The organism is Agromyces larvae (genome assembly GCF_022811705.1).
Classification (GTDB): Bacteria; Actinomycetota; Actinomycetes; order Actinomycetales; family Microbacteriaceae; genus Agromyces; species Agromyces larvae.
Genome location: NZ_CP094528.1, coordinates 569,524 through 1,025,499, shown reverse-complemented (window position 1 = coordinate 1,025,499; position 455,976 = coordinate 569,524). Strand labels below are relative to the sequence as shown.

At 70.9% G+C, this 455,976-nt stretch carries 437 protein-coding genes, 4 tRNA genes, 3 rRNA genes, 1 other RNA gene and 3 pseudogenes (2 of these 448 cut by a window edge); 154 read left to right on the top strand and 294 right to left on the bottom strand.

The annotated features are described in order from the left end of the window. Together MTO99_RS04760 and MTO99_RS04755 are read left to right on the top strand one after the other, a co-directional pair. Window positions 1-1,103 carry the 3' portion of a M20/M25/M40 family metallo-hydrolase gene (locus MTO99_RS04760; RefSeq protein WP_243557439.1) on the top strand. 223 nt of this gene lie to the left of the window's left edge, so 1,103 of the gene's 1,326 nt are visible here — the last part of the coding sequence; its start codon lies off the left edge, out of view; the stop codon is at window positions 1,101-1,103. Between the two features lie 65 nt (window positions 1,104-1,168). Further along, the gene (locus tag MTO99_RS04755; RefSeq protein ID WP_243557437.1) at window positions 1,169-1,987 is read left to right on the top strand and encodes an undecaprenyl-diphosphate phosphatase; all 819 of its coding nucleotides are present in this window, start codon (window positions 1,169-1,171) and stop codon (window positions 1,985-1,987) included. 128 nt (window positions 1,988-2,115) lie between these two features. On the opposite strand, the gene MTO99_RS04750 is transcribed toward MTO99_RS04755, so the two are convergent. Next, on the bottom strand, window positions 2,116-3,021 hold the full coding sequence (locus MTO99_RS04750; RefSeq protein ID WP_243557435.1) for a PAC2 family protein: 906 nt from the start codon (window positions 3,019-3,021) through the stop codon (window positions 2,116-2,118). Between the two features lie 75 nt (window positions 3,022-3,096). Here MTO99_RS04750 and MTO99_RS04745 point away from each other — a divergent pair, with 75 nt between their 5' ends. The 9 genes from MTO99_RS04745 (at window position 3,097) to lnt (ending at window position 13,177) form a co-directional block, all read left to right on the top strand. Next, entirely contained in the window at window positions 3,097-3,765 is a 669-nt protein-coding gene (locus tag MTO99_RS04745; protein ID WP_243557433.1) for an HAD family hydrolase, read from the top strand. Next, a complete protein-coding gene (locus MTO99_RS04740; protein WP_243557431.1) occupies window positions 3,762-4,817 on the top strand; it encodes a tRNA (adenine-N1)-methyltransferase in 1,056 nt (351 codons plus the stop codon). Before MTO99_RS04745 ends, MTO99_RS04740 begins: the two co-directional genes overlap by 4 nt. A gap of 46 nt (window positions 4,818-4,863) precedes the next feature. Further along, window positions 4,864-5,799: an FKBP-type peptidyl-prolyl cis-trans isomerase gene (locus MTO99_RS04735; protein ID WP_243557429.1), complete on the top strand. Its 936-nt coding sequence runs from the start codon at window positions 4,864-4,866 to the stop codon at window positions 5,797-5,799. A gap of 59 nt (window positions 5,800-5,858) precedes the next feature. Further along, the gene (locus MTO99_RS04730) at window positions 5,859-6,869 is read left to right on the top strand and encodes a helix-turn-helix transcriptional regulator (protein WP_243557427.1); all 1,011 of its coding nucleotides are present in this window, start codon (window positions 5,859-5,861) and stop codon (window positions 6,867-6,869) included. After that, window positions 6,866-7,843, top strand: coding sequence for a helix-turn-helix transcriptional regulator (locus MTO99_RS04725; protein ID WP_243557425.1), 978 nt, complete (start codon window positions 6,866-6,868; stop codon window positions 7,841-7,843). The genes MTO99_RS04730 and MTO99_RS04725 overlap by 4 nt, the downstream gene beginning before the upstream one ends. 38 nt (window positions 7,844-7,881) lie before the next feature. Continuing rightward, window positions 7,882-8,118 carry a twin-arginine translocase TatA/TatE family subunit gene (tatA, locus tag MTO99_RS04720; protein ID WP_243557423.1) on the top strand — a complete coding sequence of 79 codons (237 nt, stop codon included), beginning with the start codon at window positions 7,882-7,884 and terminating at the stop codon, window positions 8,116-8,118. Between the two features lie 52 nt (window positions 8,119-8,170). Then, on the top strand, window positions 8,171-8,926 hold the full coding sequence (gene tatC / locus MTO99_RS04715; RefSeq protein WP_243558950.1) for a twin-arginine translocase subunit TatC: 756 nt from the start codon (window positions 8,171-8,173) through the stop codon (window positions 8,924-8,926). Between the two features lie 40 nt (window positions 8,927-8,966). Beyond that, window positions 8,967-11,411 (top strand): DEAD/DEAH box helicase, encoded by a 2,445-nt coding sequence (locus MTO99_RS04710; protein WP_243557421.1) that lies wholly within the window; start codon window positions 8,967-8,969, stop codon window positions 11,409-11,411. A 119-nt stretch (window positions 11,412-11,530) separates the two neighbouring features. Beyond that, the gene (gene lnt, locus MTO99_RS04705; protein ID WP_243557419.1) at window positions 11,531-13,177 is read left to right on the top strand and encodes an apolipoprotein N-acyltransferase; all 1,647 of its coding nucleotides are present in this window, start codon (window positions 11,531-11,533) and stop codon (window positions 13,175-13,177) included. 22 nt (window positions 13,178-13,199) lie between these two features. Here the strand turns inward: lnt and MTO99_RS04700 are convergent, their stop codons facing one another. From MTO99_RS04700 to MTO99_RS04685, 4 genes are all read right to left on the bottom strand, one after another. Further along, the gene (locus tag MTO99_RS04700; protein WP_243557416.1) at window positions 13,200-13,562 is read right to left on the bottom strand and encodes an RNA polymerase-binding protein RbpA; all 363 of its coding nucleotides are present in this window, start codon (window positions 13,560-13,562) and stop codon (window positions 13,200-13,202) included. A gap of 84 nt (window positions 13,563-13,646) precedes the next feature. Then, a complete protein-coding gene (locus MTO99_RS04695) occupies window positions 13,647-14,390 on the bottom strand; it encodes a glycerophosphodiester phosphodiesterase family protein (RefSeq protein WP_243557414.1) in 744 nt (247 codons plus the stop codon). A 6-nt stretch (window positions 14,391-14,396) separates the two neighbouring features. Further along, on the bottom strand, window positions 14,397-15,341 hold the full coding sequence (locus MTO99_RS04690; RefSeq protein WP_435520821.1) for an SPFH domain-containing protein: 945 nt from the start codon (window positions 15,339-15,341) through the stop codon (window positions 14,397-14,399). A 17-nt stretch (window positions 15,342-15,358) separates the two neighbouring features. Continuing rightward, window positions 15,359-15,832 carry an NfeD family protein gene (locus MTO99_RS04685; protein ID WP_243557410.1) on the bottom strand — a complete coding sequence of 158 codons (474 nt, stop codon included), beginning with the start codon at window positions 15,830-15,832 and terminating at the stop codon, window positions 15,359-15,361. 134 nt (window positions 15,833-15,966) lie between these two features. Here MTO99_RS04685 and MTO99_RS04680 point away from each other — a divergent pair, with 134 nt between their 5' ends. Then, window positions 15,967-16,740 (top strand): SDR family oxidoreductase, encoded by a 774-nt coding sequence (locus MTO99_RS04680; RefSeq protein ID WP_243557408.1) that lies wholly within the window; start codon window positions 15,967-15,969, stop codon window positions 16,738-16,740. Window positions 16,741-16,808: 68 nt separating this feature from the next. On the opposite strand, the gene MTO99_RS04675 is transcribed toward MTO99_RS04680, so the two are convergent. Then, on the bottom strand, window positions 16,809-17,441 hold the full coding sequence (locus tag MTO99_RS04675) for an HdeD family acid-resistance protein (RefSeq protein WP_243557406.1): 633 nt from the start codon (window positions 17,439-17,441) through the stop codon (window positions 16,809-16,811). 155 nt (window positions 17,442-17,596) lie between these two features. Here MTO99_RS04675 and MTO99_RS04670 point away from each other — a divergent pair, with 155 nt between their 5' ends. Continuing rightward, window positions 17,597-18,142, top strand: a complete 546-nt coding sequence (locus tag MTO99_RS04670) for a hypothetical protein (protein WP_243557404.1) — start codon at window positions 17,597-17,599, stop codon at window positions 18,140-18,142. 5 nt (window positions 18,143-18,147) lie between these two features. On the opposite strand, the gene MTO99_RS04665 is transcribed toward MTO99_RS04670, so the two are convergent. Then, complete coding sequence (locus tag MTO99_RS04665) at window positions 18,148-18,726, bottom strand: TetR/AcrR family transcriptional regulator (protein ID WP_243557402.1); 579 nt, start codon at window positions 18,724-18,726, stop codon at window positions 18,148-18,150. Between the two features lie 100 nt (window positions 18,727-18,826). Here MTO99_RS04665 and MTO99_RS04660 point away from each other — a divergent pair, with 100 nt between their 5' ends. From MTO99_RS04660 to MTO99_RS04640, 5 genes are all read left to right on the top strand, one after another. Then, the gene (locus tag MTO99_RS04660) at window positions 18,827-19,267 is read left to right on the top strand and encodes a helix-turn-helix transcriptional regulator (protein ID WP_243557400.1); all 441 of its coding nucleotides are present in this window, start codon (window positions 18,827-18,829) and stop codon (window positions 19,265-19,267) included. A 9-nt stretch (window positions 19,268-19,276) separates the two neighbouring features. Beyond that, window positions 19,277-19,687: a VOC family protein gene (locus tag MTO99_RS04655; RefSeq protein ID WP_243557398.1), complete on the top strand. Its 411-nt coding sequence runs from the start codon at window positions 19,277-19,279 to the stop codon at window positions 19,685-19,687. A gap of 91 nt (window positions 19,688-19,778) precedes the next feature. Further along, window positions 19,779-20,552, top strand: a complete 774-nt coding sequence (locus tag MTO99_RS04650) for an IclR family transcriptional regulator (protein ID WP_243557396.1) — start codon at window positions 19,779-19,781, stop codon at window positions 20,550-20,552. Between the two features lie 73 nt (window positions 20,553-20,625). Continuing rightward, a complete protein-coding gene (locus MTO99_RS04645) occupies window positions 20,626-21,594 on the top strand; it encodes a sugar kinase (protein ID WP_243557394.1) in 969 nt (322 codons plus the stop codon). Between the two features lie 10 nt (window positions 21,595-21,604). Continuing rightward, the gene (locus MTO99_RS04640; RefSeq protein ID WP_243557392.1) at window positions 21,605-22,222 is read left to right on the top strand and encodes a bifunctional 4-hydroxy-2-oxoglutarate aldolase/2-dehydro-3-deoxy-phosphogluconate aldolase; all 618 of its coding nucleotides are present in this window, start codon (window positions 21,605-21,607) and stop codon (window positions 22,220-22,222) included. A gap of 300 nt (window positions 22,223-22,522) precedes the next feature. On the opposite strand, the gene MTO99_RS04635 is transcribed toward MTO99_RS04640, so the two are convergent. Genes MTO99_RS04635 through MTO99_RS04615 form a run of 5 tightly spaced genes read right to left on the bottom strand, consistent with a single transcriptional unit; the run spans window position 22,523 to window position 28,241 of the window. Next, window positions 22,523-23,491, bottom strand: coding sequence for a sugar ABC transporter substrate-binding protein (locus MTO99_RS04635; RefSeq protein ID WP_243557390.1), 969 nt, complete (start codon window positions 23,489-23,491; stop codon window positions 22,523-22,525). A gap of 54 nt (window positions 23,492-23,545) precedes the next feature. Next, entirely contained in the window at window positions 23,546-24,502 is a 957-nt protein-coding gene (locus tag MTO99_RS04630) for an ABC transporter permease (RefSeq protein ID WP_243557388.1), read from the bottom strand. A gap of 41 nt (window positions 24,503-24,543) precedes the next feature. Continuing rightward, window positions 24,544-26,031, bottom strand: coding sequence for a sugar ABC transporter ATP-binding protein (locus MTO99_RS04625; protein WP_243557386.1), 1,488 nt, complete (start codon window positions 26,029-26,031; stop codon window positions 24,544-24,546). After that, window positions 26,028-27,425, bottom strand: a complete 1,398-nt coding sequence (locus MTO99_RS04620; protein WP_243557384.1) for an aldehyde dehydrogenase family protein — start codon at window positions 27,423-27,425, stop codon at window positions 26,028-26,030. Before MTO99_RS04620 ends, MTO99_RS04625 begins: the two co-directional genes overlap by 4 nt. 30 nt (window positions 27,426-27,455) lie before the next feature. Then, on the bottom strand, window positions 27,456-28,241 hold the full coding sequence (locus tag MTO99_RS04615) for an IclR family transcriptional regulator (protein WP_243557382.1): 786 nt from the start codon (window positions 28,239-28,241) through the stop codon (window positions 27,456-27,458). A 257-nt stretch (window positions 28,242-28,498) separates the two neighbouring features. Between MTO99_RS04615 and MTO99_RS04610 the strand changes: the two genes are divergently transcribed. The 4 genes from MTO99_RS04610 to MTO99_RS04595 all read left to right on the top strand — a co-directional run bounded on the left by MTO99_RS04610 (window position 28,499) and on the right by MTO99_RS04595 (window position 34,280). After that, window positions 28,499-30,979 carry a hypothetical protein gene (locus MTO99_RS04610; protein ID WP_243557380.1) on the top strand — a complete coding sequence of 827 codons (2,481 nt, stop codon included), beginning with the start codon at window positions 28,499-28,501 and terminating at the stop codon, window positions 30,977-30,979. A gap of 127 nt (window positions 30,980-31,106) precedes the next feature. Next, the gene (locus tag MTO99_RS04605; protein ID WP_243557378.1) at window positions 31,107-33,467 is read left to right on the top strand and encodes an ATP-binding cassette domain-containing protein; all 2,361 of its coding nucleotides are present in this window, start codon (window positions 31,107-31,109) and stop codon (window positions 33,465-33,467) included. A 111-nt stretch (window positions 33,468-33,578) separates the two neighbouring features. Then, complete coding sequence (locus MTO99_RS04600) at window positions 33,579-34,007, top strand: cupin domain-containing protein (RefSeq protein WP_243557376.1); 429 nt, start codon at window positions 33,579-33,581, stop codon at window positions 34,005-34,007. Window positions 34,008-34,094: 87 nt separating this feature from the next. Continuing rightward, a complete protein-coding gene (locus MTO99_RS04595) occupies window positions 34,095-34,280 on the top strand; it encodes a hypothetical protein (RefSeq protein WP_243557375.1) in 186 nt (61 codons plus the stop codon). A 28-nt stretch (window positions 34,281-34,308) separates the two neighbouring features. On the opposite strand, the gene MTO99_RS04590 is transcribed toward MTO99_RS04595, so the two are convergent. The 4 genes from MTO99_RS04590 to MTO99_RS04575 form a co-directional block, all read right to left on the bottom strand. Then, a complete protein-coding gene (locus tag MTO99_RS04590; protein WP_243557373.1) occupies window positions 34,309-34,752 on the bottom strand; it encodes an SRPBCC family protein in 444 nt (147 codons plus the stop codon). Then, complete coding sequence (locus MTO99_RS04585; RefSeq protein ID WP_243557371.1) at window positions 34,745-35,152, bottom strand: ArsR/SmtB family transcription factor; 408 nt, start codon at window positions 35,150-35,152, stop codon at window positions 34,745-34,747. The genes MTO99_RS04590 and MTO99_RS04585 overlap by 8 nt, the downstream gene beginning before the upstream one ends. Continuing rightward, window positions 35,149-35,610 (bottom strand): SRPBCC family protein, encoded by a 462-nt coding sequence (locus MTO99_RS04580; RefSeq protein ID WP_243557369.1) that lies wholly within the window; start codon window positions 35,608-35,610, stop codon window positions 35,149-35,151. The genes MTO99_RS04585 and MTO99_RS04580 overlap by 4 nt, the downstream gene beginning before the upstream one ends. Before the next feature lie 281 nt (window positions 35,611-35,891). Continuing rightward, window positions 35,892-36,515, bottom strand: a complete 624-nt coding sequence (locus tag MTO99_RS04575) for a dihydrofolate reductase family protein (RefSeq protein ID WP_243557367.1) — start codon at window positions 36,513-36,515, stop codon at window positions 35,892-35,894. Window positions 36,516-36,801: 286 nt separating this feature from the next. Between MTO99_RS04575 and MTO99_RS04570 the strand changes: the two genes are divergently transcribed. Both MTO99_RS04570 and MTO99_RS04565 read left to right on the top strand, forming a co-directional pair. Further along, window positions 36,802-37,671, top strand: coding sequence for an HAD family hydrolase (locus tag MTO99_RS04570; protein WP_243557365.1), 870 nt, complete (start codon window positions 36,802-36,804; stop codon window positions 37,669-37,671). A gap of 142 nt (window positions 37,672-37,813) precedes the next feature. After that, window positions 37,814-38,404, top strand: coding sequence for a GIY-YIG nuclease family protein (locus MTO99_RS04565; RefSeq protein ID WP_243557364.1), 591 nt, complete (start codon window positions 37,814-37,816; stop codon window positions 38,402-38,404). Between the two features lie 94 nt (window positions 38,405-38,498). Here MTO99_RS04565 and MTO99_RS04560 read toward each other — a convergent pair whose 3' ends face one another. Both MTO99_RS04560 and MTO99_RS04555 read right to left on the bottom strand, forming a co-directional pair. Further along, window positions 38,499-38,717: an SCO4848 family membrane protein gene (locus MTO99_RS04560; RefSeq protein WP_243557363.1), complete on the bottom strand. Its 219-nt coding sequence runs from the start codon at window positions 38,715-38,717 to the stop codon at window positions 38,499-38,501. 19 nt (window positions 38,718-38,736) lie between these two features. Further along, window positions 38,737-39,075, bottom strand: a complete 339-nt coding sequence (locus MTO99_RS04555) for a hypothetical protein (RefSeq protein WP_243557362.1) — start codon at window positions 39,073-39,075, stop codon at window positions 38,737-38,739. A 59-nt stretch (window positions 39,076-39,134) separates the two neighbouring features. Here MTO99_RS04555 and MTO99_RS04550 point away from each other — a divergent pair, with 59 nt between their 5' ends. Further along, entirely contained in the window at window positions 39,135-39,899 is a 765-nt protein-coding gene (locus MTO99_RS04550; RefSeq protein ID WP_243557361.1) for an SDR family NAD(P)-dependent oxidoreductase, read from the top strand. Window positions 39,900-39,948: 49 nt separating this feature from the next. Here the strand turns inward: MTO99_RS04550 and dhaM are convergent, their stop codons facing one another. From dhaM to dhaK, 3 genes are read right to left on the bottom strand one after another with little or no spacing between them, the layout of a single operon-like run. After that, on the bottom strand, window positions 39,949-40,677 hold the full coding sequence (gene dhaM, locus MTO99_RS04545; protein WP_243557360.1) for a dihydroxyacetone kinase phosphoryl donor subunit DhaM: 729 nt from the start codon (window positions 40,675-40,677) through the stop codon (window positions 39,949-39,951). Between the two features lies 1 nt (window position 40,678). After that, complete coding sequence (gene dhaL / locus MTO99_RS04540; protein WP_243557358.1) at window positions 40,679-41,317, bottom strand: dihydroxyacetone kinase subunit DhaL; 639 nt, start codon at window positions 41,315-41,317, stop codon at window positions 40,679-40,681. A 1-nt stretch (window position 41,318) separates the two neighbouring features. Continuing rightward, on the bottom strand, window positions 41,319-42,320 hold the full coding sequence (gene dhaK / locus MTO99_RS04535) for a dihydroxyacetone kinase subunit DhaK (RefSeq protein WP_243557356.1): 1,002 nt from the start codon (window positions 42,318-42,320) through the stop codon (window positions 41,319-41,321). A 205-nt stretch (window positions 42,321-42,525) separates the two neighbouring features. Between dhaK and MTO99_RS04530 the strand changes: the two genes are divergently transcribed. Both MTO99_RS04530 and glpK read left to right on the top strand, forming a co-directional pair. Continuing rightward, window positions 42,526-43,287: an MIP/aquaporin family protein gene (locus MTO99_RS04530; protein ID WP_243557354.1), complete on the top strand. Its 762-nt coding sequence runs from the start codon at window positions 42,526-42,528 to the stop codon at window positions 43,285-43,287. Between the two features lie 115 nt (window positions 43,288-43,402). After that, window positions 43,403-44,917, top strand: a complete 1,515-nt coding sequence (gene glpK, locus MTO99_RS04525) for a glycerol kinase GlpK (RefSeq protein ID WP_243557352.1) — start codon at window positions 43,403-43,405, stop codon at window positions 44,915-44,917. Between the two features lie 103 nt (window positions 44,918-45,020). On the opposite strand, the gene trpD is transcribed toward glpK, so the two are convergent. Beyond that, window positions 45,021-46,073 (bottom strand): anthranilate phosphoribosyltransferase, encoded by a 1,053-nt coding sequence (gene trpD, locus MTO99_RS04520; protein ID WP_243558948.1) that lies wholly within the window; start codon window positions 46,071-46,073, stop codon window positions 45,021-45,023. A 139-nt stretch (window positions 46,074-46,212) separates the two neighbouring features. Here trpD and ctaE point away from each other — a divergent pair, with 139 nt between their 5' ends. The 6 genes and pseudogenes from ctaE to MTO99_RS04495 all read left to right on the top strand — a co-directional run bounded on the left by ctaE (window position 46,213) and on the right by MTO99_RS04495 (window position 51,287). Continuing rightward, entirely contained in the window at window positions 46,213-46,842 is a 630-nt protein-coding gene (gene ctaE / locus MTO99_RS04515; RefSeq protein ID WP_435520795.1) for an aa3-type cytochrome oxidase subunit III, read from the top strand. Window positions 46,843-46,891: 49 nt separating this feature from the next. Further along, window positions 46,892-47,683: a cytochrome bc1 complex diheme cytochrome c subunit gene (qcrC, locus tag MTO99_RS04510; protein ID WP_243557350.1), complete on the top strand. Its 792-nt coding sequence runs from the start codon at window positions 46,892-46,894 to the stop codon at window positions 47,681-47,683. Window positions 47,684-47,718: 35 nt separating this feature from the next. Next, window positions 47,719-48,792: a cytochrome bc1 complex Rieske iron-sulfur subunit gene (gene qcrA / locus MTO99_RS04505; protein ID WP_243557348.1), complete on the top strand. Its 1,074-nt coding sequence runs from the start codon at window positions 47,719-47,721 to the stop codon at window positions 48,790-48,792. After that, entirely contained in the window at window positions 48,789-50,414 is a 1,626-nt protein-coding gene (gene qcrB / locus MTO99_RS04500) for a cytochrome bc1 complex cytochrome b subunit (protein ID WP_243557346.1), read from the top strand. The genes qcrA and qcrB overlap by 4 nt, the downstream gene beginning before the upstream one ends. Window positions 50,415-50,446: 32 nt before the next feature. Beyond that, window positions 50,447-50,530, top strand: a pseudogene (locus MTO99_RS19125) (hypothetical protein); the annotation flags it as partial. Between the two features lie 163 nt (window positions 50,531-50,693). Continuing rightward, complete coding sequence (locus MTO99_RS04495; protein ID WP_354002526.1) at window positions 50,694-51,287, top strand: methyltransferase domain-containing protein; 594 nt, start codon at window positions 50,694-50,696, stop codon at window positions 51,285-51,287. Between the two features lie 93 nt (window positions 51,288-51,380). On the opposite strand, the gene MTO99_RS04490 is transcribed toward MTO99_RS04495, so the two are convergent. The 5 genes from MTO99_RS04490 to MTO99_RS04470 all read right to left on the bottom strand — a co-directional run bounded on the left by MTO99_RS04490 (window position 51,381) and on the right by MTO99_RS04470 (window position 56,483). Beyond that, entirely contained in the window at window positions 51,381-51,809 is a 429-nt protein-coding gene (locus MTO99_RS04490; RefSeq protein WP_243557342.1) for a cytochrome c oxidase subunit 4, read from the bottom strand. After that, the gene (ctaD, locus tag MTO99_RS04485) at window positions 51,810-53,546 is read right to left on the bottom strand and encodes an aa3-type cytochrome oxidase subunit I (RefSeq protein WP_243557340.1); all 1,737 of its coding nucleotides are present in this window, start codon (window positions 53,544-53,546) and stop codon (window positions 51,810-51,812) included. It abuts the gene before it with no gap. Then, window positions 53,543-54,445 (bottom strand): aa3-type cytochrome oxidase subunit II, encoded by a 903-nt coding sequence (ctaC, locus tag MTO99_RS04480; protein WP_243557337.1) that lies wholly within the window; start codon window positions 54,443-54,445, stop codon window positions 53,543-53,545. Before ctaC ends, ctaD begins: the two co-directional genes overlap by 4 nt. Before the next feature lie 205 nt (window positions 54,446-54,650). Beyond that, window positions 54,651-55,001: an iron-sulfur cluster insertion protein ErpA gene (erpA, locus tag MTO99_RS04475; protein ID WP_243557334.1), complete on the bottom strand. Its 351-nt coding sequence runs from the start codon at window positions 54,999-55,001 to the stop codon at window positions 54,651-54,653. A gap of 75 nt (window positions 55,002-55,076) precedes the next feature. Beyond that, window positions 55,077-56,483, bottom strand: coding sequence for a dipeptidase (locus MTO99_RS04470; RefSeq protein WP_243557332.1), 1,407 nt, complete (start codon window positions 56,481-56,483; stop codon window positions 55,077-55,079). Between the two features lie 36 nt (window positions 56,484-56,519). On the opposite strand from MTO99_RS04470, the gene MTO99_RS04465 reads away from it, so the two are divergent. Beyond that, complete coding sequence (locus MTO99_RS04465; RefSeq protein WP_243557329.1) at window positions 56,520-57,104, top strand: DUF3043 domain-containing protein; 585 nt, start codon at window positions 56,520-56,522, stop codon at window positions 57,102-57,104. A gap of 62 nt (window positions 57,105-57,166) precedes the next feature. Here MTO99_RS04465 and MTO99_RS04460 read toward each other — a convergent pair whose 3' ends face one another. Beyond that, window positions 57,167-58,324, bottom strand: coding sequence for an alkaline phosphatase family protein (locus MTO99_RS04460; protein WP_243557327.1), 1,158 nt, complete (start codon window positions 58,322-58,324; stop codon window positions 57,167-57,169). Window positions 58,325-58,398: 74 nt separating this feature from the next. Here MTO99_RS04460 and MTO99_RS04455 point away from each other — a divergent pair, with 74 nt between their 5' ends. Continuing rightward, the gene (locus MTO99_RS04455; protein ID WP_243557325.1) at window positions 58,399-60,879 is read left to right on the top strand and encodes a DNA gyrase/topoisomerase IV subunit A; all 2,481 of its coding nucleotides are present in this window, start codon (window positions 58,399-58,401) and stop codon (window positions 60,877-60,879) included. A 75-nt stretch (window positions 60,880-60,954) separates the two neighbouring features. Here MTO99_RS04455 and MTO99_RS04450 read toward each other — a convergent pair whose 3' ends face one another. Further along, the gene (locus MTO99_RS04450; RefSeq protein ID WP_243557323.1) at window positions 60,955-63,033 is read right to left on the bottom strand and encodes a DNA gyrase/topoisomerase IV subunit B; all 2,079 of its coding nucleotides are present in this window, start codon (window positions 63,031-63,033) and stop codon (window positions 60,955-60,957) included. Window positions 63,034-63,180: 147 nt separating this feature from the next. Here MTO99_RS04450 and MTO99_RS04445 point away from each other — a divergent pair, with 147 nt between their 5' ends. Then, the gene (locus MTO99_RS04445; RefSeq protein WP_243557321.1) at window positions 63,181-63,411 is read left to right on the top strand and encodes a DUF7455 domain-containing protein; all 231 of its coding nucleotides are present in this window, start codon (window positions 63,181-63,183) and stop codon (window positions 63,409-63,411) included. A 103-nt stretch (window positions 63,412-63,514) separates the two neighbouring features. Here MTO99_RS04445 and MTO99_RS04440 read toward each other — a convergent pair whose 3' ends face one another. The 4 genes from MTO99_RS04440 to MTO99_RS04425 all read right to left on the bottom strand — a co-directional run bounded on the left by MTO99_RS04440 (window position 63,515) and on the right by MTO99_RS04425 (window position 68,205). Then, the gene (locus MTO99_RS04440; protein ID WP_243557316.1) at window positions 63,515-64,252 is read right to left on the bottom strand and encodes a type 1 glutamine amidotransferase; all 738 of its coding nucleotides are present in this window, start codon (window positions 64,250-64,252) and stop codon (window positions 63,515-63,517) included. Next, window positions 64,252-65,520, bottom strand: a complete 1,269-nt coding sequence (locus MTO99_RS04435) for a Mur ligase family protein (RefSeq protein WP_243557314.1) — start codon at window positions 65,518-65,520, stop codon at window positions 64,252-64,254. The genes MTO99_RS04440 and MTO99_RS04435 overlap by 1 nt, the downstream gene beginning before the upstream one ends. A 7-nt stretch (window positions 65,521-65,527) precedes the next feature. Beyond that, window positions 65,528-66,931, bottom strand: a complete 1,404-nt coding sequence (locus MTO99_RS04430) for an RNA polymerase sigma factor (RefSeq protein WP_243557311.1) — start codon at window positions 66,929-66,931, stop codon at window positions 65,528-65,530. Between the two features lie 347 nt (window positions 66,932-67,278). Continuing rightward, window positions 67,279-68,205: a proteasome assembly chaperone family protein gene (locus MTO99_RS04425; protein WP_243557309.1), complete on the bottom strand. Its 927-nt coding sequence runs from the start codon at window positions 68,203-68,205 to the stop codon at window positions 67,279-67,281. 86 nt (window positions 68,206-68,291) lie between these two features. Here MTO99_RS04425 and MTO99_RS04420 point away from each other — a divergent pair, with 86 nt between their 5' ends. The 3 genes from MTO99_RS04420 (at window position 68,292) to sucB (ending at window position 72,881) form a co-directional block, all read left to right on the top strand. After that, a complete protein-coding gene (locus MTO99_RS04420; protein ID WP_243557308.1) occupies window positions 68,292-69,761 on the top strand; it encodes a leucyl aminopeptidase in 1,470 nt (489 codons plus the stop codon). A gap of 97 nt (window positions 69,762-69,858) precedes the next feature. Beyond that, window positions 69,859-71,232 carry a dihydrolipoyl dehydrogenase gene (gene lpdA, locus MTO99_RS04415; RefSeq protein WP_243557307.1) on the top strand — a complete coding sequence of 458 codons (1,374 nt, stop codon included), beginning with the start codon at window positions 69,859-69,861 and terminating at the stop codon, window positions 71,230-71,232. A gap of 68 nt (window positions 71,233-71,300) precedes the next feature. After that, a complete protein-coding gene (sucB, locus tag MTO99_RS04410; protein ID WP_243557306.1) occupies window positions 71,301-72,881 on the top strand; it encodes a 2-oxoglutarate dehydrogenase, E2 component, dihydrolipoamide succinyltransferase in 1,581 nt (526 codons plus the stop codon). Here the strand turns inward: sucB and MTO99_RS04405 are convergent. After that, window positions 72,878-74,479 carry a hypothetical protein gene (locus MTO99_RS04405; protein ID WP_243557305.1) on the bottom strand — a complete coding sequence of 534 codons (1,602 nt, stop codon included), beginning with the start codon at window positions 74,477-74,479 and terminating at the stop codon, window positions 72,878-72,880. The genes sucB and MTO99_RS04405 overlap by 4 nt on opposite strands. Window positions 74,480-74,590: 111 nt before the next feature. On the opposite strand from MTO99_RS04405, the gene lipB reads away from it, so the two are divergent. The 3 genes from lipB (at window position 74,591) to MTO99_RS04390 (ending at window position 77,014) form a co-directional block, all read left to right on the top strand. Continuing rightward, window positions 74,591-75,247, top strand: coding sequence for a lipoyl(octanoyl) transferase LipB (gene lipB, locus MTO99_RS04400; RefSeq protein ID WP_243557304.1), 657 nt, complete (start codon window positions 74,591-74,593; stop codon window positions 75,245-75,247). Next, window positions 75,244-76,230 carry a lipoyl synthase gene (gene lipA, locus MTO99_RS04395; protein ID WP_243557303.1) on the top strand — a complete coding sequence of 329 codons (987 nt, stop codon included), beginning with the start codon at window positions 75,244-75,246 and terminating at the stop codon, window positions 76,228-76,230. The genes lipB and lipA overlap by 4 nt, the downstream gene beginning before the upstream one ends. Window positions 76,231-76,300: 70 nt before the next feature. Then, window positions 76,301-77,014, top strand: a complete 714-nt coding sequence (locus MTO99_RS04390) for a DUF4191 domain-containing protein (protein WP_243557301.1) — start codon at window positions 76,301-76,303, stop codon at window positions 77,012-77,014. Between the two features lie 69 nt (window positions 77,015-77,083). Here the strand turns inward: MTO99_RS04390 and MTO99_RS04385 are convergent, their stop codons facing one another. Next, window positions 77,084-77,518, bottom strand: a complete 435-nt coding sequence (locus MTO99_RS04385) for an RDD family protein (RefSeq protein WP_243557299.1) — start codon at window positions 77,516-77,518, stop codon at window positions 77,084-77,086. Between the two features lie 140 nt (window positions 77,519-77,658). On the opposite strand from MTO99_RS04385, the gene glnA reads away from it, so the two are divergent. After that, the gene (gene glnA / locus MTO99_RS04380; protein WP_243557296.1) at window positions 77,659-79,083 is read left to right on the top strand and encodes a type I glutamate--ammonia ligase; all 1,425 of its coding nucleotides are present in this window, start codon (window positions 77,659-77,661) and stop codon (window positions 79,081-79,083) included. A gap of 126 nt (window positions 79,084-79,209) precedes the next feature. Here the strand turns inward: glnA and MTO99_RS04375 are convergent, their stop codons facing one another. Beyond that, on the bottom strand, window positions 79,210-82,221 hold the full coding sequence (locus tag MTO99_RS04375; RefSeq protein ID WP_243557294.1) for a bifunctional [glutamine synthetase] adenylyltransferase/[glutamine synthetase]-adenylyl-L-tyrosine phosphorylase: 3,012 nt from the start codon (window positions 82,219-82,221) through the stop codon (window positions 79,210-79,212). A gap of 10 nt (window positions 82,222-82,231) precedes the next feature. Beyond that, a complete protein-coding gene (locus MTO99_RS04370; protein ID WP_243557292.1) occupies window positions 82,232-83,569 on the bottom strand; it encodes a glutamine synthetase family protein in 1,338 nt (445 codons plus the stop codon). A 123-nt stretch (window positions 83,570-83,692) separates the two neighbouring features. Between MTO99_RS04370 and panB the strand changes: the two genes are divergently transcribed. After that, entirely contained in the window at window positions 83,693-84,547 is an 855-nt protein-coding gene (gene panB / locus MTO99_RS04365) for a 3-methyl-2-oxobutanoate hydroxymethyltransferase (protein WP_243557289.1), read from the top strand. 9 nt (window positions 84,548-84,556) lie between these two features. Here panB and MTO99_RS04360 read toward each other — a convergent pair whose 3' ends face one another. Beyond that, window positions 84,557-84,742 (bottom strand): SPOR domain-containing protein, encoded by a 186-nt coding sequence (locus tag MTO99_RS04360; RefSeq protein WP_243557287.1) that lies wholly within the window; start codon window positions 84,740-84,742, stop codon window positions 84,557-84,559. A gap of 41 nt (window positions 84,743-84,783) precedes the next feature. On the opposite strand from MTO99_RS04360, the gene ppgK reads away from it, so the two are divergent. Continuing rightward, a complete protein-coding gene (gene ppgK / locus MTO99_RS04355; protein WP_243557285.1) occupies window positions 84,784-85,542 on the top strand; it encodes a polyphosphate--glucose phosphotransferase in 759 nt (252 codons plus the stop codon). 25 nt (window positions 85,543-85,567) lie between these two features. Here the strand turns inward: ppgK and rnpB are convergent. The 4 genes from rnpB to MTO99_RS04335 all read right to left on the bottom strand — a co-directional run bounded on the left by rnpB (window position 85,568) and on the right by MTO99_RS04335 (window position 87,694). Further along, window positions 85,568-85,943: RNase P RNA component class A (rnpB, locus tag MTO99_RS04350), an RNA gene on the bottom strand. Window positions 85,944-85,982: 39 nt separating this feature from the next. Continuing rightward, entirely contained in the window at window positions 85,983-86,720 is a 738-nt protein-coding gene (locus tag MTO99_RS04345; protein ID WP_243557282.1) for a zinc ribbon domain-containing protein, read from the bottom strand. Window positions 86,721-86,754: 34 nt separating this feature from the next. Beyond that, complete coding sequence (locus MTO99_RS04340; RefSeq protein ID WP_243557280.1) at window positions 86,755-87,573, bottom strand: Nif3-like dinuclear metal center hexameric protein; 819 nt, start codon at window positions 87,571-87,573, stop codon at window positions 86,755-86,757. A 48-nt stretch (window positions 87,574-87,621) separates the two neighbouring features. Then, window positions 87,622-87,694, bottom strand: a tRNA-Val gene (locus tag MTO99_RS04335). Window positions 87,695-87,748: 54 nt separating this feature from the next. On the opposite strand from MTO99_RS04335, the gene MTO99_RS04330 reads away from it, so the two are divergent. After that, the gene (locus tag MTO99_RS04330) at window positions 87,749-88,447 is read left to right on the top strand and encodes a hypothetical protein (RefSeq protein ID WP_243557277.1); all 699 of its coding nucleotides are present in this window, start codon (window positions 87,749-87,751) and stop codon (window positions 88,445-88,447) included. Window positions 88,448-88,471: 24 nt separating this feature from the next. Here the strand turns inward: MTO99_RS04330 and MTO99_RS04325 are convergent, their stop codons facing one another. Next, window positions 88,472-88,936: a peroxiredoxin gene (locus MTO99_RS04325; RefSeq protein ID WP_243557274.1), complete on the bottom strand. Its 465-nt coding sequence runs from the start codon at window positions 88,934-88,936 to the stop codon at window positions 88,472-88,474. Window positions 88,937-89,096: 160 nt separating this feature from the next. Between MTO99_RS04325 and aceE the strand changes: the two genes are divergently transcribed. The 6 genes from aceE (at window position 89,097) to MTO99_RS04295 (ending at window position 96,770) form a co-directional block, all read left to right on the top strand. After that, on the top strand, window positions 89,097-91,823 hold the full coding sequence (gene aceE, locus MTO99_RS04320) for a pyruvate dehydrogenase (acetyl-transferring), homodimeric type (RefSeq protein WP_243557272.1): 2,727 nt from the start codon (window positions 89,097-89,099) through the stop codon (window positions 91,821-91,823). A gap of 13 nt (window positions 91,824-91,836) precedes the next feature. After that, window positions 91,837-93,051, top strand: a complete 1,215-nt coding sequence (locus MTO99_RS04315) for a PucR family transcriptional regulator (RefSeq protein WP_243557269.1) — start codon at window positions 91,837-91,839, stop codon at window positions 93,049-93,051. A 100-nt stretch (window positions 93,052-93,151) separates the two neighbouring features. Beyond that, window positions 93,152-94,072: an ACP S-malonyltransferase gene (locus tag MTO99_RS04310; RefSeq protein ID WP_243557267.1), complete on the top strand. Its 921-nt coding sequence runs from the start codon at window positions 93,152-93,154 to the stop codon at window positions 94,070-94,072. Window positions 94,073-94,139: 67 nt separating this feature from the next. Next, on the top strand, window positions 94,140-95,144 hold the full coding sequence (locus tag MTO99_RS04305; RefSeq protein ID WP_243557263.1) for a beta-ketoacyl-ACP synthase III: 1,005 nt from the start codon (window positions 94,140-94,142) through the stop codon (window positions 95,142-95,144). 63 nt (window positions 95,145-95,207) lie between these two features. Continuing rightward, on the top strand, window positions 95,208-95,456 hold the full coding sequence (locus MTO99_RS04300) for an acyl carrier protein (protein ID WP_056731598.1): 249 nt from the start codon (window positions 95,208-95,210) through the stop codon (window positions 95,454-95,456). Window positions 95,457-95,534: 78 nt separating this feature from the next. Continuing rightward, entirely contained in the window at window positions 95,535-96,770 is a 1,236-nt protein-coding gene (locus MTO99_RS04295; protein ID WP_243557260.1) for a beta-ketoacyl-[acyl-carrier-protein] synthase family protein, read from the top strand. Window positions 96,771-96,939: 169 nt separating this feature from the next. Here the strand turns inward: MTO99_RS04295 and MTO99_RS04290 are convergent, their stop codons facing one another. Beyond that, a complete protein-coding gene (locus MTO99_RS04290; protein ID WP_243557257.1) occupies window positions 96,940-97,461 on the bottom strand; it encodes a DUF3145 domain-containing protein in 522 nt (173 codons plus the stop codon). 245 nt (window positions 97,462-97,706) lie between these two features. On the opposite strand from MTO99_RS04290, the gene MTO99_RS04285 reads away from it, so the two are divergent. Beyond that, window positions 97,707-98,321, top strand: a complete 615-nt coding sequence (locus MTO99_RS04285) for a PadR family transcriptional regulator (protein WP_243557255.1) — start codon at window positions 97,707-97,709, stop codon at window positions 98,319-98,321. On the opposite strand, the gene MTO99_RS04280 is transcribed toward MTO99_RS04285, so the two are convergent. Then, window positions 98,300-100,117, bottom strand: coding sequence for a bifunctional 3'-5' exonuclease/DNA polymerase (locus MTO99_RS04280; RefSeq protein WP_435520820.1), 1,818 nt, complete (start codon window positions 100,115-100,117; stop codon window positions 98,300-98,302). The genes MTO99_RS04285 and MTO99_RS04280 overlap by 22 nt on opposite strands. 86 nt (window positions 100,118-100,203) lie before the next feature. Here MTO99_RS04280 and MTO99_RS04275 point away from each other — a divergent pair, with 86 nt between their 5' ends. From MTO99_RS04275 to MTO99_RS04250, 6 genes are all read left to right on the top strand, one after another. Next, complete coding sequence (locus MTO99_RS04275) at window positions 100,204-100,995, top strand: putative endonuclease domain-containing protein (protein ID WP_243557252.1); 792 nt, start codon at window positions 100,204-100,206, stop codon at window positions 100,993-100,995. Continuing rightward, complete coding sequence (locus MTO99_RS04270) at window positions 100,992-101,510, top strand: NfeD family protein (RefSeq protein WP_243557250.1); 519 nt, start codon at window positions 100,992-100,994, stop codon at window positions 101,508-101,510. Before MTO99_RS04275 ends, MTO99_RS04270 begins: the two co-directional genes overlap by 4 nt. Before the next feature lie 75 nt (window positions 101,511-101,585). Beyond that, on the top strand, window positions 101,586-103,046 hold the full coding sequence (locus MTO99_RS04265; protein WP_243557247.1) for a flotillin family protein: 1,461 nt from the start codon (window positions 101,586-101,588) through the stop codon (window positions 103,044-103,046). Window positions 103,047-103,141: 95 nt separating this feature from the next. After that, a complete protein-coding gene (locus MTO99_RS04260; RefSeq protein ID WP_243557243.1) occupies window positions 103,142-104,308 on the top strand; it encodes an enoyl-CoA hydratase/isomerase family protein in 1,167 nt (388 codons plus the stop codon). A 172-nt stretch (window positions 104,309-104,480) separates the two neighbouring features. Further along, window positions 104,481-104,912 carry a VOC family protein gene (locus MTO99_RS04255; RefSeq protein WP_243557241.1) on the top strand — a complete coding sequence of 144 codons (432 nt, stop codon included), beginning with the start codon at window positions 104,481-104,483 and terminating at the stop codon, window positions 104,910-104,912. A 102-nt stretch (window positions 104,913-105,014) separates the two neighbouring features. Beyond that, window positions 105,015-107,810 carry a helix-turn-helix transcriptional regulator gene (locus MTO99_RS04250; RefSeq protein ID WP_243557238.1) on the top strand — a complete coding sequence of 932 codons (2,796 nt, stop codon included), beginning with the start codon at window positions 105,015-105,017 and terminating at the stop codon, window positions 107,808-107,810. A 3-nt stretch (window positions 107,811-107,813) separates the two neighbouring features. On the opposite strand, the gene MTO99_RS04245 is transcribed toward MTO99_RS04250, so the two are convergent. Genes MTO99_RS04245 through poxB form a run of 3 tightly spaced genes read right to left on the bottom strand, consistent with a single transcriptional unit; the run spans window position 107,814 to window position 110,793 of the window. Beyond that, window positions 107,814-108,551, bottom strand: coding sequence for an SDR family NAD(P)-dependent oxidoreductase (locus tag MTO99_RS04245; protein ID WP_243557236.1), 738 nt, complete (start codon window positions 108,549-108,551; stop codon window positions 107,814-107,816). Further along, window positions 108,548-109,060, bottom strand: a complete 513-nt coding sequence (locus MTO99_RS04240) for a hypothetical protein (protein ID WP_243557233.1) — start codon at window positions 109,058-109,060, stop codon at window positions 108,548-108,550. Before MTO99_RS04240 ends, MTO99_RS04245 begins: the two co-directional genes overlap by 4 nt. Then, on the bottom strand, window positions 109,057-110,793 hold the full coding sequence (poxB, locus tag MTO99_RS04235) for a ubiquinone-dependent pyruvate dehydrogenase (protein WP_243557231.1): 1,737 nt from the start codon (window positions 110,791-110,793) through the stop codon (window positions 109,057-109,059). The genes MTO99_RS04240 and poxB overlap by 4 nt, the downstream gene beginning before the upstream one ends. Window positions 110,794-111,021: 228 nt before the next feature. Here poxB and MTO99_RS04230 point away from each other — a divergent pair, with 228 nt between their 5' ends. The 3 genes from MTO99_RS04230 to MTO99_RS04220 all read left to right on the top strand — a co-directional run bounded on the left by MTO99_RS04230 (window position 111,022) and on the right by MTO99_RS04220 (window position 113,677). After that, window positions 111,022-111,882 (top strand): alpha/beta fold hydrolase, encoded by an 861-nt coding sequence (locus MTO99_RS04230; RefSeq protein WP_243557228.1) that lies wholly within the window; start codon window positions 111,022-111,024, stop codon window positions 111,880-111,882. 24 nt (window positions 111,883-111,906) lie between these two features. Beyond that, window positions 111,907-112,872 (top strand): alpha/beta fold hydrolase, encoded by a 966-nt coding sequence (locus MTO99_RS04225; RefSeq protein WP_243557225.1) that lies wholly within the window; start codon window positions 111,907-111,909, stop codon window positions 112,870-112,872. A 73-nt stretch (window positions 112,873-112,945) separates the two neighbouring features. Then, window positions 112,946-113,677 (top strand): alpha/beta fold hydrolase, encoded by a 732-nt coding sequence (locus MTO99_RS04220; RefSeq protein WP_243557222.1) that lies wholly within the window; start codon window positions 112,946-112,948, stop codon window positions 113,675-113,677. A gap of 66 nt (window positions 113,678-113,743) precedes the next feature. On the opposite strand, the gene MTO99_RS04215 is transcribed toward MTO99_RS04220, so the two are convergent. The 4 genes from MTO99_RS04215 to MTO99_RS04200 form a co-directional block, all read right to left on the bottom strand. Further along, window positions 113,744-115,378 carry an ABC-F family ATP-binding cassette domain-containing protein gene (locus tag MTO99_RS04215; RefSeq protein ID WP_243557211.1) on the bottom strand — a complete coding sequence of 545 codons (1,635 nt, stop codon included), beginning with the start codon at window positions 115,376-115,378 and terminating at the stop codon, window positions 113,744-113,746. 212 nt (window positions 115,379-115,590) lie between these two features. After that, the gene (locus MTO99_RS04210; protein ID WP_243557207.1) at window positions 115,591-116,814 is read right to left on the bottom strand and encodes a low temperature requirement protein A; all 1,224 of its coding nucleotides are present in this window, start codon (window positions 116,812-116,814) and stop codon (window positions 115,591-115,593) included. After that, window positions 116,811-117,161 carry a Rossmann-fold NAD(P)-binding domain-containing protein gene (locus MTO99_RS04205; RefSeq protein WP_243557206.1) on the bottom strand — a complete coding sequence of 117 codons (351 nt, stop codon included), beginning with the start codon at window positions 117,159-117,161 and terminating at the stop codon, window positions 116,811-116,813. The genes MTO99_RS04210 and MTO99_RS04205 overlap by 4 nt, the downstream gene beginning before the upstream one ends. After that, on the bottom strand, window positions 117,158-118,090 hold the full coding sequence (locus MTO99_RS04200) for an SDR family NAD(P)-dependent oxidoreductase (protein WP_243557205.1): 933 nt from the start codon (window positions 118,088-118,090) through the stop codon (window positions 117,158-117,160). Before MTO99_RS04200 ends, MTO99_RS04205 begins: the two co-directional genes overlap by 4 nt. 252 nt (window positions 118,091-118,342) lie before the next feature. Here MTO99_RS04200 and MTO99_RS04195 point away from each other — a divergent pair, with 252 nt between their 5' ends. The 8 genes from MTO99_RS04195 to MTO99_RS04160 all read left to right on the top strand — a co-directional run bounded on the left by MTO99_RS04195 (window position 118,343) and on the right by MTO99_RS04160 (window position 125,813). Next, a complete protein-coding gene (locus MTO99_RS04195) occupies window positions 118,343-118,786 on the top strand; it encodes an SRPBCC family protein (RefSeq protein WP_243557204.1) in 444 nt (147 codons plus the stop codon). Between the two features lie 56 nt (window positions 118,787-118,842). Next, a complete protein-coding gene (locus MTO99_RS04190) occupies window positions 118,843-119,331 on the top strand; it encodes a hypothetical protein (protein WP_243557202.1) in 489 nt (162 codons plus the stop codon). Between the two features lie 129 nt (window positions 119,332-119,460). Then, window positions 119,461-120,135, top strand: a complete 675-nt coding sequence (locus MTO99_RS19120) for a VOC family protein (protein ID WP_354002509.1) — start codon at window positions 119,461-119,463, stop codon at window positions 120,133-120,135. Continuing rightward, window positions 120,132-120,569: a nuclear transport factor 2 family protein gene (locus MTO99_RS04180; RefSeq protein WP_243557200.1), complete on the top strand. Its 438-nt coding sequence runs from the start codon at window positions 120,132-120,134 to the stop codon at window positions 120,567-120,569. The genes MTO99_RS19120 and MTO99_RS04180 overlap by 4 nt, the downstream gene beginning before the upstream one ends. Before the next feature lie 46 nt (window positions 120,570-120,615). Continuing rightward, window positions 120,616-123,456, top strand: coding sequence for a helix-turn-helix transcriptional regulator (locus MTO99_RS04175; RefSeq protein WP_243557199.1), 2,841 nt, complete (start codon window positions 120,616-120,618; stop codon window positions 123,454-123,456). A gap of 117 nt (window positions 123,457-123,573) precedes the next feature. After that, complete coding sequence (locus tag MTO99_RS04170; protein ID WP_243557197.1) at window positions 123,574-125,280, top strand: carboxylesterase/lipase family protein; 1,707 nt, start codon at window positions 123,574-123,576, stop codon at window positions 125,278-125,280. A 75-nt stretch (window positions 125,281-125,355) separates the two neighbouring features. Continuing rightward, on the top strand, window positions 125,356-125,679 hold the full coding sequence (locus MTO99_RS04165; protein ID WP_243557195.1) for a hypothetical protein: 324 nt from the start codon (window positions 125,356-125,358) through the stop codon (window positions 125,677-125,679). Then, window positions 125,640-125,813, top strand: a complete 174-nt coding sequence (locus MTO99_RS04160; protein ID WP_435520794.1) for a hypothetical protein — start codon at window positions 125,640-125,642, stop codon at window positions 125,811-125,813. The genes MTO99_RS04165 and MTO99_RS04160 overlap by 40 nt, the downstream gene beginning before the upstream one ends. A gap of 55 nt (window positions 125,814-125,868) precedes the next feature. Here MTO99_RS04160 and MTO99_RS04155 read toward each other — a convergent pair whose 3' ends face one another. The 5 genes from MTO99_RS04155 to MTO99_RS04135 form a co-directional block, all read right to left on the bottom strand. Next, window positions 125,869-126,954, bottom strand: a complete 1,086-nt coding sequence (locus MTO99_RS04155) for a saccharopine dehydrogenase NADP-binding domain-containing protein (protein WP_243557193.1) — start codon at window positions 126,952-126,954, stop codon at window positions 125,869-125,871. Window positions 126,955-127,253: 299 nt separating this feature from the next. Then, window positions 127,254-127,517, bottom strand: coding sequence for a hypothetical protein (locus MTO99_RS04150; protein ID WP_243557191.1), 264 nt, complete (start codon window positions 127,515-127,517; stop codon window positions 127,254-127,256). Between the two features lie 111 nt (window positions 127,518-127,628). Beyond that, window positions 127,629-130,130 carry an ABC transporter permease gene (locus tag MTO99_RS04145; protein WP_243557189.1) on the bottom strand — a complete coding sequence of 834 codons (2,502 nt, stop codon included), beginning with the start codon at window positions 130,128-130,130 and terminating at the stop codon, window positions 127,629-127,631. Next, window positions 130,127-130,954, bottom strand: a complete 828-nt coding sequence (locus tag MTO99_RS04140) for an ABC transporter ATP-binding protein (protein ID WP_243557187.1) — start codon at window positions 130,952-130,954, stop codon at window positions 130,127-130,129. The genes MTO99_RS04145 and MTO99_RS04140 overlap by 4 nt, the downstream gene beginning before the upstream one ends. 2 nt (window positions 130,955-130,956) lie before the next feature. Beyond that, entirely contained in the window at window positions 130,957-131,583 is a 627-nt protein-coding gene (locus MTO99_RS04135) for an NADPH-dependent F420 reductase (protein ID WP_243557185.1), read from the bottom strand. Between the two features lie 212 nt (window positions 131,584-131,795). Between MTO99_RS04135 and MTO99_RS04130 the strand changes: the two genes are divergently transcribed. Continuing rightward, window positions 131,796-132,458 carry a TetR/AcrR family transcriptional regulator gene (locus MTO99_RS04130; RefSeq protein WP_243557184.1) on the top strand — a complete coding sequence of 221 codons (663 nt, stop codon included), beginning with the start codon at window positions 131,796-131,798 and terminating at the stop codon, window positions 132,456-132,458. 290 nt (window positions 132,459-132,748) lie between these two features. Here MTO99_RS04130 and MTO99_RS19270 read toward each other — a convergent pair whose 3' ends face one another. Together MTO99_RS19270 and MTO99_RS04125 are read right to left on the bottom strand one after the other, a co-directional pair. After that, window positions 132,749-133,006 carry a YxzC family protein gene (locus tag MTO99_RS19270; protein ID WP_494337203.1) on the bottom strand — a complete coding sequence of 86 codons (258 nt, stop codon included), beginning with the start codon at window positions 133,004-133,006 and terminating at the stop codon, window positions 132,749-132,751. A 55-nt stretch (window positions 133,007-133,061) separates the two neighbouring features. Further along, a protein-coding gene (locus MTO99_RS04125; RefSeq protein WP_243554133.1) for an IS3 family transposase occupies window positions 133,062-134,212 on the bottom strand; the annotation gives its coding sequence in 2 pieces (ribosomal slippage) (window positions 133,062-133,942 and window positions 133,942-134,212; 1,152 coding nt in all). Between the two features lie 226 nt (window positions 134,213-134,438). On the opposite strand from MTO99_RS04125, the gene MTO99_RS04120 reads away from it, so the two are divergent. Next, complete coding sequence (locus tag MTO99_RS04120; RefSeq protein ID WP_243557182.1) at window positions 134,439-134,936, top strand: hypothetical protein; 498 nt, start codon at window positions 134,439-134,441, stop codon at window positions 134,934-134,936. A gap of 480 nt (window positions 134,937-135,416) precedes the next feature. On the opposite strand, the gene MTO99_RS04115 is transcribed toward MTO99_RS04120, so the two are convergent. The 4 genes from MTO99_RS04115 to MTO99_RS04100 form a co-directional block, all read right to left on the bottom strand. Further along, window positions 135,417-136,643 carry an IS256 family transposase gene (locus MTO99_RS04115; protein ID WP_243553753.1) on the bottom strand — a complete coding sequence of 409 codons (1,227 nt, stop codon included), beginning with the start codon at window positions 136,641-136,643 and terminating at the stop codon, window positions 135,417-135,419. Between the two features lie 260 nt (window positions 136,644-136,903). Continuing rightward, a complete protein-coding gene (locus MTO99_RS04110; protein WP_243557180.1) occupies window positions 136,904-137,143 on the bottom strand; it encodes a hypothetical protein in 240 nt (79 codons plus the stop codon). 5 nt (window positions 137,144-137,148) lie between these two features. Continuing rightward, complete coding sequence (locus MTO99_RS04105) at window positions 137,149-137,661, bottom strand: hypothetical protein (RefSeq protein ID WP_243557178.1); 513 nt, start codon at window positions 137,659-137,661, stop codon at window positions 137,149-137,151. A gap of 219 nt (window positions 137,662-137,880) precedes the next feature. Continuing rightward, the gene (locus tag MTO99_RS04100) at window positions 137,881-138,072 is read right to left on the bottom strand and encodes a hypothetical protein (RefSeq protein ID WP_243557176.1); all 192 of its coding nucleotides are present in this window, start codon (window positions 138,070-138,072) and stop codon (window positions 137,881-137,883) included. A 101-nt stretch (window positions 138,073-138,173) separates the two neighbouring features. Here MTO99_RS04100 and MTO99_RS04095 point away from each other — a divergent pair, with 101 nt between their 5' ends. Both MTO99_RS04095 and MTO99_RS04090 read left to right on the top strand, forming a co-directional pair. Then, entirely contained in the window at window positions 138,174-138,893 is a 720-nt protein-coding gene (locus tag MTO99_RS04095; protein WP_243557175.1) for a hypothetical protein, read from the top strand. Continuing rightward, window positions 138,890-139,513, top strand: a complete 624-nt coding sequence (locus tag MTO99_RS04090) for an RES family NAD+ phosphorylase (protein WP_243557173.1) — start codon at window positions 138,890-138,892, stop codon at window positions 139,511-139,513. The genes MTO99_RS04095 and MTO99_RS04090 overlap by 4 nt, the downstream gene beginning before the upstream one ends. 137 nt (window positions 139,514-139,650) lie before the next feature. Here the strand turns inward: MTO99_RS04090 and MTO99_RS04085 are convergent, their stop codons facing one another. From MTO99_RS04085 to MTO99_RS04060, 6 genes are all read right to left on the bottom strand, one after another. Then, complete coding sequence (locus MTO99_RS04085) at window positions 139,651-140,031, bottom strand: hypothetical protein (RefSeq protein WP_243557171.1); 381 nt, start codon at window positions 140,029-140,031, stop codon at window positions 139,651-139,653. Continuing rightward, entirely contained in the window at window positions 140,028-140,321 is a 294-nt protein-coding gene (locus MTO99_RS04080; protein ID WP_243557169.1) for a transposase, read from the bottom strand. The genes MTO99_RS04085 and MTO99_RS04080 overlap by 4 nt, the downstream gene beginning before the upstream one ends. Before the next feature lie 399 nt (window positions 140,322-140,720). Further along, entirely contained in the window at window positions 140,721-141,803 is a 1,083-nt protein-coding gene (locus MTO99_RS04075; RefSeq protein ID WP_243557168.1) for a DNA cytosine methyltransferase, read from the bottom strand. Next, the gene (locus MTO99_RS04070; protein ID WP_243557167.1) at window positions 141,800-142,534 is read right to left on the bottom strand and encodes an MAE_28990/MAE_18760 family HEPN-like nuclease; all 735 of its coding nucleotides are present in this window, start codon (window positions 142,532-142,534) and stop codon (window positions 141,800-141,802) included. Before MTO99_RS04070 ends, MTO99_RS04075 begins: the two co-directional genes overlap by 4 nt. Further along, window positions 142,521-143,606, bottom strand: a complete 1,086-nt coding sequence (locus tag MTO99_RS04065; RefSeq protein WP_243557166.1) for a DUF262 domain-containing protein — start codon at window positions 143,604-143,606, stop codon at window positions 142,521-142,523. The genes MTO99_RS04070 and MTO99_RS04065 overlap by 14 nt, the downstream gene beginning before the upstream one ends. 388 nt (window positions 143,607-143,994) lie before the next feature. Beyond that, the gene (locus MTO99_RS04060; protein WP_243557165.1) at window positions 143,995-144,699 is read right to left on the bottom strand and encodes a KpnI family restriction enzyme N-terminal domain-containing protein; all 705 of its coding nucleotides are present in this window, start codon (window positions 144,697-144,699) and stop codon (window positions 143,995-143,997) included. 136 nt (window positions 144,700-144,835) lie between these two features. On the opposite strand from MTO99_RS04060, the gene MTO99_RS04055 reads away from it, so the two are divergent. From MTO99_RS04055 to MTO99_RS04045, 3 genes are read left to right on the top strand one after another with little or no spacing between them, the layout of a single operon-like run. Then, window positions 144,836-146,242 (top strand): ParB N-terminal domain-containing protein, encoded by a 1,407-nt coding sequence (locus MTO99_RS04055; RefSeq protein WP_243557164.1) that lies wholly within the window; start codon window positions 144,836-144,838, stop codon window positions 146,240-146,242. After that, window positions 146,242-148,080, top strand: a complete 1,839-nt coding sequence (locus MTO99_RS04050) for a DEAD/DEAH box helicase (protein WP_243557163.1) — start codon at window positions 146,242-146,244, stop codon at window positions 148,078-148,080. The genes MTO99_RS04055 and MTO99_RS04050 overlap by 1 nt, the downstream gene beginning before the upstream one ends. Next, on the top strand, window positions 148,064-148,963 hold the full coding sequence (locus MTO99_RS04045) for a protein NO VEIN domain-containing protein (protein WP_243557162.1): 900 nt from the start codon (window positions 148,064-148,066) through the stop codon (window positions 148,961-148,963). Before MTO99_RS04050 ends, MTO99_RS04045 begins: the two co-directional genes overlap by 17 nt. A 44-nt stretch (window positions 148,964-149,007) precedes the next feature. Here the strand turns inward: MTO99_RS04045 and MTO99_RS04040 are convergent, their stop codons facing one another. Further along, entirely contained in the window at window positions 149,008-150,258 is a 1,251-nt protein-coding gene (locus MTO99_RS04040; protein ID WP_243557161.1) for a DNA cytosine methyltransferase, read from the bottom strand. Between the two features lie 152 nt (window positions 150,259-150,410). Between MTO99_RS04040 and MTO99_RS19115 the strand changes: the two genes are divergently transcribed. Next, on the top strand, window positions 150,411-150,839 hold the full coding sequence (locus MTO99_RS19115) for a very short patch repair endonuclease (RefSeq protein WP_354002525.1): 429 nt from the start codon (window positions 150,411-150,413) through the stop codon (window positions 150,837-150,839). Window positions 150,840-151,008: 169 nt separating this feature from the next. On the opposite strand, the gene MTO99_RS04030 is transcribed toward MTO99_RS19115, so the two are convergent. The 7 genes from MTO99_RS04030 to MTO99_RS04005 form a co-directional block, all read right to left on the bottom strand. Next, the gene (locus MTO99_RS04030; RefSeq protein ID WP_243557159.1) at window positions 151,009-152,304 is read right to left on the bottom strand and encodes a hypothetical protein; all 1,296 of its coding nucleotides are present in this window, start codon (window positions 152,302-152,304) and stop codon (window positions 151,009-151,011) included. 10 nt (window positions 152,305-152,314) lie between these two features. Beyond that, window positions 152,315-152,581 carry a hypothetical protein gene (locus MTO99_RS04025; protein ID WP_243557158.1) on the bottom strand — a complete coding sequence of 89 codons (267 nt, stop codon included), beginning with the start codon at window positions 152,579-152,581 and terminating at the stop codon, window positions 152,315-152,317. Window positions 152,582-152,689: 108 nt separating this feature from the next. Continuing rightward, window positions 152,690-153,091 carry a sulfate permease gene (locus MTO99_RS04020; protein WP_243557157.1) on the bottom strand — a complete coding sequence of 134 codons (402 nt, stop codon included), beginning with the start codon at window positions 153,089-153,091 and terminating at the stop codon, window positions 152,690-152,692. 114 nt (window positions 153,092-153,205) lie between these two features. Next, entirely contained in the window at window positions 153,206-155,881 is a 2,676-nt protein-coding gene (locus MTO99_RS04015; protein WP_435520819.1) for an AAA family ATPase, read from the bottom strand. Beyond that, window positions 155,824-156,531, bottom strand: coding sequence for a MobF family relaxase (mobF, locus tag MTO99_RS19245; RefSeq protein ID WP_435520793.1), 708 nt, complete (start codon window positions 156,529-156,531; stop codon window positions 155,824-155,826). Before mobF ends, MTO99_RS04015 begins: the two co-directional genes overlap by 58 nt. 4 nt (window positions 156,532-156,535) lie before the next feature. Continuing rightward, a complete protein-coding gene (locus MTO99_RS04010; protein WP_243557156.1) occupies window positions 156,536-157,006 on the bottom strand; it encodes a hypothetical protein in 471 nt (156 codons plus the stop codon). A 15-nt stretch (window positions 157,007-157,021) separates the two neighbouring features. Further along, window positions 157,022-158,284, bottom strand: coding sequence for a putative T7SS-secreted protein (locus MTO99_RS04005; RefSeq protein WP_243557155.1), 1,263 nt, complete (start codon window positions 158,282-158,284; stop codon window positions 157,022-157,024). A gap of 514 nt (window positions 158,285-158,798) precedes the next feature. On the opposite strand from MTO99_RS04005, the gene MTO99_RS04000 reads away from it, so the two are divergent. Further along, window positions 158,799-159,035 carry a helix-turn-helix domain-containing protein gene (locus MTO99_RS04000; RefSeq protein ID WP_243557153.1) on the top strand — a complete coding sequence of 79 codons (237 nt, stop codon included), beginning with the start codon at window positions 158,799-158,801 and terminating at the stop codon, window positions 159,033-159,035. Between the two features lie 56 nt (window positions 159,036-159,091). Here the strand turns inward: MTO99_RS04000 and MTO99_RS03995 are convergent. The 4 genes from MTO99_RS03995 to MTO99_RS03980 all read right to left on the bottom strand — a co-directional run bounded on the left by MTO99_RS03995 (window position 159,092) and on the right by MTO99_RS03980 (window position 162,156). Further along, window positions 159,092-159,165, bottom strand: a tRNA-Ile gene (locus MTO99_RS03995). A gap of 346 nt (window positions 159,166-159,511) precedes the next feature. Further along, window positions 159,512-159,817: a hypothetical protein gene (locus MTO99_RS03990; RefSeq protein WP_243557151.1), complete on the bottom strand. Its 306-nt coding sequence runs from the start codon at window positions 159,815-159,817 to the stop codon at window positions 159,512-159,514. 18 nt (window positions 159,818-159,835) lie between these two features. After that, on the bottom strand, window positions 159,836-161,089 hold the full coding sequence (locus tag MTO99_RS03985; RefSeq protein WP_243557149.1) for a glycosyltransferase: 1,254 nt from the start codon (window positions 161,087-161,089) through the stop codon (window positions 159,836-159,838). Window positions 161,090-161,238: 149 nt separating this feature from the next. Then, window positions 161,239-162,156 (bottom strand): DMT family transporter, encoded by a 918-nt coding sequence (locus MTO99_RS03980; RefSeq protein ID WP_243557147.1) that lies wholly within the window; start codon window positions 162,154-162,156, stop codon window positions 161,239-161,241. Between the two features lie 40 nt (window positions 162,157-162,196). Between MTO99_RS03980 and def (MTO99_RS03975) the strand changes: the two genes are divergently transcribed. After that, entirely contained in the window at window positions 162,197-162,763 is a 567-nt protein-coding gene (gene def, locus MTO99_RS03975; RefSeq protein ID WP_243557145.1) for a peptide deformylase, read from the top strand. A gap of 39 nt (window positions 162,764-162,802) precedes the next feature. Here the strand turns inward: def (MTO99_RS03975) and MTO99_RS03970 are convergent, their stop codons facing one another. After that, window positions 162,803-163,108 (bottom strand): AzlD domain-containing protein, encoded by a 306-nt coding sequence (locus MTO99_RS03970; protein WP_243557144.1) that lies wholly within the window; start codon window positions 163,106-163,108, stop codon window positions 162,803-162,805. Beyond that, on the bottom strand, window positions 163,105-163,845 hold the full coding sequence (locus tag MTO99_RS03965) for an AzlC family ABC transporter permease (RefSeq protein WP_243557142.1): 741 nt from the start codon (window positions 163,843-163,845) through the stop codon (window positions 163,105-163,107). Before MTO99_RS03965 ends, MTO99_RS03970 begins: the two co-directional genes overlap by 4 nt. A 220-nt stretch (window positions 163,846-164,065) precedes the next feature. On the opposite strand from MTO99_RS03965, the gene MTO99_RS03960 reads away from it, so the two are divergent. From MTO99_RS03960 to MTO99_RS03945, 4 genes are all read left to right on the top strand, one after another. Next, the gene (locus tag MTO99_RS03960; protein WP_243557140.1) at window positions 164,066-164,641 is read left to right on the top strand and encodes a hypothetical protein; all 576 of its coding nucleotides are present in this window, start codon (window positions 164,066-164,068) and stop codon (window positions 164,639-164,641) included. Window positions 164,642-164,796: 155 nt separating this feature from the next. Further along, entirely contained in the window at window positions 164,797-165,432 is a 636-nt protein-coding gene (locus MTO99_RS03955; protein WP_243557138.1) for a SipW-dependent-type signal peptide-containing protein, read from the top strand. Further along, complete coding sequence (locus MTO99_RS03950) at window positions 165,429-165,983, top strand: signal peptidase I (protein WP_243557136.1); 555 nt, start codon at window positions 165,429-165,431, stop codon at window positions 165,981-165,983. Before MTO99_RS03955 ends, MTO99_RS03950 begins: the two co-directional genes overlap by 4 nt. Next, window positions 165,980-166,789, top strand: a complete 810-nt coding sequence (locus MTO99_RS03945; RefSeq protein ID WP_243557134.1) for a hypothetical protein — start codon at window positions 165,980-165,982, stop codon at window positions 166,787-166,789. Before MTO99_RS03950 ends, MTO99_RS03945 begins: the two co-directional genes overlap by 4 nt. A gap of 79 nt (window positions 166,790-166,868) precedes the next feature. Here MTO99_RS03945 and MTO99_RS03940 read toward each other — a convergent pair. The 6 genes from MTO99_RS03940 to MTO99_RS03915 all read right to left on the bottom strand — a co-directional run bounded on the left by MTO99_RS03940 (window position 166,869) and on the right by MTO99_RS03915 (window position 173,488). Then, window positions 166,869-166,941: transfer RNA gene (locus MTO99_RS03940), tRNA-Asn, on the bottom strand. A 106-nt stretch (window positions 166,942-167,047) separates the two neighbouring features. Further along, complete coding sequence (locus tag MTO99_RS03935) at window positions 167,048-167,905, bottom strand: ATP-binding cassette domain-containing protein (protein WP_243557132.1); 858 nt, start codon at window positions 167,903-167,905, stop codon at window positions 167,048-167,050. Continuing rightward, window positions 167,905-169,593: a dipeptide ABC transporter ATP-binding protein gene (locus tag MTO99_RS03930; protein ID WP_243557130.1), complete on the bottom strand. Its 1,689-nt coding sequence runs from the start codon at window positions 169,591-169,593 to the stop codon at window positions 167,905-167,907. Before MTO99_RS03930 ends, MTO99_RS03935 begins: the two co-directional genes overlap by 1 nt. After that, entirely contained in the window at window positions 169,590-170,672 is a 1,083-nt protein-coding gene (locus MTO99_RS03925; RefSeq protein WP_243557128.1) for an ABC transporter permease, read from the bottom strand. The genes MTO99_RS03930 and MTO99_RS03925 overlap by 4 nt, the downstream gene beginning before the upstream one ends. A gap of 1 nt (window position 170,673) precedes the next feature. Continuing rightward, entirely contained in the window at window positions 170,674-171,765 is a 1,092-nt protein-coding gene (locus tag MTO99_RS03920) for an ABC transporter permease (protein WP_243557126.1), read from the bottom strand. Window positions 171,766-171,853: 88 nt separating this feature from the next. After that, entirely contained in the window at window positions 171,854-173,488 is a 1,635-nt protein-coding gene (locus tag MTO99_RS03915; protein ID WP_243557124.1) for an ABC transporter substrate-binding protein, read from the bottom strand. 434 nt (window positions 173,489-173,922) lie between these two features. Between MTO99_RS03915 and MTO99_RS03910 the strand changes: the two genes are divergently transcribed. The 3 genes from MTO99_RS03910 to MTO99_RS03900 all read left to right on the top strand — a co-directional run bounded on the left by MTO99_RS03910 (window position 173,923) and on the right by MTO99_RS03900 (window position 177,771). Next, complete coding sequence (locus MTO99_RS03910; protein WP_243557122.1) at window positions 173,923-176,619, top strand: hypothetical protein; 2,697 nt, start codon at window positions 173,923-173,925, stop codon at window positions 176,617-176,619. 202 nt (window positions 176,620-176,821) lie between these two features. Continuing rightward, window positions 176,822-177,190: a hypothetical protein gene (locus tag MTO99_RS03905; protein ID WP_243557120.1), complete on the top strand. Its 369-nt coding sequence runs from the start codon at window positions 176,822-176,824 to the stop codon at window positions 177,188-177,190. Beyond that, window positions 177,190-177,771: a TlpA family protein disulfide reductase gene (locus MTO99_RS03900; protein WP_243557118.1), complete on the top strand. Its 582-nt coding sequence runs from the start codon at window positions 177,190-177,192 to the stop codon at window positions 177,769-177,771. The genes MTO99_RS03905 and MTO99_RS03900 overlap by 1 nt, the downstream gene beginning before the upstream one ends. Before the next feature lie 7 nt (window positions 177,772-177,778). Here MTO99_RS03900 and dnaG read toward each other — a convergent pair whose 3' ends face one another. Genes dnaG through dusB form a run of 4 tightly spaced genes read right to left on the bottom strand, consistent with a single transcriptional unit; the run spans window position 177,779 to window position 182,478 of the window. Then, window positions 177,779-179,662 carry a DNA primase gene (gene dnaG, locus MTO99_RS03895; protein ID WP_243557116.1) on the bottom strand — a complete coding sequence of 628 codons (1,884 nt, stop codon included), beginning with the start codon at window positions 179,660-179,662 and terminating at the stop codon, window positions 177,779-177,781. A gap of 2 nt (window positions 179,663-179,664) precedes the next feature. Then, window positions 179,665-180,036 (bottom strand): hypothetical protein, encoded by a 372-nt coding sequence (locus MTO99_RS03890; RefSeq protein ID WP_243557113.1) that lies wholly within the window; start codon window positions 180,034-180,036, stop codon window positions 179,665-179,667. Beyond that, window positions 180,033-181,292, bottom strand: a complete 1,260-nt coding sequence (locus MTO99_RS03885) for a deoxyguanosinetriphosphate triphosphohydrolase (RefSeq protein ID WP_243557111.1) — start codon at window positions 181,290-181,292, stop codon at window positions 180,033-180,035. Before MTO99_RS03885 ends, MTO99_RS03890 begins: the two co-directional genes overlap by 4 nt. 1 nt (window position 181,293) lies before the next feature. Beyond that, the gene (gene dusB, locus MTO99_RS03880; RefSeq protein WP_243557109.1) at window positions 181,294-182,478 is read right to left on the bottom strand and encodes a tRNA dihydrouridine synthase DusB; all 1,185 of its coding nucleotides are present in this window, start codon (window positions 182,476-182,478) and stop codon (window positions 181,294-181,296) included. 93 nt (window positions 182,479-182,571) lie between these two features. Between dusB and MTO99_RS03875 the strand changes: the two genes are divergently transcribed. Both MTO99_RS03875 and MTO99_RS03870 read left to right on the top strand, forming a co-directional pair. Further along, window positions 182,572-183,054 (top strand): aminoacyl-tRNA deacylase, encoded by a 483-nt coding sequence (locus tag MTO99_RS03875; protein WP_243557107.1) that lies wholly within the window; start codon window positions 182,572-182,574, stop codon window positions 183,052-183,054. Next, on the top strand, window positions 183,051-183,497 hold the full coding sequence (locus MTO99_RS03870) for an Imm63 family immunity protein (RefSeq protein WP_243557105.1): 447 nt from the start codon (window positions 183,051-183,053) through the stop codon (window positions 183,495-183,497). The genes MTO99_RS03875 and MTO99_RS03870 overlap by 4 nt, the downstream gene beginning before the upstream one ends. Before the next feature lie 17 nt (window positions 183,498-183,514). Here MTO99_RS03870 and MTO99_RS19025 read toward each other — a convergent pair whose 3' ends face one another. Further along, window positions 183,515-183,643 carry a hypothetical protein gene (locus MTO99_RS19025; RefSeq protein ID WP_256461034.1) on the bottom strand — a complete coding sequence of 43 codons (129 nt, stop codon included), beginning with the start codon at window positions 183,641-183,643 and terminating at the stop codon, window positions 183,515-183,517. Next, the gene (locus MTO99_RS03865) at window positions 183,640-184,302 is read right to left on the bottom strand and encodes a DsbA family oxidoreductase (protein WP_243557103.1); all 663 of its coding nucleotides are present in this window, start codon (window positions 184,300-184,302) and stop codon (window positions 183,640-183,642) included. Before MTO99_RS03865 ends, MTO99_RS19025 begins: the two co-directional genes overlap by 4 nt. Window positions 184,303-184,419: 117 nt before the next feature. Here MTO99_RS03865 and MTO99_RS03860 point away from each other — a divergent pair, with 117 nt between their 5' ends. Continuing rightward, window positions 184,420-185,004 (top strand): PadR family transcriptional regulator, encoded by a 585-nt coding sequence (locus MTO99_RS03860; protein ID WP_243557101.1) that lies wholly within the window; start codon window positions 184,420-184,422, stop codon window positions 185,002-185,004. 5 nt (window positions 185,005-185,009) lie between these two features. Continuing rightward, window positions 185,010-186,791, top strand: a complete 1,782-nt coding sequence (locus MTO99_RS03855) for an ABC1 kinase family protein (protein WP_243557099.1) — start codon at window positions 185,010-185,012, stop codon at window positions 186,789-186,791. A gap of 29 nt (window positions 186,792-186,820) precedes the next feature. Here MTO99_RS03855 and MTO99_RS03850 read toward each other — a convergent pair whose 3' ends face one another. Then, window positions 186,821-187,630, bottom strand: coding sequence for an isoprenyl transferase (locus MTO99_RS03850; RefSeq protein WP_243557097.1), 810 nt, complete (start codon window positions 187,628-187,630; stop codon window positions 186,821-186,823). Then, window positions 187,627-188,364, bottom strand: coding sequence for a DNA repair protein RecO (recO, locus tag MTO99_RS03845; RefSeq protein WP_243557095.1), 738 nt, complete (start codon window positions 188,362-188,364; stop codon window positions 187,627-187,629). The genes MTO99_RS03850 and recO overlap by 4 nt, the downstream gene beginning before the upstream one ends. A gap of 88 nt (window positions 188,365-188,452) precedes the next feature. Between recO and MTO99_RS03840 the strand changes: the two genes are divergently transcribed. After that, complete coding sequence (locus MTO99_RS03840; RefSeq protein WP_243557093.1) at window positions 188,453-189,139, top strand: trimeric intracellular cation channel family protein; 687 nt, start codon at window positions 188,453-188,455, stop codon at window positions 189,137-189,139. A gap of 49 nt (window positions 189,140-189,188) precedes the next feature. On the opposite strand, the gene leuA is transcribed toward MTO99_RS03840, so the two are convergent. The 13 genes from leuA to hrcA all read right to left on the bottom strand — a co-directional run bounded on the left by leuA (window position 189,189) and on the right by hrcA (window position 202,524). After that, the gene (leuA, locus tag MTO99_RS03835; RefSeq protein WP_243557091.1) at window positions 189,189-190,964 is read right to left on the bottom strand and encodes a 2-isopropylmalate synthase; all 1,776 of its coding nucleotides are present in this window, start codon (window positions 190,962-190,964) and stop codon (window positions 189,189-189,191) included. 219 nt (window positions 190,965-191,183) lie between these two features. Further along, window positions 191,184-192,581 (bottom strand): ABC transporter permease, encoded by a 1,398-nt coding sequence (locus tag MTO99_RS03830; protein ID WP_243557089.1) that lies wholly within the window; start codon window positions 192,579-192,581, stop codon window positions 191,184-191,186. Then, window positions 192,578-193,339: an ABC transporter ATP-binding protein gene (locus MTO99_RS03825; protein WP_243557087.1), complete on the bottom strand. Its 762-nt coding sequence runs from the start codon at window positions 193,337-193,339 to the stop codon at window positions 192,578-192,580. Before MTO99_RS03825 ends, MTO99_RS03830 begins: the two co-directional genes overlap by 4 nt. An 87-nt stretch (window positions 193,340-193,426) precedes the next feature. Beyond that, window positions 193,427-194,092 carry a response regulator gene (locus MTO99_RS03820; protein WP_256461033.1) on the bottom strand — a complete coding sequence of 222 codons (666 nt, stop codon included), beginning with the start codon at window positions 194,090-194,092 and terminating at the stop codon, window positions 193,427-193,429. Beyond that, window positions 194,089-195,303: a sensor histidine kinase gene (locus tag MTO99_RS03815; RefSeq protein ID WP_243557085.1), complete on the bottom strand. Its 1,215-nt coding sequence runs from the start codon at window positions 195,301-195,303 to the stop codon at window positions 194,089-194,091. Before MTO99_RS03815 ends, MTO99_RS03820 begins: the two co-directional genes overlap by 4 nt. Before the next feature lie 106 nt (window positions 195,304-195,409). Continuing rightward, complete coding sequence (era, locus tag MTO99_RS03810) at window positions 195,410-196,303, bottom strand: GTPase Era (protein ID WP_243557083.1); 894 nt, start codon at window positions 196,301-196,303, stop codon at window positions 195,410-195,412. After that, window positions 196,296-197,609, bottom strand: a complete 1,314-nt coding sequence (locus MTO99_RS03805; RefSeq protein ID WP_243557081.1) for a hemolysin family protein — start codon at window positions 197,607-197,609, stop codon at window positions 196,296-196,298. The genes era and MTO99_RS03805 overlap by 8 nt, the downstream gene beginning before the upstream one ends. Before the next feature lie 2 nt (window positions 197,610-197,611). After that, a complete protein-coding gene (gene ybeY / locus MTO99_RS03800; RefSeq protein WP_243557080.1) occupies window positions 197,612-198,073 on the bottom strand; it encodes an rRNA maturation RNase YbeY in 462 nt (153 codons plus the stop codon). Between the two features lie 52 nt (window positions 198,074-198,125). Further along, window positions 198,126-199,142, bottom strand: coding sequence for a PhoH family protein (locus MTO99_RS03795; protein ID WP_243558940.1), 1,017 nt, complete (start codon window positions 199,140-199,142; stop codon window positions 198,126-198,128). A gap of 70 nt (window positions 199,143-199,212) precedes the next feature. Further along, a complete protein-coding gene (locus MTO99_RS03790; RefSeq protein ID WP_243557079.1) occupies window positions 199,213-199,575 on the bottom strand; it encodes an HIT domain-containing protein in 363 nt (120 codons plus the stop codon). 26 nt (window positions 199,576-199,601) lie between these two features. Beyond that, the gene (locus tag MTO99_RS03785) at window positions 199,602-200,336 is read right to left on the bottom strand and encodes a 16S rRNA (uracil(1498)-N(3))-methyltransferase (protein WP_243557078.1); all 735 of its coding nucleotides are present in this window, start codon (window positions 200,334-200,336) and stop codon (window positions 199,602-199,604) included. Window positions 200,337-200,357: 21 nt separating this feature from the next. Next, window positions 200,358-201,458, bottom strand: a complete 1,101-nt coding sequence (dnaJ, locus tag MTO99_RS03780) for a molecular chaperone DnaJ (protein ID WP_243557077.1) — start codon at window positions 201,456-201,458, stop codon at window positions 200,358-200,360. A gap of 43 nt (window positions 201,459-201,501) precedes the next feature. Further along, window positions 201,502-202,524, bottom strand: a complete 1,023-nt coding sequence (hrcA, locus tag MTO99_RS03775; RefSeq protein WP_243557076.1) for a heat-inducible transcriptional repressor HrcA — start codon at window positions 202,522-202,524, stop codon at window positions 201,502-201,504. A 182-nt stretch (window positions 202,525-202,706) separates the two neighbouring features. Between hrcA and MTO99_RS03770 the strand changes: the two genes are divergently transcribed. From MTO99_RS03770 to MTO99_RS03745, 6 genes are all read left to right on the top strand, one after another. Beyond that, window positions 202,707-203,135, top strand: a complete 429-nt coding sequence (locus tag MTO99_RS03770; protein WP_243557075.1) for a DUF4870 domain-containing protein — start codon at window positions 202,707-202,709, stop codon at window positions 203,133-203,135. Between the two features lie 98 nt (window positions 203,136-203,233). Next, on the top strand, window positions 203,234-203,656 hold the full coding sequence (locus tag MTO99_RS03765) for a DUF4870 domain-containing protein (RefSeq protein WP_243557074.1): 423 nt from the start codon (window positions 203,234-203,236) through the stop codon (window positions 203,654-203,656). 126 nt (window positions 203,657-203,782) lie between these two features. Continuing rightward, window positions 203,783-204,142: a PadR family transcriptional regulator gene (locus tag MTO99_RS03760; protein ID WP_243557072.1), complete on the top strand. Its 360-nt coding sequence runs from the start codon at window positions 203,783-203,785 to the stop codon at window positions 204,140-204,142. 13 nt (window positions 204,143-204,155) lie between these two features. Beyond that, window positions 204,156-205,049, top strand: a complete 894-nt coding sequence (locus tag MTO99_RS03755) for a permease prefix domain 1-containing protein (protein ID WP_243557070.1) — start codon at window positions 204,156-204,158, stop codon at window positions 205,047-205,049. Window positions 205,050-205,093: 44 nt separating this feature from the next. Further along, window positions 205,094-206,116 carry an ABC transporter ATP-binding protein gene (locus tag MTO99_RS03750; RefSeq protein WP_243557068.1) on the top strand — a complete coding sequence of 341 codons (1,023 nt, stop codon included), beginning with the start codon at window positions 205,094-205,096 and terminating at the stop codon, window positions 206,114-206,116. Continuing rightward, on the top strand, window positions 206,113-206,946 hold the full coding sequence (locus tag MTO99_RS03745) for an ABC transporter permease (RefSeq protein WP_243557067.1): 834 nt from the start codon (window positions 206,113-206,115) through the stop codon (window positions 206,944-206,946). Before MTO99_RS03750 ends, MTO99_RS03745 begins: the two co-directional genes overlap by 4 nt. Window positions 206,947-207,145: 199 nt before the next feature. Here the strand turns inward: MTO99_RS03745 and hemW are convergent, their stop codons facing one another. From hemW to lepA, 3 genes are read right to left on the bottom strand one after another with little or no spacing between them, the layout of a single operon-like run. After that, a complete protein-coding gene (gene hemW / locus MTO99_RS03740) occupies window positions 207,146-208,372 on the bottom strand; it encodes a radical SAM family heme chaperone HemW (RefSeq protein WP_243557065.1) in 1,227 nt (408 codons plus the stop codon). After that, the gene (locus MTO99_RS03735) at window positions 208,372-209,016 is read right to left on the bottom strand and encodes a DUF1990 domain-containing protein (protein ID WP_243557063.1); all 645 of its coding nucleotides are present in this window, start codon (window positions 209,014-209,016) and stop codon (window positions 208,372-208,374) included. Before MTO99_RS03735 ends, hemW begins: the two co-directional genes overlap by 1 nt. A 10-nt stretch (window positions 209,017-209,026) precedes the next feature. Then, window positions 209,027-210,901: a translation elongation factor 4 gene (gene lepA, locus MTO99_RS03730; protein ID WP_243557061.1), complete on the bottom strand. Its 1,875-nt coding sequence runs from the start codon at window positions 210,899-210,901 to the stop codon at window positions 209,027-209,029. Window positions 210,902-210,973: 72 nt separating this feature from the next. Here lepA and MTO99_RS03725 point away from each other — a divergent pair, with 72 nt between their 5' ends. Then, window positions 210,974-211,822: an alpha/beta fold hydrolase gene (locus MTO99_RS03725; RefSeq protein WP_243557059.1), complete on the top strand. Its 849-nt coding sequence runs from the start codon at window positions 210,974-210,976 to the stop codon at window positions 211,820-211,822. A gap of 122 nt (window positions 211,823-211,944) precedes the next feature. Beyond that, a complete protein-coding gene (gene rpsT, locus MTO99_RS03720; RefSeq protein ID WP_149159182.1) occupies window positions 211,945-212,205 on the top strand; it encodes a 30S ribosomal protein S20 in 261 nt (86 codons plus the stop codon). Between the two features lie 243 nt (window positions 212,206-212,448). Here rpsT and holA read toward each other — a convergent pair whose 3' ends face one another. The 9 genes from holA to MTO99_RS03675 all read right to left on the bottom strand — a co-directional run bounded on the left by holA (window position 212,449) and on the right by MTO99_RS03675 (window position 226,806). Continuing rightward, a complete protein-coding gene (gene holA / locus MTO99_RS03715) occupies window positions 212,449-213,402 on the bottom strand; it encodes a DNA polymerase III subunit delta (protein WP_243557058.1) in 954 nt (317 codons plus the stop codon). Then, entirely contained in the window at window positions 213,315-215,948 is a 2,634-nt protein-coding gene (locus tag MTO99_RS03710; protein ID WP_243557056.1) for a ComEC/Rec2 family competence protein, read from the bottom strand. Before MTO99_RS03710 ends, holA begins: the two co-directional genes overlap by 88 nt. Window positions 215,949-215,956: 8 nt before the next feature. Further along, complete coding sequence (locus tag MTO99_RS03705; RefSeq protein ID WP_243557054.1) at window positions 215,957-216,667, bottom strand: ComEA family DNA-binding protein; 711 nt, start codon at window positions 216,665-216,667, stop codon at window positions 215,957-215,959. Window positions 216,668-216,800: 133 nt separating this feature from the next. Continuing rightward, on the bottom strand, window positions 216,801-219,377 hold the full coding sequence (gene leuS, locus MTO99_RS03700; protein ID WP_243557052.1) for a leucine--tRNA ligase: 2,577 nt from the start codon (window positions 219,375-219,377) through the stop codon (window positions 216,801-216,803). Between the two features lie 77 nt (window positions 219,378-219,454). After that, window positions 219,455-220,843 (bottom strand): aminodeoxychorismate synthase component I, encoded by a 1,389-nt coding sequence (pabB, locus tag MTO99_RS03695; RefSeq protein ID WP_243557050.1) that lies wholly within the window; start codon window positions 220,841-220,843, stop codon window positions 219,455-219,457. A 4-nt stretch (window positions 220,844-220,847) separates the two neighbouring features. Beyond that, the gene (gene cydC / locus MTO99_RS03690; protein ID WP_243557048.1) at window positions 220,848-222,620 is read right to left on the bottom strand and encodes a thiol reductant ABC exporter subunit CydC; all 1,773 of its coding nucleotides are present in this window, start codon (window positions 222,618-222,620) and stop codon (window positions 220,848-220,850) included. Continuing rightward, on the bottom strand, window positions 222,613-224,361 hold the full coding sequence (gene cydD, locus MTO99_RS03685) for a thiol reductant ABC exporter subunit CydD (protein WP_243557047.1): 1,749 nt from the start codon (window positions 224,359-224,361) through the stop codon (window positions 222,613-222,615). Before cydD ends, cydC begins: the two co-directional genes overlap by 8 nt. 12 nt (window positions 224,362-224,373) lie before the next feature. Next, a complete protein-coding gene (cydB, locus tag MTO99_RS03680) occupies window positions 224,374-225,381 on the bottom strand; it encodes a cytochrome d ubiquinol oxidase subunit II (protein WP_243557046.1) in 1,008 nt (335 codons plus the stop codon). A 12-nt stretch (window positions 225,382-225,393) separates the two neighbouring features. Continuing rightward, complete coding sequence (locus MTO99_RS03675) at window positions 225,394-226,806, bottom strand: cytochrome ubiquinol oxidase subunit I (protein WP_243557045.1); 1,413 nt, start codon at window positions 226,804-226,806, stop codon at window positions 225,394-225,396. 114 nt (window positions 226,807-226,920) lie between these two features. On the opposite strand from MTO99_RS03675, the gene MTO99_RS03670 reads away from it, so the two are divergent. From MTO99_RS03670 to MTO99_RS03660, 3 genes and pseudogenes are all read left to right on the top strand, one after another. Beyond that, the gene (locus MTO99_RS03670; RefSeq protein ID WP_243557044.1) at window positions 226,921-227,295 is read left to right on the top strand and encodes a BlaI/MecI/CopY family transcriptional regulator; all 375 of its coding nucleotides are present in this window, start codon (window positions 226,921-226,923) and stop codon (window positions 227,293-227,295) included. 1 nt (window position 227,296) lies between these two features. After that, window positions 227,297-228,169, top strand: a complete 873-nt coding sequence (locus MTO99_RS03665; protein WP_243557043.1) for a M56 family metallopeptidase — start codon at window positions 227,297-227,299, stop codon at window positions 228,167-228,169. A 10-nt stretch (window positions 228,170-228,179) separates the two neighbouring features. Further along, window positions 228,180-228,833 (top strand): annotated as a pseudogene (locus MTO99_RS03660) (DedA family protein); the annotation flags it as partial. Window positions 228,834-228,979: 146 nt separating this feature from the next. On the opposite strand, the gene MTO99_RS03655 reads toward MTO99_RS03660, so the two are convergent. The 5 genes from MTO99_RS03655 to MTO99_RS03635 form a co-directional block, all read right to left on the bottom strand. After that, on the bottom strand, window positions 228,980-229,909 hold the full coding sequence (locus tag MTO99_RS03655) for an ABC transporter substrate-binding protein (RefSeq protein ID WP_243557042.1): 930 nt from the start codon (window positions 229,907-229,909) through the stop codon (window positions 228,980-228,982). Window positions 229,910-229,932: 23 nt separating this feature from the next. Beyond that, on the bottom strand, window positions 229,933-230,652 hold the full coding sequence (locus MTO99_RS03650) for an ABC transporter permease (protein ID WP_243557041.1): 720 nt from the start codon (window positions 230,650-230,652) through the stop codon (window positions 229,933-229,935). Then, on the bottom strand, window positions 230,649-231,332 hold the full coding sequence (locus MTO99_RS03645) for an ABC transporter permease (RefSeq protein ID WP_243557039.1): 684 nt from the start codon (window positions 231,330-231,332) through the stop codon (window positions 230,649-230,651). Before MTO99_RS03645 ends, MTO99_RS03650 begins: the two co-directional genes overlap by 4 nt. Next, window positions 231,329-232,141 (bottom strand): ABC transporter ATP-binding protein, encoded by an 813-nt coding sequence (locus tag MTO99_RS03640; protein WP_243557038.1) that lies wholly within the window; start codon window positions 232,139-232,141, stop codon window positions 231,329-231,331. Before MTO99_RS03640 ends, MTO99_RS03645 begins: the two co-directional genes overlap by 4 nt. 125 nt (window positions 232,142-232,266) lie before the next feature. Beyond that, the gene (locus MTO99_RS03635) at window positions 232,267-232,926 is read right to left on the bottom strand and encodes a TetR/AcrR family transcriptional regulator (protein WP_243557036.1); all 660 of its coding nucleotides are present in this window, start codon (window positions 232,924-232,926) and stop codon (window positions 232,267-232,269) included. A 157-nt stretch (window positions 232,927-233,083) separates the two neighbouring features. On the opposite strand from MTO99_RS03635, the gene MTO99_RS03630 reads away from it, so the two are divergent. After that, entirely contained in the window at window positions 233,084-234,139 is a 1,056-nt protein-coding gene (locus tag MTO99_RS03630; protein ID WP_243557034.1) for an App1 family protein phosphatidate phosphatase, read from the top strand. A 307-nt stretch (window positions 234,140-234,446) separates the two neighbouring features. Here the strand turns inward: MTO99_RS03630 and MTO99_RS03625 are convergent, their stop codons facing one another. The 24 genes from MTO99_RS03625 to MTO99_RS03510 form a co-directional block, all read right to left on the bottom strand. Next, window positions 234,447-235,514 (bottom strand): quinone-dependent dihydroorotate dehydrogenase, encoded by a 1,068-nt coding sequence (locus MTO99_RS03625; protein ID WP_243557032.1) that lies wholly within the window; start codon window positions 235,512-235,514, stop codon window positions 234,447-234,449. A gap of 26 nt (window positions 235,515-235,540) precedes the next feature. Then, window positions 235,541-236,014 carry a transcriptional regulator NrdR gene (gene nrdR, locus MTO99_RS03620; protein WP_149159202.1) on the bottom strand — a complete coding sequence of 158 codons (474 nt, stop codon included), beginning with the start codon at window positions 236,012-236,014 and terminating at the stop codon, window positions 235,541-235,543. Between the two features lie 23 nt (window positions 236,015-236,037). Continuing rightward, window positions 236,038-237,354, bottom strand: a complete 1,317-nt coding sequence (hisD, locus tag MTO99_RS03615; RefSeq protein WP_243557029.1) for a histidinol dehydrogenase — start codon at window positions 237,352-237,354, stop codon at window positions 236,038-236,040. Between the two features lie 32 nt (window positions 237,355-237,386). Continuing rightward, a complete protein-coding gene (dnaE, locus tag MTO99_RS03610) occupies window positions 237,387-240,860 on the bottom strand; it encodes a DNA polymerase III subunit alpha (protein ID WP_243558938.1) in 3,474 nt (1,157 codons plus the stop codon). A 130-nt stretch (window positions 240,861-240,990) separates the two neighbouring features. Next, window positions 240,991-241,911, bottom strand: a complete 921-nt coding sequence (locus MTO99_RS03605; protein WP_243557027.1) for an RluA family pseudouridine synthase — start codon at window positions 241,909-241,911, stop codon at window positions 240,991-240,993. A 1-nt stretch (window position 241,912) separates the two neighbouring features. Further along, window positions 241,913-242,551, bottom strand: a complete 639-nt coding sequence (lspA, locus tag MTO99_RS03600; protein ID WP_435520792.1) for a signal peptidase II — start codon at window positions 242,549-242,551, stop codon at window positions 241,913-241,915. Then, window positions 242,541-243,242 carry a DivIVA domain-containing protein gene (locus MTO99_RS03595; RefSeq protein ID WP_243557025.1) on the bottom strand — a complete coding sequence of 234 codons (702 nt, stop codon included), beginning with the start codon at window positions 243,240-243,242 and terminating at the stop codon, window positions 242,541-242,543. The genes lspA and MTO99_RS03595 overlap by 11 nt, the downstream gene beginning before the upstream one ends. A 114-nt stretch (window positions 243,243-243,356) precedes the next feature. Next, window positions 243,357-243,674, bottom strand: a complete 318-nt coding sequence (locus MTO99_RS03590; protein ID WP_243557024.1) for a YggT family protein — start codon at window positions 243,672-243,674, stop codon at window positions 243,357-243,359. Between the two features lie 11 nt (window positions 243,675-243,685). Next, window positions 243,686-244,153: a cell division protein SepF gene (locus tag MTO99_RS03585; protein ID WP_243557022.1), complete on the bottom strand. Its 468-nt coding sequence runs from the start codon at window positions 244,151-244,153 to the stop codon at window positions 243,686-243,688. A 37-nt stretch (window positions 244,154-244,190) separates the two neighbouring features. Beyond that, entirely contained in the window at window positions 244,191-244,862 is a 672-nt protein-coding gene (locus MTO99_RS03580; protein WP_243557020.1) for a YggS family pyridoxal phosphate-dependent enzyme, read from the bottom strand. Continuing rightward, a complete protein-coding gene (ftsZ, locus tag MTO99_RS03575; protein WP_243557018.1) occupies window positions 244,859-246,061 on the bottom strand; it encodes a cell division protein FtsZ in 1,203 nt (400 codons plus the stop codon). Before ftsZ ends, MTO99_RS03580 begins: the two co-directional genes overlap by 4 nt. Before the next feature lie 138 nt (window positions 246,062-246,199). Beyond that, complete coding sequence (locus MTO99_RS03570) at window positions 246,200-247,186, bottom strand: cell division protein FtsQ/DivIB (RefSeq protein ID WP_243557016.1); 987 nt, start codon at window positions 247,184-247,186, stop codon at window positions 246,200-246,202. 13 nt (window positions 247,187-247,199) lie between these two features. Then, window positions 247,200-248,603 (bottom strand): UDP-N-acetylmuramate--L-alanine ligase, encoded by a 1,404-nt coding sequence (gene murC, locus MTO99_RS03565; RefSeq protein WP_243557014.1) that lies wholly within the window; start codon window positions 248,601-248,603, stop codon window positions 247,200-247,202. 60 nt (window positions 248,604-248,663) lie between these two features. Then, window positions 248,664-249,794: an undecaprenyldiphospho-muramoylpentapeptide beta-N-acetylglucosaminyltransferase gene (gene murG, locus MTO99_RS03560; protein WP_243557012.1), complete on the bottom strand. Its 1,131-nt coding sequence runs from the start codon at window positions 249,792-249,794 to the stop codon at window positions 248,664-248,666. Then, window positions 249,791-251,011: a putative lipid II flippase FtsW gene (gene ftsW / locus MTO99_RS03555; RefSeq protein WP_243557010.1), complete on the bottom strand. Its 1,221-nt coding sequence runs from the start codon at window positions 251,009-251,011 to the stop codon at window positions 249,791-249,793. The genes murG and ftsW overlap by 4 nt, the downstream gene beginning before the upstream one ends. After that, window positions 250,938-252,512, bottom strand: a complete 1,575-nt coding sequence (gene murD, locus MTO99_RS03550) for a UDP-N-acetylmuramoyl-L-alanine--D-glutamate ligase (protein ID WP_243557008.1) — start codon at window positions 252,510-252,512, stop codon at window positions 250,938-250,940. The genes ftsW and murD overlap by 74 nt, the downstream gene beginning before the upstream one ends. Next, a complete protein-coding gene (mraY, locus tag MTO99_RS03545) occupies window positions 252,509-253,606 on the bottom strand; it encodes a phospho-N-acetylmuramoyl-pentapeptide-transferase (RefSeq protein WP_243557007.1) in 1,098 nt (365 codons plus the stop codon). Before mraY ends, murD begins: the two co-directional genes overlap by 4 nt. Further along, window positions 253,603-255,012: a UDP-N-acetylmuramoyl-tripeptide--D-alanyl-D-alanine ligase gene (locus tag MTO99_RS03540; protein ID WP_243557006.1), complete on the bottom strand. Its 1,410-nt coding sequence runs from the start codon at window positions 255,010-255,012 to the stop codon at window positions 253,603-253,605. The genes mraY and MTO99_RS03540 overlap by 4 nt, the downstream gene beginning before the upstream one ends. Further along, window positions 255,009-256,562 carry a Mur ligase family protein gene (locus tag MTO99_RS03535; RefSeq protein ID WP_243557005.1) on the bottom strand — a complete coding sequence of 518 codons (1,554 nt, stop codon included), beginning with the start codon at window positions 256,560-256,562 and terminating at the stop codon, window positions 255,009-255,011. Before MTO99_RS03535 ends, MTO99_RS03540 begins: the two co-directional genes overlap by 4 nt. A 13-nt stretch (window positions 256,563-256,575) precedes the next feature. Beyond that, entirely contained in the window at window positions 256,576-258,378 is a 1,803-nt protein-coding gene (locus MTO99_RS03530; protein ID WP_243557004.1) for a peptidoglycan D,D-transpeptidase FtsI family protein, read from the bottom strand. Window positions 258,379-258,431: 53 nt separating this feature from the next. Continuing rightward, complete coding sequence (ftsL, locus tag MTO99_RS03525; RefSeq protein ID WP_243557003.1) at window positions 258,432-259,040, bottom strand: cell division protein FtsL; 609 nt, start codon at window positions 259,038-259,040, stop codon at window positions 258,432-258,434. Beyond that, a complete protein-coding gene (gene rsmH / locus MTO99_RS03520) occupies window positions 259,037-259,990 on the bottom strand; it encodes a 16S rRNA (cytosine(1402)-N(4))-methyltransferase RsmH (RefSeq protein ID WP_243557002.1) in 954 nt (317 codons plus the stop codon). Before rsmH ends, ftsL begins: the two co-directional genes overlap by 4 nt. A 103-nt stretch (window positions 259,991-260,093) precedes the next feature. Then, on the bottom strand, window positions 260,094-260,525 hold the full coding sequence (mraZ, locus tag MTO99_RS03515; RefSeq protein ID WP_243557001.1) for a division/cell wall cluster transcriptional repressor MraZ: 432 nt from the start codon (window positions 260,523-260,525) through the stop codon (window positions 260,094-260,096). Between the two features lie 301 nt (window positions 260,526-260,826). Next, window positions 260,827-261,201 carry an SCO2097 family morphological protein gene (locus tag MTO99_RS03510; protein WP_243556999.1) on the bottom strand — a complete coding sequence of 125 codons (375 nt, stop codon included), beginning with the start codon at window positions 261,199-261,201 and terminating at the stop codon, window positions 260,827-260,829. Window positions 261,202-261,276: 75 nt separating this feature from the next. On the opposite strand from MTO99_RS03510, the gene MTO99_RS03505 reads away from it, so the two are divergent. Further along, window positions 261,277-262,365, top strand: coding sequence for a polyprenyl synthetase family protein (locus tag MTO99_RS03505; protein WP_243556997.1), 1,089 nt, complete (start codon window positions 261,277-261,279; stop codon window positions 262,363-262,365). A 25-nt stretch (window positions 262,366-262,390) separates the two neighbouring features. On the opposite strand, the gene MTO99_RS03500 is transcribed toward MTO99_RS03505, so the two are convergent. Next, window positions 262,391-262,729: an Rv2175c family DNA-binding protein gene (locus MTO99_RS03500; protein WP_243556996.1), complete on the bottom strand. Its 339-nt coding sequence runs from the start codon at window positions 262,727-262,729 to the stop codon at window positions 262,391-262,393. A gap of 146 nt (window positions 262,730-262,875) precedes the next feature. Here MTO99_RS03500 and MTO99_RS03495 point away from each other — a divergent pair, with 146 nt between their 5' ends. Together MTO99_RS03495 and pknB are read left to right on the top strand one after the other, a co-directional pair. After that, window positions 262,876-263,970 carry a LysM peptidoglycan-binding domain-containing protein gene (locus MTO99_RS03495; protein ID WP_243556994.1) on the top strand — a complete coding sequence of 365 codons (1,095 nt, stop codon included), beginning with the start codon at window positions 262,876-262,878 and terminating at the stop codon, window positions 263,968-263,970. 120 nt (window positions 263,971-264,090) lie between these two features. Continuing rightward, window positions 264,091-265,977, top strand: coding sequence for a Stk1 family PASTA domain-containing Ser/Thr kinase (gene pknB, locus MTO99_RS03490; RefSeq protein WP_243556992.1), 1,887 nt, complete (start codon window positions 264,091-264,093; stop codon window positions 265,975-265,977). A 52-nt stretch (window positions 265,978-266,029) separates the two neighbouring features. Here the strand turns inward: pknB and MTO99_RS03485 are convergent, their stop codons facing one another. From MTO99_RS03485 to MTO99_RS03475, 3 genes are all read right to left on the bottom strand, one after another. Beyond that, window positions 266,030-267,358, bottom strand: coding sequence for a class II 3-deoxy-7-phosphoheptulonate synthase (locus MTO99_RS03485; RefSeq protein ID WP_243558934.1), 1,329 nt, complete (start codon window positions 267,356-267,358; stop codon window positions 266,030-266,032). Window positions 267,359-267,483: 125 nt separating this feature from the next. Further along, on the bottom strand, window positions 267,484-268,173 hold the full coding sequence (locus MTO99_RS03480) for a lysophospholipid acyltransferase family protein (protein WP_243556990.1): 690 nt from the start codon (window positions 268,171-268,173) through the stop codon (window positions 267,484-267,486). A gap of 30 nt (window positions 268,174-268,203) precedes the next feature. Further along, on the bottom strand, window positions 268,204-269,169 hold the full coding sequence (locus tag MTO99_RS03475; protein ID WP_243556988.1) for an ROK family glucokinase: 966 nt from the start codon (window positions 269,167-269,169) through the stop codon (window positions 268,204-268,206). A 147-nt stretch (window positions 269,170-269,316) separates the two neighbouring features. Between MTO99_RS03475 and MTO99_RS03470 the strand changes: the two genes are divergently transcribed. Beyond that, window positions 269,317-271,149, top strand: a complete 1,833-nt coding sequence (locus tag MTO99_RS03470) for an AMP-dependent synthetase/ligase (protein WP_243556986.1) — start codon at window positions 269,317-269,319, stop codon at window positions 271,147-271,149. A gap of 70 nt (window positions 271,150-271,219) precedes the next feature. Here MTO99_RS03470 and def (MTO99_RS03465) read toward each other — a convergent pair whose 3' ends face one another. The 3 genes from def (MTO99_RS03465) to MTO99_RS03455 all read right to left on the bottom strand — a co-directional run bounded on the left by def (MTO99_RS03465) (window position 271,220) and on the right by MTO99_RS03455 (window position 276,539). Next, window positions 271,220-271,711: a peptide deformylase gene (gene def / locus MTO99_RS03465; RefSeq protein ID WP_243556984.1), complete on the bottom strand. Its 492-nt coding sequence runs from the start codon at window positions 271,709-271,711 to the stop codon at window positions 271,220-271,222. Between the two features lie 11 nt (window positions 271,712-271,722). Then, complete coding sequence (locus MTO99_RS03460) at window positions 271,723-273,042, bottom strand: MinD/ParA family ATP-binding protein (RefSeq protein WP_243558932.1); 1,320 nt, start codon at window positions 273,040-273,042, stop codon at window positions 271,723-271,725. A 92-nt stretch (window positions 273,043-273,134) separates the two neighbouring features. Continuing rightward, window positions 273,135-276,539 carry a pyruvate carboxylase gene (locus MTO99_RS03455; RefSeq protein WP_243556982.1) on the bottom strand — a complete coding sequence of 1,135 codons (3,405 nt, stop codon included), beginning with the start codon at window positions 276,537-276,539 and terminating at the stop codon, window positions 273,135-273,137. 89 nt (window positions 276,540-276,628) lie between these two features. Here MTO99_RS03455 and MTO99_RS03450 point away from each other — a divergent pair, with 89 nt between their 5' ends. Continuing rightward, window positions 276,629-277,480, top strand: a complete 852-nt coding sequence (locus tag MTO99_RS03450) for a ParA family protein (RefSeq protein WP_243556980.1) — start codon at window positions 276,629-276,631, stop codon at window positions 277,478-277,480. Window positions 277,481-277,535: 55 nt separating this feature from the next. Here MTO99_RS03450 and MTO99_RS03445 read toward each other — a convergent pair whose 3' ends face one another. From MTO99_RS03445 to MTO99_RS03430, 4 genes are all read right to left on the bottom strand, one after another. Further along, window positions 277,536-278,090, bottom strand: a complete 555-nt coding sequence (locus tag MTO99_RS03445) for a MerR family transcriptional regulator (RefSeq protein ID WP_243556978.1) — start codon at window positions 278,088-278,090, stop codon at window positions 277,536-277,538. A gap of 110 nt (window positions 278,091-278,200) precedes the next feature. After that, window positions 278,201-278,836, bottom strand: coding sequence for a transcriptional regulator FtsR (gene ftsR, locus MTO99_RS03440; RefSeq protein ID WP_243558930.1), 636 nt, complete (start codon window positions 278,834-278,836; stop codon window positions 278,201-278,203). A gap of 86 nt (window positions 278,837-278,922) precedes the next feature. Continuing rightward, window positions 278,923-279,375 (bottom strand): FHA domain-containing protein, encoded by a 453-nt coding sequence (locus MTO99_RS03435; RefSeq protein ID WP_243558928.1) that lies wholly within the window; start codon window positions 279,373-279,375, stop codon window positions 278,923-278,925. A gap of 86 nt (window positions 279,376-279,461) precedes the next feature. Next, window positions 279,462-280,058, bottom strand: coding sequence for a CDP-alcohol phosphatidyltransferase family protein (locus tag MTO99_RS03430; protein WP_243556976.1), 597 nt, complete (start codon window positions 280,056-280,058; stop codon window positions 279,462-279,464). Between the two features lie 32 nt (window positions 280,059-280,090). On the opposite strand from MTO99_RS03430, the gene MTO99_RS03425 reads away from it, so the two are divergent. Continuing rightward, the gene (locus MTO99_RS03425; protein ID WP_243556974.1) at window positions 280,091-280,915 is read left to right on the top strand and encodes a DUF1295 domain-containing protein; all 825 of its coding nucleotides are present in this window, start codon (window positions 280,091-280,093) and stop codon (window positions 280,913-280,915) included. 16 nt (window positions 280,916-280,931) lie between these two features. On the opposite strand, the gene MTO99_RS03420 is transcribed toward MTO99_RS03425, so the two are convergent. Next, complete coding sequence (locus tag MTO99_RS03420; protein WP_354002507.1) at window positions 280,932-281,381, bottom strand: NUDIX domain-containing protein; 450 nt, start codon at window positions 281,379-281,381, stop codon at window positions 280,932-280,934. A gap of 70 nt (window positions 281,382-281,451) precedes the next feature. Between MTO99_RS03420 and MTO99_RS03415 the strand changes: the two genes are divergently transcribed. From MTO99_RS03415 to MTO99_RS03405, 3 genes are read left to right on the top strand one after another with little or no spacing between them, the layout of a single operon-like run. Next, complete coding sequence (locus MTO99_RS03415) at window positions 281,452-281,826, top strand: RNA-binding S4 domain-containing protein (RefSeq protein WP_243556972.1); 375 nt, start codon at window positions 281,452-281,454, stop codon at window positions 281,824-281,826. Between the two features lie 47 nt (window positions 281,827-281,873). Beyond that, complete coding sequence (locus MTO99_RS03410) at window positions 281,874-282,167, top strand: GNAT family N-acetyltransferase (protein WP_243556971.1); 294 nt, start codon at window positions 281,874-281,876, stop codon at window positions 282,165-282,167. A gap of 1 nt (window position 282,168) precedes the next feature. Continuing rightward, window positions 282,169-282,882: an NAD(P)H-hydrate epimerase gene (locus MTO99_RS03405; RefSeq protein ID WP_243556969.1), complete on the top strand. Its 714-nt coding sequence runs from the start codon at window positions 282,169-282,171 to the stop codon at window positions 282,880-282,882. Window positions 282,883-282,886: 4 nt separating this feature from the next. Here MTO99_RS03405 and MTO99_RS03400 read toward each other — a convergent pair whose 3' ends face one another. After that, window positions 282,887-283,723, bottom strand: coding sequence for an aggregation-promoting factor C-terminal-like domain-containing protein (locus MTO99_RS03400; RefSeq protein ID WP_243556967.1), 837 nt, complete (start codon window positions 283,721-283,723; stop codon window positions 282,887-282,889). Window positions 283,724-283,901: 178 nt separating this feature from the next. Here MTO99_RS03400 and MTO99_RS03395 point away from each other — a divergent pair, with 178 nt between their 5' ends. Continuing rightward, a complete protein-coding gene (locus MTO99_RS03395) occupies window positions 283,902-284,327 on the top strand; it encodes a YchJ family protein (protein ID WP_243556965.1) in 426 nt (141 codons plus the stop codon). Here the strand turns inward: MTO99_RS03395 and ligD are convergent. The 5 genes from ligD to MTO99_RS03370 form a co-directional block, all read right to left on the bottom strand. Then, window positions 284,303-285,361: a non-homologous end-joining DNA ligase gene (gene ligD / locus MTO99_RS03390; protein WP_243556963.1), complete on the bottom strand. Its 1,059-nt coding sequence runs from the start codon at window positions 285,359-285,361 to the stop codon at window positions 284,303-284,305. The two genes, MTO99_RS03395 and ligD, sit on opposite strands and share 25 nt — an antisense overlap. A gap of 10 nt (window positions 285,362-285,371) precedes the next feature. After that, window positions 285,372-285,869, bottom strand: a complete 498-nt coding sequence (locus MTO99_RS03385; RefSeq protein WP_243556961.1) for a nitroreductase family deazaflavin-dependent oxidoreductase — start codon at window positions 285,867-285,869, stop codon at window positions 285,372-285,374. 56 nt (window positions 285,870-285,925) lie between these two features. Then, on the bottom strand, window positions 285,926-286,966 hold the full coding sequence (locus MTO99_RS03380; RefSeq protein WP_243556959.1) for a YihY/virulence factor BrkB family protein: 1,041 nt from the start codon (window positions 286,964-286,966) through the stop codon (window positions 285,926-285,928). A gap of 45 nt (window positions 286,967-287,011) precedes the next feature. Beyond that, window positions 287,012-287,932 (bottom strand): aggregation-promoting factor C-terminal-like domain-containing protein, encoded by a 921-nt coding sequence (locus MTO99_RS03375; RefSeq protein ID WP_243558926.1) that lies wholly within the window; start codon window positions 287,930-287,932, stop codon window positions 287,012-287,014. A 223-nt stretch (window positions 287,933-288,155) separates the two neighbouring features. Next, window positions 288,156-289,886, bottom strand: coding sequence for a cation:proton antiporter (locus MTO99_RS03370; RefSeq protein ID WP_243556957.1), 1,731 nt, complete (start codon window positions 289,884-289,886; stop codon window positions 288,156-288,158). 153 nt (window positions 289,887-290,039) lie between these two features. Here MTO99_RS03370 and msrA point away from each other — a divergent pair, with 153 nt between their 5' ends. Next, entirely contained in the window at window positions 290,040-290,612 is a 573-nt protein-coding gene (gene msrA, locus MTO99_RS03365; RefSeq protein ID WP_243556955.1) for a peptide-methionine (S)-S-oxide reductase MsrA, read from the top strand. Window positions 290,613-290,800: 188 nt separating this feature from the next. On the opposite strand, the gene MTO99_RS03360 is transcribed toward msrA, so the two are convergent. Then, complete coding sequence (locus MTO99_RS03360) at window positions 290,801-292,009, bottom strand: ROK family transcriptional regulator (protein ID WP_243556953.1); 1,209 nt, start codon at window positions 292,007-292,009, stop codon at window positions 290,801-290,803. A 68-nt stretch (window positions 292,010-292,077) separates the two neighbouring features. On the opposite strand from MTO99_RS03360, the gene MTO99_RS03355 reads away from it, so the two are divergent. The 6 genes from MTO99_RS03355 (at window position 292,078) to MTO99_RS03330 (ending at window position 299,559) form a co-directional block, all read left to right on the top strand. Next, the gene (locus MTO99_RS03355) at window positions 292,078-292,974 is read left to right on the top strand and encodes a LacI family DNA-binding transcriptional regulator (protein ID WP_243556951.1); all 897 of its coding nucleotides are present in this window, start codon (window positions 292,078-292,080) and stop codon (window positions 292,972-292,974) included. An 86-nt stretch (window positions 292,975-293,060) separates the two neighbouring features. Then, window positions 293,061-294,353, top strand: a complete 1,293-nt coding sequence (locus tag MTO99_RS03350) for an ABC transporter substrate-binding protein (RefSeq protein WP_243556949.1) — start codon at window positions 293,061-293,063, stop codon at window positions 294,351-294,353. 63 nt (window positions 294,354-294,416) lie between these two features. After that, the gene (locus MTO99_RS03345; RefSeq protein WP_243556947.1) at window positions 294,417-295,364 is read left to right on the top strand and encodes a carbohydrate ABC transporter permease; all 948 of its coding nucleotides are present in this window, start codon (window positions 294,417-294,419) and stop codon (window positions 295,362-295,364) included. 112 nt (window positions 295,365-295,476) lie between these two features. Beyond that, a complete protein-coding gene (locus MTO99_RS03340) occupies window positions 295,477-296,286 on the top strand; it encodes a carbohydrate ABC transporter permease (protein ID WP_243556945.1) in 810 nt (269 codons plus the stop codon). Beyond that, entirely contained in the window at window positions 296,283-299,030 is a 2,748-nt protein-coding gene (locus tag MTO99_RS03335) for a glycosyl hydrolase 2 galactose-binding domain-containing protein (RefSeq protein WP_243556943.1), read from the top strand. The genes MTO99_RS03340 and MTO99_RS03335 overlap by 4 nt, the downstream gene beginning before the upstream one ends. Before the next feature lie 10 nt (window positions 299,031-299,040). Beyond that, window positions 299,041-299,559, top strand: coding sequence for a flavin reductase family protein (locus tag MTO99_RS03330; protein ID WP_243556941.1), 519 nt, complete (start codon window positions 299,041-299,043; stop codon window positions 299,557-299,559). An 18-nt stretch (window positions 299,560-299,577) separates the two neighbouring features. Here the strand turns inward: MTO99_RS03330 and MTO99_RS03325 are convergent, their stop codons facing one another. Continuing rightward, on the bottom strand, window positions 299,578-300,168 hold the full coding sequence (locus MTO99_RS03325; protein WP_243556940.1) for a uracil-DNA glycosylase family protein: 591 nt from the start codon (window positions 300,166-300,168) through the stop codon (window positions 299,578-299,580). Between the two features lie 130 nt (window positions 300,169-300,298). Here MTO99_RS03325 and MTO99_RS03320 point away from each other — a divergent pair, with 130 nt between their 5' ends. Then, complete coding sequence (locus MTO99_RS03320) at window positions 300,299-303,298, top strand: DUF2207 domain-containing protein (RefSeq protein ID WP_243556938.1); 3,000 nt, start codon at window positions 300,299-300,301, stop codon at window positions 303,296-303,298. A gap of 10 nt (window positions 303,299-303,308) precedes the next feature. Here the strand turns inward: MTO99_RS03320 and MTO99_RS03315 are convergent, their stop codons facing one another. From MTO99_RS03315 to MTO99_RS03305, 3 genes are all read right to left on the bottom strand, one after another. Continuing rightward, window positions 303,309-303,866 (bottom strand): hypothetical protein, encoded by a 558-nt coding sequence (locus tag MTO99_RS03315; protein WP_243556936.1) that lies wholly within the window; start codon window positions 303,864-303,866, stop codon window positions 303,309-303,311. A gap of 68 nt (window positions 303,867-303,934) precedes the next feature. Continuing rightward, complete coding sequence (locus MTO99_RS03310) at window positions 303,935-304,498, bottom strand: TetR/AcrR family transcriptional regulator (RefSeq protein WP_243556934.1); 564 nt, start codon at window positions 304,496-304,498, stop codon at window positions 303,935-303,937. Then, window positions 304,499-304,966 carry a nuclear transport factor 2 family protein gene (locus MTO99_RS03305; RefSeq protein WP_243556932.1) on the bottom strand — a complete coding sequence of 156 codons (468 nt, stop codon included), beginning with the start codon at window positions 304,964-304,966 and terminating at the stop codon, window positions 304,499-304,501. A 109-nt stretch (window positions 304,967-305,075) separates the two neighbouring features. Here MTO99_RS03305 and MTO99_RS03300 point away from each other — a divergent pair, with 109 nt between their 5' ends. Next, window positions 305,076-305,642 carry a methyltransferase family protein gene (locus MTO99_RS03300; RefSeq protein WP_243556930.1) on the top strand — a complete coding sequence of 189 codons (567 nt, stop codon included), beginning with the start codon at window positions 305,076-305,078 and terminating at the stop codon, window positions 305,640-305,642. Here MTO99_RS03300 and MTO99_RS03295 read toward each other — a convergent pair. Further along, a complete protein-coding gene (locus MTO99_RS03295; protein ID WP_243556929.1) occupies window positions 305,630-305,878 on the bottom strand; it encodes a hypothetical protein in 249 nt (82 codons plus the stop codon). The two genes, MTO99_RS03300 and MTO99_RS03295, sit on opposite strands and share 13 nt — an antisense overlap. A 100-nt stretch (window positions 305,879-305,978) precedes the next feature. Between MTO99_RS03295 and MTO99_RS03290 the strand changes: the two genes are divergently transcribed. Then, window positions 305,979-306,614, top strand: coding sequence for a TetR/AcrR family transcriptional regulator C-terminal domain-containing protein (locus MTO99_RS03290; RefSeq protein ID WP_243556927.1), 636 nt, complete (start codon window positions 305,979-305,981; stop codon window positions 306,612-306,614). A gap of 46 nt (window positions 306,615-306,660) precedes the next feature. Here MTO99_RS03290 and MTO99_RS03285 read toward each other — a convergent pair whose 3' ends face one another. Beyond that, on the bottom strand, window positions 306,661-309,840 hold the full coding sequence (locus MTO99_RS03285) for a hypothetical protein (protein WP_243556925.1): 3,180 nt from the start codon (window positions 309,838-309,840) through the stop codon (window positions 306,661-306,663). A gap of 257 nt (window positions 309,841-310,097) precedes the next feature. Between MTO99_RS03285 and MTO99_RS03280 the strand changes: the two genes are divergently transcribed. After that, window positions 310,098-310,910 carry a GIY-YIG nuclease family protein gene (locus MTO99_RS03280; protein ID WP_243556923.1) on the top strand — a complete coding sequence of 271 codons (813 nt, stop codon included), beginning with the start codon at window positions 310,098-310,100 and terminating at the stop codon, window positions 310,908-310,910. 155 nt (window positions 310,911-311,065) lie between these two features. Here MTO99_RS03280 and MTO99_RS03275 read toward each other — a convergent pair whose 3' ends face one another. Beyond that, entirely contained in the window at window positions 311,066-311,497 is a 432-nt protein-coding gene (locus MTO99_RS03275; protein WP_243556922.1) for a MarR family winged helix-turn-helix transcriptional regulator, read from the bottom strand. A gap of 68 nt (window positions 311,498-311,565) precedes the next feature. Between MTO99_RS03275 and MTO99_RS03270 the strand changes: the two genes are divergently transcribed. After that, window positions 311,566-312,498 carry an alpha/beta fold hydrolase gene (locus MTO99_RS03270; RefSeq protein WP_243556920.1) on the top strand — a complete coding sequence of 311 codons (933 nt, stop codon included), beginning with the start codon at window positions 311,566-311,568 and terminating at the stop codon, window positions 312,496-312,498. Window positions 312,499-312,663: 165 nt separating this feature from the next. Here MTO99_RS03270 and MTO99_RS03265 read toward each other — a convergent pair. The 3 genes from MTO99_RS03265 to MTO99_RS03255 all read right to left on the bottom strand — a co-directional run bounded on the left by MTO99_RS03265 (window position 312,664) and on the right by MTO99_RS03255 (window position 313,814). Next, a tRNA-Pro gene (locus MTO99_RS03265) sits at window positions 312,664-312,737 on the bottom strand. Between the two features lie 108 nt (window positions 312,738-312,845). Then, entirely contained in the window at window positions 312,846-313,154 is a 309-nt protein-coding gene (locus MTO99_RS03260; RefSeq protein ID WP_243556918.1) for a hypothetical protein, read from the bottom strand. A gap of 180 nt (window positions 313,155-313,334) precedes the next feature. Beyond that, a complete protein-coding gene (locus MTO99_RS03255) occupies window positions 313,335-313,814 on the bottom strand; it encodes a MarR family winged helix-turn-helix transcriptional regulator (protein WP_243556916.1) in 480 nt (159 codons plus the stop codon). A gap of 79 nt (window positions 313,815-313,893) precedes the next feature. On the opposite strand from MTO99_RS03255, the gene MTO99_RS03250 reads away from it, so the two are divergent. Then, window positions 313,894-314,490 (top strand): GNAT family N-acetyltransferase, encoded by a 597-nt coding sequence (locus MTO99_RS03250; RefSeq protein WP_243556915.1) that lies wholly within the window; start codon window positions 313,894-313,896, stop codon window positions 314,488-314,490. Here MTO99_RS03250 and MTO99_RS03245 read toward each other — a convergent pair. Together MTO99_RS03245 and MTO99_RS03240 are read right to left on the bottom strand one after the other, a co-directional pair. Then, a complete protein-coding gene (locus MTO99_RS03245) occupies window positions 314,465-315,379 on the bottom strand; it encodes a CHAD domain-containing protein (protein ID WP_243556914.1) in 915 nt (304 codons plus the stop codon). The two genes, MTO99_RS03250 and MTO99_RS03245, sit on opposite strands and share 26 nt — an antisense overlap. Then, window positions 315,366-315,614, bottom strand: coding sequence for a DUF167 domain-containing protein (locus tag MTO99_RS03240; RefSeq protein ID WP_149159263.1), 249 nt, complete (start codon window positions 315,612-315,614; stop codon window positions 315,366-315,368). Before MTO99_RS03240 ends, MTO99_RS03245 begins: the two co-directional genes overlap by 14 nt. A gap of 103 nt (window positions 315,615-315,717) precedes the next feature. On the opposite strand from MTO99_RS03240, the gene MTO99_RS03235 reads away from it, so the two are divergent. Further along, window positions 315,718-317,166 carry an MFS transporter gene (locus MTO99_RS03235; protein ID WP_243556913.1) on the top strand — a complete coding sequence of 483 codons (1,449 nt, stop codon included), beginning with the start codon at window positions 315,718-315,720 and terminating at the stop codon, window positions 317,164-317,166. A gap of 88 nt (window positions 317,167-317,254) precedes the next feature. Here the strand turns inward: MTO99_RS03235 and der are convergent, their stop codons facing one another. The 22 genes from der to tyrS form a co-directional block, all read right to left on the bottom strand. Continuing rightward, window positions 317,255-318,763, bottom strand: a complete 1,509-nt coding sequence (der, locus tag MTO99_RS03230) for a ribosome biogenesis GTPase Der (RefSeq protein WP_243556912.1) — start codon at window positions 318,761-318,763, stop codon at window positions 317,255-317,257. A 65-nt stretch (window positions 318,764-318,828) separates the two neighbouring features. Further along, window positions 318,829-319,524: a (d)CMP kinase gene (cmk, locus tag MTO99_RS03225; protein WP_243556911.1), complete on the bottom strand. Its 696-nt coding sequence runs from the start codon at window positions 319,522-319,524 to the stop codon at window positions 318,829-318,831. Continuing rightward, window positions 319,521-320,609 carry a prephenate dehydrogenase gene (locus tag MTO99_RS03220; RefSeq protein ID WP_243558925.1) on the bottom strand — a complete coding sequence of 363 codons (1,089 nt, stop codon included), beginning with the start codon at window positions 320,607-320,609 and terminating at the stop codon, window positions 319,521-319,523. The genes cmk and MTO99_RS03220 overlap by 4 nt, the downstream gene beginning before the upstream one ends. Next, a complete protein-coding gene (locus MTO99_RS03215) occupies window positions 320,606-321,430 on the bottom strand; it encodes a pseudouridine synthase (RefSeq protein WP_243556910.1) in 825 nt (274 codons plus the stop codon). Before MTO99_RS03215 ends, MTO99_RS03220 begins: the two co-directional genes overlap by 4 nt. Continuing rightward, window positions 321,414-322,133 (bottom strand): SMC-Scp complex subunit ScpB, encoded by a 720-nt coding sequence (scpB, locus tag MTO99_RS03210; protein WP_243556909.1) that lies wholly within the window; start codon window positions 322,131-322,133, stop codon window positions 321,414-321,416. The genes MTO99_RS03215 and scpB overlap by 17 nt, the downstream gene beginning before the upstream one ends. Beyond that, window positions 322,123-322,965, bottom strand: a complete 843-nt coding sequence (locus MTO99_RS03205) for a segregation and condensation protein A (RefSeq protein ID WP_435520791.1) — start codon at window positions 322,963-322,965, stop codon at window positions 322,123-322,125. The genes scpB and MTO99_RS03205 overlap by 11 nt, the downstream gene beginning before the upstream one ends. Next, on the bottom strand, window positions 322,949-323,833 hold the full coding sequence (locus tag MTO99_RS03200) for a ParA family protein (protein ID WP_243558921.1): 885 nt from the start codon (window positions 323,831-323,833) through the stop codon (window positions 322,949-322,951). Before MTO99_RS03200 ends, MTO99_RS03205 begins: the two co-directional genes overlap by 17 nt. Window positions 323,834-323,890: 57 nt before the next feature. After that, window positions 323,891-324,826, bottom strand: coding sequence for a site-specific tyrosine recombinase XerD (xerD, locus tag MTO99_RS03195; protein ID WP_435520790.1), 936 nt, complete (start codon window positions 324,824-324,826; stop codon window positions 323,891-323,893). Next, window positions 324,790-325,434, bottom strand: coding sequence for an NUDIX domain-containing protein (locus MTO99_RS03190; RefSeq protein ID WP_243556906.1), 645 nt, complete (start codon window positions 325,432-325,434; stop codon window positions 324,790-324,792). The genes xerD and MTO99_RS03190 overlap by 37 nt, the downstream gene beginning before the upstream one ends. Then, window positions 325,427-327,142 carry a CTP synthase gene (gene pyrG / locus MTO99_RS03185; protein ID WP_290428397.1) on the bottom strand — a complete coding sequence of 572 codons (1,716 nt, stop codon included), beginning with the start codon at window positions 327,140-327,142 and terminating at the stop codon, window positions 325,427-325,429. The genes MTO99_RS03190 and pyrG overlap by 8 nt, the downstream gene beginning before the upstream one ends. Window positions 327,143-327,245: 103 nt before the next feature. Continuing rightward, window positions 327,246-328,949: a DNA repair protein RecN gene (recN, locus tag MTO99_RS03180; protein WP_243556904.1), complete on the bottom strand. Its 1,704-nt coding sequence runs from the start codon at window positions 328,947-328,949 to the stop codon at window positions 327,246-327,248. Between the two features lie 22 nt (window positions 328,950-328,971). Then, window positions 328,972-329,886 carry an NAD kinase gene (locus MTO99_RS03175; RefSeq protein WP_243556902.1) on the bottom strand — a complete coding sequence of 305 codons (915 nt, stop codon included), beginning with the start codon at window positions 329,884-329,886 and terminating at the stop codon, window positions 328,972-328,974. Next, window positions 329,883-330,686, bottom strand: a complete 804-nt coding sequence (locus MTO99_RS03170) for a TlyA family RNA methyltransferase (protein ID WP_243558917.1) — start codon at window positions 330,684-330,686, stop codon at window positions 329,883-329,885. The genes MTO99_RS03175 and MTO99_RS03170 overlap by 4 nt, the downstream gene beginning before the upstream one ends. 6 nt (window positions 330,687-330,692) lie before the next feature. Beyond that, window positions 330,693-330,896, bottom strand: a complete 204-nt coding sequence (locus MTO99_RS03165; RefSeq protein WP_243556900.1) for a hypothetical protein — start codon at window positions 330,894-330,896, stop codon at window positions 330,693-330,695. A gap of 39 nt (window positions 330,897-330,935) precedes the next feature. After that, window positions 330,936-331,952, bottom strand: coding sequence for an HAD-IIA family hydrolase (locus MTO99_RS03160; protein WP_243556898.1), 1,017 nt, complete (start codon window positions 331,950-331,952; stop codon window positions 330,936-330,938). After that, window positions 331,930-332,784, bottom strand: coding sequence for a hypothetical protein (locus MTO99_RS03155; protein WP_243556896.1), 855 nt, complete (start codon window positions 332,782-332,784; stop codon window positions 331,930-331,932). The genes MTO99_RS03160 and MTO99_RS03155 overlap by 23 nt, the downstream gene beginning before the upstream one ends. After that, window positions 332,751-333,392, bottom strand: a complete 642-nt coding sequence (locus MTO99_RS03150; RefSeq protein ID WP_243556894.1) for a hypothetical protein — start codon at window positions 333,390-333,392, stop codon at window positions 332,751-332,753. The genes MTO99_RS03155 and MTO99_RS03150 overlap by 34 nt, the downstream gene beginning before the upstream one ends. Window positions 333,393-333,684: 292 nt before the next feature. Beyond that, window positions 333,685-333,801, bottom strand: a 5S ribosomal RNA gene (gene rrf / locus MTO99_RS03145). Window positions 333,802-333,966: 165 nt separating this feature from the next. Continuing rightward, a 23S ribosomal RNA gene (locus tag MTO99_RS03140) occupies window positions 333,967-337,078 on the bottom strand. Window positions 337,079-337,531: 453 nt separating this feature from the next. Next, window positions 337,532-339,060 (bottom strand): 16S ribosomal RNA (locus MTO99_RS03135). Together the 16S, 23S and 5S rRNA genes form the textbook arrangement of a ribosomal RNA operon. Window positions 339,061-339,499: 439 nt before the next feature. Continuing rightward, a complete protein-coding gene (locus MTO99_RS03130; protein ID WP_243556892.1) occupies window positions 339,500-340,879 on the bottom strand; it encodes a CoA transferase in 1,380 nt (459 codons plus the stop codon). Between the two features lie 5 nt (window positions 340,880-340,884). Then, entirely contained in the window at window positions 340,885-342,183 is a 1,299-nt protein-coding gene (tyrS, locus tag MTO99_RS03125; protein WP_243556890.1) for a tyrosine--tRNA ligase, read from the bottom strand. Between the two features lie 122 nt (window positions 342,184-342,305). On the opposite strand from tyrS, the gene MTO99_RS03120 reads away from it, so the two are divergent. Together MTO99_RS03120 and MTO99_RS03115 are read left to right on the top strand one after the other, a co-directional pair. Next, window positions 342,306-342,941 carry a SatD family protein gene (locus MTO99_RS03120; protein WP_243556888.1) on the top strand — a complete coding sequence of 212 codons (636 nt, stop codon included), beginning with the start codon at window positions 342,306-342,308 and terminating at the stop codon, window positions 342,939-342,941. 88 nt (window positions 342,942-343,029) lie between these two features. Next, window positions 343,030-343,617, top strand: coding sequence for a hypothetical protein (locus tag MTO99_RS03115; protein WP_243556886.1), 588 nt, complete (start codon window positions 343,030-343,032; stop codon window positions 343,615-343,617). 34 nt (window positions 343,618-343,651) lie between these two features. On the opposite strand, the gene MTO99_RS03110 is transcribed toward MTO99_RS03115, so the two are convergent. The 18 genes from MTO99_RS03110 to infC all read right to left on the bottom strand — a co-directional run bounded on the left by MTO99_RS03110 (window position 343,652) and on the right by infC (window position 361,235). Next, window positions 343,652-344,308 carry a DNA-3-methyladenine glycosylase gene (locus MTO99_RS03110; RefSeq protein ID WP_256461046.1) on the bottom strand — a complete coding sequence of 219 codons (657 nt, stop codon included), beginning with the start codon at window positions 344,306-344,308 and terminating at the stop codon, window positions 343,652-343,654. Further along, a complete protein-coding gene (gene argH, locus MTO99_RS03105; RefSeq protein ID WP_243556883.1) occupies window positions 344,305-345,750 on the bottom strand; it encodes an argininosuccinate lyase in 1,446 nt (481 codons plus the stop codon). The genes MTO99_RS03110 and argH overlap by 4 nt, the downstream gene beginning before the upstream one ends. Continuing rightward, the gene (gene argF, locus MTO99_RS03100; RefSeq protein ID WP_243556881.1) at window positions 345,750-346,679 is read right to left on the bottom strand and encodes an ornithine carbamoyltransferase; all 930 of its coding nucleotides are present in this window, start codon (window positions 346,677-346,679) and stop codon (window positions 345,750-345,752) included. The genes argH and argF overlap by 1 nt, the downstream gene beginning before the upstream one ends. Before the next feature lie 64 nt (window positions 346,680-346,743). Then, entirely contained in the window at window positions 346,744-347,934 is a 1,191-nt protein-coding gene (locus MTO99_RS03095) for an acetylornithine transaminase (protein WP_243556879.1), read from the bottom strand. Beyond that, entirely contained in the window at window positions 347,931-348,845 is a 915-nt protein-coding gene (gene argB / locus MTO99_RS03090) for an acetylglutamate kinase (protein WP_243556877.1), read from the bottom strand. Before argB ends, MTO99_RS03095 begins: the two co-directional genes overlap by 4 nt. Window position 348,846: 1 nt before the next feature. After that, window positions 348,847-350,004: a bifunctional glutamate N-acetyltransferase/amino-acid acetyltransferase ArgJ gene (argJ, locus tag MTO99_RS03085; RefSeq protein WP_243556875.1), complete on the bottom strand. Its 1,158-nt coding sequence runs from the start codon at window positions 350,002-350,004 to the stop codon at window positions 348,847-348,849. After that, window positions 350,001-351,044 carry an N-acetyl-gamma-glutamyl-phosphate reductase gene (argC, locus tag MTO99_RS03080; protein WP_243556873.1) on the bottom strand — a complete coding sequence of 348 codons (1,044 nt, stop codon included), beginning with the start codon at window positions 351,042-351,044 and terminating at the stop codon, window positions 350,001-350,003. The genes argJ and argC overlap by 4 nt, the downstream gene beginning before the upstream one ends. A 226-nt stretch (window positions 351,045-351,270) precedes the next feature. Beyond that, the gene (locus tag MTO99_RS03075; RefSeq protein WP_243556871.1) at window positions 351,271-351,681 is read right to left on the bottom strand and encodes a DUF1801 domain-containing protein; all 411 of its coding nucleotides are present in this window, start codon (window positions 351,679-351,681) and stop codon (window positions 351,271-351,273) included. Window positions 351,682-351,885: 204 nt separating this feature from the next. Continuing rightward, complete coding sequence (gene pheT, locus MTO99_RS03070) at window positions 351,886-354,435, bottom strand: phenylalanine--tRNA ligase subunit beta (RefSeq protein WP_243556869.1); 2,550 nt, start codon at window positions 354,433-354,435, stop codon at window positions 351,886-351,888. A 4-nt stretch (window positions 354,436-354,439) separates the two neighbouring features. Further along, on the bottom strand, window positions 354,440-355,480 hold the full coding sequence (gene pheS, locus MTO99_RS03065) for a phenylalanine--tRNA ligase subunit alpha (RefSeq protein ID WP_243556867.1): 1,041 nt from the start codon (window positions 355,478-355,480) through the stop codon (window positions 354,440-354,442). A gap of 48 nt (window positions 355,481-355,528) precedes the next feature. Then, window positions 355,529-356,458: an amino acid ABC transporter permease gene (locus MTO99_RS03060; RefSeq protein WP_243556865.1), complete on the bottom strand. Its 930-nt coding sequence runs from the start codon at window positions 356,456-356,458 to the stop codon at window positions 355,529-355,531. Continuing rightward, a complete protein-coding gene (locus tag MTO99_RS03055; RefSeq protein ID WP_243556863.1) occupies window positions 356,455-357,105 on the bottom strand; it encodes an amino acid ABC transporter permease in 651 nt (216 codons plus the stop codon). The genes MTO99_RS03060 and MTO99_RS03055 overlap by 4 nt, the downstream gene beginning before the upstream one ends. Before the next feature lie 88 nt (window positions 357,106-357,193). Further along, window positions 357,194-358,063, bottom strand: coding sequence for a glutamate ABC transporter substrate-binding protein (locus MTO99_RS03050; RefSeq protein WP_243556860.1), 870 nt, complete (start codon window positions 358,061-358,063; stop codon window positions 357,194-357,196). Window positions 358,064-358,131: 68 nt separating this feature from the next. After that, complete coding sequence (locus MTO99_RS03045; RefSeq protein WP_243556858.1) at window positions 358,132-358,944, bottom strand: amino acid ABC transporter ATP-binding protein; 813 nt, start codon at window positions 358,942-358,944, stop codon at window positions 358,132-358,134. Between the two features lie 80 nt (window positions 358,945-359,024). Further along, a complete protein-coding gene (locus MTO99_RS03040; protein WP_243556856.1) occupies window positions 359,025-359,825 on the bottom strand; it encodes a TrmH family RNA methyltransferase in 801 nt (266 codons plus the stop codon). Window positions 359,826-359,940: 115 nt separating this feature from the next. Continuing rightward, a complete protein-coding gene (gene rplT, locus MTO99_RS03035; RefSeq protein ID WP_243556854.1) occupies window positions 359,941-360,327 on the bottom strand; it encodes a 50S ribosomal protein L20 in 387 nt (128 codons plus the stop codon). A 32-nt stretch (window positions 360,328-360,359) separates the two neighbouring features. Continuing rightward, window positions 360,360-360,554 carry a 50S ribosomal protein L35 gene (gene rpmI, locus MTO99_RS03030; protein WP_149159301.1) on the bottom strand — a complete coding sequence of 65 codons (195 nt, stop codon included), beginning with the start codon at window positions 360,552-360,554 and terminating at the stop codon, window positions 360,360-360,362. A 45-nt stretch (window positions 360,555-360,599) separates the two neighbouring features. Then, complete coding sequence (gene infC, locus MTO99_RS03025) at window positions 360,600-361,235, bottom strand: translation initiation factor IF-3 (protein ID WP_243556852.1); 636 nt, start codon at window positions 361,233-361,235, stop codon at window positions 360,600-360,602. 226 nt (window positions 361,236-361,461) lie between these two features. Here infC and MTO99_RS03020 point away from each other — a divergent pair, with 226 nt between their 5' ends. After that, window positions 361,462-361,848 carry a DUF1844 domain-containing protein gene (locus MTO99_RS03020; RefSeq protein ID WP_243556850.1) on the top strand — a complete coding sequence of 129 codons (387 nt, stop codon included), beginning with the start codon at window positions 361,462-361,464 and terminating at the stop codon, window positions 361,846-361,848. Window positions 361,849-361,878: 30 nt separating this feature from the next. On the opposite strand, the gene MTO99_RS03015 is transcribed toward MTO99_RS03020, so the two are convergent. The 9 genes from MTO99_RS03015 to MTO99_RS02975 all read right to left on the bottom strand — a co-directional run bounded on the left by MTO99_RS03015 (window position 361,879) and on the right by MTO99_RS02975 (window position 373,231). After that, complete coding sequence (locus MTO99_RS03015; RefSeq protein WP_243556848.1) at window positions 361,879-362,658, bottom strand: DNA-formamidopyrimidine glycosylase family protein; 780 nt, start codon at window positions 362,656-362,658, stop codon at window positions 361,879-361,881. After that, on the bottom strand, window positions 362,645-367,204 hold the full coding sequence (locus tag MTO99_RS03010; protein WP_243556846.1) for an ATP-dependent helicase: 4,560 nt from the start codon (window positions 367,202-367,204) through the stop codon (window positions 362,645-362,647). Before MTO99_RS03010 ends, MTO99_RS03015 begins: the two co-directional genes overlap by 14 nt. Before the next feature lie 47 nt (window positions 367,205-367,251). Next, a complete protein-coding gene (locus MTO99_RS03005; protein WP_243556844.1) occupies window positions 367,252-368,637 on the bottom strand; it encodes a pyridoxal phosphate-dependent decarboxylase family protein in 1,386 nt (461 codons plus the stop codon). An 81-nt stretch (window positions 368,638-368,718) separates the two neighbouring features. Beyond that, window positions 368,719-369,528 carry an SseB family protein gene (locus tag MTO99_RS03000; protein ID WP_243556841.1) on the bottom strand — a complete coding sequence of 270 codons (810 nt, stop codon included), beginning with the start codon at window positions 369,526-369,528 and terminating at the stop codon, window positions 368,719-368,721. Continuing rightward, window positions 369,528-370,274, bottom strand: a complete 747-nt coding sequence (gene priA / locus MTO99_RS02995; RefSeq protein WP_243556839.1) for a bifunctional 1-(5-phosphoribosyl)-5-((5-phosphoribosylamino)methylideneamino)imidazole-4-carboxamide isomerase/phosphoribosylanthranilate isomerase PriA — start codon at window positions 370,272-370,274, stop codon at window positions 369,528-369,530. The genes MTO99_RS03000 and priA overlap by 1 nt, the downstream gene beginning before the upstream one ends. Before the next feature lie 142 nt (window positions 370,275-370,416). Beyond that, window positions 370,417-371,055 carry an imidazole glycerol phosphate synthase subunit HisH gene (gene hisH / locus MTO99_RS02990; protein WP_243556837.1) on the bottom strand — a complete coding sequence of 213 codons (639 nt, stop codon included), beginning with the start codon at window positions 371,053-371,055 and terminating at the stop codon, window positions 370,417-370,419. Beyond that, on the bottom strand, window positions 371,052-371,666 hold the full coding sequence (gene hisB / locus MTO99_RS02985) for an imidazoleglycerol-phosphate dehydratase HisB (RefSeq protein ID WP_243556835.1): 615 nt from the start codon (window positions 371,664-371,666) through the stop codon (window positions 371,052-371,054). The genes hisH and hisB overlap by 4 nt, the downstream gene beginning before the upstream one ends. A 9-nt stretch (window positions 371,667-371,675) precedes the next feature. Beyond that, the gene (locus MTO99_RS02980; RefSeq protein WP_243556833.1) at window positions 371,676-372,782 is read right to left on the bottom strand and encodes a histidinol-phosphate transaminase; all 1,107 of its coding nucleotides are present in this window, start codon (window positions 372,780-372,782) and stop codon (window positions 371,676-371,678) included. Window positions 372,783-372,847: 65 nt separating this feature from the next. After that, a complete protein-coding gene (locus MTO99_RS02975) occupies window positions 372,848-373,231 on the bottom strand; it encodes a LysM peptidoglycan-binding domain-containing protein (RefSeq protein ID WP_243556832.1) in 384 nt (127 codons plus the stop codon). Window positions 373,232-373,489: 258 nt separating this feature from the next. On the opposite strand from MTO99_RS02975, the gene lexA reads away from it, so the two are divergent. After that, a complete protein-coding gene (gene lexA / locus MTO99_RS02970) occupies window positions 373,490-374,179 on the top strand; it encodes a transcriptional repressor LexA (protein WP_243556829.1) in 690 nt (229 codons plus the stop codon). Here lexA and MTO99_RS02965 read toward each other — a convergent pair. The 4 genes from MTO99_RS02965 to hflX all read right to left on the bottom strand — a co-directional run bounded on the left by MTO99_RS02965 (window position 374,176) and on the right by hflX (window position 380,110). After that, complete coding sequence (locus tag MTO99_RS02965; RefSeq protein ID WP_243556827.1) at window positions 374,176-374,937, bottom strand: alpha/beta fold hydrolase; 762 nt, start codon at window positions 374,935-374,937, stop codon at window positions 374,176-374,178. The genes lexA and MTO99_RS02965 overlap by 4 nt on opposite strands. Before the next feature lie 107 nt (window positions 374,938-375,044). Next, complete coding sequence (gene metE / locus MTO99_RS02960; protein WP_243556825.1) at window positions 375,045-377,366, bottom strand: 5-methyltetrahydropteroyltriglutamate--homocysteine S-methyltransferase; 2,322 nt, start codon at window positions 377,364-377,366, stop codon at window positions 375,045-375,047. Then, window positions 377,363-378,337, bottom strand: a complete 975-nt coding sequence (locus MTO99_RS02955; RefSeq protein ID WP_243556822.1) for a methylenetetrahydrofolate reductase — start codon at window positions 378,335-378,337, stop codon at window positions 377,363-377,365. The genes metE and MTO99_RS02955 overlap by 4 nt, the downstream gene beginning before the upstream one ends. Before the next feature lie 246 nt (window positions 378,338-378,583). After that, entirely contained in the window at window positions 378,584-380,110 is a 1,527-nt protein-coding gene (gene hflX, locus MTO99_RS02950; protein ID WP_243556820.1) for a GTPase HflX, read from the bottom strand. 89 nt (window positions 380,111-380,199) lie between these two features. On the opposite strand from hflX, the gene MTO99_RS02945 reads away from it, so the two are divergent. Continuing rightward, window positions 380,200-380,808, top strand: a complete 609-nt coding sequence (locus tag MTO99_RS02945) for a class I SAM-dependent methyltransferase (protein ID WP_243556818.1) — start codon at window positions 380,200-380,202, stop codon at window positions 380,806-380,808. A 56-nt stretch (window positions 380,809-380,864) separates the two neighbouring features. On the opposite strand, the gene dapF is transcribed toward MTO99_RS02945, so the two are convergent. Together dapF and MTO99_RS02935 are read right to left on the bottom strand one after the other, a co-directional pair. Further along, entirely contained in the window at window positions 380,865-381,755 is an 891-nt protein-coding gene (gene dapF, locus MTO99_RS02940) for a diaminopimelate epimerase (RefSeq protein ID WP_243556816.1), read from the bottom strand. Between the two features lie 5 nt (window positions 381,756-381,760). Next, window positions 381,761-383,008: an MFS transporter gene (locus tag MTO99_RS02935; protein WP_243556815.1), complete on the bottom strand. Its 1,248-nt coding sequence runs from the start codon at window positions 383,006-383,008 to the stop codon at window positions 381,761-381,763. A gap of 101 nt (window positions 383,009-383,109) precedes the next feature. Here MTO99_RS02935 and MTO99_RS02930 point away from each other — a divergent pair, with 101 nt between their 5' ends. Next, window positions 383,110-383,622: an Lrp/AsnC family transcriptional regulator gene (locus MTO99_RS02930; protein ID WP_243556814.1), complete on the top strand. Its 513-nt coding sequence runs from the start codon at window positions 383,110-383,112 to the stop codon at window positions 383,620-383,622. Here MTO99_RS02930 and miaA read toward each other — a convergent pair. The 18 genes from miaA to MTO99_RS02840 all read right to left on the bottom strand — a co-directional run bounded on the left by miaA (window position 383,614) and on the right by MTO99_RS02840 (window position 402,556). Further along, the gene (gene miaA, locus MTO99_RS02925; protein ID WP_243556813.1) at window positions 383,614-384,534 is read right to left on the bottom strand and encodes a tRNA (adenosine(37)-N6)-dimethylallyltransferase MiaA; all 921 of its coding nucleotides are present in this window, start codon (window positions 384,532-384,534) and stop codon (window positions 383,614-383,616) included. The genes MTO99_RS02930 and miaA overlap by 9 nt on opposite strands. A gap of 7 nt (window positions 384,535-384,541) precedes the next feature. After that, the gene (gene miaB / locus MTO99_RS02920; RefSeq protein WP_435520789.1) at window positions 384,542-386,161 is read right to left on the bottom strand and encodes a tRNA (N6-isopentenyl adenosine(37)-C2)-methylthiotransferase MiaB; all 1,620 of its coding nucleotides are present in this window, start codon (window positions 386,159-386,161) and stop codon (window positions 384,542-384,544) included. A gap of 12 nt (window positions 386,162-386,173) precedes the next feature. Then, window positions 386,174-387,085, bottom strand: a complete 912-nt coding sequence (locus MTO99_RS02915) for a regulatory protein RecX (RefSeq protein WP_243556812.1) — start codon at window positions 387,083-387,085, stop codon at window positions 386,174-386,176. A gap of 47 nt (window positions 387,086-387,132) precedes the next feature. Then, window positions 387,133-388,200 (bottom strand): recombinase RecA, encoded by a 1,068-nt coding sequence (gene recA, locus MTO99_RS02910; protein ID WP_243556811.1) that lies wholly within the window; start codon window positions 388,198-388,200, stop codon window positions 387,133-387,135. Window positions 388,201-388,456: 256 nt separating this feature from the next. After that, window positions 388,457-388,684, bottom strand: a complete 228-nt coding sequence (locus tag MTO99_RS02905; protein WP_243556810.1) for a DUF3046 domain-containing protein — start codon at window positions 388,682-388,684, stop codon at window positions 388,457-388,459. Window positions 388,685-388,754: 70 nt separating this feature from the next. Beyond that, window positions 388,755-389,063: a helix-turn-helix domain-containing protein gene (locus MTO99_RS02900; protein WP_243556808.1), complete on the bottom strand. Its 309-nt coding sequence runs from the start codon at window positions 389,061-389,063 to the stop codon at window positions 388,755-388,757. 125 nt (window positions 389,064-389,188) lie between these two features. Further along, complete coding sequence (locus tag MTO99_RS02895; RefSeq protein WP_243556806.1) at window positions 389,189-389,734, bottom strand: CinA family protein; 546 nt, start codon at window positions 389,732-389,734, stop codon at window positions 389,189-389,191. 7 nt (window positions 389,735-389,741) lie between these two features. Next, window positions 389,742-390,362, bottom strand: coding sequence for a CDP-diacylglycerol--glycerol-3-phosphate 3-phosphatidyltransferase (gene pgsA, locus MTO99_RS02890; protein WP_243556804.1), 621 nt, complete (start codon window positions 390,360-390,362; stop codon window positions 389,742-389,744). 21 nt (window positions 390,363-390,383) lie between these two features. Next, window positions 390,384-393,152 (bottom strand): FtsK/SpoIIIE family DNA translocase, encoded by a 2,769-nt coding sequence (locus tag MTO99_RS02885; RefSeq protein ID WP_243556802.1) that lies wholly within the window; start codon window positions 393,150-393,152, stop codon window positions 390,384-390,386. 105 nt (window positions 393,153-393,257) lie between these two features. Next, on the bottom strand, window positions 393,258-393,749 hold the full coding sequence (locus MTO99_RS02880) for a GNAT family N-acetyltransferase (protein ID WP_243556800.1): 492 nt from the start codon (window positions 393,747-393,749) through the stop codon (window positions 393,258-393,260). Window positions 393,750-393,823: 74 nt separating this feature from the next. Further along, the gene (locus tag MTO99_RS02875) at window positions 393,824-395,062 is read right to left on the bottom strand and encodes an ABC transporter permease (protein WP_243556797.1); all 1,239 of its coding nucleotides are present in this window, start codon (window positions 395,060-395,062) and stop codon (window positions 393,824-393,826) included. After that, on the bottom strand, window positions 395,059-395,949 hold the full coding sequence (locus MTO99_RS02870; protein WP_354002506.1) for an ABC transporter ATP-binding protein: 891 nt from the start codon (window positions 395,947-395,949) through the stop codon (window positions 395,059-395,061). Before MTO99_RS02870 ends, MTO99_RS02875 begins: the two co-directional genes overlap by 4 nt. Before the next feature lie 23 nt (window positions 395,950-395,972). After that, entirely contained in the window at window positions 395,973-397,031 is a 1,059-nt protein-coding gene (locus MTO99_RS02865) for a permuted SH3 domain-containing protein (protein ID WP_243556796.1), read from the bottom strand. A gap of 148 nt (window positions 397,032-397,179) precedes the next feature. Continuing rightward, window positions 397,180-398,856, bottom strand: coding sequence for a ribonuclease J (locus MTO99_RS02860; RefSeq protein WP_243556795.1), 1,677 nt, complete (start codon window positions 398,854-398,856; stop codon window positions 397,180-397,182). A gap of 88 nt (window positions 398,857-398,944) precedes the next feature. Continuing rightward, window positions 398,945-399,919, bottom strand: a complete 975-nt coding sequence (gene dapA / locus MTO99_RS02855; protein ID WP_256461031.1) for a 4-hydroxy-tetrahydrodipicolinate synthase — start codon at window positions 399,917-399,919, stop codon at window positions 398,945-398,947. A 151-nt stretch (window positions 399,920-400,070) separates the two neighbouring features. Next, window positions 400,071-400,937, bottom strand: coding sequence for a type IV toxin-antitoxin system AbiEi family antitoxin domain-containing protein (locus MTO99_RS02850; RefSeq protein WP_243556794.1), 867 nt, complete (start codon window positions 400,935-400,937; stop codon window positions 400,071-400,073). A gap of 258 nt (window positions 400,938-401,195) precedes the next feature. Next, the gene (locus MTO99_RS02845) at window positions 401,196-401,699 is read right to left on the bottom strand and encodes a dihydrofolate reductase (RefSeq protein WP_256461030.1); all 504 of its coding nucleotides are present in this window, start codon (window positions 401,697-401,699) and stop codon (window positions 401,196-401,198) included. A 17-nt stretch (window positions 401,700-401,716) separates the two neighbouring features. Then, a complete protein-coding gene (locus MTO99_RS02840) occupies window positions 401,717-402,556 on the bottom strand; it encodes a thymidylate synthase (protein WP_243556793.1) in 840 nt (279 codons plus the stop codon). 50 nt (window positions 402,557-402,606) lie between these two features. Between MTO99_RS02840 and MTO99_RS02835 the strand changes: the two genes are divergently transcribed. The 4 genes from MTO99_RS02835 (at window position 402,607) to MTO99_RS02820 (ending at window position 404,958) form a co-directional block, all read left to right on the top strand. Beyond that, window positions 402,607-403,077 carry a thioredoxin family protein gene (locus MTO99_RS02835; RefSeq protein WP_243556792.1) on the top strand — a complete coding sequence of 157 codons (471 nt, stop codon included), beginning with the start codon at window positions 402,607-402,609 and terminating at the stop codon, window positions 403,075-403,077. Beyond that, complete coding sequence (locus MTO99_RS02830) at window positions 403,067-403,534, top strand: DUF4395 domain-containing protein (protein ID WP_243556790.1); 468 nt, start codon at window positions 403,067-403,069, stop codon at window positions 403,532-403,534. Before MTO99_RS02835 ends, MTO99_RS02830 begins: the two co-directional genes overlap by 11 nt. 94 nt (window positions 403,535-403,628) lie before the next feature. Next, window positions 403,629-404,054 (top strand): OsmC family peroxiredoxin, encoded by a 426-nt coding sequence (locus tag MTO99_RS02825; protein ID WP_243556788.1) that lies wholly within the window; start codon window positions 403,629-403,631, stop codon window positions 404,052-404,054. A gap of 1 nt (window position 404,055) precedes the next feature. Then, window positions 404,056-404,958: a TIGR01777 family oxidoreductase gene (locus tag MTO99_RS02820; RefSeq protein WP_243556786.1), complete on the top strand. Its 903-nt coding sequence runs from the start codon at window positions 404,056-404,058 to the stop codon at window positions 404,956-404,958. Here the strand turns inward: MTO99_RS02820 and MTO99_RS02815 are convergent. The 5 genes and pseudogenes from MTO99_RS02815 to MTO99_RS02795 all read right to left on the bottom strand — a co-directional run bounded on the left by MTO99_RS02815 (window position 404,933) and on the right by MTO99_RS02795 (window position 407,528). Beyond that, the gene (locus tag MTO99_RS02815) at window positions 404,933-405,376 is read right to left on the bottom strand and encodes a hypothetical protein (RefSeq protein WP_243556784.1); all 444 of its coding nucleotides are present in this window, start codon (window positions 405,374-405,376) and stop codon (window positions 404,933-404,935) included. The genes MTO99_RS02820 and MTO99_RS02815 overlap by 26 nt on opposite strands. Beyond that, window positions 405,373-406,125, bottom strand: coding sequence for a 4-hydroxy-tetrahydrodipicolinate reductase (gene dapB / locus MTO99_RS02810; protein WP_243556782.1), 753 nt, complete (start codon window positions 406,123-406,125; stop codon window positions 405,373-405,375). Before dapB ends, MTO99_RS02815 begins: the two co-directional genes overlap by 4 nt. Window positions 406,126-406,423: 298 nt before the next feature. Next, the gene (locus tag MTO99_RS02805) at window positions 406,424-406,792 is read right to left on the bottom strand and encodes a hypothetical protein (protein ID WP_243556780.1); all 369 of its coding nucleotides are present in this window, start codon (window positions 406,790-406,792) and stop codon (window positions 406,424-406,426) included. A 29-nt stretch (window positions 406,793-406,821) separates the two neighbouring features. Then, window positions 406,822-406,961, bottom strand: a pseudogene (locus MTO99_RS02800) (histidine phosphatase family protein); the annotation flags it as partial. Window positions 406,962-407,063: 102 nt separating this feature from the next. After that, the gene (locus MTO99_RS02795; RefSeq protein ID WP_243556778.1) at window positions 407,064-407,528 is read right to left on the bottom strand and encodes a MarR family winged helix-turn-helix transcriptional regulator; all 465 of its coding nucleotides are present in this window, start codon (window positions 407,526-407,528) and stop codon (window positions 407,064-407,066) included. Between the two features lie 54 nt (window positions 407,529-407,582). Between MTO99_RS02795 and MTO99_RS02790 the strand changes: the two genes are divergently transcribed. Both MTO99_RS02790 and MTO99_RS02785 read left to right on the top strand, forming a co-directional pair. Continuing rightward, a complete protein-coding gene (locus tag MTO99_RS02790) occupies window positions 407,583-409,106 on the top strand; it encodes an MFS transporter (protein WP_243556776.1) in 1,524 nt (507 codons plus the stop codon). A 28-nt stretch (window positions 409,107-409,134) separates the two neighbouring features. Further along, window positions 409,135-409,611, top strand: a complete 477-nt coding sequence (locus MTO99_RS02785) for a GNAT family N-acetyltransferase (RefSeq protein WP_243556775.1) — start codon at window positions 409,135-409,137, stop codon at window positions 409,609-409,611. A 10-nt stretch (window positions 409,612-409,621) separates the two neighbouring features. Here the strand turns inward: MTO99_RS02785 and MTO99_RS02780 are convergent, their stop codons facing one another. From MTO99_RS02780 to MTO99_RS02745, 8 genes are all read right to left on the bottom strand, one after another. After that, complete coding sequence (locus MTO99_RS02780; protein ID WP_243556773.1) at window positions 409,622-410,224, bottom strand: histidine phosphatase family protein; 603 nt, start codon at window positions 410,222-410,224, stop codon at window positions 409,622-409,624. A 38-nt stretch (window positions 410,225-410,262) separates the two neighbouring features. Next, complete coding sequence (locus MTO99_RS02775) at window positions 410,263-411,648, bottom strand: M16 family metallopeptidase (protein ID WP_243556771.1); 1,386 nt, start codon at window positions 411,646-411,648, stop codon at window positions 410,263-410,265. 42 nt (window positions 411,649-411,690) lie between these two features. Continuing rightward, window positions 411,691-412,782: an aldo/keto reductase gene (locus tag MTO99_RS02770; RefSeq protein ID WP_243556769.1), complete on the bottom strand. Its 1,092-nt coding sequence runs from the start codon at window positions 412,780-412,782 to the stop codon at window positions 411,691-411,693. Window positions 412,783-412,885: 103 nt separating this feature from the next. Next, window positions 412,886-413,710 (bottom strand): HpcH/HpaI aldolase/citrate lyase family protein, encoded by an 825-nt coding sequence (locus MTO99_RS02765; RefSeq protein ID WP_243556768.1) that lies wholly within the window; start codon window positions 413,708-413,710, stop codon window positions 412,886-412,888. Beyond that, window positions 413,707-414,255, bottom strand: a complete 549-nt coding sequence (locus tag MTO99_RS02760) for a MaoC family dehydratase (protein WP_354002505.1) — start codon at window positions 414,253-414,255, stop codon at window positions 413,707-413,709. The genes MTO99_RS02765 and MTO99_RS02760 overlap by 4 nt, the downstream gene beginning before the upstream one ends. 10 nt (window positions 414,256-414,265) lie before the next feature. Further along, window positions 414,266-415,432 carry an acyl-CoA dehydrogenase family protein gene (locus MTO99_RS02755; RefSeq protein WP_243556764.1) on the bottom strand — a complete coding sequence of 389 codons (1,167 nt, stop codon included), beginning with the start codon at window positions 415,430-415,432 and terminating at the stop codon, window positions 414,266-414,268. Beyond that, window positions 415,417-417,483, bottom strand: a complete 2,067-nt coding sequence (locus tag MTO99_RS02750) for an acetyl/propionyl/methylcrotonyl-CoA carboxylase subunit alpha (RefSeq protein WP_290428396.1) — start codon at window positions 417,481-417,483, stop codon at window positions 415,417-415,419. The genes MTO99_RS02755 and MTO99_RS02750 overlap by 16 nt, the downstream gene beginning before the upstream one ends. 5 nt (window positions 417,484-417,488) lie before the next feature. After that, window positions 417,489-419,054, bottom strand: a complete 1,566-nt coding sequence (locus MTO99_RS02745; RefSeq protein WP_243556762.1) for a carboxyl transferase domain-containing protein — start codon at window positions 419,052-419,054, stop codon at window positions 417,489-417,491. Window positions 419,055-419,171: 117 nt separating this feature from the next. On the opposite strand from MTO99_RS02745, the gene MTO99_RS02740 reads away from it, so the two are divergent. Beyond that, window positions 419,172-419,801 (top strand): TetR/AcrR family transcriptional regulator, encoded by a 630-nt coding sequence (locus tag MTO99_RS02740; RefSeq protein WP_243556759.1) that lies wholly within the window; start codon window positions 419,172-419,174, stop codon window positions 419,799-419,801. A 48-nt stretch (window positions 419,802-419,849) separates the two neighbouring features. Here the strand turns inward: MTO99_RS02740 and MTO99_RS02735 are convergent, their stop codons facing one another. Genes MTO99_RS02735 through pdhA form a run of 4 tightly spaced genes read right to left on the bottom strand, consistent with a single transcriptional unit; the run spans window position 419,850 to window position 423,754 of the window. Beyond that, window positions 419,850-420,140, bottom strand: coding sequence for a 4a-hydroxytetrahydrobiopterin dehydratase (locus tag MTO99_RS02735; protein ID WP_243556757.1), 291 nt, complete (start codon window positions 420,138-420,140; stop codon window positions 419,850-419,852). A gap of 43 nt (window positions 420,141-420,183) precedes the next feature. After that, a complete protein-coding gene (locus tag MTO99_RS02730; RefSeq protein WP_243558907.1) occupies window positions 420,184-421,596 on the bottom strand; it encodes a dihydrolipoamide acetyltransferase family protein in 1,413 nt (470 codons plus the stop codon). Between the two features lie 2 nt (window positions 421,597-421,598). Further along, window positions 421,599-422,609: an alpha-ketoacid dehydrogenase subunit beta gene (locus tag MTO99_RS02725; protein ID WP_243556755.1), complete on the bottom strand. Its 1,011-nt coding sequence runs from the start codon at window positions 422,607-422,609 to the stop codon at window positions 421,599-421,601. Next, window positions 422,606-423,754: a pyruvate dehydrogenase (acetyl-transferring) E1 component subunit alpha gene (gene pdhA, locus MTO99_RS02720; protein WP_243556753.1), complete on the bottom strand. Its 1,149-nt coding sequence runs from the start codon at window positions 423,752-423,754 to the stop codon at window positions 422,606-422,608. Before pdhA ends, MTO99_RS02725 begins: the two co-directional genes overlap by 4 nt. Before the next feature lie 168 nt (window positions 423,755-423,922). On the opposite strand from pdhA, the gene MTO99_RS02715 reads away from it, so the two are divergent. Then, entirely contained in the window at window positions 423,923-424,381 is a 459-nt protein-coding gene (locus MTO99_RS02715) for an Lrp/AsnC family transcriptional regulator (protein WP_243556751.1), read from the top strand. A 21-nt stretch (window positions 424,382-424,402) separates the two neighbouring features. Here the strand turns inward: MTO99_RS02715 and MTO99_RS02710 are convergent, their stop codons facing one another. From MTO99_RS02710 to MTO99_RS02695, 4 genes are all read right to left on the bottom strand, one after another. Continuing rightward, entirely contained in the window at window positions 424,403-425,029 is a 627-nt protein-coding gene (locus MTO99_RS02710) for a response regulator transcription factor (RefSeq protein WP_243556749.1), read from the bottom strand. Next, complete coding sequence (locus MTO99_RS02705; RefSeq protein ID WP_243556747.1) at window positions 425,026-426,231, bottom strand: sensor histidine kinase; 1,206 nt, start codon at window positions 426,229-426,231, stop codon at window positions 425,026-425,028. Before MTO99_RS02705 ends, MTO99_RS02710 begins: the two co-directional genes overlap by 4 nt. Window positions 426,232-426,351: 120 nt before the next feature. Continuing rightward, window positions 426,352-427,197 carry an ABC transporter permease gene (locus MTO99_RS02700; protein WP_243556744.1) on the bottom strand — a complete coding sequence of 282 codons (846 nt, stop codon included), beginning with the start codon at window positions 427,195-427,197 and terminating at the stop codon, window positions 426,352-426,354. Window positions 427,198-427,199: 2 nt separating this feature from the next. Further along, window positions 427,200-428,138 carry an ABC transporter ATP-binding protein gene (locus MTO99_RS02695; RefSeq protein WP_243556742.1) on the bottom strand — a complete coding sequence of 313 codons (939 nt, stop codon included), beginning with the start codon at window positions 428,136-428,138 and terminating at the stop codon, window positions 427,200-427,202. A gap of 149 nt (window positions 428,139-428,287) precedes the next feature. Here MTO99_RS02695 and MTO99_RS02690 point away from each other — a divergent pair, with 149 nt between their 5' ends. Then, on the top strand, window positions 428,288-429,001 hold the full coding sequence (locus MTO99_RS02690) for an ArsR/SmtB family transcription factor (protein WP_243556740.1): 714 nt from the start codon (window positions 428,288-428,290) through the stop codon (window positions 428,999-429,001). After that, the gene (locus MTO99_RS02685) at window positions 428,998-429,210 is read left to right on the top strand and encodes a hypothetical protein (RefSeq protein ID WP_243556738.1); all 213 of its coding nucleotides are present in this window, start codon (window positions 428,998-429,000) and stop codon (window positions 429,208-429,210) included. The genes MTO99_RS02690 and MTO99_RS02685 overlap by 4 nt, the downstream gene beginning before the upstream one ends. 70 nt (window positions 429,211-429,280) lie before the next feature. Here the strand turns inward: MTO99_RS02685 and MTO99_RS02680 are convergent, their stop codons facing one another. Further along, window positions 429,281-431,584 (bottom strand): polyribonucleotide nucleotidyltransferase, encoded by a 2,304-nt coding sequence (locus MTO99_RS02680; RefSeq protein WP_243556737.1) that lies wholly within the window; start codon window positions 431,582-431,584, stop codon window positions 429,281-429,283. A gap of 350 nt (window positions 431,585-431,934) precedes the next feature. Between MTO99_RS02680 and MTO99_RS02675 the strand changes: the two genes are divergently transcribed. Continuing rightward, complete coding sequence (locus tag MTO99_RS02675; protein WP_243556735.1) at window positions 431,935-432,135, top strand: dodecin family protein; 201 nt, start codon at window positions 431,935-431,937, stop codon at window positions 432,133-432,135. Between the two features lie 248 nt (window positions 432,136-432,383). Beyond that, a complete protein-coding gene (locus MTO99_RS02670) occupies window positions 432,384-433,586 on the top strand; it encodes an oxygenase MpaB family protein (protein WP_243556732.1) in 1,203 nt (400 codons plus the stop codon). 12 nt (window positions 433,587-433,598) lie between these two features. Here MTO99_RS02670 and MTO99_RS02665 read toward each other — a convergent pair whose 3' ends face one another. Together MTO99_RS02665 and MTO99_RS02660 are read right to left on the bottom strand one after the other, a co-directional pair. Beyond that, the gene (locus MTO99_RS02665) at window positions 433,599-434,243 is read right to left on the bottom strand and encodes an FMN reductase (protein WP_243558905.1); all 645 of its coding nucleotides are present in this window, start codon (window positions 434,241-434,243) and stop codon (window positions 433,599-433,601) included. An 8-nt stretch (window positions 434,244-434,251) separates the two neighbouring features. Beyond that, window positions 434,252-435,475, bottom strand: a complete 1,224-nt coding sequence (locus MTO99_RS02660) for an LLM class flavin-dependent oxidoreductase (protein ID WP_243556730.1) — start codon at window positions 435,473-435,475, stop codon at window positions 434,252-434,254. A gap of 138 nt (window positions 435,476-435,613) precedes the next feature. Here MTO99_RS02660 and MTO99_RS02655 point away from each other — a divergent pair, with 138 nt between their 5' ends. Next, window positions 435,614-436,417, top strand: coding sequence for a glycosyltransferase family 2 protein (locus MTO99_RS02655; RefSeq protein ID WP_243556728.1), 804 nt, complete (start codon window positions 435,614-435,616; stop codon window positions 436,415-436,417). 12 nt (window positions 436,418-436,429) lie between these two features. Here the strand turns inward: MTO99_RS02655 and MTO99_RS02650 are convergent, their stop codons facing one another. Continuing rightward, window positions 436,430-437,275 carry an alpha/beta fold hydrolase gene (locus MTO99_RS02650; RefSeq protein WP_243558903.1) on the bottom strand — a complete coding sequence of 282 codons (846 nt, stop codon included), beginning with the start codon at window positions 437,273-437,275 and terminating at the stop codon, window positions 436,430-436,432. A 216-nt stretch (window positions 437,276-437,491) separates the two neighbouring features. Between MTO99_RS02650 and trxA the strand changes: the two genes are divergently transcribed. Beyond that, a complete protein-coding gene (gene trxA, locus MTO99_RS02645; protein WP_243556727.1) occupies window positions 437,492-437,875 on the top strand; it encodes a thioredoxin in 384 nt (127 codons plus the stop codon). Between the two features lie 66 nt (window positions 437,876-437,941). Here the strand turns inward: trxA and MTO99_RS02640 are convergent, their stop codons facing one another. Continuing rightward, on the bottom strand, window positions 437,942-438,553 hold the full coding sequence (locus tag MTO99_RS02640; RefSeq protein WP_243556725.1) for a hypothetical protein: 612 nt from the start codon (window positions 438,551-438,553) through the stop codon (window positions 437,942-437,944). Further along, window positions 438,550-439,557 carry an EamA family transporter gene (locus MTO99_RS02635; protein WP_243556723.1) on the bottom strand — a complete coding sequence of 336 codons (1,008 nt, stop codon included), beginning with the start codon at window positions 439,555-439,557 and terminating at the stop codon, window positions 438,550-438,552. The genes MTO99_RS02640 and MTO99_RS02635 overlap by 4 nt, the downstream gene beginning before the upstream one ends. Before the next feature lie 112 nt (window positions 439,558-439,669). Here MTO99_RS02635 and MTO99_RS02630 point away from each other — a divergent pair, with 112 nt between their 5' ends. Then, complete coding sequence (locus MTO99_RS02630; RefSeq protein ID WP_243556721.1) at window positions 439,670-440,293, top strand: CGNR zinc finger domain-containing protein; 624 nt, start codon at window positions 439,670-439,672, stop codon at window positions 440,291-440,293. Here MTO99_RS02630 and MTO99_RS02625 read toward each other — a convergent pair. The 3 genes from MTO99_RS02625 to rpsO form a co-directional block, all read right to left on the bottom strand. Then, window positions 440,224-440,961, bottom strand: a complete 738-nt coding sequence (locus MTO99_RS02625) for an HNH endonuclease family protein (RefSeq protein WP_243556719.1) — start codon at window positions 440,959-440,961, stop codon at window positions 440,224-440,226. The genes MTO99_RS02630 and MTO99_RS02625 overlap by 70 nt on opposite strands. Window positions 440,962-440,965: 4 nt before the next feature. After that, the gene (locus MTO99_RS02620; RefSeq protein ID WP_243556717.1) at window positions 440,966-441,427 is read right to left on the bottom strand and encodes a hypothetical protein; all 462 of its coding nucleotides are present in this window, start codon (window positions 441,425-441,427) and stop codon (window positions 440,966-440,968) included. Between the two features lie 232 nt (window positions 441,428-441,659). Continuing rightward, complete coding sequence (gene rpsO / locus MTO99_RS02615) at window positions 441,660-441,929, bottom strand: 30S ribosomal protein S15 (protein WP_243556714.1); 270 nt, start codon at window positions 441,927-441,929, stop codon at window positions 441,660-441,662. A gap of 134 nt (window positions 441,930-442,063) precedes the next feature. On the opposite strand from rpsO, the gene MTO99_RS02610 reads away from it, so the two are divergent. Both MTO99_RS02610 and MTO99_RS02605 read left to right on the top strand, forming a co-directional pair. Further along, window positions 442,064-442,444 carry a DUF488 domain-containing protein gene (locus MTO99_RS02610; protein WP_243556712.1) on the top strand — a complete coding sequence of 127 codons (381 nt, stop codon included), beginning with the start codon at window positions 442,064-442,066 and terminating at the stop codon, window positions 442,442-442,444. An 85-nt stretch (window positions 442,445-442,529) separates the two neighbouring features. Next, complete coding sequence (locus MTO99_RS02605; protein WP_243556710.1) at window positions 442,530-443,861, top strand: HNH endonuclease signature motif containing protein; 1,332 nt, start codon at window positions 442,530-442,532, stop codon at window positions 443,859-443,861. A 36-nt stretch (window positions 443,862-443,897) separates the two neighbouring features. Here MTO99_RS02605 and MTO99_RS02600 read toward each other — a convergent pair whose 3' ends face one another. The 4 genes from MTO99_RS02600 to MTO99_RS02585 all read right to left on the bottom strand — a co-directional run bounded on the left by MTO99_RS02600 (window position 443,898) and on the right by MTO99_RS02585 (window position 449,153). Continuing rightward, window positions 443,898-444,956, bottom strand: coding sequence for a CPBP family intramembrane glutamic endopeptidase (locus tag MTO99_RS02600; RefSeq protein ID WP_243556708.1), 1,059 nt, complete (start codon window positions 444,954-444,956; stop codon window positions 443,898-443,900). Window positions 444,957-445,081: 125 nt separating this feature from the next. Continuing rightward, window positions 445,082-445,912, bottom strand: a complete 831-nt coding sequence (gene pflA / locus MTO99_RS02595) for a pyruvate formate-lyase-activating protein (protein WP_243556706.1) — start codon at window positions 445,910-445,912, stop codon at window positions 445,082-445,084. Between the two features lie 3 nt (window positions 445,913-445,915). Continuing rightward, the gene (gene pflB / locus MTO99_RS02590) at window positions 445,916-448,183 is read right to left on the bottom strand and encodes a formate C-acetyltransferase (protein WP_243556704.1); all 2,268 of its coding nucleotides are present in this window, start codon (window positions 448,181-448,183) and stop codon (window positions 445,916-445,918) included. Window positions 448,184-448,337: 154 nt separating this feature from the next. After that, window positions 448,338-449,153 (bottom strand): CPBP family intramembrane glutamic endopeptidase, encoded by an 816-nt coding sequence (locus MTO99_RS02585; RefSeq protein WP_243556702.1) that lies wholly within the window; start codon window positions 449,151-449,153, stop codon window positions 448,338-448,340. A gap of 64 nt (window positions 449,154-449,217) precedes the next feature. On the opposite strand from MTO99_RS02585, the gene MTO99_RS02580 reads away from it, so the two are divergent. The 3 genes from MTO99_RS02580 to MTO99_RS02570 are packed head-to-tail and all read left to right on the top strand — an operon-like array spanning window position 449,218 to window position 451,830. After that, complete coding sequence (locus MTO99_RS02580; RefSeq protein ID WP_243556700.1) at window positions 449,218-450,264, top strand: M4 family metallopeptidase; 1,047 nt, start codon at window positions 449,218-449,220, stop codon at window positions 450,262-450,264. Window positions 450,265-450,270: 6 nt separating this feature from the next. Next, window positions 450,271-451,500 (top strand): hypothetical protein, encoded by a 1,230-nt coding sequence (locus tag MTO99_RS02575; RefSeq protein WP_243556698.1) that lies wholly within the window; start codon window positions 450,271-450,273, stop codon window positions 451,498-451,500. A gap of 30 nt (window positions 451,501-451,530) precedes the next feature. Beyond that, window positions 451,531-451,830 (top strand): protealysin inhibitor emfourin, encoded by a 300-nt coding sequence (locus tag MTO99_RS02570; protein ID WP_243556697.1) that lies wholly within the window; start codon window positions 451,531-451,533, stop codon window positions 451,828-451,830. Here MTO99_RS02570 and MTO99_RS02565 read toward each other — a convergent pair. The 5 genes from MTO99_RS02565 to MTO99_RS02545 form a co-directional block, all read right to left on the bottom strand. Next, the gene (locus tag MTO99_RS02565) at window positions 451,742-452,449 is read right to left on the bottom strand and encodes a lysoplasmalogenase (RefSeq protein ID WP_243556696.1); all 708 of its coding nucleotides are present in this window, start codon (window positions 452,447-452,449) and stop codon (window positions 451,742-451,744) included. The two genes, MTO99_RS02570 and MTO99_RS02565, sit on opposite strands and share 89 nt — an antisense overlap. Before the next feature lie 55 nt (window positions 452,450-452,504). Continuing rightward, window positions 452,505-452,876 carry an FKBP-type peptidyl-prolyl cis-trans isomerase gene (locus tag MTO99_RS02560; RefSeq protein ID WP_243556695.1) on the bottom strand — a complete coding sequence of 124 codons (372 nt, stop codon included), beginning with the start codon at window positions 452,874-452,876 and terminating at the stop codon, window positions 452,505-452,507. A 340-nt stretch (window positions 452,877-453,216) separates the two neighbouring features. Beyond that, a complete protein-coding gene (locus MTO99_RS02555; protein WP_243556694.1) occupies window positions 453,217-453,618 on the bottom strand; it encodes a DUF779 domain-containing protein in 402 nt (133 codons plus the stop codon). Between the two features lie 28 nt (window positions 453,619-453,646). Beyond that, window positions 453,647-455,173 (bottom strand): acetaldehyde dehydrogenase ExaC, encoded by a 1,527-nt coding sequence (gene exaC, locus MTO99_RS02550; RefSeq protein WP_243556693.1) that lies wholly within the window; start codon window positions 455,171-455,173, stop codon window positions 453,647-453,649. Between the two features lie 129 nt (window positions 455,174-455,302). Beyond that, window positions 455,303-455,976, bottom strand: partial view of a GAF domain-containing protein gene (locus tag MTO99_RS02545; RefSeq protein ID WP_243556692.1) — the 3' portion only. It continues 625 nt past the right edge of the window; the window shows 674 of its 1,299 coding nt (coding positions 626-1,299); its start codon lies off the right edge, out of view; its stop codon occupies window positions 455,303-455,305.

Here is a 455,976-nt window from a genome sequence, read left to right as displayed (position 1 = left end):
CCGGGCGCGACGCCGAGAAGCCCGCGCTCGTGCTGCACGGCCACCTGGATGTCGTGCCCGCCGACCCGCGCACCTGGAGCGTCGACCCGTTCGCGGGCGAGATCCGAGACGGCTGCCTGTGGGGGCGCGGCGCCGTGGACATGAAGGACATGGATGCCATGATCCTCACCTCGCTCGGCGACATCCTGCGAGCCGGGAAGCTGCCCGAGCGCGAACTCGTCGTCGCCTTCTTCGCCGACGAGGAGGCGGGCGGCGAGTACGGGGCGAGCTGGCTCGTCGACGAGCATCCCGACCTGTTCGCCGGCGCGACCGAAGCGATCAGCGAGGTCGGCGGCTACTCGATCACCGTGGGCGGCACGCGCGCGTACCTGCTGCAGACCGGCGAGAAGGCGCTCGTCTGGGTGCGGCTGCGCGCCCGCGGCACCGCGGCGCACGGGTCGCGGCTCATCCGCAGCAACGCGGTCACCCGGCTCGCCGAAGCGATCGCCGCGCTCGGCCGCACCGAATGGCCGGTGCATCTCACGGACACCACCCGCGAGCTCCTCGGCGAGATCGCCTCCGCACTCGGCGTCGATCCCGAACGGGTCTCGCCCGACGAGCTCGCGCTCGCCACGGGGTCGGCGTCGGGGTTCATCACCGCGACGCTGCGCACCACGACGAACCCGACCGTGCTGCAGGCCGGGTACAAGCACAACGTCATCCCGGACCTGGCCGAGGCGCTCGTCGACATCCGCACGTTGCCGGGCGAGGAGGACGACGTGCTCGCGAGGGTGCGCGAGATCGTGGGCGACGATATCGAGATCGAGATCGTGCATCGCGACGTCGGGTTGGAGGCGCCCACCTCCGGGCCGCTCGTGGATGCCGTCACGCGAGCGATCGGCGCGCACGACCCGGGTGCCGCGGTGTTCCCGTACCTGCTGAGCGGCGGCACCGACAACAAATCGCTCAGCCGGCTCGGCATCCGCGGGTACGGGTTCGCTCCGCTGCGCCTGCCCGACACGCTCGACTTCCCGGCGATGTTCCACGGGGTCGATGAGCGGGTCCCGCTCGACGCGCTAGCATTCGGGAGGCAGGTCCTCCGGGACCTGCTGCTCGACTATTGACGACCGATTCGACGGGGCCGGTCCCGGGTCTCCGTCCTTCCGCGGAGGCGGAAGGAGGTGACGACGTGCTCGAAGCCCTGATCCTGGGTCTCGTGCAGGGGCTCACGGAGTTCCTGCCGATCTCCTCGAGCGCGCACCTGCGCATCCTCGGCGAGTTCCTTCCGGGCGCCCAGGACCCCGGCGCGGCGTTCACCGCGATCACGCAGCTCGGCACCGAGACGGCCGTCGTCGTGTTCTTCTGGCGCGATATCGTGCGCATCGTCTCGCACTGGTTCGGCTCGTTCACCGGCCGCGTGCCCCGCAACGACCCCGACGCCCGCATGGGATGGCTCATCATCCTCGGATCCGTCCCCATCGTGGTGCTCGGGCTGCTGTTCCAGGACGAGATCGAGACGACGTTCCGGTCGCTCTGGATCGTGGCCACCATGCTCGTCGTGTTCGGCGTCATCCTCGGCCTGGCCGACTGGGCCGGCCGCAAGACCCGCAAACTCGATCAGCTCACCTACGGGCACGGCATCCTGTTCGGACTCGCGCAGGCGTTGGCGCTCATTCCCGGCGTCTCGCGGTCGGGCGGCACCATCTCGATGGGGCTGTTCCTCGGCTACGAGCGCGGGGCGGCCGCCCGCTACGCGTTCCTGCTCGCGATCCCCGCGGTGTTCGGGTCGGGCCTGTTCCAAGTGGCCAAGAGCATCGGCGAGCCCAGCGTCTACGGCCCCGTCGAGACGGCGGCGGCCACGCTCGTCGCGTTCGTGGTCGCGATCCTCATCATCGCGTTCTTCATGCAGTACATCTCGCGGCACAGCTACCTGTTGTTCGTGATCTACCGCATCCTGCTGGGCGGGCTCATCTTCGTCCTGCTCGGCACCGGCGTCATCGACGCCTGACCGTGCAGGGCTCGCTGAGCCTGTCGAAGCGGGCGGGTGGGCTCCCTTCGACGGGCTCAGGGAGCGGGGGCTCGCTGAGCTCGTCGAAGCGGGCGGGTGGGCTCCCTTCGACAGGCTCAGGGAGCGACTCAGATGCCGTCGCGCGGACGCCACGGCTCGTCGCCGCGCTGGTCGCCGCGCCGACGCAGGTATCGCTCGAACTCCTTCGCGATCGCCTCGCCGCTCGCCTCGGGCGCGTCGACCGCGTCGCGTGCGCGTTCGAGCTGCTCGATGTAGCCGGCCATCTCCTCGTCGTCGGCGGCGAGGGCGTCGACGCCGGCCTCCCAGGCTGCGGCGTCGACCTCGAGGCTGCCGCGGGGGATCGACAGCCCCGTGAGCTCTTCGAGCTTGGCCAGCAGCGCGAGCACCGCCTTCGGCGAGGGCGCGTTGTGCACGTAGTGCGGCACCGACGCCCAGAGCGTGACGGTCGGGATGCCCGCCCGCTCGGCCTGGTCGGCGAGCACGGTGAGGATGCCGATCGGGCCCTCGTAGCTCGAGCGCTCGACGCCGAGCGAGGCGCGGACGTCGGGGTTCTCGCTCGACGCGAACACCATGAGCGGCCGGGTGTGCGGCGCGTCGGCGAGCATGGCGCCGAGCAGCACGATGCCATCGATGTCGGCGGCCAGCGCCGCGTCGATGAGCTCCGACGCGAAGCTCTTCCAGCTGCGCGCCGGCTCGGCGCCCAGCAGCACGTGCAGCACGGCGGCTCCGGGCCCCGTGACGGCATCCTCGCCGTCGTCGCGGAGGCCGCCGGGCCCGAGCAGGGCGGCGCCGGGCCATTCGATGCGGCGGACGCCGTCGTCGCCCGACACGACCGTCGGCCGATTGAACTGGTAGTCGTAGTACACCTCGGGGTCGACGGCGGCGATCTCGACGAGTCCGAGCCGGTCCACGAGCAGGCGCGCGGCGCCGCTGGCGGCTTCGCCGGCGTCGTTCCAGCCCTCGAAGGCGACGACGAGCAGTCGCCCGCTCCCGAACTCGACCGGCTGATGCACCCGGGTACCCCGTTTCCGACCTCGACCTCCGGGGTCTCCACCCCACAATAGGCGCTGCCCGTAGACTTGCCCGTTGTGACCACTCGCCTTCCCGCCGCCGTCCTCTGGGACATGGACGGCACGCTCGTCGACACCGAGCCGTACTGGATCGCCGCCGAGACCGAGCTCGTCGAGTCGTTCGGCGGCACCTGGACCCACGACGATGCGCTCCAGCTCGTCGGAACGGGGCTCTGGGAGTCGGCGGCGGTGTTCCAGCGCTACGGGGTCGAGCTCGACGCCGACACGATCGTCGCGACGCTCACGCAGCGGGTGCGCGAGCAGCTCGCCGAGTTCGGCGTGCCGTGGCGTCCGGGTGCACGGGAACTGCTCGGAGCGCTCCGCGAGGCCGATGTGCCGACGGCGCTCGTGACGATGTCGGTCCGTTCGATGGCGCAGGACGTGGTCGACGCCATCCCGTTCCCGGCGTTCGATCTGCTGGTCACGGGCGACGAGGTCGGCGAGCCGAAGCCGCATCCCGAGCCGTACCTGACCGCCGCGAAGTCGCTCGGTGTCGCGATCGGCGACTGCGTCGCGTTCGAGGATTCCCCGGCCGGTCTGACGTCGGCGGCGACCGCGGGCGCGGTGACGATCGGCGTGCCGAACATCCTCGCTCTCGACGACGCCCCCCATCATCTGCTGTGGCCGACGCTCGACGGCCGCACCGCCGACGACGTGGCCGCCGCGTTCGCCGGAGTCCGCGCATGACCGGCGCGCGCGGGGCGCAGGCCGGCCCGTTCCGGGCCGGGGACCGGGTGCAGCTCACCGGCCCGAAGGGCCGGATGCACACGATCACGCTCGAGCCGGGCAAGGTGTTCCACTCGCACAAGGGCCCGATCCTGCACGACGATCTGATCGGGCTGCCCGACGGCTCGGTCGTGGCGAACGCGGTCGGCATCGAGTACCTCGCACTGCGGCCGCTGCTCAGCGACTTCGTGATGTCGATGCCTCGCGGTGCGGCGATCGTGTACCCGAAGGATGCGGTGCAGATCCTCGCCCAGGCCGATGTCTTCCCGGGTGCGACGGTCGTCGAGGCCGGCGTCGGTTCGGGTGCGCTGTCGCTGTGGCTGCTGCGGGCGATCGGCCCCGAGGGGCGGCTGTACTCGTTCGAGCGGCGCGAGGAGTTCGCCGAGGTGGCCCGCGGCAACGTCGCGACCTATCACGGCGACGACCCCGACAACTGGTCGATCACGCTCGGCGACCTGGCCGACGCGCTGCCCGAGACGGTGGCCGGGGCATCCGTCGATCGCGTCGTCCTCGACATGCTCGCCCCTTGGGAGGTCCTCGGCTCGGTGACCGACGCGCTGAAGCCCGGCGGCGTCGTGCTCTGCTACGTCGCAACGGTCACCCAGCTCTCCCGGGTCGCCGAGGCGATCCGCGCGACCGGCGCGTACACCGAGCCGGTCGCGAACGAGACGATGGTGCGCGGATGGCACGTGCAGGGGCTCGCCGTGCGCCCCGATCACCGCATGATCGCGCACACCGGGTTCCTGCTCACCGCGCGCCGCCTGGCGCCCGGCACCGTGCTGCCCGAACTGAAGCGCCGGCCGTCGAAGACCGACTTCAGCGACGAGGACGTCGAGGCGTGGACGCCCGGCGCCCTCGGCGAGCGGGACGTGAGCGCCAAGAGCCTGCGCAAGCGGGTGCGCGCGGCGGGCACCGCGGCGAGCCTGGCTCGCGAGACGGATGCTCCGCCCGCCGCTCCCGCACCCGCACCGCCGTCCGAAGGCTCGGACGAAACGCCCGGCACGGCCGGGTAGGCTTTCTGCTGCTTCCCCGCATCCCCGTCGATCGAATCGAGGTCCCGTGCGCTCGTCCATCGCGCTCATCGCCGTCGCCGGCACGCTCGCCGTCGCCCTCACCGGCTGCGCCGGGCCAGTCACCGAGGCCGAGACGAGCCCCGGTGCGTCCTCCGATGCGGTGTCGGTGCGCGGCGACTTCGGCGAGGTGCCCACCGTGAGCTTCCCGACGCCGCTCGCCCCCGAGCGCACCCAGTGCACCGAGGTGATCGAGGGCGAGGGCGATCTGCTCGCCGAGGGCCAGACCGTCATGCTCGCCGCCTCGCTGTTCGACGGCACCACGGGCGACGAGATCCAGACCGTCGGGTTCGCGCCCGACGAGCCGGTGATGCTCACGCTCGGCAGCCCGACCACGCTGCCCGGCTTCACCACGGGTCTCACGTGCGCCCGCGAGGGCTCCCGCGTGGTCGTGGTGGTGCCGCCGGCGGATGCGGCGAACCCGACCACGGGCGCCGCGCCCGAGACGAGCGTCGTCGCCGTGTTCGACGTGCAGCGGGCGTTCCCCGCCCGAGCCGACGGCGCGCCGGCGCTCACGCGCGACGGGTTCCCCGCGGTCGTGCTCGCACCCGACGGGCGGCCGGGCATCACGGTGCCGAAGTCCGACCCGCCCGCGAAGACCGAGGTCGAGGTGCTGCTCCAGGGCGACGGCGACGTCGTCGAGAGTGGCGACACGGTCGTCGTGCAGTACACGGGTGTGCTCTGGGACACGGGCAAGGTGTTCGACTCCACCTGGGAGAAGGGCGCCGTCGGGCGGTTCACCGTCGCCGACGACGACACCTCGCAGGTCGTGCCCGGTTTCGCGACGGGCCTGATCGGCCAGAAGGTCGGTTCGCAGGTCGGCATCATCATCCCGCCGGCCGACGGCTACGGCGACCAGGGCAGCGGGCAGGTGCCCGGCGGGGCGACCATCTTCTTCGTGGTCGACATCCTCGGCGTCGTCTGATCGGGCGCACCACGGCTGCGGCGGCCGCCGGCCCGCCGCACGGCACTATGATCGCTCGTGTGCCAGGGGAGTCGAGCAGCGTATCGAGGATCGAGGCCGACGACCGACTGTTCAGTCTGGTGCTCGCGCTCATCGCGACCGAGCACGGTCTGCTGAAGACCGAGATCCTCTCGACGGTCCGCGGCTACGCGGAGCGGTACGACGCGCGCCCCGGTCGCAACGCGAACCTCGAGCGCCAGTTCGAGCGCGACAAGGAGCACCTGCGCGAACTCGGCATCCCGCTCGAGACGATCGAGTCGCCCGATCACCCCGGCGACAATCAGCTGCTGCGCTATCGCATCCGCAAGGGCCGCTACGAGCTGCCCGAATCGGTGCGCTTCACGCCCGACGAGATCGGGCTGCTGGGGCTCGCGGCCGAGGTGTGGCGCGAAGCATCCCTCTCCGAGGATTCGCAGCGCGCCCTGACGAAGCTGCGCGCCCTCGGGATCGAACCGCGCGAGCCCCTGATCGGCTACGCACCGCGTCTGCGGGTGCGCGACGCCGCCTTCGACCCGCTGCGGCAGGCGCTCGACCGGCATCAGACGGTGCGGTTCCGCTACCTGCGCCCCGGATCCGAGGCGCCCCGCGAGCGCACGGTCGACCCCTACGCGCTCGTGCTGCACGAGGGGCGCTGGCATGTGCACGGGCACGACCGCGATCTCGACGCGCCGCGCACGTTTCTGCTGCGCCGCATCACCGGCCCCGTGACATCCGTGCCGAACTCGACCTTCGACCCACCCGAGCCGGGCGTGCAGGACCGCGTGCTCGCCGAGCTCGAGGCGCTGCGACTCGCCAACGTCGCCGACCTCGAGGTCGACGCCGGCAGCGACGCCGAGGTGCGCCTCGGGCGGCGGGCGGCCGAACGCGACGGGCGCGTGATCCGGCTGCACTACACCGACGAGGTGGTGTTCGCCGACGAACTGGCCTCGTACGGGCCCGAGGTGCGCGTGATCGCACCCGAGTCGCTGCGTGCGCGGGTGCGCGACCGGCTCGCGGCCGTCGTCGCCGCCCACCGCGAGGAGGCGCGATGACCGACCGACGCCCCCGCGCCCAGAAGGCGCCCGACAAGCTCCTGCTGCTGCTCGCGCTCGTGCCGTACCTGCTCGAACGTCGTGTCGTCGGCGTCGCCGAGGCTGCCGCGCACTTCGGCGTCGACGAGGTGCAGATCCGCGCCGCCGTCGAACGCATCGCGACCTCGGGGCTGCCCGGCGACACCGGCACGTACCAGGCGAACGACCTGTTCGACATCGACTGGGGCGCCTTCGAGGACGAAGACCTGATCATCATCGTCCACCACGTGGCGATCGACGACGCGCCGCGGCTGAGCTCCCGCGAGGCGGCTGCCCTCATCACCGCCGTGCAGTACCTCAGCACCCTGCCCGAGAACCGGGACAGCGCGCAGCTGGCGTCGCTGAAGCGCAAGCTCGCCGAGGGGGCGTCGGAGGACCCGGTCCCGCTCGGGGCGGAGGAGGCGAAGTCGGATGCCTCGCTGGCGCTCGTGCGCGAGGCCGTCGAGGCCGGCCGGCAGCTGGAGTTCGACTACCGCAACGCTCAGGGCGAGCACATGCGCCGACGCACCGACCCGCTGCGGGTGCTCTCCGACGGGGCCGACTGGTACCTGCAGGCGTACTGCCACACCCGGCTCGACGTGCGTAACTTCCGCGTCGACCGCATGACCGAGCTGGTCGTCACCGATGAGCCGATCGGCGAGCACGTCGGCGCCGTGCTGCCGTCGACGCTCTTCCAGGCCTCCGACACCGACTTCGACGTCGTCGTCGACGTGGCGCCCGACGCGCTGGCGCTCATCGCCGACTACCTCGCCGATGCGTCGACCGAGGCGCAGGCCGACGGGCGACTGCGGGTCACGCTGCGGGTCGCGCACCACCACGGGCTGAAGCGTCTCGTCGCGGGGCTCGGCGGGCTGGTCACCGTCGTGGCGCCCGACGAGGCTCGTGATGCGGTCGCAGCCTGGGCTCAGGCGGGGCTTGCCGGGTACGACGGGTAGACTGTCTGCACCATTCATCCGAGCATTGGACGAACCCCATGTTTCAAGGCTTCACCGGTTGGCATGCCCTGATCATCCTCGTGGTCATCCTGCTGCTGTTCGGCGCGCCCAAGCTGCCCGCCCTGGCGCGGAGCCTCGGTCAGTCGATGAAGATCCTGAAGAACGAGGTGCGGTCCGACGGCGATGCGGCCGACGGCACCGGCGCCGACACGGCCGACGCCGCCACCGACCAGCCGAAGGCGACCGGCAGCAGCACGGACACCACCAAGAGCTGACCACGTGACCGCGGTGAAGGAGCGCGGCGGCGGCAAGAACCGCGAGCGGCGCATGTCGCTCGGTGCGCATCTGCTCGAACTGCGCCGCCGCCTGTTCATCTCCGCGGCGGCGATCGCCGTCGGCACCGGCATCGGGTGGTGGCTGAACAGCGCGTACGTCTGGACGGCGATCCAGGCGCCGGTGCAGAACGTCGCCGACGCACGGGGCGACAAGACGGCGATCATCTTCCCGACCATCTCGAGCGCGTTCGACCTGCAGCTGCAGATCGCGTTCACGATCGGCATCGTGATCTCGAGCCCCGTGTGGCTGTACCAGATCTTCGCGTTCCTCGTGCCGGGGCTGAACACCCGCGAGCGCAGATACACGTTCGGCTTCTTCCTCACGGCGATCCCGCTGTTCTTCGCCGGCTGCGCGGCCGGATGGTTCGTGCTGCCGAACATCGTGCGGCTGATGACGAGCTTCGTGCCCGACGGCAGCGATGCGCTGTTCACGGCGCGCGAGTACGTCGACTTCGTCACGAAGCTCGTCGTCGCGATCGGCATCGCGTTCGTCGTGCCGGTGTTCATCGTGCTGCTGGACTTCGCGGGCATCCTGAGCGCCGCAGGCATCCTGAAGTCGTGGCGGGTCGCGATCCTCGTGATCGTGCTGTTCACGGCGATCGCCACGCCGTCCGCCGACGTCGTCTCGATGTTCCTGCTCGCGATCCCGATGGTGGTGCTCTACTTCGCGGCCTGGTTCATCGCGTGGTTGCACGATCGCCGGGTCGCGAGGCGCCAGGAGGCCGAGTTCGGCACGGCGCTGGCCTGATCGCGGCGGGTCCACGGGGCATCCGCCGTAGGCTGGAACGGTGACGAGCCCTTCACCGGCCGAGCGCTACGCGCTCTCACGCGAGCAGCGGCGCCGGCCGCGCCTGGCCGAGTTCGCGTCCACCCTGAAGTTCGACCTCGACCCGTTCCAGCGCGGCGCCTGCGGCGCGCTCGACGAGGGCCGCAGCGTGCTCGTCGCCGCGCCCACGGGGGCCGGCAAGACCGCGGTCGCCGAGTTCGCGGTGTACCTCGCGATGCAGGACCCGCACGCGAAGGTGTTCTACACGACGCCGATCAAGGCCCTGTCGAACCAGAAGTACCAGGAGTTCGTCGACGCGTGGGGCTCCGATGCGGTGGGGCTGCTCACCGGTGACACGAACATCAACGCGACCGGCCGCATCGTGGTGATGACCACCGAGGTGCTGCGCAACATGCTGTACGCCGACTCGCCGCTGCTCGACCGGCTCGCGTACGTCGTGATGGACGAGGTGCACTACCTGGCCGACCGGTTCCGCGGCGCGGTGTGGGAGGAGGTCATCATCCACCTGCCGGAGGCGGTGCGACTCGTCTCGCTGAGTGCGACCGTGTCGAACGCGGAGGAGTTCGGCGACTGGTTGCAGGCGGTGCGCGGCGACACCGACGTGATCGTCTCCGAGGCGCGGCCGGTGCCGCTCGAGCAGCACGTGCTGGTGGGCGGCAAGATGGTCGACCTGTTCGACTCGTCGGGGCAGGCCGCGGCGAATCGGGTGAATCCCGAGCTGAAGCAGCTCGCACGCGCCAGCCGGTCGCTCGGCACCAGGTCGCAGCGCGGCCGGCGCGGATCCGACCGCGGCGGGTACCGCGGGCGGGGCCGTGGCGGCGGCGCACCGGGCACGGGCCGCGCCGACCGGCCCGACGTGGTCGCCCTGCTGGCGTCGAAGCATCTGCTGCCGGCGATCGTGTTCATCTTCTCGCGGGCCGGGTGCGATCAGGCGGTGCGGCAGGTGCTGCGCAGCGGCATCCGGCTGACGGATGCGTCGGAGCGCGACGAGATCCGGCAGGTCGTCGAGGCCAGGGTGCGGATGCTCCGCGACGACGATCTCGCGGTGCTCGGGTACTGGGACTGGGTCGAGGGGCTCCAGCGCGGTGTGGCCGCCCACCACGCGGGCATGCTGCCGGCCTTCAAGGAGGTCGTCGAGGAGCTCTTCCAGCGCAAGCTGTTGAAGGTGGTGTTCGCCACCGAGACGCTCGCGCTCGGCGTGAACATGCCGGCGCGCTCGGTCGTGCTCGAGAAGCTGGAGAAGTTCAACGGCGAGGCTCGGGTGCCGATCACGCCGGGGGAGTACACCCAGCTCACGGGGCGCGCGGGTCGGCGCGGCATCGACATCGAGGGGCACTCGGTCATCCAGTGGGTCGACGGGCTCGACCCTGAGGCGGTCGCCGCGCTGGCGTCGCGGCGCAGCTACCCGTTGAACTCGAGCTTCAAGCCGACGTACAACATGGCGGTGAACCTCATCGACCAGTTCGGCCGCGAGCGCACCCGGCAGATCCTCGAGCTGTCGTTCGCGCAGTTCCAGGCCGACCGGGCCGTGGTCGACCTGGCGCGCACGCTGCGCAAGCAGGAGGAGTCGCTGTCGGGCTACGCCGAGGCGATGCGCTGCCACCTCGGCGACTTCGGGGAGTATTCGGGGTTGCGGCGCCGCATCAGCGACCTCGAGAAGGAGGCGGCGAAGGGCAACCCCACGCACGCGCAGCGCGAGCGGATGCAGCGCGAGCTGGTCAGGCTGCGCAAGCAGCTTCGGTCGCACCCCTGCCACGGCTGCGCCGAGCGCGAGCAGCACGCCCGCTGGGCCGAGCGGTGGTGGCGGCTGCAGCGCGAGCACGACCAGCTGTCACGCCAGATCCGCACCCGCACCGGGCAGGTCGCCAAGCGGTTCGACCGGGTGACCGAGGTGCTGTCGCAGCTCGGCTACGTCGAGCACGACCGGCACGGCGAACTGGTGTCCACGTCGGCCGGCCGGATCCTGAAGCGCATCTACGGCGAACGCGACCTGCTCGTCGCCGAGTGCCTGCGGCGCGGCCTGTGGGACGACCTCGACGAAGGCGGGCTGGCCGCGATGGCCGCCGCCCTCGTCTACGAGCCGCGCCGCGACGACCGCGGAGTGGAGTACCGTCTGCCGCGCGGCCCGTTCCGCGCCGCACTCGAGGCGACCGGCCACGTCTGGAGCGAGCTCGACGACCTCGAGCGCGAGCACCGGCTGCCGGGCAGCGAGCCGCCGACCGCGGCGCTCGCGAACGCGATGCACGCCTGGGCGAAGGGCGCGGGCCTCGGTGAGGTGCTCGCCGACACCGAGCTCGCCGCGGGCGACTTCGTGCGACTCGCCAAGCAGGTCATCGACCTGCTCGATCAGATCTCGATCGTCGCCGACGGCGGGGTCGGGCGGGCGGCGCGCGATGCGATCGACGGGGTGCGTCGCGGGGTCGTGATCGACACGGTCGCCGGCTGAGCCGTCGGGGTCGCGATCGGAGGATGCGGTCGGGTGCCGCGACCGCGTGCGGGACATGCGGATGCCTCGCGGCCGGCGCTGGCACGAGACATCCGGCCCGGTCGCTTAGGCTGATCGACGTGCCCGACCCCCGCCCCCTGCTGCCCTGGTGGGCGGCGATGCTCGTCGCCGTCCTCGCCGGATTCGTCACCGATGCCGCCTACCCCGAGCTGGCGATCTGGCCGCTCGTGTTCGTCGGCATCGCTCTGGCGCTGATCGCGCAGATCGGCCGCAGCGTCGGCGGGGCGTTCCTCATCGCGTACGTGTACGGCGCGACCTTCTACTTGCTGCACGTCGAGTGGACTTCGCGATACCTCGGGCCCGTGCCGTGGCTCGCGCTGTCGTTGTTCGAGGCGCTGTTCGTCGGCGTCGGAGGCATCGCGATCACCCTCGGGTATCGCTGGGTGCCGCGGGCATGGCCCGGCCGCTGGGCGCGGCTCGTCGCGCTGCCCGCGGTCGTGGCGGCGCTGTGGATCGGCAAGGAGACGGTGATCGGCAGCTTCCCGTACGGCGGGTTCCCCTGGGCGCGGCTCGCGGTCAGCCAGTCGCAGAGCCCGTTCGCCGAGACCGTGTCGTGGGTCGGTTTCGCGGGGCTCGGGTTCGCGATGGCGTGGGCGACGGCGTCGGCGATCGAATGGGTGCGCGTCTCGGTCGAGCGGCGCACGCTGCGCGAGCCGCTGCCGAAGGCGATGGTCGGGTTGGCGCCGCTCGCCGCGGTGCTCGTCGTCATCGGCGCGGTGCCGGCCTGGCCGACCGCATCGGCCGGCAGCACGACCGTGGCGAGCGTGCAGGGCAACGGGCCCGCGGGCTACTTCGACGAACGCAGCGCCGGAGACGTGCTGAACGCGCAGGTCGGCGCGACCACGCCGCTGCTCGGGCGCGACGACATCGACGTGCTGCTCTGGCCCGAGGGATCGGTCGATGATTCGGTGAACCCGGGCACCGCGGCTGCGCGCACGCTCGACCGTCTCACCGCCGACCTGGACGCCCCGCTCATCGCGAACACCGTCACGGTGCGCGGCGACGAGTACTTCAACACGTCGTTCCTGTGGCGCAGCGGCGAGGGCATCACGCAGACGTACGACAAGCGGCATCCGGTGCCGTTCGGCGAGTACATCCCCGACCGCGACTTCTACATGTTCTTCGCGCCCGACCTGATCGGGCTGGTGCAGCGCGGGTACTCGCCGGGGACGAACCCGCCCGTGTTCGACCTGGGCGACACGATCGCGGGCCTCGCGATCTGCTTCGACGTCATCTACGACGAGGTGATCCACGAGGCGGCTCGCGACGGGGCCGAGCTGTACCTGCTGCAGACGAACAACGCGGACTTCCGCGGCACCGATGAGAACCAGCAGCAGCTCGCGTTCGCGAGGCTCCGTGCGATCGAGACCGGCCGGTGGGTGGTGAACCTCTCGACCGTCGGACGCAGCCAGGTGATCGATCCCGCCGGTCGCACGGTCGACGCGCTGCCGTCGGACCAGCCGGGCGCGATGGTCACGGAGGTGGGTCTGCGCACCGGGCTCACGCCGTCGGTCGTGCTCGGCGGGTGGGTCGACGGTGTGATCAGCATCGGCGGGCTGGCTGCGCTGCTGATCGCGTTCGCCCTGGGTCGGCGGCGGGGCGCGTTCGCGGCGGCATCCGGTGCCGAGGCGCCCGGCCGCGAGACATCCGCCTTCGACGCATCCGCCCCCGAAAACGCGAATCGCCCGGCCTCAGCCGAGGGCTGAACCGGGCGACGAGCGGGATGGGTCAGGCGCTCATCTTCTGGCCGCGACGTGCGCGCAGCAGCTGCAGGCGCTCCTCCAGGAGCTCCTCCAGCTCGGCGATCGTGCGACGCTCGAGCAGCATGTCCCAGTGGGTGCGGGCGGTCTTCTCGCCCGAACGGTCGATCTCGACGGGCTTCGAGTCGACGAGCAGGGTCGCATTGGCCCCACACGTGCGGCACTCCCAGCTCTCGGGGATCTCGGCCTCGGTCGAGAAGGTCATGACCGTCTCGCGGCCGCAGGTCTCGCAGAGGTACGAGTAGTTCGCCCGGTCGGCGAACACCACCCCGTCCTCGCTCTGCAGGCTCTGCGCCCCGATCCGCATGCCGCGGAGGCTTCGGTCTGCCATTGATGCTCCTCTCGATCGTCTACGTGTATAAACGATCAAGCTGTGCAGAACCTTGCCAAAGGCTGAGGATCTCTCAGGCTTCTCTCAGGTTGCCGCGATCACCGCGAGCGCGAGATCGCACCGATCGGTGACCAGGCCGTCGACCCCGAGGGCCAGCAGCCGCCGCATGTCGTCGGGTTCGTTCACCGTCCAGACGTGCACCTCGACGCCCGCCGCGTGCGCAGCGCGCACGAGGGCGGGGGAGACGATGCGCAGTCGACCCGCGCGTTCGGGCACCTGCAGGGCGACGGCCCCGCGCGCCGCCCACCGCATCGCGGCGGCGCCGAACCGCCCGGCGAGGATCGCCCGGACCACCCCGGCGCTGCCCACCGAGGTCGCGACGCCGGGCAGCAGCGCGGCGAGCCGGCGCCGTCGGCGGTCGGCGAAACTCGTGAGCAGGACCCGGTCGACGGCGTCGGCGGCGCGCACCGTGTCGGCCGTCGCTTCGACGGCGGCCTCGGTCTTCACGTCGATGTTGAACCGCGTCTCGGGGAAGGCCGCGAGCGCGTCGGCCAGCGTCGGGAACCCCGCGCCGGCGCCGAGATCGATCGCGGCGAGCTCCGCCGAGGTCAGGTCGCTCACCCGGTCCTCGCGGCCGGCGACGCGCTCGAGCGTGGGATCGTGCGAGACGATCGCGACGCCGTCGCGACTCAGGTGCACATCGGTCTCGACGTAGTGCACCCCCGTTCGCACCGCGGCGTCGAACGCGGCGAGCGTGTTCTCGGGCACCTCGACCGCGAGACCGCGGTGCGCGAGCACCCGAGGCGTCCCGGGGGAGAGGTAGCCCATCTCGGGTCAGGCGCGCGGGGCGCCCGCGCCGCCTCCGGCGCCCGCCTGACCGGTGGCGCGACCGGCCGGACCGGCGGGACCATCGGGGTTCGGGGTGAACGCCTTGCCGATGCCCTTCAGCGCCTCGGTGAGTTCGCTCGGCACGATCCAGAGCTTGTTCGCCTGACCCTCGGCGATCTGCGGCAGCATCTGCAGGTACTGGTAGCCGAGCAGCTTCGGATCGGGGTCGCCCTCGTGGATCGCCTTGAACACCGTCAGGATCGCCTCCGCCTCGCCCTGTGCGCGCAGCACCGCGGCCTTCGCGTCGCCCTCGGCCTGGAGGATCGCGGCCTGCCGCTGGCCCTCGGCGGTGAGGATCGCCGACTGCTTCGTCCCCTCGGCGGTGAGGATGAGCGCGCGCCGGTCTCGCTCGGCGCGCATCTGCTTCTCCATCGAGTCCTGGATCGAGTGGGGCGGGTCGATCGCCTTCAGCTCGACCCGGGAGACGCGGATGCCCCACTTGCCGGTGGCCTCGTCGAGCACGATGCGCAGCTGCCCGTTGATGTTGTCGCGGCTGGTCAGCGCCTCTTCGAGGTTGAGCCCGCCGACCACGTTGCGGAGCGTGGTCGTGGTGAGCTGCTCGACCGCACCGAGGTAGTTCGCGATCTCGTACGTCGCGGCCCGGGCGTCGGTCACCTGGAAGTAGACGACGGTGTCGATCGACACCACGAGGTTGTCCTCGGTGATCACCGGCTGCGGCGGGAACGACACGACCTGCTCGCGCATGTCGACGAGCGGACGCAGCCGGTCGATGAACGGCACGAGCAGGTTGAGCCCCGGACTGAGGGTCTTGTGGTACCGCCCGAGTCGCTCGACCACGCCGGCGTAGGCCTGCGGGATGATGCGGATCGCTCGCGAGATCACGACGATCACGAAGATGACGATCGCGACGACGACGATCGCGACGATGATGCTGGGCACGTCGAAGGTCACTGCGGGGTGCTCCTCTCTACCGGGACGACGACCGCCGTCGCCCCGTCGATGCCCGTGACGAGCACCTGTTCGCCGACCGCGACATCCGCCTGCTCGGTGATCGGCGACAGCCGCGCCGTCCAGACGTCGCCGTTCTGCAGCTTCACCTGGCCGCCGATGCTCGTGACCGTGCGGACGACCCGGCCGTCGGCCCCGATGAGCGCGTCGACATTGCTGCGCGCCGGGTCGGCGCCGCGACGGAGCATCCGAAGCAGTGGCGGGCGCAGCAGCAGGATGAGCGCGACCGCGACGACGGCCGCGATGATGAACTGCGCCCACCAGGGGATGCCGGTCAGACCGGAGAGCAGACCGGCCACGCTGCCGAGGGCGAGCATCAGGAACGTCATCTCGAGCGTGAACACCTCGATCGTCGCGAAGGCCAGGATCAGCACCAGCCACACGATCCAGGCGTACTGGGTCAGCACATCCATTCGCTCTCCTTCGAATTCGAACGCGCCCCCGCTTCGAACCTAGCAGGGCGGGGGCTCGCGCGGGGGATTGGTAGTCTCGACCGAGCGGATGACGGATGCCGCGAACCCACCCCATCGACTTCGGGAGAACCACCGTGTCCAACCCCCTCGCCGAAGGCGTGCTCGCCGGCCGCGTCGCGCTCGTCACCGGTTCGTCGCGCGGGATCGGCGCCGACACCGCCCGATACCTCGCCGAGGCCGGCGCCGCGGTCGTCGTGAACTACCGCAGCAAGGCCCCGCGCGCCGACAAGGTGGTCGCCGAGATCGCCGCTGCGGGCGGCCGCGCGATCGCCGTCGGGGCGGATCTGACCGACCCCGAATCGGTCGCCGAGCTGTTCGCGCGCACCGAGGCCGAACTCGGCCCCATCGACCTGCTCGTGCTGAACGCCTCGGGCGGCATGGAGACGGGCATGGGCGACGACTACGCGATGCGCCTGAACCGCGACGCCCAGGTCAACGTCGTCGAGGGGGCGCTCCCGCACCTGACCGACCGCGCCCGCATCGTGTTCGTCACGAGCCACCAGGCGCACTTCATCCGCACCACGCCGACGATGCCCGAGTACGAGCCCGTCGCGCTCTCCAAGCGCGCCGGCGAGGACGCCCTGCGCGCGAAGCTGCCCGAGTTCGCCGAGCGGGGCGTCGAGTTCGTCGTCGTGTCAGGCGACATGATCGAGGGCACCATCACGGCGACGCTGCTCGAGCGTGCGAACCCGGGCGCGATCCAGGAGCGCAAGGCGGAGGCCGGCCGGCTCTACAACGTCGCCGAGTTCGCCGCCGAGGTCGCGCTCGCGGCCGTCGAGCCCATCCCCGCCGATCACACGCGCTACGTCGGCGACGTGTCGGGATTCACGCCCGATTCGCTCGACTGAGCGGGTTCGGTGCAGACGGCGGGGCCGGCGAGGGATCCCTCGCCGGCCCCGTTCGTCGCGCGATCCGGTCAGGCGGCGGTCGCCGCCGTGGGCGGCGTGCCCTGCCGGCTGCCCTTGCCGAACGTGAACGCACGCACGATCTGCACGATGCCGAGCACGATCAGCGAGATGCCGGCGAACCAGAACAGCACGACCGCGCCCCACAGCGGCGAGAACAGCACGATGAGGCCGGCGACGATGCTGAGGATGCCGAAGAAGATCGCCCATCCTCGTGACGACGCGTCGCCCGACTGCACGAGCGCCACCACGCCCTCCACGATCCACACGATGCCGATGAACACACCGAGGAAGATGCCGATCACCACGGCCGAGCTCGTCGCGTTGAACGCCACGATGAACCCGGCGACGAGGAACAGCAGACCGACGATGATGTCGAGCGCTCTCGACCCGCCCGAGATGCCCCTCGAGAAGATGCCGAGCCCCAGGTACGCGATGCCGGCCACGATCAGGTAGATCCCGAGGATCCACGTCATGACGATGATCGCGTCCTTCGGCCAGAACGTGATCAGGATCCCGACGATGAGCGCGACGACCCCGGCGATGCCGAGCGTGGCGCGAATGGTGTTGACGGTCGACTTCGACAGGTCGTCGCCGCCGAGCGAGAACGCGGCGAAGAACGAGTCGGACTGCGGACTGGACATGAGGGCCCCCTTCATGGCGCGACGTACTGCGAGCAGGGTCAGGCTATGCCTCCGCCGTCGCTGGGAGTCGGACGTGAACCCGCGAGTCGCGCCGTGACGGCGGGATCCCGGGCGCTACGGATGCATCGCGCGGAGCGCGGGCCTACCATGCCGTCATGCACGGGCATCGGGTGGGAGCGGTCGCGATCGGTGCGCTGATCGCGACCGTGACGGGCGGATGCTCCGCGCCGACGCCGCCCGTCGCGGCCACGTCGACCTCGCCGCCGGTCTCGAGCCCTGCCGGCACGGAGCCGAGTGACCCGTGGGGCGAACTGCCCGACCCCGCGGCCGCCGTCGCGGTGATGCCCGGCCAGCGCGGCGACTGTCCGATCGACCCGGCCGGCGACGATCTCATCGCGTTCGTGGTGACCACCGGTGACGACCGCACCGCCGTGCGGGTGACCTATCCGGTGTTCCGCGTCGACGGCCAGCGGATGGTGCGTCGGATGACCTCGCCCGGACCGGTCGTCACCGTGGTGATCGCCGACTGCACCGGGGGCGAGCCGTCGGACCTGGCGGGGTTCCGCGCAGCGACCGATGACGCGGTGCCGCTCAGCTGCGCGCTCTTCGCCGGCGGCGAACTGGTGGCCGCCGATCGCGCCGCTTCCGATGCCGAGGCGAGCGGTGCGCGCGTCGAGTGCGCGGCGTCGCCCTCCGATTGACGCGATCAGACCGGTCCGTCCAGGCGCACGAGCAGGCGTGCCGCCGCCCGCGCGGCGGCGGCTGCGGCATCCGGCCGGTCGGCGCGCTGGGCGCGCACGATGGCGCCCTCGACGATCAGCGAGACCTGGTCGGCGAGCTCATCGGATGCCTCGAGGCCGACGTGCTCGAGGTACGCGAGCAGCGCGCGCCGCAGTGCCTCGTCGTGACGGTGCACGATCTCGACGGCAGCCCGGGGGAGCGAGGCATCCGCCATCGCGTTCGTGAACGGGGAGCCGCGGAAGTCGTCGCGCGAGAACCATTCGCCGAGCGCGTCCGCGAGTCGGACGAGGCTGCGCCCGCGCTCGATCGTGAGCGAATCGACGCGCCGCACGAACCACCGCGTCCACTCCTCGTGGCGACGGCGCAGCACCGCGACGATGAGGTCGTCCTTCGAGGGATACGCCCGGTAGAACGACGCCTTCGCGACCTTCGACTCGCTGATCACGCGATCGATCCCGACCCGGAACCCCTCGTCGTAGAACAGCCGGTTCGCCGTCTCGAGGATGCGCAGGGCAGGGGAGGGGGACGACGGGGTGGATGCCACGGCGCCAGTGTGACAGACCGGTCTGTCTCGCAGCAATTCGGGCCAGACGAAGCGGTTCGTCCGCTGGACAACTCCCCGTTCGGGTGGCAGCATCGCCCGGGTGGGGAGCCCTGACGAAGCCCAGCGGCTGCGCGATCTCGCGCTGCTGCGTCGCGTGCGCGACCGGATGGACCGCGAGTACGCGAAGCCCCTCGACGTCGACGCGCTCGCCCGCGGCGTGAACATGTCGGCAGGGCACCTGAGCCGCGAGTTCAAACGCGCGTACGGCGAGTCGCCGTACAGCTATCTCATGACGCGTCGCATCGAACGCGCGATGGCGCTGCTGCGACGCGGCGACCTCACCGTGACCGAGGTGTGCTTCGAGGTGGGCTGCTCGTCGCTGGGCACCTTCAGCACCCGGTTCACCGAGCTCGTCGGCGTGCCGCCGAGCGTCTACCGCACCCAGCCCGACGGCATCTTCGAGGGGGTGCCGTCGGTGCTCGCCAAGCGCGCCGCCAGACCGGTCAGGAATCGAGAAGCGCCCACCACCGCGCGCCAGTAGCTTGGCGACATGGACATCACGATTCAATACACCTTCCTGCCGCACACGGACCCCGAGGCATCCCTCGCGTTCTATCGCGACACGCTCGGCTTCGAAGTGCGCAACGACGTCGGCTACGAGGACATGCGGTGGATCACCGTCGGCCCGGTCGGCCAGCCCGACACCTCGATCGTGCTCACCCCGCCGACCCCCGACCCGGGCACCACCGACGACGAGCGCCGCACCATCGCCGAGATGATGGCGAAGGGCACGTACGCGTCCATCGTGCTCGCGACGACCGACGTCGACGGCGCGTTCGACCGGGTCGCCGCCACGGGTGCCGAGGTCGCCCAGGAGCCGATCGACCAGCCGTACGGGGTGCGGGACTGCGCGTTCCGCGACCCGGCGGGCAACATGGTCCGCATCCAGCAGCCTCGCTGAGGCGGGGCCGGACGTGCCGGCGGCCCTCGTTCACCCATGTGAACGGTAACCTCGTGTTCCAAGCCATCGACGCACGACGCGAGGAGGAACAGTGACGGACGGTGCAGAGCCCTCGGGCGTCAAATCTTCGCTGCGCACGCTCGAGATACTGGAGTATCTGGGCGCGTGCGGCGAACGGCGTTCGATCGCGGCCATGAGCCGCGACCTCGGCATTCCGAAGTCGAGCCTGCACGGTTTGCTCCGCACGATGGCGGCGCGCGGATGGCTCGAGACCGACGCCGCGGGAACCGGCTACGGCATCGGACTCCGTGCCCTGCTCGCGGGCGCGGCCTACGTCGAGACGGACGACCTCGTCCCGCTCGCGAACGGCGCCCTCGACCTCGTCTCCGAGCGCAGCGGCGAGACGGTGCACCTCGGCCGGCTCGACGGCGGCGACATCGTCTATCTCGCCAAACGGGAGTCGCGGCACGCGTTGCGGCTCTTCTCGGCCGTCGGTCGGCGCCTTCCGGCGCACGCGACCGCGCTCGGCAAGGCCCTGCTCGCCCAGCTCGGCGATGACGAGGTCGAAGAACGTCTCGGTCGGCCGTTCGCGAAGCTCACCCCCACGACGATCACGGACCCCGCTGAGCTCCACGCCGAGCTCGCCGCGACCCGTCAGCGCGGCTACGCGATCGACCGCGGCGAGAACTCGGCGGGCATCCTGTGCGTGGCCGTCGCGCTCCGCCCGGTCCAGGGCACCTGGAACGCGATCAGCTGCTCCGTCCCCGAGAGTCGCATGACCGACGAGCACCGCGACGAGATCATCGCGGCGCTCGAGGACGCGCGAGTGATCGTCGACTCGCTGACTCGACGCCTGGCAAGTTGACACCCCTTCGTCCAACCTCGTAGTGTTCACAAGCGCGTACGCTGTTCAAGTATGTGATCGAAGGGTGGAGTTCGTGGAGGTTCTGACGCTCGGCGAGGCCCTCGTCTGCTTTTCGAGGCCGACCGATCCCGCCGACGCGGCTCGCGGACTCTTCACACGTTCGATCGGCGGCGCCGAAGCGAACACGGCGATCGGTCTCGCTCGCCTGGGCAACGACGTCTGGTGGGCCTCGTGCCTCGGTCGCGACCCCCTCGGCGATCACGTGCTCGACGTCCTCGCGGCAGAGGGCGTCGGCACGAGCCTCGTCGCCCGGAGCGACACGCGCCCGACCGCCGTCATGGTCAAGGAGCGCACGACCCCGCACGACACCGCCGTGACCTACTATCGCCGCGATGCGGCGGGCACCGAGCTCGCGCCCGGAGACCTCCCCGCCGGTGTGGTCGAGTCCGCCGGGCACGTGCACCTGACTGGCGTCGCGCTCGCGATCGGTGCGGGGCCTCGCGCCCTCGCCCATGAGACCGCTCGGCGGGCGGCGGGCTCCGGAGTCACGGTCTCGTTCGACCCGAACTTCCGACCGTCGATCATCTCGGAGCCAGACGCCGTGCGCGAGTATCGTCGCATGCTCGCCTCGGCGACCCAACTGCTCTGCAACGAGACCGAGGCACGGCTGATCACCGGCCGAACCGATCTCGATTCCGCGATCGACGAACTTGCCGGACTCGGCCCCTCGACGATCATCGTGAAACGCGGCGCCGACGGCGCACTCGCCTGGCACGAGGGCGAGCGGCTCGTCGTTCCCGCGCATCCCGCGCCGCATCCCGTCGATCCCGTCGGTGCGGGCGACGCGTTCAACGCCGGCTGGATCCACGCACGCCTCGCGGGCCTCGCCCTCGAGGACGCGCTCGCACTCGCGGCCTTCGTCGCCGCCCAGGTCGTCCAGCATCCGGGCGACTACGAGGGATTCCCGAATGCCGGCGAAGTCGAGGCCTGGCAGGCAGCCCGGTCGGCCGAGCACGCCGGCCGAAGCATCCGCACCGCGTGAACGGAGCCGCATGACCCTCTCCGCCCTCTCGTCCGTCGCGCTCCGCGCGCTGCTCGAACGCACCAAGGTCGTCCCCGTGCTCCGCCCCGCGACGGCGAACGAGCTCCGCGCCCTCGTCGAGGCGAGCCGTGTCGCCGGGTTCGGCGCCGTCGAGCTCACGGCGACCGTGCCCGGGTGGCAGGGCGTGCTGCAAGACACCCTCGACGATCCGCGATACGTCGACCTCGCGATCGGGGTGGGCACCGTCGTCTCGGCCGGGATCGCCCGCGAGGCGGCCGATCTCGGCGCGCACTTCCTCGTCTCGCCGTTCCCCGTTCCCGAGGCCGTGCTCGAGGCTGCCCCGCCTCTCGTGCAAGGCGGCCTCACGCCGGGCGAGCTCCGCGAAGCGGGCGCCGCGACCGGCATCGCGAAACTCTTCCCAGCCGCGAGCGTCGGGGTGGGCCACCTCAAGGCCGTACGCGACGTGCTGCCCGACCTCGCGATCATGCCGACAGGCGGCATCACCCCCGCGACCGCCCGCGACTGGCTCGACGCAGGCGCGATCGCGGTCGGCATCGGCACCGCGCTCTTCACGCTCGACGCCGACGACCTCGCACGATTCGTCGCACGCGTCGGCATCGCGTCGTAGCATCCGGCCCCGTTCGACGCAGCGACGAGCGGCGGTGCCGAGCCCTCCGCACCGAGGCGTCATCGCCGAAGCCCGAACGCCGAACCCCGAAGCGCGAAGCCCGACCCCCTGCGAACGCTGAACCCGAAGGCGGAACCCTGAAGGCCGAACGCCGCGCGCTCGGATCCGGGGCGCACTTCGGGGTGTGAGACGAGGAAGGCCTCGGAGCATCCGCGCTGCGGACCCTCCGAGGCCTTCGACGATTCCGAGTCGACGACGAGACGACTCGTCAGCGGCGAACCATCGCGTTCGAGCCGGAGCTCAGAACGTGCCCTTGTCGATGAACTCCTGGGCGTTGTCCTTCGTGATCTGGGGCGACGGCACGACCGTGTCCTTCTCGACGTCCTCGCCGGCGAGGATCTCGAGGGCGCGGTTGAGGCCGAGGCGGCCGATCTCGTCGGCGCTGTTGAGACCCGTGACGACGTAGTTGCTGGGCTTCGCGATCGCCTCGAGGGCTTCGAGCTGGCCGTCGACCGCGGCGATCACGATCTGATCGCTCAGGCCCGCATTCTCGATCGCGCGCTGCGCGCCGAGGCACATGGCGTCGTTCTCGCAGAAGACCGCCGCGAGATCGGGGTCGGTCGCGAGCAGGCTCTCCATGACCGAAAGGCCGCCGTCCGAGCCCCAGCCGCCGAAGTCGGGCGCTTCGACGATCGAGAACGCCGCGTTCTCGCTGAGCACCGACTTCAGGCCGTTGGTGCGCGCGAGGCCGATGCTGTTGTCGGCGGGGCCGCCCTTGATGATGCCGACCTTACCGCCGTCGGGGAGGATCGACTCGAGGTACTCGCCGTTCTGCACGCCGATCTGCTCGTTGTCGGGGCCGATCCAGCTCGTGTACTCACCCGTCGCGAACTTCCGGTCGACGAGGACGACCGGGATGCTCGCAGCCGAGAGCGAATTGAGCACCGCGGGGGCCGACTCGAGCGGACCGCCCGAGATGACGACTGCGTCGACGTTCTTGCTGATGAGGTCCTCGACGTTCGACGCGAGCTTGGCGGCGTCGCCGTCGGCGTCGGTGCTGATCGTCTCAGCGCCCTGCTTCTCGGCTTCGTCCTTGATCGCCTTGTCCATGCCGCTGAAGTAGGGGCCGTCGAGCGTGAAGTTCGCGATGCCGATCGTGTACGAGTCGTCGCCGGCGGAGGAGCCGCCGCCCGAATCCGACGCGCAGGCGCTGAGGCCGAGGGCGACCGTGCCCGCGACGATCAGAGCGCTGATGCGTGTGATGTGCATGTGTCTTTCTCCTTCGTTGGGGATGGTGCAGTGGTGCAGGGTGGTGCCGCGCGGTCAGGCTCGTCCGCGACGCGAGCGCGCCTGGATGATGATGACCACGAGGATGATGAGGCCCTTGAGGACCTGTTGCCAGAAGCTCTGGACGCCGTAGAGGTTGAGCAGGTTGTTGATGAGCGCCAGCACGAGCACGCCGCCGAGTGTGGCGCGCGCCGAGCCCTTGCCGCCCGCGAGACTCGCGCCGCCGATGACGCACGCGGCGATCGCGTCGAGCTCGAACCCGACGCCCACACTCGGCTGCGCGATGCCGACGCGGCTCGCGAGGATGACGCCCGCCAGCCCCGCGCACAGGCCGCTGATCGTGTAGGCGAGCACGAGGTGCTTCTTGACGCTGATGCCCGCCAGGCGAACCGTCTCCTGGTTGCCGCCGATCGCGACGATTGCACGGCCGGCGGGCGTCCGGGTGAGGAAGACGCCGCCGATGAGGAAGATCACGAGCATGATCACGGTCGTGAGCGGGATCGGCCCGAGCGAGGCGGTGCCGAGCCAGAAGAAGCTCGGGTCCTCAGGCGCGATCGGCACGTCGGAGTAGACGAACGTGAGACCGCGGATCGTCGTGAGCGTCGCGAGGGTGACGACGAACGGCGCGAGGCTGAATCCGGCCACGAGCGCGCCGTTGACGGCGCCGAACCCGACACCCGTCGCGACGCCGATGAGGAGCGCGATCGGCAGCGGCAGGTTCGCCACGAGGCCGGCGCTCACAATGCCCGAGAACGCGACGACCGAGCCGACCGAGAGGTCGATGCCGCCCGTCAGGATGACCACGAGCATGCCGAACGCGAGCAGGCCCGTCGTCACCATCTGCTTGAGCAGGTTGGTGAGGTTCTGCGGGGAGAGGAAGGTCTCGGTCGTGATCGACGCGACGACGACGAGCGCGACGAGCAGCACGAGGAATCCGATCGCGACGGTCACGTCGCGGTTGGCGATGATGATTCTGGGGAACTTGCGGGGCACGCGGCGCTCCTGGGTGTTCGGTGGGGTCGTGGTGCCGACGGTCACAGGGTCTTTCCAATCGCGAGTGCGAGCACTTCGTCTTCGGTGGTGTTCGCAGAGGTGAGCTGGCCGGCGATGCGGCCCTCGTGCATGACGAGCAGTCGGTCGGTCGCGCCGATGGCCTCGGTGAGGTCGCTCGAGATGAGCAGGATCGTGTGTCCGGAGCGGGCGAGCGAGTCGATCACGCGGTAGATCTCGACGCGCGTGGCCATGTCGACGCCACGGGTCGGCTCGTCGAGGATGAGCACGCGGGGTTCGAGCAACAGCCACTTGGCGAGGATCGCCTTCTGCTGGTTGCCGCCCGACAGGCGCCCGATGGGCATGTCGGCCGAGTGCTTCGGGCGGATGTCGAACCGCGCCACCATGCCGTCGACGCGGACATCGCGGCGCTTGCGGCTGATCATGCCCGCGACGGTGTCGTCGCTGAGCGAGGCGAGCGTGATGTTGTCGCGCACCGTCATCTCGGCGACGAGGCCCGATCGCTTGCGGTCTTCGGTCACGAGCGCCACGCCGCGGCGAATGGCCGTGCGCGGGCGGTCGATCTCGACCTGCTCGCCCCCGATCGACACGGCGCCGCGGTCGGCGGCGGTGCCGCCGAAGAGGCACTGCGCGAGTTCGCTGCGACCGGCACCGACGAGCCCGAACATGCCGACGACCTCGCCGCCGTGCAGCGTGAACGACACGTCGTCGAACTCGCCGTCGCGGCTGAGCGCGTCGACCTCGAGGATCGCCTCGGCGTGCCCGTCGCGGCGCTCGGGATAGATGCGCTCGAGACGGCGCCCCGCCATCGCGGTGATGAGGGCGTCTTCGGATGTCTCGGCCGGTGTGGTCGTCTCGACGACGACGCCGTCTCGGATGACGACGATCGTGTCGGCGAGGTGGGTGACCTCGTCGAGGCGGTGCGATACGTAGATGACGATGACCCCGCGCGCCTGCAGCCTGCGGATGAGCGCGAAGAGCGACTCGAGGTCGCCGCCCGCGAGCACGGCCGATGGCTCGTCGAGGATGAGCACGCTCGGCTCGGTCGCGACCGCCTTCGCGATCTCGACCATCTGCTGGCGGGCGACGGTGAGGTCGCCCGCCAGCTGACGGGCGTCGATGTCGCCGAAGCCGAGTTCGTCGAGGATGCTCTGAGCGCGCACGTGCGCGGACGACCAGTCGATGAAGCCGCGTTTCATCGGCAGCTGGCCCATGAGCAGGTTCTCGGTCACCGAGAGCTCGCTGATGAGGGTGAGCTCTTGATAGACGGTCCGGATGCCTCGACTGCCGGCGTCGTGCGGCGAGCGCAGATCGAGCAGTTCGCCGTCCCACCGCAGTTCGCCCGACGTCATCGCCTCGGCGCCCGAAAGGATCTTGATGAGCGTCGATTTGCCGGCGCCGTTCGCCCCGACGATCGCGACCACCTGTCCGCGCTCTCCGACGATGTCGATTCCTTTGAGCACCTCGGTCGGGCCGTACGACTTGTGGACGCCGTGGATCCCGAGCGTCACTCGAACGCCTCCATGACGATCATCGTCTTCTGACGTGTGAAGTCGGTGACGGTCTCGTGCAGGCCCTCGCGGTACCCGCCCGTGGCCTTCGTGCCGCCGAAGGGCAGGTTCTCGGCGCGGAGCGCCGTCGAGCCGTTGATGACCACACCGCCGACGTCGAGCTTCTTCGCGATCGAGAACGCGCGCGAGACGTCCCGAGTGAAGACGGCCGCCTGCAGACCGTAGGGCGACGCGTTCGCGAGGCGCACGGCCTCGTCGACGTTCGTGAAGCGCGCGATGGGGGCGACCGGGCCGAAGATCTCTTCATTGAAGGCGGCTGACTCGGTGGGGACCTCCGACAGCACGGCCGGCTCGTAGAAGGAGCCCTCGCGCGCGCCGCCGCTCAGCAGCTTCGCGCCGTCGGCGACGAGCTGGGCGACGGCCTGCTCGACCGACTCGGCTGCCGTGCGGGCGATGAGCGGGCCGACGTCGGTCGCACGGTCGAGCTGGTCGCCGAGGGTGAGGGCGGCGGCCTTCGGCAGCAGCATCTCGAGGAACTCGTCGTGTACGGCGTCGTCGACGTAGACCCGCTTCACGGCGCAGCAGATCTGGCCGTTGCCTCGCGCGAGGCGTCCGAGGACGACCGCGTCGGTCGCCTTCTCGAGGTCGGCGTCGGAGCAGACGATGAGCGCGTCGTTGCCGCCGAGTTCGAGGAGGACCTTCTTGAACGTGTCGGCACCGCGGCGGGCGATCTCGCGTCCCGCGATCGTCGAACCCGTGATCGTCACGGCCGAGATGCCGGGCAGCGACGCGAGCGCCTGCGAAACGCGCACGCCGCCCGTCACCAGCTGGTGCGCGAACCGCGGTGCTCCGGCGGCCTCGAACATCTCCTGGATGCGCACGAGCGAGAGCGGGCAGCGCGAGGGCGGCTGCACGATGACGGCATTGCCCGCGGCGATCGCGGCGGCCGCCTTGTGCGCGTACAGCTCGACGGGGTAGTTGAAGGGCACGATCGCGGCGACGACGCCGAGCGGCTCGCGCACCGTGATGGCCAGGTTGCGCTCGAGGCCGGGCACGGCGTCGAGCGGGATCTGACGGCCGAAGATGCGGGTCGCCTCGGCGGCGTACCCGCGGAAGATCCGGATCGCGGCGTCGACCTCGCCCTCGGTCTGCGGGAGCGGCTTCCCGTTCTCCGTGGCGAGGAGCAACGCGAGGTCGTCGCGCTCGTCGGCGATCTGCTGCGCGACCGCGAGGAGGAGTTGCGCACGCTCGTACGACGGCATCGACGAGATGGCGCGCTGGCCCTCCTGGGCGTCTTCGACGGCGCGCACCACCTCCGCCTCGGTCATGTCGAGGATGTGTCCGAGGATCTCGCCAGTACCGGGGTTGGTGACGTCGATCGTGGTGAGGGTCATGATTGCTTGTCTCCGTGTGGTGGGGTGTGGCTATCCCGCGACGGCGCGGGTGGATCCGGTGCGACCGAGGGAACGCCCGATCTCGCGTGCGATGCGCAGCGCGGTCGGAGAGAATTCGCGCCAGTCGTCCGCGCTGATGCGCGTCGCAGGTGCCGACACGCTGAACGCGCCGACCGCTTCACCGGTCGCGTTGACGATCGCGACGCCGATGCAACGGACGCCGAGTTCGTTCTCCTCGTCATCGAGCGCATAGCCCTGGGCGCGCACGCGGTCGAGCTCGGCGAACAGGTCGTCTCCGACGTGCGTCTTGTCGGTCGGGCGCACGAGGTCGCCCGCGAGGAGCGCCTCCTGCTCGGAGCGCGGCATGAGCGACAGCAGCGCCTTGCCCATCGCGGTGGAGTGCAGAGGGACCTGCTTGCCGATGCGCGAGACGAGCCGCACCGACTGCTCGCTCTCGACCTTGTCGACGTACACGACGCGGTCGCCGAGGCGCACGCCGAGGTGCGCGGTCTCGCCGCTGATCTCGGCGAGCTCGACGAGGTACGGATGGGCGATCTGTCGGAAGAGGTCCTCGTTGAGGTGCTGGCTCGCGAGCTGCACCAGTTTGACGCCGAGCCGGTAGACGCCCGTGCCGTCGCGGACGACGACGCCGAGTTCGAGCAATGTGGTGGCGTAGCGGTGCGCTGTGCTGACGGCCACGTGCATGCGCGAGGCGAGCTCGCGCAGGCCCACGCCGTCGGTGCCGCTCTGAGCGATGACGTCGATCAGCTCGAAGGCCTTTGCGACGCTCGTCGACTTCCCTGTCGTGCTTTCCATTCGGATGGCTCGAATCCACTTCTACTCTTGCGAACGCGTGGGGACACTCTGACGCGCACCCGACATCGCTGTCAAGTTGGAGCGGGCGTACGGCTCTTTCGAATTGGATTCGCATTGCTCGGATCGGCCGGTGCGGGCGACTTCGTTGACAGCCTCGTCTGCTCCGGCCTAACGTCTCCCTCGGGAGTCGAAATAGTCGACGCCTGTTCGGATATGTCGAATGAATCCGGGTCGACCGCCCCGAACTTGTGACTGCAATGAAGGAGCACAACGCCATGAGGACTAGGCACAAGAGCGTGACTCTTGCGACCCTGGTGGCCACCGCTGCAGTGTGCGCCAGCACGCTCGTCGCCCCGGTCGGGCTCGCGAGCGTCGCGGCGGCGGCAGAACCGGACGCCCCAGATGCATCGATCGTGCTGGGAGACCCCAACGAGCCGAACGGACTCGTCCAGATCGAGGAGGGGGATGGGCTGACGACGCCGGTCACGGTCGGAGGCAAGAGCGCTCGCCAGCTGACCAACGCCGGCGCGAAGTACCTGTACCTGAGGATCGACGATGCGATCGCCTACGACGGCGACTACGTCGCGTGCGTCCGAGCCGAGTACTACGACGAAGGCAAGGACGGCCTGACGCTGCAGTACGACTCCCGGGCCAGCGCGTTCGCGGCCGCCGGGACGGTGACGCGCGCCGACACGAAGACCTGGCAGACCGCGGAGTACAACATCGTCGACGGTCGGTTCGCCAATCGTCAGAACGGCGGGAGCGACTTCCGGCTGGCGGCCGGATCGGGCGGTGCCACGATCCACAGCGTCTCGCTGACCATCATCGAGGACGACGACGGCGTCACCTTGCCGTGTTCCGCCGGTGAGGCCGCGCCGACGACGAAGTGGAAGGTGCTCCACGCTGAGGACTTCCAGGCCGACGCGGTCGACACCGATCAGAGCGAGTGGGTCCGCTACGACTACGACCGGCCGTTCGACACGATCATGGACGACGCCGGCGACTGGTGGAAGAACGACTACGGTCCCGAGTGGGAGGAGAACGTCCTCAACAGCTTCGGTACCTACCGCAAGAACGTGCAGTTCGGCACGGACGGCTGGCTGACCGCGACGCTGTCGGCACGCGACACCGAGGGCGCTGGGTCGCCGCAGGAACCGCCGCGGATCTCGACCACTGAGCTGTCCACCGGCGAGAAGGCCCTCCGGATCGACTCGCCCAACTCCTACGACGGCGCCTTCGTCACGACGACCGAGAAGCTGCCGCCCGAGTATCGGCTCGAGTACCACCTCAAGACGCTCGACTTCGGCGGCGAGCGCAACGGCAGCATCTTCTACGACGGCAAGGAGAACGGGTACACGCCGACGGAGCAGTGCAAGACTCAGTTCCCCTACGCCGAGGGCATCGGAACGCCCGGGTGGAACAGCGATCCGACGAACCCCGACCCCTGCGCCTGGCAGAGCGTGGTCGACGGGCCGTTCGGATACAACGCCTTCCATCTCCTCGGGATCGTCGACTTCGACAACCCCGAGCCTGCCAACCTGCACTTCTGGCACTACCGCCGGAAGATCCTGATGGACTCCTTCGCTCAGCACCCCGACCGAGTCGGTTCGGGCAGCGGCGGCCGGGTCTGCAACCCCGCCGACAACACGTCCTACGACTACCGCGACAGCACCGCCAATGTCATCGACATGTGGTTCAACGGGCTTCCGAACTTCACGCCCGGCAAGGGCGGGATCACCGGCAACTCGCAGTGGTTCTCCACGACGTGCACCCGGGGCCTCCCGGTTCCGATCTCGCCGTACGCGGCCGCCGAGATGAAGCCTGAGATCATGCCCGACTCCGACTACGTGTTCGCGGTCGAGCGCAGCGCCACGGGCTACACGCTCGAGGTGACGGGCGACTTCCTGCACGCAGGCCACCAGACGCTGCGCTTCTACTCGCCGTTCATCGGCGGCGCGACGCCGATTTGGCACTACAACAACACGCCCGAGCAGTACGACGGGCGGTACAACCGGGCGCTCGTGCAGAACGGAGTCCACGGACAGCAGCAATGGGCCGACCAGTGGCCGGATGACTCGGCCTACCCCGACTTCCCGATCATCGGCGACCCGTACACGGACGCCGGCGAGGGAAGCGCGACGATCGACTCGATCAGGCTCCTGGTTCCCGGTGAGGACACCACCAAGCCCGAGACGACGTTGGTCTCGCCGACCGCGGAGGGCCCGTTCACGGGGCTGAACCTCCAGGTCGACGCGACCGACCTCGACGGCCTGGCACGCGTGGTGGCCAACGTCTACCAGGACGGCAAGCTCGTCAAGTCCACCCAGACCGCCGGCAACGGCGCGACGAGAGTCAGCCACACTGCGACCGTGGACCTGCCGGAGGGCACCTACCGGGTGCGGTACAACTCCCAGGACCTCGCCGGGAACGTCTCGACGACCCGGGAGCAGACCGTGGTGATCGACAAGACCGCCCCGACCGCGACGGTGAAGACCGGGCCGGGCGAGACGGTCGGCGCCGACGGGTCGTACTCGAAGGTGTCGTTCAAGCTGTTCGACGCCGGCAAGGTCGACAAGGTGGTCCTGAACGGAGTGGAGAAGAACCTCTCCGACAACGCCTGGTCCGATCTCAACTTCGTCCGACCCGGTGTGTTCGGGGCCGTCCTCGGGACGAACACGCTGGTCGTCTACGACGTCGCCGGCAACACCTCGACGACGGAGTTCACCCTGACGCCCTGACGTTCCGAGCGCATCGATCGGTGGCCGGGGCCCGAACGGGTCCCGGCCACTGCGTGCGCGGCGCGTCCCCGCGGTCGATCAGGAATGGAGAAGCCGCACGTCGGGGGCATTCGCTAGCGTGAGGAAGATGACCGAGCCCGCATCCCACCCCGCCGACACGCACGACCTGATCCGGGTGCAGGGCGCCCGCGAGAACAACCTGAAGGATGTCGAGGTCGAGATCCCGAAGCGCCGGCTGACCGTGTTCACCGGCGTGTCGGGCTCGGGCAAGAGCTCGCTCGTCTTCGACACGATCGCCGCCGAATCGCGGCGGCTGATCGACGAGACCTACAGCGCGTTCGTGCAGGGGTTCATGCCGTCGGTGCCGCGGCCCGACGTCGACGTGCTCGAGGGGCTGACCACCGCGATCCTCGTCGACCAGGAGCGCATGGGGGCGAACCCGCGCTCGACCGTCGGCACGGTGACCGACGCGAACGCGATGCTGCGCATCCTGTTCAGCCGCCTGGGCGAGCCGTACATCGGCGGGCCCACCGCGTTCTCGTTCAACATCCCGACGCAGAAAGCCAGCGGCGTGATGGTCGGGCCGAGCGGCGAGAAGAAGATCGTGCAGAACGCGATCTACCTCGGCGGCATGTGCCCGCGGTGCGAGGGTCGCGGCACGGTGTCCGACCTCGACCTCTCGCAGATCGTCGACGAGTCGAAGTCGCTCGACGAGGGGGCGATCATGGTGCCGGGCTACACGGCCGACGGCTGGATGGTGAAGGGCTTCTCGCAGTCGGGGTTCTATCCCGCCGACAAGCCGATCGCGGCGTTCACCGAGAAGCAGCGGCAGCTCTTCCTCTACGGCGAGGTGACGAAGGTCAAGATCTCGGGCATCAACATGACGTACGAGGGGCTCATCCCGAAGATCACGAAGTCGATGCTCTCGAAAGACCTGGACGCGCTGCAGCCGCACATCCGCGCGTTCGTCGAGCGGGTGGCGACCTTCGCGACCTGCCCCGAGTGCGACGGCACCCGGCTGACCGAGGGCGCCCGCTCGTCGAAGATCGACGGCATCAGCATCGCCGACGCCTGTCGCATGCAGGTCACCGACCTGGCCGAGTGGGTGCGCGGTCTCGACCGCCCCGAGGCCGGGCCGCTGCTCACCGCGCTCGGCGACAACCTCGACGCGTTCGTCACGCTCGGGCTGGGATACCTCTCGCTCGAGCGGCCGTCGGGCACGCTCTCGGGCGGCGAGGCGCAGCGCATCAAGATGCTGCGTCACCTCGGGTCATCGCTGACGGATGTCACGTACGTCTTCGACGAGCCCACGATCGGACTGCACCCGCACGACATCCAGCGCATGAACGAGCTGCTGCTGCGCTTGCGCGACAAGGGCAACACGGTGCTCGTCGTCGAGCACAAGCCCGAGATGATCGCCATCGCCGACCACGTCGTCGACCTCGGTCCCGGCGCCGGCAGCGACGGCGGCGAGATCACGTACGAAGGCGACATCGCGGGGCTCAGAGCGAGCGGCACCCTCACCGGGCGGCACCTCGACGACCGCGCCGCGATCAAGCCGACGGTGCGCACCGCGACCGGCGCCATCGAGGTGCGCGGCGCCGACGAGCACAACCTGCAGCAGGTCGACGTCGACATCCCGCTCGGGGTGCTGACCGTCGTCACGGGCGTGGCGGGGTCGGGCAAGAGCTCGCTGATCCACGGGTCCGTGTCGGGCCGCGACGGGGTCGTCTCGATCGACCAGGGCGCGATCAGAGGGTCGCGCCGCAGCAACCCGGCGACGTACACCGGGCTGCTCGAGCCGATCCGAAAGGCCTTCGCGAAGGCCAACGGGGTGAAGCCGGCCCTGTTCAGCGCGAACTCCGAGGGCGCGTGCCCGACCTGCAAGGGGTCGGGTGTGATCATCACCGAGCTCGGGTTCATGGACACCATCGAGACGCCCTGCGAGGACTGCGGCGGCAAACGGTTCCAGGCGGGCGTGCTCGAGTACCGGCTCGGCGGGCTCGACATCACCGAGGTGCTCGATCTGCCGGTGTCCCGGGCGCACGAGTTCTTCGCGTCGGGCGAGGCGAAGCTGCCGGCAGCGGTCGGCATCCTCAGCCGGCTCGAAGACGCCGGGCTCGGCTACCTCACGCTCGGGCAGCCGCTGTCGACGCTGTCCGGCGGCGAGCGCCAACGCGTCAAGCTGGCGATCGCGATGGGGGAGCAGGGCGACGTCTACGTGCTCGACGAGCCGACGACGGGCCTGCACCTGGCCGACGTCGAGAACCTGCTGAACCTGCTCGACCGGCTCGTCGACTCGGGCAAGTCGGTCATCGTGATCGAGCACCACCAGGCCGTCATGGCGCACGCCGACTGGATCATCGACCTCGGCCCCGGCGCCGGTCACGACGGCGGGCGCATCGTGTTCGAGGGCACGCCCGCCGACCTGGTCGCGGCGAAGTCGACGCTGACGGGGCAGCACCTCGCCGAGTACGTCGGCGGCTGAGACTCACCCCGACTTCGGAGATCATCACCCGATCGGATGCCCCGCCGCCGCCGCGCCCGGCGACTCGACGCCCGTTTGCGCCGACGGCGCGCGGCGCGCAAGGCTACGAGGATGACCGACTACCAGGTGCTCGAGATCGGCGCGCTCGACGAGTGGCGTGCGCACTACGGAGGCTTCCGACCCGACAGCTCACGCGATGGGCGGCGCGTCGTCGACCACGAGCTGACCATGCAGTACATCGGCATGACCGCGAACGCGCTCGAGCCCGGTGAACAGGCCGGATACTGGCATCGGCACGCGCGCATCGAGGAGCTGTACGTCTTCCTCGGCGGCCGCGGGCAGATGGGCCTCGACGACGAGGTCGTCGAGGTCGGGCCCGGCAGCGTGGTGCGCGTCGGTCAGGGCGTCTGGCGCACCTGGCGGTGCCTGCCGGAGAGCCCGGGGGAGCTGCGCTGGGTGTGCATCCGCGCCGGCGGTACGGAACTGCCCGAGTTCCCGGATGACTCGGAGCGCGGACCCGGGCGGCCGATGCCGTGGTGAGGGGATCGAAGACGAGCCGTTGATCGGTGAATCCGTGGACACTAGCCTGGCGACACGACCGTTGACCTCGACGACCGGAGGCACGCGATGGAACTGATCGCCTGGATCGGTGGCCTGCTCGCCCTGGTGCTCGCCGGGATCGCGGTCGTCGCGGTGCGGGAACGGCGCAGTCGCCGCCGCCCCGGCGACGATGACTTCGCCGAGTACGGGTCGCGCGAGCACAGTGACGCGATCGCCGCAGCGCACACGGCCAACGTCGGCCGCGGCTTCTGAGCGGCATCCGACGCGCACGTCGGGGTGTTCAGTGCCAGTCGCTGATCCAGATGTCGACCGGGTCGGGCCGGCCCGCGCCGTTCTCGACGAGCTCCTTCAGGCTGAGCAGGTAGATCGCCCACTTCGTGCTGCAGTGGTGCATGAACTCCACCGGCTCGCGCCAGCCCGCGTGTCGGAAGAGGACGATCACGAAGTCGCCCTCGGTGCGGATGTCCCATTCGACCGTCGTGCCGATCCACTCCTGCGGACCATCCGACACCTTCCAGAGCACTCGACGCCCCGGTTCGAGCTCGACGACCTCCATGTCGATGCCGCCCGGCCCGAACCGGAACTCGATGACGCCGCCGATCGACGGATCACCCGACGTGCGCTCGGCCCACCAGCCCGACAGGCCGTCGATCGTCGCGATCGCGTCGTAGACGCGTTCGGGCGTCGCATCCTTCATTCCTACTCGATGCAGGATGTCAACCATCGTTCTGCTCCTCGCTGTCGTCCTGTTCGTGTTCGTCGGTCTCCCGCTCGTCCGGGTGCGGGGGAGCGGCGTCGCGCTCGCGCTGGATGCGCTCTGCGATGCGCTGGATGCGCTGCAGACGGGCATCCCATGCGGCTCCCACCTGTGCGAGCTGAGCGCTCGCCCGGGCGAGTTGTGCGTCGTCGACGTCGTACCGGCGCTCGCGACCCGAGGTGGTGGCGGTCACGAGCCCGACGCGCTCGAGCACGCTGAGATGCTTCGCGATCGCCTGTCGCGAGACCGGAAGCCGGGCGCTCAGCGTGGTCGCGGTTCCCTGCTCGGCGAGCAGCAGGTCGAGCATGCGGCGCCTCGTCGGCTCGCCGATCGCCGACCAGAGGTCGTCGTCGATCACGGTGGTCACCGGGTCGCTCCAACGCCCTCCGCGTACGCGGGGAGCCGGCCGAGGAAGAAGTCCCACCCGGCAACGTGCGAGCGGTACTCCTCGATGACCTTCGCCTCGGTCCATCCACGCTCGCGGAAGCCCGTCTCGGTCATGCGAAGCCGGGTGCCGGTCGCATCGGGTTCGAGCTCGAACACGACCAGCAGCGAGTTGCCGAGTCGAGCGCTCTCGCCTTCGTCGTACGTCCACCGGAAGGAGAACCTCCGCGGACGCTCGGCCTCGACGACGCTGAACTGCACCCACAGGAGGGAGCCGTCGGGATTGCGGAACCCGATGCGCCCGCGTTCACCGGGCACCGGAGGATACTCGGCCTCGTCGGGCCACCACTCGCGGACGTGGACGGGATCGCTCACGACGTCGAAGACGATCTCGGGGGTGGCGTCGATATGCAACTCCCGTTCGATGCTCGCGTACTCCATGTCGTTCCTTTCGCAACTATTGGTTGCGTGTCAGAGTAGCGAGCGGTCTCGGTATCCGCAACCAATAGTTGCGTTCGGGAGTCAGTGGTCGAGGCGAACGGGTGAATCGCGGCGTCGGATCGAGCTTCGCGCCCGGTCGATCGAACGCGAGTGCGCCGGCCGCGAGGCGGCCGCGGGGTACGGTACGCGCGCGAAGCGGCAGGAAAGGCTTCGTGAAATGGCTGGTGAACGCGATTTCTGCCAGCGGATCCGACTTGTCGTCAGTGCGCCGATAATGCACATTATGTCGGATCACTTTGCGCTATCCGCGGATCCTGCGGATGGCGAGGAAACGGATACCGACCCCACTCCCTCGGTCTTGCTGACCGGCGGGCCGATACGTCTGAATCATCACGCCCTTCGAATCGGAACGAGAGTCGATCAGATCCGAGGACCACGGGGATGACGATGAGTTCCATTTCGTCGACGAGGTCCTGCTCGAGGAGCCACTGGATGAGGCGACTGCTTCCGTGCACTTGGAGTTCGCCGTCGCCGCTCGCCTTCAGTTCCGTGACGGCGGCGAAGAGGTCCTCTCCGAGGACGGTTGTGTTCGCCCACTCGGGTACCGTCAGCGTTCGGGATGCCACGTACTTCGGCTTCGCATTCAGGGCCGCCCCGATCGGGTGCCGCTTCAGATCCTCGATCGTGCCCCAGAAATCGAGAAGGATGTCGTATGTTCGGCGCCCGATGAGGAATGCGTCGGCGCGCTGGAACGTCGCGGCGATGTGATCCCGGGTCGCGTCGTCACCCGCGCCTCTCGCCCATCCACCGCGTTCGAACCCTCCCTCGCGGTCCTCGGCACTTGGGCCGCCGTTGCCTTGCGTCACTCCGTCCAGCGTGAGTTGCGTGATCGTCGTGAGTTTCATTGGCTGTTCTCCATGACTTCGGCACCCACGGCTTTGGGCACCACTCACCTACTCAACGAACGGCATCGCCCAGATCCGACACAAGCCAGAGGAATCGCATGACGAGCGCGCGCCGGTTCGATCCCGACGCCGAGGTGAGCGATCTCCCGGGTCGACCAGGACCGCAGCCGCCGACGACCGGGTTCGTCGGCGGCGAGGTGACGAACCGAACGTCTCGGACGCCACCGCACTCCCCCGCATCGCTGCATCGGGGCGTCGGTGCGTCACCGATGGGATGCTTCTGATCATGACCTCGGTGACCGGATCGCGCACGCTCTACGTATCGGACCTCGACGGGACGTTGCTGAGGTCTGACGGATCGGTCAGCGCCGGATCGGCACGCGCGCTGAATGCGGCGATCGATGCCGGAGCGCTCTTCACCTACGCGACCGCGCGGTCGTTCCTGAGTTCCAGGATGTCCACCGAGCGGCTTCATCTGACGCTCCCGGTCATCACGTACGGCGGGACGGTGACGGCCGACCCCGGCACCGGAGCGCATCGGGACCTGCGTCTGCTGGACGCAGCCACGGTCGAAGCGGCGCTCCACGTCTGCGCGCACCACGACGCGTCGGTCGAGCCGATCCTGTTCACCTACGAGGACGGGCGCGACTGGATTCGTTGGCGGCCCGAGCGGATGACCGCGGGCGCACGCTCGTTCCTCGATGCCCGGACCGGCGACCCGCGATTGCGGCCCGTCACCCGGGAGGATCCGCTCGACCGCACTGCCGTGTTCTACGTCAGCATCATCGGAGCCAGTCCGGGGCTCGCCGCCTTGCGCGACGCCCTGCGGCCGTCGCTCACCGACGCGGCGCACTTCCTCAGCATCGACGACGGCACTCCCGGTCTGGACTGGCTCGAGTTCCACCACGCAGAGGGAACGAAGGCCAGAGCCGTCCAGCGGCTGATGGTCCAGCTCGGCGCCGACCGCCTCGTGGTCTTCGGCGACAATCACAACGACGTGCCCATGTTCGAGATCGCCGACGAGTCCTACGCGGTCTCCAACGCGGTTCCCGCGGTGCGCGAACTCGCGACGGGGGTGATCGGGAGCAACGATGACGATGCCGTCGCCCTCTGGCTCGCCGACCGCGTCGTGGACTCCCCGCCGCTGCGTGCCTGACGGGGTGAGCTCCCCGACCGCGAACCGGACACGCTGACGGCGACTCGGCTCCCGCCTTGCCGGCGCCGCCGGTGCGCAGTCGCTCCACCTGCCAGGCGTCCATGATCGATGATTCGAACACAGTTTCGAGTACGCTGGTCGCGTGTCCGCTCCTCCTCCGACATCGGCGCGCACGTGCGATCTCCAGGTGCACGGCGTCCCGTGCGGCGCGCCCGTCGCCGACGACGCGGCGCCCATCGCGCTCTGCACGAGGCACCTGCTGGTCGCCCACGACTGGGTGGTTCGCGAGGTGGGCAGCACCGACCTTCTGCCCTCCCCGTGCCGGCTCTGCGGTGCGCGCGTCGGTGTGCGGTACCCCGGCGGATGGCTGTGCGGCGCGTGCGAGTGGCGAGTGGGCGACGTGCCCGACGACGACCTCGTCCTGCCGAGCGTCGAGGTCGTCTACTACGTGCGGTACGACGACCGGGTGAAGATCGGCACCTCGTCGAGGCCGCGTCAGCGCATCTCGGCGCTGCCGCATCACGAAGTGCTCGCGTTCGAGCTCGGCGGTCGGCTCCTCGAACGCCGCCGGCATGAGCAGTTCGCCGCGCACCGCATCCCCGGCACCGAGTGGTTCGAGGCCAACGACGCGCTCAGCGCGCACGTCGCGGCGATCGCCGACGGCATCGACGACCCCTGGCAGCGCTACGCGTTCTGGCTCAGTCGCGAAGCGGCGCTGCACGGTGCCGGCTGAGGCATCCGACCGGCCGAGAACCGGCCGAGACCCGACCGAGCCGGCCGGCCGCGCGAGCCAGCCCGCGCGATGCGCCGCGCGCCGCGATCCGCCGCTACCCGACGACGAGCGCGACGATCGCCGCAACGGCCGACACCGCCGCGATCACGAGCGCGGCCGCGATGAGCACCGCGTGCACGACGTAGAACCGGGTCCGTCGCCCCTCAGCGTCGCGGGCGCGCGGGTCGTCGGCGATGCGCTTCAGGAAGCGCGGCCAGACGATCGCGTTGAACGCAGCGTTCACGAGCAGCAGCACGGCGAGGAGGGTGAGCACCTCTCCAGCCTAGGCAGGTTCAACCGCCGGTCTGTCGCGCCTGCTGCTTCTCGAGCCGCTCCCCCGTCGACGGCATGCCGAGCTCGTTGAGCGGTGCGTCGTCGGCTCGCTCGGGAAGCCGGTCGTCGGTCGGGCACTCCATCAGGACATTGCCGGATGACTCGGCGAACGTGTGCTCCGAGATCGGATGGCCGCACACGGGGCACGGCCGGGCCGCCAACTCGGCCGGGTCGATGGGCTCGGATCCCTCGGTGATGGGTGGGGCGCCGAAAATCGGCTCGAGCGCATGGTCGACTCGATCGAAGAACCTCGTGAACGCGTTGCCGTCCTCTGGGCGGCCCGCTGCGTCGCTGGCCATGGGGCCGATGGTACGCCCGCCGAGGGTCGCATCGCCACCGTTCGCCTAGGCTGGCGAGCATGACGACGGATGCCTCGAATCGACCGGTGACGATCATCACGGGCGGGGGCCGGGGCATCGGCGCAGCGATCGCCGACCGGCTCGCCGCCGACGGGCACGACCTGTTCCTCACCTATCGCGACCGCGTGGGCGATGCCGAGGCGGTCGCCGAGCGGTGCCGCGAGGCCGGGTCCAGGGTCGAACTGCACCGGGTCGAGTTCGCCGATCTCGACGCGACGGCGGCGGTGGTCCCTGCCGCGGTCGACGCGTTCGGAACCGTCACGGGGCTCGTGAACAACGCCGGCATCACCGGCAAGATCGGCCCGTTCCTCGACGCGCCGATCGAGGAGACCGAGCTCGTGTTCCGCATCAACGTGCTCGCACCGATCGTGCTCACCCGCGCGGCGATCGCGCACATGTCGACCGATCGCGGCGGCGCGGGCGGCGCGATCGTCAACATCTCCTCGGGGGCGGCGACGAACGGCTCGCCGCACACGTACATCCCGTATGCGATGAGCAAGGCGGCGCTCAACGTACTCACGATCGGCGCGGCCAAGGAGTTCGCGGCCGACGGCGTGCGCGTCAACACGGTCTCGCCGGGTACCACGTTCACCGAGATCCACGCCGCCGCGGGTCGGCCCGACGCGCCGACCGAGCGCGCCGCCCGCATCCCGATGGGCCGGGCCGGGTACCCGCACGAGATCGCGGGCGCCGTCGCGTACCTGCTTTCGAGCGACGCGTCGTACACCACCGGGACGGATATCCGCATCACGGGCGGCAACTGACGAGAGGTCCGGCCGGTTCCCCCTTCCGACCGGACCCCGTTCCACCCCGTCAGGCTTCGCCGAACCCCGACTCGGCCAACGCAGCGATCGCCTGCACGGCTTCGTCGCCGCCCGGGTCCTCGGTCGCGATGACGAGCTCGGCACCCTTCGTGAGCCCGAGCGCCATGATCGCCAGCAGGCTCTTCGCGTCGACCCCGTTGACGGTCACCTTCTGCGGGAACGTCGCGGCGAGCTTCACCAGTTCGGCGGCGGGTCGGGCGTGCAGGCCGTCGGCGTTCACGAGGGTCACCGTTCGGCTGAGGGCGGCGGATGCCTCGGAGCCGGCGCGGTCCGCGGCATCCGAACCCTGCGCGGGCGCCGGGGCCCCGCTCGCGGCGGGGCTCGCTTCGCCGCCGCGAGCGGACTCGGCCGCCGCGACGACGGCGTCGAGGTCGTCGCCGGCTTCGGCCGCGACCGCCGCGGCGACCCCGCCCTCGACGAGCGGCGCGTCCACGATGCGCACGCGCTCGCGCTGCTCGTCGTCGAGGAAGTCGAGCGCGGTCTCCGCGGTGAGGATCGCCGAGCCCAGATCGCAGAGCACGGCGACCCCGGCACCCGCGTCGGCCTCGGCGATGCCTGCGCTGACCTTCTCGAAGCTCGTCCCGATCCGACCGTCGTCGGTGCCGCCCGCGGCGACCAGCGTCGCCGTCGGCGCCATCTGCCCGGCGAGTTCGACCAGTCCGCGCGCGATCGAATCCGAGTGCGAGACGAACACCACGCCGACGCGCTGACCCGCCACGTCAGGCTCCCGCTGCGGCCGCGGCCGCGTCGAGGAGCAGCGCCGTGGACTGCGCACCGGGGTCGCGGTGACCCGCCGAGCGCTCGCCGAGGTAGCTGGCGCGTCCCTTGCGGGCCACGAGCGGTTCGGTCGCCACCGCACCGGCTGCCGCGGCTTCGGCGGCTGCGCGCAGCACGGCCGCCGGCTCGGCCCCGGCTGCTGCCGCGGCATCCGCGGCGTCGACCGCCGGAGTCCACGCATCGACCATGGTCTTGTCCTCCAGCTCGGCCTTGCCACGCGAGACGATGCCGTCGCGGGCGGCTGCGAGCACCGCCGCGACCGCTGCGCCGTCGAGCTCGGAGGCGGTTCCGGCCGCAACCGCCCCCTTCAGGTAGGCCGTTCCGTAGAGCGGCCCCGCGGCCCCGCCTACCGTCGAGATCAGCGTCGTGGCGACGAGCTTCAGCACGTCGCCCGGTGTCGCGTCGTCGGCGAGCCCGTCCAGCTTGCCGAGCACCGCCTGGAATCCGCGGTCCATGTTCTCGCCATGGTCGCCGTCGCCGATGTCCCGGTCGAGCGTGATGAGCTCGATGCGGTGCTCGCCGATGACGTCGGCGCTGCGCCGCACCCAGTCGACCGCCCAGTCTCTGCCGAGCCCCGCCACCTCAGCGACCCCACCGCAGCGCCGGCGTCTGCACCGGGGCATCCCACAGCTCGAGCAACTCGTCGTCGAGCTTCAGCAGCGTGAGCGAGAAGCCCTGCATCTCGAGCGAGGTGATGTAGTTGCCGACCAGCGAGCGGCTGATCTCGATGCCCTTCGCGGTCAGCACGTCGGCGGCGTGCTTGTACGCGATGAACAGTTCGATCTCGGGCGTCCCGCCCATGCCGTTCACGAACAGCAGCACACGGTCGCCCGACGAGTAGGGCAGGTCCTCGAGGATCGGGCCGAGCATCCGTTCGACGATCGCGTCGGCGGGTTCGAGCTTCAACCGCTCGCGACCCGGCTCACCGTGGATGCCGATGCCGAGCTCGTACTCGTCTTCGGCGAGCGTGAAGCTCGGCTCCCCGGCGTGCGGCACGATGCACGGCGTGAGCGCCATGCCCATGGATCGCGCGTTCGCGTTCACCCGTTCGGCGATCTCGGCGACCTGGTCGAGCGAGTCCCCGCGCTGGGCCGCGGCCCCCGCGATCTTCTCGACCAGCACGGTGCCCGCCACGCCGCGACGCCCGGCGGTGTAGAGAGAGTCCTTGACGGCGACGTCGTCGTTCGTGATGACCGCGCGCACCTCGATGCCGTCGGCGGCGGCCAGGTCCGCAGCCGTCTCGAAGTTGAGCACGTCGCCGGTGTAGTTCTTCACGATGTGCAGCACGCCGGCGCCGCCGTCGACGGCCTTGGTCGCGGCGAGGATCGGGTCGGGCGTCGGGGACGTGAACACCGCGCCGGGCACCGCGGCGTCGAGCATGCCGTAGCCGACGTACCCCGCGTGCAGCGGCTCGTGTCCGCTGCCGCCGCCGCTCACGAGCGCGACCTTGCCCTGCACGGGCGCATCGGCGCGCACGACGTAGATCGGGTCGTACTCCGCCCGGACGAGGTCCGAATGAGCCGCGGCGAATCCCGCGACGGACTCGTCGACCACCTGCTTCGGGTCGTTGATGATCTTCTTCAACGGACATCCCTTCCCCTCGGCTGCGCGACACCGCGCGACGTTGCATCGGCTCCGACGCAGCACCTGCCCTCAACCTACGCCCCGAGGCCGACGGCCGGGAAGGCCGACGCACCGAATTCCGGCGCGGCCGTTCCCCGCCCGGGAGTGGCGGGGCTAGGGTGTGCACAGGCGGGCGATGGGGCCCGCATGATGAAGGGAGCCATCAGTGAATCTCGGTGTCATATTCATCTCGGAGCTGGTCGGAACGGCCATGCTGGTGCTGCTGGGCACCGGCGTCGTCGCGAACGTCGCCCTGATCCGCACGAAGGGCAACGGCGGCGGCTTCCTGATGGTGAACATCGGCTGGGGCCTCGCGGTCTTCGCCGGTGTGATCGTCTCCTACGCGTCCGGCGCCCACATCAATCCGGCGGTCACGCTCGGCCTGATGACGAACTACCTCGCCGAGGGCAAGAGCGAGTTCGTCCCGGGCATCCCGATCGACGCCGCTTCGGTCGCGACCTACATCGGCGCGCAGCTGATCGGTGCGATCCTCGGTGCGGTGTTCTGCTGGCTGGCCTACAAGCAGCACTTCGACGAGGAGCCCGAGCCCGCGAACAAGCTCGGCGTGTTCTCGACCGGCCCGGCGATCCGCTCCTACGGGTGGAACTTCGTGACGGAGGTCATCGGCACGTTCGTGCTGGTGTTCGTCATCCTCGGGTTCAGCTACGGCGGCACGCCCGCAGAGCTCGGCGCCATCCCCGTCGCCTTCCTGGTGATCGTGATCGGCACCTCGCTCGGTGGTCCCACCGGCTACGCGATCAACCCGGCACGTGACCTCGGCCCCCGCATCGCGCACGCCATCCTGCCGATCAAGGGCAAGGGGTCCAGCGACTGGGGCTACTCGTGGGTGCCGGTCTTCGGGCCGATCGTCGGCGGAGTCCTCGCCGGAGTCGCGGCCCTCGGCCTGCTCCCGGTGCTCGGCGCCTGAGGCGAGCGGGGTCGGCCTCCGGTCGGCCCCGCTCCCCTGCTCACCGAGGAACGCACTGCATCGTCGCCGTGCGAGTCGGACTCGTCGGCGGCACCAACAGAAATGAGAGGACGGCATGGCCGACTACATCCTGGCCATCGACCAGGGAACCACCAGCACCCGCGCGATCGTGTTCGACAAGAAGGGATCGATCGTCTCGGTCGGGCAGCTCGAGCACGAGCAGATCTTCCCGAAGGCCGGCTGGGTCGAGCACGATCCGACCGAGATCTGGACCAACACCCGCGAGGTGATCGGGCAGGCGCTCGGCAAGGCCGACCTGACCCGGCACGACATCGCAGCGGTCGGCATCACCAACCAGCGCGAGACCGCGGTCGTCTGGGACAAGAACACGGGCGAGCCGGTCTACAACGCGATCGTCTGGCAGGACACCCGCACCCAGCCCATCGTCGACCGCCTCGCGGCCGACGGCGGCGTCGAGCGGTTCAAGCAGCAAGTGGGCTTGCCGCTGGCGACCTACTTCTCGGGCACGAAGATCGTGTGGATCCTCGAGAACGTCGACGGCGCGCGCGAGCGGGCCGAGGCGGGCGACCTGCTGTTCGGCACGACCGACTGCTGGGTGCTCTGGAACCTCACGGGCGGGCCTGACGGCGGCGTCCACGCGACGGATGTCACGAACGCGAGCCGCACGCTCTTCATGGACCTCGAGACGCTGCAGTGGGACGACGAGATCCTCGCGGCCTTCGACGTCCCGCGCTCGATGCTCCCCGAGATCAGGTCCTCGTCCGAGGTGTACGGCACGGTCGAGTCGTCGAGCCTGCTGCGCGAGGTGCCGGTCGCCGGCATCCTCGGCGACCAGCAGGCGGCCACCTTCGGCCAGGCGGCGTTCGACGCCGGCGAGTCGAAGAACACGTACGGCACGGGCAACTTCCTGATCTTCAACACCGACACCGAGATCGTGCACTCGAAGAACGGGCTGCTCACCACACTCGGCTACAAGCTGGGCGATCAGCCGGCGCACTACGCGCTGGAGGGCTCGATCGCGGTGACGGGGTCGCTCATCCAGTGGCTGCGCGACAACCTCGGGCTGATCTCCAGCGCTCCCGAGGTCGAGGACCTCGCGAAGACGGTCGACGACAACGGCGGCGCGTATTTCGTGCCGGCGTTCTCGGGACTGTTCGCACCGTACTGGCGGCCGGATGCCCGCGGTGCGCTGGTCGGGCTCACCCGGTACGTGAACAAAGGCCACATCGCCCGCTCCGCGCTCGAGGCGACCGCGTTCCAGACCCGCGAGGTGCTGGATGCGGTGAACGCCGACTCGGGGGTCGATCTCACCGAGCTGAAGGTCGACGGCGGCATGATCGCGAACAACACGCTCATGCAGTTCCAGGCCGACATCCTCGGCGTCCCGGTCGTGCGGCCGGTGGTCGCCGAGACGACGGCGCTCGGCGCCGCGTATGCGGCGGGTCTCGCGGTCGGGTTCTGGTCCGACCTCGACGAGCTCCGCGCCAACTGGCAGGAGGACTCGCGCTGGGAGCCGAAGATGGACGCCGAAGAGCGGGAGCGCCAGCTTCGCCTCTGGAAGAAGGCCGTCCAGAAGACGTTCGACTGGGTCGACGAGGACGTCAAGTGACGCGGTCGCGCTGACGCGGACGGATGCCCCGTGCCGGTCCCTGAGTTCGTCGAAGGGTCGGCCGGGGCATCCGTCTGTGCGCGGTCGCCGCGCGCGAACCTGATCAGGCGCGCGTGGCCGCCACCCACTCCTCGAGCTTGCGTGCCGCGGCACCGCTGTCGATCGCCTCTTCGGCGACCGCCATCTTGTCGCGGAAGCGGTCGAGGATGGTGCGATCGAACTGTGCGTGATCGCGCGCCAGTTCGTACGAGACGAGCCCGGCGGCCGCGTTCAGCACGACGATGTCGCGCACGGGCCCGCGCGCGCCCCCGAGGACCTCGTGGACGATGCCGGCGTTGTGCGCTGCGTCGCCACCCTTGAGATCCTCGATCGAGGCGCGTGCGATGCCCAGATCGCGGGGGTCGAGATCGTGCTCCTTCACCGTGCCCCGCGAGACCTCCCACAGGTGGCTGTGCCCCGTGGTGGTGAGCTCGTCGAGCCCGTCGTCGCCGCGGAAGACGAGCGCGGTCGCGCCGCGGGTCTGGAACACGCCGACGATGAGCGGCACCCGGTCGAGGTGGGCGACGCCGACGGCGGACGCTTCGGGCCTGGCGGGATTGCACAGGGGGCCCAGGAAGTTGAAGACGGTCGGCACGCCGAGGTCCGAGCGCACCGCACCGGCGTGCCGGAAACCGGGGTGGAATGCGCTCGCGAAGGCGAATGTCACGCCGGTGCGCTCGAACACCTCGGCCACCCGCTCGGGCTCGAGCGTCAGGTCGATGCCCAGCGCGGCGAGCACGTCCGACGAGCCGGACGCGGAACTCGCCGCCTTGTTGCCGTGCTTGACCACCGGAACGCCGGAGGCCGCCGCGATCACGGACGCCATCGTCGAGACGTTCACGGTGCCGAATCGGTCGCCGCCGGTGCCCACGATGTCGAGCGCCATCGGATCGACCGGCAGCGGTTGCGCGTGCTCGAGGATGGCGTCCCGGAATCCGACGATCTCGTCGACGGTCTCGCCCTTGCGCCGCAGCGCGATGAGGAACCCGGCGATCTGCGCGGACGTCGCCGTGCCCGTCACGATCTGCTCCATGCACCACGAGGCGTCCGACACACTCAGGTCTTCGCCGTCGAGCAGCGTGGTGAGCATGGCGGGCCAGGAGCGTGAGGACGTCATGGCGACGATCCTAGCGGCGCGATTCTCGGCGGATTCACGGCGGTTCCGGAGGTGTATCCCGGCTCGGTCGCAGGCGGCATTCCGACACAGCATGCAGGTGTGATGAAAACTCAGTCGCGGTTTCCTCCATAATGGGAGGGTGACGAGCACCTCTTTGACGCATCAGGCGAGCGCGCCCCTGATCAAACGCCCCAATACCGTCGCGGTGGGAACGATCGTCTGGCTGGGCAGCGAGGTCATGTTCTTCGCCGGCCTGTTCGCCATCTACTTCACCCTCCGGGCGATGTCGCCCGACCTGTGGGCCGCCGAGACCGAGCGACTGAACCTGCCGTTCTCGACCGTGAACACGATCATCCTCGTCGCGTCGAGCTTCACCTGCCAGTTCGGCGTGTTCGCCGCCGAACGGATGCAGCCGTACGCCACCGGGTGGAAGCCGACGCAGTGGGGCATGGTCGAGTGGTTCTTCCTCACGTACATCATGGGCGCGGTCTTCGTCGCCGGTCAGATCTGGGAGTACGCCTCCCTCGTCTCCGAGGGCATCGCGATCGACTCGAACTCCTACGGTTCGGCTTTCTATCTGACGACCGGCTTCCACGGCCTGCACGTCACGGGCGGTCTCATCGCCTTCCTGCTCATCATCGGGCGCGTGTTCGCGGTGAAGAACTTCGGCCACAAGGAAGCGACCAGCGCCATCGTCGTCTCGTACTACTGGCACTTCGTCGACGTCGTGTGGATCGGCCTGTTCTTCGTCATCTACATCCTCAGATAGTCCGCGTCAGGAGCGTCAGCACCCCATGCCCGTGAACAGGAAGAAGCCCATGAACCGATCGAAGCGACGCACCGGCCGCCGGCACCCGCTCGCGACCGTCGCGCTCCTCGCACTCGGACTGGTCTTCACCGGTGGCGCCTACGCGGCGTTCAGCACCGGCACCGCCCAGGCCGAGGTCGACCCGACCTCGCAGTCGACCATCGACGAGGGCAAGAAGCTCTTCCAGGCGAACTGCGCCACCTGCCACGGACTCGGCGCCGACGGCACCGATGCCGGGCCGAGCCTCATCGGCGTCGGCGCCGCGGCGGTCGACTTCCAGGTCGGCACCGGCCGCATGCCGATGCAGATGCAGGGTCCGCAGGCCCAGGTCAAGCCCGTGCAGTTCACCGATGAACAGGTCAAGCAGCTGGCCTACTACGTCGCCTCGCTCGGCCCCGGACCCGACATCCCCGCCGACCACCTCGTGAACGGCGGCGGCGACGCGGCCAACGGTGCCGAACTGTTCCGCATCAACTGCGCGATGTGCCACAACGTCGCCGGCGCCGGCGGCGCGCTCACCGAAGGCAAGTTCGCGCCCGCGCTCACCGAGACGAGCGGCGTCCACATCTACGAGGCGATGGTCACCGGGCCGCAGAACATGCCCGTGTTCAACGACCTGAACATCACCCCCGAAGACAAGCGCGACATCATCACGTACCTCAAGTACGTGCAGGACAACCGCTCCCCCGGCGGCTTCGAACTCGGCGCGCTCGGCCCGGTGGCCGAGGGCCTGTTCATCTGGATCTTCGGTCTCGGCGCGATCGTCGCGGTCACCGTGTGGATCACGGCGAAGTCCAACTAGCGCACCGGCACGAAGTTAGCTCGAGAAGGAGAACCATGGCCCAGGACGAACACAGCAGCACGGAGATCGTCGCTGCCGACTCGTCGCATGCCGAGCAGCCGGCCGCGTCACCTGGCACAGCCGTCATCGTCGCCGACGCGTTCGAGAACCCCGGCTTCCCGCCGCACCGCCCGCGCGTCACCGACGAAGACCCCAAGCGCGAGAAGCGTGCCCAGCGCACCATCTACACGCTCTTCTACCTCTCGATCCTGGGCAGCGTGTGGGCGATCGCCGCGTACATGCTCTTCCCGATCGAGTCGAACAACGTCGGCGACGTCCGGCTGAACAACATGTTCATCGGCCTCGGCGCGGCCCTCGCCCTGCTCGGCATCGGGTTCGGCGCCGTGCACTGGGCGAAGTCGATCATGACCGACGTCGAGCTCGTCGACGAGCGCCACCCGATCGGCGGCTCCCCCGACACCCAGGCGGCCGCGGCGAAGGTGTTCGCCGACGCCGACCGCGAGTCGGGCTTCACTCGCCGGGCCGTCATCCGCAACAGCCTCATCGGCGCGCTCGTGGCGTTCCCGCTGCCCGCCGTCGTGCTGTTCCGCGGGCTCGCCCCCCAGGACGAGAACCCCATCGAGAACCTCAGCCACACCATGTGGGAGAAGGGCACGCGACTCGCCCTCGACCCGTCGGGCGTGCCGATCAAGGCCTCGGACGTCACCATCGGCAGCGCGTTCCACGTCATTCCCGAGGGCCTCCAGGACTTGGAGCACGGCCGACTCGAAGCGAAGGCCAAGGCAGCGGTGCTGCTCATGCGCCTGAACCCCGAGGAGCTCAACGAGCTGCCCGAGCGGGAGTCCTGGTCGTACGACGGCATCGTCGCGTACTCCAAGATCTGCACCCACGTCGGATGCCCGGTCGCGCTGTACGAGCAGCACACGCACCACCTGCTGTGCCCGTGCCACCAGTCGCAGTTCGACGTCACGAACCACTGCGAGGTCATCTTCGGGCCGGCTGCCCGCCCGCTGCCCCAGCTGCCCATCACCGTCGACGACGAGGGCTACCTCGTCGCTCAGAGCGACTTCACCGAACCCGTCGGCCCGAGCTTCTGGGAGCGCCATTGAGCACCGCAACCTCCACCAACGCTCCGCAGAAGCGGTCGTTCACCGCGGCGGCGTCCGTCTACGTGAACGAACGGACGAGCCTCGCGGGGTTCGTCAAAGAGCTGGGGCGCAAGGCGTTCCCCGATCACTGGTCCTTCCTGCTCGGCGAGGTCGCGCTCTTCGCGTTCGTCGTCGTCCTCATCTCGGGCACGTTCCTGACGTTCTTCTTCCAGGCCTCGATGGCCGAGGTGCACTACGCCGGTTCGTTCGTGCCGCTGAAGGGCGTCGAGATGTCCGTCGCGATGGCGTCGACGCTCGACATCTCCTTCGACATCCGCGGCGGCCTGTTCGTGCGGCAGATGCATCACTGGGCAGCGCTGCTCTTCGTGGCCGCGATCGGCCTGCACATGCTGCGCATCTTCTTCACGGGTGCGTTCCGCAAGCCGCGTGAGTTCAACTGGATCATCGGGTTCACGCTGTTCATCCTCGCGATGGCCGAGGGCTTCACCGGGTACTCGCTCCCCGACGACCTGCTGTCGGGCAACGGCCTCGCGATCATCAACGGCATGGTCAAGGGCATCCCGCTCGTCGGCACCTGGCTGTCGTTCCTGATCTTCGGCGGCGAGTTCCCCGGCACCGACATCGTGGGGCGCCTCTACACGCTGCACATCCTGCTGCTGCCGGCGCTGGTCGTCGCGCTCATCGCGATCCACCTCGTCCTCGTGGTCGTGCACAAGCACACCCAGTACGCCGGCCCCGGCAAGACCCAGCAGAACGCCGTCGGTCCGCCCATCCTCCCGATCTACGCGGCGAAGGCCGGCGGGTTCTTCTTCATCGTCTTCGGTGTGCTCGCGCTCATCGCCTCGATGTTCACCATCAACCCGATCTGGAACTACGGCCCGTACGACCCGTCTCCGGTTTCGGCGGGCACCCAGCCCGACTGGTACATCGGGTTCGCCGACGGTGCGCTGCGTCTCATCCCGCCGGGCTGGGAGTTCGTCTGGCTCGACCGCACCTGGTCGTTCAACATCCTCGTCCCGCTCATCGCGATCGGCATCTTCCTCGTGCTCGTCGTCGCCTACCCCTTCATCGAGGCGTGGGTCACCGGCGACAAGCGCGAGCACCACATCGCCGACCGTCCGCGCAACGCGCCGACCCGTACGGCGATCGGCGCCGCGGGTGTCACGTTCTACGCCGGCCTCTGGGCCGCGGCGAGCTCCGACATCCTCGCGACGCACTTCTCGCTCACCATGGAGGGTGTGATCCACGCCCTGCAGGCTGTGGTCATCATCGGTCCGTTCATCGCCTACTTCGTCACGAAGCGCGTCTGCATCGCCCTTCAGAAGAAGGATCGTGAGATCGTGCTGCACGGGTACGAGTCCGGCCGCATCGTGAAGCTGCCGGGTGGCGAGTTCATCGAGGTGCACCAGCCGCTCGACGAGTACGAGCGCTGGCGTCTGGTGAGCTACGAGAGCTACTCGCCCCTCATGATCCGCCCGAACGCACGTGGCAAGATCACCGCGGGCCAGCACGTCCGAGCCGCGCTCTCCCGCTGGTTCTTCGAAGACCGCATCGCGCCCGTCTCGAAGGGCGAGCTCGAAGCGGCCCACCACCACGCGGAGCACACGGACTCCGCGCACTGAGCACGCAGCCGACGAGTTCGGGCACCGGAACGATGACGGTCGACACGACCTGGTTCCGGTGCCCGAACTGTTTCCTGCCGCTCCAGTCGATCGTGGACGGCGTGTACGGATGCGCGACCGGGCACCGGTTCGACCGTTCGAAGCACGGATACGTCACGCTCCTCCCGCCGCGCGCGCCGAAGACGATCGGCGACGACCGGCAGATGCTCGAGGCGCGCGCGAGTCTGCTCGCCTCCGGGGTCTACGACCCGATCGCACTGGCGGTGAGCGACGCGGCCGCTGCGACCGTCAGCGCGCCCTCCCTCGATCGCCGACCTCGGCTCCGGTACCGGGTTCTACTCCGCAGTCGTGTCGCGCGACCTGGGGGCCGAACGCGTGCTGGTCGCCGACCGCTCGCCCGACGCGGTCAGGTGGAGCCGCCGCCACCATCGCGAGGTCACCGGCCGTGAGGCGACCGGAGTCGTCCTCGACCTCTGGCGCCCGCTGCCGATCGTCGACGGTGCGGCCGACCTCATCCTCGACGTGTTCGCGCCGCGCAACCCACCCGAGTACGCACGGATCCTCTCCCCCGCCGGCGCGGTCATCGTGGTCGTCCCGACCTCGCGCCACCTCGCCGAGCTGCGGGCCGCGGGCTCGCTCCTCGAGATTCCCGACGGCAAAGACGAGCGGGTGATCGAGCAGTTCACCGCCGCCGGGCTGTCGCTCGCGGGGCGACGCCCGGTCGATCACTCCTTCTCGGCGGCCGAGGACCAGCTGGCGCAGCTCGTGGCGATGGGGCCGTCAGCGCATCACCGCGCCGAGGGTGAACCGGTCGAGGCACGCACGGTCACCGCTTCCGTCGAAGTGCTCGCGTTCACGCAGCATCGACGGTGACACACACCGGGTGGGGGTGGCTGGATGCACCGGTCCGCCACGACGATGGCCCCGGCGGATTTCCGCCGGGGCCATCGTCGTGTGCTGATTCGCTCAGCGAGCGAAGTTGCCGCGATAGTACTCGTAGACCCAGCCGACCAGCGCGATGAGGACGAGCGGGACGGCGATGAACGCGAGCCAGAACCCGATCGCGAGCCCGAGGAACCCGAGTGCCGCCGCACCCGCGAGGACGACGGGCCACCAGCTCCACGGGCTGAAGAAGCCCAGCTCGGGGTCGCCGTCGTCGATGTTGGCGTCGAGGCGATCCTCGGGCAGTGCGCCGCCCTGGGCGCTGTGCACCCGCCCGAGATAGAAGGCGATGAACGCGCTCAGCACGCCCGCCAGCGACAACGCGACCAGACCGGCCCACTCGGGGCCGTCGTGCTGCTCGACGCCGCCGAAGGCGGTCCAGACACCGTAGACGGCCGCGACGATCGCGAAGAAGACGGCGAGAATCCAGAAGACGACGACGTTGGCGCGCATTTACTTGACTTCCTTCGTTTCCACGTCGTACACCGGTGCCTCGGGGGCGTCCTTCGCCGGGCCGATGCCGACCGGGATGCCCGCCTCGGGGTGGTTGAGGTCGAACGCCGGCGCCTCCGAGCGGATGCGCGGGATCGAGGTGAAGTTGTGCCGCGGCGGCGGGCAGCTCGTCGCCCACTCGAGCGAGCGGCTGTAGCCCCACGGGTCGTTCACGGTGACCTTCGGAGCGCGTCGGGCCGTGATGTAGACGTTCAGGAAGAACGGGATCAGCGAGACCGCGAGGATGAAGGCGCCGATCGTGGACAGCTGGTTCATCCACGTGATGTTGTCTTCGGGCAGGTACGAGTAGTACCGGCGCGGCATGACGACGACGCCGAGCCAGTGCTGGACCAGGAACGTCGTATGGAACCCGATGAACAGCAGCCAGAAGTGCCACTTGCCGAGCGTCTCGTTCAGCATCTTGCCGGTCCACTTCGGCCACCAGAAGTAGAAGCCGGCGAACATCGCGAACACGACGGTACCGAAGACCACGTAGTGGAAGTGGGCGACGACGAAGTAGGTGTCGGACACGTGGAAGTCGAGCGGCGGCGACGCCAGGATGACGCCGGTCAGCCCGCCGAACACGAACGTGATGAGGAAGCCGAGCGACCAGAGCAGCGGCGTCTCGAACGTGATCGAGCCTCGCCACATGGTGCCGATCCAGTTGAAGATCTTCACACCGGTTGGGACGGCGATGAGCATCGTCATGAGCGAGAAGAACGGCAGCAGGACGGACCCGGTGACGTACATGTGGTGCGCCCACACGGTGACGGAGAGGGCGGCGATCGCGATCGTGGCGTAGATCAGAGTCTTGTACCCGAAGATCGGCTTCCTGCTGAAGACGGGGAAGATCTCGGAGACGATGCCGAAGAACGGCAGCGCGATGATGTAGACCTCTGGATGCCCGAAGAACCAGAAGAGGTGCTGCCAGAGCATCACCCCGCCGTTCTCGGGATCGTAGATGTGCGCACCGAAGATGCGGTCGGCACCGGCGGCGAGGATCGCGGCGGCCAGCACCGGGAACGCCATCAGGACGAGGATCGACGTCACCAGGGTGTTCCAGGTGAAGATCGGCATGCGGAACATGGTCATGCCGGGCGCGCGCATGGTGACGATGGTGGTGATGAAGTTCACCGCACCGAGGATGGTGCCGAAACCGGACATGCCGAGGCCCAGCATCCAGAGGTTGCCGCCGATACCCGGCGAGAACGTCGTGGACGCGAGTGGTTGGTACGCGAACCAGCCGAACGAGGCCGCGCCCTGCGGCGTGAAGAACCCGGCGACCGCCATCAGCGAACCGAAGTTGAACAGCCAGTACGCGAACGCGTTCAGACGGGGGAACGCCACGTCGGGCGCGCCGATCTGCAGCGGCATCAGCACGTTCGCGAAGCCGGCGAACAGCGGTGTCGCGAACATCAGCAGCATGATCGTGCCGTGCATCGTGAACAGCTGGTTGTACTGCTCACGCGTGGGCACCAGCTCGAGACCCGGCTCGAAGAGCTGCGCGCGGATGATGAGGGCCATCACGCCGCCGATGCAGAAGTAGATGAACGAGGTGATCAGGTAGAGGTACCCGATGACCTTGTGGTCGGTGGAGGTGATCCACCGCACGAGGACGTTGCCCTTGCGTTCGACCTTCGAGGCGCCGAACGGCAGGCTGCTCGACTGCGGCCGAGCCGGTGCGGTCGTGGTGCTCATTCGGCGTCGTGCTCCTCATTCGACTCGGGCGCGCCCGTACCGGGCAGGTTCTGGTTGCGGTCGTACTCGGTGGACAGCTGACCGGTCTGGCCGGCGTCCTCGAGCGACTGGATGTAGTCCTCGTACTCGGCCTGAGAGACGACCTCGACGTTGAACAGCATGAGCGAGTGGTATTCGCCGCACAGCTCGGCGCACTTGCCGACGTAGGTGCCCTCGCGCTCGGTCGTGATCGACATGTAGTTGGTCTTGCCCGGGAACATGTCCTTCTTGTAGAGGAAGTCGACGACCCAGAACGAGTGGATGACATCGCGCGATTCGAGGGCGATCTCGATGTTCGAGTCGACCGGGAGCACCAGCGTCGGGAGCTCGGACTCGATCACCGAGCCGTCGCCGGCGTCGGGGTCGAGCTGAGCCTGGATGCCCGGCGAGTACACGTCTTCGTTGACGTAGTTGAAGTCCCATGCCCACTGCTTGGCGATGACCTCGACCTTGACGTCGATGTCGTCGTCGGCGAAGCGCTCCTCGATCGCCGCCTGGTCGCGCGCGGTGAAGGCGAAGAAGCCGATCACGAGGATGAGCGGCACGATCGTGTAGAAGACCTCGATCGGCATGTTGTAGCGCAGCTGCACCGGCAGGCCGGTCTGCCCGCGACGACGGCGGTAGGCGATGACGGCCCAGATCGTCAGACCCCAGGTGATGACGCCGACGACGAGCAGCACGATCCACGACGTGACCCAGAGACCGGCGATCCGCTCGGTGTGGTTCGTGACGGGCGGTTCGCCCTCCTGGAAGCCGGGGAGGAAGCCGTGCAGCTGAGCCTGCGTGCACCCTGCGAGGAACAGGCTGAGTGTCGCTGCGATCGGAACAGCAGCCCATCGGAGTCGGCGATTGTGGCGCACCGGTGACCTTTCGGGAGACTCGAAGACACTTCTCAGCGAAGTGCGTGATCGTGCCTAGCCTACTCCGACTCGACGGGGCGGATGTGCACCACGGCGCGGTTTCGGCGCAGCATCCGCGCGCGATTTGCGGTCAGACCTGCCGAATCGCCCGAAACGCAGAAGGGGAGCCGCATCATGCGGCTCCCCTTCTGCTGGTGCTCGGCGATCAGTGGAACGAGTCGCCGCACGCGCAGCTGCCCTGCGCGTTCGGGTTGTCGATCGTGAAGCCCTGCTTCTGGATCGAGTCCTCGAAGTCGATCGAGGCGCCGTCGAGGTACGGGACGCTCATCTTGTCGACCACGAGTTCGACTCCGTCGAAGTCGACGACGGCGTCGCCGTCGAGGAGCCGCTCGTCGAAGTACAGCTGGTAGATCAGGCCGGAACAGCCTCCGGGCTGCACGGCCACCCGGAGGCGCAGGTCGTCGCGACCCTCCTGGGCGAGCAGGCTGCGGACCTTGTCGGCGGCCGGGTCGCTCAGCAGGACGCCGTGGCCGGTGTCGGTGATCGTGATGCCCATCTCACTCCTCGGACTCTGGATCGGGGAACGTTCGTCGGAATTCTACGCCCGTTCGGCCGTATGACGGCTGAGCGTTCACCGACGATCGTCGAGTCGGGCCAGGAACAGCGCCTCGGCGAGCTGAGCGCGCTTGAACACGCCGAGGTGCAACGACTCGTTCGGGCTGTGAGCACGGCTGTCGGGATCCTCCACGCCGGTCACGAGGATCTGAGCGCCGGGGAACTCCTCGGCGAGCGAGGCGATGAACGGGATGGAGCCGCCCACGCCCATGTCGACCGGCTCCGCGCCGTCCCAGGCGTCGGCGAGGGCCCGGCGCAGCTCGGCGACCGCCCACCCCGACGTGTCGACGAGGAACGCCTCGCCGAGGTCGGGCTCCTCGAACGTCAGCTTCGCGCCGAACGGCGCATGCGCTTCGAGGTGGCTCCGGATCGCTGCGAACGCGTCGGCGGCGGACTGCCCGGGCGCCACCCGCCCGCTGATCCGCACCCGGACCGACGGCAGCAGCGTGTTCGACGCGTTCGCGACATCGGGCGCGTCGATGCCGGTGACGGTGATCGAGGGCTGGGCCCAGATGCGCGCGAGGAGGTCGCCGCGCCCGATCGTCTGCACCCCGTCGAGGACGGCGGCCTCGCGGCGCAGGGTCGCCTCGTCGTACTCGGGGACCTCGAGGTCCGCCGACTCCAGCCCCGCCACGGCGACGGATCCGTCGGGCGCCCAGAGCGTGTCGAGCAGCCGGATCGCGGCGAGCATCGCGTCGGGCACCGCTCCCCCGAACATGCCGGAATGGGATGCGTGCGCGAGCGTCTCGATCCGCAGGTTGAACATCGCCGCACCCCGGAGCGCGACCGTGACGGCGGGAGTCGAGACATCCCAGTTGCCCGAATCGGCCACGATGATCGCGTCCGCGGCGAGCACGTCGCGGTGCTCGCGGAGGAAGTTGTCGAACGAGCGGGAGGCCCACTCCTCCTCGCCCTCGATGAACACCGAGATGCCGAGGGCGGGATCGTCGACGACCTCGGCGAGGGCGCGCAGCGCCGCGACGTGGGCCATCACGCCGGCCTTGTCGTCGGCCGCGCCGCGACCGTGGAGTCGGTCGCCGCGCTGCGTCGGCTCGAAGGGCGGGGTCTCCCAGTCCTCGTCGCGCCCGGGCGGCTGCACGTCGTGGTGGGCGTAGAGCAGCACGGTCGGCCGCCCGTCTCGCGCTGGTCGGTGCGCGAGCACGGCGGGCTGCCCGAGCTCGCTGCCGTCCTCCACGGGCGCACGGTGGATCTCGACGAGATCGAACAGGTCGGTGGCGCGCAACAGGTCGGCGACGCGTTCCGCACTCTCGGCGACGTGCGCCGGGTCGAACGCGGGCCACGACACCGACGGGATGCGCACGAGCGCGCCGAGGTCGGCGACGGCGGATGGGAAGCCCGCGTCCACGGCGGCGCGGACGGCGGCGTCGCGGTCGGGAGCGGAGGAATCACGGGACTCGGTCATGCCGGTAATCTTAAGAGAACCGATCCGAGGAACCCCGTGGCGAAGAACGCGAACAACACCGACCAGCCCGCCCCCGAGACGCTCGCCGACACCGAGGCGCGTCTGAAGGCGGGCAAGGGCGTCCCGACGCCCACCCGCGCCGAGCGTGAGGCCGCCCGCAAGCGGCCGCTCGTGCCGAACGACCGCAAGGAGGCCGCGCGCCAGGCGAAGGCCAAGGCCGCCGATGCGCGCGAGCGCGCCCGGATCGGCATGGCCAACGGCGATGAGAAGTACCTGCCGATGCGCGACCGCGGCCCGCAGAAGAAGTTCGTGCGCGACTACGTCGACGCGCGTTTCAGCATCGGCGAACTGCTCATCCCCGTGATGTTCCTCGTGATCGTCCTCACCTTCGTGCAGAACTACGAGATCCAGGCGCTCTCGATCCTGCTGCTCTGGGCGTTCTTCGCCGTCGCGGTGATCGACGTGATCATCCTCGGGCAGGTGCTCACCCGCAAGCTCCGCTCGAAGTACGGCGACCGCGCCGACCGGGTGCGCTGGTACGCCGCGATGCGCGCGCTGCAGCTGCGCCCCCTCCGCCTGCCGAAGCCGCAGGTGAAGCGCCGCGACTACCCCACGCTCTGACCCGTTCCGGGTCGGGATCACCCGATCGGGATCCGGCGCGCCCTCACCGGGAGCGCCGCCCGTCAGTCGCGCCCGAACGCGCCCCCGCGGATGAGCGGCACCCGCGACTCCTCGTCGGTCCAGGACCCGTGCTGGCCGATCATCTTCTCGGCCGTGCGGTTCGCTTCGCGCCGGTCGTAGTAGGCGATGCCGGCACGCGCCGCGACGAGCACGTCGCCGATGCGCCCGCGCACCTCGGGAGCGATCCGCCCGGCCGGCGCGTAGAGGCCGGCGTCGAGCGCCTCGTCGCGCGTCAGCACCCATGATCGGCCGGCTTCGGCATCGCGCCAGCCGTCGATCAGGCGCTCGCGCGCGGAATCCGGCAGCGACGCGTCCAGGTGCAGCGCGAGGCACCGCGGCTCCCCCGCGATGTGCCGGATGCCGTCGAGCAGATCGGGCCGGTCGTCGACGAACACGTGCCGGTGCGCGGGCACGTCGACCACGCCGTGATCGGCGGTGACCAGCAGGCCGACGCCGTTGGGCAGGCGCCGATCGAGCCGGGCGAGTTCGGCGTCGACGGTCTCGAGGGCGGCGAGCCAGCGCTCGGACTCCCACCCGTGGGAGTGGGCGAGCTGATCGAGCTCGGGGATGTAGAGGTAGACGATCGTCGGTTTGGCGCCCGAGATCAGGTCGAGCGCCGCATCCACCCGGTCGGCGATGGTCGCGGCCGCCCGGTACTCGGCACCGCGCAGCACGGCTCGGGTGAAGCCGGACGTCGCGTAGCGCGCGGCGCCGACGGCGACGGTGCGGATGTCTCGGGCCCCGGCGTGCTCGAACCAGGTCGTCGATCGCTGCCAGCCGTCGGGCAGGAGCCCGGCCTCCCAGCCGTTCAGCTGGTTGACGACCCGGTCGGACTCCGGCTCGAGCACCCGGTAGCCGACGATGCCGTGCACGCCCGGCGGCTCTCCCGTGGCGAACGAGGTGATCGCGGCGGCGGTCGTCGACGGGAAGACGGTGCGGATAACATCGCGTCGCGACATCCGGCCCACCAGATGCCGGGCGTGCCCCGCCCGCGCCGAGAGGTTCGATGCACCCAGGCCGTCGACGAGCACGATGATCGCGCTGCGGGCGGCGGGGAGCCCGAGCTGGTTCGCCTCGCCGGCGAGGGCGGCCGACACGCTCGGGAGGATCGCGGCCGGCCGCGGAACGGTGTCGTCGGGCACCGGTAGCATGGCAGGCATCGCGCCCAGTCTGGCACAGGCCGGGCGCGAACCGTTCCATCGCGCGACCACCGCGCCGAGCCCCCGAGAGACGGATGACCCGAGCAGCCGACGAGCCCACCGACACGCCGATCGCGGAGCGCATCGAGGATGTCGATGTCTCCACCGAGATGCAGGGCTCCTTCCTCGAGTACGCGTACTCGGTGATCTACTCCCGTGCGCTGCCCGACGCGCGCGACGGCCTGAAGCCGGTGCAGCGTCGCATCCTGTTCAGCATGACCGAGATGGGCCTGCGGCCCGATCGAGCGCACGTGAAGAGCTCGCGTGTCGTGGGCGAGGTCATGGGCAAATACCATCCGCACGGCGACTCGGCGATCTACGACGCGCTCGTGCGCCTGGCGCAGCCGTTCACGCTGCGGGTTCCGCTCGTCGACGGGCACGGCAACTTCGGTTCGCTCGACGACGGTCCGGCGGCGTCGCGCTACACCGAGGCGCGGCTCGCGGCGCCCGCGGTGTCGATGTCCGAAGGCCTCGATGAAGACGTCGTCGACTTCGTCCCGAACTACGACGGCAAGCTCCAGCAGCCCGAGGTGATGCCGTCGGCATTCCCCAACCTGCTCGTCAACGGGGCGAGCGGCATCGCGGTCGGCATGGCGACGAACATGGCCCCGCACAACCTGCTCGAGGTCGTGCACGCCGCGCGCCACCTGATCGCGAACCCCGAGGCGACGCTTGACGAGCTGATGGAGTTCGTCCCCGGCCCCGACTTCCCCTCGGGCGGCACGATCGTCGGCCTCGACGGGGTGCGCGACGCGTACACCACCGGGCGCGGCTCGTTCAAGACGCGCGCGAAGGTCGCCGTCGAACAGCTCACGGCCCGCAAGACCGGCCTCGTCGTCACCGAGCTCCCCTACCTCGTCGGCCCCGAGAAGGTCATCGAGAAGATCAAAGACGGCGTCAACGCGAAGAAGATCACCGGCATCTCCGACGTCACCGACCTCACCGACCGCAAACACGGGCTGCGGCTCGTGATCGGCATCAAGACGGGGTTCAACCCGCAGGCGGTGCTCGAGCAGCTCTACCGGCTCACCCCCCTCGAAGACGGCTTCGCGATCAACAACGTCGCCCTGGTCGACGGGCAGCCGCAGACGCTCGGGCTGAAAGCACTGCTGCAGGTGTACATCGACCACCGCGTGCGGGTCGTCACACGTCGCAGCGAGTACCGGCTCGCCCGGCGGCGCGAACGCCTCCACCTCGTCGAGGGTCTGCTCATCGCGATCCTCGACATCGACGAGGTGATCCAGGTCATCCGCTCGAGCGATGACGCCGAGCGGGCACGGGTGCGCCTGCAAGAGGTGTTCGATCTCAGCCAGGTGCAGGCCGAGTACATCCTCGAACTGCGGCTGCGCCGGCTCACGAAGTTCTCGCGGATCGAGCTCGAAACCGAGCGCGACCAGTTGCTCGCCGACATCGCGCAGCTCGAAGAGCTGCTGGCGAGCACCGACCGCATCCGCGCGCTCGTCTCCGACGAGCTCGGCGAGGTCGCCGAGCAGTTCGGCACGCCACGGCGAACCCTGCTCACGATGGCCAAGTCGCTGCCGCCGTCGGCCCGGCGGGCCGCGGCGGCCGCGACCGCGGCATCACTCGAGCATGCGGATGTCCCGTGCCGGGTGCTGCTCGGTGCGACCGGCCGCATCGCCAGGATCGACCGGCCCGAGGGCGCCGACGAGCTGGTCGTGACGGTGCCGACGCGCCGTTCGAAGCACGACGCGGTGCGCTCGGTGCTCGACACCACGAGCCGCAGCGAGATCGGTGCGGTCACCAGTCGCGGCCGGCTCATCCGGTTCTCCCCGCTCGACCTGCCGCAGTTGCCGCCGAACGCACCGCAGCTCGGCGCCGGCGTGCGCGTCGGCGAGTATCTCGGGCTCGCCGACCGCTCCGAGCAGGTGCTCGCGATCGTCTCGCTCACGTCCGACCGGCCGATCGTGCTCGGCACTGCGCAGGGCGTCGTGAAGCGGGTCCAGCCGGGCGGCTATCCGAACCGGCCCGACTTCGAGGTGATCGCGCTGAAGCCCGGCGACTCGGTCGTCGGCGCGGCCCAGGGCGGCGACGACGACGAGCTCGTGTTCATCGCCAGCGACGCCCAGCTGCTGCACTTCCCCGCGTCGTCCGTACGACCGCAGGGGTGCTCGGCCGGCGGCATGGCGGGCATCAAGCTCGCCTCCGGCGCGCGCGTCGTCGCGTTCTCGGCGATCGCACGCGGCGAGCTCGAGCAGACGGTCGTGGTGACCATCGCGGCGACCAGCGACACCCTCCTCGGCGCCGACCCCGGCGCGGTGAAGGTGTCGGCGTTCGATGAGTTCCCCGGCAAGGGGCGGGCGACCGGCGGCGTCCGCGCCCAGCGGTTCCTGAAGGGCCAGGACGCCCTGTCGGTCGCCTGGGCCGGCCCTGGCCCGGCACACGCGCTCGGCGCCGACGGCGCCGTGCGTCAGCTCCCCGAGACGCTCGCGAAGCGGGACGCATCCGGGGCCCCGCTCGACGCGCCCGTCGCGGTCATCGGCCGGCGCATCGGCTGACGGCCGGCGCGCTCGCCGACACGATCGTCCGCGCAGGCGTCGGGGGTCGCGGCTCCCCCGCGCCCGCGCACCTGCTCAGGCGTCGATGCGATCCCGGCTCAGCCCGTTGGCGCTGTCGATGATGAACTCCTTGCGCGGCGCGACGTCGTTGCCCATCAGCAGTTCGAAGACACGGCCGGCCTGCTCGGCGTCCGCGACGCCCACGCGGCGGAGCATCCGGTGCTTCGGGTCCATCGTCGTGACGGCGAGCTGATCCGCGTCCATCTCGCCGAGACCCTTGTAGCGCTGCGGCTCGCCGAACTTGCGGCCGCGCCGGGTGAGGTCTTTCGTGACGGCCGCGAACTCCGCCTCGGAGTACGTGTAGATCGTCTCGTTCGGCTTCGTGCCGGGGTTCTGCACGATGATGCGGTGCAGCGGCGGCACGGCCGCGAAGACCCGGCCCTCTTCGATCATCGGCCGCATGTACCGGAAGAACAGGGTGAGCAGCAGCGTGCGGATGTGCGCGCCGTCGACGTCGGCGTCGCTCATGATGATGACCTTGCCGTACCGTGCCGCCGAGAGGTCGAAGGTGCGACCCGACCCGGCGCCGATCGTCTGGATGATGGCCGCGCACTCGGCGTTGCCGAGCATGTCGGCGATGGACGCCTTCTGCACGTTGAGGATCTTGCCCCGGATCGGCAGCAGCGCCTGGTGTTCGCTGTCGCGCGCGAGCTTTGCGGTGCCCAGCGCCGAGTCGCCCTCGACGATGAACAGTTCGCTGTGCGCGACATCCGTCGACCGGCAGTCGGCGAGCTTCGCCGGAAGCGACGACGACTCCAGCGCGTTCTTGCGACGCTGCGTCTCTTTGTGGGTGCGCGCGGAGATGCGCGCCTTCATCTCGGCGACGACCTTGTCGAGCACCAGCGCGGTCTGCGCCTTGTCGTCGCGCTTCGTCGAGGCGAACCGCTCGGCCAGCGACTTCTGCACCACCGAAGCCACGATCGACCGCACCGCCGGCGTGCCGAGCACCTCTTTGGTCTGGCCCTCGAACTGCGGCTCGGCGAGCCGCACGGTGAGCACCGCGGTGAGGCCGGCGAGCACGTCGTCCTTGTCGAGCTTGTCGTTGCCGACCTTGAGCCGGCGCGCGTTCTGCTCGACCTGCGCGCGGATGAACTTCAGCAGCCCCTGCTCGAACCCGGCGAGGTGGGTGCCGCCCTTCGGCGTGGCGATGATGTTGACGAAGGTACGGACCGCGGTGTCGTACCCGGTGCCCCAGCGCAGCGCGATGTCGACATGGCACTCGCGCTCGACGTCGGTCGGCACCATCGCACCGCCCGAGTTCAGCACGGGCACCGTCTCGGTGAACCGGCCGTCGCCGGTGAGCCGCCAGACGTCGGTCACCGCACCGTCCGTGGCGAGATGCTCGACGAACTCGCTGATGCCGCCGTCGAACTTGAACCGGTGCTCTTCGGGCTCGTCGCCGCGCCGGTCGAGGATGGTGAGGCCGAGGCCCGGCACGAGGAACGCGGTCTGGCGGGCCCGGCCGATGAGCTCCTCGAGCTGGAAGCCCGCGCCCTTGGTGAAGATCTGCGAGTCGGCCCAGTAGCGGATGCGGGTACCGGTGACGCCCTTGGCGACCTTGCCGACGACCCGGAGCTCGCTCGACTCCTCGAACGGCGTGAACGCCGAGGCGGGGCTCGGCCCGTCGGCGCCGTCGGCGAACAGCCCGGGCTCGCCCCGGTGGAACGACATGGCCCAGGTCTTGCCGCCCCGATCGACCTCGACGTCGAGGCGCTCTGACAGCGCGTTCACGACCGACGCGCCGACGCCGTGCAGGCCGCCCGAGGCGGAGTACGACCCCGACCCGAACTTGCCGCCCGCGTGCAGCTTGGTGAACACGACCTCGACGCCGCTCAGCCCGGTCTTCGGCTCGATGTCGACCGGGATGCCGCGTGCCCGGTCGCGCACCTCGACGCTGCCGTCGCGGTGCAGCACGACCTCGATGTCGTCGCCGTGCCCCGCGAGCGCTTCGTCGACGGAGTTGTCGATGATCTCCCAGACGCAGTGCATGAGACCGCGCGAGTCGGTCGAGCCGATGTACATGCCCGGGCGTTTGCGCACGGCCTCGAGGCCTTCGAGCACGGAGAGGTGGCGGGCGGAATAGTCGGAGCTCACGACGGTCAAGGATACTGACGCCCGGCGACACCACGCGTCAGGCGCTACGCGCTCAGCGAAATGCCAGCCCATGTGGAGGGCATGCCGCTCTTCGCGTGCTTACATTGAGGAACGGAAATGCGAGCGTGACCGACTGGAGGAGGAGCCATGACGCAGTACACCGAGACCACTGCGACCGAAGCCGAGGCCCCCTACGAGCTCACCGCGCTCGACCGGTGCGACGCCTGCGGTGCGCAGGCGTACATCCGCGTGGTCGTCTCGAACGGCGAGCTGCTGTTCTGCGCGCACCACGGCCGCAAGCACCAGGAGAAGCTGTCGCAGATCGCGCACAGCTGGCACGACGAGTCGAGCCGGCTGATGGTCGACACCCGCGACTGATCAGGTCTTCGGCGAACGCCCCGCTTCGGCGGGGCGTTCGTCGTCTCCGGACACGGATGCCGCGGAGCGCGCCCGCCCGGTCGCGGTGCGGCCCGCCTGCCGCTCACTCGGGGAGCGTGACCTTCGCGGCCTCGAGCAGCAGCCGACGGGCTTCGTCCGCGTAGCGGTCGACCACGGCGGCCTGCTCCCCCGGCGCGTACTCGGCGCCGGCACGCGAGGCGACCTCGGTGAGGATCGCGTCGGCGAACGCCGGATTCTTCGCGAGCACCGGCCCGTGCAGGTGCGTGCCGAGCACCCAGCCCATGACCACGCCCTCCTGGCCCGAGCCGCGCCCGTTGCCGGCGCCGGCGAGCAGCCGCCCGAGCGGCGACGCCTCGGCCTGCACCGCGTCGCGCGCGTGGTTCTCGAACCCGACGAGATGCCCGAATCGCGGCGATCGCAGCACGATCTCGCCGGTGACGCGGCCCTCGGCACGGGGCACGGCGCGGCCGGGCAGGACGCCGAGGCCCTCGACCACGCGGCCGTCGGCGGTCTCGACGCCCCAGCTGAGCAGCTCCCAGCCGGTGCCGACGGCGAGGATCGGGACGCCCTCGGTGCCCCACCGGCGCAGTTCGTCGTGCATGGTGAGCAGTCGCTCGCGTGCAGGCTCGAGCGACGAGTCGTTGCCCGAGCCGACCACGACGGCGTCGACCCGGTCGGGCAGCTCGTCGACGCGCTCCACCCGCGCGACGCGGGCCTCGTGCCCCGCCCAGCGCAGACGCTGGGCGAGCACGGCCGCGTTCTCGGCATCGCCGTTGGTGTTCAGCAGCGACGGCACCAGCGCCGCGATGGTGAAGGTCATCAGGCCTCCGTGAGTCCGAGGTGGGCGCGGGTCCGACGCATCGAGTCCGCGGTGAAGACGATGGTCTTGACGCCGTGCTCGGGAGCGGGTGCCGCCAGGAAGTCGTCGATCGCCCGGGCCAGGTCGGGCTCGACGCGGTCGATCTCGACGCCGTCGTAGGCGAGCATGAGCGCGGCTTCGTACGCCTTGGACCCGCTGACGATCGCGACACGGCGCAGGCTCGAGGCATCCGTCGGCCAGAAATAGGAGGGATCGCGCACATCGGAGCCGACCGCGAAGAGGATCTGCTCGCAACCCGGCTCGATGCCGTCGACGTTGAGCTGATAGCTCGCCGGGTTCTGCACCAGCACGAACTCGACCTCCTGGCCGCGGACGGTGGTGCGCTCGCCACGGCCGAAGACCGCTGGGATCTCGCTCAGTGCGCGCGCCGCGATGCCGCGGTCGAAGCGCGCGCCGAGCGCCGCGCGCGCGGTCGCGTACGCGGTCGCCGCGTCGACGGCGTAGTGGATGCCTCGCGCGGGCAACGAGATCTCGACGGATGCCTCGCCGTCGGCGAGCACCGCACGGCGCCCGTCGACCGACTCGACGACGACCCCCGCGTCGGGTGGGAGCCGATCGGGCGCGGTCTCGGTGTAGCCGAGGCCGCGCGGCGCCGAGGCGAGCACCTCGTCGGAGACGCCGTACCGGTGCACCGCGACCGTCCCGCCCAGCTCCGATGCCAGCCGCTGGAGCGCCGCGTCGTCGGCGTTCACCACGACCGCCTCATGCGCTCGCTCGGCGATGCGGCGCAGCATCCCGACCACCATGTCGGAGTCGTGGAAGCGATCGATCTGGTCGACCATCACGTTCGTGAGCGCCACGATGCGTGCGTCGACGCCCTGCATGACGAGCGCGCCGTGACCCTCGTCCATCTCGAGCACCGCGAGGTCGCCGGGCACCCGGCCGAGCCAGTCGGCGCGTTCGAGCAGCGCCGAGGTGAGCCCTTGCGAGATGTTCGCGGTCGACGGATTGGTGAACACGTCCACGCCGTGGGCGCGCAGGATCGCCACCAGCATCTTCGTCGTGGTCGACTTGCCGCTCGACCCGGAGACGACGATCAGCCCCTGCGGGAACCCCGACAGGGTGCGCCTCAGATAGCCCGGGGCGATGCGGTTGACGACCAGGCCCGGAACCGCCGAACCGCCGCCCGGCTTGCGCAGCCGGGCGGCGAATCTGGTGAGTCTGCCGGCGAGGATCGCCGGCCCATAACGCAGGGAGCCCGCGCGCACCGACGGCCTACTCGAGGTAGTCGCGGAGCGACTGCGAGCGCGACGGGTGACGGAGCTTCGCCATCGTCTTCGACTCGATCTGACGGATGCGCTCGCGGGTGACCCCGAACGTGTCGCCGATCTGGTCGAGCGTCTTCGGCATGCCGTCGCCGAGGCCGAAGCGCATGCGGATCACGCCCGCCTCGCGCTCGGAGAGCGAGTCGAGCAGGCTCTCGAGCTGCTTCTGCAGCATCGTGAAGCCGACCGCGTCGGCCGGCACGACCGCCTCGGTGTCCTCGATCAGGTCGCCGAACTCGCTGTCGCCGTCCTCGCCGAGCGGGGTGTGCAGCGAGATCGGCTCGCGGCCGTACTTCTGCACCTCGATGACCTTCTCGGGGGTCATGTCGAGCTCCTTCGAGAGCTCTTCCGGCGTGGGCTCGCGGCCCAGGTCCTGCAGCATCTGCCGCTGCACGCGGGCGAGCTTGTTGATGACCTCGACCATGTGCACCGGGATGCGGATGGTGCGGGCCTGGTCGGCCATCGCGCGGGTGATCGCCTGGCGGATCCACCACGTCGCGTAGGTCGAGAACTTGAAGCCCTTCGTGTAGTCGAACTTCTCGACCGCACGGATCAGGCCCAGGTTGCCCTCTTGAATCAGATCGAGGAACTGCATGCCGCGACCCGTGTAGCGCTTGGCCAGCGACACCACGAGACGCAGGTTCGCGCCGAGCAGGTGGCTCTTCGCGCGCTGCCCGTCCTTCGCGACCCACTGCAGCTCACGGCCGAGCTGGGTGCGCTTCTCGGCGTCGCTCATGTGCGACAGCTTCTCCTCGGCGAACAGGCCCGCCTCGATGCGCATCGCGAGCTCGACCTCTTCGGCCGCGTTCAGCAGCGCGACCTTGCCGATCTGCTTCAGGTAGTCCTTCACGGGGTCGGCGGTCGCACCCGTGATCTGCGCCGAGTAGACCGGCACCTCGTCTTCGTCGTCGCCGGCGCGCAGCACCAGCGCCCCCGTCGGGTGCGGCTCGGTCACCACCGGGATCGCCCCGGTCGAGTCGTCGACGTCGTCGGCGTCGTCCGCCGCGTCGGCTGCGGTCTCGGTCGCCTCGACCGTCTCGGCGTCACCGGTCTCGACCAGCTCCTCGCCGTCCTCGATCTCGGTGTCTTCGAACTCGTCGTCGCCGCTCTTCGCGGCCTTCGCCGCGGCGCTCGTCTTCGCGGCGCCCTTCGCCGTCGACGTGCGCGCCGTCTTGGTCGCCGTCTTGGCGGCCGGCTTGGCCGCTGTCTTCGTCGCGCCCGTGGTCGCCGCCGTCTTCGCGGTCGGCTTCGCCGCGGCCTTCGCGGACGTCTTGGTTGCCGCGGCCGCCTTCGCGGGCGCGGCGGCCTTCGTCGCCTCGTCGCCCTTGGCGGTCGTCGTTGCGGCCTTCGCCATACTCTGCACCTCTCCTCGCCGTCACTCCGGCGTACCCGTCGCCGACGGCTCGTGCTCCTCGCGCGACGCAGTCGCGCCGCCCGCTCGCACCGCGATCGGGTCGCGGTGTTTTCGGACACTATGAGGACCCATGTCAAGTCCGCCGTGATCGCGCGACGATGATCGCGCCGGTCGAACCTGAACGGGTCCTGCCCCCATTATACCGCCGCATGCCTCTGCGCCCCGAATCGGCGGGCCTTCGACGTGTCGTCGACCGCCTCGCCGGGCGCTCATCTCCACCTGATGGCAACGCGGACGGGCGGTGCGGCATTCCCGCAGCCGGGCCGCGCCGCCGGGCGACGGCGCGCTCAGCCTCCGAGCGGCGACTCGTCGTCGCGCCCGCGACGGCGGGCGAGGAACTTCTCGAGCTCGGCGGCGATCGAATCGGCCGAGGGCACCTCGCCGTCTTCATCGGTGAGCGGCGAACGCAGCGTCGTGCCCTCCATGTAGGCGTCGTGCCGCTCCTCGAGCGTGCCGACGAGCTTGGAGAGCTCGGGGTTCTCGGCGACCTGCTCATCGATGCGGGCGAGGAACTCGCGAGACTGCTCGCGCAGCGCGTCGGTCGGGAAGATGAGCCCGGTCGCGGCCGACACCGCGTCGAGCGCGGCGAGGGCGGTGCCCGGATGCTCCGCATCGGTCAGGTAGTGCGGAACGAGCAGCACGAAGCCGACCGTCGGGTGCTCGAGCTCCTGCAGCCGGTACTCGACCAGGTGCAGCGCGTTCGCCGGCACCTGCGTCGTCGGCCGCCACACCGACATCGCCTCGGTGAGCTCGGCTCGGTTGCCGCTCACCGTGAGCCCGATCGGCCGCGTGTGCGGCACCGGCATCGGGATGGAGTTGAGCCACGTGGTCGACGAGACGCCGAGCTCTTCGATCAGGCCGAGCACCGCGGTCGAGAAGCGCTCCCACTGGAAGTCGGGTTCGAACCCGGTGAGCAGCAGGAACGGCCGGCCCAGCTCGTCGCGGGCGAGGTCGAGGCTGAGGCGCGCCGGACGGTAGTCGGTGAGGTGGTCGCCGTCGAACAGGATGATCGGCCGACGCGCACGGTAGTCGAGCAGCTCGTCGGCGTCGAACGCAGCCACCACCGTGCTCTCGAGCGTCGAGAGCAGGTAGTCGGTGGTCTGCTGCACGGCCGAGCCGGCGTCGGCGAACCCCGTCAACCCGGCGACGAGCGGGATGCCGGCGGGCACCGAGACATCCGCATTCAGCTCGTACAGGCTCCGAGGGTCGCGCATGATTCCAGCGTAGTTGCGTCGGGTGACCACCCGGCCGGATGTCCCGCTCCCCCCGTGTGCCGACAGCGAACACGTACCATCGAGGCATGTCCGTGCCGGAACTGCTGAGCCAGAGGGCTCCCGTGGCCGACGCCCGAGCCGACGTCGTCCTGCTTCTCGCGGTCGCCGGAGACGACGGGCCCGCAGTGCTCGTCGACGGCGGCTTCGACTGGGTGCCCGAGGCGCTGCGCGCGCTGCGCGCGAACGGTGCGGCAGACGAACTGGTCCGTCTGCCCGGGCGCGACGGCGGGCCGGTGGTCGCGGTCGCCGGTGCCGGCCCGACCGCGACCGCCGACTCGGTGCGGCTCGCCGCGGGTGCCGCGCTGCGCCGACTCGCCGACATCGACGAGGTCGCCGTCGGCATCTCGACCGACGACCCCGCGGTCGCCGCGGCGGCGCTCGAGGGCGCGGCGCTCGGCGCGTATCGCTACAACGCCTACCGCTCCGAGCCGACGCGCACCGTCGCCCGCATCACGCTGCACACGCCGTTCGGCGCCGACGAAGTCGGCCTCGCCCGGGTTCGCGCCGTCGCCGGTGCGGTCGCCCGCACCAAAGACCTGGTGAACGCGTCGCCGTCCGATCTCTCGCCCGAGGTCTTCGCCGCGATCGCGGCGGACCAGGCGGCGGCCGCGGGCGTCGACGCGCGGATCCTCGACGAGGCCGCCCTCGCCGAGGGCGGCTACGGCGGCATCCTCGGCGTCGGCCAGGGGTCGGTGCGCGGTCCCCGGCTCGTGCGGCTCGAGTACGCGCCCGCAGGGGCGCAGTTCCGGCTCGCCCTGGTCGGCAAGGGCATCACGTTCGACTCCGGCGGGCTGTCGCTGAAGCCGGCCGCGTCGATGGTGGGCATGAAGACCGACATGGCGGGCGCCGCGGCCGTGCTCGGCGCCGTCATCGCGCTCGCCGAGATCGGCGCTGCGATCGCGGTCACCGGTTGGCTCTGCCTCGCCGAGAACATGCCCTCGGGCGACGCGATCCGCCCGAACGACGTGCTGCGCATGAAGAACGGCACCACGGTCGAAGTGGTGAACACCGATGCCGAAGGGCGGCTGGTCCTGGCCGACGGGCTGGTCGCAGCCGCCGACGAGCAGGCCGATGCGATCGTCGACGTGGCCACGCTCACGGGCGCCCAGCAGGTCGCCCTGGGCGGGCGCATCTCGGGGCTGATGGGCGACGACGCGCTCGTCGCGCGCGTGCGGGCGGCTGCGGACGAGGTCGACGAGGCGGTCTGGCCGATGCCGCTCCCGGCCGACCTGAAGCGGCTGCTGAAGTCGGATGTCGCGGACCTGACGAACTCCAAGCTCGGTCAGGGCGTACCGGGGATGCTCCTGGCCGGCGTCTTCCTGCAGGAGTTCGTCGGCCGGCGCGACGGCGACGGCGAGCGCATCCCGTGGGCGCATCTCGACATCGCCGGCCCGGCGAACAACACCGGCCCGGCGTGGGGGTTCACCGACGCGGGGCCGACCGCCGTCGCCGTGCGCACGCTCATCCGGCTGGGCGAGTCGCTCGCGTCCGAGTAGTACAGTTCTATGGGCGAGAACGTCGCCTGAGCAGCCTGCGCCGGGCACGACCCCGCGCAGCCGTGTCGCACACCACCTGCGCAAGGGAGATACCGGCTTGTCCGAGCACAACTTTGACCTGGTCGTCCTCGGCGGCGGCAGCGGCGGGTACGCCGCCGCACTGCGCGCCGCAGAACTCGGGTCGACCGTCGCCCTCATCGAGAAGGACAAGCTCGGCGGCACCTGCCTGCACCGCGGCTGCATCCCCACCAAGGCGCTGCTGCACGCCGCCGAGGTGGCCGACAGCGCTCGCGAATCGGCGAAGTTCGGCATCCGCGCCACGCTCGACGGCGTCGACATGACGCAGGTCGGCGGCTACCGCGACTCGATCATCACCAGCAAGTGGAAGGGCCTGCAGGGTCTCGTGAAGGCCCGCGGCATCACCGTCGTCGAGGGCGAAGGGCGTCTCGTCGGCGCCAAGACGGTGCAGGTCGGCGACGACCGCTACACCGGGGCGAACGTCGTGCTCGCCACCGGTTCGTACTCGCGCTCGCTGCCCGGCCTCGAGATCGGCGGCCGCGTCATCACGAGCGATCAGGCCCTCCAGCTGGACTTCGTGCCCGGCAAGGTCGCCGTGCTCGGCGGCGGCGTGATCGGCGTCGAGTTCGCGAGCGTCTGGAAGTCGTTCGGCGCCGACGTCACGATCATCGAGGCGCTCCCCCACCTCGTGCCGAACGAGGAGGAGTCGATCTCGAAGCAGCTCGAGCGGGCGTTCCGCAAGCGCGGCATCGACTACAAGCTCGGCGTCCGGTTCCAGAGCGTCGCCCAGCACGAGAACGGCGTGGTCGTCACCCTCGAGAACGGCGAGACCGTCGAAGCCGAACTGCTGCTCGTGGCCGTCGGCCGCGGCCCGGCGACCCAGGGCCTCGGCTACGAAGAGGCGGGCGTCACGGTCGACCGCGGGTTCGTCATCACCGACGAGCGTCTCCGCACCAGCGTCCCCGGCGTCTACGCCGTCGGCGACATCGTTCCCGGCCTGCAGCTGGCGCACCGCGGGTTCCAGCAGGGCATCTTCGTCGCCGAGGAGATCGCGGGCCTGACCCCGATCGTCGTCGAGGACGTGAACATCCCCAAGGTCACGTACTGCGAGCCCGAGGTCGCCTCGGTCGGCTACACCGAGGCGAAGGCGGCCGAGAAGTTCGGCGCCGACCGGGTGTCGGCGTACGAGTACAACCTCGCCGGCAACGGCAAGAGCCACATCCTCGAGACCAGCGGCTCGATCAAGGTCGTGCGCGTCAACGACGGCCCCGTCGTCGGCGTGCACATGATCGGCGCCCGCGTCGGCGAACTCATCGGCGAAGCCCAGCTCGCCGTGAACTGGGAGGCCTACCCCGAGGACGTCGCCCCGTTCATCCACGCCCACCCGACGCAGAACGAGGCGCTGGGCGAAGCCTTCCTGAAGCTCGCGGGCAAGCCGCTCCACGCGCTCTGACCCGAACCCACCCCAGACGACTGCAATATGCTGGACAATGCGTCCCACGCTGTGAAGGAGACAAGCGCATGAGCGAATCCGTCAGCCTCCCGGCACTCGGTGAGAGTGTCACTGAGGGCACGGTCACCCGATGGCTGAAGAACGTCGGCGACCGTGTCGAGGTCGACGAGCCGCTGCTCGAGGTCTCGACCGACAAGGTCGACACCGAGATCCCCTCCCCCGTCGCCGGGGTGATCGAGGCGATCCTCGTCCAGGAGGACGAGACCGTCGAGGTCGGCACGCCGCTGGTGACGATCGGCGATGGGTCGGGCGCTGCCGCAGCGGCACCTGCCGAGCCCGCCGCGGAGGCCCCGGCCGCCGCCGAGGCTCCCGCTGCCGCTCCCGAGCCTGCTGCTCCGGCCGCACCCGAGGCGCCGGCGGCCCCCGTCGCCGCACCCGAGCCCGCAGCCCCGGCCGCCGCGCCTGCCGCGCAGGCGCCCGCTGCTCCGGCTGAGGCACCGGCCGCCCCCGCAGCTCCGGCCGCACCCGCTCAGGCCCCTGCGGCGCCCGCCGCGCCAGCTCAGGCACCGGTCGCACCGGCGGCGCCCGCTCAGGCACCGGTCGCACCTGCCGCGCCCGCGGCGCCTGCCGCGCCCGCTCAGGCACCGGTCGCACCCGCTGCTCCCGCTCAGGCACCGGTCGCACCCGCTGCTCCCGCTCAGGCGCCTGCCGCCCCGGCTGCGCCCGCTGCGGCACCGTCGCAGGGCGGTGCGCACAGCGGCACGGCCGGCTACGTCACCCCGATCGTGCGCAAGCTCGCGAACGAGCAGGGCGTCGACCTCGCCAGCGTCACCGGCACCGGCGTCGGCGGTCGCATCCGCAAGCAGGACGTGCTCAGCGCCCAGACCGCCCCGGCCGCGGCCGTGGCGCCCCGGGTGCAGCTCGAGACCTCGCCGCTGCGGGGCACGACCCAGCCGATGACGCGCCTGCGCAAGGTCGTCGCCGAGCGCGCGGTCGTGTCGATGCAGTCGACGGCTCAGCTCACCTCGGTCGTCGAGGTCGACGTCACCCGCGTCGCCCGCCTGCGCGACCGCGTGAAGGGCGAGTTCCTCGAGAAGACGGGCACCAAGCTCAGCTTCCTGCCGTTCTTCGGTCTCGCCGCGGTCGAGGCGCTGCGCGCCTACCCGATCATCAACTCGACGGTCGACGGCGACTCCATCGTCTACCCCGAGAGCGAGAACCTGTCGATCGCGGTCGACACCGAGCGCGGTCTGCTCACTCCGGTGGTGCGCGACGCCGGCGAGCTCGACATCGCCGGTCTCGCGGGCCAGATCGCCGACCTCGCCGAGCGCACCCGCAACAACCAGCTGAAGCCCGACGAGCTCTCGGGCGGCACGTTCACGCTGACCAACACGGGTTCGCGCGGCGCGCTGTTCGACACGCCGGTGGTCTTCCTCCCGCAGACGGCGATCCTCGGCACGGGTGTGGTCGTCAAGCGCCCCGTCGTGATCTCGGAGGACGGCTCCGACGCGATCGCGATCCGCTCGATGGTCTACCTCGCGCTCTCGTACGACCACCGCATCATCGACGGCGCCGACGCGGCCCGGTTCCTCACGGCCGTGAAGGCGCGCCTCGAGGAGGGCGACTTCGAGGCCGATCTCGGCATCTAGTCGAAGATCTCCCGCAGACGCCACCCGGCCTCGGTGCTCATCGCGAGCACCGAGGCCGGTTCGCGTTCGTCGCTGCGGGGCACCTGCACCAGCCAGGCCGCCCCCATCGAGCCGATGACGGCGACGTGATCGAGGTCGAACACGTCGATCGCGATCGTTCCCCCGTCACGGGCCGACAGCACCGCGTCGCGGTCGGCCGCCGCGAGCGCGGATCCGGGCTGCGCCACCGCCTCGACGCACGCCGTATCGAGGTCGGCCAGGCACCCGGCGCGCACCCGGAGCAGTTCGGCGACCGCGGCGGCGGGATCGTCTCCCTGCACCACCAGAGACGAGTCCGCCGCCGCACCTCCTGCACGCTCACCGGTCGTCTCGGGCCCCGCTGCGGCCTCGTCGGCACCGGCCGAGCCGCCCGGAGCACCGGCGGTCGCCGGAGCCCCGGTGTCCGAGCCGGCCCCGCTCGAACCGCCGCTCGGCGACACGACGGTCAGCGCGAGCACGAGCGTCGCCCCGCCGATGAGCGCAGCGACCGTGAGCGGGGCTCGTCGCCGTCGGATCCCGCGGCGGATCCGCTCGCCCAGTCGAGCGGAGCGATCCGCGCCGGCCGGCTCGGCCCGCGGGCCGTCCGTGCGCGGAATCGCCAACAGGTCGGCCGTGATCCGGACGAGACCGCTCCGCGCCGCCCGCACCCGGCGGCGATCGCTCGCGACCGCGTCCGACGTGTCGGGCTCGCGAGCTGCGATCGGCGAGGCTCCCGCGGCGGAGAGCACGGGCCGCAGCAGCGCCGCCGACGGCGGCGGCGCGACCGACCGGCGGACGACGTGCCCGTCCCACCGGCCGGCCACCGGCGACGGCGTCGCCGCCTCGAAGAGGGCGCGCTCGTACGACTCGGAATCGGCGACGAACGGGCGCGCGGCGAGCTGGGCCTCCACCAGCTGCCGGACCCGCTCGATGGGCGCCGATGGACGGCTCGCCCGGGCGACCTCGGCGATCAGGCCCCCGAAGGCCGCGTGCGACTCGCGTACCCGTGCGACGCGAGTCGCGGCATCCACCCCTTCGCCCGCGAGCCGCACCATCGCACCGGTGCCGATGAGCCGCGGCCGACCCGCGCCGTCGAAGACGAGGTCGGCCGGGCTCAGCCGGGTGGGTGCGAGTCCGCGCCGCTCGAGGCGGCCCAGCTCGGCCGCGATCGGTGCGAGCACGGTCACCGCCTCGCCCGCGCTCAGGGTGCGCTCCTGCAGCACCGCGGCGAGGCTCGGCCCGGCCAGCCGTTCGACGATGAGACAGACCTGTCCGTCGGCGAGCGTCGCGACATCCGTCAGCCGTGGAATCGCCGAACGCGGATCGCCCGTCATGGCCTCCACATCGAGTGCGAGCCGTTCGGCGTCGGCCGTGGCGGGGTACACGCGCAGGACGACGAGCCTGGCCGGATCGTCGGACGCCCCGTCGCGAACACCGTCGTCGGCCCCGGAACCCGCGTCCCCGCCCACGACCGCGGCCGCGAGGTACAGCGCCGCGCGATCCCCCGTCGCCACCCGCCGGACCACTCGGTACCCCGCGATCACCTGCTCGCCGTCGGATCGATCGTGCCACTCGCCCATCACCCCGTCAGGATGCCCCGTACCCACCCGAGCGCGGAGCATCCGGTGCCCGTCCGGCGACGTTCGCCGAGCCGTCCGGATCTGGGGAGGACTGCTCGTAGACTCGACCCCATGCTCGACTACGTCGACACGGGGCTAAGCGCCAACTCCGTGCCGTATCTCGAGGGACTCACCCTCCAGCGCGCCGTCCATCGCGCGGTCGTCGCGGGCGAACGCCCCGACACCGTCATCCTCCTCCAGCACGAGTCGGTGTACACCGCCGGCAAACGCACCGCCCCGGACGAGCGACCGACCGACGGCACCCCCGTCGTCGACGTCGACCGAGGCGGCAAGATCACCTGGCACGGGCCGGGGCAGCTCGTCGGCTACCCCATCGTGCGCCTGCCCGAACCGATCGACGTGGTCGGCTACGTCCGGCTGCTCGAGGGCGTGCTGATCGACGTGCTCGCCGAGTTCGGCGTCGAAGGGCACCGTGTCGAGGGCCGCTCGGGCGTCTGGACGGGCGAGCGCCGCGACGCGAAGATCGCCGCCATCGGCATCCGCGTCGAGGGCGGCGTCACGATGCACGGTTTCGCCCTGAACTGCTCGAACGACCTCGCACCGTACAACCGCATCGTCGCCTGCGGCATCCGCGATGCGGGCGTCACGACGATCTCGCGGGTGCTCGGCCGGGAAGTGACCCCGGCCGATGTCGCCGGCCCGGTCCGTGCGCGGTTGGACTCCGCGCTCGGAGACCTGGTCGCGCAGCGTGCGGAGGTCGCCGCATGAGCGCACCCGATGGACGGCGGATGCTCCGCCTCGAGGTCCGCAACGCGCAGACCCCGATCGAACGCAAACCCGAGTGGATCAAGACGCGCGCCAGGATGGGGCCCGAGTTCCGCGAGCTGCACGCGCTGGTGAAGAGCGAGGAGCTCCACACGGTGTGCCAGGAGGCCGGCTGCCCGAACATCTACGAGTGCTGGGAGGACCGCGAGGCGACGTTCCTGATCGGCGGTTCGCAGTGCACGCGGCGGTGCGACTTCTGCCAGATCGACACCGGCAAGCCGGCCGAGTACGACGTCGACGAGCCGCGCCGAGTGGCCGAATCGGTGGTGCGCATGCGGCTGCGGTACTCGACGGTGACCGGTGTCGCGCGCGACGACCTGCCCGACGAGGGCGCGTGGCTGTACGCCGAGACGATCCGGGAGATCCACCGGCAGTCCCCCGGCACCGGGGTGGAGATCCTGGTGCCCGACTTCTCGGGCCGGCCCGAGCACCTCGCTCAGGTGTTCGACGCGCGTCCCGAGGTCTTCGCGCACAACGTGGAGACGGTGCCGCGCATCTTCAAGCGGATCCGTCCGGCGTTCCGCTACGACCGGTCCCTCGGCGTGCTGACCGCCGGGCGGGACGCCGGTCTGATCACGAAGTCGAACCTCATCCTCGGCATGGGCGAGGAGCGGCACGAGATCTCGCAGGCCCTTCGCGACCTGCACGACGCCGGCACGGACATCATCACGATCACGCAGTACCTGCGTCCGAGCCCGCGGCACCTGCCGGTCGCACGCTGGGTTCGGCCCGAGGAGTTCGTCGAGCTGAAGGCCGAGGCCGAGCAGATCGGATTCCTCGGCGTGCTCGCCGGGCCGCTGGTCAGATCGTCGTACCGGGCCGGACGGCTCTGGGCGCAGTCGATGCGCGCGAAGGGCCGTGAACTGCCCGCCGGACTCGCACACCTCGCCGAGGATTCGCGCGGGTTCGCGCAGGCGGTCGGATGACCCGGGCCGGGGCCGTCCGCGGCGCGCACCGCGGTCCGCGACGGTCCCGGCCGCCGGTATCCTAGACGGCATGGCACGCACCAAGGACTCCGCGTCCGCCCCCAAGGAGCCCGGCCGCCTGAAGCAGATGTGGCAGGTCTTCCAGATGACCCGCCGCTACGACACGACGGCGCCCTGGCTCATGCTGCTCGGCTTCCTCGCACCGGTCGCGGTCGCGCTCGCCCTCGCACTGTGGCTGAGCAGCGGCAACGGCCTCACCATCACCCTCTGGGTGGTCGCCGGTGTGCTGGCGGGCCTGCTCATCGCGATGATCATCCTCGGGCGCCGTGCCGAGCGTGCGGCGTACTCGCAGATCGACGGTCAGCCCGGCGCGGTCGGGGCGGTGTTGCGCGGCGGGCTCCGCGGCGGCTGGATGGGCAACGAGATGCCGGTCGCCGTCAACGGCAAGACGCAGGACGCGGTCTACCGCGCGGTCGGCCGTGGTGGCGTCGTGCTGATCAGCGAGGGCCCCGCGTCGCGCACCCGTCGCATGCTCGAGGACGAGCAGCGCAAGGTCGCCCGCGTGCTGCCGAACGTGCCGATCACGCTGCTCTCGGTGGGCCACGACGAGGGCGATGTCGCACTGCACCGTCTCGCCGCGACGCTGCGCAAGACCAAGCGCACGCTGACCAAGCCCGAGGTCCTCGCCGTGTCCAATCGGCTGAACTCGCTGCAGTCGTCGCTGCCGATCCCCAAGGGCATCGACCCGATGAAGGCCCGCCCGCAGCGCGGTCGCATGCGCTGATCGGCGCGGGCAGCCTCCGAACACGTGAGCACGGGGCATCCCATCGGATGTCCCGTTCTCGTGTGCTCGTCAGCGCCGGATGAGCACCGTGCCGGCGACCTTGTCGTGGAAGCCGCGCTGGTCGGAATCCCAGACGAGCGCCGGCAGCACGACGACCAGCAGCAGGGTGCGCACGACGGGCCGCCACGGGCCGATCCAGCCGCCCGCCAGCGGCACGAGCTGGAGCCCGAACAGCCGGTGACCGACGCTGCCGCCGATCGTCGGGATGAACAGCACCTGCATCAGCGCGAAGATCGCCAACGTCGCGATGGTCTGCGCGGTCGAGGTGTACGGGCCGAAGAAGAGCGCGATCAGGTTCGCGATCAGCCAGTCGACGAGAATCGCGCCGAGCCGGCGGCCGACGCGGCCCACCGAACCCCGCCCCGTGTTCGGAAGCCCGAGCCGCTCACCCGGCCAACGACTGGGTTCGAGATCGCCGAAGGTGGTCGGTGGGGAGTCTGGCACCCGATGATTCTACGTTCCGGTGCGGCGTAACACGGTCGAAACAATCGCGTCACGGTCGGGAAACCGCCCCTCAGTACGGTCGGTAGCGGCCGAGCAAAGCGCCCGTCGCCACAACCCGTCGCCCTGGAGAGTGTCGTCACATGTTCAGTGATTCGTCTGAAGTCCTCAAGTTCATCAAGGAGACGGAGGTCAAGTTCCTCGACATCCGTTTCACCGACCTCCCGGGCGTGCAGCAGCACTTCAACATCCCGGCGTCGACCGTTGACGAGGACTTCTTCACCGTCGGCCAGCTCTTCGACGGCTCGTCGATCCGCGGGTTCGCGTCGATCCACGAGTCCGACATGCAGCTGATCCCCGACGTGACGACGGCGTACGTCGACCCGTTCCGGGCCGAGCGCACGCTGGTCATGATCTTCGACATCTACAACCCGCGCAACGGCGAGATCTACGCGAAGGACCCGCGTCAGGTCGCCAAGAAGGCCGAGAAGTACCTCGCCTCGACCGGCATCGCCGACACCGCCTACTTCGCCCCCGAGGCCGAGTTCTACATCTTCGACGACGTGCGCTACGAGGTGAAGCAGAACGGCGCGTTCCACTTCATCGACTCCGAGGAGGCGGCGTGGAACTCGGGCCGCAAGGAGGAGGGCGGCAACCTCGCCAACAAGACCCCGTACAAGGGCGGCTACTTCCCGGTCTCCCCGACCGACAAGCAGGCCGACCTGCGCGATGACATCTCGCTGAAGCTCATCGATGCGGGCCTCATCCTCGAGCGCGCGCACCACGAGGTGGGCACCGCCGGCCAGGCCGAGATCAACTACCGCTTCGACACCATGGTGCACGCGGCCGACGACATCCTGAAGTTCAAGTACATCGTCAAGAACACGGCCGACCAGTGGGGCAAGACCGCCACGTTCATGCCGAAGCCGCTGTTCGGCGACAACGGCTCGGGCATGCACACCCACCAGTCGCTCTGGAACGAGGGCCAGCCCCTGTTCTACGACGAGGCCGGCTACGGCGGCCTCAGCGACATCGCCCGCTGGTACATCGGCGGCCTGCTCAAGCACGCTCCCGCGGTGCTGGCGTTCACGAACCCGACCGTGAACTCGTACCACCGCCTCGTGCCGGGCTTCGAGGCGCCCGTCAACCTGGTGTACTCGGCCGGCAACCGTTCGGCGGCCATCCGCATCCCGATCACGGGCACCAACCCGAAGGCCAAGCGCATCGAGTTCCGCGCACCGGATGCCTCGGGCAACCCGTACCTCGCGTTCGCCGCCCAGCTCATGGCCGGCCTCGACGGCATCAAGAACCGCATCGAGCCGCACGAGCCGGTCGACAAGGACCTCTACGAGCTGCCCGCCGAGGAGGCGAAGTCGATCCCGCAGGTGCCGGGCACGCTCGACGCCGTGCTCGAGGCGCTCGAGGCCGACCACGACTTCCTCCTCGAAGGCGGCGTGTTCACCAAGGAGCTCATCGAGACCTGGATCGACTACAAGCGTGAGAAGGAGCTGAAGCCGCTGGCCCAGCGTCCGCACCCCTTCGAGTTCGAGCTGTACTACGGCGTCTGACCCGGCTGCCCCCTGCAGTCCCCCGCGGGGCCGCATCGCTTCGGCGGTGCGGCCCCGCTCCCGTTCCCGGCGGGCGAACACGCGTTCCTGCCCCGCGATGCCCGTGGCCGCCGGCGGAACGCAGGGTCAGCCGCGCGCCGGCCGCGGCGTGGTGCCGTAGAACTCCCGCTCGAACACCGCCCGCGCGCGCCGGGTGACGCCGAGGTAGTCGTGTTCGAGCTGCGACGCGGATCCGGGCGGGTAGCCCATGATGCGGGCGACGCCCTCGAGCTGCACCCGGTCGACCGGCAGCACGTCGGTCGTGCGGTCGAGCCAGAGGGTCAACGCGGATCTCGCGCGCGAGGCGAACACCCACGCCTCGCGGAGTGCGCGCGCGTCGGCTGCGGTGACGAGCCCGGCCTCGAGCGCCCGGTCGAGTGCGTCGAGCGTCGACGTCGTGCGCAGCTCGGGGACCCGCGACGCGTGCTGGAGCTGCAGCAGCTGCACGAACCACTCGACGTCGCTCAGCGACCCGCGGCCGAGTTTCAGATGCCGCGCCGGGTCGGCCGCCTGCGGCAGTCGCTCGTTCTCGACTCGGGCCTTGATGCGTTTCACCTCGCGGATGTCGCGTTCGGAGATCGCGACGGGGTAGCGGATCTCGTCGGCGAGCTCGGTGAACTCGGCGATGAGGGCGTGATCACCGGCGACCCCGCGTGCCCGGAGGAGCGCCTGCGCCTCCCAGGTCAGCGACCACCGCGCATAGTAGGCGCGGTACGCCTCGAGCGACCGCGCGACCACCCCGTTCTTGCCCTCGGGGCGGAGGTCGGCGTCGAGTTCGAACGGGAGTCTCGCATCCGTGCTGAGCCGACCGAGTTCGGCGACGATGCGCAACGCCTCGCGTGCGGCGGCATCGCCGTCGACCTCCACCGCGCGGTAGACGTAGATGATGTCGGCGTCCGAGCTGATGCCGAGCTCCCGCCCGCCGAACCGGCCCATGCCGATGACCGCGAACTCGAGCCCGCCGATGCCGTCGCGCCGGATCGCCTCGACGAGCCCCGCGATGTGGTTCTCGGTCACGTCGCTCAGCCCGCGCCCGAGCTCCTCCACCGTGCAGACGTCGAGGATCGCCGACAGGGCGAGCCGCAGCACCTCCCGGCGGCGGACGGCGCGCAGCACCTTCGCCGCGGCATCCGCATCGGCGTGGCGGGTGAGCACCGCGCGCGTCTCGTCGCGCAGCGCCGCGAGCGGTCGGGGACGCAGCTCGTCGAGGTCTTCGAGCCAGGCGACCGCCTCGGGGGCGCGCTCCAGCAGTTCGCCCGCGAATCTGGAGCCCGAGAGCACTCGGGTCAGTCGCATCGCCGCATCCGACGAATCGCGCAGCAGCCGAAGGTACCAGTGCGTTGTGCCGAGTGCGTCGCTCAGGCGACGGAACGCGAGCAGCCCGTAGTCGGGGTCGGCGCCGTCGGCGAACCATGAGATGAGCACGGGCAGCAGGTGCCGTTGTATCGTCGCGCGTCGCGAAACCCCCGCGGTGAGCGCGGCGAGGTGCGCCAGGGCGCCGCGCGGGTCGCGGAACCCGATCGCGGCGAGTCTGGCCTCGGCTTGCTCGCTCGTGAGTTCGAGGCCGCCGGCCGGCAGTGCGGCGACCGCGGACAGCAGCGGCCGGTAGAACAGGCGTTCGTGCAGCCCGCGGACGCGCTGCTTGGTCGCCTGCCAGCGTTCGATCAACTCTTCGGCGGTGCGCGCGAGCCCGCTGGCGCGCGCGATCGAGCGCGTCTCCGCGTCATCCGTCGGCATCAGGTGCGTCCGGCGCAGCCGGGCGAGCTGAAGCCGATGCTCGAGCACCCGGAGCAGCCGGTAGTCGAGCGCGAACTCGGCCGCCTCCTCGCGACCCACGTACCCGGCGTCCGCGAGAGCGCCGAGCGCGGGCAGCGTGCCGGCCTGTCGGATGGCGGGGTCGGTCGCGCCGTGCACGAGCTGCAGCAGCTGCACGGTGAACTCGATGTCGCGCAGCCCGCCGGGCCCGAGCTTGACCTGCCGCTCGACCTCGGCGGGCGGGATGTGCTCGGTGACGCGTTCGCGCATGCGCTGCACCGACTCGACGAACCCGTCGCGCGACGAGCTCGACCAGACCTTCGGGGCGACGCCGGCGCAGTACGCCTCGCCGAGCGCGCGGTCGCCGGCGAGCGGACGCGCCTTCAGCAGCGCCTGGAACTCCCAGCTCTTGGCCCACCGGTCGTAGTACTGGAGGTGAGAGTCGAGCGTGCGCACGAGCGCGCCGTCCTTGCCCTCGGGCCGCAGGTTGGGGTCGACTTCCCAGAGCGGCGGCTCGATGCCGGGCTCGGCGATCGCGCGCATCGCGACGATGGCCAGGCGGGTGGCGATCTCGATGGCGCGCGCCGAGGAGACGACCTCGTCGTCGCGGGATTCGCCGACGAAGATGACGTCGACGTCGCTCACGTAGTTGAGTTCGCGCGCACCGGCCTTGCCCATGCCGATCACGGCGAGCCGGGTGGCCTCCACGTGGGCGGCGGGGAACCTGCCGGGTGCGGCCGGCTCGGATGCTCCGCCCGCGATCGAATGGCGGGCGACGGCGATCGCCGCGTCGAGCGCCGCGCCGGCGAGATCGGCCAGCCCGGCGGCGACCGTGTCCACGGCGTCGATCGAGTTCGCCCGGGTGAGGTCCCACACCGCGATGCCCGCGAGCAGCCGCCGGTACCGCACGCGCAGCGCGCGGGCCGCGCGCTCGTCGGTCGCGTCGGGCGCCGCGAATACGGCGTCGACGGCTTCGCCGAGCACGGCGGATGCCTCGGCCTGCGTGAGCGGCCGGGCCGGCGCCCGGCGCAGCAGGTCGAGTTCGGACGGGTTGCGCTGGAAGAAGTCGGCGAAGCCCCGGGATGCTCCGATGAGCGCCGCAGTGCGTGCGGCGGACTCGGGCTCGGCGAGCAGCGCGGCCACTCGGTCGCCGGCCCGATCGTGCAGTCGACGCACTGCGTGCAGCGCCTCGTCGGGATCGGCGGCGTGTCCGAACGCGTCGAGCAGCGCCGCCACGGGCACATCGACCTCGGCGGCCAGACCCGAGATCTCGTCGGCGGCGCGGTCGAGTTCCGAGAACCCGGCACGCACGAGCGCACCGAGCATCGGGAGCTGACGAGTCATCCGGCCGCGGTCAGAGGATCTCGAGATTGCGCGAGAGCTCGAACGGGGTGACCTGCGAGCGGTAGTCGCGCCATTCGGCGCGCTTGTTCGCGAGCACGTAGCTGAACACCTGCTCGCCGAGCGTGTCGGCGACCAGGTCGGATTCCTCCACGTACTCGATCGCGTGGTCGAGGCTCGCGGGCAGCGGGTTGTACCCGAGTGCACGGCGCTCGCTGTCGCTCAGCGTCCAGACGTTGTCTTCCGCTTCGGGAGGCAGCTCGTAGCCCTCTTCGATGCCCTTCAGGCCGGCCGCGAGCAGCAGCGAGAACGCGAGGTAGGGGTTCGCGGCCGAGTCGATCGCCCGGTACTCGACGCGGTGGCTCTGCCCCTTGCTCGGCTTGTACAAGGGCACGCGAACCAGCGCGGAGCGATTGTTGTGGCCCCAGCACACGAAGCTCGGCGCCTCTCCCCCGCCCCAGAGCCGCTTGTACGAGTTCACGAACTGGTTCGTCACCGCCGAGATCTCGCACGCGTGCTTCAGGAGACCGGCGATGAACTGCCGGCCGATCTTCGAGAGCTGGTACTGCGCGCCCGCCTCGTAGAACGCGTTCTGGTCGCCCTCGAACAGCGACAGGTGCGTGTGCATGCCGCTGCCCGGGTGCTCGGAGAACGGCTTCGGCATGAACGTGGCGTACACGCCCTGCTCGATCGCCACCTCTTTCACGACGGTGCGGAACGTCATGATGTTGTCGGCCATCGCGAGCGCATCGGCGTAGCGGAGGTCGATCTCGTTCTGACCGGGGCCGGCCTCGTGGTGGCTGAACTCGACCGAGATGCCGAGGTCTTCGAGCATCCGCACGCTGCGACGACGGAAGTCGTGCGCCGTGCCGCCGGGCACGTTGTCGAAGTACCCGGCCGAGTCGACCGGGATCGGGCCCTCGGCGCCGTACTTCGAGGACTTCAGCAGGTAGAACTCGATCTCGGGGTGCGTGTAGAAGGTGAAACCGCGATCGGCCGCCCGCGCGAGCGTGCGCTTCAGCACATTGCGCGGATCCGCGACGGCCGGCTCGCCGTCGGGGGTGGTGATGTCGCAGAACATGCGCGCCGTGGGGTCGATCTCACCGCGCCACGGCAGGATCTGGAACGTCGACGGGTCGGGGAACGCGAGCAGATCGGACTCGAACGTGCGGCTCAGCCCCTCGATCGCCGAGCCGTCGAAGCCGATGCCCTCGGCGAACGCCCCCTCGACCTCGGCCGGAGCGATCGCGACCGATTTCAGCGTGCCCACCACGTCGGTGAACCAGAGCCTCACGAACTTGACGCCTCGCTCCTCGATGGTCCGGAGCACGAAGTCCCGCTGCTTGTCCATCCACACCCTTCCTCGCTCCTCACAGCGTAGTGGCTCGCACCAGCGCTCGGCGGGTGATGCGGCGGCCCGTGACGCGGGCTGTTCCCGGCCGGACGGCCCTCGCCGCTGTGCCAGACTGAGCCCATGCCAGAGCAGTCCGAACAGAACCCTTACGGCGGTGCGGCCAAGGCGGCGGCCGGAGTCAAGCGGGTGCGAACCAGACACTTCCAGAACGCGAAACGCGACGGCATCAAGATCACCGGCCTGACGAGCTACGACCAGCTCACGGCCCGCATCTTCGACGAGGCCGGCGTGGACTTCCTGCTGGTCGGCGACTCGGCGGGCAACAATGTGCTCGGGTACGACACCACCCTGCCGGTCACGGTCGACGAGCTCATCCCCCTCACCCGTGCGGTCGCCGGCGCGGTGAGCCGAGCCTTCGTGATCGCCGACATGCCGTTCGGCTCGTACGAGTCGGGCGCCGAGGAAGCGCTGCACACCGCGGTGCGGTTCATGAAGGAGACCGGCGCGCACGCGGTGAAGCTCGAGGGCGGCGTGCGCAGCCACAAGCAGATCCGCCGCATCGTGCAGTCGGGCATCCCCGTGATGGGGCACATCGGGTTCACCCCGCAGAGCGAGCACGGGCTGGGCGGGCATCTCATCCAGGGCCGCGGCGAGGCGGTCGCCCAGCTGCTCGCCGACGCGAAGGCGGTGCAGGCGGCCGGGGCGTTCGCGGTCGTGCTGGAGATGGTTCCGTCCGACGCCGCCCGCCAGGTGACCGAGGCGCTCGACATCCCGACGATCTCGGTCGGCGCCGGCCCGCACTGCGACGGCCAGCTCCTGGTGTGGACCGACTGGGCCGGGCTCACGACCGGGCGCATCCCGAAGTTCGTGAAGCAGTACGCCGACCTCGCGGGCGTGCTCTCGACGGCGGCCCAGGAGTGGCGCGACGACGTCGCGAACGGCGTCTACCCAGGGCCCGAGCACTCCTACGAGTGACCGGCCGGTTCAGTCGTCGGCCGCGTCCTCCTCGGCCCACTTCGCGCTGTTCTCCCGCAGCTTCTCGAGGGCGCGCTCGGCCTCGGGCCGGGTCTGGAACGGGCCGATCCGCTCGGCCGAGGGCGACAGCAGACCGTGCTCGACCTCGCCGGTGCGCATGTTGTACCAGTAGGCGTGTTCGATGTCGTCGACCATGGCCCGATCCTACGCCGCACCTCCCGCGATAGTCTGGCGCCATGGCGAGCACGAAGGCGATCGGCATCGACATCGGCGGCACCGGGATCAAGGGGGCGGTGGTCGATCTCGACACCGGCCGACTCGTCTCCGACCGCATCAAGATCCGCACGCCCGAGGGCGGTGAGCCCGAGGACATCCTCGAGACCGCCCGCGAGCTGCTCGACCGCCTCGACGCGGTGGCGGGCGTCGATGCGAAGCTGCCCGTGGGGGTGTGCTTCCCCGCGATCGTGAAGCGCGGCCGCACCCTGTCGGCGGCGAACATCTCCAAGAAGTGGATCGGGCTGGACGCCGAGACCAGGTTCGAAGAGGTCCTCGAGCGGGACATCCACTTCGTCAACGACGCGGATGCCGCCGGCTACGCCGAGATCCGGTTCGGCGCGGCCGCGGGCCAGGAGGGGCTGGTCATCCTCACCACCCTCGGCACCGGCATCGGGTCGGCGCTCATCCACGACGGCGTGCTCATCCCGAACTCCGAGCTCGGGCACCTCGAGATCGACGGACACGATGCCGAGAGCCGCGCCGCGTACTCGGCGATGGAACGCGAGAAGCTCGACTGGGCGCACTGGGCGAAGCGCCTGCAGCGCTACTACTCGCACGTCGAGTTCCTCTTCTCGCCCGACCTGTTCGTGGTGGGCGGCGGCGTCTCGAAGCACTGGGACGAGTTCGCGCCGCTGCTCGACCTGCGCACGCCGATCGTGCCGGCCGAGCATCGCAACAACGCGGGCATCCTCGGTGCCGCGGCGCTCGCGGTGCCCTGACGCACCCCCGCGGTCGGGGCTGAGGCGAGCGGGCCGGCTGATACGCCGGGTTCTGTTCACCGGGCGCTTGCGCGACACCGGCTGGACGGCCATCTCTCTCGGGACTGCGTTGCCGCAGCCCTCCAGCGGCCTACCCGGAGACGGGACGGGCAGCCCCATGGTCTCCTGTCTGGCCTTGCTCCGGACGAGGTTTACCGAGCCGACCGCGTCACCGCGGCCGCTGGTGGGCTCTTACCCCACCGTTTCACCCTTACCGCGTGCCGAGGCCCGCGGCGGTCTGTTCTCTGTGGCACTGTCTCTCGGGTTTCCCCGGGTGGGCGTTACCCACCGTCCTGCCCTGCGGAGCCCGGACGTTCCTCGGCGCCCGATCGCTCGGGCGACGCGACCGTCTTGCCGACCCGCTCGCCCTGCAAGCCTACCGGGCCGAACCCGTCACGAGCTCAGAGGCCGGACTCGTCGGTGCGCACCAGGATGCGGTCGCACTCCGGGCACTGCAGCACGTCGTCGTCGGCGGCCCGGCGCACCCGCTCGAGGTCGGACCCGGTGAGCGTGATGGTGCAGCCGCCGCAGGTGCGCTGGCGCAGCAGGGCCGCCCCGACACCGCCGCCGCGGGTGCGCCGCTGCTCGTAGAACGCGAGCAGGTCGTCGGGCACCTGCCGGGCGACGGCCTCGCGATCGCGTTCGGCTGCGGTGCGCTCGGCATCGAGCTCGGATGCCGCGTCGCCGCGTTCGCCCTCGAGACGCAGCCGATCGGCGGCGATGGCGGCGCGTTCCTCATCGATGGTCGCGACGACGCGCTCGGCGTCCTCGACGCGCTGCATGACGATGAGCTCCTGGTCTTCGAGGTCGGCGAGCCGCTTGCGCAGCGAGACGAGCTCGGCCTCGAGCGCGGTGACGTCCTTCATCGACGAGGTGTGCGTGAGCCGTTCGCCGTCACGGGTGATGCGCGCCTCGACGATCTGGACGTCGGACTCGATGCGCCCCAGCTCGGTGCGGACGTCCTCCAGGGTGCCGAGGGCGGTCGCGCGTTCGCGGCGCTGGGCGTCGTCGCGGGCGTCGAGCTCGGCGATGGCGGCTGTCTGGGGCAGGGCGTTCAGCCGGTGCGCGAGCTGGGCGAGTCGGGTGTCGAGTCCCTGCACGCGGAGGAGGTCGAGCTGGGCGGATGGGGTGGCCTTCACGTGGTGCTCCTCGTGGGGGTCGTGGTGGGTTCGATCATTGCACGACTGCGAAATCCCACGGATCGGTGCGGAGCTCGGAGACCCGGATGTCGAGCCCCGGGAGCGCCTCGGCCAGCTCGGCCGCGGCGCGATCGAGCCAGAGCCATTCGCTGGCCCAGTGCGACACGTCGATGAGCGCCGGACCCCCGACGAGCAGCGCCTGCTCGCGCGCCTCGGAGGCCGGGTGGTGCCGCAGGTCGGCGGTGATGTAGACGTCGGCGGCCCGCACGGCGGGGTCGGCGAGCAGCGAGTCGCCCGCTCCCCCGCACACGGCGACCGTTTCGACGGGGTCGTCGTAGCCGCCCGAGACGCGCACGCCGCCGGCGGTCGGCGGCAGCAGGTCGGCCAGGGTGCGTGCGAGCCGGCCGAGGGTCGTGGGCGCCGGCAGCCGCCCCACCCGGCCGAGCCCGCGCGCGGGGACGGCGGACGGCACGATGGGCGAGGCATCCAGCAGGCCGAGACGCTCGGCGAGCACCGCGGAGGTGCCGGTCTCGACCACGTCCGCGTTCGTGTGCGCGCCGATGAGGGCGCAGCCGCCGCGGATGAGCCGCGCCAGCAGCGCGCCCTTGTACCGGTCCTCGGCGACGCTGGTCACCCCGCGCAGGAGCAGCGGATGGTGCGCGATCAGCAGGTCGGCGCCCTGCCCGATCGCCTCGTCGACCGTCGCGGCGACGGCGTCGACGGCGAAGAGCACGTGCCGCACCTCGGCATCGGGGTCACCGGTGACGAGCCCCGGAGCATCCCAGGCTTCGGCCCCCGAGAGCGGCCACAACCGGTCGACGACCTCGAGCACTTCGGCGAGCAGCACTGGCATCCGTTCAGCCTAGCCGGGAGGCATCCGTTCGCGACGGTGCGACGCCGGTGGGCCCGGCCGGGCTCGAACCGACGACATCCACGGTGTAAACGTGGCGCTCTACCAACTGAGCTACAGGCCCCCGCGCCGGTGCGGCGCACGCCCATGGTAGTCGAGCGCGCCTACACTCGCGGGCATGGAGCCCCTGCGGCAGCATCCGAGCCGCACCGCGACCGCGGAGCATCGCTGGCCGGCGATCGTCGCGCTCGCGGCGGCCCTCGCGCTCTACGCGCTGCTGCCGAACGCGATCCTCGGGCCGCAGCGCTACATCGTGGTCGGCGTCGGGCTGGCCCTGCTGGTGCCGCTCGTCGTCGCCAACCCGCGCCGGCTCACCCGGCAGACCCCGTCGACCCGCGGGCTGTCGGTCGTGTTCGCATCGCTGCTGGTGGCGACCAACCAGGTGACGCTGCTGTTCCTGCTGGGAACGCTCGTCGACCCGCAGCAGGATGCCCCGGGGCTGCTGGTCGCCGCACTGCAGGTCTGGGCGGTGAACGTCATCGGGTTCACCACGCTGTACTGGGAGCTCGACCGCGGCGGCCCCGTCGCGCGGACGATGCTCGCGCGCGCCGACCTGCCGCCCGCCGACCTGCGGTTCCCGCAGGACGAGGACGACGACGCCGTGACCGAGGTCGCCGCGCGGTCGTCGGCGGTGGTCGACTGGACGCCCCGCTACGTCGACTACCTCTACTCGACGCTCGCGAACTCGATGGCGTTCAGCGCGACGGACGCGATGCCGCTGTCGCCCCGCTTCAAGCTGCTCTGGTCGCTGCAGGCGTTCGGCGGATTCCTCATCCTGGCGCTCGTGATCGCGAGGAGCGTGAACATCCTCGCGTGAGTGCCGCGAGGCATCCGCGATCGCTCAGCGCGGGAGCGTCGCGAGCGCGTCCCGATACGCCTGGAACGGGCGCGGCTCGCCCGGCGATGCGGCGAACGAGGCGCGGACCGACCCGGATGCGTCGATGAGGAAGGTCGCCCGGGTCGCGAAGCCGACCTCCTCGAGGAACGCGCCGTACGACCGCGCGACCGCGCCGTGCGGCCAGAAGTCGCTGAGCAGCGGGAATCCGAACCCCTCCTGCTCGGCCCAGGCTCGCAGCGCGTACTTCGCGTCGACCGAGACGCCCACGAGCTGCACGCCGTCGGCCTCGAACAGCTCGATCCGATCCCGCAGTTCGCACAGCTCGCCGTGACACGTCCGCGAGAACGCGAACGGGAAGAACACCAGCGCGACCGGCCCGCGATCGAGCAGGCGGCGCAACGACGTCGGCGCGCCGAACGCGTCGGGCAGTTCGAACTCGGGTGCGACGGCACCGGCCTGGAGGATCACGTCGGTCAGCCTACGGTCGCCCGGCGACCTGCCCGACATCGGAAGGTGCGACCGCGGGCGGGCATAGACTCATTAGGATGGCGTCGTCGCCCCGGACGGGACCCGTCCGCGCGGGCGCGCGCCGTGTGCGCAGACACCCTGCTGAAGAAAGAGGTCGAGTGTGACTGTCAACGACCAGGACCCGTACTCGGTCGGAGCATACGATGCCGACCCCGATGAGACGGCCGAGTGGAACGAGTCCCTCGACGCGCTCGTCGGAGAGAAGGGTCACCAGCGCGGTCGCGAGATCATGCTGAGCCTGCTGAAGCGGTCGAAGGAGCTCCACCTCGGGGTGCCGATGGTGCCCACGACCGACTACATCAACACGATCGCCCCCGAGAACGAGCCCGAGTTCCCCGGCGACGAGGAGATCGAGCGCCGGTACCGCGCGTGGATCCGCTGGAACGCCGCGATGCTCGTGCACCGTGCCCAGCGCCCCGGCATCGCCGTCGGCGGCCACATCTCGACGTACGCCTCGTCGGCCGCGCTCTACGAGGTCGGCTTCAACCACTTCTTCCGCGGCCCCGACCACCCCGGCGGCGGCGACCAGGTCTTCTTCCAGGGCCACGCCTCCCCCGGCATGTACGCGCGCGCCTTCCTCGAGGGGCGGCTGTCGACGGACCAGCTCGACGGCTTCCGCCAGGAGAAGTCGCACGCGCCGAACGGCCTGTCGAGCTACCCGCACCCGCGGCTCATGCCCGACTTCTGGGAGTTCCCCACCGTGTCGATGGGCATCGGCCCGATCAACGCGATCTACCAGGCGCAGCTCAACAAGTACCTCACGAACCGGGGCATCAAGGATGCCTCCGACCAGCACGTGTGGGCGTTCCTCGGCGACGGCGAGATGGACGAGGTCGAGAGCCGCGGCCAGCTCCAGGTCGCCGCGAACGAGGGCCTGGACAACCTCACCTTCGTGATCAACTGCAATCTGCAGCGCCTCGACGGCCCGGTTCGCGGCAACGGCAAGATCATCCAGGAGCTCGAGAGCTTCTTCCGCGGCGCCGGCTGGAACGTCATCAAGGTCGTCTGGGGCCGGGAATGGGACGACCTGCTCGCCCGCGACCACGACGGCGCGCTGCGCAACCTCATGAACGTGACGCCCGACGGCGACTACCAGACCTACAAGGCCGAGTCGGGCGCCTACGTGCGCGAGAACTTCTTCGGCCGCGACCCGCGCGCGCTCGAACTCGTCAAGCACCTGAGCGACGACGAGGTGTGGGGTCTGAAGCGCGGCGGCCACGACTACCGCAAGGTCTACGCGGCGTTCAAGGCCGCCGTCGAGCACCAGGGCCAGCCCACCGTCATCCTCGCCAAGACCATCAAGGGCTACGGCCTCGGTCCGGCGTTCGAGGGCCGCAACGCGACCCACCAGATGAAGAAGATGACGCTGGACAACCTGAAGACGTTCCGCGACACCATGCGCATCCCGATCAGCGACGCGCAGCTCGAGGAGAACCCGTACCTCCCGCCGTACTTCCACCCCGGCGATCAGGACGAGGCGATCCAGTACCTGCACGAGCGTCGCCGCGCGCTCGGCGGCTACCTGCCCGACCGCCGCTCGACGCACACCGCGATCTCGCTGCCCGAGGATTCGGCGTACGCGATCGCGAAGAAGGGCTCGGGCACGCAGGAGATCGCGACGACCATGGCGTTCGTCCGGCTCCTGAAAGACCTCATGCGTTCGAAGGACTTCGGCAACCGGGTGGTGCCGATCATCCCCGACGAGGCGCGCACGTTCGGCATGGACGCGTTCTTCCCGAACGCGAAGATCTACAACCCGAACGGCCAGCACTACACGTCGGTCGACCGCGAACTCCTGCTCGCGTACAAGGAGAGCCCGCAGGGTCAGCTCGTCCACGTCGGCATCAACGAGGCCGGCGCCGTCGCGGCGTTCACCGCGATCGGCACGTCGTACTCGACGCAGGGCGAGCCGCTCATCCCGATCTACGTCTTCTACTCGATGTTCGGGTACCAGCGCACCGGCGACGCGCTGTGGGCGGCCGGCGACCAGATGGCGCGCGGCTTCCTGATCGGCGCCACCGCAGGGCGCACCACGCTCACCGGCGAGGGGCTCCAGCACGCCGACGGCCACTCGCCGCTGCTCGCCGCGACCAACCCGGCGACCGTTGCGTACGACCCCGCGTACGGGTACGAGATCGGGCACATCGTGCGCGCCGGCCTCGACCGCATGTACGGCGGCAGCCACCCCGACCCGAACGTCATGTACTACCTGACGGTGTACAACGAGCCGCTCGTGCAGCCGGCCGAGCCCGAGGGCGTGGACGTCGAGGGCATCGTCCGCGGCATCCACCGCATCTCCGCGTCGCCCGTCGCGGGGCCGAAGGCGCACCTCCTCGCGTCGGGCGTCGCCGTGCCGTGGATCCTCGAAGCCCAGCAGCTGCTGGCGCAGGACTGGGGCGTGTCGGCCGATGTCTGGAGCGTGACGAGCTGGTCCGAGCTCGCCCGCGACGGCCAGCGCGCCGACGAGCACAACTTCCTGCACCCCGAGGAGGCGCCGCAGTACGCGTACCTCACGCAGAAGCTCGCCGGCGAGCAGGGCCCGTTCGTCGCGGTCTCCGACTACATGCGCGCGGTGCAGGAGCAGATCCGCGCGTACGTGCCGGGCCGCTACGCGACGCTCGGCGCCGACGGGTTCGGCTTCTCCGACACCCGCCCCGCGGCGCGCCGGTTCTTCAAGATCGACGGTCCCTCGGTCGTCGTCCGCACGCTGCAGGTGCTCGCCGAGCGGGGCGAGGTCGACGCGTCGGCCGCGGCTCGCGCGATCGAGAAGTACCGTCTGCACGACGTGAACGCCGGCACGACGGGAACGGCCGGCGGCGAGAGCTGACGGGCGAACCGGGGTGGCGACGAAGCCGAGGACGAAAGCGGAGACGCTCGCATGGTTGCGCACCATCGCGGGCGAACTCGCCACGCGGACGCTGAAGCGACTCGAGGACACGCTGCCGTGGTACGGCGACATGCCCCCGAGTCGCCGATCGGCCGTCGGGCTGGTCGCGCAGGCCGGCATCAGCTCGTTCATCGCCTGGTTCGACGACCCCAAATCGACCCCCTGGATCGCCGCCGACGTGTTCGGGGCCGCACCGCGGGAACTGCTCCGTTCGGTGAGCCTGCAGCAGACGCTGCAGCTCATCCGGGTCACGGTCGAGGTCGTCGAGGAGCGCATCAAGGACGGCGGTGAGCCGCTGCGCGAGGCGATCCTGCTGTACTCGCGCGAGATCGCGTTCGCCGCGGCCGATGTGTACGCGCGCGCCGCCGAGGCCCGCGGGCTCTGGGATGCGCGACTCGAGGCGCTCGTCGTCGACTCGATCCTCACGGGTGAGGCCGACGACGAGCTGCCCAGCCGCATCGCCGCGCTCGGCTGGCACGGCCACGGGGAGGTCGCGGTACTGGTCGGCACCGCGCCCAAGCAGTTCGACGTCGATCAGGTGCGCCGTGCCGCCCGGCACATGCACGCCGATGTGCTCGTCGGGGTGCAGGGCAACCGGCTCGTGGTCGTGATCGGTCGCGCCGAGCCGCGCTCCGTCGAGGGCGAGGACGCGATCGGCACCGCACCGGCGAACACCTTCATGGAGATCGCCTCGCAGCTGGAGCCGTATTTCGGGTCGGGTCACCTCGTGCTCGGCCACGAGGTCTCGAACCTGGTGGATGCCTCGAAGAGCGCGCGTGCGGCGCTCGCGGGTTTCGCGGTGGCACGGTCGTGGCGCAACGCACCCCGCCCGGTGCACGCCGACGACCTGCTGCCCGAGCGCGCGCTCGCGGGCGATGCGCTCGCGAAGGCGACGCTGGTGCACCGCATCTACCGGCCGCTGCAGGCGCACTCGACCGAACTGCTCTCCACGCTGTGGAGCTACCTCGACAACGGCCGTTCGCTCGAGGCGACGGCGCGCGAGCTGTTCGTGCACCCGAACACGGTGCGGTACCGGCTGAAGCGGGTCTCCGACGTGATCGGGTGGGACGCGACCGGCGCCCGCGAAGCGCTGATCCTGCAGACCGCGCTCATCGTGGGGTCGATGAACGACCACGAGATCTCGCCGCGGCGACGCCCGCAGAGCTGAGTCGATCTCACCGCGCCTGTGCCGATCGCACAAGCCTTCAGCCGGATGCTTGTCATCCATGCACACACGCTCGCCTGAGCCGGTTGGCAAGACTGGGATGGTGATCGTCGTCGTGTGCCCAGGTCAGGGCTCCCAGACCCCCGGCTTCCTCTCCCCGTGGCTCGCCGAGCCCGGCTTCGCCGACCGCCTCGCCGAACTGTCCGACGCCGCGGGCGTCGATCTCGTCCGGCACGGCACCGAGAGCGACGCCGACACCATCCGCGACACGGCCGTGGCCCAGCCGCTCATCGTGGCCGCCGGGATCCTCTCGTTCGACGCGCTCGCCGCCGACGGCCGCCGCGACCGCATCGGCGGCGTCGCCGGCCACTCGGTCGGCGAGATCACCGCGGCCGCTGCGACCGGCATCCTCTCGGGCACCGACGCGGTCGACCTGGTCGCCGAGCGCGGCCGGGCGATGGCGGATGCCGCGGTCCTCGCCGCGACCGGCATGAGCGCCGTGGTCGGCGGCGACGAGGCCGAGCTCCTCGCCCGGCTCGACGCGCTCGGGCTCGAGCCGGCGAACTTCAACGGCGGCGGCCAGATCGTGGTCGCCGGCGCCGTCGACGCCCTCGAGGCGCTGCGCGCCGAACCGCCGGCCGGCGCCCGGGTCATCCCGCTCCAGGTCGCGGGCGCCTTCCACACCCGGTACATGGCGCCGGCCGTCGAGCGGCTCGCCGCGAAGGCGGCCGCGCTCGCGCCCGCCGACCCCGCGCTCCCGCTCTGGACGAACCGCGACGGGTCGCGAGTCGCGAGCGGCACCGAGTACCTCGAGCTGATCGTGGGCCAGGTCTCGTCGCCCGTGCGCTGGGACCGCTGCATGACCTCCTTCGCCGACGGCGGAGTCACCGGCATCATCGAACTGGCTCCGGCCGGTGCGCTCGTCGGTCTCGCCAAGCGGGCGCTCAAGGGCGTGCCGACCGTCGCGGTCAAGACCCCCGACGACCTTCCGGCCGCGTTCGAGCTGCTCGACCGCGCCGCCTGACGCCGCCCCGAGGCATCCGGCCCGCCATCGACCGGCCCGAGACATCCGCTCACGAGAGAAAGCCGACATGACCGAACCCACGCTCCGCCAGTCGCAGGGTGTCGCGCACACCCGCATCTACGCCGTCGGTGCCGCGCGCGGCGCGAACGTCGTGCCGAACGACGACCTCGTCGGCCCCATCGACTCCTCCGACGAGTGGATCCAGCAGCGCACCGGCATCGTCACCCGCACCCGCGCCGGCGCCGACGTCGCCGCGCTCGACCTGGCCACCGAGGCATCCCGCGAGGCGATCGCGAAGTCGGGCGTGGCACCCGACGAGATCGACCTCGTGATCATCGCGACCATCTCGAACGTGCAGCAGACCCCGTCGATGGCCGCGGTGGTGGCCGACCGGGTCGGCGCCAACCCGGCCGCCGCCTACGACGTGAACGCGGCGTGCGCCGGGTACACCTACGCGGTCGCCCAGGCCGACGCCCTCATCCGCGCGGGCGTCGCCCGCAATGCGCTCGTCGTCGGCGCCGAGAAGCTGTCGGACGTCGTCGACCCGACCGATCGCTCGATCTCGTTCCTGCTCGGCGACGGCGCGGGCGCCGTCGTCATCGGCGCGAGCGAGACGCCCGGCATCTCGGGCACGGTATGGGGGTCCGACGGGTCCAAGGCCGGCGCCGTGGGCATGAACCACACCCTCACCGAGTTCCGCGACGGCGCCGCCGAGTGGCCGACCCTCCGCCAGGAGGGGCAGACCGTCTTCCGCTGGGCCGTCTGGGAGATGGCGAAGGTCGCCAAGCAGGCGCTCGAAGAGGCCGGCATCGGCCCCGGCGACCTCGCCGCGTTCATCCCCCACCAGGCGAACCTGCGCATCATCGACGAGTTCGCCAAGCAGCTGCGACTGCCCGAGTCCGTCGTGATCGCACGCGACATCGTCACGACCGGCAACACCTCGGCCGCCTCCATCCCCCTGGCGACCCACCGTCTGCTCGAAGAGCACCCCGAACTCTCCGGAGGGCTCGCCCTCCAGATCGGCTTCGGCGCCGGACTCGTGTTCGGCGCCCAAGTGGTGGTTCTGCCCTGAACCGCCGACACCCGTCCATCTAGACTGTCCAACGGTCATACGACACCCCTGAGGAGAAACAACATGGCACTGTCCACCGAAGAAGTGCTGGCCGGCCTGGCCGAGCTCATCAACGACGAGACCGGCATCGCGACCGACACGGTCGAGCTGGACAAGTCGTTCACCGATGACCTCGACATCGACTCCATCTCGATGATGACGATCGTCGTCAACGCCGAGGAGAAGTTCGACGTCAAGATCCCCGACGAAGAGGTCAAGAACCTCAAGACCGTCGGCGACGCCGTCGACTTCATCGTCAAGGCCCAGGCCTAGTCGGTTCGCGGACGGACCGGGGCCGTGCTCCGGTCCGTCCGCGTCTTCTTCCCGTTCCCCTCCACCGGAGTGTTCGTCATGACCAAGAAGATCGTCGTCACCGGCATCGGCGCCTCGTCGCCCATCGGCGGCACCGCGCCCGAGAGCTGGTCCGCCCTGCTGAACGGCGCGTCCGGCGCCCGCACGCTCGAGCACGAGTGGGTCGAGAAGTACCAACTGCCCGTGACCTTCGCCGCGGAGGCGCTCGTCCGTCCCGACACCGTGCTCGAGCGGCCCGTCGCGAAGCGCCTCGACCCCTCGTCGCAGCTGGCGCTCGTCGCCGCGCTCGAGGCGTGGGCCGACGCGGGCAGCCCCGAGGTCGACCCCGAGCGGCTGGGCGTCGACTTCGCGACCGGCATCGGCGGCGTGTGGACCCTCCTCGACGCCTGGGACACGCTGCGGGAGAAGGGTCCGCGGCGTGTGCTGCCGATGACCGTGCCCATGCTCATGCCCAACTCGGCCTCGGGCAACCTGTCGCTGCACTTCGGCGCCCGCGCGTTCGCGACCACGGTCGCGAGCGCCTGCGCGTCGAGCACGGAGTCGATCGTGAACGCGGTCCAGCATCTGCGGGACGGCCTGGCCGACGTGGTGATCGCCGGTGGCACCGAGTCGGCGATCCACCCGATCACCATCGCCTCCTTCTCCTCCATGCAGGCCCTGTCGAAGCGCAACGACGACCCGGCGCACGCTTCGCGCCCCGGCAGCATCGACCGCGACGGCTTCGTCATGGGCGAGGGCGCCGGCGTGCTCATCCTCGAGACCGAGGAGCACGCGAAGGCCCGCGGCGCGAAGATCTACGCCGAGGTCGTGGGCGGCGGCGTCACCGCCGACTCGTACCACATCACCGCGAACGACCCCGAGGGTCGCGGCGCGGCCCGCGCGGTGCGCCTCGCACTCGCAGCGGCGGATGCCTCGCCCGACGACGTGACCCACATCAACGCGCACGCCACCTCGACGCCCGTCGGCGACCCGAACGAGTACCAGGCGCTGAAGGCCGTGTTCGGCGACCGTGTCGATGAGATCCCGGTCTCGGCGACGAAGGCGTCGACCGGGCATCTGCTCGGCGGCACCGGCGCGCTCGAGGCGATCTTCACCGTGCTCGCGGTGCAGCACCGCATCGCTCCCCCGACGATCAACCTCACGACGCAGGACCCCGAGGTCCCGTTCCGTCTCTCGGGCGAGGCGCAGCCCCTCGGCGACGCGCCGCAGCTGGCGATCTCGAACTCGTTCGGGTTCGGCGGGCACAACGCGGTCGTCGCGATCCGCAGCGTCTGACGTCGCCCCGCACGACGCGGATCGGCACGACGCGAGCGACACGAGCAGACCCCGGGCGCCTCAGGCGCACCGGGGTCTGCTCGTCACGGTGCGGGGCTTCGCTCGTGCGCCGGCCGGGAAGTGTCATCCGACCCTCGCGTCGCGCCGCCTCGCGCACCGCGGGCTGCGCTCACCCCACCTGATGCAGCCAGACCACGGATGCCTCGTCGCTCGCGTGACGGAACGGCTCGAGCTCGTCGTCCCACGCCTGCCCCAGCGCGAGCCGCAGTTCGCGCCGCAGTTCGCGCGCGTCGTCCCCGGCGAGTTCCATCGCGTACCGGACCCGGTCTTCGGGAACGACGGTGTTGCCCGCCGAGTCGGTCTGCGCGAAGAACACCCCGAGATCGGGCGTGTGCATCCACCGTGCGCCGTCGGAACCCGGCGTCGGATCCTCGCTCACCTCGAACCGCACTCCGCCCCATCCGCGCAGCGCCGACGCGAGCCGGGCGCCGTCGCCCACGCGCGCCGTCCAGGCGAACTCGGCGCGCATGGTGCCGCGGAGCACGGGCTGCTCGGTCCACACGAAGCTCACGGGCTCGCCGAGGGCGCGACCCGCGGCCCACTCCAGATGCGGGCACACCGCCCGGGGCGAGGAATGGATGAACAGCATTCCACGCGCGGCGCCGGGTGCCCGCGACACTGCCTCCGCCATCTCGACTCCGTTCTCGTGAGGTGCGTCTTCCCCTACGACCTCGGAACGCGTCGGTGCGGATGTTCGATTCGGTTGTGGACGGCGAGCCGTCACCGGCGATTATGCCCCGGATCAGCGGTGGAGACAAGGGAGACGGCGCGGGTCGGCGATCCCGACGAGGCCGTCGCGGCGCGGCCTGCGCCTCGGAGAGAAGAGTATGCTCGGTGAACCGTTTCCTCCGCTGATGATCGGAGCCGCCAGTGGCCGTGCGCGATGCTGTCCTCGCCATCCTCCTGCTCGGCCCCGCGTACGGATTCCAGGTGCATGGCGCGCTCGCCGAGCGCACCGGCGGCCGCCGTCGCATCAACGTGGGACAGACGTACGGCACGCTCGACCGGCTCGCGAAGCAGCAGCTGGTCGAACCGGCCGGCGCCACCGACGACGGACTGCCGCTGCATCGGCTGACTCGCGCGGGGCGCGCCGCGGCGCTGGCCTGGCTCGGCGGTGCGGATGCGACGGGCGCCGACCCGTGGGACGAGACGGTCGACCGGGTCCTCGTCGCGCGCTCGATCGACGGGCACGGCGTCGACGCGGACGCGATCGTCGCGGTCGAGCGCGAACGGTGGGCGCGACGCCGGGCGGATGCCGCGGAGCGCGCCGAACCGACGGATGCCGCGGAGCGCGCCGAACCGGAGGATCCCGCGGCCGCACTGGCGCGGCTCGCGGCCGCGGCCGAGATCGAGCGTGCCGGTGCCGCGCTGTCGTGGCTCGCCCACGTCGCCGCGCACCCGTCGGCGCCGGTGCCGGTCGCCGCCGACCGCCCCCGCCGGGGGCGCCGGCCCGTCGCCCGCGACGAGGATCAACCGTCGGCTTCGGCGTAGCTCGGCACGATCGCCAGGTCGAGCGGGAAGTCGACCGGGAACTCGCCGAACAGCAGGCGCCCCGCCTCGGCCGCGGAGTCGCGCACCGCCAGGGCGACCTCGTCGGCGAGCTCCGCGGGCGTGTGCACGATGATCTCGTCGTGCAGGTAGTACACGAGGTGGGGGCGCCGGGCGAACACCGGCCCCGACGCCGTCGCCGGCGGCGAGGCATCCGCTCGTTCCCCGACGTCGCCCAGCTGCGCGAGCCGGGAGCGCACGCCCGCCATCCAGCAGAGCGCCCACTCGGCGGCGGTGCCCTGCACGACGAAGTTGCGCGTGAACCGGCCCCAATCGCGCGCCGACGACCTCGCCCGCCGCTCGTCCTGTGCGGTGGCCTCGGGTTCGGTCGCCCGAGCCTGCGTCGCACGCCAGGTCGCGGGCGGCAGCGGCGACGAGCGACCGAGCAGGGTGGTGACCCGCGCGCCGCGCTCGCCCGCGGCCGCGGCCCGGTCGACGAGGGCCATCGCGCGCGGGAACCCGCGCGCGAGCCGCGGCACCAGCCGGCCGCTCTCGCCGGTGGTCGCACCGTACATCGCCCCGAGCAGTGCGACCTTCGCCTCGTCGCGTGCGGCGACGACCCCCGCGTCGACGATCCCGCGGTAGATGTCCCGCCCGCGTGCCGCCTCGGCCATGCGCAGATCCCCCGCCATCGCGGCGAGCACACGCGGCTCGAGCTGGGCGGCGTCGGCCACGACGAGGGTCCAGCCGGGGTCGGCGATCACGGCGGAACGGATCTGCTTCGGCAGCTGCAGGGCTCCCCCGCCCGAGGTCGCCCACCGGCCCGTCGCGGTGCCGCCGGGCACGTAGTCGGGGCGGAATCGCCCATCGACGACCCAGGTCTCGAGCCAGCTCCACCCGTTCGCGCTCAGCAGTCGTGCGAGCCGTTTGTACGCGAGCAGGGGCGCGATCGCGGGATGGTCGTGCTCGCGCAGCTCCCATCGAGCGGTCGAGTCGACCCGGATACCTGCCGCACGCAGTCCGCGCAGGAGGTCGACCTGGGAGTCGAGGTTCAGCGTCGGCGCGTCGAGTTCCGCGCGCACCCGCGCCGCCAGCTCCTCCATGCGGGCCGGCTTCGCCCCGGGCCGCGGGCGCGGACCGAGCGCATCGGCGAGCACCCGATCGTGGGTCGCCGCATCCCACGGCACGCCGGCGGCGCTCAGCTCGGCGCCGATCAGCGCGCCCGCCGATTCGGCGGCGAGCAGCAGACGCAGCCGCGCCGGGCGCGCACTGCCGGCGACGATCGCGAGCTGTCGGTCGTGCTCGCCGGCGAGCTGATGCGGGGTCGCGCCCTCGAACCGGTCGGATGCCCCGCCCGCCGCATCGCGGTCGTCGTGCCGTTCGAGCTCGTCGAGTTCGAACAGCGCCGGCCGGTCGGCGGGCACGGCCGCGCCCGCCGACGGCGGGGTCGCGCCGGGGGTCGCGTCGGCGGCGAGCTCGGCGGGACCGCGGGCGAGCCAGAGCGGACGATCGGGATGCTCCGCCCGGGACGCCTCGGCGTCGGTCGACCATTCGAGGATCGCCCCGCAGAGTCGCAGATCGTGGCAGCGTTCGACGCGTACCCCGGCGGCGAGCAGCTGCGGCGCCCAGCGCCGCGTATCGCTCCACACCCAACGGGGGCGGAGCCGCTCGAATCCGGCGACGAGCGCCGGAAGCTCCGCCGCCTCGCCGTCGGCGAGCATCGCCCCGCGCGCACCGCCGCCCCCCTCGGCGTCGGGATCGAAGAGGCCGACCCGGCCGGGCTCGAGGTCGCCGACCATGATCCGCACGCATCCATTGTCGTGCCGACCCACCGACACCGGATGTCGGACGGTCGCGGCAGACTCGCCCCGTCGAAGGGAGCGCGATGGTCGCGGTGCGATTCGGGTGCGGGCACGGGGCGAGTGCCGACGGCTCGCTCGCGATCTCGCGCGAATGCCCCGTCTGCCGGCTCATCGCCGAGACGCAGCGCTCCCGCTCCGAGCTGCTGGGCCGGGTCGTGCCCGCGCAACGCGCTCGGCTCGCGGTCGAGACCCGGGTCGGCGCCGAGTACGAGTGGCGTTGCGTTCGCGGGCACGACCGGTACACCGCCACGGTCGTCGAGGTGCTGACGGGCACCGGCTGCGGCAAGTGCCGGGCGGCCGCCTCGGCGCCCGCCGCGGTGCGCGAGGCCGGTCTCGCGTTCATGGATCACGGGCTCCGCACGCGGACATCGGCCACCGAGCAGCGGCTCCGCGCCCTGCTCGGCGAACGCCTCCACCTCCCCCATCGCGTCAACGCCGTGCACGTCCGGCGCACGTTCCACGGTCGCACGGTCGTCTGGCCCGACATCCTCGTGCCCGCGCTGCGCATCGCGATCGAGTACGACGACCCCGGGCGCAGCGGCCGCTCCCACCGCGGGCTCCGCGAGGCATCCGACCTCGAGAAGGACGAAGCGCTGCGCGAGGTCGGCTGGGAGGTGATCCGCGTACGCGGCGGCGGGCTCGGCCCGCTCGGCCGGCACAGCGTCGTCTGCCGCGCGATCACGAACGAGGTGGCGGATGCGGTGGTCGCGCGGATGCGTGACATCCGCGGCGACGAAGCCGTCGCATCCGTCGCGCGCGAGGCGACCGAATCGCGCAACACCCCTGTTCCGGAGGCACCGCTCCCGCTAGGGTGAGTGCACCCCCCGGCCGCTTCGCCCTGCCTGAAAGTGACCCGCCTGTGCTGCTGCCCTTCCTCATCGTCGGAGGCCTCGGCCTCGTGCTGCTCGTGATCTCGCTCGTCCTCGGCGACGTGCTCGACCATCTCGACGTGGGCGACGGATTCCTGTCCGGCACGGCGCTGTCCGTCGGCCTCGTGGTGTTCGGCGCGTCGGGTATGCTGACCGCCTCGTTCGGGTGGGACCTCGTCTGGGCGTACGTGCTCGCCGTGGCGCTCGCCCTCGTCGCCTACCTCGTCAGCCTGCTCGCGATCCGCAGCCTCACCCGGTCGAGCGACGGCGTGCCCGCATCCGCGGTCGGTCTCGCCGGCGTCACGACCGCCCCCGTAGGGCCGTCCGGCGGAGAGGTCAGCCTCGACGGCCCCGGCGAACTCGAACGTCGCCTCGCCTTCTCCGATCAGGAGATCGAATCGGGTGTGCGCATCCGCGTCGTCGAGCACGACGGTGCGCGGGTCAAGGTCGTCCCCGCGTAGCCCCGCCGCTCCCCCGGCTCCCCGAGCGCCCGGCCGCCCCGGCCGACCTCCCTCACCGCCCTGCGAAAGGAACCCATGTTCGACCCCCTGCTCACCCAGATCATCGCGGTCGTCGCGATCGTCATCGCCGTCCTGGCGCTGCTGACGTTCATCGCACGCCGCATCCGCCGCGTCCCTCCGAACGAGGCCCTCGTCATCGTCGGCCGCGGCGCCGGTCGCCTCGCGCCCGGCGAAGCCCCCATCAGCCAGCGGGTGGTGATCGGCGGCCGCACGTTCATCTGGCCGATCCTGCAGCAGGGCTTCGCGATCTCGCTCGAACAGCGCCAGATCGGCATCACCGTCGAGGGCGTCGACAAGAACCGCATCAAGATCGCGATCAAGGCCTCGATCAACTTCAAGGTCAACGGCACGGAAGACGGCGTGCGGCGCGCGGCCCAGCGATTCCTGTCGCAGCAGGACCTGCTGACCGAGATCATCAAGGAGTCGCTCGAGGGCTCGCTGCGCTCCATCGTCGGCGACATGACGATCGAGCAGATCATCTCCGACCGCAAGGGCCTCTCGGACCGGGTCGTCACCGAGACCAAGGCCGATCTCGCCGAGCAGGGCCTGCAGGTCGACCTGCTGAACATCTCCGACATCTCGACCCCCGGCAGCGACTACCTCGCGAACCTGGGTCGTGCCGAGGCCGCCCGCGCCCGTCAGGTCGCCGAGGTCTCCGAGGCCGAGGCCGCGCGCGCCAGCGAGTTCGCCCGCATCGAGGCTGCCGAGCAGATCGCCGAACGTCAGAAGGCGCTGAGCCTGAAGCAGGCCACGATCAAGGCCGAGACCGACCGGGCCAACGCCGAAGCCGAGGCCGCCGGTCAGCTCGCGAAGGCCGAACAGGACAAGCTCGTCGCCGTGCAGGAGCGCGACGCGCTCTCCGAGCAGGCGCTCGTCACCCAGGAACGGCTCGACATCGAGATCCGCAAGCCCGCCGAAGCCGAGGCGTACGCCGAGGTGCAGCGCGCGACCGCGCAGCGCGACGCTGCGAACGCGGCCACCGAGGCCGATGCGTACAAGCGCACCAAGATCGCCGAGGCGAACAAGGTCGCCGCCGTGCAGGACGCCGAGGCGGCGGCCACCGCCGTGCGCTTCGCCGGTGAGGCCGAGCGCGACCGCCAGGTCGCCCTCGCCGCCGGTATCCGCGCCGACGGCGAGGCGCGCGCCGCCGCCGTGCAGGCCGAGGGCATCGCCGAGGCCGCGGCGACCGACGCCAAGGCCGAGGCGCTGAAGAAGTACGGCGAGGCCGCGCTCGCGCAGGAGATCATCTCGCGGCTGCCCGAGATCATCCGTGCGGCCGCCGAGCCGATCAGCTCCATCGACAAGCTCACCGTCATCTCGACCGACGGCGCCAGCGCCGTCACGAAGACGGTCGGCCAGGTGCTCGGCGAGGGAACCGAGGTCGTCAAGTCGCTCACCGGGCTCGACGTCAGTGCGGTGCTCGCGGGCCTCGCGGGCAGCCAGCTCGCCCGGCCGTCGGGCGACGCGCGCGACTGACACCGGTCGAATCCGCGTCCGCCCGGCCCGACGTTCGGGCCGGGCGGACGCGTTTCCGGTCGCCGAATCCCGCCTCGATTCCTCACCACGGGCCGGTGACCGTTAGCGTGGTGCAGGTGCACTCTCCTGTCAGCGCCGTCGTCGTGGGGCGACTCGGCCATCTGAGCCTCAACCGTCCCGACTCGATCAACGCGATCGACCTCGAGATGATGCATGCCATGACCGAGACGCTCGACGCGTGGGCGACCGACGACGCCGTCGACGCGGTGCTGCTGGACGGCGTGGGCGACTACGGGTTCTGCGCGGGCGGCGACTTCCGCGAGATCCTGGCGCGTGCGGCCGAGGGCATGACCATCGGCACGGTCTTCTTCCGCGACGAGTACCGGCTGATCGCGAAGCTCGCCGAATACCCGAAGCCGGTCGTGTCGATCATGCACGGCATGACCATGGGCGGCGGCATCTCCCTGGCCGGCCACGCATCCGTGCGGGTCGTCACCGACCAGGTGCGGCTCGGCCAGCCCGAGACCGGCTACGGCTTCGTGCCCGACGGCGGTGCGACGTGGCGGCTCGCCCGCACCCCCGGCGAGATCGGCACCTATCTGGCGTTGAACTCCATCGACCTCACCGCGGCGGATGCGGTCGCCCTCGGCTTCGCCGACGTGATCGTGCCGAGCGAGCGCATCGGCGAACTGACTGCCGCGCTCGGCGACGCCGCCTCACCGGAAGAGACGGTGCGACGGTTCGCGACGGAAGCCGGGCCGTCGCCCGTGCTCGCCCGGCGCGACTGGATCGACGCGTGCTATTCGGCCGACACCGTGCGGGACATCCTCGAGCGTCTGTGGGCGTTCGCGAACGGCGACGAGGTCGAAGGTCTCCGCGCCCCCGACTCCGCCGATCCCGACGCGGCCGCGAACGCCGCCGACGCAGCCGACACGCTGCTGCGGCTCTCGCCGACCGCGCTCGTGGCGACTCTGCGATCGGTGCGCGCCGCCCGCGACGGAGAATCGCTGCGCGATGCACTCGAGCGCGAACTGCGTCTCGCCCGGTGGTTCACCACGCAGCCCGACCTCTTCACCGGGGTGCAGGCGCTGGTGGCCCAGAACACCGATTCGCTGCACCAGGCGTCGGTGCCCGACTGGAAGCCGGCCGACCTGGACGACGTCGACCTGATCGACATCGTCGCCGCGATGGAGATGCCGCTGCGCCACAGCGTGTTCCCACGTGGGCTGGGCATTCCCGAGGAGGGTGCCGACGCCGAGTAGCGGGTCCGATCGGCCGGCGCGCCCACGCCGTCCCCGTGCGGCCCGGGGGCCCACCCGGGGTGATCCCGGGTGCGACGCCGCACCGGATCGCGCACGCTGGGAACGACCCGATCCCGCGTGCAGAGCGCGGGCGACGCGATGGTCGCGAGGGTCTCGAGGGAGAGCTGCTTCGATGGACATGAAGCTCGAGTCGATCGTGCTGCCCGTCGCCGACGTCGACCGCACGACGGCGTACTACGAGGCGCTGGGCTGGCGGGTGGACGCCGCTGAGCGCGCCGACGGCCTGCCGATCGTGCAGGTGACACCGCCGGGTTCGGCCTGTTCGGTCGTCTTCGGCGTGGGCCTCGCCGCCGGGGCTGCGGGCAGTGCACGAGGACTGGTGCTGAGCGTCGCCGATCTCGAAGCGGCGCGCGCCGAGCTGACCGCCCGCGGCGTGGAGGTCGGCGAGATCTTCCACGACGCATCCGGGGAGGCGTCGTACGCGGAGACGCTCGCTCGGGCCCCCGGGCTCGACCCCGGGCGCCGCGATTACGCCTCGTTCGCCTCGTTCGCGGATCCGGATGGGAACCGTTGGCAGCTCCGCGAGGTCACGGCGCAGGGATGATCCGCGCACCGAGACGCGGGGAGGGCGGGCAGGCGCATGATCGTCGCACACCGATCGGCACCGAAGGGCGGCGCCGCGAGACGACTGGTTAGGATGCCGGGTGTGGCAGCCTTCATGAGCTCCACCGCGAGGAATCGCGGCGCCGTGCGCGGCTTGGTCGGGCGCGAGCGCGAGTGCGAAGAGCTCTCCGGGCTGGTCGACCGGGTTCGCAGCGGCGACAGCCGGACGCTGGTGCTTCGTGGCGAGGCCGGTATCGGCAAGACGGCGCTGCTCGACTACCTGGGCGAACAGGCCGCCGGCTCCGGATGCCTCGTCGTCGAGTCGGCGGGTGTGGAATCCGAGATGGAGCTCGCGTACGCCGGCCTGCATCAGCTCTGCCTTCCGCTGCTGCACCACCTGGACCTCATTCCGGTGCGCCAGCGTGAGGCGCTCGACACGGTGTTCGGCGCGGCCGGCGGCGACACCCCCGATCGCTTCCTCGTCGGGCTCGCGGTGCTGAGCCTCATCTCGGAGTCGGCCCGGCACCGCCCGGTGATCTGCATCGTCGACGACGCGCAGTGGCTGGACGAGGCATCCGTTCAGACGCTCGCGTTCACGGCGCGGCGGTTGCAGGCGGAAGGCGTCGGCATGGTGTTCGCCGAGCGCGAGCCGGCCGTCGCACCCGAGCTGCACGATCTGCCCGAGCTCGCCGTCGCGGGGCTGACCGACCAGCACGCGAGCACGTTGCTCGCCTCGGCCCTGCCGGGGCCGATCGACGCGCGCGTACGGGATCGGATCATCGCCGAGACGGGTGGGAACCCGCTCGCTTTGCTCCAGCTGCCGCATCGGCTCACCCCCGAGCAGGTCGCCGGCGGATTCGGATTCGCGGGAACCGGCGCGTTGACGAGACAGCTCGAGGAGAGCTTCCGCCGTCGACTCGCCCCGCTGCCGGCCGCGACACGTCGCCTGCTGATCATCGCCGCAGCGGAACCCGGTCAGGACGCCGCGGTCATCTGGAAGGCGGCCGCGCAGCTCGGCGTCACGATGCGAGACGCCGAACCGGCCGTGGCCGACGGCCTCATCGACCTGACCGGGCTCGTTCGCTTCTGCCATCCATTGGCTCGCTCGACCGTCTACCGGAGCTCGCTCGCGGACGAGCGCCGGGCCGCCCATCGCGCGCTCGCCGAGGCCACGGATGCCGACGCGGATCCCGAGCGGCGCGCGTGGCATCGAGCCCAGGCGACCTCCGGGCTCGACGAAGCCGTCGCCGCCGAGTTGCACCGATCGGCCGGCCTCGCGGCGGCGCGCGGCGGGCAGGCTGCTGCCGCGGCGTTCCTCGAGCGTGCGGCCGAGCTCACCCCCGACCCCCGGCGCCGAGCCGAGCGGGCGCTGCTCGCCGCCCGGGCGAAGTTCGATGCCGGCGCCCCCGAACGAGCGTTGCGTCTGCTCGCCATCGCGCGTGCCGGCCTCGCCGACGAGCGGAGCCGCGCGCTCGTGGATCTGCTCCACGCGCAGATCATCAGCCGCCTCGAACCCGGTCAGGGGGCGCCGCTGCTGGACGCCGCGAAGCGGCTCGACCCGATCGATTCCGATCTCGCTCGCGACACGTATCGCGACGCCTTCTACGCCGCCCAGGTCGCCGGACAGCTCGCGCGGAACGGCGGCACCCTCCGCGACGCCGCGACGACTCGGATCGCCGAGCACCGGGATCCGCCGGCGAACACGCACGATCTGCTCCTCGACGGCGTCGCGCTGACGGTCGCCCGCGACCACTCGGCGGGTGCGCCGCTGCTGCGCGATGCCGTCGCGGAGTTCCGACGTCGAGAACTCGATTCGGATGCCTCGTACGCCTGGTTGCCGTTCGTGACCCTGGTCGCGTTCGGCACCTGGGATGAGCAGAGCGCGCACGAGGTGTGCGCGCGCCTCATCGCGCTCGCCCGGGAGCGGGGCGCCTTCTCGGTGCTGCCGACCGCGCTGATGCTCGGCGTCGGCTACGAGATCTTCGGGGGCGACCTCGCGACGGCCGCGACCCTGGCCGAGGAGTGCGATCTGATCCGCGAGGCCACCACCATTCCGAAGCCGCCGTACGGCCTGCTGATGGTCGCGGCCTTCCGCGGCGATGCCGAGCGCGTGGACGCGATCATCGACGCCGAACGGCTTCAAGCGACCGACCGCGGCGAAGGGCAGTGGCTGACCGCGACCGGGTGGGCGGAGGCCGTCGTGAACAACGGTCTCGGCCGCTACGACCTCGCGCTCGCGGCAGCGGAACGCGCGGTCGAGCCGCCGAACGAGCTGGCCCTCGTCAACTGGGCGAAGGTCGAGCTGATCGAGGCGGCCGCGCGGAGCGGGCGACCGGAACGCGCCGCCACGGCGATGCGACACCTCGCCGACATGTCCGAGGCCTGCGGCACGCCCTGGGTACTCGGCGTCGCCGCACGATCTCGGGCGCTGCTCGCATCGCCCGATGCTGCGGAATCCGACCACGTGTCCGCCATCGAGCACCTGCAGCGCACACGCCTGCGCACCGAGCAGGCGCGTTCCCACCTGGTCTACGGCGAATGGCTCCGTCGGCAGGGCCGTCGTACCGATGCGCGGGAACAGCTCCGCAACGCGCACGACCTGTTCGACGAGATCGGCGCCCACGCATTCGCCGACCGGGCACGGCGTGAGCTGGCGGCAACCGGCGAGACCGTCCGTCGGCGAACGCCGGACACGCAGCTCGACCTCACCCAGCAGGAGGCGCAGATCGCCCGGCTCGCCGCGAACGGGGACACCAACCCGCAGATCGCGACGCAACTGTTCATCAGTCCGCGCACCGTCGAGTGGCACCTCGGCAAGATCTTCGCCAAGCTCGGCATCACGTCGCGGCGAGAGCTCGAGACCGCACTCCGTCGCGGTGCCGTCGCACCGGGCCGATAGCCGTCACCACGGCACGCGCCCGGACTCGTCGAAGAACCCGCCGGTCGCGCCCTCGGCGGCGACGGTCGCCCAGTGCACCGCGGCCGTCGCGCCCTCCTCGGCGGTCTTCGTTCCACGGAACCCGTTGAGGTCGGTGGCGGTGTAGCCGGGTGTGACCGCGTTGATCTTCACGTGCTGCAACGCGGGGTCGTCGCTGAACGCGTGCGCGTACTTCAGCGTCAGCATGTTCACCGCCGCCTTCGTCGCCGAGTAGGCGAAGGACTCGTGCGACCGGCCGAACATCGAGTCCGGATCGGCCGTGTTCGCGAAGCTGGCCGAGTCGCTGGACACGTTGACGATGCGGGGCTCGGCCGCGCGGCGCAGGAGCGGGAGCATCCCGTGCACGACGCGCACCAGACCGAACACGTTCGTCTCGAACTCGAGCCGCATGTCGTCCGCCGTCACCTCGAGCGCCGGCCGTCGGACGAGGACGCCGGCGTTGTTCACCAGCACGTCCAGTCGGCCGTGGTCGAGGTCGATCCGACTGGCTGCGGCCTGCACCGAGGCGTCGTCCGTGACGTCGATCATCAGCGGCCGGGCCGTCAGTCCCTCGCGTCGGAGCGCGAAGCCGGCCTGCTCGCCCTTCGCCGCGTCGCGGCTGCCGAGCAGCACGGTGAGGCCGCGTCGGGCGAGCAGGCGAGCAGTCGCGAACCCGAGCCCTCGGTCGGCGCCGGTCACGAGCGCGATCGGTGCGTTCGTCACGACCGCCTCCCGGCCCTGATCAGGATCTCGTGGGCAGCGGCGGCGGCGAGGCCGAACACGAGGTGGGCGGTGAAGTCCTCGCCCAGCGTGCGCGCGTCGTACTTCCAGATCGGCCGGTACACCTTCAGCACCGGCAGGATCGCGTAGCTCGTGAGCCAGGCGGCGGGGCCGAGCGCGGCGGCGAGCGCGCCGGGATGGGAACTCGCGGACCGGGCGACGCCGTGGGTGATCCCCCAGCCGATGCCGGTCGCCCAGTGCACCGCATTCGTCGCAGGCCGGGCCCACGCGTCGGGCGGGGTGTCGCCGGTCACGAGCTCGGCGACCTTGCGGGCGACCTGACCCGGCGCGGATGCCGTATCCCAGGTGGTGACGCCTGCGGCGGACTCCCAACTCGGGAACCGTTCGCGTCCGCCCTGTCGGCGGTAGCGGCGGTACCAGAGCACGTCCATCGCGGCGGTGCCGAGGGCACCGGCGACGATCCCGGCGCCGATCGAGGTGATGACGTTCATGAGAAGACCCTTCGTGTGACGTTGGTTCGGACGAGTTCGATGAGCTCGTCGGCCCGACCCGAGAGGATGCTCCGGGTGGCGTACAGCGCGAAGCCCTCGACCTGGGCTCCGCGGATGGCGGGTGGCAGCGCCAGCTCCTGCCGGGCCACCATGACCTCGACGAGTGCGCTGCCCTCGTGTGCGAACGCCGTGCGCAGCGCTGCTTCCAGGTCGCGGGGATGCTCCACCCGGCTGCCGTGCATCCCGAGCGCGCGTGCGACCTCGGCGAAGTTCGGGTTCGCGAGCTCGGTGCCGAAGTTCACGTATCCGGCCGCCTTCATCTCGAGCTCGACGAAACCGAGCGACCCGTTGTTGAACACGACGACCTTCACCGGAAGCTGCAGTTGCCGGAGCGTGAGCAGGTCGCCCAGCATCATCGCCAGACCGCCGTCGCCCGAGAGCGTGACCACCTGCCGGCCGGGCTGCGATGCCTGCACGCCGATCGCGTGCGGCACGGCGTTCGCCATGCTGCCGTGGTTGAACGAGCCGATCAGCCGCCGTCGTCCGTTCATGCGCAGGTATCGGGCCGCCCAGATCACGGGGGTCCCGACATCCGGGATGAAGACCGCGTCGTCGGCGGCGATCTCGTCGATGGTGCGCGCGACGAACTGCGGGTGCAGGGGCGTCCGGTCGTGGTCCGCGTCGGCCAGCCGGTCGAGACCCTCGCGGGCGGCCGCGTAGTCGCGGCGTGCGTGATCGAGGTGCGCGGGGTCGGATTCGGCCCGCACGCGCGACGACAAGGCCGCCAGTGTCTCCTTCGCGGTTCCGACCAGCGCGACGTCGACCTTGGTGCGCCGGCCGATCTGTTCGCCGCGCACGTCGATCTGGACGACGGTCGCGTGCTCGGGATAGAACTCGCGGTACGGGAAGTCGGTGCCGACGATGAGCAGCGTGTCGCACGCCTGCATGGCGTGGTATCCCGACGCCACGCCGAGCAGACCGGTCATGCCGACGTCGTAGGGATTGTCGGGTTCGACGTGCTCCTTGCCGCGCAGCGCGTGCACGATGGGGGCCTGCAGTCGACGTGCGAGGGCGATCAGCTCGTCGCGGGCGCCGGCGCACCCGGCGCCGGCGAGGATCGTCACCCGCTCCGCCCTGTCGAGCGCATTCGCGGCGGCGTCGAGTTCGCCGTCGCTCGGCCGGGTGCTCGAGCGGCTCGGTCTGATCGGGGGGAACGCGTGCGGCCGTGCGGTCTGCGCGACGAGTACGTCGCCGGGCACGACGAGCACGGCGACGCCGCGCCGCTCGATCGCGGTGCGAATGGCGATGTCGAGGACGTGCGGAAGCTGGTCGGGCGTCGAGACGAGCTCGGAGAAGACGCTGCACTCGCGGAACAGTTCCTGCGGGTGCGTCTCCTGGAAGTAGGCGGTGCCGATCTCGCTCGACGGGATGTGCGCGGCGATGACGAGCACCGGCACCCGGGAGCGCTGCGCGTCGAACAGTCCGTTCACGAGGTGCAGGTTCCCCGGTCCGCAGCTCGCCGCCGCGACGGCCAGCCCCCCGGTCACCGCTGCCTCCCCCGCCGCGGCGAACGCGGCGGCCTCCTCGTGGCGGACGTGCATCCAGTCGACGTCGCGGGTCCGGCGCAACGCGTCGCTGAGCCCGTTCAGCGAGTCGCCGGGCAGGCCGTACACCCGACGCACTCCGGCGCTCTTCAGCGTCTCGACGATGAGTTCGGCGACCGTGAACGACATGGTGATGACCTCGCTTCGTGATGGGGCCCACCCACCATCGCAGCGGGGGCGGGAAGGACGCGCCCGTGGGTCTCCCGAGTCCACCCCCGGGCGCGGAAGCGGGGATCGTCGACGGGACGGCCCGGCTTCCGAGTCACGGGTGCGGGCCCGGGAGACCCACGGGCGCGCGCCGATCGGGTGCCGCGGCATCGTCGAGGCATCCCATCACTCGATGCAAGGAGTCAGTCCATGTCCATCCAGGAAGCCGTCACCGGCACCCGCACCGGCCACGTCGACACCGAAGGCGATCGGATCGTGTTCGATGTCCGCGGCGAAGGCACCCCCATCGCGCTGCTGCCGGGCACGCCCGGCGATGCGAGCGTGTTCGGGCTCGTCGCGGGCCCCTTGGCTGCCGATCACACCGTCGTCACGTACGACCCGCGCGGCTTCGGTCGCAGCTCGGGCAACGAGCCGCGACGGTACGAGATCGGGCAGCAGGCCCGCGATGTCGTCGCCGTGTTGCGCGCAGCCGGAATCGAGCGAGCGTTCGTGGTCGGCAGCAGCGCCGGTGCGGAGGTCGGTCTCGAGCTCGCGACGAACCATCCCGACGTCGTCGCCGGCGTCGTCGCGCACGAACCGCCCGTCGTTCGGCTCCTGCCCGATGCGGACGAGCTCCAGACCCGCATCGCCGAGATCTACCGGACGGCCTGGACGGAGGGCAGCAAGGCGGCGTTCTTCGACTTCCTGCTCCTGACGCAGCTGCCCTTCAACGCCGGCGAGCCGTTCACGGCCGCCGAGGTCGCGGCGATCCGCCCCGGAGCGGAGCAGGTGCCCGGAATCGACTTCGCCGACTACTACATGAAGCACCAGATGCTGCCGCTCACGGACTACCTGCCCGACCTCGACAGGATCCGCCGCAACGGCGTGAAGCTCGTCGCCGGCGCCGGGCGACTCAGCCTCGACCTGCCGTTCGGGCGCACCGCGCGCGCGGTCGCCGAGGGCGCGGGCGCGCCGTTCGCGGTGTTCCCCGGACATCACGGGTCGCTCTCCGACCCGTCCACCGCCGAGGCCTGGACCGCGACGCTCCGCGACGCGCTGGCCTCGCTCTGACGAGTGGACGACAGGAGCATCGCCATGACGTCATCACCCGCCGCTTCCGAGGCGACCCGGGCGGACGCACCAGTCGCCGACCCGTTCGCCGAACTCCGGTTCGTCGACGCGGGCGCGCTCCGCGTCGGGTACCTCGACGCGGGCCCGCGGGACGGCACACCGGTGCTGCTCCTGCACGGCTGGCCGTACGACATCCGCAGCTTCGCCGAGGTCGTGCCGCTGCTGACCGAGCGGGGCTACCGCGTGCTCGTGCCGTATCTTCGCGGGCACGGTTCCACGCGCTTCCGTGACGAGCACGCGCCCCGGAACGCGCAGCAGTCGGTGCTCGCGGCCGATGCGATCGACTTCCTGGACGCCGTGGGCGTCGAGCGTGCGATCGTGGCCGGGTTCGATTGGGGCGCGCGGACCGCCGACATCCTCACCGTGCTCCACCCGGGCCGGATCATCGGACTCGTCTCGGTGAGCGGCTACCTCATCGGCAGCCGTGCCGCCGGGGCGACCCCGCTTCCGCCGGCGGCCGAGCTGCAGTGGTGGTACCAGTTCTACTTCGCGACCGAACGGGGTCGCCAGGGCTACGACCGGTACCGTCGCGACTTCGCGAAGCTGATCTGGCGACTCGCCTCCCCGCAGTGGTCGTTCGACGACGCCGAGTTCGATGCGAGCGCGGTCGCCTTCGACAACCCCGACCACGTCGACATCGTGATCCACAACTATCGATGGCGCCTCGGGCTCGCCGCCGGGGACCCGCGGTTCGACGAGGTCGAGACGATCCTCGCGACCGCGCCCACGGTCGGCGTGCCGACGATCACGCTGGAGGGCGACGCCAACGGCGCACCGCATCCGGATGCCGCCGCGTACGCGCCCAAGTTCACCGCCGCGTACGAGCACCGGGTGGTCGGCGGCGGGGTCGGGCACAACCTGCCCCAGGAGGCGCCGCGCGAGTTCGCGCGCGCGATCGTCGACGTCCATCGGATGTCACGGCAGCCGTGATGGGCGACAGCCATGCCGGAGCATCCGGCATGCGATCGGTGATGAACGCACCGATCGAGAAGAAGGAGAGAGCATGAACACTCAACACCCCGTCGTCGTGCTGGTGCACGGCGCATTCGCGGAGTCCGCGTCCTGGAACGGCGTGATCTCGCGGCTCACCGAGCGCGGGATCGATGCGATCGCCGCGGCGAACCCGCTGCGCAGCCTGTCGGGCGACGCCGCATATGTGCGCGACGTGGTCGCTGCGATCGGTCGACCGGTCGTGCTCGTCGGGCACTCGTACGGCGGACTCGTGATCACCGAGGCGGCGTCGCGCAACGACGCCGTCGTCGGACTCGTGTACGTCGCGGCATTCGTGCCCGAGCCCGGCCAGAGCGCACTCGAGCTGTCGAACAGCGAACCCGGCAGCACGCTCGGCGATGCGCTGGTCGCGTATCCGCTCGCGAGCGGCGGGACCGAGTTCGCGATCCGCCGGGAAGCGTTCCATCACCAGTTCGCCGCGGATGTCCCCGAGGCCGAGGCCGCGCTCATGGCGGCCGCCCAGCGACCGGTGACCGAGGCCGCGCTCACGCAGGGGCTGCCCACCGAGCAGCCCGCGTGGCGGAGCATCCCATCGTGGTTCGTGTACGGCGACGCCGATCTCAACATCCCCGTCGCCGTGCACCGGGCCGGCGCGGAACGCGCCTCGTCCCCCGGCACCCGCGAGATCGCCGGCGCATCCCACGCGGTCGGCGTCTCGCAGCCCGAGGCGGTCGCCGAGACGATCCTCGCGGCGGTCGCCGCGACGGTTCCCGCGGCGTCCTGACGACGACGAAGGCGGGCGTTCCGGTTTCGCCGGGAACGCCCGCCTTCTCGTGCGGAAGAGGCGAGGTCAGCCCTCGCGCCCGCCTCGATCGCGGATCCGCCCGGCCGCGTCGAGCTCGATGACCGTGTCGATCGCCAGTCGATCCAGGAACGTCCGATCGTGGCTGACCACCAGCAGTGCGCCGCGGTAGCCGTCGAGGGCTTCCGCCAGGTGCTCGACGCTCTCGATGTCGAGGTTGTTCGTCGGCTCGTCGAGGATCAGCAGCTGCGCGGGCGGGTCGGCGAGCAGGAGCCGGGCCAACGACACGCGGAAACGCTCGCCGCCCGACAGCGATGCCACGGGCCGGTCGACGCTGCTGCCGCGCAGCAGCAGGCGCGCCAGCTGATTGCGGATGGCCCCGGACGTGCTGCCCGGAGCGACCGCCTGCACGTTGTCGAGTGCGCTCGCGGTCTCGTCGAGGCCGTCGAGCCGTTGCGGGAGGTAGCCGACCCGGTCGGTGAGCAGGGCTCCGTGCGGCCGCCCGTCGGTCGGCTCGCTGCCGGTGCCGTCGCCAGCGCTGCTGCCGCTGTCGAGCAGCCGGCCGATGAGGGTCGACTTGCCGGCGCCGTTCGGCCCGACGAGCGCGACGCGCTCTGGCCCCTGGATGACGATCGTGCGGTTCGGGCCGTGGATCTCGGCGATGCGTCGCCCGCGAGGCACGTCGGGGTCGGGCAGCGTGAGGTGGATGTGCTGCTCGTCGCGGACGCGCGCGTCCGCCGCGTCGACCGCGGCTTGCGCCGCGCGGACCTTGTCGTCGAGCGTCGACCGCATCGACCCGGCGGACCCCTGGGCCCTGTTGGCACGGGCGCCCGCGAGGATCTTCGGGATGCCGCCGTCCTGCTGGGTCTTCTTGGCGGTGCGCTCGCGACGGGCGAGCTTGGTCTCGGCTTCGACGCGCTGCCGCTTCTCGACCTTCAGCGCCTGCTGCGCGGCCCGGGCGGCCTGCGTCGCCGCCGCCTGCTCCTGCTCGCGGTACGCCCGCCAGGCGCTGTAGGGGCCGCCGAACACCTCGAGACGGCCGGCATGGAGCTCTGCGGTGTCGTCCATGTGCTCGAGCAGCTCGAGATCGTGGCTCACCACCACGAGCGTGCCCGGCCACGCATCGACGATGCCGGCGAGCTTCTCGCGGGTGGGCCGGTCGAGGTTGTTCGTCGGCTCGTCGAGGAGGGTGATGGCGGTGCGCCGCAGTCGCAGGCCGGTGATCGCGATGAGCATCGCCTCACCGCCCGAGACCTCGGCGACTCGGCGGTCGAGGTCGGCGGCGGTGAATCCGATCTCGGCGAGCGCCTCGTCGGCGCGGGCCTCGATGTCCCAGTCGTCGCCGATGGCGTCGAAGTGCCGTTCGTCGACGTCGCCCGCCTCGATGGCCCGGAGGGCCGTCACGGCGTGGTCGATGCCGAGCAGCTCGGCGATGGTGGAGTCGGTGGTGAGCGTCAGGGTCTGCGGCAGGTAGCCGACGTCGCCGACGGTGTCGATCTGACCAGAGGTCGGCTGGAGCTCTCCGGCGATCAGCCGGAGCAGGGTGGACTTGCCGGCCCCGTTCCGGCCGACCAGGCCGGTGCGACCCGAGGGGAAGGTGGCGTCGAGACGGTCGAGTGCGATGGTCCCGTCGGGCCACTCGAACGACAGGTCTCGGAGGGTGATGGCGGGTTTCGATGGCATGGTGATGCTCCTTCTGCCGCGTGCGGCAGTGGGGTGTGGGTGACTGGTGCGGTGCGCGCCGGAACGTCGTCGCGAGAGGCGACGGGTCGGAGGGGTCGGTCACTCGGGAGCGCTGAGGGCTCCTGCTGATCGTGAACGGCCACCGGTGTCCGGCGGCTAGAGTCTGTCGACCTCGATCTCCATGGTCCTCCGATCCTATCCGGCCGCGGCGATCAGACCGCCGTGCGACGTGTCTGCGACGCGGTGGCGAGCGCGGCGATCACGACGAGTGCGGCGGAGAGCGCGAGTGCCGCCAGTGACGCGAGCCCGAGGGCGACCGCGCCGAGCACGATGGTCAGGACGCCGGCGATGAGGGGTGCGCGGCTCCACGCGCCGGTCGCGAGCCGCGCGAAGAGTCCGAGCCCGAGCAGGTAGCACGCGAGCCCGCCGCTCAGCGCCGCGATCGCACCCCAGTGCGCCGGGGCCGCGGGTGCGACGGCGATGTCCTCGAGGAGGAGCCGGACCCCGAGCGCGACGAAGACCGTGCCGGCGACGAGCGGCAGGTGCCCGAGCGTGTATCCGTCGCGGGCGAGCGCGGGCCGACGAGCGGGTGCCGCCCGGAGGAGGGCACGGTGCGCTGCGATGGACGGCCCGCGGAAGTACGACCACCAGATGCCGAGCACGATCGCGAAGGCGAGCAGGGCTGCGGCGATCGACCGGGGCTCGACCGCGGCATCCCGCATCGTCGGACCGAGCCCGGCACCCGACGAGAGCACCGTCTCGCCGAGCGCGATGATGAGCACCAGGCCGTGTCGCTCGACGAAGTGCGCCGGGCTCGCGACGCGCCAGCCGTTGTAGCGGGAGGCGAGCCATCCGACGCCGAAGTCGAGCCCGAATGCGACGGCCCAGCACACGCTCTGCAGGTCGCCGCCGAGCACGGCCCCGACGATCAGGAGCGCGCTCGAGCCGGTCTGCGGAATGGCGTCGATGAGCAACTGCGTGCGCAGTCGCCGGTCCCTGCCGGAGGTCGAGAGGAACACCGCGAAATAGCTCGCCCGCACCACGATGAACGCGAGCGCGAGCACGAGCGCCGGGCTGAGCGTTCCGGCGGGCGACTCCCATGCGCCGGGGATCGCCAGTGCGGCGACGAAGAGCGCGCACATCGCCACGAGGATGGCGACGACCACGCGGCCGCGGTCCAGCCGCACGCGGTTGCCGAGCCAGATGTAGGCGCACCACGCCCACCAGAGCAGCAGGAGCAGCAGCACGCCCCGACCGAAACCGGCCGGGGTGGGCTGGGCTTCCATGAGGTCGACGACGCGCATGAGCGCCAGCACGAACACGAGGTCGAAGAAGATCTCGAACATCGTCACGCGATCGCCCTCGTGTCTGGCATCCGCGCGCTCGCCCGTCGCGCCGGTCACGGCGTTCACGGCATCGTCGACCTGCCCGTTCACAGCACCGCCGGTCCGCTGCCCGGATAGTCGGTGGATGCCGCGAGCTCGCGCCCCGCGTCGAACTCGGCGTGGAAGCGGGCCAGCTTGTCGCCGATGCGGCGGTACGCGTCGCTGCCGAGGATCAGCCAGTGCCGCGGCTCGGCGGCGCGCACGTTGGCGATGATCGCGTCGGCCGCACGGGCGGGGTCGCCGGGGAACGGCTCGGGCCGCACCGCCGTCACCGCCCGGATGAAGGACCCCGAGGTGGCGTCGTAGTCGGCGATGGCCTGCCCGGAGACGTGGGTGCGCTGCTCGATCCCCCTGCGGAACGACCCGGGCTCGACGAGGAACGCTCGCAGCCCGCTCATGCTGCCGTTCCCTCCGTCGTCGTGCCGACGTCGGTCGTGCCGGACTCGGCCGACGGGAAGTCCGCCGACCTGCTGACGTCGGCCCACGCGGCCGCCTCCTCGAGACGGCGCTGCTCGCCGTTGAGCACCCGGTCGACCGCGCCGCCGCCGAGCAGCAGGCGCATCGGGAGCGCCTCGTGGGCCTGGCCGAGGTCGCCGTGGGCGAGGTCGACGAGCACGCGCGCTGCACGGGCGGGGTCGCCGGGCTGCGTGCCGTCGCTGTGCCGGCGCTGCTCGTGGATGCGGCCGATCGTCGTCTCGTAGTCGGGGCCGACCGGATGCATCGTCATCGAGTCGCCCTGCCAGTCGGTGCGGAACGCACCGGGCTCGACGATGACGACGCCGACGCCGAATGGCGCCGATTCCGCCGCGAGCACCTCGGAGAAGCCCTCGACGGCGAATTTCGCCGCCTGGTACGCGCTGAGTCCCGGGGTGCCGCCGATGCGACCGCCCACGGATGAGAACTGCAGGAACAGCCCCGAACGTTGCGCGCGCATCACCGGCAGGGCCGCGCGGGTGACGTTGACCACGCCGAAGAAGTTCGTCTCGATCTGCTCCCGGAAGTCCGCCGCCGGCATCTCCTCGATCGAGCCGCTGTTCGCGTAGCCGGCGTTGTCGACGACGACGTCGAGTCGTCCGAATCGGTCGACGGCGCGACCGACGACCTGGGTCGCCGCGTCGGCATCGGTGACGTCGAGTGCGGCGACCAGCAGTCGGTCGGAACCGTACCGTGCCGCGAGGTCGTCGAGCGAGGTGCTTCGTCGAGCGGTCGCGACGACGCGGTCGCCGCAGTCGAGGGCGGCCTCGACGATCCGCCTGCCGAAGCCGCGCGAGCTTCCCGTGATCAGCCAGACCAGCGTGTCGCTCCGTCGTCCCTGTTGCTCGTTCATGAGTCCGTCCCTTCGCGCCGGACCTTCGCCGGCGCTGTCGTCCAGCGTGCGCCGCGGTGCGGCGGGGTCGCGCCCGTGACGGTGCCGGGGCCGCGCCCGGGTCGAGCCCGGGTCGCCATGCCGCCCGTGATCCCCGGGGGTCGACCGGTCATCCACCCGGGCGCGTCGGCGGCCGCGCCCGCGGGAAGGTGATGCGGTGCCGACGAGACGGCACGACCGACCGGCAGGGTCGGGCATCGGAAGGGAAAGCTCATGACGACCGTCAGATTCCACCTCACCTCCACGTTGAGCGCACCAGAACTCATGGCGGTGCTCACCGACTTCAGCCCGGCGCGTGCCGAGAACTGGCCGACGATCGACGCCGACCACTTCGAGGTGCACGCGCTCGGGGAGAACTGGGCCGACGTGACGGAGGGCACCGCCTCCGCGTGGGAGCACGCGCACTACGAATGGGACGCCGCCGCGAATCGCGTCGCGATCACCACGCTCGACTCGAAGGTCTTCGGCCCGGGCGGCGGCTGGGTGTTCCAGCTCACCCCCGAGGGCGACCGCACCCGGGTCGATGTCGAGCTCACCCGCCGACCGACGGCCTTCAAGGCCAAGGTGCTCGCGCTGCTGCTGCCGCTCGTCGCACCGGGCGCGCTGCGCAAGTCGTTCAGCGGCCCGCTCCGGGCCCAGACGGCGGCCGCCGCATGAGGACCGGTACGGGCGCGAGCTCGCGTCGGTCGGCGACGACACGAAAGGGACCGTCCATGGGATGGATCGACCGGATCTTCGGCCGCAAGGTCGAGCTCGACCCCGAGGCGCTGCCGGCGGGCGCGACCATCGCCGATGCGCGCGCCGTCGAGCGCTACCGGCGGATGCTGCGCACCGCACCGCCCGACGTCATCGAACGCGCCCACGTGGAGGCGTTCGAGCGGCTCACGCCGGCACAGCTCGACCTGCTGTTCGAGCGGCTCACAGCGGACGCCGAGCTGAACGACGAGCGGCCCGTCGACGCGAAGCCGGCGAACCTGGCGCGCTCGGTCGCCCGGGCGGGCCGGCGTCGACCGGCCGCGACCGCGCGTTCGCTCGAGCGAACACCCGCCGGCATCGACCTGCACGGGTGGGCCGGCGCGTCCCTGCTCGACACCGTCGCCTGGTACGCGATCGCCTCGGCGGCGTGGACCTCGTGGGATGACCCGGGCGGAGCGATCGGCGATTCCTCCGGCGGCTGGGACTTCTGGGACTTCGGCCTCTGACCGGCCGGGCGGCCGGGCATCGCCGTGGTGACCCGGGGTGCACGCCAGTGGTTCCGACGGGCGCGTCGGGCGCGACGGCGGAGCATCCTCGAGACATCCGAACCATCCACGCAGAGAAAGGCACCTCCCATGGACACCGAAACGACCGCGACCGAGACGACCCGCACCGAAGCCGAGGTGCGAGACGCGGCGCCCGCCCTGAAGCTCGAGGTCGTCGTCATCCCCGTCTCGGACGTCGACCGGGCGAAGGCGTTCTACGCCGGGCTCGGCTGGACGCTCGACGTCGACCTCGACATCGCACCCGACTACCGGGTCGTCGAGTTCACGCCGCCCGGTTCGCCGACGTCGATCATCTTCGGCACCGGGGTGACGGAGGCCGCACCCGGCTCGGTCCGCGGGCTGCAGCTCGTGGCATCCGACGTCGAAGCGGCACGTGCGGCCCTCGCGGCCGGTGGGGCCCTCGTCAGCGAGGTCTTCCACGACGCGACCGGCGTCTTCCACCACGGCGGCACTGCCGCACGCGTGCCCGGCCTCGCCCCCGACCGCAGCTCGTACGGCTCATGGGTCGCGTTCGAAGACCCCGACGGCAACGAATGGCTGGTGCAGGAGGTCACCCAGCGGATCCCGGGCCGGGTCGTGCAGACCCGCTACGACTCCCCCGCCGAACTGGCGGTCGCCCTGCGCGCGGCCGCGGAGGCGCACGGCGCGCACGAGGCCAGGATCGGCCACGAGGATGCCGACTGGCCCGAGTGGTACGCCGAATACCTGGTGCGGGCGGCGGCAGGCCAGGAGCTGCCTGCATGACCGAACGCTCGGCCCCGCTGGCCCGTCTGCTCGTCTTCGAGGAGCTCCGCTCGCTGCAGGGGCGGCTCTGCCGCGCGGCGGGCGACCGCGCGTGGGACGAGTTCGAACGCTGCTTCGCCGCCGACGGGCAGCTGCGGGTGTACGAGCCGGATGGTTCGCTGGCCTGGTTCGCCCTCAGCCCGCACATCGGAGCGACGATCGACGTCGAAGCCGGCAGCGGCACGCTCGTCGTGCACTCGTTCGGGGGCGAGCTGACCCTTCGAGCCGAGTCGCGAGCCGAGGCCGTCTGGGCGGCGGAGTACGTCGTCGGCCCGGACGGTGCGGCGGCCGGTCGCCCCCACCACGGCTACTGCCGATCGCACCAGACCTATCTGCGCGACGGCGAGCGGTGGGTCATCCGCTCCATCGACCTCATCCGACGACTGCGGGACTGAGCCGCGCGGTGGGAGCGTGCGGGTGAAGCCAATAGGATCGGCCATCATGGAGCACCGCGCGGTCGCACCGCCACTGCTCGGCCGCCGGCGCGAGTGCGAGGCGATCGACCGCGTGCTCGCGAGCCTCGGCGGCGGCCAGAGCCGCGCCCTCGTGCTGCGCGCCGAGGCCGGCGCCGGCAAGTCGGCACTGCTCGACTACGCGGCCGAGCGCGCCACCGCCTGCAGGGTGCTGCGCTCGACGGGCATCGAGTCCGAGATGGAACTGGCCTACGCCGGTCTGCACCAGCTGTGCGTTCCCCTGCTCGACGGCATCGACGCGCTGCCTGCGCCGCAGGCGGCGGCGCTCGGCGTCGCCTTCGGCCTGCGCAGCGGCGACGCACCCGACCGGTTCATCGTCGGGCTCGCGGTGCTCGGACTGCTCGCCGACGCGGCGGCCTCGCGACCGCTGCTCTGCCTGATCGACGATGCGCAGTGGCTCGACCGGGCGTCCGCCCAGGTGCTCGCATTCGTCGCGCGGCGCATCGTGGCGGAATCGGTCGGCATCCTCTTCTCGGTGCGCGAACCCGTCGACGACGTGTTCGCCGGCATCGAGGACCTCGTCCTCGAGGGCCTCGACGACGCCGACGCCCGGCGGCTGCTCGCGTCCGTGATCTCGGGCCCGTTCGATCCCGAGGTCCGTGACCGGCTGGTCGCCGAGACCAGGGGCAACCCGCTGGCCCTCATCGAGCTCTCGCGCGGCAAGCGCGCGGTCGAGATCGCGGGCGGGTACGGCATGACCGCGGCCGCGAGCGTGACGAGCCGCATCGAGGACACGTTCGTCGACCGCATCGGCGAGCTTCCGCCCGAGACGCGCTCGGCGCTCCTGGTCGCCGCGGTGGAGCCGGTGGGTGATCCCGTGCTGATCCAACGGGCGATGGGCTCGCTCGGCATCGAGGCGGATGCGATGAGCCCCGCGATCGAGGAGACGCTGATCGAGTTCGGCGCTCGCGTCAGATTCCGCCATCCGCTCATCCGCTCCGCGGTCGTGCGCGCGAGCCCCGTCGGCGCCCGGCGCGCGGTGCACCGTGCGCTCGCCGCGAGTGCCGACCCGTCCGCCGATCCCGACCGACGGGCATGGCACCTGGCCGAAGCGGCGATCGGGTTCGACGAGGAGGTCGCCGCCGACCTGGTTCGATCTGCCCGACGAGCGCAGGCGCGTGGCGGGCTGGCCGCCGGCGCGACCTTCCATGCGCGCGGCGCTGAGCTCACGCCCGACCCGACGATGCGCTCGAGACGCGCGCTGATGGCCGCTGAAGACCTGTACCGGGCGGGAGCGATGTCCGATGCGCTGCGACTGCTCGACCTGACCGAGCCCGAATTGCTCGACGAGCACCAGCGTGCCCGCATCGAGCTGGTGCGCGCGCACGTGGCCTCGAGCACGACTCGCGGCCGCGGCGCCGCGGCGCGCCTGGTGACCGCCGCGCGCCTGCTCGAACGACACGACGGAGAGACCGCCCTGGCGACCTACGCGGACGCGGTGATCGCCGCGCTCTCCGCGGGAACGCACGCCGAAGAGGTCGGGCCCGCCGAGGTGGCGGCGGCGGTGCTCGCGGCCGACCCGGCGCCGCCCCTCAGCGAGCCCGCGCTCGCCGCCGCGGAGGCGCTGCGCGGGCTCGCGGTGCTCATCCTCGACGGGTACGCGGCTGCGGCCCCGACGCTGCGAAGCGGGCTCGATCGGCTCGTGGCCTTCGCCGAGTCCGACGATCCGGCCGGGCCGGCCGCCGAACCCGACCCGCGCCGCGGACTCGGCGAGGACGCCGCGCCGCCCGGCGGACTGCTGCAGTGGTTGCCCATCGCCTGCGCCGTCGCGCGCGCCCTGCTCGACGACGCGGCCTACGACCTGCTCGCCGCACGCGCGGTGCGCATCAGCCGCACCCAGGGCGCGTTCTCGCAGCTTCCGCTGCTGATGGCGGAGCGCGCGTCGGTGCTGCTGCTCAGCGGCCGGACGGACGAGGCGATGTCCGTCGCGCAGGAGCTGCAGCCGATCGTCGAAGCGACGGGCATGCCGACCTCGATGACGCGCAGCGGCTGGCTCGCCGCGTTCCGCGGCGACGAGCGCACGAAGGCCGAGGTGACGGAACGGCTGCGGCCCGAGATCCTCGAGCGCGGTGAGGGGCAGTGGTTCACCACGGTCGCGTGGCAGGACGCGATGCTGTACAACTCGCTCGGGCGATACCCCGAGGCGCTCGCAGCGACGGACTCGGCGGCCGGTCACCCGTACGACCTCGGGCTCGCCGGATGGATCCTGCCCGAGCGGGTCGAAGCCGCCGTACGCGCCGGCTCCCCCGAGCTCGGGACGGAGGCGCTCGGTCGGCTCGAAGAGCTCGCCGCAGCATCCGATACCGACTGGGCTCGGGGCCTCGCCGCGCGGGCAGCGGCGCTCGTCGCCGCCGAGGACACCGCCGAAGCGCTCTTCCTCGAGGCGATCGAACGCCTCGGGCGCACGCGGATCCGCACCGCGCTCGCTCGCGCGCACCTGCTCTACGGCGAGTGGCTGCGCCGCCGGAACCGTCGTGTCGAGTCGCGGGAGCAGCTGCGGCTCGCACACCAGCTCTTCGTGGAGACCGACGGCGACGCGTTCGCCCAGCGCGCCCGGCGCGAGCTCGCCGCCACGGGCGAGGTGGTGCACAAGCCGGCGGCGAGCCCCGTCGACGAGCTCACCGCACAGGAGCGGCAGATCGCCCTGCTCGCCGCCACGGGAAGGACGAACCCCGAGATCGGCGAGCAGCTCTTCCTCAGCCCGCGCACCGTCGAATGGCACCTGCGCAAGGTGTTCGTGAAGCTGGGCGTCACGTCGCGCCGCCAGCTCGCACGTGCCATGCGGGTCACGCAGGCCGCACCCGCGTAGCCGCCCCGACGGACCCGCGCACCGGACCCCCGGGCATCCCGACGGGATGGAATACCGGGGGGCTTCCCCGTCACCGGCACAGGTGCCCCCCGGGAACGGTTGCACGACCGTGGAGCCATGAACATCCACACCCACTCCCGAGTCGCTCGCACGTCGGCACGCGCCGTCGATGCGAAGCGCATCGCCTTCTCGATCGCAGCGGTCGCCGCCGCGATCGTCGTGCTCGTCGCCTGTTGGGCGTCGATCGTCCAGCCTGCCCACGCCGAGACCCTCAGCGCCGCGGCTTCGAGCAGTCCATCCGGCGACGCGCCCGACGCGCCCGTCGTGCAGACCGCGGACGGGCCCGTGCAGGGCATCGCCACGCCCACCGGCGTCGAGTTCCGCGGCATCCCGTATGCGGCTCCGCCAACCGGCGACCTGCGGTGGACTCCCCCGCAGCCGGTCGCCTCATGGACCGACACCCGTGACGCGACCGTCTTCCCGCCGGTGTGCCCACAGGCTCCGCCGAGCCCGTGGGGGCAGAGCGAGGACTGCCTCTACCTGAACGTGACCGCCCCGGCAAGGGATGCCGCGGCGAGCGGCGAGCTGCCCGTCATCGTGTACATCCACGGTGGCGGCTTCTCGTACGGTGAGGGCGCCGACTACGACCCCACGAAGCTCGCGGGCGACGGCGCGATCGTCGTCACGTTCAACTACCGACTCGGGCTGCTCGGGTTCCTCGCGCATCCCGCACTCGCCGACGGCCCGGGCGCAAGCACCGGCAACTTCGGCTACCAGGACCAGCAGGCGGCCCTGCGTTGGGTGCAGCAGAACATCGATCAGTTCGGCGGCGCCCGCGACAACGTGACGATCGTCGGTCACTCGGCCGGTGGTCTCTCGGTGCTCGCACAACTGGCCTCCCCCGGGGCGAAAGGCCTGTTCCACCGCGCGGTGATCCAGGCGGGTGCGTTCGCGCTCCAGCAGCAGTCGCTCGCACAGGCCGAGCAGGCCGGCCAGGCCAGCGCGGCTGCGGTCGGATGCCCCGACCAGTCCGCCGAGTGCCTGCGCGCGGTGTCGGTCGACACGCTCGTCGCCCACGAGCAGGCCTCGTTCACGCCGGGCTACGTCGACGGGACGGTGCTGCGCGAATCGGTCGGCTCGGCGATCGCCACCGGTCGGTTCAATCGGGTGCCCATCATCAACGGCACGAACACGCAGGAGGAGCGGATCTTCACCACGATCGGTCGAAGCGTGACGAAGGGCGCCACGATCCTGCTTCCCGGCCCGATCGACGCCTCGAACTACGTGTCGACGATCGCGACGAACTTCGGCATCAGCACGACGAAGGCGAAGTTGATCGCGGCGGCGTACCCGCTGTCGAAGTACGCGACCCCCGCGCACGCGTTCAGCACGCTGAACTCCGACGCGAACTTCTCGTGCCCCGCGTATGCGCTCGACATCGCCGCCTCGCGATACGTGCCGACGTTCGCATACGAGTTCAACGACGCGCTGGCCCCCCAGCGCGATGTCCCCGACGGCCTGGGCGCACCGTTCGCCGCGACGCACCAGTCGGAGCTGCAGTACCTGTTCGACCTCCCGAACTCGCAGCTGCCCGGCGGGCTCTCACCCGACCAGGAGCAGCTCGCCGCGAACATGCGCGCCGCGTGGGTGCAGTTCGCCGCGATCGGCTCGCCGTCGACTGAGGCGGTGCAGTGGCCGCAGTTCAAGGCGCTGAACCCGCGCATCGTCTCCTTCGAGACGCCCGGGTCGAAGGTGGAGCGCGACTTCGCCCTCACGCACAAGTGCGGAGTCTGGGCGGCCGCCGCGCTGCTGGCCAACCTCTGAATCGCACACCCCCGCCGGGGGTGCCGTCACCGGCACCCCCGGCACCCGCATCGCACGAGCCGTCGAGAGGCCGCCATGTTCCAAGCATCGGTTCGAGACATCCGGGTGGTGAAGCGGTACGAGCGCGAGCAGCCGCACCGTCGCTCGGCGATCACCACGGCCGAGGTCGCCGCATTCCAGCGGCTCACGCCGGCTCAGGCGGACCTGCTCTGGCGGCGTTCCGCCCGCCGCGACGCTGCGGCGGCAGCGGAACGCCCTGGCCGCCTCGATCTCGTCATCGGCTGGCTCGCCGGTGTTCCGGATGCCTCGACCCTCGGCCTCGACGTCGCGGTGAACCCGAGCGGCGTCGCGTCCGGCTGGTGGGCGATCGCCGCCCGCGTCTGGAACGGCGGGTTCTGAGCGGGGGCGCCACCGAACAGCACGGCTTCCGCGTCGTCGGAGCCCGCGAACGGATCGCGCTGATGGGCTACGGCCCGCTCGCCGGCACCTGGCGCGACACGGGGCTGATCGAGCGGCGGCGGTCGGGCGACTGAGCGTTCGACGGCTGCCGGCGTGCACGGGTGGGCTACGGCGCGGGGACGAGCCCGTTCACGACTCGCCGGGCGTCGACTCCTCGATCGCCCAGGCGAGTTCGTCGTGCAGCGCGTCGAGGAAGTCGGCGGGGTCGAACATCGCACCGGCGGGTGCGACGCCGGTGGTGCGGGTGCGCCCGGTGAGGATGCGATCGACCGCCTCGGCGGCAAGGGGTCCGGTGATCGCGTAGATGTCCTGCCCGGAAGCGAACGCCCGTCGCTCCTCGGTGCCGCGGCGGACCACGACGTCGACGACGAACGTCTGCTCGGAACGGCCGCTCTCGTCGACCGCGACCGGCTCGGGCGTGGCCGGGGACGAGAGCTCCGAGACCGCCTCGACCGTCATGAAGCAGGTCACCTCGCGGACGGCCAGATGCTTCGGAATGGTGACGATATCGGCCATCGAGAACTTGCTCCGAACGTCTCGCGCGCCGGTGGGCTCGGGGAATGACCAGGTCGTGAGCTCCGACCGGTCCTCCCCGTAGCGCAGGCCGCCGTCCTCGAAGGTGACGTGCCGGCCGTCGCGTCGCTCCCGGGACACCGCACCGGCTGCGCGGGTTCCGGCGGTGGGATGCCAGCTGCTCAGCCCGTAGGCGACGCGCACCTCATCGGCATCCGTCCAGTCGCCCGCCGCTGCGGTTGCGAGCAGATCGCCGAGCCCGCCGAAGAACGCCATCGCGGGGACGACGATCGCGCCCTCGAGGTCGGCGCGTCCGCGCAGGCGGCTGAACGTGTCCTCGTTCGCCTCGATCTCGGCCGCGACATCCACGTAGGCGACCTGCGCCCGCAGCGCGGCGTCCAGCAGCGGCTCGGTCGTGTGCGCGAACGGGCCGGCGCAGTTGACGAGGGCGGCGACGCCGTGCAGCGCCGCGTCGAGCGCCGTCGCATCCGAGACATCCGCCTGGCGGGCCTCGAGGCCGAGCTCGCCGGCCATCGCGGCCAGAGCCGTCTCGTTGCGGCCCGAGAGCACCGGGACATGGCCGCGCTCGACCAGTTCGGTGACGACGAACCGGCCGGTGTGCCCGTACGCCCCGTACACGAGAACCTTCGCCGGTGCGCCGGTCGTCCCGATGGGCTCTGATGCTGCTGCGTCCGCGCTCACAGACGTTCTCCTCGTCGCTCGCGATCGAGGCCGGGCGCCGCGATCGGGTGCTTGCGAAGCTACCAGCGGCGGGCGCCCCCGATGGAGGTCGCACCGGATCGAAACGGTCAGTTCTCGTGCAGGATCAGCCAGGCTGTCGCCTCGCCGTCCGGCGGTCATGCCTGCGACCCGTGCCTCCATTCCCCGTTCGACCAGGGCGTGCACGACGGCGTCGGCGTGGTGCGGCTCTGCGACGAACCGCAGTGCCCGGACGTGCTCCTGGCCGGCTTCTGGATGACCTCCGAAGGCCCACTCGACATTCACAAGGGGATGCCGCGGTTCCACCCGGGCTTTCGGATGAGGCGCTCATCGTTTCTCCGCTCGCGACACTCGTCCGCGAACGCGGTCGCCACGCCGCCATCTGCGAGAAAGCGCTCGTACTCGTCGGCGGTGAGTTCGTAGTACTCCTCGTAGTCGGCGATCCGGCTGGTGACGGGGATCGCGAGGTACCGCCGGTCGGTGTCCTGCTCGATGCCCAGCGAGTATCGGCCCTCGCGAGAGAAGTGGACGGGAGTGAACTTCACCGATCAACCTTTCCCGTGGGTGTCGAGGATTCTGCCATCATCTCGAAGCCACCGCCTGTCCGGCGAGTCCGACATGACGCTGCGTCCGACTCGCGCTCGCCCCGGCAGACGCTACTGGCGCGATCCGATCTCGACGATGGGCGCGCCTCGCATCGCGGCCCGTGTCGCGACCGCGAGCGAGATCAGGCCGATGACGCCGAGCGAGCCGACGATCGCGATCGCCTCGAGCGGCGAGAGGTTCGGCAGCAGCCGTCCCGAAACGCCGAAGCTGATGCCGAGCAGCGGGGGCCCGGCCACCAGCGCTCCGAGCACCGCGGCGAGCACCACGACCATCACCGACTCCGTGCGCATCATCGCCCGCACCTGTCTGCGCGTCGATCCGACCAGCTGCATCAGCGCGAACTCACGCCGCCGCTCCCCGGTCGCCATCACCAGGGTGTTCACCACCGCGATGGCGATGTAGCCGAGGATGACGGCCAGCGCAACCAGGTTGACGAGCGAGTTCGCGTCGCGTGCACGGTCGCCGGCCGCCCGCAGCTCGCCGCGGTCCGCGACGGTGAATCCGGCTGCCTCCAGCGACTCCTGCACGTGCGCCCGCTGCCCCGGCTCAGTGCCCACGAGCACGTATTCGCTCAGGCCGGTCGTCGTGTGGGCGAGCAGCGCGGCGTTCGTCATCGTCGCGTCGCCGAAGCCCAGCCCTCGGGCGTAGACGGCGACCACCGTCGAGGTGACCGCCGTTCCGTCGCCGAAGTGCCCGCTGACGGTGTCGCCGACCCCCACGCCCGCTGCGAGCGCCGCGTCGGAACTCAACGCGATGGCCTGCGGGTCGGTGAGCGCTTCGAGCGCACCGGCCGTCACGCCGAGATCCATCGTCGAGGCCGTCGCTGCCGGGTCGATGCCCTGCACCGGATACTGATCGGACGTCGGGTCGCCGAGCTGCTCGAAGCTGAAGATCATCTGGCTGAGCGCCACGGGGTTGGCTTCGCGCACCCCCGAGGTCCGGGCGATGGAGGCGACGGCGGCATCGGACAGTCCGGATGCCCCGCCCGTCACCATCAGATCGGCGGTCACCCCGGCGTGCGACTGCGACGTGGCCTCGGCCGCGACGATCGACTGCGTGCCCACCTGCACGAGGGCGAGACCGATTCCGAGCGCCAGGGGGACGATCGCGGCAGCCAGGCGACGAGCGTTGCTGCGCGCATTCGCGGCCGCGAGGAACGCGGCGGGCGACCTCACGTGCCGGAGCGGCCAACCGAGCACCGCGACGGCGATGCGCACCAGATGCGGCCCGAGCAGACCGACCGCGACGATCAGGAGCAGCGCGGCCGCGATCGGCCCGGCGACTGCGATGGTCCCGGGGAGGAAGAGCGGCACGGCAGAGGCGAGCAGGCCGATGGATCCCAGGACGAGGCCGGTGATCGTGCGCCCGCGCCCCACCCGAGGCGGGGTGGTCGATGCCTCCCGCAGCGCTTCGATCGGATTGATGCGCGCGGGTCGCCGGGCGGCGACGGCCGCGGCGAGTTGGGATGCCACGAGCATGACCACGACCGCGACCAGCGCGGGAATCGCCCCGAAGGTGAGCGCGAAGTCCTGCGGGATCACTCCCGCCTGCGCGAATCCGAGTCGCATCACCACGGCCAGCAGGTAGCCCGGGATGACGCCGATGAGTGCTCCCGCGCCCGCCACGAGCAGCACTTCCTGTGCGATGAGTCGGTGGATCTGCAGCGGTGTCGCGCCGATGGCGCGCATCAGGGCGAAGTCCCGCCTCCGCCGCTGGATCGACAGCGACAACGTGGTCGCGACCACGAACAGGGCGATCAGCACGGCCGTGCCGGCGAACGAGGATCCGATCGCCACGAGGGTTCCTCGCGCTGCACCCGCGTCGAGGAACTCGACAGCGCCGCGCTCGTCCCCCGTGTAGGTGACCGTGTCGGGCAGTTGCGCGCGAATCTCACTCGCCAGTTCGCCCGGCGAGATGCCCGGGCCGGCGAAGACTCCGACGAGGTCGCCGGCACCGCCGCCCGGCGCCAGGGCGGATGCCGCGGCATCCGTCATGAAGACGTGCCCGGCACGATCTGGCTGATCGCCCGACCCGGCGGCGGCGACCCCGACGACGCGATAGTCGGCGTCGATGCCGCCGTGGGCGAGCGTGATGGTCGCGCCGAGTTCGGTGCGCGGCGCCAGGTTGTCGTCGACGGCCACCTCGTTCGCCGCGACGGGGGTGCGGCCCCGGCTGATCCGATACGGGGTGAGCGCCGCCGAACTCCATCCGTGGGCTTCGATCAGCGAGCCGTCCCACGACAACGGGACCGTCGCATCCCTGATGACCTCGGCTGCGGCAGGGAGGGATCGAATCGCGGCGACCGCATCGGTCGGAAGCGGCACGCGCTCGGGAAGCGAGTACGTCGCGCCCTCGGGGGTTTCGAACGACTGATCTCCACCCACGATCACGTCGGCCGCGGCGTAGCGTTCCGGGTCGATCCCGCCGCGTGAGCCCGATTCGATCAGCACGCCCAGCCCGGTCGCCAGCATCGTCGCGGTGAGCACCGCCACGAAGACACCGATGAGCGTCCCCCGGTTCTGGCGGATTCCCGCCCGGATGAGGGTGTTCATGATGTCCTCGATCCGGTCATGCGATCGGCGATCTGCGCGGTCGTCGCACCTTCCAGCGAACCGACGAACGCACCGTCGGCGAGGAAGATGACGCGGTCGGCGTGCGACGCGACCACCGGATCGTGGGTCACCATGACGATGGTCTGGTTCAGTTCGCGGGTCATCTGGGCGAGCAGTTCGAGCACTTGGAGCCCGGTTCGCGAGTCGAGCGCACCCGTCGGCTCGTCGGCGAAGACGACATCCGGCCGCGTGATCAGCGCGCGGGCGATGGCCACCCGCTGCTGCTGCCCGCCCGAGAGCTCCGCCGGGCGCCGTTGTCGGAGCGCGTCCAGACCCACCGAGCGGATGATCCGATCCAGCCAGCCTCGTTCCACCCGGTTGCCCGCCAGAAGGAGCGGCAGCGTGATGTTCTGCTCCACCGTCAGCGCGGGAAGCAGGTTGTACGCCTGGAAGACGAAGCCGACATGCTGCCGCCGGAACTTCGCGAGCTTGTTGGCCCGCATTCGCGAGATGTCGGTGTCGCCGATCCGGACCGAACCGCTCGTCGGAGTGTCGAGGCCCGCCGCGGCGTGCAGGAACGTGCTCTTCCCCGATCCCGACGGTCCCATGATGGCGGTGAACGATCCTCGCTCCAGGGTGAGGTCGATGCCGCGAAGCGCGGTCACCGCCGACGTGCCGGTGCCGTAGCTCTTGACGACCGCGTCGAGCCGCAACGCCGGCGCGACGGTCGAAGCGGGAGCGGGTGCCGCCTCCGGAGTGCCGATCGTGGTGGCCGGTTCTGAGGTGTTCGCGATGGTGATGACGCGTGCATCGGACTCGCCCATGATCACTCAGCTCCACCGACCTGGACGCCGAGCGAGATGTCGAACCCCAGACCGTTGCGGGCCAGACCCATCTCCAGCAGCCCCGCGCCTTCCAACCAGTGCGCCATGCTCAGATCGCCGGTGTCCCGAGGGCGAAGTCCGAGGCTCGTGATGAATGCGGAGACCTTCGCTTTGGCCTTCGCGTCGTCACCCGCGATGAACACGTCGACGGGGTCGCCCGCGGCGAGGATGTGGCGGAAGAGGGTGTTGAAGGCTTTCACGACCTGGGTGCTCGCGGGGGCGACGTCGGAAATCTGCTGCGCGACCGACGTGTCGTGCGGGATCGCCAACGCGCTGGCGTCGGCGTTGAAGGGATTCGTGATGTCGACGACGATCTTGTCGGCCAGCTCCTCCCCGTATTCGCTGACGATCGGCACGGCGCCGGCGAACAGCACCGCGAGGATCACGATGTCGCCGACCGGGGCATGGCCCCATGTTCCGACCGTTGCGCCCGGGCCGAGGGCGCGGGCCAAGGCCGTGGCTTTGTCCGAATCCCGGCCGACCACCTCGACGGTGTGGCCTCCCCTGAGGGCCAGGGCGCCGATGGCACCGGCCATGTTCCCCGAACCGATGATGCTGATGCTGCTCATGACGTGCTCCTTCGTCGAGTCCGCATCGTTCGGCCGGGAACGGGCTCTCTCGTGGTCGATTGGAGCACCAAGGTGAGGCACCCCTCCGGTCACTGGATAGAACCGGAGGGGTGCCTCAGCCATTCCCCTGTTCCAGCACGAATCTGGGAACCGGCCGTTCGTCCGATACGGCAAGCGGAGGCCCCCCTCGGGTAGCGAGGTAGATTTGACCTGTGAGCAGTACCGAAGTCGAGCGAGCACAGAAGCCTCGGCGTCGCGACGCCCAGGAGCGCCGCGACCGGCTCATCGTCGCGGCACAGCGCGAGTTCGCCACCCGAGGCGTGGATGCCTCCCTGGAACGGATCGCTCGCGACGCCGATGTCGCCATCGGGACCCTGTATCGCCACTTCCCGACCCGGCTGGACCTGCTCCTGGCCGCCCTGGAGCCGCGACTTCGCGAGTTCACCGAGGGATCCGAGAACGCGCTGGCGATCGACGACCCCTGGCAAGGGTTCGTCTCCTACCTCGAGAACCTGTTCCGCGTGCAGGCCGGCGACCGGGGGTTCAACGACTTCCTCTCCCGACGCTTCCCCGGCAGCGCTGACACCGAGCGCATCCACGACCGGATGTGCCGCGAAATCGACGACGTCCTCACCCGAGCGCAGGAGGCCGGCGCGGTGCGCCCCGACATCACGCTGGCCGACATCGTCAACCTCATCTGGTCGAACGGCCGCATGATCGACGCCACCAGCGCCACCGCACCCGACGCGGGGCGCCGTCAACTCCACCTCATGCTCGACGCCTATCGGGCCGAGCGGGCACATCCGATCCCCGAGCCGCCGATGACCGAACAGCAGCTCTACGACGCCATGGTCCGGCTCAGCACGGCGCCCTGAATCGCGACCGCGCCGAGATGCTCGGCCGCGCTGCCAGAGCTGCGTGCGAATCGTACGTCCGCCGCGCCGCGACTCGATCGTCGTTCCATGACGAGAGGCTCACGGAGACAGGTACCTGATCAGAATGAGCTTGTAGGGCGGATGGGACTTGAACCCGTGACCGATGGGTGTCTGAATCGGTCGGACCCTGGTGCCGACGCTCCTTCCTGGAGATCCGGGGTGGAACAACGCGATACCGTTGTCGGTGAGCATGCGTTGGGGGAACACGATTCCGATGACGCATCGGTCGCCTACTCGTCATCCAGAGCCTTCAGCCACTGGCGAAAGTCCTCGGTGGCGTGGAGGAAATCGGTGGGACTAGTTCGTAGATCTGCACCGGCGAGCTGCTCTACAGCTCTCCAGATGGCGGGATCGTCGACGCGCGGAGACGGTTCAATCACCCATACGGATGCCCAATCGGCGGCGGCTACTCTCGACATCCTTCCTGAGATCAGCGCGCCAAGGACACGCCTGACTGCGTCGCGGTCCGGCGGATTCGGAGCATTCACCAACTGCCCCCAGAGTTGCCTGAGTCATCGAAGTAGTGGTGGTGGGCCGCCCCCTTCATTCGGTCCGGACGCTCTGTGAGTCGTCGGTTTCGATTTGATGGGTGCACTGCCGAGCGTACTCGGCGGGCGGTAGGTAGCCGAGCGAGGAGTGCCGGCGGTGATGGTTGTACTCGTCCTTCCAGTCGCCGATCACGACCTGCGCGTGCAGCAGCGAGTAGAAGCTGTTGATGTTCAGGCACTCGTCGCGGAGCCGGCTATTGAACGACTCGACGTACCCGTTGCGCCACGGCGAGCCGGGCGGGATGTAGGACAGGCCGGTGCGGGTGCCGGCCCAGTCGGCCATCGCGTCGCTGATGAACTCCGGTCCGTTGTCGGATCTGAGCACGGCCGGGGCGCCGCGGACGGCGACGAGGTCTTCGAGGTGGGCGGTGAGCCGTTCGGCGGTGATCGACCGCTCGGTGAGCCCACCTATGCACTCGCGGGTGTGCTCGTCGACGATGGAGCAGATCTTGATCGGACGGCCCTGCTCGTCGGCATCGAACTGGAAATCCACCGCCCACACCACGTTCGGCGCATCCGCGGCAGGTGCCTCGACAGTCGAGGACCCGACGCGTTTGCGTCGACGCCGTTGCGGCACCCGCAGGCCCTCGACACGCCAGAGGCGTTGGATCTTCTTGTGGTTGACGACCCAGCCCTCGGCGCGAGCGTCGTGATACGCCCGCCGGTACCCGCAACGCGGGTGCTTCTTCGCCCAGGCGCGCAGCCAGTCCCGCAACGCACGGTCCGGGTCCGCGACCGTGTCGCCCTTGAGCGGGCGCCGGTATGCGGAGCGTGAGAGCCCGGCCAGGCGGCACGCCATCCGCTCGCTCACCCGCAGTGTCCTGATCAGGTGAGCGACGGCGGCACGGCGCCTGCCCGGGCTTAGAAGTTTCCCTCAGCCAACTCCTTGAGCGCGGCCTTCTCCAGCTCCGCCTCCGCGAGCAGCCGCTTCAGCGTCGCGTTCTGCTTCTCAAGCTCCTTCAGACGCTTCGCGTCGTCGGCCTTCAGACCGCCGTACTGGTTACGCCACCGGTAGTACGTCTGCTCGGAAATCCCGAGCTCCCGGCACACCGCCGCGACATCCGCGCCGTCAGCGAGCATCCGGTCGGCCTGACCGAGCTTGCGAACGACCTGCTCCGGAGTGTGACGCTTCCTGCTGTTCGACATGATCTGACCAGTCTCCCTGCCCGCAACCACGGGCAACAGGACGACTCTCAGAACCACCGGACCTACGAAAAGGGGTCAGCCCAGTGGACCTTGGGTTCCCCATTCTCTGGCCGCACGATCCGAACGCGTGCCGACTGATCAAGTGTCTCGTGCCACGTACGTATCGCACCAGAAGCTGGATCCCGCTCGGGTGCTCACAGCATTGATGGTCGGGTTCGTTTCGCTCGTGCCTGCGGCGCTCGTGAGCCTGACGATCTACATTGCGCGCGGTTACACGCCGACCCCGCTGGTCATGGGCGCAGGGGCTTGGGCGACGATCACCTCGTTACTGTTCGTCGTGCTCACCACGGTGATGGCGTCCGGCATCGCCGGAACCTTCCGCCGCAGCGTGACGACCGTGCTGATCGTGTGCACCCTGATCACCATCGGCCCGGCCCTGCTGAACACAATCCGAGGCCTCGCGCTCTACCTCCTCGCGGGGGCGGCCGGCGTTCAGAGTCCGCTCATCGTGATCGGGAACCTCGCGAGGTTCCTCCCCTGGGAAGGCGCGAACTTCCTCGACTATCAGACCCCTGGACGGCAGGCCGAGTTCGCCGCGACCGATCAGGCTGGTGTCCTGAACCTGTCGCCGACAGCAGGCATCCTGATCACGGCCGGGTGGGCACTCATCGCGCTTGTCGCCTGGTTCGCAACGGATGCGCTCCGCGCGGCGCGGACGCACTGACGGTCCCCGCGACAACCATGCGCGTGCCACACGAACGCGGCGCGGCGAGTACCGCGCCGAGACGCTCGGCCGCGCTGTCAGAGCTGCGTGCGAAGCGTACGTCCGCCGCGCCTCGACTCGATTGTCGTTCCACGACGAGATGCTCACGGAGACAGATACCTGATCAGTACTCGTTTGTAGGGCGGACGGGACTTGAACCCGTGACCGATGGACTCGACCGGGCCTGCGTGGCCCGACTTCGAAGCTCGGCGAACGCTCGACCGATCTCGACACGACCGGGGATTTCTCGCCGATCCTGAAACTACGACTTCCAGAGTACTCGGGATGCCTCGGAGCATCTCGATAGGGCTCGAATCGAATAAACGTTGGATAAACGTTGACGCATCAAGACCCGCGCCACGTCTACGAGCCTTGACGCAGAGGGTGGCGTCCCTCTGAGTGGTGGAGTTTCTCAACACCGGCGAGGTCAGCTGCTTCTGATTATGCCGCGATGAGTTCGGGGATGCTGTCCTCCTCTCCGGTGGTGTTCAGCAGGGCCATGGAGGCGTCGCTGAAGTAGCGGCGGTCGGCGCTGTCCCATTCGTCGTGCTGCTCGATCAGGACGTGCCCGGCGAGGCGCAGCAGCGCGGCAGGGTTGGGGAAGGTGCCGACGACGTCGGTGCGGCGCTTGATCTCCTTGTTCAGCCGTTCCAGCGGGTTCGTGGACCAGATCTGCTGCCAGTGCGCGGCCGGGAACCCGGTGAACGCGAGGAGCTCATCGCGGGCATCCTCGAGCATCTCGGCGATGGCCGGATGGGAGCGTTCGAGCATGCGAACGACCTCCCCGAACTGTGCTTTGACGAGGCTGGCCTTGCCGCGCGGGACGAACACGGTGCGGATGATGGAGGCGACCATCGGGCCGGCGACCTTGGGGACCTTCGCCAGGACGTTGCGCATGAAGTGAACCCGGCAGCGCTGCCACGAGACGCCTTGGAACGCGACCTGGATGGCTTTGATCAGCCCGGAGTGGGCGTCGGAGATCACCAGGCGCACTCCGCCGAGACCGCGGGCCTTCAACGACCGGAAGAACGCCGTCCAGAACGGCTCGGACTCCGTATCGCCGACGTCGAAGCCGAGGACTTGCCGGGTGCCGTCGGAGGCGACGCCGATCGCCACGACGATCGCCTGCGAGACAACCTGACGACCGACACGGGCCTTGCAGTAGGTCGCATCGACGAACACATACGGGTAGTCCTGGGCGTCCAGCGGCCGTTCGCGGAACGCGGCGACGTCCTCGTCGAGGTCCTGGCAGATGCGAGACACCTCGGACTTGGAGATCCCCGAATCGGCGCCGAGCGCCTTGACGAGGTCGTCGACCTTCCGGGTCGAGACACCGTGGACGTAAGCCTCCATCACGACCGCGAACAGCGCCTGATCGACCCGGCGGCGCCGCTCCAGCAGCGACGGGAAGAACGACCCCTGTCGCAGCTTCGGGATCCGCAGATCCAGATCCCCGGCCGTGGTGGTCAGCGTCCGCGGACGCGACCCGTTACGGACCGCGACACGCCCCTCCGAGCGTTCGTAGGACGCGGCGCCGATGAACGCAGTCGCTTCCGCGTCGATCAGCTCCTGGTAGAGCTTCTGCGTCGCGAGCCGGATCCGGTCGCTGACATCGGTGGACTGCAGTTCCCCGAGGAGCTCGAGGAGGGCAGACTGGTCTAGAGCCATCGTGCGTTTGTGTCTTCCTGTGAGTGACTTTGATCGGTACTCACTGACCATCGCACGATGGCTCACCAGCGTCTACGACGCCGCGAGCCCTGCCGGAAACCCCACCACACCCGGGGACGCCACCGACGCAGAGTCCACTGACGGCACGAAACCCAGGCCGATTTACTCGCGCAGGAGGGCACTTCGACCGCGGGGAACTTTCGGTCATCTGGCGAGCTGGGTGCTCGCGCCGCCGGGACCCACGTGTCAATCCGTCACGATCACGCGCGCGCGATGTTGTAAACGCGACCCGCCGCGGTGCCGGCATCCCGGATCGCCTGCGTCGTCGCGCGAACCGCGATGAAGTAGGTTCCTGGCCGGTCGAACGTTGTTCGCTCCGTCACGACGAGATCGCTCGCGGGTGCGACAGCGATCGGCTCACCAAGCAGACCGCTGCCGTCGAGATCGGTCGCGATCGCGACGATCGGCAGACCGCGTCGGGGTGTCCCGACAGCGATCACGACCCTCACCTCTTCGCCCACTCGCACGCGAGCAGTGTCTGAGTCACTCGCCGCGATCCGCACACAATCGGCTGCACCCCGCCCCGCTCCGCGAGGGTTTCCGGGATTGAGATCTGCCTGTTTTCGACGGTGTAGTCGGTGGATGCCGCGGGCTCGACACCGTCCTCGACCCAGGCGGCAAGCTGACGGAGCGCAGTGTGGAGCGCTCCGACGTAGGGGATGGTGTGCGTCTGGTTCTGCTGGGTCTCATCGTCGCCATGCGTCGCGTTGTCCATGAACCAGAGGCGAAGCCGGGCGGATGCATCACCACCGGCGTGTTCGTCGACGCGGCGCCGGTACCAGTCGGCCGGCCAGGGGAAGGCCTCCCGGTCGAGCAGCGATCCGACGATGATCATCTTGTCGACCACGGCGCCGGTCGGCACGGTTCCGGATGCGCGCGCGGTGAACAAGGGGCCGAGTATCATCGGGCGCTGCGGGTGCGTCGAGGCACCATCCTCGTCACGGAACTGGTCCCACACGGGATATTCCGGACCTGGGCGCGCGATGTGGATGCGTTGTCTCCGAGTTCGACCTCAATGCGGAGGCCTTGCCACCGGCGACCACCAGGATCGCCTGCCGTCGCTGATCGAACGCGAAGAGCAATCGCAAGTCGGATCGGCCGCTCGATCCGGCCGTCGTGATCCTTGGGAACCACGAGAACTGGGGCTACGCGCAGCCGCAATGGACGCGAACCCCGGTCAGCCAGTCCAACTGTTTGAGCACATCCGTTTCTCCCACATGTCCATCGGTGGTCGCACGCCGGCCCGCACTTCGCGAGCTTGGAATGTGCGCCGTCCATCGACCAGTTCTCGCGCCAGGTCGGCGTCAACTGGTGGTCCGGCGAAGCGATCCTCGAAGAGCATGTCGACGAGATCGACGCCGGCGGCCACGCCGAGGTGTTCCTAACGCACCGCCCACGACAGACCGAGGTGGGTATTGACGCTGTTGACGTATTACGCTGGTATTGACGCTATTGACGGAGGGAGCTGGGATGCCGATCACGCAGGAACCGGAACGCGGCGCAGAACCTCATCTGTCCGTCCGACGGCACGGTTCGGACGAAGAGTTCGATCTTCAGATCCTCCCGCTCGAAGCGTTTCACGTAATCATCGTGCGTCGGGCATCGGAAGAGCCGGTTGACTTGGATGCGGCGATCAGTGCATCGCTCAAGCCGGGTCCCGTCGAGGTCGATCTCCCGCCGACCGCATCCAATCTGATGGTCGAGTTTCTCGCCCGGCTTCAGTCGGCGATCGCCGAGCGCGGCGCCCATTCGCTGGACGATATCGACATTCCAGAACTAGCGGACCGGCTTGCCGCCGTCCTTCCGACAACAACCGGCAGCGACTGGGACCGGCTCGTAGGCCCGTTCTACGACACCCGGGCCCTCGCCCGATGGAAGAATCTGTCCAAGCAGCGACTGTCCGTGCTCCGACGCGAACGCCGGCTACTCGGGCTAACCACAGCTGATGGAGAACTCGTTCATCCGTCGTTCCAGTTCGACGACGGAGGCGGCCTTCTCCCGCACCTGCCGGATCTTCAAGACATTCTTGAGCGAGGCATCGAAGACGAATGGACTCGCGCGCTCTGGCTGAACACTCCGCTCGAACTGTGGGGCGGGTTGACCGCAGCGCAAATGCTTCGCGGCTCAAGGGACGATGTGGCAGCGGTCCTCAGGATGGCTGAGCAAGACATTCGCGCGCGGTACGCATGACGCGCGAACAGGTCGCGCAACAACTTCCAGCATCTGACCTCGACCTCACTGACTTTCCGTCCGCGTGGCTCAACCCGACGGCGACACTCGCCCGCGCGCACTCGGCAGACCGCAACGCAGGCTGGTTCTCTTCGAATCTGGGTGGCCGGTTCGACCTTCCGGCGCCCGACGGCACCTGCTACCTGGCTGATGGTGTCCTTGTCGCGCTCCGGGAGGCGCTCGGCGTGGTCACTTTGAATCGGTCTGTGCCGGCGACAGACGTCGACGCCCGAGCCGTCACCCTGTTGACCAATGTCGCCGGAAGGTTCGCCGGGGTCAGCTTGCCGGAGGCAGCAAGTTTCAGCGTGACCAGCGAGCTGACGTCGATGACCCCATACGCGGTGCCGCAGGCGTGGGCACGTGCTTTCCGAGCCGCCGACTTCGACGGAATACGTTACGGCTCCCGATTTACGCCCGGCGCTGCGACCTCATGGGCTCTGTTCGGTGAGGCCGGCGCCCATCCAATCGGCACAACCGTCGAGGTGATCACCGGCAGGGAAGCATGCAAGCGTGCAGGCCTCAACGTGCTCGAAGGGCCGCCGCGTTCCTCCGACCTTACGAAGGTCGAACCGCCGGTCTGACCTGTGCGCCTCACTCGGAACCTTGCGACGAGCGACCGATAGCGGTGATGGCCGAGTGTGGCCAGTCCGGGTGTCGACCCCTTGTCTGTCAATCGATCCATCAGCGTTTGCTGTGTTCCCGTTCTCAGGGTTTCTGATTACACCGTGGTTTCGGCCGAACTCGCGCTGCACGAGGTCGTCGTGGACCGGAGGGCCGGCTTCTTGCCCTTCCCGCGGGCCTTGCGTTTCCCGAACGCTGACCACCAGCCGTTGGCGGACGCGATCCGCCACGCGGTCCGGTCCGCCATCGGCTCCCCGGCATCGCGGGCCTCGTCGGCCAGCAGCCGGTGCCCGAACTCCGGGTCGTCACGATGCGCGTCGAACAGCGCGTTCGCCCGATACGCCTCCACCACCTCGGCGTTCGTGATCGGTGCCCGCAGCCACCGGTAGTAGGGCTGACGGGAGAGCTTGAGAACCCGGCACGTCACCGCGACAGGAACCCCGTCAGCGGCGAGCTCTTTCACGAGCGGGTAGCTCATTTTCCCGGCAGATGAGCCTGCGCGAAGTACGCCGCCGCACGGCGGAGCACCTCGTTCTCCTGCTCCAGCAGCCGGACCCGCTTGCGCAGCTCCCGCGCCTCGTCGGCCTCCGCCCGGGTCACGCCGGGCTTCGCGCCGGTCTCGATCGCGGCCTGGCGGACCCAGTTCTGCAGACACGTGTCACTGATCCCGAAGTCCGCCGCGATCTGACGCAACGGCACACCGGGCTCACGGTTCACAGCGACGCGAACCACATCGTCACGGAACTCGCGGGGATAGGGCTTGGGCATGATGACATCCTCCCAGCGGCACCACACGGCACCACAGATCAGGTGTCACCAATCCGTGCAGCAGACCCGGCCATTTTCCTGTCCGCGTTCGCTGCACTCCGAGACCCGGAATCCCGCGCCTACGACGACCGCAAGATCGCCCAACGCAAACCAGGCCCTCATCGCACCCGCACGATGTTGATCCGACGTCCTCTGCGCAACGCTCCACGACGGCACCCTCTACCAACCGCCGGCGCGCACCCTGCCAGCGGCCGCTCGACAGAGGACATAGGGGCACGCCCGCACACAACGAGGCCGCTCCGCCTCCGTTGCGCTCGTGGTCTTGCGGATCAGGCGACTCCACCGGCGGGCTCATGGGTTGTGCGGTGTCGCGCACTGTGCCTTGACCACGCCGACATCTCACCCCGCCTCACCGGCGCCCGCCTTCTGAAAGTACTGCGACGCATGTTCGACAAGCGTTTGTCCGACGACCTCGCCCAGTCGTACTGGCACCGCATTGCCGATCAGCCGTCCCAGCACGCTGAACTTGACAGGCTCACCTGGCCGCACGAACTTGTACTTTGGCGGAAAGGTCTGCAGGATCGCCGCTTCACGCAGGGAGATCGCTCGGTCTTGCTCAGGATGACCAAATCGCCCATTCCCGTAACCGAAGCATTGAGTAGTGATGGTCGGACTCGCTTCGTCCCACGACATCCGGCCGTACACACTCGGGTAGGTCGCTCCCGTGCTTTTCCTGTGGCAAGCCGCCTGAAGCTCGACGGGCCAATCGCGCCATGAGCCACCGGGCTTCGAGTGACGAATGCGCTCGAGATTGGTCTCGCTCAACCGTGACGCGACATGCAGTCGATCGTTCGGATCGGACTGGCCTGCCTCGATCGGACGGAGTCGGCCGATCGCCTCGCGAACGGTCTTCGCTCGCTGCTGGTCCTGCGCCAGCCCCAAACCAGCAGCGCCCAACTTCGAAGCGATGAGAACCAATCGCTTTCGCGTCTGAGGAATTCCGACGCGAACTGCCTGAACAACAGACCACTCCACGGAATACCCCGCAAGGCTCTTCAGAAACTGATGGAAGACGGGGTGGTCGAGCAGCTGCGGGACGTTTTCCATCGTGACCAGGTCTGGCTGGACTTCCTTCACGAGTTTCCCGAAGATCTCGACGAGTTGCCAATCCTCTCCGCGCTTGTTGCTCCTTCCTGACCGGCTATATGTCGAGAACGGCTGACAGGGCGCGCAACCGGCGATCATGCTGATGTCCGCTCCGCTGATCATGTCTGCCACGTCGGACCCTGAGAGCTCGTTGACATCGCGTTCGATGAACTTGGCCTTGTTGTTGGCTTCGTACGGGTACGCGCACGCCGGGTCGATATCGATCCCTGCTACGACGTCGATGCCCGCCTGCGCGAGACCATGAGTAAGGCCGCCGACTCCGCAGAACAGATCGATGGCACGGATAGTCGGAGCGCGCTTGCCTTCGTTCGTCAAGCGACGGCACCTTCCTTCTTAGCTATCTCAGCGCTGATGAAGATCACAAAGCAGCCGACTGCTTCTCGCAGATAGTCGCCAACTGCGGTCGTGAGCCCCTTGAGTTCCGCTACCGTCACGCCATCGCTACATTCAACGAAGGAAAGCGAGCCGTGAGCAAGTCCGTTGCGGCGGTCCTTGACGAGCTTCAGCGCACCCATGTCGTCCCGTATGTGTCGCTTGGCCGCTTGGATGACGCTGGGTGAGAGCGTTAGTCCGCACCCCACTCGTTCGCACATCTTCTCGATAGCTGAGTCATCCCAGTTCCCGCCACCCCCGGGCTCGATCTTGAATCCCTTGACGGGCATCTGCAGCAGCAGTTGCTCGCACAGGTCGAGCGCGGCTTGAAGACGTTTGTCCGGGCCCAAGTCGCTGTGGGTTCGAGCAATGGAACGCACCCATTCGGTGCGAAGGCCAATGCTCAGTTCGCTGGGTCGCCGTTCTGCTTCTTCGATCGCAGCGACAACTCCTTCCAGACAGCGAAGGACGGTCGCTTCGACCAGGTTGTAGAGCTGAAGATAGAGACTTGAGTTCAGAATCTTCTTCTGCTCAGTGGTGATCGAAGCGTCGGTGCCGCGAAACCGCGGAGTGCCCTCGCGGGCCGCGTTCTCGACGTTCTGCAGGAAAGAGAGGTATGCCTCGATCTCTGCATACCTCTCTTCAAAGTACGGGACAAGGTCAAGCGTCGCCATGCCTCACCAACCTGTTCTTGACGAAGTCGATGCGCCCACGAAGGCGAGCACTCGCGTTCGCACCGTCGGAACTGGTGATCCTCCGAAACTCGGGCAGGTCGATCCAAGAGGCAACATCGATCTCTTCGGCCGGACGGTCGGCGAGGTCGGGCTGCTCAGCCAGCGCACGGTCAACACCGATTGCGATGGACTCGAATCTCGTCCGCGGGGTCGCCGTGCTCTTCTCGGCCTTCCTGAATCCGAAGGGGAAGTTTCGCGAAACAAAGTCGAGGACGGTGTCGAAACGCTGACGATAGGAATCTGCCAGAGCTGGGTTCGAGGCCAACTCGTCATTCATCTTCTTTGAGTATGCAAAGAGGAAGTCGGAAGGGCGGTCGCGGTAGTTTTCCAAGCCATCCCCGTACGCGAAGAGTCGAGTAACCAGCTCTTCGTAGCCGCGCTCCTTCTTGGCCTTCGCTGGCATTGGGGCTAGTTGCGCGAGAAGCGGAGTGTTAGCAAGTCCGGTGACCAGGTCGAGGAACGGCCCCGCGAGCGCTCCTCGGCGAACCTCGGCGTTGTTGGCGATCTTACTGCCGGTATTGATGCGTTCGAACATGTCAAGTCGAGCCGCCTCATCGGCGTGCTCATTGAGAACAATGCCGCGAACGGAACGATTCTTGATCTTGCGCTGTCTCGACTCGGGAAGGTCGTCGAAGCAGAATCCGGACAGATGCGTCAGAGGGTCGAGTTCACCCAGTTGTAGACCCCCGTAGATGAACTCTGCGATCGTGCGCAACCGTTGAGAACCATCGACGATTTCGAGGCGGCCGTCTGGCATCTCCCAGAAGAAGATGAAGGGAATAGGGAGTCCCATGATCAACGACTCGATGAATCGAGACTTCCGGCGATCTTCCCAGGTGAACTCTCGCTGATAGGCGGGGACGACGTACTCGCCGTCGCGGACCTTCTGGGCCAGCAACTCGACGGAGTACTCGGTGAGGAAGAAGTCGATTCGTTTGGATTCCTCAATGATCTGTGCTTCGGCAAGTTCGATCTGCTCTGCAGCCGGTCGTTCATTGGAACGCGCCACCATCGCACCTATTCCTTCTTCTAGTCGCGTCACCTCCACCAGGTAGGCCCAGCGTCTACGCTACCGGGGCGCCGCCGTGGCTGCCGGGAGGACAGGCGGGCGGGTTGCAACCTCACGCCCCAGACTGCCGGATGCCACTGACATTCGCTGGGCAGTCTCCTGCGAGGGCGCCGCTCGTGCGTCCAGACACAGATTAGGGCTGGCTGATCAGGCTGCCGGGGCTGATCCTGACAGCCTCAAGGACGTTTGACGCGCCCTGAACGTCCACAAAAGGTGAGCTGCGGCGAGAGTCTTCGCACCCTGTCGGGGCTGGCAGAGAGGAGCGAGCCGTACGGAAAGGAACGCCTATGAGTTGCAACGGTACTGCCGGGGCGCAGGAAGTCGCCGCCATTCAGTCACCTGCGCTAACTCCATCGATCACGGCCTGACGGTTGTCAAACGGCACTCTAAGGAACGCCGTCCACGCGCGATCGAGCTCGGTCGTACCTCGGCGCCCGCGCTCCATCCAGCGCGCGATCCGTCTCTGCTCTCTCGGTTCGAGGTCCCGGACCGCAGAGATGACAGCACCAATAGATACCATGTCGTCGCCCCCAAGGCCCGCCCTACACCGATTGCACTCTGTGACGAGGGCAAGTTCTTTCCGCCCGTCAGCATGTTCGAGAGTGCGGCGCGAGACGCTGAGGACAGCCGTCAGAATGGCATCGTCTGGGTACGGTTCGCCTCCCGCGATCCCGCAGAGCGTGCACATGTAGCTGTCCCGGGCCAGGATCGCCTGCCGTTCCTTGCTCGAAATCGCCTTCTGCGGTGCTGAGTCGCGCCGGGCCTTGGCGTCCCAGACAGCTACTCCTTCCTTCACGAATCGCTGATCTTCGGCGGAAAGCCCTGCGTCCTCGGTATTTGAGTAGACGACCCACCCGTAGTCGCGAAGATCCCGAATCCGCCGATCGATCTGAGAAACCCCGGGGAACGCGTCGCGCAGCTGATTCTTGGTGAACGTGTTGCCTTCGCCGACGACCTGGACGAGCCAAAGCGCTCCTCGGACCATCGAGCCTGCCGAGTATCCAGGATCATCCCAACGGGGTGCTTCGGCTTTCATGTGTGCTTCTTTCGTTTCACAGGCGACGGGAGTCTGCCTGCCGGCGTTGGATGTCGGAGCGAGGTGCGAGAATCCTGCACAAGCGGGCTTCGCACCTGAGACTAGAGCCCAGACCTACCTCGAGGAGAATTCGTAGATGGCTGAGTTCGGCATGCCACCGCAGGGTGAGGAGATCAAGGCCCTCATCAACCAGCGCCTCAAGCACGCGATGACTGAGGCAGGGGCAAAGGTCACCGTCGACTGGCGAGGGGAACTTCGGCACTTGTACGTGATCTCGATGCCAGTAGACATGCTCTACTTCAACCCTGACACGCATCGGATCCGCGCCCAGCGGACACTGGACCCGGCGCGGAATCATGAGATCGACACCGATCCCTGGGGCGAGGCGGCACAGACGTACTTGCACGATCTGCTGCGCCAGAGGCCCGCCAACCCGGACCAGGTCGACCCTGACTTCATCGCGCTCAAGGATGAGCTGGATGACTCGGGCCAGCGTGAACCGGGCATCGTGAGCCCTCACGGAATCCTCGTCGACGGAAATACGCGTGCTGCTGCACTGCGCGACCTTGGCGTGCAAAACATCAAGGTCGGAGTCCTGCCAGACGACACGTCGCGGCTGGACATCAACAGCGTTGAGCTGACCCTTCAGCTTCGCAAGGATCGCCGGCGCGATTACTCCTACATCAACCGGCTGATAGCGATCGATGAGGAACTCGGTCGCGGGCGGTCCGAGGCAGACGTCGCGAAGGATTTCAACATCAAGCCCGCGACCCTCCAGCGCGACCGGTGGGTCTACCGGCTGATCCTCGACGCGATCGACCGGAGTCGGACAGCCGACGGTGTCTCACTCCGACTCATTGATTTCGAGCAGCACCAGGAGAAGCTGCGCGAGCTTCATCGGGACTTCTCAACGCTGGCGAAGACTGACCCCGACGCCGCCGATCGACTTAAGCAAACGCGGCTTGCGATGGTGCTCCTCGACTACCCCAAGACCTCGCTGCGGCTGGCCGAGGACGATTTCCACGCACGATATCTCGACTCGCGACTCCCTGAGGATCTCAAGTCGGCGCCAGGGTCCGCTGCGCCCGTCTCGGTCCCCGGCCTGCCCGGGGTGACAATTCCTGGTCCGAGCAGCGACTCAGAAGCCGCAGAAGCCCTAACAAACAGGTTGCTTCGGGCCAAGGCTGTTGCGCGTGACAGCAGCGGCTCCAGCCCGGCGGACGTCGCAGAGGCGTCAAGCCTGATGCGGAAGGCACGCGAGACCTTCGATGTGGCCGTGAAGCTGGCCGGCCAAAACGCCGAGCTGGTAAAGCGGCAGACTGCTGTTCCCGAGCGACTCACCGATGCTGCGGACTACGTCACGCAGTGCGCGAACGAGTTCGCTGAAGCCAAGGCGAAGCGGGCGCTGGACGAAGAGGCGTTTGACGACGCGCTGATCGTTCTTCGAGAGAGCCTCGAAAGCCTCGCGCGTCAGGCTGGGCGCACATTCACAGCGCCAGGAGAAGGTGTTGCGTGGCTGCTTGATGCCGCACGGATCAAGTGATGCGCGGAACAGGCTCAGCACCGTCGCTCGAAATAACCCTTGCGCCTGATGCCACCCGTGCGAGGCTTCAGGCGAACGCGGCGCTTGAGGCGGATCTCCGCCGCCTTGCGCTCGGATTCCAGACAAGTACACAACGATCGTCCACGATTGTTGAGGTCGACCTCGACGACCTGCTCACCAACCTCGCAGTCCTCGGCGGGTGGCCGTACCAGGGCGAAGGCGATGTCGTCTGGGATCCAACCCTTGAGGCCCTGGTTGTCGATTCCATCCAAGATGCTCGGTCCGTCGCCACGCGCCTGCAGGAAACTGAGGCTGAGAACGCTCGCATCGCGCCCGCCGCTCTCGCCGAGCGGCTTGGGCCCGACTGGGTGGGTGACCTCACCGCGTTTCAGGAACGAGATATTGCCAAGCTTCTCTCGCTGCGACACGGTGCGAACTTCTCGGTTCCGGGCGCTGGAAAAACTCGGGTAGGTCTCGCTGTGTTCCATGCACTGCGCCGTTCTGAGAAACTCGAGCGACTGTTGATCGTGGGGCCCAAATCGAGCTACGGCGCATGGCAGTACGAAAACCGCATCTGTCTCTCGCGTCCGCTGGACATGAACGTGTTGAACGGTCCACCACCGGACGGGGCAGAAGCGATCATAGTGAATTACGAGCGTCTACCGTCCATGGTGAACGGTCTCGGCCGATGGCTGACTGAACGCCCGTCGATGATCCTCCTCGACGAGGCACACCGGATGAAGCTTGGCGTCGATGGCGCCTATGGCGCAGCATGCCTCGCTCTAGGGCCTAGGAGCCGACGCCGACTCATCCTCACGGGGACACCGGCACCCAACGGGGTCAAGGATTTGGAGAGTCTTTTCGGCTTCGTGTGGCCCGGCACAGGGCGGCAGAGCGTTATCCGCGCTGTCGCCGGAGGTGACCTCGCGCAGGCGAGCCGCGCACTGAAACCGTTGTTCACCAGGACAACGAAGGGGGAACTCGGGCTTCCCCCGGTGGACACGGTTTTTCGGCACGTGCCACTTCCGCCCCTGCACGCGGAGATCTACAAAGCGCTCGTCGGGCAGTTCTCTGCGCGTGCGGCAGGGGCGGAGGGAGACTTCCAAGCCCTCGGCCGGATCATCGTCTACATGCTTATGGCTGCGACGAGCCCCGCGCTGCTCTCGGTCGGCACGACCAAGTACGAGCCCCTCGAATACCGCGTCCCCCCGCTCGCGGTTCCTGAGAACTCGAGCCTGTATGAGCTCATGCAGGACCTTCCGGCCTACGAAATGTCGCCAAAGTTCCAGGAAGTCCTCGCGATTGTCCGTGAGAATGCCGCGCAGGGGCGCAAGACCCTGGTGTGGTCAACGTTTATCAGGAGCCTGAACACACTTCACCGCGTCCTGGGTTCGTTCAGCCCAGCACTCGTACATGGCGGAACCCCCGACAGGGACGAACAGATTGAGCGATTCCGGCGTGATCCGGAGTGCATGGTGCTCCTGTCCAACCCAGCCACGCTCGGCGAAGGCATTAGCCTTCACCACGAATGCCACGACGCAGTCTATGTCGATCGGGACTTTGCTGCCGGACGCTTCTTGCAGAGCCTTGACCGCATTCACCGACTCGGTCTTGCCCAGGATGTCAGAACCAGAGTGACGGTTCTCGCGTCGGAAGGCACCATTGACGAGGTAGTCGCTGCGCGTCTCGCGACCAAGCTCAAGTTCATGGGCGGCATCCTTGACGACCCCGCGGTTCAGCAACTCGCCGACCTCGACGAGGAGCCCGCCATCGGAGGAGGTCTCGATCAGGGGGATCTCCAGGCACTATTGGGGCATTTCGATGCGGCTTCCTCCTGAGCCCGTCCTACTGGCTGCGAAGAGATGGCTCGAACTGCTTCCTTCAAGTGGCGGTCTGGCGCGAGCCCAAGCACTGCTGACAAGCCATCCGGCGTACGACGACCTCACGCCGACCCAGTATGCGACTGCGCTGGCGTGGATGCGAGAAGTTGGGCTCGTCAACAGCCTCGAGAGCGATACTCCAGCGGCGCTGCGGATACTCGGTGCATTGTTCGAACACGGCAAGCTTCCCTGGGTGCGGGATGCGGACCAGCTTGTTAGTGAACCTGGTGAACTGCCAACCGATGTCTTAGGCGTAGCGGCAGCGCTAGGTCTCGACGGGGACGCCGTCTACGCGCAGTTGGTCTCGAGCTGGGGCAAGGTCGACACAACCGCGAGAGAACGTGTCGGAGCTGCGGGTGAAGCGGCATTGGTTGAGCTGCTGAAATCGCGGACAACCGGGCGCGTCGAGCAGGTATCTGCTTGGTCCGACGGATACGGCTACGACATCGAGGTCGTTAGAGGTGGGAATGCGGATCATCTCGAAGTGAAAAGCACGACTCGGCAGGGCCGGATAGCGGTCTACCTCTCACGGCACGAGTTCGACGTGATGCGTCGCGATGAGAGCTGGTCGTTGGTCCTGGTTCGCCTCAATCCAGAACTGGTCGTGGTCGGTATAGGGGTCGTCCCGAACCAGTGGATCATCGAACATGCGCCTCGCGACGTAGATGCGTCGGCGAGCTGGGCCACCTGCAAACTGGAGATCCCACCCGAGGTAGTGGAGGACGGGATTCCACGGATGCGAGAGGCGCTGACTGATCCGCTGCCGTCCTGGCAGCAAACACCCGATCCGGACAGCAGGATCGAAGACGTCGAGCGTTCGATCCCTGAAGAGCCGGACTGACATAGCGGCGGCCTTGTCTGTGGCACACGCCACCGAGCACCGGATTAACTGATTCGGCTCTTGAACTGTTGGATGTAGCCGTGCCGTTCATGGTCGGCCTGACCGGTGAACCCCTTGAACTCGCCGAGTCGATACATCGTTCCCGATGGAGTGACACGCTGCTCGACTACAAAATCCTGGGCAAGGATGGCCAGTCGACGTTCGACTGAAGCATGACTGAACTCGTTCAGCGCACCTGTCAGCCGATCGATGCTCACGAAGTCTCCCGCGCCGGCGAGCGCTCGGTAAACCGGGTCGTGGATATCGGCGCTCAGTTCTGGGACCTCGTGGGGCATGCCAGCATGCTCGAGTGCGACTCGAATTGCACGGCCGACTGCCTCCGCGACCGGGGGCGGAAACGCGTTGCCGATCTGACGGTATTGGGATGTCTTCCGGCCGGCGAAGTCCCAGCCGTCGTAATCTCGCCATCCCTGTAGGCGTGCAACCATCGCGAGGGTGAGCCGGGGCAACCGTTCGGTCGGGTGCGGCGCGTTCTTGTCTGGTGCGCTATCAGCGATACCCTTGCCGTCGACGCCAAGAGCTTCCCAGGCACGCTTGGCGCGAGTAGGGCCGAGGTCTGCACCACCGTGCTTCTTGCTTCCCCCAACGAGCGTTGGGCCGATCCCATCCGCTAGCGCAACCCAGTCGTCGACATGTGCCCAACCATTGGCTGACATCAAGTCGCGCAATTCCTCCCCTACCGTTACACGCTCGCCAGCGACCTCCGGCCAACGGAAGTACACCGCGTCTTCCGGACGCAGGGCGACGAGCACGAATCGAGGTCGCAGTTGGGCCACACCAAAATCGGCCGCGTGCAAGAGCCGCCAGTCCGCAACGTAGCCTAGCTGCGCCAATCGATCGAGCACACGCTGTCGATAGCCGGAGAATCGAGCAGCCGCGAGCCCCCGAACATTCTCCAGCATGAGCGCCCGCGGCCGCATTACAGCAACTTGCTCGACGGCCCACGCGAAGAGATCTCGTTCATCGGATGAACCCAGCTGCTTGCCAGCGATCGAAAACGGCGGACACGGAACTCCGCCCGCGAGAAGGTCCACCCCTTCATAGTCAGCTGGTCGCCAGACACCAATATCGGCAACATCGCCCACGGCGACTTCTCCACCCAAGTTCTGACGCAGCGTTTCGGCAGCGGTCGGGTCTATTTCCACTGCGAGGTCATGGCGGAATCCAGCCTTGTGCAGTCCGAGCGCTTGTCCCCCGGCGCCCGCGCAAATCTCAACTGTGCGCAAGCTGGTCACTGATGGCTCCCCGGAACGTAGCGGTGGATGGAAGACTGGCTGCCATGTATCTTGGCGCCCTTCTGATTCTCAACTAAGGTGCCCCGGTCGTGTTGCGAGACGAGCGGCAAGTCACACTCAAGGTTCTCCCTACGCCGGGTCGCGCCCGCAACATGCGAGCCATCAAGCGTACCGATACTGGTCCGGAACGAGCGATTCGTTCCGAACTCCACGCGCGCGGCTTCAGATTCCGCAAAGACATGCGCCTGCAGCTTGCCACAGGTGTGGTGCGCCCAGACATCGTGTTCACGCGAAAGCGAGTCGCGATCTTCATCGACGGCTGCTTTTGGCATTCTTGTCCACTGCATAGCAGGCCCCCCTCGGTCAACTCCAGCTACTGGGGACCCAAGCTCGCTCGAACAGTAGAACGGGACCTGCGCGCAAACGATGCGCTCGTTAACGCTGGCTGGTATGTGATTCGCGTGTGGGAGCACGTTCCGCCGCTCTCCGCTGCAGACTCCATAGAACATGTGTTCGATCATAGGGCGAACCGATCGGCGGCGGATGTCGACCCGCCGTTTGGGCTAATCCTTCTCGGATGAGCACAACCGCGCTGAGCGCCCTGGTCGTGTAGGTGCCTCAACCCGAAAGCGCATGCGCCAGTCGAAGCGGCACAACAAAGCGCATCTGATCGTCAGGGATTCTAGCCACTGCGACGCAAGGAGGATTGATCACACTCCGAGCGGCACCGGGCGTGACCGACAGTGCCGATCATCCGTTGAAGTTGAAGTGCCGCGCATCACGGTGCATCCCACTGCTCGCAACCACTGCCGCACACGCGTCGGCGCCGAGGCGGGCCTTCGCCAGCCGACCGGCCGCGCGCGCGTCTTCGACCGTGAGTCGATCGATGGCGAGTTTGGACAGCAACTCCTCCGTCGCAAGCTGCACGACAAGCGAATCAACAGACACGGACGGTCGTCCACGCTCGCGACGCGCGCGATTCTCGAACGCCGCCTCCTTCTGCAACCGTATTGTGTCGTGTTCGACAAGCAGGACGAGCGCACTCACCAGCTGCTCGAACTGCTCCCGCCGCTCCTCCCGCCGCACCACCACTCGCGTTCCGCGCACGGCCGCCGCGACATCCGCGCTCGTCAGCAGATCCACCCGCCCCAGCTCCGCGAGGACGACCTCGACTGCCCGCGCATACGTGATGCGCTCGACATCCGCAGCCGGCAGTCCCATCCGCGCCCGCCGTTCCGCGTACGCCTCCGCAAACTCCCGCATTCGCGCCCCGTGCGCGAGCATGTGCTCGGTCAGCGTCGCCTGGAACACCGTGAACTGCCGCAGGTGCTCGTTCAGCTCCGGGTCATCGAAGTACTCCGCCGCCTCGCGCTCGTTCGCCCGCCGCTCCGCCGCCGTGACCGGATGCACCCGCTTCGGCGGCAGGCCCTCCCGCATCAGCGCCCGCTTCAGACGACGGGCCGCCGCGTTCGCCTCCAATTCGGCCTGGTACACGTCGGGGTTACTGCGACGGTTCCGCTGATAATCCGCCCGGCGCTCCTTGTTCCGCTCGGCCCATTCCTTCTTCGTGCGCTTCGTGCGCTCGGGGTCGGCATCCCGCCGCGCAGCCGCCCGCGCATTCACTTCGTCACGATGCGTCGCGTAGTACCGGTTGGCGTACTCGCGCACTTTGTCGCGGTTCTCCTCGACCCAGCGCTGCTGGTACGCCCGAACCCGCTCCGGATGCTCCTGCCGCCACGCCTTCGCCCGCTCGCGACTCTTCCGACGCGTCTCTGCCTGACGACGCTTCCGCGCAGCCGTCCGGCGCCAGTACTCGCGGTTCTGCTCCCGCGCGCGATCGAGATGCTGCTCTCGCCAGCGCCGGTTCAGCTCACGAACCCGCTCTGGATGCTCCTGCTTCCACTCCCGAATCTTCTCGGCGACGTGTTCGCGGTTCGCCTCACGCCAGCGCCGCTTCGCGTCCCGCGTGCGCGCGCGCTTCGCTGCCTCCCGCGCCGCATCCGCGTCAAACGCTGCCTGCGCCTCGTCGCGATCGGGTCTGGCCATGACGGATGCCTCATTCGTCGCCGTGCGGCGCGAGCTCCATCACCAGCTCGAGCAACTCCGACCGGTGCGCGCTCGGGTTCGTGATCACCCGGCCTACCAGGGCGCGGAGCCGATCGAAGTCCTCGGCGTCGATGCCTTCGACGGGCTCCATGCAGAACGCGATGTCCTTCTGCAGGTCGTACTCGTCATCGTCGACGGCGATCTCGGGGTAGTAGAACAGGGCCGCCAGCCCGACACGGCTGAGGAGATCATCGAACTGCTCGTGCGGGACCGACATGGATGCCTCCTGATCGCGGAATTTCGTAGCACCAGACTTCCGCGAACAGCAGGTGCACCGGCGACGCATCGCCGGTGCACGAGAACACCACGGACAGCGGATGCCTCGTCAGCGCACGAGTTCCGCATCTTCACGAGCTGGACGCAGCTCGGAGGCATCCGTTTCGCTGCTTTCCCGTCGACCGTGCGACGCGGCCGCGCGGCGACGCTCTCGGGCCTCGGAAGCCCGCACCCGGATGAGCCGCATCAGCGTGATCGGGCCGGCGACGATGAACTTCAGCGCGTTCCAGACGAACAGCAGCACCAGCAGGTTCGCCCACCCCGGGCCACCGCGCTCGGCGACTCCGGCGCATGCGGCCGCGGCGAGACCGTAGACGACAGCGAGGAGCATCGCGGGCACGCCCCACTTGAGCCCACGCCGCGTGTGCAGTGCGTCGAGCACGAGATTGGTCGGCATGAAGCGCAGAACCGCGCGACCCCGCGCGATGATCGCCCACACGAATCCGAACATGCTGCAGCCCTCCAAGTCTCGGCAACAAGGACTTACTGGAGAGCCGCCGGATACTCCGGAGCTGATAGCACCGCAATCTGCGATAGCGCCTTCGGACGTTGCCTGATCCGAACGTTAGAACCGGATCGCCTGATTCGGAAGCATCGCCGGGACGATCGGCTCGTCTGCGTCGCTGGCACTGGACTGCCTCGAGACGCGCACGGCCGCTTCGAGCGCGGCCCGCGCGCGTGCCGCGTCTGCCTCCTGAGACGTGGTGAGTGGGGCCGTCCCGAGCGGGTGGACTCCGACAACTCGGTACCGATCCCGGTACGCGGCGACCGTGCACGCATGCCGACGCCACTCCCCCAGCGCCGTACCGCGAGGCGGTTCACCGAGTGCGAGGACCCACGGCTCGCGTCGAACGAGGGCGCGATCGAGCACCGCGCGAGCCCGACCATCGATGAGTCGCGCGCGTTCCCCAAGCGCGCGGCTCATCTCCTCGTCCATCGGCCCGCGCGCCGGCGGAATGAGTCCGCCGATCAGGCGAGGCGCCTGCCGGGATCGCCCGCCGCGCGCGGCGATCGCCCGAGCTGTCGCGGCGGCGACCCGGGCCCGAAGGACGGCCGCGACATCCTGGGCGTCTTCGAACCCGCGCGTCTGAACCACGCTCGCGAGCACGCGACCGACGTCGAGGCGTTGTGCCTCCGCCCGCCGGAGTTCCGCACCGAGCGGGCCGAACGCGTCGGAGCTGATCGCCTGCTCCGCGGCATCCGGCGACAGTCCGCATTCACGCACGAGCGCGGCCCACCGCTCGTGCTGGGCGGCCGCGGCGATGGTCTCGTACTCCGCGGCGAGCTGAGCAATCGAGCCCCACGCGTCCTGCTCGGCCGCGAGGGTCTCGTGCGCGGAGAGCTCGGCGCCGACATGGTGCAGCACTCCCGCAAGGATGCTTCGCGCCGACGCCTCGGCAGCGTCGCCCGGTCTCGGTCCGACGTGGGCGAGGTCGGGACGGTCGACAGCGACGTACGCGGTGTTCGCCTCGCGACCCCTGGTCATCGCGACATAGAGGTTCTCCCGGGTCATCCCCGGCGCGACCACGATGTGCGCCGTGCCGGTGGTGATGCCCTGCGCGCGATGCGAGGTCACCGCGTACCCGAGCTCGACATGCTCGGCGACGTACCCTGCGGGCAGGATCACGCTGCTCCCCCACCGGCGCGCGGCCAGTCGTGCCTCGAGTCCCCCATCGCGTCGAACCTGAGTGACGATCCAGCCGTCGCCATTGCGCACCCACCGGCGCCCGGCGCGCAGCCCGCGATCGTTCCGCCGCGTGATGACGGTATCGCCGATCGCGGCGGCGCTGCCGTCGTGCAGCGGCGCCTCGCGGGTCGCGTCGACCCGGCCATCAAGGATGAGCTCGTTCCGCGCACGCAGGTTGAGCGCGGCGACAGCTTCGTTGGAGTCGCTGATCAGTACCGTCGCGCGGCCTGAGCGAACGTCCGCGCGCCAGCCGGCGTACGCGGCATCCGCCATGTCCTCGGTGCTGCCGTCCCGCACCCGACCGTGCGCCACATACGTGTCGATCGCGTCCGCGTCGCCGTTCCGCAGGCTGAGCGACGCCGTCTTCTCCCACTCGTGCACGAATCGGTGCACGTCGACCAGCTCCGGGGCATCCGCCCGCTCGTGCACCAGCATCGCGAACGCACCACCCGCGTCGACCGACTGCAACTGCGCGTGATCGCCGACGAGCACTACCTTCGCGCCGGCAGCCGCCGCGAGCGCGGTCACGCGATCCAGTGACGACGTGCCGGCGAGGGATGCCTCGTCGATGATCACGAGCTGACCTGGACGGAAGTCTGCGTTGTGCACGAGGTGGTTCTGCCACCACTTCGCCAGGTTCTCGGTCGCGATGCCGAGATCGTCGGCGAGCACCTGCGCCGCGACCGCAGACGGCGCAAGCCCGACGACGGAACCCATTCCGTGCTCGGCCTCCCACGCGTGCCGCAGCACGTTCATCGCGGTCGTCTTGCCCGCCCCGGCCGGGCCGACGAGGACGTCGATGACCCGGCCCGATTCGCCGACATGTTGCAGGGCCGCGAGCTGCTCGCCCGCGAGCGAACCCCCGCCGGGCAGCTTCCCGCGCGCGGCTGAGCGCACGGACGCCGGGTCGATCCGGGGGCCGCTCTCGTCGGCGGCGCGGTCGAGGAGTCTCGCCTCGGCGTCGATCACCGCGGTCGAGGTGAATACCGTTGAGTGCTTCGGGCGGAACACCGACGAGGCATCCGCTCGCCGGAACGGCGCAGAGCTGGCTGCGAGCTCGGGTGGCGTGAGTTGCAACGAGCGCCGCTCGGCTGCGTCGACCACGAGCCCGATCACGGCTTCACGATCGGATGCCTCGGCGAACCGCCACCCCATCGTCTGACGCGCCGCCTCAGCGGCGAGATTCCAGTGCCGCCAGGTCGAGCGCTTCTCGCTCACCGTCGCGACCACGCTCGCCGCAAGCCGCTCGACCTCAGAGAGCGGGACGTCTTCGGCCCGCAGCATCCGTGATGGGGTGGCGCGCTCGATCGTCTGCCCTGCCCAGGTGGTCGCATCCACCCCGAGGATCCGCGCTGCGCGCTCACGCCACGCGGCGGTGAGCTCGGCGAGCGACCGCAACTCCTTCGGCGGCCGCGTCGCAAGCGTTGCCTGCGCGCGCAGCTTCATGATCGTGGCCTTGCCGGGCCGGTGACCGTGCGCCTGCACGAACGCCTCGATCAGCCGATCGGTCTCGGCATCGATGTGCCGCGCCCGCGTCGAGAACTCGGTAACCAGCTCCTCGGGTACCGCCGCGATCGCCCACGCCGGATTGCGGTCGCCGCCCCGCGCGCACGCTCCTCCCACCCCAGCCCGAGCGCGCGGGTGAGCGCGTCCGCGAACAGCGCCTCATGCAGCTCCGACAGTGCAACGACCGCCGCATGCACCGGCCGTCCGTCGAGCGAACGCCACCTGCCGTCGAGCACCGTCTGCACCTTGTTGCTGATCACGACATGCGTGTGCAAATGCGGATCACCCGCCCGACTGTCGAAATGATCGAACGCGGTCGCGATCACCCCCGCTACGCCGACCTGCGCAACCGCGCCGTCGCCCGCCGTTGCGCCCGTGCGCGTCGCCGCAACCTCCCGCTCGAGAAACGCAACCGCCTCCGCAACCGCCGCATGATGCGCCTGCACGATCCGCGCCTGCGACGCAGCACCCGCAACCCCCCACAGCACGCTCGCCGACTTCGGAATCGAGAACGACGCCACCTCGGCGGACGGTCTGGACGATGAGCCGGCGGCCGCGGATGAGGGCTGACCTACCGCGACGCTCACGATCCCGCACGTCTCGCACGCCCACCAGGCGTGATCGCCCAGTCCCCGCGCCTGCATCGGGTGCAGGCACACATCGCAGGTCGCCGTCGCGTACTCCAGCACGTCGTCCATGCGACTAGAGGCTCAACTCGCGACGCGCGTACGACGCCGGGATAGTGCCGTCCTGGAAGTAGGCATAGAAAAGTCCGGTCGCCTCATGCAGGCCGAAGACTTCATCGGGGTACACCATCACCTGGTGCTCGGCATACTGGATGGTCTCGGAGGGATCGCCGCTCCGGTCACCGCCACGTCCGATGGCGTACTGGTGGGCGACACCGTCAGGCCCGATCTCGCGCACCTCAATCGCCATCCGGTCTGCGCTGCCGGCGCACTGGATGTACTCAGGCGGGGCGTAGTCGGCGCCGAGGTCCAGCCAGTTCTTCCCTCGTGGGAGAGCGCCGAGCTCAAGCGCAAACCGCTTCTTGCCGTCGAGAAGCGAGAGGTGCCGGTGAAGCTGCTCCCTGTAAGAGCGGAACCAGTCAAGCAGTTCCCCTCTACTCGTGCCGTTACTCGTCACCACGTGGGTACCCCGGTCACCGACCGCCATAACGCCTCCTACCCCTCACCGGACAATGACGCCCACGATCTTGATGACCGTGCCGTCCAAGATCGCCGTCGCCGGGTTCTCCGGTGACACGAGTTGATCGAAGCCCTTCTGGGTTCCGCCGTACTTCGCGTTGCCTGTTTTGATCTCGACGCCGGTATAGGTACCGTCGCCGTTGGCGAAGAGCCCATCGTATTTCCGACCGCTCTGCGGCTCGCCGTCTACATGCGCGACAACCTGCCTCCGCTCGATCTCCACGCCGAGATCCTCGGACAGCTCGTCGAGCTTTTCCTGCTCGAGCGCCTTGGAGTCTTCCCAGGCCTTCGACCCGCCGGCATATCTCCCGTCCGCCGAGCGGCCGTCTCCACGGTCCGGTCCGGTCGCCTGCCAGATCTCCACCTGCGATGCGGATGCGATGTAGCCGCCGAGCTCGCTCGCGGCTGCACCGGCCACCACCGCTCCGGTACCTGCGATCGCGAGACCCTCCCCGATCGCGGGAGCACCGACCACGGCCCCACCACCGGTCAAGGTCAGGCCTCCACCCCCGACCATCATCGCCCCACCGCCGACGAAGCCTGCGACTCCGCCGATGAGCCCGAGCACCAGGTCAGGGTGCTCGAGAAGCACCTTGCCCACCGCCGCGACGTCGTTGACGGTGTTCCTGAGCTGCTCGATCATCATCGCCGCGAGCAGTGTGGTCATGACACCTGCGACGCGGATGACGGTGTCAAACGCGTCGCCCTCGCGTCCGAGCCTGGCCGTCAACGCTTGCGCCGCGGCCTCGACATCGTGCCGGGCTCTGTCGAGGACCGTCTGCGCCGAGTCCCGGTACTGCTGGCCAGGGTCGACCGTACGGTACGGCTCGATCAGCAGCGTCTGCGTGGCACGTGCGTCGGCGACCGCCTTCTGCAACTGTGCCTGGAAAAGCGAGTCCGCGAACGCGGACTCTCGCTCCCCTCGCTCGTACAGGTCGATCGCGCGGCCGGCTTCTCGCTGGGCGCGCTCGAGCTCGTCGGCGTAGGCGCGGAGGGCGATGGCACCAGCGAGGTAGGTCTCTCCGGCGGTATCCCATCGGCGGATCTGATCGAGCAGCTGCTCGTGGAACGCGTCGGCTGCCTCACCTTCCCAGACGCCGCTCGTGGTTACCCCGCGCAGGATCAGGCTGGTGTCCTGACATCCGATCGCCTCACGATGCCAGGAGTCCGCCGTCTGCCGAAGATCGGCAGGGCTCCCAGGGATCAGGTCCCTCGGGTCTGACGTCCCCCCGAGCTCCGCGGTCACTTCCGACGCCGCTTCCCTCGGCGGCCAGCGCGGACTATCGACGCCGCGCCCACAACACCCGCGGCAGCCACTGCAGCTGCAGCGCTCGCGCCGTGGATCTCAGCACCCGCGGCGGCGGCGGTCCGGTACTCCTCCTCGTGGTACGCCGAGGCGGCCGCGTGCACCTCGGACGCAAGATCCGACCCGGAGGCCCGGAGTACGTACCTCGTGGCGAGGCCGCGAAGGACGAAGTCCTCGACCGCTGAGGCAACGGACGGATGACCGGCGGCCGCGTGCCCGACGGACTCAGGCGCCCCCAGCATCCCATCCGACGCACTATCCACCGTCGCCGCGATCGACGCGAGCGCTTCCGGTCTGACTCTGAATCTGGTCACCACACCCGTCCCGGAGTGATCGTAAGGTACGCCGGCGGGGTCGGCGTGTAGCTGTGGAGAAGTGCCGCCTCCGGCCGATTTTCGAGTCGACGCACAGGAGAACTCGAGGGCGCGTGCCCTCCGTACCTCCGGAGACACCTGTGACCACCGACACCGCCGCCGACCTGCCCACCAGCCTCACCATCACCCACGCCCCGGCGCCGATCGCATACAGCGTGAAGGACGCCGCCAAGGCGGTCGGCGTCAGCGAATCGCTGCTCCGCCGCGAGATCCGAGCCGGATACCTCTACCCCAGATACATCGCGACCAAGCAGGTCATCACCCACGCGGACCTCGAGCGATGGGCGCGGACCTTGCCTACCGCGCCGCGCGCCTGACCGTCGGCCACAGCAAAGCGCCCCCTCTCACGTGTGTGGAGGGGGCGCTTTCGTCGTGGGCCGGGCGGGACTTGAACCCGCGACCGAGCGATTATGAGTCGCCTGCTCTAACCAGCTGAGCTACCGGCCCACAGATGGAAAGGGTACCGGCTGCACTCGGTACCCCAGCGCCACGCGCTAACGCGAGAGCGACGCACGGGTTGGTACCCCGGCGACTCGGATTGGGTACCCGAGCACGGATCCATGCCTTCCGCCGCCCGCCTTCACTGCACACGGCCTTCAGCGGTTGGTACCCCCATTGGTACCCCTACCCCCGCGATGCCTTTATTGGCTTGACAGATCGGTAGACAGCAGCGGATTATGAGTCCACTGCTCTGACCGGCTGAGCTACCGCCCCTCGCCGAGGACTGCTCGAGGCGAGCGATCCGGGCGATCGGCGACGAGCCCGCCGCCGGCTCACTACGATACCGGCTGCGTCACCCGAGTCCGCGATGCGCGCCCCACCGCGTCGCGGCGAACGACGCCGCCTCGCTGATCAACGAGGCGAGCTCTGGACGTGAAGGCACCGCGAACGACACGTATCCCCCACGTCCGCCGGCGACGGGCCGGCCATACGCCTTCGCAGCGAGTGTGCCATCGGGAAGCAGACGCACGGTGATCGACTGCAGCACGTACTCTTCGCCGCGTCTGGTGTCGGTCCATTGCAGCGGCTCGGGCACGGCGACGTTGATCGCGAGTGCGGACACCAGCGGTGCTTCGGGTCCGTGCTGGTCGCGGCTCATCGGCTGCGCCTCAGCGGTTCACTCGGGCAGCGATGCCGGCGCCGCGTCGGTGACGGGGTCGGTCACGGGCTTGCCACGGTACAGGCTCTCGAAGGTCGAGAGGGTGCGGTTGATGTCGTGCGCGGCGATGAGGCGGATCGACCCCTCTTTGAGCGCCCGGTACTGCTCGGGCGACGCCTCGAGCACGGTGCGCAGCTTGGCGGCGAGGTCATCGGGGTCGCTCGGCTCGAACAGGTAGCCGTTTTCGCCGTCGTGCACGAGGTGCGGCAGCGCCATGGCGTCGGCCGCGACGATCGGCAGCGCCGATGCCATCGCCTCCATCGTCACGATGCTCTGCAGTTCGGCGATCGAGGGCATCGCGAGCACGGATGCCCGGTGGTAGGCGTCGCGCAGCTCTTCGTCGGTCACGTAGCCGGTGAAGGTCACGCGGTCGGCGAGGCCGAGCTCGTGTGCGAGGTGCTGCAGGTTCCGCAGCTGGTCGCCGCCGCCGACGATCTCGACCTTCGCGTCGAGTTCTTCGGGCAGCCGGGTGACGGCGTGCAGCAGCACGTCGATCTGCTTCTCGCCGGTCACGCGGCCGACGAAGAGGATGCGGTTCTCGGTGCGCGGCTGCCAGTTCGGCGAGTACCGTTGCGCGTCGATGCCGCACGAGATGGCGTGCACGCCGGTGAGCCCGGTCGACTTCTCGAGGAACTGCGCGGCGCGTTTGGTCGGGGTGGTGACCGACTCGGCGCGGCCGAAGGTCCGCCGCGCCGCCTTCCACGCGAGTCCGACCGCCCACTCCTGCCAGGCCTTCGGGATGAGCGTGAACTCGAGCATGTTCTCGGGCATGAAGTGGTTGGTTCCGATGATGCGGATGCCCCGCTTCTGCGCCTCGATCGACAGACCGCGGCCCACCACGATGTGCGACTGGAAGTGCACGACGTCGGGCTTGACGGCATCGATGACGCGCGCGCTGTTCTGCTTGATGCGCCACGGAAGCGCGAAACGCAGCCAGTCGTGGGGGTACCAGCGCCAGCTGAGCAGGCGGTGTGCGGTGATCTCCTGGCCCTCGTGGATCTCGGTCCAGGTGCCGTGCTTGCGGCTGGCTGCGGGGGCCATGACGTGCACTTCGTGCCCGCGTGCGACCATGCCGGCGGCGAGGCGCTCGGCGAAGCGCGCGGCGCCGTTCACGTCGGGCGCGAAGGTGTCGGCGCCGATCAGGATGCGCAGGGGTCGCTCGGAAACGGGCTGGTCATTGTCCTCGGATGACGCACCGGGGGTGTCAGACACGTGTCGGGATCCTCACACTTCTGCCGGGAATCGGGCCCGGATCTGGGGGGCTCGCGCGCGACTCAGGGGGCGCGGCCACATCCGACCCTAGCTTACGGGGCGGCGGCACCGGCGATGCGGCGCGCTCGCTGCGACGGTCTGCGGATGCCTCAGAGCCGCGTCTGCGGATGGCTCCGGGCGAGCAGGAACACGCCCCACACGGCGACCACCCCGGTGACGGCGAAGACGACCATCGCCCACGGCGGCGCCTGGGATGCCTCGCCCAGCACGACGATGCCGATCACGACCGCGACCAGCGGGTCGACCACGGTCAGGCCGGCGATCACGAGGTCGGGCGGCCCCGACGCGTAGGCGTTCTGCACGAAGTACGCGCCGAGCGCGGTCGCCGCGAGCAGCGCGATTACGCAGAGCAGCGTCAGCCACTCGAACTCGCCCTGCTGGATGCGCCCGATGATCACCTTCGCGAGGGTGGCCACGAACCCGTAGAGCACGCCGGCGAGGAGCACGTAGAAGATGGCCCGGATGCTCCGCCGGAAGAATGCGAACGCGAGCCCCGCGAGCACGAGCACGACGGCGAGCACGATGAGGATGACGGCGAGCTGCCGCTCGGTCACCGGTTTGTCGACCGCGGTGAAGGCCGCGACGCCGACGAACAGGAACACGCCGGCGACGCACATCACGATCGCGGTGATCGACGTGCGGTTCAGCTGCACGTGGTTCACCTTCGAGTTGACGATCGACGTGATCACGAGCGCGATCGCGCCGAGCGGCTGCACCACGATGAGCGGCGCGAAGTAGAGGCTGGTGAGCTGGAAGACGATCGCGAGCCCGAGCATGAGGGTGCCGATGACCCACGACGGGCGGGCGAGCAGCAGCATGAGCTGCTTGACGTTGAGCCCCTTGCCGAGGGTGTCGGTGGTGTGCGACTCGACCTTCACCACGCCGCGGTGCTGGAACTGCGCCCCGAGCGACAGGAAGACCGCGCCGATCAGCGCGAGCGGGATCCCGATGAACTGCTGCGGGTCGAGCGCGATCTGCTCGCCCAGGTCGGTCAGGTCGGGATCCACGCCTCGACCCTACCCGCTCGCCCGACGATATCCTTGCCGAATGGCCGTCCTCCCGATCCGGATCACCGGCGACCCCGTCCTGCATGCCCCCGCCCAGCCCGTCGAGCAGATCGACGACGAGATCCGCACCCTCGTCGCCGACATGTTCGAGACCATGGACGCCGCCCCTGGCGTCGGTCTCGCCGGCCCGCAGGTCGGCGTGCCGCTGCGGCTGTTCACCTTCGGCTGGACGGACGACGACGGCACCGAGTGGCGCGACGTCGCCATCGATCCCGAGTTGTGGCTCTCCCCCGCCGTACCTGGCGACCCCGACCCCGACACCGAATCCGAGGGGTGCCTCTCGTTCCCGGGCGAGCGGTTCCCGCTTCGGCGAGCCGAGCGGGTGGTGCTGCGTGCGACGAATCTCGACGGCGAGCGGTACGAGATCGAGGCCGAGGGATGGCTCGCCCGCATCTTCCAGCACGAGTACGACCACCTCGACGGCGTGCTCTACACCGACCGGTTGAGCCACCGCGACCAGCGCACCGTCGCGAAGATCACGAAGAAGCTCGATTGGGGCAAGCCCGGTCGTCAGTGGATGCCGGGCGTCGACGACCTCGAGGCCTGACGCCGCCCCGCGGCATCCGATCGAGGCATCCCGCCGTGGTCAGGTGAACGCGCGGATGCCCGCCGCGACCGCGGCAGCCGCGATCACGACGATCACGAACGGAACCCGCAGCGCGAACAGCGCCGCAGCGACGATGACCGCGGGCACGCGGGCGTCGACCTCGACCTGCTGACCGGTGGCGAGCGTCTGCACCGCGACGAGCGCTGCGAGCAGCGCGACGGTCAGCAGGTCGGCGATGCGCGCCGGTCGCTCGCGCTCGAGGAAGTCGGCGGGCACCAGATGGCCCGCGAGTTTCAGCGCGAGGGTCGCGGCGGATGCCACGAGCAGGATCTGCCAGACCGTCATGCTGCGCGCCTCCGCGAGAACAGGTCGAACCAGCCGACCAGCACGGCGACCACGCCCGCGACGAGCACCGGCAGGCCCGGCATGAGCACGGGCGTGGCGACGGTCGCGACGACCGCCGCGACGACGGCGACCGCACCCGCCTGCACTCGCTTCAGCCGCGGCCAGAGCAGTCCGAGGAACGCCGCCGCGGCCGCCGCGTCGAGGCCCCACGCGCGGGTGTCGCCGATGGCGTCGCCGATGAGCGCGCCGAGCAGGGTGGTGAGGTTCCAGCCGACGAAGATCACGACGCCGGTCAGCCAGAATCCGACGCGGGCCGAGCGCTGATCCGACTGCGCGAGCGCGACCGCGGTGGATTCGTCGATGGTGATCCAGGCGGCGAGGATGCGACGCCAGCGGCTGCCCGTGTCGACGACGGGTTTCATGCGCATGCCGTAGACGACGTTGCGCACGCCGAGCAGTGCCGCGGTCGCGATCGCCGACCCTCCGGCGGCCACCCCGCCCGACGCGAGCACGCCCACGAGCGCGAACTGCGACCCACCGGTGAACATGACGAGGCTGAGGAAGCAGGTCTGCCAGACATCCAGCCCCGCCGCGACCGCGAGGGCACCGAACGAGATGCCGTAGACCGCCGTGGCGAGCCCGACCGCGAGGCCGTCGCGCACGGCGGGTGAGCGTCGGAGCGGCGGGGGCGAGAGCTCCGCATCGCCGTCGACCGCGTCGTTCACCCGTGCTCCCATCGCTGCGCTGAACCCTCCTCGCCCCTCCTCGCCGGCGGGCTCACCCATCCTAGGTCGGCTGCTGAGCGCTGCCCGCGCGATGCCCAGCGCTCACGTGGTCAGACCACAGCTTTTGCTCAGCTGATCAGGCTAGTTTCGGAGTACGCCGACGACTCAGGAGTAGCCGCATCGGTGCTTGGTCGGCGTGCACGAGCGGCCAGCCCAGAAAAGGTGATCTCCCATGACCGCCAACGAATTCGACCGCGTCGAGCCCACTGAGGAGCAGCCCGAGGAGCGGCGCCGTCGCGCCGGCTGGGTCAAGCTCGGCATCGCCGGTCTTGCCATCCTCGGCATCGGCGGCGTGCTGACCACGGCAGCGTGGCAGCAGCAGGCCATCTTCGAGGCTGAAGCAGAAGCGGCCACGCTCGGCTTGCAGGCCTCGGCCACGCCCGACGGCAGCGGCGACTGGACCTGGGAGACTGCATCGAGTGGCGTCATCGACATCGAGATCGCTCCCACCGTCCTGAAGAACCTCATCCCGAACGGTGGCGCGCGAGAGATTCCGATCGCCGTGAAGAACAACGGCAGTGGCAACATGAGCCTCAAGGTGGTGCTCACGAAGCAGACCGGGGCCGCGATCTTCGAGGAACCGGATGGTGTTGCCGCCACGATCAATGTGGAAGAAACGCCGTTCACGCTCACGCCAGGCGAGAAGAAGGAGATGACGGTCACCGTCACCCCCGGCGACCTCCGCACGGATCTGCAGGGGGCTACGGGAACGCTGACCGTGACCGCCACGGCTGTGCCGGCGCCGTAGCGGCGGTCGACCGGCGCTCCCGAACACCCATCGGCTGATCCCCCTCGGACACCGACCTGCCCCGAACGGGTCGGTCCGGGGCGCGGATCGGCCCCGGCGCTGCCCTCACAGCCACGCTGCATCCACGACGCCAGAGCACCGAAAGGAGGCGCACCGTGCCTGCTCATACCCGCCGACCGCTGCGTCGAGGATTCCAGATCCTCATCGCAGCGTGCGCCGCGCTCGGCATCGGCGCGGTCGCGACGACGGCCGCGTGGACCGACCAGGCGAAGTTCAGTGCGAAATCGGAGGTCGCCGCATTCGACATGCAGTACTCGTTCACTGCCGCACCGGATTCATGGCAGACGTTCAAAGACACGGTGACCCTCGATAACTGGTCAGGCTGGATCCGGCGGAATGAGCCGAAGGCCACGCACTCGGTCTTCATCCGGAACAAGGCCTCGAAGACGAAGGTCACCATCGATCCCAAGCTCGAGGGGGTCTTCCTGGATGACGCGGGGTTCATCACGATCGAAACCGGTCTGAACGCCCAGTCCCCCGTCATGGCGCGCTGGGATGGAATGACGCCGGTCGAAATCGACCTCGAATCGTGGCAGGAGGCACGCATCGACCTCACCTTCGATCCAACAGAACTCGAGCCGTCCGAGGTGAACCGCGTCGGCTCGCTCACCGTCACCGTCACGGGCACGGTCGGCGAGGCCGCCCCGACCGGCGCACCGGCCCGCGGCACCAGCGAGCACGGTATCGCCGCACCGGCGGTGCTCACACCCCCGAGATGGGAGTGGACATGAACACCGTGGCCCGCATCGTCCGCACGATCGGCACCGTCGTGCTCTGGGTGCTCACCGTGGTGGGTGCGTTCTCGCTCGTCATGTGGGGGCTGAACGCCGTGGGACTCGTGCAGCCCCTCATCGTGACCTCGGGCTCGATGAGTCCCGACATTCGCGACGGCGACCTGCTCATCGCCACGCCGACGACGGCCGGTGCTGTGCAGGTGGGTGACGTGATCACTGTGCGCAGCGCGTACACCGATCGGTATCTCACGCACCGTGTCGCCGAGATCTTCGACGCCGACGGCGACCTCGGATTCCGGTTGAAGGGCGACGCGAACGGCACCATCGACCTCGAAGAGTACGTCATGAGCCCCGAAGATCCCGTCTGGCAGCCACGCATGACCATCGCCGGCGGCGGCGATGTCGTGGTGTTCATGACGCGCCCGGTCATCGCGATGGTCATCGCCGGGGGCATCGTGGTGCTCACGTTGCCGGCTCTGCTGCCCGCGCGCCGGGCGAAGCGGCCGGCAGGGGCGAGCCCCCGCTCTCGCGAGGAGGCGCTCGCATGACCCCGACCCTCAGACTCGCGGCCATCGCGCTCACCGCAGCGACCGCCATCGCGGGCGTCGCCACCGTCGTGTTCGCCCCCGCACCGGCGACGACCGATGCGGCGGAGTCGGATCAGATGACCTTCTTCGCGCGCAGCACCGTGCTTGGAGATGACATTCCGGAACCGACCGGCGTCGTGCGCCCCGACCCCGGCACCACCCTCACCGGACTGGGGTGGACGTGGGCGACCCCCTCCGTGAACAGCGTCGCCTGCGTCGCGTTCACCGCGCAATCCGATGCCCCCGCCGGCTGGGGCGTCGAGTTGACGATCAACGCGGCGCCGATCTGGGGAGGCAGCATCTGGTCCGAAATCGGCGACGTGCACGAGTCGGACGACGGCTTCGACGTACGGTTCTGGCCGGGTACGCCGACTGCCGCGCCGACCGCCGTGAGGCTATGCACGTCGGGCGCGAACCCGCCAGTCGACCCTTCGTTGTTCACGACGGCGCAGTCGGCGACGGAATGGGGCCCCGACACGAGGGCGTGCTTCAACGTCACGGTGGCGAGCACCGAGCACATCGACGAGTACCCCTTCTTCTTCGGCTGGTCGGCCCCGGTCGACCTGCGAGACGCGGCTGCGATGTTCCAGGAGCGCGGCGCGCATCCCACGCACGTCGAGTTCGCGCACCAGGGGGAATGGTTCACCGCCAGCCCCGTCGACCTCGTGAACGGCATGACGATCACGAGCACGATGGCGGGCAGCATCCGCGGCATCGGCAGCGGGGTTGAATCCCGCGACATCCGCACCTGCCTCGTCGGCTGGTAGCGCGTGATCCTCACCCGCCAACCCAGCCCACCCACGACGAAGCCCCGCATCCGGCGAACGGATGCGGGGCCTCTTCTCGCTCCCCCACTTGGACTCGAACCAAGAACCTATCGGTTAACAGCCGATTGCTCTGCCAATTGAGCTATGGAGGATCACTGCGGTGCAGCAGAGCCATGCTAGCAAAACCGCGACAGGACTCCAATTCGAGGCCGGCTCACGATGACCCGTCCGCAGCCGCCCCGCGAGCGGGGTCGGGCGTCACCGACCCGCGCCGGATCCGCCGTCGCCGATCGCCGCCCGACCCTCTTCGAGGGCGGCGCCGAGCGCCCGCACGTACGGGTGCAGCGGGTCGGCGAACACCTCGTCGATGGTGCCGAGTGCGACGAGCGACCCCCGGTCGAGCACTGCGACGCGGTTCGCGACGCGTCGCAGCACCGCGAGGTCGTGGCTGACCACGATCGCCGAGAATGCGTGCGCCTCGCGCATGTCGCCGATGAGGCCGGCGACCGCGTCGCGCACCGTGACGTCGATGCCGGCGGTGGGCTCGTCGGCGATGAGCACCGAGGGGCCGAGCACGAGGCTGCGGGCGAGTGCCACCCGCTGGCGCTGCCCGCTGCTGAGCTCGTACGGGTACCGGTCGAGCACCGTGAGCGGCAGCCGCACCGCGTCGATGAGCGTGGCGACCCGGCTCGCGAGCGCGCGGCGATCGTACCGGCGGTCGCGCTCGAGGATCGGGGCGCCCACCAGCTCGGAGACGGTGAGTTCGGCCGGCAGGGTGATCGCCGCATCCTGCGCGAGGTAGCCGACGTGGAACCGCAGCTCGGCGAGTCGGCGCCGCGACATCGGCTGCAGCTTCGTGCCGAGCACGCGCACCTCGCCGCCGGTCACGACGGGGCGCACGTCGCCGCTGCGCGGTTCGAGCGCCTGCCCCGACAGCACCTGGGCGAGCGTCGACTTGCCGCTTCCGGCGCTGCCGAGCACGCCGAGCACCTCACCGGGCGCGAGACGGAACTGGATGCCGCGCAGCGCGACATGCGCCGGGCTGGCGCCGTGCGACGGATACTCGACCGAGAGATCGCTCACCACGATCGGGTGCCCGTGCGCCGGTGCCGACATCAGTGCTCCGCCTCCTTCAGTGCGCGCAGATGCTCGCGTCGCGCCGCCTGCGCCTCGGGATCGGGCACGGGCAGCGACGCCAGGAGCCGCTGGGTATACGGATGCTCCGGCGCACCGAGCACCTCGGCGCCGGTGCCCTCCTCGACCAATCGGCCCCGGTAGAGCACCGCGATGCGGTCGGCGAGCAGGTCGACGACGGCGAGGTCGTGGCTGATGAACAGCGAGGCGAACCCGAACTCGCGCTGCAGTTCGGCGAACAGTTCGAGCACCCGGGCCTGCACCGACACGTCGAGCGCCGAGGTGGGCTCGTCGGCGATGAGCAGCTCGGGTTCGAGCGCGAGGGCCCGTGCGAGGCTGGCACGCTGACGCTGGCCGCCCGACAGCTCGTGCGGGTACCGGTCGCCGTAGGCCCGCGGCAGCTGCACCGCCTCGAGCAGTTCGTCGACCCGCGCCCGGGCCGCGCGTGCATCGTGCGCGCGGCCGTGCACGACGAGCGGCTCGGCGACGCACTCGGCGATCGTCAGCAGCGGGTTGAAGCTCGTCGCCGGGTCCTGGAAGACGAACCCGATGCGGCTGCGCACCGGCCGGAACGCCCGTTCGCGGATGCCGACCATCTCGTGGCCGAGCACCTGCAGCGAGCCGCCGGTCGCTTTCGTGAGTCCGGCGATCGCGCGGCCGATCGTGGTCTTGCCGGAGCCCGACTCGCCCACGAGCCCGAGCACCTCGCCGGGGCGGATGACGAAGTCGACGCCGCGGACCGCCTGGAACGCCGCCCGGCCGAACCGGCCCGGGTACTCGATCTCGAGACCGGTCGCCTGCACGACCGGGGTCGCGTCGTGCCAGTCGTCGGCGCGCGCGGCCGCCCGTTCGGCGGCGTGCACGGTGCCGTGGCCGACGTACGGCACCGCCGCCAGCAGCGCCTTCGTGTACTCGGCTTTCGGCGACGAGAACAGCGTGCGGGCGTCGGCCTCCTCGACGACCTTGCCCTGGTACATCACCGCGACCCGGTCGGCGAGGTCGGCGACGACGCCCATGTTGTGCGTGATCAGCACGATCGCGCTGCCGAACTCGTCCCGGCAGCGGCGCAGCAGGTCGAGGATCTCGGCCTGCACGGTGACGTCGAGCGCCGTGGTCGGCTCGTCGGCGACGATGAGGCCGGGGTTCAGCACGAGCGCCATCGCGATCACGATGCGCTGCTTCTGCCCGCCCGAGAACTGGTGCGGGTAGTGGTCGACACGGTGCTCGGGGTCGGGGATGCCGACTCGCCGCAGGATGTCGATCGCCTGCTCGCGGGCCGCGGCCTTCGAGACGTCGCCGTGCGCGCGCAGCCCCTCGGCGATCTGCCAGCCGACGGTGAACACCGGGTTCAGCGCGGTCGACGGCTCCTGGAACACCATCGCGACGTCGGTGCCGCGCACCGCGCGCAGCCCGGCCGCGTCGAGCGAGATGATGTCGTGTTCGCGCGTGCCCTCGCGGTTCGACAGGATGACCGCGCCGCTCGTCGTGGCGGTCTCGGGCAGCAGCCCGAGGATGGTCTTCGCGGTGACGGTCTTGCCGCTGCCCGACTCGCCGACGATGGCGAGCACTTCGCCCGGCGAGACGCTGAGGCTCACATCGTCGACGGCCTTGACCGCGCCCTGATCGGTCGCGAACGACACGCCGAGGCGTTCGATGCTGACGATGCTCATGGCCTGACCTCGATTCCGTGCTGTTCGATGCTGTCGCCGCCCTCGAGACCGTCGATCCCGCCGGGGCCCGCCGTCAGGGTGCCGCCGGGCACCACCGACGTCTCCGCGACCTGGCCGGCGGCCTGAGCGACCCGGCGCCGGCCCCGCAGGCGCGGGTCGGCGAGGTCGTTGAGGCTCTCGCCGACGAGCGTGATGCCGAGCACGGTGAACACGATCGCGAGACCGGGGAACACCGCGGTCCACCAGATGCCGCTCGTGACATCCGACTGCGCCTTCGAGAGGTCGTAGCCCCACTCGGCCGCCGCGGTCGGCTCGATGCCGAAGCCGAGGAAGCCGAGCGCGGTGAGCGTGAGGATCGCCTCCGACGAGTTCAGCGTGATGATCAGCGGCAGGGTGCGGGTCGAGTTGCGGAACACGTGCCGGAAGATGATGCGGGAGTTGGATGCTCCGAGCACCTTCGCCGATTCGACGTAGGCCTCGGCCTTGATCCGCACGACCTCGGCGCGGATGACCCGGAAGTACTGCGGGATGTAGATCACCGTGATCGACGCGGCCGCGGCGAGCACACCGCCCCACAGGTTCGACTGTCCGCCCGAGATCACGATCGACAGCACGATCGCCAGCAGCAGCGACGGGAATGCGTAGATCGCGTCGCACACCACGACGAGCACGCGATCGAGCCAGCCGCCGAAGTACCCGGCGTACAGGCCGAGCGCGACGCCGATGAAGATCGACAGCACGAGGGCGACGACCACGACGAGCAGCGTCGTCTGGGTGCCCCAGATCACGCGCGAGAACACGTCGTAGCCGCCGACGGTCGTGCCGAACCAGTGCTCGGCCGAAGGCGGCTGCTGGGTGCCGAACGATTCGCCGTCGACGCTGCGCTGCGCGAACCCGAACGGGGCGATGAGCGGTGCGAACGCGGCCGACAGCACGAAGACGGCGATCATCACGAGGCCCGCGACGAGCATGCCGCGCTGGAGGCCCACGCTCTGCCGCAGCTGGTGCACGACCGGCAGGCGGTCGACGAGGCGTCGCTTCTGGGGCGCCATGGTGGCGACGGGGGTGGTCGCGGTCATGTCAGTACCTCACCCTCGGGTCGATGAAGGCGGCGATGATGTCGACCACGAAGTTCGTGACGGCGACGATCACCGCCAGCAGCGCGACGATGCCCTGCACGGCGATGAAGTCGCGGTTCTCGAGGAACTCGGCCAGCTGGAATCCCAGCCCGCGCCACTCGAAGGTGGTCTCGGTCAGCACCGCACCGCCGAGCAGCAGGGCGATCTGCAGGCCGATCACCGTGATGATCGGGATGAGCGCCGGCCGGTAGGCGTGGGTGCGCAGCAGCCGCGACTCCCGAACGCCCCGCGAGCGCGCCGCGTCGACGTAGTCGGTGGAGAGGGTGCCGATGACGTTCGTGCGCACGAGCCGCAGGAAGATGCCCGCCGTCAGCAGGCCCAGCGTGATCGCGGGCAGCACCACGTGCGAGAGGACGTCGCCGATGACGGCCGGGTCGCCGGTCAGGATCGCGTCGATCGTGTAGATGCCCGTGCGGTTCGGCAGCGTCTGCATCTGGATCTCGGAGGCGACGCTGGAACGTCCCGCGACGGGGAACCATTTCAACCACACCGAGAAGATGAGCTTCAGGATGAGGCCGGCGAAGAAGACCGGCACCGCGTACCACCAGATGGCGAGCACCCGGTAGACCGCGTCTTCGGGCTTGTCGCGGTGGTACGCGGCCCGCAGCCCGAGCGGGATGCCGACCGCGAAGGCGACGATGAGCGAGTAGAAGACGAGCTCGAACGTGGCGGGGCCGTACGTGAGCAGCACCTCGATCACCGGGCGGTTGGTGGTGTACGTCGTGCCGAAGTCGAGCACGAAGATGCGCCCGATGTACTCGAAGTACTGCACCAGGACGGGGCGGTCGAATCCGGCCGCGGCGCGCAGCTGCTCGAGCTCGGCGGGCCCGAGGCGCCCGCCCTGGGCCGCCGTGATCGGGTCGCCGGTCAGTCGCATCAGGAAGAACACGAGCGTGACGAGGATGAAGATGGTGGGGAAGATCAGCAGGAATCGGACGAGCAGGTAACGCCCGAACCCGCCTCTCCCGGATTTCGGTCTGGTCGCGCCCGCAGCCGGCGTACCGGGCTGCGGTGTCAGGTCGACAGCGGACATGCATTCCTCACATTGCAGAGAACGGGGGCGACCCGCACAAGCGGGTCGCCCCCGTCGGTCGAGCTGGGATCGACTTTAGCCCGTAGGCCTAGCCCTTCGAGAGCGCGGCGTAGCGGAACTTGAACGAGGCATCCAGCGTCTTCTCGGCGCCGCTGACGTCCTTGCCCACCACGGCCACCTGAGCGCCCTGCATGTAGGGGATGGTGGAGAGGTCGGCCGCCACCTTGTCCTGGATCTCCTCGATGAGCGCGGTGCGCGCATCGGGGTCGGCCGTGGTGGCCTGCTCGAGGACGAGGTCGTTCACCTCGGGGTTGTCGTAGTGGTTCGCCAGGAAGTTCTCGGTGAGGAAGAACGGCGTGAGGTAGTTGTCGGCGTCCGAGTAGTCGGGGAACCAACCCAGCTGGTAGGCCGGGTAGAGGTCCGCGACGCGGTCCTTCGAGTACTGGACCCACTCGGTCGACTGCAGGTTGACCTTGAACAGGCCGCTCGACTCGAGGTTGTCCTTGATGATCGCGTACTCGTCGCTCGACGAGGGGCCGTAGCGCTCGGCGACGTACTGGATCGAGATGTCCAGCGGCGTCGAGACGCCCGCCGCGGCGAGCCGCTCGGCCGCCTTGTCGGGGTCGGGCTGGCCGTTGCCGTCGCCGTAGAGGCCCTTCAGGGACTCGGTGGCGCCGGTGAGGCCCGCCGGGATGTACGAGTACAGCGGCGTGAAGGTGCCCTTGTACACGTCCTCCGAGATCGCGTCGCGGTCGATCAGGTCGGCCACCGCCTGACGGACGGCGAGCGCCTTGGCCGGGTCGGCCTCCGCGGTCGTCGCGCCGAACGGCATCGTGTTGAAGTTGAAGACCAGGTAGCGGATCTCGCCGCCGGGGCCGTCGACGACCTTGACGTTGTCGTTGCCGCGGAGGTCCTCGATGTCGGTCGCGCTCAGGGTGCGGTTCGCGACGTCGATGTTGCCTTCCTGGACGTCGAGCTTCAGGTTCGACGCGTCGGTGTAGTACTTGACGTTGATCTTCTCGGTCTCAGCCGGGCCGAGCAGACCCTCGTAGTCGGGGTTCGCCTGGTACGCGATGAGCTCGTTGAACGAGTAGCTCGTGATCGTGTACTGGCCGGCGAACGGCTTGCCCTCGATGATGTCGTCGTCGCTCGTGAGCGAGTCGGCCGAGAAGACCTCTTCGTCGACGATCGGGCCCACCGGGCTCGACAGGATCTGCGGGAAGATCTGGTCGTTCGGCGAGATGAGGTGGAAGACGACGGTGAGGTCGTCGGGCGTCTCGATGCTGTCGAGGTTGTACAGCAGCGACGAGGGGCCGTTCGGGTCGGCGATGTCCAGCTGACGGTCGAACGTGAACTTGACGTCGGAGGAGGTCAGGTCGTTGCCGTTCGCGAACTTCAGACCCTCCTTGAGCTTCACCGTGTAGTCGGTGTCGGAGGTGAACTCGGCCGACTCCGCGATGTCGGGCTCGACGTCGGGGCTGCCGTAGGGGGTGTTCAGCAGGAACGGGTACACCTGGTTCATGACGGCGAAGGAGCCGTTGTCGTACGAGCCGGCCGGGTCGAGCGCCGTGACCTGCTCGGTCGTGCCGATGGTCAGCGTGCTCGCGCCGCCGCCCTGGTCGCCTCCGCCACCGCCGGCGCTGCAGCCGGCGAGTGCGAGAGCGGCGACCGAGAGCCCGGCGACCACGGCGATGCCGCGGCCGGTCTGGGATGCGGATGCCATATCCGTCTACCTCTTCCTGTGGATTCGACGCACGTGGCCGGGGCAGCCACGCCGTTGCTGGTTCAGGCCTAGCACAGGCCCCGGGGAACACCCTGCGGAGCGGCCGACGGCCGGGGCAATGTTTATGGATCTGCAATGTTGCCCCCGCGGTCGTTCGCACCCCGGTCTCCCTAGAGGTAGCACGGACGATCATTCGAGCAGAAGACGTGTTGCTCGAATGAAACCGTTGGAAATTTCGATGAATACCGTTCCCCGATTCCCACGCATGGATCTCGCGAAATGTGATGCATTACCTCCACGGCTCCTGCCAAGCTCCCGAGTAATCCGGTCCTCGCAGCACCACGATCGGGAGCGGATCGCCGACCTCGGTCGGCGCACACGGGTCGCCGGCGCCCGTCGACGGCCCCGCTGATGAAGGAGCTGAATTGAGCAGGATGCAACGTCGCCGTCGCCTGCGGACCGGAGTCGCGCTCGTCGCGGCATCCGGTGTGCTGGCCGCGGCCGCCGCCTCGACCACGGCCGCCGCCGCGCCGGCCGCTCCCCCGCCCATCGACCCCGCGGTGCTCGATCCGATCGACCCGCAGAACTGGGTCAACATGGACGACATGACCTGGGACGACTACGTCCCCGTCCCGGGCACCGACTGGGCCGACGACACCGAGGGCAGCACTCGGCAGTTCAACGGCGCGATCGTGCTGCTGGACTTCGAGAACCAGCCGTTCCTCGTGACCGAGGAGGAGGGCGCTCACCCGTTCGGCGACCCGTCCTCGATCGCCAACGGCCTCGACCGCGAGGACGTTCCGCAGTTCTACCTCGACCTCCTGAACACGCCGAACGAGCTGAACCACGGCCGCACCATCAACGAGTACTGGATGGAGCAGTCGGGCGGCCGCCTCAGCGTGCAGATGGAGGCGTTCGGTCCGTACAAGCTCCCCGGCAACATCGAGGAGTACGGCCTGAACGACTCGTTCAACAAGGACCCGGGCGCCGCGGGCAACAGCGCGTACTGCCCGCAGGGCCTCAGCTGCAATAAGAACATCCGGACCGACGCGCTCTCGCTGTGGGGCGCCGACATGGGCGTTCCCGACCCGCTGCGCGAGTTCGACCAGGTGTTCTACATCACCGCCGGCCACGACGAGTCCTCGACGTGGGAGGAGTTCGGGCAGATGCTGTTCGAGAACCCCGAGGACGTCACCGACGACTTCGGTCCGCCGCGCGACGAGAACGGCGTGGCGCTCGACCAGAACGGCCAGCCGATGAAGAACTGGGCGAAGACGCGGTACATCCCGTGGACCTCGTGGCAGGCGGCCATCAACCACTGGCCGAACGCGAACTTCGCGTCCGGCGGGCGCGCCGGCAACTCCACGCAGGCGGAGTCGTCGGGCATGGGCACCTTCGCGCACGAGTTCAGCCACATCCTCGGCATCTCCGACAACTACGGCAACCCGTACGGCACCGAGGGCGCCGACGGCGGCCCGCTGCGCGACACCAGCGGCCCGTTCGACGTGCTCGCGCGCGGTTCGTTCAACGGCCCGGGCGGCACCCACCAGCGGTGGAGCGTCCCGTCGATCGCCGGCGGCTCGCAGCCCGCGGGCGTCGCGCTTCGCAACCGCATCAACCTGAACATCATCGACGAGTCCGAGTACGTCAACCTGCCCGAGGCGACCCTCGACCAGGTCGGGCTCGTGAGCACGCGGATCACGTCGCGCGCGGTGATGGGCGAAGGGCTGACGACGGGAGTGAACCTCGTGCTGGACAAGCCCGACTCGGCCCCCGCCGACAACTCGACCGGCTCGTGCACCCGGCAGGGCCGGGACGCGGCGGGCAACGCCACATGGGACTGCGACGGCGGCAACTTCGACAACTACACGCTCGAGGTGATCGACCGGATGGGCACGGACTCGTTCCAGCCCGACCACGGCGTCATGATCGCGAAGACGAAGAACCGGGACTCGAACCCCTTCATCTGGACGATCGACGCCAACCCGCAGGACATCGACACCGTCGACTACGTCCGCCCCGACGGCACGCCCGTGATGATCACCCGCGGTGACCAGCGCCAGCTCAACGACGCCCTCTTCCACGCCGGAACCGATTCCGGCTCGGAGTACGAGTACGTCGACGAGGCCAACGGCCTGCACTTCTACATCACCGATGTGGAGCGCGACGACCAGGGCCTGCTGTCCTACGACGTGGCCATCCGCTCGCTGACGTCGACCTCGACGCAGGCGCGCGGTGTCGCGCTCGGCCAGCCCGTCTCCTCGGGCTCGACCGAGAGCGGCCTGATCGGCCTCACGGTTCCGGTGACGAACACCGGCGCCGCCGGTGCCGACGCGCTCTCCGACGGTGACGTCTACCGGGTCGCCGCGGCGATCCAGGGCGAGGCGGGCGGATGGCGCGTGCAGCTGCCGAACGCGCTCGTCGCGCTGGGCACCGGGGCGACCAAGGACGTGCCCGTGCACCTGGTGTACGAGGGCGACGGCGCGCCGACCGCCGTTCCCGCCGTCACGGTCACCGTGACCTCTGAGAGCGACCCGGCTGCGACGGCCTCGACCACGACCTCGCTCGTGGACGCGGTCAAGCCGGTGGCGACCCTGGTCACCCCGACCACCGCCGGGCCGTTCCAGGCGCTGTCGATCCAGGTCGATGCGACCGACAACTACGCGCTGAAGCGCGTCGTCGCGAACATCTACCAGAACGGCACGCTGTTCAAGAGCACGCAGACCGCGGCGAACGGCGCCTCGAGCGCCACGCATGTCGCCACGGTCGCGCTGCCCGACGGCGATTACACCGTCAAGTACAACGCCGAAGACCTCACCGGCAACATCGCGAAGACCGGGACGTTCGCGTTCTCGATCGACGCGACGGCGCCGACGGTCACGGTGAAGACGGGCGCGAACGAGACGGCCGGCGCCGACGGCGTGTACTCGCTGGTGAGCTTCAAGCTCTTCGACGCCGGCAAGATCGACAAGCTGACGCTGAACGGGGTGGTGAAGGATCTCACGGACAACGCGTGGAGTGATCTCAACTTCGTCAAGCCCGGCGCGTTCGGCGGTGTCGCAGGCGAGAACACGCTCGTCGTATACGACGTGGCGGGCAACGCCACGACGCTCACGTTCACACTGAACTAGCGTCGAGACGGTCGGGTGCCTCCCCGTGGAAGCGGGGAGGCACCCGTCCCGCCCGGAAGACCTCGGAGTCGCACCATGACCAGATCCCTCCCCCGGCATCGCTGCGGCGGTCGCCGCACTCGCCGCGCTCTGGCTCACGGGGTGCGCCGACGCGTCCGCCGACGGCCGCACCGGTGGCGGCGCCTCCGGCGCCGCGTTCGACGTGCTCGTCCGCGACGCGCACCTGCGCGTCGCCGGCGAGGCCTGTTCGGGCGCCCGGCCCTACCAGTACATCCACCGCGGCTCGGAGCTCGTGCTCGAGCACGACGACGAACGCATCGCGATCGAGCTGCCCGACGGCGAGGCGGTGCGCATCGACAACCTCGACTACGGGGCGGCGCCCCGGATTCCGACGGCCTGCCGGTTCCGCATCGAACCTCAGGGCCTGGCGACCGACGTCGAGTACGCCGCGAGCATCGACGGGCACGACGCCGGCACCTACCGGTACCGCAGCGCCGACGGCGACACGCCCCCGCTCGCGGTCCCGCCCATCGCCGATCCCGGCGTCATCCTCGAGACCGGAGACCGCTGATGCCCCGACTCTCCCCGCGCATCCGGTCGGCCGCCGCGGCCGTGGCCGCCGCGCTCCTGGCGCTCGCGCTCGCGGGCTGCACCTCAGGGCCTCGCGGAGGTGCCGACCGTCTGCCGGGCACCGTGCCCGACGACATCACCTTCGTCTCGACGGAGTCGGCGCCGAACGCGCCCGCGATCGACGCCGCCCTCGTCGACGGGACCGCGGTCGACGGCGAGACGCTGTGGGGCGAACGCCCCGCCGTGCTGCAGTTCACCACATCCTGGTGCACGCGCTGCGACGAGCAGCAGGGCGTCATCGACGCGATCACCCGCGACTACGGCGACGCGATCACGGTCGCGCTCGTCGCGGGCGACCCTGCCGACGGCGTCGACGACCTGATGCGGCATCTCGACGACCTCGGCGTCGAGCAGCCGGTCATCCACGACCCCGACCTGCGGATCTGGCGGTCCTACGCGGTCGACGAGCCGCCGATGACGGCCCTCGTCGATGCCGACGGGCGCCTGCTGAAGCTGTGGCCCGGCGGCGCGGACGAGGCGAAGCTGCGCACGGAACTCGACCGCATCATCCAGCGCGGCTGAGGCCGCCTCAGTCGCCCGCGAGCGCCCGTCGTTCGCGTTCGATGTCGACGAGCGCGCGCTGGATGCTCGCGAAGGTTTCGCGATCGGACGCATCGGTGCGCTGCAGGCGGCCGAGGAGTTCGCGCTTCTGACGCAGCAGTTCGCGCTCGACGAGGGCGCCGACCACGCCGGTCACGTAGACCGAGAGCTCGCCCGTGCTGCGCTGCGGCACCGGCGCGACCGCGAGCTGCTGCACCACCCCGGCGTACGGCGCCGGCACCTCGGCCATCACCCGGTCGACCTTCACCGAGCCGTCGGCGGCGAGCGTCGACGCGATGCCGTCGCGCACCACCGCGAGCGTCTCGTTGCCGAACCGGCTGTCGGTGGCCCGGCGGATGAGGTCGTCGCCGACCGACTCGGGGTACTGCAGCATCGCCTGGAGCGCGTCGCGTTCGAGCCGGGTCGACGGGTCGCCGGGCAGCTCGGTGATCGAGAACGGGCGCACCGGAGCATCCGTCTGGAGCTCACCGCCGCGACCGGATGCCTCGCCGGATGCCTCGCCGCGACCCTGCCGCGCCGAAGCGGTGTCGGGCGCGCGGCCGCGCGCGGCCCGGACGGCGCGATCGACCTCGCCGAGCTCCATGCCGAGCATGCGCGCGAGCTCGCGCGTATAGCCGGGCCGCATGGCCGGGTCGCGCAGGTCGGCGACGATCGGCGCCGCCGCCCGCAACGCCCCGACCCGCCCCTCGACCGTTTCGAGGTCGAACTTCGTCACGGTGTGGCGGATCACGAAGTCGAACATCGGGGTGCGGGTCTCGACGAGGTCGCGCACCGCGCGGTCGCCCCGCGACAGTCGCAGGTCGCACGGGTCGAGCCCCTCGGGCGCGACCGCGACGTAGGTCTGCGCCTGGAACCGCTGCTCTTCCGCGAACGCCCGCATCGCCGCCTGCTGGCCCGCCGCGTCGCCGTCGAACGTGAACACCACCTCGCCGACGCCCGAGTCGTCGCCCAGCACCCGGCGCAGCACCTTGATGTGCTCGACGCCGAACGCCGTGCCGCAGGTGGCGATCGCGGTGGTGACGCCGGCGAGGTGGCACGCCATCACATCGGTGTACCCCTCGACGACGACCACGCGATGCGACTTCGAGATGTCGCGCTTGGCCAGGTCGAGGCCGTAGAGCACCTGCGCCTTGCGGTACAGCGCCGTCTCGGGGGTGTTCAGGTACTTCGGGCCGTTGTCGTCGTCGAGCAGGCGTCGCGCGCCGAACCCCACGGTCTGGCCGGTGACATCGCGGATCGGCCACACCAGCCGCCCGCGGAACCGGTCGTACACCCCCCGGTCGCCCTGCGAGACGAGGCCCGCGGCCGCGAGCTCGTCGGTGGTGAACCCGCGGCTCTTCAGGTGGTTCGTCAAGCGATCCCAGCTCTTCGGCGCGAAGCCGACGCCGAACCGGGACGCCGCCTCGGCGTCGAAGCCGCGCTCCCCCAGGAACCGGCGCCCCACCTCGGCCTCGGGCGTGCCGAGCTGCTCGACGAAGAACTCCGCCGCCGCCTGGTTCGCCGCCAGCAGCCGCGCGCGGTTGCCGTGGTCCTGCGCGGGGCCGCCGTCCTCGTAGTGGAGCTGGTAGCCGAGCCGGCCCGCGAGCCGCTCGACGGCCTCGCTGAACGTCACATGGTCCATGCGCTGGAGGAACGTGTACACATCGCCCGACTCGCCGCAGCCGAAGCAGTGGTAGTACCCGAGGCCGGGCCGCACGTGGAAGCTCGGGCTGCGCTCGTCGTGGAACGGGCAGAGCCCCTTCATCGAACCGACGCCCGCGGACTTCAGGCTCACGTGTTCGCCGACGATGTCGGCGATGTTCGTACGGGCCTTGACCTCGTCGACGTCTGATTGTCGAATCCGGCCGGGCATGGTCACATCCTAGGTTCCCGGAGCGCGTCGAAGGGTCGCCCCGCTTCGACAGGCTCAGCGAGCCCAAGCTCCCTGAGCACGTCGAAGGGGCGCCCCGCCTCGACCGGCGCAGCGAGCCCAAGCTCCCTGAGCACGTCGAAGGGGCGCCCCGCCTCGACCGGCGCAGCGAACCCAAGCTCCCTGAGCTCGTCGAAGGGTCGCCCCGCTTCGACCGGCTCAGCGAACCCAAGCTCCCTGAGCTCGTCGAAGGGTCGCCCCGCTTCGACCGGCTCAGCGAACCCAGGCTCCCTGAGCTCGTCGAAGGGGCGCCCCGCTTCGACCGGCTCAGCGAACCCAGGCTCCCTGAGCTCGTCGAAGGGAGTCCGCACCCTCATCGCTGCACGAGCCGTTCGTACCACGCCAGCGCCGACTGGTCGGTGAGGCTCTGCACCTGGTCGACGACGACGCGTCGGCGCGCGGCGTCGTCGGCGGCGACCGCCCAGTCTTCGGCGAACCCGGGGTCGAGCGCGTCGGGCCCGCGATCGAAGAGCACGTCGGCGAGCGAGGTCAGCACCTCGCGCTGCTGCTCGTAGATCGGCTGCCGGGTGTTGCGCGACATCACGAACGTCGCGACGATGCCCTTCAGCACTGCGATCTCGGCTTGGATGCCCCGGGGCACGACCACGTCGGCGTCGAACCGGATCAGGGTCGGCGACGGGAACGCTGCGCGCGTCGCATCGGTGGCGGCACGGGCGAACCGGCCGATCAGCTCGCTGGTGAGGTTCTTCAAGCGGGCCTGGTCGCGCCGGCTCGAATCCCACGAGTCGAGCCACACGTCGAGCGAGTCGAGTCGGTCGAACGCCGCCATCAGTTCGTCGTGGGGAATCGATCCGCCGATCCAGTCGTACATCGACCGCACCAGGTCGTCGTGGTCGGCTCGGGAGCCCAGGGCCGCGACGTCGAGGTACCCGTTCACCACCGCGTCTTCGAAGTCGTGCACCGAGTAGGCGATGTCGTCGCTGAGATCCATCACCTGCGCCTCGACGCAGAGGCGTCGGGCCGGTGCGCCCCGCCGCAGCCAGCGGAACACGTCGAGGTCGTCGTCGTAGACGCCGAACTTGCGCCGGCCCGACGGGTCGGGCACGCCCGTGTCCTCGGGCCAGGGGTACTTGCAGCTCGCGTCGAGGCTCGCGCGGGTGAGGTTGAGCCCGTAGCTGCGGCCGTCGTCGCCGAACACCTTCGGCTCCAGGCGGGTGAGGATGCGCAGGGTCTGCGCGTTGCCCTCGAACCCGCCGATGTCGGCGGCCCAGGCGTTCAAGGCCCGCTCGCCGTTGTGCCCGAACGGCGGGTGCCCGAGGTCGTGCGCGAGGCAGGCCGTGTCGACCACGTCGGGGTCGAGCGCCAGATTCGCCGCCAGCTCGCGGCCGATCTGCGCCACTTCGAGCGAGTGCGTGAGCCGGTTGCGGGCGAAGTCGAGACCGGCGGTCGGGCTGAGCACCTGCGTTTTCGCCGCCAGCCGGCGCAGCGCGCTGGAGTGCAGCAGGCGGGCTCGGTCGCGCGCGAAGTCGCTGCGCCGCGAGGAGTGGTCTTCGGGCAGTCGCCGTTCGTGGTCGGCGTCGTCGTAGCCGCCGAACAGTCGTCGCTCGCGCAAGTCAGCCGCCGCTCGTGTCGAGTTCGGCGTCGACGAGCGTGCTGCGGTCGTGGCCGGCGAGCTCTCGCGACGCGAGCCAGCCGTCGGGCAGCGCGGGCTGCTTCGGCGTGCCGGCGCGGCCGCGCGGCCCCTCGGCGCCCTCTCCGGGGTACGGCGTCGACCAGTCGAGCTCGCCCAGCAGGTCGTCGAGGTGGGCGAGCGATTCGACGGTCGCGAGCCTGGCCCGCAGTTCGCCGCCGACCGGGTAGCCCTTGAAGTACCAGGCGACGTGCTTGCGGATGTCGCGGCACCCGCGCTCTTCGCTGTCGAAGAACTCGACCAGCAGTTCGGCGTGCCGGCGGAAGGCGCGCGCCACCTCGCCGAGGCTCGGCTGATGACGAACGCTCCCTGAGCTTGTCGAAGGGGAGCCTGTCGACGGGCGGAACGCCGCGGCCAGATCGCCGAACAACCACGGCCGCCCGAGGCATCCCCGGCCGACGACGACGCCGTCGCACCCCGTCTCGTCGACCATGCGCAGTGCGTCGTCGGCCGACCAGATGTCGCCGTTGCCGAGCACCGGCACGCTCGTGACGGTCTCTTTCAGCTTCGCGATGGCCGACCAGTCGGCCTGCCCCGAGTAGAACTCGGCGGCGGTGCGCGCGTGCAGCGCCACCGCGGCGACGCCGGCGCCCTCGGCGATGCGACCGGCTTCGAGGTAGGTGAGGTGGTCGGCGTCGATGCCCTTGCGCATCTTCACCGTCAGCGGGATGTCGCCCGCAGCCTTGACCGCGCCCTCGACGATGCCGCGGAACAGCCCCGACTTCCACGGCAGCGCAGCACCCCCGCCCTTGCGGGTGACCTTCGGCACGGGGCATCCGAAGTTCAGGTCGATGTGGTCGGCCCGGTCTTCGGCGACGAGCATGGCGACCGCGTCGGCGACCGTCTTCGGGTCGACGCCGTAGAGCTGGATCGACCGGGGCGTCTCGGATTCGTGGTGCGTGATGAGCCGCATCGACTCGGGCGTACGCTCGACGAGCGCGCGACTGGTGATCATCTCGCTGACGTAGAGGCCGGCGCCGAACTCGCGGCAGAGCCGGCGGAACGCCGTGTTGGTGATGCCCGCCATCGGTGCGAGCACGACGGGCACGTCGAGCTCGATGCCGCCGATGGACAGCGGGTCGCGGGTGGCGGTGGTGGGAAGTGACATCGCCTCCGATTCTCCCAGACTTCTGGACCCGCGCCGCCGATCGGCGGTCGCGACGCGCCTAGGATTCGAGAAGCTGAGCCTGGGGAGGAACGGATGACGGACGGAACGCCGAGCGGCGCCGATCGGGTGCGGGCGGATGCCGCGGCCAGAGGCCTCGAGGTCGAGGTCATCGAGCGGCCCGCGGCGCGGAGCCTCCAGGAGGCTGCCGCGCTGCTCGGCATCGAGCCCGGCGACATCGTGAAGTCGCTCGTGGTGAAGCGCAGCGACGACACCTACGTATTCGCGCTCGTGCCGGGCGGCCGCAAGATCAGCTGGCCGAAGCTGCGCGCCCTGCTCGGCGTCAACAAACTGCAGCTGCCGGATGCCTCGCTGGCCCTCGCCGCGACCGGGTACGAGCGCGGCACCATCACCCCGCTCGGTTCGACCACCGCGTGGCCCGTCGTCGTCGACGAGGCCGTGGTCGGCCGACGCGTCTCGATGGGCGCGGGCGAACACGGCCGCAGCCTCTTCGTCGACGCCGACGCGCTCATCGCCGCGTTCGACGCGACGGTCGCCGACATCAGCGAGCCCGAGTGAGCGTGGCGGCCTCCGAGCGCCAGTTCGACCTGCCCGCCGTGCTCGCCGAGCTCGACGGGTGGTACGACCGCCTCGAGCGCCTGACCGGCGAGTCCATCCAGTGGAAGGTCGACGACGTCAACCGCGATGCCGCATACCCGTTCATCGAGGTGGACGACGGCGTCCACCGGTACCTCGCCTTCGAACGCGGACGGGAGTGCCTGCGCCGGGAGACGACCGACCTCGACGAGCTGGTCTTCTGGGTCATGGACTCGCACGTCCACCAGATCGCGTGGAATGCCGTGCCGCGGACTCGACGGAGGCCTCCCGGGTTCACGGGCGACACCCGACGTCTGTGGTTCCCCGAATGGGAAGCGCTGATGACGGCGCTCTCGCCGGCCTGGGGCGAGCGCACGCGACGGAGGATCGACGAGATCCTCTCGAGGTCTCCGTACCACGACTGACGTGGCCGACCCGCCCGCTACGCCTCGGCGCCGGGCACGAAGCAGACGTCGCCCTCGCAGACCATCGCGTCTGCGGCGCCCGTCACCATCGTGAACGGCGCCGGCAGCGGAGCATCCGTGACCGGAGCATCCGACGGCTCGCTCACGCGACCTGCTCCTGCTCTTCTGCGACCTGCGTGAGCACGTTCGCGAACACCTCGGCCGGCTGCGCGCCCGAGACGCCGTACTTGCCCTCGAAGACGAAGAACGGCACCCCCTGGATACCGTAGGCACCCGCCTGCGCGATGTCCGCTTGCACGTCGGGGGCGTAGCGGCCGGAATCGAGCGCCTCGCGCGCTTCGGCCGCATCCAGCCCCAGCTCCTCCGCGTACGCGACGAGCTCATCGATACGGTTCACCCGGCCACCCTCGGTGAAGTACGCCTTCAGCAGGCGCTCCTTCAGCTCGAGCTGCTTGCCGTGCGCCTTCGCGAAATGCAGCAGCTCGTGGGCCTTCAGCGTCTTGGTGTGCGCGACCTTCTCGAAGTGGTACTCGAGACCGGCCTTCGCGGCCACGCCGGTCACGTGCTCGAGCATCTGCTCGACCCGCTCGACGGGCATGCCCTTGCGCTCCGAGAGGTACTCGACCGTCGAGCCCTCGAAGTCGAGCGGCGTGTCGGGCGAGAGCTCGAACGAGTGGTACTCGATCTCGACGTCGGGGGCGTCGTCGCCGAGCGCGGCGATGCCGGCTTCGAGGTGCCGCTTGCCGATGTAGCACCACGGGCAGGCGATGTCGGACCAGATGTCGATCTTGATGGGAGTACTCACGTGAGAGGCAACGAGGCATCCATGCGTTCGTATTCCCGCCGATCGCGGCCCCCTATCGGCCCGGCCGCGAACGATATATCGTCGAGTATCGTTCGCACATCGTCAGAGGGGGCCATGATGAACGGACCACGCCGCCAGAACGGATTCGGCAGCACGGGATTCGGCGGAGGATTCGCCGGCGCCGGCGACAACCCCGGCGCGGCGATCTGGGAGGCGCTCGAGCAGATGCGTTCGTCGTTCGAACAGCGCACCGGTTCGACGCGGATGGCGCGCGGCGACGTGCGCGCCGCCGTGCTCGCCCTGCTCGCGGAAGAGCCGATGCACGGCTACCAGATCATCAGCGAGATCGAGGAACGCAGCGGCGGCTCGTGGAAGCCGAGCGCCGGCTCGGTGTACCCCACCCTGCAGCTGCTCGCCGACGAGGGGCTGATCGTCGCCGAGGAGCTGCGCGGGCGCAAGACGTACTCGCTCACCGACCTCGGTCGCGAGCAGGCCTCGGCCGCGGCCGACCGGCCGGCGCCGTGGGAGTCGTCCTCGCCGCGCGACGCCGGCCCGCATCGCGCACTCTCGAAGGCCGGCGTCGAACTGGCCGCCGCGACCGCGCAGGTCGCCCGTACGGGCAGCCCCGCCCAGGTGCAGGAGGCCGTCGCCGTGCTCGACGACGCCCGCCGAGCCCTGTACGCGATCCTCGCCCAGGGCTGACCCGCGTGCCGGACTCGCGCGCCCAGCGCGCCCGCTCCCGCCGCATCCTGCGCTTCGCCGCACGCGCACTGGCGCAGCTGTGGTGGTACGAACTCGTCCTGCCGCGGATCGGACTCGCGCGCATCGCCGAGGCGAGCCGTTCACGGCGCATGCGCGGCGTCGCGCAGCGGTTCCACGCGCTCGCCGTCGAGCTCGGCGGTCTCATGATCAAGGTCGGCCAGTTCCTCTCCTCGCGCCTCGACGTGCTGCCGCCCGAGGTCACCGCCGAACTCGAGGGGTTGCAGGACGAGGTGCCGCCGGTCGAGTTCGCGGCCATCCGTGAACTCGCCGAAGCCGAACTCGGTGCGAGCCTCGAGCAGGTCTTCGCGCGATTCGACGAGGTGCCCGTCGCCGCGGCGTCGCTCGGGCAGGCCCACCGAGCCCGTCTCCGGCCCGCCGACGCCGCCGAGACCGGCTTCGACGGGGTCGTGGTGAAGGTGCAGCGGCCCGGTATCGAGCGGATCGTCGCGGTCGACCTCGCCGCGCTGCGGCGCATCGGCGGATGGCTCAGCCGAGTGCGCCTCGTCGCGGACCACGTCGATGCTCCCGCCCTCGTGGAGGAGTTCGCGCAGACGAGCCTCGAGGAGATCGACTACCTGCACGAGGCCGCCTCCGCCGAACGCTTCGCGGAGTCATTCGCCGGGCATGAGCGCGTGGGCGCACCGGCGGTCGTGTGGGAGCGGACCACCCGGCGGGTGCTCGCCCTCGAGGATGTCACCGCGATCAAGATCAACGACGTCGCGGCGCTGCGCGACGCCGGCATCGACCCGGCCGACGTCGCGCGGGTGTTCGCCGAGCTGATGTTCGAGCAGGTGTTCACGCACGCCTTCGTGCACGCCGACCCGCACCCCGGCAACCTGTTCGTCACGCCGCTGCGCGGGGCGGAGCGCACCGGTGCCGGCGGCACCGCGCCCGGCGGCACCGCGCCCGGCGGCGCCGCGGCCGGCGGCGCCGCGCCCGGCGGCGCCGCGCCCGGCGGCACCGCGCCCTGGCGCATCACCTTCGTCGACTTCGGCATGATGGCCGAGGTGCCCGCCGAGCTGCGCTCGGGGCTGCGGGCGCTCGTCATCGCCGTGGCCGCGCGAGACGGCCGCGGCATGATCGAGGCGGCGCACGAGATCGGCGTGCTCATGCCCTCGGGCGACACCGACGAGCTCGAACGCGCGCTCACCGAACTGTTCGATCGCTTCGGCGGGATGGCATTCGCCCAGCTGCGCGACGTCGACCCGCGCGAGCTGCGCGACTTCGGAGAGGAGTTCGGCGATGTGATGCGCTCGCTCCCGCTCCAGCTTCCCGAGCGCCTGCTGCTGCTCATGCGCGCCCTGGCGCTCACCTCGGGCATGTGCAGCGGGCTCGATCCCGCGTTCAACGTGTGGGAGGCGGTCGAACCCTACGCGACGAGGCTGCTCGACGAGGAGCGCGGGAACCTCGCCCAGGACGTCCTCGGCCGCGCGGTCGCCACGGCCGGTCTGCTGTGGGGCATGCCGCAGCGGCTCGACCGCGTGCTCGGCCAGGCCGAGCAGGGCACCCTGACCTTCGACACCACCCGCCTGGAGCGGCGTCTCGACCGCCTCGAGGGCGTCGCCCGCCGGGTGGTCTCCGCGGTGCTGTTCGCGGCGCTGCTGATCGGCGGTGCGGTGCTCGTCGCGGCGAACCCCGCGCTCGGCACGGCGCTCATGATCGGGTCGGCGCTGCCGCTGCTGCACGCGCTGTTCGCGGGCGTCGCGCACCGGCGCCGGTCGCGCTGAGCGGCGGCCAGCCGGTCGGTCGGCCGCGCCTACGCGCCGGTCGTCGGCGCGTCCACCGCCCCGCCGAACCGGCGGTTGCGGCTCGCGTACAGCTCGATCGCCTGCCAGAGATCGACCCGCGAGAAGTCGGGCCACAGCGTGTCGAGGAACACCATCTCGGCGTACGCCGACTGCCAGAGCAGGAAGTTCGACGTCCGCTGCTCCCCCGAGCTGCGCACGAACAGGTCGACGTCGGGCATGTCGGGCACGTAGAGGTGCCGGCCGATCAGCTTCTCGGTGACGGCCGAGGGGCGGATGCGCCCTGCCGCGACATCGTCGGCGATCACGCGCATCGCGTCGACGAGTTCGTTGCGCCCGCCGTAGTTCACGCACATCGTGAACTGCAGGCCGGTGTTGCGGGCGGTGAGACGTTCGGCGACCTGCAACTCGTCGATGACCGACTTCCACAGCCGCGGCTTGCGCCCGGCCCACCGGATGCGCACGTCCCACTCGTTGAGCTGGTCTCGCCGGCGGTGCAGCACGTCGCGGTTGTAGCCCATCAGGAACCGCACCTCCTCGGGGCTGCGCTTCCAGTTCTCGGTCGAGAACGCGTACACCGACAGGTGCTTCACCCCGATCTGGATGGCGCCGGCGACCACGTCGAGCAGCACCTCCTCGCCCGCCTTGTGCCCCTCGATGCGGGTGAGCCCCTGCCGGTTCGCCCAGCGGCCGTTGCCGTCCATCACGATCGCGACGTGATCGGGCACCGCCTGCTTCGGCAGTTCGGGCGGATACAGCCCCGTCCAGTCGAGCGGACGGTAGGGCACCGCGTCCTTGTGCGTGTACGGCTTCGGGCTCACTGGTCGGATGCTCCTCTGGAGACGTGCGGCAGCGAGCGGAGACCCCGCTCGAGGTGCCACTGGGTGTAGGCCGCGACGATGCCGCTGGCCTGGTTGCGATCGCGTTCGCCGGATGCCTCGGCCGATGCCCAGTCGCCGGTCAGCAGCGCCCCGAGCAGCCCGACCGTCGCCGCGTCGATGCGCGGAACGCCGGGCGGGGCGCAGTCGTCGCACACCACGCCGCCGAGCTGCACCACGACCGCGGTGTGCGGCCCGGTCGCCCCGCATCGCGCGCAGTCCTGGAAGGTGGGCGCCCAGCCCGCGAGCGCGAGCGCGCGCAGCAGATACGAGTCGAGTGTGAGGCCGGCACCGTGCTCGCGCCGCGAGAGCGAGCGCAGCGCGCCCACCAGCAGCAGGTACTGCTGCAGCGACCCCTCGGCCTCGGTGACCCGATCGGCGGTCTCGACCATGGCGTTCGCGGCGGTGTACGCCGCGTAGTCGCGCGAGATCTCGGCGCCGTAGCTGCCGAGCGACTCGGCCTGGGTGATCACGTCGAGCGTGCGGCCCTCGTACAGCTGCAGGTCGGCGACCATGAACGGCTCGAGCCGGGCGCCGAACTTCGACGCGGTGCGCCGCACCCCGCGGGCGACGGCGCGGATCTTGCCGTGCCGACGGGTGAGCAGGGTGACGATGCGGTCGGCCTCGCCCAGCTTGTGGGTGCGCAGCACGACGGCTTCATCTCGGTAGACCGGCACCCTGCGATTCTCCCACCCGCCGCCGACGGCCACGGCAGCGGGCGCGGATGTCGCGGTGCGAGCCATCCGCGCATGATTCACTGTGAGCGTGGAAGGCACGCAGTTCACGATCCCGCTCTGGCTGGAGCTCACCGCCGTCGGCCTCGGTGGCGTGCAGGGAGCCCTGTTCGCATCGGGGTTCCGCGGCGAACGCCGGCTCGACCTGCTGGGCGTCGCGATCATCGGCACGCTCATCGGGCTCGGCGGCGGCCTGATCCGCGACCTGCTCCTGGGCCTGCCGCCCGCGAGTCTGCAGAGCAACTGGTACCTCGTGACCGCGGTGGTCGCGTCGCTGGTCGGCATGCTGCTCGCCGCGCCGCTGCAGCGCCTGAACGCCGTCATCGTCGGACTCGACGCGCTCGTCATCGGGCTGTTCGGCGCGTTCGGCACCAGCAAGGCGCTGAGCCTCGGCGTGCCGTTCGTGCCCGCCGTGATGGTCGGCGCGTGCGCGGCCGTCGGCGGCGGGGTGCTGCGCGACGTGCTCATGAGCCTGCCGGTGTCGATCATGCACGTCGGCTCGCTCTACGCGGTCGCGGCGCTCACCGGATGCCTCGTGCTGGCCGGTCTGCACGAGTTCGGCGTGCCGATCGCCATCGCCGGCATCGTGGGGGCGGCGGTGACGACGCTCATCCGCTGGCTCGCCGTGATCTTCGACATCTCGCTGCCCGAGCAGCGCATGCTCTACCGGCGCAAGGTCGCGACGGAGACCGGGATGATCCCGATCGTCCGTCGCTGACCTGCGGTCGACCCGCCCGCGGCTCGGGGCGGGCGACCGGACGGCCCGATCAGACGGCGCCGGCGAGCGACGGCGCGGCGGCGTGGACCACGCCGCGCAGCGCCCGGTTGACCGCCGAGACGATGGCCTTCAGCGACGCCGTCGAGATGTCGGCGTCGATGCCGACGCCCCAGAGGGTCCGGCCGTCGACCTGCACCTCGACGTACGCCGCCGCGAGCGCGTCGCCGCTGGCCGACAGGGTGTGCTCGACGTAGTCGAGCAGTTTCACCTCGACGCCTTCGGTGCCGAGCACCTGCAGGAACGCCGAGATGGGCCCGTTGCCGGTGCCCGCCACCTCGAGCCGGGACTCGCCGTCGCGCAGGCCGACCTGGACGCGCACCTCGCCGGTGAGTTCGCTCTCGGTGCGCAGGCTAAGCAGTTCGAAGCGGCCCCACTTCTCGTCGGGGCGTTCGGCGGGCGCCGGCAGGTACTCGTCGGTGAAGACGCGCCAGATCTCGTCGCTCGTGACCTCGCCGCCCTCGGTGTCGGTCTTCTGCTGGACGACGCCCGAGAATTCGATCTGGAGTCGGCGCGGCAGGTCGAGCGCGTGGTCGGTCTTCAGCAGGTAGGCGACGCCGCCCTTGCCCGACTGCGAGTTGACCCGGATGACCGCCTCGTAGGAGCGCCCCAGGTCTTTCGGGTCGACGGGCAGGTACGGCACGGCCCACTCGAGCTCGTCGACCGCGACGCCGGCCGCCTCGGCCTTCGCCTCCATCGCCTCGAAGCCCTTCTTGATGGCGTCCTGGTGCGACCCCGAGAAGGCGGTGTAGACCAGGTCGCCGGCCCACGGGCTGCGCTCGTGCACGGGCAGCTGGTTGCAGTACTCGGCCGTGCGCTTGACCTCGTCGAGGTTGCTGAAGTCGATCTGCGGGTCGATGCCCTGCGTGAACAGGTTGATGCCGAGCGCCACCAGGTCGACGTTGCCGGTGCGCTCGCCGTTGCCGAACAGGCAGCCTTCGATGCGGTCGGCGCCGGCCTGGTACCCGAGCTCGGCTGCCGCGACCGCGGTGCCGCGGTCGTTGTGCGGGTGCAGCGAGAGGATGACGTTCTCGCGGTGGTTCAGGTGACGGCTCATCCACTCGATCGAGTCGGCGTAGACGTTCGGAGTCGCCATCTCGACGGTGGAGGGCAGGTTGATGATGACATTGCGCTCGGGCGTCGGCTCGAACACCTCGAGCACCAGGTTGCAGATGTCGACCGCGAACTCGAGCTCGGTGCCGGTGTACGACTCGGGCGAGTACTCGTAGTAGACGGTGGTGCCGGGCACGGTCGCCTCCATCGCACGGCACTTCCGGGCGCCGTGCAGGGCGATGTCGATGATGCCCTGCCGGTCGGTGCGGAACACCACCTCGCGCTGGAGGATGCTCGTCGAGTTGTACAGGTGCACGATCGCCTGCTTGGCCCCCGCGATCGCCTCGTAGGTGCGTTCGATGAGGTGGTCGCGCGCCTGGGTGAGCACCTGGATGGTGACGTCGTCGGGGATCGCGCCTTCGTCGATGAGGCTGCGGACGAAATCGAAGTCGGTCTGGCTCGCGCTCGGGAACCCGACCTCGATCTCCTTGTAGCCCATCTTGACGAGCAGGTCGAACATGATGCGCTTGCGCTCGGGGCTCATCGGGTCGATGAGCGCCTGGTTGCCGTCGCGCAGGTCGACGGCGCACCACCGCGGCGCGACCTCGATGCGGCGGTCGGGCCAGGTGCGGTCGGGCAGGTCGACGCGGAACTGCTCGTGGTACGGGCGGTACCGATGCACGGGCATCGAGGACGGCTTCTGCTGGTTCTCCACTGGATTCTTCTCTCGCTTGGTTCGGTTTCAGCCGACGACGAACTCCGCAGCGAGGGAGGCCTTCGAACTAGGACTCGCTGCGGCAGCTAAGGAGAAGCAGGCCGTGAAGCACGCAGCAAGGCTAGCACCGTCGCCGCGATGCGCGAAACGTCGGCGGCCGGATGACCCGCCCCCGAGCCATCCGGCCGCCGACGCCCCTCCCCGTCGCGCGGATCTGCCCTATTCGACCGCGAGCGCGACGACCGGCGAGATGCGCACCGCCCGCCGGGCGGGCGTGATCGATGCCGTGAGGGTGAGCACGAGGGCCGCCAGGATGACGATGCCGACGATCGCCCACGGCACGACCGGGGCGATGAGCTGCGGTTCGCCCGTCATCGACCCGAGCATCGACTGCGCCCCGAACCATCCGTACGCCGTGCCGAGGACGAGGCCCGTGAGCGTCGCGGCGACCGTGAGCGCCGCGGACTCGGCGAGGATCATCCGCCTGATCTGCGACCGGTCGAACCCGAGGGCGCGCAGCAGCCCGATCTCGCGCGTGCGCTGCAGCACGCTGATCGACAGCGTGTTCACGAGGCCCACACCCGCGATCACCGCGCTGAATCCGACCAGCGCGGAGAAGACCGCGACGGTGCCGTCGATGACGGGCCCGATGGCGTCCTTGAGCTGCTCCTGACCGCTCAGCGCGTCCAGCACCGTCTGCCGGTACGTCTCCATCGTGACGGCGAACATCGTCACGAGCGTGACGCCGATGACCAGGCCGATCGTCATGCGCGTCGACCGCTCGGGGTGGCGCACCGCGTTCTCGGCCGCGAGGCGTGCCGACGGCGAAGGGCCGAGGATGCGGCCGACCCCCCGCAGCACGCGCGGCATGATCCGATCGGCCACGAGCACGATGCCGGTGAACGAGAGGATGCCGCCGACGATGCCGACGAGCACCCCGGCGGGGTGCACGAACCCGAGGAGCACGCCGAGCGCGAGCGCCGCAGCGCCCAGCACGATCAGCACGATGCCCGCAGCGGTGCGACCGACCCGGCGGTCGACCTCGGCGACCGAGGACTCCCCCGCGTTGCCCAGCGCCTCGGCCGGGCGCACCGCGAGCACGCGGCGCGAACCCGCCCACGCGGCCAGCCAGGTGGTGATCGTCACGGCGGCCATGGGCACGAGCAGCACCGGATCGAGATATCCGTAGTCGAACTCGGGGATCGTGTCGGTCGCCACGCAGATCCGGCCGACCGCCCAGGCCGCACCGGTGCCGACGAGCGCGCCGATCACGGCGCCGATCGCCCCGATCGCGAGGCCCTCGCGCGCGATCACGGCGCGCTGCGCCCGCCCCGACGAGCCGATGAGCCGCAGCAACGCGATGAGCCGGGTGCGGCCGGCGACCACGGTGGCGACCGTGTTCGCGGTCGTGACCGCGGCGACGTACACCGCGATCGCGATGAAGGAGATCGCGAGGAGGTTCAGCAGGAGCGCCACCGTCTCGCTCGACCCCATGACGTCGTCGGCCGAGACGACGGCCGTGATGATGCCGGTGATCTGCAGCAGCGTCACACCGAACCCGGCTGCGAGGGCGGCGACCAGCAGGGTGGGCAGGTGGTCGCGGATGCCCCGGCTCACGCCGCCGCCTCCATCTGCAGCATGAACGACGAGATCTCCTCGGCGCTCGACCGGCCCTGGTCGCGCACGATGCGACCGTCGGCGAGGAACAGGATGCGGTCGGCGTGGCTCGCGGCGATCGGGTCGTGGGTCACCATCGCGATCGCCTGGCCCGACCGCGACGACGCCGCAGCGAGCAGGCCCAGCACCTCGCGGCCGGTGCGGGAGTCGAGGTTGCCGGTCGGCTCGTCGGCGAACACCAGGTCGGGGCGGGTCGCGAGGGCGCGGGCGATCGCGACCCGCTGCTGCTGGCCGCCGGACAGCTCGTGCGGGCGGTGCCCGAGCCGGGCGCGGAGGCCGAGCGTGTCGATGAGCTCGTCGATCCACGCCTGCTCGGCGACGGCGGGCTTGCGGCCGTCGAGCTCGAAGGGCAGCAGGATATTGCCGCGCACGTCGAGGGTCGGCACGAGGTTGAACGCCTGGAAGACGAATCCGATGCGCCGCCGACGCAGCACGGTGAGGGCGCTGTCGCCGAGCTCGGTGATGTCGGTGTCGCCGAGCCACACCCGGCCGCTCGTCGGAGTGTCGAGGCCGGCCATCAGGTGCATGAGGGTCGACTTGCCCGAGCCGGACGGGCCCATGATCGCGGTGAACTCGCCGCGGCGCAGGCCGATCGACACGTCGTCGAGGGCGACGACCGCGCCCTGGCCGGTGCCGTACCGCTTGCCGAGGCCGACGGCGCGTGCGATGAGTCCGAGTTCGGAGGGAGTGTTCTGCATGCCTCCGACGCTACGTTCGCGCATTCGGCGGAGCATCCGGCCGCAGTCTGGTTCGCGTCATCCGATCGGATGACCCGCCCACCGGCTTCAGGCGGGCAGGTCGTGCTCGTACGCGAAGACGACCAGCTGCACCCGGTCGCGCAGGCCGAGCTTCTGCAGCACCCGGCTGACGTGGGTCTTCACCGTGGCCTCGCTGACGAACTCGGTCGCGGCGATCTCGGCGTTCGAGAGGCCGCGGGCGGCGAGGTCGAAGATCTCGCGCTCGCGCGAGGTGAGCTCGCCCCACGCCGCCGGCGTCGGGCGGCGGCCGTTGCCGCGGCCCACGTGGGCGAACAGCTCGCGGGTCGCCGTCGCGGCGAGCACCGCGTTGCCCTGGTGCACGGTGCGGATCGCCGCGAGCAGGAACTCGGGCGCCGCATCCTTCAGCACGAACCCGCTCGCCCCGGCGCGGATCGCGCGCGCCGCGTTCTCGTCGAGGTCGAAGGTGGTGAGCACGATGATGCGCGGTGCGGCGCGGCGCGCCAGGTCCGCGTCGGCGATGATGCGCTGGGTGGCGCCGATGCCGTCGAGCTGCGGCATCCGCACGTCCATGAGCACGACGTCGGGTCGCGTCTCGGCGACGAGGTGCACCGCCGCGACCCCGTCGCCCGCTTCGCCCGCGAACGCGAGGTCGGGCTGCGATTCGATCAGCATCCGGATGCCCGCCCGGAACAGCGCCTGATCGTCGACGAGGGCGACGCGGATCGGGTTCACGCGGGCGCCCCCGTCGTCGAGCCCGCGGGACTCGCGGGGATCTCGGCCACCAGGCGGAACCGCCTGCCGGCCGTCTCCTCCACCTGCAGCCCGCCGCCGCTCAGCTGCGCGCGCTCGCGCATGCCGGGGATGCCGTGCCGGAATCCCGCGGCATCGGTCGGAGCATCCGTTCGCAGCGCGTTCTCGATGACCAGGCGCACCGACGCCGCGCTCCAGGCGAGTTCGATGTCGACCGGGCGCGACGTGTCGCCGTGCCGCAGCGCGTTCGTGAGTCCCTCCTGCGCGATGCGGTAGACGGCGATCTGGTGCCCGGCGCCGAGCGGGACGCGCTCACCCGATTCGGTGAACCGCACGTCCAGGCCGGCGCGGCGCACCTCGGCGATCAGCTCGCCCAGGTCGTCGAGCACGGGCTGGGGCGCCTCCCCCTCGGCGTGGCGCAACTCGGCCAGCAGCAGCCGGACGTCGCCGAGCGCGCGCCGCGCGACCGTGGAGACCGTGCCGAGCGCTTCCACCGCGGCTTCGGGGCGGGATGGCGCGGCGAACCGCGCACCGTCGGCCTGCGCGATCACGACCGCGAGCGAGTGCGCCACCACGTCGTGCATGTCGCGGGCGATGCGGTTGCGCTCCTGCTCGACCACGTACCGGTACTCGGCGAGTTCGCGCTCGCGGGTCGCGACCTCTTCTCGTCGGCGCGTCTCGCGCGACTCGCGCACGGCCCGCATGAGCAGGCCCGCCGTCCAGGCGAGCACGAGCACCGAGATCGCGCCGACGAACAGGATGCCGAGCAGCAGGAGCACCTGCAGCACCCCGCCGGTCGGGTCGGTGTCGGACGACCTGCCGAACCACGTCTTCACGAGGCCGAGGTACCCGGTCGCGATGACCGCGCCGACGATCGCCGATGCCAGCCCGAGCCACTTCACCGTGCGGCCGCCGTGCGCCGCCGTCGAGTACAGCACGCCCAGCACCGCCGCGTCGTACAGCTGCAGGTCGCGCAACGCGAGCATCTGCAGCACGGCCGCCGCCCACGCGATGCCGAGCGACCAGCCCGGCGACCGGCGACGCACCGCCAGCGCGGTGCCGAACAGCACCAGTGCGACCAGGTCGACCCAGTTGCCGAGCAGCGCGATGGGCAACGACACGAGCGAGAACAGGCTCGCGAGCACGACGTCGGTCGTCAGCTTGCCGCGGCTCAGTCGTTCGGTGGGGTGCACCGATCCACCGTACGTCGTGGCCGGGGAGTCATCGGCATGCGGCGGCCCGAATCATCCGCTCGATGTACGCGCCGCGCACCCGAGCGGGCGCCGCGCCCGCTCGCGATCAGAACCCGAGCCGCCCCAGCTGCTTCGGGTCGCGCTGCCAGTCCTTCGCGACCTTGACGTGCAGCGCGAGGTACACCCTGCGCCCGAGCAGCCGCTCGATCTGGACGCGTGCGGTCGCACCGACCTCCTTCAGCCGGGCGCCGCCCTTGCCGATGATGATGCCCTTCTGGCTGTCGCGCTCGACGAACACGTTCGCGTACACCTCGACGAGGTCCTTGTCGTCGCGCTCGATGAGGTCGTCGACCGTGACCGCGATGGAATGCGGCAGCTCGTCGGAGACCCCCTCGAGGGCGGCCTCGCGCACGAACTCGGCGATGCGCTCGGTCACGTCCTCGTCGGTGCGGGTCTCCGCCGGGTAGAGCGGATGCTCCGACGGCGGCATGAGCGCGAGCAGCTCGTCGACCAGCACCTCGAGCTGCTCGCCCTTCGGCGCCGACACCGGGATGATCGACGCCCACTCGCGCAGCCGCGACACCGCGAGCAGCTGCTCGGCGATCTTGGCCTTCGAGGTCGCATCCGTCTTCGTGACGATCGCGATCTTCTTCGCGCGCGGGTACTCGTCGAGCTGCTCGTTGATGAACCGGTCGCCCGGGCCGATCGCCTCGTTCGCGGGCACGCAGAACGCGATCACGTCGACGTCGCCGAGCGTGGTCTGCACGAGCGTGTTCAGTCGCTCCCCGAGCAGGGTGCGCGGCCGGTGCAACCCCGGCGTGTCGACCAGGATGAGCTGGCCGTGCTCGCGATGCACGATGCCGCGGATGGCGCGGCGCGTCGTCTGCGGCTTCGAACTCGTGATGGCGACCTTCTCGCCGACGAGCGCGTTGGTGAGCGTGGACTTGCCCACGTTCGGTCGCCCCACGAACGACACGAACCCGGCACGGTACTCAGTCACGGCCGTTCCTCCCCTCGGCGCCGGCCTCGAAGGCCGCGCGCACGTCGATGAGCGCCTGGTCGGCCCAGGCGAGGATGGTGGAGATCCGGCGGCGCCGGCCCTCGGTGCGTTCGGCCTCGAGCACGAGACCCGACACGGCGACCCGTTCGCCGGGCTGCGGCAGCCGGCCGAGCTCTTTGGTGAGCAGGCCGCCGGCCGAGTCGACGTCCTCGTCCTCCAGCTCGATGCCGAACAGTTCGCCGAGCTCGTCGATCGGCAGTCGCGCGTTCACCCGGAACCGGCCGTCGCCGAGCGGCTCGACCTGCGCGGCTTCGCGGTCGTACTCGTCGGAGATGTCGCCGACGAGCTCTTCGATGAGGTCTTCGAGGGTGACCAGGCCGGCGATGCCGCCGTATTCGTCGACGACCATCGCGAGGTGGTTCGACTCGTGCTGCATCCGCTTCAGCAGCGCGTCGGCCTTCATCGACTCGGGGACGTACGCGGCCGGGCGCACCAGCTCGCCGACGGTCAGCGTCTCGGCGTCGAGCGACCGTTCGAAGCCGACCTTCGCGAGGTCGCGCAGGTACAGCACGCCGATCACGTCGTCGGCGTCGCGCCCCACCACCGGGATGCGCGAGTACCCGGCGCCGAGGAACACCGCCATCGCGTGCTGCACGTGCGCGGTCGACTCGATCGTGACCATGTCGGTGCGCGGCACCATCACCTCGCGCACCACCGTCTCGTTGAACTCGAAGATCGAGTGGATGAGCTCGCGATCCTCCTCTTCGAGGACGTCGTGCTCGGTGGCGTCGTCGACGATGCTCAGCAGTTGCTCTTCGCTCGCCACCCCCGCGTACCGTGCGCGCGAGGGCGTCACCCGGTTGCCGAGCGCGACGAGCGCGTTGGCGATGGGGCCGAGCAGCAACCGGATGAACCGCACGACCGGCGCCGCGGCGCGCAGCACGCCGCGCGCGTGCGCCCGCCCGACGCTGCGGGGGCTCGCCCCGACGAGCACGAACGACACCGCCGTCATGATGAGCGCCGACCACAGCAGCGCCCACCAGACGTTGGCGACGAACGACGTGAACGCGAGCGTCACGAGCACCGCCGCGGTCGTCTCGGCGATGATGCGGGTGAAGTTCACCGCGTTCACGTGCGCGCCGGTGTCGTCGGCGATCGCGAGCAGCGATCGGCGGGCCCGCGATTCGAGGGCGAGCTCGACGAGGTCGGCGCGCGAGAGGGTGCCGATCGCCGCGTCGACGGCGGCCATCAGGCCGCCGAACGCCACCAGCACGAGGGCGGCGGCGAGGAAGAGCCAGGGCTCCATGGTCAGCGGCGTCGCTCCTGCATCGCGAAGCCCACGAGGATGTCGCGCTGGATGCCGAACATCTCCTTCTCCTCCGCGGGCTCGGCGTGGTCGAAGCCGAGCAGGTGCAGGATGCCGTGGGTGGTGAGCAGCAGCAGTTCGTCGAGCAGGGAGTGACCGGCGGTCTTCGCCTGCGCCTCGGCGACCTGCGGGCAGAGCACGACATCGCCGAGCAGCCCGGGCGGCGTGGGCTGGTCGGCGGTGCCGGGGCGCAGCTCGTCCATCGGGAAGCTCAGCACGTCGGTCGGTCCGGGCTCGTCCATCCACTGCACATGGAGCTGCTCCATCGCGCCCTCGTCGACGAGGACGATCGCGAGTTCGGCGTCGGCGTGCACGTGCATCGTGTCGAGGGCGTAGACCGCGAGGCGCTGCAGCGCGGCCTCGTCGACCTCGATCGCCGACTCGTTGTTGATCTCGATGCTCACTTGGTCCTCTCGAAGGTCGGCGGGGTCGCGGTGCGGTCGTTCCGTGGCGCGCTCACGACCGCGGCCGCGGCGGCTGGTGATCGCGTGGCATCCGGCCGCGTCGTTCGGCGCGATTCGCGAACTCGCGCGCCTGGTCGCGTTCGAAACGCTGCGCCTGGGTGCGCTGGTCGTACTCGGTGTAGGCGTCGACGATGCGCCCCACGAGCGAGTGCCGCACGACGTCGTCGCTCGTGAGCCGTGAGAAGTGGATGTCGTCGATGCCGTCGAGGATGCGGGTCACGAGCCGCAGGCCCGATGCGCCGCCCGGCAGGTCGATCTGGGTGATGTCGCCGGTGACGACCATCTTCGAGCCGAACCCGAGGCGGGTGAGGAACATCTTCATCTGCTCGGGCGTGGTGTTCTGCGCCTCGTCGAGCACCACGAACGAGTCGTTCAGCGTGCGACCGCGCATGTACGCGAGCGGGGCGACCTCGACGGTGCCGCTCGCGAGGAGCTTCGGCACCAGCTCGGGGTCCATCATCTCGTTGAGCGCGTCGTAGAGCGGCCGCAGGTACGGGTCGATCTTGTCGGTCAGCGTGCCCGGCAGGAACCCGAGCCGCTCGCCGGCCTCGACGGCCGGGCGGGTCAGGATGATGCGGCTCACCTCTTTGCGCTGCAGCGCCTGCACGGCCTTCGCCATCGCGAGGTAGGTCTTGCCGGTGCCCGCGGGGCCGATGCCGAACACGATGGTGTGCTCGTCGATCGCGTCGACGTACTCGCGCTGGCCCTCGGTCTTCGGCCGGATCGACTTGCCGCGGCTCGACACGATGACCTGGCCGAGCAGCTCGGACGGGCGCGCACCCGGGTCGGCATCGAGGATGCGCGCCGAGGTGCGCACCTCGGTCGGCGTCGGGTCCTGGCCGTTGCGCACCAGCTCGAGCAGCTCTTCGATGAGGCGCCGCACGCGCACGCGCTCGGACTCCTCGCCGCGGATGGCGATCTCGTTGCCGCGCACGTGCACGGTGACGCCGGGATACTCGCGCTGGATCGAGGCGAGCAGGCGGTCCTGCGGCCCGAGCAGACGCACCATCGCGATGCCGTCGATGCGCAGCCGCTCCTCGTCGGGCGACTCGGTGGCGGGCTCAGCGCCCGGGTCGGGTTCAGCCGCCGGCAAGCGTGCCCTCCTCGAGTCCTCCGGCGAGCACGTGGGCGTGCACGTGGAAGACGGTCTGGCCGGCCGCGGGGCCGGAGTTGAAGATCAGTCGGTAGTCGCCGTCGGCGAGCTCGGATGCCACGCCCTTCGCCACCTCGACCAGTTCGACGAGCAGGGCGGGGTCGCCCGCGGCGAGCTCGGCGACATCGCGGTAGTCGCCCGATTTCGGCGTCACGACCACGTGCACCGGCGCCTGCGGCGCGATGTCGTGGAACGCGATGACGCGCTCGGTCTCGGCGACGATCCGCGCGGGGATCTCGCCGGCGGCGATGCGCTCGAAGACGGTGGGCCGGTCGGCGGTGTCGGTCATATCACCCCATCGTAGCGAGGGAACCCTCACCACCGGCCGAGCGCGGCGCTCAGCACCGCGATCGCGGCCGGCCCGGCGGTCGAGGTGCGCAGCACGGATGCTCCGAGCCTCACGGGTTCGGCGCCGGCGGCGACGAGCCGGTCGAGCTCGGCCGGGGCGATGCCGCCCTCGGGGCCGACGACGAGCGCGAGGTCCCGTCCGTCGGGCTCGAGGTCGGTGAGGCGGACCTTTGCGGTCGGCTCGAGCAGCAGCATCCGCTGGCCGTCGAGGCGCGCCGGGAGCTGGGCCGTCGTCGCGGGCTCGTCGACCTCGGCGAGATACGACCGGACCGACTGCTTGGTCGCCTCGCGCACGATCGCGGCCCACCGGGCCCGGCCCTTCTGCGCCTTCTGCCCCTCCCAGCGCGACACCGAGCGCGCGGCGGCCCACGGCACGACCCGGTCGACGCCGAGCTCGGTGGCCGCCTGCACGGCGAGCTCGTCGCGGTCGCCCTTCGCGAGCGCCTGCACGAGGGTGAGCCGCACCGCCGGCGGCTCCTCGAAGACGACCTCGTCGACCTCGATGACGAGTTCGCGCGGCCCCGTCGATGCGACCGGACCCGACACGATCGTGCCGCGGCCGTCGCCGACCGCGACGCGCTCGCCGACCCGCACCCGGGCGACGGTCACGGCGTGCCGCGCCTCGTCGCCGGACAGCTCGACGACGGCACCGGGCGCGATCGCCGCGGCGTCGAGCCGCTCATCGAGGTACAGGTTGCTCATCGAGGCATCCGATCGTCTCGCTCAGCCCAGGAACCGGTCGCGCAGCCGCGCGAACAGCCCCTGCTGGAAGTGGCTGAGCTGCGGCTTCTGCGGCTTGTGCGCCTGCGCGAACTGCTCGATGAGCTGCCGCTCCTTGTGCGAGAGCTTGGTCGGGGTGACCACCTGCACGCCGATCTTCAGGTCGCCGCGGCCCGACCCGCGCAACCGCGTGACGCCGCGGTCCTTCACCGTGATCACCTCGCCGGCCTGCAGCCCCGGCTTCAGCTCGACCTCGACGTCGCCGTCGAGCGCCGGGATGGTCGTCGTGGTGCCGAGCACCGCGTCGGTCATCTGCACCTCGACGGTGCAGAGCAGGTCGTCGCCGTTGCGGCTGAACACGTCGTGGTTCTTGACCTTGATCTCGAGGTAGAGGTCGCCGTTCGGCCCGCCCGCGGGGCCGGCCTCGCCCGAGCCGGGCATCTGCAGGCGCAGCCCCGTGTCGACGCCCGCGGGGATGTCGACCGGCACGGTGCGGCGCGCGCGCACCCGGCCCTGACCCTGGCAGGTCACGCAGGGCGTGGCGATGATGGTGCCGTAGCCGCGGCAGGTGCCGCAGGGGCTCGAGGTCATCACGTTGCCGAGCAGCGACCGCACCGTGCGCTGGATCTGCCCGGTTCCGTGGCAGATGTCGCAGGTGACCGGCGAGGTGCCCGGCTGGCAGCACGACCCGTCGCACGTCTCGCACAGCACCGCGGTGTCGACCTCGAGGTCGCGGTGGGTGCCGAAGATCACCTCGTCGAGGCCGACCTCGACGCGGATCAGCGCGTCCTGGCCGCGTTCGCGGCGGCTGCGCGGGCCGCGGGTCTGGCCGCCGCCGCCGAAGAACGTCTCGAAGATGTCGCCGAACCCGCCGAAGCCCTGCGCGCCGCCGAACCCGCCCTGGCCGCCCAGGTCGTACTGCTGGCGCTGCTTCGGGTCGCTCAGCACGTCGTAGGCGTGCGTGACCTCTTTGAATCGTTCGGATGCCTCGGCGCCCGGGTTGACGTCGGGGTGCAGTTCGCGGGCGAGGCGGCGGTACGCCTTCTTGATCTCGTCGGGGGTGGCGTCGCGCGAGACGCCGAGGACCTCGTAGTGGTCTGCCACGGAGGGCGGTTCCTTTCGATCGGATGCGGCCGCGGGCCGCGGGTCAGTGCTCGCCGAGGGCGCGCGACAGATAGCGCGCGACGGCGCGAACGGCCGCCATGCTGGCGGAGTAGTCCATCCGGGTGGGGCCGACGACGCCGAGTCGCGAGATGTCGCGTCCGGGGACGGCGAACGAGGTGGAGACGACGGATGCCTCGGGCAGCCCGAACGGCGCGTTCTCGCGGCCGATGCGCACCGCGATGCCGTGCGGGTCGGCCGCCATCTCGCCGAAGAGGCGCAGCAGCACCACCTGCTCTTCGATCGCCTCGATGACGTCGAGGATCGAGCCGGAGAAGTCCTGCTCGGTGCGCACCAGGTTGGCGGCGCCGGCGACCACGAGGCGTTCGCCCCGCTGCGCCCGCGCCTGCTCGGCCAGCGTCAGGGCGAGCGTGTGCAGCACCGCGGCGTGCCGGGGGTCGGCGCCCTCGATCTCGCCCGAGAGCACGGCGGCCGCATCGCTCATGGTGAGGCCCGCGGCGACGCGGTTGAGCCGGACGCGCAGGTCGCCGAGCGTCGCCTCGTCGACGTCGTCGGCGAGTTCGGCGAGCCGTTGCTCGACCTGGCCGGCGTCGGTGATGAGGATGCACAGCACCCGCGTCGGGGCGAGCTGGACGAGTTCGACATGGCGCACCCGCGCGCTGTGGAAGCTCGGCACCTGCACCACGGCGAGCTGGTTCGTGAGCTGCGCGATGAGCCGCACGGTGCGGCTCAGCAGTTCGTCGAGGTCGCCGGCCTCGCCGAGGAAGGTCTCGATGGCGTGGCGCTGGGCCTGGCTCATCGGTCGCAGCTCGGAGAGCTGGTCGACGAACACCCGGTAGCCCTTGTCGGTCGGGATCCGCCCCGACGAGGTGTGCGGGGCGGCGATGAGCTCTTCCTCTTCGAGGATCGCCATGTCGTTGCGGATCGTCGCGGCCGACACGCCGAACGCGTGCCGCTCGACGATCGCCTTGGAGCCGACGGGCTCACGTGAGGCGACGTAGTCCTGCACGATGGCGCGCAGCACCGCGAGACCTCGTTCGGAGACCATGCGTCCTCCCGTTCCGACGGATTGGCACTCGACGTTCCTGAGTGCCAATCCTATCGCGACGTTCAGCGTCTGCACCGTTGCCGCATTCCCCGGCGCGGCGCTAGCTTTGCACCGTTCGCCGCCGAGGACCGGCGCGGACGCCGCTCCCCCGGCGGCTCACCTCGCAGCCTGAAAGGCACCCCATGTCCGACCAGAACCCCGCATCCGACCCCGACGCGCCGGCCCCGGCCGCGCCCGGTCAGTACGCGCAGCCCGCCGCTCCCCTCACGCCCGAGCAGGACGTGCAGTGGGGCTCGCTCGCCCACCTGGGCGGGATCCTCGGCTTCCTGCCGTCGCTCATCATCTGGCTCGTCTTCAAGGACCGCGGCCGTTTCACCGACACCGAGGCCAAGGAGGCGCTGAACTTCCAGATCACGCTCACGATCGGCGCGGTCGCCCTCTGGGTCCTCGTGACCGTCATCACGATCGTGACGTTCGGGTTCGGCGCCCTGCTCAGCTTCCTGATCTGGGTGCCGTGGATCCTCGGCGTCGTGTTCTCGATCATCGCGTACCTGCGCGCCAAGGACGGGCAGCACTACCGCTACCCGTTCGCCGTGCGACTCATCAAGTAATCCGGCCCGGCACGCCGGGCGGAGGTCTTCCCCCCGGCGTGCCGCTCTGGAACTATGGCGATGTACCCCCGCGAATGCGGGCATCCCGAAGGAGCCTCATGTCAGACGCAACGCCTCCGACCCCGCCGCCTCCGCCCGGCCCTCCGACCCCGCCGGCCGGCCCGCCGCCCGGAAACCCCTACCAGCAGAGCCAGCCGCTGAGCCCGTCCGACGAGAAGCTGTGGGCGACGCTGATCCACATCGGCGGCATCCTGTTCGGGTTCCTGCCGGCGCTGATCGGCTACCTCGTCCTGAAGGACAAGGGCCCGTTCATCCGCGGGCACTCGGCGACCGCGCTGAACTTCCAGATCACGCTGCTGATCGCCTACGTGGTCGGCTGGGTCCTCGCGTTCGTGCTGATCGGGTTCCTGCTGCTGGCCGCGGCCTGGGTCGCGTCGATCGTGTTCGGCATCATCGCCGCGGTGAAGGCCAACCAGGGCCAGCCGTACGTCTACCCGGTGGCGATCAAGTTCGTGAGCTGATCCGCCCGGCTACGGCCTGACCGAAGCCCGCCCGCCCGTGCCATCGGGCCGGCGGGCTTCGTCATGTCCGGGGCGCTCCTGCGTGTGTCTTGCAGGTTTAGTAGTTGATCAGATACAGTACTTGTCATGACAGACCACACCGTGCCCGTCGACGACGCGTTCGCCGCCGACCTGCTGCGCGGTCACACCGACACGATCGTCCTCGGCGTCCTGCGCCGCGGCGACCGCTACGGCTTCGAGATCTACAAGACGATCCGCGATGCCACGGGCGGTCGCTACGAGATCAAGGAGGCGACCCTGTACGCCACCTACCGCCGCCTCGAACGCGACGGGCTCGTCGAGTCGTACTGGGGCGACGAGACGCAGGGCGGGCGTCGCAAGTACTACCGCATCACCGACGCGGGCAGATCGGTGTACCGGCGCAACGTCACCGCGTGGGTCGCCACCCGCACGATCATCGACTCCCTGCTCGAGACGAGCGACTGAAAGGCTCCGAATGATGGCCACCGACAACATCCACCGCCTGCTCGACGAGGCGTTCGCGGGCATCGCGTCGACGCCCGACGTGCAAGACCTGAAGGAAGAGATGCGCTCGAACCTGGTCGCGCGGGTCGCCGAGCTCGAGGCCGCCGGCATACCGCCGCAGGATGCTGCGCATCGCGCGATCCGCGAACTCGGCGACATCCACGCCCTCGTCGAGGCCGAGTCGATCGCGACGGCGCCGCCGGCCGTGCGACCCAGCGCCGAGCTGTTGCACGCGCGCTACCGCGTGCGCCCGAAGCCGGCGTTCGTCGTGCGCGTCACCGTCGCGGCCGCGATCGGCGCCGCGGCGCTCGTGTTCGGCGTCGTGCTGGGTTCGGGAGCCACGGCCGCCGAACCCGTCGCCGCGCTCGGCATGGCGGGCCTGCTCTCGACCGCCGTCTTCTGGATCGTCGCCGACTCGCTCCAGCAGGAGACGACGACGAACCATCCGATGCCGCAGCCCCGCGCCGCAGGCTACGGGCTCGGCGCCGGAGTCACCGTGCTCGGGCTCGGGCTCACCGCGCTCATCGTGATCGGCGCGATCCCCGTGTGGGTCGCGTTCGTTCCTGCCCTGCTCGTGGCCGGCGCCGCGGTGCTGTTCGCCTTCCTCGGCGCGACGCAGACCAACCGCCACAAGGCGTGGGTGCGTGAGATCCAGCGCAGCCAGGTCGTCGCGAACCACTTCGACCACGACCCGGCCAGCGCCGCCCGCTTCGGCATCTACTCCGCGGCGATCTGGACCACCGCCCTCGTCGCGTTCATCGTGCTCGGGCTCACGGTCGGCTGGTGGTGGGCGCTGCTCGCCTTCCCGGCTGCCCTCGTCGTGATGTTCGTCACGCTCGCCCGCATGCTCTTCCCGGCGAAGCGCTGAGGCGCGGCGCCCACCGTTCAGCCACCGTTCCGAAGGATTCCGACATGACCTCCTCCTCCCCTGCCATCACGGCGGCGGCGCTCACCAAGACGTACCGGGTCGGGCGCGGCAAGCCGCCGGTGCACGCGCTGCGCGGCCTCGACCTCGACCTGCCCGCCGGCCTGGTCACCGGCCTGCTCGGCCCGAACGGCGCCGGCAAGTCGACCACCACGAAGATCCTGACCACGCTCGCCCGGCCCACCTCGGGCACCGCCACCGTGGCCGGTATCGACGTCACGCGCGATCCGGCGGCGGTGCGTCGGCGCATCGGGTACGTCTCGCAGGGCACGGGCACCGATCCGCTGCTCACCGCCGAGGAGAACCTGGTGCTCGCGGCGCGGCTGCGAGGCATCCCGGCCGCCGATGCCCGCGACCGCGCACGACGCCTGCTGCACGAGTTCGGCCTCGACGACGCGCGCGGCCGCACCGTCGCCCGGTTCTCGGGCGGCATGCGCCGACGGCTCGACGTCGCCGCGGCGCTCGTGCACCGCCCCTCGGTGCTGTTCCTCGACGAACCGACGACCGGACTCGACCCCGAATCGCGGGCCGCGATGTGGGCCGAGATCCGCAGGCTGTCCGCCGAGGACGCGCTCACCGTCGTGCTCACCACCCACTACCTCGAAGAGGCCGACCGCCTCGCCGACCGGCTCGTCATCATCGATCACGGCGTCGAGGTGGTGTCGGGCACGGCGGCTGCGCTGAAGGCGGGGCTGCGCGGCGAGACGCTGCGCGTCACGCTCGTCGAACCGGATGCCACGGCGGTCCGCCGCGCGATCGACGGCGTTCCCGGCCTGCACGACGTGGTCGTCGAGACGCAGGGCACCGCGGGGTCCGTCACCGCCCGCGTCGACGACGCGACCGCGGCGCTGCCCGCCGTCATCACCGCGCTCACCGCCGGCGGGGTCGCCTTCGGCGCGGCATCCGTGTCGGCGCCCACCCTCGACGACGTGTACCTGCACCACGTCGGACACAGCTTCGACGCGGGCGTCGCCGACGCCGCGTCCGACCAGGAGGGAGTCGCCGCATGAGCGCGACCATCGCATCCCCCGCGTCCGCCCCCGTGCGCGACGCCGGGTGGTCCACCCAGACCGGCCAGGTGTTCCGCCGATGGATGGTGGGCACCGCCAGGCAGGCTTGGGGCCCGGTCATGAGCCTCATCCAGCCGATCATCTGGATCCTGCTGTTCGGGCAGGTGTTCGCGTCGCTCGGCGCGTTCCCCGCGTTCGGCGACGCCGGCTACCTGGCGTACCTGGTGCCGGGCGTGCTCATGATGACCGTGCTCTACTCGGGCGCGTGGGCCGGCACCGGGTACATCGACGACATCCGCTCGGGCGTCATGGATCAGCTGCTGACCGCACCGATCTCGCGCACGGCGATCATCACGGGTCAGCTGCTGCAGCAGCTCGTGATCAACCTCGCGCAGTCGGCGATCGTGCTCGGCATCGGATGGCTCGGCGGAGCCCGCTACCCGGGCGGGCTGCCCGGCATCCTGCTCGCCCTCGCCGCGGCGACGCTGCTCGCCGCCGCGTTCTGCTCGATGTCGAGCGCTGTCGCGCTCACCACCCGGAACCAGGTCGCGCTCATCGGGCTCTCGCAGACGGTGGTGCTGCCGGCCACGTTCCTGTCGACCACGATGATGCCCGCCGACCTGCTGCCCGACTGGATCGCGGCGGTCGCGGCATGGAACCCGCTCACCTGGGCCGTCGAGGCCGGGCGCGCCGGGCTCGACGGCACGGCGTTCGACGGCTCGGGCGACGGGCTGCTCGTCGCCGGCCGGATGCTGCTGCTCGCGCTGCTCGCCGCCGCCTCGTTCGTCTGGGCCGTGTCGTCGCTGCGCAGCTACCAGCGCTCGGCCTGACGGCACCGCCACGCCGCCCGCTGCGTGGTGCCGGCCGCCTGCTGCGTGCCCCGGTCCGTCCCTCTGCGCCAGTTCGGCCCCCGCTGCGCCACCTCAAGTGGCGCACAGGCCGCGCATGTGGCGCAGCGGGCGGGAACCCGCGGCGGCGGGGCGGGCAGCGGACAGCGAGCGGGGCGGGCGGCAGACAGCGGGCGGGCGATCAGTCCGCCAGAAGCCGCCGCACCACCGCGTCGGCCAGCAGCCGCCCGCGGCGGGTCAGCACCAGCCGCCCGCCGAGCGCGGTGCGCGCGTCGACGAGCCCGTCGGCGATGAGGCCCGCCACGGCGTGCCGCCCGCCTGCGCCCAACGACGACACCGCGATGCCCTCGCGGATGCGGGTCGCGAGCAGCACGCGCTCGGTCTCGCGGGTGGGCGCGTCGAGGGTCTCGCGGCCGACCGCGGGCGAGACGCCGGCGGCGATGCGCTCGGCGTAGGCGGCCGGATGCTTCGCATTCCACCAGCGCACTCCGCCGACGTGGCTGTGCGCGCCCGGGCCGACGCCCCACCAGTCGTCACCGCGCCAGTAGCCGAGGTTGTGGCGCGAACGATGGTCGGGCGACGTCGCCCAGTTCGAGACTTCGTACCACTCGTAGCCCGCGGCCGCGAACGCGTCGTCGGCGAGCTCGTACATGTCGGCCTCGAGGTCGTCGGACGGCTCGGCGAGCTCGCCGCGGCGGATCTGCCGGGCGAGCTTCGTGCCCTCCTCGACGATGAGGGCGTACGCGCTCACGTGGTCGGGTCGCTCGGCGACGACAGCGTCGACGCTGCGGCGCCAGTCGTCGAGCGACTCCCCCGGGGTGCCGTAGATGAGGTCGAGGCTCACGTCGAGACCCGCGTCGCGCGCCCAGCGCACCACGAGCGGCACCCGCGCCGGGTCGTGCGTGCGGTCGAGGGCTGCGAGCACGTGCGGCACCGCCGACTGCATGCCGAACGACACCCGGGTGAACCCGCCGGCGGCCAGCGCCTCGAGGTCGGCCGGCCCGAGCGAGTCGGGGTTCGCCTCGGTGGTCACCTCGGCGCCCGGCGCGAGCCCGAACTCGTCGCGCACCGCGGCGAGCATGCGCACCAGGTCGGCGGCCGGCAGCAGGGTCGGCGTGCCGCCGCCGAAGAACACGGTGGATGCCTCGCGGCCGGGCAGCCCGGATGCCTCGAGCGTCCGCCGCGCGAACCGCACCTCGTCCACGGCGTGGCCGGCGTAGTCCTCCTGTCGCGCGCCGCGCAGCTCGGTCGCGGTGTACGTGTTGAAGTCGCAGTAGCCGCACCGCACCCGGCAGAACGGCACGTGCAGATACACGCCGAACGCGCGCCCGTCGGCCCCGCGCACCGACGAGGCGGGCAGCAGCCCGTCGGCCGGAGCCGGGTCGCCGAGCGGCAGTGCGGCGCCCATCAGACGAACGCGGGATGCAGCGCGCGCAGTTCGCGCCGCGTCAGCTCGCGCCGACGACGGCGCACGACGGGCGCGGCGACCGCCCCGGCGCCGCCCGACCCCTGCAGGATCGAACGGATCGTCAGCCAGACGCCGTCGTCCTCCCGCCGCTCGAGGATGAACGACTCCTCGCCGCTCTCGGCGCTGCGCCCGGTGGTGCCGTACGCGAACCCGACCCGGTCGGGCTCGTCGATGACGTACACCACGAGCACCGGGGTGCGAGCGGCACGGAACCGCCCGCGCCGCACGAGCGTGGCCGCGACGCCCGCGGTGATCCACGGCGTGCCGTCGGCGGCGTACCGCTGCTCGGTGCGCGGCGCCTCACCGCTCACGGGAGCGCCCTCGGGGTCGTAGACGACGCCGGTGTACTGGATTCCCGTGCCCGCCGACACGTCGACGACCTCGAGACCGGCGCCGCGCTGCACGCCCCACGTCATGAGGTCCTCGGCGGCGCGCTCGAAGCGCTCGGCGCCGGAGCCGATGCGCACCGCGTCCTCGGCGGGGCGGAAGCCCTTCGGCGGGTAGCGCAGGAAATCGGGGTCGAGCGTGGCCCCGATCGCCCCGTACGTGACGGACTGGTCGGTGAAGGTGCTGCGACGAGACATCCGCGACAGCCTACTTCTTGCCCGCGGCCTTGCCCTCGGTGTCTCCTGAGAGCGCAGCGATGAACGCTTCCTGCGGAACCTCGACGCGGCCCACCATCTTCATGCGCTTCTTGCCCTCCTTCTGCTTCTCGAGGAGCTTGCGCTTGCGGGTGATGTCGCCGCCGTAGCACTTGGCGAGCACGTCCTTGCGCATCGCGCGGATCGACTCGCGCGCGATGATGCGCGCGCCGATCGCGGCCTGGATCGGCACTTCGAACTGCTGCCGCGGGATGAGCTCGCGAAGCCGCCCGGTCATCAGCACGCCGTAGGCGTACGCCTTGTCGCGGTGCACGATCGCGCTGAACGCGTCGACCTGCTCGCCCTGCAGCAGGATGTCGACCTTGACGAGGTCGGCGGCCTGGTCGCCGCTGGGCTCGTAGTCGAGCGACGCGTAGCCGGCGGTCTTCGACTTCAGGTTGTCGAAGAAGTCGAAGACGATCTCGCCGAGCGGCATGTTGTAGCGGATCTCCACCCGGTCTTCGCCGAGGTACTCCATGCCGAGCAGCGTGCCGCGTCGCGACTGGCAGAGCTCCATGATGGTGCCGACGTAGTCTTTCGGGGCGAGGATGGCCGCACGCACCATGGGTTCGCGCACCTCGGCGATCTTCGCGCCGGTCGGGAACTCGCTCGGGTTGGTGACCGTCACCGTCTTCTTGTCCTCGGTGGTGACCTCGTAGACCACGCTCGGCGCGGTCGCGATGATGTCGAGCCCGAACTCGCGGCGCAGCCGCTCGGTGATGATCTCGAGGTGCAGCAGGCCCAGGAACCCGGCGCGGAACCCGAAGCCGAGCGCCACCGAGGTCTCGGGCTCGTAGACGAGCGCGGCGTCCGAGAGCTTCAGCTTGTCGAGCGCCTCGCGCAGTTCGGGGTAGTCGCTGCCGTCGATCGGGTACAGGCCCGAGAACACCATCGGCAGCGGCTCGGTGTAGCCCGCGAGCGCCTCGGTCGCCGGCTTCGAGGCCGTCGTGACCGTGTCGCCGACCTTCGACTGCCGCACGTCCTTCACGCCGGTGATGAGGTACCCGACCTCGCCGACGCCGAGCCCCTTGGTGGGCGTCGGCTCGGGCGCGCTCACACCGATCTCGAGGATCTCGTGGGTCGCCCGCGTCGACATCATCTGGATGCGCTCGCGCGGGTTCAGCTGGCCGTCGACCATGCGCACGTAGGTCACCACGCCGCGGTAGCTGTCGTACACCGAGTCGAAGATCATGGCGCGCGCCGGAGCATCCGCATCGCCCACCGGGGCCGGGATGCGCTCGACGACGCGATCGAGCAGGTCCTCGACGCCCATGCCGGTCTTGCCCGAGACCTTCAGCACGTCGTCGGGCGAGCCGCCGATCAGGTCGGCCAGCTCCCTCGCGTACTTCTCGGGCTCGGCGGCCGGCAGGTCGATCTTGTTCAGCACCGGGATGATCTCGAGGTCGTTCTCGAGCGCCAGGTACAGGTTCGCGAGCGTCTGCGCCTCGATGCCCTGCGCCGCGTCGACCAGCAGGATCGCGCCCTCGCACGCGGCGAGCGACCGCGACACCTCGTAGCTGAAGTCGACGTGGCCGGGGGTGTCGATCATGTTCAGCGCGTACTGGAGATCAGGCCCCTGAGCGTGTCGAAGGGCCCACGGCATGCGCACCGCCTGGCTCTTGATCGTGATGCCGCGCTCGCGCTCGATATCCATGCGGTCGAGGTACTGCGCGCGCATGTCGCGATCGCTCACGATGCCCGTGATCTGCAGCATGCGGTCGGCGAGGGTCGACTTGCCGTGGTCGATGTGCGCGATGATGCAGAAGTTGCGGATCAGCGCGGGGTCGGTGGCGGCGGGCACCGGCGGGTTGGCGGCTCTCGGAGACATCCTGTCGATTCTCCCATGCTTCGCTCCCCCGGGCCGCCCCTGCCCGGTGGAGCCGGCTCGTAGGCTTGAGGCATGGGCGAGGCGGGTCGCGACCGAGGGGCGGCGGAGCGGATGCCACGGGCGCGCGTCGTGCTCGTGCACGGGATCCGCACGTCGGCGACGATGTGGCGCAACCAGCTCGCCCCGCTGCGTGCGCACGGCATCGAGGTCGACGCCATCGACCTCCCCGGTCACGGGACGCGCCTCGACGAGTCGTTCTCGCTCGACGCCGCGTACGCGGCGATCGACGCGGCCCTCGCGGGAACCCAGGCGCAGCGCGAGACGGATGCCACCGACCGGCCGGATGCCGCGGTGCCGCGCCTGCTCGTCGGGCTGAGCCTCGGCGCCTACCTCGCGATCGGGTACGCGGCGGAGCATCCCGGCCGGATCGACGGGCTCGTCGCCGCGTCGGCCGGCACCCGCCCGCGCGGAGCCGGCCTGGCCGGCTACCGGGCGCTCGCGGCGGCGATCCGCCGGCTTCCCGACCGGGGCCGGTCGTTGAACGACGCCATGGCAGCACTGTTCCTGCCGCCCGACGCGGCCGACGACATCATCGCGGGCGGCGTCGCCCTCGACGTCATGGCCGATGCGCTCGCCGCGGTCGGCACCGTCGACCTCGAGGCCGCACTCGGCGGCATCGACGTGCCGGTGTGGTTCGTCAACGGACGCTGGGATCACTTCCGCTTCGAGGAGCGACGGATGCTCCGCGCTGCGCGCGACGCGCGGCTCGTCGTGGTTCCCGGCGCCACGCACCTCGTCAGTCTCGTCCAGCCCGAGCATTTCACCGCCGCGGTGCTCGACGCCGTGGCCGAACTGGAGCGTCGGGCCGCCCGCGAACGGCGCATCCGCGCGCCTCGGCCGCCCAGCCGAGTGGAGTCGTGACCGCCGAACTGGTATCGTTGCCTGTTGGCTTGCGTGTGGGTCCCACCCCGCACGAGACGCCGTGACGGCCCCTCTACCGCTCGCGGCACATCCGGTACCCGCACGAGAACGAAAGAATCCACGTGGCAAACATCAAGTCGCAGATCAAGCGCATCAAGACCAACCTCAAGGCGCAGGAGCGCAACAAGGCCGTCAAGAGCGAGCTCAAGACCGTCGTCCGCGCGACCCGCGAGGCCATCGCCGCCGGCGACAAGGAGAAGGCGAACGCCGCCCTGAAGGTCGCGACCCGCAAGCTCGACAAGGCCGTGTCGAAGGGCGTCATCCACCAGAACCAGGCCGCGAACCGCAAGTCGGCGATCGCGAAGCAGGTCGCCGCGCTCTGAGCGCAGCATCCTCGCACGAGGGCCCCGCACCGTTGATTCGGTGCGGGGCCTTCGTCGTCGGCGGGGCCGGCGAACCGGGTGCGGGGCTGAGCCGCGCGCCCGTCGGGTGAGCGCGGGTGAGCGCGGGTGAGCGCGCGTGAGCGAGCGTACGCCGGACCGTGCGCCGGTGCGTGCGCCGGTGCGTGCGCCCGTGCGCCGGTGCGTCGGTGCGTCGGTGCGTCGGCGCGCCGGCGCGCCGCGGCGTCAGCGCGGAGCGGCCGACCGCACGCGCCCCCGGCTCGCGATGACCCCGATGAGCCGCTCGAGCGCGAACACCGGATCGCGTTCGGCGCCCTTCACCGCGGCGTCGGCGGCGGCCAGGGCCTCGATGGCGCGGCCGAGGCCCTCGTCGTCCCAGCCGGAGAGATCGCGGCGGGCCCGATCGACCTGCCACGGCGCCATGCCGAGACTCGAGGCGAGTTGACCGGATCCGCCGCGCGGCGCGCCGGCGACCTTCGCCATCTGCCGGACCTTCGCCGCGAACGCGCCGACGATCGGTACGGGGTCGGCTCCGCTCTCGAGGGCGTGGCGCAACGCGACGAGGGCTGCGCCGTGCCGCCCGGCGATCGCGGCGTCGGCGACGGCGAACGCGTTCGTCTCGACGCGGCCGCCGTAGTATCGCGCGACGGTGCGCTCATCGATGTCGCCCGGAGCGTCGGAGATGAGTTGCCGGCACGCCGCGGCGAGTTCGGCGAGGTCGTCGGCGAAGGCGCCGACCAGGTCGCGCAGTGCGCCGGGGGTGATGCGCCGACCGGCCGCACGGAACTCGTCGTGCACGAAGTCCTGCTTCTCGGCGTCCTTCTTGAGCTCGGCGCACACGATCTCGATGCCGTCGCCCGCGCCGGCGCGAATCGCGTCGAGCAGTTTCTTGCCGCGCACACCGCTGCGGTGGCGCAGCACCAGCGTGGTCTCGGTCGGGGTCTGCTCGAGGTAGGCGAGCGCGTCGAGCAGGAAGTCGTCGCTCGCGTGCTCGACGCCCGAGACCCGGATGAGCCGGGCCTCGCCGAAGAGCGACGGACTCGCGAGGGTCAGCAGTTCGCCGCGCGGATAACTCGCCGCGTCGAGGTCGCTCACTTCGAGCGCCGGGTCTTCGGCGCGGAGGAACTCGCGCAGCATCGAGATCGCGCGATCGGCCAGCACGTCTTCGGGGCCGGACACGAGCACCACGGGCGCCGGGCGCACCGCATTCCAGGTGAGCTGCGGGATCGCCGCCTTCGATCTCGTCGCGCTGGGGCGAGCCGCCACCGTGCCTCCCGTACCTCGCGTTGTGCCGCTCCCAGTGTACGGTCGGCCTCCGACGTCGGGCCGCCACGCGCGGTCCAGAGCCGGATGCCGCCGCCCGAGTCGATCGTCAGCACCGACGTGCCGTCGCGGTCGGTGCGCACCACTGCGATGCCGGCGGCATCGAGCAGGTCGAGGGTCTTGCGCGTCGGATGCCCGTACCCGTTGTCGGCCCCGACGCCGATGAGGCCGACCCGTGCGCCGATCGCCGAATAGAGTCCGGCGTCCTGGTCGGCCGACCCGTGGTGGGCGACCTTCACGATGTCGATCCTCGGCAGGTCGACCGCCCGCCGCATGCGGCGCTGCGCCTCCTCGCCGAGATCGCCGAGGAGCAGTGCCCGGAACCCCGGCGCATCGAACTGCACCACGACGCTCGCATCATTGCCGGGCGGCTCCCCCGGCAGGGGCCACCGCACCGTCCACCGGTCGTCGCCGAGTCGGCCCGACCGGCCGGCGACCGCCTCCGCAGCCGCCGCACCGCCCTCGACGAGCGGGTCGAGCGTCCGGCTCGAGCGGGCGCCGTCCAGCGGGCCGTGCAGCACGACGCCCGTCCGGCCCGCCACGGCCGCGACGCCGCCGACGTGATCGGCGTCCCAGTGCGTGAGCACGAGCAGGTCGACGCGATCGATGCCGAGCCGATCCAGGCACGCGGTGAGCGCCGCCGGCTCGGGGCCGGTGTCGATGAGCGCCACCGCCCCGGCCGAACGGATGAGCATCGCATCGCCCTGCCCGACGTCGCACGCCGCGAGCTGCCAGTCATGGGGCACCGTCCACGACCGCAGCACCGGCGCGACACCGGCCACGCCGACCGGGATCGCGACGAGCACCGCGAGCCCGCCCGCCGCGAGCATCGTCGGCAGCCGCCGTCGGCGACGCGCGAGCAGCAGCCCGAGCGCCAGCGCGGTGATCGCCGCGAGCAGCAGCGCGCCGGGCGCGTCGGGCAGCCAGGGAAGTCGCGCGAACGGCAGTGCCGCGGTGCCGCGGGCCACCGCGGCGATCCAGCTCGCCGGCATCCACGCGACCTGCAGCAGGGCGGCTCCCACCCCGGGCAGCACCGGCAGGACGAGGCATCCGATGAGGCCGATCACCGTGCCGACCGGCGCGGCCGGAGCAGCGAGCAGGTTGGCGACGACCCCGTGCACCGCGATCGCGGGGTCGAGCAGGATGAGGATCGGCTGGCATGCGAGCTGGGCGGCGATCGGCACGGCGAGCACGACGGCCAGCCGGCGGGGCATGACGCGTCCGAGCACCCGGCCGAGCGGCTGCGCCAGCAGCAGCAAGCCCGCCGTCGCGCTCGCCGAGAGGGCGAATCCGTAGTCGCGCGCCAGCCACGGATCGGCGACGAGCAGCACGACCACCGCACCCGACAGCGCCGCGGTGCCGCCGCCCGGCCGGCCCGTCGCGCGGGCGGCGAGCACGACCACCGCCATCGCCGTGGCCCGGACCACGCTCGACTCGGGGGTGACGAGGGCGACGAACGCGCTCAGCCCCGCGAGCGCGACCCCGATGCGCCACGCGGTCGGCAGGCCCGCCGCCGCAGCGAGAGCGAACGCCGCAGCGGTCACGATCGCGCAGTTGGCGCCCGATACGGCGGTGAGGTGGCTCAGCGACGACGCCTTCATCGCGGCATCGAGGTCGCCGCTGACGGCGGCGGTGTCGCCGATCGCGAGCCCGGGCACGAGCGCGCCGCCGTCTCCGGGAAGGTCGGCCGCGGCGGCCCGGAATCCCGCCCGCAGGTGCGCCGCCCAGTCGAGCCACGGCGGAGGCGGCGCCACCGAGATCGCGTCGCCGACTGGCCGCAGCCGGAACGCCGTGCCCTCGGTGTTCGGCAGCGCCTCGACCCGCGCCTGGAACGCCGCCCGAGCGCCGAACGCGAGCCGCTCGTCGGCGGGCACGGTTGCGCTCGCGGTCACCGCATCGATCGCGGTGCCGTCGACCTCGACGACCCGGCCGTCGATCACGACCTCCGCCGGCGACTCGGGTGCGCCGTCGTCCGCCGCCTCGGCGTCGATCGCCCACGCCGCGGTGACGCGCGATGCGCGGGGGGCTCGATCGAGTTCGACCACGACCTCGACGACGCGGGACTCGGTCGCCGCGTCGGCGATCGGCGAGTCGAGGCGTGCGCCGAGCCCGAGCGCGACGGCGTGGAGTGCGATCGCACCCGCCGCGGCGGCCACCGCGATGCCCGGCAGCGCGGCACGCGTTCGCTGGCCGCGAGCCGGGTGCCGCCGGTGCGGGCCGGGGCGGCACCGCCTCGCACCGGCCGCACCCGCGACGACGAGTGCCGCGGCGATCGCCCACGCCGCGACGGTCGCCGCGTCCACCGCCGCGCGCCCGGCGGAGTCGGCCAGCGCCGGCGCGGCCCACGCCGCCGCCCAGGCGGCCAGCGCCGGCCCGGTGAGTCGCAGGTCGGGTGCGCGCACGGGCGGGGTCAGAGCGTCACCAGGTCGACGAGACCGGCGAAGGTCGCGTCGCCGATGCCGGTGACGTCGCGCAGCTGGTCGACGCTCGTGAACGGCCCGTTCGCATCGCGGTAGTCGATGATGCGCTGGGCCAGTGCCGGCCCGATGCGGGGCAGCGTGTCGAGGTCGGCGACCGTCGCCGAATTCAGCGAGACCCGCCCGCCGGCGGAGGCCCCGCCGCCGGCCTCCGCGACGGGCGGCGCGACCTCGCCCTGCGCGGGCACGACCAGTTGCTCGCCGTCGGCGACCGGGCGCGCGAGGTTCACCCCGGCGGGGTCGGCCGTCTCGGTGAGCCCGCCCGCCGCGGCGATCGCGTCGACGACACGGGCACCGGGGGCGAGCTCGACGAGGCCGGGCGAGGCGACCGCTCCCAGGACGTGCACGAGCAGCGGCGGCGCACCCGCGGCACCCGCTGCGGCCGAGGTCGCCGCATCCGCCTCGCCCGACGCGAGGCCCCCCGAAGCGTCCGATCCCCCCGAGCCGTCGGCGATGAGGCCGCGATCGCCGCCGCCCGCCGCCGCGGCCGACAGCATCGCCGCGACCGCGACCGCGGTGATGAACAGCACCACCGCCGCGCCGACGGCGATCCGTGTGCGCGGCGCAGCGCGCCGGGCATCGGGAGCGAGACGATCGAGGGGGTCGTCACGATCCAGCGGATCGTCGGCAGCGTCCTGCGTCATGCGGGCAGGCTAGGCGGCTCCGATCCCGCGGATGCTGCGCGCCGCCGAATCTGCGGGCAGGTCGCCGGTGGGCGGCGCCTGTCGAGGAGCACTCGGGCGCGGCATCCGATCGACCCGACCCGAACGCCCCGCGCTACCGACGCGTGGCGATGTTGACCAGCTTCGGCGCGCGCACGATCACGTTCGCGATCTCGCGCTCGCCCAGCGCGCGGGCGACCGCCGCCGACCCGCGAGCCAGCGACTCGAGCTCGTCGGCCGAGATCTTCGGCGACACCTCGAGCCGGTCGCGCACCTTGCCGTCGACCTGCACGATCGCGGTCACCTGGTCTTCGACGAGCAGCGCCGGGTCGGCCTTGCGCCACGGCACGAGGGCCACCGGAGTGTCGTAGCCGAGCCGCTGCCACATGTCGGCCGCGGTGTACGGCGCGAACAGGTCGAGCACCATCGCGGTGACTTCCGCGGCCTCGCGCACGGCCGCGTCGCCCGCGCCGGGCCCCTGGTCGATCGCCTTGCGGGTCGCGTTCACGAGTTCCATGAGCCGGGCCACGACGACGTTGAACTTGAACGACTCGATCAGCCCCGGGGCATCCGCCAGCAGCCGGTGCGTGGCGCGGCGCAGCGCGCGATCGCCCGACTTCCACTCCACCTGAGGGCTCGAGGTGACCTCGCCGGCGATGCGCCACGCCCGCGCCAGGAACTTCGCCGACCCGACCGGCGAGACGTCCGCCCAGTCGATGTCGTCCTCGGGCGGGCCCGCGAACGCGAGGGTGACCCGAAGCGCATCGGTGCCGTGCTGGTTCAGCTCGGCGGCGAACTCGACGAGGTTGCCCTTCGACTTCGACATCTTCGAGCCGTCCATGAGCACCATGCCCTGGTTGAGCAGCGACGTGAACGGCTCGGTGAAGCTGAGGTATCCGAGGTCGAACAGCACCTTCGTCACGAACCGCGAGTACAGCAGGTGCAGGATCGCGTGCTCGACGCCGCCGACGTACTGGTCGACGGGCGCCCACTTCTCGGCCTCGGCCGGGTCGAACGCCCGGGTGTCGTCGTTCGCGTTCAGGTACCGCAGGTAGTACCACGAGCTGTCGACGAAGGTGTCCATGGTGTCGGAGTCGCGCTTGGCCGGGCCGCCGCACGTCGGGCAGGCGACGTTCACCCAGTCTTCGGCTGCGCCGAGCGGGCTCGAGCCCTTCGGCGCCAGGTCGAGGCCCTTCGCCTCGGGCAGCCGCACCGGCAGGTCGGCCTCGGGCACCGGCACCTCGCCGCAGTCGGGGCAGTGGATGATCGGGATCGGCGTGCCCCAGAACCGCTGCCGCGAGATCAGCCAGTCGCGCAGGCGGTAGTTCTTCGCCGCCCGGCCGGTGCCGCGCTCGCCGAGGATCTCGATGGCGCGGTGGATCGCACGCGACTTCGACAGCCCGTCGAGCGGGCCCGAGTTGATCAGCCGGCCGTCGCCGGTGAGCGCGGTGCCCGTCGACGCCGGATCGAGCGGCGGCAGGTCGTCGGGCAGCACCGGGTTGCCCTCGTCGTCGGTCGGGATGACCGGGATGACGCCGGTGACCGGCTGGTTCACGTCGACCACGACGCGCACCGGCAGGCCGAACGCACGGGCGAAGTCGAGGTCGCGCTGGTCATGTGCGGGCACCGCCATGATCGCGCCGTGACCGTAGTCGGCGAGCACGTAATCGCTCGCCCAGATCGGCAGCCGCTCGCCGTTCAGCGGGTTGATCGCGTAGCGCTCGAGGAACACGCCGGTCTTCGGCTTGTCGGTCGCGAGCCGCTCGATGTCGGTCTCGGCGCCCACCTCGGCCAGGTAGTCGGCGAACCGGCGCTGCACCTCGTCGGATGCTCCGCCGGCGAGTTCGGCCGCGAGCGGCGAGTCGACCGCGACCACCATGAAGGTCGCGCCGTAGAGCGTGTCGGGGCGGGTCGTGAACACGGTCACCCGCTCATCGCGCCCCTCGATCTCGAAGTCGACGTCGGCGCCCGAGGAGCGGCCGATCCAGTTGCGCTGCATCGACAGCACCTTCTGCGGCCAGGCGCCCTCGAGCTGGTTCAGGTCGTCGACGAGCCGGTCGGCGTAGTCGGTCACCCGGAAGTACCACTGCGTCAGGTCCTTCTTCACGACCACCGCGCCGCAGCGCTCGCAGTGCCCGTCGATCACCTGCTCGTTGGCGAGCACGGTCTGGTCGACCGGGCACCAGTTGACCTTGCCGTCCTTGCGGTACGCGATGCCCTGCTCGTACAGCTTCAGGAACAGCCACTGGTTCCACCGGTAGTACTCGGGGTCGGAGGTGTGCAGTTCGCGCGACCAGTCGAACGAGGGCGCGTACCGGCGGAACGAGGCCTTCTGCTGCGCGATGTTCGTGTACGTCCACTCGCGGGGGTCGGCGCCGCGCTTGATCGCGGCGTTCTCGGCGGGCAGGCCGAACGAGTCCCAGCCGATGGGGTGCAGCACGTCGAAGCCCTGGTGCCGCCAGTAGCGCGCCGAGACGTCGCCGAAGCCGAACGCCTCGGCGTGGCCCATGTGCAGGTCGCCGGAAGGGTACGGGAACATGTCGAGCACGTACTTGCGCGGGCGGGTGTCGCCCGGCCGCCCCGAGCGGAACAGCTCCTGCGCCTCCCACACCGGAAGCCACTTCGCCTCGAGAGCGGCGAAGTCGTAGGTGCCGGCGTCGGCGGTCTGGGCGGGGTCGTGCTCGGTGGCCACGTGACTCACAATCGGTTCGAAGCTCGAATTCGCGGAATCCGCGCGCGCGTGGAGCGCGCGCGCACAACCCGACCAGCCTATTCGATCGTCGCTGATCGTCGCCCGAGCAGCGCCTCCAGCAGCGCGCGCGCCTTGACCCGCGTCTCCTCGACCTCCTCGTCGGCGTCGGACAGCGCGGTGATCCCGCCGCCGGTGCCGATGCTCGCACCGTCGGGCGCGAGCACGATCGAGCGGATCACCATCGCGAGATCCGCCGAGCCGTCGACCGCGAGCGTCCCGAACGCGCCCGAGTAGATGCCCCGCGGGCCCTGCTCGAGCTCGTGCAGGATGGTCATCGCGCTGAGCTTCGGCGCGCCCGTCATCGAGCCCGCCGGGAACGCGGCGGCGACCGCGTCGAGCGCGGTGGCCCCCGCCCGGAGCCTCGCCGTCACGGTCGACACGAGCTGGTGCACCTGCGGGTACTCCTCGACGACGTGCAGCTCGGGCACCGACACGGTGCCGAGTTCGGCGATGCGGCCGAGGTCGTTGCGCATCAGGTCGACGATCATCAGGTTCTCGGCGCGTTCCTTGTCGCTCGCGAGCAGTTCGGCGCGCAGCGCCCGATCGGATGCCTCGTCGGCGCCGCGCGGGCGGGTGCCCTTCATCGGCCGGGTCGTGACGAGCCCCGAGCGGTCGACCAGCAGGAACTGCTCGGGCGACGCCGAGAGCAGCGCGACGTCGTCGAATCGCACGAATCCGCCGTGGTGGGCCGGGCTCAGCCGGCGCAGCCGCAGGTACGCCTCGAGCGGGTCGGGGTGCGCGTCGACCTCGATGCGGTTGGTGAGGCAGAGCTGGTAGGCGTCGCCGCGCACGATCGCGGCGCGGCACGCCTGGATGCGCGCGGCGTACGCGTCGGGCGCGTGCCGCCAGCGCGGCGCGGGGGCGTCGGTCGCACCGGATGGCCCGGACGGCGCGGATGGTTCGGATGCCCCGGATGCCCCGGCCGTGCGCGTCGCACCGCTCAGCAGCCCGGATGTCTCGCCGACCCAGTCCGCGGCGCCCGCCCCGTCGATCCACTCGAGCTCGACCTCGCGTCGGGCGTGGTCGAACACGATCGCACGGTCGGCGAACAGGAACGCGGCATCCGGCGTCGAGGTGGTCGCGACCGGCACCCCGAGTCGCGCCGCACCCCATTCGTACCCGAACCAGCCGAGCCAGCCGAGCGCGGTCACCCGCCCGTCGGCCCGCGCGGCGGCGGCGCCGTCGAGGCCCGCGCGCAGCGCGGCGAGCAGCGCGTCCCCGTCGCCCGCGTCCGCGGTGACGAACGGCGAGTCCGCACGGCCGATCGCGATGACGCTGCGGCCCGTGACGGCGTCGCAGCCGCCGTCGAGCCAGATCGCGCGCGGCGCGGCCCGGCCGACGCGAAGGAACGCCTGCTCGGGATCGACCCAGCCGCCGAGTCGGCGGACGCGGACCTGGTGCGGCATCCCCTCAGCGTACGGGCCCGGTCGGCACCCGTTCGTCCACCGCCGGGATCGCGTCGGCCGCGACGGTGCGTCCGGCGTCGATCCCGACCGAACGGTCGACGATGGACGCGTCGACGTCGACGTGGCTGATGAGCAGCACCGACCGACCGTCGCGGGCGGCGGCGCCCAGCAGGTCCTCGAGCAGGGCCGCGCCGCGCGCCGCGTCGACGTTCGCGGTCGGTTCGTCGAGCACCAGCACCGGGAAGTCGGCCAGCAGTGCCCGGGCGAGCGCGATCCGCTGCGCCTGCCCGCCCGACACGAGCGCGCCGCGCTCGCCGACTCGGGCGTCCAGGCCGCCGCGCTCCCGCACCCAGTCGCCGAGCCCCACCCGTTCGAGCACCGCGAGCAGTTCGGCGTCGGTCGCGGTGTCCCGGGCGAACAGGAGGTTCTGTCTCACGTCCTCGTCGAAGATCCAGGGGCGCTGTTCGACGAGACCGACCTGTCTGCGCACTCGGGCGGGGTCGAGTTCGGATGCCTCGACCCCGTCGATGCGGTACGACCCCGAGTAGGCGAGGAACCGGACGAGCACGTGCGCGAGCGTCGTCTTGCCCGCCCCCGATGCACCGCGGAGCAGGACCCGCTCCCCCGGTGCGAGATCGAGGTCCATGTCGCGCAGCGCCGCACCGGACTCGACGCCGTCGAGGGCCGGCCATGCTGCGCCGACGCCGCGCAGTCGCAGTGCGGGAACCGGCGCAGGCGCAGCGTCGGCGCTCGCGCCGGCGTCGCCCCCGAGCGCCGGGCCGGGCCGCAGCGTGTCGGGAACGGCGCCGGCCACGCGAGCCGCACTCGTCCGGGCTCGGCGCGCGGCGGCGACCGCCACGGGCACCGCGGACGCGACCTCGGCCACCGCGAGCGGCACCAGTGCGAGCACCGCGAACGCCGGGCCGGTCAGGCGACCGTCGGCGAGCAGGGGCGCACCCGCCGCGGCGCTCGCGGCCGCGGCGACGCCGGCGATCGCGGTCATCACGGCGGCCGCTCCCCCGGCAGCGAGCGATCGGCGGCGCGCGGTCCGGGCGAGCCGGTCCCCGAGTTCGTCGATCCGTCTCGCGCTCTCGGCCGCGGCGTCGAAGGCGACGAGCACGTCGATCGTCTGCACATGCTCCACGATCGCGGCCTGCAACCGGCCGCGCAGCGGAGCGAGTTCGCGTTCGGCGCGCTTCGCGGCGGCGCGTTGCAGCGCGAGGGCTGCGCCGACGCCGGCTGCGAGGCATCCGAGCAGCGCCGCGCCCGAGCCGGGAGCGAGCATCCACACCCCGGTGATCGCGAGCGCCAGCACGATGCCCGAGCTGACGAGCGGTTGCACGACGCGCAGCGACACCGTCTGCAGGTCGTCGACGTCGTCGACGAAGCGGGCGAGCAGATCGCCGCGCCGGGTCGCCGCGAGCCCGTCGGGGGCGAACGGCAGCAGCCGCTCGTACACCCCCGCCCGGATCTCGGCGAGCTGCCGGAAGGACGCGTCGTGCCCGGCGACGCGCTCCAGGTAGCGGAAGCCCGCGCGTCCGAGTGCGAACGCGCGCACCCCCACCACCGCGACCGACAGGTAGAGGATGGGCGGCTGCTCCGCGGCGCGCACGATCAACCACGCCGAGCAGGCGATGAGCGCCACGCTCGAGCCCGCCGAGAGGACGCCGAGCAGGATCGCCGGCAGCAGTCGCCGTGCCGGCGGCACCGCTTGGCGGAGGACCGCCCGGACGGCGCCGATCGCCTGCTCGCGGCCTGCGGATGCGTCCTCAGACATGGATGCCCTCCAGTTCGACGACCCGGTCGGCCGCGTCCGCCAGCGCGGCGCGGTGGGTGACGACGAGCACGGCGCGGCCCTCGTCGGCGAGTTCCCGCAGCGAGGTCGCGAGGTGCGTCTCACGTGCCTCGTCGAGCGCCGAGGTCGGCTCGTCGAGCACGAGCAGCCGCGCATCCCGAGCGAGCTGGCGGTGCACGGCCCGCGCGACGGCGACGCGCTGGGCCTGTCCGCCCGAGAGGCCGCCGCCGCCCGGCCCCAGCACGAGATCGGGGTCGAGGTCGACGCCGGCGATCCGCAGTGCCCGGTCGAGCAGCCAGGGGTCGGCCCCTTCGTCGCCGAGCCGGACGTTGCCGGCGACGGTGCCGGCGAACAGCGTCGGGGTCTGCCCCGCCCATGCCAACCGGTCGCGGATGCCCGCGGCGCTCGTCGCGCCGTCCAGTCCGATCCGGCCCTCGAAGTCGACCGCGCCGAGGACCGCGGCGATCACCGAGGACTTGCCGGCGCCGGACGCGCCGGTGAGGGCGACGACCTGCCCCGGCCGGACGCTCAGGGTGAGCCCGTCGACGACGGTCCGGCCGGCGCGGCGCACGACGAGGTCCGCGATCGTCAGGCCGAGATCGGCGGGCAGGATGCGCCGGGCGCGCGCCGCGGCATCCGTCGCCGTTCCCGTGGCGGGCGCCACGGAGCCGGCCCGATCCACGGAACCGGCCCGATCGACGGAACCGGCCCGATCGACCGAACCGGCCCGATCGGCCGCGACCAGCCCGACCGCCTCCGCCGCGTCGCTCGCCTCCGCCGCGTCGAGCAGCTCGAATGCGTCGCGAGAGGCCTCGACGCCGGCCGCCGACGCATGGAACGCGGCCCCGACGTTGCGCAACGGCAGGAAGACCTCGGGTGCGAGCACCAGCACGAACAGGCCGGGGGCGAGCGCCACCTCCCCCGAGACGAGGCGCAGCCCGACCGTCACCGCGACGAGGGCGACCGACAGGCTCGCCGCGAGTTCGAGCGTGAACCCCGAGAGGAAGGTGATGCCGAGCACGCGCATCGTGCGTCTGCGGTAATCGTCGGTCACGGCGCGGATGCGCTGCGCCTGCCGCTGCTCGCGCCCGAACAGCATGAGCGTCGACAGCCCGCCGAGCACCTCGAGGAACGCCCGCGACAACGCGGCGAGCGCGTCCCACTGCCGGCGTTGCACCGCCTGCGTCGCCATGCCGATGAGCGCCATGAACACCGGGATGAGCGGCAGCACGATCGTGAGGATGAGCCCCGACAACGGGTCGGCGAACCAGGCCGCGGCCAGCAGCATGGGCGCGGCGATGACGGTGAGCACGAGCTGGGGCAGGTAGGCGCCGAAGTATTCGTCGAGTGCGTCGAGCCCGTGGCCGAACAGGGTCGCGACCCGAGCGGTGGACGCCCCGGGGATTCCGCCGGGTCGGCGACCGATCGCCGTGAGCAGGTCGGAGCGCAGTTCGGCCTTCACGCGCATCGCGGCGGCTGAACCGGTCGCCTCCCAGCCCCACGCCGCTGCGGCGCGCACGCAGGCGGCCGTCGCGAGCACGACGAGCGGTGCGGATGCTCCGTCGAGCGCGTGTCCGTCGACGACCGCGACGACGGTGCCGGCGAGGCCCCATGCGAATGCGATCGTCGCGGCGGCCTGCACGGCGGCCAGCCCCGCTCCGGCGCCGAGAAAGCTGCGGGCGGCTCGGGTGCGGCGCACGAGCCGGGGGTCGAGCGGTTTCATGCGATCCTCGTCTCAGTGCGCGGGCGCCTGTTCGACGGCCTCGCGCGTCACGCGCTTGCGGAACACCCAGTACGTCCACCCCTGGTAGACGAGCACCAGCGGCAGGAAGATGAGCGCGACCCAGCTCATCACGGTCAGGGTGTACTCGCTGCTCGACGCGTTGGCGATCGTGAGGCTGTTCGCGGGGTCGTTCGAGGCCGGCATGACGTCGGGGAACAGCGCCGAGAACAGCGCGAGCACCGCCGTCGCCACCGTGAGCGCGAGGAAGGTGAACGCGACCCCTTCCGCGCCGCGCGCGTTCGCGATCCATCCGGCGATGAGCGCGACCGCCGCGACCGCGGCGAACACCCAGAACCAGAAGGTGCCGAACGCGAGCCCGGTCCACGCGAGGAACGCCGCCGCGACGACGATGGCGATGATGCCCGAGCGCGTGGCGAGCCGCTGGGCGCGCTCGCGCAGGTCGCCGACGGTCTTCAGCGACACGAATACCACGCCGTGCGTGAAGAACAGCAGCAGGGTCGTGAGGCCGCCGGTGAGCGCGTACGGGTTCAGCAGGTCGATGAGCGTGCCGGTGTAGTTGTGGTCGGCGTCGAGCGGCACGCCCTGCACGATGTTCGCGAACGCGACGCCCCAGAGCAGCGCGGGCACGGCGCTGCCGACGACGATCATGCCGTCGAACCAGCGCTTCCACTCGGGGTGCGCTCCCTTCTGGCGGTACTCGAACGACACCCCGCGGGCGATGAGCGCGAGCAGGATGAGCAGCAGCGCCAGGTAGAACCCGCTGAACAGCGTCGCGTACCACTCGGGGAAGGCGGCGAACAGGGATGCCCCGGCCACGATGACCCACGTCTCGTTGAGGTCCCAGACGGGGCCGATGGTGTTGATGAGCACGCGGCGGTCGGTGTCATCCCTGCCGAGGAACGGCAGCGACATGCCGACGCCGAAGTCGAACCCGTCGAGCACGAAGTAGCCGACGAACAGGAACGCGACGATCCAGAACCAGAGCACTGCGAGATCCATGTCCTGCTCCTCCTAGTACACCGTGGTCGCGGGTTCGACGCGGCCGGTCTCGGGGTCGGGGTCGCCGACGTCGGGCGGGCCCGTGCGCACCGCCTTGATGATGAGCCCGAACTCGACGACCGCGAGGGCGCCGTAGACGAGCGTGAACGCGACGAGCGAGATGAGCACGTCGAGGCCGGTGACGTTCGGTGAGACGGCCGACTCGGTCCACAGCAGGCTGAACACGATCCACGGCTGCCGGCCCATCTCGGTGAAGATCCAGCCGACCGTCATCGCGGCGAGCGAGAGCGGGAAGCTCCAGACCGCGACCTTCCACACCCAGCGCTGCTTCGGCATCCGGCCCTTGCGGGTGAGCCAGAGGCCGACGACGGCGACGAGCACGTGCGCCAGGCCGAGTCCGATCATCCAGCGGAACGCCCAGTAGGTGACCCAGAGGATGGGCGCGTAGTCGCCGGGGCCGAACGCCTCGGTGTAGGCCGCCTGCAGGTCGTTGATGCCTTCGACGCAGCCGTCGAGCGTGTGCGTCGACAGCAGCGAGAGCAGGTACGGGATGCGGATCGAGAACAGTTCGGATGACCCGTCGGGGGTGCCGAGCGTGAAGATCGAGAACGAGGCGTCCGCCCCGCACACCGTGTCGAACGTGGCCTCGGCCGCGGCCATCTTCATCGGCTGGGTGGCGACCATGGCGAGGCTGAGCTGGTCGCCGAAGAACGTGGTGATCGCGCCCGAGACGACCATGCCCCAGAGGCCGAACTTCAGCGCCGGTCGCATGGTGTCGAGGTGCTGGTTGCGGGCGAGGTGCCAGGCGGCCGCGCTGATCACGAGGCCCGACGACACCATGAAGGACGCCGCGATCGTGTGCGGGAACGCGGCGACGGCCACCGGGTTGGTGAGCACCGCGCCGATGTCGACGAGTTCGGCGCGCTCCTTCACCTCGTTGATCTCGTAGCCGACGGGGTTCTGCATGAACGCGTTCGCGGCGATGATGAAGTACGCCGAGACGATGCTGCCGATCGCGGTGCACCAGATGGTCGCGAGATGGATGCCCCGGGGCAGCTTGTCCCAGCCGAAGATCCAGAGGCCGATGAAGGTCGCCTCGAAGAAGAATGCGAGCAGCCCTTCGAGCGCGAGCGGCGCGCCGAAGACGTCGCCGACGAACCGCGAGTACTCCGACCAGTTCATGCCGAACTGGAACTCCTGCACGATGCCGGTGACGACGCCCATCGCGAAGTTGATGAGGAAGATGTTGCCGAGGAACCGGGTGATCTGCAGGTACTCGACCTTGCCGGTTCGGAACCATGCGGTCTGGAAGATCGCGGTGGTCGATGCGAGGCCGATCGTGATCGGCACGAACAGGAAGTGGTAGACGGTGGTGAGCCCGAACTGCCATCTCGCGAGGAGCAGTGGGTCGAGCAGGTCGTTCACGTGGTTCCCTCCGGATTCCGCCGTGGGCTGCGGGTGATTCGCGAGTTCTACCTCGCGTAGAACACATTTCTACACCACGTAGAACATCCAGCGGAACGAGGGTACCCTTGGGGCATGGCGAATCTCGGCGAACTCGAGCGAGCGGTCATGGAACAGCTCTGGGCCTCCGACCCCGCCCTCACGGCGAACGACATCCGCGACCGCATCACCGTCCTCGACGCGGGCGAGGGGCGCACCCCCGCCACGACCACCGTGCTCACGGTGCTCGCCCGCCTCGAGCGCAAGGGATTCGTCACCCGCTCGCGCGACGCCCGCCCGCACCGCTACCACGCGCTGCTCAGCCGCGAAGACCACACCGCCGAACTCATGCACGAGGTGCTCGACCGCGCCAGCGATCGCGATGCCGCGCTCGCCCGCTTCATCACCACCTCGTCACGCCAGGAGGCGGCGACGCTGCGTCGACTGCTCGACGAACTGGTGCACGGCTGACGTGATCCCCTCGGCGCTGGCACTCGGCGTGCTCGCGGCCGCGCTCGCGTGGCCCGTGCCCGTCATGCTGTCGGCGGCGCGCTGGCCCGCCGCACGGCCCGCGACCGCACTCGCGCTGTGGCAGCTCATCGCCCTCGCCGGCGGACTCTCGATGATCGGCAGCCTGCTGCTGTTCGGTTCGGCCCCGGCCGGCTCGATCGTCGGCGCCGCCGAGACGCTGCTGCCGCACTTCTTCGACGGCGACCTGCCGCCCGGATTCGGCGTGGCGCATCTCGCGGCGCTCACCCTCGCGATCGGTCTCGCCGTGCATCTCGCCCTGAACCTCGGACTCACCGTCGCCCGGGCCGAGCGCGAACGGCGCCGGCAGCACCACCTCATCGCAGTGCTCAGCGACCCGCTGCCCGACTCGCCGCACACCCGCGTGCTGCCCTACCCGGTTCCGTTGGCGTACTGCGTTCCGGGCGTCCGCACCGCGACGGTGCTCACCGACGGGCTGGTGGCCGCGCTCGACGAGCGAGAACTGGCCGCGGTCGTCGCGCACGAGCGGGCCCACCTCGACCAGTTCCACCACCTGGTGCTGATCGCGTTCCGGGCGTGGCACAGCGCCCTGCCCTGGTTCCCGATCGCGAACCGGGCCGAGCGGAGCGTGACCCTGCTCACCGAGATGCTCGCCGACGACGGCGCGATCCGCGACGTCGGCGGCGAACCGCTGCGGCGGGCCCTGGCACGATTGGGCGCCGGCGCCGAACCCGGTGCCTACGCCGACGCGGGCGGCGTCGCCCCCGATGCCGTCATGCTCGAGTCACGACTCGCCCGCCTGCGCCCGGCGGATCCTCAGGCAGACCCCCGGGACATCCGCCCCCGCGCCGCCTAGGCTCGGGTGCGTGAACGACGTCCTCGACTGGATCCTGCAGACCGTGCAGGCGGTCGACCCCGTGCTGCGTACTCTGCTGGCCGGCGTCGGGGTGATGCTCGAGACGTCGATCCTGATCGGGCTCATCGTGCCCGGCGACACCATCGTGCTCGTCGCCTCGACCGCGATCGAGAACCCCGTGCAGTACGTCGCGCTCGTCGTCGCGGTCATCGCAGGCGCGCTCGCGGGCGAGTCCATCGGCTTCGCGATCGGCCGCTGGTTCGGTCCGCACCTCGTGCGGTCCCGCCTCGGCCGGCGCATCGGCGACACGCAGTGGACGCGCGCCCAGCGGTACGTCGACCGGCGCGGCGGCCCGGCCGTGTTCCTGTCGCGATTCCTGCCGGTGCTGCACTCGCTCGTGCCGCTCGTGGTCGGCATGAGCGCGATGCGCTACCGTCGGTTCATCGCCTGGACGTTGCCGGCCTGCGTCATCTGGGCGTTCGCCTACGCCACGGTCGGATGGCTCGCCGCCGACAGCTACCGCGAGCTCAGCCGAGAACTGCACTGGGCAGGGTACGTCTTCGTCGCGGTCATCGCGCTCTTCCTCGTCGTCGTCTGGCTGGCCAAGCGCGTCATCGTGCGCATCGAGGCACGGCACTTCGAGTCGGATGCCACGGAGCCGGACACGGGCAGCGCGGATGCCACGGCGGCATCGACGACCGAGGGGCCGGACGCCGTGGCATCCGACCCCTCTGACGCTCCCGAGCCCGACGCTCCCGAAGCTGACGCTCCCGAAGCGGGGACCCCCGAGCGGAACCCGGGCGCCCGCTCCTAGACGAGCCCCTTCGATTCGAGCCACTCGGCCGCGATGTCGTCGGCGTTGCGCTGCTGGTTGACGCTCTGGTCGTTCAGCGCGACGAGGTCGGCGGCCGTGAGGGCCGCACTCACCTCGTTGATGATGTCGGCGATCTCGTCGGTGATCTTCTCGCTCACCAGCGGCACCACGTTCGACGCGAGGAACAGGCCCTTCGGGTCGTCGAGGGTGACGAGGTCGTTCGTCTTGATGTTCGGGTCGGCGCTGTAGATGTTCACGAGCTGCACCTGGTCGTCGACGAGCGCCTTGACCGTGAGCGCACCGCCCGAATCCTCGATGGCGGTGAAGCCCACCTCGACGCCGTAGACCTCCTTGAGCCCCTTCGGGCCGTACGGCCGGGTCTCGAGCTCGGCGTTGCCGCCGAGCGTCAACGGCGTCGAGACGCCGGCGAGGTCTTCCAGGCTCGTCACGCCGTTCGCGTCGCTGAACGCCTTGGTGACGTTGTAGGAGTCCTGATCGGTCGCGGGCGACTGGTCGAGCACGCGCAACCCGTCGGGCAGCGCATCCTGCAGGGCCGCGAACACGTCGTCGCTCGTGCGCGCCTCGGTGTCGGGCTCGTAGAACTGCAGCAGGTTGCCCGTGTACTCGGGGAACAGATCGATCTTGCCGGCCTCGATCTCGGGCAGGTAGACCTCGCGCTGACCGATCTGGAACTGCCGGTCGACGGTGAAGCCGTTCGCCTCGAGCGCCTGCGCGTAGATCTCGGCGATGATCTCGTTCGAATAGTAGGCCTGCGAGCCGATGACGATCGTCTCGGACGATCCCTCGGCCCCGGTGCCGGAACCCTCGTCGAGCGGATCGCTCGTGGCACACCCTGCCAGGGCTACTACCGCCCCGACCGCGACCGCCGCCAGGGCGACGTGCCGGCCTCTTCCAGCTGTGAACATGTTGCTTCCCTTCGGTGTTGGGCTCAGCCCATGGCCGCGCGCGCCCGAGCCGGACGTGCGCGGAGGTTCGTGGTGGTGCGACCGACGCGAACGCCCTCGGGCACCACGAGTCGTTGGATGATCGCGAAGACGCCGTCGAGCACGAGCGCCAGCGCGATGATGAGGATCGAGACCCCGAGCATGGCCGGGTAGTCGCGGGTCTTGAGCGCGACGAACAGCGTCGAGCCGAGACCGCCGCCGCCGATGTAGGCGGCGAGGGTCGCGGTGGCGACCACCTGCAGCACGGCGGCCCGCACGCCGCCGATGATCGTGGGCAGGGCGAGCGGCGTCTCGACGCGCAGCACGATCTGGGGCTCGGTCATGCCCACCGCTCGTGCCGCGTCGACCGTGCGACGGTCGACCGCGCCGATGCCCGCGTACGCACCGGCGAGCACCGACGGCAGGGCGAGCACGACCAGCGCGATGAACGGCGCGACCGGGCCGATGCCGATCGCCAGGCCGATGAGCGTCAGCAGGCCGAGGGTGGGCAGGGCGCGCAGGCCGCCCGAGGTGAGCACGGCCGCCTCGCGACCGCGGCCGGTGTGCCCGACGAGCGCGCCGATCGGCAGCGCGATCACGCAGGCCGCCACGACGACGGCGAGGCTGAACACGACGTGGTAGCCGAGTTGCGCGCCGAGACCCGAGGGGCCCGCCCAGTTCTCGGGATCGAACAGCCACGCGAACGCGTCGAGGATCAGGTTCACGCGATCGCCTCCACGTTCGCCAGCCGCGACGGACGGCGACCGCGCCGCTCCACCTTGGTCCACGGCATGAGCAGGCGCCCGGCCACGACCGCGACGAGGTCGAGCGCGAACGCGAGCACGACCGTCGCGACGATGCCGGTGGCGATCTCGAGCGGGATGTTGCGCTGGAACCCGTCGGTGAACAGGCTGCCGAGACTCGGGATGCCGAGCACCGCGCTGACCGTCACGAGGCTGACCGTGCTCACGATGACCACCCGGAGCCCGGCGAGCAGCGCCGGACCCGCGAGCGGCAGTTCGACCGCGAAGAACCGCCCGAGCGACGAGTACCCGACCGCGGTCGCCGACATGCGGATGTCGCGATCCACGTCGGCGAAACCGTCGGCCGCCGACCGCACCATGAGCGCGACGCCGTACAGCGTCATCGCCACGACCACGTTCACGGGCGACCGCAGCTGCGTGCCGATGAGGGCGGGCAGCGCGATGAACAGCGGCAGCGACGGGATCGCGTACAGGATGCCGCACACGCTGAGCAGCACCGCACGACTCCAGCGGAATCGCCACGCCACCCAGCCGATCGGGATCGAGAGCACGAAGCTCAGTATGATCGCGGGCACCGACAATGCCAGGTGCACGAGCGCCAGCTCGCCGACCCGGTCGAGGTTCGACCAGAGCCAGGTCACGAGGCGAGCACTCCCGCCGGGCGGCCGTCGGCGTCGACGACCACCTGCCGACCGCCGACCTGCGTGACGCGCAGCGCCCGCTCGGCGCGGTCGGCCCCGATGAACCCCGCGACGAACTCGTCGGCCGGGCTCGCGATGATCTCGGCCGGCGTTCCCCGCTGCACGATCTCGCCGCGCTCGCGCAGGATCACGATCTGGTCGCCCAGCCGGAACGCCTCGTCGATGTCGTGCGTGACGAACAGCACGGTCTTGCCGAGCTCGCGCTGCAGGCGCAGCAGTTCGTCCTGCAGCTCGGTGCGCACGATCGGGTCGACCGCACCGAACGGCTCGTCCATGAGCAGGATGTTCGGGTCGACCGCGAGGCCGCGCGCGACGCCCACGCGCTGCTGCTGCCCGCCCGAGAGCTGCGACGGGTACTTGTCGGCGAGCGAGCGGTCGAGTCCGACGGTGTCCATGAGCTCGAGCGCCTTGGCCCGGGCGTCGCGACGGCGCTCACCGCGCAGCACGGGAACCGTCGCGATGTTGTCGGCCACCCGGCGGTGCGGCAGCAGCCCCGAGTTCTGCATCACGTAGCCGATCGACCGGCGCAGCTTCACGGGATCGACGGTCGAGACATCCGTGCCGTCGATGCGCACCTCGCCTCCGGTCGGATCGACCATGCGATTGACCATCCGCAGCAGCGTCGTCTTGCCCGAGCCCGACGAGCCGACGAGCACGGTCGTGCGGTGCGGGGGCACGACGAGGTCGACGTCCGCGACGGCGACCGTGCCGTCGGGGTACTGCTTGGTGACGCTGCGGAACTCGATCATGCCGCCCCGTTTCCGCGGGCCGGCATTCGCGCCCCGCCTCACCCAGCCAAACACCATTCGAGACGGCAGGCAAACGGCTTGACGCCGTGCGACGAACGGTGACCCCGCCCCGGACGGGGCGCGGCTCAGGCCGCGTTCGAGGCGATGAGGCGGCCGGCGAGATGCGGCTCGAGGTACTCGCGCACGATGCGCTTGGCCTCGTCGAGGTAGCGCGGGTCGCCGTCGATGTCGCGGGTGAACGCACGGTTGATGAGCGAGCCCCCGATCTCGAGCGCGACGCCCAGGCGGAACCGCAGCTCGGCGATGTCGGATGCCTCGCCGAACTCGGCCTCGATCACCGAGGCCATGCGCGCGGCGATCTCGGGCTCGCCGTCGTCGGCGAGGTCGCGGTCGCCGCCGTGGACGACCGAGAACCCGGGCTCCTCGCGATGCAGGTCGATGCACGCGTCGAGCGCGGTCTCGACGATGCTCCACCAGTCGTCGGTGCTCACCGAGGCGAGCCGCTCGGCGATGCGCAGCCGGAACCGCTCGACCGACCGTTCGCGCAGCGCGTGCAGCACGGCGACGCGGTCGGGGAAGTACCGGTACACGGTGCCGATCGAGGCTCCGGCGCGCTCGGCGACCATCTGCGTGGTCAACCGTTCGAATCCGAGCTCGTCGGTGATCTCGGCGGCGGCGTCGAGCAGCGTGTCGAGCCGCTGAGTGCTGCGTCGCTGCGTCGGCTCCGTGCGCACGGTACGTCGGCGCCCGTGATCGGCCCCCAGGATCAGGTCGATGTGCGGCACGGAACCTCCCTCATCTTCGCCGGACCACTCTACCCGGCGCGCCGAGCGTCGAAGACCAGCACGAGTCCGCGAGCCGCCCCGCGGATCGGGCCGCAGGTCGGCCCGCGAGTCGGCCCGCGAGTCGGCCCGCAGCCGATGATCATGACAGACTGGCAGGATGCCGGTCGACATTCCGCCCCCGGCCGGTGCTCCCCCACGCATGGCCCGGCACCGTGCCGCGCGCCTCGAAGACTGGATCCACGACGTGCGCGAGCGCTGGGCGCGCGGGCGCGGGCATCTGCCGACCGTGATCCCCTACACCGGGTACGGCTCGACCGAGTGGGTGCGCGTGTTCTGCCGTGTGCTGCTGTCCAAGCCGAAGGCCCAGATCGAGGGCTCCGCGCGTCGCCCGCAGCCGAGCATCCGCGGCTGGCGCAGCTTCACGAGCGTGCCGATCGGCGACGTGCCGGTCTCGATCGAGGTGGGCGGGTCGCGCATCGAGGTCCTCGCCGACCGCGGCGGCGTGGTCGACACGAAGGTGCCGGTACGGCTCGAACCCGGCTGGCACACCGCCACGCTGCACACCGACGGCGCGGTGCCGGTCGAGGCGCCGATCACGGTCGTCGCGCCCGAGACCCGGTTCGGCATCATCTCCGACGTCGACGACACCGTGATGGTGACGGCGCTGCCCCGACCCCTCGTCGCGGCGTGGAACACGTTCGTCCTCGACGAGCACGCCCGCATCCCCACGCCCGGCATGGCGGTGCTGTACGAGCGCATCGTGCGGGCGAACCCCGGCATCCCCGTCATCTACCTCTCGACCGGCGCCTGGAACGTCGCGCCCACGCTGACCAGGTTCCTGTCGCGCAACCTCTACCCGGCCGGCCCGCTGCTGCTCACCGACTGGGGCCCGACCCACGATCGCTGGTTCCGCAGCGGCCGCGAGCACAAGGACGAGAACCTGCGCCGGCTCGCCGAGGAGTTCCCCGACATCAAGTGGCTGCTCATCGGCGACGACGGCCAGCACGACGAGGAGCATTACGCGAAGTTCGCGGCCGAGCACCCCGACCGGGTCGCCGCGGTCGCGATCCGGCGGCTGTCCACGGGCGAGGCGGTCCTCGCGGGCGGGCGTTCCAAGACCGAGGAGCACGAGGCGGATGTCCCGTGGGTCTCGGCGAGCGACGGTTCGCGTCTGGCCGACCGACTCGCCGAGGTCGGCGTCCCGATCGCCTGAGACTCGCCGACCCCGCCGAAGCTCGCTGAGCCCGTCGAAGCGCCCGAAGCTCGCTGAGCCCGTCGAAGCGCCCGAAGCTCGCTGAGCCCGTCGAAGCGCCCGAAGCTCGCTGAGCCTGTCGAAGCGCTCGAAGCCCGCTGAGCCCGTCGAAGCGCCCGAAGCTCGCTGAGCCCGTCGAAGCGCCCAAAGCCCGCTGAGCCCGTCGAAGCGCCCAAAGCCCGCTGAGCCTGTCGAAGCGCCCGAAGCCCGCTGAGCCTGTCGAAGCGCAGCTCCCTTCGACAGGCTCAGGGAGCGACTGGGGACAGGCTCAGGGCGCGGCCGGGGCAGCCGGCAGCACCGCCGCCCGCGCCCGCCGGAACCGCAGCAGGTCGCGGTTGATCTGCCGCGCCCACAGCGGCCCCCGGTAGATGAACGCCGAGTACCCCTGCACGAGCGTGGCGCCCGCGTCGAGCCGATCCTGCACGTCGGCGGCCGTCTCGACACCGCCGACCGAGATCACGCAGAGCCCGGTCGGCACCTGTTCGCGCACGATCCGCAGCACCTCGAGCGAGCGGGCGGCGAGCGGCGCCCCCGACAGCCCGCCGGCGCCGATGCGCTCGACCTCGGCCGCGGAGGTTCGCAGCCCCTCGCGCGAGATCGTCGTGTTCGTGGCGATGATGCCGTCGAGCCCGAGCAACACGACGAGCGCGCAGATGCGCCGCACCTCGTCGTCGCTCAGGTCGGGCGCGATCTTCACGAGCAGCGGCGTGTCGCCGGCGGCGCCGCGGACCGTGCGCAGCAACGGCTCGAGCGCGTCGAGCTCCTGCAGGCCGCGCAGGCCCGGGGTGTTCGGCGAGCTGACATTCACGGCGAGGTAGTCGGCGTGCGGCGCGAGCACGCGCGCGCTGCGCTCGTAGTCGGCCGCGGCCTCCTCGACCGGGGTGACCCGGCTCTTGCCGATGTTCACACCCAGTACCGGGCGGTGCGTGCGGCGCGCCAGTCGCGAGAGGCGGCCGGCCGCGGCATCCGCCCCGCCGTTGTTGAAGCCCATGCGATTGACCAGCGCGCGATCCTTGATCAGCCGGAACAGCCGCGGCCGCTCGTTGCCGGGCTGTGCGATCGCCGTCAGCGTGCCGACCTCGACGTGTCCGAAGCCGAGGTTGCCGAGCCCGCGCACGGCGAAGCCGTCTTTGTCGAACCCGGCCGCCACGCCGAACGGCGACGGGAAGCGCAGCCCGAGCGCCTCCACAGCGAGCGACGGGTCGGGAGCGGTGAAGCGCTCGACCAGCCGGCCGAACCCGAGCGTCGGGAGCAGCCGGATGACCCGGAACGCGAGGTGATGCGCGTTCTCAGGGTCCATACGGGAGAAGACCAGCGAGAAGAGGAGTCGATACATGCCGCGTTCAGGCTACCCGAGTGCGTTCACTCGACCGGACGGGCCGGCAGGCGACCGTGCTCGGCGCGCAGCTGGCCGATCGCCGACTCGAAGTCGTCGAGCGAGTCGAACGCCTGGTAGACGCTCGCGAACCGCAGGTAGGCGACCTCGTCGAGCTCGCGCAACGGCGGCAGCACCGCGAGACCGATGTCGTTCGCGTCGATCTGCGAGGCGCCCGTCGAGCGGATCGTCTCCTCGACCTTCTGCGCGAGCACCGCGAGGTCGCTGTCGGTGACGGGGCGGCCCTGGCACGCCTTGCGCACGCCGAGCACCACCTTCTCGCGGCTGAACGGCTCCACCACCCCCGAGCGCTTGATGACGGACAGGCTCGCGGTCTCGGTCGTCGAGAACCGGCGGCCGCACTCGGGGCACTGGCGCCGGCGGCGGATCGAGAGGCCGTCGTCGCTGGTGCGCGAGTCGATCACCCGCGAATCGGGGTGGCGGCAGAAGGGGCAGTACATGGCGTCTCCAGCCTAGCCGCGGGTCATCGGGCCGCGGCCGGGAACCGGGCGGTCACCGCGTCGCCGTGCGCCGGGAAGTCCTCTTCGGCCGAGAGCGCCGCCACGACCGGCGCGACCTCGCGCAGCGCCGACTCGTCGTACCGCACCACCTGCTGCGGCCGGAGGTACGTCGACGCCGAGAGCCCCGACGCGTAGCGTGCGGTGCCGCCGGTCGGCAGCACGTGGTTCGAACCCGCGGCGTAGTCGCCGAGACTGACGGGCGAGTACGGGCCGATGAAGATCGCGCCGGCGTTCTCGATGCGGGCGAGCACCGCGTCGGGGTCGGCGACCTGGATCTCGAGGTGCTCGGGCGCGAAGGCGTTCACGAAGTCGGCGGCCTGCGCGAGGTCGTCGACGAGCACGATCGCCGACTGCGGACCGCCGAGCGCGCTCGCGGCGCGCTCGGCGTGCCGGGTCGCGGCCGCGCGGGTTTCGAGCCGGCGGTCGACGTCGGCCGCGAGCTCGGCCGAGTCGGTGACCAGCACGGATGCCGCGAGCTCGTCGTGCTCGGCCTGGCTCAGCAGGTCGGCGGCGACGAACTCCGCGTCGGCGGCGGCGTCGGCGATCACGACGATGTCGGTCGGCCCGGCCTCGGCGTCGATGCCCGTGACGCCCGCGACGGCGCGCTTGGCGGCCGCGACGTAGACGTTGCCGGGGCCGGTGACGCGCTGCACCGGTTCGAGGCCCAGGTCGGGCACCCCGTAGGCGAAGGCGCCGATCGCGCCGGCGCCGCCCATCGCGTACACCTCGTCGACGCCCAGCAGCGCGGCGATCGCCGCGATGGTCGGGTGCACCCGGCCGCCGTGGTCGGCCTGTGCGGGCGAGGCGAGCGCGATCGAGCGCACCCCGGCCGCCTGGGCGGGCACGACGTTCATGATCACGCTGGACGGGTACACTGTCTTGCCGCCGGGCACGTACAGCCCGACCCGCGCCACCGGCTGCCAGCGCTGCTCGATCACCGCGCCCGGCGCGAGCTCGGTCGTCACCGGCGGCGGCACCTGCGCGGCGCTCGCGGCGCGGACGCGCGCGATCGTCGCCTCGATGGCCGCCCGCAGGTCGGGGTCGAGCGCCTCGGCGGCGGCCGCGAGCTCGTCGGCGGGCACCCGCACCGACGCCGGTCGCACCCGGTCGAACCGCTCGGACTGGTCGACGAGCGCCGCCGACCCGCGCTCGCGCACGTCGTCGATGAGCTCCTGCGCCACGTGCAGGGCGGCCGACACGTCCGTGGACGCCCGCGGCACCGCCGCGAGCAGTTCGGACTCGGACGGACGGGTTCCCCGCAGATCGATGATGCGCAGCATGCCTTCCAGCGTATCGACCGGGGCGGGCCCGCTCAGACCAGGCAGTTCGGCCCGAGCAGGCTCTTCAGCTCGCCGAAGAAGTCGGCGCTGACCGACACCGGGTACGGCAGCTCGAACACCCGCGCCGAGCCGCCCTTGGTGAGCCGCAGCCGCACCTCGGTCTCGCCGCGATGGCGGGTGAGCACATCGCCGAGCGCGGTGATCGTGTCGGTGGTCGCCCGCACGTCGGGGATCGAGATGACCACCGGCCCGTTCTCGTCGTCGGCCGACCCGAGGTCGGGGGTGAACACGCTGAACGCGTGCAGGTTCATGCCGTCGTCGCGCAGCGAGACGCGGCCGCGCACCACCACGATCGAGTCGCTCTTCAGGGTCGGCGCGAACTCCTGGTACGCCTTGCCCATGAACATCACGGTGATCTCGCCCGAGAAGTCCTCGACCTGGATCATGCCGTACTGGTTGCCGCTCTGACGTGCGACCCGGTGCTGCACGCTCGTGACGAGCCCGGCGACCGTCACCGTCTCGCCGTCCTGCGTGGAGTCGGACCCGGTGAGGTCGGTGATCGAGATCGACGCGTGCTTGGCCAGCGGCACCTCGAGGCCCGCGAGCGGGTGGTCGGAGACGTAGAGGCCGAGCATCTCGCGCTCGAACGCGAGCTTGTCCTTCTTGGCCCACTCGGGTCGATCGGGCACGAGCGACGGCGCGGCATCCTTCTCGTGCTCCTCGAAGAGGCTGTCGAAGTCGAACCCGATGTCGCCGTTCTCTTCGGCCCGCTTGTCCTTCACCGCCTGCTCGACCGCGCCCTCGTGGATCTCGACGAGCGAGCGCCGGGTGTGCCCGAGCGAGTCGAACGCGCCGGCCTTCACGAGCGACTCGATGGTGCGCTTGTTCGCGACGGGGATCGGCACCTTCTTCAGGAAGTCGTGGAACGACTCGAACCGCCCCTTCGCGTCGCGTGCGCCGCGGATCGCGTCGACGACGTTGAAGCCGACGTTGCGCACCGCGCCGAGGCCGAACCGGATGTCCTCGCCGACGGCGGCGAAGAACCCGATCGACTCGTTCACGTCGGGCGGCAGCACCTTGATGCCCATGCGGCGGCACTCGTTGAGATACAGCGCGAGCTTGTCGCGGGCGTCGCCCACACTCGTGAGCAGCGCCGCCATGTACTCGGCCGGGTAGTGCGCCTTCAGGTACGCCGTCCAGTAGCTGAGCACGCCGTAGGCGGCCGAGTGCGCCTTGTTGAACGCGTAGTCGGAGAACGGCAGCAGGATGTCCCACAGGGTCTTCACCGCGGCATCCGAGTAGCCGTTCTCGTTCATGCCCGACTTGAAGCCCGCGTACTGCTTGTCGAGCTCGGACTTCTTCTTCTTGCCCATCGCGCGGCGCAGGATGTCGGCCTGACCGAGCGAGAACCCGGCCACCTTCTGCGCGATCGCCATCACCTGCTCCTGGTAGATGATGAGGCCGTACGTGGTGTCGAGGATGTCGCGCAGCGGTTCGGCGAGCTCGGGATGGATCGGCGTGATCTCTTGCTGACCGTTCTTGCGCAGCGCGTAGTTCGTGTGCGAGTTCGCGCCCATCGGGCCCGGACGGTACAGCGCGATGACGGCCGAGATGTCCTCGAAGTTGTCGGGCTTCATGAGGCGCAGCAGCGACCGCATCGGCCCGCCGTCGAGCTGGAACACCCCGAGCGTGTCGCCGCGCGAGAGCAGGTCGTAGGCGTCCTGATCGTCGAGCGCGAGCTCTTCGAGCACCGGGCGGAACCCGCGGTTCGCCTCGATGTTGTCGAGCGCGTCGTCGATGATCGTGAGGTTGCGCAACCCCAGGAAGTCCATCTTGATGAGGCCGAGCGACTCGCACGCGGGGTAGTCGAACTGCGTGACGATCTGGCCGTCCTGCTCGCGCTTCATGATCGGGATGATGTCGATCAGCGGCTCGCTCGACATGATCACGCCGGCCGCGTGCACGCCCCACTGGCGCTTCAGATTCTCGAGGCCGAGGGCGGTGTCGAAGACCGTCTTCGCCTCGGCGTCGGTCTCGATGAGGGCGCGGATGTCTCCGGCCTCCTTGTAGCGCGGATGGTCCTTGTCGAGGATGCCCGAGAGCGGGATGTCTTTGCCCATCACCGCGGGCGGCATCGCTTTCGTGAGCTTCTCGCCCATGCCGAACGGGAACCCGAGCACGCGCGACGAGTCCTTCAGCGCCTGCTTCGCCTTGATCGTGCCGTAGGTCACGATCTGCGCGACGCGCTCCTCGCCGTACTTCTCGGTGACGTACTTGATCACCTCGCCGCGACGACGCTCGTCGAAGTCGACGTCGAAGTCGGGCATCGACACGCGATCGGGGTTCAGGAACCGCTCGAAGATGAGCCCGTGCTGCAGCGGGTCGAGGTCGGTGATCTTCATCGCGTAGGCGGCCATCGACCCCGCACCCGAACCTCGGCCCGGGCCGACCCGGATCCCGTTGCGCTTCGACCAGTTGATGAAGTCGGCGACCACCAGGAAGTAGCCCGGGAACCCCATCTGGCTGATCACGCCGACCTCGTAGTCGGCCTGCGTGCGCACCTCGGCGGGGATGCCGTTCGGGTACCGCTCGTGCAGGCCGTGCTCGACCTCCTTCACGAACCAGCTCTGCTCGTCTTCGCCGGCGGGCACCGGGAAGCGCGGCATGTAGTTGGCGCTCGTGTTGAACTGCACGTCGCAGCGCTCGGCGATCGCGAGCGTGTTGTCGCACGCCTCGGGAAAGTCGCGCCAGACGTGGCGCATCTCGGCCGCGGTCTTCAGGTAGAAGTCGTCGGCGTCGAACTTGAACCGGTTCGGGTCGTCGAGGGTCGACCCCGACTGCACGCACAGCAGCGCCGCGTGGCTCTTCGCGTCGTGCGCGTGCGTGTAGTGCAGATCGTTCGTCGCGACGAGCGGCAGGCCGAGGTCTTTCGCGAGCCGCAGCAGATCGCCGCGGATGCGGGTCTCGATGCCGAGCCCGTGGTCCATCAGCTCGCAGAAGTAGTTGTCCTTCCCGAAGATGTCGCGGAACTCGGCCGCGGCCTTCACCGCCTCGTCGTACTGGCCGAGCCGCAGCCGCGTCTGCACCTCGCCCGACGGGCACCCGGTGGTCGCGATGAGCCCCTTGCCGTAGGTCTGCAGCAGTTCGCGGTCCATGCGCGGCTTGAAGTAGTAGCCCTCGATCGACGCGAGCGACGACAGCCGGAACAGGTTGTGCATTCCCTCGGTCGTCTCGGCGAGCAGGGTCATGTGCGTGTACGCGCCCGCGCCCGACACGTCGTCGCCGCCGCCCGAGCCCCACCGCACGCGGGTCTTGTCGCCGCGGTGGGTGCCCGGCGTGAGGTACGCCTCGGTGCCGATGATCGGCTTGATGCCGGCGTCGGTCGCCTGCTTCCAGAAGTCGTACGCGCCGAACACGTTGCCGTGGTCGGTGATCGCCACGGCGGGCATCTCGTACCCCTGCGCCGCCTTGATGAGCTCGCCCACTCGCGCGGCCCCGTCGAGCATCGAGTACTCGGAATGCACGTGCAGGTGGACGAAGGAATCGGCGGCCACGGAGCTCCTCACGAGTTCGTCTGGGGAGCATCCAGTCTATGGGCGGCCGCCCACACCCGAGGGGTGCCGACCGGCGTTCCGCTCAGTCTCCGCGCAGCACCTCGAGCGCGTGCGCCAGATCGGCCGGGTACTCGGAGACGAACGTCGTCCATTCCCCGGTCGCCGGGTGCATGAACGCGAGCTGCTTCGCGTGCAGCCACTGCCGGGTGAGCCCCAGGCGGGCAGACAGCGTCGGGTCGGCGCCGTACATCGCGTCGCCCGCGCACGGGTGCCGCTGGGCGGCCATGTGCACCCGGATCTGGTGCGTGCGGCCGGTCTCGAGGTGGATCTCGAGCAGCGACGCGAACGGGAACGCCTCGATCGTCTCGTAGTGCGTCACCGCATGCTTGCCCGACGCCGTGACCGCGAACTTCCACTCGGATTTCGGGTGGCGCCCGACCGGCGCGTCGATCGTGCCGGCGAGCGGATCGGGATGCCCCTGCACGACCGTGTGGTAGATCTTCTCGACCTCGCGGTCGTGGAACGCGCGCTTCAGCGCCGAGTACGCGCGCTCGGACTTGGCGACCACCATCAGCCCGCTGGTGCCCGCGTCGAGTCGGTGGACGACGCCCTGCCGCTCGGGAGCCCCCGAGGTCGAGATGCGGAACCCGGCGGCCGCGAGCGCGCCGACCACGGTCGGGCCCTCCCAGCCGACCGAGGGGTGCGCGGCGACGCCGGCGGGTTTGTCGACGACCACGAGGTCGTCGTCGTCGTGGATGATGCCGAGATCGGGCACGGCGACCGGCTCGACTTCGAGCGCGCGCGGCGGCTCCCAGGTCACCTCGAGCCAGGCGCCGGCGCGCAGCCGGTCGGATTTGTCGACGGATGCCCCGTCGAGGCTCACGCCGCCCGCGGCGGCGATGTCGGCCGCCTGCGTGCGCGAGAAGCCGAGGAGCTTGGCGAGCCCGGCGTCGACCCGAGCACCGTCGAGTCCGTCGGGCACTGGGAAGGAGCGGGATTCCATCTCAGGATTCGCTGGGGACGGCGCGGTCGATCGACGACACGACGCGATCGTCGCCGGATGCCCCGGCGCCCGATGCCCCGGCCGCCCCGTCGGCGGTCGCGGCATCCGACCGCTGCTCGCCGCGCCGCTCGCGCGACCCGTCGAGCCCGACCCCGAGGATCGTGAGCAGCATGAACAGCACCATGCTCGACACGATCGCGATGTCGGCGACGTTGTAGATCGCGGGCAGCATCCACGGCGTGGAGATGAAGTCGATCACGTGCCCGAGCCCGAAGCTCGGTTCGCGCAGGAGCCGGTCGGTCAGGTTGCCGAGCACCCCGCCGAGCAGGAGGCCGAAGACCACGGCCCACGCGATCGAGCGGATGCGACGGGCGAACCAGATGATGAACGTGATCACGCCCGCGGCGAGGACCGTGAAGATCCAGGTCATGCCGCTCGCCATCGAGAACGCGGCACCCGGGTTGCGCACGAACTGCCACTGCAGCAGGTTGCCGAGCACCGGGACGATCTCGCCCTCGGTGAGGTTCGAGACGACGGCCGCCTTCGTCAGCTGATCGATCGCGTAGGCGGCCACCGCCGCGGCGAAGAGGACGACGAGCGCGAGCGCGCCGGAAGCCTTTCCGCCGCGCTCAGCCGCCAAAGCCCTGGAAGGTCGGTGCCGGGGCGGCCTCGCCCTGGGTCACGCCCCCGACCGGGGCGCTGAAGCCCTGGTTGCCCGAGACCTGCACCGGCGCCGCGGTGTCGAGCTCGCGCAGCTGACCCTCGATGTAGCTCTTGAGCTTGGCCCGGTAGTCGCGCTCGAACAGACGCAGCTCGTCGACCCGCTTCTCGAGCGCCACGCGCTCCTGGTCGAGGATGCCGATCTGCTGACGCTGCTTGGCCTCGGCCTCGGCGACGACGCGGGCAGCGGTCGCGTGGCCCTCGGCGATCAGCGCGTCGCGCTTCTCGACGCCCTCGCGGACGTGCTCCTCGTGCAGGCGGCGGGCCAGCTGCAGCAGGTTGGTGGTCGACGTCTGCTCGTCGAGCTCGGACTGCGGGGTCGACACCTGCGTCGGCACCGCGACCGTGGGCGGCGGGGAGGCGGGCTCGGCGAACGTCACCGGGGGCGCCTGCGTCGGCGCGGGCTGCACGGCGGCCGCGGACACGGCGTCGTTGGCACGGGCCTCGGCGGCGGCCAGGCGCTGGCGGAGCTCGTCGTTCTCCTGGTTCAGACGCCGGAGCTCGACGACGACCTCGTCGAGGAAGTCGTCAACCTCGTCCTGGTCGTAGCCCTCGCGGAACTTCGTCGCCTGGAAGCGCTTGTTGACCACATCTTCCGGAGTTAGCGCCATGGCTTGCACCCTCATATCTGTCTTGCGGACGGATCACGTTCTGCTAACGGTAGCAGGGTCGCCGGGCCCGGCGAAGTGCCGGGCGCCTCGCGTCGACATGCTCGCAGCAGATCGTCAGGCGCTGAGCGCGGTCGCCGCGCTCAGCCCCGAGACGATCGTCATCAGGATGATGACGAGGAGCATCGCGAGGCTCCAGCCGAGGTCGATCGCGACCTGCCCGAAGCGGATCGGCGGCACGAGCCGGCGGAAGAACTTCACCGGCGGATCGGTGACCGTGTACACCGTCTCGACCACGACGAGCCCCACTCCGCTCGGTCGCCAGGACCGATTGAACGTGCGCACGAGGTCGAGGACGAACCGCGCCCACATCACGAAGAAGTAGATGAGCAGCAGCGTTGAGAGGATGCTCCAGACGACGTTGAGTGCTCCCACGACGGGAGAGTCTACGCGTGCGTGAAGAAGGACTCGGCGTCGCCCTCGGCGTCGCCGGTCTCACCCGACACGACCACGTGCGCCGGCGAGAGCAGGAACACCTTGCTCGTCACTCGCTCGATCTTGCCGTAGAGGCCCTGCGAGAGGCCGCTCGCGAAGTCGATGAGCCGGCGGGCGTCGCCCTCGGACATCTGCGAGAGGTTGATGATCACCGGAACGCCCTCGCGGAACGATTCGGCGATCACCTGCGCGTCGCGGTACTGCCTCGGGTGCACGGTGAGGATCTCGTTCATCTCCGCCTGCTGGATCGTCGGCTGGACGTGGGGTTTGCGCAGCGGCGTGACGGCCGCTCCGGATTTCGGGCTCGAAGGAGCCGCCTGCACGACCGGTGCGGGCTGCGGGGCGCTCTGGGGCTCGGGCTCGAGTTCCTCGTCGGCGAGTCCCAGGTAGACCATCGTCTTCTTCAGCGGGTTCGACATCGCTGCCCCTCCGTCGGTGATTCCGTCTTCTTCGAGGCTAACCGCGCACGGGGCGATTCCCCGTGATTGCGGTGCCGATCCGCAGGTGTGTCGCACCTTCGGCGATCGCCTCGCGGAAGTCCTGGCTCATCCCGATCGACAGATCGGATGCCTCGGGTGCGAGCGGCAGCACGACGCGGTCGCACAGCTCCCGCACGCGGGCGAACGCCGGCCGCGCCGGTTCGTCGAGCGGTGCGACCGCCATGAGCCCGCGCAGCCGGAGCCCCGGGGCATCCAGCACCCGCTCGACGAGCGGGCCCAGTTCGGCGGGCCGGGCGCCTCCGCGCTCGGGATCGTCGGTGAGGTTCACCTGCACGAACACGTCCACGGATGCCTCCTCGCTGCGCAGTGCGTCCACCAGCGCCGCGCGGTCGACCGAGTGGATCGCCGAGGCGTAGCGGCGCACCTGTCTGGCCTTCTTGCTCTGCAGCTGCCCGACGAAGTGCCAGCGCAGGTCGAGCCCCGCCAGCTCGGCGGCTTTCTGCTGCGCCTCCTGGTGGCGGTTCTCGCCGACGTCGCGCACCCCGAGCGCGACGAGGTCGGCGACGAGCGACGCGGGATGGAACTTCGTCACCACGATCAGCGTCACGCCGTCGGGCGAGCGCCCGGCCTCCACCGCGGCATCGGCGATCTCGGCCCGCACCAGTTCGAGACGGGACGCCAGGCTCACTTCAGGAAGTCGGGGATGTCGAGGTCGTCGCCGTCGTCGTCGAACGCGGGGTCGGTGACGATGCGGTCGGCCGACTTCGTGTCGAGATCGCCCCAGTTGGCCGACTCGACGAGCTCCTCGATGTCGATCTCGCCGATCGGCTCGGGCGCGTCGGTCGCGGACGACGAGCCGGATGCCCCGACCCCGACGCTCACCGCGGCGGGGATGAGGCTCGGCCGGCGAGCTTCGACCGAGGCGTCCTTCTGCTGCGGTTCGCCGCCGTCGAAGCCGGCCGCGATCACCGTGACGCGCACCTCGTCGCCGAGGGTGTCGTCGATGACCGCGCCGAAGATGATGTTCGCCTCGGGGTGCACGGCTTCCTGGACGAGCCGGGCCGCGTCGTTGATCTCGAAGATGCCGAGGTTCGAGCCGCCCTGGATCGACAGCAGCACGCCGTGCGCGCCGTCGATCGACGCCTCGAGCAGCGGGCTCGCCACGGCGAGCTCGGCGGCCTTGATCGCGCGGTCGGCGCCGCGCGAGGACCCGATGCCCATGAGCGCGGAACCCGCGCCCTGCATGACGCTCTTCACGTCGGCGAAGTCGAGGTTGATGAGGCCGGGCGTGGTGATCAGGTCGGTGATGCCCTGCACACCGGCCAGCAGCACCTGATCGGCGGTCGCGAAGGCCTCGAGCATCGAGATCCCGCGGTCGCTGATCTCGAGGAGCCGGTCGTTCGGCACGACGATGAGGGTGTCGACCTCTTCTTTCAGGCGGGCGACGCCCTGCTCGGCCTGGGTCTGCCGGCGCTTGCCCTCGAAGCTGAAGGGCTTGGTGACCACACCGATGGTGAGTGCGCCGATCGACTTCGCGATGCGCGCGACGACCGGGGCGCCGCCTGTCCCGGTGCCGCCGCCCTCGCCCGCGGTCACGAAGACCATGTCGGCGCCCGCGAGCGCCTCCTCGATCTCCTCCGCGTGGTCTTCGGCGGCGCGCCGGCCCACTTCGGGATCCGCGCCGGCGCCGAGGCCCCGGGTGAGATCGCGGCCGACATCGAGCTTGACGTCGGCGTCGCTCATCAGCAGCGCCTGCGCGTCGGTGTTGATCGCGATGAACTCGACACCGCGCAGCCCGAGCTCGATCATGCGGTTGACGGCGTTGACGCCGCCGCCTCCGATGCCCACCACCTTGATGACGGCGAGGTAGTTCTGGTTCATCGACATGTCCGACCCTCCGTGCGAACTCTCAACCTTCAACCTCTAGTGCAAAGTTAAAGTTTTGCCGAGTATGCAATTCCTGAGTCGAAGGTAGGTCGCCGACCCCGAACCCGTCGCAAGGCGCGCCCGCGTGTCGCGAACGCGTCATCCGACAACCGGGTTCATCGGCGCCGACACGTCGTATCGGCTCGCGTCGGGCGACGACACCATGAGCGCCGCGAGCACATCGGCCTTGGTCGTCGACTGCTCGGCACTGCCCCACACCACACTCACACCGCTCGCGAGCTCCAGCCTCACGTCGTCGACGGTCTCGGCCGTCGCGCGCACGACCTGCGGCCGCACCTGCGGCGGCAGGCTGCGGATCACCGCCGCGGCCGCACGGAACCCCTCGGAGGTCACCGCCCCGGCCTCGATGAGCGGCTGCCCCTCGGGCCGCTCGGCGAGATGGTCGATCACGACGCCGGCGCCGTCCACGAGCGCCAGGTCGTTCGAGGTCTGCACCACGCCCACGGGCGTGCGCTCGACGACGCGCAGCACGAGCGTGCCCGGCGGCACCGTCTCGGCCGCATACGTCTCGATGAGCGGGAACCCGCGCAGCGCCGCCTGCACGTCGTCCGAGCCGATGAGCGCGAGCGGCGTGCCGATCTGATCGTCGAACGCGGCGACGACGTCGGCCTCCGAGGTGCGCACGAGCCCCTCGACGCGGACCTCCCGCAGCGCCATGATCGGCGAGTACGCGGCCGCCACCGCTCCCCCGACCACGAGCAGCACCGACCCGACGGCGACCAGCCAGGCGATGCGCCGCCGTCGTGTCCGCTGGGTGAATCGGCGGATCTCCTGCTTCTCGTAGCGGCGACGCTCGCGCGCGGCCTTCGCCACCGCCCTCCGCGCGGCGCGCCCGTCGGCGGGAAGGTCGGGTGCCGCCTCGGCGTCGGCCGGGCCGCGCTCGGGCGGGACGGGCAGCACGATCGGCTCGGTCGTCACGCGATCGCGGTCGGTGCCCGGTCGTGCCCGGTCGGATGCCCCGTCCGCCGCCGCACGGGCCGCGGGCTCGCCGCGCCGCGCCGGAGCATCCGACGTCGACGGCGCGCGACGCACCGGAGGGCGATCGAATCCCTGCGGCCGCTTCACCGGCGCCGGTCCCTCACCCGCGCTCCCGCTCGAGCGCCTCGAGCAGCTGCGGCACGATGCGGTAGACATCACCGCAGCCGAGCGTGATCACGAAGTCGCCCTCGCGCGCGATGCGCGCCGTGTGGTCGGCCGCCGCCTGCCAGTCCGCGATGAACGCGACCCGCTCGGGGTGCTCGAAACGCTCGCTGACCAGTTCGCCGGTGACGCCGGGCACCGGATCCTCCCTGGCCCCGTAGACGTCCAGCACCACGGTCTCGTCGGCGTACCGCTCGAGCACCTCGGCGAACTCCTTCGCGAACGCCTGCGTGCGGCTGTACGTGTGCGGCTGGTGCACGGCGATGATCCGGCCGTCGCCGACGACGGTCCGTGCGGCCGCGAGCGCCGCCGCGACCTCGGTCGGGTGGTGCGCGTAGTCGTCGTAGACGGCGACGCCCCCCACCGACCCGTGCAGTTCGAACCGGCGGCCGGTGCCGCCGAACCGCTCGATGCCGGCGAGCGATGCGGCCGGGTCGCACCCCAGGCCCACGAGCACCGCGAACGCGCCCGCCGCGTTGATCGCGTTGTGGCGGCCGGGAACACGCAGGCGCGCCGAGTAGGTGGCGCCCTCGTACTCGATCGAGAACGCGACCGGGCCGGACGTCTCGATCGAGTGCACCCGGATCGTCGCGTCATCCGCCTCGCCGAAGGTGACCACCCGAGGGTGCGCCAGCCGCTGCGAGACGCGCACCGCGCCCGCATCGTCGGAGGAGATCACGACCAGCTCGCGCGCCCGGTCGGCGAAATCGACGAACGCCTGCTCGAACGCCTCGCGCGAGCCGTAGTGGTCGAGATGATCGGGGTCGACGTTCGTGATGAGCGCCACCGACGTGTCGTACAGCAGGAACGAGCCGTCGGATTCGTCGGCCTCGACGACGAACAGCTCGCCGTCGCCCGCCCCGCTCGACACGCCGAGGTCGGCGATGACCCCGCCGTTCACGAAGCTCGGTTCGGCGCCCTGGGCCAGCAGGGACGTCACGATCATGCCCGTCGAGGTCGTCTTGCCGTGCGCGCCGGCCACCGACACCAGCCGTCGGCCGGCGATCAGCGCCGCGAGCGCCTGGGAGCGGTGCAGCACCGGCAGCCCGCGCCGCAGCGCCGCCTGGTACTCGGGATTGTCCTGCCAGAGCGCGCCCGTGACCACGACCGTGTCGACGTCGTCGCCGAGGTGCTCCGCGGCATGCCCGATCGCGATCTCGGCGCCGAGCTCGCGCAGCGCCGCGATGTTCGCCGAGTCGCGCACGTCGGAGCCCGTCACCCGGTGACCGTCGCCGAGCACCAGCCGGGCGATGCCGCTCATGCCCGAGCCGCCGATGCCGACGAAGTGCACGGTGCCGAGCTCGGCGGGGATCACGGTGTTCGGGTCGGGCTTGATGGTCACGGGGCGGGGTCCTCCTGGGCGGGTGGCGATCGGATGCCCGGGGCATCCGCTGATCCAACGTTACGCGTGTTCGGCGGGGCCGTCGGCTGCCCCGCCGCGCCCGGGCCGGGCCGTGCGGCCGGCCCCGAGCGCCTCGTCGACGAGCGCGACGAATCGGTCGGTGCCGTCGCGGAAGCCGGCGGACACGGCGGCGGCCGCCATCGCTCGCACCCGATCTCGATCGGCCAGGAGCGGCACCAGTTCGGCGGTCACCTGCTCGGGCGTGAAGGCCGCATCGTCGACGAGGATGCCTCCGCCTGCGGCGACCACGCCGGCCGCGTTGAAGCGCTGCTCGCCGTTGCCGACGGGGTACGGCACGTAGACCGCGGGGATGCCGAGCGCGGCGAGCTCCGAGACGGTGGCCGCGCCGGCGCGCGACACCGCGACGTCGGCGACCGCCAGGGCGAGGTCCATGCGGTCGGCGTACTCGAACATGCGATAGCCGTCGAGCTGCGGATCGGCGACCTCGCTGTTCGCCCCCGTCAGATGCAGCACCTGCCAGCCGGCCGCGAGCACCGCCCCGGCCGCCTCGACCATCGTGCGGTTGATCCGGCGCGCGCCGAGCGAACCGCCCGTCGCGAGCAGCACGGGCCGATCGGCATCGAGCCCGAACGCGGCCAGCGCCTCGGCGCGCACCGCCGCCCGGTCGAGGGTCTCGATCTCACGGCGCAGCGGCATGCCGACCACCCGCGACCGCGGCAGCGGCGTGCCCTCGAATGCGACGCCGGTCGCCGCGGCGAACCGGGCGCCCAGGCGATTGGCGAGCCCGGGTCGGGCGTTCGCCTCGTGGATGGCGACCGGCACCCCGGCACGGCGTGCCGCGAGGTACGCGGGCGTCGACACGTAGCCGCCGAAACCGACGACCGCGTCGACGTGCTCGCGGGCGATGATCTCGGCGACCTCGCCGATCGACCGCCGGAACCGCGCAGGGAATCGCGCGGCGGCCGCGTTCGGCCGGCGCGGGAACGGCACCTTGTCGATCGTCAGCAGGTCGTAGCCGCGCGCCGGAACGAGACGCGCCTCGAGCCCCTCGCGCGTGCCGAGCACGAGCACCCGGGTCGACGGGTCGCGTTCGCGGAGTCGGTCGGCGACGGCCAGCAGCGGGTTGACATGGCCGGCGGTGCCTCCGCCGGCGAGCAGCAGCGTGGTCATCTCACGCCCGCCCGCCGTGCGACCGACAGCACGATGCCGATCGCGAACAGGGTGGTGAGCAGTGCCGTGCCGCCGGCCGACACGAGCGGGAGCGGCACACCGAGCACGGGGAAGACCTTCAGCACGACACCGATGTTGACACACGCCTGGCCGATGACCCACACGAGCACCGCCGCCGTGGCCGCCCGACCGAACGGGGTGGCCGCGCGCCGCAGCACCCGGGCGAACGCGATCGCGAGCAGCACGAACATGCCGATCACGACGATCGCGCCGATCAGGCCGAGCTCCTCCCCCACGATCGCGAAGATGAAGTCGTTGTCGGCCGCGGGCAGCCACGACCACTTCGCGGCCGAGTTGCCGAGCCCGACGCCGAAGATGCCGCCGTTCGCGAGCGCGAACATGCCGTGCTGCACCTGCCAGCAGTCCTCGGTGTTGATCGATGTGCACTGCTCTTCGACGAACGACATGATGCGGCGCATCCGGCTCTCGCTCGAAACGGCCACGAGGCCGAACACGACGCCGCCGAGCACGACCGGCAGCAGCAGCAACCGGAGCTTCACCCCGATGAGGAACAGCGCGCCGAGCAGCATGGCGCCCATGATCATGACCGTGCCGAGGTCGCCGCCGAGCAGCACGAGCGCGATCGCGCCGCCGCCGACGATGAGGATCGGCAGGATGCCGTGGGTGAAGTCGCCGAGCTGCTGCTGCTTCTTCGTCACGATCATGCCGAGCCACATCACCAGCGACACCTTGATCGCCTCCGACGGCTGGAACTGCACCGACCCGATCGCCAGCCAGTTCGTGTTGCCGCCGTCTTCGACGCCCAGGTCGGTCGCGACCACCAGCAGCTGCAGCGCGCACGAGACCGCGAGCGCCGGCCACGCGAGCCGCATCCACCAGCGCTCGGGAACCCGGCTCGCCAGCAGCATCAGCGGCACGCCGATGAGCGCGAACATGCCCTGCCGGCTCGCCTGCACGAGGAACCCGCCGTCTTCGAGCTGCGACTCGACGAGCGAACTCGAGACGACCATCACGAACCCGAAGACGGTCAGGAAGATCGTCGTGCCGAGCAGCAGGAAGTAGTCGGCCGACTCGACCGGGAACAGGCGGGCGATGCGGATGCGCGCGGCCGAGCCGCCGCGGTCAGGCTGGGTCGCCCGGCGCTCCGTCTTCGGCTGCCCGGTCTTCGGGCGCGCCGTTCTGGGCGGTGTCGCCATCCGCCTCACCTCCCAGCATCGCTCTGACCGCCGTGTGGAACCGTCGGCCGCGGTCGGCGTAGTCGGCGAACTGGTCCATGGATGCCGCGGCCGGAGCGAGGAGCACGGTGTCGCCCTCCTCGGCGACCGCCGCCGCCAGTGCCACCGCATCCGGCATCACGGATTCAGTGTCGGTCGCCGTCACCTCGAACACGGGGAGCTCGGGCGCGTGTCGGGCGAACGCCGCGACGAGCGCGCTGCGGTCGCGGCCGATCACGATCGCCGCGCGCAGTCGTTCGACGTGGGCGGCGACGAGCGCGTCGGCGTCGACCCCCTTCAGCAGCCCGCCGACGATCCACACGACCTGCCCGAACGCTCGCAGCGACGCCTCGGCGGCATGCGGGTTCGTCGCCTTCGAGTCGTCGATCCAGCGGATGCCGCCGGCCGTTGCGACCGTCTCGATGCGGTGCGCGTCGAGACGGAATTCGAGCAGCGCGTCGTGGATGACGCCGACGGGAACGCCCGCGGCACGTGCCAGCGCCGCCGCCGCGAGGATGTTCTGCACCACGTGCGGCGCGTGCAGCCCGTGCGGGGCGAGTTCGTCGAGCGTGGCGATCTCGAGCGCCGCGGTGGCGCGCTCGTCGAGGAACGCCCGATCGCAGAGGATCCCCTCGACGACCCCGAAGTCGCTCGGGCCGGGGGTGTCGAGCCCGAACCCGATCGCGCGGGCCCCCTCCTCGACCTCGGCCTCCTCGACCATCCGACGGGTGGCCTCGTCGGCGCGGTTGTACACGCACGCCGCCTTCGTGTTCTCGTAGACCTTCGCCTTCGCCGCCGCATACGCGGCGAACGAGCCGTGCCAGTCGAGGTGGTCGTCGGCGAGATTCAGGCACACGCTCGCGAGCGCATGGATCGCCCCGGGGCCCGTCGTCGGCAGATGGTGGAGCTGGTAGCTCGAGAGCTCGACCACGAACACGTCGAATCCGCTCGGATCCCGCACCGCATCGAGCACGGGCACGCCGATGTTGCCGCACGGCGCGGCGCGCAGGCCGTTCGCCGCGAGGAACGTCGCGGCCAGCTGCACGGTCGTCGTCTTGCCGTTGGTGCCGGTGACGAGGATCCACTCGGCTGCACCCGACACCTTGTCGCGCACCCGCCAGGCCAGCTCGATGTCGCCCCACACGGCGACGCCCTCGACCGCCGCCCACTCGAGCACGGGGTGGTCGGGGTGGAACCCCGGCGAGACGACGAGCAGGTCGGGGGTGAACGCGGGGAGGTCGCCGGGCACCGCGACGAGCGGGTCGACCACGAGTCGCGCGCCGATCACGTCGAGGATGCGCGCCCGATCGTCGTCCGCGGCGGGTGCGAGCACGAGCACCTCGGCGCCGAGCTCGGTGAGCGTGTCGGCCACCGCGAACCCGGTCACTCCCAGGCCGAGCACCGCGACCTTGAGGCCCCGCCAATCGGCGTGCCAGCTGGTCAGCGCGTCGAGCCGCGACGGCGCAGCATCCGATGCCGTCATCGCTGGAGCCATTCGAAGTAGAACGCGCCGACGCCCGCGGCGGCGAGCAGGCCCGCGATGATCCAGAACCGCACCACGATGGTGACCTCGGCCCAGCCCTTCAGTTCGAAGTGGTGGTGGATCGGACTCATCAGGAAGATCCGTTTGCCGCGGGTGAGCTTGAAGTACGCGCGCTGCACGATCACCGACCCGGTCTCGATCACGAACAGACCGCCGATCAGGATGAGCAGGAGCTCGGTGCGGGTGAAGATCGCGAGCGCGACCAGCGCGCCGCCGAGCGCAAGGGAGCCGGTGTCGCCCATGTAGATGTGCGCCGGGTTCGTGTTCCACCAGAGGAACCCGACCAGCCCGCCGATGATCGCGGTCGCGATGATCGCGAGGTCGAGCGGGTCGCGCACGTCGTAGCAGCGGTATCGGTCGGACGGGTTCAGGTTCTCGCCGAAGCACGACTGGTTGAACTGCCAGAACCCGATGATCACGAACGAGCCGATCGCGAGGATCGACGCCCCCGACGCGAGCCCGTCGAGGCCGTCGGTGACGTTGACGCCGTTCGAGCCGGCGGCGGCGAGCAGGCAGATCCACACCACGTAGAGGATGATGCCGACGATCGAGCCGAACACCATGAAGTCGAGCGGCAGATCGCGGATGAACGAGATCTTGGTCGTCGCCGGCGTCGCGCCGCCCTCGTTCGGGAACTGCAGCGCGAGCAGCGCGAAGACCCCCGCGACGAGCACCTGGCCCGCGACCTTCGCCCAACCGCCCAGGCCGAGGCTCTGCTTCTTGCGGGTCTTCAGGAAGTCGTCGACGAAGCCCACGATGCCGAGGCCGACCATCATGAACAGCACCAGCAGGCCCGACACGGTCGGCGGTTCGTTCGAGATCAGCAGGGTCGCCGTGAAGTACCCGAACAGGGTGCCCAGGATGAAGATGATGCCGCCCATCGTGGGCGTGCCGCGCTTCACGTGGTGGCTCTGCGGGCCGTCGTCGCGGATGAACTGACCCCAGCCGAGCTTGGTGAAGAGCCGGATGAACAGCGGGGTCAGAAACAAGGTGAAGGCGAGCGACAAGGCTCCGGCGCTCAACAATGCCCTCATGCGAACCATTCTCCCAATCGGTCGCCGAGGAAGCGCAGACCCGCCGCGTTCGACGATTTCACCAGCACGGTGTCGCCGGGGCGCACCTTGGACACGACGAGGTCGAACGCCTCGTCGGCGGATTCGACGTGGGCGGACTCGCCGTCCCACGATCCTTCGTTGATCGCCGAGATGTGCAGGCGCCGCGCGCCCGCCCCGACGACGATGAGCTGCGAGATGCCGAGTCGCACCGCGAGCAGGCCGATGCGGTCGTGCTCCTCGCCGGAGAACTCGCCGAGCTCGCTCATCTCGCCGAGCACCGCGAAGGTGCGCGCGTCGGGCCGGCGCACCTGCGCCAGCGTCTTCAGCGCGGCCGCCATCGAATCGGGGCTCGCGTTGTAGGCGTCGTTGATGATCGTGATGTCGTCGCGCCCGCCCAGCACCTCCATGCGGCCGTGCTCGGCGAGCGTGACCGTCTCGAGGGCTGCGGAGATGCGGTCGAGGCGCACGCCGAGTTGCAGAGCGGCGGCGGTCGCGGCCAGCGCGTTCGCGACATGGTGCTCGCCCAGCACCCCGAAGCGCACCCGAGCGGATGCCTCGCCCGCCGCGATGGTGAACTCGGTGCCGCGCGCGTGCACGACCAGGTCGGTCGCTCGCACGTCGGCGTCGTCGCCGAGGCCGAAGCGGACGACGCGCGCGGCCGTGAGCGCTGCCATGGGCGCGACCCGCGGGTCGTCGGCGTTCAGCACCGCCACGTCGGTGGGCAGCAGGTCGGTGACCATCTCGCTCTTGGCACGGACGGTCTGCTCGATGCCGCCGAACTCGCCGGCGTGCGCGAGGCCGACCTTCAGCACGATGCCGACGTCGGGCCGGGCCATCCGCACCAGGCGGGCGATCTCGCCGACACCCGAGGCGCCCATCTCGGCGACCAGGAACTCGGTCTCCTCGGTCGCCTCGAGCATGGTGATGGGCCCGCCGACCTCGTTGTTGAAGCTCTTGCGCGACGCGACGGTCGGGCCCTCGGCCTCGAGGATGGTGCGCAGCAGGTTCTTCGTGGTGGTCTTGCCGTTCGACCCGGTGACGCCCACGACCCGCATCCGCCCCAGCACGCGCACCCGGCGGACCACCTCGGTCGCGAGCGCCCCGAGCGCGTCGACGGTGTCGGCGACCACGACCTGCGCGACCGGCAGGTCGAGTGCGTGCTCGACCACGAGCAGCGCCGCACCGCGCTCGACCGCGGCCGGCGCGAACCGGTGGCCGTCGTCGAACTCGCCGCGCTTGGCGAAGAAGACGCCGCCGGGCTCGATCTCGCGCGAGTCGGTCGTGACCGGCCCGTCGACGACGGTCGCCGGCGTGGCATCCGTGCCGTCGAGGTGCAGCGAGCCGTCGACCGCGTCGGCGATCTCGGCGAGGGTGAGCGCGATCATGCGGGCCACCCCGCGTCTCGCAGCGCCTGCCGGGCGTCGTCGCGTGCCGAATACGGGAGCTTCACGCCGTTCACCTCGTGGTAGTCCTCGTGGCCGGGGCCCGCGTACAGGATCGCGTCGCCCTGACCGGAAAGCGAGATCGCGCGTCGCAGCGCCTCGCGCGGGTCGGCGATCTCGTGCAGCTCGCGGTCGGGCACCGCGGCCCGAGCGCCGGCGATGAGCTGCGCGCGGATCGCCGCGGGGTCTTCGGTGCGCGGGTGGAAGTCGGTCACGACCACGATGTCCGCGCCGCGCGCGGCGATCGCGCCCATCTCGGCGCGCTTCGTGGTGTCGCGGTCGCCGTCGGCGCCGAACAGCATGATCACCCGCCCGGGCACGAGCGGGCGCAGCGCCCGCAGCGTCTGCAGGAACGCGTCGGGCGTGTGCCCGTAGTCGATGAAGACGAGCGGGCCGCGGTCGCCCGACACCCGCTCGACGCGGCCCGGGATGTACGCGCGGATGCCGCCGTCGCGCTCGACCGCCTGCGCGATGCGATCGAGGTCGATGCCGCCCTCGACGAGCATCGCGATCGCGAGCGCCGCGTTCGCGGCCATGTACCCGCCGATGAGCGGCACGCTCGTGGTGAGCTCCCGCCCGTCGGGTGCGACGAGGCGGAACGCCGTGGCCTCGGCCGTCTCGTCGAGCACAGCGACCCGCCAGTCGGCCTCGATGCCGGGCAGCGTGGTCAGCGTGGTCACGGGGATCCGCGATTCGGCGACGAGCCGCCGCCCCCACTCGGAATCGATCGTCACCACACCGCGGCGGGCGCGCTCGGGCGTGAACAGCTCGCGCTTGGCCTCGTAGTAGTCGTCCATCGACGCGTAGTCGTCGAGGTGGTCGTGGGTGAGGTTCGTGAACCCGGCGACGTCGAACACCAGCCCGTCGACGCGGTGCCGGCTGAGCGCCTGCGCCGACACCTCCACGCCGAAGCCGCGCACATCGAGCTCGGCGGCGCGCGCGAGCAGGGCGTGCAGCTCGCTCGCCTCGGGGGTGGTGAGGCCGCTCGTGACCGCCTCGTCGCCGATGCGGCGCTCGGCCGTCGAGGTGAGCCCCGCACCGAGCCCGAGCTGGCGCAGCAGGCCGTAGATCAGGTAGACGACGCTCGTCTTGCCGTTCGTGCCGGTCACCGCGTACAGCGTCGCCGAGTGCTCGTCGGTGCGGTGGATCCACGCGGCGACCGCGCCGAGAGCGGCCCGCGCATCGGGCGTGACGAGCACCGGCAGCTCGGGCGCTGCGGCCGCGGCTCGTGCGGCGCCGTCGGGGTCGGTGAGGATCGCGACCGCACCGTTCTCAGCTGCGGCCGCGGCGAAGTCGGCACCGTGCGCGTGCCGGCCCGGCACGCCGACGTAGAGGTCGCCGCCCTGCACCTGCCCCGACGCCAGTGCGGCGCCGGTCACCTCGAGGTCGGCGATCTCGCCGCGCACCTCGAGACCGAACGCCTCCGCGAGACCGCGGAGCGAACGTGGGCTCGGGTGCTGCGGCCGGAGTGCCGACGGTGGCGATCCGGTCACGAACCCAACTTTCTCACCAGGTGGCTGGCAGCTCGGGCGCCGGGGCGCCGGATGGAAGCGTCCGATACTTCTTCAGCACCTGGCTCATCACGTCTCGGAAGACGGGGGCGGATGCGGCGGACGAGTTCATCTTAACGGGAGAGGCGAGACTCACCGAAACCACGAACTGCGGGTCGTCTGCGGGGGCGAAACCCGATACCGAGACGAGGTAGTCGCCCGAGTACCCCCCTGCGCCGTCGGACACCTGAGCGGTACCCGTCTTCGCCGCGACGCGGTACCCGGGGATGTTCCACTCGTCGGCGAGCCAGCCGTGCAGGTACACCTGCTCGAGCATCTCGGAGGTCTGCTTCGCCGCCTGCTCGGAGATCACGCGTCGGCCGGTGCCGTCGGGGGCTCCGGTCACCTCGCCGTCGGGCTGGGTGCACCCCTCGACGAGGGTGACCGGCATCCGCACACCGCCGTTCGCGATGGTTTGGTAGAGGCTCGCGATCTGCACGGCGGTCGTGGTGAGTCCCTGACCGAACATCGTCGCGTACTTGGTCTGGTTGTCCCACTCATCGGGGTCGCCGTGCAGGTCGCCGGTCTCCTCACCCGGGAACCCCACCTCGGTCTCCTCGCCGAGGCCGAACCCCCGCATGTAGTCGTAGCGCACCCGGTCGCTCAACCGCTCGCCGAACAGCGACATGCCCGTGTTCGACGAGTCGATGAGCACGCCGGTCAGGGTGTAGTTCGTCGCTTCGTGGTAGAAGCTGTCGTTGACATCCGCCCCGTTCGCGGCTCGGTAGCGATAGTCGGCGGTGACGCCCGGCTCGCCCTGGCCGGCGTCCAGCACCGAGGCCGCGGTCAGCGCCTTGAACGTCGAACCCGGCTCAAACGGCGCGGTGAACGCGCGCGAGCCCCGATCCTCCGAGTCCACGCCGGTCGGATCGTTCGGGTCGACGGTCGGCACGTCCGCGACGGCGAGCAGTCGCCCGGTCTTGGCCTCCATCACCGTCACCGTCGCCCACGCGGCACCGGTGGCCTGCACCTGCGCCTCGGCGATGCGCTGCACCGCGTACTGCAGGTCGGCGTCGATGGTGAGCTGCAGCGTGCCGCCGTCGCGTGCCTGCTTCACCACCTGCTCGCTGCCCGGGATCGTCACCCAGTCCTTGAGGCTGCGCAGCGACCGGATCTTTCCGTCCTCGCTGGCCAGGCACTCGTCGGCCGCCTCTTCGAGCCCCGCGACCGGCTCGCCGTCGAGGTTGGTGAAGCCGATGAGGTTGCCCGCCACCGCGCCGTTCGGGTAACGCCGCGCCGGGTGCTCGTGCGGCACCAGCCAGGGGATGCCGAGCGCCCGCACCTGCTCGAACGTCGCCGTGTCGACGAGCCGGGCGACGTACTCGAAGTCGGAGTCCGGATTCTCGGCCAGCGCGTCGTCGATGAGCTTCAGCACGTCGTCCGGCGTGCGGCCGAACACCGCCGCGATCTCGGCGGCCGACTCCTCGATCGGCACCTTCACGATCATGGTCTCGCCCGGGTGGTCGGGGTCGTCCACCTCTCGGGTGAACGGCCCCGACCTCGCCTGTTTCGGCGACAGGGCGATGTCGTACCGCATGACGCTGTCGGCGAGCACGACGCCGTTCGCGTCGACGATCTCGCCTCTGGCGCCGAAGATCTGCTCGGTGCGCGACCGGATGTCGAGCGCGTCCTCGTTGAGCTCGGCCGCCCGCACCACCTGGATGTCCACGAGCCGCACGACGAACACCGCCACCATGGCGACGAGCACCACGCCGGTGACGATGATGCGTCGCAGCGGGTGCTTGGCGGTGCGGTTCATCCGGTGCGGTCCTCCAGCGATGGGTGCGGTGCGGTGGTGCGGGTCGGGTGCGGTCAGTGGGTGGCCGGTGTCGGCAGTGCGTCGGCCACGGGCGGCGCCGGGTCGGCGGCGGCTCCCCCGCCGGTCGCTTCCGCACCGCCGGCCCCGGTGCCGGGCTTCTGCGCAGGAGTCTCCTGCTGCGGCAGTTCGTTCACGGGCGGCACGCCGTCGATGAGCGAATTCGGGACGAGCGGCCCCGACGCCTGCGCACCGCCCTCGGCCACGCTCGGCTGGCCGAGGACGGCCCCGTTGCTGAGCTGCAGGTACACCGGGTTCGTGCCGGGCACCATGCCGATCGATTCCGCGTTCTGGGCGATGTTCTGCGGCGACTCGAGCCGGTCGAGGTCTTCGCGCAGCTTCTGCTCTTCGCGTTCGAGCTTGATCTGCTGCATCTGGTAGCCGTCGATCTCGTACGCGCCCTCGGTGAGCGCCAGCGACAGCAGCAGCTGCGCGACGACGATCGACGCGAGTGCGCCGATCGCGATGATCGCGTAGACGAGCCGCGGGGCCTTCCGACGCTCCGCCTGCGGCACGGGCCGGAGGCGGGGCGCCGCCGGCGCTTCGCCGGCCCGTCGCCCCGGGCGGCGGGTCGCCGGCCGCGTCGATGCGGGTACCGCGCTCATGACGGCCTCCTCACGCGCTCGGCCGCTCGCAGCCGGACGGGCTTGGCTCGCGGGTTCTCGGCCTGCTCGGCTTCGCTCGCGAGTTCGGCGCCCCGGACGAGCAGCTTGAACTGCGGCTTGTGCTCGGGCAGTTCCATCGGCAGGCCGGCGGGAGCCGACGACGTCGACGCCGCCTGGAACGCACGCTTGACGATGCGGTCCTCGAGCGACTGGTAGGCGAGCACGACGATGCGCCCGCCGACCTGGAGCGCGTCGAGCGCCGCCGGAACGGCGCGCTCGAGCACCGAGAGCTCTTCGTTCACCTCGATGCGCAGCGCCTGGAACACCCGTTTGGCGGGGTGCCCCTGCCGCTGCACGGCCACCGGCGTGGCATCCGTGATGATCGCGACCAGCTGGGCCGAGCGGGTGATCGGATGCTCCGCCCGAGCCCGCACGATCGCCCGCGCGTAGCGCGCGGCGAGCTTCTCCTCGCCGTAGTCGAGGAAGATCCGGCGCAGGTCGTCTTCGGATGCCTCGGCGATCACGTCGGCCGCGGTGCGCCCGCGGGAGGAATCCATCCGCATGTCGAGCGGGGCGTCCTTGGCGTACGCGAAGCCGCGTTCGGCGCGATCGAGCTGCAGCGAGGAGACGCCGAGGTCCATGAGCACGCCGTCGACCTCGTCGAAGCCCTCGCGTCGGATCGCGCGGCCGATGCCGTCGTAGACCGTGTGCACGAATCGCGCGCGGTCGCCGAACGGCGCGAGCCGTTCGCGGGCGATCGCGAGCGCGTCGAGATCGCGGTCCAGGCCGATGACGGTGAGCCCGGTGAACCGCTCGAGCAGCGCGCGGGCGTGACCGCCCATGCCGAGGGTCGCGTCGACGAGCACGGCGCCGTCGTGGTCGATCGCGGGCGTCAGCAGCTCGACGGTGCGCTCGAGCATGACGGGGGTGTGGATGCGTTCGATGTCCATGATCCGTTCCGGTTCGCTGGGGCCCCGGGGCCCGATCCCCATCCGTTCGTCCTGAAGCGGGGAAGTGCCTCAGGTCGACGGCTGGGAGTCGGGCCCAGGGGACTCAGAAGAGCCCCGGAATCACCTCCTCCGCCGTCTCCGCGAAGGCCGCCTCCTGCTCGGCGAGGTATGTCTGCCACGCCTGCGCATTCCAGATCTCCACCCGGCTGCCCGCGCCGATCACGGCGAGGTCGCGCTCGAGGCCCGCGTACGCGCGGAGCGTCGCGGGGATGATGACCCGGTTCTGCTTGTCGGGGGTCTCCGCGGATGCCCCCGACAGGAAGACGCGCATGTAGTCGCGCGCCTGCTTGCTCGTCACTGGGGCTTGGCGGATCTTGTCGCTCATGCTCTCGAACTCCCTCGCGCTGAACACGTAGACGCAGCGTTCCTGTCCGCGTGTGAGCACGAGACCGTTCGAGAGCTCCTCCCGGAACTTCGCCGGAAGAATGACGCGGCCCTTCTCATCGAGCTTCGGCTCGTACGTCCCGAGGAACACCGCATCACCCCCTTTCCTCCGGCCAGGGATCCAGGTAGCGCCACTTTACTCCACTCTCCTCCACCAGGCAATGACGCGGAGGGTGTCACGCCACTTCCGCGGTCGCCGCATCGGCGGAATCACGCGGTTGTTCGCGAGTGGATGGAAGTGGAGGGATTTCGCTCGTCCGGGCGCGTCATCGCCCCGTCGAGCGGACACCTCGCGCAGCGGACCGGCACCGGATGGCATGTGCTCGCGCCCGGAACGCCGAAAACGGGCCGATCATCCGATCGACCCGTTCAGGTGGTGGGAAGTGGAGGGGTTACCGATCGCCGTCCTGGCGGCGGTCCCAGCGGTCGTTCAAGCGATCCATGAAGCCGCGCTGCGCACGCGGGCGAGACGACGACTCGGTCGCGCCGGCCGGCGCCTGACGCGCGGCGCGCTTGCCGGGGGTGATGGCGATGAGGACACCGGCGAACATCAGCGCGAACCCGACGACCCCGACGATCAGCAGCTGCAGCGCGACGCCGGCGATGAGCCCGCCCACGCCGACGAGGGCGAGCAGGATCCCGAGCACGATCGACCGGTAGTTGGGGCGCCCCCGCCCGCTGACGGCGGCGACGAAATCGGCGTCGTTGCGATAGAGGTTGCGCTCCATCTCCTCGAGAAGACGTTGCTCCTGCTCTGAAAGCGGCATCTCATTCCCCTCAGGTTCGGGATCGACGCATCCTCCCCGCATTCTAGCGCCGAGGGCCGTCGCTAGGCTAGGCGGGTGGCCAACGGTTCCCGACTCGTCGACCTCGTCCAGACCCGGATCGAGGAGTTCCTCGCCGACCGTGGTTCGATTCTCCTCGACATCGGTACCGACCTGGGCGCTCCGCTCGAGTTCTCAAGGCGGTTTCTCAGCGGGGGCAAGCGGTTCCGTGCGCGGTTCTGCCACGCCGGATGGCGTGCCGTCATCGGCCCCGCCGACCTCGACCCGGCCCCCGTCGTGGCCGCAGCGGCCGCGCTCGAGCTGTTCCACGCCGCCGCACTCGTGCACGACGACCTCATCGACAACTCCGACACCCGCCGCGGCGCACCGTCGGCGCACCGACTGTTCGAACGTCTGCACGGCGACTCCGGCTGGAGCGGCGACGCCGCCGAGTACGGCCGGGCGTCGGCGATCCTGCTCGGCGACCTGATCCTCGGCTGGAGCGACGAGCTCCTCGACGAGGGCCTGGCCCGGCTCGACGACGCTGCGGCCGCACGTGCCGCGCGCGCCGAGTTCATGCGGATGCGCACCGAGGTCGCCGCCGGCCAATACCTCGACATCCTCGAGGAGCGCGCCTGGTCGACCCGCGGCGAGCACGCCCAGCGCGAACTCGCCGAACGGGTCGTCGTCTACAAGTCCGCGAAATACAGCATCGTCGCGCCGTTGCGCATCGGCGCCGCCATCGCCGGGGCGACGCCCGCCCAGCAGGACGCGCTCGGCGAGTTCGGGCTGCCGCTCGGCATCGCCTTCCAGCTCCGCGACGATCTGCTCGGCGTGTACGGCGACCCCGACGTCACCGGCAAGCCCGCCGGCGACGACCTGCGCGAGGGCAAGCGGACCCTGCTCGTCGCGATCGCCCGCGAACGCCTCGACCCCGGCCGGCGCCGCATCCTCGACGAGCTGCTCGGCGACCCCGCCCTCACCGCCGAGCAGGTCGCCGTGCTGCAGCAGACGATCGCCGAATGCGGGGCCGTCGACGAGGTCGAGTCGATCATCTCGACCCAGCTCGAGCGCGCCTACACCGCACTCGACGCCGCCCGGATCGACGATGCGGCCGAAGCCGAACTGCGCGCGCTCGGCGCATCGGTCACCCGGCGAACGAGCTGAGCCGCCGCGGGCGCCCCGGCGCCGATCAGGCCAGCGCCTGCGCGACCCGGCGGACCTCGCTCTTCCGGCCGGCGCGCAGCGCCTCGATCGGCGAGGTGCCGAGACTCGGCTCCTCCGCCAGCAGCCACTCGAGCGCCTCGTCGTCGGAGAAGCCGGCGTCGGCGAGCACGATCGCGGTGCCGTGCAGTTCGGGCAGCGGTGCGTCGTCGCGCAGGAAGGCCGCCGGCACCTTGAGCACGCCGTCGATGCGGCCGGCCAGCAGATAGCGGTCGGCGATCAGCCGGCGCACACGGCTGGGGGTCTGGCCCAGGAGTTCGACGAGGTCGGGTACGGTCAGCCACTCGGTCTCGGGTGCTTCGGTCACGATCCAAGCCTGCCATGAGCCGCGGCCGGGCGGGAAGCATCCGGATGCCCCGACCGCGCCGGTCCGCACGACCCGCGCCGCGGTGATTGACTCGCCCCGGCGCCTGTGCCACCGTGACGGCTGACACGACATCGCAAGGGGGGACGATGGAGGGTCGGAGACATCCGCGCCGCATCGGATTCGAGCCCGAGACGGCCGACGGCGAGCCGCGGCGCCTGCGCCGGATCCTCGCCGCGCCGATCGCGCTGCTCGGGGCGGTGGCCGTGACGCTGGGCATCGCTCCCCCGGCGGACGCCGCCGCACCGCCCGTCCCCAAGCGCCAGCCGAAGGCGAAAGCCGAATCCCACCGGGTGCGCCCCAGCACCGCCGTGCGCGCATCCGTGGCCGGCACCGCTCCGGCCGAGTACGTCGTGGTCGCGGGCGACACCGTGAGCGGCATCGCCGAGCGATTCGGACTCGCCACCGCCGAGGTGCTCGCGCTCAACGGCCTCGGCTGGTCGACCCTCATCTTCCCCGGCCAGCGCCTGCTGCTCCGCGCGGGCGGCGAACCGCACCAGCCGCCGGCCGCCGCCCCCGACCTCACCCGGCACACCGTCGTCGAGGGCGACACGGTCAGCGGCATCGCCGCCGCCCACGGCCTCGACGTCGACGCGGTGCTGAGCGCGAACGGACTCGACCGCACGAGCCTCATCTTCCCCGGCGAGCAGCTCGTGCTGCCCACCGCCGCACCCGACCCGGCCCCGGCGCCCGAGGCCGCACCCGCGCCCGCACCGGTGCCCGCCCCCGAGGCGGCACCGGCGGTTCCCGTCGAGGTCGTGGCATCCGTCTCGATGCCGCTCACCGAGGAGACCCGGCAGAACGCGGTGACCATCATCCAGGTCGGCCGCAGCCTCGGCGTGCCCGACCAGGGCATCGTCATCGCGCTCGCCGCGGCCGCGCAGGAATCGGGTCTCAAGAACTCCCCGACCGGCGACGCCGACTCGCTCGGCCTCTTCCAGCAACGGCCGAGCCAGGGGTGGGGCACCGTCGACGAGGTCATGGACCCGGTGCGCGCGGCGACCGCGTTCTACGGCGGCGCGGCGAACCCGAATCCCGGCCGCACCAGGGGCCTTCTCGACATCCCCGGGTGGGAATCGATGACGGTGACCCAGGCGGCCCAGGCGGTGCAGGTGAGCGCCCACCCCGACCACTACGCCAAGTGGGAGGCGCAGGCGCGTGCCTGGCTCGCCGAGCTCGGCTGACGCCGCGTCGCACCGCCGCATCACGATGGGATTGCGATCCGCATCGCCCCGGTGTGTATCCGGCGCACGGAATGCCCCGATCCCTACACTCGAACGGTGACCACGCCGCCGCCCGACCCTATGATCGGCCGTCTCATCGACGGCCGTTATCAGGTGCGGTCGCGCATCGCTCGGGGCGGTATGGCGACCGTCTACCTCGCAACCGACCTGCGCCTCGAGCGTCGCGTCGCGATCAAGATCATGCACGGCCACCTCGCCGACGACAACACGTTCAAGACCCGGTTCGTGCAGGAGGCGCGCTCGGCCGCGCGTCTGGCCCACCCGAACGTGGTGAACGTGTTCGACCAGGGCCAGGACGCCGACATGGCGTACCTCGTCATGGAGTACCTGCCCGGCATCACCCTGCGCGACCTGCTGAAGGACTACAAGCGCCTCACGCCCGAGCAGACCGTCGACATCATGGACGCGGTGGTCGCCGGTCTCGCCGCGGCCCACCAGGCCGGCATCGTGCACCGCGACCTGAAGCCCGAGAACGTGCTGCTCGCCGACGACGGCCGCATCAAACTCGGCGACTTCGGGCTCGCCCGGGCCGTCTCGGCGAACACCGCGACCGGCCAGGCGCTGCTGGGCACCATCGCGTACCTCTCGCCCGAACTCGTCACCCGCGGCGTCGCCGACGCGCGCAGCGACATCTACGCGCTCGGCATCATGATGTACGAGATGCTCACGGGCGAGCAGCCCTACGTGGGCGAGGCGCCGATGCAGATCGCCTACCAGCACGCGAACGACAGCGTGCCCCAGCCCTCGTCGAAGAACCCGGCCGTTCCGCACGAGCTCGACGAGCTCGTGCACTGGGCGACTGCGCGCGACCCGAACGAGCGGCCGTCCGACGCGCGCGAACTGCTGCTGCGGTTGCGCGAGATCGAGCCGCTGGTGCGCGGCACCGCCGACGCGGCCCTGCTCGCGACCGCGCCGGTCACGAGCGCGATGGGCGAGACCGCTCCGCTCGCGGCCACCCGCGTCCTCGATCCGGCGATCTCGAGCGCGGCGGTCGCGCCGGCGACCGACGAGCCGGGCGAGACGGATGCCTCGAAGCTCGCGGCGACCGCGCAACGCCGGCACCGGCGCGGCTACTGGATCTTCGCGTTCGTGCTGCTGCTCACCGGCCTCGCCGCCGGCACCGGCTGGTACTTCGGCGCCGGGCCCGGCGCACTCCAAGCGGTGCCCGAGACCGCGACGCTCACGCCCGACGCGGCGACCGACGTGCTCGAGGACGCGGGATTCGCCGTGGTGCTCGACGAACGCAACGACCCGGTGGTCGCCGAAGGGCTCGTCTCGGGCACCGATCCCGCGGCCGGCGCGCGGGCGCAGCGGGGGTCGGCCGTCCGGCTCTTCGTCTCGCTCGGGCCGCGCATCCTCACGGTTCCGCAGGTCCTCGGCATGAGCGAGGCCGATGCCCGCGCCGCGCTCGGCGAGTTCACCGTCGCCGACGAAGCGGTCGAGCAGTTCTCGGCCGACGCGGCCGCGGGCACGGTCATCGCCCTGCTCGACGGCGGCGGCGCGCCGCTGCCCCCGACCTACGCCGAACGCGGTGCGATCACCCTCGTCGTCTCGGTCGGCCCGATCCCCGACGTCACCGGCCTGCCCGCCGCCGACGCCGAGGCCGCGCTCGTCGACGCCGGCCTGACGGTCGGCCACGGCGAGGACGTGTTCAGCGACGACGTCGAAGCGGGCATCGTCGTCTCCCAGACGCCGAACGCCGATCCGATGCATCCCGGCGACACCGTGACCCTCGTCGTCTCGAAGGGGCCCGACCTCGTCGAGGTGCCGAACGTGATCACCGGGCAGACGGTCGCGCAGGCGCGCGCCCAGCTCGAAGCGCTCGAGTTCGCCGTGAGCTCGAACGTGCCCGAGTTCCTCGAGGGCGCCGTGGTGGCGACCGTGCAGTCGCCCGCCGCGGGCGAGCGCGTGAAGCGCGGGTCGGAGATCCAGGTCAACTTCGGCTGACCGGATCCCCGAGGGCCGGGCTCCGCGGCTCCACGGCTCCACGGCTCCGCGATCAGCGCGCGGCGAGCTCCTCGGCCACGAGGAACGCGAGTTCGAGCGACTGCATGTGGTTCAGCCGCGGGTCGCACAGCGACTCGTAGCGGGTCGCGAGGGTGGCCTCGTCGATGTGCTCGCTGCCGCCCAGGCACTCGGTGACGTCGTCGCCGGTGAGCTCGACGTGGATGCCGCCGGGGTGGGTGCCCGCGTCGCGGTGCGCCTCGAAGAACCCGCGGACCTCGTCGACCACGTCGTCGAAACGGCGGGTCTTGTAGCCGGTCGGCGTGGTGATGCCGTTGCCGTGCATCGGGTCGGTGACCCACAGCGGCGTCGCATCGCTCGCCTTGATCGCCTCGAGCAGCGGCGGCAGGGCGTCGCGGATCTTGCCGGCGCCCATGCGCGTGATGAACGTGAGCCGCCCGGGCTCGCGCTCGGGGTCGAGCTTGTCGACGAGTTCGAGCATCGTCTCGGGCGTCGTGGTCGGGCCGAGCTTCACGCCGATCGGGTTGCGCACCCGCGACAGGAAGTCGACGTGCGCGCCGTCGAGGTCGCGGGTGCGCTCCCCGATCCAGAGGAAGTGCGCCGAGGTGTCGTACGGCGTGCCGGTGCGCGAGTCGATGCGGGTCAGCGGGCGCTCGTAGTCCATCAGCAGGCCCTCGTGGCCCGTGTAGAACTCGGTGCGCTTCAGCTCCTCGAAGTCGGCGCCGCACGCCTCCATGAACTTCACCGCGCGATCGATCTCGCGCGCCAGCTTCTCGTACCGGATGTTCGCCGGGTTCGCGGCGAACCCGCGGTTCCACTGGTGCACCTGGCGGAGATCGGCGAATCCGCCCTGCGTGAAGGCGCGGATCAGGTTCAGGGTCGACGCGGCCATGTGGTAGCCGCGGACCAGCCGGCGCGGGTCGGCCGTGCGCGACTCGGTCGTGAAGTCGTAGCCGTTCACGATGTCGCCCCGGTAGGCAGGCAGCGTCACGTCGCCGCGCGTCTCGGTGTCGCTCGATCGGGGCTTGGCGAACTGGCCGGCCATGCGGCCCATCTTCACCACCGGCATCGACGCGCCGTAGGTGAGCACGACCGCCATCTGCAGCACGGTCTTCACCCGGTTGCGGATCTGGTCGGCGGTGGCGCCCGCGAAGGTCTCGGCGCAGTCGCCGCCCTGCAGCAGGAACGCCTCACCGCGCGAGGCCGCGGCCAGCCGGTCGCGCAGCATGTCGACCTCGCCCGCGAACACCAGCGGCGGCAGCGTGGCGAGCTCGGCCGAGGCCGCCTGCACCTCGTCGAGGTCGGACCACTGGGGCTGCTGCTTGATCGGCAGCGTGCGCCAATAGTCGAGGCCCGCGATCACCGAGGGATCTGCGTTCACGACGGGCTCGACGAGCTGTTCCACGGGTGTGTCCTGAATGGTTCGGGCGCGCGACGGCGCGGGCGGGTTCGATGGCGGATGCCCCGCAGGGGCACCGATCTTCGAGCCTATCGCGACTGCGAGGCGCGTTGCTCCTTCACGGAGCTCGCGTAGACGTCCACGTACTGCTGGTCGCTGAGTCGGCGCAAGTGGTGCACGAGTTCGTCCGTCACACTCCGCAACACGAACCGATCGCCCTCCATGCCGGCGAACCGCGAGAAGTCGAGCGGCTCCCCGATGATGATGCCGATGCGGCGGATGCGCGGCAGCCGGGAGCCGATCGGCATGACCGCCTCGGTGCCGATCATGGCGACCGGGATCACCGGCGCGCCGGACTCGAGCACCATGCGCGCCACGCCCGTCCGCCCGCGGTACAGCTTGCCGTCGGGGCTCCTGGTGCCCTCGGGGTAGATGCCGAGCACCTGCCCCTCGCCGAGGACGCGGAGGCCGGTGTTGAGCGACGCTTCCGACGCCTTGCCGCCCGAGCGGTCGATCGGCAGCTGCCCGGCGGCCTGGAAGAACATCCTCGTGGCCCAGCCTTTCAGGCCCTTGCCGGTGAAGTACTCGCTCTTCGCGAGGAACACCACGGTGCGGTCCACGACCAGCGGAAGGAAGATCGAATCGATGAACGAGAGGTGATTCGACGCGAGGATCACGGGACCGGTCGCGGGGATGTTGCGGAGGCCGGTCACCCACGGTCGGAAGATCGCCAGCACGATCGGGCCGACCACGATGTGCTTCATGATCCAGTAGAACACCCCGGACTCCTTCCGCGGACCCGCCTCAGCCTACTCGCCGGCCCGGGGCGCGCGACCGGTGACGTGCACGCGCGCGAGGTCGGCGGCGCCCACCACGCCGGCGTCGTTGACGAGTTCGGCGATCACGAAGTCGGGCTCGGGGTGGTAGCCGCGGGCGGGCAGATGCTGCACGAACGCCTCGCGGATCGGGTCCAGCAGCAGGTCGCCGGCGTCGGCCACTCCCCCGCCGAAGACGAACCGCTGCGGGTCGAGCACGGCCGCCAGGCTCGCGCACGCCTCGCCGATCCAGTGGCCGAGCTGACGCAGGGCCGCGATCGCCCCCGGGTCCTCCTCGCCGATGAGCTCGCCGACGAGCCGGCCGTCGAGCCCGCCGTGCTCGTCGCGGACCCGTGCGAGGCGCTGTCCGATGCCGCCGGCGTCGGCGATCTCACCGGCCATGCGCAGCAGGGCGCGCCCGGAACCGTACTGTTCGAGGCATCCGAGCTGGCCGCACCCGCACGCGTGACCGCCGGGCACCAGCCGCAGGTGACCGAGCTCGGCGCCCGCGCCGAAGCCCCCTCGGAACAGATGGTCGTTCGCGACGATCGCGCCGCCCACACCGGTGCCGATCGTGAGCATCACCATGTCGCTCACCAGCCGGCCGGCGCCGAACCGGAACTCCGCCCAGCCGGCCGCGTTCGCGTCGTTGTCGACGACCACCGTGGTGCCGACGCGAGCCTCGAGCTTCGCGCGCAGCGGCTCGTTGCGCCAGTCGATGTTGGGGGCGTAGAAGATCGTGGACTGCGCCGCGTCGACGAAGCCGGCGGCCGCGACGCCGACGGCCGCGACCTCGTGCTGCGACTGGAGCCGGGTGATCATCTCGACCACCGCGTCCTCGAGGGCGGCCGGGTCGGCCGGGGTCGGGACGCGATCGGCGCGGACGATCTCACCGAGCTCGTCGACCACCGCCCCCGCGATCTTGGTGCCGCCGATGTCGATGCCGATCGCAAGGGACACGCGTGTCGTCCTCCGGGGTCAAGGGTGAGTGGGATGCCCCGACGGAGCCGTCGGGCGCACCGACTAGAGTGTAGTCAACCCATGCCGAAGAACCGTGCGGCGACCCGAACCCCCCCGTACCATCCCTCCGGTGCCGAAGGAGCTACCGTGATCGAATTCGAAACCCCTGTGCTCGTCCCCGCGGATCCCGACGCGAACACGACCGACCTGCTGGTCGAACGTCTCGCCGCGACCCCCGACTCGGTGCTCTTCTCGCTGCCCACCGCCGACGGCGGCTGGTCGCCCGTGACGACCCGCGAGTTCCACACCCAGGTCATCGCGCTCGCGAAGGGGCTCGTCGCCGCCGGAATCCAGCCGGGCGACAAGATCGGGCTGATGAGCAAGACCCGTTACGAGTGGACCCTCATCGACTTCGCCACCTGGTTCGCCGGCGCCATCCTGGTCCCGGTCTACGAGACGAGCTCCCCCGCGCAGGTGCGGTGGAACCTCGGCGACTCGGGCGCGATCGCGATGATCACCGAGACGGCCGACCACTTCGCCCGCTTCGACGAGGTGCACCCCGACCTGCCCGGCATCCGCAACGTCTGGCAGATCGACCTCGGCGACCTCGACAAGCTCGCCGCGGGCGGCGCCGAGGTGCCCGACGACGAGATCGAGCGCCGTCGCCGGCTCGCGAAGGGCGCCGACATCGCGACCCTCATCTACACCTCGGGCACCACCGGCAAGCCCAAGGGGTCGGTGCTCACCCATTCGAACTTCGTCGAGCTGAGCCGCAACGCCGCGGTGGCGCTCGAGGAGGTCGTGCTCGACCCGAACGGCGCCTCGACGCTGCTGTTCATCACGACCGCGCACGTGTTCGCGAGGTTCATCTCGGTGCTCTGCGTGCACGGCGGCGTTCGCGTGGGCCACCAGCCCGACACGCGGCAGCTGCTGCCCGCGCTCGCGAGCTTCAAACCCACCTTCCTGCTCGCCGTGCCGCGGGTGTTCGAGAAGGTCTACAACGTGTCCGAGCAGAAGGCCGAGGCCGGCGGCAAGGGCAAGATCTTCCGCACCGCCGCCGACACCGCGGTCGCCTACTCGACCGCGCTCGAGGCCGGCTCGGTGCCGCTCGGGCTCAAGCTCAAGTTCAAGCTGTTCGACGTGCTCGTGTTCGGCAAGCTGCGCGCGGCCATGGGCGGCCGGGTGAAGTACGCGGTATCGGGCTCGGCGCCGCTCGGCGCACGCCTCGGCCACTTCTACCACGCGCTCGGCATCACCATCCTCGAGGGCTACGGCCTCACCGAGACCACCGCCCCCGCGACGGTGAACCTGGTGAAGAAGTCGAAGATCGGCACGGTCGGCCCAGCGCTGCCCGGGGTCGGCGTGCGCATCGCCGACGACGGCGAGATCCTCATCAAGGGCATCAACGTCTTCCAGGGCTACTGGAAGAACGACGAGGCGACCGCGGCGGCGTTCGACGGCGAGTGGTTCCGGACCGGCGATCTCGGCGCGTTCGACGACGACGGGTTCCTCACCATCACCGGCCGCAAGAAGGAGATCATCGTCACCGCGGGCGGCAAGAACGTCTCGCCCGCAGCCCTCGAAGACCCCATCCGCGCCAATCCGCTCGTCGGTCAGGTCGTCGTGGTCGGCGACCGCAAGCCGTTCATCTCGGCACTCGTCACGCTCGACCCCGAGATGCTGCCGGTGTGGCTGAACAACAACGGCGAGGACGCCGGCATGAGCCTCGACGAGGCCACCCGCAACGCCGCCGTGCGCGCCGAGGTGCAGCGCGCGATCGACGCCGCGAACGAGACGGTCTCGCGCGCCGAGTCGATCCGCAAGTTCACCATCCTCCCGATCGAGCTCACCGAGGACAGCGGCCACCTCACGCCGAAGCTCAGCATCAAGCGCAACGTGATCCTCGAGGACTTCTCCGCCCAGATCGAGGAGATGTACTCGGGCGCTCCCGCCACCGAGGGCATCTCGACGGCCGGCTGAGCGCCGGCTCGGATTCGAGGGCCCCGCGGCGACGCCGCGGGGCCCTCGTCATGACCGGCTCGGAACCGGCTCAGAACCAGTCGGACTCGCGCACCTGGCGCATCGCGACCCGCCGGTCGGCGGGCTCGAGGCGATCGAGGTAGAGCAGTCCGTCGAGATGATCGGTCTCGTGCTGCAACGCCTGCGCCATCAGTCCGTGGCCCGACACCTCGATCTCGTTGCCGTCGAGGTCGATGCCGCGGACCCTGGCGAACGGATGACGCGGGGTCTTGTGCCAGAGGCCCGGCACCGAGAGGCACCCCTCGTCGAGCTTCTCGACCTCGCCCGAGACCTCGACGATCTCGGGGTTGATGACGTATCCGACCTCGCCGTCGACGTTGTAGCTGAACACGCGCAGGTTGACCCCGATCTGCGAGGCGGCGACGCCCGCCCGGCCCGGCAGGCGGACGCTGTCGATCAGATCGGCGACCAGTGCGCGCACGCCGTCATCGATCTGTTCGACGGGGGCGGAGACGGTTTTCAGGACGGGATCGCCGAACAGGCGGATGGGACGCTCGGGCACAGCACCTCCGATCAGTGCCCGCGCTCGACGGGCAGGCCCTCGACCACGAGGGCGGCGAGCTCGCGCGCGGCGTCGCGGGTGACCTGGCGGAGTCCCTGCCAGTGCACCACCGATCCGGCGGCGAGTTGGGGGTCGTAGGGGATTCGCACGATCTCGCGCACGCGTGACGCGAAGTGGGCTTCGATCTCGTCGACCTTGACGAGGTGCGTGCCCTGCGTGGCGAGGTTGATCGCGACGACCGCGTTGCGCACGAGTTCGCCGTAGCCGTTCGCCTCGAGCCAGGTGAGGGTCTCCGACGCGAGCCGCGCCTCGTCGACGCTGCCGCCCGAGACGATCACGATCGAGTCGGCACGCTCGAGCGTCGAGCGCATGACCGAGTGCACGATGCCCGTGCCGCAGTCGGTGAGCACGATCGAGTAATACCGCGCCGCGAGCGCCGCGACGATGTTGTAGTCGTCGTCGTCGAACGCCTCGGACAGGTGCGGATCGGTGTCCGAGGCGAGGATGTCGAGCCGCGTCTCATCGCGCGAGACGAAGGTCGAGAAGTCGGTGTACCCGCCGATCGACGAGGCCTTGGCGACCACGTCGCGCACCGTCTCGCGGGTCTGCCGGTCGACGCGCTCGGCGAGGGTGCCGCGGTCGGGGTTGGCGTCGATCGCGATCACCCGGTCGTCGCGGGCGTCGGCGAGGGCCATGCCGAGCAGCGTCGTCACCGTCGTCTTCCCGACGCCGCCCTTGCGGGTGAGCACCGGCACGAATCGTGCACCGCCTTCGAATCGGCGGCCGATGCGCTCGTTCATCGCCTTGTGGGCGCGCACCTTCGCCGAGTCGCCGAGGTTGACGATGTGGAAGGTCGCCTCGTACAGGAACCGGTTCAGGCCGCCATGCGGCACCGGCCGGGTGGCCCGGTTCACGTCGATCAGCCGATCGGCGGTGAGCGACTCGCTCGGTTCGGGCGCCTCCGCTGGCGCCGCCGGGTCGGCCGCGACCGCGACGACGGCGTCGTGGGCGCCGGTGTCGGCGCGCGGCTCGACCCTGGTGTCGCCCCGGCGCGCGTCGGCGTCGGCGGCCAGCAGCGCCCCGTACGGCGATGCGTCGCGGCGATGCGCACCCAGGTAGCCGCCGCCGCTGGCCACCACCTCGATCGACCGGGTGGTCGGTGCGATCTCGCCGGGATTCACCGCGACCTCGTCGATGGAGACCGCGACCTCGTCGGGCGGCGCCTCGCGCACCGGCGCCGGCGGCAGGTCCACGCGCACGCTCAGACTCTCGGGAAGATCGGCCGCTCCCTGACCGTGCGCGTCGGCCGCGTACCGGCCCGACACGCCCACGCCCCCGTGCCCACCGGTGCGACCCGTACGGAACTGTTCACCCTGTTGCTCAACCACCGAGACCCCTCTCTCCAGCGGAACGATGCCCCAGCCTAGCGCGCACTCACCACCACGATCAGGTCTCCGGCCTCGACCTGCTGGGTGTTCGGGATGGCGACCCGCTCGACGACCCCCTCGATGGGGGACGTGATGGCCGCCTCCATCTTCATGGCCTCGATCGATGCGACGGCCTGCCCGGCCGACACCTCGGCGCCCACCTCGACCTGCAGCGTGACCACGCCCGAGAACGGAGCGGGCACCTGGCCCGGCTGCGAGGCATCCGCCTTCTCGGCCGACCGGGTCTCGACCGCGACGGACCGATCGCGCACGAAGACCGGCCGCAACTGGCCGTTCAAGGTGGTCATGACCGTGCGCATGCCCTTGTCGTCGACCTCGCCGATGGCCTCGAGCCCGGCGTAGAGCCGCACCCCGCGGTCGATCTCGATCACGTGCTCCTGACCGGGCCGGAGGCCGTACAGGTAGTCGGCGGTGTCGACGACCGACAGGTCGCCGAACAGCTCGCGGATCTGCTCGAACTGACGCGTCGGCGCGGGGAACAGCAGCGTGTTGAGACGTGCCCGGCGCGTGGCGCTGTCGGCTTCGAGCGCCGCCCGGTCGTCGTCGCTCAGCTCGTTCACCGAGATCCGGACGTCGCGGCCGGCGAGCACCTTGGTGCGGAACGGTTCGGGCCAGCCGCCCGGCAGGTCGCCCAGCTCACCCGCCATGAACCCGATCACCGAGTCGGGGATGTCGTACTTGCCGGGGTTCGCCTCGAAGTCGGCCGGGTCGGCGCGCACCGCGGTGAGGTGCAGCGCGAGGTCGCCCACGACCTTCGACGACGGCGTAACCTTCGGCACCCGGCCGAGGATGTCGTTCGCCGCGGCGTACATGTCCTCGATGAGCTCGAAGTCGTCGGCCAGCCCGAGCGCGATCGCCTGCTGGCGCAGGTTGGAGAGCTGCCCGCCCGGGATCTCGTGCCGGTAGACGCGCCCGGTCGGGCCGGGCAGTCCCGACTCGAACGGGCGGTACAGCCGGCGGACCGCCTCCCAGTAGGGCTCGAGGTCGCTCACGGCCTGCAGCGAGAGGCCGGTGTCGCGTTCGGTGTGCGCGAGCGCCGCCACGAGCGCCGAGGCCGAGGGCTGGCTCGTCGTCCCGGCCATCGGCGCGCTCGCGACGTCCACCGCGTCGACGCCGGCGCGGCTCGCCGCGAGCAGCGTGGCGAGCTGACCGCCCGCGGTGTCGTGCGTGTGCAGGTGCACCGGCAGGTCGAAGCGCTCGCGGAGCGCCGCCACGAGCCGCTCGGCGGCCGCCGGGCGGAGCAGGCCCGCCATGTCCTTGATCGCGAGGATGTGCGCGCCCGCGCCGACGATCTCGTCGGCCAGGCGCAGGTAGTAGTCGAGGGTGTAGAGGTCCTCGGCCGGGTCCAGCAGGTCGCCCGTGTAGCAGAGCGCGACCTCGGCGACGGCGTGGCCCGTCTCGAGCACGGCGTCGATCGCCGGGCGCATCTGCGAGACGTCGTTGAGCGCGTCGAAGATGCGGAAGACGTCGACGCCGGTCGACGCCGCCTCGCGGACGAACGCGTCGGTCACCTCGGTCGGGTACGGCGTGTAGCCGACCGTGTTGCGCCCGCGCAGGAGCATCTGGATGGCGACGTTCGGCAGCGCGCCGCGCAGCGTGGCGAGCCGCTCCCACGGGTCTTCGCCGAGGAATCGCAGCGCGACGTCGTACGTCGCCCCGCCCCAGGCCTCGACCGAGAGCAGCCCGGGCGTCAGCCGCGCGACGTACGGCGCGACCGCGACCAGGTCCTTCGTGCGCACCCGCGTCGCCAGCAGCGACTGGTGCGCGTCGCGGAAGGTGGTCTCGGTGACGGCGAGCGGGGTCTGCGCGCGCAGCGCCGCCGCGAAGCCCGCCGGGCCGAGCTCGAGCAGCCGCTGCCGCGACCCGTCGGGTGCGGGCGCAGCCAGGTCGAGCGCCGGCAGCTTGTCGACCGGCCGCACGCTGATCGGCGCCGCGCCGTTCGGCTGGTTCACCGTGACATCCGCCAGCCAGTTGAGGATCTTGGTGCCGCGGTCCTTCGAGACGCGGCCCCGCACGAGCTGCGGCCGCTCCTCGATGAACGACGTGCTCAGGTCACCGGCGACGAACGCGGGGTCGTCGAGCACCGCCTGCAGGAACGAGATGTTGGTGGACACGCCGCGGATGCGGAACTCCGCGAGCGCGCGCTTCGCCCGCGCCACCGCCGCCGGGTAGTCGCGCCCGCGGCAGGTGAGCTTCGCGAGCATGGAGTCGAAGTGCGGGCTGATCTGGGCCCCGGATGCGGTGGTGCCGCCGTCGAGCCGGATGCCGGCGCCGCCGGGCGAACGGTAGGTCGTGATCTTGCCCGTGTCGGGCCGGAACCCGGCGGCCGGGTCCTCCGTGGTGATGCGGCACTGCAGGGCCGCCCCGCGGAGGCGGATCTCGCCCTGCGTCAGCCCGAGGTCGTCGAGCGTCTCGCCCGCGGCGATGCGCATCTGCGACACCACGAGGTCGACGTCGGTGACCTCCTCGGTGACGGTGTGCTCGACCTGGATGCGCGGGTTCATCTCGATGAACACGTGCTGCCCGGCCCGCTCCCCCGCCGTGTCGAGCAGGAACTCGACGGTGCCCGCGTTCACGTACCCGATCGAACGTGCGAAGGCGACCGCGTCGCGGTAGAGCGACTGGCGCACCTCGTCGGAGAGGTTCGGCGCCGGTGCGATCTCGATCACCTTCTGGTGGCGTCGCTGCACCGAGCAGTCGCGTTCGAAGAGGTGCACCGTCTCGCCCGTGGCATCCGCGAGGATCTGGACCTCGATGTGGCGCGGTCGCAGCACCGCCTGCTCGAGGAACATCGTCGGGTCGCCGAACGCGCTGTCGGCCTCGCGCATCGCCTCCTCGAGCGCGGGACGCAGCTCGTCGAGGGTGTTCACCCGACGCATGCCGCGACCGCCGCCGCCCGCGACCGCCTTCGCGAAGATCGGGAACCCGATCTCGTCGGCCTGCGACACGAGCTGCTCGATGTCGCGCGACGGCGCGGTCGACTTCAGCACCGGCACGCCGGCGGCGATCGCGTGCTCTTTCGCCGTCACCTTGTTGCCCGCCATCTCGAGCACCGACTTGGGCGGGCCGATGAACGCGATGCCGGCGTCGGCCGCCGCCTGGGCGAGCTCGGGATTCTCGGAGAGGAATCCGTACCCGGGGTAGATGGCGTCGGCGCCCGACTCCTTCGCGACCCTGATGATCTCGGCCACGTCGAGGTAGGCGCGGACCGGATGCCCCGGCTCACCGATCTGATACGCCTCGTCGGCCTTCAGCCGATGCAGCGAGTTGCGGTCTTCGTAGGGGTAGACGGCGACCGTCTTGGCCCCGAGCTCGACGGCCGCGCGGAACGCCCGGATGGCGATCTCACCGCGATTGGCGACCAGGATCTTGGTGAACATCGAGACCTTTCTCAGGAGTTCTCAGCAGTGGGGACTCGCTCAGCGAACGCGGAGGTATCGCCCGCCGATCAAAGGTAACGTATCTGTTCGTGCACGTTCTCTCGGTCAGTTCTCTGAAGGGCGGGGTCGGCAAGACCACCGTCACCCTCGGACTGGCGTCCGCAGCCTTCGCACGCGGGGTGCGAACGCTCGTCGTCGACCTCGATCCGCAGTCGGACGTCTCGACCGGCATGGACATCCAAGTGGCCGGCCACCTCAACGTGGCCGACGTCCTGGCATCGCCGAAGGAGCGCATCGTGCGCTCGGCGATCGCGCCGAGCGGTTGGGCGAGACAGAACCCGCAGTCGACGATCGACGTCATGATCGGCAGCCCCTCGGCGATCAACTTCGACGGGCCGCATCCGTCGATCCGCGACATCTGGAAGCTCGAAGAGGCCCTCGCCAACGTCGAGAGCGATTACGAGCTCGTGCTCATCGACTGCGCTCCCTCGTTGAACGCGCTCACCCGCACCGCGTGGGCGGCGAGCGACCGGGTCGCCGTGGTCACCGAGCCCGGCCTGTTCTCGGTGGCCGCCGCCGACCGCGCGCTCCGCGCGATCGAGGAGATCCGTCGCGGCCTCTCCCCCCGCTTGCAGCCGCTCGGCATCATCGTGAACCGTGCCCGCGTCCAGTCGCTCGAGCACCAGTTCCGCATCAAGGAGCTGCGCGACATGTTCGGCCCGCTCGTGCTCTCCCCGCAGCTGCCCGAGCGCACCTCGTTGCAGCAGGCCCAGGGTGCGGCGAAGCCTCTGCACATGTGGCCGGGCGAGAGCGCCGAAGAGATGTCGGCGCACTTCGACCAGTTGCTCGAGCGGGTGCTGCGCACGGCTCGCATCGGCGAGTTCGCCCACCAGCCGCTCACCGGTCCGACGCCGCTGCCGCTGCAGTCGGGCGCGCACTGAGCGCACCGGCGCACGGTTCGCCGACCGGCGCCCCGCGGACGCCGTCGAGCGCGCGTCAGGAGATCTTGCGCGACTTCGCGGTGCGACGCATCGCGAGCTCGTCGACCGGGTCGGCCGCCTGGGTGTCGAGCTCGATGAGCGTGGACTCGACCTCGCGCAGCACCTTGCCGACGGCGATGCCGAACACCCCCTGACCGCGGTTCACGAGATCGATCACCTCGTCGTCGCTGGTGCAGAGGTAGACGCTGGCGCCGTCGCTCATGAGCGTGGTCTGGGCGAGGTCTTCGACGCCCGCTTCGCGCAGCTGCGTGACCGCGGTGCGGATCTGCTGCAACGAGATGCCCGTGTCGAGCAGGCGCTTCACGAGCTTCAGCACGAGGATGTCGCGGAATCCGTACAGCCGTTGCGTGCCCGACCCCGCGGCACTGCGGATGGTCGGCTCGACGAGTTCGGTGCGCGCCCAGTAGTCGAGCTGCCGATAGCTGATGCCGGCGGCCTTCGCCGCGACGGCGCCGCGATACCCGGTGCCGTCGTCGTACTCGGGCAGGCCGTCGGTGAAGAGCACGCCGAGGTCGTAGCGCGTGCGCTCGCTCCGATCGAGCTCAGTCATCCGATCGCCCCTCACTTTCGCGCCCGCACCCCGTCGGCGCATCCTCAACGCTACCGACCGGCCGGGCCGCCACCAAGCACATCGGGCCGATCGTCATGGCGTGTCGCGGCTCATCTGACGATCTTCGACACGGCCTGCCGCACGACCTGGCGGTGCACCGTCTCGAGATGGCGGGCGAGTTCGAGGGCGCGCTCGGCGACCCGGGCCTGACCTGCCGGATCGGGGCGACGGGCGGGTGCGACGGCGCGTTCGACGAGCGACGCCTCGCGCTCGGCCGCGACGCGGAGGCTTCGCAGGTGCCTCGGCTCGATGCCGGCGGCCCGCAGTGCCGACAGCGCGCGCAGCGCGGCCACCGCGTCGTCGCCGTAGACCTCGGCGGGGGCGATGAGTCCGGCGGACACCGCTTCGTCGAGCAGGGTCGCCGGCGCGCCGGCCGCGGCCAGCAGGTCGTCACGACGCAGCCTGGTCGACGCCGGCCGGGGCGGGGCGGCCGTCGCGCCGGGCAGCGCGGGCGTGCGCCCCTCGTCGATCGCCTCGAGGTGGGCGCGGATCACCTTGAGCGGCAGGTAGTGGTCGCGCTGCATCGACAGCACGAACCGGATCCGTTCGAGGTCGTCGGGCGAGAACTTGCGGTACCCGGCGGGCGTGCGGGAGGGCGAGACGAGGCCCTGCTCTTCGAGGAAGCGCAGCTTCGACGGCGTGAGTTCGGGGAACTCGGGCTGGAGTCCGGCCAGCACTTGGCCGATGCCGAGCAGGGGTGCCCGGTCTGCAGAGGGTCGAGGGGCGGCCGTGCCCGCCACTAGGGCGCGCCTCCGGGTCGCTCGAACACGATTCACCCGCCCGTCGACGGCGCGAGGTCGCGGCGGGATGCGTAGAACGTGAGCCGGTACTTGCCGATCTGCACCTCGGCGCCGTCGGTGAGCAGCGCGGTCTCGATGCGCACCCCGTCGTAGTAGGTGCCGTTCAGCGAGCTCAGGTCTTTGACCTCGAACGCCGTGCGGTGTCGGACGAACTCGGCGTGCTTGCGCGAGACGGTCACGTCGTCGAGGAAGATGTCGGCGTCGGGGTGCCGACCGACGGTGGTGACGTCGGTGTCGAGGAGGAACCGGGCGCCGGTGTTGGGCCCGCGGCGCACGATGAGCAGGGCCGACCCCGAGGGCAGCGCGGCGATCGCCTCCTGCTCCTCCGCGGTGATGTCGGCGTCGACGGCGCTCAGCGCGGCAGCGGCCTCGCGGCTGAAGCCGATGGTCGTGTCGTCGGACCGGCTGAGATCGCCGGTCGGCATCGACGAGTCCTGCTGCGCGGCCCGGTCGTCGTTGTCGCTGAAGTCTGCTTCCGCCACGGGTCACCTCCGTTTTCAAGCGTATCGGATCACACGTCGGGTGCCACAGGTGCAATACGGATGACTCGGGCGGTCTCGATCGCGTAGATCACCCCGGCCCACCAGTAGAGGAACGCGCCCCAGAGGGTGATCGCCCAGCCGACCGGTTCGGTCACCGGTTCGAGCGCGGGCACCGCGAGTCCGAGCATGATCACCGGCAATCCGAAGAAGAGGGCGAACGTCGCCACCTTGCCGAGCTGGTGCACCGGCAGCGGACCGTACCCGTGATTGGCCAGCACGATGCCGAGCACCACGAGGAAGACGTCGCGCGCCACGACGACGACCACGATCCACCACGGCACGAGGCCGCCGGCGGCGAGGCCGACGAGTGCGGCGAAGATGTACAGCCGGTCGGCTGCGGGATCGAGCAGCTGCCCGAGACGCGTGATCTGGTTCAGCCGGCGGGCGAGGAACCCGTCGAGCAGATCGCTGAGGCTCGCCGCGACGAGGACGACGAGCGCGGCGACGTAGTCGCCGAGCACGAGATACACGAGGAACACGGGGACGAGAGCGAGGCGCAGCATGCTGAGCACGTTGGGGATCGTCCAGACCCTCCGGTCGGCGTCCCCGGTCCCGGTCGCAGCCACGGGTCGATCCTATCGATCCGTAGAATCGCCGCATGGACCCCCTCATCGCGTGTCTGGTGCTGTGCGCGGCGATCACCGCGGCGACGTGGCTGCTGTCGGTCATCACCCAGGAGTACTCCTGGGTCGACCGCATCTGGTCGATCGCTCCCATCGCCTACGTGTGGATCTTCGCCGCGGCGGCGCAGTTCGCGCCCCGGCTCGTGCTGATGGCGCTGCTCGTGACGCTCTGGGGCATCCGGCTCACCTTCAATTTCCAGCGCAAGGGCGGCTACCGGCCGGGCGGCGAGGACTACCGCTGGAAGATCCTGCAGGGCCGGATGCCGGGCTGGGCCTACCAGGTGTTCAACCTGCTGTTCATCTCGATCTACCAGAACGCGCTGATCCTGGCGTTCTGCCTGCCCGCCGCGACCGCGGCGACGTCCGGCGCGCCGATCGGCGGATGGGATGTGCTGCTGGCCGCGGTGTTCCTCGCGTTCCTGGCCGGCGAGACGATCGCCGACCAGCAGCAGTGGAACTTCCACCGCTGGAAGGCGGCCGAGCGCGCCGCCGGCCGCACACCCGAGCCGGGGTTCCTGCAGACCGGGCTGTTCCGGTACTCGCGGCACCCGAACTTCTTCTTCGAGCAGGCGCAGTGGTGGGTGTTCTACGGGTTCGCGATCGCGGCCACCGGCGTCTGGCTGCACTGGACGATCGCGGGCGCCGCGCTGCTCACGCTGCTGTTCATCGGGTCGACGCTGTTCACCGAGAGCATCTCGCGGTCGCGCCATCCCGGGTACGACGACTACCGCCGCCGCACGTCGATGCTCGTGCCGTGGTTCCCCGCACGCGAGCGCAGCGCGATCGAGACGCCGAGCTGAGCGGCGGCCGGGTCGGTCAGATCCGCTCGCGCAGCGCGGGCCAGGCTTCGGCGAAGCGCGGATGCAGCGGCAGCAGCGCGACCTCGTCGGCCGGGGTCCAGCGCAGCTCGATGCTCTCGGCGTCGCCCGCCACCGGGTCGAATCGCCGGACGACGTCGGCGACGACGGTGGTGTAGCTCCAGAAGCCGAGGTCGAGCACGGTGCTGAAGCGCACCTCGACGAGCTCCGCCGGCACGCCGGCCTCTTCGTTCGCCTCGCGGATCGCGGCGCCGATCGCGGTCTCGTGCTCGTGGCGCGCGCCGCCCGGGATCCCCCACGTCCCGCCGTAGTGGCTCCACTCGGCGCGATGCTGCAGCAGGACCTCGCGGCCGGACGTCACCGCGAGCAGGCCCGCCGCTCCGAACCGACCCCAGTACCTGGTGCCGTCGGGACCTTCCACCCAGGCGTCGCCGCTCGAACCGCGCATCCTCCAAGCATGACGCACCGGGCGACCGCCCAGGAGCCGGGCGTCGCATCGTGACACGTAGGCTGAGGGGATGACCGGCGACGAGGCATCCGCCCGCATCGACGCGTGGCTCTGGGCGGTGCGCCAGTTCAAGACCCGTTCCGCCGCGACGGCGGCCTGCCGCGCGGGGCATGTGCGCGTGAACGGCGAGCGGGCGAAGGCGGCGCAGCCGGTTCGACCCGGCGACGAGGTCCGCGTGCGCGTGCACGGCGTCGATCGGCGGCTCATCGTGCGCCGCACGATCGTGAAGCGCGTGTCCGCGACGCTGGCCGCCACCGCGCTCGAGGACCTGACGCCGGCACCGCCGCCGCGTGAGGAGGCGCCGGCCGCGGTCATCCGCGACCGGGGTGCGGGCCGGCCGACCAAGCGCGAGCGACGCGAGCTCGAGCGACTGCGCCGGCGCTGAGCCCCGCGCTCCCCCGATCCGACACGGAACCGGCGTAACCTGATCCCGTGGAGAAGCAGTTCGCTCACGAGCCCGACGCCCACCGCTACGTGCTGCTGGTCGACGGGCGCATCGCGAGCGTGCTCGACTACCGGGTGCTCGGCGAGTCGGTGTCGTTCCATCGCACGTTCACGAACCCGCCCTACCGGGGCGCGGGGCTCGCGGGCGAGCTCGTCGCGTTCGCGGTGGACGACGTCGAACGCACGACGAAGCTGAGGATCGTGCCGAGCTGCTGGTACGTCGGCGAATGGTTCGATCGGCATCCCGATCGGGCGCGTCTGCTCGACCCCCGGGTGGCCTGACGTGGTCGCGGGCTACTCCGCCGAGCAGGTGCGCACGGCCGAGGCGCCGCACCTCGCCGCGGGCGAGCCGTTGATGCGGCGGGCGGCGTCGGCCCTGGCGGCGGCGATCCGCCGCGAGCGGGCGGCGGCACCGCGCAGCGAGGGGCCGGTGCTCCTGCTCGTCGGGCCCGGCGACAACGGAGGGGACGCGCTGTTCGCGGGCGCCGAGCTCGCCGCCGACGGCATCGAGGTGCTCGTCGCACCCGTCGCGACGCGGCGCCACGCGGCCGGCGAGGCGGCGGCGCGCATGGCAGGCGCACGGTTCGTCGGCGACGACGGCGCGGATGCCGCGGCGATCGCTGCGACGGCCGCCGCCGCCGCGGTCGTCGTGGACGGGATCCTCGGCACCGGGACGACGACCGGGACGGCCGCGTCCCCCGCGCTGCGCGGCGCCGCGCGCGACATCGTGCTCGCGGTACGGGCCCGGCTCGAGGCATCCGACCGATCGAACCGGGCGATCGTGATCGCGGTCGACCTGCCGAGCGGCGTCCACCCCGATGACGGCACGGTGCCCGACCCCGCCGTGCTGCACGCCGACCTCACCGTGACGTTCGGTGCCGTGAAGGCCGGAACGCTGCTCGAGCCGGCCGCGGCGTACGCGGGCCGGCTCGAGCTGGTCGATCTCGGGCTCGGAGCCGAGCTGTCGACGATGACCCCGCTCGTCGAGCGGGCGTGAGCGATCAGTACCAGTTCATCGACTGCGAGTGGCTCCACGCGCTGCAGGGCGTGCCGTACGCGCGCTGGATGTAGTCGAGCCCCCACGAGATCTGGGTGCGGGCGTTCGTCTGCCAGTCGGCGCCAGCGGTCGCCATCTTGTCGCCGGGCAGCGACTGCGGGATCCCGGCGGCACCGCTGGAGGCGTTGTACGCCTGGTAGTTCCAGCCCGACTCCTTCTGCCAGAGGTTGCTCAGGCAGGAGAACTGGTCGGAGCCCCAGCCGTACCGCGAGGCGGCGAGCTCGGCGGCGTACGCGCGAGCCCCGTCGGGCGTGTTCGCCGCGGCGAGTGCGGCGGCCGCGGCGGCGGCCTGCTCGGCCTGGACGCGTTCGTACTCCTGCACCGCGGCGCGGGCCTTCTCGGCCTCGGACTTCGTCTGGATCGTGAGGTCGATGACCTTGTCGGTCGACAGGGTCTGGTAGGCGCCGAGCGAGGCGACCGAGGCCGCGAGGCCCGACGCGTCCACCTTGCCGTCGGCGGCGGCGAGGGCGTCGGTGGCGACCGTCAGCGTGTCCTTCGCCGTGTCGATCGCTTTCGCGGCCGCGATGTCGCGGTAGGCGCCGAGCTGGTCGTGGTCGAGTCCGGTCGCGTTCGTGATCGCGGCCGTGGCCTCGACGCGGGCCTGCTGTTCGGCGGCGGCCTGCAGCGTGAAGCCGGTGCCGGCGAGGAGGCCGGCCGCGCCGATCGCGCCGGCGACGATGAGGCGGCGACGGCCGAGGCGGTGCAGTCTGATGCTGCGGCGGGTCTGCTGGGTGTCGGGGACGAGATCGGTTTCGGGCAGGTTCACATCGGTATTGCGCATAGATTCGGGGGTGCTCGGATGGATCGGGGGATCCGGGTCGGGTTGCGCCCTCCGAGCCGGAGGCGCACGCACAAGTCCGACACTCTGCCCCCCGAATCTGAACAGATCCTCAGTTCCACCTGATGAACTCGTGAGAGCGCGACCACGCTCCCCCGCCGGATTCGGCAGAATCGAGGGCGTGCCGCCCTCCGCCGAATCGTCCCGACCCGCCACCGGCTTCCCCGCCGACGACGCGCGATGCCCCTGCGGGTCGGGCGACGTGTTCGGCGCCTGCTGCGCCCCGTTCCTGCGCGGGGCGGCCGCGCCGACGGCCGTGCAGCTCATGCGGTCGCGGTACACCGCGTACGCCGTCGGCGACGCCGCCTACCTCGTGGAGACGTGGCATCCGACCACCCGCCCGGCGACGATCGAACTCGACCCGGCGCTCGAATGGCGACGGCTCGCGATCCTCGGCACCGACCGCGGCGGCCCGTTCGACGACCGCGGCACCGTCGAGTTCGACGCGGCATGGCGCGAGGGCGAGGCACGCGGGCGGCTGCACGAGGTGAGCCGCTTCGTGCGCGACGAGGGACGGTGGCGTTACGTCGACGGCGACGTCGGCTGACCCTCGTCGTCCCAGTTGGCGGCGTTCTTGCGGGAGGGCTGCACCCTCGGCGGCTCGCCCGGCATCTTCGGGAAGTCGGGCGGGAACGGCAGCTCGCCCAGGCCGTCGTCGAGGTCGCGCCGCCACCAGTCGAGCAGCGTGTCGATGCGCCCCGCCTGCGCGTGCATCCCGGCCCACGGGTCGCCCCGCTCGGCGAGGCGGGCGGGCACGGTGCGGACGGTGAAGTCGCGCGGGTCGGCGTCGGGCACCTCGCCCCACTCGAGCGGACACGACACGCTCGCCCACGGCAGCGCCCGCGGGCTGTAGGCGCCCGCCATGGTGCGGTCGCGGTTCGCCTGATTGAAGTCGACGAACACCCGCTCGCCGCGCTCCTCCTTCCACCAGGCGGTCGTCACACGGTCGGGCATGCGCCGCTCCAGCTCGCGGGCCACCGCGATCACGGCGTGCCGCACGTCGAGGAACTCGTGCTCTGCCGCGATCGGGGCGAACACGTGGATGCCCCGGTTGCCCGAGGTCTTCGCGAACGGGGTGAGCCCGACCTCGACTAGCAGGTCGCGCAGCGCCAGCGCCGGTTCGATCGCCTCGGCGTAGCCGGTGCCGGGTTGCGGGTCGAGATCGATGCGCAGCTGGTCGGGCAGATCGGATGCCTCGGCCCGCGACGCCCACGGATGGAACACCACGGTGTTCATCTGCGCCGCCCACACCGCGCCCGCGGGTTCGTCGATCACGAGCTGCGGATGCGACCGCCCGCTCGGATACGTCACCGGCACGGCCCGCACCCACTCGGGCGCGCCCTTCGGCGGGTTCTTCGAGAAGAACTGCTCGCCGTCGACCCCGCCCGGGAACCGCTGCAGCGACACCGGGCGGTCGCCGTTCGCCTCGACGAACGGCTCGCCCACCGCGACCAGGTACTCGGCGAGCTCGCGCTTGGTGATGCCGACCTCGGGCCAGAGGACTCGACCGGGGCTCGACAGGCGCACCTCCCGGTCGCCGTGCGGGCCGGGGACCGTCATCGTCACTGCGTCGGCAGCCATGGTCGCGACGCTACCGCATGAGCTCGCGCACCGGTCGCAGCCGGAACAGGCGCACGACGCGGCCCGACTCGCGCTCGTAGCTGCGGTAGCCGGGCCACTGTCGCTCGATCCGCGCCCAGGCCGCGTCGCGCTCGTCGTCGGGGATGAGGGTCGCCACGACCGCGAGCCGACGCTCGCGCACGGTGATCTCGGCGTCGGGGTGCGCGAGCAGATTGTAGGTCCACGCGGGATGCCGCTCGCGCGCGAAACTCGTGCCCGCCACGATCGCACGACCCTCGCCGTCGGGCGTGTACATGAGCACGGTCTCGCGCGGCGCACCGCTCTTCGCACCCACGGAGCGCAGTACCAGGGACGGCACCAGCAGCCCGCTCACCTGGGCGCGCCCGCCCGACACCCACGACACGAGCCGCTCGAAGACGGGCAGCAGCACCGGGGCGATGCGCCGGAACACCCGGGTCCGGCTGAGCGGGGCGACGATGCGGCGGACGAGCTGCTGCGTGCGGGGCATCCCTGCATTCTGCCGGTGGACCGGCCCGGGCGCACCCGTCCGTCGCGACATCCGGTTCAGTCGGCGATCCGCTCGACCGCCTCCCGGGCCGCGACGACCTCCTGGCCCGCCTCCTGCGCCCGCCGCTCCGCACGGCGCAGCCGGCGGAGCGCCATCGACCGGGCGCCGTATCGCTCGGCGACCCGGTCGATGCGCTCCTCGACCCCCGTCACGATGTAAGCGCCCGCGAGCAGGATCACCTGCGCCGACAGGTTCAGCCAGATCAGCAGGGCGATGAGCGAGCCGAACGAGGCGAGCAGCGGGTTGTTGGACGCGCCGCCCACGAACAGGCTCGAGAGCACCTGCAGCACGGTGAGCCCGATGCCGCCGAGTGCAGCACCGACCCACAGTTCCCTCGCGCGGGGTCGCACGCCCGACAGCAGCAGGAAGAGGCACGCGATCACCACGGTGTCGATCGCGAAGGTGACGACGACCGAGATCGACTGCGTCGCGATCCGCGCGGGCGGCGACCCCGACCCGATGCCGATGAGATCGAGCAGGGTGCCGACCAGCACCGTGCCCCCGACCGTGACGACCGCGGACGCCGCGAGCAGCGCGCCGAACCCGATCGCCGTCGCGAGATCGAGCAGGATGCGCCACACCACGAACATCGTGCTGTCGGGCTTCGCCGCGATGGTGCGGAACGCCGCGCGCAACGAGTCGATCGCGCCGATCGCGGTGCCGACGAGCCCGATGAGCGCGACCGAGCCGGCGATGCCGAAGCTGAGCGGCTGCACCAGGTCGCCGGGATCGATCAGCCCACCCGAGCCGACCAGGCCGGGGATCGCGGCGTCCAGCGCCTCGACCAGGGCGTCCATCGCGTTGGGATTGCCGGCCAGCCACAGGCCCGCGATCGCGAACCCGAGGAACACGCCCGCGAACAACGAGAACAGCGTGCGGTAGGTGACGCTGTCGGCGAGCTTCGGCCCGTGGCTCTCCTGATACAACAGGAACGCTCGGGCCGGCTTCGTGCTCAGCACCCACGCGATCAGCCGACGAACGCCCGCGACCGGTCCGGAATCGGACCTGGTCGCGGGCGCGTCGGAGCGTTCGTCCATCCCGTCAGGCTACGTGCCGGCGGCCCGCTCCCGACAGGGGTTGCGTCAGTACCAGCCCTTCGCACTGAACGAGTCCCAGGCGCCGCACGGGGTGCCGTAGCGGCCGGCGACGTACCCGAGGCCCCAGGTGATCTGCGTCGCCGGGTTGGTCTGCCAATCGGCACCGGCCGAGGCCATCTTGCTGCCGGGCAGCGCCTGCGGGATGCCGTAGGCGCCGCTCGAACCGTTCGAGGCGTACACGTTCCAGCCCGATTCGTGGTTCCAGAGTTCGACGAGGCATCCGAACTGGTCGTCGCCCCAGCCGTACATCGAGGCCATCAGGCTCCGGGCGATGGACTGCGCCTCGCTCGGGTTCGACGGCGCGGACGGCCGGGACGCGGCCGAGGATCCGGCGGCCTGCTCAGCGGCCTTCGCGGCGGCGGCCGCCTCCGCAGCGGCCTGCGCCGCGGCTTGCTCGGCGGCGACGCGGTCGAACTCGGCGACCCGCGCCTGCACGTCCTGGGCGAGCTGCCCGGCCTGCGTCGCGAGCGCGAAGACGCGCGACGGCGACAGCCGCTCGTAGTCGTCGAGGATCGCGACGGTCGAAGCGAGCGCTGCGGCGTCGACCTTGCCGGCCGCGGCGGCGACCGCGGCGCCGGCATCGGCGAGCGCGTGCTTCGCCTCGAACGCGGCGCGTGCGTCGAGCACCACGCTGTGGCTCGCGGCCTGGATGGTGTCGGCGTTGCCGGCGTCGGTGAGCGCGCGGGTCTCGGCGACGCGGTCGCGCTGCGCGGCGACGGCGTTCTGCGAGACGAAGCCGACACCGGAGACGGCGGCGATGGCGACGACGGCGGCGCCGGTGACGACGCTGACCCGCCAGTCGTGGCGGCGGCGGAGGCGCGCTTCGCGGCGGGTGGGTCCGGTGCGGAGGTCGGCGTCGGGGGTGGGGTTCGAAAGCTGGTTCTGGTTCTGGTTCTGGTTCTGCATAGCGTTCACGGGCGCACGGTGCGGCGAGCTGGGCTCGTCGGGCGCGGGCGCGGTCTCGTTCCAGTCGGGGGCAAACGGATGCCTCGGACGGGGCCGAGGCGGAAGCAGTCAGTCTGCAGACCCGTTCTGGACGGTTCCTCACCTTTGTCTGGCAATCCCGTGAGCGGGCTCGCGGATGCCGAGGTGACGTGATAACGGCAGGAACGGCCGATCAGCGGCCGGTTCAGGCCTCGCCGCGCAACTCCATGCTGAGCTCCTCGGCGTCGAGCACGTCCAGTGCACCCGCGAGCGCCGCCGAACTGTAGAGGCCGTCGTCGCGCGCCTCCAGCAGCGCTTCGCGCTGGGCCGCGATGATCTCCAGACGCAGCTTGCGCACGAGTTCGCGCCCCGCCTCGCCCTTCGCCCGCGCCGTCTCGGTGACGTCGCGCCGTTCGGCGGTCACCCGCTCGGCGACCGTGTGCATCAGTCGATTCACCTCGGCGCGTTCCTCGCCGACGGCCCGGGTGTCGATCGGCGCCGGTTTCACCAGACGGATGAACCAGCTCAGCGTGCCGCCCTGGATGAGCAGCGACAGGGCCGCCACGAAGAACGCGGTGAGCACCAGCAGCGATCTGCCGGGGGTGTCGTTCGGCAGGGTCTGGGCGGCGGCGAGGGTGACCGCGCCCCGCATGCCGGCCCAGACGATGACGGCGCCTTCACGCCACCCGAGGGGCACCGCGAGGAAGTAGTCGATGTCCGCGGCCTTGCGCCGGAGCATCCGCCGCACCCGCTCCAGCCGTGGACCGTCGGGTCGCCGCCGCTCGGGTCGACCCCTGTCCGCGGCGGTCGGCTCGTCGGCCGCGTCCGGCCCCCTCTCGCCCGCCGCCGCCTCCTCGACCGCGGTCTCGGCGCGCTCGGTGAGGTCGTGCGCGTCGAGTCGCTGCTGGATCTGCTCGATGCGGGGTCGCATCGCCGCGGCCCGACGACGTCGGCGCGCGAGGATCCACAGTGTGATCGCGACGTATCCCGCGCGCACCGCGACGACCGCGGCGAGCGCGGCGAGCGCGAGCAGCACGCCGACCTCGATGCCCACGCGTTCGTTCGAGAGGTCGTCGAGCAGGGTCGAGAACTCGAGGCCGAGGATGAGGAAGACGGTCCCCTCGAGGATGAGCTCGATCGCACTCCAGTTGCGGGCGTCGGAGATGCGGTGGCCGGGCGAGAGGCTTCGGATCGCGCCGCGCCCGGTCACGAGGCCCGCGACGACGGCGGCGACGAGGCCGGATGCTCCGAGCGCTTCGGCCGGGAGCGAGGCGAGGAACGGCACCGTGAACGAGATGACGGTGTTGACCGTGGCATCCGTCACCCGCGATCGCACCCACAGGTTGACGCGCCCGACGAGCCAGCCGAGCACGACCGCCACGCCGACGGCGAAGGCGAAATCGCCGACGACGTCCCAGATCGTCACCGATGCCGCGGTCGCCGCGATCGCCGAGCGCAGCAGCACCAGCGCGCTCGCGTCGTTCAGCAGGCTCTCCCCCTCGAGCACCGTGACGATGCGCGGCGACACGCCGATGCGTTTCACGATCGAGGTGGCGACGGCGTCGGTGGGGCTCACGATCGCGCCGAGCGCGATGCCCAGCGCGAGCCCGAGGCCGGGGATGAGCCACGCGAACAGCAGACCGAGCAGGCCGGAGCTGACCACGACCAGGCCGATGGAGAGCCCGCTGATCGCGCCGAACTCGCGTCGGAACTCCATCGAGGGCATCGCGATCGCCGATGCGTAGAGCAGCGGCGGCAGGATCCCCGCGAGGATCCATTCGGGGTCGATCTCGATATCGGGGATGAACGGCAGGAAGCTCACGACGATGCCGAGCAGCACCAGCAGCAGCGGCGACGCGACGCGCAGGCGCGGGCCGATCGTGGCGGCCGCGGCGATGCCGAGCAAGCCCAGCACGATGACGACGAGCACCTCCACGGCGCCCCCTTCCCGTTCTCTGCGTGCCAGTCTGTCGTACGGGGGGAATGCACCGCGATACCGGGAACAGCATCGCCGCCCCTGGTGTTGGATCGGATGGCGAGGCATCCGCTCCGATCGACGGAGTCACCTGCCTCGACGAGGAGGACGACCATGACCGCACCTGGCGAGATCACCCGCGTTCCCGGTACCGAGACCGCGGTGCTGGCCGGAGGGTGTTTCTGGGGCGTCGAGGATCTGATCCGCAAGCAGCCCGGCGTGCTCGACACCCGGGTCGGCTACACGGGCGGGCAGAACGCGGACGCCACGTATCGCAACCATCCCGGCCACGCCGAGGCCGTCGAGATCGTGTACGACCCCGCGAAGACGAGCTACCGCGACATCCTGGAGTTCTTCTTCCAGATCCACGACCCGACGACGCTGAACCGGCAGGGCAACGACATCGGCACGAGCTACCGCTCGGCGATCTTCCCGCTCTCCCCCGAGCAGGAGCAGATCGCCCGCGACACGATCGCCGATGTGGATGCCTCGGGCCTGTGGCCCGGCGAGGCGGTGACCACGATCGAGCCCGCCGGTCCGTTCTGGGAGGCGGAGCCCGAGCATCAGGACTACCTGGAGCGCATCCCGTGGGGGTACACCTGCCACTTCGTGCGCCCCGGGTGGAAGCTGCCGCATCGCGAGGAGACCGCGGCAGCCGCCGCGTCGGAGTCGGCCCCCACGGCCTGACACGAACTCGGGTCGACCCGCACGAGAACCGGGGCGCGGCGATGCCCGCGCCCCGGTTCCGCGTCTCATGCGGTGAGCGGGCGTCTCACGCGACGATCCCGCCGGTGCGCTGGGTGTCGGGAGCAGACATCGGATGTCAACCGACGATGATCACTTCAGGATTCGGTGCCCGGCGGCGACGACCTTCCCTAGGAACGCGCGGCCGGCCCGTGGCCGGGCGCCACCGAGCTCTGCAGCACGAGGGTCGCCGCGCCGATGGCGGCGGAGTCGCGCGGATCGATCGCCAGTTCGACGCGGGTGGCGTGGATGGCGCGGGCGAACGCGCGCTCGTCGAGCCGGTGCTGCACCGCCCGCACGAAGATCGAGCCGGCGACGGCGAAGCCCGCACCGGCCAGCACCACTCGGTCGACGTCGAACAGGTTGACCAGGGTGACCGCGGCGAGAGCGAGCCGCTCGGCCGCGGCACGCACCACGTGGGCGGCCTCGGCGTCGCCCGTGACGGCGGCGCGCGCGAGATGGTCGAAGAGGGCGTCGTCGCCGAGCGCGGATGCCTCGTCGGACAGCGGGCGACCCGAGCTGCGCAGCTGCCCGGCCACGGCCGCGGGCGACGCATAGCGCTCGAGGCATCCGATATTGCCGCAGAAGCAGGCCACGCCGTCGGGCTCGACCGTGAGGTGGCCGAGCTCGGCCGTGTTCGAGCTCGCGCCGCGCACCAGTGCGCCGTCGAGCACGACGCCCGCGCCGATGCCGCCGTCCATGTAGATCGTCGCGAACGCGTCCGATCGCGACACGTTGCGGCTCCAGAACTCGCCGACTGCCGCGAGCGACGCGTCGTTGTCGACGAACACGCGGGTGTCGAGGCGTGCAGCGAGCTCGTCGCGCAGCGCGACGCCCTCGAGCCCCGAGATCCTGGGCGGCAGGTAGACCCGGCCGGTGGCGATGTCGAGCGGACCGGGCACCGCCACTGCGAGCCCGACGACGTCGGCCGGGTCGAGACCGACCGCGGCGACGAACCGCCGGAACAGCTCGGCGATGCGATCGGCGATCGGTTCGGTGACCGGGCCGCTCGTGGCCACCGCCTGGCGCGCGATGACGCCGCCGAGGGTGTCCGTCGCCACGCAGGTGATCGCGGCGGGGCTGATGTGCATGCCGATGCCGTACGCGGCATGCGAGTCGAGCTCGAGCAGCGATCGGGGCTTGCCGCGCGTGGCCACGACGGTGCCGGCCTCGCGGATCACGCCGTCGTCGATGAGCTTGCGGACGATACCCGACACCGCCGGCTGCGTGAGACCGGTGAGCTCGGTCAGCTCGACCCGGCTGATGCGTCCGGCCGATCGGATCAGGTCGACGATGAGTGCGCGACTGCCCGGACCGGCAGCCTGTTCCCGACGTGCCACGCCTACTCCCTCCGTCGTCCCAGTAGGTTAGTTCACCAGGACTCGGCGATGACCAGCGGGAGGTCGCAGTGCAGCAGACGGTCGGATTCGCCCTGGCCAAACCCGCCGAGGTGCTGGGTGCCGAGCCGTACATGCACGAGCTCATCGCCGGCATCGAGCGGGTGCTGCTGCCGCGCTCGGCCTCGCTCCTGCTGCGGATCGTCTCTTCGCCGTCCGGCGTGGCCGACACCATCCGGCGCTGGTCGGCCGACGGCCTGGTCGACGCCGTGATCCTGATGGACCTCGAGCCCGACGACGCTGCGGTCGCCCTCGTGCGCGAGCTCGCCATACCGGCCGTGGTGAGCGGCGACCCCGACACCGCCGCCGGCCTGTCGACGGTCTGGTCGCAGGACGACCTGGTGATGGACGCCGCGGTCGACGCGATGCTCCGGCTCGGCCATCGCCGGCTGGCACAACTCACCGGCCCGGGCAGGATGGCGCACACCCGGCTGCGGCTCGCCGCGTTCGAGCGCGCGGCCCGGGCGGCCGGCGCCGAGGCCGTCGCCCGTGAGGGCGATTACTCCGAGCGCAGCGGACGGGAGTTGGCGCTCGAGCTGCTCCGCGACGAGCAGCCGCCGACCGCGATCGTCGCCGACAACGACCTGATGGCCATCGGCGCCCTCGCGGCGGCGCGGGAGCTCGGCGTCGAGGTGCCCGCGCAGCTCTCGATCGTCGCCTGGGACGATTCGCCGCTCTGCCAGCTGTCGAGCCCGCCGCTGTCGGCGATGAGCCACGACGTGCAGACGATCGGCGAGCTGATCGCCGAGGTCGCGCTCGAGGCGATCGACGGCGAGCCCGCGCGAGTGGTGCGCGCACCGGTCGCCGAGTTCGTGGCGCGCGGCTCGACCGCCTCGCCCCCGATTCCGTCCGCGATCGATGACGGATCCGATGCGGATGTCGGCGGCGACGAGACATCCGGACCTTAAACATAAATTAATTATCTAAATCGTTGACATCCGACCAAACGTCGGACATCCTGTTGGGGATTCGCTTTCGAGCAAAGGAGCCCCCAATGAATCACCGCAGGACCAGAGCGGGCGCGCTGATCGCGGCCGCCGCCGTTCCGGCCCTCGTCCTCACCGGCTGCGCCGGACCGAGCGGCGGCGGCCAGTCGTCCGACACGATCTCGGTCGTGACCCGCTGGGCCGCCGGTAGCGCGGAGGCCGAGATCCAGCAGCGCGTGTTCGACGCCTTCACCGAGGACACCGGGATCAAGGTGGAGTTCACCGACGGACTCGAGAACATCGACGACCAGGTCGAGACGGCCGTCGCGGCCGGCAAGTCCCCCGACCTCGTGATCGTGAACCTCTACGACAAGACCCTCGGATGGCTCGACGCCGGCGTCACCGTGCCGCTCGACGACCAGCTCGCCGAGTGGGGTCTGGCCGACCGCATCCAGCCGAGCGCGCTCGACGAGTGGCGCGTCGGCGGCGACCCGGCAGGCGAGTTGCAGGGCCTGCCCTACAGCGGCTTCAACTGGCCGCTCTGGTACAACACCGACCTGCTCGCGAAGGCCGGCGTCGACGAGATCCCGACGACCACCGACGACCTCATCGACGCCGCAGCGTCGCTGCGCGCGGCCGGGGTCCCCCCGCTCATCGTGGGCGGCAACGATTGGTCCGGGCAGAAGCTCTTCTACCAGATCATCCAGTCGTACGCCGACGCCGACACCACCAAGCAGGTCATGAGCGAGGGCGGCTACTGCGAAACCGACGACATCGTGAAGGGCATCGAGCTGTTCACCGAGCTGCGCGACGCCGGCGTGTTCGTCGACGACGTGGCCGGCTACACGGCCGACGACATGTACGCCACGTACTTCGCCGGCGAGGCCGCCGCGATGCCCGCCGGCTCGTGGGCGTTCGCCCCGGCGCTCGAGTCGGGCACCGGCATCGAGGGCAGCACCGTGCTCGGCGGGCTCGCCGTGCCGAGCGACGGCGAGTTCGGCGCCCCGACGGCGTTCCAAGGCTTCACCGGCGTCGGCTTCATGGTGACCCAGCAGGGCGCCTCCGAGAACCGCGTCGACCTGGTGCGCCAGCTCATCGCGGCGTTCTACAGCGACGACGCCGTCGCCGACTTCGTCGAGAACGGCAACAACGTGACCCCGGTGATCGGCGACTTCGCCGCCGAGGCGAAGAATCCGCTGCTGCAGCAGGCACTCGACCTCGGCGACTCCGTCGACTACGCGGTGCTCCCCGACGTCTGGATCGGCGCCTCGTCCGACCCGCTGATCCAGGTCATCACGAAGGCGTACGGCGGCGGCGACGCGCAGGAGATCTGCGGCGGCCTCGACCAGGCGACGCTCTGACCCATTGAGACCGCGGTGCGCGGGGTCGGCACATCCGGCCCCGCGCACCGCGAAAGGACTGCTGTGATCGAAACATCCGTGCGCCCGCGCCGCCCTGCCGGCCGCGCCGCGCCCGCCGAGCCCTCGCCAGCGCCGAGCCCGTCGCCCGGACGGCGGCGCAGCGGCCTGCTCTGGCTCTCCGCCCCCGCACTGGCGTGGTTCCTGTTCTTCACCGTCGGCCCGCTCGCCGGCATGTTCGTGATCGCGTTCCTCGACTGGCGCGGTCTCATCTACACGCCGAGCTTCGCCGGGCTCGACAACTTCGCCCGCGTCTTCACCGACCCGACCTTCTTCGACGCGCTGCGCAACAGCGCCGTCCAGGTGGTCATCGCGATCCCGCTGATGATGCCGCTCGCGTTCCTGCTCGGGTACTTCCTGAACTCGAAGCCGCGCGGCCATCGGGTGCTGAGCGTGCTGTTCTTCACCCCTGGCCTCATCTCGATCTCGATCAAGGCCATGGTCTTCTACGGCGTACTGTCGCCGACCGGCGGGCTCAACGGCCTGCTCGACGCGATCGGGCTCGAGGGACTGACGACCGCGTGGCTGGCGAACCCCGACACCGCGCTCGGGTCGATCATCTTCATCGACCTGTGGTCGGGCGTCGGATGGACCGCCGTGCTGTTCGCAGCCCGGCTCGCGAGCCTGCCGCACGAGGTGCTCGAGGCGGCCGATCTCGACGGCGCGGGACGCACACGCAAGATCTGGCAGATCGCGTTTCCGATGGTGAAGGACTACTTCGCCACCCTCACGATGCTGCAGTTCCTCTGGACGCTGTTCACCTCGGCCGCGCTCATCCTGCTGCTCACCAACGGCGGCCCGGGCACCTCCAGCACCACGCTCTCGTACCTCGTGTACGCGAAGGCCTTCTCGCAGCGCGACCTCGGCTACAGCCAGGCGGTCGGGCTCATCCTCCTCGCCCTCGGCATCCTCGGCATGCTGCTCATCCGGCGCGTGCTGCGCACCAAGAACTGAACGGAACGAAGCCGTGACCGCAACACCTTCGACTACGCCGGCCGCCGCCGTCGGCGCGACCACGACGGCCAGTCGTCCCCGGCGGCGGCGCCGACTGCCCGCACCCACCAGCATGGGACCGATCGCGACGACGCTCGCCTGGATCTACGCGCTCATCCTCGCGATCCCGCTGTACTACCTGGTGGTGAGCTCGCTCAAGAACAACGTGGCGATCTTCACCGATCCGTTCGGCCTGCCCACCACGTTCTTCTGGGAGAACTTCGCGCAGGCGTGGGATCGCGCCGAACTCGGCACCGCGCTGTGGAACTCGGTGCTCGTCTCGGGCGTCGCGGTGATCCTCACCCTCGTGCTCGCGATCCCGGCGGCGTACGCCCTGGCCCGCAGCGACAGCCGCCTGGCGCGCGCAGTGACCGGCACGTTCTCGGCGGGGTTCCTCATCCCCCCGTTCGCCGCGCTCATCCCCACCGTGATCCTCGCCATCCAGCTCGGGCTGTTCTACACCCGCGAGTTCCAGATGCTGTTCCTGCCCGCCAGCGCGCTGCCGCTGTCGGTGCTGCTGCTCACCCAGTTCATGCGCACCGTGCCGCACGAGCTCGTCGAAGCCGCCGCGATCGACGGCGCCGGGCAGTGGTCGATCCTGCGGCGCATCTTCATCCCGCTGAGCATGCCGGGCATCGTGAGCGTCACGATCCTGCAGGTGCTGACCTTCTGGAACGAGTACCTGTTCTCGCTCACCATCACGGGCACCTCCCCCGCGATCCGGACCGTCCAGGTCGCCCTGCCGACCCTCGTCTCGGACTCGACCCGGTTCGGCGTGCTCGCGGCCGGCACCGTGATCACCCTGCTGCCGGTCTACCTCGCCTACGCAGTGCTGCAGAAGCGCATGCAGGAGGCCCTCACCGCTGGAGCACTGAAGGGATGACCGAGACCAGCATGACCGACCCGAACCTGACCGAGACCCGACCCGTCGACCTCGTGCAGCCCGATCCGGTCGCACGCGTCGCGGCCGTCGAGCACGTCGATCTCGGCGGCGACTGGGTGCTCCGCCGCATCGGGCCCGACGAGCTCGCCGGGCCCGGAGCGACGGGCGCTGCCGCGCATCCCGCCGTCGCCCATCCCGCCCTCGCCGCCGCTCCGGCGCTGCCGGCGGACATCCCGGCGGTCGTGCCCGGACAGGTGCACCTCGACCTGCTGCGCGCGGGGCTCATCCCGGACCCCGACATCGGGTTCGGCGAGCATGATCAGACCTGGGTCGGGCACTCGACGTGGGAGTACCGGCGCGAGTTCGACTGGCGGCCTCGGCCCGGCGACCGCACCGAGCTCGTCGCCGACGGCCTCGACACATTCGCCGAGGTGCGCGTGAACGATCACCCGATCGCGCGGACGGCCGACCAGCACCTCTCATACCGGTTCCGGGTCGACGACGTGCTGCGGGAGGGCGTGAACACGCTGTCGGTGCGGTTCGACTCGGCATGGGCCGCCGCCCACGCCGACGAGCGGGAGCGGGGAGCGCTGCCGAGCCCCTACGACGAGCCGTACCCGCACGTGCGCAAGTCGGCGTGCAACTTCGGGTGGGACTGGGGCCCCCACCACGTGACGGCCGGTATCTGGCGGCCGATCGCGCTCGAACGCTTCCGTGCGCGCATCGCGGGCGTCCGGCCCCTCGTGCACGTGGCCGACGACCTGCGCTCGGCCGCGGTCGAGGTCGTCGTGCGTCTCGACCTCGACGACGCCGAGGCGGCCGACCGCATCGAGGCCGTGCTGCTCGCGCCCGATGGACGGGTGGCGGCGCAGTCGGCCGTGCGCGTGGCGCGGAACGTCGACGATGCCGGTGGCACCGGTGGCGCCGGGTCTGGCACGCGGCCGGGTGATGCCGGCGAGCAGCGGCTCGACCTCGTCGTCGATGCACCCGAGCTGTGGTGGCCGGCGGGCCTGGGGGCGCAATCGCGCTACCGGCTCGCCGTTCGGCTGCTGCACCACGGCGACGTCGTCGACGCGTGGGAGCGGCGCATCGGCATGCGGTCGATCGAGATCGACGACCGCCCCGGCCGCTGGGCGCTGATCGTCAACGGCCGACGGGTCCGCGTGCGCGGATACAACTGGATCCCCGACGACCCGTTCGACGCCGAGGTCACCCCTGCCAGACTCGCCGCGCGGCTCGACCAGGCCCGCTCGGGCGGGGCGAACCTGTTGCGGGTCTGGGGCGGCGGGGTCTTCGCGAGCGAGGAGTTCCTGGACGGCTGCGATGCCCGCGGACTGCTGGTCTGGCAGGACTTCCTCTTCGCGTGCGCGGCGTACCGCGAGGACGACGACGTCGCCGACCTGGTGCGCCGCGAGGCCGAGCAGGCGATCGAGCGGCTGTCGAGTCATCCGAGCGTGGCCGTCTGGTGCGGTGGCAACGAGGCCGTCATGGGCTGGCACGGCTGGGGGTGGCCCGGCATCATCGGCAATCGGCCGTGGGGCGCCGGCTATTACACCGAGCTGCTGCCCCGCCTCGTCGCCGCGCTCGATCCGACCAGGCCGTACGTGGCGAACAGCCCATGGGGCGGCTCGCTCGAGGTCGACCCGAACGACCCCGAGCGCGGCCCCTCGCATCTGTGGGACGAGTGGAACGAGGTCGACTACGCGGGGTACCGGCGGCACGACCCCGTGTTCGTCTCCGAGATGGGCTGGTGCGGCGCGCCCGCATGGACGACGCTGCGCCGGGCCGTGCCCGACGGTCCGCTACTGCCTGAGAACCCGCAGGTCGCCCACCACCTGCGCGCCATCGGCGGAGCCCACAAGCTCGCGCGCGGGCTCCAGCCGCATTTCCCGGTGCCGACCGCTCCCGAGGCCTGGCACTACGCAACCCAGCTCGTGCAGGCGCGCGCCGTCTCGGCGGGAGTCGAGTGGCTGCGCAGCCGCGAGCGTTCCTCGGGCGTCATCGTCTGGCAGCTGAACGACTGCTGGCCGGTGCTCAGCTGGTCGGCGGTCGACGGCGATGGCGTCGAGAAGCCGCTGTGGCACGCGCTGCGGCAGTCGTTCGCCGACGTGCTCGTCACGGTGCAGCCCATCGCCCCCGGCGGACCGCTCGACCCGTCGGGTTCGGCGGGGCTCGAGCTCGTCGTCGTCGGCGACGCGCCCGACGCCCGCACGGTTCCGGTGCGGATACGCCGAGTGAGCCTCGACGACGGCATCGCGCGCGCGTCGAGCGAGTTCGAGGTCGACATCGCCTTCGACGGCATCGCCCGCCTGCCACTGACCCCGAGCCTGTCGGCGGGCGAGGATCCCGCCGGCGATCTGCTCATCGTCGACTCGCCGTACGGCCGGTCGGTGTGGGCGAACCGCCCCGACCGCGAGCTCCGGCTGCCGCCGGCGCGGTTCGACGTCGACATTCGGCTCGATCGCGGGGCGCTCGTGGTGCGCGTGGCCGCCGGGAGCGTGATCCGGGATGTCTCACTGCTCGCCGACCTGCTGGGCGACGAGCTGGGCGTGCCGCCGGCGCTCCTGCGCGTGGATCGGATGCTGCAGACCCTGTTGCCCGGCGAGGTCTGCGAGCTGCGGGTCGACCGTCGCGACGCAGTCGCGATCGAGGTCGTGCCGTCCATCGACGCAGTGCGGGCCGCCATGCGCTCTGCGAACGATCTGCTGCACAGGGGAGCCGGCTGGACGGCCGTGAGCGCGTAGCGTTGACGGCATGGCCGATGACCTCGTCGCCGACTTCAAGACGGCGTTCCGCACCCATCCCGCGGGCATCGCCCTCGTGACGGCGGCGACCGCGACCGGTCCGGTGGGGCTCACGGCCTCGAGTGTGGCATCCGTCGCGCTCGACCCGACGTCGCTGGTGTTCTCGGTGACGCGCGCGACCGGCACGGCCGGTGCGCTGCTGGGCGCCCCCTCGCTGGTGGTGCACTTCCTCGGCATCCAGCACGAGGAGCTCGCCCGGTCGTTCGCCACGTCGGGCGGGCCCCGGTTCACCGCCGATCAACCCTGGCTGCGCCTGCCGACCGGTGAGCCGTACCTGCCCGACGCGCGCGCCGCGCTGCGCGCGATCCCCACGCACATGCTGCCGGTCGGCAGCTCGACGCTCGTCGTCGCCGAGGTCGTCGAGGTGCGGCTCGGTCCGCCCGCGCCGGCGCTCGTCTGGCACGATCTGGGCTTCCACGCCGTCGGCGGAGACGCGGCCGGCCCGGCCGCGCCGACGCAGCCGGGCTGACCAGGCCCGGGGTCGGCGTCAGCGCTCGAGGGCGAGCGCGACGAGCCGCTGCAGCTCGGGCACGAGTTCGGCTTCGAACCACGGGTTGCGCTGATGCCAGCCGACGTTCAGCGGCGAGGGGTGCACGATCGGCACGACCTCCGGCGTGTAGTCGCGCCAGGCGCGCACCGTGTCGGTGAGGGTCGCGTGCCGTCGGTCGCCGAGGCGCTCGCGCTGGGCGAAGGCGCCCACGAGCACGGTCAGGCGGGGCCGCAGTTCGGCGAGGATGCGCGGATGCCACGCCTGCGCGACGCCGCGGCGCGGGGGCAGATCGCCCGAGGGGCCTTTGCCCGGGTAGTAGAAGTCCGTGGGCACGATCGCGAACGCGGCGGGATCGTCGAAGACGTCGCGGTCCACGCCGAGCCATCGCAGCAGGCGGGCGCCGCTCGCGTCGTTGAACGGAATACCGCTCTCCTGTGCGCGCCGTCCGGGCGCCTGGCTCATGACGAGCACCCGGGACTCGGGCGAGCCGGCGATGAGCGGGCGCCATCCCCTGGCCGTGTACTCGGCGTTCGCGGGATCGGCGGCGATCTCGTCGCGCAACCGGTCGAACGGGTCGCTGAGGCGCATGCCCGCAGCGTACCGGGCGCGCAGCGTACGAGGCTCGCGCCGAACCGGGCCCGACCGGAGGCGAACGAGCCCGTTTCCACGGATGACGTCGGCCCCTGCCCGCCTCGACGCCCGACCTAGACTCGGACGGGTGAGTCCCCGCCACCCGAACGACGAGGTTCCCGCGCGCGTCCCCACAGACGGCATCGACGACCTCGACGACCTCGACGCTGCCGACGCCGAATCGGCGCCGCCCGACGCGATTCCCGACGAGCGCCCTCGGCACACGCCGCTCTGGGCGCTGCTCTCGCGATGGCTGGTGCGCCTCGAAGCATGGCTGCGCTCGCACGGCGGCACGCCCCTGCGCATCGGGATCCGCGTCTTCTGGGGCTTCGTCGCGGCGACCGGCGTCGTGCTGCTCATCGGGCAGGTGATCAACCCGCCGCTGACCATCGAGGACATCACCTCGTCGGCGTCGACCGCCACCGAGGACTGGATCGCCCGCGAATTCGCAGCGGACTACGAGATCACGCGTGACGACGACGGCACGCTCCGCGCCTCGGTCGAGGAGCGGATCAGCGCCCACTTCCCCGACGACGTCGATCTGACCGGCATCCGTCGGGTGCTCGCCACCGAGTACCAGGGGCACGCACTCGAACCGGCGGCGATCACGGCGAGCCTCGACGGCCGCCCCGTCGAGGTCGACGAGTCGGCGAGCGCGACCCGGCTCACCCTGACCCTCGATGCCGGCGAACGGCTCGACGGCGATCACGAGTTCGTGCTGCGATACGAACTGCGCGACCTGGCGTACGAGGCCGTCGACGCGGCGACGGGCCAACGCGTCGACCTCCTCGAGTGGGACGTGTTCGGTCCGTCCTGGCCGCAGGCGTTCTCGGGACTCGACGTGAGCGTGACCTTGCCCGAGGACATCGACGACCGGCTGATCCGCCAGCCGCGGGGAAGCCTCGCCTGGACGCCGCTGCTCGTCGCGGGCGAATGGCTGCACCCCGAGGACGACAGCCCGGCCGGCACGATGCGGTACCGGCTGACCAACGACCAGAACATCCCGCCGCATGCGAACGCCTGGTTCACGATGTCGTTCGAGCACGGCACCTTCACGATGCCCGGACCGTCGCCGATCTTCATCGTGCAGTCGTTCGGTCCGCTGATTCCGCTCGCGTTCCTCGCCCTCGTGCTGCTGCTCGCCCTCGCGGCGCGCGCGGTCGCGTGGGGCGACGCCCACGGGCGGCCGTGGATCGTGCCGCGACACGAACCGCCCGCTGCGCCGCCGGCTGCGGCGGCACACGTGCTCGGCGCCCCGCTGGCGGTCGGCCTCGCCGACGCGCTCGCGGCGATCCCGCGGCGCGGGCCCGGATCCGCGTGGATCGACCAGCGCCTCGAGGCCGCGCGTGCGGCGCGACGCACCGGGCGCTTCGGGGATCTGCCGCATGCGCTCGCCCGCTACTGGTCGGCGGGCGCGCGGCGCGCCCAGATCGACCAGGGGTGGCGACGGGTGCCGCGCGGCTTCGTTCGCGATCTGTTCCTCGCGGCACCGCCGGCGCTCGTCCTCGTGCAGTGGGGCGTCGTGCGCCAGCTCTCCCATCAGGCGAAGGTCGCGGTCGTCTGGTGGCCGACCGCCTTCGTGATCGTCTCGACGGTGATCGCCGCGATCATCGTCTGGATCGCGTGGACGACCCGCCCGCTCACCCGTCGGGGCGCCCTGCTCAAGCAGCACCTGCTCGGCATCGGCCTGTTCGCCGAGCGGACCCGGCTGCTCGACCGCGGCCCGTCGCGCGATCCTGTGCTCCCCTACGCCGTGCTCGTCCCGCCGGCGCGTGAGGCGGGCAGGCGGGTGACCGCGATGCTCGACGCCGAGTTCGAGGGCACCGCCGACGCGCGCGAGCGGATGCGCAGCTGGCGCACCCCCGCGTACCTCACGTGGACGAGACTGCTCGTGATCGGAGCATCCGTAGTGCTCGTCCCCGCCGCGATCGTGATGGCGACGACCGTGCCGAATCCCTACGAGCGCGGCCTCACGTATCGCGCCTACGACGGCGAAGTCCCCGGGTCGCTCTGGGTCGAGGCCGAGTCGGCCGAACTCACCGCCGAACTCGCCCGCACCGCCGACGGTCGCGCCGAGATCCGCGTCACCCAACGGATGAGCGTCGTCTTCGACGACTCCAGCTCGCGCGTGCCCCAGCTGGCCGATCAGTGGCGCAACGTCGTCGACGGCCAGCAGCTCGACGTGCGCGTGGATTCCGTGCGCATCGACGGCGATGCGGTGCCGTTCGTCACCGAGCAGGATCGCGACACCCTGCTCATGCGCACGACGATGGCCGATGCCCTGTCGGGCACCTTCGACGTGGACGTCGAGTACACCATCGCGTCCGCTGCGGTGGCGACCGTGAATCGCGACGGCGACGTCGTCGAGCGGGTGCGGTGGGTTGCGCTCATGGACGGCTGGGAGTCCGCGCAGCTGTTCCCGACACGGGTTCACCCGATCGAGCCGCTGCGCATCGAGTTCCGGCTGTCGGACGAACTCGCCGAGCTCGCGACCGCAGCGGGTTGGATCACCCGCGACACGCGCACGGGCGAGCATCCGCGTGATTGGGCCGAGGCGATCGTCCCGTTCGGCTCCCTCGCCGACGAAGTGGACCCCACCCAGGACGCCGGAACCGCGGAATCGGCGGATGTCACGGACGGCGTCCGCTCGTACGCCCTCGACCTGCACGACAGCGACTCCGGCTACCCGTTCGTGCTCACCGTCGGCGACCTCGGCGTCGCGTTCGACTTCCCGCAGGCGACCTTCGTCGGGCCGTCTGACGAGGCACGTCGAGCGGCGGCGACGCGCGAATCGCTCCCCTTCGCGACGAACCTGACCATCGCGTTGCTCGCGATCGTCGTGGCGGGTGCCGGAATCCTCGGTCGCAAACGGCCATGGGCCACCCGGCCCGGCCCCCGACGCGACCTGGTGCGGTGGTTCGCACCGGCGGCGGCGCTGGCCTCGACGATCCTGTTCTTCTGGCTGTGCGGCGACATGGTGCCCGACCACCCCGTGCTGCCCGCGCTCGGCTATCCGACGCTGGGCGCCGTGGTGCTCGCCGTGTGGGCGCTCATCGCGACGCGACGGCGACGCAAGGCGAAGCGATGAGTCGCGGGACTCAGCGCTCGCGGCGGTCGGGGCGGTCGCGGCGGTCGGGCTGCTCGGGGCGCTCGCGCGCGATCGCCTCCGCGAAATCGCCCTGGCGGAACCGAGGTGCGAATCGGCCCTCGACCTCGTCTGCGGACAGCGCGAAGTCGCGCCCCTTCGCGTACCCGGCGATCCAGGCGATGACGAGGTACGTGCCCAGGTCGAGCCGATGGTCGAGCCAGGCGAGGTCGTCGTCGGCGGTGTCGGAGAGCCATTCGTAGAACTGCGCACCCCATTGCTGCATCGACCGCCGGCCCCGCGGCAGCTCCATCGTCGCGGCCAACTCCGTCTGGATCCAGATCGCCAGGGCCTCGTCGCGTGCGGCGGGGTGCGCTCCGCCGCCCGCGGCGGGGTGCGCGAGACGCGCGACGATGGTGCGGTGCGCTGCGTTCAGGGCGGACAGCAGCGCCTCGCCGTAGCGAGCACGGCGTTCGCGGCGCGCACTTCTGGCCGAGACCCCCATCGTGATGAAGCCGCCCACGACCGCGCCGAGCAGTGCGGCGGCGATGTAGACGAGTTCGGTGCTCACCCTCCGAGCATGGACTGCTCACCGCGAACGCGGTAGTCCCATGCGTGCCGGCGAGCGCGATCACCCGGTCAGGCGTCGCTCAGCGCCGTCGCCTGCAGACGCTCGAGCGCGTCGAGGAAGACCTGCTCGTCCTGGAGCGCCCGGGCGACGACGAGGGCCCCCTGGATGCCGGAGACGACGTCGATCGCGATCGTCTCCGCACGATCGGGCGACCGCCCGAGGCGTTCGAGCGCCCCCCGCAGCGCGACGATCCACTCGTCGAAGAAGCGTCGAATCGACTGCGCGAACCGTTCGCGTTCCCGCCCGAGTGCGAACGCGCCGAACAGGCAGACGAGCTGGCGGGATCCGAAGTACCGTGCCGTCGCGACGAACATGGCGGCGATCTGCTGTCCGGGGTCGCCGCCGGAGGTCAGTGGGCCGTGCACCTCCCGGGAGAACCAGCCGTGCACCTCGTCGAGCACGACGGCGGCCATCTCCTCTTTCCCGCCGGGGAAGAAGTGGTAGAGGCTGCCCTTGCCGAGCCCGGTCTCGGCGCTCATCGTGGCGAGGCTCGCACCTTCGAAGCCGTGCCGTCGGAAGGTGTCGGCGAGGGCGAGCACCAGGTCCGCGCGTTCGGTGATCTGACGGGTCACTCACAGCCCCAGTTCGCTGAGGCCGGGATGCTCGGCGGGGCGAGGCGCGGATCGGTCCCAGAAGAACCTGCGCTCGGATTCGTCGATGGCGACGTCGTTGATGCTGGCGTGCCGCTCGGCCATCAGTCCCTCGTCGTCGAAGCGCCAGTTCTCGTTGCCGTAGGCACGGAACCACTGCCCTGCCGCGGAGCGCCATTCGTAGGCGAACCGCACGGCGATCCGGTCGGAGCCGTGCGCCCACAGTTCTTTGATCAGCCGATACTCGTGCTCGCGCTCCCACTTGGCGCGGAGGAAGTCGACGATCTGCGCGCGCCCCTGCAGAAAGGTGGACCGGTTGCGCCACCGGCTGTCCTGCGTGTACGCGAGGGCGACCCGTTCGGGGTCGCGGGTGTTCCACGCGTCCTCGGCGAGACGAACCTTCTCGATCGCGGAATCGCGGGTGAACGGCGGGACGGGCGGTTTGGTCATACCGATTCCTTTCGTGTACTGATCGGTACAGACTATACCGATCAGTACAGCGCGCGGATGCCCCGGATGCTCGGGTGCCCGGATCGCACGAGGGGCTATCCTGTCCCGCATGGCCGGCGCAGCCTCCGCCGCACGTGCGTGGATCGGGACGATCGTCTTCCTCCTGCTCGCGCCCGGTGTGGTGGCCGGCCTCATCCCGTGGCTCATCACGCGGTGGCAGTGGCACGACTGGGGCGGTGCAGCATGGGTCGTCGTGCCGGTCGCCTGGCTCGCGATCGGCGTCGGGGCCGCCTGCCTGCTGTTCGCGTTCGCGCTGTTCGCAGTGCACCGCGGCACCCCGGCCCCGGTCGCACCGACCGAGACGCTCGTGGTGACGGGGGTCTACCGCTTCGTGCGCAATCCGATGTACCTGGCGGTGCTCGCGATCATCCTGGGTCAAGCCCTGCTGTTCGGCAGCTGGTGGCTCGTCCTCTACGCAGCGATCGCGCTCGCCGCCGTCGTCGCGTTCGTCAAGGGGTACGAGGAGCCCACCCTCACTCGCACCTACGGCGAGCAGTATCTCGAGTACCGGCGCAACGTCCCGGGAGGCGCCCGCGGCTCACGCCGTGGCGGCCGTGACCTCGTGCGGGCGACTCCCGAACCGTGCGCCCACCGCGATCCGCCTCACGACTGCTGACCGAAGAAGGCGGCGATCCGTCGCTGCCAGGCGACCAGCACGCGAGGCGGCCGAGCCGACGAGTGGTTCCAGGTGCGGCCGGGTCGGCGGCGACCGGTCGCCATCGACGCGAGCCCCGCGCGGCCGTGGCGAACCTCGCCCTGGTGACCGGTCGGCCGGTCGGCGTGAGCGGGCACGCCGGGAACACGATGGCTCGCTTCGTGCACTGCGTCGATGAATGAGCGAGTGTCGGTCATCGTCGGTCCTCCTCGGTTCTCGATCAGTGATAGATGGGGACTCTATCATCGATCGAGCGCAGCCTCAATCGTTGATAGAGTGCCGATGGAGGTACGGCCGATGGCGTTGGACACGCAGCAGATCGTCACCGAGGCCCTCGCCTTGCTCGACGCGGACGGTCTCGACGGGGTGACCCTGCGCAAACTCGCAGCCAGGCTCGGCGTGCAGCAGCCCACCCTCTACTGGTATCTGCCGAACAAGGCGGCCCTGATCACCGCGATCGCCGACGCCATCCTCGAACCGCAGTTTCCCGAACTGGCGCCGCCGGCGCCCGACGAAGCGTGGCAGGAATGGCTGATCGGCGTGGCCGAGCGCTTGCGTCGCGCACTCCTGGCCCATCCCGACGGGGCCCGGATCGTCTCGACCTCGCAATCCTCACTGAGAATGGCAGCGATCTCCGAACTCGCGATCAGCACGCTGGTGGCCCGCGACGTTCCGCTGCGGCAGGCCCGGCTCATCGTCCTGACGGTGGAGCATTTCACGGTGGGCCACGTCCTGGAGGAGCAGACCGGCCCGCCCGCTGCCGGCGCCACGCAACCCGACTTCGATCTCGAGGCCTTCGCGGAGGCCCACCCGACCGTCGTCGCGGGCATCGCCGAGTACTTCCACGACGGTCGCACGCCCGACGACCTGTTCCGCGATTGCCTGGATGTCATCATCCACGGCGCGGCGACGACCGCACGCCCGACGTCCTGACCTTCCGCTGCGCCGACCGCGCCGCGCCGACCGCGCCGCGCGCCCCTCAGCGCGCGGGTCCCCCGCCGCCGGACGTTCCGCCTGTACCGCCGCCGACGGTCGTGGCATTCGCCGCCGCGGCCGCCCGGGCCTCGATGCGCTGTTCGAGCCGCACGACCTCGGCGAGTTCCGACTCCCAGCGGCGGTACGCCGCCTGGCGTGCAGCCGCACGCTCGTCGCGACCGGTGCGCAGGTAGGCGAGGTTGACGGCTTTGCGGTCGGCAGCCTCGAACTCCCGGCGCACCTCCTCGGCGCGCGTACGCGCACGCTGCAGCGCTCGCAGTTCCACGAGCACCCCTGCCGCGACGTCCCTCCCGTGGCGGCGCGCGTCGATCTCCTCCACGAGCATCTCGTAGTCGCGGTGGGTGCGCGCCTGCAGTTCGAGCGCCTCGCGGTAGCGATCGCGTGCCTCGACGAGTCGCGGGTCGTTCGCCGGGAGGGTCCGCTCGAACACGTCGAGGCGCCGCATCGCGATGCCGACTTGGCGTGCCCGGTCCGTCACTCGTTCGTAGATGCGGTCCCGGGCCGCCCGGTCTGCACCGTACACGCTCTGGTAGTACGCCTGCGCCTCGGCGTGCGTCAGGTCGCCGGCGCGGAACGTCTCGGCCTGCCGCCCACCGGTCTGCGCCTCCAGCGCGGCCTTCGCGGCCTGCCGGTCGAGTCCGTGCAGCAAGGGGTCGTCGGGCAGGCGGTCGAGCATCTGCCGGAGGGTCTCGCCGGGTTGCCGCACGCGCTCGATGTGCAGTCGCGCCATGCGGAACCACTGCAGTGCATGGCGGGCCTCGTGTGCGATCGTGTCGCAGGCTTGGGCGAACTGCTCGGGCGTGGGCTGCCGGTGTGCGACGAGGTCGCGGTTGATGTGCAGCTCCCACACGTGGAACGCGTGGCGCCCGAGCTGATCGGGCGTCGCGCCCGGGATGTGGTTGGGCAGCAGCGGCGGCGCGCCGGCTGCGATGAGCGGCCGGTTCACGATCTCGAGCAGCGCGTCGAATCGCGCCTCGGGCCCCATCCCGCGCCAGCGGTCGTAGAGGCCGACGAACTGGTCTGCGAGTGCTCGCGCCTCCGGGCCGAGGTGGGCGGCCAATGCTGCGGCGTCGACGTCGCGGCCGCCGGTCGTCGCCTTCGGCGACCTCGTGGACGCCGGTGCGGCCACGAGCCGCACCTCGGTCTGCGTGGCCCACCCGGGCGACTTCGCGTCGAGGTACTCGCTCGCGTGCTGGGCACGCTGTGCCCCCTCATCACCCGTGAAGTGCACCTCGACCTGTCGGCCGGCGCCCGCATCGATGATCACGACCTCGCCTCCGAAGACCGTCCCGGCGTTCTGCGCGAGCCCCTCCCGGTGGGCCTCGAACCGCGCGATGAGCGCCTGGCGCTCGGGCAGCGGCAGGTTCGCGCCGAGACCGGTTCCGCCCAGCAGTTCGGCGTGGAGCCGTCGCCATCCGCCTGCTTCGGTGAGGAGCGACCGCACGGCGACGTCGGAGAGACGAGCACCCGGCGCCCCAGCCCGCTTCGCGTCACCGCCGGATGTCGCGTGCCCGGCGCCGCTCGTGACCGCCTTGCCGCTCGCCGAAGGCACCGTGACCGCGGGTTTCCGAGCGCCGCTGCGCCATGCCTCGTACTCCTTCGCGACGCGGTTGTTGACGCCGGCGAGGCCGAGGTCCATTGCGACGTTCTGCACGACGTTGTCGACGATCAGGTCGGCGAACGCGTTCGCATCCTTCGGCAGCGCGGTGCCCTGCACGATGGCGTTCAGGGCGGTCTCGGTGGCGGTGATGTAGACCGACGAGGTGCCGGCGGCCATTGCGCTCGAGGTGAGCTCGGCGAGCTTCGTGCCGGCGAGGTTCGGGATCTGGTCGATGCGCGCCTTGATCGCGACCTGGAATCTGGCTTGGAGCGCACCGCCGAGGTAGGTCATGACGGCGCTCACGCCCGCCGCCTGCACGAGGCTCGCGAGTCCGAGACCGGTGCGCTGGCCGTAGTGCATCTCGGCGGCGCGTCCCAGGCCCTCCTGCGCGAAGGTGTAGCCACCGGCGACGAGCGCGGAGCCCGTGAGCCCCAGCCCGCCCGAGGCGATGCCGGCCGCGATGCTGCCGGCGGTCTTCAGCCGGTTGAGCCACTTGACCGCGGTGCCCGCGCCCGTCATGACCCGGTTCTCGTACGCGGAGAAGCGCTTGGCCGCTTCGGCGGTGGACTGCTCGGCCATCGCGATGATCGGCACGACAAGCTCGTACTTGCGCTCGCGCAGCAGCGGCCAGGCGCGCTCGATGAGCTGACGCGGATGATCCCAGATCCTTATCGACGGGTAGGAGGCGCTGCCCTCGCCGAGTGCTTCGGAGATGTGGCGGATGGCACCGAACCCGATGCGTTTCGCGTTGATGGCGCTGCGTTCCGCGTGCATCGGCCGCAGCTCGTGCCACACTTCGGTCGTCTCCTTGAGCGCCTCACGCAGTTTCGCGAGCTCCTCGCGATTCGAGACCCGCCGGGCGTACTCCTCGGGGTACTCGTTGCGCAGGTCGTCGGCGGTCACGAAGCCCTTGGTCTTGTGCACGATGCCGGGCATCGGGTGCTGCCCGAGCGCCTCGCCGGGGACGGGGCGCAGGCTGAGTTCGAGCGGCTCCTTCGTGATCCGCCCGACCGCCCACTGCCGGAAGTCGGTCTCAGCCTTGACGTCCCACTCGGGCGGCTGGCGCACGTCGTCGGCGAGGAGCAGCCGCACGTCCACGACGAGGCGTTCGTCGGGTTTCGGCGGAACGGCGCGCAGCAGCCGCTTCCGTTCCTGCAGGTAGTCGGGATGCTGCTCGCGCACGGTCCCGTAGTACGCGAAGTCGTCCCACAGCCGTCGGACTCGCGCGTCGATGTGCCAGGAGATCGTGTAGTGGTCGACGACGCGCTGCCACTGCTCGAGCTGGCCCGCGGTGAGCGCGCCCAGCAGAGCCGGAAAGCGAGCCTGGAGCGCCGCGCGAACCTCGGGCCCGCCCTTCGGGATCGGTTCGCGCGCGTACCGACCGGCGAGCGAGTCGGGGTCGAGCTCGCGCTGCAGGTGCGTCGCGACCGCGTGGTTGCCCGCGTCGCGCTGCAGGTCGAGGAGTTCGTCGGCGTGCGGCATCCAGGACGGACCGGACGGCGCCCGCGCGCGCGGCGAGCCGGGCGTACGCTTCACCGGCTTCGCTGCGCGCGCTCGGTTCACGCTTCGGTCGCCTCGTTCGTGGATCGGCACACGCCCCCTCGAGTCATCCGGAGCATCCATCTCCGCGCGCACCGGATGGTGCGTCCAGAGCTTCCGCGCAGCGGTTCGGGCAGCGATCGATGCCCGAGGGGGCGACGGATCCGCGGTGCGGCGTCGAGCACCGCCGGTGCGACGCTGCGGCGCCCCCGACGCGATGTCGCTCGCCACCGATACCGTGAGAGGCAGCTCCGTGGCAGAACAGGAAGAACCGATCCCTCATGGCCCTGACCCTCGGCCCCATCCTGCTCGATGCAGGCATCGATCCCACCCAGGCGCTCGTGATCCGCCACACCTACGTGCGGGAGCACGAAGACAGCGGCCTGCCGGGTATCCACCCCGACTCCAGTGATGCGGAGATCCTCGAGTACACGCGGAACCAGTCCGCGAACACGCAGCGGTTCCCGGCTGTACCACCTCGTCTGTGGGTCGTGTTCATCCGGGAAGGCGGCGACCAGGCGCGACTGTGGTCGGTCGTGGAGAACCGGGGCGAGATCTCGCATGACGGCATCCGACGGGTCTTCGACGTCGTCGAGTCGGAGCACCTGGCCGATCTGCGGAATCGTCTCGTGATCGGCTGGCGGTCGCCGCGCACCTGGCGGATGAACGCCACCACCGCCGCGAGCTACCCGGTCGTCGGGATCGCGGACGCCGAGCCGATCCCGTTCCCCGGCTTCGACCGCCTCGTCCTGGGCCACGCACAGCTGCAGGCCGTGATGCGCGAGCATCGGTACGCATCGTGGCGGACCGCACTCGCGTCGGTCGTGGGCATCTACCTCATCACCGACACCCGCGACGGGCGTCAGTACGTCGGCAAGGCGGACGGCGCCGAGAACATCCGTCAGCGGTGGAGCGCGTATGCGACGAACGGGCACGGCGGCAACGTCGAGCTGCGGAACCTCGAGCCGACGAGCTTCCGGTTCTCACTGCTGCGCGTCTTCGATCCGGCCACGCCGACCCGGGACATCGACGCCGCTGAACGCCACTTCAAGGACGCCCTCGACACCCGCCGTCACGGACTGAATCGCAACTAGCTCACCTCGCCGGCCCGCTGCGGTCAACTGATCGGACACCCGAGCACCAGAGGTGAACCTGACACGCCGCCGCGACGAGTTGCAGGAATGCAGACGGATTCCGACGGCACGCGGAGCGGATCCCTCTTCGGTGCGAGGGACCGAGTCGATCGGCGTCAGCGTTCGCGCGGCCGCAGCGCCGTCGACAGCTGTCGAAGTGCGCCCTCGATGGCGTCGAGCGACGCGGCGTCTACCCCGCCGGTGAATGCCTCCAGCGCTGGGCGGATGCTGATGGCGCGGATCTCGGCCACCCGCTCGGATGTCTCGCCGGCCTGACGCAGGAGTGTGCGTCGACCGTCGGCCGGATCGGGCTCGCTCACGACGGAGCCCGCCTTCACCAGGCGGGCGACGGCCTGCGAGATCGCGCTCTGCGGAAGTCCGGATCGCGCTGCGATCTCTCCGACGGTGCTGCCGGGGTTCCCCGCGATCTCGCTGGCAGCGAGCAGCGTCGTGCGGTTGCCGGCGGGGCCTGCACCGACATCCGGGAGCGCGCTCTCCGCGATCTTCATCAAACGCCTGCCGAGAAGGAAGAGCTCCATGGGATCCATCCGCAAATACTATCAAAACGAATACATCGTACTTGATGCATCAATATTGATGGAGTAACGTCGGCTTCATGACTTCCTCCATCACGGAACACTCACCCGTCCGTCGTCGCGCAACTGTGGCGCTGCCTGGAATGGATCTCTATTACGAGACCCGTGGGAGCGGGCCCCTCCTGTTGATCTCGGAGAGCGGCGAGGGCGACGCGGATCGCAGTTCGATGCTCGCCGACCGGCTCGCCCGGCACTTCACGGTCGTCACGTACGACCGCCGCGGACTCTCCCGCAGCATGCCGCTGGAGGAACGGCCTGTGACGATCGAGACGCACGCCGATGACGCCGTCCGCCTGATCGATGCGGTACGCGACTCCGGCCTCGGCGGGCTGACCGAGGAACCCGCGGTCATGCTCGGCTGCAGCATCGGAGCGGTGATCGGATTGCACGTCGCGGTCGAGCATCCGGATCGGCTCGCCACGCTGATCGCGCACGAGCCAGTCGCACCGTGGCTGCTCCCAGACGAGGAGGCGGCGTTGCACCGCGCCGAGCTGCAGCACTGTCAGGACGTCTTCCACGCGCAGGGCTGGCGGGCAGCGCTCGCACCCATGGCGAAGACCCTCGGCATCGATCCCTCGAACCAGCAGACCGAGCCGGATGCCGTACTCCCGGCCTTGGATGACCAGCGGGCGATGAACTTCTCGCGCTTCCTGGGCGTCGACTTCTCGGCAATCGCCGCGGATCGTCTGGATCCGGCGAAGCTGCGCGAGACGCCGGTACGCATCCTGCCCGCGGTCGGCGGTCTGACACCTCAAGCCGTCTTCGATCGGCGCTGCGCCGAGCGTCTCGCGCGACTCCGCGACGTGCAGCTGCTCGAGTTTCCCGGCGGGCACAACGGCAACATGACCCATCCATCGGCGTATGCGAACGCTGTGCTCGCGGCCCTCGGCCGGGCGGACGGCACCGGCGGCGACGGAGGGTCCGGATGCGGCGCGACCGCCGGCCTCCGGTGAGGGTGCCATCTCCCCCGGAATCACGCGAATCCGCGGCCGCCGGCCGGCCGCGCGAGGTCGACTTCCGGGTGTCGCCGGTTGTTCGTCTCGCCGATCTCGGCGAATCCGCCGGGAACGGAGAAGTCCCGGCGAGAAATCGCTTCTCACCGGGACTCTTTCACTCGGTCGGGCTGACAGGATTTGAACCTGCGACCCCTTGACCCCCAGTCAAGTGCGCTACCAAGCTGCGCCACAGCCCGATGCCTCCGATTGCTCGGAGGCAACTCGTCCATCATAGCGGCATCCGGAGCCGGGCTTTGACCACGCGCGCCTCGCCGTGCGGCGCAGCTCCGAGGCATCCGAGCCCGCTATCGCCTCGGCGACCCGGGTGCTTCGTCCACCAGGAACGGCCGAGCCGCCGCGAGCAACCCGCGCGGGTCGTCCGCCCAGAACCGCACCACGCCGACGGTCCGCGCGCCGCCGCGCGGCGGTCGCCCCGGCAGCGCAGCGACGACGGGGCGTTCGAGCACGATCTCGATGTTGGTCGCGTCCTGCATCCGCAGCACGAGGGCGCGCGGCGCGTCGGGCCCGTCGCCCTCGACGAACCGCGGCGACTTCGGTTCGTCGACGCGGTGGTCGATCGCGATCGACGCGATGTCGTCCCAGGTGATCGGCACGTCGATCTCGCACCGGCCGGTGGAAGGAGAACCCGGAGCCGCCGCGCTCGATCTTCGGCCGGCGAACGATCAGTCGCGCGATGCTGTCGTAGACGCGCAGCTCCATGCGCAGGACGCGCAGGGCGAGGCGACCGGCCCGCGACCAGACGGATGCCTCGGAGCGCTGCGTCTCGACGGCGGTCATCGTGCCGACTCCTCGACCGGCGCGGAAGCGTCGGCGTCCGCGACGAGTTCCGCGAGCCGATCGGCCACCGCAGCGACGCCGCGTTCGAACGCGGCCCGATCGGCGGGGGCCACGGCGGCGAGCAGCAGCGCCGAGAGTTCGGCGTGGTCGCGTTGCATCCGGGTCATGTCGGCATCCGCGCGCTCGGTGAGCTCGACCAGCACCGCGCGGCGGTCGGTCGGGTGCGGGGTGCGTCGGACATGACCGGATGCCACGAGCCCGTCCACCAGGCCCGTCACATTGCGGGCGCTCACTTCGAGGTGCTCGGCCAGGGCGTGCTGCGTCTGCGGCCCGAGGTGGCGGACCACCCAGAGCGCACGCACCCTCGCCGGCGTGAGCCCGGTGCCGGCGAACGCGCGCGCCATGTCCTTGTCGAACAGCGCGCCGATCTGCAGCAGCCGATCGAGCACGGTGGTGGGGATTTCGTGAACTGACATCATCATGAATGTACTTCACGATTCTGCGGACCTCCGGAGAACGAGCCATCGTGTCGGATGCCGCGACTATCGTGGCCGCATGGCCGGCAGCGAGTTCCGCATCGTCCCCGCCCACACCGTGCCCTTCGCCGACGTCGAGGCGGTCTTCGGCACCCGTGGCGACCCCGCGACCTGCTGGTGCCAGTGGTTCAAGATCCCCGGCTCCGACTGGCGCGAGTCGGTTCCCGAGCTGCGCGCTCGGCTCGCCGACCAGGTGGCGGATGCCTCGACCGACCCCGGTCTCATCGCCTACGACGGCGACGCACCGGTGGGTTGGGTGGCGATCGAGCCGCGGTCGCGGCTGCCCCGGCTGCGCACGAGCCGCATCGTCGCCGACGGCAGCGCGCAGCCCGACCTCGACGACGACGGCGTGTGGGCGCTGACCTGTTTCGTGGTGCCGCGGGCGCACCGACGGCGAGGCGTCGCCGGCGGGCTCGCACGAGCCGCGGTCGAGCACGCTGCCGCCCACGGCGCGCGTGTCGTCGAGGGCTACGCCATCGACCCGTCGGCGAAGTCGAAGGCCTCCGCCGCCGAGCTGTACGTCGGCACGGTCTCGATGTTCGTCGGGGCGGGGTTCGACGTGGTCGCACGTCCGACCGCGACCCGGGTCGTCATGCAGCGTCGACTGGGCGGGTGACAGGGCTCGAACCCGCGATATCCCAGAGGTCGGCGAGTGCCGCCGGCAGCGACTCGATGCGGTCGTGCGCTGCGGCGAAGGCCGCGCCGGCGATGAGCCCGTACTCGCCGGTCGGCTCGTCGGCGACGCGGGCGGCCTGCTCGGCGTCTCGCACCTGCAGCGCGAACAGCACGGCATCGCGGTGATCACCGAGCGCGTCCTGCACGACCTTCGCCGCGTCACCGAGCGCGGCGACGCCGGCCTCCGCGGAAAACACCGGGGCCGGCGAGTCGGTGAACGCCTCGGCGACGTAGCGAAGCCGACGCGCCGTCCGGCGCAGGCGGTGCAGCGACTCGAGGTCGCCGACGGCGCGCCGCTCGGCTCGGCGCACCCGGCGGAGCTCGTGGCGCAGCACGGCGGCGAGTCCGTCGGCGGCGGCACGCTCACCGCGAGTCGACGTCGGCGGCTCCCCCACGAACGCAGCCAGCGCACCGTGCACCGGCCCGGCCGCATCGATCGCGACGACGAGGCGCTCGTGCGCCGCCCGGTACCTGGCGCGCTCCGCGACGATGAGCCGCTCGACCACGGTCTCATCGGCGCCGACGCCGACGTGCTCCTCGGCGTGCCGGATCCGCACCTCGAGATCCCGCACGGCGCCGAGCTCGTCGCCGAGTCCTTCGAGCAGGTCGCGCACGCCGTCGGCGGCACCCGCCTCGAAGCACCGCTTGCCGGCACCGAGCACGCTGCGGGCGCGGCGCACGAGGATGCGCGCCTGGTGCACCGCGTCGGGCTCGTCAGCAGCTGCCGAGCGCAGCAGCCCCGGCAGCTCGTGGGCGTACCGCGTCAGCACCTCGACGATCGCGCGACCGGCGGTCGCGTCATCCGTTCCGTGCCGGTCAGCCCGTGACATCCGTGCCCTCCACCCTGATGCGCTTGATGCGCGCGGTCTCGCCGCGCACGATCTCGACCCGTCGGCGCGGCACGCCGAAGTGGGCCGCGACCGCCTCGATGACCCCGCGGTTCGCCGCGCCGTCGACCGCCCGCTCGCGCACGTGCACGATGAGCGACGCAGCGGGGTCATCGATTGCCGCCTCGACGAGCGGGCCGCGGCGACTGCCGGGCTTCACGCGCACGGTGACCTCCATGCTGCGAGGGTATCGCCCGAGTCGGGCCCGCCGACGACTGCCGGCGGCGGCCGATTCCCGTGAAGGCGGAATACCCGCCCCGCATCACCGACTTGGGTTCAGTATGGCCTCACCCGCAACAGCCTCCGCCGTCGGATTCCGTTCCGAGCGTGGGCCGATCCTCATCGCCCTCATGCTCTCGACGGGGCTCATCGCGATCGACGCGACGATCCTGGCCACGGCGGTGCCGAGTGTGGTGAAGGACCTGGGGTCGTTCGAGCAGTTCCCATGGCTGTTCTCGGTGTACCTGCTCGCGCAGTCGGTGTCGGTGCCGATCTACTCGAAGCTCGCCGACACCATCGGGCGCAAGCCGGTGATCCTGATCGGGGTCGGGCTGTTCCTGCTCGGTTCCATCCTGTGCGGCTTCGCATGGAGCATGCCGGCGCTGATCGCGTTCCGCGCGGTGCAGGGGCTCGGCGCCGGCGCAGTGGCGCCGATGGCGATGACCATCGTGGGCGATGTGTACACCGTCGCCGAGCGGGCGAAGGTGCAGGGGTACATCGCGAGCGTGTGGGCGATCTCGTCGGTGGTGGGTCCGGCGCTCGGCGGCGTGTTCAGCCAGTTCGCCTCCTGGCGGTGGATCTTCTTCGTGAACGTCCCGCTGTGCCTGATCGCGGGCGCGATGCTCCTGCGCAACTACCACGAGCGGGTCGAGCGCCGCCGGCACCGCATCGACGTCGCCGGTGCGGTGCTGCTCACGGTGGGATTGACGTCGGTGATCCTGGCCCTGCTCGAAGGTGGGCACGCTTGGCCGTGGGCGTCGTGGCAGACGGTCGCGGCGTTCGGCCTCGGCGCGGCCGCGCTCGTCGCGTTCGCCCTCGTCGAGCGGCGCGCCGCCGAACCGGTGCTCGACCTTTCGCTGTTCGGCCGGCGGCTCATCTCGACGACGACGCTCATCGGCGTGGGCGTCGGTGCGGTGATGATCGGCATCACGTCGTACGTGCCCACCTACCTCGAGGGGTCGATCCGAGTGGTTCCGCTCGTCGCGGGCGTCGCGGTCGCCGCGCTCACGCTCGGCTGGCCGCTCGCCGCGTCCCAGGCGGGCCGGATGTACCTGCGATTCGGGTTCCGAGCGACCGTGCTCATCGGGGCGACGATCGTGGTCGTCGGCTCCCTCGGGCTGATCGCGATCGCCCCGTACCCGAATCCGTGGTCGGTCGCGGGGGTCGCGTTCGTCATGGGCTTCGGGCTCGGCTGGGTGGCCGCGCCGAGCCTGATCGCGGCGCAGTCATCGGTCGGATGGCACGAGCGCGGCGTCGTGACCGGGCTGAACGCGTTCTCGCGGTCAGCAGGCAGCGCCGTGGGCGTCGCGGTGTTCGGCGCGATCGCGAACGCGTTCCTGCTCGACACCCCCGGCGGTGCGCAGAACCCCGCCGCCGTGGTCAACGCGACGGAGGCGGTGTTCATCGGGGTCGCGGTGACCGCGGTGCTCATGCTGCTCGCCGCGCTCGCGATGCCCAAGGTGCGCGTCGAGCACCTCGAACCGACGCCCGCGGTCGAGGCCGCAGCCTGAGTGGCCCGGGGTGGGCGCGACGCATCCCAAGACCCCCGAGCGGCGCGGACCTAACCGCGCGGACCTGACCGCGGTCCGCGTGCCCTGACTAGCGCTGCCGCCGCTCGCGCACCCGCATGTTCACGACGATCGGCGAGCCCTCGAACCCGTAGACCTCGCGCAGGCGCCGCTGGATGAACCGGCGGTAGCCCGGGTCGAGGAACCCGGTCGTGAACAGCACGAACGTCGGCGGCCGGGTCGAGGCCTGCGTGCCGAACAGGATGCGCGGCTGCTTGCCGCCGCGCACCGGGTGCGGGTGCTCCTGCGTGAGCTCGGTGAGGAACGCGTTGAACTTGCCGGTCGGGATGCGCGTGTCCCACGACTCGAGCGCAGTCTCGAGAGCCGGCACGAGCTTCTCCAGGTGCCGGCCGGTCTTCGCCGAGATGTTGACCCGCGGCGCCCATGCGACGTGGTGCAGGTCCTGTTCGATCTCGCGTTCGAGGTAGCGACGGCGGTCGTCGTCGAGCAGGTCCCACTTGTTGTAGGCGAGCACGAGCGCACGGCCCGATTCGAGCACGAGGTCGATGATGCGCACGTCCTGCTCGCTGATCGGCTGCGAGACGTCCAGCAGCACGACGGCGACTTCGGCCTTCTCGAGCGCCGCCTGGGTGCGCAGCGACGCGTAGAAGTCGGCGCCCTGCTGCAGGTGCACGCGGCGGCGGATGCCGGCGGTGTCGACGAACCGCCACACCTTGCCGCCGAGCTCGATCTGCTCGTCGACGGGGTCGCGGGTGGTGCCGGCGAGGTCGTTGACCACGACCCGCTCCTCGCGGGCGGCCTTGTTCAGCAGGGAGCTCTTGCCGACGTTCGGCCGGCCGAGGATCGCGACGCGCCGCGGCCCGCCGACCTCCTGCTTGGCGACCGCCGAGACTTCGGGCAGGACCTTGAACACCTGGTCGAGCAGGTCGGCCACACCGCGGCCGTGCAGTGCCGACACGGGGTACGGCTCGCCGAGACCGAGGTTCCAGAGGGCGTACACCTCGGGCTCCTGGCGGGCATCGTCGACCTTGTTCGCCACGAGGAACACGGGCTTGTTCGTCTTGCGCAGCAGTTTCACGACGTGCTCGTCGGTCGACGTGGCGCCGACCGTCGCATCGACGACGAACAGCACCACGTCGCTCAGGTCGATCGCGACCTCGGCCTGCGCCGCGACCGATGCGTCGATGCCCTTCGCGTCGGGCTCCCAGCCGCCGGTGTCGACGACGGTGAACCGACGGTCGAGCCACTCCCCCTTGTACGACACCCGGTCGCGCGTGACACCCGGCACGTCTTCGACGACCGCCTCGCGGCGGCCGATGATGCGGTTCACGAGCGCCGACTTGCCGACGTTCGGGCGGCCGACGATCGCGATGACCGGCAACGCGGGCAGGAACCGCACGCCGTCTTCGTCGTCCTCGCCGTGTTCGAGCAGCGCGAGGTCTTCGTCGTCGAGCTCGTACTCCTCGAGCCCCGAGCGCAGCGCGGCGGCACGCTGGTCGGCGAGCTCCTCGTCGACGTCGGCGAGGCGCTCGGCGAGGTCGTCGTCGTGGCCTGCGTACTCGTCGTCGCGGTCGGTCATGGTGTCTCCTCAAGTCGTCGGGGCGGGCACGGCGAACCGCCGGTGCACGCGGACCCCCGCTCTATTCAACCAGTGACCGGCTGGGAACCTCTGATGACCGCGATCACCGCGGCCACCGTCTCGTCGAAGTCCAGCTCGGTCGAGTCGACGGTGACGACACCCTCGGCGGCGGTCATGAAGTCGACCACCTTCGAGTCGGCCCGGTCGCGGGCACGCAACTGCTCGGCGGTCGCCTCGGCGGGCACGTCGGCGAGTTCGGCTGCGCGCCGGGCCATCCGCACCTCCTCCGACGCGGTGAGGAGCACCCGCACCGGTGCGTCGGGGGCGACGACCGTGGTGATGTCGCGGCCCTCGACCACGATGCCGGGCCGCGGCTCGGCCGCCATGATGGCGCGGAACAGCTCGATCAGGTGCGTGCGCACCTCGGGCACGCGGGCGACCCGGCTGACGATGCCCGAGATGTGCGGCTCTCGGATCGCGCTCGTCACGTCGGTGTCGCCGACGTGCACCCCGTACCCGGCGGGGTCGGTTCCGATCCGGTAGTCGAAGCTCTCGAGGCATCCGATCACCGACGCCGCGTCGTCGGTGTCGACGCCGGATGCCTCGGCGTGCCACGCGAGCGCGCGGTACGCCGCGCCGGTGTCGAGGAACCCGTAGCCGAGCTCGCGCGCGACCGCCTTCGAGACGCTGGACTTGCCGCTGCCGGCAGGGCCGTCGACGGCGACGACGATCGGGTAGACGAGGGCGTGGGTCACGGTCATCCTGCGATCCGCCAGCCGCGCGCGGCCAGCTCGGTCGAGAGACGGTCGACCGCCTCGGGGAGCACGGCGATCTCGGCGAGGCCGACCTGGCGGCCCTGCGCGTGTTCGAGCCGGAGGTCTTCGAGGTTCACGCCGATCTCGCCGATCTCGGCGAGCAGGCGCGCGAGCTGGCCCGGGCGATCGTCGACCATCACGGTCAGCGTCGCGAACCGCTTGTCGGTGCCGTGCTTGCCCGGCAGCCTCGAGACGCCGGCGTTGCCGCCCGCGAGTTCTTCGGCGACGCGCCGGCGCGCACCGGGCGCGGCGGGGTCGGCGAGGGCGTCGATGAAGCGGTCGAGGTCGTCGCGGTAGGCGACCAGGATGTCGCGAACGGATGCCGCGTTCGCGCCGAGGATCTGCACCCAGAGGTCGGGGTCGCTCGCGGCGACGCGCGTGACGTCGCGCACCCCCTGGCCGGCGAGTCCGAGTGCGTCGCTCGGTGCGTCGATGAATCGGCGCGCCATGAGGCTCGACACCACCTGCGGCACGTGCGAGATGAGCGCGACGCCGCGATCGTGCTGTTCGGGTGTCATCTCGACGAGCGTGCCGCCGAGGTCGAGGATGAGGTCGTCGACCGCGCTCGCCCGCCGGTAGCTGATGTCGTCGTGGGCGGCGACCACCCAGGGTCGCCCCTGGAACAGGTCGGCGCGGCCGGCGAGCGGCCCGCCGCGTTCGCGGCCGGCGAGCGGGTGCGAGCCGAGGTAGCGCGTGACATCCGCGCCCTGGTCGCGCAGGTCCTGCAGGATGCCGGCCTTCACGCTCGCGACGTCGGTCACGATCGCATCGGGGAAGGCGGCGAGCTCGGATGCCACGACCTGCGCCGTGACGTCGGGCGGCACCGCCACCACGATGAGCTCGGGTTCGTCGCCCGGGGCGGCCGCGCGGCCGGCGCCGAGGTCGACCGCGATCGCCACATGCGTGGGCGAGGCATCCGCGAGGATCACCTCGACCCCGCGCTGGCGCAGCCCGAGCGCAACGCTGGTGCCGAGCAGGCCGACGCCGACGACCCGCACCGGCCCGGTGAGTCGTGACTCGACCAACCTCAGTCCTTTCGCTTGCGGCCGCCGTCTGCGGCACGCGAGAGGGTGAGCAGTTGGCCGAGTTCCACCTTAGTCAACTCGCGCATCCGGCCCGACTGCAGGGTGCCCAGGTGCAGCGGCCCGAACTGGCGGCGCACGAGTTCGATCACGGGGTGTCCGACCTCGGCCATCATGCGTCGCACGATGCGGTTGCGGCCCGAGTGCAGGGTGAGTTCGACGAGCGTGGACCCCTCGCCCGACTGGCTCTGCAGGATGCGCCCACGATCGATCACGATCGGGCCGTCCTCGAGTTCGATCCCCTGCTTCAGCCGCTGCAGCGTCTGCGGCGTGACCCGGCCGCGCACCTTCGCGATGTACGTCTTCTCGACGCCGAACGAGGGGTGGGCGAGCACGTGCGCGAGCTCGCCGTCGTTGGTGAGCAGCAGCAGACCGCTGGTGTCCTGGTCGAGCCGGCCCACGTTGTAGACCCGTTCGTCGAGGTCGTCGGTGAAGCGGCGCAGGTCGGGGCGGCCCTGCTCGTCGCGCATCGACGAGACGACGCCGCGCGGCTTGTTCAGCAGGTAGTAGCGCTTCGCGGTGTCGAGCTGCACGGCGACGCCGTCGACCTCGACGCGGTCGTGCTTCGGGTCGACGCGTCGGCCGAGCTCGGTCACGACCTGACCGTTCACGCGCACGCGACCCTCGACGATGTACTGCTCGCTCACGCGGCGGCTCGCGACGCCCGCCGCGGCGAGCACCTTCTGCAGGCGCTCGCCCTCGGGATGCGCCGCAGGGCTCCCCGAGCCCGTCGAAGGGCGCTCGCCTCCGTCGTCACGCCCGGTCGACATCGAAGCCCCCCTGTCCGTCGTCAAGCAGCGGCGAGACCGGCGGCAGCTCGTCGAGCGAGGTGATGCCGAGGTGCTCGAGCAGCTGGTCGGTGGTCCCGTAGAGGATGGCGCCGGTCTCGGGATCGGTGTCGACCTCGGTGATGAGGCCGCGACCCGCGAGGGTGCGCACGACCGAGTCGACGTTCACGGCACGGATCGCCGCGATCGCCGATCGCGAGATCGGCTGCTTGTACGCGACCACGGCGAGCGTCTCGAGCGCGGCCTGCGAGAGCTTCTGCGTCGACTGCTCGATCACGTACCCTGCGATCAGGGCGTCGTAGTCGGCGCGCGCGTAGAACCTCCAGCCGCCGCCGACCTCGCGCAGCTCGAATCCCCGGCGGATGCCCCGCTCCCCCGTCGCATCGGTCGGTGCCGCTTCGTCGGTGCGCGGCTCGCCCGACGGCGCACCGCCGTCGTAGTCGGCGACCAGCCGGGCGATCGACGCGCGGATCTCGGCGACCGGTCGGGCGACCGCCGCAGCCAGCGCCACCGTGCTGATCGGCCGGTCGGCGACGAACAGCAGGGCCTCCAGTGCCCGATCGAGGTCCAGGCGCGGCTGGCCGGGCACGTCGAGCGGCGTCGCCACCGAGAGTTCGGGAGGCGGATCGGCCGTAGGCGCGGCGGCTGCCGGGGCTGCGGCGGCCGCGTCGTGATCAGTCGTCATAGTCGGCTCCCAGACTGTCGAGGTTCGTGTCCGACCAGTGCTCGGCCGCCCAGCGAAGCGTGAGTTCGCCCAACGGTTCGACCTGCTCGAATCCGATGGCGGCGTGCCGGTACAGCTCGAGCACGGCGAGGAACCGCGCGACCACCACACCCGACCGGTCGACGCCGGCGATGAGCTGGCGGAACGTCACCGGTTCGCCGCGTCGCAGCACGGCGACGACGTGGGCGGCCTGCTCGCGGATCGAGACGAGCGGCGCGTGCAGGTGATCGAGACCGACGATCGGCGCGTCGCGGGGGGTGAGCGCGAGCACGGCGAGTGCGGCGAAGTCGTCGACGGTGAGGGTCCAGCGCAGTTCGGGCACCCGCTCGCGGAACCGCTCCTCGAGCGGCACGGTGCGCGGATGCCGCAGCGCCTCGGCCTCGAGCCGCGCCGCGAACCACCGTGACGCCTCCTTGAACGCGCGGTACTGCAGCAGCCGCGCGAACAGCAGGTCGCGTGCCTCCAGGAGGGCGACGTCCTCGGCGTCGACCAGTTCGCCCTGCGGCAGCAGCCCAGCCACCTTCAGGTCGAGCAGGGTCGCAGCGACGACGAGGAACTCCGAGGCCCGGTCGAGGTCCTCGGCGGAGTCGAGCCCCTTCAGGTAGCCGATGAACTCGTCGGTCACCTTCGACAGCGCGACCTCGGTGATGTCGAGCTCGTGCTTGGCGATCAGCGACAGCAGCAGATCGAACGGCCCCTCGAAGTTCGCGAGCGCGACGCGGAACCCGCTGTCGACGCCCGCGTCGGGGGCATCCGTCACCGCCGCGCCGACCGGCTCACGCGACCGCGCCACGGAAGACCAGCTCCCTGGCGAGCTGACGATACGCCCGCGACGCCGCGTGCTCGGGGGCGAACTCGGTGATGGGGGTGGCGGCGACGGTCGCGTCGGGGAACTTCACCGTGCGGGTGATGACCGTCTCGAGGACGCGGTCGCCGAACGCCTCGACGACGCGCTCGAGCACCTCGCGCGAGTGCAGCGTGCGGGCGTCGTACATCGTCGCGAGGATGCCGTCGAGCGAGATCGCCGGGTTCAGCCGGTCGCGGACCTTGTCGATCGTCTCGATCAGCAACGCCACCCCGCGCAGCGCGAAGTACTCGCACTCGAGCGGGATGATCACGCCGTGGCTGGCGGTCAGCGCGTTCACGGTGAGCAGACCGAGCGACGGCTGGCAGTCGATGAGGATGACGTCGTAGTCGCCGGCGACCCGACGCAGCACACCGGCCAGGATCTGCTCGCGGGCGACCTCGCTGACGAGGTGCACCTCGGCCGCGGAGAGGTCGATGTTCGCGGGGATCACGTCCAGCCCGGCGACCCCCGTGCGCTGGATGGCGTCGCTCGGCTCGAGCTGACGCGACAGCAGCAGGTCGTAGATCGTGGGGACGTCGTGGGTCTGCACCCCGAGCCCGGCGGACAGCGCGCCCTGCGGGTCGAAGTCGACCGCGAGCACCCGCCGGCCCGCGTCCGCGAGCGCCGCCCCCAGGTTGATCGTCGTGGTCGTCTTGCCGACGCCGCCCTTCTGGTTGCACAGCGCGATCACCCGGGCGGGCCCGTGCGAGCGCAGCGGTGCGGGCTCGGGGAAGTCGCGCAGCGGTCGACCGGTGGGACCGAGCTCGGGATCCAGGGAGGCCGTGCCGTCCGCAGGGTCCTGTGTCTGCTCGATCACGTGCGATCCATCTCCTCGTCGGCCGATGTTCCCAGCCCGGTTGCTTGGTCGATTCTAGCGAGCACGTGGGTGCGCCTGCGTGTACATCTCGCGGAGTGTGTCGACCGTGACCAGCGTGTAGATCTGCGTGGTCGCCACCGACGAGTGGCCGAGCAGCTCCTGGACGACGCGCACGTCGGCGCCGCCCGCCAGCAGGTGGGTCGCGAACGAGTGCCGCAGGGTGTGCGGCGACACGTCCGCCGTGATGCCGGCGCGCTCCGCGGCATCCGTGACGAGGTCCCACACCGTCTGCCGGCCGAGACGCCCGCCGCGTGCGCCGAGGAAGAGCGCGGGCGTCGCCCGGCCGCGGGCCGACAGCAAGGGGCGGGCGCGCACCAGGTACGCGTCGAGCGCGGTGCGGGCGTACCGCCCGACCGGCACGATGCGCTGCTTGCCGCCCTTGCCGAACAGCCGGATCACCTCGTCGTCGACGAGGTCGTCGACGTTCAGCGCGGTGAGTTCCGACACCCGCGCACCGGTCGCGTAGAGCAGTTCGAGCACGGCGCGGTCGCGCAGCCGCAGCGGTTCGTCGCCGTCGGTCGCGGCGAGCAACGCCTCGACCTCCTCGACGGGGATCGCCTTCGGCAGCCGGCGCGGCGGCTTCGGCGGCCGTACGTCGCGCGACGCGTCCATCTCGACCTCGCCCTCGGCGACGAGGAATCGGTGCAGTCCGCGCACGGCCGACAGCACGCGTGCGATCGAGCTGGTCGCCAGCGTCGGCTGCCGCTCGGTGGCGAGGTGACGCTGGAAGTCCGAGAGGTCGGTCTCGGTCACGGCGGCGAGGTCGCGGATGCCCCGGGCCCCGAGCCATCCGTCGTAGATCGCGAGGTCGCGCCGGTAGGCCGCGAGCGTGTTGGCGGCCAGCCCCCGCTCGACGGCGAGATGCCGCAGATACCCGTCGACGCCGGCCGCGGTCACGCCGAAGGGTCCCCCTTCGGCCGCGCCGGCCATGGCGCATCGGCGGCGCCGAGCGTCGACCACCCGCGCCCGCGGGCGACCTGGGCGGCGAGCACTGCCGCGACGAGCGGGGCGTTCTGCACGCGACGCGCGAGCACGGCGTCGACGCAGTCGTCGAGGTCGACCCAGCGCGCCTCCAGGTCGGCTTCCTCGTCGGTGCGCGCGAAGGCGACGTCGGTGGGCCGCACGTCGCGCGCGAGGAACACGCGGATGGCTTCGTCGTTGCCGCCGGGCGAGGTGAGCAGGTCGACCAGGACCGACCAGTCGTCGGCCTCGAGATCGGCCTCCTCGGCCAGTTCGCGCTTCGCCGCGTCGAGCGGCGACTCGCCGTCGACGTCGAGCAACCCGGCCGGGATCTCCCAATCGCGGGTGCGCACCGGGTGCCGGTACTGCTTGATGAGCAACGCTCGCCCCCGATCGTCGAGGGCGAGCACGCCGACCGCCCCGGGATGGTCCACGTAGTCGCGCACGATCCGCTCGCCGCCGTACTCGACGGTGTCGCGCCGCACATCCCAGACCCGCCCCGCGAACACCCGTTCGGATTCGACGACCGGCGCCCGGTGGGGCTCGTCGGCGAGCAGTTCGAGCGCCGCCTCAGGCATTCGTCTCGTCGTCGTCGAAGAGCTTGCTCGCGCTCTGCCGTTCGAGAGCGGCGCCCACGAGCCCGCGGAACAGCGGGTGCGGCGCGTTCGGGCGGCTGCGCAGTTCGGGGTGCGCCTGGGTGCCGATGTAGAACGGGTGCGCGTCGCGCGGCAGCTCGACGTACTCGACGAGGTTGCGGTCGGGCGACAGCCCCGAGAACACCAGGCCCGCCTCGGCGATGCGGTCGCGGTACGAGTTGTTCACCTCGTAGCGGTGGCGGTGGCGCTCCGAGACCTCGGTCGACCCGTACAGCTCGGCCGCGAGCGAACCCTCGTCGAGCGCCGCCGGGTAGAGGCCCAGCCGCATGGTGCCGCCGAGGTCGCCGCCGGCGATGATCTCGACCTGCTCCTCCATGGTCGCGATGACCGGGAACTCGGTGTCGGGGTCGAACTCGCTGGACGACGCGCCGGGAAGGCCGGCGACGTTGCGCGAGTACTCGATGACCATGCACTGCAGGCCGAGGCAGAGCCCCAGCGCGGGCAGCCCGTTCTCACGGGCGAATCGCAGCGCGCCGAGCTTGCCCTCGATGCCGCGCACGCCGAAGCCGCCCGGCACGCAGATGCCGTCGAGGTGGGCGAGGTGCTTCTGCGCCCCTTCGGGGGTGCGGCACTCGTCCGACGGGATCCACTCGATCTTCACCTTCGCGTCGTTCGCGAAGCCACCCGCGCGCAGCGCTTCGGTGACCGACAGGTACGCGTCGGGCAGGTCGATGTACTTGCCCACGAGGCCGATCGTGACCTCGTGCTTCGGGTCGTGCACGACGCGCAGCAGTTCGCTCCAGCCCGACCAGTCGACGTCGTTCGCCTTCTCGTCGAGTCCGAGCGCGTCGATCAGGTATGCGTCGAGTCCCTGGTCGTGCAGCATCGTCGGGATGTCGTAGATCGACGGCACGTCGACCGCGTTCACGACCGCCGCCTCGTCGACGTCGCACATCAGCGCGATCTTGCGCTTGTTCGACTCGGTGACGGGCCGGTCGCTGCGCAGCACGAGCGCGTCGGGCTGGATGCCGATCGAGCGCAGGGCCGCGACCGAGTGCTGGGTGGGCTTGGTCTTCTGCTCGCCCGACGCGCCCATGAACGGCACCAGGGAGACGTGCACGAAGAAGACGTTCTTGCGGCCGAGTTCGTGGCGCACCTGACGAGCGGACTCGATGAACGGCTGCGACTCGATGTCGCCGACGGTGCCGCCGATCTCGGTGATGATCACGTCGGGCTTGGGCGACTCCGACGCCTGCAGGCGCATGCGCCGCTTGATCTCGTCGGTGATGTGCGGGATGACCTGCACGGTGTCGCCCAGGTATTCGCCGCGCCGCTCTTTCGCGATCACGGTCGAGTAGATCTGGCCGGTGGTCACGTTCGCGGCCTGGCTCAGCTCGATGTCGAGGAACCGCTCGTAGTGACCGATGTCGAGGTCGGTCTCGGCGCCGTCGTCGGTCACGAACACCTCGCCGTGCTGGAACGGGTTCATCGTGCCGGGGTCGACGTTGAGGTACGGGTCGAGTTTCTGCATGACGACGCGGAGCCCGCGTGCCGTGAGCAGGTTGCCGAGGCTGGCGGCCGTGAGGCCCTTGCCCAACGAAGAAACGACACCACCAGTCACGAAGATGTGCTTGGTCGTGTCGTCGGAGAGATCGGTATCGGAAGTCTGTGCGCCGCGTTCATCCACCACGGGCTTATAGCCTATCCGACGATTCTCCGAGTCGGCCCAGAACCGACCGGGTGTCGTCGACCCGACGCGACCCGACTCCTCGTCCGGCCCTGCGCACCGTCGCTCACGCGGCGTCGGCCGCGAGCCCGAGCAGCTCGCGCGCGTGCGCGAGTCCGCTCTCGCTGTCGGCCAGCCCCGACAGCAGCCGCGCCATCTCGGCCTCGCGTTCGGCGCCCGAGAGCTGTCGCACGCTCGACGCGGTCACCTGCCCGTCGGTGCCCTTCACCACGGTGAGGTGGTTCGTCGCGAAGGCCGCCACCTGCGCCAGGTGGGTGACCACGATCACCTGGGACCGCTCGGCGAGCTTCGCGAGCCGCCGGCCGATCTCGATGGCCGCGGCTCCGCCCACGCCGGCGTCGACCTCGTCGAACACGAACGTCGGCACGGGATCGGTGCCCGCGATCACGACCTCGATCGCCAGCATCACTCGGGACAGCTCGCCGCCCGACGCACCGCGCGAGACGGGCCGCGGTTCGGTGCCCGGATGCGGGCGCAGCAGCAGGAGCACCTGATCGCGCCCGTGCGAGGCGGGCTCGGCGAGCGGTTCGACGACGACGCTGAGCTCGGCGTCGGGCATCGCGAGCGCGGAGAGCTCGGCGGTCACCTCGCCGGCGAGCCGCGACGCCGCGGCCTCGCGCAGCGCCGTCAGCCGGCCGGCCAGTTCGTCGACGCGGGCTTCGAGTTCGGCGACGGATGCCTCGAGCTGCACGATGCGGTCGTCGTCGCCGTCGAGCTCGATGAGCCTCAGGCCGCCCGTGCGGCGGAACTCGAGCACGTCGTCGAGACTCGTGCCGTGCCGGCGGATGAGCGCGTTCAACTCGGCTCGGCGTTCCTGCACGGTCTCGAGTTCGCGGGCTCCGTCGGCGTCGAGCCCGGCGAGATAGCTCGACAGCTCCCCTGCGGCCTCGGCGAGCAGGAACCCGGCGTTCTGCAGCATCCCGGCGATCGGGGCGAGCGCGGGGTCGTGCGGCGCCATCCGCTCCAGATGCCGTCGAGCGCTCTCGACGAGGGTCACCGCGTCGGGTGCGTCGTCGATCGCCTCTTCGGAGGAGACGAGCTCGCGGGCCTGCGCGGCGGCGAAGCGCAGTTCTTCGAGGTTGGTGAGCCGGTCGGCGCGCTCGGAGAGCTCCGCGTCCTCACCCGGCTGCGGGTCGGCCGCTTCGACCTCGTCGAGCGCCTCACGCAGCTCGACGGCCTCGCGCGCGCGGGCGTCGTGCTCGGATCGGAGCCGTTCGAGCAGTTCGGCGTCGTCACGCCAGGCGCGGAACGCGGTGCGGTACTCGGCGAGCACCTCGATCAGCTCGGGCCCGGCGAATCGGTCGAGCGCCTCGCGCTGCGCCGTGGCCGAACGCAACCGCTGCTGATCGGCCTGGCCGTGCACGACGACGAGCCGCTCGCCGAGCTCGGCCAGCACGCCGACGGGTGTGCTCCGGCCGCCGACCACCGCGCGGCTCCGCCCCTCCGCCGACACCGACCTGCCGAGCAGCAGCTCACCGGCCTCGATCTCGCCGCCGGCCTCCTCCACCCGTTCGCGGATCTCGTCGGCCGCGGCATCCGAGAGCAGCCAGCGCCCCTCGGCCCACGCCTGCTTCGCGCCCGAGCGGACCGCGCCGGCGTCGGAGCGGGCGCCGAGCAGCAGGCCGAGCGCGGTGACGACCATCGTCTTGCCGGCGCCCGTCTCCCCCGTGACGGCGGTGAACCCGGGCCCGAGCGGCAGCGTCGCCTCGGCGATCACGCCGAGATCGCGGATGCCCAGCTCTTCGATCACGCGCGTCCCTCGCTCACAGCACTCATTCGCGACCCACCGGCCCGCGCCAGCCGGTCACCGGCAGGTCGAACTTGTTGACGAGTCGATCGGTGAAGGGCGCCTCGTGCAGGCGGGCGAGCCGCACCGGCACCGGTGACCGACGCACGACGACGCGCGCACCCGGCGGCAGATCGAACATCCGCCGCCCATCGCACCAGATCACCGCGGCCGCGTCGGTGCGCTGCAGCACCTCGACGGCGAGCGACGATTCCGGCCCCACGACGATCGGTCGTGCGAACAGTGCGTGCGCGCTCAGCGGCACGAGCAGCAGCGCCTCGACCGTCGGCCACACGACCGGACCCCCGGCCGAGAACGAGTACGCCGTCGACCCGGTCGGCGTCGACATCACCACGCCATCGCAGCCGAACGACGACAGCGGCCGGCGGTCGACCTCGATCACCACCTCGAGCATGCGCTCGCGTTCGGCCTTCTCGATGGTCGCTTCGTTCAGCGCCCACCCCTCGTAGACGACCTCGGTGCCGACCTTCGCCCGCACCGACAGCGTCATGCGCTCTTCGACCGTGTAGTCGCGCGCGAGCGCCCGCGTCACGGTGTACCCGAGATCGTCCCGTTCGCTCTCGGCGAGGAACCCGACGTGACCGAGGTTCACCCCGAGCAACGGGATCGGCAGATCGCGGGTGAGCTCGGCGGCCCGAAGGATGGTGCCGTCGCCGCCGAGCACGATCGCCAGTTCGATCCGGGCCGGGTCGATCTGCTCGAGCGGGCGCACCCGGCCGTTCAGGTCGGGCAGGTAGGCGTGCACATCGTCCCAGTGGTCCTCGGCGATGACCGGCACCGCCCCCTCGGCGAGCAGCTGCGCGCACACCTCCCGGGTGGCCTCGAGCGCGGCCTCGCGGCCGGTATGGGCGACCACGAGGAAGTGACGTGCCTGGTTCACCGGGCTCCTCCTGTCAGGCCCTCGATACGACCCAACCATTCTGTCGGATGCCCGCCCGCACCCGGACGCAGATGCAGCAGGAACTCGCGATTGCCGTGCGTTCCGGCGATTGGGGAGGAGAGCACACCGCCCACACCGAGACCGAGGTCGAACCCGGCCCACATCACGCCCGCGACGGCATCCGCCTGCAGCGCCGCATCCCGGACCACCCCTTCGCGCACGCCCCCGCGCCCGACCTCGAACTGCGGCTTGACGAGCAGCACGAACTCGGCGGCCTCGTCCGCGGTGCGCCGCAGCGCGGGCAGCACCGTGGTGAGCGAGATGAACGAGAGATCGGCGGTGACCAGCGTCGGCCGCTCGGCGACCCCGGTCAGTTCGGCGAGCCGTTCGGCGTCGAGGTCCCGCACGTTGCAGCCCTCGACGAGCACCAATCCGGGTGCGCCGACCAGTGACGGCGCGAGCTGCCCGTGTCCGACGTCGACCGCGAGCACCTGCCGCGCGTCGCGCTCGAGCAGCACCTGGGTGAACCCGCCGGTCGACGCGCCCGCGTCGAGCACGACGCGGCCCGCCGGATCGACGTCGAATCCGTCCAGCGCCGCGATCAACTTGTGCGCAGCGCGGCTCACGTAGTGGTCGACCTCGTCGACCTCGAGTCGGGCGTCGTCGCCGACCCGGTGCGACGGTTTCACGACGGGTCGCCCGTCGACCCGCACCGCGCCCGACGCGATGAGCGTCGCCGCGTGCGTGCGCGACCGGGCGAGCCCGGCGTCGGCCAACGCCGAGTCCAGGCGTCGCTGCACCACCGTTCAGCCGCCCGCTGCCGGATCGGATCGCTCGAGCGACTCGCGCAGCCGGTCGACGAGCGACTGGTACCGGACCCCGCGTTCGGCGAGCGGTGCACCCTCGATCGCGTCGAGTTCGTCGCGGATCTGCGCGGCGCGCTCATCATCGGCGGCGCCGGTCTCGGAGGGATCGGCGCTCGCCTGATCGGATGCTTCGTCGGTGCTCACGCCCTCAACGGTACCCCGGCCCGACGACGCGGCTCCGGTTCAGGCGTACAGCCGCTCGGGGACCTCGAGCGCATGGATCGGCGAGCCCGACTCCCAGATGACGGCGCACGCGGCGCGCAGGGCGTCGATGCCGTCACCAGATTCGACGACGACCCGCCGGCCGTCGAGCCGGACCCGCGCCTCGCGGACCCGCACTCCACCGCGCACCCGCTCGATCTCGGGATACGGCTCGTGCAGGTCACGCAGGTCGCGCAGAACGTAGTCGGGTCGGCTGGCGGCGTCGGCCGCGAGCACCTGCTTGGCACGATCGATCCCGGTGAGCACCATCGCCGACCGCATGCCTGCCCGGTTCGCACCGAGGATGTCGGTGTCGAGCCGGTCGCCGACGACGAGCGGATGCTCCGCACCGAAGCGCGCCCGCGCCTCCTCGAAGATCGGGGTCTCGGGCTTGCCCGCCACGAGCGGGAATCGCCCGACCGCGGTGTGCACCGCCGAGACCAGCGTGCCGTTGCCCGGCGCGATGCCGCGGGCGACGGGGATGGTCCAGTCCATGTTCGTGGCGATCCACGGGATGCCGTGCTCGTCGGCGAACCCGCCGGCGTTCAGCGCGAACGACGCTTCGGCCAGCTGCGTCCACCCGACGTCGGGGGCGAACCCCTGCACCACCGCATCCGGACCGTCGTCGGCCGACCGCGTCACGCGGTAGCCGTGCCGGTCGAGTTCGGTGACGATCCCCTCGCCACCCACCACGAGCACGAGCGCGCCGGGGGCGACGACATCGGCGAGCAGGCGCATGGCGGCCTGCGGGGAGGTGACGACATCGGTGGGCGCGACCGTCAGGCCGAGCTCCTCGAGATGCGCGGCGACGGATGCATCGCTGCGCGACGCGTTGTTCGTGATGTACCCGACCGCGCGGTCCCGGCGGGCGAGGTTGAGCGCGTCGATCGCGTACGGAATCGCATGCGGCCCCGCGTAGACCACGCCGTCGAGATCGAAGAGCACGGCGTCGACGCCGTCGAGCGGCGTCCGCGACTCAGGCCTGCGGAACAGCGCCATCGCCGTCCTCGGTGGAAGCGGGTTCGGTCTCGGCGAGCAGTTCGGCCACCTCGGGCTCGAGCGCGTCCTCGGGCGCCGCCTCGGATGAGCCCTCGGGCACGGTGTCGGCATCGAGCGCGGGCTCCGCCGGAGCATCCGTCTCCTCGACCTCGATCTCGACTTCGACCTCGACCTCGTCGATGTCGTACACCTCGAAGACTTCCGCGTCAGCCGGGTCGGCGATCGCCTCGGCCGCGTGCGCGGCCAGGGCGCGCCAGTCGGATGCCTCGACTCCCCGCCCGAGCTCGTCGAGCACCTCGGCGTACGCCGAGAACAGCGCCGGGCTGTAGCTGAATGCACGCGTGCGATCGAGCTGCGGGATCTCCAGTTCGGCCAGGGCCAGCTCGGGCTGCTCCAGGTCGAGTCGGGCACCGGACATGGCGATCGCGAGCGCGACCTGCACCGGTGCGGCGAGCGTGGTCCGGTCGACCGATCGGCCGAGTTCGAGCGCTCGATCGGGTCGGCCGACACCGCGTTCGCTGTCGACCATCAGCGGCAGCTGATCGTTGCGACCCGAGATGCGCCGGTACGTCCGCAGCTCGCGCAGGGCGAGCGCGAAGTCGCCGGTCTCGTACGCGGTGATCGCGACCGTCTCGCGCACCACCGCGACGCGACCCGCGCGTCGTGCGGCCGCCAGTGCGTGCCGGTGCGCGAGCTGCGGATCCTCGGCGAGGAGTTCGGATGCTGCGGCAAGGTGCCGCGCCACCCACTCGGCGTTCTCCTTGCTCAGCGTCTTCAGCTCGGCCCGAGCCTCGCGGTTCAGCGACCTCGCTTCGATGTGCTCGGGAACCACGGGGTCGTCGTGGCGCGGGCGATCCTCGTACGAGCGAGCGGACGAAGGCCGGTCGCTCCGAGACCAGTCGTCGTTCCGACCGCGCTGCGGCCGCGAGTCGCGCCGGTCGTCGCGAGACCCGTAGGCGGGCTTCCCGCCGCGACGATCGTCGCGCTGGGCGCCCGACTGTCCGCCGCGGTGGTCGTCGTTACGACGGTATCCCGTCGTACGCGCCGAACCCCGATCGTCGCCGCGAGGCGATCGACGCTCGTCCGACGGAGCACGATAGCCGCCCGACCGCCGCTCCTCACCGTCGCGGCGGTACCCGCCCGACGGACGACCCTCACCCTGCGACCGATACCCGCCACCAGACCGACGATCATCCCCGTCACGGCGATACCCGCCCGACGGACGACCCTCACCCTGCGACCGATACCCGCCACCAGACCGACGATCATCACCATCACGGCGATACCCGCCCGACGGACGACCCTCACCCTGCGACCGATACCCGCCACCAGACCGGCGGTCATCACCGTCGCGGCGATACCCGCCCTGAGGCGATCCGGTGCCCCCGTCGCGGCGCGGGCGATCGACTCGGCGTCGGTCGTCGGCGGGGCGCTCGCCACCGTTGCCGGCCCGAGGTGCGGACCCCGACGACCGCGGGCGATCGTACGGCTTCCGCTCGCGACCGTCCCGCTGGGGAGCGCGTCCGCCGCGGCGATCGTCGCGGTTGTTCGACGAGGGCTCTCGTCGACGATCCGGCCGGTCGTCTCCGACCGGGCCCTGACTCGAATCGCTCACGAGAGTCCTCTCGACATGGGAGTCCGTTCGGACTCAACCGTACTGCGGCCGGCTTCGCGCCGGCCGAAAACGCAGAAGGGGCCACCCGTCCTCGGGTGGCCCCTTCGCTCAATAGTTGTCCGGCGGTGTCCTACTCTCCCACAGGGTCGCCCCTGCAGTACCATCGGCGCTGTCAGTCTTAGCTTCCGGGTTCGGAATGTGTCCGGGCGTTTCCCTGACGCTATGGCCGCCGAAACTCTAGAACCAACGTGTCCTGTCCCGGGTGTTTCTCCGGGGGTGGGGGTTGGTGGTCTGTGTTTCGAACTGTGTGCACTGTTCGATTGTGTGTTGGGTTTCCGTCTGAAGGGAACCACAGAGTGGACGCGAGCAACCAGGAAATTCTTTGAACTGGAATGGGTGGTTGTCAAGTTGTTGGCTTATTAGTACCGGTCAGCTGCACAAGTCGTTAGTCCTTGCTTCCACATCCGGCCTATCAACCCAGTCGTCTACTGGGAGCCTCTCCCCCTCGAAAGGGGATGGAAATCTCATCTCGAGGCCGGCTTCCCGCTTAGATGCTTTCAGCGGTTATCCATCCCGAACGTAGCTAACCAGCGGTGCTCCTGGCGGAACAACTGGCACACCAGAGGTTCGTCCAACCCGGTCCTCTCGTACTAGGGTCAGATCCTCTCAAATTTCCTACGCGCGCAGCGGATAGGGACCGAACTGTCTCACGACGTTCTAAACCCAGCTCGCGTACCGCTTTAATGGGCGAACAGCCCAACCCTTGGGACCTACTCCAGCCCCAGGATGCGACGAGCCGACATCGAGGTGCCAAACCATGCCGTCGATATGGACTCTTGGGCAAGATCAGCCTGTTATCCCCGAGGTACCTTTTATCCGTTGAGCGACAGCGCTTCCACAAGCCACTGCCGGATCACTAGTCCCGACTTTCGTCCCTGCTCGACCTGTCAGTCTCACAGTCAAGCTCCCTTGTGCACTTACACTCGCCACCTGATTGCCAACCAGGTTGAGGGAACCTTTGGGCGCCTCCGTTACTTTTTGGGAGGCAACCGCCCCAGTTAAACTACCCACCAGGCACTGTCCCTGAACCGGATCACGGTTCGAAGTTAGACATCCAGAGTGACCAGAGTGGTATTTCAACAACGACTCCACGAACACTGGCGTGCCCGCTTCAAAGTCTCCCACCTATCCTACACAAGCCACACCGAACACCAATACCAAGCTGTAGTAAAGGTCACGGGGTCTTTCCGTCCTGCTGCGCGTAACGAGCATCTTTACTCGTAGTGCAATTTCGCCGAGTTCGCGGTTGAGACAGCTGGGAAGTCGTTACGCCATTCGTGCAGGTCGGAACTTACCCGACAAGGAATTTCGCTACCTTAGGATGGTTATAGTTACCACCGCCGTTTACTGGGGCTTAAATTCTCAGCTTCGCCTTGCGGCTAACCGGTCCTCTTAACCTTCCAGCACCGGGCAGGCGTCAGTCCGTATACATCGTCTTGCGACTTGGCACGGACCTGTGTTTTTAGTAAACAGTCGCTTCCCACTGGTCTCTGCGGCCACTCCACGCTTCCCCCAGCAAGTGGGTTCACGTTTCGGGCCCCCCTTCTCCCGAAGTTACGGGGGCATTTTGCCGAGTTCCTTAACCACGATTCTCTCGATCTCCTCGGTATTCTCTACCTGACCACCTGAGTCGGTTTGGGGTACGGGCGGCTGGAACCTCGCGTCGATGCTTTTCTCGGCAGCATAGGATCACCCACTTTTCATCCGCATCGCGTCTCAGCCATCATGAACCGCGGATTTGCCTACGGTTCGGCCTACACGCTTGCCCCGGGTCAACCATCGCCCGGGTTGGGCTACCTTCCTGCGTCACACCTGTTAATACGCTCACCGCACCAGACCGGGTCCCACGCTCCCCACCACGATGCCCCCCGAAGGGAACGGTGTGATGGTTCGGATGGTTAGCATTACTGGATTGGTGTGGGCGGTTCTTCGCCGGTACGGGAATATCAACCCGTTGTCCATCGACTACGCCTGTCGGCCTCGCCTTAGGTCCCGACTTACCCAGGGAAGATTAGCTTGACCCTGGAACCCTTGGTCTTCCGGAGGACGGGTTTCTCACCCGTCTTTCGCTACTCATGCCTGCATTCTCACTCGTGTGCCGTCCACGGCTGGATCACTCCGCCGCTTCACCCGGCACACGACGCTCTCCTACCGATCCGCACGACTGGACCACGAAGGCCTATCGATAATGCGAATCCCACGACTTCGGCGGTGTGCTTGAGCCCCGTTACATTGTCGGCGCGGAATCACTTGACCAGTGAGCTATTACGCACTCTTTCAAGGGTGGCTGCTTCTAAGCCAACCTCCTGGTTGTCTGTGCAACTCCACATCCTTTCCCACTTAGCACACGCTTAGGGGCCTTAGTCGGTGGTCTGGGTTGTTTCCCTCTCGACGATGAAGCTTATCCCCCACCGTCTCACTGCTGCGCTCTCACTTACCGGCATTCGGAGTTTGGCTGACGTCAGTAACCTGTTGGGGCCCATCGGCCATCCAGTAGCTCTACCTCCGGCAAGAAACACGCAACGCTGCACCTAAATGCATTTCGGAGAGAACCAGCTATCACGAAGTTTGATTGGCCTTTCACCCCTATCCACAGCTCATCCCCTCCATTTTCAACTGAAGTGGGTTCGGTCCTCCACGACGTCTTACCGTCGCTTCAACCTGGCCATGGATAGATCACTTCGCTTCGGGTCTAGGACCTGCGACTGAATCGCCCTATTCAGACTCGCTTTCGCTACGGCTACCCCACACGGGTTAACCTCGCCACAAATCACTAACTCGCAGGCTCATTCTTCAAAAGGCACGCCGTCACAGCTACAAGGCTGCTCCGACGGATTGTAAGCGAACGGTTTCAGGTACTATTTCACTCCCCTCCCGGGGTACTTTTCACCTTTCCCTCACGGTACTTGTCCGCTATCGGTCATCTGGGAGTATTTAGGCTTACCAGGTGGTCCTGGCAGATTCACACGGGATTTCTCGGGCCCCGTGCTACTTGGGATACCTCTCCGGGCGGCACGACATTTCGGCTACGGGACTCACACCCACTCCGGTCCGGCTTTCAATCCGGTTCGCCTATACCATGCACAATCACCGTGGCTGTCCGGCAGAACAGCCCGAAAGGTCCCACAACCCCGACCATGCAACCCCTGCCGGGTATCACACATGACCGGTTTGGCCTCTTCCGCTTTCGCTCGCCACTACTCACGGAATCACGGTTGTTTTCTCTTCCTGTGGGTACTGAGATGTTTCACTTCCCCACGTTCCCTCTACCCGCCCTATACATTCAGGCGGGAGTCACCAGGTCACCCAAAGGGCCTGGCGGGGTTTCCCCATTCGGAAATCCTCGGATCACAGCTCGTTTATCAACTCCCCGAGGCTTATCGCAGATTACGACGTCCTTCTTCGGCTCCAGATGCCAAGGCATCCACCGTTCGCTCTTAGAAACTTGAAACCACACATGAGTTCAAAGAAACCACCAACCCCCGAAAGGGCCGGCGGCGACCAATGAATAAGTCAACAACACCCTCCCCCCAAAAGAGAGAAGATGCTGCAGAACAAATTCGAAACAACAACAAGGTTGTTTCTAAGATGCTCGCGTCCACTATGTAGTTCTCAACAGACGGCCAGAACCCCCACCCCACACCACCAACCGGTGATGCTTCATGAAGGCCTGAAGAAACCCGCCAACCCCGAAAGGTCGCGCCCGGTCCCTCAGGACCCAACAGCGTGCACGCACCGACCCCGCCCGCCCCGACCGTTCCAACCAACCCCGAAGGGCCGGCGTACTGAATCAACACGCTTGCGATCGATGCCTATGTCAATGTTCCACCCATGAGCACCCAGCAGGAACATTCGCCCTGCAATGGGCCTCCTGGAACCAGCAAGCTGGTCCAGTGCTCCTTAGAAAGGAGGTGATCCAGCCGCACCTTCCGGTACGGCTACCTTGTTACGACTTAGTCCTAATCACCGATCCCACCTTCGACGGCTCCCTCCACAAGGGTTGGGCCACCGGCTTCGGGTGTTACCGACTTTCATGACTTGACGGGCGGTGTGTACAAGGCCCGGGAACGTATTCACCGCAGCGTTGCTGATCTGCGATTACTAGCGACTCCGACTTCATGAGGTCGAGTTGCAGACCTCAATCCGAACTGAGACCGGCTTTTTGGGATTCGCTCCGCCTTACGACATCGCAGCCCTTTGTACCGGCCATTGTAGCATGCGTGAAGCCCAAGACATAAGGGGCATGATGATTTGACGTCATCCCCACCTTCCTCCGAGTTGACCCCGGCAGTCTCACATGAGTCCCCACCATTACGTGCTGGCAACATGCGACGAGGGTTGCGCTCGTTGCGGGACTTAACCCAACATCTCACGACACGAGCTGACGACAACCATGCACCACCTGTAACCGAGTGTCCAAAGAGTTCACCATTTCTGGCGCGTTCTCGGTCATGTCAAGCCTTGGTAAGGTTCTTCGCGTTGCATCGAATTAATCCGCATGCTCCGCCGCTTGTGCGGGCCCCCGTCAATTCCTTTGAGTTTTAGCCTTGCGGCCGTACTCCCCAGGCGGGGCGCTTAATGCGTTAGCTACGACACGGAAACCGTGGAAAGGTCCCCACATCTAGCGCCCAACGTTTACGGCGTGGACTACCAGGGTATCTAATCCTGTTCGCTCCCCACGCTTTCGCTCCTCAGCGTCAGTAAGTGCCCAGAGACCTGCCTTCGCCATCGGTGTTCCTCCTGATATCTGCGCATTCCACCGCTACACCAGGAATTCCAGTCTCCCCTACACCACTCAAGTCTGCCCGTACCCACTGCAGGCTAGAGGTTGAGCCTCTAGATTTCACAGCAGACGCGACAAACCGCCTACGAGCTCTTTACGCCCAATAATTCCGGACAACGCTCGGACCCTACGTATTACCGCGGCTGCTGGCACGTAGTTAGCCGGTCCTTTTTCTGCAAGTACCGTCAAGGCACAAGGCCCCTTCTTCCTTACTAAAAGAGGTTTACAACCCGAAGGCCGTCATCCCTCACGCGGCGTTGCTGCATCAGGCTTGCGCCCATTGTGCAATATTCCCCACTGCTGCCTCCCGTAGGAGTCTGGGCCGTGTCTCAGTCCCAGTGTGGCCGGTCACCCTCTCAGGCCGGCTACCCGTCGACGCCTTGGTGAGCCATTACCTCACCAACAAGCTGATAGGCCGCGAGTCCATCCCAGACCGAAAAAACTTTCCACCCCGAACCATGCGATCCAGGGTCATATCCGGTATTAGCTCCGATTTCTCGGGGTTATCCCAGAGTCCAGGGCAGGTTACTCACGTGTTACTCACCCGTTCGCCACTAATCCACCCCACAAGTGAGGCTTCATCGTTCGACTTGCATGTGTTAAGCACGCCGCCAGCGTTCGTCCTGAGCCAGGATCAAACTCTCCAAAAAAAAATTCAATCACTGACAGAGAAACAACTGACTCTCGCCAAATTGTCCATCAATCAAAGGAATCCCACCCACCCCAAAAAAGAGGCAGGCCAGGGTTCAAAAAATTGGCATTGAACATAGTGCACGCTGTTGAGTTCTCAAGAAACGGACGCTCTCGCTTCGTCACCCTGACGGATGACTCACTCGAGGCTTACGTCTCCACTCGGGCATCCCGTGAAGGGACGGATCCGAATGCTTCGACCAGCCCGAACCGAGTGGCTCGTTCTGATCGGGAATCGCTGCTAGTTGAGGGCCGGTGAGCTTTTCGCTCTCTCGCTCCCTTTGCGGCAACGAGTGATTACTTTACGGAGATCCACCCCCTCCTGCAACTCGGGCTTGCATCCCGGGCGTGTCGCGCGGATTCCTGCGGATCTCGCCCGACCCGCCGGGCGCCTCGCGTTCACCGCCACCGCGGCGGGTCGACGCCGAGCCGGTGGGGCGGTGCGGGCCACTCGAGCGGACCATCGGCACCGACGACGGCCGGCGCGGTCGTGCGCACCGCGACGTCGCCGACGTCGAACCGTCGCCGGTGCGGTTCGCGCTCGGCATCCGTGAGCGCTGCCCCGGGTGCACGCACGTCGGTTCGCGGGAGGGCGAGGAGTTCGGCCGCGGTGCGCCGCAGCGACAGCCGCACGCGACCGGTGCGCCGGCCGTGTCCGCGGAGCTGGGAGGTCACCGCGGCGGCGAGCAGGTAGCCGGTCGCGTGGTCGAGCGCCTGTGCCGGGAGCGCGCCGGGCAGTCCGTCGTCACCCTCGACCACGGCGACGCCCGACGCCGCCTGCACGAGACTGTCGAATCCGCGGCGCTCCCCCGCCTCGGCGTGGTCGCCCCAGGCTGACAGCGAGGCCACGACGAGGTGCGGATGCCTCGACCGCAGCGCTCGAGCGTCGAGCCCGAGTCTCGTCATGGCCGCCGGGCGGTAGCCCGTGACCACGACGTCGGCATCGCGGGCGAGCGCGTCGAACACGGCCCGATCGCCGCGTCGCGCGAGATCGAGCAGCGTCGTGCGTTTGCCGGCGCCGGTGTCGACATGCTGCCACGCGAACTCGGGCGACCTCGGCGAATCGATGCGCAGCACGTCGGCTCCGAGCAGGGCGAGAGTCCGAGTGCCGACGGGCCCGGCGATCACCCGGGTGAGGTCGAGCACGCGGACTCCGGCGAGGGGGCGATCGGGCCGGTCGGATGCCTCGCGGCGCCCGGTCGGGGTGGTGAGCTCGCCGTCGCCGTCGCCGAGGTCGACGATCGGACGCGCCCGCCACGCGGCATCCGTCGCAGGGTCTTCAGCGCGCACGACGACGCAGAGCCCGCCAGCCGACTCCACCTCCGCGGCGAGGTCGGCGGCCGTCCGCGGCAGGATCGCATCGGCGACGGCCTCGCGCGTCGCGTCGTCGGGCACGGCGAGCACCCGGCGCAGCACGCGGGCGTGGTGCGGGTAGTTGCCATGGGTGCGCACCCAGCCGTCGGCGGTGCGCCAGAATCCCGACAGCGGCGACCAGACGTCGGGAGCGCGACCGTCGACGAGCAGGTCGCGGTCGCTCGTGAACGCCACCGCGATGCGATCGCCGTCGAGCCGCAGTCGAGTGCGCCGCGCACGGTCGCCATCGCCGGCGGCCCCGGCGAGCGACGCGGCGGCGACCGACCCGACGGCCAGCGACGAGACATCCAGCCGGGCCGGAAGCGGAGCCTCGGGCAGCCGGTCGAGATGTTCGAGCTCGCCGAGATCGCGACCGAGGTCGGCCCAGACGCGTCCGACGAGTGCGCGGGCGACCTCGTCGGACATCGCACTCACTCCACGAAGAGGCCCGCGAGGGTCTTCTTGCCGCGACGCAGCACCGAGACGCCGCCCGGCAGAGCACCCGATACCGTCGCCGTGTCGTCCTCGACCCGGACGCCGTCGAGCGTCACACCGCCCTGGGCGATCGCTCGCCGCCCATCGCCGAGGCTCTCGACGAGTCCGGTCTCGAGCAGCGCCTGCAGCACGGGCGTTCCGCTCGCGACCGTCGCGTTCGGCAACTCGGCGAGCGCACTGCGCAGGGTCGCCGGATCGAGCGCAGCGAGATCGCCCTTGCCGAAGAGCGCCTCGGACGCGGCGACGACAGATTCGGTCGCCTCGGTGCCGTGCACCAGGGTGGTGACCTCGAGCGCGAGCCGTCGCTGCGCCGCGCGCCGGAACGGCTCGGATTCCACCAGCGCCGCGTGCTGTTCGATCTCGTCCCTGGTCAGGAACGTGAAGACCTTGAGCCGCTCGATCACATCGGCATCATCGGTGTTGAGCCAGAACTGGTAGAAGCGGTACGGACTGCACATCTCGGCATCGAGCCAGATCGCGTTGCCCTCGCTCTTGCCGAATTTCGTGCCATCGGAGTTGGTGACGAGGGGCGTGCCGATCGCGTGCACGCTCGCGCCCTCGACCCGGTGGATGAGATCCGTGCCGCTCGTGAGGTTGCCCCACTGGTCGCTGCCGCCGGTCTGCAGCACGCAGCCGTACTGGCGATGCAGCTCGAGGTAGTCGTAGCCCTGCAGGATCTGGTAGCTGAACTCGGTGTAGCTGATGCCGGCGTCGGAGTTGAGCCGGGAGGCCACTGCGTCCTTCTTCAGCATCGTGCCGACCCGGTAGTGCTTGCCGATCTCGCGCAGGAAGTCGATGGCGCTGAGGCCCGCCGTCCAGTCGAGGTTGTTGACCAGCCGCACCGCGTTCGCGCCCTCGCTCGAGAGGAACCGGGAGACCTGGGACTGGAGGTACCCCACCCACTCGGCCACGGTCTCCCTCGTGTTGAGCGTGCGCTCGGCCGTGGGCCGCGGGTCGCCGATGAGCCCCGTCGACCCGCCGACCAGGCCGAGCGGGCGGTGCCCGGCGAGCTGGAGACGGCGCATGACGATGAGCTGCACGAGGTTGCCGAGGTGCAGGCTCGGGGCAGTCGGGTCGAACCCGCAGTAGTAGGTGATCGGCTCACCGGCGAGCAGGGTCTTGAGCGCGGCCGGGTCGGTCGAGACGTGCACGTGGCCGCGCCAGACCAGTTCCTCCCAGACGTCCTCGAAGGACGCGTCGTTCTGCTGGGTCGCGAGGATCACGGGGTCTGACACGAGTGCAAGGGTACCTGACTCATCGAGCGGCCCTGAGTCAAGGCTGGATCATTGATTTCATATGATAAAGCCTGTAGCCTTGATATTGCCGAATCAATGCTTCAACGTGAAAGGACGCTCGCATGTTCGTCATCACCGCGGACCAGGTCGGCAGCCGCCGAGGACGCGACCAGGCATCCGAGCTCATCGGCCGCCTCGAGGCGGCCGCCGGCGACCGCCTGCTCCTCCCGCCCGATCAGACCGCGGGCGACGAGATCCAGGCCATCACCGACTCGGCCGACAGCGCACTCGCCCTCACGCTCGAAGCGACCCGCGACGGCCACTGGAGCGTCGGCCTCGGCATCGGCGACGTGCGCATGCCGCTGCCCGACGCAGTGCGCAAAGCGAGCGGGCCGGCGTTCATCGCCGCACGCGACGCGGTCGACGCCGCGAAGCGCGCCGAGGGGCGCATCGCCCTGCGGAGCGGGCACGCTGCGACGGCCGCGCGGGCCGAGCACGTCGAGGCGCTGCTCCGGCTCCTGGTGCTGCTGCGGCACCGCCGCACCCAGCCGGGCTGGGAGGTCGTGGACCTCGCTCGCGCGGGCCGCCCGCAGAAGGAGATCGCGACGCTGCTCGACATCACCCCCGCCGCGGTCAGCGCCCGACTCAAGGCTGCGCTCTGGCGCGCAGAGGACGCGGCCGTGCCGGCGATCGCCGCGCTGCTGGCCGACCTCGACGCGGCGTCGGTCGAGACATCCGAGGACGCATCCTCGACGTGAACCGAGTGCGCGCGCGTCGCCGCCCCGCGACGGCCGCCCTCGCTACACTGCTCGGAGCCGTGCCCTGCCGCGGCGCGGAAGGAGCCTCGTGAATACGGTCGTCCTCGCCGATGCCGCGGCCTGGGTCGTGCTCGTGCCGACCCTCATCGCCGCCGCGGGCCTCTCGGTGCTCGCGTACTTCCGCCCCAACCGACTCGTGGTGTGGATCGCCGCCGCCGCGCTCGGCGCCGCCGTGGTGGCGGCGGCGTCGCTGTCGGAACCGGCGCGCTGGGGCGGCGTCGTGATCGCCCTCCTGGCACTCACCACGGGCATCTTCGGCGGCGGCCCGGCTGCGGGCGCAGCCCTCTCGCTCGCCATGGGCTCCGTCTCCCCCGGACTGCACGGCGGCATCCTCATCGCCCAGCAGGGCGCCGACGGGCAGACCATCGCGAGCGCGCCGCGTCGCGAGGTGCTGCGCGGCGGGCAGACGATCGGCGTGCTCGAGCGCATCGCCACCGCCGGGACGATCATCGCCGGGTTCCCCGAGGGACTCGCCATCGTCGTCGCCGTGAAGGGCGTCGGCCGATTCACCGAACTCGACGCGCCCGAGGCCCGCGAGCGGTTCATCATCGGCACGTTCGCCAGCCTGATCTGGGCGTGCGCCGCGGGGCTCGTGGCGCACTTCGCACTGCGCTGAGCCCGGCCCGCAACGCCGAACCGGCGGCGTGGGTTCAGTCGTGCGACCTGGCGTGCCGCCGATACGGCGATACGCCAGGATCACCCGCGACCGCGAACCGCCACGGATACGCCGCTCCCCCGCCGGCGCCGCTCACCCCGGTGCGAGCGGTCGAGACGACCGCCGTCGGCGGCGCGGCCGGCACCAGCAGCCGGAACGGCGGCGCGAGCAGGTCGGCCCCCGACGCCGACAGCGGCACACCGAGCGCGACGGCCAGGCGGGCCGGCCCCCTCGCGAGGTCTCGGTCGGATGCCCCGCCCCGACGCGACCGCGCCAATTCGAGCCCCTCGACCACCGTGGCCCCGCGCAGCAGGACCGCACCGGCTGCGCCCGGCGCATGGCCCACGACGTTCAGGCACGTGTGCATGCCGTACGTGAAGTAGGCGTACAGCCGCCCGGGCTCGCCGAACATCACGCGGGTGCGCGGGGTCGGTCCGCGGTGGGCGTGCGACCCCGGGTCCTCGCCGAGTCCGCGGTACGCCTCGACCTCGACCAACCGCACCGCGACCGTGCCGTCCGCGGTCTCGTGCGCGAGCACCGCGCCGAGCAGACGCGGCGCGAGCTCGACCGGGTCGACCGCGAAGAACGATCGATCCGGGACGACGAGCCGGGCCTCGGGTGGAGTCGGCTCGGACGGGTCCGGCCCGCTCAGCGGCGCCCCTCGGGCAGGGCCTGCACCAGTCGGCGCACCCGCTCGGCGAGCGCCGCCTGCTGGTCGGCGACCCGGTCGGGCGCCGTGCCGCCGATGCCGTCGCGGCTCGCGACCGACCCCTCGACGCTCAGCACGCTGCGGACCTCGGGCGTGAGCCGGGGATCGATCGCGGCGAGCGCCGCATCGTCGACCTCGTCGAGCTCGAGCCCGTGCTGTTCGGCGTAGCGCACGAGCGAGCCGGTGATCTCGTGGGCGTCGCGGAACGGCACCCGGCGCTTCACCAGCCACTCGGCGACATCGGTCGCCAGCGAGTATCCGGCCGGCGCGAGCTGCGACATCCGATCGGTGTCGAAGCGCAGCGTCGCGACCATGCCCGTGAACGCCGGCAGCACGACCTCGAGCGTCTCGACCGAATCGAAGACCGGCTCCTTGTCCTCCTGCAGGTCGCGGTTGTACGCGAGGGGCAGGCCCTTGAGCGTGGCGAGCAGACCCGACAGGTTGCCGATGAGCCGCCCCGCCTTGCCGCGCGTGAGCTCGGCGATGTCGGGGTTCTTCTTCTGCGGCATGATGCTCGACCCGGTCGAATAGCCGTCGTCGAGGGTGACGAAGCCGAACTCGCGGGTGTTCCAGATGATGACGTCTTCGGCCAGGCGCGACAGGTTCACGCCGATCATCGCGGCGATGAACGCGAACTCGGCGACGACGTCGCGGCTCGCGGTGCCGTCGAGGGAGTTCTCGGCCGGTGCGCCGAGTCCCAGGTCGGCGGCGACCTGCGCGGCGTCGAGGCCGAGCGTCTGCCCGGCGAGCGCGCCGCCGCCGTAGGGCGAGACATCCGCGCGCTTCGACCAGTCGACGAGCCGCTCGAGATCGCGCGAGAGCGCCCAACCGTACGCGAGCAGGTGGTGTGCGAGCAGCACCGGCTGGGCGTGCTGCAGGTGGGTGCGGCCCGGCATGATCGCGGTGCGGTGCGCGTCGGCCTGCGCCGAGAGGGCATCGACGAGGTGCACGAGTTGCTCGCCGATGACCGCGGCGTGATCCTTCAGGTACAGGCGCACGAGCGTCGCGATCTGGTCGTTGCGGCTGCGGCCGGCGCGCAGTTTGCCGCCGAGCTCGGGGCCGACCTCGGCGATGAGCGCGGTCTCGAGGGCGCCGTGCACGTCCTCGTCGGACTCCTGCGCGACGAGTTCGCCCGATTCGATGCGGGCCGCGAGGGCGTCGAGTCCGGCGAGCATCGCGGTCAGCTCGTCGGCGTCGAGGTATCCGGCCGTCGCGAGGGCGCGGGCGTGCGCGCGCGAACCGGCGAGGTCGTAGGGGGCGAGCTGCCAGTCGAACTGGGTCGACTTCGAGAGCCGTGCGAGCTCGGGCGACGGCCCGGTGGCGAAGCGCGCGCCCCAGAGCGAGCCTTCGTTGGTGCCGTGTGCCGTGGCGTTGTCGTCGGCCATCAGGCGTCCTTCCGTTCGAGCAGCCAGGCGAGCAGCGCCTTCTGCGCGTGGAGTCGGTTCTCGGCTTCGTCCCAGACCACCGACTGCGGGCCGTCGATGACGTCGGCCGCGACCTCGACCCCGCGGTAGGCGGGCAGGCAGTGCAGGAAGATCGCGTCGTCGGCCGCATGCGCCATGAGCGCCGCATCGACGATGAAGCCGTCGTAGCGGGCGAGGCGCTCGGCCTTCTCGCCCTCCTGCCCCATCGACACGAACGTGTCGGTGACGATGACGTCGGCGCCGGCGGCGGCCGCAGCCGGATCGGTCGTGACCAGCACGGACCCGCCGGTCGCCGCGGCGATGCGTTCGGCGTCGGCGACGACATCGGCCCGGGGCGCGGATGACTCGGGCGCCCCGATGCGCACGTGCATGCCGGCGGTGGTGCCGGCCAGCAAATACGAGTGGGCCATGTTGCTCGCGCCGTCGCCGAGGAACGCGACGGTGAGCCCGACGAGCTCGCCCCGGTGCTCGCGGATGGTCTGCAGGTCGGCGAGCAGCTGGCACGGGTGGAAGTCGTCGCTCAGCGCGTTGACCACCGGGACGGTCGTGCCCTCGGCCATCTCCTCGAGCCCCGACTGGGCGAACGTGCGCCACACGACCGCGGCGACCATGCGCTCGAGCACGCGCGCGGTGTCGGCGATCGACTCCTTGCCGCCGAGCTGGCTCTCGTTCGACGAGATGATGAGCGGCACGCCGCCGAGGTCGGCGATGCCGACGGCGAACGACACCCGGGTGCGGGTCGACGTCTTGTCGAAGACGACCGCGACCGTCTGCGGGCCGTCGAGCGGGCGTGCGGCGAACCGGTCGGCCTTCAGGCGGGCCGCGAGGTCGAGCACCTCGGCCTGCTCGGCCGGCGTCAGGTCGTCGTCGCGGAGGAAGTGGCGGGTCATGCGGCTCCTTCGAGCGATCGGGTCGGGTGGGCTCGTGCGGGCGCGGGCGCGGGCGTCATGCGCATCATCGGTCGCCGTCGACGGCCGCGAGCGCGCGCGCGAAGCGCTCGGCGAACTCGTCGAGCTCGGCGTCGCCGATGATGAGCGGCGGTGCGATGCGGATGGTGCGATCGTTCGCCGCGTTCACGATGAGCCCGGCATCGAGCGCGGCGAGCGAGAGCCGTTCGGCGATCGGTTCGGCCAGCGCCACGCCGACGAGCAGCCCCCGACCGCGGACGCCGGTGACCAGCGGCGAGTCGATGCCGAGGACGCGCTCGCGCAGTTGCACGCCGCGGCGCGCGGCGTTCTCGACCAGGCCCGCGCTCTCGATCTCACCGAGCACCGCGTTCGCGGTCGCGGTGGCCAGCGGGTTGCCGCCGAAGGTCGAGCCGTGCATGCCCTTCTGGTACAGGTCGGATGCCTCGCCGAAGGTCACGAGTCCGCCGATGGGGAACCCGCCGCCGATGCCCTTCGCGACCGTGATCGCGTCGGGCACGATGCCGGCGTGCTGGAACCCGAACCAGGCGCCCGTGCGCCCGGCCCCGGTCTGGATCTCGTCGACGACGAGCAGCGCACCGTGCCGGCGGGTGAGCTCGCGTGCGGTCTCGAGGAACCCGTCGGGCAGCTCGACCACGCCGGCCTCGCCCTGGATCGGCTCGACGAAGAGCGCGGCGACCGTGTCGTCGATCGCCGCCTCGAGCGCTTCGATCGTGGCGGGGATGTGCTCGACGCCGCCGGCGAGCGGTTCGAACGGCTGGCGCATGTGCGGCTTGCCGGTGAGGGCGAGCGAACCCATGGTGCGCCCGTGGAACGCGTCGACGAGCGCCACCACCCGGGTGCGCGCGCCGCCCGAGTTGTTGAGGCGGGCGAGCTTGAACGCCGCCTCGTTCGCCTCGGCGCCGGAGTTGCCGAACCAGGCCCGGCCGGCGTCGCCGGCCCCCGTGAGTCGGGCGAGCCGCTCGGCGAGCTCGATCGCGGGTTCGGTCGCGAAGTAGTTCGACACGTGAGCGAGCGTCGCCGCCTGCGTCGACACCGCCTCGACGAACACGGGGTGCGCGTGCCCGAGGGAGTTCACCGCGATGCCGGCGAGGAAGTCGAGGTACTCGCGCCCCTCGTCGTCCCACACCCAGGCGCCCTGCCCGCGGACGAGTTTGCGCAGCGGCATCCCGATCGATCGCATCAGGCGCGTGCCGAAGCGCTGCTGCCACTCGCTCATGCCGCCACCACCTCGGTGCCGATGCCCTGCTGGGTGAACACCTCGAGCAGGATCGAGTGCGGCACCCGCCCGTCGATGATCGCCGCCTTCGGCACGCCCTGCTCGACCGCGTCGAGACAGGCGCGCATCTTCGGGATCATGCCCGACTCGAGCGACGGGAGCAGCGCGGCGAGCTCGGTCGCGTCGATCTCGGAGACGAGCGAGTCGCGGTTCGGCCAGTCGCGGTAGAGACCGGCGACGTCGGTGAGGATGACGAGCTTCGCCGCGCCGAGTGCGACGGCGAGCGCTGCCGCGGCACTGTCGGCGTTCACGTTCAGCGACTGCCCCGGCTGGTCGGCGTCGGGGGCGATCGAGGAGACCACGGGGATGCGCCCGGCCTGCAGCTGCGCCTCGACGGCGGCCGGGTCGACCGCGACGACGTCGCCGACGAGGCCCAGGTCGAGTTCGACGCCGTCGACCTCCACACCGCGGCGGCGGCCGGTGAACAGGCCGGCGTCCTCGCCGGACAGCCCGGCGGCGAGCGGCCCGTGCGCGTTGATGAGGCTCACGAGCTCGCGGTTCACCTGGCCCGACAGCACCATGCGCACGACGTCCATCGCCTCGGGGGTGGTGACCCGGTAGCCGCCGCGGAACTCGCTCGGGATGCCGAGACGCTCGAGCATCGACGAGATCTGCGGGCCGCCGCCGTGCACCACGACGGGTTTGATGCCGGCGTAACGTAGGTAGACCATGTCCTCGGCGAACGCGCGCTGCAGCTCGGGGCTGACCATCGCGTTGCCGCCGAACTTCACGACGATGGTCTCGCCGTGGAACCGCTTCAGCCAGGGCAGGGATTCGATCAGGGTGGCCGCCTTCTCGGCGGCGGTGGCGGCCCGGTCGTCGGCCGCGGGGGTATCGGTGTCGTCGGTCATCTCAGCTCGAGTAGGCGCTGTTCTCGTGCACGTAGTCGTGCGTGAGGTCGTTGGTCCAGATGGTGGCGGATGCCTCGCCCGCGTGCAGCTCGATCAGCACGTGCGTCGCGCGCGGCGTGAGATCGACCTCGTCGCGCGGTCGGTCGGGACCGCCGGCATGGCACACGCGGACGCCGTTCATCGTGACATCCACGAGGTACGGATCGAATGGTGCGCTCGTGGTGCCGATGGCGGCGAGCACCCGGCCCCAGTTCGGGTCGTTGCCGAAGACGGCGGCCTTGAACAGGTTGTTGCGGGCGACCGAACGGCCGACCTCGACGGCGTCGTCCTCGGTGACCGCGCCGACGACCTCGATCGTGATGTCGTGGCTCGCGCCTTCGGCGTCGCCTTGCAGCTGGGTCGCCAGGTCGCGGCACGCGTCGGTGAGGGCCGCGGTGAAGGATGCCTCGTCGGGCGCGACGCCCGACGCCCCGCTGGCGAGCAGCGTCACCTGGTCGTTCGTCGACATGCAGCCGTCGGAGTCGAGCCGGTCGAACGTGACCCGGGTCGCGGCGCGCAGCGCGCGGTCGAGCACCGCCGCCGGCAGGTCGGCGTCGGTGGTGAGCACCACCAGCATCGTCGCGAGCCCCGGCGCCAGCATGCCGGCGCCTTTCGCCATGCCGCCGATCGACCAGCCGTCGCCGGCGACCACGACGGTCTTCGGCTTCGTATCGGTGGTCATGATGGCGCGCGCCGCATCGGCGCCGGATGCCTCGTCGGCGCCGAGCCGGTTCACCGCCGACAGCACGCCCTCTTCGAGGACCTCGCCGTCGAGCTGGTCGCCGATGAGCCCGGTCGAGCAGACCAGCACATCACCCGCCGAGACGCCGAGCGCCTGCGCCGCGGCCTCGGCGGTGCGGTGCGTCACCTGGAAGCCCTGGTGGCCGGTGAAGCAGTTCGCCCCGCCCGAGTTGAGCACGATCGCGCTCACGACGCCGTCGGCGGCGACCTGCTGCGACCAGAGGATCGGGTTCGCCTTCGCCCGGTTCGAGGTGAACACGGCGGCGGCCGCCTGCGACGGGCCGCGGTTCACGATCACGGCGAGGTCGAGTGCGCCGGTGCGCTTGATGCCCGCCGCGATGCCGGCGGCGTCGAATCCGGAGGGAGCGGTCACGGTCACGGCGCGACTCCGTTCACGGGAAGACCGGTCGACTCGGTGAGGCCGAGCGCGAGGTTGGCCGACTGGATGGCGGCGCCCGCGGTGCCCTTCACGAGGTTGTCGACCGCGGTGACCACGACGACGCGGCCGGCGGCCTCGTCGACCGCGAGGCCCATGAGCGCGGTGTTCGCCCCGAGCACATCGGCGGTGCGCGGGAACTGCCCCTCGGGCAGCAGCTGCACGAACCGCTCGCCCACGTACGCGTCCTCCCAGGCGGCGCGCACGGTCGCCGCGTCGACGCCCGGCGCGATGCGCGCCGTCGACGTCGCGAGGATGCCCCGCGACATCGGCACGATCACCGGCGTGAACGAGATCGTCGGCGCCGCCGCACCCGCCCAGCACAGCGCCTGCTGGATCTCGGGGATGTGCCGATGCACCCCGCCGACCGAGTACGGGTTCGCCGAGCCCAGGATCTCGGCGCCGAGCAGGTGCGCCTTCAGGCTCTTCCCGGCGCCGGACGGGCCGACCGCGAGCACCGACACCAGGTCGGTCTCCTCGATCACCCCCGCCCGGATGCCCGGCGCCAGCGACAGCGCGACCGTGGAGGCGTTGCATCCGGGCGCCGCGATGCGACGCGTCCTGGCGAGCCGATCGCGCTGGGTGCCGCTCACCCGCGGCAGCTCGGGCACCCCGTACGTCCACGCGCCGTGGTGCTCGCCGCCGTAGAACGCCGCCCACGCGTCGGTCGACTCGAGCCGGTGGTCGGCGCCGCAGTCGATGACGAGCGTGTCGTCGGCCAGCTCGGCCGCGATCGCACCGGACGCGCCGTGCGGCAACGCGAGGAAGACGATGTCGTGTCCGGCGAGGGTCTCGGCCGACGTCTCCTTCAGCGTGAGATGCGTGAACGTGCGCAGGTGCGGCTGCACCGAGACGAGCGGCTGACCCGCGTTCGAGTGCGCGGTGACGGTGCGGACCTCGAACTCGGGATGGTCGGCGATGAGCCGGAGAAGCTCTCCTCCGGCATAGCCGGATGCGCCGGAAACGGCGACGGAGTAGGTCATGGATCCACCTTATGGGCTGTGCGGAACGGGATCGGAGCCGGCGACTCCCCGCACAGCACGGCGGATCACGCCGTCGCGGGGGTCGCCTCGATTCGGCGGCCGCTACGGCGTCGGCGCGCGACGACGGAGTGCGTCGCGATGGGCCGGCCGGTGAGCATGCAGCGACGATAGCGGGCCGTCGGCCCACGGTGCAAACCGAGCGGATGCTTCGCCGTCACGCAGCGCCTCACCTGCGGGCGTGCACCCAGGCGAGATCGATCAGCGAGGCGAGCACCTTCTGGTCGATCGTCGACAGCCGTCCCACCCAGATGCAGTCGACGCCGCGCTTCAGTTTGCCGAGCCGCTCGAGGAGTTCGTCGCTGCCCGGTGCCGTCTGGAGGCCGTAGAGCGAGATCGACGCCTTGCGCGGCGAGAACCCGACGATCGGCCAGTCGCCCTCACGCCCCGACGCGTACCGGAAGTGCTGCAACCCGTACCCGACGATCGAGGGCCCCCACATCACCGCATCGGTGTCGGTGACCCGGTCGAACAGCTCGCGCAACGCGAACCCGTCGTCGCGTCGGCCGGCCGGCTCGACGGCGCCGAGGAACGCGGCGACCGACTCCCCCGTCGGCAGGGTCTTCGGTGACTCGGCCATGCCTCAGCGTATCGCCGAAGGCGGGACATCCGCTGCCCCGCCTTCGACGATGGGTCTGCGCCGACCGGACGGTGCGCGGACCGTGCGCCCCGCCGACCGGCGCCGGTGCGCTGGGCCGGACCGTGCGCCCGGCCGGACCGTGCGCCCGACCGGACCGTGCGCCCGGCCGGACCGTGCGCCCAATCCGCTGACTCGCGGATCGCCCTACTCGCGGATCGCCGCGCCCGTTCGCTCGCCCGCGAGCGCCGCACCGGCGAGCTTGGCCTCGCTCGCCTCGGCCGCGGTGAGCGTGCGGTCGGCCGCGCGGAAGCGCAGCGCGAACGTGAGGCTCTTGCGATCCTCGGCCACACCCGAGCCGCGGTAGTCGTCGACCAGCGCGAGGTGCTCGAGCAGGTCGCCCGCGCCCTCGCGGACCGCGCGCTCGACGTCGGCGGCGGGCACGTCGCGCGCCACCACCAGCGAGAGGTCTTGTGTGGCAGCGGGGTACGTGCCGATCGAGTGCGCCTCGACCGGCTCACCGGCCGCGATCACAGCGTCCAGGTCGAGCTCGGCGACCGCGACGACGCGCGGCAGGTCGAGCTCCTCGGCGATCGCCGGATGCAGTTCGCCCGCGTACCCGATGACGGCGTCGCCGAGGCGGATCTCGGCCGTGCGGCCCGGGTGCAGCGCGTGGTGGCTCCCCTGCGAGAACGCGACCTCGACCCCCGCGGCGAACGCGATCTCGCGCACGCGGTCGAGCGCGTCGGCCAGCCCTGCGGCGACCGCGACCTGACCCGGCGCCTTGTCGACGACATCGCCGAGGAGCAGCACGGCCGCGTGCCGCGGCTGCGCGGGGATCCCGGCGTTCAGCGCCGCGAGCTCGGCGTCGGCGGGCAGCGCGGCGCCGACCGGCAGCTCGGCGCTGCCGAGCACGCCGTCGGCGGACGGCAGGAACACGAGGCCGAGCTCGAACAGGTCGAGATCGGTGAACCCGCGCGAGAGGTTGCGGCGCGCCACACCGATGAGGCCGGGCAGCAGCGAGCGACGCAGGTACGGGGTCGACGCGTCGAGCGCGTTCGCCACCTTCACCTGCGGCACGGATGCCCCGTCGACGCTGCCGAACCGCAGGTTCTCGTCGGCGGTCACGAACGGGAACGCGAGCACCTCGGTCGATCCGGCACCGGCCAGCACGTCGGCGACCTGCTTGCGCAGTCGCTGCGAACGGGTGAGGCCGCGACCGGGAGGCGCAACCGGCAGCACCGACGGGATGCGGTGGTAGCCGACCAGGCGGGCCACCTCTTCGGTCAGGTCCTGCTTGAGCTGGAGGTCGGGGCGCCAGCTCGGCGGGACGACTTCGAAGCCGGCGTCGGTGCGGGTGACGGCACCGCCGATCTCGGCGAGCGCGTCGTGCACCTCGTCGTCGGTGACATCCACGCCGACCAGCGCGGTCACGAATCCGTGCGGCAGCAGGATCGGAGCCCGACCCTGGGCCTCGCCGACGATCGAGCCGGTGTCGGCCGTGCCGCCGGCGAGTTCGACCATGAGCTGGGCCACGCGCGATGCGGCGGCTTCGGCGATCTGCGGGTCGACTCCGCGCTCGAAGCGCTTGGATGCCTCGCTCGGCAGCTTGTGGCGACGCGCGGTGCGCGCGATCGACACCGGGTCGAAGTTCGCGGCCTCGATGAGCACGTTGCGGGTCGACTCGCCCATCTCGGTGTCGGCTCCGCCCATGACGCCGGCCAGCCCGATCGGTCCGCGGTCGTCGGTGATGAGCAGGTCTTCGGCGTGCAGGTCGCGCTGCTTCTCGTCGAGGGTCGTGAGCTGGTCGCCCCGCTGCGCACGTCGCACCACGATGCCGCCCTGCAGGCGGTCGAGGTCGTAGCCGTGGATCGGCTGGCCGAGCTCGAGCATCACGTAGTTGGTGATGTCGACGAGCAGCGACAGCGAGCGGATGCCCGCGAGCTTCAGCCGCGCGATCATCCACGCCGGCGTCGGACGCGTCGGGTCGACACCGCGCACGACGCGGGTCGCGAAGACGCTCGCGCCGGCCTTGCCGCGGATCGGCGCCTCGTCGCGGATCTCGACGGGGAACGCGTCGCCCGCGACCTCGGCCACCTCGGCCCGCTCCACCGGGTCGCGGAACCGGGCGCCCGTGGCGTGCGCGTACTCGCGCGCCACACCGCGGATCGAGAACGCGTAGCCGCGATCGGGCGTGACGTTGATCTCGATCGCCGCGTCGTCCAGGCCCAACAGCGCGATCGCGTCGGTGCCGACGGGCGCCTCGATGCCGAGCGTGGACAGGCGCAGGATGCCGTCGTGGTCCTCGCCGAGACCGAGCTCGCGCGCCGAGGCGATCATGCCGTCGGAGACGTGCCCGTAGGTCTTGCGGGCCGCGATCGGGAACGGGCCGGGCAGCACCGCACCCGGCAGGGTGACCACGACCTGGTCGCCGACGAAGAAGTTGCGCGCACCGCAGACGATGCCGCGGATCGCCGGTCCGTTCGCTTCGACAGGCTCAGCGAGCTTCTCCGTCCCCGAGCCGGTCGAAGGGTCGGGTGCGACCCGCACCTGGCACCAGCGGATGGTCTTGCCGTTCGACTGCGGCTCCTCGACGAAGTCGAGCACCTCGCCCACCACGATCGGGCCCGAAACCTCGAACGTGTGGATGTCTTCTTCTTCGAGGCCGACCTTCACCAGGGCGGCGTGGACGTCCTCGGGCGTGGTGCCCGGCACGAGCTCGACGTACTCGGCGAGCCAGCTCAGGGGAACTCGCATGGGTCTAGACCACCATTCCGAACTGCTGGGAGAAGCGGATATCGCCCTCGGCCATGTCGCGCATGTCCTGGACGTCGTTGCGGAGCATCAGGCCGCGCTCGATGCCCATGCCGAACGCGAAGCCCGAGTACACCTCGGGGTCGATGCCGGCCGAGCGCAGCACGTTCGGGTGCACCATGCCGCAGCCGCCCCACTCGATCCAGCGAGCACCCCCCTTGAACGTCGGGTGCCAGAAGTCGAGCTCGGCGCTCGGCTCGGTGAACGGGAAGAAGCTCGGCCGCAGGCGCACCTTGGCCTCGTCGCCGAAGATCGACTTCACGAAGTGATCGAGGGTGCCCTTCAGGTGCGCCATCGTGAGGCCCCGGTCGACCGCGAGCCCTTCGAACTGCATGAACACCGGCAGGTGCGTCGCGTCGAACTCGTCGGTGCGGTACACCCGGCCCGGTGCGAGCACGTAGATCGGCACCTCGCGGTCGAGCATGGCGCGGATCTGCACCGGGCTCGTGTGGGTGCGCAGCACGAGGTGCGCCTCGGGCGGGTCGATGAAGAACGTGTCCTGCATCGCTCGGGCCGGGTGGTCGGCGTCGAAGTTGAGGGCGTCGAAGTTGAACCACTCGCTCTCGACCTCGGGCCCCTCGGCGATCTCCCAGCCCATGCCGGTGAACACCTCGCTCACGCGGTCTTGCAGCAGGGTGAGCGGATGCCGCGCGCCCACGCGGCGACGCTGCGGCAGCGCCGTGACGTCGACCGCCTCTGCGGCGAGCCGCGCCTCGGCCTCGGCAGCCGTGATCTCGGCCTCGCGGGCGGCGAACGCCTGGTTCACCCGGCCGCGCGCCTGCCCGACGAGCTTGCCGAGCGCCGCCTTCTGGTCGTTCGGCACGTCGCGCAGCAGCGCGTTCAGCTTCGCGAGCGTCGACTTCTCGCCGGTGTGCTCGGTGCGGACCTGCTTCAGCGCCGCGGAGTCGTTCGCGGCCGCGATCGCGGCGAGCGCCGCGGCGACGGCCGCGTCGACCGCGGGCTCGGTGATTTCACTGGGCTCGGACACGAGGAACGAGTCTACCGGCGCGGCGCGGCACCTCGGGTCGCCCGACCGTCAGCGCGCTCCGGCACCATCGTGCGCCTCGGACTGTCGCGCCGCGGCCGTCGCCTGGGCGACGAGCATCGCCTGGTTGGGATCGTCGGGCTCGGCCGCTGCGCCGTACCGCCGCTGCCCGCGGCGGGAGAGCCACCGCGCGAACCACGACAGTGTGAGGTTCATCGCGAGATAGAGCACGAACGCGATGACCCACAGCGTGAAGAGGTACCGGTTGCCGTAGTAGCTGCCGAGGTTGTTGAGCGTCACGCGCAGGAGTTCGGGGTAGCCGACGATGTAGGCGAGCGACGTGTCCTTCAGGAGCACGACGAGCTGGGCGACGATGATCGGCAGCATCTGTCTGAACGCCTGCGGGAACTCCACGAGGAGCTTGGACTGCAGGTTCCGCATGCCGAGACTCAGCGCTGCCTCGCGCTGGCCGCGCGGCAGCGCGACGAGCCCCGCGCGCAGCGCCTCTCCGATGAGGGCGCCGTTGTAGACCGCGAGCGCGGACACGACCGCCCAGTACTGGCCGATGCCCGCGACGAGCAGGATGAACAGCATCATCAGCAGCACCGGCATGCCGCGGAAGAACTCGATGAAGACGGCGGTGGGGATGCGGATCCACGCGATCTCCGAGCTCCGCAGGAGCGAGAGCACGATGCCGAAGAGAATGGCGAGGACGGCCGCGACGGCCGCCGCACGCAGGGTGCCCCAGACGCCGACACCGAAGATGAAACCCCACATCTCGCTGTCGAGCACGATGTCCCAGCGACTCGGATCGAACATGCCGGGCAGGGTGATGCCGCCCGATTCGCGTGGACTGTTGAGGACGACGAACATCCAGCCGAGGAGGGCGACGACGAGCACCGCCGACACCGCCGAGAGGATGCGTGAGAGGCGCCGGCCCTTGGGACCCGGCGCGTCGAACAGGACGCTCGGAGCACTCATCGCTGCACCACCCATTTCCGTTCGAGCTGCGTCGCGATGAGTCCGAGCGGCACGGTGATGACGAGGTAGAAGACCGCGATCCCGATGAGGATCGGGATGACGGCGTTGCCGTGCGCGTTCGAGAGCGTACGACCGACGCCGAAGAGTTCGCTCACGAATCCGACGCCGCCCACCACCGACGTGTTCTTGGCGAGTGCGATGAAGACGTTGATGAGCGGCGGGATCGTCATGCGGAACGCCTGCGGCAGCACGATGAGCGAGACCGACTGACGGAACCCGAGGCCCAGGCTCCGGGCGGCCTCGGCCTGCCCGACCGGCACGCCGTTGATGCCCGACCGGAGCGCCTCGGCGATGAACGGCGAGGTGTAGACGGCGAGGGCGATGAACCCGGCGACGAGGTAGGGAAGCCGGGAGCCGAGGATCGGGAGGATGATCGCGCAGAACAGCACCACGAGCGTGAGCGGCGTGTTGCGGATGAGCTCGGTGTACACGGTCGCGATCGTGCGCAGCGTCGCGATCGGCGAGATGCGCATCGCGGCGACGATCGTGCCGAGCACGAGCGCGCCGGCACCGCTCACGGCGAGGAGCAGCAACGTGGTGCCGAACCCCTCGAGGTAGAGCGGAAGGTTCGCGATGACGACGTCCACGCGGTTCCTCTCGGTCAGTGGGCGGGATGCCCCGGCCGCCGATCGGGCGGTCGGCCGGGGCATCCCGTGATTGGAGTGCGGCCGGTGATCAGTACCGGTTGACGGCCGGAGGATCGACGAACGGCAGCACCGTGCCGGCCGTCTTCTCCCATGCCGCCTTGTACGTGCCGTCTTCGAAGGACTGCTCGAGCACGTCGTTGATCCACATGCGGAACTCGGTGTCGTCGAGCTTCAGGCCGATGCCGTACGGCTCCTCGGTGAACGGCTTGCCGACCACCTTGAACTCGCCCTCGTTCTGGGCCACGAGTCCAGCCAGAATGACGTTGTCGGTCGAGACTGCGACGACCTTGTCGTTGCGCAGCGGCTCGAGGCAGTTCGAGTAGGTGTCGGTCTCGAGCACCTCGGCGCCGAGCTCCTTCAGGTTCGCCGCGGGCGTGGAACCCGTGACCGAGCACACCGCCTGGCCGACGAGGTCGTCTTCGCTCTCGATGTCGTCGTTGTCCGACAGCACGAGGATCGACTGCCCGGCCATGAAGTACGGGCCGGCGAACGAGACGACCTCCTTGCGGGCGTCGTTGATCGTGTAGGTCGCGATGACGATGTCGACCTGGCCGTTCTCGATGAACGGCTCGCGGTTCGCCGAGACCGTCTCGACCCACTCGATGTTCTCGGGCGCGATGCCGAGCTGGCCTGCGATGATCTTGCCGATCTCGACGTCGAAGCCCTCGGGGTCGCCCGACGGGCCGACGAGGCCGAACAGCGGCTGGTCGAACTTCGTGCCGATCGTGATGCTTCCGGCCTCGGCGAGGCGCGCCATGGTCGAGCCCTCGGGGAACTCGGGGGTCTCCTCGACGGTCGGCTCGGCGGCGTCTCCGCCGGGCCCGTCCGACGCACAACCGGCGAACAGCAATGCGGTGGCCGCCGCTGCCGCGACGAGGGCGATTCTGCTGCGTTTCATGTCTCTGCCTCTGCTTCCGTGTTCCGTTTGGTTCCGTGCTGCTCGTGGCAGCACCGGTCTCGATCGAGTCAGTGCTCGAGGATCTTGGACAGGAAGTCCTTCGCGCGGTCGGACTTCGGGTGGTCGAAGAACTCGGCCGGGGTCGCCTCCTCGACGATGCGGCCGTCGGCCATGAAGAGCACCCGGTCGGCCGCCTTGCGGGCGAAGCCCATCTCGTGGGTCACGACGATCATCGTCATGCCCTGGTCGGCGAGGCCGACCATGACGTCGAGCACCTCGTTGATCATCTCGGGGTCGAGCGCCGAGGTCGGCTCGTCCATCAGGATGAGCTTCGGGGTCATCGCGAGCGACCGGGCGATCGCGACGCGCTGCTGCTGACCGCCCGAGAGCTGCGCGGGCAGCTTCTTCGCCTGGTTCGCGACGCCGACGCGCTCGAGCAGCTCCATCGCCTTCGCCTCGGCGTCCTTGCGCTTCACGCCCTTCACCCTGATGGGCGCGAGCGTCACGTTCTCGAGCACCGTCTTGTGCGCGAACAGGTTGAACGACTGGAACACCATGCCGACGTCGGCACGGAGCTTCGCGAGTCCCTTGCCCTCTTCGGGGAGGCGCTCGCCGTCGATCGTGATCGTGCCCGAGTCGATCGTCTCGAGCCGGTTGATCGCCCGGCACAGCGTCGACTTGCCCGACCCCGACGGGCCGATGACCACGACGACCTCGCCGCGGTTCACGACGGTGTTGATGTCGTTCAGCACGTGCAGGTCGCCGAAGTGCTTGTTCACGTGCTCGACCACGACGAGCGGCTCACCCCGTCGGACCGAGATGTTCGAGGTCGGCGCGGGGGCGGTGGCCGGCGTGCCCGAGACCGGCTGCGAGGTGCTCATTCCTCCAAACTAAGGATCCGCTATGCCGCTGCGCCACTGCCGGGCCCGCCGGTTACCGATTCGTGACTCGCGACAGTCCCTCAGCTGCGGTGCGCGAACGCGCTCTCGTACAGGCAGACGGATGCCGCGGTCGCGAGGTTCATCGATTCGGCGTGCCCGTAGATCGGCACGGTCACCACACGATCGGCCAGCGCGAGCTGGTCGTCGTCGAGCCCGCGGGCCTCGTTGCCGAACAGCCACGCGGTGGGGCCGGCCAGCACCCCCTGCTCGCGAACCGCCAGCAGGTCCTCGCCCTTCACGTCCGCCGCGAGCACCGTGAGGCCGGCCTCGCGGGCGCGCGCGAGCACGTCGTCGAGGTGCGCGCCGACCGCGACCGGGAGGTGGAAGATCGACCCGGTCGTCGACCGCACGACCTTCGGGTTGTACAGGTCGACCGCACGCCCCGAGAAGATCACGGCGTCGGCGCCCGCCGCGTCGGCCGCGCGCACGATGGTGCCCGCGTTGCCCGGATCGCGCACCTCCTCGAGGATCGCGACGAGCCGCGGCTGCTGCGCGAACACGTCCTTCACCGCCGTCGGGAACTGCCGGCACACCGCGACGAAGCCCTGCGGCGTGACCGTGTCGGCCATCGCGTCGAGCACCTCTTCGGTGACGAACTCGACGTCGAGCCCCGCCTCCGACGCCGCCCGGGCGATCTGCTCGTACCGGTCGAACGCGGTCGGGGTCGCGAACAGCTCGACCACGAGCTCGGGTCGGAATCGCAGCGCCTCGGACACGGCCTGCGGCCCTTCGAGCAGGAACAACCCGCTCTCGTGTCGGGCGGGCTTCTTCGCGAGCTTCGCCACGGCGCGCACGCGCGGCGATCGCGGGTTCTCGAGCATGGTTCCAGTCTAGGGACGCCCGGATGCCTCGCCGCGGCGCCGCGCACGAGGCATCCGGGCATGCGAAACGGCCCGGCGCCCCGAAGGGTGCCGGGCCGTTCGTGCCGAAGCGGGCTTACGCCGCGTTCTTGGGCGCGTTGACGTCGGTCGGAAGCGCCTGCTTCGCCGACTCGACCAGCGCCGCGAAGGTCGCCGGCTCGTTGACGGCGAGCTCGGCGAGGATGCGACGGTCGACCTCGATGCCGGCCAGGTTCAGGCCCTGGATGAAGCGGTTGTAGGTGAGGCCGTGCTGACGCGAGGCCGCGTTGATGCGCTGGATCCAGAGGCGACGGAAGTCGCCCTTCTTCGCGCGGCGGTCGTTGTACGCGTAGACGAGCGAGTGGGTGACCTGCTCCTTCGCCTTGCGGTACAGGCGCGACCGCTGCCCGCGGTAGCCTTCGGCGCGCTCGAGGATGACCCGACGCTTCTTGTGGGCGTTGACGGCCCTCTTCACTCTTGCCATGACTCTGTTTCTTCCTTACGGGTCGGACCGGATCAGCGGCCGAGCAGCTTCTTGATGACCTTGGTGTCGGGCGCCGACAGGACCTTGTCCTGGTTGAGGCGGCGGGTGCGCACCGAGGACTTGCCCTCGAGGTTGTGGCGCATGCCGGCCTGCTGCTTCTTGAGCTTTCCGGTGCCGGTGATCTTGAAGCGCTTCTTGGACCCGGAGTGGGTCTTCTGCTTCGGCATTCGTGTTTCTCCTTGGTTCTGCCGCCGGGTCTGGCGGAGTGGGGGTTACTGCGCGTCGGCCTCGGCCGGGGCTTCCGCCGCCGGACGCGCCTTCGCCGCAGCACGCTGTGCGTTCTGCTCGGCCTTTGCCTCGGACTTGTTCTTCAGAGGAGCGATGACCATGACCATGTTGCGGCCGTCGATCGTGGGCGTGTGCTCGACCGTGCCGAACTCCGCCACGTCTTCGGCGAAGCGCTGCAGGAGGCGCACGCCCATCTCGGGGCGCGACTGCTCACGACCCCGGAACAGGATCATGGCCTTCACCTTGTCGCCGGACTTCAGGAAGCCGACGGCGCGCTTCATCTTGGTCTCGTAGTCGTGCTTGTCGATCTTGAGGCGGAACCGGACCTCTTTGAGGATGGTGTTCGCCTGGTTGCGCCGGGCTTCCTTCGCCTTCTGCGCAGCCTCGTACTTGTACTTGCCGTAGTCCATGATCTTGACGACCGGCGGACGCGAGTTCGGTGCGACCTCGACGAGGTCGAGGTCGGCCTCCTGCGCGAGCCGCAGGGCCACCTCGATCTTCACGACGCCGACCTGTTCTCCGCCGGGGCCCACGAGGCGGACCTCGGGGACGCGGATACGGTCGTTGGTACGCGGATCGCTGATGCGTGTCTCCTCTGCTCGAGCTCTTCTTCGACTCATCGGGAGACGGATGCCGCCCGACGACGAGAGCGGAGATCCACGCGCGGGTTGCCCGGAACTCGTTCCGTGAACTCGTGCGGCACCCTGGCTACCTGCTCGATGACGAGCCGGCGGAGTGCAAACGACCCGGTAACCTTGATGAAGCGGTATGCGCGGGTGGGAGATTCTCCACTTTCGTACCGGGGATCTGGCCCCGGAGCCCGCAACAGTCTAGCAGAGGAATCCGGTGACCCACACTTCCGACGAGCCCACGACCGCGCCCGAAGACCGGGAGGCGACCGCCGACGCGGTCGACGACGCCACCCGGGACATCGCCGAGGTGCCCGCGGTCGAGATCATCACGACCGCGGCGGTGCACCTCATGAGCGCCGCGGCGGTGAAGGTCGGCCTCGCCGACGATCCCGACACGCAGCTCGACCTCGACGAGGCGCGCAAGCTCATCAACGCCCTCGCCGGCCTCATCACCGCCGGCGCGCCCGAGATCAGCGACATGCACGCCCGGAGCCTGCGCGACGGGCTTCGCTCGCTGCAGCTCGCGTTCCGCGAGGCATCCGTCATCCCCGACGCGATCGGGCAGGGCCCCGGCGAGAAGTGGACCGGGCCGGTCAGCTGAGCCGACCGGTCCGGCTGCGCTGGATCGTGTTCACCGCTGGCAGTTCGGGCACCGGAACGTGACGCGCTCCTCCCCCTCGACCCGGCCGAGCTCGCCACGCTCGATGCGCGTGCCGCAGCGCCGGCACGGCTCGCCGGGCCGGCCGTAGACCCAGAGCCGTTCGCCGCGGCGGTCGACGCCGGTCGTGACGCGCGCGATGCGGTCGCGGTTCGCCATGATGAGCCGCCGACCGAGGTCGACGACCGCGGCGAGATCGGGCACGTCGCCGACCGGGCGGTCGGGCCGGATGCCTCGGAGGAAGCACAGTTCGTTCACGTACACGTTGCCGAGGCCGGCGAGGTTCCGCTGATCGAGCAGGGCGACCGCGATGGGCACCTCGGCGCCGGCCGCGACCCGCCGCACCGCCTCAGCGGCATCCCAGTCGGCGCCGAGCGGGTCGGGCCCGAGGTGTCCGACCGCGTCGGACTCGGCGTCGCGTGCGATGACCTCGAGCAGACCGAGCTCGAATCCGACGGCCACCGAATCGGCGGTCTCGAGGACGGCGCGGGCCAGGTGCGCCGGGCGGTTCCACCGCTCGCCCGGCCGGAACACGCGCCAGCTGCCCTCCATCTTCAGGTGGGAGTGGACGGTGGCGTCGCCCGCGCGGACGAGCAGGTGCTTGCCGCGCGCCGCGACCTCGTCGACCGTACGGCCCGACAGATCGACCGTCGCGAACCTCGGCACGCGGAAGTCGCTCCGGGTGAGCCGCCGGCCCTCGAGCGCCCGCCGAAGCCGCGCCGCGGTCTGGAAGACGGTGTCACCTTCGGGCATCGAAGCGCAGCCCTTTCGGCGTCTCCGCGAACCCGGCGGCCGCCAACGCCCGCCCGAGCGGCGTGCCGATCACGAACGCGCCGTTGACGCTCTCGACAGCCAGCCGTCGGATGCGGCCGCCGCGGACGAGCCCGGCGATCGCGTCGGCGGCGGCCCGCAGCACGCGTTCGTCGTCGACGTACGCGAGCATCGTCTTGCCGCCGCGCTCGACGTAGCCGACCAGTTCGCCGTCGACGAGGGCGACGAGGGCGCCCGCCTTGCGCGCCGCGCGATGCGAGCTCTCGCCCGGCGGGTCGGGCCAGGGCAGCGCCGCACCGTAGGCGTTGGCCGGGTCGGTCGCGGCGAGCACGACGACCTTCGGCTCGTCGGTGCTCGGCCGGTCGTCGCGATCGGCGTAGCCGCGCAACCGGTCGACCGCGCCGGTGCCCGCGAACTGGGCGGCCCCCAGCCGGTCGACGAAGTAGCCGCGGCGCGCGCGACCCGACTCCTCGAACCCGCGCAGGGTGCGGTACACGAGTGCGAAGCCGCCGATCACCCCCTCCGCCACCGCGGTGCCGCGGGTGACCACGCCGTAGCGGTCGAGCATCATCTCGCCGAGCGCGTGCGCCCGGCGGGTGGCGTCGTCGTCGGGCACCGGCAGGATCGACCATCGGCCGGCCACCGACGGCGGCCCGGTACGGCTCGGCATGCTCGGTCGCGGGAGCGACCGACCCCGGAGCATCCGCGATCTCGGCGTCTGGCGCGGGGCCTTGTGGGCGCTCCGCCCGCCCGCGACGAGCGCCCGCAACGGTGCGAACGTGTCGTTGGTGACCAGGCCCGCCCACGCGAGCCCCCAGAGCGCCTCGACCAGTTCGTCGTCGGCGACGGGACTGTCGAGTTCGCCGAAGCCGCCGACCGCGTCGGCGAGCTGCCGGAAGAAGTAGGCGCCGCCCGACCCGAGGGCCACGAGCACCTCGCGCTGCAACGGCGTCGTCTCGAACTCGAGCGCCGGTTCGAGCGTGAGCGGCGCCGACTCGGCGAGGTGCAGCGTGACCCAGCCGTCGTCGCCCGCGAGCGCGCCCGCGCCCGCCCACACGACCTCGCCGGTCGCCATCAGCTCGTCGAGCATCGCGGGACTGTAGTCGGAGACCCGCGCCGGGAGCACCAGCGACTCCCATGCCGACGCAGGCAGCCGCGCGCCCTCGAGCTGCTCGATCGCGGCCAGCACGCCGTCGATGCCGCGCAGCCTCGAGCCCACGTGCTGCCATTCGGGGAGGAACCGGGCGAGCGCTCGCTGCGGCACCGGCTCGACCTCGTGACGCAGTGCCGCGAGCGAACGCCGCCGGAGCCGGCGCAGCACCTCGGCATCGCACCACTCGGTGCCGGTGCCGTTCGGACGGAACTCCCCCTCGACCACGCGCCGCTCGTCGGCGAGCCGCCGGAGCGCCGCCTTCGCGACGGCCGCGCCGATGCCGAACCGCGCGGCGACGTCGTCGACGCCGAACGGGCCGTGCGTGCGGGCGTACCTGCCGACGAGGTCGCCCAGCGGGTCGCCGACCTGCTCGGCGAACGCGACCGCGACGCCCGGCGGCACCGGCACGCCCAACGCATCGCGCAGGCGCCCGACGTCTTCGACGGCGGCGACGTGCTCGCGACCCGCGAACGTGAGCCGAACCGCTCGCCGCGCCGCGACGAGTTCCGCGGCGGCGGCCGACGCGTCCGTGTCGGCGTCGACCCTCGCGGCGACCTCGTCGTCGGTCAGCGGGCCGAGCACGCGCAACAGGTCGGCGACGCCCTCCACGCCGTGCGCCCTGCGGTCGTCGGCGAGTCGCTGCAGTTCGCGCTCGGTCTGCTCGATGACGCCCGGGTCGAGGAGTTCGCGCAACTCGACCCGGCCCAGCAGCTCGCCGAGCAGCGCCGAGTCGATCGCGAGCGCGGCCGCCCGGCGCTCGGCCAGCGGCGAATCGCCCTCGTACATGAACGCGCCGACGTACCCGAAGAGGAGCGAGCTCGCGAACGGGCTCGGGGTGTCGGTGGTGGTCTCGACCAGGCGCACCCGCCGCGCGGCGACGTCGCGTGCGAGCTCGGTGAGCGCTGGCACGTCGTAGACGTCCTGGAGCACCTCGCGCACGGTCTCGAGGATGATCGGGAACGTCGGGAACGCGCTCGCGACCTCGAGCAGCTGCGCGGCCCGCTGTCGCTGCTGCCAGAGCGGCGAGCGCCGGCCAGGCTGGTAGTTCGGCAGCAGCAGGGCGCGCGCGGCGCACTCGCGGAACCGGCTGGCGAACAGCGCCGACCCGCCCACTTCGTCGGTCACGAGCTGTTCGAGCTCGTCGGCGTCGAACACGAAGAGGTCGGCGCCCGGCGGGTCGACCCCGGTATCGGGGATGCGCACGATGATGCCGTCGTCGGCGGCCACGGCGGCGCCGTCGACGCCGTGGCGTTCGCGCACCCGCGCGGCCACCGCGAGCGCCCACGGCGCGTGCACCGGCATGCCGAACGGCGAGTGCAGGATGACCCGCCAGTCGCCGAGCTCGTCGCGGGTGCGCTCGACGACGAGCGTGCGGTCGCTCGGCACGTGCCCGGTGGCCCTGCGCTGGTCCGCGAGGAACGTCAGCAGGTTCGCCGCCGCGTACTGGTCGAGACCGGCTGCGGCGATGCGGGCTCGCGCGTCGGCCTCGCCCGCCGACGACACCTCGCGCATGAAGCCGCCGAGCGCGCGGCCGAGCTCGGCGGGACGGCCCAGCCCGTCGCCCTTCCAGAACGGCACCCGGCCCGGCTGGCCGAAGGCCGGCACCACGTTGACCCGGTCGAAGGTGATCTCCTGGATGCGCCAGCTCGTCGCCCCGAGCGCGAACACGTCGCCGACCCGCGACTCGTAGACCATCTCTTCGTCGAGCTCGCCGACGCGCCGCCCGCCGGCTTCGTCGCCCACGAGGAACACCCCGAACATGCCGCGGTCGGGGATGGTGCCGCCGCTCGTGACCGCGAGCCGCTGCGCACCGGGTCTGCCGACGAGGGTGCCGGCCTCGCGGTCCCAGACGACACGGGGGCGCAGCTCGCCGAACCGATCGGACGGGTACCGGCCGGCGAGCAGATCGAGGGTCGCCTCGTACGCCGAGCGCGGCAGGCTCGCGAACGGCGCCGCCCTGCGGACGGCGTCGAACCAGCCGTCGACGTCGAGCGGTTCGATCGCCGCGGCCGCGATGGTCTGCTGGGCGAGGATGTCGAGCGGGTTGGCCGGTACCCGCATGGTCTCGATCGCGCCGGAGAGCATGCGCTCGCTCGTGACCGCTGCGTGCACCAGGTCGGCGCGCTGCTTGGGGAAGATCACCCCGCGCGACACTTCGCCGACCTGATGCCCCGCACGGCCGAGCCGCTGCAGCCCGCTCGAGACCGACGGCGGCGACTCGACCTGCACCACGAGGTCGACCGCCCCCATGTCGATGCCGAGCTCGAGGCTCGACGTCGCGACGACGCAGCGGAGCCGCCCGCTCTTCAGGTCGTCTTCGATCTCGGCGCGCTGCTCTTTGCTGACCGAGCCGTGGTGGGCTCGGGCGAGCACAGGCGGTGCGCCGGCGGTCGCGCCCGACTGGGCCATCACCGCGGCCGGCGGGCCGCTGCCGGTCGCCGCAACGAGCAGGGCGTCGCGCTCGGATGCCTCGAGCGAGAGTTCGTTCAACCGCGCCGTGAGGCGTTCGGCGAGCCGACGGGAGTTCGCGAACACGATCGACGAGCGGTGCGCGAGCACCTGGTCGAGGATCGCTTCCTCGACGTGCGGCCAGATCGACCCGGTGGCGTCGTCGTTCGCGGGCAACTGCGCCATGTCCTCGACGGGCACGACCACTCGCAGGTCGAACCGCTTCTCGCTGGGCGGCGCGACGATCTCGACCGGGGCGCTCGCGCACAGGAATCGCGCGACCTCTTCGACCGGGCGCACCGTCGCGGAGAGCCCGATGCGCTGCGCGGGCTTCAGCAGCAGCGCGTCGAGACGCTCGAGCGAGAGCGCCAGATGCGCCCCCCGCTTGGTCGCCGCCACCGCGTGGATCTCGTCGACGATGACCGTCTCGACCGTGCGCAGCGTCTCGCGCGCCTGCGAGGTCAGCATCAGGAACAGCGACTCGGGCGTGGTGATGAGGATGTCGGGCGGCGTGCGCAGCAGTGCCCGCCGGTCGCCCGCCGGCGTATCGCCCGAGCGGACTCCGACGCTCACGTGCGGCGGCTCGACCCCCAATCGCTCGGACACCCGCGCGATGCCCGTGAGCGGCGCCCGGAGGTTGCGCTCGACGTCGACGCCGAGCGCCTTCAGCGGCGAGAGGTAGAGCACCCGCGTCCCGGACGGGCGCGGCCCGGCCTCGGTCGGCGGCGGCTCGGTGTGCAGCCGGTCGATCGCGGACAGGAACGCCGACAGCGTCTTGCCCGAACCGGTGGGCGCGACCACGAGCGCGTGCGCCCCGCGCCCGATCGCCGCCCACGCGGCCGCCTGCACGGTCGTCGGCGCACGGAACGACTCGGCGAACCACGTGCGCGTGGCTGGCGAGAAGGCTTCGAGCGGCGCGTCGACCATCCCGTCCATCCTCCCCCGGCCCGCCGACATCCGCCCAGCACCGACGGTCAGCGGGCAGGCGGCAGTTCGCCGAGCACCCGCTCGACGGCGTCGATCGTGCGGGCCGCCTCCGCGGCATCCGTGCCGCGATTGCTCACCGAGAACCGCACGATGCCGCGCCCCCGCCACCGCGACGGCGACGCCCACACCACCCCGTCGTCGACGAGCCCGCGCACGAGCGCGCTCGTGCGCTCGTCGTCCTCGGCGGCGACGCACACCTGGGTGAAGACCACGTCGTTGAGGACCTCGAGACCGGGCACCGCGGCGAGCCCGTCGGCGAGCGCGCGGGCCGACGCGACCAGCCCGTCGACGAGGTCGGCGACGCCTGCTCGGCCGAGCGAACGCAGCGCCGCCCACACCGGCACCCCGCGTGCCCGCCGCGACAGTTCCGGCGTGTGGTCGTACGGCTCGGCCACGGCTCCCGGCACCGGGAGGTACGCCGCGTGGGCGCCGAGCGCGGCGGACATCGCCCGCTCGTCACGAACGATCGCCACGCCGCTGTCGTACGGCACGTTCAGCGTCTTGTGCGCGTCGGTGGCCCACGAGTCGGCGGCCTCGAACCCGGCCACGAGATGCCGCAGTGACGGGCTCGCCGACGCCCAGAGCCCGAACGCGCCGTCGACGTGCACCCACGCGCCCGCGGCGTGCGCCACCTCGACCGCCGAGGCGAAGTCGTCGAACGCGCCCGAGTGCACGTCGCCCGCCTGCAGCGCGACGATCGCCGGCCCGGCGTCGTCGGCGAGCGCGGCCCCGAGCCCGCCCACGTCGATCCGGCCCTCGTCGTCGGCACCGACCGTGCGCGGAACGCCGAGCCCCGCCATCCGGCCCGCGAGCACCATCGAGCTGTGCACCGCGTCGCCGGCCAGGAACCGCACCCGCGGCCCGCCCGCGAGCCCGTCGCGCTCGACGTCCCACCCGGCGCGCCGGAGCACCTCGCCGCGCGCCGCCAGCAGGCACGAGAGGTTCGCGGTCGTGCCGCCCGTGACGAAGCCGACGCCGCTCGTCGCGGGCAGCCCGAACAGGTCGAGCAGCCACCGCGCGGCGAGCTCCTCGACCGCTGCGGTGCCGGGCGTCGGGATGCGCGACCCGGTGTTCTGGTCCCACGCCGACACCAGCCAGTCGGCGGCGAGCGCGGCCGGATGGATGCCGCCGATCACGAACCCGTAGAACCGCGGCGACGACATCGCGGTCAGGCCGGGTTCGATCGCCTCGGCCAGTTCGTCGACGACGACGGCGGGGTCGCGTCCGTCGGCGCCGAGGTGCGTTCCGAGCGCGGCCGCCACCTCATCGGCGGTCACGGCGGCGGCGATCGGCCGCTCGGACACCGAGTTCAGCCATTCACGCGCGTGGTGCGCGGCCCTCGCCAGCACCGCGGTGTACTCGTCATCGGGCATGTCGTGCTCCCCTCGAACGACACGCCCATCATCCGCCCGAGCCCGGCGGGCGGCAACGGGCGCGAGAGCGGATCGGATGCCTCAGCTCGAGGTGAGCCGCACGGTCAGCGAGTCGACCGCGGTGGCGATCAGGTCGTCGGCCGCCCACCGGCGGGCGAGTCGCGCGGTCGTCGCATCGAGCTCCTCGCGGGTGAGTCCCGCGACCAGCGACAGGCGGACCACCAGTTCGGGCCCCGCGAGCCGCGCGTCGGGGTCGCCCGCCAGCAACTCGACCCCCACCACCGCGAGCTCGGGCGAGATCGAGCGTTCGAAGGCCGACCGCACCTCGTCGGACTCGAACGGCGGTCGCCACGGGCGCTGCTGCGCCACCGCCCAGACGGCGGGGCGGCGCAGCACGAACTCGCCGTCGGATCCGGGGTCGAGCACCACGAGATCGGTACCGTCGTCGGCCGCGGCGAGCGCGACGCGGACGCCGTCGGCCGGGACCGGCCGGGCGATCCCGTTCCACCGGGACATCGTCTCGACCGAGGAGAACACGGGCAGCACCCGCCGCCCGTCGGGCCCGGCGACGGTGACGATGGAGAGCTCCTGGCTCTTCTCGATCGCGAGGCCGTGCGCACCGACCTCGGTCGCGCCCCCCGAGCCCGTCGAAGGGTCGCCGAGCTCGGCGAGCAGCGGGATCAGCAGCCGCGAGGAGCCGAACGCCTGCACGACATCGGCCTGACCGCCGTCGCCCGACCGGAACCGGGCGACCGCCGCCGCCAGCGCGGGCGGCGCGCTGCCGTCGTCGGCCGCGTGCGGGTTCTGCTCGAACGACCGCCCCGCCCAGGGGCGACCCGCCGAATCGGCGTCGCCGCCCGGGGCATCCGGTCGCTGAGCGTCAGGCGACATCAGTGCGAGGCGACGTCCAGCGCCTGCGGCAGCGTGAACGCACCCGCGTACAGGGCCTTGCCCACGATCGCGCCCTCGAGACCGAGCGGCACGAGCTCGCGCAGCGCAGCGATGTCGTCGAGGCTCGAGATGCCGCCCGAGGCGACGACGGGGCGGCGCGTGCGCTCCATGACCTGGCGGAGCAGGTCGACGTTCGGGCCCTGGAGGGTGCCGTCCTTCGTGACGTCGGTGACGACGTAGCGGGCTGCACCCGCGTCCTCCAGGCGGTCCATGACGGCCCACAGGTCGCCGCCGTCCTTCGTCCAGCCGCGCGCGGCGAGCGTGGTGCCCCGCACGTCGAGCCCGACCGCGATCGCCTCGCCGTACTGCGCGATGACCGACGCCGCCCACTCGGGGTTCTCGAGCGCGGCGGTGCCGAGATTGATGCGCTTCGCGCCGATCTCGAGCGCGTGCTCCAGGGATGCGTCGTCGCGGATGCCGCCCGAGAGTTCGACGTTCACGCCCTTCACCTGGCGGATGACCTTCTTCAGCACGCCGCCGTTCGAGCCGCGCCCGAAGGCCGCGTCGAGGTCGACGAGGTGGATCCACTCGGCGCCCTGGTCGGCCCACTCGACGGCGGCGTCCACCGGATCGCCGTAGCTCGTCTCGGTGCCGGCCTCGCCCTTGGTCAGGCGAACCGCCTTGCCCCCCGCGACGTCGACCGCCGGAAGCAGCACCAGGCGGGGGGTCTTGTTGAACTCACTCATCACTGTCCTCGAATCGGATGTCGCGAATGCGACGTTTCGGCACAGTCACAGCATCCTAGTCGCGTCCGCGACCGGCCGACGACCACAGCCGAGGCATGCTCAGGATCGTACGCCGCACGTGCCCGACGGACGCGCGTGCCGCTCACGCGAGCGAGCGCAGCCAGTTCGCGAGCAGCCTGATGCCCGCGTCCGACGACTTCTCGGGGTGGAACTGGGTCGCCGACAGCGGCCCGTTCTCGACCGCCGCGAGGAATCGGCCGCCGTGCTCGGCCCAGGTGAGGGCCGGCTGCGGGAACGGCGGCATCACGTCGAGCGACCAGGACTGCGCCGCGAACGAGTGCACGAAGTAGAAGCGCTCGTCTTCGATGCCGTCGAACAGCACGCTGCCCGCACCGGCCTCGACCGTGTTCCACCCCATGTGCGGCAGCACCTCGGCGGGCAGCTCGGTGACCGCACCCGGCCACTCGCCGAGCCCCTCGGTGTCGACGCCGCGCTCGACCCCGTGCTCGAACATCACCTGCATGCCCACGCAGATGCCGAGCACCGGCCGGCCGCCGGCGAGCCGCCGGTCGATCACCTCGTCGCCGCGCACGGCGCGGAGTTGCTGCATGACCGCGGCGAAAGCGCCGACACCCGGCACCACGAGCCCGTCGGCCTCGAGCGCCGCGGTGCGGTCGGCGGTGAGCTCGACCTCGGCGCCGGCGCGCTCGAGGGCCTTGGCCGCCGAGTGCACGTTGCCCGACCCGTAGTCGAGCAGCACGACGCGCTTCGTCGCGGTCACAGCGCGCCCTTCGTCGACGGGATGCCGGTGACCTGCGGGTCGAACGCCTTCGCCTGCCGGAACGCGCGCGCGAAGGCCTTGAATTCGCTCTCGGCGATGTGGTGCGGGTCGCGGCCGGCGAGCACGTTCACGTGCACCGTCAGCGCCGCGTTGTACGCGATCGCCTCGAACACGTGCCGCACCATCGACCCCGTGAAGTGGCCGCCGATCAAGTGGAACTCGAAGCCCTCGGGCTCGCCCGTGTGCACGAGGAACGGCCGGCCGGAGATGTCGACCACGGCCTGCGTGAGCGCCTCGTCGAGCGGCACCACGGCGTCGCCGTACCTCGAGATGCCGCGCTTGTCGCCGAGCGCCTCGCGGATCGCCTGACCCAGCACGATGCCCACATCTTCGACGGTGTGGTGGACGTCGATGTGCACATCGCCCTTCGCCCGCACGGTGAGGTCGGTGAGCGAGTGCTTCGCGAACGCGGTGAGCAGGTGGTCGTAGAACGGCACCCCCGTCTCGATGTCGCTGGTGCCGGCGCCGTCGAGGTCGACCGACAGATCGATGCTGGACTCGCTCGTCTCGCGCTGCACGCGGGCGACCCGTCGTGCGGTCGGGGTGGTCATGCATCCATCCTATTCGGAGCGGTTCGGGCCGTCTGAGCGGTTCGGCGCGAAGCCGGCGATCGCCTCGAGGAACGCGGTCGTCTCGGTCTCGGTGCCGGCGGTGACGCGCAGGCTGTTCGGCAGGCCGATCTCGCGGATCAGGACGCCACGGGCCAGCAGCGCCTCGAACACGGCGCGAGGGTCGTCGACGCCGCCGAAGAGCACGAAATTCGAGCCGCTGCGGTACGGGCGGAAGCCGAGCCGACCGAGCTCGGCCGAGATGCGCTCGCGCTGCCCGCGGATCTCGTCGACCATCGCGAGCATGAGGTCGCTGTGCGCGAGTGCGCCGAGGGCGGCCGCCTGCGTGAGCGCCGACAGGTGGTACGGCAGCCGGACGAGCCGCAGCGCGTCGACGACGGCCGGATCGGCGGCGAGGTAGCCGACGCGAGCGCCCGCGAACGCGAACGCCTTGCTCATGGTGCGCGACACCACGAGCCGAGGGCGGCCGGGCAGCAGCTCGAGCGCGCTCGGCGTGCCCGGGTCGGCGAACTCGTGATACGCCTCGTCGACGACCACGACTCCGCGCGCGGCGTCGGCCACCGCGCGGATGGTCTCGATCGAGAGCGGGGTGCCGGTGGGGTTGTTCGGCGCGCACAGGAGCACCAGGTCGGGGTCGTGCTCGCGGATGGCGCGCACCGCCGTGTCGGGCGAGAGCTCGTACTCGTCGTCGCGGGGGGCCGCGATCCATCGCGTGCCGGTGCCCAAGGCGAGCAGCGAGTACATCGAGTACGTCGGCGCGAAGCCGAGCACGCTGCGGCCCGGACCCCCGAACGCCTGCAGCAGGTGCTGCAGCACCTCGTTCGAGCCGTTCGCGGCCCAGATCTGATCGCGGGCGAGCCCGTGGCCGAGGTAGCCGGCGAGCGCATCGCGCAGCTCGGTGAACTCGCGATCGGGGTAGCGGTTGAGACCGATCACGGCGGCCGCGATACGCGCGACGATGTCGTGCGCGACCGCCTCGGGGATCGGATGCGTGTTCTCGTTGACGTTCAGCGCCACGGGGACGACCTTCTGCGGGGCCCCGTAGGGCGACTTGCCGCGGAGGTCGTCTCGGATGGGGAGGTCGTCGAGGCTCGTCACCCGAACATGCTAATCGGGGCGCCCGGATGCGCGCGCCGCGCCCGTCGCCCCGGCGACGCGCCGCGTCACTCGACGACGGGCAGCGCGAGCTGCTGACCCGGCTGGATGGCCCCGTCGCGCAGGCCGTTGATGCGGAGGATCTCGCCGATGACGTCGCGGGGATCTTCGCCGGGGGCGATCGACTCGGCCAGCTCCCACAGGGTGTCGCCGGCGGCGACCGTGACGGTGCGGAACGACGTCGCACCGCCGCCGAGGTCGGACTCGGCTGCGGCCGCACCGGCGCCGAGCACCATCACCGCCGCCAGCAGGGCGACGGGGACGCCCGCGAGCGCGGTGAGGACGACGCGGCCCCGCCGAGTGAGGCGGAGGCGCGTGCGCGGGGCGGACGAGGACCGGGGCGCCGACGGCGAGAAGCCACCGACGGAACCGATTGCGGCGAACGAGCTCATGACCCCTCCGATTGCGTTGCGAGCCGTGTCGGGCGCTCGGCCGGGAGCGCCCGACACGAAACTCTGTTCCGAATATATCTTCGACTGAATCGGCCCGCAAGCATCGATCACCCGCGATTCGTCGCGCGCGCGTTCGCGACACGCTCGAACAGATGTTTGTCGCATGCCCACCGCCCGGATACAGTTTCGAATGTCGACACGAGTCGATCACCTACCACCGACATCGGCCCGGTGCGGCCGCAACGAGGGGCGGATCACGTGACCAACCAGACCGAGGGCCAGCGCGAGACGGGGCGGGCGCGCCGCAGGCGCAACCTCAGCCCCAAGCAGGTCTCGATCCTCGAGGTGATCCAGTCGTCGGTCGCATCGCGCGGGTACCCGCCGAGCATGCGCGAGATCGGCGACGCCGTGGGCCTCTCCTCGCTGTCGAGCGTGACCCACCAGCTCAACCAGCTCGAACTGGCGGGCTACCTCCGCCGCGACCCCAATCGCCCCCGCGCGCTCGAAGTGCTCATCGAGCTGCCCGGCTCGGAGGACCGCCCCGCCGACTCGGGTACGGCCGCCCCGGTCGGCGACGCCGCCATGGTGCCGCTCGTCGGTCGCATCGCCGCCGGAGTCCCGATCACGGCCGAGCAGCAGATCGAAGAGGTCTTCCCGCTCCCCCGCCAGCTCGTCGGCAAGGGCGAGCTGTTCATCCTGAAAGTCGTCGGCGACTCGATGATCGATGCGGCGATCTGCGACGGCGACTGGGTCGTCGTGCGTTCGCAGCCCACCGCCGAGAACGGCGAGATCGTCGCGGCGATGCTCGACGGCGAAGCGACCGTCAAGGTGCTGCGCCAGCGCGACGGCCACACCTGGCTGCTGCCGCGCAACACGGCGTTCGAACCCATCCTGGGCGACCATGCCGAGGTGCTCGGCAAGGTCGTCGCGGTGATGCGCGCCGTCTAGCGGATCCGCGCCGGTTCGGCGGCCGGCTCGACCGTCGGGGCGAGCGAGCCCAGCCACTCGGTGACGGTGCGCATGAACCCGGGGTGGTCGTCGCGGAACACCGTGTGCCCGGTGCCCGGCAGCGTCCGCACCGTCATGCCCAGCATGCGCAGCGACGCGGCCACCGCGTCCGTGACCAGCAGGCTCTTCTCGGCGAGCACCACGAGGCTCGGCGCGACGAGTCGCGCCGGCGGCATCAGCGGTCGGGTGTCGGCGAAGCCGAGGATCGTGCGCTTGTCCCAGTCGCGCAGCGTCGCGAGCTCGATCTCGACGTCCGCGGCATCCCATCGCGGGTTCATCTTCACGAGCGCCGACCGGCGCGGGCGCGGCGCCACGGCGAAGAAGGCCTTGAAGAGCACGCCCCGGATGCCGCGGGGGAACGCGAACGCCGGATCGATGTAGATCGCGGCGCGAGGAGCCAGCCGATCGGCGACGAGGCTCGCGACGAGCGCGCCGAGCGAATGCCCCATGACGACGTCGGGCGCGCCGGCGAGCATCGGCTCGAGGGTCTCGATGACGTCATCGGCCCACGACGACGGCGAGTAGCGGTGCGACCGCGGACTGCGCCCGTGCCCGGCCAGGTCGACGGCGAGCACGCGGAAGCCGTGCTGCTCGAGTTCGGCGGTCACCCGGTGCCAGGCGCGCGAATCCGACATGATGCCGTGGACGAGGACCGCGGTTCGGGGACCGGCCCCCGACTCCTGTACTGCGAGCTGCATGGCGAGAGCGTACGCCCGACTGCTGTGCGTCGGCCCGGTCGCGGCTGAGCGGATGCTTCGAGGCATCCGGGCGAAGCATCCGCCCAGCCGCGCAGCGCGACCCCCGGTCAGAGCGCTGCGCGCACCTCGCGCGCGGCCCGGACCACGTGCTGCAACGACGCGACCGTCTCGTCGTACCCGCGCGTCTTCAGCCCGCAATCGGGGTTGACCCAGAGCCGGGTCGCCGGGATCTCGGCGACGGCACGCTCGAGCAGCGACCGCACCTCGTCCGTGCTCGGCACACGCGGCGAGTGGATGTCGTAGACCCCGGGGCCGATGCCGTGGTCGAACCCGCTCGACGCGAGATCGTCCACGACCTCCATCCGGCTGCGGGCGGCTTCGATACTCGTGACATCCGCGTCCAGCCCGCGGATCGCATCGATGATCGCGCCGAACTCCGAGTAGCAGAGATGGGTGTGCACCTGCGTGGCCGGCGCCGCCCCGCCGGTGGCGAGCCGGAACGCGCGCACCGACCAGTCGAGGTAGGCGGGCTGGTCCGCCCGGCGCAGCGGCAGCAGCTCGCGCAGCGCCGGTTCGTCGACCTGGATGACCCGGATGCCCGCCTGTTCGAGATCGGCGACCTCGTCGCGCAGAGCGAGCGCGACCTGGGCCGCGGTCTCGCCGAGCGGCTGGTCGTCGCGGACGAACGACCACGCCAGGATCGTCACCGGGCCGGTGAGCATGCCCTTGACCGGCTTGTCGGTGAGCGACTGCGCGAACGACGACCACTCCACCGTCATCGGCTCGGGCCGCCGCACATCGCCCCACAGGATCGACGGGCGCGTGCACCGCGACCCGTACGACTGCACCCAGCCGTGCTCGGTGACCGCGAACCCGTCGAGCAGTTCGGCGAAGTACTGCACCATGTCGTTGCGCTCGGGCTCGCCGTGCACGAGGACGTCGAGGCCGAGCTCCTCCTGCAGCCGGATGACCCGCTCGATCTCGGCCCGCATCGCGGCACGGTAGGCGTCGTCGTCGAGCCCGCCCGACGTCAGCAGCGCGCGGGCGCGACGGATCTCCGCGGTCTGCGGGAAGGACCCGATCGTCGTGGTCGGCAGGTCGGGCAGCGCGAGCGACGCCTGGGCGGCCACGCGCGCGTCGTACCCGGTGCGCGCGAAATCCGCGTCCGACAGCGCCGACACGCGTGCCCGCACGGCCGGGACCCGAACCCCCGGCGCGGCGGCCCGATCGGCCAGGGCGCTCGTCGCGGCATCCAGTTCGTCGACGATCGCCTCGCGCCCCTCGGCCAGACCGCGCGCGAGCACGGCCACCTGCCCGACCTTCTGGTCGGCGAAGGCGAGCCAGCTCCGCAGCCGCGCATCGAGCGCCGGCTCGTCGTCGACGTCGTGCGGCACGTGCTGCAGCGACGTCGAGGTCGACACCGCGACGCTGCCGGACCAGGATCGCAGCGCCTCGGCGCGATCGAACGCGGCGGCGAGATCGCCGCGCCAGATGTTGCGGCCGTCCACGACGCCCGCCACCAGCGTCTTGGCGGCGAGCGCCTCCTCGGTCGCCGGATCGAGCACACCGGGCGCCGCGCCGCGCACCAGGTCGAGTCCGATCGCCTCGACCGGGGTCGCGGCGAGCACCGCGAGCGCGTCGCCGAGGTCGCCGTACGGTGCCGCGACGAAGATCGCCGGACGGTCCTCGGCAGCGCCCAGCGCGTCGTACGCCTCTGCGGCCGCGACCAGCGCCCGCTCGCGCGGATCGCCGAGCGACTCGCTCACCAGCGCCGGCTCGTCGAGCTGCACCCACTCGGCGCCCGCTGCGCGCAGGTCGGCGAGCAGCGTCGCGTACACGGGCAGCAGGTCGCCCAGGCGGTCGATCGGGCGGAACCCGTCGGGAGCGCCGTCGGCGGGCTTGGCGAGCAGCAGCAACGTCACCGGACCGACGAGCACCGGGCGCGTCGTGAACCCGGCGTCGCGCGCCTCGGCGACCCGGGCGACGAGTTCGTCGCTGCGCGCGGCGAACGGCGTCCCGGGTGCGATCTCGGGCACGAGGTAGTGGTAGTTCGTGTCGAACCACTTCGTCATCTCGAGCGGAGCATCCGCGCCGTCGCCCCGCGCGAGGGTGAACGCGGCGTCGAGGTCGAGGCCTCCGGCACCTCGCAGGCGTGCGAACCGGGGCGGCACCGCACCCGTCGCCACGACGGCGTCGAGCACCTGGTCGTAGAACGAGAACGTCTCGGGAATCGACGAGTCGGTGCGGCCCAGGCCCAGCTCGGCGAGGCGCTCACGCGTCGCCGCTCGCAGCTCGGCGGCCCTCGACTCGAGCTCGGCCGCGTCGATCGCGCCCGACCAGTACGCCTCGACGGCGCGCTTCAGTTCTCGGCGGCGGCCGATGCGCGGGTACCCGAGCACGGTGCCGTGGGGGAAGGTGGCGTCGGTCATCGTTCTGAAGCGGTCCTCTCATCGGTGGCGCCGACCCGCTCGAGCACCTCGAGCACGGCCTCATGGCGGTTGAACGTGTACAGGTGCACACCCGGCGCCCCGCCCGCGAGCACGTCGCCCACGAGCCGGGCGGCATAGGCGATGCCGAGTTCGGTCTGCGCGTCGGGATCGGGTTCGACCTCGAGCCCGATCTCGAGCTCGGCGGGCGGAATCACCCCGGTGAGCTCGGTCAACCGGGCGAGCCGGGCCGGTGTGGTGACCGGCATGATGCCCGGCAGGATCGGGATCGTCACCCCGGCGGCCCGCGCCCGCTCGACGAAGTCGAGGTAGTGGTCGGCGTGCCAGAAGAGCTGGGTGATCGCCAGGTTCGCCCCGGCGATCTCCTTCGCGAGCAGGGCGTCGATGTCCTGGCCGAGGTTGCGCGACCGGGGATGCCCCGTCGGGAACGCCGCGACGGCCACGCGTTCGGGCCGCGGCCGAGCGCCGATGCGGGCCGCACCCGGCACGCCCGAGACCGTGGTGGTGCCGAACGGCTCACGCTCCTCCTGGACCCGGTGGATGAGCTGCACGAGCTCGGCTGCGCTTCGCAGCTCGCCGAGACCGGCGTCGGGGTCGGCCGGGTCGACGTCGGCGGGCGGATCGCCGCGCAGCGCGAGGAAGCTCGTGATCCCGGCGTCGAGGAACTCGCGGACGAGCCGGTTGGCCTCGGCATGCGTCGAGCCGACGCAGGTGAGGTGCGCCATCGGCTCGACCTCGGTGTGCTCGAGCAGGTACCGCAGCACCGTCAGCGAACGGTCGCGGGTGGAGCCGCCGGCGCCGAACGTCACCGAGATGAACGCCGGCCGCACCTCGGCGAGCCGGTCGATCGTGCGCCCCAGCGCCAGCGCCGCCGAGTCGGTGCGTGGCGGGAAGAGCTCGAAGGACACCGGCGGTCGGCTGGCGGTCGGCGAATCGGGTCCCTGCTCGGTCATCTGCATCCTCGAGAGATGCCGTCGGGCGGGATGCGGCACGCCGCGCTCCCCGCATGACGGCGGGTCTGCTCGCGGGCGGGTGCCGGGCTCGGCGGTCGCTCCTGGCGGCGGGCATCCGGCCCGACGCCGACGATCATCTGCGACGATACGCCAGGTCGGGTCGCGATCGCCGCAAATGTGACCGGCGGTGACGGATGTCGCGACCGCCGCGCACCCGGCCGCCGAACCCGCGCGGTCGACCGAGGATCAGGCCAGCGCGCCCGCGTCCGCCCGGAACGCCTCGAGCTGCCCCGCCAGTTCGGGCGAGACGAGCGCGCGCACCCGCGTGCCGTCGCCGACGTACTCGATCGACAGCACGCGCGCGGACTCGTGCAGGTTCGAGATCACCTCGCCGCGGTCGTACGGCACGAGCAGGTCGACCTCGACCGACGGGTCGGGCAGCATGCGCCCGATCGCGTCGAGCACCTCGTCGACGCCCTCGCCGGTGCGGGCCGACGCGAACACCGCGTTCGGCTCGAGTCCGCGCAGCACGAGGCGCTCTTCGGGAGTCACCAGGTCGGCCTTGTTGAAGACGACGAGCTCGGGGATGTCGCGGGCACCGACCTCGCCGATCACGTCTCGGACGGTCGCGATCTGCCCGGCGGGGTCGGGATGCGCCGCATCGACGACGTGCACGATGAGGTCGGCGTCGCCCACCTCCTCCAGGGTCGAGCGGAACGCCTCGACGAGCTGGTGCGGCAGGTTGCGCACGAACCCGACCGTGTCGGCGATCGTGTAGACGCGGCCGTCGGCGGTCGTGTTGCGCCGCACCGTGGCGTCCAGCGTCGCGAACAGCGCGTTCTCGACGAGCACGCCCGCGCCCGTGATGCGGTTCAGCAGACTGGACTTGCCCGCGTTCGTGTACCCGGCGATCGCGACCGACGGCACCGCGTTGCGTTTGCGATTGGCCCGCTTGGCCTCGCGCGCCGGCTTCATGCCGACGATCTGGCGGCGCAGCTTCGCCATCCGCGTGTGGATGCGACGACGGTCGAGCTCGATCTTGGTCTCACCGGGGCCGCGCGACCCCATGCCCGCGCCCGCGCCGCCGACCTGACCGCCGGCCTGGCGGCTCATCGACTCGCCCCAGCCGCGCAGTCGCGGCAGCAGGTACTCGAGCTGCGCGAGTTCGACCTGGGCCTTGCCCTCGCGGCTCTTCGCGTGCTGGCTGAAGATGTCGAGGATCACCGCGGTGCGGTCGATGACCTTCACCTTCACCGCGTCCTCGAGCGCGCGACGCTGGCTCGGCGCGAGCTCGGTGTCGGCGACCACGGTGTCGGCGCCGAGCGCGGCGACGATGTGGCGCAGCTCCTCGACCTTGCCGCGACCGAGGTAGGTGCTCGGGTCGGGATGCGGCCGTCGCTGCAGCACGCCGTCGAGCACTCGCGCCCCAGCGGTCTCGGCGAGCGCCGAGAGCTCGCGCAACGAATTCTCGGCGTCGTCGAGCGAGCCCTGCGAATACACGCCGATCAGCACGACGTTCTCGAGGCGCAGCTGGCGGTACTCGACCTCGGTGACGTCCTGCAGTTCTGTCGACAGCCCGCTGACACGGCGCAGCGCCGCGCGCTCGTCGCGGTCGAACTGCTCGCCGTCGGTCGACGTGGCCGGCGAGGCATCCGTTCGCTGGATCGAAGCGGCGGCCGACGCATCGAACCTCGTGACCTCGGCGCGCTGCTCGACGCTGCGCAGCACGCGATCGACGGCGTCGTCGTGGTGCTGGTCTGCGGATTCGTTCATCCTGTCCACCCTACTTGCCTTTCCTGAAGGGCCGGCTCCTGAACGGCCGGCCGACCTGCGAGCATCGGCGCCTGGGATAGGTTCGCCCTATGCCCCAGGAGCACTACTTCTCGTCGAGCCCCGCCGCACCCGAGTCGCTGCGGACGATCACCGTCCGGCTCGCCGGGCGCGAACTGGCGGTCGTCACCGCGCCCGCGGTGTTCAGCCCCGGCCACCTCGACGGCGGAACCGCGGTGCTGCTCGACGAGGTGCCCGACCCGCCCGCGACCGGCCACGTGCTCGACCTCGGCTCGGGCTGGGGGCCGATCGCCCTGAGCCTCGCGTTCCGGGCCCCCGAGACGACGGTCTGGGCGGTCGACGTCAACGATCGCGCCCTCGACCTCGTTCGACGCAACGCCGCACGCCACGGCCTGACCAACGTCAACGCCGTGCCCGCCGAGGGTGTTCCCGACGACATCGAGTTCGCGACGATCTGGTCGAACCCGCCGATCCGGGTCGGCAAGGCGGTGCTGCACGAGCTCATGACGACCTGGCTGCCCCGGCTCGCGCGCGGCGGCACGGCATGGCTCGTCGTGCAGAAGAACCTCGGCGCCGACTCCCTGCAGCGCTGGCTCGCCGAGGAGTTCGCCGACGGATTCGAGGTGTCGCGGGCCGCGACCTCGAAGGGGTTCCGGGTGCTGCGCGTCGACCGGCGCTGAACGGCGGCCCGCCCGACACGGCGGGCCAGACGCGCCCGGCGTCGACGGCGCCGACCTCAGCCCAGCGCGAGCACGCCGTCGAAGACCAGCTCCGCCGGCCCGCTCAGCCAGACCCGCTCGCCGTCCTCGGCGGCGGCGACCCGCACCCCGAGCACGCCGCCCGGCACCTGCACGCGCCATTCGTCGGGCGCTTCGGCGCCGGCCCAGTGCCGAACCGCGACCGCGGATGCCACGGCGCCGGTGCCGCACGAGAGCGTCTCCCCGGAGCCGCGCTCGTGCACCCGCATCCGGATGCGGCCGACCCCGCCTTCGACGAGCGGATCGGCCGGAACCACGAACTCGACGTTCGCCCCCGCGGGCGGAGCCGGCTCGAGGATCGGCGCAGCGGCGAGGTCGAGCGCGGCGAGCTCGTCGTCGTCGGCCAGTGCGACCACGACGTGCGGATTGCCGACGTCGATGCCGAGCCCGGGCCGAGCGACCGGCAGCGATCTCGCCCGGACGAGCGGCTCGGCCGCCTCGCCCTCGGCGAGCCGCCACACCCCGAGGTCGGCCTCGAACCCGGCCGGTGCGCGTCGCACCCGACGGACGCCGGCACGCGTGCCGATCGCGATCGACGCGTCGTCGGCGAGCGTGGCGAGCCCCTGATCGAGCAGGAACGCGGTGAACACCCGGATGCCGTTGCCGCACATCTCGGAGACGGAGCCGTCGGCGTTCCAGTAGTCCATGAACCACACCGCGTCGGGGTCCGCCGCCACGACGGCGGCCCCGTCGGCGAGCTCGCTCGAACGCACCGCGCGGATCAGCCCGTCGGCGCCGACCCCGAATCGCCGGTCGCAGATCGCCGCGATCTGCGTCGGGGTGAGGTCGAGGTCGCCATCGGGGTCGCTCACCAGCACGAAGTCGTTGCCGGTGCCCTGCCCCTTCGTGAACGCCAGGTCGAAGGACATGCGGTTCAGTCTACGGTCGACGCGGGCGCCGGCCGGCGTCGTGCGGCGACCGCCCAGCCGAGCAGCGCGACGGCGATGCATCCGGCCCCGATCGCGAGGCCCGCGAACCCGGCGACCTGCAGCGCGACCCCCGACGCCGCGCCGCCGCCCGCCGCCGCGACCCCCATGCCCACCTCGCCCCAGCCCTCCCGGCGCAGGCGAACCGACTCCACCGCGTCGCGGGCGAGGATCGCGCTGCCCGCGACCAGCGCGAGATTCCAGCCGAGCCCGATCACCACGACCGCGCCGGAGACGGTCGGCAGGTGCGCCGGCGCCACGGCCGCGAGCACGGCCGCGCCGGCCAGCACCGCCGCCGCGAGGCCGGCCGCGCGTTCCGCGCCCAGCCGCCCCGTGACGAACCCCGACAGCGGTGCCGGGGCGAACATCGCCGCGACGTGCAGTGCGATGACCACGCCCAGCACCTGGAGGCCGCCATCGTGCAGGTGCAGCACGTGCATCGGCAACGCGGTCATCACCAGGACCATCACGAGGTTCGCGAGCGAGAGGACGCCGACACCGACGACGGTGTCGCGACGACGGTGCGATGCGGCAGGGGCGCCGTCGGGCGCCGCTTCGTGCGACCCCGTGCTCGCGTCCGCACGGGGCGGGACGGGCACCGCCGTGAACGCCGCCGCCGCGACGACGAACGCCGCCGCGCCGAGCACGAAGCATCCGGCCAGCGGGGGAAGGCCGAGCGCCTGCCCGAGCCGGTCGCTCGGCTCGAGCAGCAGCGGCCCGACCACCGCGCCGACCGACGTGGCGACGAGCAGCGCCGTCAGCGCGCGGACGCGTCGTGCGGGCTGCGCGCGTTCGGCTGCCGCGTAGCGGCTGAGCATCACCGCGGCGTTGCCGGCGCCGAAGAGCAGGCTTCCGGCGAGCAGCGCGGGGAACGACGCGACGATCGCGGCGCCGACCACGATCATCGCACCCACGGCCGCGGCCACCGCGCCGACGGCGAGCGATCGCACCCGGCGTCCGCCGCGCGATGCCGCGCTGATGCCGAGCGCGGCCACGGCCGTGCCGATCACGAGCATGGCCTGCGGAAGACCGGCGACCGCCATCCCCCCGCCCACCCGTTCGGCGAGCAGAGCCGCAGCCGATCCGGCGACCCCGTTGGCCAGGGCTCCGATCGATGCGGCGGCGAACAGCACGTGTTCGCGGGGCGGTCGTCGTGCCGCGTCGACATCGTGCACGGAGCGGGCTTCCCAGGTCATGCCGGCAATGCTAGAAAGGCTGAAAGGCGCGATGAATGCCCGCTGAGGGCGGGAATCCCGGCTCTCACATTGCGTTCGAAACGAGAGGAAGGGTGTGCACGATGCAGTCGTACGAACCCGATGAAACCGACTGGGCGATCCTGCGCGAACTGCAGGCCGACGCGCGCATCTCGTTCAACGAACTCGGGCGCCGCATCCACCTCTCGCCGCCCTCCGTCGCCGAACGGGTGCGACGACTCGAGGGCCTCGGCGTGATCGCCGGCTACTCCGCACGGGTCGATCCGGCCGAGGTCGGGCAGCCGCTCACCGCGTTCATCCAGTTGAAGTGCGACCCCGGGCGATGCCTGCTGCGAACCGCCGACCCCGACGATCTGCCCGAGGTGGTCGAGATCCACAAGCTCGCCGGCCGCCACTGCACGCTGCTGCGCGTGCGGGCGGCCTCCATGTCGCATTTCGAAGGCCTCGCCGAACGCATCGGCTCGCACGGCGCGATCGAGACGACGATGGTGCTGTCGACGCCGTACGCCAGGGCCGACGTGCGCCCCGCACCGCCGCCCCGCCCGGTGACCACCGGGGATCGCTGGTGGTCGACGTCCCGCGGCGGATCAGCCTAGCGAGATCTGGCGGTCCAGCTCGGCCGCCCGGTCGGATGCCTCGTCGGCATCGATGACCGCAGCGTCCGCGTACCGTTTGAACCAGCTCACCTGCCGTCGCGCGTACACCCGGGTGAGCTGCTGGGTCTCGGCGATCGCGTCGGCCTCGCTCAGTCGGCCGTCGAGCTGCGCGAGCGCCTGCTGGTAGCCGATCGCCTTGCGCGCCGTCACGCCGCGCTCGATGCCGAGCGGCACGAGCCCCCGCACCTCGTCGATCAGGCCGTCGCGCCACATCCGCTCGACGCGTGCGTCGAGGCGTTCGACGAGCCGGGCCCGGTCGCTGCGCAGGTGCACGATGCGGTGCGGTCGCCACGGCACCGGTTCGTCGGGCAGTCGGGCGGCCTTCGGCTCCCCCGTCACGGCGATGACCTCGAGCGCGCGCACGATGCGGCGGCCGTTCTGCGGGTCGACCGCTGCGGCGGTCTCGGCGTCGATCGTCCGCAGCCGGGCGTGCAGCAGGCCGGGGCCGCGTTCCGCGAGCTCCCGTTCGAGCTCGGCGCGGATCACCGGGTCGGTGCCCGGGAAACGGAAATCGTGGATCACGCCCGAGACGTAGAGCCCCGAACCGCCGACGAGCAGCGCCACCGCGCCGCGCCGCTCGATCTCGTCGATCGCGGCCCGCGCGGCGGGCTGATAACGGGCGACCGACGCCTCCTCGGTCACGTCGAGGACGTCGAGCAGGCGGTGCGGGATGCCGCGACGCTCGTCGACCGCGAGCTTCGCGGTGCCGAGGTCCATGCCGCGGTAGAGCTGCATCGCATCGGCGTTGACCACCTCGGCCGCCCGGCCTACGCGCGCGAACGCTTCGGCGAGGTCGAGCGCGAACGCCGACTTGCCCGTGCCCGTGGCACCGACGATCGCGATGAGGGTCACGTCGGCGTCAGCGCTGCGAGTCGCTCGGGTCGTAGATCGGCATCGTGCCGACACCCGGCGACACCAGCGGCTCGCGGCCGATCCGCAGCGACGGCAGGCCGAGCGACACGCGGCCCGCGGCGCCCGAGGCACCGGCGTCGGCGTCGGCCGGCACCCCGCAGCTGTCGGCCTGCGCACGATCCCACGCGTCGCCGGCACGGGTGCGGCGGATCACGAGCGGGGACCCGTCGACCGAGTCGGCGATGAGGTGGAAGGGCGCCGCCTGGGTGACGGTCACCGACACGACGTCGCCGGGCCGCGGAACCGCCGAACCCTCGGGAACCTCGAAATGCACGAGCCGGCTGTCTTCGGCACGGCCGCTCAGCCGGTGCGTCTCGGCGTCCTTCTTGCCCTCGCCGGTCGAGACGAGCACCTCGACCGGGCGGCCGACGACCCGCTGGTTCTCCTCCCAGCTGATCCGCTCCTGGAGGGCGATGAGCCGTTCGTAGCGCTCCTGCACGACCTCCTTCGGCACCTGGTCGGCCATCGTCGCGGCGGGAGTGCCCGGCCGGACGGAGTACTGGAACGTGAAGGCGGACGCGAACCGCGCCTGCTCGACGACCCGCAGCGTCTCCTCGAAGTCGGCTTCGGTCTCGCCTGGGAAGCCCACGATGATGTCGGTCGAGATCGCCGCGTTCGGGATCTTCGCACGCACCCGGTCGAGGATGCCGAGGAACCGCTCGGAGCGGTACGAGCGGCGCATCGCCTTCAGGATGCGGTCGGAACCCGACTGCAGCGGCATGTGCAGTTGGGGCATCACGTTGGGCGTCTCGGCCATCGCGTCGATGACGTCGTCGGTGAACGCGGCCGGATGCGGGCTCGTGAAGCGGATGCGCTCGAGCCCGTCGATGCCGCCGACCGCCCGCAGCAGCTTGCCGAACGCCTGCCGGTCGCCGAACTCGACCCCGTAGGAGTTCACGTTCTGGCCGAGCAGGGTGACCTCGATCGCGCCGTCGTCGACGAGCGCCTGCACCTCGGCGAGGATGTCGCCGGGCCGGCGGTCTTTCTCTTTGCCGCGCAGCGACGGCACGATGCAGAAGGTGCAGGTGTTGTTGCACCCGACCGAGATCGAGACCCACCCGCTGTACGTGGAGTCGCGCTTGGTCGGCAGCGTCGACGGGAACACCTCGAGTGCGTCGAGGATCTCGAGCTGGGCTTCGTCGTTGTGCCGGGCCCGCTCGAGCAGGCTCGGCAGGGACCCCATGTTGTGCGTGCCGAAGACGACGTCGACCCAGGGGGCCTTCTCGAGGATGACGTTCTTGTCCTTCTGGGCGAGGCACCCGCCGACCGCGATCTGCATGCCCGCGTGGCGGCGCTTCACGCCCGCGAGGTGGCCGAGGTTGCCGTACAGCTTGTTGTCGGCGTTCTCACGCACCGCACACGTGTTGATGACCACGACGTCGGGCTCGGCGCCGTCGGCGGGGACGTAGCCGGCCGCCTCGAGCGAGCCCGAGAGCCGTTCGGAATCGTGCACGTTCATCTGGCAGCCGAACGTGCGCACCTCGTAGGTGCGGGGGGCGCGCCCGGCCTCCTCGGCGGGCGCGACATCGGTGGCCCCGCCGTGCGAGGCCTCTCGAAGAGTGCTCATGATCGCACCAGTCTACGAGCGATCCGCACCGAGTACCTGCGACAGGACGTCGCGCACGAGCTCGGCCGGATACCCCCGCCGCTGCAGGAACGCGCTGAGGCGGCGCTCGGCGACGTGCCGCTCGAGGCCCCGGAGCTGGCGGTGCCTGCGTTCGGCGACCTCGAGGGCCTGCTCGCGTTCGGCCGCGGGATCCAACGCGTCGACCGCCTCGCGGGCGATCACGGGATCGATGCCGCGCCGCCCGAGCTCGGAGAGGATCGCACTCGACCCCCGGCCGCGGCGCGAGGTCTGCACATGCACGAGCTGCTCGGCGAGACGGGCGTCGTCGAGGTACCCGAGCCGTCGGTACCGCTCGATCCACTCGTCGACCTCGACGTCGTCGAGCCCGTGCTCGACGAGCACCCCGCGGACCTCGGCGATCGACAGCGACGATCGGCGCAGCCGCGACACGACGAGCCGGTCGATGCGCTCGTCGCGCTCGGGCCCGGTCTCATCGGCGAACGCGTTCTGCGGCAGCGATTCGCCGCGCCGGCGTGTGCCCGTCACCCCGGCCCGTCGCCCGGCGCCGCGCTCGCCCGGCCCGGCGCCGCGGTCTTCCGGCCCGGCACCGCGCTCGCCCGGCTCGGCGCCGCGCTCGCCCGGCCCGGCACCGCGCTCGCCCGGCCCGGTGCCGCCGACGACCGCGAGTCGCGGGCGGGTCGACCGTCGCGACCCGCGACCGCCCGCCGGGTGCCGCTGCTGCGACCGCGCCGCGTCGCCGAAGGGCCGATCGTCGCCGGGCGAGTCGTCGCCGGGCGAGTCGTCGCCGACCGGGTCGGCGACGGCGGCGTCGCCGTCATCGGCCTCGTGGATGCTCCGCCCCGGGATCGCCCACGGCAGATACGAGACCGGGGCGAGATGCTCGTCGGACGACGGGTCGCTCATCGTGCTCCTCTCCCCGATCTCGTACGCGCGATCGCGCCGCTCAGTGCTCAGGCGCCGCGGCGCTTGGCGTCGATGGACTCGACGTTCGCCGGCGCCGCGGCAGCGGCCTGCGCCCCCGCCGCGCCGATGCCGAGCTTCACCAGGATCTTCTGCTCGATGTCGGCGGCGATGTCGGGGTTCTGCAGCAGGAAGTTGCGGGCGTTCTCCTTGCCCTGGCCGAGCTGGTCGCCGTCGTACGTGTACCACGCGCCCGACTTCTTCACGATGCCCTGGTCGACGCCGTAGTCGATGAGGCTGCCCTCGCGGGAGATGCCCACCCCGTACAGGATGTCGAACTCGGCCTGCTTGAAGGGCGGAGCCATCTTGTTCTTCACGACCTTGACGCGCGTGCGGTTGCCCACCGCCTCGGTGCCGTCTTTCAGGGTCTCGATGCGGCGGATGTCGAGACGCACCGACGCGTAGAACTTCAGCGCCTTGCCGCCCGCGGTGGTCTCGGGGCTGCCGAAGAACACCCCGATCTTCTCGCGCAGCTGGTTGATGAAGATCATCGTGGTGTTGGTCTGGTTGAGCCCACCGGTGAGCTTGCGCAGCGCCTGCGACATGAGACGGGCCTGGAGGCCGACGTGCGAGTCGCCCATCTCGCCCTCGATCTCGGCGCGCGGCACCAGGGCGGCGACCGAGTCGATGACGATGAGGTCGATCGACCCCGAGCGCACGAGCATGTCGGCGATCTCGAGTGCCTGCTCCCCCGTGTCGGGCTGCGAGACGAGCAGCGAATCGATGTCGACGCCGAGCTTCTTCGCGTACTCGGGGTCGAGCGCGTGCTCGGCATCGACGAACGCGGCGATACCGCCGGCTCGCTGGGCGTTCGCGATGGCGTGCAGGGTGAGCGTGGTCTTGCCGGAGGACTCGGGACCGTAGATCTCGATGATGCGGCCGCGCGGAAGACCGCCGACGCCGAGCGCCACATCGAGTGCCACGGAGCCGGTGGGGATCACCTCGACCGGGGCGCGCTCCTCGCTGCCGAGTCGCATCACCGACCCCTTGCCGAACTGACGATCGATCTGGGCGAGTGCGGCTTCGAGGGCCTTCTCGCGGTCTACGGGTGAGGGCATCGGTGGCTCCTTCATGCTCGGTGTGGCTGCCTTCAGACTGTCGATCCGTGCGCCGGGCCGTGACCCGGCACGTTTCTCGACAAGGCTTGCGGATGATTCCGACGCCTCCGACCGTACGGCCACCCCCCGACATCGGATGCATCACTGCGTTCGATGTGGAAAGCGGCGTCGTCTCCGCCCGCTGGGGAGGACATTACCCGGTTCACCGAACGGATGTTCGAACGACGCGCCGCGCGTCGAACACGCGTTCGGCCGATCAGCGCCCGCTGCGCTCGCGGTGCCCGGGGCCGTGCCGGCGTTCGACCGGGACATCCATCGCCGCGCAGAGCGCCGCCCACACGTCGCGCGGCGCAGCGCCGGCCGCGAGCGCCTCACGTGCGGTGCGCCCGCCGAACGCCTCGAGCCCGACGTCGCCGACGACCACCGCCCCGTAGCGCGCGCCGAACTCCTGGTCGACGGCGAACTGGAACTCGCTCAGCTTCACGACAGCCACCACCTCGGAAACAGACGATCGGCCGGTCGAAGGACCGGCCGATCGTGGGACGACGTCTGCGTCAGCGGACCATCATGTCCGCGTCGAACTCCGCCACGAGCTCTTCGGGGAGGCTGTCGGGAACCTGACTGACCCCCTCGATCACCGCGATGCGGTCGCCCACCTCGTGCATGATCACCGAGATGGGGGTGTCGAGCGCCTCGGCGACGGAGGCGAGGATCTCGCTCGAGGCCTCTTTCTGACCCCGCTCGACCTCGCTCAGGTAGCCGAGTGCGACACTCGCCTTGCTTGCGACCTGACGGAGGGTGCGGCCCTTCTGCAACCGGAAGTCCCGCAGCACATCGCCGATCTCCTGTCGAACCAGAACCATCGGAACCTCCTTCGTCTCATCGAGCCGACTCGTGAGGGACCTGCCCCTCGCGTCCTCGTACTCTAAGCCTTCCACACTGGAGTTTCCGTGTGAACCTGCGATGTGTAACAGGCTGTTCACGAAGCCTATTCCGCGGCCCGAACGGGCAGCTCGTCGAGCGCGTCGAGGCAGGCCGCGACGGCTGCGCGCACGGTCTCGGCGCGGATCGCGGCCCGATCCCCGTCGAGCCGCAACTCCGTCACCGAGGTCTCGCCGCCGGCGAGCACGGCGACGTACACCGTGCCGGGGGGCCGCCCGTCCTGCGGGTCGGGTCCGGCGACGCCCGTGGTGGCGATCGCGACGTCGGCCGGGCGGCCGCCGACGGCCAGCACTCGCGCCGCGCCGAGCGCCATCTGGCGGGCGACGTCGGCGTGCACGGCGCCCTCCCGGGCGAGCAGGTCGGCCTCGACGCCGAGCACCGTGTGCTTGACGGCGGTGTCGTAGGCCACGACCGCGCCGGAGAGGGTCTGGGATGCTCCGGGGATCCGCACCAGCTCGGCGGCCAGCGCCCCGCCGGTGAGGGACTCGGCGATCGCGACGCGCAGACCGCGCCGGGTCAGCGCGGCGACGAGCCTGGCGGTCGGGTCGCGCTCGGCGGCACCGATGGACTCGACGGCGGATGCCGCGCTCACGAGCCGCTCACGCGTCCTCGCGCTCGGCACGGGCCAGCCGCACGGCGTCGCGCACGTAGAGCAGCCCCGACCACACGGTGAGCACGAGGGCGATCGCGATGAGCACGGCATTGACCCACGACATGAACAGGCCCGACTCGGGCTCGCCCAGCACGGCCGGAAGCGGCGCGAGCGCGAACGAGATCGCGACCGCCTGCGCGACGGTCTTGAGCTTGCCGCCCGACGATGCCGGCACCACGTTGCCGCGCCCGAGCTCGACGAATCGCCACACGGTGATGCCGACCTCGCGCAGCACGATGAGGCCCGTCACCCACCACGGAACCTCGCCGAGGATCGAGAGGCACACCAGCGCACCGCTCGTGAGCAGCTTGTCGGCGATCGGGTCCAGGATCTTGCCGAGATCGGTCACGAGGCCGCGACTGCGGGCGATGTGCCCGTCGACCCAGTCGGTCGAGATGGCGATCACGAACAGCGCGGCGGCCGCCCACCGCAGCCCTCCGCCCTCGCCCGCGTCGGCCAGCAGCAGCCAGAAGAACACGGGCGCGAGCAGGATCCGCACGATCGTGATCGCGTTCGGGAGGTTCCAGTTGCTCACCGGGGGCGCGACGCCGTCGGCGGAGGAGGTCATGCTGCCAAGGATAGCCGCGGCTCAGTCGCGCCCGGTGAGACCCCAGGCGTCCTCGTCGCCGGATGCCTCGACCTCTTCGAGCCCCTCGGGGATGCGGCCGATCGGGTCGTCGTACCGGTCGTCGATGGGCGCGGTCGCGCCGGACGCCTCGGACGGCGCCGCGGCCGCGGATGCCTCGGATCGCGCGGCGGGCGCCCCCGCCGGCTCGTCGCCGCGGATGCGGGCCAGGACGCCGGGCAGCTGCTCGACGGTGACGAGCACGTCGCGGGCCTTCGACCCCTCGGACGGCCCGACGATCTCGCGCGACTCGAGCAGGTCCATCAGCCGGCCCGCCTTCGCGAACCCGACGCGGAGCTTGCGCTGCAGCATCGACGTCGAACCGAACTGGGTCGACACCACGAGTTCGGCCGCCGCGAGCAGCAGCTCGAGGTCGTCGCCGATGTCGGCGTCGATCTCTTTGCGTTCGACGACGGCCGCGACATCCTGCCGGTACTCGGGGCGAGCCTGGCGCGTCACGTGCTTCACGACCCGTTCGATCTCGGCCTCGGTGACCCACGCCCCCTGGACGCGGATCGGCTTGGACGCACCCATCGGCAGGAACAGCGCATCGCCCTGCCCGATCAGCTTGTCGGCGCCGGGCTGGTCGAGGATGACCCGCGAGTCGGTCACGCTCGTGACCGCGAACGCGAGCCGACTCGGCACGTTCGCCTTGATGAGGCCGGTGACGACGTCGACGCTCGGACGCTGGGTCGCGAGCACCAGGTGAATTCCCGAGGCGCGCGCGAGCTGGGTGATGCGCACGATCGAGTCCTCGACGTCGCGCGGGGCGACCATCATCAGGTCGGCGAGCTCGTCGACCACCACCAGCAGATAGGGGTACGGCTTGAGCTTGCGCTCGCTGCCCGCCGGCAGCACGATCTCGTCGTTGACGACGGCCCGGTTGAAGTCGTCGATGTGGCGGAACCCGAACGACGCGAGGTCGTCGTACCGCATGTCCATCTCCTTCACGACCCACTGCAGCGCCTCGGCCGCCTTCTTCGGGTTCGTGATGATCGGCGTGATGAGATGCGGCACGCCCGCGTACGGCGCGAGCTCGACGCGCTTCGGGTCGACGAGCACCATGCGCACCTCGCTGGGCTTGGCACGCATGAGCAGGCTCGTGATCATCGAGTTCACGAAGCTCGACTTGCCCGACCCCGTCGAGCCTGCCACGAGCAGGTGCGGCATCTTCGCCAGGTTCGCCACGACGTAGCCGCCGCCCACGTCCTTGCCGACGCCGATCGTCATCGGGTGCTTCGCGTTCGTCGCGGTGCCCGAGCGCAGCACGTCGCCGAGCGTGACCGTCTCACGGTCTGCGTTCGGGATCTCGATGCCGATCGCGCTCTTGCCGGGGATCGGCGAGAGGATGCGCACCTCGTTCGACGCCACCGCGTACGCGAGGTTCTTCGACAGCGCGGTGACGCGCTCGACCTTCACGCCGGGTCCGAGCTCGATCTCGTACTGCGTGACGGTCGGGCCCCGCGAGAAGCCGGTGACCTTCGCGTCGACCGAGAACTGCTCGAGCACCCCGGTGATCTGCCGCACGACCTCGTCGTTCACCGCGGAGCGCTGCTTGGCGGGCGCGCCCGCAGCGAGCGTCGCCGCCGACGGCAGGTGGTACGGGCGGTCGGGCACGGGTTCGGTCTCGACCGCCGGTGCCGGCGTGGCATCCGTCGCCCCGTCGGCGAGCAGCTCGGTCGCGCCCGTCGGCATCTCGCCCGTGAACCGACCGACCGCCGCCTCGGCGCGCGCCAGCTCGTCGAGCACCGACGCGCCGTACGCGTCGACCGGTTCGGGCACGCCCTCGAGCGCCGACTCGAAGCTGCCGTCGACCGAGCCCGGCCCGAACACCTCGGTGAGCCCCTCGGCTCCCGCGGGCTCGAACGCCGGATCCTCCTCGCGGCCCTGCGCGTTGCGTCGCCACCAGGGCAGATGCGGAGCATCCGCGTCGCCGTCGATGCCGTCGAGCTCGACCTGCTCGGCGCGCTCCTTGCGCTTCCGAGACGGGCGCGGCTCAGCCGCGTCGGGCTCGGCGGCGCCGAACAGCCAGACGTACAGCTCGCGGAACCGTGCGCCGATGCGGTTCGGCGGCGTCTTGGTCATGATCAGCAGCGACAGCACCACGAGCAGCAGGATCACCGCGGTCGCGCCGTACGGCGTGATGAGCAGGATGAGCGGTTGCGCCAGCATCCACCCGAGGATGCCCCCGGCCCGCGCCAGCACCGGCATGCCCTCGCTCGGCGACGGCTGGCCGCCGAAGACGTGGCAGAGGGCGGCGACGCCGACGAGCAGCAGCACCAACCCGATGCCGATGCGCGTGTTGTCGTGCACCGAGCTCGGATGGCGGAACAGCCAGACCGCGAACAGCAGCAGCACCACCGGCAGACCGAACGCGACCCGCCCGAGCAGGCCGCCGAACGTCCATGCGTCGAACCCGACCGCGATCGGCTCGTCGATGTAGAACCACTCGACCACCGCACCCGCGATCGCCATCAGCACGATCAGGAACGGCAACCCGTCGCGACGCTCCTCCTTCGCGAGCGTCTCGGGGCCGAGAGCACGGGCGGCGCCGCCCGTGAGGTGCGCGAGGCCCATCCAGGCGCGCACGGGCACGCCCGGGCCGTCGGGCGCGGGCTTGGCGGCCCGGGTCGCCGGCAGCTTCTTGGTGGGGGCCGTCTTCGACGACGAGCGAGACGACCCGCGGGCGGATGCGCCCGAGGCACGCCCGTTCGACCTGGTGCTCGTAGCCATGCGTTCCACGCTAGCGGGCGCATCCGTCATCCCCGCGGAGGCGACGCCGGGCTCGGCCGAACGCGCCGCCCGGCCGTCGAGGGCCCCGCCCTCGCCGCGGCCGGCTCAGCGCAGGCGGCGCGCCATCGTCTCGCGGCCGCCCCGCGCCTCGACCGTGAGGAATCCCTCCGAGCGGTAGAGGTCCCGCGCGTAGTTCTCGCGCTCGACGCTGAGCGTCAGTCGCGCGAACCCGGAACGCCGCGCCTGCTCGACGAGCTCGCGCAGCAGACACCGCCCGATGCCCTGCGCCCGCCACGGCGCGCGCACCCCGATGACGAGCTCGGGAACGCCGGCGGCCACGAAGCCGTGCGCTGCGCGATCGGCCTGGAAGAGCCGATACCAGGCCGCGCCGACGGGTCGGTCGTCGGCGTCCACGGCGACCACCCCGGCATCGCCCGGCCGCTGCCACCCCGCGATGTACCGACGGGAGATCGGGTCGGCGAGCACGGTCGGGCGCGGGCGATGGACGCCCTCCCGCCAGTTCACCGCCTCGACCACCATGTCGGCGAGGAAACCCCCGTCGTCGGGCATGGCCGGGCGGGTCGTGAACGCCGCCATGCACGGATGCTACGGCGCCGCGATTGCACCGCGATGACGCCTCGTTTCAACGACGTTTCGGTCGGCGTGGCGGCTCAGAACCGGATCGCGTCGATCACGCGCACCCGCACCGCCGCGAGCGCCGGCAGCAGGCCGGCCAGGGCCCCGACGGCGACCGCGGCGCCCACGCCGATGACCGCCGCCTCGACGGGGAACCCCGGCATGTCGTCGAGCTCGGATCCGAGCAGCATCGCCGGCAGCGGACTGCGCAGCACCGCGATGGAGATGCCCACGCCCACCACGCCCGCGACGAAGGTGCCGACCATCGTCTCCATGAGCACCGAGAAGAACACCCGGCCGGCCGTCGCGCCGAACGACCGGCGGATGCCGATCTCGCGGATCCGGGTGCGCACGGTGACGAGCGCGATCGTGAGCAGGCCGAGCGCGCCGAGCAGCAGGATCACGACCGCGACGCCGGCGATCACGAGCTTCAGCGGCAGGTACGGGTCGCCGTCGTACGCCGCGTAGTCGGTGCGCCACGACTCGACCGTGGCCTCGCCGCCCAACTCGGCGGCGAACGCCTGCTTCAGCGACTCGGTGAGCTCGTCGGCCTGCTCGGGCGGCAGCCACGCCTCGTACGACGGCTGGAACGTCCCCGTCATCGGGTCCGCGGTCTCGGACGCGAGCGCGAGGTACGCGTCGGCGAGGACGTAGGCCTGCGGCGTCGTGTCCCACTCGCCCCGGCTCGGCGTGACCCCGATGATCACCGCGGTCGCGGGGGTCGCGGTGCCGACGAGCGGGGTCGTGGGATGCGTCTCGAGCGGTGGCCGGCCCAGCCGGTTCCAGAAGGCCTCGTTCACCACGAGCGCGGGCGCCAGGCGGTCGGCATCGCGATCGACGAACCAGTTCCCCTCGGCGAGTCGCACCCGGTGCATCTCGCCGAAATCGGGATCGACGACGACGAGGTCGAGCGGCACGACCCCGTCGGCGAACTGCGCGTCGAGCCGCCCCCACCCGTTGCGCGTGGCGTACCCGACATCGTGCCGGCCGAGCGCGCGCTGCCAGGCCGCCTGCGCGACCGCGGGGTCGACGGGGCCGGCGACCATCGGCTGGAACTGCACCGTCGCGGGGCGACCGCTGGAGCGCTCCTGCATCTCGCGGCCCGACTGCTCGGCGATGGCGCCGGCGGCGACCACCGACGCCAGGGCGCACACCGCGAGCGCGACGCCGATGAGCGACAGCAGCACCCGCCCCCGATGGATGCGCAGCTCCTCCATCGCCTCGACCACGGTCGACACCATGCCGGTCGCCGTCCGGCCGAGCCACCCGATCACGCCGCGACCCCGTCCGTCGGCTGAGGGCCGGCCGGGTCGGCAGGGCCGGCTGGGTCGGCAGAGCCGGCCGGGTCGACAGAGCCGGCCGGGTCGACAGAGCCGGCCGGGTCGACAGAGCCGGCCGGGTCGGCAGAGCCGGCTGACCCGACGCCGCCGGCGGGGCGGGCGCTTCCGGCGCTGGGCGGGGCATCCGAAGACGCAGCCGCCGAGCCGCCCCGCTCGATCGGAGCGTCGAGCGCGTGCAGCCGGCCCTCGGCCAGCCTGAAATGCCGGTTCGAGCGCGCCGCGATCGCCGGGTCGTGCGTGATCGTGACGAGCGCCGCACCGGTCTCGGCAGCGACCGATTCGATGAGCTCCATCACGGATGCCCCGGTCTCCAGGTCGAGCGCGCCGGTCGGCTCGTCCGCGAGGATGAGCCGCGGTCGCCGCACGAGGGCGCGTGCGATCGCGACCCGCTGCTGCTCGCCGCCCGACAGACGCTCGGGCTTCGTGGCGAGCCGCTCCCCCAGCCCGACGCGCTCGAGCATCTCGGTCGCGATGCGTTCGCGGCGCCAGAACTCGCGGCCGCCCGAGTACAGCAGCGGCGTCTGGACGTTCTCCAGCGCGGTGCGCCCGGGCAGCAGGTTGAACTGCTGGAAGACGAAGCCGATCCCGCGACCGCGGATCCGGTCGCGGGCCCCGCTGCCGAGCCGGCGCACCTCGCGCTCCTCGAACCAGAGGTCTCCCTCGTTCGGCGTATCGAGCAGGCCCAGCACGTTGAGCAGCGTCGACTTGCCGGAGCCCGAGCGCCCGACGATCGAGACCCGGTCGCCTTCCTCGACGATGAGGTCGACCCCCGAGAGGATCGTGAGCGGCCGGTCGTCGGGCAGCCGAACCGTGCGACCCACGCCGCGCGCCTCGACGAGGGCCATCAGCGCACGACCCCGCAGATCATCGAGCCGTCACCGGGGTCGACGCAGCCCTGCTCGGCGACCGCGGCCGCGCCCGGCACGAACTGGAGCACCGTGTCGCCCTCGGCGAGTCCCTCGACCACCTCCACCTGCGTGCCGTCGCTCAACCCGAGCCGCACCGCCTGCTCGGCCCGTTCGCCGTCGGGCTGCACGACCCAGACGGTGCCGGTCTCGGCGCCGCCCGTCACCGCGGTCGTCGGCACCACGAGCACGTCGTCGGCGACGCCCGCCGAGATCTTCACCTGCGCGCTGAGCCCCGCGAACACCCGCACGTCGCCGGGCACCGCGCAGCGCACCGTCGTGCCGCCGCCCGCGTCTCCGCCGGCGCCGGAGCTCGCGCCGACACCGGCCCCACCGGCCCCGCCGCCCCCGCCGGTCGTCGCCGCCCCGGTCGAGATGGTCAGCCCGCCGCAGGTGAACGGCGCCGGGCCGCCGGCGATCGTGACGAGCGCCTCGGTCGGCGCATCCGTCAGCCGGTACTGCTGCTCGGGGCTCATCGTCGCGGTCACGTTGAAGCTCGGCGGCGCGACCTGCCCGGTCGACTCCCCGATCGACACCTGCTGGCCCGGCAGCACGTCGAGCGCCGCGAGCACCCCCGCGATCGGCGCGAGCACGGGCTCGTAGTGATAGGTCTGCTTCGGCATCGTCACGGTCGGCAGCCCGTCGGGCCCGGTCGACTCGACCGGTTCGACCGCATCGGCCACCTTGATGTCGTACAGCTTCTGCCCCACGGCGACCTGGCCGCCGACCGCGGCGAACACCTCGTCGACCGCGCCCGTTCCGGTCGCCTTCAGCACCGCCGGCGCGTCGGCGCTCACCGTGCCGGTGAGGGTCAGGTCGTTCGCGACGGAGGCGCGTGCCACGGTGTACACCGGCTCGGAGACGGTGCCGGTGGGCTGCAACGCGACATCCTCGGGTGCGCGGTCGGGGAAGAACGCGAGCTTGGCCAGGGCGACGGCGATCACCGCCACGAGCACGATGCGAACGGTCGGCAGGATCCATCGGCGCCAGATGCCCACGGCACTCCTTCGTCGGGTCGTCACGGGGGGACCGCCCGAGGCAGGGCCCGGCGGCTCCCCTCACCCTAGGGGCGCGCATGCGTCCGGCGGAATACCTCTCGGGGAGGAATCCGGGATGTCCCGGACGAGGCTCGTCCGGGGCATCCGATCAGGCCTCGATGACCAGCGGAACCAGCATCGGCCGGCGACGCAGCCGCCGGTTCACCCAGGTGCCCAGCGTGCGGCGAACGAGCTGCTGCAGCGCGTACGGGTCGCGCACGCCGTTCTGGGCGGCATCGGCCAGGGCCGCCACGATCTTCGGCTTCACATCGTCGAACACCGAGTCGTCCTCGGCGAAGCCGCGGGCGTGGATCTCGGGGCCCGTCACGACCCGGCCGGTCTGCGCGTCGACCACGACGATGACCGAGATGAAGCCCTCTTCGCCGAGGATGCGGCGGTCCTTCAGGTCGGCGTCGGTGATCTCGCCGACCGTGGACCCGTCGACGTACACGAACCCGAGGTCGAGCTGGCCCGCGACGCGCACCTCGCCGTCCTTCAGGTCGAACACCGTGCCGTTCTCGCCGAGGAAGGTGCTCGACTCGGGGATGCCGGTGTCGCGCGCCAGCTTCGCGTTGGCGACCAGGTGGCGGTACTCGCCGTGGATCGGCAGCACGTTGCGCGGCTTCAGGATGTTGTAGCAGTAGAGCAGTTCGCCCGCAGCGGCGTGGCCCGAGACGTGCACCTTCGCGTTGCCCTTGTGCACCACGTTCGCGCCGAGCTTGGTGAGCCCGTCGATCACGCGGTACACGGCGTTCTCGTTGCCGGGGATGAGGCTGGACGCCAGGATCACCGTGTCGCCCTCGCCGATCTCGACCTGATGGTCGCGGCTGGCCATGCGGCTGAGCACCGCCATCGGCTCGCCCTGCGAACCGGTCGACATGAAGACGATGCGGTCGTCGGGGATGTCGCCGGCCTTCTTGTAGTCGATGAGCACGCCCTCGGGCACCTTGAGATAGCCCAGGTCCTCGGCGATGGTCATGTTGCGCACCATGCTGCGGCCGAGCAGCGCCACGCGTCGCCCGTTCGCGTGTGCCGCGTCGAGCACCTGCTGCACGCGGTGCACGTGGCTCGAGAAGCTCGCCACGACGACCTTGCGCTTCGCACGCGAGATCACCTGGTCGAGCACGGGGCCGATGTCGCGTTCGAGCGGCGTGAAGCCCGGGACATCCGCGTTCGTGGAGTCGACCATGAACAGGTCGACGCCCTCTTCGCCGAGGCGCGCGAACTCGCGCAGGTCCGTGAGCCGGCCGTCGAGCGGCAGCTGGTCCATCTTGAAGTCGCCCGTGGCGAGCACCGTGCCCGCGCGCGTCTTGATCGCGACCGCGAGCGCGTCGGGGATGGAGTGGTTCACCGCGACGAACTCGAGCTCGAACGCGCCGAGCCGCTCGTGCTGGCCCTCGGCGACGGTGAGCGTGTACGGCGCGATGCGGTGCTCTTTCAGCTTCGCCTCGACGAGCGCGAGCGTGAGCGTCGACCCGATCAGCGGGATGTCGGCGCGCTGCTTCAGCAGGTACGGCACGGCCCCGATGTGGTCCTCGTGGCCGTGCGTGAGCACGACGCCGACGATGTCGTCGAGCCGGCTCTGCAGGAACCCGAAATCGGGCAGGATCAGGTCGACGCCCGGCTGGTGCTCCTCGGGGAAGAGCACCCCGCAGTCGACGATGAGGATCTTGCCGTCGAGCTCGAAGCTCGTCATGTTGCGGCCGACCTCGCCGAGGCCGCCGACGGGGATGATGCGCAGCGTTCCGGGCTCGAGTGCGGCCGGTTCGGCGACGACGTCGGGCATGTGCCCTCCTTCGGTGGTGGTGTTCAGTTGGGTGCGGGCTCAGGGCTCCGCGGATGTCTCGGGCCGCACGTGTGCGCGGCGGGGCGCGTCAGCGCGTGGTGCCGGCCACCTTCGGCAGCGCGCCGCCCGCGGCGGCGTTGCGGTCGGGCCGGAAGTTGTGGAAGTCGACGCCCGGCACGCCCTGCACGAGGTCGATCTCGTCCTCGATGAGCGCGGCCTCCCACTCCTCGGGGCCGACCAGCGGCAGGCGCACGCGCGGGCTGCCGATGCGACCGAGGCCGTGCAGGATGTACTTCGCCGCGACGGTGCCCGGCACGTGGGTCATGACGGCGCGCACCAGCGGTTCGAGCTGCCGGTGCGCCTCGGTCGCCGCGGAGAGGTCGCCGCGGTTCACCGCGTCGACGATCACCCGGTACGGCGCCGGGGCGATGTTCGCGGTCACGCCGATGAGCCCCGTCGCGCCGATCGCGAGGTGCGGCAGGATGTTCTCGTCGGCGCCCGAGAAGTACATCAGGTCGGTCTGGTTGAGCACCCGGCTGACCTCGCTGAAGTCGCCCTTCGCGTCCTTGATGGCGAGGATGTTCGGGTGCTTGGCGAGCCGCAGGATCGTCTCGTACGTGATCGGCACGCCCGTGCGGCCGGGGATGTCGTACAGGATGACCGGCAGGTCGGTGGCGTCGGCGACCATGCGGAAGTGCGTGAGGATGCCCGCCTGGGTGGGCTTGTTGTAATACGGCGTCACGATCATGATGCCGTCGGCGCCGACCTGCTCGGAGTGCTTGTAGAGCTCGATCGCGTGCGCGGTCTCGTTCGAGCCGCCGCCCGTGATGATCTTCGCGCGGCCGGCCGCGACGTCCTTGCCGACCTCGACGAGACGGATCTTCTCGGGGTCGGTGAGGGTCGACGTCTCGCCCGTGGTACCGGTGACGACGATGCCGTCGGCGCCCGCCGAGATGACATCGTCGATGTGCTTCTCGACCCCGGGCCAATCGACCTCGCCGTCCGCCGTCATCGGCGTGACGAGCGCGACGAGCACCTGTCCGAAGGGGTTGTCCTGAGTCACGCCCTCCAGGCTATCGGTATGGCGGGTGTCGACGTGTCGCGTGCCCGCCGTCGGCGCCGCGGCACGACGTTCGCGCCGGAGGAGTTCCTCCCCGACACGCCGAATCCGATGCCCCTCGCACGGTGTGTCGCGCGCGGAGTCCTACGCCGTGTCATGGCCGGCCGAGGCCCCGCGAGAAGTGGAGGCCGCGATCGACCCGAGCGAGGATGGCCGCTTCGACGATCCCCCATTCGTGCACGACGAGCGCGTAATCGAACCGCAGGGTCTCGAACCCCAGCGCTGCCGCGAGCGCGTCGCGACGCAGATCCTTGTGCCGGTGCTGCGGCGACTCGTGATTCGATCGGCCGTCCACTTCGAGGATGAGCCGGTCGCCCACGACGAAGTCGACCCGTCCGACGCCCGGCACCTCCACCTGGCTCTGCACGTCGATGCCGTACCGCCGCAGCCGAAGCCGCAGCAGCGATTCGAGCCCGCTGTCGGCGTTCCACCTCGCGAACTCCGTGAGCCAGCGATGCTCGGCCGGCAGCCCCGACCTGAGGCGGTCGAGGCCGCGCCGATCGATCAGCCGTCGGCGCATCGCCGACTCGAGGCAGACGAAGAACTCCTCTGCACCGAGGCACCCGAGCACCTGCCGGAGCGCGTCGACGATCGACACGAGACCCGCCGACGAGGAGACGTCGTTCCAATGCTGCACGCAGCGGCATGCCGGGTGCGGGCGTCGACGGCCCGTCGGGCGCATCGCAACATGCGTCTCGGCATGCGCCCCGAGCACCCACACCCCGGCTAGGCGCAGCCGTGAGACGCACCCGACTGCGCCGCCGTGGAGCAGGGCGGTGACGAGGTCGGGTTCGGCCTCGGGAGTGACGTAGGTGCCGGGTCGGATGCGGACGAGGTCGCCGGTGCGCACCGCCCGAGCCAGCGAGCGACGATCGATGCCGAACGAGTCGAGCTCGCGAGCCGAAACGACGCCGCCGAGGTCGGCGCAAGCCTGATGCACGAGATGCGGTTCAACGGGCATGCGTCGACGGTGCCGCCGAGCGCCGGCCGTCACGGCCTCGGCGAAACGAACAGTGGAGCGGGGCCGACTGCAGCCGGGCTGTGGAGGAGGAGTCGCGCAGATCCGTCGCGAGACGGTGTGGTGCGCAGCGTAGGAGATTCGCCGGGACACGCCGACTCGGGTGGGCGCGTGGCGGCGTGTCGCCCGCGATCTCCTACGCCGCGAACGTGGCGGGGGGCTGGGGGGCGGGGGCGGGGCGGGCGGGGTGGGTGGGGTGGGTCAGGTGCGGGTGCGGGTGGTGAAGCGGTACCGGAGGGCGGTTCGGGAGGTCAGCCACGGGCCGGATGCCTCGAGCCGCCAATCGGCGCCGATGGCCGGCGCGTGCGCGTCGCCGAGGACGTCGAGGTCGATCTCGGTGACCTCGAGCCGGTCGGCCCGGTCGATCGTCTGCCGGTACACGTCGGCGCCGCCGATGACCCAGGTCCACGCGTCATCCGGCCGGCCCGTCGCGGCGAGCGCGAGCGCCTCGTCGACCGAACCCGCCCGCTCGGCACCCTCGGCCGACCAGTCGGCCTGCCGCGTGACGACGACGTTGCGCCGGCCCGGCAGCGGGCGGAACCGGGGCGGCAGCGACTCCCAGGTGCGTCGGCCCATCACCACGGGGCATCCGTCGGTCGTCGCCCGGAAGTGCGCCAGGTCTTCGGGCAGGTGCCACGGCATGGTGCCGCCCGCGCCGATCACTCCCCCGTTCGCCTGCGCCCAGATCAGGCCGATGCGCGCCACTCGCCGCCCCCGACGGGTCAGACCGCGACCGCGGCGCGGATCGCCGGGTGGTGCACGTAGTCGACGAGCTCGACGTCGTCGACCTCGTAGTCGAAGATCGACGCCGGCTTCCGCCGGAAGCGCAGGCTCGGGTACGGGTAGGGGTCGCGCGCGAGCTGCGCCTCGACCTGCTCGCGGTGGTTGTCGTAGATGTGGCAGTCGCCGCCCGTCCAGACGAACTCGCCGGGCTCGAGCCCGGTCTGCTGCGCCACCATGAGGGTGAGCAGCGCGTAGGACGCGATGTTGAACGGCACGCCGAGGAAGAGGTCGGCGCTGCGCTGGTAGAGCTGGCAGCTGAGCTTGCCGTCGGCGACGTAGAACTGGAACAGCGCGTGGCAGGGTGCGAGCGCCATGTCGGGGATGTCGGCGGGGTTCCAGGCCGACACGATGAGTCGGCGCGAGTCGGGGGTGCGGCGGATGTCGTCGATCACCTGCGAGATCTGGTCGATCTGCTCGCCCGACGGCGTCGGCCACGACCGCCACTGCACGCCGTAGACGGGGCCGAGGTCGCCCGAGGCGTCCGCCCATTCGTCCCAGATGGTGACGCCGTGCTCGTGCAGCCAGCCGACGTTCGAGTCGCCGCGGAGGAACCAGAGCAGCTCGACCGCGACCGACTTGAAGTGCACGCGCTTGGTCGTGATGAGCGGGAACGACTCGGCGAGGTCGAACCGCAGCTGCCGCCCGAACACGCTGGTCGTGCCGGTGCCGGTGCGATCGGACTTGTGCGTGCCGTGCGCGAGCGTGTCTCGCAGCAGGTCTTCGTACGGGGTCGGGATCGGCTGGCTCACGCCCTCGATGCTACGCCGCGGGTGTGTCATGCCCGGTCACATTCGCGCGGCGTCGCGGCGGCCGTCCTAGCATCCCCGTCATGGACTGGCCCGCCGCGCTCGCGGTCGCTGCAGCGCTCGTGGCGCTCGCGACCGGTCTCGGCCTGCTCGCGCGCCGCAGCTCGGGTCGGGTGCGCCTCGCCTCGGGCACGGCGCCGGATGCCTCGGGCCGGGCGTCTGCGGCCGAGCTGCTCGGCCTCGGGCATGACCGGCTCGGCTCGACGGCGACGCTCGTGCAGTTCTCGACCGAGTACTGCAGCCGGTGCCCGGCGACGGCCCGGCAGCTCGGCGAGCTGGCCGACGGGTACGGCGGCGACGGCGCAGTGCGGCACCTCGATGTCGACCTGACGCGCGATGCGGCCACCGCCGACCGGTTCGCCGTCACCCAGACCCCCACCGTGCTCGTGCTCGACGCCGCCGGCGCCGAGGTCGCCCGCATCGGCGGGCCGCCGCGCGCGAGCGAACTCCGCGACCTGCTCGACACCCTCACGAGGAGCACCCATGTCAGCTGACGATTCCGCCCGCCCCGCCGGCATCGACCCCCGCGGTCCGCGCTTCACGGCCGCCATCACCGCCGCGCTGCTGCTCGTGGTCGTCGTGCTCGGCGTCGCCGGTGCGGCGCTCGCGGCCTGGATCCTGCTCGCCGTCATCGCGGCCGTGTTCGCCTGGAGCGCCCTGGCCGGCGTCGCGCGCAACCCGTTCGGCGCGATCTTCCGACGCTTCGTGCGCCCGCGGCTCGCGCCGCCCGCCGAGCTCGAGGACCCGCGCCCGCCGACGTTCGCGCAGGCCGTCGGGTTCGCGGTCACGGTGGTCGGCGTCGTGCTCGGCGCGTTCGGGCTCGCGCCCGCGGTGCCGATCGCGGCCGGGTTCGCGTTCATCGCCGCGTTCCTGAACGCGGCGTTCGGCTACTGCCTCGGATGCCAGATCTACCTGCTGCTCGTGCGCGCCCGGGTGATCCGCCCCGCCTGATCGGACGTGGCCGTCCGGCATCGCCCCAACCGCCCCTGCCGCTCGACGCCGCCCGCGGCTAGTCTGGGGTTCCCGGTGTCGACGAGGAGGACCAATGGCCGTAACGAGTGAATCGACCACTGTCTGGGCCGGCGGCCTCATCGACGGCTCCGGCACCGTCGCGCTCGACTCGTCCGGGCAGGGCGAGTTCCCCGTGAACTGGAAGGCGCGTGCAGAGGGCGCGGCCGCCACGACCACCCCCGAAGAGCTGCTCGCCGCCGCGCACTCGTCGTGCTTCTCGATGGCGCTGTCGTTCGCGCTCGCGAACGCGGGTCACGCGCCCGAGCGCATCCAGACCACCGCGGCGGTCACGTTCGAGGCCGGCAAGGGCGTGCTCGGCAGCCACCTGCTCGTCAGCGCACGGGTTCCGGGTCTCAGCGAGGCCGAGTTCGAGGCGTTCGCCGACGACGCCAAGGCCAACTGCCCGATCTCCCAGGCGCTGGCCGGCATTCCGATCACGATCGAAGCCGAACTCGCCTGACGTGCGGGTGCTCGTCGCCGGGGCATCCGGCTTCATCGGCACTGCGCTGGTCGACCGGCTCCGCGCCGAGGGTCACGAGGTCACCCGGCTGGTGCGCCGTCGCGCCGAATCGGCCGACGAGTCGAGCTGGTCGCCGGCGTCGGGCATCGTCGACTTCACCGTGATGGACCGCGTCGACGCGGTCGTCAACCTCTCGGGCGCATCGCTCGCGCGACTGCCGTGGACGAAGCGCTGGCGCGCCGAGATCCTGTCGTCGCGCATCGACGCCACCCGCACGCTGACCGATGCGATGCGCAAGGCCCGCACGCCGCCCGCGGTGTTCGTGAGCGCGTCCGCGGTCGGCTACTACGGCGACCGGCCGGGCGAACGGCTCACCGAGCATTCCCCGGCCGGCACCGGATTCCTCGCCGGCGTGGTCGAGCGGTGGGAGCGGGCCGCGCAGCTCGCGCCCGCCGAGACCCGCACCGTGCGGGTGCGCAGCGGCATCGTCGTGGGCGGCGGCGGGGCGATGCAGCGCATCGCGACGCTCACCGCGTTCGGACTGGGCGGTCGGCTCGGCACCGGCGGGCAGCACTGGCCCCGGATCTCGCTCGAGGATGAGACGCGGGCGATCGCGCACCTGCTCGACTCGTCGCTCGAGGGCCCGGTGAACCTGGTCGGTCCGACGCCGGCGACGGCGGATCGCGTGATCACGGCCATGGCCGATCGGATGCATCGCCCGCGCGCGGTGAACGTGCCCGAACGGCTGCTCGAGGCGACGCTGGGCGTCGCGGCCGACGAGTTGCTGCTGGCGAGCCAGAAGGTGCGCCCCGAACGGTTGCTCGCCGACGGGTTCGCGTTCGAGCACGCGACCGTCGAGGACGCGGTCGACGCGATGCTCAGCGCTCGGCGCGCTCGAGGCTGATCGCCCGCCGCACCGCGGTTCGGGCCCGTCGTCGGTCGCCCGCGGCGTCGTACGCGAGGCTGAGGCGCAGCCAGGCCCGCCAGGACTCGGGCTCGGCTTCGACGGCGGCGCGGAACCCGCCGAACGCGGCGTCCGCCGCGTCGCGCTCGGGCCGACCGCTCGCGCGCACCGGGACGCCCAGGTCGATCGGCCCCGATTCGGCCTCGAGCCGGCGGACGAGCTGCTGCGACCGAGCCCCGAAGTCGAGTTCGCGCCAGAGCGCCCAGACGCCGATGAGCGGCAGCGCGAGCAGCGCCACCCCGATGCCGATCGCCACGGGCTCGCCGGTGCCGATGAACTGCACCGCGCGCCATCCGACCAGTCCGAGGTAGACGACGAGCAGTGCCGCCATCACGTACGCTCCGATGCGCGTGCTCACGGCGCGTCGGCTCCGGGCATGGCGATGCCGAGCAGGGCGTCGAGTCCCACCACCACGCCTTCGGCGTCGGGTGCGCGGCGCAGGGCGAGCAGGATGCCCTGCTCGTACGCGGCCGGCGAGATCGTCGAGTGGGCGATCGTGAGCGTCTCGCCCTCGCCCCCGAGCACGACCCGCTGCTCGGCCGAGAGACCGGCCAGCCGCAGGCTGTGCACGGGGATGCCCGCCACGAGCTGGCCGCGGGCGCGCTGGTCGGCGTGCGGTGCCACGACCGGCAGGTCGCCGCGCGCGTCGGCGATCACCTCGGCGGTGCGCACCGCCGTGCCCGAGGGCGAGTCGACCTTGCCTGCGTGGTGCGCCTCGACGATCTCGATGGAGTCGAAGAACCGCGCGGCGTACGCGGCGAGCGCGGTGCCGAGCACGCTGCCGACCGAGAAGTTCGGCACGAACACGACGGCGCCGGGCGCCTCGAACTCGCGCCGGTAGGCCTGGATGCCGGTGATCCGGTCGGCCGACCAGCCCGAGGTGCCGACGACCACCGGGATGCCCTGTGCGACGGCGTGCCGGACGATGCCCTCGCTGGCGGCCGGGTGCGTGACGTCGAGGACGACGTCGGCGCCGTCGAGGTCGGTGAGCGCCGACCGCGAGTCGAGTCCGGCGTGGAGGTCGAGGTCGTCGGCCTCCTCCACCAGTCGGAGTGCCAGCCTGCCCATCCTGCCCGTGGCACCGGCCACGGCGACCCGAATCGTCACGCGTTCCAACCTACCCGCCGCACAGGGCGCGTATCGGCCGACGTTCCCGGCGGATGCGGCGATCACGCCCCGGCGGGCGTGTTCCTGGTCGTCGAGCAGACGGATGCCTCGGGCACGGCGACGCCCGCCGGGTGCGGCGGCGTCCGCCGCATCGAACCCGGTGCCGACGGTGCGGTGCGGTGCGCGGTGAAGCCCCTCTGGCTGCGGCCCGAGGCGCGAGGCAGCCGGCGACCTCTACCGGTCGAGCGGATACCCGCCGGTCGCCCCGTACGACGACAACCCCGACGCTGATCTCTGGTTACGAAAGCCGGTCGGCTGACTGCTCATCACCCGACCCCTCGAACTCGGCGACCGACTCCTCCCGCGCGACGGCGTCTTCGGCATCCCGGGCCGCCCGACTGGTCGAGGGCCCGGCGATCGCTGCCGCGAGCGCCGCGGAGACGAGGGCCAGGAATCCCCAGATCGGCACTCCGTCAGGGCCGAACCTCACCACGCCGACGCCGATCCAGAGCAGCGCCGCACCAGCGGCGGCGGATCCCGCGCCGATCAGCGCCAGAGATGGAACGGATCGATTCGGGTTCCTCGTCCCTACCCGAAGACCGAGGAGGTACCCGACGGAAGCGAAGACCGACGTCAGCACACCGAAGCCGGCGCCGACGATCGGCATGACGACGATCCTCGACTGAGCTCCGAGGATCAGACCGCGTAGCCCTCGGGCAATCCGGTGCGCAGCTCGGCCGGCAGGTGCGCGAGGTCGTTGCGGGTCACGAGGCTCCACGGCCGGCCACCTCGCGCACGAACCATCCGATCACGAAGTTGCGCGTGATCAGCAGATCACAGGATGACCGAGCGAGGGCCGGGCCGTCCGCGGGGCAGGCACTCGCCGCGGGATCCGCCACCCCCACGTCGTCGATCTCATCGTCGAGGTGACCCCGAGCTCAGTCGTCGGCGCGCGGCCAGGAACGCCCCGACCGGGTTTCGATGGTCCGGTTCAGGCGGCCGAGCAGGTCGGCGAACGCGGTGCGCTCGCCGTCCGTCCATTCGGCGGTGAGCGCGGCGAGGTTGGCCCGGCTCGCGGTGCGTTCCTCGTCGAGCGCTGCCCGCCCGGATCGCGTCAGCCGGAACTTTCGGGCGAGACCGCCGTCGGGGTCGGCGATGCGCTCGGCCCGTCCGTCGCGCACGATGGCACCGGTCTGACGGTTGAGCGTCGAGGTGTCGAGTCCGGTGATGGCGACGAGGTCGGGGATGCTGAGCGGGCCGGCCGCCTCGAGGAGGCTGAGCAGCGTATAGGCGCTCTGGTCGAGCACGCCGCCGCGACGCCGCGAGCGCCCGGGCATCGCCGACAGGTGGCGCGCGAACAGCATCGCCTCGAGTTCGATGGCATCGACCGCCTGATCCGTCACCGTTCCAGTATCGCACTCGGAGTGCATCATGCACAGTGTATGTATGATGCATAGGTGACCCTCGATGTGACCTCCGCCCACTCCGAGATCTCCTCCGAGACTTCCCCCGAGACCTCCCCCGACCCGATCCAGACCCGCACCGGCGCGATCGTCGCCGTCCTCGCCATCACGGGCATCGTCGTGTCGCTCGCGCAGACCCTCGTGGTGCCGATCATCCAGAACCTGCCCGCGATCTTCGACACGAGCGCCGCCGACGCGGGCTGGATCATCACCGTCACCCTGCTGGTCGGCGCGGTGGCGACGCCGGTGATCGGCCGGCTCGGCGACCTCTTCGGCAAGAAGCCGGTGCTGCTGATCGCGATCGTGCCGTTCATCGTCGGCTCGGCGATCTGCGCGCTCGCGGTCGACCTCGGCTGGATGATCGTCGGGCGCGGGCTCCAGGGCATCGCCACCGGCATGATCCCTCTCGGCATCTCGCTGCTGCACGACGCGCTGCCCAAGCAGAAGACGGGCGCCGCGATCGCCCTCATGAGCTCGAGCATGGGAATCGGCGGCGCCCTGGGCCTGCCGATCGCGGCGGCCGTCACCCAGTACGCCGACTGGCGGGCGCTGTTCTGGGCGACCGCCGTCGCTGCGGTGCTCGCGTTCGCCGCGATCTTCTTCGTGATCCCGAGCGGCCGATCGCAGACCCGGTCACGCGGCTTCGATTGGATCGGCACGCTCGGCCTCGCCGTCGGCCTCGTCGCGCTGCTGCTCGGCGTCTCGAAGGGCGGTGATTGGGGGTGGACCGGCGTGGCGACGATCACCGCGCTCGTCGTGGCCGTCGTCGTGCTCGGGCTCTGGGGCTGGTACGAACTGCGCCACCGGGCACCGCTCGTGGACCTGCGCACCACGGTCAGACCGGTGGTGCTGCTCACCAACCTCGCGTCGATCCTCGTCGGCTTCGCCATGTACGCGCTGAACCTGATCCTGCCGCAGGTGATGCAGTACCCCGTCGAGCTCGGCTACGGACTCGGTTTGCCGATGCTCGGCATGGGGCTGTGCATGGTCCCGATGGGACTCGCGATGGCGTCGGTCTCGAAGGTCGGCGCCGGCCTCTCGCACCGACACGGCCCGAAGGTCACGCTGGCGGTCGCCGGCATCGTCATCGCGATCGGCTACGGCTCGGCCGCGGTCGTGCTCGCCACGCTCGGCAACCGCCCGGCCGGGCCCGCCGATGCCGCTCAGATCGCCTGGACGATCGCGCTGCTGGTGCTCGGCGCCACCGTCGTCGGCTGCGGCATCGGCTTCGCGTTCGGGGCCATGCCGGCCCTCATCATGAGCTCCGTGCCGGCGAGCGAGAAGGCCGCGGCGAACGGATTCAACTCGCTCATGCGCTCGATCGGCACCACCGCCTCCGCGGCGGTGATCGGCGTGGTCCTCGCCGAACTGACCCAGCAGGTCGGCGGCCACGCCCTGCCGACCGTCGCGGGGTTCATCGTCTCGCTCGCGATCGGCGCCGCGGGCGCCATCGCCGCGTCGATCCTCGCCGCCGTCATCCCGGGCGACCCGGGCAAGGGCGAGCGATCGGGGCACTGAGCTAGGCCGGGCGCGGTAGCGTCGAGACGTGCCGAGCTTCCTCCCCGCCGCGACCGACGACCCCGTCGCCGCGCGGCTCCTCGACGACTACTTCGCCGCGCGGGCACGCGGCTTCACCACGCACGCCGACGGCTATCGGGTGAACCGGCCCGAGCCGGCGCGGTTCGTCCCGCCCGTCGGCGAGTTCCTGCTGGTGCACGACGACGCGGGCGAGGCGGTCGGATGCGGCGGCATCCGACGCATCGACGACGTCGACGGGCTCCGGACGTACGAGGTGAAGCACGTCTGGATCGACGAATCCGTTCGCGGCCGCGGATGGTCACGGCTGCTCATGGACGAACTCGAGCGGCGGGCGCGGTCGTTCGGCGCCCAGTACGCGGTACTCGACACGAACGAATCCCTCACCGCAGCACAGCACCTGTACCGCACGTCGGGGTACACCGAGATCGCCGCCTACAACGACAACCCGAACGCGACGCACTGGTTCGGCAAGCGCCTCGACTGAGCTCCGAGGGTCAGACCGCGTAGCCCTCGGGCAATCCGGTGCGCAGCTCGGCCGGCAGGTGCGCGAGGTCGTTGTGGGTCACGAGGCTCCACGGCCGGCCGGGCTTCTGGCTGAGCACCGTGAGCCCGCAGTTGGCCTGGTTGATCGACACCCACCGCCAGTCGGGGGCGCCCAGCACCTCGCGCACGAACCATCCGATCACGAAGTTGTGCGTGATCAGCAGCTCGTGCCGGTCCTCGCGGTGCGACCGCAGGAACTCGGCGACCGCATCGGTCATCTGCGCCTTGCCCGCCTCGAACTCGGCCTCGGTGAACGACTTGAAGAACGGGTCGTACGCCGACGGCGTCTCGGGGGCGGGCCCCGACGGCACGCAGTCGAACAGCAGCGACGAGGGTTCGGGCTCCAGCGCCGGCATCTTCGCCGCGATGATCTTCGCCGTCTCGGCCGCCCGCTGCAGGGGCGAGTGCCAGGCGGCATCGAAGGGGATGCCGCCGAGCCGTTCGGCGAGCAGCTCGGCCTGTCGTCGCCCGCGCGGAGAGAGGGGCCCGTCGGCCACGCCGTGCTCGGCATCGAGCTGCTCGCCGTGGCGGACGAGGTAGAGGTGGTGGGTCACGGTGTTCGGTTCCTTGTATCGCAGGGGAAGGATGCCGCTCAGGCGACATCGGTGCGCGGCGGGGCCTCGTCGACCACGCCGCGGAAGGCCGCCTCGTCGGTCGCGCCGACGGCGACCAGCGAGAACGGCCGCGACACCAGGTCGGCAGCGAGCGATCGCACATCGTCGACGGTGACGAGGGCGATGCGCCGCAGCGCTTCGTCGAGATCGGCGAACTCGCCGAGCGTCAGCTCGGCGCGGCCGAGCCGCGACATCCTGGTGTCGGAGTCTTCGAGGGCGAGCGCGCTCGCGCCGCCCAGTTGGCCGGCGGCGCGCGCGAGCTCGTCGTCGGTGACGCCGTCGGTCGCCACGCGCTCGAGCTCGGCGCGCATCAGCGCGGCGACCGTGGGCGCCTTGGCGGGCGCGCAGCCGGCGTACATGCCGAACAGCCCGGCGTCGGAGTATCCGGGCGCGAACGAATAGACCGCGTACGCGAGGCCGCGGCGTTCCCGCACCTCCTGGAAGAGCCGTGAGCTCATGCCCGAGCCGAAGACCGCGTTCAGCACGCTGAGGGTGGCGCGCCGGTCGTCGGTGGCCAGCAGGCCCGGGACGCCGAGCAGCAGGTTGACCTGCTCGTTCGGCCGTTCCACCACGGTGAGCCGGCCCGCGCCGTCGAGCAGTGCCGGGGCGTTCGGGCGGCGGTCGACGGGTGGGGCCGCCGTGTCGAGGTCCCACCCGCCGGCGGCGAGCGCGGTGCCGAGTGCGTCGACGACCCGGTCGTGGTCGACGGCACCGGCGACGGTGACGACGAGGTCGCGCGGGCGATAGTTGGCCCGGTAGTGCTGCCACACCGCATCGCGGGTGGCCGCGCGGATGGTGTCGGCGTCGCCGCCGATCGGCCGGCCGAGCGGATGCTCGCCGAGCACCGCTTCGAAGAAGCGTTCGTTCGCGACGTCCGCCGGGTCGTCGCCCGCCATCGAGAGCTCCTCGAGGATGACCCCGCGCTCGTTCTCGAACTCGACCGGGTCGAGCAGCGACGAGGTGAGCATGTCGGCGAGCACCTCGACCGCCATCGGCAGGTCTTTGTCTTGCACCTTGGCGTAGTAGCAGGTGTACTCCTTGGCGGTGAGCGCATTGTGCTCGCCGCCGACCGCGTCGAACGACACCGCGATGTCGAGCGCCGATCGGGTGCGGGTGCCCTTGAACAGCAGGTGCTCGAGGAAGTGCGTCGAACCGTACGTCGCCGGCAGCCCCGCCGACGCGGGGTGCTCGTCGCGCGACCCGACCGCGATCCAGAACCCGACCGTCGCGCTGCGGCTGCCCGGCACCCGCTCGCTGAGCACGCGCACCCCGGACGGCAGCACCGACCGGCGCACCAGCGACTCCCCCGCCGCCTCGAAGGTCAGCTCGGCCGCACCGAGAGGAAGGTCGACCGCGCTGTTCATCCCGCCCAGCCTACCCAACCGGGCGGCGGGCGGGCCGGGTGTTCACGCGGATGCGCGATCCAGCTCGACGATCTCGCTTCTCGCGAGCGGCAGCGAGGCGGCGGCCAGCAGCGCGCCGACCTGCTCGGGGCGGCTCACGCCGACGATCGGCGCGACCACGGTGGGGCGGGTGAGCAGCCACGCGAGCGCGACGGTGGCGGGCTCGCAGCCGTGCCGGAAGGCGATGTCGTCGAGCGCGGTGAGCACCCGGTGTCCGCGACGGCCCAGGTGCGCCGCGATGCGCGCACCGCGGGCGTCGCGCGGCGCCTCCGACCTGCGCCGCACGTTGCCGCCGAGGAATCCGTTCGCGAGCGCGAAGTAGGGCAGCACCGCGAGCCCCTGCGCGTGCGCGACGAGTTCGGTGGCGCCCTCGAATCCGCGGCGTCGCATGAGGCTGTACTCGGCGGTGAGCGCCTGCAGCCGGGGCAGGCCGTTCGCGGCGAGCACGCGCGCCTCGATGAGCCGGTCGGGCGGGAAGTCGGCCGCGCCGAGCGCGCGCACCTTGCCCGCGTCGATGAGGGCGCCGACCGCGCCGAGGCTCTCCTCCAGCGGGGTCGCCGGGTCGTCGCCGTGGAACATCAGCAGGTCGATGCGGTCGGTGCGCAGGCGCTCGAGCGAGGCGTCGACCGCGGCGACGATCGCCTCGGGCCGCAGCCCCGGGTGCTCGGCGCCGCGTCCCGCCTTGGTGGCGATGAGGACGCGGTCGCGCACGTGGCGCGAGGCCATCCAGCGGCCGATGATCGATTCGCTGCGTCCGGCGGCGTAGCTGTCGGCCGTGTCGATGAGGCTGCCGCCGCTGCCGACGAATCGGTCGAGCACCCGCTCGGAGTCGTCGGTGCCGAGGGTCCAGCCGAACAGGCTGCCGCCGAGGCCCAGCGGGTGCAGCTCGGAGCCGGTGTCGCCGAGGGCGACGGGGCTCGGCACCGTGATCGGGCCCGAGAGGAGGTTGGTCTCCACCGATCGGGTCGGCGCGGCGGAAGTCCTCGTTTCGGAGGACAGCGGCTCGGCCCGTTCGATCGGGGCCGCGCCTCGTTCGATGAACGTCGTCTCGATGACGGTCGCGGCCTGGACTCTCGAACCCAGGTGCCGTGCCACTTCGATCCTCCTCCCCAGGATTGACACCGAGCGTACGTGGACGCGTCGCGCCGGACCGGCAACGAAACGTGAACCGTTACCGAATCGTTGGCGGATCAGCGGATCAGCGGCCGCCGAGCCCGGCTCGTCGCACGATCGCCGTCGCCTGCCGCAGCACCGGCCCGTCGACCATGCCCCCGCGGAACGCGAACACGCCGGGCTCTGATCGGGCCGCATCCAGCACGTCGCGCGCCCACGCGAGCTGCTCGGCCGACGGCCGGTACGCCGTGCGCACCACGTCGACCTGCGACGGGTGCACGCAGGCGGTCGCGGCGAACCCCGACGCGGCCGCGTCCTCGGCCTCGGCGCGCAGCCCGTCGAGGTCGCCGAGGTCGAGGTGCACGGTGTCGATCGCGGCGGCGCCGTGCGCGGCCGCGGCGAGCAGGATCCGGATGCGGGCGTGCCGCGCGAGGTCGCGGTACCCGCCGTCGGGGAACCGGCTCGCGATGCCGCCGATCGAGGCGACCAGGTCCTCGGCACCCCACATCAGCGCCATCACCTCGGGCACGCTGGCGATCGCCTCGGCGGCGAGCACGCCGCGTGCGGTCTCGCACAGGGCGATGGGCTCGAGCCCGTCGAGCCCGACGAGGTCGGCGGTGCCCTCGCACTTGGCGAGCATGACCGTGCGGTACCGGGTCTGCGCGAGCGCCGCGAGGTCGGCCTCCCGGTGGGGGCCCGCGGCGGGGTTCAGGCGCACGATCACGCGTTCGGGGTCGAGCGGCGTCTCCACGAGCGCGCGCCGCGCGGCGTCCTTGCCGCCGTCGGCGACCGCGTCCTCGAGGTCGAGGATGACCGCGTCGGCCCGTTCGAGCGCCTTCGCGGAGCGGTCGGGCCGGTCGGCCGGGCAGAACAGCAGCGCCGGCCCGAACCGGAACTCGGGTCGGGTCATCCGCTCGCCTCGCCCGCCGCGTCCCCGCCGAGCGCATCCTCGCCCGCCTCGCCGCCGCCCGCCGCCGGCGCCCGCTCCCCCGCCTCGCGACCCCAGACCAGCATGGTGCGGCTCGCGGTGGCGACCTCGTCGCCGTGCTGGTTGCGCGCGACGTGCGCGAGCACGAGCACGCCCTGCCCGGGGCGCGATGCCGACCACCGCTTGGAGACCACGGTCGACTCGCCGTACAGCGTGTCGCCGACGAACACGGGGCGCGGGAACGCGACCTCGCCGAACCCGAGGTTCGCGACCAGGGTGCCGAGGGTGAGCTGGGCGACCGACTGCCCCACGAGGGTGGACAGGGTGAACAGCGAGTTCACGAGCGGCCGCCCGAACTCGGTGCGGGCCGACCATGCGGCGTCGAGGTGCAGCGGCTGCGGGTTCATCGTGAGCGTGGTGAACAGCACGTTATCGGCCTCGGTGACGGTGCGCCCGGGTCGGTGCAGGTAGCGCACCCCCTCTTCGAACTCGTCGAACCAGAGCCCGCGCTGCACGACTTCGCGCATGCCCGCCATCTCAGCCCGCCAGCCCGAGCTCGCGCGTGATGATCATCAGCTGCACCTCGGTGGTGCCCTCGCCGATCTCGAGGATCTTCGAGTCGCGGTAGTGCCGTGCGACGGCGTTCTCGTTCAGGAACCCGTAGCCGCCGAAGATCTGCGTCGCGTCGCGTGCGTTGTCCATCGCCGCCTCCCCTGCGACCATCTTCGCGATCGAGGCCTCGAGTTTGAAGGGCTTGCCGGCGTCGAGTTTGCGTGCGGCGTCGTGCCAGGCGAGGCGGGCCTGGTGCACCCGCGCCTGCATCTTCGCGATCGTGAACGCGATGTGCTGGTTCGAGCCGATGCTGCGGCCGAACACGACGCGCGAGGTCGCGTACCGCAGCGCCTCTTCGAGGCATCCCTGCGCGGCCCCGGTCGCGAGCGCCGCGAACGCGATGCGCCCTTCGTCGAGGGTGCGCAGGAAGTTCGCGTAGCCGCGGCCGCGTTCGCCGAGCAGGTTGGCGGCGGGCACGCGCACGTCGGTGAAGGTCAGCGGGTGCGTGTCGGAGGTGTGCCAGCCGACCTTGTCGTAGTCGGGTCCGACCTCGAAGCCCGGCGTGCCGTTGGGCACGATGATCGCCGAGAGCTCCTTCTTCACCGACCCGTCGGGGCGGGTCTGCTCGCCCGTGACCGCGACGATCGTGACGACCTTCGTGATCGGGGTGCCCGAGTTGGTGATGAACTGCTTCGAGCCGTTGATCACCCACTCGTCGCCGTCGAGTTCGGCGTGCGTCTTCGTCGCGCCGGCGTCGGACCCGGCGGAGGCCTCGGTCAGTCCGAACCCCGCGAGCGCCCGCCCCGCGACGAGGTCGGGCAGCAGTTCGGCGCGCTGCGCCTCGGTGCCGTTGCGGTAGATCGGCATGATGCCGAGCCCGACGCCCGCCTCGAGGGTGACGCCGATCGACTGGTCGACGCGGCCGAGCGCTTCGACGGCGAGGCAGAGCTGGAAGTAGCTCTTGCCCTGCCCGCCGACCTCCTCGGGGAACGGCAGGCCGAACAGCCCCAGCTCGCCCATCTGCGCGATGATCTCCATCGGCAGTCGGCGCTTCGTGTCGTACTCGTAGGCGGCGGGGGCGACGACGTCGTCGGCGAATTCGCGCACCCGGTCGGCGAGCCGCTGCTCGTCGGTGCTCAGGTCGTAGTCCACTCGGGGCTCCTCTCGTCGGGCGCCTGGTCGGCGGCCGGGTCGGGTTCGATGCGCGCGACCGATCGGTCGCGCGCGACCTGCTCGCCGTTCGTGACGGCGAGCCGGACCGTGCCGGCGAGCGGCGCGGTGAGGCGGTGCTCCATCTTCATCGCCTCGATCGCGAGCACCGGGTCGCCCGCGGCAACCCGGTCGCCGTCGGCGACGAACAGGGCGGTCACGGTGCCCGGCATGGGCGAGCGCAACTCGGGCTCGGCCGCGGCGGCCGCGGCGGGCGCACGGCGGGCCGCGAGGTCGCGGCCCACCTGCACGAGGCGGTCCACGACGCGGACGTCGAAGGGCAGCCCGTCCGCGTGCGCGTGGATCAGGCGGTCGGATGCCTCGGAGCCCGTCGAACCGGCACCGGATGCCTCGCAGCCGGCGTCGACCCACCGCAGGCGCGCGCCCGCGGCATCCGAGGCGCCCGCGGCATCCGAGGCGCCCTGCCCGACCGCGACCTCGCGCACGTCGCCGTCGTCGCAGACGAACACGACCCGGCGCGGCCGGGCCCCGCCGATGCGGAAGCCCGAGCGCTCGCGCCAGAGCCCGCTCGCCGCACCGGGCCCGACCGGATCCTCGACCGGGTCGTCTGCCGCGAGCTCGGCGGCGAGCACGGCGAGCACGGCCTCCGACGGCACCACCGGCTCGGGCGTCGGCAGCCGATCGATGAGCCCGGTGTCGGCGGTGCCCGCGCGCACCGCGGGGTCGGCCACGAGCGTCCGGAGGAACGGGATGCCGGTGTCGACGCCGAGGATGACGGTGTCGGCGAGCGCGCGGTCGAGGCGGTCGAGCGCTTCGTCGCGGTCGGCGCCGGTCGCGATGACTTTCGCGAGCATCGGGTCGTAGTCGGCGGTCACGACCGACCCGACCCCGATGCCCGAGTCGACGCGGACGCCCTCGCCCCGCGGCTCCTGGTAGGCGAGCACGGTGCCGGTCGCCGGCAGGAACCCGCGCGCGGGGCTCTCGGCGTAGACGCGCGCCTCGATCGCATGGCCCGTGAGCGCGACCTCCTGCTGGGCGAGGCCGAGCGGCCTCCCGGCCGCGATGCGCACCTGCTCGGCGACCAGGTCGATGCCGGTGACCTGCTCGGTGACCGGGTGCTCGACCTGGAGCCGCGTGTTCATCTCGATGAAGAAGAACGTGTCGGGCTCGTGCGCCGACACCAGGAACTCCACGGTGCCCGCGCCCAGATAGTCGACGCTGCGCGCCGCGTCGCAGGCTGCCCGGCCGATGCGTTCGCGGGTCGCGGCGTCGAGCAGCGGGGACGGCGCCTCCTCGATCACCTTCTGGTGCCGGCGCTGGAGCGAGCACTCGCGCTCGCCGAGGTGCACGACGGCGCCGTGCGCGTCGGCGAGCACCTGCACCTCGATGTGCCTCGGTTCGTCGATGAACCGTTCGACGAGCAGGGTGTCGTCGCCGAACGCGGCGCGGGCGAGCCGGCGGGCCGAGGCGATCGCGGCCGGCAGGTCGGCGGCGTCGCGCACCGCCTGCATGCCCTTGCCGCCGCCACCCGCGCTCGGCTTCACCAGCAGCGGCACGCCGATCGCCGCGGCCGCCGCGATCAGTTCGTCGTCGGTCATACCCGGTTCGCCCGCACCGGGCACGACCGGCACCCCCGAGGCGGCGACGTGCGCCTTCGCGGCGATCTTGTCGCCCATCACCTCGAGCGCTCGCACCCCGGGCCCGATGAAGACGATGCCGGCGTCGGCGCAGGCGCGAGCGAACGCGGCGTGCTCGCTGAGGAACCCGTACCCGGGGTGGATCGCCTGCGCGCCCGTCGCCAGGGCGGCGCCGATCACGGCATCGAGGTCGAGGTAGCTCTGCGCGGCGGGCGCGGGACCGAGGCGCACCGCCTCGTCGGCCGCGCGCACGTGCGGCGCGTCGGCGTCGGCGTCGCTGTGCACCGCGATCGCGCGGATGCCGAGCGATCGCAGCGTGCGGATGATGCGCACCGCGATCTCGCCGCGGTTGGCGACGAGCACGCGTTCGAACGGCGGCAGGTCGGAGGAAGCCATCGCCGTCACATCCGGAACAGGCCGAAGCCGGGCTCGGGCAGCGGGGGGCGCGCGACGACGTCGAGGGCGAGCCCGAGCACGGTGCGGGTGTCGAGCGGGTCGATGACCCCGTCGTCCCAGAGGCGGGCCGACGAGTAGTACGGCGACCCCTGTTCGTCGTACCGGGCGCGGATCGCCTCGGGGTCGGCGTCGCCCCGGCCGACCGACCCGAGCACCGAGGCGGCCTGCGCACCGCCCATCACCGAGATGCGGGCGTTCGGCCACATCCAGAGGAACCGCGGCGAGTACGCGCGCCCGCACATCGAGTAGTTGCCGGCGCCGAACGACCCGCCGATGACGACGGTGAGCTTCGGCACGCGCGTCGTCGCGACCGCGGTGACCATCTTCGCGCCGTGCTTGGCGATGCCGCCGGCCTCGGCGTCGCGGCCGACCATGAAGCCCGAGATGTTCTGCAGGAACACGAGCGGGATGCCCCGCTGATCGCACAGCTCGATGAAGTGCGCGCCCTTCATCGCCGATTCGCTGAACAGCACCCCGTTGTTCGCGACGATGCCGACGGGGTGACCGTGCAGGTGCGCGAAGCCGGTGACGAGCGTGTCGCCGTACTCGCGCTTGAACTCGTGGAACCGGCTGCCGTCGACGAGCCGCGCGATCACCTCGCGCACGTCGTACGGCTGCTGCACGTCGACGGGAACGATCGCGGGCAGGTCGGCCGGGTCGGCCACGGGCTCCTCGGATGCCTCGACCCGCCACGCGGGCTCCGCCGGCGCCGGCAGCGTCGCGACGATGTCGCGCATGATCGCGAGGGCGTGCGCGTCGTGGTCGGCGAGGTGGTCGACGACGCCCGAGACCCGCGCGTGCAGGTCCCCGCCGCCCAGCTCCTCGGGCGTCACGATCTCGCCGATCGCGGCCTTCACGAGCGGCGGCCCGCCGAGGAAGATGGTGCCCTGGTCGCGCACGATCACGGTCTCGTCGCTCATCGCGGGCACGTACGCGCCGCCGGCGGTGCACGAGCCCATCACGGCGGACAGCTGCGGGATGCGTCGGGCGCTCAGCCGGGCCTGGTTGAAGAAGATGCGGCCGAAGTGGTCGCGGTCGGGGAACACCTCGTCCTGACGCGGCAGGAACGCGCCGCCCGAGTCGACGAGGTAGATGCACGGCAACCGGTTCTCGAGCGCGACCTCCTGCGCCCGCAGGTGCTTCTTCACCGTGATCGGGAAGTAGGTGCCGCCCTTCACGGTGGCGTCGTTGGCGACCACCATGACGTGCCGGCCGTGCACGAGCCCGATGCCGGTGATGAGGCCGGCGCCGGCGGTGTCGTCGTCGCTCAGGCCGTCGCCGGCGAGGGGCGCGAGCTCGAGGAACGGGGTGCCCTGGTCGAGCAGCAGCTCGACCCGGTCGCGCGGCAGCAGTTTGCCTCGCTCGAGGTGGCGGGCTCTGGATGCCTCGGAGCCGCCCTGTGCGGCCCGTGCCAGTCGTGCGCGCAGGTCGGCGGCGAGTTCGCGGTTGACGGCCGCGTTGCGTTCGGCGCGCTGGCCGGCGGGCTCGATCGTGCTCGTCAGCTGCGGCATCCGGTCGTCCTCATCGACGGCGCGACCCGCGGCCGCGCGATTTCAGTGAGCGGTCACTCACTGAAATTCAGGTTAGCGACCATTCACCGAAGTGTCCAGCATCGCTACACTCGTGCCATGACCGACGCGACCCTGACCGACGCCGCGGCGCCCGACGCGACCCTGACCGAGCGCGGGCGCCGCAAGGCCGACCGGCGCCGCGCGCTCCTCGCCGCCGCCGCGACCCGCTTCGCCGAGCGCGGCTACGCGGGCGTCACGATCGAGGAGATCGGCCAGGCCGCCGGCGTCTCGGGCCCCGCCGTCTACCGGCACTTCCCGGGCAAGGCGGCCGTGCTCGCGGCGATCCTGCTCGACGCCAGCCGCAGCCTGCTCGACGGCGCCGAACGGGTCGCCGGCGAGGCATCCGACCCCGCGGGCGCGCTGCGCGCGCTCATCGCCCACCATGTCGACTTCGCGCTCGCCGAGGCCGACGTCATCGTCGTGCAGGATCGCGAACTCGCCCACCTCGACCCGGTCGCGCGCCACGAGGTGCGCGCGCTGCAGCGCCGGTACGTCGAGCACTGGGTCGCGACCCTCGGCGCGCTGCGCCCCGGCGAACCCGAGTCGGAACTGCGGGTGCGCGCGCACGCCGCGTTCGGGCTGATGAACTCGACCCCGCACAGCGCGCGCACACCCGGCCGGCGCCCGACCCGCGCGGTCGTGCGCGACCTGCTCGAACGCATGGCCTGGGCGTCGCTGCTCGCCTGAGCAGCCGGCCCGAGCCCGGCCGAGACCCGGCCGCCGCGCCGACCGCGCTCAGTACGCCGCGAGCTCCTCGATGCGCTCGGCGAGCCGCAGATCGCGCGGCGTCACGCCGCCCACATCGTGCGACCACAGCTCGAACGTGATGCGCCCGTACCCGAGCCGCACATCGGGGTGATGCTGCATGACCTCGGCGACCTCGGCCACCCGATCGAGCAGACGCACCGCACCGAGGAAATCCCCCGTCTCGTACGTCGCCACCAACCGGTGGCCGTCGTGCGTGAACGCCGTGCCGGTCAGCACGTCGCGTGTCGCCGCCTCGTCGAGCACCTGCCGATCGTCCATGCCCCCACCTTCCGATCGCGGGCACGCCGCCCCGCGTGCTCCCCTAGCTCATGGTGAGGGCTCGGCCGGGATCGCGCAAGATCGTCGCCACATCGACCAGGAACCGCGAGCCCTGTTCGCCATCGACGAGCCGGTGGTCGAACGACAGCGAGAGGGTCATCACCTCGCGCAGCGCGATCTCGCCGCGGAACTCCCACGGCTGGCGCCGCACCTGCCCGATCGCGAGGATCGCCGCCTCGCCGGGGTTCAGGATCGGCGTGCCCGCGTCGACGCCGAAGACACCGACGTTCGTGATCGAGATCGTGCCGCCCGTCATGTCGGCCGGCGATGTGCGCCCGGCTCGCGCGGTCTCGGCGAGCGCGGTGATCGCGTCGGCCAGCTCGGTGAGGGTCATGCGGTCGGCGCCCGTGATGTTCGGCACCACGAGCCCGCGCTCGGTGGCCGCGGCGATGCCGAGGTTCACGTGGGCGTACCGCACGATCTCGCGGGCGTCCTCGTCCCAGTGCGAGTTCACCTCGGGGGTGCGGCGTGCCGCGATGCAGACCGCTTTGGCGGCGAGCGCGAGCGGGGTGATGCGGTGGGCGGCGAACGCGCGATCCTCGCGCAGGCTGCGCACCAGGTCCATCGCCGCGGTCACGTCGACCGTGAGGAACTCGGTGACGTGCGGTGCGGTGAACGCGCTCTGCACCATCGCGGCCGCGGTGTGCTTTCGCACGCCCGCGATCGGGATGCGGGTCTCGGACGCGATGCGACCGGATGCCGCGGGCGCCTCGGCGGCCGCGGCCTCGACGTCGGCGCGCGTGATGAGCCCGCGTTCGCCGCTGCCGGCGACGCGCTCGAGGTCGACGCCGAGGTCGCGCGCGAGCTTGCGCACGGGCGGGGTCGAGCGCGGGCGTTCGGCGGTGCGGGTGCCGAGCCCGGCCGCCTCGCCGGCGGGGCTCGGCACGCGCGGTGCACCGCCGGATGGGACCGGTCCGGCGGCGACCCCCGCCCGCCGCGTGCGGCGTCGGGGGCCCGACTCGGCCGAGGCGCCGTAGCCGACGAGCGTCGGCTCGCGCGTCTCGGCCGGGGTCGCGGGGCCGCCCAGGACGCCGGGCTCGCCCGGCTCGCGGAGCGTCTCCGAGGCATCCGTGCCCGCAGCAGCCGCGCCCGAGACATCCGAGCCCGAGGCATCCGAGCCCGAGGCATCCGGCGCCTCCGGCGACCCGTCCGCGTCCTCGCCGGTGTCGCAGGAGAACAGCGGCGCCCCCACGTCGACGGTCTGACCGGGTTCGGCGTGCAGCGCGGTGATGACGCCGGCGAACGGCGACGGCAGTTCGACGACGGCCTTGGCGGTCTCGACGTCGGCGACGATCTGGTTGAGCTCGACGCGGTCGCCGACCGCGACGCGCCAGGCGACGACCTCGCTCTCGGTGAGGCCTTCGCCGAGGTCGGGCAGGGGGAATTCGCGGATCATGCTCACGCCTCCGCTCCGCTCAGCGAGTTGGGCCGGCCGAGGGCTCGGTCGACGCCGTCGAGGATCCGGTCGAGGTCGGGCAGGTGATGCTGCTCGAGCTTGGCCGGCGGATAGGGGATGTCGTGGCCGGTCACCCGAACCGGCGCGGCCTCGAGGTACTCGAAGCAGCTCTCGGCCACGCGGGCGACGAGTTCGGCGCCGACCCCGCCCTGCTCCCCCGCCTCGTGCGTCACGACGAGCCGGCCGGTGCGGCGCACGCTCTGCTCGACGGTGCGCAGATCCATCGGCGCGAGCGAGCGCAGATCGATCACCTCGATCGACACGCCGTCCTCGGCGGCCGCGGTCGCGGCGTCGCGGGCGGTCTGCACGAGCGCGCCGTAGGTGACGAGCGTCACGTCGTCGCCGGGCACGGCGACGGTGGCGAGCCCCATCGGCTTCTGGTCGGCCAGGCTGGCCTGCTCGTCGACCTCGCCCTTCACGTGGTACCGCCGCTTCGGCTCGAAGAACAGCACCGGGTCGTCGCTCGCGATCGCCTGCTGGATCATCACGAACGCGTCCTGCGGGTTCGAGCACACGACGACCCGCAGGCCGGCGGTGTGCGCGAAGTACGCCTCGGGCGACTCCGAGTGGTGCTCGGCCGCGCCGATGCCGCCGCCGAACGGCACCCGGATCGTGATCGGCATCTTCACGGTGCCGCGGCTGCGGAAGTGCAGTTTCGCGACCTGCGCGACGATCTGGTCGAAGCCGGGGTAGATGAACCCGTCGAACTGGATCTCGACGACCGGGCGGAACCCGCGGTAGGCCAGGCCCACCGCGGTGCCGATGATGCCGGCCTCCGACAGCGGCGTGTCGACGACGCGGTTCGCGCCGAACTCGGCCTTCAGCCCGTCGGTGATGCGGAACACGCCGCCCAGATCGCCGATGTCCTCGCCCATCAGGACGACGCGGTCGTCGGCGGCGAGCGCACGGCGCAGACCCGAGTTCAGGGCCTTGCCCAACGTCATGGTCGTCATCGCGCGGCCTCCTCGCCCTGCGTGCCGGCGCCGTCGTCGAACATCGCGAGGTAGCGCGCGTAACGCTCGCGCTGCCGCTCGAGGTGACTGTTCGGTTCGGCGTAGATGTGATCGAAGACGGTCATCGCCTCGGGCTGCGGGATGGCGCGGCAGGCCTCGCGCAGCTCGGTGGCGGCCGCATCGGCGGCGGCCTTCGCGTCGCGCTCGACGGCCTCGACGTCGGCGCCGAGCGCGCCGAGGTGCGCGAGCAGTCGGGTCAGCGGGTCGCGCTCGCGCCACGATTCGATCTCGTCGGTCGTGCGGTACCGGGTGGGGTCGTCGGCCGTGGTGTGCGGGCCCATGCGGTAGGTCACCGCCTCGATGAAGGTGGGGCCGTCGCCGCGGCGGGCACGGTCGAGCGCGCGCCGCGTGACCGCCATGACGGCGAGCAGGTCGTTGCCGTCGACCCGGATGCCGGGCATCCCGAAGCCGTCGGCCCGGCGGGCGAGCGGCTGGCGCGACTGCAGGCTGACGGGCTCGGAGATCGCCCAGTGGTTGTTCTGGCAGAAGAAGACGACCGGCGCCCGGAAGCTCGCGGCGAACACGAGCGCCTCGTTCACGTCGCCCTCGCTCGTCGCCCCGTCGCCGAAGTACGAGATCGCGGCGGCGTCGGCGCCGTCCCACGCGGCGCCCATCGCCCAGCCGGTCGCGTGCAGCGACTGCGCGCCGATGATGATCTGCGGCACGGCGAGGTTGTGCTCGGCGGGCACCCAACCGGATGCCGCGGCCCCGCGCCACTCGATGACCAGGCCGACCGGTGCGACGCCCCGCACCCAGGCGACGCCCATCTCGCGGTAGCTCGCGAACACGTAGTCGTCGTCGCGGAGCGCGCGGGCCGAGCCCACCTGCGCGGCCTCCTGGCCGGTCAGCGGCGGCCAGAGCCCCACCTCGCCCTGCCGCTGCAGTGCGACGCCCTGGGCGTCGAGCGCCCGCACGACGGCGAGATCCGTGTAGAGCTCGGTGAGCCGCGAGACGTCGAGGTCGGCGATCCACGGGTCGAGTTCGGCGTCGGGCCGGCGGGTGCCGTCGGGCTCGAGGAGCCGCGTGAGGTCGTGTTCGTCGTCGCGGGTCAGCAGCCCGGTACGCACAGGGTCGGTGGGGGTCATCATCGATCCTCCTGCTCGTCGGCCGCGCCTTGTGGGCGCCGTGCCGAGGCCGGCCTCGTCGCCGGTTGGTGCGAGCGTAAGCCGATCGATCAGTCAGCTCAAGCATTCGCGAACGGCTTGAGCATGTCGCACACCCGATGCGGATGATCCGGTGCTAGATTGCGCGGTATGCGCGAACTCGATCGGATCGACCGCGACCTCCTCGCCGCCCTCGCCGACGACCACCGCGCTACGGTCGTCGCCCTCGCCGACCGGCTCGGCCTCTCGCGCAACACGGTGCAGGCCCGGCTCGCGCGCCTCGAGGCATCCGGCGCCTTCCTGCCCTTCGACCGCAGCATCGACCCGGGCGCGCTCGGGTTCCCGCTCGAGGCCTTCGTCTCGGTGCACCTGCAGCAGAAGCAGCTCGGCACCGTCATCGAGCGCATCGCCGGGATCCCCGAGGTGGTGCAGGCGCACGGCCTCTCGGGCGCGGTCGACCTGCTGGTGCGGGTCGCCTGCCGCGACGTGCACGACCTGTTCCGCATCGACGGCGAGATCCTCGCGATCGAGGGCGTCGAGCGCACCGAGACGTCGCTCGCGATGGGCGAGCTCATCCCCTACCGGCTGGGGCCGCTGCTCGAGCGGTGACCCGCGGCCTCGACTCGCCGGTCAGAGCCACCCGTTCTGCTCGGCGATGCGCGCCGCGTCGGCGCGGTTGCGACCGCCCGTCTTGCCGATCGCGTTCGACAGGTGGTTGCGCACGGTGCCCTCCGACAGGTGCAGGATGCGCGCGATCTCGCCGTTCGACGCACCCGTGCGGGCCACCGACAGGACGTCGGTCTCGCGTTCGGTGAGCGGCGAGTCGCCCTGCGCGAGCGACTCGGCCGCGAGCCCCGGGTCGACCACCCGGAATCCGCCGTGCACGCGCCGCACCGCGTCGGCGAGCTGGGCGGCGGGCGTGTCCTTCACGACGAAGCCGGATGCCCCGGCCTGCATCGCCCGCTTCAGGTAGCCGGGGCGGCCGAACGTGGTCACGATGAGCACGCGGCATCCGGGCAGGTGATCGCGCAGCTGCGCCGCCGCCTGGATGCCGTCGATGCCCGGCATCTCGATGTCGAGCAGGGCGACGTCGGCACCCGCATCGCGGGCGGCGGCGAGCACCTCGTCGCCGCGGCCGACCTCGGCGACCACGTCGATGTCGGGTTCGAGGCCCAGCAGCGCCGAGAGCGCACCGCGCACGAGCGCCTGGTCGTCGGCGATCAGCAGCCGGATGCCCCGCTCCCCCGCCGCGCTCACCACGCCACCCTCAGGCTGAAGCCGCCCAGGTCGCTGCGGCCGACGCTGAGTCGGGCGCCGTCGGCCTCGGCCCGCTCGCGGAGCCCGCGCAGGCCGTTCGAAGCGCTCGCCGGGTCGAAGGCCGCGGCCGCGGAGTCCGTCGGACCCGAAGCGCCCGCCGATGGGCCGACGCCGTCGTCGGCGACCTCGATGCCGCGCGCATCCAGCCGCACCCGGCAGGTCTGCGCGTTGGCATGCCGGATCACGTTCGTCACGCCCTCGCGCACCACCCAGCCGGCGAGTTCGCGGTACTCGGCCGGCACCTGCTCGGTGGACACGGGCAGGTCGGCCCGGACGTCGGCAGCCTCGAGCGCGGTGCGCGCGCCCGCGAGCTCGCCGCTCACCGACACGCCGCGGAACCCGGCGACGGTGGCCCGCACGTCGGCGAGCGCCCCGCGGGCGAGCTCTTCGACCTCGCCGATCTCGCGGGTCGCGCGGTCGGCGTCGACGGTCACCAGGCGGCCGGCGAGCTCGGCCTTCACGGTGATCACGGTGAGCGAGTGGCCGAGGATGTCGTGGATGTCGCGGGCGACCCGGCCGCGCTCCTGCTCGACGGCCATCCGTTCGAGCTCGGCCTGTGCGGCGCGGAGCTGGTTCATCGAGGCGACGTTGCGGGCGAAGGCGGCCATCATGGCCGAGATCGAGACGGTGATCGCGGGCGCGAAGAAGATGTCCTGCACCGGCCCGTAGGCGAGGTACCCGGTGCCGACCGCGAGGGCGCCGAGCCCGAACACCAGCTTCCAGGTCAGGCGCCAGTCGAGGACGCACACGCCGATCAGTACGCCCACGTAGGTCCAGGTGCCGCCGATGCCCCACCCCACCCACGGCGTGAAGACGAAGGTGTACGCCCAGAGGCCCGCGACCACGAGCAGCCGACCCCGGGCGGGCAGCGCCCAGATGATGGGCGCGGCGACGAGGAACGCCAGGCCGTACACGGCGACGACCGCGATGCCGATCGCCTCGCTCGCCGGGCCGTTCGACGCCGCGACGACGTCTTCGACGAGCGTGGCGAGCCACAGCAGCGAGAATCCGGCGCCGACGTACCAGCTGATCGCGGCACGGGAACGCAGCGATGCTCGGATCGAGGACCGCCCGGTCGCGGCCATTGATGCCGGCAGGATCGGCCAGGTCGGCCCGCCGCGGATCACGGTCGTCTCGGTCATCGGATGTGCTCCAGTCACTCGCCTAACGATAGAGGCGGCGGATGCCCGGCCCGTCCGGGCCGGGCGTCCGCCGCGTCCGCCGCGTCCGCCGCGCCCGGTCGACCGGGCGCGGCGGTGCGATCAGGCGCGCTTGGTGTCGCGGCGGAACGCCCACACGGTGCCGGCCACGAAGATCGCGAGCCAGGCGATCGCACCGGCGAACCACAGCCAGTCGACGTCGGTGCCGGTGATCGGGGCGCGGGCGATCTGCCCGATGCCGTACACCGGGGTGAAGGCGGCGATCTGCTGCAGGACCGGGGCCATCGAATCGATCGGGTAGAAGAGGCCGCCGATGAAGCTCAGGAACACCACGACGAGGTTCGTCACCTGCGCCGTGTTCTCGCCGGGCACCAGGTAGCCGACGAGCAGACCGAGCGAGGTGAAGACCGCAGCCCCCAGGATCCACGCCGCGAGACCCGAGAGGATCCACTGCTCGGGCGAGAGCCGGATCCCGGTCGCCGCGCCGGCGATGAACGTCGCGACGATGGCGAGCAGGCCGAGCAGCATGCCCGCGATGACCTTGGTGGCCACCCCGGCGAGGGGGTTCAGCGGGGTGAGGCGGAGCTGGCGGGTCCAGCCCTGGGCGCGTTCGACCGAGACCGCGCTGCCCGCAGCGGTGGCCGAGATGATCGTGCCGTAGACGGCCATCGAGACCATGATGTAGGCCGCGACCGAGACGCCGCCGTCGGCGACGGGGGTCGCGCCGATCGCCTCGTCCCGGAGCGGGTAGCCGATCAGCAGGTACATCGCGACCGGGAAGACGACGGTGAACAGCAGCGTGCGGCGGTTGCGGAGCTTCCGCTTCAGCTCGATGCCGAGGAAGGTGAGGTTGAAGCCGCCGAACGGCGGCACCCGCCGGTCGAGGCTGACCCGGTCGGGCGCGGCGGCCCCGGTTGCGGCGGTGGCGGTGGCGGTGCGTGCGGTCATGGTCAGTGCCGTCCTTCCGAGGTGAGCGCGAGGAACGCGTTCTCGAGGTTCTGGCCGGTGATCTCGAGATCACGGGCGGGGGTGGTGGTGAGCAGTGCGCGGGCGAGCGTGTCGGAGTCCTGGGTGGTGATCGCGTACCGCTCGCCCTGCGCCTCGACGCGTTCGACGCCCGGCAGTCCGGCGAGCGCGACCTGGTCGGTGCCGGGGATGGTGACGTGCACGACGCGGCCCGCGGCCAGGTTGCGGATCTCGGCGGCGGTGCCGTCGGCGACGATACGGCCCTGGCGCAGCAGCACGATGCGGTCGGCGTAGGCGTCGGCCTCGTCGAGGTAGTGGGTCGCGAAGAGCACGGTTCGGCCGCGGGCCGCGTCGGCCCGGATGGCGCCCCAGAAGTCGCGCCGGCCCTCGACGTCCATGCCGGTGGTGGGCTCGTCGAGGATGAGCAGGCCGGGGTCGCTGAGCAGCGCCATCGCGAACCGCAGTCGCTGCTGCTGGCCGCCCGAGCACTTGCCCACCGGGCGGTCGCCGATCTCGCCGATGCCGGCGCGCTCGAGCACCTCGTCGACCGGCCGCGCGTCGGCGAACACGCTGGCGGTGAGCTCGACGGTCTCGCGCACGGTGAGGTCGCGCAGCAGGCCCCCGGTCTGGAGCACCGCCGAGACGAAGCCCTGCGCGATCGCCGCGCGCGGCGATCGGCCGAAGACGGTGACGCTGCCCGAGTCGGGCTTGGCGAGGCCCAGCAGCAGATCGATCGTGGTCGACTTGCCGGCGCCGTTCGGCCCGAGGAAGGCGACGATCTCGCCGGGGGCGATCTGCAGGTCGACGCCGCCGACGGCGGCGACCGAACCGAATCGCTTGGTGATGCCGCGGGCGTCGACCGCGAGCAGCGGGCTCGTGGGTGCGGCCGTCCGGCCGCCGGAAGCGAGGGGTGCGTTGTCCATGTCTCCATGGTGTCGAGGCGGCCGGCCCGGCTCCTCCGCCCCCCGTCACGACCTGCCCGTGACATCTGTCACGGCGGGGAGGCGAGACATCCGGATCGCCTTGCAAAGAAACCCTTGCAAACACTTCTTTGCAACAATATCTTTGCACCATGTCCGAGCACGCCGATGACGAGATCCAGGCCCAGCCCAGCAGCACGCGGCATCCCGGCGTCGACCACGTCCTGCCCATCGCGAGCCTGAAGTCCCTCGCGCACCCCCTGCGGGTGCGCATCTACGACGAGCTCTCGGCGTACGGGCCGCTCACCGCGAGCGGCCTCGGCGAGCGGCTCGGCGAGTCGAGCGGGTCGACGAGCTACCACCTCCGCCAGCTCGAGAAGGCCGGCCTCGTGCGCGAGGACACCACCCGCGGCAAGGGGCGCGAGCGCTGGTGGGAGCGCACGCCGGGTTCGGTCGCGATCCCCGACGCGCGGTCGCTGCCGCCCGGCAGCGCCGACCGACTCGCGGTGAAGCTGGTCGAAGACGAGTGGTTCCGCGCGCGCGAGCAGAACTTCCGCGAGTTCCTCACCGAGGGCGACCAGGTGTTCGACGACGAGTGGCTCGACATCGCCACGAGCGACACCGTGAACCTGCGCCTCACGGCCGCGCAGCTGGCCGCCCTCGTGGCCGACCTCGACGTCGTGATCATGAAGTACCACCACGCCTACAAGCGCACGCCCTCGCCGGGCGCGCGACCCGTGCAGCTCCACATCAACGCGTTCCCGCTGGTGCGCGGCACGCCGACCGGAGCATCCGAGACATCCGAGACATCCGAGACATCCGAGACATCCGAGACATCCGAGACATCCGAGGAGGAGTCGTCATGACCACCGTTCCCTTGAACCCCGGCTCCGGCGTCGTCGCCGGGTGGGCCGTCCGCAGCGGGCTGGGCCTCGCGACCTGGGGCATCCGCCGCGCGTCGCGCCGCACCGACCGCGACCGCCTGCTCGACCGCATCGAGGCGCGCGCGGTCGCCGAAGCGGCGCTCGCCGAACGCGATGCGCTGCTGCGCAGCGCCGCGCACACGGGCTTCTGAGCCCCAGGACGACGGATGCCCCGCCCGAACGAGTTCGGGCGGGGCATCCGTGCGTTGCGGATCGACCGGATCAGGCGTCGATGTCGGCGCCCTCGGCGGGAGCCTCGGCGTGCTCGCCGGTGGCCTCGCGGGCCTCGGTGTCGGCCGGGTCGGCGACCACCGGGGCGAGCGAGAGCTTGCCGCGGTCGTCGATCTTCGTGATCTCGACGAGGATCTTCTGGCCGACGCCCAGCACGTCCTCGACGTTCTCGACGCGCTTGCCGCCGGCGAGCTTGCGCACCTCGCTGATGTGCAGCAGGCCGTCCTTGCCGGGCAGCAGCGAGACGAACGCGCCGAACGTCGCGATCTTCACGACCGTGCCGAGGAACTGCTCGCCGACCTCGGGGTTGGTCGGGTTGGCGATCGCGTTCACGCGGGCGCGGGCGGCCTCGGCCGAGGGGCCGTCGGTCGCGCCGATGTAGACGGTGCCGTCCTCCTCGATGGAGATCTCGGCGCCGGTCTCGTCCTGGATCGAGTTGATCGTCTTGCCCTTCGGGCCGATCAGCTCGCCGATCTTGTCGACCGGGATCTGGACGCTGATCACGCGCGGCGCGGTCGGGGCCATCTCGTCGGGGCCGTCGATCGCGGCGTTCAGCACCTGGAGGATCGTGGTGCGCGCGTCCTTCGCCTGCGTCAGCGCGCCGGCGAGCACCGAGGCGGGGATGCCGTCGAGCTTCGTGTCGAGCTGGATCGCGGTGACGAACTCGCTGGTTCCGGCGACCTTGAAGTCCATGTCGCCGAGCGCGTCCTCCGCGCCCAGGATGTCGGTGAGCGCCGCGTAGCGGGTCTCGCCGTCGACCGTGTCGGAGATGAGGCCCATCGCGATGCCCGCGACCGGCGCCTTCAGCGGCACGCCGGCGTTCAGCAGCGACAGCGTGGACGCGCAGACCGAACCCATCGACGTCGAGCCGTTCGAGCCGAGCGCCTCGGACACCTGGCGGATCGCGTACGGGAACTCGTCGCGGCTCGGCAGCACCGGCACGAGCGCGCGCTCGGCGAGCGCGCCGTGGCCGATCTCGCGGCGCTTGGGCGAACCCACACGACCCGTCTCACCCGTCGAGTACGGCGGGAAGTTGTAGTTGTGCATGTAGCGCTTCTTGGTGACCGGGCTCAGCGAGTCGATCTGCTGCTCGAGCTTCAGCATGTTGAGCGTCGTGACACCGAGGATCTGCGTCTCGCCGCGCTGGAAGATGGCCGAGCCGTGCACGCGGGGCACGACCTGGACCTCGGCGTCGAGCGGACGGATGTCGGCCAGGCCGCGGCCGTCGATGCGCACGCCCTCGCTCAGCACGCGCGAGCGCACCACGAGCTTGGTGACCGACTTGTAGGCGGCCGACACCTCGCCGATGGCCGACTCGGGCAGCTCGCCCGCCTCGACCTTCTGGGCGATGGCCTCCTTGACGCGCGCCTTCAGCGCGTCGTCGGCGTCCTGCCGCTCGACCTTGCCGGCGATCTGGTAGATGCCCTTCAGCTCCTCGGTGGCGAGCTCGGCGACGGCGTCGTACGTCGACGGCTGGTACGGCGGGAACGTCGGGTACTCGGCGGTCGGCTTGGCCGCGGTGGCCGCGACCTGCTGCTGCGCCTCGACGAGCTGCTTGATGAAGGGCTTGGATGCCTCGATGCCCTGCGCGATGACCTCTTCGTTCGGCTTGACCGCGCCGGCCTGGATCAGGTTCCAGGCGTTGTCGGTGGCCTCGGCCTCGATCATCATGATCGCGACGTCCTGCGAGCCGTCGGCCTCGGTGACCACGCGGCCGGCGACGACCATGCTGAACACGGCCTCCTCGAGCTGCGAGTGCTTCGGGAACGCGACCCACTGGCCGCCGCCGTGCTCGGTCGGGATCAGCGCGACGCGCACACCGGCGACGGGGCCCGAGAAGGGCAGGCCCGACAGCTGCGTCGAGAGCGACGCGGCGTTGATGGCGAGCACGTCGTAGAGCTCGTCGGGCTCGATCGCGAGCACGGTGACGACGACCTGCACCTCGTTGCGCAGGCCCTCGACGAACGAGGGACGCAGCGGGCGGTCGATGAGGCGGCAGGTGAGGATCGCCTCGGTCGAGGGGCGGCCCTCGCGACGGAAGAACGAACCGGGGATGCGGCCCGCGGCGTACATGCGCTCTTCGACGTCGATGGTCAGGGGGAAGAAGTCGAACTGCTCCTTCGGCTGCTTCGAGACGCTCGTCGCGCTCAGCAGCATGGTCTCCTCGTCGATGTACGCGACGGCGGAACCCTGCGCCTGCTGGGCGAGCCGACCGGTCTCGAATCGGATGGTGCGGGTGCCGAACCGACCATTGTCGATGACGGTTTCGGCGAACGTGATCTCAGGACCTTCCAAGAGGTCTCTCTCCTTTGTTTAACGTCGCGCCCGAGCGGGTACGACTCCTACAGAGGAGCAGGGGAAACAGGCAGGATGAGCGGGACAGGATGCCTCGCTCGTGCTGGCCACCAGTAGAAGTCCACCATTCGCGGCCGCGTTCGTGGGTGCGATTGGTGATCCACCACAGGGGACCAGCTTCCTGCCGGCCTGCTCCGTGCGACGCCCGGAGAACCCGGACGCCACGTCGATCCTAGCAGCCGGGCCCGGAAACGCACCGGTCGCGGTGCCGTCAACCCCGTTGCGGCGGCCGATCGGCCGCCGCATCATGGCGGTGAAACCGACGATTCGAGGAGTCGAGGAGGTGCGGCATGTCCGTCGCACGAGTCACCACGATCACCGCCCGCTCGGCGGAGAGCTTCGAGGGAGCGATCCGCGAGGGCATCGAACGCGCGAGCGAGACGCTGCGCAACGTGAGCGGCGCCTGGGTCAAGGACCAGACGGTCGAGATCCGGGACGGCGTCATCCGGGCCTGGCAGGTCACGCTCGAGGTCACCTTCGTGCTCGAGTAGGCGCGGTCGTCGCACACGGCGGGCGAGGCATCCGGTCGGATGTCTCGCCCGCCGTGTGCGCGAACATGCAGGTGAATCGGAATACGCATGGCACCGCTTCGATCTGGGCCTTGCATGCACCCCGAACAGGTCACTAAGTTAACGGCAGATCACATACGCAGGATGGACTGCGCATGGACAGCCGGGAACGATGGCGCTGCCGCTGCGAGTTCGTCCGCCCTCGAGAAGCAGGTGTGCACGTGGCTGAGATGAACCGACGAACCGTCCTGACCCTGGGGGCCGCGCTCGGCCTCGGCGGAGTCCTCGCACCCGGCGGAGCGGCCTGGTCGTGGTCGCCCGCCCGATCCGTCGTGGGCGGCGGCTCCGGCGTCGACCCCCAGTGGGTCTGGGACGACGACATCGACCGCATCATGGCGTCGGTGATCGACAACGGCCAGGTGCCGGCCGTGAACTCCGCGATCGGCTCCTGGGTGAACAACTGGCAGCCGGTGCCGCAGGGGCTGCCGCCCGAGCTCGACGCGTTCCTGCAGGAGTCGACGAAGATGCCGGCGTGGGCGGACATGTCGAAGCTCCGCCGGGCCGCCGACTTCAACCGCCGCAAGGACACCTACCTCTTCCTCATCTACGGCCTCGGCGGCGGCATCATGTCGACCGTCATCCCCCGCGAGGCGAAGTCGGTGTACTGGTCGAAGGGCGGCGCCGACATGCAGGACCGAGCGGCGAAGACGTTCTCCTTCGGCTACGACCTGAGCGACATCAACGCGTTCGAGCAGACGGGCGAGTTCCGGGTGACGGCGAACAAGACCCGCATGGTGCACGCCGCGGTGCGGCACCTGCTGCCGCAGTCGCCGCACTGGAAGGCGGTCGCCGACGAGACGATCCCCATCAGCAACCAGGACATCCTGGTCACCTTCCACTCCACCGGCACCTTCGCGCACCGCAAGCTCAAGGAGTGGAAGGTGCCCATGTCCGCCGCCGACGAGGACGCGTTCCTGCACTCGTGGCAGGTGGCGCTGCACTTCCTCGGCGTGCGCGACGAGTACATCCCCGCGACCTGGGACGCCGCGCACGCGCAGGCAGCCGAGATCCTCACCCCGAAGCTCGCGTGGACCGAGGAGGGCCAGGCCCTCGCCGAGGTGCTGCTCGGCCTCACCGCGCAGGTCGACCTCGGGGTCACCCGGGGATTCCTGAACGAGTTCGTGCGGTACCAGCTCGGCGACGAGGTGGGCGACTGGCTGGGGCTGAAGCGCGACTACGCGTCGAAGGCGGTGATCACGGCGGGATGGCCGACGTACATCAAGTTCCGGGAGGGGCTCATCCCGTTCGCGCCGCTGACCTTCTACATGTTCGACCAGTTCGTGCGGGCGCTCGCGATGGCGTTCCTGAACCAGGGCAGCTCGGGCACGACGACGCCGATCACGATCCCCGACATCAACCGCCCGGGCACCTGAGGCGAGCGGGGTTCACTCCCCCGCGAGCCCGCCGATCAGGTGCCCCATCGGCCGGTCGAGGGCGAACGGGTCCGTGACGAGGTCGCTGCGGTCGGTGCGCTCGACGAGGTCGGCGAACTCCTTCGCGCCGCGGAAGATGCGCTCGGGCAGCGACCGCACCCCGTCGCCGCCGTCGCCCCAGTCGCTGGTCGCGGCGAAGACGCCGGTGGTCACCGGGACGGCGTGCAGGTACGTGAACAGGGGCCGGATCGCGTAGTCGATCGCGAGCGAGTGCCGCGGCGTGCCGCCGGTCGCGCCGATCAGCACGGGCAGGTCGGTGAGGGCCTGCGGGTCGATCACGTCGATGAACGACTTGAACAGCCCGGCATAGCTGGTCGTGAAGATCGGCGTCACGGCGATCAGCCCGTCGGCCTTCGCGACCGCGTCGAGGGCGGCCTCGAGCTTGGGCGGCGCGAAGCCGAGCAGCAGGTGGTTCGCGATGTCGTGCGCGAGGTCGCGCAGCTCGAACACCTGCACGTCGACGTCGTGCCCGCGCTCGCGGAGCTGGGCGACGGCGTCGCCGGCCAGGCGGTCGGCCAGCTGTCGGGTGGAGCTGGGCGTCGACAGCCCCGACGAGACGACGACGATGCGCTTGGCGGCGGATGTCTCGGTGGTCATGTCGGTGCTCACTTCCGGGTGGCGGCGGGGCCGAAGGCCGAGCCGGTGCTGGTCGCGGCGGTCTCGCGGCGCGTGGCGCCCGGGTCCTGGTACGGCGAACCGATGGTCAGGTTGTCGCCGCGGTTCGCGTTCGGGGTCGCCTGGCGCGGCTCGCCGTCGCCGTAGGCCGCCCGCACGAGCGAGGCGTGCGTCGGGGCATCCGGAACCTGCTCGGGCCGGTTCTTCGCGAACTCGCGCCGCAGCACCGGGACGACCTCCTCGCCGAGCAGGTCGAGCTGCTCGAGCACCGTCTTCAACGGCAGCCCGGCGTGGTCGACGAGGAACAGCTGCCGCTGGTAGTCGCCGACGTAGTCGCGGAACCCGAGCGTGCGGTCGATGACCTCCTGCGGACTGCCGACGGTGAGCGGCGTCTGCTGCGTGAACTCCTCGAGGCTCGGGCCGTGGCCGTACACCGGCGCGTTGTCGAAGTACGGGCGGAAGTCGCGCACCGCGTCCTGCGAGTTCTTGCGCATGAAGACCTGGCCGCCGAGGCCGACGATCGCCTGGTCCGCGGTGCCGTGGCCGTGGTGCTCGTAGCGCTGGCGGTAGAGGGCGATCATGCGCTGGGTGTGCGAGGCGGGCCAGAAGATGTGGTTCGCGAAGAAGCCGTCGCCGTAGTAGGCGGCCTGCTCGGCGATCTCGGGCGTGCGGATCGAGCCGTGCCAGACGAACGGCGGCACCCCGTCGAGCGGGCGCGGCGTCGCGGTGAAGCCCTGGAGCGGCGTGCGGAACCGGCCCTCCCAGTCGACGACGTCCTCGCGCCAGAGCCGGTGCAGCAGTTCGTAGCTCTCCACGGCGATCGGCAGCCCCTGGCGGATGTCCTTGCCGAACCAGGGGTAGACCGGCCCGGTGTTGCCGCGGCCGATCATGAGGTCGACGCGCCCGCCCGACACGTGCTGGAGCATCGCGTAGTCCTCGGCGATCTTCACCGGGTCGTTCGTGGTGATGAGCGTGGTGGCGGTCGACAGCTGGAGTCGCTCGGTCTGCCCGGCGATGTACGCGAGGGTCGTGGTCGGCGACGACGACCAGAAGGGCGGGTTGTGGTGCTCGCCGAGCGCGAAGACGTCGAGGCCGACCGCTTCGGCGTGCTTGGCGATGGTCACGGTCGCCTGGATGCGCTCGGCCTCGCTCGGAGTGCGGCCGGTCGTCGGATCCTGGGTGATGTCGCTGACGGTGAAGATCCCGAATTGCATCATGACGTCCTCCTGAGCTGTCCTGCGTGGTCGGTTCCTATTCGATGCATTTGCATAGAACGCAGGAACGTCACGTTTATTCCGCGATCCCGGATGCTTCGTCCGGCGACGGCCCGCATCGCTCTAGACTCCCAGATGATGGCGAAGATCTCGGTGGTGATCCCGTGTCTGGACGACGCGGCGTTCCTCGCCGCGTGCCTCGACGCGCTCGCCGCGCAGACCCGCCCCGCCGACGAGGTCATCGTCGTCGACAACGGCTCGACCGACGACTCGGCCGCGATCGCGCTCGCCGCCGGGGCGACGCTCGTGCGCGAGCCGCTGCGCGGCATCTGGCCGGCGACCGCCGCCGGATTCGACGCGGCATCCGGCGACCTGATCGCCCGACTCGACGCCGACTCGGTGCCGCCGCCCGACTGGGTCGAACGCGTCGAGCGCCGCATGGCCGCCGCCGACCGCCCCACCGTGCTCACCGGGCCCGGCGAGTTCTACGGCGGCGGGCGATTCACCCGGTGGGCCGGGCGGCACGTCTACATCGCCGGCTACTTCTGGTTCATCGGGCTGCTGCTCGGGCATCCGCCGATCTTCGGCTCCAACTACGCGCTGCGCGCCGACGCCTGGACACGGCTGCGCACCATCGTGCACCGCGACCGGCCCGACCTGCACGACGACTTCGACCTCGCCTGGTGGATGCAGCCCGGCATGACGGTCGTGTACGACAAGACGCTGCTCGTCGGCGTGTCGGCCCGGCCGTTCGACCACTGGCCCGGGTTCAGCCGTCGCATCCGGATGGCCTTCCACACCCTCGCCGTGGAGGTGCGCGCGTGGCCGCCGCTCGAGCGGCTCGACGACCGCCGCTCGGGTCAGCCCGCCCGACCGCCCGTCGCCGACGACGAAGCGGCGACCGCGGCCGATCCCGAGGCCGAGGGGCACCGCTTCGCCTGAGCGGCCGCAGCGTCAGGCGCGCGCGTACAGCGCGAGCAGATCGCGGACGAGCTGGTGCGGGGCGGTCTCGCAGGGCGAATGCCCGGTGGCGTAGACGGCGACGTCGGCGCCGATCTCGCGTGCGAAGGCCTCGTGGCGTTCGAGCGGCCAGAGGTCGTGCTCGCCGACCGCGACCAGCTTGGGCACCCCGGCCGCGGCGACGTCGGCGCGCACGTCGGGGGTGGCCATCATGAGCCCGATGATGTCGTCGACGCTCTCGCGCCGCGTGAGCGCGAACCGCTCCCGCACGAAGGCGATGCGGCCGGGCGGCACCCGGTTCAGGTTGTTGCGGATGCCCCAGCGCATGAGCGCCGAACCCTGGCGCGCATTCGTCAGCGTCGAGAGCGGGCCGATGCGCTTCACGGTGCGGAACGCCTGACCGACCTCGGGCGGGCAGCTCAGCAGCGCGAGACTGGCGAACCGGTCGGGTCGGGCCACCAGCGCGAGCTGCGCGATCGTTCCGGCGAAGCTGTAGCCGAGCACGTGGGCGCCGCCGGACCCTGCGTCGAGCACGGCGAGCACGTCGTCGAGGAACAGCCGCTCGTCGTAGCGCTCGCGGGGCGGGTCGAGCCGCCAGGGGCCGGCCTCGCTCGATTCGTACTGCCCTGCGAGGTCGAACGACTCGACCCGGTAGCCCGCGTCCGCGAGCAGCGGCAGCATGAGCACGAAGTCCTCTTTGGAGCCCGTGGCGCCCGGGATGAGCACGACCCGCTGCCCGTCGGCCGGACCCATCGCGATGTGCGCGAGCGGACCGCTCGGGGCGGCGAACACGCGCCGCTCCGCGCCGTCGGGCAACCGCCGCCAGTCGAGGTCGGGGATCGCGGCGTCGAGCGTTTCGGCGTCGGCCTGCCACCCGGCCGGCGGCGGACCGACGACGCCCGCGGGCGTGGCGCGGAAGGTCCCGTCGCCCGCCCGCCGTCGGAACGCACCGCGTCGATCGTCCACTCCCGTCACGGCTCTCACGATAGCCCGCCCGCCGGGTCGCCCACAGCGAACACGAGGCGTGCTCACGGGAACCCGCCGTAGGCTGTGCGGATGGCCACCGTTCCCCTGACCCTGGACACCTTCGAGCAGACGATCCTCGAGGGCGGCACCGTGTTCGTCGACTTCTGGGCCGCCTGGTGCGGGCCCTGCCGACAGTTCGCGCCCCACTTCGAGGCGGCGAGCGAGGCGAACCCCGACCTCGTGTTCGCGAAGGTCGACACCGACGCCGAGCAGCAGCTCGCGGCGGCCATGAACATCACCTCGATCCCGACGATCATGGCCTTCAAGGGCGGCATCGGCGTGTTCGCACAGGCGGGCGCCCTGCCGCGCGCGATGCTCGACGATCTCATCGCCCAGGTGCGCGCGCTCGACATGGACGAGGTCCGGGCGCAGCTGGCGGCCGAGGAGGCCGCCGAATCGGCGCAGACCGCGTGATCTGAGCGCCGGCCGGGCGGGGGCCGGCACGCCGGCACCGGGCCTGCGGGCCGCGTGGCGGCCGGGTCAGTCCTGGCCGCGCTCCAGCGCTTCGAGGCCGCTCACGTCGAGCTCGACGCCGAACCGGCCGTCGGTGCCGGTGATGAACGCCGGGACGCGCACGTACGCGCCGCGCGTGCGCAGGCCGTCGAGCAGCGTTCCCCAGCGCTCCTGCGCGTCGGCGCGGAGGAAGCCGGCGTGCCGCGGCTGCCCGCCCCCGGTGAGCTGCACGCCGACCCGGTACCGCATGGACAGCCACCGGCTGGCGCGCGGCACGAGCACGGCCTGCTGCTCGGGGCCGCCGTTCAGGCGCGCGAGGTCGATCGCTCGTCGGTGACGCTCGGTGTCGGCGACGGGCGCGACCGCGCGCACCGACCGCTCGGCCGGCTGCGCGTCGATGAGCTCGACTCCGTCGAGCGAGTTGAAGTCGCCCCACTGGTCGGGGTTGCGACGGCGACGCTCGAGCGCGACCGCCACGACGATCCAGGCGAGGGATGCCGCGATGAGCGCCATGAGCGGCCACAGCAGCCACGGCGGCGAGCTCGGGCGGACGAAGCCGGTCGCGATGAGCAGCACGATGAGCACGAGGTACGGAAACGGCTCCCAGAGGAGCAGCGGCTTGGAGCGCGGCAGGGTCACCCCTCAACGCTACGCGGTGCGGATGCGGGTGCGGCTGCGGATGCGGCTGCGGCTGCGGTCGGCACCAGGTCGACGTCGAGCGCGAGTGCGGCCGGGTCGGGGGCGCGCCGTTCGAGCCGCACGCACACGATGCCCGCGAGGATGAACGCCCCGCCGACCAGCTGCAGCGGGCCGAGCGCCTCGCCGAGCAGGATCCACCCGACGACGCCCGCGAAGATCACCTCGCTCAGCCCCAGGAAGGCGGCCAGCCGGGCGCCGAGCATGCCGATGGCGGCGATGCCGGCCACGTAGGCGAACGCCGTCGAGACGGCGCCGACGACGAGCAGGGGCACGAACCAGGGGGCCGTGCCGCCGAGGAAGTCGACCTCGCCGAAGGTCGCGCGCATCGGCAGCAGACCGGTCGCCCCGGCGATGCCGAGGGCGATGCCGCCGATCACGAACCCGGCCGCCGCGAGCGCGATCGGCGGCAGCCGGTCGCCGGCGCGCTCGCCGATCGCGTAGTAGACGCAGACGCCGATCATCGCGATGAACGCGAACGTGACGCCGAGCGGGTCCATCGGCCCGCCGCCGGGGCCGATCACGAGCACCAGTCCGACGATCGACAGCAGCGACCCGGCGAGCACGATGCGCTGCGGCACGCGGCGGGTGCGCAGCCAGGCGAACAGCACGAGCGCGACGGGCGCGAGGTATTCGATGAGCAGCGCCATCGATACCGGGATGCGTTCGAGCGACGCGTAGAACGCGAGCTGCACGCCGGCGACGGCGACGAGGGCGTAGAGCAGCACGGTCCATTTCGCCTGCCAGAGCGGGCGCAGGTCGAAGCGCAGGGCGATCAGGCCGGGCACGACGAGCAGGGCGGCGCCGACGACGATGCGGGCGAACACCGCGGCGCCGGGACTCCAGCCCGCTTCGAACAGCGGTTTCACGATCGCACCGCCGGCGCCGAAGGCGAGTCCGGCACCGAGCCCGAGCAGGATGCCGAGCACTCCGCGCGATGCGCGCATCCGGTCTTCCACAGCTTCGTCGCTTCCCGCCCGCCGTCATGGGCGAACTTGGTTATGCTCGTGACAGTTCGATCTGATCGCGACGATACTGGACGAGGATGTCAGGAGTCAAATGATTTTCACCCATGACACGGTCGCGGCGCTGGGATTCATGGCCGCACTCGCCGACACCGTGCCCGAGGCATCCGCGTCGGGCGAGGACGAACTCGAGACGCAAGCGCAACTGGCGGCCCTGCTCGACCAGTGGATCTACACGGGTCGACGCGACGGCGACGCCCGCGAACTCGACGAGGTGCGCGCCGCGCGCGATCGTCTGCGGCACCTGTGGCTGCTGCCGCGCGATGAGGCCGTCGACGAGGTGAACGCCATCCTCGCCGAGGCGAACGCGCTGCCGCGCCTGGTGAACCACGACGACCTCGGCTGGCATATCCACGCGGTCTCGTTCGACTCGCCCCTGGCCCAGCGCATCCTCGTCGAGGCCGCCATGTCGTTCGTCGACGTGATCCGCGCCGACGGGCTCGACCGGCTGCGCGAGTGCGACGCCGACGACTGCACCGGCCTGTTCGTCGACGTGTCCAAGAACGGCTCGCGGCGGTTCTGCTCGACCCGGTGCGGCAACCGCATGGCGGTGCGCGCGTATCGGGCGCGCGCCAACGAGGAGGGCGCTCAGCCCGGGCAGCCCGCCTCGACGCGCTCGATCACGCGCGCGTCCGCGGCATCGACGGTGAGGCGGTAGCCGATCACCACCCGGGTGAACCGGTCGACGTAGTCGCACGCCGCCGCCTCGTTCGGCGGCATCCATTCGCCGGGCCCCTGATCGCGCTTGGACTGATTGGCGCGCCCGTCGACCGCGAGCAGGTTCGCCGGGTCGTTGGCGAACGCGCGCCGCTCATCGTCGGTCCACTCGGATGCCCCGTGCCGCCACGCGTACGCGAGCGGCACGATGTGGTCGATCTGCACCCGATCGCTGCGCTGCCCGCGTTCGAAACGGATCTCGGTACCCGTGTACGGGTCGGCGAGCACGCCCCGGCTCACCACGCAGGAGCTGCCGCGCCGATGCACCGCGTCGGCGAGGTCGCGCTCGAGGATGTCATTGCGGGTGTCGCACCCGTTGCGGTCGACATCGGCCCACGCGTCGCCGAACCGTTCGCGCTCATAGGTCGCCGCCGCAGCCGGGTCGGCTTCGGCGACGAGCAGATCGGATGCTCCGCCCTCGGCCGCGCGGGAACCGCCGCCGAACACGCCCTCGAGACCCGCCTGCACGAGCAGATCGTCGATCGCGCTGGTCGCGTCGGCCGAGGTGATCGGCGCACCGAGCAGCAGCCAGGCGCAGAGGACGAGGCCGGCGGGGAGGGCGGTGGAGGCGGCGAGACGGCGCGCTGAACGTCGGCGTGTTCGGGTCACCGGGTCAGCGTACGGGGCGCCCCGCCTCCGCGGGCAGCACCGCGCGGCACGTCACCACGACCAGTGCGACGAGCAACGCCAGCAGCGTGACATCCGCCGCGATGTAGAAGTAGTGCAGCGTGGACCCGCCCGCCTCTTCGCCGGCGATGACCGCGTCGGTGCGCACGCTGAGCGCCGGGCGGATGGCGAACGTCTCGACGAGGTAGACCGCCCAGATCGCCGCGAGCAGCACCGCCGACGACCGCGCCGAGCGCGGCCGCAGGTGCACCAGGGTGATCGCGACCAGCACCGCCCCGCCGAGGATGGCGAGCGCGGTGAACATGATGCGCCCGATGCCGAGCCCCAGCGGAATCGTGATGCCCGGCGCCTGGAACTTCAACGGCGTCTCCAGGAACGACAGCGCGATGAGCGCGCCGATCCAGAACACGGGCAGGACGATGCGGAGGGCGGCGATCCAGCGGGGCATGGCTCCCAGCGTAGGCGGATGCCGAGACGCGACGCCGGCGGATGACTCGACGTCGAGAGATCCGATGCGAGACATCGGCTCGCGAGGCATCCCGGCCGCGAGGCATCCCGGCTGCGAGGCATCCCGGCTGCGAGGCGTCCGGCCGATCGCATGACGAAGGCCCCCGCCTCAGGAGGCGAGGGCCTTCGCAAGAAGTTCGCGGTGTCTTCGAGAGCCGCGCAGACGGTCGCGCTTAGCGGCGCAGCCCGAGACGCTCGATGAGCGCACGGTAGCGGTTGATGTCGACGTCGGCGAGGTAGCCGAGCAGACGACGACGCTGACCGACGAGGAGCAGCAGGCCACGACGCGAGTGGTGGTCGTGCTTGTGCTCCTTCAGGTGCTCGGTGAGGTCCTTGATGCGCTTGGTGAGGATCGCGATCTGGACCTCGGGGGATCCAGTGTCACCGGGGTGCGTCGCGTACTCTTCGATGATCGCCTTCTTGGTCTCTGCATCCAGTGCCATAGAGGGATCCCCTTTCTTCTCGTTGCGCGCTGCCCGTGGGCGGTATGCCCGGGCTCTCTTGATGCGCGGCCGATTCACGGCAACCTGTTGAGTCTACCAGAGCGGGCGGGGGCGGTTCGCGGCACACTGGAGCCATGGCGTTCACCCTGAAGCGCGTGTACGAGCCCGCCGAACCGTCCGACGGGTTCCGCGTCCTCGTCGATCGCCTGTGGCCGCGAGGCATCTCGAAGGAGCACGCCGAACTCGACCTCTGGGACAAGGACCTCGCCCCCTCCCCCGGGCTGCGCGCCGAGTGGCATCACGCCGCCGATCGCGAGGGCACGTTCGACGCGTTCGCCGACCGCTACCGCGCCGAGCTCGACGACAACCCGGCGACGGCGGGGCTGCTCGCACTCGGCCGTGAACACGATCGGGTGACCCTGTTGTACGGCCTGCGCGACGAGCGTCGCAACCATGTCGTGGTGCTGCTCGAGTGGCTGCGGGCGCACGGGGCGGAGGTCGAGTCCGTCGGGTGAGGCCGGCTCGACGCTCGCGGCGCGACGGCCGCGTGGATAGCGGGAATCGGACATCGATGTCGGTGGGTGCTGGTTGCATGGCCGTATGGCAGGCACGATCACGATCTCGGCGGAGGCGGCGCTCGAAGACGAGCTGTACCTCGTACGCGAACTCGACGGCGTGCTGCGTCGGGTGCAGGCCGAGCTCTACCGGCGTGTCGAGCGGGCGCGCGAGCTGGCCGCCTCCGTCGAGGGCGTGCACGAGGGCAGCACCGCGGTCGAACGCGAGCTCGCGGCGCGGTCGTTCCGCGCCGAGATCGCGACGATGCTCGTGGTGCACGAGTCCACCGCGGCTCGGCTCATCGACGAGGCGTCCCGGCTCACCGGCCCGCGCTCGGCGACGCTCGACGCGCTCGACCGATGCGAACTGAACCTGGCGCAGGTGCGATCGGTGCTCGAGCTCTCCGCCGGCCTCGACCCCGACGCCGCCGCCGCGCTCGAGGCGGTGGCGATCTCGCACGCGCCGGGCCGCACCAACGGGCAGTTGCGGCGCAAGCTGCACCGCGAACGCGAGCGGCTCGTGGCCGAACCCCTCGGTACCCGCCGTGCTCGAGCGGCAGCGGCGCGCCGCGTCTGCGTCGAACCCGCGCCCGACGGCATGGCCTGGCTGTCGATCCTGCTCGAGGCCGAGAAGGCGATGGCCGTCGCGGCGCGGCTGGGCGGTATCGCCGCTTCGCCCGATGCGGCCGACCCGCGCACCCGAGCGCAGCGCGAGGCGGATGTCGCCGCAGATCTGCTGCTCGTGGGCGTGCTCGACGGCGACGACCGCACCAGGTGGGCGGCCGCGGCGACGGGCGCTGTCGCACCGCGGATCAGCGTGACGGTGCCGGCGATGACGCTGCTCGGTCTCGGCGACGAGCCTGCGGACCTCGCCGGGTACGGTCCGATCGATGCCGACACCGCCCGCCGGCTCGCCGGGCACGCACCGTCCGTGCGCCGCATCCTGGTGCACCCCGAGACGGGCGCCGTACTCAGCTACGGCCGCGACACGTACCGGGCGCCGGCCGATCTCGCGGGCTACGTGAAGTACCGCGACGGGCGGTGTCGGTTCCCGGGCTGCGACCGCCGGGCCGATCACACCGACCTCGACCACACCGTCGCATGGCAGCACGGCGGCCGCACCGACGCCGGCAACCTCGCGGTCCTCTGCCGCCGACACCACCGCCTCAAGCACGAGAGCCGATGGCGGGTCGAGCACGAACCGGGCGGCGTCATGAAGTGGACCTCGCCCGCCGGCCACGAGTTGCGTACGTTCCCCGAGCGGCCCTTCATCGCAGTCGGCCGGGAGACGGCGATGCGCGTCGGGCCGCGGGCGCCAGCGGCGCCTGAGCCGCCGCCGAGGTCAGCCGATCAGACGACGGATGCACCGCCGTTCTGACCAGTCGTTCGGCGACCGGGGTGCCGCATCGCGCCGCTACGACTGCTGCGCTTCCGCGAGCGTCAACCCCGGCTGCGGCTGCTTGCGCAGCTGCCCGGTCGCGACGATCAGCACGATCGCCACGAGGAGCAGGATCCACCCGGGCCAGCCGAGCACGCTGCCCCACAGCCCGGCCGGGTCGGCGAGCGAGTCGGCGTCGGCCAGCAGCAGGAACTGCGCGGTCGCCGTGTTGATCGCCGCGTGCGCGACCACGGCGGGCCACACCGACGCCGTCCGAAGCCGCAGCCAGCCGATCACGAAGCCGGTGAGCACGCAGAACGCGACCATGCTGGCAAGGCCCAGCACGTCGGTGCGCTGGTAGTTGTAGCCGAGCAGGATGAGCGGCGCGTGCCAAAGCCCCCAGACGACGCCCGTCACGATGAGCGCCCACACCGTGCCGAGGGGGCGCAGCGACGGCAGCAGCCAGCCGCGCCATCCGATCTCCTCGCCGAAGGTGGCCACGCAGTTCAGCGCGGTCACGAACGGCAGCAGGGCCAGATTGAGGGCGACCACGGCCGAAGCGTCGAGACCGGCCGAACCGCCCGCGTCGATGGCGGCCTGCACGCCGCTGAGCCCGGACAGGTCGAGGCGCAGCAGCCCCATCGCGTCGCCGAGCAGCATCGCGAGGAACGGCAGGGCCGCGAAGAACACGAAACCGAACGCGATGAACAGCCAGGTGCGCCCGGCGGGCCGCATCGGCGAGAGACCGAGATACCGCGGGATGCTCGCGGGCCGCTTCACCCACAGCACGACGACGAGGGTCGCGAGCGCGGGCGTGAACATCATCGCGCCCGCGATGAGGCCGAAGAGCGGATGCCCGAGGCCCTCGCCCGAGGTCCACAGCGGCAGCGTGACGAGCCAGGCGCCGACGAACGCGATCACGACGTACACCGCGACGGCGGCCCACGGCACGGCCGTCGGGAAGATCGGTCCGCGTGCGGCGTTCTTCGCACGCTGCCGGTCGGCGGGGCCGAGCGCCGGTGCGGCGTTCGCAGGTGCGGCGTTCACATGGGCGGCGGCAGGCACGGCTGCGGGCATGTCGGGTTGCGTCGTCATGTCACCATGACAGCGCATCGGATGCCTCCGCGGCCTCCGCCGCACGGCGGAATCCCGGGCGGAACCCACGCGCAGGACTCCCCCACGAGGGCGAGCCGATGCCGGCAGGGATCAGGCGCCGACCCCTAGTACACCTCGAGCCCCCGCGCGCGGAACTGCCCGCGCACGCGCTCGACGAGTTCGGCGTCGGGCGAGCGGGTGTCGGCGAGCCGGTACGGTTCGCCGAGCTCGTCCCACTTCGAGCGGCCGAGCTGGTGGAACGGCAGCACCTCGACGCGCTCGACGTTCGTCCAGGGCGCGACGAGGTCGGCGACGGCCTCGACGTTCTCCCACGAGTCGGTGAGGCCCGGCACCAGCACGAACCGCACCCACACCGGCGTGCCGCGGGCGTGCAGCCGCTCGCCGAACGCGATGGTCGGCTCGAGCTCGCTGCCGGTGGTCGCCGAGTAGACGTCGGGAAGCCCCGATTTCACGTCGAGCAGCACCAGGTCGGTGCGATCGAGCAGCGCGTCGCTCGCGTTCGCCCCGAGGAATCCCGAGGTGTCGAGCGCGGTCCGGATGCCGCGCTTCCGGCACTCGTCGAACAGCCGTTCCACGAACGCGGCCTGCTGGAGCGGTTCGCCGCCCGAGACGGTCAGCCCCCCGCCGGTCGCGCGGAACACCGCGGCGTACCGCTCGACGCGGGCCAGCACGTCGTCCAGCAGCACCGGGGTGCCGTTGCGCTCGAGCCACGTGTCGGGGTTCTGGCAGTAGAGGCAGCGCAGCGGGCAGCCCGAGAGGAACAGGGTCATGCGGGTGCCCGGCCCGTCGGCGCTCGTGGACAGATCCCACGAGTGCACCATCGCGAGCTCGCCGGCCCGCCGGGCGTGCAACCGCGTCGCGCGGTCGAACGCCTCGGCGGTCGGCATGCCCAGCGCCGCGCGCGTCGTGCGCGGCCGGGTCGCGGTGATGGTCATGGCTCAGGACTCGTGGAACGTGCGGCTGAGCACGTCCAGCTGCTGCTCGCGCGTCAGCCGCACGAAGTTGACCGCGTACCCCGACACCCGGATGGTGAGCTGCGGGTACTGCTCGGGGTGCTCCATGGCGTCGATCAGGGTCTCGCGCTGGAGCACGTTGACGTTCATGTGGTAGCCGCGCTGACCGAAGAACGCGTCGAGGATCCCGGCCATGTTGCGCACCTGCTCGTCGCGGGTGCGGCCGAGGCCGCTCGGCACGATGGTACTGGTGAGCGAGATGCCGTCCTGCGCCTCGCGGTACGGCAGCTTCGCGACCGACAGCGCCGACGCGAGCATGCCGTGGTTGTCGCGGCCGTTCATGGGGTTGGCACCCGGCGAGAACGGCTCACCGGCCCGCCGCCCGTCGGGCGTGTTGCCCGTCGCCTTGCCGTACACGACGTTCGACGTGATGGTCAGCACCGACTGCGTCGGCACCGCATCCCGGTACATCGGGTGCGTGCGGATCTTCGCCATGAACGCCTCGACCAGCTCGATCGCCAGTTCGTCGGCGCGGTCGTCGTCGTTGCCGTAGGTCGGGAACTCGCCCTCGACCGCGTAGTCGACCACGATGCCGCGCTCGTCGAACACCGGGGTGACGCTCGCGTACCGGATGGCCGACAGCGAGTCGACCGCGACGGCCAGGCCCGCGATGCCGCACGCCATGGTGCGCAGCACCTCGCGGTCGTGCAGCGCCATCTCGAGCCGCTCGTACGCGTACTTGTCGTGCATGTAGTGGATGACGTTGAGCGCCTCGACGTAGGTCGCGGCCAGCCAGTCCATGGTGCGGTCGAACCGCGCGCGCACGTCGTCGTAGTCGAGGGGGCGACCCGCCTCGACCGGCGGGAACGCCGGCGAGACCTGCTTGCCCGACACCTCGTCGCGACCGCCGTTGATGCCGTAGAGCAGCGCCTTGGCGAGGTTCACCCGGGCTCCGAAGAACTGCATCTGCTTGCCGACCGCCATCGGCGACACGCAGCACGCGATCGCCGCATCGTCGCCCCAGGCGTCGCGGATGTGGTCGTCGGACTCGTACTGCACCGCCGACGTGTCGATCGACACGCGCACGCAGAAGTCCTTGAACCCCTGCGGGAGGCGGTCGCTCCAGAGGACCGTCATGTTGGGCTCGGGCGCCGGCCCGAGGTTGTACAGGGTCTGGAGCATCCGGAACGAGGTCTTGGTGACCAGCGGCCGCCCGTCCTCGCCGACGCCCGCGATCGTCTCGGTGACCCAGGTGGGGTCGCCCGAGAACAGCGCGTCGTACTCGGGGGTGCGCAGGAATCGCACGATCCGCAGCTTGATCACGAAGTCGTCGATGAGCTCCTGCGCCTCGGTCTCGGTGAGCACGCCCTCGGCGAGGTCGCGCGCGAAGTAGACGTCGAGGAACGTCGAGGTGCGCCCGAGCGACATCGCCGCGCCGTTCTGCTCCTTCACGGCGCCGAGGTAGGCGAAGTACAGCCACTGCACGGCCTCGTGCGCCGTCTCGGCGGGCCGGCCGATGTCGAACCCGTACGAGGCCGCCATCTGCTTCAGCTCGGCGAGCGCACGGAGCTGCTCGGCGTGCTCCTCGCGCTCGCGCACGATCGACTCGGTGAACGGGGTGCTGTCGAGCTGGAGCTTGTCGAGCTTCTTCTGCTCGATGAGCGCGTCGACGCCGTAGAGCGCGACGCGGCGGTAGTCGCCGATGATGCGGCCGCGGCCGTAGGCGTCGGGCAGCCCGGTGATGATGTGCGAGCTGCGCGCCGCGCGCACGGCGGGCGAGTACCCGTCGAAGACGCCCTGGTTGTGCGTCTTGCGGTACTTGGTGAACACGTCGCGAAGGCGCTCGTCGACGGGGTATCCGTAGGTGTCGAGCGCGCCTTCGACCATGCGCCATCCGCCGAAGGGCATAATCGCGCGCTTCAGCGGGGCATCCGTCTGGAGTCCGACGATGAGCTCATGTTCGCGGTCGATGTAGCCGGGCGCGAACGCGGTGATGCCGGCCGGCGTGTGCGGGTCGACGTCGTAGACGCCCCGCTCGCGCTCGGCGGGGAACATCTCCGACAGCCGCTGCCAGATGCCGGTGGTGCGTTCGGTGGCGCCCGCGAGGAATGCGGCGTCGCCCTCGTAGGGCGTGTAGTTGCGCTGGATGAAGTCCCGCACATTGATGCGGTCCTGCCACGGCCCGCTCGTGAATCCGTGCCATGCCGTCGTGGTCGCGTCGTCGGCGCGGAGAACAGGGTCGGTGACGGTCATACGTGCTCCTCCTCGTGTTCGCGGAGGATTCGGAACCCTGTGGATTCCTCGCTTCCCCCACGAAAAACGGTACGCGGAGTCGGGCGAGGGCGCAGATTCTCTGTGGTCAGACCACATAGGGGCGGATGTCACGGAGCCGCCGTTTGCAGGATTCCTACACCTGCGGGGCGAACGGGAAGATCGCGGGCCATCCGTTGTGCGCGTACACGATCACGCAGAACACCACCGCGTCGAACAGCAGGTGCACGACGAGCACGTACGTGAGCGACTTGGTGAGCTTGAAGGTGTAACCCTGGATCAGCGCGAACGGGACGGTGAGCAGCGGCCCCCACGACTGGTAGCCGAGCTCCCACAGGAACGACACGAACACGATCGACTGCAGCAGGTTCGCCTGCCAGGTCGGGAAGTGCCGGCGCAGCAGGGCGAACACCGTGCAGATGAAGAACAGCTCGTCCCACGTGCCGACCGCGTTCACCCCGACGAAGAGCCGGCCGATCTCGCTCGGCTCGGTGACCGTCGGCCAGTTCCGGTACACCCCCGACGAGATGAAGTAGAACGGCAGGATCAGCCAGCCCGCGAGCGTCACGAAGACGAGGTAGAGCCACTGGGTGCGGTTCCACCGGCGGCCGGTGCGCCACGGGAACCGGATGACCCGGTCGCGGTACACGAACCGCGAGACGAGATACGGCACGGCCACCGCCGACCCGAGCACGACCGTGAAGCGCACCATCGCGGGCCACGAGATATCGGCCGCGAGCGGCATCGTCGAGATGATCACCTGACCGATCGCGATGAGCAGCAGATCGGGGGCGAGCCGTTCGGTGCGGCCCGAGCGGTCGCAGGCCCACGCCGCGACCAGGCCCGCCGCGAGCATCGCGTAGCCCGCCCACGGCACCATGAACCCGAACAGCGCCACCGCGGCCCCGCAGACCAGCAGCGCCGGCACCAGGGCGATCGGATGGGTGCGCACGCGTCCAGCCTGCCATGCGCATGTCGTCGGGACGCATGTCGCCCGGTCATGCCAGCATCGAAGGATGACCCGGAACGCGATCGTCCCGCCGTATCTGCTCGCCCGTATCGCCGCGGCCGGCGCCGACCGGTACCCGGTCGCCGCCGACGCGGCCCGCCGGTCGCTGCTGCGCGACACCCCGGTGCGCGAGCAACGGCTGCTCGGCGATCGCCCGCCGGCCGTGCTGCCCGACGCAGCCTCCTCGCCCGACCGGCGCATCTCCGACGCCGGCGGGCGCTCGACCCTGCCCGGGCGGCTGGTGCGCCGCGAGGGGCAGGCCGCGACCGGCGACGAGGCCGTCGACGAAGCGTACGACGGGCTCGGCGACACCCACCGCCTCTTCGACCGGGTGTTCGGCCGCGACTCGATCGACGGGCGCGGCATGGCACTCGAAGCCACCGTGCACTACGGCGACCGCTACGACAACGCCTTCTGGGACGGCGAGCGCATGGTGTTCGGCGACGGCGACGGCGAGGTGTTCACCGGCTTCACCAACTCGCTCAGCGTGATCGGGCACGAGCTCGCCCACGGCGTCACCGAGCGCACGGCGGCGCTGCGCTACGAGGGGCAGTCGGGCGCGCTGAACGAGCACGTCTCCGACGTGTTCGGAGCGCTCGTGGAACAGTACGCCCTCGGTCAGGACGCCGAGGCGGCGACCTGGCTCATCGGCGAGGGCATCTTCACCGACGACGTCGAGGGGCGGGCGCTGCGCGACATGCTGCACCCCGGCACCGCGTACGACGACGACGTGCTCGGGCAGGATCCGCAGCCCGACCACTTCCGCGACTTCATCGAGACGACCGACGACAACGGCGGCGTGCACCTGAACTCGGGCATCCCGAACCGCGCGTTCGCGCTCGCGGCGACCGAGCTCGGCGGGTTCGCCTGGGAGCACGTCGGGCGCATCTGGTACGACACCCTCACCTCGGGTGAGCTCACGACGGATGCCACGTTCGCTCAGTTCGCCGCAGCGACCCTGCGTGCCGCCGAGCGACGCTTCGGCGCCGGCTCGGCCGAGCAGGAGGCCGTGCGGCACGGCTGGGAGCTCGTCGGCGTGGCGGCGGCCGAGTAGTCCGCCGTGAACGACTTCCCCGTGCATCCGTTCCCCGCCGACCCGACCCGCGCCGAGTACGCCGCCCACCGCCGGGCCGCGCGTGCCGACGGCTCGGCCCCGCGGCTCGAGGACGTCTTCGACGAGGTCGTCGACGCCGTCACGCCGTACGGGACGGCCGCCGCGAGCGCCGGATCCCTCGTCGGCATCGCGCTGGCGCTGATCGGACTCGATCCCCTCGCATCGCTCGGTCTCGGCCTGGCCACCGCGATCGCCGTCATCGCCGGCGGGGGCTTCTCGGTGTTCCGATCGGTGATCGACCGCTCGCTCGACGACCGTCTCCGCCTCGGGCGGGTCGCCGCCGCGCACGGCTTCGCGTATGCGCCCGACGGCAGCCCGGGGTGGCTGCCGGGCGTCCTGCACGAGGGCTACGACGCCGGGCGCATCATCCATCGGGTCCGCTCGATGGCCGGGCGGCAGATCGACGCCGGCGTCGTCCGGCACGCGAGCGGCGTCGGCAAGGAGCGCACCACGACCATGTGGACCTACCTCGCGTTCGAACTCGACGCGCCCCTGCCGCACATCGTGCTCGACGGCGCGAAGAACGGCGGGTTCCTCGCGAGCCTGCCGACGGCGCTCGCCGGCAACCGACGGCTCTCGCTCGAGGGCGACTTCGACCGGTCCTTCCGGCTCTGGCTGCCCGAAGGCTACGAACGCGACGCCCTCTACATCTTCACGCCCGATCTCATGGCGCTCCTGGTCGACGATGCGTCGGCGTACGACATCGAGATCATCGACGACTGGATGATCCTCTTCCGATGGGGCGGTGCCGATCCCGGCCTTCCAGCGTTCTGGAAGAAGCTCGGTCGCGTCGGCCGGGTCGCCGAACGCCTCGCACTGCGCAGCGGGCGCTACCGCGACGAGCGGGTGCAGGGCAACCTCCGGGCCTCCCAGGTGCAGCTCGCGGCGGCATCGGCGGCGGAACCAGCGGCATCGGCGGCATCCGCCCCGGCCGCCGCGGCATCCGTCCCGGCCGCGGCGGCATCCGTCCCGGCCGCCGCCGAGCCGCCCGGCACGCGCGCCGCCGCGCACCCGCCGGTCGCCGCGGCACCGCGTCCACGTGCGCGTCCGCGCATCGCGGAAGCCGGCCGACGGCTCCGCCGGCTGCCCCGGGTGCACCCGATCTCGCTCGTCTTCGTCGGCGGCGTGGTCTGCGCCTACCTGTACCTCACCGTGCAGGACCTGCTCGGCGGGTGACCGCGACGCGGACGCGGTAGCCTTGCCCGCATGGACGTGATCGTCTCCCGGTCGGGAGGCCTCGCCGGACTGCGCCTCGTCTGGGAGGTCGCGGTCGACGACCGCCCCGACCGCGACGACTGGGTACTGCTCATCCGCCGCCTGCCCTGGCAGGAGGTGCCGCCCGCACCGCCCGAGCCCGATCGGTTCGTCTACCGCATCGAGTGCGCGCCGCACACGGCGACGCTCGCCGAGCGCCAGCTCACCGGGCCGTGGCGGGAACTCGTCGACCGGGTGCAGGACGCGACCGAACCCGAGCGCCGAGGACCCGCACGGCCCCGAACGCGATGAGCGCCTGCGCCGCGAGATACGTGGTCATCACGATCAGGTCGTGCGCCGCGCCCGGCACGATCGCGTCATAGCCCGGCAGGAACCGGCCGAGCGCCAGCACCGAATCGGACACCACGAACAACGCGCCGCCGATCGCGACCACACCGCCCTGCGCCGCCGCGAGCGCGGCCATCGTGCCGAGCACGAGCCCGTAGACCGCGACCGGAACGAGCATCCCGCCGAGATCGGGGCCGAGCAGCAGCAGGAACGCCGCATACCAGACCGCGTACACCGCGGCCCAGGGCGTCACCAGCCGACCCTCGCGCGGCAGGCCCACGAACAGCGCGATGTACACCGCATGAGCGGCCAGGAACGAGAGCAGCCCGAGCACGAACCACAGCTCGCCCGGGAAACTCAGCAGCACGTCGCCGGCCCAGGAGCAGCCGATCGCGACCAGGAGCAGCACGAGCGGCGCTCCGCGCGACGGACGCACGAGGACGATCACCGCCGCAGCGAGCGCCGGCATCAGCAGCGCTTTGGTCGTCGTCACCCCGAGGCCCGGGCCGGTCACCAGCAGCACCAGCTGCGCGGCGCTGAGCACGAGGAACGGCAGGAACGGGCGGAGCAGCGATCGGGTCACGTCGGCGTGGCCTTTCGGAGTCGGGTGGCTCGATGCTACTCCGCCCGAAGCGGACTCAGCTCACGCCGAGCAGGTCGATCACGAAGATCAGGGTCCGGCCGCTGAGACGGTGCCCGCCCCCGGCCGGGCCGTACGCCTTGTGCGGCGGCACGGTGAGCTTGCGGCGCCCGCCCACCTTCATGCCGGGAATGCCCTCCTGCCAGCCGGCGATGAGCGCCTGCAGCGGGAAGTTGATGGACTGCCCACGGCTCCACGAGGAGTCGAACTCCTCGCCGCTGTCGTACTCGACGCCGAGGTAGTGCACGTCGACCGTGGAGCCCGGCGTGGCCTCGGGGCCGTCGCCGACGACGAGGTCTTCGATCACGAGGTCGGCCGGTGCGGGCCCTTCGGGAGCATCGATCTCGGGCTTGCTGTTCGTATCGGTCATGCGTTCCATCCAAACCGATCACCGAAGCAGAGGCAATCGTGAGGGGATTTCGACAAACGGGGTTGCGCTCGCCGCCGCCCTGTGCGCGGCATCCAGCCCGCGCGGACCACCGCGCGACGCGCTGCCGGATGTCCACAACCCACTTGCGCGCGACGCGGCGGCAGGCGATTCTGGAATCCACGAACTCGCCGCCTCACCTCGGCTGTCGGCATTGCCACACCAGGAGGCGGCGAGTTCTTGCTGTGCAGGACGAACTCGCCGGCTGCGCCTACGCAACCGCTTCGGCTGTCGGCATTGCCACACCAGGAGGCGGCGAGTTCTTGCTGTGCAGGAGTTCTTGCTACTCGCTGTCCATCAGCCGCGAGCGGATCAGGAACCGCACGCCCTCGGGCGCCTCGACCGAGAAGCCGCTCCCCCGGCCCGCGACGACGTCCACGATGAGGTAGGTGTGGCGCCAGTACGCGAACTGTTCGGCCGACATCCAGAACGGCACGGTGCCCGACGGGAGGTCCAGCTCGCCGAGCAGCACGTCGGCGTCGCTGGTGATGAAGTCGCCCAGCGGGTAGCACATCGGACTCGATCCGTCGCAGCATCCACCCGACTGGTGGAACATCAGCGGGCCGTGCACCGCCCAGAGCCGCTCGAGCAGCGCCGTCGCCGCGGGCGTGAGCTCCACCCGCGGCGACGACTCGCCCGCGACGGTGATGCGGCCGACGATCCGGCCGAGTTCGTCGAGGGACATCCGTGCTCCTCTCCGTCGCCCCGTGGGCTCAGAAGAACCCGAGGGGCTGCTCGCTGTAGCTGACCAGCAGGTTCTTGGTCTGCTGGTAGTGGTCCAGCGCCTGCTTGTTGTTCTCCCGACCGATGCCGCTCGACTTGTAGCCGCCGAACGCCGCGCCCGCGGGGTACGCGTGGTAGTTGTTGATCCACACGCGACCGGCCTGGATGTCACGACCCGCGCGGTACGCCTCGTTGCCGTTGCGGCTCCACACGCCCGCGCCGAGCCCGTAGAGGGTGTCGTTCGCGATCGCGATCGCGTCGTCGTAGTCCTCGAAGCTCGTGACCGCGACGACCGGGCCGAAGATCTCCTCCTGGAACAGCCGCATCCGGTTCTGGCCCTCGAAGATCGTCGGCGCGACGTAGTACCCGCCGCTCAGGTCGCCGCCGAGGTCGACCCGCTCGCCGCCGAGCAGCAGCTTCGCGCCCTCCTGCTTGCCGATGTCGATGTAGCTGAGGATCTTCTCCAGCTGGTCGTTCGACGCCTGCGCGCCGACCTGGGTCTCGGTGTCGAGCGGGTTGCCCTGCTTGGCGAGCTTCGTGCGCTCGATCGCGTCGTCGAGGAACGAGTCGTAGATCGACTTCTGGATCAGCGACCGGCTGGGGCACGTGCACACCTCGCCCTGGTTGAACGCGAACAGGCTGAAGCCCTCGAGCGCCTTGGAGTAGAAGTCGTCGTCGCGCCGGTCGGCGACCGACTCGAACACGATGTTCGGGCTCTTGCCGCCGAGTTCCACCGTGGTCGGGATGATGTTCGCCGACGCGTACTGCAGGATGAGCCGGCCCGTCGTCGTCTCGCCGGTGAACGCGATCTTCCGGATCCGGTTCGACGAGGCGAGCGGCTTGCCGGCCTCCACGCCGAACCCGTTCACCACGTTCAGCACGCCGGCCGGCAGGAGGTCGGCGATGAGCTCGATCAGCACGAGGATCGAGGTCGGCGTCTGCTCGGCCGGCTTCAGCACGACCGCATTGCCCGCGGCGAGCGCGGGAGCGAGCTTCCACGTCGCCATCAGCAGCGGGAAGTTCCACGGGATGATCTGGCCGACCACCCCCAGCGGCTCGTGGAAGTGGTAGGCCACCGTGTCGCCGTCGAGCTGCGTGAAGGAGCCCTCCTGCGCGCGGATGAGGCTCGCGTAGTAGCGGAAGTGGTCGGCCGCGAGCGGCAGGTCGGCGTTCAGCGGCTCGCGGATCGACTTGCCGTTGTCCCACGTCTCGGCGACGGCCAGCAGCTCCAGGTTCTGTTCGATGCGGTCGGCGATCGCGTTCAGGATGCGGGCCCGCTCGGTGGCGTTCGTGCGCCCCCACGCCGGCGCGGCCTTGTGGGCGGCGTCGAGCGCCGCGTCGATGTCGGCGGCGGTGCCGCGGGCGACCTCGGTGAACGGTTTGCCGTTGACCGGCGAGATGTTCTCGAAGTACGCGCCGCCGGCGGGCTTCACCCACTCGCCGCCGATGAAGTGCTCGTAGCGGGGCTTGAACTCGATGAGCGCACCGGGCGTTCCCGGTGCGGCGTAGACGGTCATCATGCGCCTCCTGTGACGTCGTCGTCTGGTCGATCTCTGGCGTGGCTCCGCTGCACGAGCGGACGGCCCCGCGGGCGGGGTTGCGTGGAGCGTAGGCGCGCGAGCGTTGCAGGGAGGTTGCAGCGATCGTCAGCGCAACGCGCCGTCGACGCGCTCCAGGTGTGCGACGACCGTCGCGCGGCGCGGCGAACGCCGCGGCAGGATGGCGAGCAGGTCGCGCCAGACCTCGACGTCGTCGACCGCCTCGCGCTCGGCGTACGCGAGCAGCAGGTCGGGCGAGGCATCCGCCCGCATCGACTCGCGGAGCCGGCCCGCGATCTCGGCGCGCAGGTCGGCGATGCCCGGCGCCGTCGACTCGGGCAGCAGCGGCCCGCGGTACCGTTCGAGCGCGCGGCGCAGCGACCCGCGCGCGAGCAGCCGCACGACGTCGGCGGCGTCGAGGTCGAGCGGGCGCGCGAGCCGGTACGGCCGCGACTCCAGCGGGGGTTCGCCGGCCGCCTGCAGCACGCGACGCAGCCGCACGAGCTCGGCGCGGAGCGTCACGGGCGACGCCCCGCCCTCGTACAGCAGGTCGACGAGGCGCTCGGCCGGCAATCCGGCCGGATGCCACGCGAGCAACGTGAGGATCTCGGCGTGCCGCGGGCTCAGCTCGACCGGACCGAGCCGCGGCCGCGGGTTGCCGAGCACGGCGAGGCGGGTGCGCGCAGGAGCGGGAGCCGCGCGCATGCGGGTGCGGCGAACGGTGGCGCGGGCTGCGGCCTCGAGGCGATCGACGCGCAGCTGCGCCTCGACGGCCGCGACCG

Bases quoted from the DNA above. Each gene is read 5' to 3' on its own strand.
- MTO99_RS03305 (WP_243556932.1), bottom strand. From the start codon at position 304,966: ATGACCAAACCGCCCGTCCCGCCGTTCACCCGCGATTCCGCGATCGAG.
- MTO99_RS03420 (WP_354002507.1), bottom strand. From the start codon at position 281,381: ATGCGCGGTTCGAGCGGCGACGCCTGGGTGGAAGGTCCCGACGGCACC.
- MTO99_RS03120 (WP_243556888.1), top strand. From the start codon at position 342,306: ATGTTCGTCATCACCGCGGACCAGGTCGGCAGCCGCCGAGGACGCGAC.
- MTO99_RS03415 (WP_243556972.1), top strand. From the start codon at position 281,452: ATGACCGGCGACGAGGCATCCGCCCGCATCGACGCGTGGCTCTGGGCG.
- MTO99_RS03300 (WP_243556930.1), top strand. From the start codon at position 305,076: ATGGCCGGCGCAGCCTCCGCCGCACGTGCGTGGATCGGGACGATCGTC.
- MTO99_RS03160 (WP_243556898.1), bottom strand. From the start codon at position 331,952: ATGGCGCTGTTCCGCAGGCCTGAGTCGCGGACGCCGCTCGACGGCGTC.
- MTO99_RS04655 (WP_243557398.1), top strand. From the start codon at position 19,277: ATGGACATCACGATTCAATACACCTTCCTGCCGCACACGGACCCCGAG.
- rsmH (WP_243557002.1), bottom strand. From the start codon at position 259,990: ATGGACATCGAACGCATCCACACCCCCGTCATGCTCGAGCGCACCGTC.
- MTO99_RS04425 (WP_243557309.1), bottom strand. From the start codon at position 68,205: ATGCGCGACCCTCGGAGCCTGTACGAGCTGAATGCGGATGTCTCGGTG.
- cydD (WP_243557047.1), bottom strand. From the start codon at position 224,361: ATGAAACCGCTCGACCCCCGGCTCGTGCGCCGCACCCGAGCCGCCCGC.
- MTO99_RS02730 (WP_243558907.1), bottom strand. From the start codon at position 421,596: ATGATCCGCGAATTCCCCCTGCCCGACCTCGGCGAAGGCCTCACCGAG.
- MTO99_RS04190 (WP_243557202.1), top strand. From the start codon at position 118,843: ATGGGATGGATCGACCGGATCTTCGGCCGCAAGGTCGAGCTCGACCCC.
- MTO99_RS04115 (WP_243553753.1), bottom strand. From the start codon at position 136,643: ATGGCTCTAGACCAGTCTGCCCTCCTCGAGCTCCTCGGGGAACTGCAG.
- MTO99_RS03640 (WP_243557038.1), bottom strand. From the start codon at position 232,141: ATGATCGAGTTCCGCAGCGTCACCAAGCAGTACCCCGACGGCACGGTC.
- MTO99_RS03705 (WP_243557054.1), bottom strand. From the start codon at position 216,667: ATGACGCAGGACGCTGCCGACGATCCGCTGGATCGTGACGACCCCCTC.
- MTO99_RS03735 (WP_243557063.1), bottom strand. From the start codon at position 209,016: ATGTCTCGTCGCAGCACCTTCACCGACCAGTCCGTCACGTACGGGGCG.
- MTO99_RS02825 (WP_243556788.1), top strand. From the start codon at position 403,629: ATGGCCGTAACGAGTGAATCGACCACTGTCTGGGCCGGCGGCCTCATC.
- argF (WP_243556881.1), bottom strand. From the start codon at position 346,679: ATGACCCGCCACTTCCTCCGCGACGACGACCTGACGCCGGCCGAGCAG.
- MTO99_RS04370 (WP_243557292.1), bottom strand. From the start codon at position 83,569: ATGGACAAGCAGCGGGACTTCGTGCTCCGGACCATCGAGGAGCGAGGC.
- MTO99_RS04220 (WP_243557222.1), top strand. From the start codon at position 112,946: ATGAACACTCAACACCCCGTCGTCGTGCTGGTGCACGGCGCATTCGCG.
- MTO99_RS04470 (WP_243557332.1), bottom strand. From the start codon at position 56,483: ATGACCGAGTCCCGTGATTCCTCCGCTCCCGACCGCGACGCCGCCGTC.
- MTO99_RS03275 (WP_243556922.1), bottom strand. From the start codon at position 311,497: ATGGATCCCATGGAGCTCTTCCTTCTCGGCAGGCGTTTGATGAAGATC.
- MTO99_RS02900 (WP_243556808.1), bottom strand. From the start codon at position 389,063: ATGGTTCTGGTTCGACAGGAGATCGGCGATGTGCTGCGGGACTTCCGG.
- MTO99_RS03290 (WP_243556927.1), top strand. From the start codon at position 305,979: ATGGCGTTGGACACGCAGCAGATCGTCACCGAGGCCCTCGCCTTGCTC.
- MTO99_RS04675 (WP_243557406.1), bottom strand. From the start codon at position 17,441: ATGTCCAGTCCGCAGTCCGACTCGTTCTTCGCCGCGTTCTCGCTCGGC.
- MTO99_RS04140 (WP_243557187.1), bottom strand. From the start codon at position 130,954: ATGGGCGAGTCCGATGCACGCGTCATCACCATCGCGAACACCTCAGAA.
- argB (WP_243556877.1), bottom strand. From the start codon at position 348,845: ATGACCGACGACACCGATACCCCCGCGGCCGACGACCGGGCCGCCACC.
- MTO99_RS03250 (WP_243556915.1), top strand. From the start codon at position 313,894: ATGGCCGGCAGCGAGTTCCGCATCGTCCCCGCCCACACCGTGCCCTTC.
- MTO99_RS03925 (WP_243557128.1), bottom strand. From the start codon at position 170,672: ATGACCGCGACCACCCCCGTCGCCACCATGGCGCCCCAGAAGCGACGC.
- MTO99_RS02610 (WP_243556712.1), top strand. From the start codon at position 442,064: ATGGCGTTCACCCTGAAGCGCGTGTACGAGCCCGCCGAACCGTCCGAC.
- MTO99_RS03280 (WP_243556923.1), top strand. From the start codon at position 310,098: ATGGCCCTGACCCTCGGCCCCATCCTGCTCGATGCAGGCATCGATCCC.
- MTO99_RS04255 (WP_243557241.1), top strand. From the start codon at position 104,481: ATGGACATGAAGCTCGAGTCGATCGTGCTGCCCGTCGCCGACGTCGAC.
- MTO99_RS04580 (WP_243557369.1), bottom strand. From the start codon at position 35,610: ATGGAGTACGCGAGCATCGAACGGGAGTTGCATATCGACGCCACCCCC.
- MTO99_RS04095 (WP_243557175.1), top strand. From the start codon at position 138,174: ATGCCGATCACGCAGGAACCGGAACGCGGCGCAGAACCTCATCTGTCC.
- MTO99_RS03990 (WP_243557151.1), bottom strand. From the start codon at position 159,817: ATGAGCCGCGACCAGCACGGACCCGAAGCACCGCTGGTGTCCGCACTC.
- MTO99_RS04305 (WP_243557263.1), top strand. From the start codon at position 94,140: ATGACCGAACCCACGCTCCGCCAGTCGCAGGGTGTCGCGCACACCCGC.
- MTO99_RS04225 (WP_243557225.1), top strand. From the start codon at position 111,907: ATGACGTCATCACCCGCCGCTTCCGAGGCGACCCGGGCGGACGCACCA.
- MTO99_RS04025 (WP_243557158.1), bottom strand. From the start codon at position 152,581: ATGTCGGTCCCGCACGAGCAGTTCGATGATCTCCTCAGCCGTGTCGGG.
- MTO99_RS02915 (WP_243556812.1), bottom strand. From the start codon at position 387,085: ATGAGCGACCCGTCGTCCGACGAGCATCTCGCCCCGGTCTCGTATCTG.
- MTO99_RS04055 (WP_243557164.1), top strand. From the start codon at position 144,836: ATGGCTGAGTTCGGCATGCCACCGCAGGGTGAGGAGATCAAGGCCCTC.
- MTO99_RS04205 (WP_243557206.1), bottom strand. From the start codon at position 117,161: ATGAGCGGGCTGCGAGCGTTCCTCGTCGAGCCCGGGTCGTTCCGCAGG.
- MTO99_RS03935 (WP_243557132.1), bottom strand. From the start codon at position 167,905: ATGTCGGCACCGGCGCACGGGCACCCGATCGTGGTGAGCGATCTCTCG.
- MTO99_RS03950 (WP_243557136.1), top strand. From the start codon at position 165,429: ATGAACACCGTGGCCCGCATCGTCCGCACGATCGGCACCGTCGTGCTC.
- MTO99_RS02975 (WP_243556832.1), bottom strand. From the start codon at position 373,231: ATGAGCTCGTTCGCCGCAATCGGTTCCGTCGGTGGCTTCTCGCCGTCG.
- MTO99_RS03745 (WP_243557067.1), top strand. From the start codon at position 206,113: ATGAGCGCGACCATCGCATCCCCCGCGTCCGCCCCCGTGCGCGACGCC.
- MTO99_RS04240 (WP_243557233.1), bottom strand. From the start codon at position 109,060: ATGAACGTCATCACCTCGATCGGCGCCGGGATCGTCGCCGGTGCCCTC.
- MTO99_RS03215 (WP_243556910.1), bottom strand. From the start codon at position 321,430: ATGTCGACCGGGCGTGACGACGGAGGCGAGCGCCCTTCGACGGGCTCG.
- MTO99_RS02880 (WP_243556800.1), bottom strand. From the start codon at position 393,749: ATGGCGGCGTTCACGACCCGCCCGGCCATGCCCGACGACGGGGGTTTC.
- MTO99_RS03805 (WP_243557081.1), bottom strand. From the start codon at position 197,609: ATGGAGCCCTGGCTCTTCCTCGCCGCCGCCCTCGTGCTGGTGGCGTTC.
- MTO99_RS04280 (WP_435520820.1), bottom strand. From the start codon at position 100,117: ATGGTCGGCGACCTCGAGCCCGGCCGGGTCGGCCTCTTCGATCCCGAC.
- MTO99_RS04635 (WP_243557390.1), bottom strand. From the start codon at position 23,491: ATGCACATCACACGCATCAGCGCTCTGATCGTCGCGGGCACGGTCGCC.
- mobF (WP_435520793.1), bottom strand. From the start codon at position 156,531: ATGGACGACGTGCTGGAGTACGCGACGGCGACCTGCGATGTGTGCCTG.
- lepA (WP_243557061.1), bottom strand. From the start codon at position 210,901: ATGTCTCCGAGAGCCGCCAACCCGCCGGTGCCCGCCGCCACCGACCCC.
- trpD (WP_243558948.1), bottom strand. From the start codon at position 46,073: ATGACGTCCTCACGCTCCTGGCCCGCCATGCTCACCACGCTGCTCGAC.
- MTO99_RS03790 (WP_243557079.1), bottom strand. From the start codon at position 199,575: ATGACCGACACCGCCGACCGGCCCACCGTCTTCGAGCGCATCGCCGCC.
- MTO99_RS04145 (WP_243557189.1), bottom strand. From the start codon at position 130,130: ATGAACACCCTCATCCGGGCGGGAATCCGCCAGAACCGGGGGACGCTC.
- MTO99_RS04490 (WP_243557342.1), bottom strand. From the start codon at position 51,809: ATGCGCGCCAACGTCGTCGTCTTCTGGATTCTCGCCGTCTTCTTCGCG.
- MTO99_RS02630 (WP_243556721.1), top strand. From the start codon at position 439,670: ATGATTTTCACCCATGACACGGTCGCGGCGCTGGGATTCATGGCCGCA.
- pknB (WP_243556992.1), top strand. From the start codon at position 264,091: ATGATCGGCCGTCTCATCGACGGCCGTTATCAGGTGCGGTCGCGCATC.
- MTO99_RS02740 (WP_243556759.1), top strand. From the start codon at position 419,172: ATGACCGACGCGACCCTGACCGACGCCGCGGCGCCCGACGCGACCCTG.
- MTO99_RS04080 (WP_243557169.1), bottom strand. From the start codon at position 140,321: ATGCCCAAGCCCTATCCCCGCGAGTTCCGTGACGATGTGGTTCGCGTC.
- MTO99_RS04330 (WP_243557277.1), top strand. From the start codon at position 87,749: ATGGAGCCCCTGCGGCAGCATCCGAGCCGCACCGCGACCGCGGAGCAT.
- MTO99_RS03930 (WP_243557130.1), bottom strand. From the start codon at position 169,593: ATGAGCATCGTCAGCATCGAACGCCTCGGCGTGTCGTTCGCGACCGAT.
- dapF (WP_243556816.1), bottom strand. From the start codon at position 381,755: ATGTCCTTCGACCTGGCGTTCACGAAGGGGCAGGGCACCGGCAACGAC.
- MTO99_RS04620 (WP_243557384.1), bottom strand. From the start codon at position 27,425: ATGACCCTCACCACGATCGACGTCACCAACCCCGGTACTGGCGAGATC.
- MTO99_RS04605 (WP_243557378.1), top strand. From the start codon at position 31,107: ATGACCGAGCCCGCATCCCACCCCGCCGACACGCACGACCTGATCCGG.
- MTO99_RS03375 (WP_243558926.1), bottom strand. From the start codon at position 287,932: ATGCAGAACCAGAACCAGAACCAGAACCAGCTTTCGAACCCCACCCCC.
- MTO99_RS02725 (WP_243556755.1), bottom strand. From the start codon at position 422,609: ATGACGACCATGACGTTGGGCAAGGCCCTGAACTCGGGTCTGCGCCGT.
- MTO99_RS04725 (WP_243557425.1), top strand. From the start codon at position 6,866: ATGACCGACCGACGCCCCCGCGCCCAGAAGGCGCCCGACAAGCTCCTG.
- MTO99_RS04405 (WP_243557305.1), bottom strand. From the start codon at position 74,479: ATGGGCGAGTGGCACGATCGATCCGACGGCGAGCAGGTGATCGCGGGG.
- MTO99_RS19115 (WP_354002525.1), top strand. From the start codon at position 150,411: ATGCGAGCCATCAAGCGTACCGATACTGGTCCGGAACGAGCGATTCGT.
- MTO99_RS02830 (WP_243556790.1), top strand. From the start codon at position 403,067: ATGTCAGCTGACGATTCCGCCCGCCCCGCCGGCATCGACCCCCGCGGT.
- MTO99_RS02700 (WP_243556744.1), bottom strand. From the start codon at position 427,197: ATGACCGCACGCACCGCCACCGCCACCGCCGCAACCGGGGCCGCCGCG.
- MTO99_RS03000 (WP_243556841.1), bottom strand. From the start codon at position 369,528: ATGTCGCCTGACGCTCAGCGACCGGATGCCCCGGGCGGCGACGCCGAT.
- def (WP_243557145.1), top strand. From the start codon at position 162,197: ATGGCCGTCCTCCCGATCCGGATCACCGGCGACCCCGTCCTGCATGCC.
- MTO99_RS04010 (WP_243557156.1), bottom strand. From the start codon at position 157,006: ATGGCGGTCGGTGACCGGGGTACCCACGTGGTGACGAGTAACGGCACG.
- MTO99_RS02605 (WP_243556710.1), top strand. From the start codon at position 442,530: ATGGCAGGCACGATCACGATCTCGGCGGAGGCGGCGCTCGAAGACGAG.
- MTO99_RS04340 (WP_243557280.1), bottom strand. From the start codon at position 87,573: ATGCCAGTGCTGCTCGCCGAAGTGCTCGAGGTCGTCGACCGGTTGTGG.
- tatC (WP_243558950.1), top strand. From the start codon at position 8,171: ATGTCGCTCGGTGCGCATCTGCTCGAACTGCGCCGCCGCCTGTTCATC.
- MTO99_RS03385 (WP_243556961.1), bottom strand. From the start codon at position 285,869: ATGCCCCGCACGCAGCAGCTCGTCCGCCGCATCGTCGCCCCGCTCAGC.
- ftsZ (WP_243557018.1), bottom strand. From the start codon at position 246,061: ATGTCGATGAACCAGAACTACCTCGCCGTCATCAAGGTGGTGGGCATC.
- trxA (WP_243556727.1), top strand. From the start codon at position 437,492: ATGGCCACCGTTCCCCTGACCCTGGACACCTTCGAGCAGACGATCCTC.
- rpmI (WP_149159301.1), bottom strand. From the start codon at position 360,554: ATGCCGAAGCAGAAGACCCACTCCGGGTCCAAGAAGCGCTTCAAGATC.
- MTO99_RS03900 (WP_243557118.1), top strand. From the start codon at position 177,190: ATGCCCCGACTCTCCCCGCGCATCCGGTCGGCCGCCGCGGCCGTGGCC.
- MTO99_RS04135 (WP_243557185.1), bottom strand. From the start codon at position 131,583: ATGAGCAGCATCAGCATCATCGGTTCGGGGAACATGGCCGGTGCCATC.
- MTO99_RS04265 (WP_243557247.1), top strand. From the start codon at position 101,586: ATGTTCGACCCCCTGCTCACCCAGATCATCGCGGTCGTCGCGATCGTC.
- MTO99_RS03860 (WP_243557101.1), top strand. From the start codon at position 184,420: ATGAACGGACCACGCCGCCAGAACGGATTCGGCAGCACGGGATTCGGC.
- pheT (WP_243556869.1), bottom strand. From the start codon at position 354,435: ATGCGAGTTCCCCTGAGCTGGCTCGCCGAGTACGTCGAGCTCGTGCCG.
- MTO99_RS03240 (WP_149159263.1), bottom strand. From the start codon at position 315,614: ATGGAGGTCACCGTGCGCGTGAAGCCCGGCAGTCGCCGCGGCCCGCTC.
- MTO99_RS02685 (WP_243556738.1), top strand. From the start codon at position 428,998: ATGACCACCGTTCCCTTGAACCCCGGCTCCGGCGTCGTCGCCGGGTGG.
- lipB (WP_243557304.1), top strand. From the start codon at position 74,591: ATGCTCGACTACGTCGACACGGGGCTAAGCGCCAACTCCGTGCCGTAT.
- MTO99_RS02675 (WP_243556735.1), top strand. From the start codon at position 431,935: ATGTCCGTCGCACGAGTCACCACGATCACCGCCCGCTCGGCGGAGAGC.
- hisB (WP_243556835.1), bottom strand. From the start codon at position 371,666: ATGACCACCCCGACCGCACGACGGGTCGCCCGCGTGCAGCGCGAGACG.
- hemW (WP_243557065.1), bottom strand. From the start codon at position 208,372: ATGGGCGCCGCACTGCCGCTCGGCGACCCGGCTCCGGCCGACGGGCTG.
- MTO99_RS03750 (WP_243557068.1), top strand. From the start codon at position 205,094: ATGACCTCCTCCTCCCCTGCCATCACGGCGGCGGCGCTCACCAAGACG.
- recA (WP_243556811.1), bottom strand. From the start codon at position 388,200: ATGCCCTCACCCGTAGACCGCGAGAAGGCCCTCGAAGCCGCACTCGCC.
- hisD (WP_243557029.1), bottom strand. From the start codon at position 237,354: ATGCTGCGCATCATCGATCTGCGGGGAACCCGTCCGTCCGAGTCCGAA.
- MTO99_RS03235 (WP_243556913.1), top strand. From the start codon at position 315,718: ATGGCCTCACCCGCAACAGCCTCCGCCGTCGGATTCCGTTCCGAGCGT.
- sucB (WP_243557306.1), top strand. From the start codon at position 71,301: ATGAGCGAATCCGTCAGCCTCCCGGCACTCGGTGAGAGTGTCACTGAG.
- MTO99_RS04065 (WP_243557166.1), bottom strand. From the start codon at position 143,606: ATGGTGGCGCGTTCCAATGAACGACCGGCTGCAGAGCAGATCGAACTT.
- MTO99_RS03445 (WP_243556978.1), bottom strand. From the start codon at position 278,090: ATGACTGAGCTCGATCGGAGCGAGCGCACGCGCTACGACCTCGGCGTG.
- MTO99_RS04090 (WP_243557173.1), top strand. From the start codon at position 138,890: ATGACGCGCGAACAGGTCGCGCAACAACTTCCAGCATCTGACCTCGAC.
- MTO99_RS02580 (WP_243556700.1), top strand. From the start codon at position 449,218: ATGACCCGGAACGCGATCGTCCCGCCGTATCTGCTCGCCCGTATCGCC.
- MTO99_RS03130 (WP_243556892.1), bottom strand. From the start codon at position 340,879: ATGTCCGACGAGGTCGCCCGCGCACTCGTCGGACGCGTCTGGGCCGAC.
- MTO99_RS03400 (WP_243556967.1), bottom strand. From the start codon at position 283,723: ATGCGCAATACCGATGTGAACCTGCCCGAAACCGATCTCGTCCCCGAC.
- pdhA (WP_243556753.1), bottom strand. From the start codon at position 423,754: ATGACCCCCACCGACCCTGTGCGTACCGGGCTGCTGACCCGCGACGAC.
- MTO99_RS02935 (WP_243556815.1), bottom strand. From the start codon at position 383,008: ATGACCTGGGAAGCCCGCTCCGTGCACGATGTCGACGCGGCACGACGA.
- MTO99_RS03040 (WP_243556856.1), bottom strand. From the start codon at position 359,825: ATGCTCGAGAACCCGCGATCGCCGCGCGTGCGCGCCGTGGCGAAGCTC.
- MTO99_RS02665 (WP_243558905.1), bottom strand. From the start codon at position 434,243: ATGACCACCGAGACATCCGCCGCCAAGCGCATCGTCGTCGTCTCGTCG.
- MTO99_RS02570 (WP_243556697.1), top strand. From the start codon at position 451,531: ATGGACGTGATCGTCTCCCGGTCGGGAGGCCTCGCCGGACTGCGCCTC.
- pgsA (WP_243556804.1), bottom strand. From the start codon at position 390,362: ATGACCTCCTCCGCCGACGGCGTCGCGCCCCCGGTGAGCAACTGGAAC.
- MTO99_RS04740 (WP_243557431.1), top strand. From the start codon at position 3,762: ATGACCGGCGCGCGCGGGGCGCAGGCCGGCCCGTTCCGGGCCGGGGAC.
- MTO99_RS03960 (WP_243557140.1), top strand. From the start codon at position 164,066: ATGACCGCCAACGAATTCGACCGCGTCGAGCCCACTGAGGAGCAGCCC.
- MTO99_RS03510 (WP_243556999.1), bottom strand. From the start codon at position 261,201: ATGCCGCTTTCAGAGCAGGAGCAACGTCTTCTCGAGGAGATGGAGCGC.
- MTO99_RS03670 (WP_243557044.1), top strand. From the start codon at position 226,921: ATGGCGAATCTCGGCGAACTCGAGCGAGCGGTCATGGAACAGCTCTGG.
- dnaE (WP_243558938.1), bottom strand. From the start codon at position 240,860: ATGCTCGACGGGGCCGCGCGAGTGGGCGAGCTCATCAAGGCGGCGCAG.
- MTO99_RS04460 (WP_243557327.1), bottom strand. From the start codon at position 58,324: ATGCCTGCCATGCTACCGGTGCCCGACGACACCGTTCCGCGGCCGGCC.
- MTO99_RS02690 (WP_243556740.1), top strand. From the start codon at position 428,288: ATGTCCGAGCACGCCGATGACGAGATCCAGGCCCAGCCCAGCAGCACG.
- MTO99_RS04195 (WP_243557204.1), top strand. From the start codon at position 118,343: ATGACGACCGTCAGATTCCACCTCACCTCCACGTTGAGCGCACCAGAA.
- MTO99_RS03890 (WP_243557113.1), bottom strand. From the start codon at position 180,036: ATGAGGGTGCGGACTCCCTTCGACGAGCTCAGGGAGCCTGGGTTCGCT.
- MTO99_RS03350 (WP_243556949.1), top strand. From the start codon at position 293,061: ATGAATCACCGCAGGACCAGAGCGGGCGCGCTGATCGCGGCCGCCGCC.
- MTO99_RS04360 (WP_243557287.1), bottom strand. From the start codon at position 84,742: ATGGTCGACGACATCGAACACGCCTACTGGTACAACATGCGCACCGGC.
- MTO99_RS02695 (WP_243556742.1), bottom strand. From the start codon at position 428,138: ATGGACAACGCACCCCTCGCTTCCGGCGGCCGGACGGCCGCACCCACG.
- MTO99_RS03295 (WP_243556929.1), bottom strand. From the start codon at position 305,878: ATGACCGACACTCGCTCATTCATCGACGCAGTGCACGAAGCGAGCCAT.
- MTO99_RS04215 (WP_243557211.1), bottom strand. From the start codon at position 115,378: ATGCCATCGAAACCCGCCATCACCCTCCGAGACCTGTCGTTCGAGTGG.
- MTO99_RS03060 (WP_243556865.1), bottom strand. From the start codon at position 356,458: ATGAGTGCTCCGAGCGTCCTGTTCGACGCGCCGGGTCCCAAGGGCCGG.
- ftsW (WP_243557010.1), bottom strand. From the start codon at position 251,011: ATGGCGACACCGCCCAGAACGGCGCGCCCGAAGACCGGGCAGCCGAAG.
- scpB (WP_243556909.1), bottom strand. From the start codon at position 322,133: ATGACGACTGATCACGACGCGGCCGCCGCAGCCCCGGCAGCCGCCGCG.
- qcrC (WP_243557350.1), top strand. From the start codon at position 46,892: ATGAACCGATCGAAGCGACGCACCGGCCGCCGGCACCCGCTCGCGACC.
- MTO99_RS03795 (WP_243558940.1), bottom strand. From the start codon at position 199,142: ATGGTGCGTCTGCTCGGGCCGCAGGACCGCCTGCTCGCCTCGATCCAG.
- MTO99_RS04610 (WP_243557380.1), top strand. From the start codon at position 28,499: ATGAAGGAGCACAACGCCATGAGGACTAGGCACAAGAGCGTGACTCTT.
- MTO99_RS02930 (WP_243556814.1), top strand. From the start codon at position 383,110: ATGCAGTCGTACGAACCCGATGAAACCGACTGGGCGATCCTGCGCGAA.
- poxB (WP_243557231.1), bottom strand. From the start codon at position 110,793: ATGTCGTTCACGGTCGCCGAACTCATCGTCGAGACGCTGAAGAGCGCC.
- cydB (WP_243557046.1), bottom strand. From the start codon at position 225,381: ATGGATCTCGCAGTGCTCTGGTTCTGGATCGTCGCGTTCCTGTTCGTC.
- MTO99_RS19120 (WP_354002509.1), top strand. From the start codon at position 119,461: ATGGACACCGAAACGACCGCGACCGAGACGACCCGCACCGAAGCCGAG.
- MTO99_RS04230 (WP_243557228.1), top strand. From the start codon at position 111,022: ATGTCCATCCAGGAAGCCGTCACCGGCACCCGCACCGGCCACGTCGAC.
- MTO99_RS03005 (WP_243556844.1), bottom strand. From the start codon at position 368,637: ATGCCCGATGACGAGTACACCGCGGTGCTGGCGAGGGCCGCGCACCAC.
- MTO99_RS02620 (WP_243556717.1), bottom strand. From the start codon at position 441,427: ATGCCCCGCTGGATCGCCGCCCTCCGCATCGTCCTGCCCGTGTTCTGG.
- MTO99_RS04445 (WP_243557321.1), top strand. From the start codon at position 63,181: ATGACGCAGTACACCGAGACCACTGCGACCGAAGCCGAGGCCCCCTAC.
- MTO99_RS03965 (WP_243557142.1), bottom strand. From the start codon at position 163,845: ATGGGAGCACGGGTGAACGACGCGGTCGACGGCGATGCGGAGCTCTCG.
- MTO99_RS03095 (WP_243556879.1), bottom strand. From the start codon at position 347,934: ATGAGCGAGTGGCAGCAGCGCTTCGGCACGCGCCTGATGCGATCGATC.
- MTO99_RS04550 (WP_243557361.1), top strand. From the start codon at position 39,135: ATGACGACGGATGCCTCGAATCGACCGGTGACGATCATCACGGGCGGG.
- cmk (WP_243556911.1), bottom strand. From the start codon at position 319,524: ATGACCGTGACCCACGCCCTCGTCTACCCGATCGTCGTCGCCGTCGAC.
- MTO99_RS04420 (WP_243557308.1), top strand. From the start codon at position 68,292: ATGTCCGTGCCGGAACTGCTGAGCCAGAGGGCTCCCGTGGCCGACGCC.
- MTO99_RS04695 (WP_243557414.1), bottom strand. From the start codon at position 14,390: ATGGGCTACCTCTCCCCCGGGACGCCTCGGGTGCTCGCGCACCGCGGT.
- MTO99_RS02555 (WP_243556694.1), bottom strand. From the start codon at position 453,618: ATGTCCCTCGACGAACTCGGCCGGATCGTCGGCCGCATCACCGTCGCG.
- MTO99_RS02705 (WP_243556747.1), bottom strand. From the start codon at position 426,231: ATGACCGAGACGACCGTGATCCGCGGCGGGCCGACCTGGCCGATCCTG.
- MTO99_RS04555 (WP_243557362.1), bottom strand. From the start codon at position 39,075: ATGGCCAGCGACGCAGCGGGCCGCCCAGAGGACGGCAACGCGTTCACG.
- MTO99_RS02850 (WP_243556794.1), bottom strand. From the start codon at position 400,937: ATGCCCGTTGAACCGCATCTCGTGCATCAGGCTTGCGCCGACCTCGGC.
- MTO99_RS04375 (WP_243557294.1), bottom strand. From the start codon at position 82,221: ATGACTCGTCAGCTCCCGATGCTCGGTGCGCTCGTGCGTGCCGGGTTC.
- MTO99_RS02745 (WP_243556762.1), bottom strand. From the start codon at position 419,054: ATGCCGCAGCTGACGAGCACGATCGAGCCCGCCGGCCAGCGCGCCGAA.
- MTO99_RS03595 (WP_243557025.1), bottom strand. From the start codon at position 243,242: ATGGCGCTAACTCCGGAAGATGTGGTCAACAAGCGCTTCCAGGCGACG.
- MTO99_RS03245 (WP_243556914.1), bottom strand. From the start codon at position 315,379: ATGTCACGGGCTGACCGGCACGGAACGGATGACGCGACCGCCGGTCGC.
- ctaD (WP_243557340.1), bottom strand. From the start codon at position 53,546: ATGAGCACCACGACCGCACCGGCTCGGCCGCAGTCGAGCAGCCTGCCG.
- lipA (WP_243557303.1), top strand. From the start codon at position 75,244: ATGAGCGCACCCGATGGACGGCGGATGCTCCGCCTCGAGGTCCGCAAC.
- MTO99_RS03255 (WP_243556916.1), bottom strand. From the start codon at position 313,814: ATGTCAGTTCACGAAATCCCCACCACCGTGCTCGATCGGCTGCTGCAG.
- MTO99_RS02750 (WP_290428396.1), bottom strand. From the start codon at position 417,483: ATGGCTTCCTCCGACCTGCCGCCGTTCGAACGCGTGCTCGTCGCCAAC.
- MTO99_RS04290 (WP_243557257.1), bottom strand. From the start codon at position 97,461: ATGGCGGAGGCAGTGTCGCGGGCACCCGGCGCCGCGCGTGGAATGCTG.
- ppgK (WP_243557285.1), top strand. From the start codon at position 84,784: ATGGCGAGCACGAAGGCGATCGGCATCGACATCGGCGGCACCGGGATC.
- MTO99_RS04180 (WP_243557200.1), top strand. From the start codon at position 120,132: ATGACCGAACGCTCGGCCCCGCTGGCCCGTCTGCTCGTCTTCGAGGAG.
- nrdR (WP_149159202.1), bottom strand. From the start codon at position 236,014: ATGTACTGCCCCTTCTGCCGCCACCCCGATTCGCGGGTGATCGACTCG.
- MTO99_RS03755 (WP_243557070.1), top strand. From the start codon at position 204,156: ATGGCCACCGACAACATCCACCGCCTGCTCGACGAGGCGTTCGCGGGC.
- MTO99_RS03825 (WP_243557087.1), bottom strand. From the start codon at position 193,339: ATGCAGAACACTCCCTCCGAACTCGGACTCATCGCACGCGCCGTCGGC.
- MTO99_RS02860 (WP_243556795.1), bottom strand. From the start codon at position 398,856: ATGCCCGACGTCGTCGCCGAACCGGCCGCACTCGAGCCCGGAACGCTG.
- MTO99_RS02885 (WP_243556802.1), bottom strand. From the start codon at position 393,152: ATGGCTACGAGCACCAGGTCGAACGGGCGTGCCTCGGGCGCATCCGCC.
- MTO99_RS03725 (WP_243557059.1), top strand. From the start codon at position 210,974: ATGGGCGAGGCGGGTCGCGACCGAGGGGCGGCGGAGCGGATGCCACGG.
- MTO99_RS03910 (WP_243557122.1), top strand. From the start codon at position 173,923: ATGCAACGTCGCCGTCGCCTGCGGACCGGAGTCGCGCTCGTCGCGGCA.
- hrcA (WP_243557076.1), bottom strand. From the start codon at position 202,524: ATGGTCTCCGAACGAGGTCTCGCGGTGCTGCGCGCCATCGTGCAGGAC.
- MTO99_RS04600 (WP_243557376.1), top strand. From the start codon at position 33,579: ATGACCGACTACCAGGTGCTCGAGATCGGCGCGCTCGACGAGTGGCGT.
- MTO99_RS04575 (WP_243557367.1), bottom strand. From the start codon at position 36,515: ATGAAACTCACGACGATCACGCAACTCACGCTGGACGGAGTGACGCAA.
- MTO99_RS03380 (WP_243556959.1), bottom strand. From the start codon at position 286,966: ATGGACGAACGCTCCGACGCGCCCGCGACCAGGTCCGATTCCGGACCG.
- MTO99_RS03920 (WP_243557126.1), bottom strand. From the start codon at position 171,765: ATGTCCGCTGTCGACCTGACACCGCAGCCCGGTACGCCGGCTGCGGGC.
- MTO99_RS04050 (WP_243557163.1), top strand. From the start codon at position 146,242: ATGCGCGGAACAGGCTCAGCACCGTCGCTCGAAATAACCCTTGCGCCT.
- MTO99_RS04430 (WP_243557311.1), bottom strand. From the start codon at position 66,931: ATGGCGAAGGCCGCAACGACGACCGCCAAGGGCGACGAGGCGACGAAG.
- MTO99_RS03330 (WP_243556941.1), top strand. From the start codon at position 299,041: ATGGCCGATGACCTCGTCGCCGACTTCAAGACGGCGTTCCGCACCCAT.
- MTO99_RS04590 (WP_243557373.1), bottom strand. From the start codon at position 34,752: ATGGTTGACATCCTGCATCGAGTAGGAATGAAGGATGCGACGCCCGAA.
- argC (WP_243556873.1), bottom strand. From the start codon at position 351,044: ATGACCTACTCCGTCGCCGTTTCCGGCGCATCCGGCTATGCCGGAGGA.
- qcrA (WP_243557348.1), top strand. From the start codon at position 47,719: ATGGCCCAGGACGAACACAGCAGCACGGAGATCGTCGCTGCCGACTCG.
- MTO99_RS03625 (WP_243557032.1), bottom strand. From the start codon at position 235,514: ATGTATCGACTCCTCTTCTCGCTGGTCTTCTCCCGTATGGACCCTGAG.
- MTO99_RS02760 (WP_354002505.1), bottom strand. From the start codon at position 414,255: ATGCGCGAAGTCGTGCAGCGCGGGCTCTGGTTCGACGAGTTCGAAGAG.
- MTO99_RS03655 (WP_243557042.1), bottom strand. From the start codon at position 229,909: ATGTTCACAGCTGGAAGAGGCCGGCACGTCGCCCTGGCGGCGGTCGCG.
- MTO99_RS04295 (WP_243557260.1), top strand. From the start codon at position 95,535: ATGACCAAGAAGATCGTCGTCACCGGCATCGGCGCCTCGTCGCCCATC.
- MTO99_RS03010 (WP_243556846.1), bottom strand. From the start codon at position 367,204: ATGGTCGACGCGCCGCTCGAAGCCTTCTCGCCAGCCACGCGCACGTGG.
- panB (WP_243557289.1), top strand. From the start codon at position 83,693: ATGCCAGAGCAGTCCGAACAGAACCCTTACGGCGGTGCGGCCAAGGCG.
- MTO99_RS04685 (WP_243557410.1), bottom strand. From the start codon at position 15,832: ATGGATGTGCTGACCCAGTACGCCTGGATCGTGTGGCTGGTGCTGATC.
- MTO99_RS04390 (WP_243557301.1), top strand. From the start codon at position 76,301: ATGGCACGCACCAAGGACTCCGCGTCCGCCCCCAAGGAGCCCGGCCGC.
- MTO99_RS03605 (WP_243557027.1), bottom strand. From the start codon at position 241,911: ATGGAATCCCGCTCCTTCCCAGTGCCCGACGGACTCGACGGTGCTCGG.
- xerD (WP_435520790.1), bottom strand. From the start codon at position 324,826: ATGGCCGGCGCGGCCGAAGGGGGACCCTTCGGCGTGACCGCGGCCGGC.
- pabB (WP_243557050.1), bottom strand. From the start codon at position 220,843: ATGCCGCACCAGGTCCGCGTCCGCCGACTCGGCGGCTGGGTCGATCCC.
- ligD (WP_243556963.1), bottom strand. From the start codon at position 285,361: ATGGCTGCCGACGCAGTGACGATGACGGTCCCCGGCCCGCACGGCGAC.
- MTO99_RS04615 (WP_243557382.1), bottom strand. From the start codon at position 28,241: ATGGAAAGCACGACAGGGAAGTCGACGAGCGTCGCAAAGGCCTTCGAG.
- MTO99_RS03540 (WP_243557006.1), bottom strand. From the start codon at position 255,012: ATGATCGCGCTCACCCTCGCCGAGATCGCCGACGCGGTCGACGGCTCG.
- MTO99_RS04200 (WP_243557205.1), bottom strand. From the start codon at position 118,090: ATGAACGAGCAACAGGGACGACGGAGCGACACGCTGGTCTGGCTGATC.
- MTO99_RS02965 (WP_243556827.1), bottom strand. From the start codon at position 374,937: ATGCAGCTCGCAGTACAGGAGTCGGGGGCCGGTCCCCGAACCGCGGTC.
- MTO99_RS04300 (WP_056731598.1), top strand. From the start codon at position 95,208: ATGGCACTGTCCACCGAAGAAGTGCTGGCCGGCCTGGCCGAGCTCATC.
- MTO99_RS04085 (WP_243557171.1), bottom strand. From the start codon at position 140,031: ATGAGCTACCCGCTCGTGAAAGAGCTCGCCGCTGACGGGGTTCCTGTC.
- dusB (WP_243557109.1), bottom strand. From the start codon at position 182,478: ATGTCACTTCCCACCACCGCCACCCGCGACCCGCTGTCCATCGGCGGC.
- ftsL (WP_243557003.1), bottom strand. From the start codon at position 259,040: ATGAGCGCGGTACCCGCATCGACGCGGCCGGCGACCCGCCGCCCGGGG.
- MTO99_RS03435 (WP_243558928.1), bottom strand. From the start codon at position 279,375: ATGCCGACCGGCGATCTCAGCCGGTCCGACGACACGACCATCGGCTTC.
- MTO99_RS03045 (WP_243556858.1), bottom strand. From the start codon at position 358,944: ATGAGCACCTCGCAGCCGGTCTCGGGCACGCCGGCCACCGCCCCCGCG.
- pflA (WP_243556706.1), bottom strand. From the start codon at position 445,912: ATGACCATCACCGCGACCCGGCCGCGCACGACGCGCGCGGCGCTGGGC.
- MTO99_RS03585 (WP_243557022.1), bottom strand. From the start codon at position 244,153: ATGTCGAACCCGCTGAAGAAGACGATGGTCTACCTGGGACTCGCCGAC.
- MTO99_RS04670 (WP_243557404.1), top strand. From the start codon at position 17,597: ATGCACGGGCATCGGGTGGGAGCGGTCGCGATCGGTGCGCTGATCGCG.
- infC (WP_243556852.1), bottom strand. From the start codon at position 361,235: ATGAGTCGAAGAAGAGCTCGAGCAGAGGAGACACGCATCAGCGATCCG.
- glnA (WP_243557296.1), top strand. From the start codon at position 77,659: ATGTTCAGTGATTCGTCTGAAGTCCTCAAGTTCATCAAGGAGACGGAG.
- MTO99_RS04045 (WP_243557162.1), top strand. From the start codon at position 148,064: ATGCGGCTTCCTCCTGAGCCCGTCCTACTGGCTGCGAAGAGATGGCTC.
- der (WP_243556912.1), bottom strand. From the start codon at position 318,763: ATGACCGACCGCGACGACGAGTACGCAGGCCACGACGACGACCTCGCC.
- MTO99_RS03270 (WP_243556920.1), top strand. From the start codon at position 311,566: ATGACTTCCTCCATCACGGAACACTCACCCGTCCGTCGTCGCGCAACT.
- MTO99_RS02715 (WP_243556751.1), top strand. From the start codon at position 423,923: ATGCGCGAACTCGATCGGATCGACCGCGACCTCCTCGCCGCCCTCGCC.
- dnaG (WP_243557116.1), bottom strand. From the start codon at position 179,662: ATGCCCGGCCGGATTCGACAATCAGACGTCGACGAGGTCAAGGCCCGT.
- msrA (WP_243556955.1), top strand. From the start codon at position 290,040: ATGACCGCACCTGGCGAGATCACCCGCGTTCCCGGTACCGAGACCGCG.
- glpK (WP_243557352.1), top strand. From the start codon at position 43,403: ATGGCCGACTACATCCTGGCCATCGACCAGGGAACCACCAGCACCCGC.
- MTO99_RS04165 (WP_243557195.1), top strand. From the start codon at position 125,356: ATGTTCCAAGCATCGGTTCGAGACATCCGGGTGGTGAAGCGGTACGAG.
- exaC (WP_243556693.1), bottom strand. From the start codon at position 455,173: ATGACCGTCTACGCCGCACCGGGAACGCCCGGTGCGCTCATCGAGTTC.
- MTO99_RS04030 (WP_243557159.1), bottom strand. From the start codon at position 152,304: ATGGCCAGACCCGATCGCGACGAGGCGCAGGCAGCGTTTGACGCGGAT.
- MTO99_RS03050 (WP_243556860.1), bottom strand. From the start codon at position 358,063: ATGAAACGCAGCAGAATCGCCCTCGTCGCGGCAGCGGCGGCCACCGCA.
- MTO99_RS02805 (WP_243556780.1), bottom strand. From the start codon at position 406,792: ATGCCGATCGTCGGCGCCGGCTTCGGTGTGCTGACGTCGGTCTTCGCT.
- mraY (WP_243557007.1), bottom strand. From the start codon at position 253,606: ATGAGGGCATTGTTGAGCGCCGGAGCCTTGTCGCTCGCCTTCACCTTG.
- pflB (WP_243556704.1), bottom strand. From the start codon at position 448,183: ATGACCGTCACCGACCCTGTTCTCCGCGCCGACGACGCGACCACGACG.
- MTO99_RS03875 (WP_243557107.1), top strand. From the start codon at position 182,572: ATGACGGACGGAACGCCGAGCGGCGCCGATCGGGTGCGGGCGGATGCC.
- MTO99_RS04570 (WP_243557365.1), top strand. From the start codon at position 36,802: ATGACCTCGGTGACCGGATCGCGCACGCTCTACGTATCGGACCTCGAC.
- MTO99_RS02775 (WP_243556771.1), bottom strand. From the start codon at position 411,648: ATGAACAGCGCGGTCGACCTTCCTCTCGGTGCGGCCGAGCTGACCTTC.
- MTO99_RS03455 (WP_243556982.1), bottom strand. From the start codon at position 276,539: ATGTTCACCAAGATCCTGGTCGCCAATCGCGGTGAGATCGCCATCCGG.
- MTO99_RS04275 (WP_243557252.1), top strand. From the start codon at position 100,204: ATGGTCGCGGTGCGATTCGGGTGCGGGCACGGGGCGAGTGCCGACGGC.
- MTO99_RS03760 (WP_243557072.1), top strand. From the start codon at position 203,783: ATGACAGACCACACCGTGCCCGTCGACGACGCGTTCGCCGCCGACCTG.
- priA (WP_243556839.1), bottom strand. From the start codon at position 370,274: ATGAGTGAGTTCAACAAGACCCCCCGCCTGGTGCTGCTTCCGGCGGTC.
- MTO99_RS04595 (WP_243557375.1), top strand. From the start codon at position 34,095: ATGGAACTGATCGCCTGGATCGGTGGCCTGCTCGCCCTGGTGCTCGCC.
- MTO99_RS02955 (WP_243556822.1), bottom strand. From the start codon at position 378,337: ATGACCGAGCAGGGACCCGATTCGCCGACCGCCAGCCGACCGCCGGTG.
- MTO99_RS02635 (WP_243556723.1), bottom strand. From the start codon at position 439,557: ATGCGCGCATCGCGCGGAGTGCTCGGCATCCTGCTCGGGCTCGGTGCC.
- MTO99_RS04170 (WP_243557197.1), top strand. From the start codon at position 123,574: ATGAACATCCACACCCACTCCCGAGTCGCTCGCACGTCGGCACGCGCC.
- MTO99_RS02835 (WP_243556792.1), top strand. From the start codon at position 402,607: ATGGACTGGCCCGCCGCGCTCGCGGTCGCTGCAGCGCTCGTGGCGCTC.
- hflX (WP_243556820.1), bottom strand. From the start codon at position 380,110: ATGAACGAATCCGCAGACCAGCACCACGACGACGCCGTCGATCGCGTG.
- MTO99_RS02945 (WP_243556818.1), top strand. From the start codon at position 380,200: ATGCCCCAGGAGCACTACTTCTCGTCGAGCCCCGCCGCACCCGAGTCG.
- rplT (WP_243556854.1), bottom strand. From the start codon at position 360,327: ATGGCAAGAGTGAAGAGGGCCGTCAACGCCCACAAGAAGCGTCGGGTC.
- MTO99_RS04440 (WP_243557316.1), bottom strand. From the start codon at position 64,252: ATGACCTTCACCATCGCGGCGCTGGTGCCGTCGCTGCTGAACACCAAC.
- MTO99_RS04060 (WP_243557165.1), bottom strand. From the start codon at position 144,699: ATGAAAGCCGAAGCACCCCGTTGGGATGATCCTGGATACTCGGCAGGC.
- MTO99_RS03765 (WP_243557074.1), top strand. From the start codon at position 203,234: ATGTCAGACGCAACGCCTCCGACCCCGCCGCCTCCGCCCGGCCCTCCG.
- MTO99_RS04175 (WP_243557199.1), top strand. From the start codon at position 120,616: ATGGAGCACCGCGCGGTCGCACCGCCACTGCTCGGCCGCCGGCGCGAG.
- miaB (WP_435520789.1), bottom strand. From the start codon at position 386,161: ATGAGCACTCTTCGAGAGGCCTCGCACGGCGGGGCCACCGATGTCGCG.
- MTO99_RS03915 (WP_243557124.1), bottom strand. From the start codon at position 173,488: ATGGCATCCGCATCCCAGACCGGCCGCGGCATCGCCGTGGTCGCCGGG.
- MTO99_RS02765 (WP_243556768.1), bottom strand. From the start codon at position 413,710: ATGACCCGACCCGAGTTCCGGTTCGGGCCGGCGCTGCTGTTCTGCCCG.
- MTO99_RS02840 (WP_243556793.1), bottom strand. From the start codon at position 402,556: ATGACACACCCGCGGCGTAGCATCGAGGGCGTGAGCCAGCCGATCCCG.
- murG (WP_243557012.1), bottom strand. From the start codon at position 249,794: ATGACCACGCTGCTGCTCGCCGGCGGAGGCACCGCCGGCCATGTCAAC.
- MTO99_RS04640 (WP_243557392.1), top strand. From the start codon at position 21,605: ATGACCCTCTCCGCCCTCTCGTCCGTCGCGCTCCGCGCGCTGCTCGAA.
- MTO99_RS02560 (WP_243556695.1), bottom strand. From the start codon at position 452,876: ATGACCGATACGAACAGCAAGCCCGAGATCGATGCTCCCGAAGGGCCC.
- MTO99_RS02655 (WP_243556728.1), top strand. From the start codon at position 435,614: ATGGCGAAGATCTCGGTGGTGATCCCGTGTCTGGACGACGCGGCGTTC.
- MTO99_RS02735 (WP_243556757.1), bottom strand. From the start codon at position 420,140: ATGGACGATCGGCAGGTGCTCGACGAGGCGGCGACACGCGACGTGCTG.
- MTO99_RS03770 (WP_243557075.1), top strand. From the start codon at position 202,707: ATGTCCGACCAGAACCCCGCATCCGACCCCGACGCGCCGGCCCCGGCC.
- MTO99_RS02670 (WP_243556732.1), top strand. From the start codon at position 432,384: ATGAACCGACGAACCGTCCTGACCCTGGGGGCCGCGCTCGGCCTCGGC.
- MTO99_RS03970 (WP_243557144.1), bottom strand. From the start codon at position 163,108: ATGACGGTCTGGCAGATCCTGCTCGTGGCATCCGCCGCGACCCTCGCG.
- tatA (WP_243557423.1), top strand. From the start codon at position 7,882: ATGTTTCAAGGCTTCACCGGTTGGCATGCCCTGATCATCCTCGTGGTC.
- MTO99_RS04070 (WP_243557167.1), bottom strand. From the start codon at position 142,534: ATGGCGACGCTTGACCTTGTCCCGTACTTTGAAGAGAGGTATGCAGAG.
- MTO99_RS03015 (WP_243556848.1), bottom strand. From the start codon at position 362,658: ATGCCCGAAGGTGACACCGTCTTCCAGACCGCGGCGCGGCTTCGGCGG.
- MTO99_RS03325 (WP_243556940.1), bottom strand. From the start codon at position 300,168: ATGCGCCTCAGCGACCCGTTCGACCGGTTGCGCGACGAGATCGCCGCC.
- MTO99_RS03335 (WP_243556943.1), top strand. From the start codon at position 296,283: ATGACCGAGACCAGCATGACCGACCCGAACCTGACCGAGACCCGACCC.
- MTO99_RS03190 (WP_243556906.1), bottom strand. From the start codon at position 325,434: ATGCCTGAGGCGGCGCTCGAACTGCTCGCCGACGAGCCCCACCGGGCG.
- MTO99_RS03530 (WP_243557004.1), bottom strand. From the start codon at position 258,378: ATGAACCGCACCGCCAAGCACCCGCTGCGACGCATCATCGTCACCGGC.
- MTO99_RS03425 (WP_243556974.1), top strand. From the start codon at position 280,091: ATGGACCCCCTCATCGCGTGTCTGGTGCTGTGCGCGGCGATCACCGCG.
- murD (WP_243557008.1), bottom strand. From the start codon at position 252,512: ATGACGGCATCGGATGCTGCGCCGTCGCGGCTCGACGCGCTGACCAGC.
- erpA (WP_243557334.1), bottom strand. From the start codon at position 55,001: ATGGGCATCACGATCACCGACACCGGCCACGGCGTCCTGCTGAGCGAC.
- MTO99_RS03785 (WP_243557078.1), bottom strand. From the start codon at position 200,336: ATGAGCAACCTGTACCTCGATGAGCGGCTCGACGCCGCGGCGATCGCG.
- MTO99_RS02660 (WP_243556730.1), bottom strand. From the start codon at position 435,475: ATGCAATTCGGGATCTTCACCGTCAGCGACATCACCCAGGATCCGACG.
- MTO99_RS04700 (WP_243557416.1), bottom strand. From the start codon at position 13,562: ATGGCAGACCGAAGCCTCCGCGGCATGCGGATCGGGGCGCAGAGCCTG.
- MTO99_RS02600 (WP_243556708.1), bottom strand. From the start codon at position 444,956: ATGACGACGCAACCCGACATGCCCGCAGCCGTGCCTGCCGCCGCCCAT.
- MTO99_RS03630 (WP_243557034.1), top strand. From the start codon at position 233,084: ATGCCGGTCGACATTCCGCCCCCGGCCGGTGCTCCCCCACGCATGGCC.
- MTO99_RS04020 (WP_243557157.1), bottom strand. From the start codon at position 153,091: ATGTTCGGATTCGTGTGGGCGATCATCGCGCGGGGTCGCGCGGTTCTG.
- rpsO (WP_243556714.1), bottom strand. From the start codon at position 441,929: ATGGCACTGGATGCAGAGACCAAGAAGGCGATCATCGAAGAGTACGCG.
- MTO99_RS03340 (WP_243556945.1), top strand. From the start codon at position 295,477: ATGGGACCGATCGCGACGACGCTCGCCTGGATCTACGCGCTCATCCTC.
- argH (WP_243556883.1), bottom strand. From the start codon at position 345,750: ATGGCCGACGACAACGCCACGGCACACGGCACCAACGAAGGCTCGCTC.
- cydC (WP_243557048.1), bottom strand. From the start codon at position 222,620: ATGTCTGAGGACGCATCCGCAGGCCGCGAGCAGGCGATCGGCGCCGTC.
- MTO99_RS03495 (WP_243556994.1), top strand. From the start codon at position 262,876: ATGGAGGGTCGGAGACATCCGCGCCGCATCGGATTCGAGCCCGAGACG.
- MTO99_RS03945 (WP_243557134.1), top strand. From the start codon at position 165,980: ATGACCCCGACCCTCAGACTCGCGGCCATCGCGCTCACCGCAGCGACC.
- MTO99_RS04455 (WP_243557325.1), top strand. From the start codon at position 58,399: ATGACCCGAGCAGCCGACGAGCCCACCGACACGCCGATCGCGGAGCGC.
- MTO99_RS03075 (WP_243556871.1), bottom strand. From the start codon at position 351,681: ATGGCCGAGTCACCGAAGACCCTGCCGACGGGGGAGTCGGTCGCCGCG.
- metE (WP_243556825.1), bottom strand. From the start codon at position 377,366: ATGACCGACGCCACCTTCCCCCACGGCACCGTGCTCGGGTACCCGCGC.